General features: G+C 43.0%; 407 protein-coding genes, 9 pseudogenes, 2 riboswitches and 1 other annotated feature (1 of these 419 running past the window's edge). Of the genes and pseudogenes, 341 read left to right on the forward strand and 75 right to left on the reverse strand.

Features of this window, described 5'->3' with window-relative positions; translation table 11 throughout:
- Positions 1–75 precede the first annotated feature (75 nt).
- From yknW to lepB, 8 genes are all read left to right on the forward strand, one after another.
- Entirely contained in the window at positions 76–771 is a 696-nt protein-coding gene (yknW, locus tag NSQ16_RS07750; RefSeq protein ID WP_339232672.1) for a toxin SDP protection protein YknW, read from the forward strand.
- Between the two features lie 4 nt (positions 772–775).
- Positions 776–1,909, forward strand: a complete 1,134-nt coding sequence (locus tag NSQ16_RS07755; protein ID WP_041055894.1) for an efflux RND transporter periplasmic adaptor subunit — start codon at positions 776–778, stop codon at positions 1,907–1,909.
- Complete coding sequence (gene yknY, locus NSQ16_RS07760; RefSeq protein WP_003232356.1) at positions 1,910–2,602, forward strand: ABC transporter ATP-binding protein YknY; 693 nt, start codon at positions 1,910–1,912, stop codon at positions 2,600–2,602.
- Positions 2,599–3,792 (forward strand): sporulation-delaying-protein transporter subunit SkiZ, encoded by a 1,194-nt coding sequence (skiZ, locus tag NSQ16_RS07765; RefSeq protein WP_015252177.1) that lies wholly within the window; start codon positions 2,599–2,601, stop codon positions 3,790–3,792. Before yknY ends, skiZ begins: the two co-directional genes overlap by 4 nt.
- Before the next feature lie 279 nt (positions 3,793–4,071).
- A complete protein-coding gene (locus NSQ16_RS07770) occupies positions 4,072–4,827 on the forward strand; it encodes a DeoR/GlpR family DNA-binding transcription regulator (protein WP_014476685.1) in 756 nt (251 codons plus the stop codon).
- The gene (gene pfkB / locus NSQ16_RS07775) at positions 4,824–5,735 is read left to right on the forward strand and encodes a 1-phosphofructokinase (RefSeq protein WP_230488531.1); all 912 of its coding nucleotides are present in this window, start codon (positions 4,824–4,826) and stop codon (positions 5,733–5,735) included. The genes NSQ16_RS07770 and pfkB overlap by 4 nt, the downstream gene beginning before the upstream one ends.
- Positions 5,736–5,749: 14 nt before the next feature.
- Positions 5,750–7,654, forward strand: coding sequence for a PTS fructose transporter subunit IIABC (locus NSQ16_RS07780; protein ID WP_230488530.1), 1,905 nt, complete (start codon positions 5,750–5,752; stop codon positions 7,652–7,654).
- A gap of 144 nt (positions 7,655–7,798) precedes the next feature.
- Positions 7,799–8,380, forward strand: a complete 582-nt coding sequence (gene lepB / locus NSQ16_RS07785; RefSeq protein ID WP_230488529.1) for a signal peptidase I — start codon at positions 7,799–7,801, stop codon at positions 8,378–8,380.
- Between the two features lie 33 nt (positions 8,381–8,413).
- On the opposite strand, the gene NSQ16_RS07790 is transcribed toward lepB, so the two are convergent.
- Positions 8,414–8,683, reverse strand: coding sequence for a hypothetical protein (locus NSQ16_RS07790; protein ID WP_003232345.1), 270 nt, complete (start codon positions 8,681–8,683; stop codon positions 8,414–8,416).
- A gap of 180 nt (positions 8,684–8,863) precedes the next feature.
- Here NSQ16_RS07790 and NSQ16_RS07795 point away from each other — a divergent pair, with 180 nt between their 5' ends.
- Positions 8,864–10,486: an ATP-binding cassette domain-containing protein gene (locus tag NSQ16_RS07795; RefSeq protein ID WP_029725931.1), complete on the forward strand. Its 1,623-nt coding sequence runs from the start codon at positions 8,864–8,866 to the stop codon at positions 10,484–10,486.
- Positions 10,487–10,542: 56 nt separating this feature from the next.
- Positions 10,543–11,454, forward strand: coding sequence for a ketopantoate reductase family protein (locus tag NSQ16_RS07800; RefSeq protein ID WP_144482487.1), 912 nt, complete (start codon positions 10,543–10,545; stop codon positions 11,452–11,454).
- Between the two features lie 33 nt (positions 11,455–11,487).
- Here NSQ16_RS07800 and NSQ16_RS07805 read toward each other — a convergent pair whose 3' ends face one another.
- The 3 genes from NSQ16_RS07805 to mreBH form a co-directional block, all read right to left on the reverse strand.
- Positions 11,488–12,720 carry an aminopeptidase gene (locus NSQ16_RS07805; RefSeq protein WP_003232341.1) on the reverse strand — a complete coding sequence of 411 codons (1,233 nt, stop codon included), beginning with the start codon at positions 12,718–12,720 and terminating at the stop codon, positions 11,488–11,490.
- Between the two features lie 108 nt (positions 12,721–12,828).
- Complete coding sequence (locus NSQ16_RS07810; RefSeq protein WP_003238865.1) at positions 12,829–12,963, reverse strand: protein YkpC; 135 nt, start codon at positions 12,961–12,963, stop codon at positions 12,829–12,831.
- Positions 12,964–13,063: 100 nt separating this feature from the next.
- Positions 13,064–14,071 carry a cell shape-determining protein MreBH gene (gene mreBH, locus NSQ16_RS07815; RefSeq protein ID WP_003245743.1) on the reverse strand — a complete coding sequence of 336 codons (1,008 nt, stop codon included), beginning with the start codon at positions 14,069–14,071 and terminating at the stop codon, positions 13,064–13,066.
- Between the two features lie 283 nt (positions 14,072–14,354).
- Here mreBH and abhA point away from each other — a divergent pair, with 283 nt between their 5' ends.
- From abhA to ade, 5 genes are all read left to right on the forward strand, one after another.
- Entirely contained in the window at positions 14,355–14,633 is a 279-nt protein-coding gene (gene abhA / locus NSQ16_RS07820) for a transcriptional regulator AbhA (protein ID WP_003244728.1), read from the forward strand.
- Positions 14,634–14,822: 189 nt separating this feature from the next.
- A complete protein-coding gene (kinC, locus tag NSQ16_RS07825) occupies positions 14,823–16,109 on the forward strand; it encodes a two-component sensor histidine kinase KinC (RefSeq protein WP_003232333.1) in 1,287 nt (428 codons plus the stop codon).
- A gap of 15 nt (positions 16,110–16,124) precedes the next feature.
- Positions 16,125–16,952 (forward strand): gamma-glutamylcyclotransferase, encoded by an 828-nt coding sequence (locus NSQ16_RS07830; protein ID WP_003232330.1) that lies wholly within the window; start codon positions 16,125–16,127, stop codon positions 16,950–16,952.
- A 62-nt stretch (positions 16,953–17,014) separates the two neighbouring features.
- Complete coding sequence (ktrC, locus tag NSQ16_RS07835; RefSeq protein ID WP_003222311.1) at positions 17,015–17,680, forward strand: Ktr system potassium transporter KtrC; 666 nt, start codon at positions 17,015–17,017, stop codon at positions 17,678–17,680.
- A gap of 155 nt (positions 17,681–17,835) precedes the next feature.
- A complete protein-coding gene (ade, locus tag NSQ16_RS07840) occupies positions 17,836–19,569 on the forward strand; it encodes an adenine deaminase (RefSeq protein ID WP_032721495.1) in 1,734 nt (577 codons plus the stop codon).
- Between the two features lie 33 nt (positions 19,570–19,602).
- On the opposite strand, the gene rnjA is transcribed toward ade, so the two are convergent.
- Together rnjA and rnpZA are read right to left on the reverse strand one after the other, a co-directional pair.
- A complete protein-coding gene (gene rnjA, locus NSQ16_RS07845; protein ID WP_003245660.1) occupies positions 19,603–21,270 on the reverse strand; it encodes a ribonuclease J1 in 1,668 nt (555 codons plus the stop codon).
- Between the two features lie 5 nt (positions 21,271–21,275).
- Positions 21,276–21,485, reverse strand: coding sequence for an RNA polymerase subunit omega 1 (rnpZA, locus tag NSQ16_RS07850; RefSeq protein ID WP_003222303.1), 210 nt, complete (start codon positions 21,483–21,485; stop codon positions 21,276–21,278).
- Between the two features lie 386 nt (positions 21,486–21,871).
- Between rnpZA and NSQ16_RS07855 the strand changes: the two genes are divergently transcribed.
- Positions 21,872–22,645, forward strand: a complete 774-nt coding sequence (locus NSQ16_RS07855; protein ID WP_015252170.1) for a Cof-type HAD-IIB family hydrolase — start codon at positions 21,872–21,874, stop codon at positions 22,643–22,645.
- 35 nt (positions 22,646–22,680) lie between these two features.
- On the opposite strand, the gene def (NSQ16_RS07860) is transcribed toward NSQ16_RS07855, so the two are convergent.
- Together def (NSQ16_RS07860) and NSQ16_RS07865 are read right to left on the reverse strand one after the other, a co-directional pair.
- Positions 22,681–23,235 carry a peptide deformylase gene (gene def, locus NSQ16_RS07860; RefSeq protein ID WP_339232675.1) on the reverse strand — a complete coding sequence of 185 codons (555 nt, stop codon included), beginning with the start codon at positions 23,233–23,235 and terminating at the stop codon, positions 22,681–22,683.
- A 109-nt stretch (positions 23,236–23,344) separates the two neighbouring features.
- Positions 23,345–23,503: a YjcZ family sporulation protein gene (locus NSQ16_RS07865; RefSeq protein WP_003232317.1), complete on the reverse strand. Its 159-nt coding sequence runs from the start codon at positions 23,501–23,503 to the stop codon at positions 23,345–23,347.
- A gap of 213 nt (positions 23,504–23,716) precedes the next feature.
- Here NSQ16_RS07865 and NSQ16_RS07870 point away from each other — a divergent pair, with 213 nt between their 5' ends.
- From NSQ16_RS07870 to lpdA, 5 genes are all read left to right on the forward strand, one after another.
- Positions 23,717–24,388 carry a YkyA family protein gene (locus tag NSQ16_RS07870; protein WP_088467650.1) on the forward strand — a complete coding sequence of 224 codons (672 nt, stop codon included), beginning with the start codon at positions 23,717–23,719 and terminating at the stop codon, positions 24,386–24,388.
- Positions 24,389–24,811: 423 nt separating this feature from the next.
- Positions 24,812–25,927, forward strand: coding sequence for a pyruvate dehydrogenase (acetyl-transferring) E1 component subunit alpha (gene pdhA / locus NSQ16_RS07875; RefSeq protein ID WP_003222294.1), 1,116 nt, complete (start codon positions 24,812–24,814; stop codon positions 25,925–25,927).
- Between the two features lie 3 nt (positions 25,928–25,930).
- The gene (pdhB, locus tag NSQ16_RS07880) at positions 25,931–26,908 is read left to right on the forward strand and encodes a pyruvate dehydrogenase complex E1 component subunit beta (RefSeq protein ID WP_014113660.1); all 978 of its coding nucleotides are present in this window, start codon (positions 25,931–25,933) and stop codon (positions 26,906–26,908) included.
- Between the two features lie 114 nt (positions 26,909–27,022).
- Positions 27,023–28,351 carry a pyruvate dehydrogenase complex dihydrolipoyllysine-residue acetyltransferase gene (gene pdhC, locus NSQ16_RS07885; protein WP_003232311.1) on the forward strand — a complete coding sequence of 443 codons (1,329 nt, stop codon included), beginning with the start codon at positions 27,023–27,025 and terminating at the stop codon, positions 28,349–28,351.
- A 4-nt stretch (positions 28,352–28,355) separates the two neighbouring features.
- Positions 28,356–29,768: a dihydrolipoyl dehydrogenase gene (gene lpdA / locus NSQ16_RS07890; protein ID WP_003232309.1), complete on the forward strand. Its 1,413-nt coding sequence runs from the start codon at positions 28,356–28,358 to the stop codon at positions 29,766–29,768.
- Between the two features lie 44 nt (positions 29,769–29,812).
- Here lpdA and slp read toward each other — a convergent pair whose 3' ends face one another.
- Positions 29,813–30,187: a peptidoglycan-associated lipoprotein Slp gene (slp, locus tag NSQ16_RS07895; protein ID WP_003245672.1), complete on the reverse strand. Its 375-nt coding sequence runs from the start codon at positions 30,185–30,187 to the stop codon at positions 29,813–29,815.
- Positions 30,188–30,604: 417 nt separating this feature from the next.
- Here slp and NSQ16_RS07900 point away from each other — a divergent pair, with 417 nt between their 5' ends.
- Positions 30,605–30,724, forward strand: coding sequence for a GapA-binding peptide SR1P (locus tag NSQ16_RS07900; RefSeq protein ID WP_003232305.1), 120 nt, complete (start codon positions 30,605–30,607; stop codon positions 30,722–30,724).
- 39 nt (positions 30,725–30,763) lie between these two features.
- Here the strand turns inward: NSQ16_RS07900 and speA are convergent, their stop codons facing one another.
- Positions 30,764–32,236, reverse strand: coding sequence for an arginine decarboxylase (speA, locus tag NSQ16_RS07905; protein WP_017694801.1), 1,473 nt, complete (start codon positions 32,234–32,236; stop codon positions 30,764–30,766).
- Positions 32,237–32,420: 184 nt separating this feature from the next.
- Here speA and NSQ16_RS07910 point away from each other — a divergent pair, with 184 nt between their 5' ends.
- Positions 32,421–32,687, forward strand: a complete 267-nt coding sequence (locus NSQ16_RS07910; RefSeq protein ID WP_014476700.1) for a UPF0223 family protein — start codon at positions 32,421–32,423, stop codon at positions 32,685–32,687.
- A 31-nt stretch (positions 32,688–32,718) separates the two neighbouring features.
- On the opposite strand, the gene NSQ16_RS07915 is transcribed toward NSQ16_RS07910, so the two are convergent.
- A complete protein-coding gene (locus tag NSQ16_RS07915; protein ID WP_015252167.1) occupies positions 32,719–33,357 on the reverse strand; it encodes a YktB family protein in 639 nt (212 codons plus the stop codon).
- Between the two features lie 239 nt (positions 33,358–33,596).
- Here NSQ16_RS07915 and NSQ16_RS07920 point away from each other — a divergent pair, with 239 nt between their 5' ends.
- From NSQ16_RS07920 to NSQ16_RS07930, 3 genes are all read left to right on the forward strand, one after another.
- A complete protein-coding gene (locus NSQ16_RS07920) occupies positions 33,597–33,785 on the forward strand; it encodes a hypothetical protein (RefSeq protein ID WP_009967148.1) in 189 nt (62 codons plus the stop codon).
- 139 nt (positions 33,786–33,924) lie between these two features.
- Positions 33,925–34,722, forward strand: coding sequence for an inositol-1-monophosphatase (suhB, locus tag NSQ16_RS07925; RefSeq protein WP_003232297.1), 798 nt, complete (start codon positions 33,925–33,927; stop codon positions 34,720–34,722).
- Positions 34,723–34,747: 25 nt separating this feature from the next.
- Positions 34,748–35,176 carry a GNAT family N-acetyltransferase gene (locus NSQ16_RS07930; RefSeq protein WP_072692649.1) on the forward strand — a complete coding sequence of 143 codons (429 nt, stop codon included), beginning with the start codon at positions 34,748–34,750 and terminating at the stop codon, positions 35,174–35,176.
- 78 nt (positions 35,177–35,254) lie between these two features.
- Here NSQ16_RS07930 and NSQ16_RS07935 read toward each other — a convergent pair whose 3' ends face one another.
- On the reverse strand, positions 35,255–36,169 hold the full coding sequence (locus tag NSQ16_RS07935; protein WP_038427640.1) for a class I SAM-dependent methyltransferase: 915 nt from the start codon (positions 36,167–36,169) through the stop codon (positions 35,255–35,257).
- A 350-nt stretch (positions 36,170–36,519) separates the two neighbouring features.
- Positions 36,520–38,085, reverse strand: coding sequence for a neutral metalloprotease NprE (nprE, locus tag NSQ16_RS07940; RefSeq protein ID WP_003245026.1), 1,566 nt, complete (start codon positions 38,083–38,085; stop codon positions 36,520–36,522).
- A 284-nt stretch (positions 38,086–38,369) separates the two neighbouring features.
- On the opposite strand from nprE, the gene NSQ16_RS07945 reads away from it, so the two are divergent.
- Genes NSQ16_RS07945 through sigQ form a run of 4 tightly spaced genes read left to right on the forward strand, consistent with a single transcriptional unit; the run spans position 38,370 to position 41,380 of the window.
- Complete coding sequence (locus NSQ16_RS07945) at positions 38,370–40,310, forward strand: hypothetical protein (protein WP_339232677.1); 1,941 nt, start codon at positions 38,370–38,372, stop codon at positions 40,308–40,310.
- The gene (locus tag NSQ16_RS07950; protein ID WP_003232287.1) at positions 40,300–40,569 is read left to right on the forward strand and encodes a hypothetical protein; all 270 of its coding nucleotides are present in this window, start codon (positions 40,300–40,302) and stop codon (positions 40,567–40,569) included. The genes NSQ16_RS07945 and NSQ16_RS07950 overlap by 11 nt, the downstream gene beginning before the upstream one ends.
- Positions 40,569–41,090 (forward strand): RNA polymerase sigma factor YlaC, encoded by a 522-nt coding sequence (gene ylaC / locus NSQ16_RS07955; RefSeq protein ID WP_038430006.1) that lies wholly within the window; start codon positions 40,569–40,571, stop codon positions 41,088–41,090. Before NSQ16_RS07950 ends, ylaC begins: the two co-directional genes overlap by 1 nt.
- Positions 41,087–41,380, forward strand: coding sequence for an anti-SigP sigma factor SigQ (sigQ, locus tag NSQ16_RS07960; RefSeq protein WP_003232283.1), 294 nt, complete (start codon positions 41,087–41,089; stop codon positions 41,378–41,380). The genes ylaC and sigQ overlap by 4 nt, the downstream gene beginning before the upstream one ends.
- 39 nt (positions 41,381–41,419) lie before the next feature.
- Here the strand turns inward: sigQ and NSQ16_RS07965 are convergent, their stop codons facing one another.
- The gene (locus tag NSQ16_RS07965; RefSeq protein WP_003232282.1) at positions 41,420–42,031 is read right to left on the reverse strand and encodes a hypothetical protein; all 612 of its coding nucleotides are present in this window, start codon (positions 42,029–42,031) and stop codon (positions 41,420–41,422) included.
- Between the two features lie 271 nt (positions 42,032–42,302).
- Positions 42,303–42,491: a YlaF family protein gene (locus NSQ16_RS07970; protein ID WP_003245500.1), complete on the reverse strand. Its 189-nt coding sequence runs from the start codon at positions 42,489–42,491 to the stop codon at positions 42,303–42,305.
- A gap of 112 nt (positions 42,492–42,603) precedes the next feature.
- Here NSQ16_RS07970 and typA point away from each other — a divergent pair, with 112 nt between their 5' ends.
- Together typA and NSQ16_RS07980 are read left to right on the forward strand one after the other, a co-directional pair.
- On the forward strand, positions 42,604–44,442 hold the full coding sequence (typA, locus tag NSQ16_RS07975) for a translational GTPase TypA (RefSeq protein WP_003232278.1): 1,839 nt from the start codon (positions 42,604–42,606) through the stop codon (positions 44,440–44,442).
- A 56-nt stretch (positions 44,443–44,498) separates the two neighbouring features.
- The gene (locus tag NSQ16_RS07980) at positions 44,499–44,816 is read left to right on the forward strand and encodes a YlaH-like family protein (RefSeq protein WP_039073838.1); all 318 of its coding nucleotides are present in this window, start codon (positions 44,499–44,501) and stop codon (positions 44,814–44,816) included.
- Between the two features lie 55 nt (positions 44,817–44,871).
- Here the strand turns inward: NSQ16_RS07980 and NSQ16_RS07985 are convergent, their stop codons facing one another.
- Positions 44,872–45,081: a YlaI family protein gene (locus NSQ16_RS07985; RefSeq protein WP_003232271.1), complete on the reverse strand. Its 210-nt coding sequence runs from the start codon at positions 45,079–45,081 to the stop codon at positions 44,872–44,874.
- 82 nt (positions 45,082–45,163) lie between these two features.
- The gene (locus NSQ16_RS07990) at positions 45,164–45,793 is read right to left on the reverse strand and encodes a YhcN/YlaJ family sporulation lipoprotein (protein WP_003232269.1); all 630 of its coding nucleotides are present in this window, start codon (positions 45,791–45,793) and stop codon (positions 45,164–45,166) included.
- Between the two features lie 154 nt (positions 45,794–45,947).
- Here NSQ16_RS07990 and NSQ16_RS07995 point away from each other — a divergent pair, with 154 nt between their 5' ends.
- Positions 45,948–47,276, forward strand: a complete 1,329-nt coding sequence (locus tag NSQ16_RS07995) for a PhoH family protein (RefSeq protein ID WP_327836722.1) — start codon at positions 45,948–45,950, stop codon at positions 47,274–47,276.
- Between the two features lie 2 nt (positions 47,277–47,278).
- On the opposite strand, the gene NSQ16_RS08000 is transcribed toward NSQ16_RS07995, so the two are convergent.
- Entirely contained in the window at positions 47,279–47,764 is a 486-nt protein-coding gene (locus tag NSQ16_RS08000; RefSeq protein ID WP_003245279.1) for a hypothetical protein, read from the reverse strand.
- 102 nt (positions 47,765–47,866) lie between these two features.
- Between NSQ16_RS08000 and glsA the strand changes: the two genes are divergently transcribed.
- From glsA to pyc, 4 genes are all read left to right on the forward strand, one after another.
- Positions 47,867–48,796, forward strand: a complete 930-nt coding sequence (gene glsA / locus NSQ16_RS08005) for a glutaminase A (RefSeq protein WP_042974846.1) — start codon at positions 47,867–47,869, stop codon at positions 48,794–48,796.
- Between the two features lie 97 nt (positions 48,797–48,893).
- On the forward strand, positions 48,894–49,175 hold the full coding sequence (locus NSQ16_RS08010; RefSeq protein ID WP_003245286.1) for a YlaN family protein: 282 nt from the start codon (positions 48,894–48,896) through the stop codon (positions 49,173–49,175).
- Positions 49,176–49,380: 205 nt separating this feature from the next.
- Positions 49,381–50,592 carry a cell division protein FtsW gene (gene ftsW, locus NSQ16_RS08015; RefSeq protein ID WP_042974848.1) on the forward strand — a complete coding sequence of 404 codons (1,212 nt, stop codon included), beginning with the start codon at positions 49,381–49,383 and terminating at the stop codon, positions 50,590–50,592.
- A 74-nt stretch (positions 50,593–50,666) separates the two neighbouring features.
- Positions 50,667–54,113 carry a pyruvate carboxylase gene (gene pyc / locus NSQ16_RS08020; protein ID WP_029726522.1) on the forward strand — a complete coding sequence of 1,149 codons (3,447 nt, stop codon included), beginning with the start codon at positions 50,667–50,669 and terminating at the stop codon, positions 54,111–54,113.
- Positions 54,114–54,517: 404 nt separating this feature from the next.
- On the opposite strand, the gene ctaA is transcribed toward pyc, so the two are convergent.
- Positions 54,518–55,438 carry a heme A synthase CtaA gene (gene ctaA / locus NSQ16_RS08025; RefSeq protein ID WP_021479351.1) on the reverse strand — a complete coding sequence of 307 codons (921 nt, stop codon included), beginning with the start codon at positions 55,436–55,438 and terminating at the stop codon, positions 54,518–54,520.
- A 354-nt stretch (positions 55,439–55,792) separates the two neighbouring features.
- Here ctaA and cyoE point away from each other — a divergent pair, with 354 nt between their 5' ends.
- The 6 genes from cyoE to ctaG all read left to right on the forward strand — a co-directional run bounded on the left by cyoE (position 55,793) and on the right by ctaG (position 61,800).
- A complete protein-coding gene (cyoE, locus tag NSQ16_RS08030) occupies positions 55,793–56,710 on the forward strand; it encodes a heme o synthase (RefSeq protein WP_003232250.1) in 918 nt (305 codons plus the stop codon).
- A 239-nt stretch (positions 56,711–56,949) separates the two neighbouring features.
- Positions 56,950–58,020 (forward strand): cytochrome c oxidase subunit II, encoded by a 1,071-nt coding sequence (coxB, locus tag NSQ16_RS08035; RefSeq protein WP_014663859.1) that lies wholly within the window; start codon positions 56,950–56,952, stop codon positions 58,018–58,020.
- A gap of 32 nt (positions 58,021–58,052) precedes the next feature.
- Positions 58,053–59,921 (forward strand): cytochrome c oxidase subunit I, encoded by a 1,869-nt coding sequence (gene ctaD, locus NSQ16_RS08040; protein ID WP_003232245.1) that lies wholly within the window; start codon positions 58,053–58,055, stop codon positions 59,919–59,921.
- The gene (gene ctaE / locus NSQ16_RS08045; protein WP_003232244.1) at positions 59,921–60,544 is read left to right on the forward strand and encodes a cytochrome c oxidase subunit III; all 624 of its coding nucleotides are present in this window, start codon (positions 59,921–59,923) and stop codon (positions 60,542–60,544) included. The genes ctaD and ctaE overlap by 1 nt, the downstream gene beginning before the upstream one ends.
- Before the next feature lie 2 nt (positions 60,545–60,546).
- Positions 60,547–60,879 carry a cytochrome c oxidase subunit IVB gene (gene ctaF, locus NSQ16_RS08050; RefSeq protein ID WP_003232242.1) on the forward strand — a complete coding sequence of 111 codons (333 nt, stop codon included), beginning with the start codon at positions 60,547–60,549 and terminating at the stop codon, positions 60,877–60,879.
- Positions 60,880–60,906: 27 nt separating this feature from the next.
- Positions 60,907–61,800 carry a cytochrome c oxidase assembly factor CtaG gene (ctaG, locus tag NSQ16_RS08055; protein WP_033883825.1) on the forward strand — a complete coding sequence of 298 codons (894 nt, stop codon included), beginning with the start codon at positions 60,907–60,909 and terminating at the stop codon, positions 61,798–61,800.
- 31 nt (positions 61,801–61,831) lie between these two features.
- On the opposite strand, the gene NSQ16_RS08060 is transcribed toward ctaG, so the two are convergent.
- Positions 61,832–62,194, reverse strand: coding sequence for a YugN family protein (locus NSQ16_RS08060; RefSeq protein ID WP_080474471.1), 363 nt, complete (start codon positions 62,192–62,194; stop codon positions 61,832–61,834).
- 139 nt (positions 62,195–62,333) lie between these two features.
- On the opposite strand from NSQ16_RS08060, the gene NSQ16_RS08065 reads away from it, so the two are divergent.
- The 8 genes from NSQ16_RS08065 (at position 62,334) to coaD (ending at position 67,049) form a co-directional block, all read left to right on the forward strand.
- Positions 62,334–62,780, forward strand: coding sequence for a CBS domain-containing protein (locus tag NSQ16_RS08065; RefSeq protein ID WP_230488524.1), 447 nt, complete (start codon positions 62,334–62,336; stop codon positions 62,778–62,780).
- Between the two features lie 83 nt (positions 62,781–62,863).
- Entirely contained in the window at positions 62,864–63,904 is a 1,041-nt protein-coding gene (locus NSQ16_RS08070) for a CAP domain-containing protein (protein WP_230488523.1), read from the forward strand.
- Positions 63,905–64,135: 231 nt separating this feature from the next.
- Entirely contained in the window at positions 64,136–64,534 is a 399-nt protein-coding gene (locus NSQ16_RS08075; RefSeq protein ID WP_003232233.1) for a YlbD family protein, read from the forward strand.
- Between the two features lie 15 nt (positions 64,535–64,549).
- Positions 64,550–64,789, forward strand: coding sequence for a YlbE-like family protein (locus NSQ16_RS08080; RefSeq protein ID WP_003232231.1), 240 nt, complete (start codon positions 64,550–64,552; stop codon positions 64,787–64,789).
- A 115-nt stretch (positions 64,790–64,904) separates the two neighbouring features.
- Positions 64,905–65,354 carry a regulatory iron-sulfur-containing complex subunit RicF gene (ricF, locus tag NSQ16_RS08085; protein WP_003221370.1) on the forward strand — a complete coding sequence of 150 codons (450 nt, stop codon included), beginning with the start codon at positions 64,905–64,907 and terminating at the stop codon, positions 65,352–65,354.
- A 54-nt stretch (positions 65,355–65,408) separates the two neighbouring features.
- Positions 65,409–65,681 (forward strand): YlbG family protein, encoded by a 273-nt coding sequence (locus NSQ16_RS08090; protein WP_327837202.1) that lies wholly within the window; start codon positions 65,409–65,411, stop codon positions 65,679–65,681.
- Positions 65,682–66,003: 322 nt separating this feature from the next.
- Positions 66,004–66,576 (forward strand): 16S rRNA (guanine(966)-N(2))-methyltransferase RsmD, encoded by a 573-nt coding sequence (gene rsmD / locus NSQ16_RS08095; protein WP_327836731.1) that lies wholly within the window; start codon positions 66,004–66,006, stop codon positions 66,574–66,576.
- Positions 66,564–67,049 (forward strand): pantetheine-phosphate adenylyltransferase, encoded by a 486-nt coding sequence (coaD, locus tag NSQ16_RS08100; protein WP_003245283.1) that lies wholly within the window; start codon positions 66,564–66,566, stop codon positions 67,047–67,049. The genes rsmD and coaD overlap by 13 nt, the downstream gene beginning before the upstream one ends.
- Positions 67,050–67,059: 10 nt before the next feature.
- On the opposite strand, the gene spoVV is transcribed toward coaD, so the two are convergent.
- On the reverse strand, positions 67,060–68,286 hold the full coding sequence (gene spoVV, locus NSQ16_RS08105; protein WP_015252149.1) for a dipicolinic acid transporter SpoVV: 1,227 nt from the start codon (positions 68,284–68,286) through the stop codon (positions 67,060–67,062).
- 180 nt (positions 68,287–68,466) lie between these two features.
- On the opposite strand from spoVV, the gene NSQ16_RS08110 reads away from it, so the two are divergent.
- Together NSQ16_RS08110 and ddcP are read left to right on the forward strand one after the other, a co-directional pair.
- Positions 68,467–69,249, forward strand: a complete 783-nt coding sequence (locus tag NSQ16_RS08110; RefSeq protein WP_327836734.1) for a patatin family protein — start codon at positions 68,467–68,469, stop codon at positions 69,247–69,249.
- Between the two features lies 1 nt (position 69,250).
- Positions 69,251–70,276 (forward strand): protease DdcP, encoded by a 1,026-nt coding sequence (gene ddcP / locus NSQ16_RS08115; RefSeq protein WP_029726516.1) that lies wholly within the window; start codon positions 69,251–69,253, stop codon positions 70,274–70,276.
- Between the two features lie 16 nt (positions 70,277–70,292).
- Here ddcP and NSQ16_RS08120 read toward each other — a convergent pair whose 3' ends face one another.
- The gene (locus tag NSQ16_RS08120; RefSeq protein WP_327836735.1) at positions 70,293–71,540 is read right to left on the reverse strand and encodes a nucleotidyltransferase; all 1,248 of its coding nucleotides are present in this window, start codon (positions 71,538–71,540) and stop codon (positions 70,293–70,295) included.
- Positions 71,537–71,722, reverse strand: a complete 186-nt coding sequence (locus tag NSQ16_RS08125; RefSeq protein ID WP_003232215.1) for a hypothetical protein — start codon at positions 71,720–71,722, stop codon at positions 71,537–71,539. The genes NSQ16_RS08120 and NSQ16_RS08125 overlap by 4 nt, the downstream gene beginning before the upstream one ends.
- A 27-nt stretch (positions 71,723–71,749) precedes the next feature.
- Between NSQ16_RS08125 and NSQ16_RS08130 the strand changes: the two genes are divergently transcribed.
- From NSQ16_RS08130 to gerR, 3 genes are all read left to right on the forward strand, one after another.
- Positions 71,750–72,268 (forward strand): DUF177 domain-containing protein, encoded by a 519-nt coding sequence (locus NSQ16_RS08130; RefSeq protein WP_014479718.1) that lies wholly within the window; start codon positions 71,750–71,752, stop codon positions 72,266–72,268.
- 21 nt (positions 72,269–72,289) lie between these two features.
- On the forward strand, positions 72,290–72,469 hold the full coding sequence (gene rpmF, locus NSQ16_RS08135; protein WP_003154457.1) for a 50S ribosomal protein L32: 180 nt from the start codon (positions 72,290–72,292) through the stop codon (positions 72,467–72,469).
- 145 nt (positions 72,470–72,614) lie between these two features.
- Positions 72,615–73,196, forward strand: coding sequence for a sporulation specific transcriptional regulator GerR (gene gerR, locus NSQ16_RS08140; RefSeq protein ID WP_015383592.1), 582 nt, complete (start codon positions 72,615–72,617; stop codon positions 73,194–73,196).
- A gap of 56 nt (positions 73,197–73,252) precedes the next feature.
- On the opposite strand, the gene NSQ16_RS08145 is transcribed toward gerR, so the two are convergent.
- Positions 73,253–73,735, reverse strand: coding sequence for an N-acetyltransferase (locus NSQ16_RS08145; protein WP_014476736.1), 483 nt, complete (start codon positions 73,733–73,735; stop codon positions 73,253–73,255).
- Positions 73,736–73,894: 159 nt separating this feature from the next.
- Between NSQ16_RS08145 and NSQ16_RS08150 the strand changes: the two genes are divergently transcribed.
- The 53 genes from NSQ16_RS08150 to sirC all read left to right on the forward strand — a co-directional run bounded on the left by NSQ16_RS08150 (position 73,895) and on the right by sirC (position 132,573).
- A complete protein-coding gene (locus NSQ16_RS08150) occupies positions 73,895–74,791 on the forward strand; it encodes a 2-dehydropantoate 2-reductase (protein WP_230488522.1) in 897 nt (298 codons plus the stop codon).
- Positions 74,792–74,861: 70 nt separating this feature from the next.
- The gene (gene bshC / locus NSQ16_RS08155; RefSeq protein WP_230488521.1) at positions 74,862–76,481 is read left to right on the forward strand and encodes a bacillithiol biosynthesis cysteine-adding enzyme BshC; all 1,620 of its coding nucleotides are present in this window, start codon (positions 74,862–74,864) and stop codon (positions 76,479–76,481) included.
- A 125-nt stretch (positions 76,482–76,606) separates the two neighbouring features.
- Complete coding sequence (mraZ, locus tag NSQ16_RS08160) at positions 76,607–77,038, forward strand: division/cell wall cluster transcriptional repressor MraZ (protein ID WP_003221402.1); 432 nt, start codon at positions 76,607–76,609, stop codon at positions 77,036–77,038.
- A gap of 69 nt (positions 77,039–77,107) precedes the next feature.
- Positions 77,108–78,043 (forward strand): 16S rRNA (cytosine(1402)-N(4))-methyltransferase RsmH, encoded by a 936-nt coding sequence (gene rsmH, locus NSQ16_RS08165; RefSeq protein WP_014479723.1) that lies wholly within the window; start codon positions 77,108–77,110, stop codon positions 78,041–78,043.
- Between the two features lie 39 nt (positions 78,044–78,082).
- A complete protein-coding gene (gene ftsL, locus NSQ16_RS08170) occupies positions 78,083–78,436 on the forward strand; it encodes a cell division protein FtsL (RefSeq protein ID WP_327836739.1) in 354 nt (117 codons plus the stop codon).
- Positions 78,433–80,583, forward strand: a complete 2,151-nt coding sequence (gene pbpB / locus NSQ16_RS08175) for a penicillin-binding protein 2B (protein ID WP_327836742.1) — start codon at positions 78,433–78,435, stop codon at positions 80,581–80,583. The genes ftsL and pbpB overlap by 4 nt, the downstream gene beginning before the upstream one ends.
- Before the next feature lie 116 nt (positions 80,584–80,699).
- Positions 80,700–82,640, forward strand: coding sequence for a stage V sporulation protein D (locus tag NSQ16_RS08180; protein WP_128441616.1), 1,941 nt, complete (start codon positions 80,700–80,702; stop codon positions 82,638–82,640).
- A 175-nt stretch (positions 82,641–82,815) separates the two neighbouring features.
- Complete coding sequence (locus NSQ16_RS08185) at positions 82,816–84,300, forward strand: UDP-N-acetylmuramoyl-L-alanyl-D-glutamate--2,6-diaminopimelate ligase (protein WP_003245326.1); 1,485 nt, start codon at positions 82,816–82,818, stop codon at positions 84,298–84,300.
- Between the two features lie 111 nt (positions 84,301–84,411).
- Complete coding sequence (mraY, locus tag NSQ16_RS08190; protein ID WP_003232192.1) at positions 84,412–85,386, forward strand: phospho-N-acetylmuramoyl-pentapeptide-transferase; 975 nt, start codon at positions 84,412–84,414, stop codon at positions 85,384–85,386.
- Positions 85,387–86,742 (forward strand): UDP-N-acetylmuramoyl-L-alanine--D-glutamate ligase, encoded by a 1,356-nt coding sequence (gene murD / locus NSQ16_RS08195; protein ID WP_003232189.1) that lies wholly within the window; start codon positions 85,387–85,389, stop codon positions 86,740–86,742. It begins immediately after the preceding gene.
- Positions 86,743–86,802: 60 nt separating this feature from the next.
- Positions 86,803–87,903 carry a stage V sporulation protein E gene (gene spoVE, locus NSQ16_RS08200; protein ID WP_003244810.1) on the forward strand — a complete coding sequence of 367 codons (1,101 nt, stop codon included), beginning with the start codon at positions 86,803–86,805 and terminating at the stop codon, positions 87,901–87,903.
- Between the two features lie 120 nt (positions 87,904–88,023).
- On the forward strand, positions 88,024–89,115 hold the full coding sequence (murG, locus tag NSQ16_RS08205; protein ID WP_014479726.1) for an undecaprenyldiphospho-muramoylpentapeptide beta-N-acetylglucosaminyltransferase: 1,092 nt from the start codon (positions 88,024–88,026) through the stop codon (positions 89,113–89,115).
- 31 nt (positions 89,116–89,146) lie between these two features.
- Positions 89,147–90,058: a UDP-N-acetylmuramate dehydrogenase gene (gene murB, locus NSQ16_RS08210; RefSeq protein WP_088467651.1), complete on the forward strand. Its 912-nt coding sequence runs from the start codon at positions 89,147–89,149 to the stop codon at positions 90,056–90,058.
- Between the two features lie 129 nt (positions 90,059–90,187).
- The gene (gene divIB / locus NSQ16_RS08215; RefSeq protein WP_003232178.1) at positions 90,188–90,979 is read left to right on the forward strand and encodes a cell division protein DivIB; all 792 of its coding nucleotides are present in this window, start codon (positions 90,188–90,190) and stop codon (positions 90,977–90,979) included.
- Positions 90,976–91,671: a DUF881 domain-containing protein gene (locus tag NSQ16_RS08220; RefSeq protein ID WP_124059832.1), complete on the forward strand. Its 696-nt coding sequence runs from the start codon at positions 90,976–90,978 to the stop codon at positions 91,669–91,671. Before divIB ends, NSQ16_RS08220 begins: the two co-directional genes overlap by 4 nt.
- A 22-nt stretch (positions 91,672–91,693) precedes the next feature.
- Positions 91,694–92,401 (forward strand): DUF881 domain-containing protein, encoded by a 708-nt coding sequence (locus NSQ16_RS08225; protein WP_009967184.1) that lies wholly within the window; start codon positions 91,694–91,696, stop codon positions 92,399–92,401.
- Positions 92,402–92,418: 17 nt separating this feature from the next.
- Positions 92,419–92,784 carry a small basic family protein gene (locus NSQ16_RS08230; protein ID WP_003238683.1) on the forward strand — a complete coding sequence of 122 codons (366 nt, stop codon included), beginning with the start codon at positions 92,419–92,421 and terminating at the stop codon, positions 92,782–92,784.
- Positions 92,785–92,957: 173 nt separating this feature from the next.
- Positions 92,958–94,280, forward strand: coding sequence for a cell division protein FtsA (gene ftsA, locus NSQ16_RS08235; protein ID WP_003232169.1), 1,323 nt, complete (start codon positions 92,958–92,960; stop codon positions 94,278–94,280).
- A 35-nt stretch (positions 94,281–94,315) separates the two neighbouring features.
- A complete protein-coding gene (gene ftsZ, locus NSQ16_RS08240; RefSeq protein WP_327836747.1) occupies positions 94,316–95,464 on the forward strand; it encodes a cell division protein FtsZ in 1,149 nt (382 codons plus the stop codon).
- 302 nt (positions 95,465–95,766) lie between these two features.
- Positions 95,767–100,068, forward strand: a complete 4,302-nt coding sequence (locus tag NSQ16_RS08245; protein ID WP_327836750.1) for a bacillopeptidase F — start codon at positions 95,767–95,769, stop codon at positions 100,066–100,068.
- 194 nt (positions 100,069–100,262) lie between these two features.
- Positions 100,263–101,192 carry a sigma-E processing peptidase SpoIIGA gene (gene spoIIGA / locus NSQ16_RS08250; protein WP_003232163.1) on the forward strand — a complete coding sequence of 310 codons (930 nt, stop codon included), beginning with the start codon at positions 100,263–100,265 and terminating at the stop codon, positions 101,190–101,192.
- 62 nt (positions 101,193–101,254) lie between these two features.
- The gene (sigE, locus tag NSQ16_RS08255; protein ID WP_003221446.1) at positions 101,255–101,974 is read left to right on the forward strand and encodes an RNA polymerase sporulation sigma factor SigE; all 720 of its coding nucleotides are present in this window, start codon (positions 101,255–101,257) and stop codon (positions 101,972–101,974) included.
- Between the two features lie 139 nt (positions 101,975–102,113).
- Positions 102,114–102,896, forward strand: coding sequence for an RNA polymerase sporulation sigma factor SigG (gene sigG / locus NSQ16_RS08260; RefSeq protein ID WP_163182348.1), 783 nt, complete (start codon positions 102,114–102,116; stop codon positions 102,894–102,896).
- A gap of 147 nt (positions 102,897–103,043) precedes the next feature.
- The gene (locus tag NSQ16_RS08265) at positions 103,044–103,838 is read left to right on the forward strand and encodes an ABC transporter ATP-binding protein (protein ID WP_327836753.1); all 795 of its coding nucleotides are present in this window, start codon (positions 103,044–103,046) and stop codon (positions 103,836–103,838) included.
- A gap of 12 nt (positions 103,839–103,850) precedes the next feature.
- Positions 103,851–103,952, forward strand: a riboswitch (TPP riboswitch).
- 87 nt (positions 103,953–104,039) lie between these two features.
- Complete coding sequence (ylmB, locus tag NSQ16_RS08270) at positions 104,040–105,320, forward strand: acetylornithine deacetylase (protein WP_213414473.1); 1,281 nt, start codon at positions 104,040–104,042, stop codon at positions 105,318–105,320.
- 82 nt (positions 105,321–105,402) lie between these two features.
- On the forward strand, positions 105,403–105,648 hold the full coding sequence (locus tag NSQ16_RS08275; RefSeq protein ID WP_327836757.1) for a YlmC/YmxH family sporulation protein: 246 nt from the start codon (positions 105,403–105,405) through the stop codon (positions 105,646–105,648).
- Between the two features lie 162 nt (positions 105,649–105,810).
- Positions 105,811–106,647, forward strand: a complete 837-nt coding sequence (pgeF, locus tag NSQ16_RS08280) for a peptidoglycan editing factor PgeF (protein ID WP_080529292.1) — start codon at positions 105,811–105,813, stop codon at positions 106,645–106,647.
- 6 nt (positions 106,648–106,653) lie between these two features.
- On the forward strand, positions 106,654–107,346 hold the full coding sequence (locus NSQ16_RS08285) for a YggS family pyridoxal phosphate-dependent enzyme (RefSeq protein WP_327836760.1): 693 nt from the start codon (positions 106,654–106,656) through the stop codon (positions 107,344–107,346).
- Positions 107,343–107,798: a cell division protein SepF gene (gene sepF / locus NSQ16_RS08290; RefSeq protein WP_014476753.1), complete on the forward strand. Its 456-nt coding sequence runs from the start codon at positions 107,343–107,345 to the stop codon at positions 107,796–107,798. The genes NSQ16_RS08285 and sepF overlap by 4 nt, the downstream gene beginning before the upstream one ends.
- 6 nt (positions 107,799–107,804) lie before the next feature.
- A complete protein-coding gene (locus NSQ16_RS08295; RefSeq protein ID WP_014479736.1) occupies positions 107,805–108,077 on the forward strand; it encodes a YggT family protein in 273 nt (90 codons plus the stop codon).
- A 60-nt stretch (positions 108,078–108,137) separates the two neighbouring features.
- Positions 108,138–108,911, forward strand: coding sequence for an RNA-binding protein (locus NSQ16_RS08300; protein ID WP_003232140.1), 774 nt, complete (start codon positions 108,138–108,140; stop codon positions 108,909–108,911).
- Positions 108,912–109,004: 93 nt separating this feature from the next.
- The gene (gene divIVA, locus NSQ16_RS08305; RefSeq protein ID WP_003221468.1) at positions 109,005–109,499 is read left to right on the forward strand and encodes a septum site-determining protein DivIVA; all 495 of its coding nucleotides are present in this window, start codon (positions 109,005–109,007) and stop codon (positions 109,497–109,499) included.
- 62 nt (positions 109,500–109,561) lie between these two features.
- Positions 109,562–109,788, forward strand: a binding site (T-box leader).
- A 52-nt stretch (positions 109,789–109,840) separates the two neighbouring features.
- Complete coding sequence (gene ileS / locus NSQ16_RS08310) at positions 109,841–112,606, forward strand: isoleucine--tRNA ligase (RefSeq protein WP_041850853.1); 2,766 nt, start codon at positions 109,841–109,843, stop codon at positions 112,604–112,606.
- Positions 112,607–112,750: 144 nt separating this feature from the next.
- Positions 112,751–113,125, forward strand: a complete 375-nt coding sequence (gene ylyA / locus NSQ16_RS08315; protein ID WP_088325836.1) for a sporulation-related RNA polymerase-binding protein YlyA — start codon at positions 112,751–112,753, stop codon at positions 113,123–113,125.
- Positions 113,126–113,227: 102 nt separating this feature from the next.
- On the forward strand, positions 113,228–113,692 hold the full coding sequence (gene lspA, locus NSQ16_RS08320) for a signal peptidase II (protein ID WP_003245047.1): 465 nt from the start codon (positions 113,228–113,230) through the stop codon (positions 113,690–113,692).
- A gap of 1 nt (position 113,693) precedes the next feature.
- The gene (locus NSQ16_RS08325) at positions 113,694–114,605 is read left to right on the forward strand and encodes an RluA family pseudouridine synthase (protein ID WP_327836763.1); all 912 of its coding nucleotides are present in this window, start codon (positions 113,694–113,696) and stop codon (positions 114,603–114,605) included.
- A 180-nt stretch (positions 114,606–114,785) separates the two neighbouring features.
- Positions 114,786–115,331: a bifunctional pyrimidine operon transcriptional regulator/uracil phosphoribosyltransferase gene (gene pyrR, locus NSQ16_RS08330; protein ID WP_003232127.1), complete on the forward strand. Its 546-nt coding sequence runs from the start codon at positions 114,786–114,788 to the stop codon at positions 115,329–115,331.
- Between the two features lie 173 nt (positions 115,332–115,504).
- Positions 115,505–116,812, forward strand: coding sequence for a uracil permease PyrP (pyrP, locus tag NSQ16_RS08335; protein WP_327836765.1), 1,308 nt, complete (start codon positions 115,505–115,507; stop codon positions 116,810–116,812).
- A 145-nt stretch (positions 116,813–116,957) separates the two neighbouring features.
- Positions 116,958–117,872 (forward strand): aspartate carbamoyltransferase catalytic subunit, encoded by a 915-nt coding sequence (locus tag NSQ16_RS08340; protein WP_080529298.1) that lies wholly within the window; start codon positions 116,958–116,960, stop codon positions 117,870–117,872.
- Positions 117,856–119,142, forward strand: coding sequence for a dihydroorotase (locus NSQ16_RS08345; RefSeq protein WP_327836770.1), 1,287 nt, complete (start codon positions 117,856–117,858; stop codon positions 119,140–119,142). The genes NSQ16_RS08340 and NSQ16_RS08345 overlap by 17 nt, the downstream gene beginning before the upstream one ends.
- A complete protein-coding gene (locus NSQ16_RS08350; protein ID WP_003232115.1) occupies positions 119,139–120,233 on the forward strand; it encodes a carbamoyl phosphate synthase small subunit in 1,095 nt (364 codons plus the stop codon). Before NSQ16_RS08345 ends, NSQ16_RS08350 begins: the two co-directional genes overlap by 4 nt.
- Positions 120,218–123,433, forward strand: a complete 3,216-nt coding sequence (gene carB / locus NSQ16_RS08355; RefSeq protein ID WP_015252124.1) for a carbamoyl-phosphate synthase (glutamine-hydrolyzing) large subunit — start codon at positions 120,218–120,220, stop codon at positions 123,431–123,433. Before NSQ16_RS08350 ends, carB begins: the two co-directional genes overlap by 16 nt.
- Positions 123,430–124,200, forward strand: a complete 771-nt coding sequence (gene pyrK, locus NSQ16_RS08360) for a dihydroorotate oxidase B electron transfer subunit (protein WP_014479746.1) — start codon at positions 123,430–123,432, stop codon at positions 124,198–124,200. Before carB ends, pyrK begins: the two co-directional genes overlap by 4 nt.
- Complete coding sequence (locus tag NSQ16_RS08365) at positions 124,200–125,135, forward strand: dihydroorotate dehydrogenase (protein ID WP_119899306.1); 936 nt, start codon at positions 124,200–124,202, stop codon at positions 125,133–125,135. Before pyrK ends, NSQ16_RS08365 begins: the two co-directional genes overlap by 1 nt.
- Positions 125,104–125,823 (forward strand): orotidine-5'-phosphate decarboxylase, encoded by a 720-nt coding sequence (pyrF, locus tag NSQ16_RS08370; RefSeq protein WP_119899308.1) that lies wholly within the window; start codon positions 125,104–125,106, stop codon positions 125,821–125,823. Before NSQ16_RS08365 ends, pyrF begins: the two co-directional genes overlap by 32 nt.
- Positions 125,820–126,452 carry an orotate phosphoribosyltransferase gene (pyrE, locus tag NSQ16_RS08375; RefSeq protein WP_015715860.1) on the forward strand — a complete coding sequence of 211 codons (633 nt, stop codon included), beginning with the start codon at positions 125,820–125,822 and terminating at the stop codon, positions 126,450–126,452. Before pyrF ends, pyrE begins: the two co-directional genes overlap by 4 nt.
- 144 nt (positions 126,453–126,596) lie before the next feature.
- Positions 126,597–126,702, forward strand: a riboswitch (SAM riboswitch).
- A 161-nt stretch (positions 126,703–126,863) separates the two neighbouring features.
- On the forward strand, positions 126,864–127,565 hold the full coding sequence (locus NSQ16_RS08380) for a phosphoadenylyl-sulfate reductase (protein ID WP_221776850.1): 702 nt from the start codon (positions 126,864–126,866) through the stop codon (positions 127,563–127,565).
- Positions 127,566–127,576: 11 nt separating this feature from the next.
- Positions 127,577–128,641 (forward strand): sulfate permease, encoded by a 1,065-nt coding sequence (cysP, locus tag NSQ16_RS08385; RefSeq protein ID WP_029317784.1) that lies wholly within the window; start codon positions 127,577–127,579, stop codon positions 128,639–128,641.
- A 48-nt stretch (positions 128,642–128,689) separates the two neighbouring features.
- Positions 128,690–129,838, forward strand: coding sequence for a sulfate adenylyltransferase (sat, locus tag NSQ16_RS08390; RefSeq protein ID WP_212060498.1), 1,149 nt, complete (start codon positions 128,690–128,692; stop codon positions 129,836–129,838).
- A gap of 12 nt (positions 129,839–129,850) precedes the next feature.
- Positions 129,851–130,444, forward strand: a complete 594-nt coding sequence (gene cysC, locus NSQ16_RS08395; RefSeq protein ID WP_015252120.1) for an adenylyl-sulfate kinase — start codon at positions 129,851–129,853, stop codon at positions 130,442–130,444.
- A 98-nt stretch (positions 130,445–130,542) separates the two neighbouring features.
- A complete protein-coding gene (cobA, locus tag NSQ16_RS08400) occupies positions 130,543–131,316 on the forward strand; it encodes a uroporphyrinogen-III C-methyltransferase (protein WP_128471777.1) in 774 nt (257 codons plus the stop codon).
- A gap of 2 nt (positions 131,317–131,318) precedes the next feature.
- The gene (sirB, locus tag NSQ16_RS08405) at positions 131,319–132,104 is read left to right on the forward strand and encodes a sirohydrochlorin chelatase (RefSeq protein ID WP_327836777.1); all 786 of its coding nucleotides are present in this window, start codon (positions 131,319–131,321) and stop codon (positions 132,102–132,104) included.
- Positions 132,085–132,573: a precorrin-2 dehydrogenase gene (sirC, locus tag NSQ16_RS08410; RefSeq protein ID WP_017694847.1), complete on the forward strand. Its 489-nt coding sequence runs from the start codon at positions 132,085–132,087 to the stop codon at positions 132,571–132,573. Before sirB ends, sirC begins: the two co-directional genes overlap by 20 nt.
- 39 nt (positions 132,574–132,612) lie before the next feature.
- On the opposite strand, the gene rqcH is transcribed toward sirC, so the two are convergent.
- Positions 132,613–134,325 (reverse strand): tRNA modification protein RqcH, encoded by a 1,713-nt coding sequence (gene rqcH, locus NSQ16_RS08415; protein WP_064911517.1) that lies wholly within the window; start codon positions 134,323–134,325, stop codon positions 132,613–132,615.
- A gap of 121 nt (positions 134,326–134,446) precedes the next feature.
- Between rqcH and NSQ16_RS08420 the strand changes: the two genes are divergently transcribed.
- The 17 genes from NSQ16_RS08420 (at position 134,447) to spoVM (ending at position 152,010) form a co-directional block, all read left to right on the forward strand.
- Positions 134,447–137,119: a calcium-translocating P-type ATPase, SERCA-type gene (locus tag NSQ16_RS08420; RefSeq protein ID WP_160221577.1), complete on the forward strand. Its 2,673-nt coding sequence runs from the start codon at positions 134,447–134,449 to the stop codon at positions 137,117–137,119.
- 82 nt (positions 137,120–137,201) lie between these two features.
- A complete protein-coding gene (locus NSQ16_RS08425) occupies positions 137,202–138,077 on the forward strand; it encodes a YicC/YloC family endoribonuclease (protein WP_009967215.1) in 876 nt (291 codons plus the stop codon).
- 76 nt (positions 138,078–138,153) lie between these two features.
- Positions 138,154–138,423: an extracellular matrix/biofilm regulator RemA gene (gene remA / locus NSQ16_RS08430; protein WP_003154355.1), complete on the forward strand. Its 270-nt coding sequence runs from the start codon at positions 138,154–138,156 to the stop codon at positions 138,421–138,423.
- Between the two features lie 7 nt (positions 138,424–138,430).
- Entirely contained in the window at positions 138,431–139,045 is a 615-nt protein-coding gene (gmk, locus tag NSQ16_RS08435) for a guanylate kinase (RefSeq protein WP_003232083.1), read from the forward strand.
- Positions 139,046–139,048: 3 nt separating this feature from the next.
- Positions 139,049–139,252, forward strand: a complete 204-nt coding sequence (gene rpoZ / locus NSQ16_RS08440) for a DNA-directed RNA polymerase subunit omega (RefSeq protein ID WP_003221520.1) — start codon at positions 139,049–139,051, stop codon at positions 139,250–139,252.
- Between the two features lie 82 nt (positions 139,253–139,334).
- The gene (gene coaBC / locus NSQ16_RS08445) at positions 139,335–140,555 is read left to right on the forward strand and encodes a bifunctional phosphopantothenoylcysteine decarboxylase/phosphopantothenate--cysteine ligase CoaBC (protein ID WP_230488514.1); all 1,221 of its coding nucleotides are present in this window, start codon (positions 139,335–139,337) and stop codon (positions 140,553–140,555) included.
- Positions 140,552–142,969 carry a primosomal protein N' gene (gene priA, locus NSQ16_RS08450; RefSeq protein ID WP_046160397.1) on the forward strand — a complete coding sequence of 806 codons (2,418 nt, stop codon included), beginning with the start codon at positions 140,552–140,554 and terminating at the stop codon, positions 142,967–142,969. Before coaBC ends, priA begins: the two co-directional genes overlap by 4 nt.
- 26 nt (positions 142,970–142,995) lie before the next feature.
- Positions 142,996–143,478, forward strand: a complete 483-nt coding sequence (gene def / locus NSQ16_RS08455; RefSeq protein WP_206696694.1) for a peptide deformylase — start codon at positions 142,996–142,998, stop codon at positions 143,476–143,478.
- 4 nt (positions 143,479–143,482) lie between these two features.
- Positions 143,483–144,436 carry a methionyl-tRNA formyltransferase gene (gene fmt / locus NSQ16_RS08460; RefSeq protein WP_230488512.1) on the forward strand — a complete coding sequence of 318 codons (954 nt, stop codon included), beginning with the start codon at positions 143,483–143,485 and terminating at the stop codon, positions 144,434–144,436.
- Complete coding sequence (gene rsmB / locus NSQ16_RS08465) at positions 144,423–145,766, forward strand: 16S rRNA (cytosine(967)-C(5))-methyltransferase RsmB (RefSeq protein WP_021479311.1); 1,344 nt, start codon at positions 144,423–144,425, stop codon at positions 145,764–145,766. The genes fmt and rsmB overlap by 14 nt, the downstream gene beginning before the upstream one ends.
- Before the next feature lie 3 nt (positions 145,767–145,769).
- On the forward strand, positions 145,770–146,861 hold the full coding sequence (gene rlmN, locus NSQ16_RS08470) for a 23S rRNA (adenine(2503)-C(2))-methyltransferase RlmN (RefSeq protein WP_128422219.1): 1,092 nt from the start codon (positions 145,770–145,772) through the stop codon (positions 146,859–146,861).
- A gap of 6 nt (positions 146,862–146,867) precedes the next feature.
- Positions 146,868–147,632: a protein-serine/threonine phosphatase PrpC gene (prpC, locus tag NSQ16_RS08475; protein ID WP_014479762.1), complete on the forward strand. Its 765-nt coding sequence runs from the start codon at positions 146,868–146,870 to the stop codon at positions 147,630–147,632.
- Entirely contained in the window at positions 147,626–149,572 is a 1,947-nt protein-coding gene (gene prkC / locus NSQ16_RS08480) for a serine/threonine protein kinase PrkC (RefSeq protein ID WP_015252109.1), read from the forward strand. The genes prpC and prkC overlap by 7 nt, the downstream gene beginning before the upstream one ends.
- 14 nt (positions 149,573–149,586) lie before the next feature.
- Positions 149,587–150,483 carry a ribosome small subunit-dependent GTPase A gene (gene rsgA, locus NSQ16_RS08485; protein WP_003232060.1) on the forward strand — a complete coding sequence of 299 codons (897 nt, stop codon included), beginning with the start codon at positions 149,587–149,589 and terminating at the stop codon, positions 150,481–150,483.
- 4 nt (positions 150,484–150,487) lie between these two features.
- On the forward strand, positions 150,488–151,141 hold the full coding sequence (gene rpe / locus NSQ16_RS08490) for a ribulose-phosphate 3-epimerase (RefSeq protein ID WP_088325864.1): 654 nt from the start codon (positions 150,488–150,490) through the stop codon (positions 151,139–151,141).
- Between the two features lie 72 nt (positions 151,142–151,213).
- Positions 151,214–151,858 (forward strand): thiamine diphosphokinase, encoded by a 645-nt coding sequence (locus NSQ16_RS08495; protein WP_014479765.1) that lies wholly within the window; start codon positions 151,214–151,216, stop codon positions 151,856–151,858.
- Positions 151,859–151,929: 71 nt separating this feature from the next.
- Entirely contained in the window at positions 151,930–152,010 is an 81-nt protein-coding gene (spoVM, locus tag NSQ16_RS08500) for a stage V sporulation protein SpoVM (protein WP_003221545.1), read from the forward strand.
- Positions 152,011–152,082: 72 nt separating this feature from the next.
- Here the strand turns inward: spoVM and rpmB are convergent, their stop codons facing one another.
- The gene (gene rpmB, locus NSQ16_RS08505; protein WP_003221548.1) at positions 152,083–152,271 is read right to left on the reverse strand and encodes a 50S ribosomal protein L28; all 189 of its coding nucleotides are present in this window, start codon (positions 152,269–152,271) and stop codon (positions 152,083–152,085) included.
- 276 nt (positions 152,272–152,547) lie between these two features.
- On the opposite strand from rpmB, the gene NSQ16_RS08510 reads away from it, so the two are divergent.
- The 13 genes from NSQ16_RS08510 to ftsY all read left to right on the forward strand — a co-directional run bounded on the left by NSQ16_RS08510 (position 152,548) and on the right by ftsY (position 167,613).
- Positions 152,548–152,910: an Asp23/Gls24 family envelope stress response protein gene (locus tag NSQ16_RS08510; protein WP_003232054.1), complete on the forward strand. Its 363-nt coding sequence runs from the start codon at positions 152,548–152,550 to the stop codon at positions 152,908–152,910.
- Positions 152,911–152,925: 15 nt separating this feature from the next.
- A complete protein-coding gene (locus NSQ16_RS08515; protein WP_230488511.1) occupies positions 152,926–154,587 on the forward strand; it encodes a DAK2 domain-containing protein in 1,662 nt (553 codons plus the stop codon).
- 138 nt (positions 154,588–154,725) lie between these two features.
- Positions 154,726–155,388, forward strand: coding sequence for an L-serine ammonia-lyase, iron-sulfur-dependent subunit beta (sdaAB, locus tag NSQ16_RS08520; protein WP_003232050.1), 663 nt, complete (start codon positions 154,726–154,728; stop codon positions 155,386–155,388).
- Between the two features lie 25 nt (positions 155,389–155,413).
- Positions 155,414–156,316 (forward strand): L-serine ammonia-lyase, iron-sulfur-dependent, subunit alpha, encoded by a 903-nt coding sequence (gene sdaAA / locus NSQ16_RS08525; RefSeq protein WP_003232049.1) that lies wholly within the window; start codon positions 155,414–155,416, stop codon positions 156,314–156,316.
- Complete coding sequence (gene recG / locus NSQ16_RS08530) at positions 156,294–158,342, forward strand: ATP-dependent DNA helicase RecG (RefSeq protein ID WP_029317792.1); 2,049 nt, start codon at positions 156,294–156,296, stop codon at positions 158,340–158,342. The genes sdaAA and recG overlap by 23 nt, the downstream gene beginning before the upstream one ends.
- A 108-nt stretch (positions 158,343–158,450) precedes the next feature.
- Positions 158,451–159,017, forward strand: a complete 567-nt coding sequence (gene fapR, locus NSQ16_RS08535) for a transcription factor FapR (RefSeq protein ID WP_003232044.1) — start codon at positions 158,451–158,453, stop codon at positions 159,015–159,017.
- Between the two features lie 13 nt (positions 159,018–159,030).
- The gene (gene plsX / locus NSQ16_RS08540; RefSeq protein ID WP_003232041.1) at positions 159,031–160,032 is read left to right on the forward strand and encodes a phosphate acyltransferase PlsX; all 1,002 of its coding nucleotides are present in this window, start codon (positions 159,031–159,033) and stop codon (positions 160,030–160,032) included.
- A gap of 18 nt (positions 160,033–160,050) precedes the next feature.
- Positions 160,051–161,004, forward strand: a complete 954-nt coding sequence (gene fabD / locus NSQ16_RS08545; RefSeq protein WP_015383644.1) for an ACP S-malonyltransferase — start codon at positions 160,051–160,053, stop codon at positions 161,002–161,004.
- Positions 160,997–161,737 carry a 3-oxoacyl-[acyl-carrier-protein] reductase gene (fabG, locus tag NSQ16_RS08550; RefSeq protein WP_003232035.1) on the forward strand — a complete coding sequence of 247 codons (741 nt, stop codon included), beginning with the start codon at positions 160,997–160,999 and terminating at the stop codon, positions 161,735–161,737. Before fabD (NSQ16_RS08545) ends, fabG begins: the two co-directional genes overlap by 8 nt.
- Positions 161,738–161,820: 83 nt before the next feature.
- Positions 161,821–162,054, forward strand: coding sequence for an acyl carrier protein (gene acpP, locus NSQ16_RS08555; protein WP_003154310.1), 234 nt, complete (start codon positions 161,821–161,823; stop codon positions 162,052–162,054).
- A gap of 139 nt (positions 162,055–162,193) precedes the next feature.
- Positions 162,194–162,943 carry a ribonuclease III gene (gene rncS, locus NSQ16_RS08560; RefSeq protein WP_003232030.1) on the forward strand — a complete coding sequence of 250 codons (750 nt, stop codon included), beginning with the start codon at positions 162,194–162,196 and terminating at the stop codon, positions 162,941–162,943.
- A 100-nt stretch (positions 162,944–163,043) separates the two neighbouring features.
- The gene (smc, locus tag NSQ16_RS08565) at positions 163,044–166,604 is read left to right on the forward strand and encodes a chromosome segregation protein SMC (RefSeq protein WP_080529313.1); all 3,561 of its coding nucleotides are present in this window, start codon (positions 163,044–163,046) and stop codon (positions 166,602–166,604) included.
- 19 nt (positions 166,605–166,623) lie between these two features.
- On the forward strand, positions 166,624–167,613 hold the full coding sequence (gene ftsY, locus NSQ16_RS08570; protein WP_003232026.1) for a signal recognition particle-docking protein FtsY: 990 nt from the start codon (positions 166,624–166,626) through the stop codon (positions 167,611–167,613).
- A gap of 36 nt (positions 167,614–167,649) precedes the next feature.
- Here the strand turns inward: ftsY and NSQ16_RS08575 are convergent, their stop codons facing one another.
- Positions 167,650–168,135 (reverse strand): Ig-like domain-containing protein, encoded by a 486-nt coding sequence (locus NSQ16_RS08575; RefSeq protein WP_230488509.1) that lies wholly within the window; start codon positions 168,133–168,135, stop codon positions 167,650–167,652.
- Between the two features lie 176 nt (positions 168,136–168,311).
- On the opposite strand from NSQ16_RS08575, the gene NSQ16_RS08580 reads away from it, so the two are divergent.
- The 108 genes from NSQ16_RS08580 (at position 168,312) to mutL (ending at position 276,700) form a co-directional block, all read left to right on the forward strand.
- Positions 168,312–168,644 carry a putative DNA-binding protein gene (locus NSQ16_RS08580; RefSeq protein ID WP_003238590.1) on the forward strand — a complete coding sequence of 111 codons (333 nt, stop codon included), beginning with the start codon at positions 168,312–168,314 and terminating at the stop codon, positions 168,642–168,644.
- Between the two features lie 13 nt (positions 168,645–168,657).
- On the forward strand, positions 168,658–169,998 hold the full coding sequence (gene ffh, locus NSQ16_RS08585; protein WP_003232020.1) for a signal recognition particle protein: 1,341 nt from the start codon (positions 168,658–168,660) through the stop codon (positions 169,996–169,998).
- Positions 169,999–170,103: 105 nt separating this feature from the next.
- The gene (gene rpsP / locus NSQ16_RS08590) at positions 170,104–170,376 is read left to right on the forward strand and encodes a 30S ribosomal protein S16 (RefSeq protein WP_003220815.1); all 273 of its coding nucleotides are present in this window, start codon (positions 170,104–170,106) and stop codon (positions 170,374–170,376) included.
- A complete protein-coding gene (locus NSQ16_RS08595; RefSeq protein ID WP_014476792.1) occupies positions 170,376–170,621 on the forward strand; it encodes a KH domain-containing protein in 246 nt (81 codons plus the stop codon). Before rpsP ends, NSQ16_RS08595 begins: the two co-directional genes overlap by 1 nt.
- A gap of 121 nt (positions 170,622–170,742) precedes the next feature.
- Positions 170,743–171,129, forward strand: coding sequence for a YlqD family protein (locus tag NSQ16_RS08600; RefSeq protein ID WP_014476793.1), 387 nt, complete (start codon positions 170,743–170,745; stop codon positions 171,127–171,129).
- Positions 171,130–171,133: 4 nt separating this feature from the next.
- On the forward strand, positions 171,134–171,658 hold the full coding sequence (rimM, locus tag NSQ16_RS08605; RefSeq protein WP_003232013.1) for a ribosome maturation factor RimM: 525 nt from the start codon (positions 171,134–171,136) through the stop codon (positions 171,656–171,658).
- On the forward strand, positions 171,655–172,386 hold the full coding sequence (trmD, locus tag NSQ16_RS08610) for a tRNA (guanosine(37)-N1)-methyltransferase TrmD (RefSeq protein WP_080529316.1): 732 nt from the start codon (positions 171,655–171,657) through the stop codon (positions 172,384–172,386). The genes rimM and trmD overlap by 4 nt, the downstream gene beginning before the upstream one ends.
- Before the next feature lie 139 nt (positions 172,387–172,525).
- Entirely contained in the window at positions 172,526–172,873 is a 348-nt protein-coding gene (gene rplS / locus NSQ16_RS08615; protein WP_003220825.1) for a 50S ribosomal protein L19, read from the forward strand.
- Positions 172,874–173,015: 142 nt separating this feature from the next.
- On the forward strand, positions 173,016–173,864 hold the full coding sequence (gene ylqF / locus NSQ16_RS08620) for a ribosome biogenesis GTPase YlqF (protein WP_014479772.1): 849 nt from the start codon (positions 173,016–173,018) through the stop codon (positions 173,862–173,864).
- Between the two features lie 70 nt (positions 173,865–173,934).
- Positions 173,935–174,702, forward strand: a complete 768-nt coding sequence (gene rnhB / locus NSQ16_RS08625) for a ribonuclease HII (RefSeq protein WP_230488507.1) — start codon at positions 173,935–173,937, stop codon at positions 174,700–174,702.
- 31 nt (positions 174,703–174,733) lie between these two features.
- Positions 174,734–176,464, forward strand: a complete 1,731-nt coding sequence (locus NSQ16_RS08630; RefSeq protein ID WP_230488506.1) for a hypothetical protein — start codon at positions 174,734–174,736, stop codon at positions 176,462–176,464.
- Positions 176,461–176,742: a FlhB-like flagellar biosynthesis protein gene (locus NSQ16_RS08635; RefSeq protein ID WP_003232001.1), complete on the forward strand. Its 282-nt coding sequence runs from the start codon at positions 176,461–176,463 to the stop codon at positions 176,740–176,742. Before NSQ16_RS08630 ends, NSQ16_RS08635 begins: the two co-directional genes overlap by 4 nt.
- A gap of 172 nt (positions 176,743–176,914) precedes the next feature.
- Positions 176,915–178,072, forward strand: coding sequence for an ADP-forming succinate--CoA ligase subunit beta (sucC, locus tag NSQ16_RS08640; protein WP_003244732.1), 1,158 nt, complete (start codon positions 176,915–176,917; stop codon positions 178,070–178,072).
- A 28-nt stretch (positions 178,073–178,100) separates the two neighbouring features.
- A complete protein-coding gene (sucD, locus tag NSQ16_RS08645; RefSeq protein WP_003238566.1) occupies positions 178,101–179,003 on the forward strand; it encodes a succinate--CoA ligase subunit alpha in 903 nt (300 codons plus the stop codon).
- Between the two features lie 60 nt (positions 179,004–179,063).
- On the forward strand, positions 179,064–179,957 hold the full coding sequence (gene dprA, locus NSQ16_RS08650; protein ID WP_230488505.1) for a DNA-processing protein DprA: 894 nt from the start codon (positions 179,064–179,066) through the stop codon (positions 179,955–179,957).
- Between the two features lie 187 nt (positions 179,958–180,144).
- Positions 180,145–182,220, forward strand: coding sequence for a type I DNA topoisomerase (topA, locus tag NSQ16_RS08655; protein WP_003245599.1), 2,076 nt, complete (start codon positions 180,145–180,147; stop codon positions 182,218–182,220).
- Between the two features lie 75 nt (positions 182,221–182,295).
- On the forward strand, positions 182,296–183,603 hold the full coding sequence (gene trmFO / locus NSQ16_RS08660; protein ID WP_003244725.1) for an FADH(2)-oxidizing methylenetetrahydrofolate--tRNA-(uracil(54)-C(5))-methyltransferase TrmFO: 1,308 nt from the start codon (positions 182,296–182,298) through the stop codon (positions 183,601–183,603).
- Between the two features lie 67 nt (positions 183,604–183,670).
- The gene (gene xerC / locus NSQ16_RS08665) at positions 183,671–184,585 is read left to right on the forward strand and encodes a tyrosine recombinase XerC (protein ID WP_003231988.1); all 915 of its coding nucleotides are present in this window, start codon (positions 183,671–183,673) and stop codon (positions 184,583–184,585) included.
- A gap of 12 nt (positions 184,586–184,597) precedes the next feature.
- Complete coding sequence (clpQ, locus tag NSQ16_RS08670) at positions 184,598–185,143, forward strand: ATP-dependent protease subunit ClpQ (RefSeq protein ID WP_128992832.1); 546 nt, start codon at positions 184,598–184,600, stop codon at positions 185,141–185,143.
- A 7-nt stretch (positions 185,144–185,150) separates the two neighbouring features.
- Positions 185,151–186,563: an HslU--HslV peptidase ATPase subunit gene (hslU, locus tag NSQ16_RS08675; RefSeq protein WP_256683486.1), complete on the forward strand. Its 1,413-nt coding sequence runs from the start codon at positions 185,151–185,153 to the stop codon at positions 186,561–186,563.
- Positions 186,564–186,602: 39 nt separating this feature from the next.
- Positions 186,603–187,382: a GTP-sensing pleiotropic transcriptional regulator CodY gene (gene codY / locus NSQ16_RS08680; RefSeq protein WP_003220850.1), complete on the forward strand. Its 780-nt coding sequence runs from the start codon at positions 186,603–186,605 to the stop codon at positions 187,380–187,382.
- A 379-nt stretch (positions 187,383–187,761) separates the two neighbouring features.
- On the forward strand, positions 187,762–188,151 hold the full coding sequence (flgB, locus tag NSQ16_RS08685; protein ID WP_003245656.1) for a flagellar basal body rod protein FlgB: 390 nt from the start codon (positions 187,762–187,764) through the stop codon (positions 188,149–188,151).
- Positions 188,151–188,603 (forward strand): flagellar basal body rod protein FlgC, encoded by a 453-nt coding sequence (gene flgC, locus NSQ16_RS08690; RefSeq protein WP_003245521.1) that lies wholly within the window; start codon positions 188,151–188,153, stop codon positions 188,601–188,603. Before flgB ends, flgC begins: the two co-directional genes overlap by 1 nt.
- A gap of 10 nt (positions 188,604–188,613) precedes the next feature.
- Positions 188,614–188,934, forward strand: a complete 321-nt coding sequence (gene fliE, locus NSQ16_RS08695; protein ID WP_003238544.1) for a flagellar hook-basal body complex protein FliE — start codon at positions 188,614–188,616, stop codon at positions 188,932–188,934.
- 45 nt (positions 188,935–188,979) lie between these two features.
- Positions 188,980–190,590, forward strand: coding sequence for a flagellar basal-body MS-ring/collar protein FliF (fliF, locus tag NSQ16_RS08700; protein WP_087614551.1), 1,611 nt, complete (start codon positions 188,980–188,982; stop codon positions 190,588–190,590).
- Between the two features lie 12 nt (positions 190,591–190,602).
- Positions 190,603–191,619 carry a flagellar motor switch protein FliG gene (gene fliG, locus NSQ16_RS08705; RefSeq protein ID WP_003231981.1) on the forward strand — a complete coding sequence of 339 codons (1,017 nt, stop codon included), beginning with the start codon at positions 190,603–190,605 and terminating at the stop codon, positions 191,617–191,619.
- Positions 191,612–192,364: a flagellar assembly protein FliH gene (gene fliH, locus NSQ16_RS08710; RefSeq protein ID WP_003244804.1), complete on the forward strand. Its 753-nt coding sequence runs from the start codon at positions 191,612–191,614 to the stop codon at positions 192,362–192,364. The genes fliG and fliH overlap by 8 nt, the downstream gene beginning before the upstream one ends.
- A complete protein-coding gene (gene fliI, locus NSQ16_RS08715; RefSeq protein WP_014479783.1) occupies positions 192,361–193,677 on the forward strand; it encodes a flagellar protein export ATPase FliI in 1,317 nt (438 codons plus the stop codon). The genes fliH and fliI overlap by 4 nt, the downstream gene beginning before the upstream one ends.
- 2 nt (positions 193,678–193,679) lie before the next feature.
- Positions 193,680–194,123 (forward strand): flagellar export protein FliJ, encoded by a 444-nt coding sequence (gene fliJ / locus NSQ16_RS08720; protein ID WP_003231977.1) that lies wholly within the window; start codon positions 193,680–193,682, stop codon positions 194,121–194,123.
- Between the two features lie 11 nt (positions 194,124–194,134).
- Positions 194,135–194,749, forward strand: coding sequence for a MotE family protein (locus tag NSQ16_RS08725; RefSeq protein ID WP_327836798.1), 615 nt, complete (start codon positions 194,135–194,137; stop codon positions 194,747–194,749).
- Between the two features lie 12 nt (positions 194,750–194,761).
- Complete coding sequence (locus NSQ16_RS08730; protein WP_230488504.1) at positions 194,762–196,225, forward strand: flagellar hook-length control protein FliK; 1,464 nt, start codon at positions 194,762–194,764, stop codon at positions 196,223–196,225.
- The gene (gene flgD / locus NSQ16_RS08735) at positions 196,222–196,644 is read left to right on the forward strand and encodes a flagellar hook assembly protein FlgD (protein WP_014479786.1); all 423 of its coding nucleotides are present in this window, start codon (positions 196,222–196,224) and stop codon (positions 196,642–196,644) included. Before NSQ16_RS08730 ends, flgD begins: the two co-directional genes overlap by 4 nt.
- Before the next feature lie 21 nt (positions 196,645–196,665).
- On the forward strand, positions 196,666–197,460 hold the full coding sequence (gene flgG, locus NSQ16_RS08740; RefSeq protein WP_014476809.1) for a flagellar basal body rod protein FlgG: 795 nt from the start codon (positions 196,666–196,668) through the stop codon (positions 197,458–197,460).
- A gap of 39 nt (positions 197,461–197,499) precedes the next feature.
- Positions 197,500–197,715 carry a swarming motility protein SwrD gene (swrD, locus tag NSQ16_RS08745; protein WP_003231966.1) on the forward strand — a complete coding sequence of 72 codons (216 nt, stop codon included), beginning with the start codon at positions 197,500–197,502 and terminating at the stop codon, positions 197,713–197,715.
- Positions 197,712–198,134, forward strand: a complete 423-nt coding sequence (fliL, locus tag NSQ16_RS08750) for a flagellar basal body-associated protein FliL (RefSeq protein WP_003231964.1) — start codon at positions 197,712–197,714, stop codon at positions 198,132–198,134. Before swrD ends, fliL begins: the two co-directional genes overlap by 4 nt.
- Positions 198,135–198,167: 33 nt before the next feature.
- The gene (fliM, locus tag NSQ16_RS08755) at positions 198,168–199,166 is read left to right on the forward strand and encodes a flagellar motor switch protein FliM (RefSeq protein ID WP_003220879.1); all 999 of its coding nucleotides are present in this window, start codon (positions 198,168–198,170) and stop codon (positions 199,164–199,166) included.
- Positions 199,156–200,292 carry a flagellar motor switch phosphatase FliY gene (gene fliY, locus NSQ16_RS08760; protein ID WP_198878779.1) on the forward strand — a complete coding sequence of 379 codons (1,137 nt, stop codon included), beginning with the start codon at positions 199,156–199,158 and terminating at the stop codon, positions 200,290–200,292. Before fliM ends, fliY begins: the two co-directional genes overlap by 11 nt.
- Before the next feature lie 25 nt (positions 200,293–200,317).
- Positions 200,318–200,680, forward strand: coding sequence for a chemotaxis protein CheY (gene cheY, locus NSQ16_RS08765; protein ID WP_014476812.1), 363 nt, complete (start codon positions 200,318–200,320; stop codon positions 200,678–200,680).
- Positions 200,681–200,694: 14 nt separating this feature from the next.
- Positions 200,695–201,354 carry a flagella biosynthesis regulatory protein FliZ gene (fliZ, locus tag NSQ16_RS08770; protein ID WP_017694876.1) on the forward strand — a complete coding sequence of 220 codons (660 nt, stop codon included), beginning with the start codon at positions 200,695–200,697 and terminating at the stop codon, positions 201,352–201,354.
- On the forward strand, positions 201,347–202,012 hold the full coding sequence (gene fliP / locus NSQ16_RS08775) for a flagellar type III secretion system pore protein FliP (protein ID WP_003245692.1): 666 nt from the start codon (positions 201,347–201,349) through the stop codon (positions 202,010–202,012). Before fliZ ends, fliP begins: the two co-directional genes overlap by 8 nt.
- A 14-nt stretch (positions 202,013–202,026) precedes the next feature.
- Positions 202,027–202,296, forward strand: a complete 270-nt coding sequence (gene fliQ / locus NSQ16_RS08780; RefSeq protein WP_003220888.1) for a flagellar biosynthesis protein FliQ — start codon at positions 202,027–202,029, stop codon at positions 202,294–202,296.
- 7 nt (positions 202,297–202,303) lie between these two features.
- The gene (fliR, locus tag NSQ16_RS08785) at positions 202,304–203,083 is read left to right on the forward strand and encodes a flagellar biosynthetic protein FliR (protein WP_003245510.1); all 780 of its coding nucleotides are present in this window, start codon (positions 202,304–202,306) and stop codon (positions 203,081–203,083) included.
- Positions 203,083–204,165, forward strand: a complete 1,083-nt coding sequence (flhB, locus tag NSQ16_RS08790) for a flagellar biosynthesis protein FlhB (protein ID WP_003231949.1) — start codon at positions 203,083–203,085, stop codon at positions 204,163–204,165. Before fliR ends, flhB begins: the two co-directional genes overlap by 1 nt.
- Positions 204,166–204,197: 32 nt before the next feature.
- Entirely contained in the window at positions 204,198–206,231 is a 2,034-nt protein-coding gene (gene flhA / locus NSQ16_RS08795; protein WP_003231947.1) for a flagellar biosynthesis protein FlhA, read from the forward strand.
- Positions 206,231–207,331 (forward strand): flagellar biosynthesis protein FlhF, encoded by a 1,101-nt coding sequence (flhF, locus tag NSQ16_RS08800; RefSeq protein ID WP_038428960.1) that lies wholly within the window; start codon positions 206,231–206,233, stop codon positions 207,329–207,331. Before flhA ends, flhF begins: the two co-directional genes overlap by 1 nt.
- Positions 207,322–208,218, forward strand: a complete 897-nt coding sequence (gene flhG, locus NSQ16_RS08805) for a flagellum location/number ATPase FlhG (protein ID WP_082098077.1) — start codon at positions 207,322–207,324, stop codon at positions 208,216–208,218. Before flhF ends, flhG begins: the two co-directional genes overlap by 10 nt.
- A gap of 1 nt (position 208,219) precedes the next feature.
- A complete protein-coding gene (gene cheB / locus NSQ16_RS08810; protein WP_230488503.1) occupies positions 208,220–209,293 on the forward strand; it encodes a protein-glutamate O-methylesterase CheB in 1,074 nt (357 codons plus the stop codon).
- Positions 209,294–209,298: 5 nt separating this feature from the next.
- Positions 209,299–211,317 carry a chemotaxis protein CheA gene (gene cheA / locus NSQ16_RS08815; protein ID WP_014476817.1) on the forward strand — a complete coding sequence of 673 codons (2,019 nt, stop codon included), beginning with the start codon at positions 209,299–209,301 and terminating at the stop codon, positions 211,315–211,317.
- 21 nt (positions 211,318–211,338) lie between these two features.
- Complete coding sequence (cheW, locus tag NSQ16_RS08820) at positions 211,339–211,809, forward strand: chemotaxis protein CheW (protein ID WP_003231938.1); 471 nt, start codon at positions 211,339–211,341, stop codon at positions 211,807–211,809.
- 18 nt (positions 211,810–211,827) lie between these two features.
- Positions 211,828–212,457: a CheY-P phosphatase CheC gene (gene cheC / locus NSQ16_RS08825; RefSeq protein WP_003231935.1), complete on the forward strand. Its 630-nt coding sequence runs from the start codon at positions 211,828–211,830 to the stop codon at positions 212,455–212,457.
- Positions 212,454–212,954, forward strand: a complete 501-nt coding sequence (gene cheD / locus NSQ16_RS08830; protein ID WP_014476818.1) for a chemoreceptor glutamine deamidase CheD — start codon at positions 212,454–212,456, stop codon at positions 212,952–212,954. The genes cheC and cheD overlap by 4 nt, the downstream gene beginning before the upstream one ends.
- A gap of 22 nt (positions 212,955–212,976) precedes the next feature.
- A complete protein-coding gene (sigD, locus tag NSQ16_RS08835) occupies positions 212,977–213,741 on the forward strand; it encodes an RNA polymerase sigma-28 factor SigD (protein WP_003220911.1) in 765 nt (254 codons plus the stop codon).
- 28 nt (positions 213,742–213,769) lie between these two features.
- The gene (swrB, locus tag NSQ16_RS08840; protein ID WP_015252089.1) at positions 213,770–214,273 is read left to right on the forward strand and encodes a swarming motility protein SwrB; all 504 of its coding nucleotides are present in this window, start codon (positions 213,770–213,772) and stop codon (positions 214,271–214,273) included.
- Between the two features lie 143 nt (positions 214,274–214,416).
- A complete protein-coding gene (gene rpsB, locus NSQ16_RS08845; RefSeq protein ID WP_003220918.1) occupies positions 214,417–215,157 on the forward strand; it encodes a 30S ribosomal protein S2 in 741 nt (246 codons plus the stop codon).
- Between the two features lie 101 nt (positions 215,158–215,258).
- On the forward strand, positions 215,259–216,140 hold the full coding sequence (gene tsf / locus NSQ16_RS08850) for a translation elongation factor Ts (RefSeq protein ID WP_003231929.1): 882 nt from the start codon (positions 215,259–215,261) through the stop codon (positions 216,138–216,140).
- 145 nt (positions 216,141–216,285) lie between these two features.
- On the forward strand, positions 216,286–217,008 hold the full coding sequence (pyrH, locus tag NSQ16_RS08855; RefSeq protein WP_003220923.1) for a UMP kinase: 723 nt from the start codon (positions 216,286–216,288) through the stop codon (positions 217,006–217,008).
- Between the two features lies 1 nt (position 217,009).
- Positions 217,010–217,567: a ribosome recycling factor gene (gene frr, locus NSQ16_RS08860; protein WP_339232688.1), complete on the forward strand. Its 558-nt coding sequence runs from the start codon at positions 217,010–217,012 to the stop codon at positions 217,565–217,567.
- Between the two features lie 130 nt (positions 217,568–217,697).
- The gene (locus NSQ16_RS08865) at positions 217,698–218,480 is read left to right on the forward strand and encodes an isoprenyl transferase (protein ID WP_003231925.1); all 783 of its coding nucleotides are present in this window, start codon (positions 217,698–217,700) and stop codon (positions 218,478–218,480) included.
- 3 nt (positions 218,481–218,483) lie between these two features.
- Positions 218,484–219,293 carry a phosphatidate cytidylyltransferase gene (cdsA, locus tag NSQ16_RS08870; protein WP_003231924.1) on the forward strand — a complete coding sequence of 270 codons (810 nt, stop codon included), beginning with the start codon at positions 218,484–218,486 and terminating at the stop codon, positions 219,291–219,293.
- Between the two features lie 61 nt (positions 219,294–219,354).
- Complete coding sequence (dxr, locus tag NSQ16_RS08875; protein ID WP_003245155.1) at positions 219,355–220,506, forward strand: 1-deoxy-D-xylulose-5-phosphate reductoisomerase; 1,152 nt, start codon at positions 219,355–219,357, stop codon at positions 220,504–220,506.
- Positions 220,507–220,512: 6 nt separating this feature from the next.
- Positions 220,513–221,781: an RIP metalloprotease RseP gene (rseP, locus tag NSQ16_RS08880; RefSeq protein WP_010886508.1), complete on the forward strand. Its 1,269-nt coding sequence runs from the start codon at positions 220,513–220,515 to the stop codon at positions 221,779–221,781.
- A gap of 32 nt (positions 221,782–221,813) precedes the next feature.
- Entirely contained in the window at positions 221,814–223,508 is a 1,695-nt protein-coding gene (gene proS, locus NSQ16_RS08885) for a proline--tRNA ligase (protein WP_003231918.1), read from the forward strand.
- A 108-nt stretch (positions 223,509–223,616) separates the two neighbouring features.
- A complete protein-coding gene (locus NSQ16_RS08890) occupies positions 223,617–227,930 on the forward strand; it encodes a PolC-type DNA polymerase III (RefSeq protein ID WP_163189412.1) in 4,314 nt (1,437 codons plus the stop codon).
- A gap of 329 nt (positions 227,931–228,259) precedes the next feature.
- Positions 228,260–228,730 (forward strand): ribosome maturation factor RimP, encoded by a 471-nt coding sequence (gene rimP, locus NSQ16_RS08895; protein WP_003231915.1) that lies wholly within the window; start codon positions 228,260–228,262, stop codon positions 228,728–228,730.
- A gap of 34 nt (positions 228,731–228,764) precedes the next feature.
- Positions 228,765–229,880: a transcription termination factor NusA gene (gene nusA, locus NSQ16_RS08900; RefSeq protein WP_003231912.1), complete on the forward strand. Its 1,116-nt coding sequence runs from the start codon at positions 228,765–228,767 to the stop codon at positions 229,878–229,880.
- Between the two features lie 13 nt (positions 229,881–229,893).
- A complete protein-coding gene (gene rulR / locus NSQ16_RS08905) occupies positions 229,894–230,169 on the forward strand; it encodes a glucose-induced regulator RulR (RefSeq protein WP_064911516.1) in 276 nt (91 codons plus the stop codon).
- A 1-nt stretch (position 230,170) separates the two neighbouring features.
- Positions 230,171–230,473 carry a YlxQ family RNA-binding protein gene (locus NSQ16_RS08910; protein ID WP_003220946.1) on the forward strand — a complete coding sequence of 101 codons (303 nt, stop codon included), beginning with the start codon at positions 230,171–230,173 and terminating at the stop codon, positions 230,471–230,473.
- 19 nt (positions 230,474–230,492) lie between these two features.
- Complete coding sequence (infB, locus tag NSQ16_RS08915) at positions 230,493–232,643, forward strand: translation initiation factor IF-2 (protein ID WP_064911515.1); 2,151 nt, start codon at positions 230,493–230,495, stop codon at positions 232,641–232,643.
- Entirely contained in the window at positions 232,640–232,918 is a 279-nt protein-coding gene (locus NSQ16_RS08920) for a DUF503 domain-containing protein (RefSeq protein WP_003231905.1), read from the forward strand. Before infB ends, NSQ16_RS08920 begins: the two co-directional genes overlap by 4 nt.
- A gap of 16 nt (positions 232,919–232,934) precedes the next feature.
- Positions 232,935–233,288 carry a 30S ribosome-binding factor RbfA gene (rbfA, locus tag NSQ16_RS08925; protein WP_009967251.1) on the forward strand — a complete coding sequence of 118 codons (354 nt, stop codon included), beginning with the start codon at positions 232,935–232,937 and terminating at the stop codon, positions 233,286–233,288.
- A gap of 81 nt (positions 233,289–233,369) precedes the next feature.
- Positions 233,370–234,299 (forward strand): tRNA pseudouridine(55) synthase TruB, encoded by a 930-nt coding sequence (gene truB, locus NSQ16_RS08930; RefSeq protein ID WP_015252083.1) that lies wholly within the window; start codon positions 233,370–233,372, stop codon positions 234,297–234,299.
- A gap of 18 nt (positions 234,300–234,317) precedes the next feature.
- Positions 234,318–235,268: a bifunctional riboflavin kinase/FAD synthetase gene (gene ribF / locus NSQ16_RS08935; protein WP_014479803.1), complete on the forward strand. Its 951-nt coding sequence runs from the start codon at positions 234,318–234,320 to the stop codon at positions 235,266–235,268.
- 156 nt (positions 235,269–235,424) lie between these two features.
- On the forward strand, positions 235,425–235,694 hold the full coding sequence (rpsO, locus tag NSQ16_RS08940; protein WP_003220957.1) for a 30S ribosomal protein S15: 270 nt from the start codon (positions 235,425–235,427) through the stop codon (positions 235,692–235,694).
- A gap of 172 nt (positions 235,695–235,866) precedes the next feature.
- The gene (pnp, locus tag NSQ16_RS08945) at positions 235,867–237,984 is read left to right on the forward strand and encodes a polyribonucleotide nucleotidyltransferase (protein ID WP_003231897.1); all 2,118 of its coding nucleotides are present in this window, start codon (positions 235,867–235,869) and stop codon (positions 237,982–237,984) included.
- 116 nt (positions 237,985–238,100) lie between these two features.
- Positions 238,101–239,060, forward strand: coding sequence for a polysaccharide deacetylase family protein (locus tag NSQ16_RS08950; protein WP_014479804.1), 960 nt, complete (start codon positions 238,101–238,103; stop codon positions 239,058–239,060).
- A 39-nt stretch (positions 239,061–239,099) separates the two neighbouring features.
- Positions 239,100–240,329, forward strand: coding sequence for a pitrilysin family protein (locus NSQ16_RS08955; RefSeq protein WP_003245717.1), 1,230 nt, complete (start codon positions 239,100–239,102; stop codon positions 240,327–240,329).
- 77 nt (positions 240,330–240,406) lie between these two features.
- On the forward strand, positions 240,407–240,664 hold the full coding sequence (locus NSQ16_RS08960) for a YlmC/YmxH family sporulation protein (protein WP_003231890.1): 258 nt from the start codon (positions 240,407–240,409) through the stop codon (positions 240,662–240,664).
- Between the two features lie 185 nt (positions 240,665–240,849).
- On the forward strand, positions 240,850–241,743 hold the full coding sequence (dpaA, locus tag NSQ16_RS08965) for a dipicolinic acid synthetase subunit A (RefSeq protein WP_015715893.1): 894 nt from the start codon (positions 240,850–240,852) through the stop codon (positions 241,741–241,743).
- 2 nt (positions 241,744–241,745) lie between these two features.
- The gene (gene dpaB, locus NSQ16_RS08970) at positions 241,746–242,348 is read left to right on the forward strand and encodes a dipicolinate synthase subunit B (protein WP_003231884.1); all 603 of its coding nucleotides are present in this window, start codon (positions 241,746–241,748) and stop codon (positions 242,346–242,348) included.
- Between the two features lie 125 nt (positions 242,349–242,473).
- A complete protein-coding gene (gene asd / locus NSQ16_RS08975; RefSeq protein ID WP_015715894.1) occupies positions 242,474–243,514 on the forward strand; it encodes an aspartate-semialdehyde dehydrogenase in 1,041 nt (346 codons plus the stop codon).
- Positions 243,515–243,605: 91 nt separating this feature from the next.
- Positions 243,606–244,820: an aspartate kinase gene (gene dapG, locus NSQ16_RS08980; RefSeq protein WP_015483233.1), complete on the forward strand. Its 1,215-nt coding sequence runs from the start codon at positions 243,606–243,608 to the stop codon at positions 244,818–244,820.
- Between the two features lie 30 nt (positions 244,821–244,850).
- Positions 244,851–245,723 carry a 4-hydroxy-tetrahydrodipicolinate synthase gene (gene dapA, locus NSQ16_RS08985; RefSeq protein ID WP_014476832.1) on the forward strand — a complete coding sequence of 291 codons (873 nt, stop codon included), beginning with the start codon at positions 244,851–244,853 and terminating at the stop codon, positions 245,721–245,723.
- 177 nt (positions 245,724–245,900) lie between these two features.
- On the forward strand, positions 245,901–247,568 hold the full coding sequence (gene rnjB / locus NSQ16_RS08990) for a ribonuclease J2 (RefSeq protein ID WP_003231875.1): 1,668 nt from the start codon (positions 245,901–245,903) through the stop codon (positions 247,566–247,568).
- A 115-nt stretch (positions 247,569–247,683) separates the two neighbouring features.
- Positions 247,684–248,421, forward strand: a complete 738-nt coding sequence (tepA, locus tag NSQ16_RS08995; protein WP_003245712.1) for a translocation-enhancing protein TepA — start codon at positions 247,684–247,686, stop codon at positions 248,419–248,421.
- Positions 248,418–248,630, forward strand: a complete 213-nt coding sequence (gene tepJ, locus NSQ16_RS09000; protein WP_003231871.1) for a TepA modulator TepJ — start codon at positions 248,418–248,420, stop codon at positions 248,628–248,630. The genes tepA and tepJ overlap by 4 nt, the downstream gene beginning before the upstream one ends.
- Positions 248,631–248,760: 130 nt before the next feature.
- On the forward strand, positions 248,761–251,124 hold the full coding sequence (gene spoIIIE, locus NSQ16_RS09005) for a DNA translocase SpoIIIE (RefSeq protein WP_021479278.1): 2,364 nt from the start codon (positions 248,761–248,763) through the stop codon (positions 251,122–251,124).
- 143 nt (positions 251,125–251,267) lie between these two features.
- The gene (locus NSQ16_RS09010; RefSeq protein ID WP_003245732.1) at positions 251,268–251,993 is read left to right on the forward strand and encodes a GntR family transcriptional regulator; all 726 of its coding nucleotides are present in this window, start codon (positions 251,268–251,270) and stop codon (positions 251,991–251,993) included.
- A gap of 138 nt (positions 251,994–252,131) precedes the next feature.
- A complete protein-coding gene (gene bcbE, locus NSQ16_RS09015; RefSeq protein ID WP_230488502.1) occupies positions 252,132–253,343 on the forward strand; it encodes a bacillibactin exporter BcbE in 1,212 nt (403 codons plus the stop codon).
- A 179-nt stretch (positions 253,344–253,522) separates the two neighbouring features.
- Positions 253,523–254,803 carry a pitrilysin family protein gene (locus NSQ16_RS09020; protein WP_046160415.1) on the forward strand — a complete coding sequence of 427 codons (1,281 nt, stop codon included), beginning with the start codon at positions 253,523–253,525 and terminating at the stop codon, positions 254,801–254,803.
- Positions 254,800–256,086, forward strand: coding sequence for a pitrilysin family protein (locus tag NSQ16_RS09025; protein WP_003244823.1), 1,287 nt, complete (start codon positions 254,800–254,802; stop codon positions 256,084–256,086). The genes NSQ16_RS09020 and NSQ16_RS09025 overlap by 4 nt, the downstream gene beginning before the upstream one ends.
- Before the next feature lie 54 nt (positions 256,087–256,140).
- Complete coding sequence (gene efpI / locus NSQ16_RS09030; protein ID WP_230488501.1) at positions 256,141–256,869, forward strand: EF-P-5 aminopentanone reductase; 729 nt, start codon at positions 256,141–256,143, stop codon at positions 256,867–256,869.
- An 80-nt stretch (positions 256,870–256,949) separates the two neighbouring features.
- Entirely contained in the window at positions 256,950–257,207 is a 258-nt protein-coding gene (locus NSQ16_RS09035) for a DUF3243 domain-containing protein (protein WP_003245199.1), read from the forward strand.
- A gap of 129 nt (positions 257,208–257,336) precedes the next feature.
- Positions 257,337–258,128, forward strand: coding sequence for a YmfK family protein (locus tag NSQ16_RS09040; RefSeq protein ID WP_003220998.1), 792 nt, complete (start codon positions 257,337–257,339; stop codon positions 258,126–258,128).
- A gap of 66 nt (positions 258,129–258,194) precedes the next feature.
- Entirely contained in the window at positions 258,195–259,061 is an 867-nt protein-coding gene (gene rodZ, locus NSQ16_RS09045; protein WP_010886511.1) for a cell shape determination protein RodZ, read from the forward strand.
- Positions 259,062–259,110: 49 nt separating this feature from the next.
- A complete protein-coding gene (gene pgsA, locus NSQ16_RS09050; protein WP_003244753.1) occupies positions 259,111–259,692 on the forward strand; it encodes a CDP-diacylglycerol--glycerol-3-phosphate 3-phosphatidyltransferase in 582 nt (193 codons plus the stop codon).
- Positions 259,693–259,709: 17 nt separating this feature from the next.
- Entirely contained in the window at positions 259,710–260,960 is a 1,251-nt protein-coding gene (locus NSQ16_RS09055) for a competence/damage-inducible protein A (RefSeq protein ID WP_003231847.1), read from the forward strand.
- 172 nt (positions 260,961–261,132) lie between these two features.
- Positions 261,133–262,179, forward strand: a complete 1,047-nt coding sequence (gene recA, locus NSQ16_RS09060) for a recombinase RecA (RefSeq protein ID WP_003245789.1) — start codon at positions 261,133–261,135, stop codon at positions 262,177–262,179.
- A 167-nt stretch (positions 262,180–262,346) separates the two neighbouring features.
- A complete protein-coding gene (locus NSQ16_RS09065) occupies positions 262,347–263,522 on the forward strand; it encodes a serine hydrolase domain-containing protein (RefSeq protein ID WP_230488500.1) in 1,176 nt (391 codons plus the stop codon).
- Between the two features lie 275 nt (positions 263,523–263,797).
- A complete protein-coding gene (gene rny / locus NSQ16_RS09070) occupies positions 263,798–265,360 on the forward strand; it encodes a ribonuclease Y (RefSeq protein WP_003221010.1) in 1,563 nt (520 codons plus the stop codon).
- A gap of 68 nt (positions 265,361–265,428) precedes the next feature.
- Entirely contained in the window at positions 265,429–266,223 is a 795-nt protein-coding gene (ymdB, locus tag NSQ16_RS09075) for a 2',3'-cyclic-nucleotide 2'-phosphodiesterase (RefSeq protein ID WP_003245138.1), read from the forward strand.
- Positions 266,224–266,422: 199 nt separating this feature from the next.
- Complete coding sequence (spoVS, locus tag NSQ16_RS09080; protein ID WP_003154135.1) at positions 266,423–266,683, forward strand: stage V sporulation protein SpoVS; 261 nt, start codon at positions 266,423–266,425, stop codon at positions 266,681–266,683.
- 265 nt (positions 266,684–266,948) lie between these two features.
- Entirely contained in the window at positions 266,949–267,992 is a 1,044-nt protein-coding gene (gene tdh / locus NSQ16_RS09085; protein WP_225721991.1) for an L-threonine 3-dehydrogenase, read from the forward strand.
- Positions 267,993–268,004: 12 nt separating this feature from the next.
- Positions 268,005–269,183 (forward strand): glycine C-acetyltransferase, encoded by a 1,179-nt coding sequence (locus tag NSQ16_RS09090; protein WP_041336018.1) that lies wholly within the window; start codon positions 268,005–268,007, stop codon positions 269,181–269,183.
- Positions 269,184–269,330: 147 nt separating this feature from the next.
- Positions 269,331–270,860 carry a tRNA (N6-isopentenyl adenosine(37)-C2)-methylthiotransferase MiaB gene (gene miaB, locus NSQ16_RS09095; protein ID WP_014664026.1) on the forward strand — a complete coding sequence of 510 codons (1,530 nt, stop codon included), beginning with the start codon at positions 269,331–269,333 and terminating at the stop codon, positions 270,858–270,860.
- A gap of 1 nt (position 270,861) precedes the next feature.
- Positions 270,862–271,293, forward strand: coding sequence for a regulatory iron-sulfur-containing complex subunit RicA (ricA, locus tag NSQ16_RS09100; protein WP_003231834.1), 432 nt, complete (start codon positions 270,862–270,864; stop codon positions 271,291–271,293).
- Between the two features lie 253 nt (positions 271,294–271,546).
- Positions 271,547–272,092 (forward strand): outer spore coat protein CotE, encoded by a 546-nt coding sequence (cotE, locus tag NSQ16_RS09105; RefSeq protein ID WP_003231833.1) that lies wholly within the window; start codon positions 271,547–271,549, stop codon positions 272,090–272,092.
- 132 nt (positions 272,093–272,224) lie between these two features.
- A complete protein-coding gene (gene mutS, locus NSQ16_RS09110) occupies positions 272,225–274,801 on the forward strand; it encodes a DNA mismatch repair protein MutS (RefSeq protein WP_033883742.1) in 2,577 nt (858 codons plus the stop codon).
- A 15-nt stretch (positions 274,802–274,816) separates the two neighbouring features.
- Positions 274,817–276,700 carry a DNA mismatch repair endonuclease MutL gene (mutL, locus tag NSQ16_RS09115; protein ID WP_230488499.1) on the forward strand — a complete coding sequence of 628 codons (1,884 nt, stop codon included), beginning with the start codon at positions 274,817–274,819 and terminating at the stop codon, positions 276,698–276,700.
- Between the two features lie 381 nt (positions 276,701–277,081).
- On the opposite strand, the gene NSQ16_RS09120 is transcribed toward mutL, so the two are convergent.
- A complete protein-coding gene (locus tag NSQ16_RS09120; protein ID WP_015252068.1) occupies positions 277,082–277,537 on the reverse strand; it encodes a regulatory YrvL family protein in 456 nt (151 codons plus the stop codon).
- Between the two features lie 158 nt (positions 277,538–277,695).
- Positions 277,696–278,253, reverse strand: coding sequence for a hypothetical protein (locus NSQ16_RS09125; RefSeq protein ID WP_086343851.1), 558 nt, complete (start codon positions 278,251–278,253; stop codon positions 277,696–277,698).
- 120 nt (positions 278,254–278,373) lie between these two features.
- Between NSQ16_RS09125 and NSQ16_RS09130 the strand changes: the two genes are divergently transcribed.
- The 16 genes from NSQ16_RS09130 (at position 278,374) to NSQ16_RS09205 (ending at position 355,008) form a co-directional block, all read left to right on the forward strand.
- Positions 278,374–278,991, forward strand: coding sequence for a TetR/AcrR family transcriptional regulator (locus NSQ16_RS09130; RefSeq protein ID WP_124073228.1), 618 nt, complete (start codon positions 278,374–278,376; stop codon positions 278,989–278,991).
- Between the two features lie 189 nt (positions 278,992–279,180).
- Positions 279,181–279,858 (forward strand): MBL fold metallo-hydrolase, encoded by a 678-nt coding sequence (locus tag NSQ16_RS09135; protein WP_230488498.1) that lies wholly within the window; start codon positions 279,181–279,183, stop codon positions 279,856–279,858.
- A gap of 109 nt (positions 279,859–279,967) precedes the next feature.
- On the forward strand, positions 279,968–280,234 hold the full coding sequence (locus tag NSQ16_RS09140; RefSeq protein WP_120028100.1) for a hypothetical protein: 267 nt from the start codon (positions 279,968–279,970) through the stop codon (positions 280,232–280,234).
- On the forward strand, positions 280,231–281,097 hold the full coding sequence (gene fabD, locus NSQ16_RS09145; RefSeq protein ID WP_167408158.1) for an ACP S-malonyltransferase: 867 nt from the start codon (positions 280,231–280,233) through the stop codon (positions 281,095–281,097). Before NSQ16_RS09140 ends, fabD (NSQ16_RS09145) begins: the two co-directional genes overlap by 4 nt.
- 503 nt (positions 281,098–281,600) lie before the next feature.
- Positions 281,601–282,575, forward strand: a complete 975-nt coding sequence (locus tag NSQ16_RS09150; RefSeq protein WP_064671399.1) for an acyltransferase domain-containing protein — start codon at positions 281,601–281,603, stop codon at positions 282,573–282,575.
- Positions 282,572–284,875 (forward strand): ACP S-malonyltransferase, encoded by a 2,304-nt coding sequence (gene fabD, locus NSQ16_RS09155; protein ID WP_339232692.1) that lies wholly within the window; start codon positions 282,572–282,574, stop codon positions 284,873–284,875. The genes NSQ16_RS09150 and fabD (NSQ16_RS09155) overlap by 4 nt, the downstream gene beginning before the upstream one ends.
- A gap of 61 nt (positions 284,876–284,936) precedes the next feature.
- Positions 284,937–285,185, forward strand: a complete 249-nt coding sequence (locus tag NSQ16_RS09160; protein ID WP_003231809.1) for an acyl carrier protein — start codon at positions 284,937–284,939, stop codon at positions 285,183–285,185.
- Positions 285,163–286,410 carry a beta-ketoacyl synthase N-terminal-like domain-containing protein gene (gene pksF / locus NSQ16_RS09165; protein WP_230488496.1) on the forward strand — a complete coding sequence of 416 codons (1,248 nt, stop codon included), beginning with the start codon at positions 285,163–285,165 and terminating at the stop codon, positions 286,408–286,410. Before NSQ16_RS09160 ends, pksF begins: the two co-directional genes overlap by 23 nt.
- Entirely contained in the window at positions 286,411–287,673 is a 1,263-nt protein-coding gene (gene pksG / locus NSQ16_RS09170; RefSeq protein ID WP_230488495.1) for a hydroxymethylglutaryl-CoA synthase family protein, read from the forward strand.
- Complete coding sequence (locus NSQ16_RS09175; RefSeq protein WP_230488494.1) at positions 287,661–288,440, forward strand: enoyl-CoA hydratase/isomerase; 780 nt, start codon at positions 287,661–287,663, stop codon at positions 288,438–288,440. The genes pksG and NSQ16_RS09175 overlap by 13 nt, the downstream gene beginning before the upstream one ends.
- Positions 288,441–288,479: 39 nt before the next feature.
- Positions 288,480–289,229 carry a polyketide synthase gene (locus NSQ16_RS09180; protein WP_119899346.1) on the forward strand — a complete coding sequence of 250 codons (750 nt, stop codon included), beginning with the start codon at positions 288,480–288,482 and terminating at the stop codon, positions 289,227–289,229.
- 45 nt (positions 289,230–289,274) lie between these two features.
- Positions 289,275–304,406, forward strand: coding sequence for a polyketide synthase PksJ (pksJ, locus tag NSQ16_RS09185; RefSeq protein ID WP_339232695.1), 15,132 nt, complete (start codon positions 289,275–289,277; stop codon positions 304,404–304,406).
- The gene (gene pksL, locus NSQ16_RS09190; RefSeq protein ID WP_339232697.1) at positions 304,390–318,018 is read left to right on the forward strand and encodes a polyketide synthase PksL; all 13,629 of its coding nucleotides are present in this window, start codon (positions 304,390–304,392) and stop codon (positions 318,016–318,018) included. The genes pksJ and pksL overlap by 17 nt, the downstream gene beginning before the upstream one ends.
- A 15-nt stretch (positions 318,019–318,033) precedes the next feature.
- A complete protein-coding gene (pksM, locus tag NSQ16_RS09195) occupies positions 318,034–330,828 on the forward strand; it encodes a polyketide synthase PksM (RefSeq protein WP_230488491.1) in 12,795 nt (4,264 codons plus the stop codon).
- A gap of 67 nt (positions 330,829–330,895) precedes the next feature.
- Positions 330,896–347,362 carry a non-ribosomal peptide synthetase gene (locus tag NSQ16_RS09200; RefSeq protein WP_230488583.1) on the forward strand — a complete coding sequence of 5,489 codons (16,467 nt, stop codon included), beginning with the start codon at positions 330,896–330,898 and terminating at the stop codon, positions 347,360–347,362.
- Between the two features lie 14 nt (positions 347,363–347,376).
- Positions 347,377–355,008: a beta-ketoacyl synthase N-terminal-like domain-containing protein gene (locus tag NSQ16_RS09205; RefSeq protein WP_339232699.1), complete on the forward strand. Its 7,632-nt coding sequence runs from the start codon at positions 347,377–347,379 to the stop codon at positions 355,006–355,008.
- A gap of 44 nt (positions 355,009–355,052) precedes the next feature.
- On the opposite strand, the gene NSQ16_RS09210 is transcribed toward NSQ16_RS09205, so the two are convergent.
- The 4 genes from NSQ16_RS09210 to aprX all read right to left on the reverse strand — a co-directional run bounded on the left by NSQ16_RS09210 (position 355,053) and on the right by aprX (position 359,198).
- A complete protein-coding gene (locus NSQ16_RS09210) occupies positions 355,053–356,270 on the reverse strand; it encodes a cytochrome P450 (protein WP_015715921.1) in 1,218 nt (405 codons plus the stop codon).
- Positions 356,271–356,500: 230 nt separating this feature from the next.
- A complete protein-coding gene (locus tag NSQ16_RS09215) occupies positions 356,501–356,857 on the reverse strand; it encodes a hypothetical protein (protein ID WP_003245436.1) in 357 nt (118 codons plus the stop codon).
- Between the two features lie 78 nt (positions 356,858–356,935).
- Positions 356,936–357,760 carry an MBL fold metallo-hydrolase gene (locus tag NSQ16_RS09220; protein WP_080479557.1) on the reverse strand — a complete coding sequence of 275 codons (825 nt, stop codon included), beginning with the start codon at positions 357,758–357,760 and terminating at the stop codon, positions 356,936–356,938.
- Positions 357,761–357,869: 109 nt separating this feature from the next.
- The gene (gene aprX, locus NSQ16_RS09225) at positions 357,870–359,198 is read right to left on the reverse strand and encodes a serine protease AprX (protein ID WP_069703515.1); all 1,329 of its coding nucleotides are present in this window, start codon (positions 359,196–359,198) and stop codon (positions 357,870–357,872) included.
- Positions 359,199–359,422: 224 nt separating this feature from the next.
- Between aprX and NSQ16_RS09230 the strand changes: the two genes are divergently transcribed.
- The 3 genes from NSQ16_RS09230 to NSQ16_RS09240 all read left to right on the forward strand — a co-directional run bounded on the left by NSQ16_RS09230 (position 359,423) and on the right by NSQ16_RS09240 (position 361,165).
- Positions 359,423–359,656, forward strand: a complete 234-nt coding sequence (locus NSQ16_RS09230; protein WP_014476869.1) for a hypothetical protein — start codon at positions 359,423–359,425, stop codon at positions 359,654–359,656.
- Between the two features lie 279 nt (positions 359,657–359,935).
- Positions 359,936–360,643 (forward strand): poly-gamma-glutamate hydrolase family protein, encoded by a 708-nt coding sequence (locus tag NSQ16_RS09235; protein WP_003245758.1) that lies wholly within the window; start codon positions 359,936–359,938, stop codon positions 360,641–360,643.
- A gap of 69 nt (positions 360,644–360,712) precedes the next feature.
- A complete protein-coding gene (locus tag NSQ16_RS09240; protein ID WP_230488489.1) occupies positions 360,713–361,165 on the forward strand; it encodes an OsmC family protein in 453 nt (150 codons plus the stop codon).
- A 13-nt stretch (positions 361,166–361,178) separates the two neighbouring features.
- Here NSQ16_RS09240 and ebrB read toward each other — a convergent pair whose 3' ends face one another.
- The 3 genes from ebrB to NSQ16_RS09255 all read right to left on the reverse strand — a co-directional run bounded on the left by ebrB (position 361,179) and on the right by NSQ16_RS09255 (position 362,280).
- Positions 361,179–361,532: a multidrug efflux SMR transporter subunit EbrB gene (ebrB, locus tag NSQ16_RS09245; RefSeq protein ID WP_014476870.1), complete on the reverse strand. Its 354-nt coding sequence runs from the start codon at positions 361,530–361,532 to the stop codon at positions 361,179–361,181.
- Between the two features lie 13 nt (positions 361,533–361,545).
- Positions 361,546–361,863, reverse strand: a complete 318-nt coding sequence (gene ebrA, locus NSQ16_RS09250; RefSeq protein ID WP_230488488.1) for a multidrug efflux SMR transporter subunit EbrA — start codon at positions 361,861–361,863, stop codon at positions 361,546–361,548.
- Between the two features lie 135 nt (positions 361,864–361,998).
- Complete coding sequence (locus NSQ16_RS09255) at positions 361,999–362,280, reverse strand: hypothetical protein (RefSeq protein ID WP_015715926.1); 282 nt, start codon at positions 362,278–362,280, stop codon at positions 361,999–362,001.
- Between the two features lie 88 nt (positions 362,281–362,368).
- On the opposite strand from NSQ16_RS09255, the gene NSQ16_RS09260 reads away from it, so the two are divergent.
- The 9 genes from NSQ16_RS09260 (at position 362,369) to NSQ16_RS09300 (ending at position 369,243) form a co-directional block, all read left to right on the forward strand.
- Positions 362,369–362,782, forward strand: a complete 414-nt coding sequence (locus NSQ16_RS09260; protein ID WP_003231769.1) for a YmaF family protein — start codon at positions 362,369–362,371, stop codon at positions 362,780–362,782.
- A gap of 99 nt (positions 362,783–362,881) precedes the next feature.
- Entirely contained in the window at positions 362,882–363,826 is a 945-nt protein-coding gene (gene miaA / locus NSQ16_RS09265) for a tRNA (adenosine(37)-N6)-dimethylallyltransferase MiaA (RefSeq protein WP_069837521.1), read from the forward strand.
- A gap of 39 nt (positions 363,827–363,865) precedes the next feature.
- A complete protein-coding gene (gene hfq / locus NSQ16_RS09270) occupies positions 363,866–364,087 on the forward strand; it encodes an RNA chaperone Hfq (RefSeq protein ID WP_003221097.1) in 222 nt (73 codons plus the stop codon).
- Positions 364,088–364,283: 196 nt separating this feature from the next.
- A complete protein-coding gene (locus tag NSQ16_RS09275) occupies positions 364,284–364,556 on the forward strand; it encodes a YmzC family protein (protein ID WP_003231763.1) in 273 nt (90 codons plus the stop codon).
- A gap of 81 nt (positions 364,557–364,637) precedes the next feature.
- Positions 364,638–364,868, forward strand: coding sequence for a hypothetical protein (locus NSQ16_RS09280; RefSeq protein ID WP_003245262.1), 231 nt, complete (start codon positions 364,638–364,640; stop codon positions 364,866–364,868).
- Positions 364,869–365,111: 243 nt separating this feature from the next.
- A complete protein-coding gene (gene nrdI, locus NSQ16_RS09285; protein WP_003231758.1) occupies positions 365,112–365,504 on the forward strand; it encodes a class Ib ribonucleoside-diphosphate reductase assembly flavoprotein NrdI in 393 nt (130 codons plus the stop codon).
- Positions 365,464–367,566, forward strand: a complete 2,103-nt coding sequence (gene nrdE, locus NSQ16_RS09290) for a class 1b ribonucleoside-diphosphate reductase subunit alpha (RefSeq protein WP_014479842.1) — start codon at positions 365,464–365,466, stop codon at positions 367,564–367,566. Before nrdI ends, nrdE begins: the two co-directional genes overlap by 41 nt.
- 17 nt (positions 367,567–367,583) lie before the next feature.
- Positions 367,584–368,573, forward strand: a complete 990-nt coding sequence (nrdF, locus tag NSQ16_RS09295) for a class 1b ribonucleoside-diphosphate reductase subunit beta (RefSeq protein WP_003231754.1) — start codon at positions 367,584–367,586, stop codon at positions 368,571–368,573.
- Positions 368,574–368,622: 49 nt separating this feature from the next.
- Entirely contained in the window at positions 368,623–369,243 is a 621-nt protein-coding gene (locus NSQ16_RS09300) for a hypothetical protein (RefSeq protein ID WP_046664231.1), read from the forward strand.
- Positions 369,244–369,306: 63 nt separating this feature from the next.
- On the opposite strand, the gene cwlC is transcribed toward NSQ16_RS09300, so the two are convergent.
- Positions 369,307–370,074 carry a sporulation-specific N-acetylmuramoyl-L-alanine amidase gene (cwlC, locus tag NSQ16_RS09305; protein WP_046664233.1) on the reverse strand — a complete coding sequence of 256 codons (768 nt, stop codon included), beginning with the start codon at positions 370,072–370,074 and terminating at the stop codon, positions 369,307–369,309.
- Between the two features lie 640 nt (positions 370,075–370,714).
- Between cwlC and spoVK the strand changes: the two genes are divergently transcribed.
- The 5 genes from spoVK to glnA all read left to right on the forward strand — a co-directional run bounded on the left by spoVK (position 370,715) and on the right by glnA (position 376,271).
- Positions 370,715–371,683 (forward strand): stage V sporulation protein K, encoded by a 969-nt coding sequence (gene spoVK / locus NSQ16_RS09310; protein ID WP_003231746.1) that lies wholly within the window; start codon positions 370,715–370,717, stop codon positions 371,681–371,683.
- A gap of 132 nt (positions 371,684–371,815) precedes the next feature.
- Positions 371,816–373,078 carry a GTPase HflX gene (gene hflX, locus NSQ16_RS09315; RefSeq protein ID WP_230488487.1) on the forward strand — a complete coding sequence of 421 codons (1,263 nt, stop codon included), beginning with the start codon at positions 371,816–371,818 and terminating at the stop codon, positions 373,076–373,078.
- 17 nt (positions 373,079–373,095) lie between these two features.
- The gene (locus tag NSQ16_RS09320; protein ID WP_230488486.1) at positions 373,096–374,361 is read left to right on the forward strand and encodes an aminotransferase class I/II-fold pyridoxal phosphate-dependent enzyme; all 1,266 of its coding nucleotides are present in this window, start codon (positions 373,096–373,098) and stop codon (positions 374,359–374,361) included.
- Positions 374,362–374,470: 109 nt separating this feature from the next.
- Positions 374,471–374,878, forward strand: a complete 408-nt coding sequence (glnR, locus tag NSQ16_RS09325) for a transcriptional repressor GlnR (protein ID WP_003238341.1) — start codon at positions 374,471–374,473, stop codon at positions 374,876–374,878.
- Positions 374,879–374,936: 58 nt separating this feature from the next.
- Complete coding sequence (glnA, locus tag NSQ16_RS09330; protein ID WP_003231737.1) at positions 374,937–376,271, forward strand: type I glutamate--ammonia ligase; 1,335 nt, start codon at positions 374,937–374,939, stop codon at positions 376,269–376,271.
- Between the two features lie 112 nt (positions 376,272–376,383).
- Here glnA and NSQ16_RS09335 read toward each other — a convergent pair.
- Both NSQ16_RS09335 and NSQ16_RS09340 read right to left on the reverse strand, forming a co-directional pair.
- Positions 376,384–376,605 (reverse strand): annotated as a pseudogene (locus NSQ16_RS09335) (tyrosine-type recombinase/integrase); the annotation flags it as partial.
- Between the two features lie 331 nt (positions 376,606–376,936).
- Positions 376,937–377,302, reverse strand: coding sequence for a hypothetical protein (locus NSQ16_RS09340; protein WP_133953838.1), 366 nt, complete (start codon positions 377,300–377,302; stop codon positions 376,937–376,939).
- Between the two features lie 196 nt (positions 377,303–377,498).
- Here NSQ16_RS09340 and NSQ16_RS09345 point away from each other — a divergent pair, with 196 nt between their 5' ends.
- Complete coding sequence (locus NSQ16_RS09345) at positions 377,499–377,879, forward strand: hypothetical protein (RefSeq protein WP_133953839.1); 381 nt, start codon at positions 377,499–377,501, stop codon at positions 377,877–377,879.
- Between the two features lie 63 nt (positions 377,880–377,942).
- On the opposite strand, the gene NSQ16_RS09350 is transcribed toward NSQ16_RS09345, so the two are convergent.
- The 3 genes and pseudogenes from NSQ16_RS09350 to NSQ16_RS09360 form a co-directional block, all read right to left on the reverse strand.
- Complete coding sequence (locus NSQ16_RS09350) at positions 377,943–378,227, reverse strand: hypothetical protein (RefSeq protein ID WP_128480790.1); 285 nt, start codon at positions 378,225–378,227, stop codon at positions 377,943–377,945.
- Positions 378,228–378,357: 130 nt separating this feature from the next.
- Complete coding sequence (locus tag NSQ16_RS09355) at positions 378,358–378,669, reverse strand: hypothetical protein (RefSeq protein ID WP_230488484.1); 312 nt, start codon at positions 378,667–378,669, stop codon at positions 378,358–378,360.
- Positions 378,670–378,769: 100 nt separating this feature from the next.
- A pseudogene (locus NSQ16_RS09360) lies at positions 378,770–379,944 on the reverse strand (T7SS effector LXG polymorphic toxin); the annotation flags it as partial.
- Between the two features lie 211 nt (positions 379,945–380,155).
- Between NSQ16_RS09360 and NSQ16_RS09365 the strand changes: the two are divergent.
- The 5 genes and pseudogenes from NSQ16_RS09365 to NSQ16_RS09385 form a co-directional block, all read left to right on the forward strand.
- Positions 380,156–381,910, forward strand: coding sequence for a DUF262 domain-containing protein (locus NSQ16_RS09365; protein ID WP_164906409.1), 1,755 nt, complete (start codon positions 380,156–380,158; stop codon positions 381,908–381,910).
- A 664-nt stretch (positions 381,911–382,574) separates the two neighbouring features.
- The gene (locus tag NSQ16_RS09370; protein ID WP_015715927.1) at positions 382,575–382,868 is read left to right on the forward strand and encodes a hypothetical protein; all 294 of its coding nucleotides are present in this window, start codon (positions 382,575–382,577) and stop codon (positions 382,866–382,868) included.
- 235 nt (positions 382,869–383,103) lie between these two features.
- A pseudogene (locus tag NSQ16_RS09375) lies at positions 383,104–383,190 on the forward strand (hypothetical protein); the annotation flags it as partial.
- A gap of 424 nt (positions 383,191–383,614) precedes the next feature.
- Positions 383,615–383,908: pseudogene (locus NSQ16_RS09380) on the forward strand (T7SS effector LXG polymorphic toxin); the annotation flags it as partial.
- 711 nt (positions 383,909–384,619) lie between these two features.
- Positions 384,620–387,840: pseudogene (locus tag NSQ16_RS09385) on the forward strand (NTTRR-F1 domain); the annotation flags it as partial.
- On the opposite strand, the gene NSQ16_RS09390 reads toward NSQ16_RS09385, so the two are convergent.
- From NSQ16_RS09390 to NSQ16_RS09420, 7 genes are all read right to left on the reverse strand, one after another.
- Positions 387,817–388,335 (reverse strand): hypothetical protein, encoded by a 519-nt coding sequence (locus tag NSQ16_RS09390; protein ID WP_339232705.1) that lies wholly within the window; start codon positions 388,333–388,335, stop codon positions 387,817–387,819. The pseudogene NSQ16_RS09385 and the gene NSQ16_RS09390 sit on opposite strands and share 24 nt — an antisense overlap.
- Positions 388,336–388,446: 111 nt before the next feature.
- Positions 388,447–388,857 (reverse strand): hypothetical protein, encoded by a 411-nt coding sequence (locus NSQ16_RS09395; protein ID WP_339232706.1) that lies wholly within the window; start codon positions 388,855–388,857, stop codon positions 388,447–388,449.
- A complete protein-coding gene (locus tag NSQ16_RS09400) occupies positions 388,826–389,488 on the reverse strand; it encodes a DUF4573 domain-containing protein (protein ID WP_339232707.1) in 663 nt (220 codons plus the stop codon). The genes NSQ16_RS09395 and NSQ16_RS09400 overlap by 32 nt, the downstream gene beginning before the upstream one ends.
- A gap of 551 nt (positions 389,489–390,039) precedes the next feature.
- Positions 390,040–390,711, reverse strand: coding sequence for a glycosyltransferase family protein (locus NSQ16_RS09405; protein WP_128422244.1), 672 nt, complete (start codon positions 390,709–390,711; stop codon positions 390,040–390,042).
- Complete coding sequence (locus NSQ16_RS09410) at positions 390,708–391,415, reverse strand: class I SAM-dependent methyltransferase (RefSeq protein WP_212059439.1); 708 nt, start codon at positions 391,413–391,415, stop codon at positions 390,708–390,710. Before NSQ16_RS09410 ends, NSQ16_RS09405 begins: the two co-directional genes overlap by 4 nt.
- Positions 391,402–392,508, reverse strand: coding sequence for a glycosyltransferase (locus NSQ16_RS09415; protein WP_230488757.1), 1,107 nt, complete (start codon positions 392,506–392,508; stop codon positions 391,402–391,404). Before NSQ16_RS09415 ends, NSQ16_RS09410 begins: the two co-directional genes overlap by 14 nt.
- Positions 392,505–393,881, reverse strand: a complete 1,377-nt coding sequence (locus NSQ16_RS09420; RefSeq protein ID WP_327837207.1) for a glycosyltransferase — start codon at positions 393,879–393,881, stop codon at positions 392,505–392,507. Before NSQ16_RS09420 ends, NSQ16_RS09415 begins: the two co-directional genes overlap by 4 nt.
- Before the next feature lie 828 nt (positions 393,882–394,709).
- On the opposite strand from NSQ16_RS09420, the gene NSQ16_RS09425 reads away from it, so the two are divergent.
- The 6 genes from NSQ16_RS09425 to NSQ16_RS09450 all read left to right on the forward strand — a co-directional run bounded on the left by NSQ16_RS09425 (position 394,710) and on the right by NSQ16_RS09450 (position 397,807).
- Positions 394,710–395,246: a GNAT family protein gene (locus NSQ16_RS09425; RefSeq protein ID WP_128992888.1), complete on the forward strand. Its 537-nt coding sequence runs from the start codon at positions 394,710–394,712 to the stop codon at positions 395,244–395,246.
- A 78-nt stretch (positions 395,247–395,324) separates the two neighbouring features.
- The gene (locus tag NSQ16_RS09430; protein ID WP_230488759.1) at positions 395,325–396,227 is read left to right on the forward strand and encodes a CPBP family intramembrane glutamic endopeptidase; all 903 of its coding nucleotides are present in this window, start codon (positions 395,325–395,327) and stop codon (positions 396,225–396,227) included.
- Positions 396,228–396,290: 63 nt separating this feature from the next.
- Positions 396,291–396,605: a hypothetical protein gene (locus tag NSQ16_RS09435; RefSeq protein WP_128992892.1), complete on the forward strand. Its 315-nt coding sequence runs from the start codon at positions 396,291–396,293 to the stop codon at positions 396,603–396,605.
- Positions 396,606–396,679: 74 nt separating this feature from the next.
- Positions 396,680–396,922, forward strand: coding sequence for a hypothetical protein (locus tag NSQ16_RS09440; protein ID WP_087614559.1), 243 nt, complete (start codon positions 396,680–396,682; stop codon positions 396,920–396,922).
- Positions 396,923–397,032: 110 nt separating this feature from the next.
- Positions 397,033–397,197, forward strand: coding sequence for a hypothetical protein (locus NSQ16_RS09445; protein ID WP_003245467.1), 165 nt, complete (start codon positions 397,033–397,035; stop codon positions 397,195–397,197).
- A 139-nt stretch (positions 397,198–397,336) separates the two neighbouring features.
- Positions 397,337–397,807 (forward strand): hypothetical protein, encoded by a 471-nt coding sequence (locus tag NSQ16_RS09450; protein WP_014479902.1) that lies wholly within the window; start codon positions 397,337–397,339, stop codon positions 397,805–397,807.
- Between the two features lie 85 nt (positions 397,808–397,892).
- Here NSQ16_RS09450 and NSQ16_RS09455 read toward each other — a convergent pair.
- Positions 397,893–398,162 (reverse strand): annotated as a pseudogene (locus NSQ16_RS09455) (thermonuclease family protein); the annotation flags it as partial.
- A 441-nt stretch (positions 398,163–398,603) separates the two neighbouring features.
- Here NSQ16_RS09455 and NSQ16_RS09460 point away from each other — a divergent pair.
- Both NSQ16_RS09460 and xynB read left to right on the forward strand, forming a co-directional pair.
- Positions 398,604–399,995 carry an MFS transporter gene (locus tag NSQ16_RS09460; RefSeq protein ID WP_114523496.1) on the forward strand — a complete coding sequence of 464 codons (1,392 nt, stop codon included), beginning with the start codon at positions 398,604–398,606 and terminating at the stop codon, positions 399,993–399,995.
- Between the two features lie 30 nt (positions 399,996–400,025).
- On the forward strand, positions 400,026–401,627 hold the full coding sequence (gene xynB / locus NSQ16_RS09465; RefSeq protein ID WP_230488760.1) for a xylan 1,4-beta-xylosidase: 1,602 nt from the start codon (positions 400,026–400,028) through the stop codon (positions 401,625–401,627).
- Between the two features lie 125 nt (positions 401,628–401,752).
- On the opposite strand, the gene NSQ16_RS09470 is transcribed toward xynB, so the two are convergent.
- Entirely contained in the window at positions 401,753–402,907 is a 1,155-nt protein-coding gene (locus NSQ16_RS09470) for a xylose repressor (RefSeq protein ID WP_230488761.1), read from the reverse strand.
- 248 nt (positions 402,908–403,155) lie between these two features.
- Here NSQ16_RS09470 and xylA point away from each other — a divergent pair, with 248 nt between their 5' ends.
- The 3 genes and pseudogenes from xylA to NSQ16_RS09485 all read left to right on the forward strand — a co-directional run.
- On the forward strand, positions 403,156–404,493 hold the full coding sequence (xylA, locus tag NSQ16_RS09475) for a xylose isomerase (RefSeq protein WP_015252022.1): 1,338 nt from the start codon (positions 403,156–403,158) through the stop codon (positions 404,491–404,493).
- 150 nt (positions 404,494–404,643) lie between these two features.
- The gene (xylB, locus tag NSQ16_RS09480) at positions 404,644–406,143 is read left to right on the forward strand and encodes a xylulokinase (RefSeq protein ID WP_230488762.1); all 1,500 of its coding nucleotides are present in this window, start codon (positions 404,644–404,646) and stop codon (positions 406,141–406,143) included.
- A 172-nt stretch (positions 406,144–406,315) separates the two neighbouring features.
- A pseudogene (locus NSQ16_RS09485) lies at positions 406,316–406,481 on the forward strand (glycoside hydrolase family 11 protein); the annotation flags it as partial.
- Positions 406,482–406,694: 213 nt separating this feature from the next.
- On the opposite strand, the gene yncB reads toward NSQ16_RS09485, so the two are convergent.
- Positions 406,695–407,330: an endonuclease YncB gene (gene yncB / locus NSQ16_RS09490; protein WP_029726903.1), complete on the reverse strand. Its 636-nt coding sequence runs from the start codon at positions 407,328–407,330 to the stop codon at positions 406,695–406,697.
- Between the two features lie 413 nt (positions 407,331–407,743).
- On the opposite strand from yncB, the gene NSQ16_RS09495 reads away from it, so the two are divergent.
- Complete coding sequence (locus NSQ16_RS09495) at positions 407,744–409,159, forward strand: sugar porter family MFS transporter (protein WP_230488763.1); 1,416 nt, start codon at positions 407,744–407,746, stop codon at positions 409,157–409,159.
- Positions 409,160–409,260: 101 nt separating this feature from the next.
- Here NSQ16_RS09495 and alr read toward each other — a convergent pair whose 3' ends face one another.
- Positions 409,261–410,445, reverse strand: a complete 1,185-nt coding sequence (gene alr / locus NSQ16_RS09500) for an alanine racemase (protein ID WP_029726905.1) — start codon at positions 410,443–410,445, stop codon at positions 409,261–409,263.
- Positions 410,446–410,905: 460 nt separating this feature from the next.
- Between alr and NSQ16_RS09505 the strand changes: the two genes are divergently transcribed.
- Positions 410,906–411,376: a DUF2691 family protein gene (locus NSQ16_RS09505; protein WP_230488764.1), complete on the forward strand. Its 471-nt coding sequence runs from the start codon at positions 410,906–410,908 to the stop codon at positions 411,374–411,376.
- A gap of 19 nt (positions 411,377–411,395) precedes the next feature.
- Complete coding sequence (gene dutA / locus NSQ16_RS09510; RefSeq protein ID WP_003245820.1) at positions 411,396–411,830, forward strand: dUTP diphosphatase DutA; 435 nt, start codon at positions 411,396–411,398, stop codon at positions 411,828–411,830.
- Between the two features lie 603 nt (positions 411,831–412,433).
- Here dutA and cotU read toward each other — a convergent pair.
- A complete protein-coding gene (cotU, locus tag NSQ16_RS09515) occupies positions 412,434–412,694 on the reverse strand; it encodes a spore coat protein CotU (RefSeq protein WP_128992904.1) in 261 nt (86 codons plus the stop codon).
- A 390-nt stretch (positions 412,695–413,084) separates the two neighbouring features.
- On the opposite strand from cotU, the gene NSQ16_RS09520 reads away from it, so the two are divergent.
- Complete coding sequence (locus NSQ16_RS09520; protein WP_003231643.1) at positions 413,085–413,249, forward strand: hypothetical protein; 165 nt, start codon at positions 413,085–413,087, stop codon at positions 413,247–413,249.
- Positions 413,250–413,523: 274 nt separating this feature from the next.
- Positions 413,524–414,363 carry a thymidylate synthase gene (locus tag NSQ16_RS09525; protein ID WP_014479918.1) on the forward strand — a complete coding sequence of 280 codons (840 nt, stop codon included), beginning with the start codon at positions 413,524–413,526 and terminating at the stop codon, positions 414,361–414,363.
- A 122-nt stretch (positions 414,364–414,485) separates the two neighbouring features.
- Here NSQ16_RS09525 and NSQ16_RS09530 read toward each other — a convergent pair whose 3' ends face one another.
- The 5 genes from NSQ16_RS09530 to tatAC all read right to left on the reverse strand — a co-directional run bounded on the left by NSQ16_RS09530 (position 414,486) and on the right by tatAC (position 416,884).
- Entirely contained in the window at positions 414,486–414,773 is a 288-nt protein-coding gene (locus NSQ16_RS09530) for a hypothetical protein (protein WP_125121357.1), read from the reverse strand.
- 42 nt (positions 414,774–414,815) lie between these two features.
- A complete protein-coding gene (locus NSQ16_RS09535; RefSeq protein WP_230488781.1) occupies positions 414,816–415,535 on the reverse strand; it encodes a YrpD family protein in 720 nt (239 codons plus the stop codon).
- A gap of 159 nt (positions 415,536–415,694) precedes the next feature.
- The gene (locus NSQ16_RS09540; protein WP_038429028.1) at positions 415,695–416,051 is read right to left on the reverse strand and encodes a YoqO family protein; all 357 of its coding nucleotides are present in this window, start codon (positions 416,049–416,051) and stop codon (positions 415,695–415,697) included.
- A gap of 245 nt (positions 416,052–416,296) precedes the next feature.
- A complete protein-coding gene (locus tag NSQ16_RS09545; protein WP_014476919.1) occupies positions 416,297–416,521 on the reverse strand; it encodes a hypothetical protein in 225 nt (74 codons plus the stop codon).
- A 174-nt stretch (positions 416,522–416,695) separates the two neighbouring features.
- Positions 416,696–416,884 carry a twin-arginine translocase TatAC gene (gene tatAC / locus NSQ16_RS09550; protein ID WP_080529360.1) on the reverse strand — a complete coding sequence of 63 codons (189 nt, stop codon included), beginning with the start codon at positions 416,882–416,884 and terminating at the stop codon, positions 416,696–416,698.
- 71 nt (positions 416,885–416,955) lie between these two features.
- Between tatAC and NSQ16_RS09555 the strand changes: the two are divergent.
- Positions 416,956–417,121 (forward strand): annotated as a pseudogene (locus tag NSQ16_RS09555) (hypothetical protein).
- Between the two features lie 16 nt (positions 417,122–417,137).
- On the forward strand, positions 417,138–417,536 hold the full coding sequence (locus NSQ16_RS09560; RefSeq protein WP_009967329.1) for a hypothetical protein: 399 nt from the start codon (positions 417,138–417,140) through the stop codon (positions 417,534–417,536).
- Positions 417,537–417,600: 64 nt separating this feature from the next.
- Here the strand turns inward: NSQ16_RS09560 and NSQ16_RS09565 are convergent, their stop codons facing one another.
- Entirely contained in the window at positions 417,601–418,035 is a 435-nt protein-coding gene (locus NSQ16_RS09565) for an SRPBCC domain-containing protein (RefSeq protein WP_230488765.1), read from the reverse strand.
- Positions 418,036–418,183: 148 nt separating this feature from the next.
- Here NSQ16_RS09565 and NSQ16_RS09570 point away from each other — a divergent pair, with 148 nt between their 5' ends.
- The 10 genes from NSQ16_RS09570 (at position 418,184) to pghL (ending at position 427,309) form a co-directional block, all read left to right on the forward strand.
- Positions 418,184–418,306, forward strand: a complete 123-nt coding sequence (locus NSQ16_RS09570) for a hypothetical protein (protein WP_256683449.1) — start codon at positions 418,184–418,186, stop codon at positions 418,304–418,306.
- Between the two features lie 37 nt (positions 418,307–418,343).
- The gene (locus NSQ16_RS09575) at positions 418,344–418,532 is read left to right on the forward strand and encodes a hypothetical protein (protein WP_014476925.1); all 189 of its coding nucleotides are present in this window, start codon (positions 418,344–418,346) and stop codon (positions 418,530–418,532) included.
- Between the two features lie 295 nt (positions 418,533–418,827).
- Positions 418,828–420,387, forward strand: coding sequence for a spore germination protein (locus NSQ16_RS09580; protein ID WP_080477774.1), 1,560 nt, complete (start codon positions 418,828–418,830; stop codon positions 420,385–420,387).
- A gap of 29 nt (positions 420,388–420,416) precedes the next feature.
- Positions 420,417–421,508, forward strand: a complete 1,092-nt coding sequence (locus tag NSQ16_RS09585) for a spore germination protein (RefSeq protein ID WP_003231622.1) — start codon at positions 420,417–420,419, stop codon at positions 421,506–421,508.
- Entirely contained in the window at positions 421,498–422,712 is a 1,215-nt protein-coding gene (locus NSQ16_RS09590; RefSeq protein WP_003245832.1) for a Ger(x)C family spore germination protein, read from the forward strand. Before NSQ16_RS09585 ends, NSQ16_RS09590 begins: the two co-directional genes overlap by 11 nt.
- Positions 422,713–422,858: 146 nt before the next feature.
- Positions 422,859–423,665 carry a hypothetical protein gene (locus tag NSQ16_RS09595; RefSeq protein WP_015252009.1) on the forward strand — a complete coding sequence of 269 codons (807 nt, stop codon included), beginning with the start codon at positions 422,859–422,861 and terminating at the stop codon, positions 423,663–423,665.
- A gap of 4 nt (positions 423,666–423,669) precedes the next feature.
- The gene (locus NSQ16_RS09600) at positions 423,670–424,287 is read left to right on the forward strand and encodes a DUF4166 domain-containing protein (protein ID WP_230488766.1); all 618 of its coding nucleotides are present in this window, start codon (positions 423,670–423,672) and stop codon (positions 424,285–424,287) included.
- The gene (locus NSQ16_RS09605) at positions 424,284–425,924 is read left to right on the forward strand and encodes a YndJ family protein (protein ID WP_230488767.1); all 1,641 of its coding nucleotides are present in this window, start codon (positions 424,284–424,286) and stop codon (positions 425,922–425,924) included. The genes NSQ16_RS09600 and NSQ16_RS09605 overlap by 4 nt, the downstream gene beginning before the upstream one ends.
- 87 nt (positions 425,925–426,011) lie before the next feature.
- Positions 426,012–426,326: a hypothetical protein gene (locus NSQ16_RS09610; RefSeq protein ID WP_003245621.1), complete on the forward strand. Its 315-nt coding sequence runs from the start codon at positions 426,012–426,014 to the stop codon at positions 426,324–426,326.
- Between the two features lie 224 nt (positions 426,327–426,550).
- Positions 426,551–427,309 (forward strand): gamma-polyglutamate hydrolase PghL, encoded by a 759-nt coding sequence (gene pghL / locus NSQ16_RS09615; RefSeq protein WP_230488768.1) that lies wholly within the window; start codon positions 426,551–426,553, stop codon positions 427,307–427,309.
- A 26-nt stretch (positions 427,310–427,335) separates the two neighbouring features.
- Here pghL and NSQ16_RS09620 read toward each other — a convergent pair whose 3' ends face one another.
- Positions 427,336–427,785, reverse strand: coding sequence for a YndM family protein (locus tag NSQ16_RS09620; protein ID WP_003245454.1), 450 nt, complete (start codon positions 427,783–427,785; stop codon positions 427,336–427,338).
- A 207-nt stretch (positions 427,786–427,992) separates the two neighbouring features.
- Here NSQ16_RS09620 and fosB point away from each other — a divergent pair, with 207 nt between their 5' ends.
- Both fosB and NSQ16_RS09630 read left to right on the forward strand, forming a co-directional pair.
- Entirely contained in the window at positions 427,993–428,427 is a 435-nt protein-coding gene (fosB, locus tag NSQ16_RS09625; RefSeq protein WP_230488769.1) for a metallothiol transferase FosB, read from the forward strand.
- Positions 428,336–428,678 (forward strand): annotated as a pseudogene (locus tag NSQ16_RS09630) (hypothetical protein). Before fosB ends, NSQ16_RS09630 begins: the two are co-directional and overlap by 92 nt.
- Positions 428,679–428,964: 286 nt before the next feature.
- Here the strand turns inward: NSQ16_RS09630 and lexA are convergent.
- Positions 428,965–429,582, reverse strand: coding sequence for a transcriptional repressor LexA (gene lexA, locus NSQ16_RS09635; RefSeq protein ID WP_003238209.1), 618 nt, complete (start codon positions 429,580–429,582; stop codon positions 428,965–428,967).
- A 149-nt stretch (positions 429,583–429,731) separates the two neighbouring features.
- On the opposite strand from lexA, the gene yneA reads away from it, so the two are divergent.
- The 6 genes from yneA to NSQ16_RS09665 all read left to right on the forward strand — a co-directional run bounded on the left by yneA (position 429,732) and on the right by NSQ16_RS09665 (position 434,093).
- Positions 429,732–430,049 carry a cell division suppressor protein YneA gene (gene yneA / locus NSQ16_RS09640; protein ID WP_015252003.1) on the forward strand — a complete coding sequence of 106 codons (318 nt, stop codon included), beginning with the start codon at positions 429,732–429,734 and terminating at the stop codon, positions 430,047–430,049.
- Positions 430,050–430,067: 18 nt separating this feature from the next.
- On the forward strand, positions 430,068–430,721 hold the full coding sequence (locus tag NSQ16_RS09645; protein WP_015383764.1) for a recombinase family protein: 654 nt from the start codon (positions 430,068–430,070) through the stop codon (positions 430,719–430,721).
- Positions 430,722–430,784: 63 nt separating this feature from the next.
- The gene (locus tag NSQ16_RS09650) at positions 430,785–431,018 is read left to right on the forward strand and encodes a DUF896 domain-containing protein (RefSeq protein ID WP_003231595.1); all 234 of its coding nucleotides are present in this window, start codon (positions 430,785–430,787) and stop codon (positions 431,016–431,018) included.
- Positions 431,019–431,186: 168 nt separating this feature from the next.
- The gene (gene tkt / locus NSQ16_RS09655; RefSeq protein ID WP_014476936.1) at positions 431,187–433,190 is read left to right on the forward strand and encodes a transketolase; all 2,004 of its coding nucleotides are present in this window, start codon (positions 431,187–431,189) and stop codon (positions 433,188–433,190) included.
- 152 nt (positions 433,191–433,342) lie between these two features.
- Positions 433,343–433,789, forward strand: coding sequence for a sporulation inhibitor of replication protein SirA (gene sirA / locus NSQ16_RS09660; RefSeq protein ID WP_003231591.1), 447 nt, complete (start codon positions 433,343–433,345; stop codon positions 433,787–433,789).
- An 85-nt stretch (positions 433,790–433,874) separates the two neighbouring features.
- Entirely contained in the window at positions 433,875–434,093 is a 219-nt protein-coding gene (locus NSQ16_RS09665) for a YneF family protein (RefSeq protein WP_003221221.1), read from the forward strand.
- 73 nt (positions 434,094–434,166) lie between these two features.
- Here NSQ16_RS09665 and ynzD read toward each other — a convergent pair whose 3' ends face one another.
- The gene (gene ynzD / locus NSQ16_RS09670) at positions 434,167–434,340 is read right to left on the reverse strand and encodes an aspartyl-phosphate phosphatase YnzD (RefSeq protein WP_010886518.1); all 174 of its coding nucleotides are present in this window, start codon (positions 434,338–434,340) and stop codon (positions 434,167–434,169) included.
- A 219-nt stretch (positions 434,341–434,559) separates the two neighbouring features.
- On the opposite strand from ynzD, the gene ccdA reads away from it, so the two are divergent.
- From ccdA to NSQ16_RS09685, 3 genes are all read left to right on the forward strand, one after another.
- Positions 434,560–435,267, forward strand: coding sequence for a cytochrome c-type biogenesis protein CcdA (gene ccdA, locus NSQ16_RS09675; protein ID WP_003231585.1), 708 nt, complete (start codon positions 434,560–434,562; stop codon positions 435,265–435,267).
- An 88-nt stretch (positions 435,268–435,355) separates the two neighbouring features.
- Positions 435,356–435,718 (forward strand): response regulator, encoded by a 363-nt coding sequence (locus NSQ16_RS09680; protein WP_014476939.1) that lies wholly within the window; start codon positions 435,356–435,358, stop codon positions 435,716–435,718.
- A 78-nt stretch (positions 435,719–435,796) separates the two neighbouring features.
- Positions 435,797–436,288: a CcdC family protein gene (locus NSQ16_RS09685; protein WP_072174017.1), complete on the forward strand. Its 492-nt coding sequence runs from the start codon at positions 435,797–435,799 to the stop codon at positions 436,286–436,288.
- 30 nt (positions 436,289–436,318) lie between these two features.
- Here NSQ16_RS09685 and yneK read toward each other — a convergent pair whose 3' ends face one another.
- The 4 genes from yneK to sspO form a co-directional block, all read right to left on the reverse strand.
- Positions 436,319–436,747: a DynA interaction protein YneK gene (gene yneK, locus NSQ16_RS09690; RefSeq protein WP_003231580.1), complete on the reverse strand. Its 429-nt coding sequence runs from the start codon at positions 436,745–436,747 to the stop codon at positions 436,319–436,321.
- A gap of 234 nt (positions 436,748–436,981) precedes the next feature.
- Positions 436,982–437,374 (reverse strand): outer spore coat protein CotM, encoded by a 393-nt coding sequence (gene cotM / locus NSQ16_RS09695; protein WP_072174018.1) that lies wholly within the window; start codon positions 437,372–437,374, stop codon positions 436,982–436,984.
- A gap of 80 nt (positions 437,375–437,454) precedes the next feature.
- Positions 437,455–437,601, reverse strand: a complete 147-nt coding sequence (locus NSQ16_RS09700) for a small acid-soluble spore protein P (RefSeq protein WP_003221237.1) — start codon at positions 437,599–437,601, stop codon at positions 437,455–437,457.
- Between the two features lie 31 nt (positions 437,602–437,632).
- Positions 437,633–437,779: an acid-soluble spore protein SspO gene (gene sspO / locus NSQ16_RS09705; RefSeq protein WP_003244839.1), complete on the reverse strand. Its 147-nt coding sequence runs from the start codon at positions 437,777–437,779 to the stop codon at positions 437,633–437,635.
- A gap of 227 nt (positions 437,780–438,006) precedes the next feature.
- Here sspO and acnA point away from each other — a divergent pair, with 227 nt between their 5' ends.
- The 7 genes from acnA (at position 438,007) to NSQ16_RS09740 (ending at position 442,841) form a co-directional block, all read left to right on the forward strand.
- Positions 438,007–440,736, forward strand: coding sequence for an aconitate hydratase AcnA (gene acnA, locus NSQ16_RS09710; RefSeq protein WP_021479772.1), 2,730 nt, complete (start codon positions 438,007–438,009; stop codon positions 440,734–440,736).
- Between the two features lie 71 nt (positions 440,737–440,807).
- Positions 440,808–441,320, forward strand: a complete 513-nt coding sequence (locus NSQ16_RS09715; protein ID WP_029726674.1) for a redoxin domain-containing protein — start codon at positions 440,808–440,810, stop codon at positions 441,318–441,320.
- 80 nt (positions 441,321–441,400) lie between these two features.
- Entirely contained in the window at positions 441,401–441,526 is a 126-nt protein-coding gene (locus NSQ16_RS09720) for an FbpB family small basic protein (RefSeq protein WP_003244964.1), read from the forward strand.
- Positions 441,527–441,590: 64 nt separating this feature from the next.
- Positions 441,591–441,737 (forward strand): acid-soluble spore protein SspN, encoded by a 147-nt coding sequence (gene sspN / locus NSQ16_RS09725; protein ID WP_003231569.1) that lies wholly within the window; start codon positions 441,591–441,593, stop codon positions 441,735–441,737.
- A gap of 36 nt (positions 441,738–441,773) precedes the next feature.
- Positions 441,774–442,025 (forward strand): small acid-soluble spore protein Tlp, encoded by a 252-nt coding sequence (tlp, locus tag NSQ16_RS09730; protein WP_003231568.1) that lies wholly within the window; start codon positions 441,774–441,776, stop codon positions 442,023–442,025.
- A gap of 84 nt (positions 442,026–442,109) precedes the next feature.
- On the forward strand, positions 442,110–442,526 hold the full coding sequence (locus NSQ16_RS09735) for a YbgC/FadM family acyl-CoA thioesterase (RefSeq protein ID WP_003231566.1): 417 nt from the start codon (positions 442,110–442,112) through the stop codon (positions 442,524–442,526).
- A 15-nt stretch (positions 442,527–442,541) separates the two neighbouring features.
- Positions 442,542–442,841, forward strand: coding sequence for a hypothetical protein (locus NSQ16_RS09740; protein ID WP_003231564.1), 300 nt, complete (start codon positions 442,542–442,544; stop codon positions 442,839–442,841).
- Positions 442,842–442,871: 30 nt separating this feature from the next.
- Here NSQ16_RS09740 and NSQ16_RS09745 read toward each other — a convergent pair whose 3' ends face one another.
- Positions 442,872–443,159: a HesB/YadR/YfhF family protein gene (locus tag NSQ16_RS09745; RefSeq protein WP_003231562.1), complete on the reverse strand. Its 288-nt coding sequence runs from the start codon at positions 443,157–443,159 to the stop codon at positions 442,872–442,874.
- An 87-nt stretch (positions 443,160–443,246) separates the two neighbouring features.
- Positions 443,247–443,828 (reverse strand): glycerol-3-phosphate 1-O-acyltransferase PlsY, encoded by a 582-nt coding sequence (gene plsY, locus NSQ16_RS09750; protein ID WP_003231560.1) that lies wholly within the window; start codon positions 443,826–443,828, stop codon positions 443,247–443,249.
- A 169-nt stretch (positions 443,829–443,997) separates the two neighbouring features.
- Between plsY and NSQ16_RS09755 the strand changes: the two genes are divergently transcribed.
- The 3 genes from NSQ16_RS09755 to parC all read left to right on the forward strand — a co-directional run bounded on the left by NSQ16_RS09755 (position 443,998) and on the right by parC (position 449,196).
- Entirely contained in the window at positions 443,998–444,405 is a 408-nt protein-coding gene (locus NSQ16_RS09755; protein ID WP_230488770.1) for a CoA-binding protein, read from the forward strand.
- A 399-nt stretch (positions 444,406–444,804) separates the two neighbouring features.
- On the forward strand, positions 444,805–446,772 hold the full coding sequence (parE, locus tag NSQ16_RS09760; protein ID WP_230488771.1) for a DNA topoisomerase IV subunit B: 1,968 nt from the start codon (positions 444,805–444,807) through the stop codon (positions 446,770–446,772).
- 3 nt (positions 446,773–446,775) lie between these two features.
- Positions 446,776–449,196: a DNA topoisomerase IV subunit A gene (gene parC, locus NSQ16_RS09765; protein WP_230488772.1), complete on the forward strand. Its 2,421-nt coding sequence runs from the start codon at positions 446,776–446,778 to the stop codon at positions 449,194–449,196.
- A 46-nt stretch (positions 449,197–449,242) separates the two neighbouring features.
- On the opposite strand, the gene NSQ16_RS09770 is transcribed toward parC, so the two are convergent.
- On the reverse strand, positions 449,243–449,368 hold the full coding sequence (locus tag NSQ16_RS09770) for a hypothetical protein (RefSeq protein ID WP_003231548.1): 126 nt from the start codon (positions 449,366–449,368) through the stop codon (positions 449,243–449,245).
- 25 nt (positions 449,369–449,393) lie between these two features.
- Entirely contained in the window at positions 449,394–449,747 is a 354-nt protein-coding gene (locus NSQ16_RS09775) for a hypothetical protein (RefSeq protein WP_134982970.1), read from the reverse strand.
- Positions 449,748–450,257: 510 nt separating this feature from the next.
- Between NSQ16_RS09775 and NSQ16_RS09780 the strand changes: the two genes are divergently transcribed.
- The 3 genes from NSQ16_RS09780 (at position 450,258) to NSQ16_RS09790 (ending at position 453,787) form a co-directional block, all read left to right on the forward strand.
- A complete protein-coding gene (locus tag NSQ16_RS09780; protein ID WP_021479777.1) occupies positions 450,258–451,655 on the forward strand; it encodes an alanine/glycine:cation symporter family protein in 1,398 nt (465 codons plus the stop codon).
- 302 nt (positions 451,656–451,957) lie between these two features.
- Complete coding sequence (eglS, locus tag NSQ16_RS09785) at positions 451,958–453,457, forward strand: endo-1,4-beta-glucanase EglS (protein WP_230488773.1); 1,500 nt, start codon at positions 451,958–451,960, stop codon at positions 453,455–453,457.
- A 66-nt stretch (positions 453,458–453,523) separates the two neighbouring features.
- Positions 453,524–453,787 (forward strand): YnfE family protein, encoded by a 264-nt coding sequence (locus NSQ16_RS09790; RefSeq protein WP_003231535.1) that lies wholly within the window; start codon positions 453,524–453,526, stop codon positions 453,785–453,787.
- A 258-nt stretch (positions 453,788–454,045) separates the two neighbouring features.
- Here the strand turns inward: NSQ16_RS09790 and xynC are convergent, their stop codons facing one another.
- Both xynC and xynD read right to left on the reverse strand, forming a co-directional pair.
- Positions 454,046–455,314 (reverse strand): glucuronoarabinoxylan endo-1,4-beta-xylanase XynC, encoded by a 1,269-nt coding sequence (xynC, locus tag NSQ16_RS09795; protein ID WP_029317861.1) that lies wholly within the window; start codon positions 455,312–455,314, stop codon positions 454,046–454,048.
- 130 nt (positions 455,315–455,444) lie between these two features.
- The gene (gene xynD / locus NSQ16_RS09800; protein ID WP_230488774.1) at positions 455,445–456,986 is read right to left on the reverse strand and encodes an alpha-L-arabinofuranosidase; all 1,542 of its coding nucleotides are present in this window, start codon (positions 456,984–456,986) and stop codon (positions 455,445–455,447) included.
- 593 nt (positions 456,987–457,579) lie between these two features.
- Here xynD and NSQ16_RS09805 point away from each other — a divergent pair.
- From NSQ16_RS09805 to NSQ16_RS09815, 3 genes are all read left to right on the forward strand, one after another.
- Entirely contained in the window at positions 457,580–458,026 is a 447-nt protein-coding gene (locus NSQ16_RS09805) for a GtrA family protein (protein ID WP_230488775.1), read from the forward strand.
- Between the two features lie 6 nt (positions 458,027–458,032).
- The gene (galU, locus tag NSQ16_RS09810) at positions 458,033–458,926 is read left to right on the forward strand and encodes a UTP--glucose-1-phosphate uridylyltransferase GalU (RefSeq protein ID WP_230488776.1); all 894 of its coding nucleotides are present in this window, start codon (positions 458,033–458,035) and stop codon (positions 458,924–458,926) included.
- 72 nt (positions 458,927–458,998) lie between these two features.
- A complete protein-coding gene (locus tag NSQ16_RS09815; protein WP_003231529.1) occupies positions 458,999–459,595 on the forward strand; it encodes a DedA family protein in 597 nt (198 codons plus the stop codon).
- A 48-nt stretch (positions 459,596–459,643) separates the two neighbouring features.
- Here NSQ16_RS09815 and nrnB read toward each other — a convergent pair whose 3' ends face one another.
- Both nrnB and NSQ16_RS09825 read right to left on the reverse strand, forming a co-directional pair.
- Positions 459,644–460,843, reverse strand: a complete 1,200-nt coding sequence (nrnB, locus tag NSQ16_RS09820; RefSeq protein WP_015714023.1) for an oligoribonuclease NrnB — start codon at positions 460,841–460,843, stop codon at positions 459,644–459,646.
- 169 nt (positions 460,844–461,012) lie between these two features.
- Positions 461,013–461,373, reverse strand: partial view of an acyl-CoA carboxylase subunit beta gene (locus NSQ16_RS09825; protein WP_161476952.1) — the 3' portion only. 1,175 nt of this gene lie beyond the right edge of the window; the window shows 361 of its 1,536 coding nt (coding positions 1,176–1,536); its start codon lies off the right edge, out of view — the gene reads right to left on this strand; its stop codon occupies positions 461,013–461,015.

Below are 461,373 nucleotides of genomic sequence, written 5' to 3' on the forward strand. Positions count from 1 at the left end.
ATTTATTAGAAAAACATGAAACTTTTTGATATCCTTCCCGTACTATTTGTTAGATATTCTCAAGGAGGTTTTGAAATGGAAACGAATGTAGAAAAAAACAGCGGAACGGCGACTGAAAAGCCTTCACTTTTCGGAGTAATCACAAGTCCGTCCGTTCAATTTGAAAGAATAAGAGAAAGGCCGGCTGTATGGGGACCGCTTTTGATTGTTGCAGCAATTATCATCGTCGGTGCCGTGCTGCAATCACTCGGTACGGATTATAGTGAGCTTTTGAAAAGCCAGGATACGCAAGGGCTATCTGCTGAACAAATGGAAACTGTCGCAACAATAACCAAATTTGGCGGAATGGCAGGCGCTATTATCGGCGGTATCGCAGCATTATTTATTGCCCCTCTTATTTATTGGCTCTGTGTAAAAATATCAGGCGGAGTTACGACATATAAAAAAATGCTTTCTCTCGGTCTGTTTGTCTCTTTGATTAGCAGTCTCGGATTATTGGTTAATGGAATCGTTGCTTTTACGACTGACGTGAATCCTCTTTACAGCACGACGTCACTGGCAGGGATTATCCCATCTGACGGGGCTCTTGCCAGCGTGTTAAATACCTTTGAAATTTTCAGCATCTGGAGCTTTGTATTATTAGCAATCGGACTTCACAAAACGGGAGGCATCTCCAAAAAAGCCGGGCGGATTTCAGCAATCATTCTATTCGGAATTTTAGTTGTATTTTCGCTTTTTTCAGGTTTAATCAATTCTGTGGCGGGTGCATAAGCTCATGAAAAAAGTCTGGATCGGAATTGGAATCGCAGTTATAGTCGCTCTTTTTGTTGGAATCAATATATACCGGTCTGCCGCTCCAACAAGCGGCAGCGCCGGCAAGGAGATACAGACGGGGAGCGTTGAAGAAAATGAAATCTCATCAACGGTTATGGTTCCTGGCACGCTAAAATTTTCAAATGAACAGTATGTCTTTTATGAAGCGGATAAAGGGACATTAGAAGACATTAAAGTTAAGGAGGGCGATAAAGTTAAAAAGGGCACGCCTTTAGTCACCTATACAAATGAGCAGCTGAGCCTGGAAAAAGAACAGAACCAGTTAACGTCTGAATCCAACCGGCTTCAAATTGACCAAATTCAAGAAAAGTTAAAAGCCTTGGACAGCAAAGAAAGAGAACTGGAAAAACAGGTAGGAAAGAAAGAAGCAGAAAAACAAATCGAATCTGAACGGACAGAGCTTCAAATGCAGAAAAAAACAGCGGAGATCGAATTAAAACAAACCGAGCTTCAGCGGCAGTCACTTGCCAACCGGGTGTCAGATTTAGAAGTGAAAAGCGAAATTGAAGGCACCGTTATTTCTGTCAACCAAGAAGCGGCATCCAAAAAGTCAGATATTCAAGAGCCTGTCATACATATCGGCAACCCAAAAGACCTTGTCGTCTCAGGGAAATTGTCTGAATACGATACATTGAAAGTCAAAAAAGGCCAGAAGGTCACACTCACTTCAGATGTAATACAGGGTAAAACATGGAAAGGCACGGTTTCCGCAGTCGGGCTTGTTCCGGATCAGCAGGAGAGCGCTGCGGCACAAGGAACAGAACAGGCGGTCCAATACCCGCTTCAAGTGAAAATAAAAGGAAATCTTCCAGAAGGAAAGCCAGGCTTTAAATTTATCATGAATATTGAAACAGATACACGGAAAGCAAATACGCTTCCTTCAAAGGCAGTCAAAAAAGAAGATGACCAATATTATGTGTATACAGTAAAAGACGGAAAAGCAAAGCGAGTTGATGTCAAAATCGGCGAAGTGACAGATGACCTGACAGAAATTAAAGAGGGGCTTACCCAAGATGATCAAGTCATTTTGAATCCATCTGATCAGGTGACTGACGGAATGGAAGTGAAATCTTAAATGATTCAGCTTTCTAATGTGCGAAAAAGCTACCAGATCGGAAAGGAAACGTTTGATGTTCTCCATTCTATTGATTTGGACATTCATCAAGGTGAATATGTCTCGATTATGGGGCCGTCAGGATCAGGAAAATCGACGATCATGAATATTATCGGCTGTCTTGATCGGCCGACTTCCGGTACATATCAATTGGACGGCGAAGACATTTCTTCATATAAAGATAAAGAACTGGCGGCAGTCCGTAACCGGTCCATCGGTTTTGTATTTCAGCAATTTCAGCTTCTTCCGCGGCTGAACGCAAAAAAAAATGTCGAGCTGCCGATGATTTACTCCGGGATAGGCAAAAAAGAACGTCAAGAGCGGGCTGAGAGAGCATTGGAAAAGGTCGGGTTAGCCGATCGAATGCTCCACATGCCCAACGAGCTGTCGGGCGGGCAGAAGCAGCGGGTGGCGATTGCGAGGGCGATCGTGAATGAGCCGAAATTGATTTTAGCTGATGAACCGACCGGCGCGCTGGATACGAAAACAAGCGAGGCGATTATGGATCAGTTTACAGCATTAAATGCCGAGGGAACGACAATCGTTCTGGTTACTCACGAGCCTGAAGTAGCAGATTGCACGAATCGGATCGTCATGGTGCGTGACGGAAACATTGTTCCTGCCAGCTCCGGACAAAGGAGTGTGGGAGAATGAGCCTGTTGGAAAACATCAGAATGGCTCTAAGCTCTGTCCTTGCCCATAAAATGCGTTCGATCTTAACGATGCTCGGCATTATCATTGGTGTAGGCTCTGTCATTGTTGTCGTTGCGGTAGGACAGGGCGGCGAGCAAATGCTGAAGCAGTCGATCAGCGGCCCGGGAAATACTGTGGAGCTGTACTATATGCCTAGCGACGAGGAGCTTGCAAGCAACCCGAACGCCGCAGCTGAATCTACGTTTACAGAAAACGATATTAAAGGTTTAAAAGGAATAGAAGGCATTAAACAAGTCGTTGCTTCGACTTCTGAAAGTATGAAAGCGCGTTATCACGAAGAAGAAACCGATGCTACGGTTAACGGAATAAATGATGGATACATGAATGTCAATTCTTTAGAAATCGAAAGCGGCAGAACATTTACCGACAATGACTTTCTTGCGGGGAATAGAGCCGGAATCATCTCTCAAAAGATGGCTGAAGAACTGTTCGATAAAACCTCTCCTTTAGGTGAAGTTGTCTGGATAAACGGACAGCCCGTTGAAATTATCGGCGTGCTGAAAAAAGAAACAGGCTTGCTTTCTTTCGGTTTAAGTGAAATGTATGTGCCATTTAATATGATGAAATCCTCTTTTGGCACAAGTGATTTCAGTAACGTATCATTGCAGGTCGAATCAGCAGACGACATAAAATCGGCTGGAAAAGAAGCGGCACAGCTGGTAAATGACAATCATGGCACAGAGGATTCGTATCAAGTGATGAACATGGAAGAGATTGCGGCCGGAATTGGCAAGGTAACTGCAATTATGACGACGATTATCGGCTCAATTGCAGGTATTTCCCTTTTGGTCGGCGGAATCGGTGTCATGAATATTATGCTCGTATCAGTCACAGAACGGACGCGGGAAATCGGAATCAGAAAATCACTTGGTGCGACGAGGGGACAGATTCTGACTCAGTTTTTAATTGAATCAGTCGTATTGACGCTGATTGGCGGTCTGGTCGGGATTGGTATTGGATACGGAGGGGCCGCGCTTGTTTCAGCCATTGCGGGCTGGCCGTCACTCATATCCTGGCAGGTTGTATGCGGGGGCGTGCTGTTCAGTATGCTCATTGGTGTTATTTTCGGCATGCTTCCTGCAAATAAAGCCGCAAAGCTTGATCCCATTGAAGCGCTGCGTTATGAGTAGCCTCATGCAACATGCATGAGGTTTTTTTATGTGTAGTGATTTCTACTATGAATATAAAAGACTTTTTTCATTAAAATAAGAAGAAAATGTCGTACAATTGTCCTTATTTTTGTCGAATTTACAGTTTACAAACCCTATAGACATACGTTAATATGGAGAAACGTGAAAGATTTTGATAGTTATTGAATGAATTTGAATGATTTTAGTTGCCTAAACCGAAAATAGCGTTTACAATGAAATTGTATTCAAAATGAATACGTTTTCATTAGGAGGTGAAGCATGCTAACTCCTGAACGGCATCAATTGATTATTGATCAAATAGAAAAGCATGATGTGGTAAAGATTCAAGAGCTTATAAATCTGACTAATGCTTCTGAATCAACAATCAGAAGAGATTTATCGACACTTGAAGAACGCGGTTTTTTAAAGCGCGTTCATGGTGGAGCGGCCAAGCTTTCTGATATCAGACTTGAACCCGATATGCTTGAAAAATCATCCAAAAACCTTCACGATAAACTGAAGATTGCTGAAAAAGCAGCTTCTCTTTTAGAAGAAGGGGATTGCATTTACCTTGATGCAGGCACGACGACATTGCACATGATTGATTTTATGGATAAAACCAAAGATATTGTCGTTGTCACAAACGGGGTAATGCATATCGATGCATTAATAAGGAAAGAAATTTCTTTTTATCTGCTTGGAGGATACGTAAAGCACAGAACGGGCGCGATTATTGGAGGCGCTTCATTGATTGCCATGGACCAGTACAGATTTGACAAGAGTTTTCTGGGGACAAACGGTGTCCATACAGAGGCTGGATTTACAACGCCGGACCCTGATGAGGCCCTTTTAAAACAGAAAGCGATCAAACAGGCAAAACACGCTTACGTCTTAGCAGACCCTTCGAAGTTCGGAGAAATTTCATTTTCGGCATTCGCCGGAATAGGCGACGCAACAATCATTACGACTGACGCTGAAGAGCTTACATTCGATAATTACCAAGAAAAAACTGTCGTAAAGGTAGTGAAACCATGATTTACACTGTAACACTTAATCCATCTGTCGATTATATAGTTCACGTTGAAGATTTTACTGTAGGAGGCCTGAACCGTTCTTCGTATGATACCAAGTATCCAGGGGGCAAAGGCATCAACGTATCGAGACTGCTGAAAAGACACCATGTGGCGTCTAAAGCGCTCGGATTCGTCGGCGGATTTACCGGAGAATATATCAAAACATTTTTACGGGAAGAAAACCTGGAAACAGCTTTTTCTGAAGTAAAAGGGGATACCCGTATCAATGTAAAGCTGAAAACGGGTGATGAAACTGAAATTAACGGGCAGGGACCGACAATTTCGGATGAAGATTTCAAAGCCTTTTTAGAACAGTTCCAATCTTTGCAAGAGGGAGATATCGTCGTTCTTGCAGGAAGCATTCCATCTTCACTCCCTCACGATACTTATGAAAAAATCGCAGAGGCCTGCAAACAGCAGAACGCACGAGTTGTTCTGGATATCTCAGGCGAGGCTCTTTTGAAAGCAACAGAAATGAAACCATTTTTGATGAAGCCAAATCATCATGAGCTTGGAGAAATGTTCGGCACGGCCATTACATCTGTTGAGGAAGCCGTTCCTTATGGGAAAAAGCTTGTAGAACAAGGCGCTGAACATGTAATCGTATCAATGGCCGGAGACGGAGCGCTTCTGTTTACGAACGAAGCTGTTTATTTTGCTAACGTGCCAAAGGGGAAATTGGTAAACTCAGTCGGAGCAGGGGATTCCGTTGTTGCAGGTTTCCTTGCCGGAATTTCCAAACAGCTGCCGCTTGAAGAAGCATTCCGCTTAGGAGTTACTTCAGGCAGTGCTACCGCGTTCTCTGAAGAACTTGGAACAGAAGAATTTGTCCACCAGCTTCTTCCTGAAGTTAAGGTCACACGTCTATAGAGGAGGAAACACAAGTGAAAATAACTGAGCTTTTAACGAAGCATACGATAAAGCTTAATATTGAGAGCAAAGAAAAAGAAAATGTTATTGACGAAATGGTCACTGTTCTTGATAAGGCTGGAAAGTTAAATGACCGACAAGTCTATAAAGAAGCCATTTTAAATCGCGAAAGCCAAAGCTCCACGGGTATCGGTGAAGGAATCGCTATCCCCCATGCGAAAACGGCAAGCGTTATCAACCCGGCGATCGCGTTCGGACGTTCAAAAGACGGCGTCGATTATGAATCATTAGACGGCCAGCCGGCTCACTTAGTGTTCATGATCGCGGCGACTGAAGGCGCAAACAACACTCACCTTGAAGCATTGTCAAGACTTTCAACGCTGTTAATGCGTGAAGAAATCCGTAAGCAGCTCCTTGAAGCTGAGTCTGAAGATGCCATCATCGACATTATTAATCAGCACGATAAAGATGATGACGAAGAGGAAGAAGAAGAAGCGGCACCAGCACCTGCCGGAAAAGGGAAAATTTTAGCGGTTACTGCATGCCCGACAGGTATTGCCCATACATTCATGGCTGCTGATGCCCTTAAAGAAAAAGCGAAAGAGCTTGGTGTGGAAATTAAGGTCGAAACAAATGGGTCAAGCGGCATTAAGCACAAGCTCACTGCCCAAGAAATCGAAGATGCACCTGCAATCATTGTCGCAGCGGACAAGCAGGTTGAAATGGAACGTTTTAAAGGCAAGCGCGTACTTCAAGTTCCTGTAACGGCGGGTATCAGACGTCCGCAAGAGCTTATCGAAAAAGCGATGAATCAAGATGCGCCGATTTATCAAGGCAGCGGCGGCGGTTCGGCAGCTTCAAACGACGATGAAGAAGCGAGGGGCAAGACTGGAAGCGGTATCGGAAACGCGTTTTATAAGCACCTGATGAGCGGTGTCAGCAACATGCTTCCGTTCGTAGTCGGCGGCGGTATTCTCGTTGCGATTTCATTCTTCTGGGGAATTCACTCTGCTGATCCGAATGATCCTAGCTACAACACGTTTGCAGCAGCATTAAACTTTATCGGCGGCGACAATGCATTAAAACTGATTGTTGCAGTTCTGGCCGGTTTCATTGCGATGAGTATTGCAGATCGTCCTGGTTTTGCGCCTGGTATGGTCGGAGGATTTATGGCAACTCAAGCGAATGCTGGATTCTTAGGCGGCTTAATTGCCGGATTCCTTGCCGGTTATGTCGTGATTTTACTGAAGAAAGTATTTACGTTTATCCCTCAGTCACTTGATGGATTAAAACCTGTTTTGATTTACCCGCTGTTCGGTATTTTTATCACTGGCGTATTAATGCAATTTGTCGTTAATACACCTGTAGCGGCATTTATGAATTTCTTAACAAACTGGCTTGAAAGCCTTGGTACTGGAAACCTTGTGTTAATGGGTATTATCTTGGGCGGCATGATGGCGATCGATATGGGCGGCCCGCTTAATAAAGCAGCCTTTACGTTCGGTATCGCCATGATCGATGCAGGCAACTATGCGCCTCATGCAGCAATCATGGCCGGCGGTATGGTTCCTCCGCTTGGTATCGCACTTGCAACAACCATTTTCAGAAACAAATTCACTCAGCGTGACCGTGAAGCTGGTATTACATGCTATTTCATGGGAGCTGCTTTCGTAACAGAGGGAGCGATCCCATTTGCTGCGGCTGATCCGCTTCGCGTCATACCAGCTGCTGTAGTCGGTGCAGCTGTTGCCGGCGGATTAACTGAATTCTTCCGAGTAACGCTTCCGGCCCCTCATGGAGGAGTATTCGTAGCTTTCATTACAAACCATCCGATGCTTTACCTTTTAAGTATCGTGATCGGTGCTGTCGTGATGGCAATTATCCTCGGTATCGTCAAAAAACCTGTTACAGAAAAGTAAGAAAAAAAGCGTCCTTGGTTCGAAAGGACGCTTTTTCTTATCCGGCCGGCAGGGAGCGCGGTTAAGTTATGTATTTTATTCTTTTTTATGATAAAGTAAAAGAAGAGAAACAACTGACATAGCAATTGTCTAGGAGGAAACACTTTGACCGAGGAAAAAAATACGAATACTGAGAAAACGGCGAAGAAAAAAACCAATACGTACCTGGAATGGGGTAAAGCGATTGTCATCGCTGTTCTGCTGGCTCTCATGATCCGTCACTTTTTGTTTGAACCGTATTTAGTTGAAGGTTCATCTATGTATCCCACATTACATGACGGAGAAAGGCTGTTTGTGAATAAAACAGTCAACTATATCGGCGAGCTGAAGCGCGGAGATATCGTTATTATCAACGGTGAAACTTCTAAAATCCATTATGTAAAAAGATTGATCGGAAAGCCTGGAGAAACCGTTCAAATGAAGGATGACACGCTTTATATAAACGGTAAAAAAGTAGCCGAGCCTTACTTGTCTAAAAACAAGAAGGAAGCAGAAAAACTTGGTGTCAGTCTGACAGGAGACTTTGGACCGGTTAAGGTTCCGAAAGGCAAATACTTTGTCATGGGAGATAACCGGCTGAATTCTATGGACAGCCGAAACGGGCTGGGACTGATCGCGGAAGATCGAATTGTCGGCACATCGAAGTTTGTCTTTTTCCCGTTTAACGAAATGCGTCAAACAAAATAAAAACGCCTTGCTGGCCTAGGACAGCAGGCGTTTTTATTTTGAAAAAGAAGCGACCAATGCAATGCATAAAACCGTGATGAACACTGAACCGATAATAGCCAGCACACTGAAGAAAAGGTGAACCTGTTTGTTCTCTTTTCCGCGCTTTTCTAAAAGCCGTTTAGAAAAAATGTGCGAAAATATGTAAATAAGGGCTATGCCTATATATAAGCCGATATCTTTGGCGGTAAAGCCTGTTACGGCAAGGTAAAAGCCCGTAAAAAAGATCAGTAAGCAATATTCAGTAAGTGTTAAAAGCCTCAACGTGTTCCTCCATGAGAGTGTGTAATTTTCCGAGCGGATGCATTCTCTCTCTTTAATTGTAACACAGCTGGCTGGTTTGGGTGTATAAGTGTTTTCTCTCTGTTTTATCAGGGAATCATTTCTCTTGCCCTGCTTTCATGGTATACTTTTATTGATGATAGACATGATGGAGGATAATAAATGATTGCTGTAAATAATGTAAGCTTGCGGTTTGCGGATCGCAAGTTATTTGAAGATGTTAATATTAAATTTACCCCAGGCAACTGCTATGGGTTAATTGGTGCAAACGGTGCCGGTAAATCAACGTTTCTAAAGGTGCTGTCAGGCGAAATCGAGCCTCAGACAGGCGACGTGCATATGAGTCCTGGCGAGCGTCTTGCCGTCTTGAAGCAGAACCATTTTGAGTACGAAGAGTATGAAGTGCTGAAAGTGGTCATTATGGGCCACAAACGCCTGTATGAAGTCATGCAGGAGAAAGACGCTATTTACATGAAGCCTGATTTCTCAGATGAGGATGGGATTCGTGCTGCTGAGCTAGAAGGTGAATTCGCGGAACTGAACGGTTGGGAAGCGGAAAGTGAAGCTGCGATCCTGTTAAAAGGCCTTGGTATCTCAGAAGATCTGCACACAAAAAAGATGGCAGACCTCGGCGGTTCGGAGAAGGTAAAAGTTCTCTTGGCACAGGCATTATTCGGCAAGCCGGATGTTCTGCTCCTCGATGAGCCGACGAACCACTTGGACCTTCAGGCAATCCAGTGGCTTGAAGAGTTTCTGATTAACTTTGAAAACACAGTTATTGTCGTATCCCATGACCGCCACTTCTTAAATAAAGTATGTACGCACATTGCCGACCTTGATTTTAACAAAATTCAAATCTATGTCGGAAACTATGATTTCTGGTACGAGTCAAGCCAGCTGGCGTTAAAGCTTTCTCAAGAAGCGAACAAGAAAAAAGAAGAGCAGATTAAACAGCTTCAAGAGTTTGTCGCTAGATTCAGCGCCAATGCGTCTAAATCTAAGCAGGCTACATCAAGAAAGAAACTTCTCGAAAAAATCACGCTGGATGATATTAAACCGTCTTCCCGCCGCTATCCTTATGTTAACTTCACGCCGGAACGGGAAATCGGAAATGATGTTCTTCGCGTGGAAGGCTTAACAAAAACAATCGATGGCGTAAAAGTGCTTGACAATGTCAGCTTTATTATGAGTCGAGAAGATAAAATTGCTTTCACTGGCCGAAACGAACTTGCTGTTACTACGCTGTTTAAAATCATTTCCGGGGAAATGGAAGCTGACAGCGGAACGTTTAAATGGGGTGTTACCACATCTCAAGCGTATTTTCCAAAAGACAACAGCGAATATTTCGAAGGCAGTGATCTGAACCTTGTAGACTGGCTTCGCCAATATTCTCCGCACGACCAAAGTGAGAGCTTTTTACGCGGTTTCTTAGGACGCATGCTGTTCTCTGGAGAAGAAGTCCACAAAAAAGCAAATGTACTTTCCGGGGGAGAAAAGGTCCGCTGTATGCTGTCGAAAGCGATGCTTTCTGGCGCCAATATTTTAATTTTGGATGAGCCGACTAACCATTTAGACCTAGAGTCCATTACAGCGCTCAATAACGGCTTAATCAGCTTTAAAGGCGCTATGCTGTTTACTTCCCATGACCATCAGTTTGTGCAGACCATTGCCAACAGAATTATAGAAATTACACCTAACGGCATCGTCGATAAGCAAATGAGCTATGACGAGTTCCTTGAAAATGCTGATGTGCAGAAAAAATTGACTGAACTATACGCGGAATAAAAAAGCAGAGATTTCTCTGCTTTTTTTGATACCTAAATATGAAAGGAGATCACAACATGAAATTTTTAGTTGTCGGAGCAGGTGGAGTAGGCGGGTATATTGGCGCACGGCTTTCGGAGAAAGGAAATGATGTGACATTTCTTGTGCGCCAAAAAAGAGCTGAGCAGCTGAAAAAAACCGGGCTTGTCATCCATAGTGAAAAAGGGAATGTATCATTTCAGCCCGAACTAATCAGTGTCGGAGAAACAGGGCAATTTGATGTCGTTATCATTGCTTCTAAAGCATACTCACTTGGTCAAGTGATAGAGGATGTCAAACCATTTATCCATCAGGAATCTGTCATTATCCCTTTCTTAAACGGGTACCGCCACTATGAGCAGCTATTTGCGGCATTTTCAAAAGAACAGGTGCTGGGCGGCCTGTGTTTTATAGAAAGTGCTTTAGACAACAAAGGAGAAATTCATCATACGAGCACATCGCATCGTTTTGTATTTGGAGAATGGAACGGCGAGCGTACGGAGCGGATAAGAGCGCTTGAAGAGGCATTTTCAGGTGTGAAGGCTGAAGTCATCATTAGCGGGCATATCGAGAAGGACATTTGGAAAAAGTATCTCTTTATTGCAGCGCAAGCGGGGATCACAACGTTATTTCAACGACCGCTTGGCCCAATCCTCGCCACAGAAGCCGGACGTCACACGGCCCAAACTCTTATTGGGGAAATTTGCGCTGTTTTACGAAAAGAAGGTGTTCCGGCTGATCCGGATCTTGAGGAAGAGAGCTTTCGTACGATGACCAGCATGTCTTACCATATGAAGTCCTCCATGCTTCGGGATATGGAAAACGGCCAAACGACTGAAGGAGACCACCTGCATGGATTTTTGCTTGAAAAAGCAAAACGTTTATCTCTCGCTGCACCAGTATTAGAAACCGTTTATGCGAATCTGCAAATGTATGAAGCAGAAAAATAAAAAAAGGAGGCGGAAAAGCCTCCTTTTATTTACTTAAAAAGCCCAATTTCCGTTTCTGAAGATAGGCTCTCTTTTCCCGTCTGCCGTAATTCCGTCAATATTCATATCCTTAGAACCGATCATAAAGTCCACGTGTGTAATGCTTTCATTTAGGCCTTCTTTGACAAGCTCTTCACGAGACATCTGCTTTCCGCCTTCAATATTAAAGGCATAGGCGCTTCCGATCGCCAAATGATTTGACGCGTTTTCATCAAACAGCGTGTTATAGAAAAGAATGTTTGATTGTGATATAGGTGAATCGTAAGGAACAAGTGCCACTTCACCTAAATAGTGAGAACCTTCATCTGTTTCCACCAGTTCTTTTAAAATATCCTCACCTTTTTCAGCTTTAATGTCGACTATACGGCCATTTTCAAACGTCAGGGTGAAATTTTCAATAATATTTCCGCCGTAGCTTAATGGTTTTGTGCTTGATACCACTCCGTCAACCCCGTCTTTTTGCGGCAGCGTGAATACTTCTTCTGTCGGCATATTGGCCATAAACTCATGGCCGCTTTCATTCACGCTTCCCGCACCTGCCCAAACATGCTTCCTAGGCAGCTTAATTGTTAAATCAGTTCCTTCAGCTTGATAATGTAAGGCAGCGTAATGTCTCTCGTTCAAATGGTCAACTTTTTCATGAAGATTTTGGTCATGATTGATCCACGCCTGAACCGGGTTGTCTTCATTTACGCGCGTCGCTTTAAAAATTTCTTCCCACAGAAGGTGGATCGCTTCCTCCTCTGATTTGCCAGGAAACACCTTGTGAGCCCAGCCTGCTGATGCCGCACCTACGACAGTCCAGCTGACTTTGTCTGATTGAATATATTGTCTGTATGTATGTAATGCTTTGCCTGCTGCTTTTTGGAATGCCGCAATCCGTTTGGAATCTATACCTTTTAGCAAGTCTGGGTTTGACGACACAACAGAAATGAAAGCAGCTCCATTTTTGGCAAGCTCTTCTCTGCCTTTTGCTTCCCATTCAGGATATTCTTCAAATGCTTCAAACGGCGCAAGTTCGTATTTTAATTTGGCGACTTCGTCATCCTGCCAATTCACGGTGACGTTTTTTGCGCCCTTTTCATATGCGTGTTTTACAATTAAACGGACAAAATCCCGGACGTCTGTTGAAGCATTTACGACTACATACTGGCCTTTTTGGACATTAACGCCGACTTCTACCGCCAGCTGTGCATATGTATTTAATTTCTGTGAAAATGAATCCATGAATCATTCCTCCAAGCTTTTTTCTCATCATATCAAATATGATCCTATAAAGGAAAGAAGGAGCCCAAAGTGAAAAACCCAAAACGACACGTCTTGGGTTTTTCAATATTATGGATGATTCAGTTTTACAGTGCCGCCTGCAGGCGAATGAGGCATATTTGCCAAAGAAATGCTCATGCCTCCAAGAATAATTCCGCTTAAAATGGCTGCGATCGCTACTCTTCTTCCTAAATCTCTTAGCATCTGTTTCCTCCTTAACGTTTCTCCATTTCCCACAATATGAAGGAAGTGAGGAAAAAAGAAGCAAGAAATTTGCCGCGTGTGAGAATTTTGCGGGTAAAGACTATTTAATTGCCTTTTGCAGCTTATCAATCACTTCTAAAGAACGGCCTGTGCCGATTGCTACAGATTCAAGCGGGTTTTGCGCCACGTGTACAGGCACGACAATCTCTTCTGTGAGCCATTCTTTAATTCCATTAAGGAGCGCGCCGCCGCCTGTTAAAATAACGCCGCGATCAACAATATCTCCGCTCAATTCAGGCGGACAGTCCTCAAGTGTCGCTCTGATGGCTTCAAGAATATGCAGGAGGGATTCACGCATTGCATCTTGAATTTCGTTGGATTGAAGCATAATGGTTTTTGGAAGACCTGTCACGAGGTCGCGTCCCCGAATTTCCATTGCCTCTGGTATATGTTCAATCAGAGCATGGCCAATTTCCATTTTTACCTGCTCAGCTGTGCGTTCGCCGATCAGCAAATTGTATTTTTTACGGACGAAAGAAACGATATCCTCATCAAGCTGGTCTCCGCCGATCCTGATAGAATGGCAGGAAACAACGCCACCGAAGGAAATAATAGCGACCTCTGTCGTCCCTCCGCCGATATCTACTACCACATTGGCAACCGGCTCATCGACCGGTAAATCCGCTCCGATGGCGGCTGCAACTGGCTCTTCGATTAAATGAACGTTTTTCGCGCCGCAATTTTTCACCGCATCACTGATGGCGCGGCGTTCTACTGCTGTTGAGCCTGATGGTGTGCAAACGACTACGTTCGGTTTTCTGAACGACATGCCGATGCTTTTTGCTGCTTTTTTCATAATGTGCTTTAGCAGGTCAGTTGTCATATCATAGTCTGCGATCACGCCATCTTTCATCGGTCTGACAGCGACAATTTTTCCCGGTGTTTTACCGATCATGTTTTTCGCGTCAGCTCCGATTGCAAGCACTGCTTTTGTCGTCGTATCCACTGCGACAACAGATGGTTCATTTAGGATAATCCCTTTATTTTTGCTGTAAACAAGTATATTAGCTGTTCCTAAGTCAATCCCGATTTCAGTTGATTGAAACATGTTTTCACCCAATCTCTATCCTAATTTAATATGATTCTACATTTAAAGTTTCTCAGAAATACTGCGATTTTTGGGGGTGTGCGTCGGTAAAGAAATGTTTTTGTAAAAAATCAAGGAACTGTGTAACAGAAGTAATACATTTTTCGGTTTTATGGAAAAAATATCTTGTAATTCTTATAGAAAGCGGGAAACTTTTTCAAAGTTTCATTCGTCTACGATATATTGAGGTACATCCTTAAAACATTACATGAGAAAAGAAACATTTAAAGGAAGAAGGGTTTTTATGAAATCAATAGGTGTTGTGAGAAAAGTAGATGAATTAGGCCGCATTGTCATGCCGATTGAGTTGAGACGGGCATTGGATATTGCCATAAAAGACAGCATTGAGTTTTTTGTTGACGGAGATAAAATTATCTTGAAAAAGTACAAACCTCATGGCGTTTGTTTAATGACTGGAGAAATCACTTCAGAAAATAAAGAATACGGCAACGGTAAAATTACGCTAAGCCCTGAGGGTGCACAGCTGCTTCTCGAAGAAATTCAAGCCGCTTTAAAAGAATAAAATTATGCTAAAAAAGGCGGAGCGATATCATCTCCGCCTTTTTTGCGTGCCAATTTTTGATTACCGCCGCCTAAGATAAGACATCAAGATATTTGGTAATGAATGATTTGGGATACTTTACATATTTTACTCAATTATTTGTCGAAGAATGGTACAATAAGTAGAGAAACACAAGCGGCAGGTGGTCATATGAGAAAATATCAAGCTCGTATCATTTCCATCATTTTGGCAATGATTTTTATAATGTTTTGGGATTATTTATTTTATTTTATAGGCAAAAACCCGATTAATTGGCCTGTTGATATTGTGTATACTGCAGTCACGCTGGTAAGTGTCTGGATGTTGGCTTATTATATTGATGAGAAACAGCAGCTGGTTAAGAAAATGAAGGATAACGAATGGAAGTATAAACAGCTTTCTGAAGAAAAAAACCGCATCATGGATAATTTGCAGGAAATCGTATTTCAAACAAATGCAAAAGGCGAAATTACATATTTAAACCAAGCGTGGGCATCTATAACCGGGTTTTCAATCAGTGAATGTATGGGAACAATGTATAACGATTACTTCATAAAAGAAAAGCACGTAGCCGACCACATTAACACCCAAATCCAAAACAAAGCGTCTTCTGGCATGTTTACGGCAAAATACGTGACAAAGAACGGCACGATTTTTTGGGGAGAAGTTCATTATAAACTTTACTATGACCGGGATGACCAATTTACAGGCAGCCTGGGTACAATGTCAGATATCACTGAGCGGAAAGAGGCTGAAGATGAGCTCATTGAGATTAATGAACGGCTGGCGAGGGAATCCCAGAAACTATCAATCACAAGTGAACTTGCCGCAGGTATTGCTCATGAGGTCAGAAACCCTTTAACATCTGTCAGCGGTTTCCTCCAGATTATGAAAACACAATATCCGGACAGAAAAGACTATTTTGACATCATCTTTTCAGAGATTAAAAGAATCGATTTAGTGCTCAGCGAGCTGCTGCTGCTTGCAAAACCGCAGGCAATCACATTTAAAACACACCAGCTTAATGAGATCTTGAAACAAGTCACGACATTGCTTGATACCAATGCCATTCTGTCCAATATCGTCATAGAGAAAAATTTCAAAGAGACAGATGGCTGTATGATTAATGGAGACGAAAATCAGCTGAAGCAGGTCTTTATCAACATCATTAAAAACGGAATTGAGGCAATGCCAAAGGGCGGTGTCGTCACCATTTCAACTGCTAAAACCGCCTCTCATGCAGTGATAAGCGTAAAGGATGAAGGAAACGGCATGCCGCAGGAAAAGCTGAAGCAGATTGGCAAACCTTTTTATTCAACAAAAGAAAAGGGCACTGGACTGGGACTTCCCATTTGTTTGAGAATCCTGAAGGAACATGACGGGGAATTGAAAATCGAAAGTGAAGCTGGAAAAGGCAGCGTCTTTCAAGTGGTTTTGCCTTTAAAATCAGACAGCTGAGAGGAGAAAAATAAAGTGAACTCGCTTCTGTTTGTATACGGGACATTAAGAAAGCATGAAAAAAACCATCATTTGCTGGCACAATCGGCATGTATCAATGAGCAGGCGAGAACAAAGGGAAGTTTGTTTGCTGCAAAAGAGGAGCCCACAGCTGTTTTAAATAGTGAAGGCTATATATACGGCGAAGTATATGAAGCAGATGAATTGTGTATACATAAGCTCGATCAATTTTTTCAAGGATATCATAAACAAACGGTGTTTGTAGAAACGGATGTCGGGATTAAAAATGCGCTTATTTATTTTATGAACAAAGACGGGTGTGCCGGTTTTACGAAAATAAGCAGCGGCGACTGGAAAGAACATCAGATGATCAGCAAATCGAAAAATCCCATTTATTATTTTGCCTACGGATCATGCATGGATAATGCCCGCTTTCAAAAAGCGGGAGTCGATCACTATTTTCAAGATCCAGTAGGAAGAGGTGTTTTAAAAGGATACACAACTCGCTTCACGCTAAAAAGGGATGACGGTTCAAGAGCGGACATGTTGGAAGACGGAGGAACAACAGAAGGCGTTTTATACCGTATTCCTTATTCTGCTCTCTCCTATCTATATAAAAGGGAGGGTGTCGAATCTCTTACGTATCGGCCGGCATTTGTAGACGTTGAAGCTGGCGGAAGGCACTACAAAGACTGCTTAACCTTTCTCGTCCTCCAAAAAGAAGCGGAAATTGCCCCGCCTCAGCACTATCAGATTGAAATCGAACGCGGAGCGGAGCTGTATTTGTCGCCTGAGTTTACTGAAAAGCTCAAGCGGCATATGAATTCGCTGCCAAAAGGATAACACTGTAACAAAAGAATATGATAAAATTTGATCAATATCATGTCATATAAAGGAGCACCACGATGAAAAAAGAATTTGCGGTAATTGGGCTGGGCCGTTTTGGTGGCAGTATTTGCAAAGCATTAAGCGAAGAAGGCGTCGAGGTTATGGCAATGGATATCGATGAAGATAAAGTCAACGAGTATGCCAAGATTGCATCTCACGCAGTTATCGGTGATTCGACAGACGAATCTGTCCTGAAAAATTTAGGCCTGCGAAATTTTGACCACGTTATTGTAGCAATCGGGGAAAATATTCAAGCGAGTATTTTAACGACACTCATTCTGAAAGAACTTGGCGTCCATACGATTACAGTTAAAGCGCAGAACGATTATCACGAAAAAGTGCTGTCTAAAATTGGCGCGGATCACATCGTCCACCCAGAACGCGATATGGCAAAACGAATTGCGCATAATATCGTGTCCAACAATGTACTTGACTATTTGGAGCTGTCTGAAGAGCATAGTCTTGTTGAAATCGTAGCTAACAGCCGCCTGGCTGGAAATACACTTCTCGATTTAGATATTCGCGCAAAATACGGTATTAATATCGTAGCCATAAAAAGGGGCAAGGAAGTCATCGTATCACCGCTTGCAACCGAAGTCATCCACCAAGAAGATATACTCATTGTTATTGGATCAGTTACAGACATCTCCCGTTTTGAAAAAAGAGTTCTTCATACTAAATAGCAGTCAAATAAGCCGTCCTCAAAGGGCGGTTTTTCGTATTATCAGAATATAACAACTTTAATGAACTGAGCGCCAATTTCTTAAAATTTCATTGACTAAGCACAGGCGTTCCGATAGCATATTGTACCATATAATAAAAAAGAGGAGGGGCCTATTTGAATAAAGAAGCGCTAGTCAATAGGCTGAATGCTTCAGCCAAAAGACAAAAAGCTGATATCGTCATTAGGAACGGAAAAATCATGGACGTATATAATCAAGAATGGATATATGAAGATATTGCGATTACAGATGGAGTTATTGTAGGCCTCGGTGAGTATGAAGGTGAAAATACCATTGATGCAGAGGGACAAATGATTGTTCCGGGTTTTATTGATGGACATGTACATATTGAGTCGTCAATGGTTACACCGATTGAGTTCGCTAAAGCAGTGTTGCCTCATGGCGTGACGACGGTTGTTACAGATCCGCATGAGATCGCGAATGTGTCTGGTGAAAAAGGGATTGTGTTTATGCTTGAACAAGCTCAGCATACACCGCTGAATATCCATTTTATGCTTCCTTCCAGTGTGCCTGCCGCAAGTTTTGAGCGATCAGGCGCAATTCTCAAAGCTGCCGATCTCAAGCCTTTTTATGAAGAAGAAGAAGTATTAGGGCTGGCTGAAGTTATGGATTATGTGTCGGTTCAGCAGGCTGAAGAAGACATGGTTCAGAAACTGCTCGATGCCCGTGTGGCAGGAAAACGGATAGACGGTCATTTAGCTGGTTTATCAACAGACCTCATTAACATTTACAGAACCGCCTTTGTCTTAAACGACCATGAAGTAACATCGAAGGAAGAAGCCCTTGATCGTATCAGAAGAGGCATGTATGTCATGATGCGTGAAGGATCAGTCGCCAAAAACACGCTCAATGTGCTGCCGGCGGTAAATGAAAAGAACGCACGCCGGTTCTTTTTCTGTACGGATGATAAGCATGTGGATGATTTATTGTCAGAGGGAAGTGTAAACCATCAGGTGAAAATGGCGATTCAAGCCGGACTTGATCCGTTTTTAGCCTATCAATTAGGAAGCCTCAATGCGGCCGAATGCTACGGATTAGATACAAAGGGAGCGATTGCCCCGGGTTTTGACGCTGATTTGCTCTTTGTATCTGATCTGGAAAATGTCACTGTCACAATGACGATGGTAAAAGGGCAGACTGTTGCTGAAGACAGCAAAGCGGTCTATCAGGATCATGCTTCAACTGCAGCACCAGATCAGGCACTGCTTGATTCTGTTAAGCTTGCTGCTCCTCTTAACAAACAGGATTTTCATATGCCAATCGATTCAGAGCAGCAAATCAATGTCATTCAAATCATACCAAATCAGCTTGAAACACGATTAGTACAAGTTCCGGCTCCTGTTGCCCGCGAATTTGAGCCTGACACTGAGTTTGATTTGTTAAAGATTGCAGTTGTCGAGCGGCATAAAGGATTAAAAGAAACCGGACTTGGTGTTGTGAAAGGTTTTGGATTCAAGAGCGGAGCGATTGCCACAACCATTTCACACGACTCCCATAATATTATTGCTGTCGGAACGAATGATGAGGATATCGCGGCGGCAGTTAATAAGCTGCAGGAAATTGGCGGAGGATTAACGATTATAAAAAATGGGGAAGAGCTCCATTCAGTACCGTTGCCGATTGCAGGGTTATTATCCGACCAATCTGCAGAGCAAGTGAATCAAAGCTTGCTGACGCTTCATGATAAATTGCCGTTAATCGGTTTCACAGGCGGATTTAATCCATTTTTGACATTGTCGTTTTTAGCTTTGCCTGTCATTCCTGATATTAAAATGACGACTACGGGATTATTCGATGTAAAATCATTTCAACACATATCACTGCAATAAAAAGAGGCACTCCCTTAGGGAGTGCCTCTTTTTTTAAACCTCCATAATGATCGGCAGGATCATTGGACGGCGCTTTGTTTTTTCGTACAAGAAAGGTGCAAGCGTGTCTGTAATCTCGTTTTTGATTTCAGACCATTGAGTCGTTTTTCGTTCCATTACTTTTTGTAAGTGATTTGAAATGAGCTCTTGAGCGTCGTTGATCAAGTCGCCAGATTCTCTCATGTACACAAATCCTCTGGAAATCAAATCTGGGCCCGCTGAAATCTTGAAGTCGTCCATGTCAATGCTGACAACAACGATGACAAGTCCTTCTTCAGAGAGAATTCTGCGATCACGAAGTACGATATTGCCAATATCACCGATACCGCTTCCGTCAATGTACACTGAACCGGACGGGATTTTTCCTGCAACTGAAGCCTCATCGCCTTTAAGCGCTAATACTTCACCATTATCCATGATAAAGCAGTTTTCCTCTGGGATGCCACAATCTGTTGCAAGTTTGACATGCATCTTTTGCATTCTGTACTCACCATGAATCGGCATGAAGAATTTAGGTTTGATTAAACGAAGCATCAGCTTCTGTTCTTCCTGTCCGCCGTGACCGGATGTATGGATATCGTTAAGAGGGCCATGAATAACCTCAGCACCCGCACGATACAGCTGGTTGATTGTTCGACTCACGCTGATTGTGTTGCCTGGGATAGGGGATGAAGAAAATACGACTGTATCCCCAGGATTGATTGAAATTTGGCGGTGTGTGCCGTTTGCAATTCTTGATAACGCCGCCATTGGTTCTCCTTGGCTTCCTGTACATAAAATTGTTACTTTATTAGCAGGCATACGATTGATTTCGTTATGCTCAATAAACGTATTTTTAGGACAGTTAATATAACCGAGTGTCTGTCCAATTTCGATAGCCGATTCCATACTGCGTCCAAATACGGCAACTTTTCTTCCATTTTGTACAGCAGCTTCAATTACCTGCTGCAAGCGGTGAATATTCGACGCAAATGTAGCGAAGATAATTCGGCCGTCCACCTTGCGGAAAATGTCATGAATGCTTTCTCCTACACGGCGCTCAGACATGGTAAACTCCGGATTTTCACTGTTTGTGCTGTCTGAAAGAAGGCACAAAACGCCTTCTTTACCGATTTCGGCCATTTTCGTTAAGTTTGCCGGCTCGCCGACTGGAGTAAAGTCGAATTTAAAATCCCCAGTATGTACGATGTTTCCGGGCGGCGTTTTTACAACAATGCCGTAGGAATCCGGAATACTGTGTGTTGTTCTGAAGAATGACACAGCCGTTTTGCGGAACTTTACAATATCATCCTCGCCGATAATGTTCAGTTTCGTCTGTCTTAATAATCCATGCTCTTCAAGTTTATTCCGAAGTAAGCCGATCGCGAGTTTTCCGCCGTATACAGGAATATTCACTTGTCTGAGCAGGTATGGAATACCGCCGATGTGGTCTTCGTGCCCGTGGGTGATAAAAAGCCCTTTAATTTTATCTTCGTTTTTGACTAAATACGTATAATCAGGGATGACGTAGTCAATTCCGAGCAGTTCGTCCTCGGGAAACTTGATCCCCGCATCAATCAGTACAATTTCATCCTGGAATTGCACCGCGTACGTATTTTTACCGATTTCGCCCAAACCTCCGAGGGCAAAAACAGCAGTCTGATCATTTTTTACAAATTTCATACCGCTCATAACTCCAATACTTTAAAATTTTCGCTCTGTTGTTCATATTCTAAGAATGCACCATCAACAGGTGTAATAAACTCAATATTAAATTTCTTTTCTTTCAGCTTTGTTCTGACGTCACGCTCAGATACGCCTTCAATATAAAGTGAATCTGTCTTTTCCCGAACAGGTACTTCGTCAGCCTTCTCTTGATAAAATACCTTATAAATCATTCCAAATCTCTCCTTAAATGCCGTATGTTAGACTCGCTCATTCTATTATATTCGAAAACGGAATATAAGGAAAGCCTTGAGCAAAATAAGGATCTCTCAAAAAGTGAAAGATCCCTTGTCAGGCAATTGCTTTCTTACGGAGCATTCCGTTCCATTGTCTTCTGAGTTTCTTTCTTAATTTACGCAGCATTAGCCAGTCCCTCCTTTAAATGAAAAATTTGTCCCAGAGTTCTTTTATACAAATAGTATACGGAGATTGAGGAAGACTTTTCGTGGTTATTAATGGAATTTAATATGATTTTTGAACGAAATTGTTTGCTGAATGACAATCTTTTTGTATGATGAGGGTGGGAATTGCAGACCAAGACGATAAAGGGGAAGTTGCGATGGATTCTAAATTAATCTTTTTTGATATTGACGGCACAATATATGATCATGATAAGAATATACCGGAAAGTACGAGAAAAACCGTGGCGGAGCTGCAGCGCCAAGGGCATCATGTGTTTATTGCCAGCGGCCGGTCTCCATTTTTGGTTAAGCCGATTTTGGAGGAGCTGGGCATCCACTCATTTATTTCCTACAATGGACAGTTTGTTGTCTTTGAAAATCAAGTGATTTATAAAAATCCGCTGCCTGAAGATGCAATCAGACGATTATTAAAGCAGGCGGATGAAGGCAAGCATCCTGTTGTGTTTATGGCCGAGGACACGATGAAAGCGACTGTTGCGGATCACCCTCATGTTCTCGAGGGAATCGGCAGCCTTAAAACCGATTACCCAGAGACCGATGACCTTTTTTATGAAGGAAAAGAAATTTTTCAGCTTCTTTTATTTTGTCAGGATGAAGAAGAAAAAGCTTATGCCGCTTTTCCTGAGTTTGATCTAGTTCGCTGGCATGAGCTATCGACTGATGTTCTGCCGCACGGAGGTTCGAAGGCAGAAGGAATCAAAAAAGTGATTGAGCGTCTTCCGTTTGATATCGGCGATACATATGCTTTCGGCGACGGATTAAATGATTTGCAAATGATTGAATATGTTGGGACAGGCGTTGCTATGGGAAATGCTGTTCCCGAACTGAAAGAAATAGCGGACTTTGTAACAAAACCGGTGGACGAGGATGGAATTGCATACGCTGTCAAAGAATTGGGCCTTTTAAAATAAAGAAGCGGCTGGCATTGTGCCAGCCGCTTTTTCTATTAGCGCTCAATTGCGATTGCATTTTCAGGTTCTTTGAAAGGATTTTCCTTATCAATATGATCATAGAACATAACGCCGTTCAAATGATCGATCTCATGCTGAAACACAATAGCCGGAAATCCTTTTAAACGAATATCAATATTTTCGCCTTCTAGTGTTGTTCCTTTTACTCTGATGCGAGAATAGCGGGGAACATAACCGGGAATCGCTTCATCCACAGAGAGGCAGCCCTCGCCGCTTGTTAAGTAGCTTTTTTCAACTGAATGGCTGATGATCTTAGGATTAAACAGAGCATAGCTGTATAATTTACCGGAAGCATCTTCCGCATGAACGGCGATCATTCGTTTTTTGATATTAATTTGAGGAGCTGCGAGCCCTACGCCAGGGCGTAGCTTGTATTTTTCGGCTAATTCAGGATTTTGGCTGTTTTTAACAAATTCGATCATGTCGGCCAGCTGCTGTTTTTCTGCATCAGTTGGAGGCAGCTCAACAGGTTCGGCAGTCTCTCTGAGGGCTGGATGGCCGTCACGTACGATGTTTTCCATAGTAATCAAGAAACTTCACTCCTAAAGCTTAATATGTAAATTATATCGGATTTCTTCACAAAGGTGCAACGAAACGAATGACCAGCCGTATATGGCTGGTCAATTTCATGCTGTGTGGTTAGCAACAGCCTCCGCCTAAATAAGCAGCTCCGACAATGATTAACAGAATGAATAAAACAACGATTAGCGCAAAGGTGCGGCCGTAGCCATATCCGCAGCCACCATATCCGTAACCACCATAACTGCAGCAGCCTCCGCCGTAACCATATCCATACATATTACATAACCTCCTCTTTTAATTACGCCAGAGCCTTTATAAGTAGGCATAGCGTCTAATATAACCTATGTAAAAACAAAAAAATTGTATGGTCATCTGTCCTGATTTTTCACTTTTTTGATTTAATTTCAGTATTGCATTAATACAGCACGACTATTGCCAAATGTCCCCATGGATTCTATAGTAGAAATTGTCAAGATTGGGGGATTTAACGTGAAATACGCAATAAAACGGCGGCCTGGAATGAAGATCGGAGCTTTTTGTGCCATGGCACTGATATTAACAGGATGCATGGGACAGGACCCGGTTGATTCACTTCATCATTCATTAGAAAAAGCCGCGGAATCGGAAAAGCCGTTTCAAGAAGAACAAAACACACTCAAAGAATTAGAGGCCAAAGAAAATCAGCTTTACGATAGTGTTATGAAGCTCAATATGGATGATTATAAAAAAATTGTTGCTTTATCTAATAAGGCGCTTGAAAATGTCAGCAAGCGCGAAGAACACCTAAAGCTTGAAAATGACAGCATGAAAAAATCGGAAACAGAATTTGAGGAAGCAAAAACGTCAGCGGAACATATTAAGGAAAAAGACATAAAAGAAAAGGCCGATGCCGCAGCAAACCATATGGAGAAAAGATATACATCATATGGCACTATGTATAAAGAGTATAAAAAAGCGCTTGAGCTTAATAAAAAACTGTATATGCAGCTGAAAGACAAAGATTTGACAAGAGATGATCTGGATCAGCAGATCGATAAAGTCAATGCTTCTTATGAAAAGATCCTTAAATATAGCGGAGAATTTAATGAACAAACCGAAAAATATAATAAAGCCCGGGAAGATTTATATGATGCTGCAGGCTATCGTGTGAAAAAGAGCTGACTCGATCAGCTCTTTTTTTGAATGAAATGCGATTCGGATTTCGTTCAAAATTTTCATTTCTATTGTAGTACAGCATAGTAAGGTATACTAGTACAGTTTTGGGTGCGGTTGGCATCTGTTTTTTTGATGAAAATGTAAAGCGAATACATTTATTGAAAATCAGCGATGAAAACGATTGACGGTTCTTCTTTATTTGGTGTAAACTAATCCATGTTAAGCGGTGTTGTATTAGTTTTTTACAACTTCGAAATAATACAGTTCAAAGCAGAGTGTAACTATCCTACATAAAAGGTTTTGGCAAACTGGGGATCGGCTAAAATATAATACGACTTACTGCTGATACTTTAGGGTACCCTAAGTTTGTATGTATAAAAGGAATGCACGTCTAATGACTGTTTAAAAGAAAGGAAGAGGTGACTTAGTATGGCTGCAAAAACGAAAAAAGCTATCGTTGACAGTAAGAAGCAATTTGATGCCATTAAAAAGCAGTTCGAAACGTTCCAAATTTTAAATGAAAAGGGAGAAGTCGTGAATGAAGCGGCGATGCCTGATTTAACTGATGATCAATTAAAAGAGCTAATGCGCCGCATGGTATTTACGCGTGTGCTTGACCAACGCTCTATCTCATTAAACCGTCAAGGACGTCTCGGATTTTACGCTCCTACTGCGGGTCAAGAAGCTTCTCAGATTGCAACGCATTTCGCGCTTGAAAAAGAAGACTTTGTTCTTCCTGGATACCGTGATGTGCCTCAGTTAATTTGGCACGGCCTTCCATTATATCAAGCGTTTCTTTTCTCTCGCGGACATTTCAGAGGAAACCAAATGCCTGATGATGTGAATGCCCTTTCTCCACAAATCATTATCGGTGCTCAATACATTCAAACTGCCGGTGTTGCGCTAGGTCTTAAAAAACGCGGTAAGAAAGCTGTCGCAATCACTTACACTGGTGACGGCGGAGCTTCTCAAGGGGACTTCTACGAAGGAATTAACTTTGCCGGAGCTTATAAAGCACCTGCAATCTTCGTGGTGCAAAACAACCGTTACGCGATTTCAACTCCTGTTGAAAAACAATCTGCAGCTGAAACAATTGCACAAAAAGCTGTAGCTGCCGGTATTGTCGGCGTACAAGTAGACGGAATGGATCCGCTTGCTGTATATGCAGCAACTGCTGAAGCACGCGAGCGTGCAATCAACGGCGAAGGTCCAACACTAATTGAAACACTTACATTCCGTTATGGCCCGCACACAATGGCTGGTGACGATCCTACTAAATATCGTACAAAAGAAATCGAAAATGAGTGGGAACAAAAAGATCCGCTTGTACGTTTCCGTGCGTTCCTTGAAAACAAAGGCTTATGGTCTGAAGAAGAAGAAGCAAAAGTAATTGAGGATGCGAAAGAAGAAATTAAGCAAGCGATCAAAAAAGCTGATGCTGAACCGAAGCAAAAAGTAACTGATTTAATGAAAATCATGTACGAAAAAATGCCTCACAACCTTGAGGAGCAATTTGAAATTTATACACAGAAGGAGTCGAAGTAAGCCATGGCGCAAATGACAATGATTCAAGCAATCACGGATGCGTTACGCACAGAACTGAAAAATGACGAAAATGTCTTAGTTTTCGGAGAAGACGTTGGTGTAAACGGCGGCGTATTCCGTGCGACAGAAGGATTGCAAAAAGAATTCGGTGAAGACCGTGTGTTTGACACGCCACTTGCTGAATCTGGTATCGGCGGTCTTGCCCTTGGTTTAGGCTTAAACGGCTTCCGTCCGGTAATGGAAATCCAATTCTTCGGATTTGTTTATGAAGTAATGGATTCAGTTTCTGGCCAAATGGCTCGTATGCGCTACCGTTCTGGCGGACGCTGGACTTCACCTGTAACAATTCGTTCTCCATTCGGCGGCGGTGTTCATACTCCTGAACTTCACGCTGACAGCTTGGAAGGTCTTGTTGCACAACAGCCTGGTATCAAAGTTGTTATTCCATCAACTCCTTACGATGCCAAAGGACTTTTAATTTCTGCGATCAGAGACAATGATCCTGTTGTCTTCTTAGAGCATATGAAGCTTTACCGTTCTTTCCGTCAGGAAGTTCCTGAAGAAGAATACACAATTGAGCTTGGAAAAGCTGACGTGAAACGTGAAGGTACTGATCTTTCAATCATCACTTACGGCGCAATGGTTCATGAATCATTAAAAGCTGCTGAGGAGCTTGAAAAAGACGGCATTTCTGCTGAAGTTGTCGACCTTCGTACAGTAAGCCCACTTGATATCGATACAATTATCGCTTCTGTAGAAAAAACAGGACGCGCGATTGTTGTTCAAGAGGCACAAAAACAAGCCGGTATTGCTGCAAACGTAGTAGCAGAAATTAATGACCGTGCGATCCTGAGCTTGGAAGCACCTGTACTTCGCGTTGCAGCGCCAGATACAGTATTTCCTTTCTCTCAAGCGGAGAGCGTATGGCTTCCAAACCATAAAGACGTTCTTGAAACAGCAAGAAAAGTGCTTGAATTTTAATCAAACTGCATAATCGAGAGGGAAGATGAACGTTTTCCCTCTATTATATACCTGTTTTCAATGCTTACGATGTAAATTTTAAAATTGCTTAATCAAACTAGGAGGTCGAGAACTGTGGCATTTGAATTTAAACTTCCAGATATCGGGGAAGGTATCCACGAAGGCGAAATCGTAAAATGGTTTGTCAAGCCTAACGACGAGGTAGACGAAGATGATGTACTGGCTGAAGTCCAAAATGATAAAGCAGTAGTAGAAATTCCTTCACCTGTTAAAGGAAAAGTATTAGAATTAAAAGTTGAAGAGGGAACGGTTGCAACTGTTGGACAAACGATTATTACGTTTGATGCACCTGGTTACGAAGATCTTCAATTTAAAGGCAGCGACGAGTCTGACGATGCGAAAACTGAAGCACAAGTTCAGTCAACTGCAGAAGCTGGACAAGACGTTGCGAAAGAAGAGCAAGCTCAAGAGCCTGCAAAAGCTACTGGCGCAGGACAGCAGGATCAAGCTGAAGTTGACCCGAACAAACGCGTGATCGCTATGCCTTCCGTACGTAAATATGCTCGTGAAAAAGGCGTAGACATCCGTAAGGTTACTGGTTCAGGCAACAACGGACGTGTTGTAAAAGAAGATATCGACAGCTTTGTAAACGGAGGAGCGCAAGAAGCTGCACCGCAAGAAACAGCTGCACCACAAGAAACAGCTGCTAAACCGGCTGCTGCACCAGCTCCAGAGGGCGAATTCCCAGAAACACGCGAAAAAATGAGCGGTATCCGTAAAGCAATTGCAAAAGCGATGGTTAACTCTAAACACACTGCTCCTCACGTAACGTTAATGGACGAAGTGGACGTAACAAACCTTGTTGCACATCGTAAACAGTTCAAACAGGTTGCTGCTGATCAAGGAATCAAGCTGACTTACTTGCCTTACGTTGTAAAAGCTCTTACATCTGCACTGAAAAAATTCCCTGTTTTAAACACGTCAATTGACGATAAAACAGATGAAGTCATCCAAAAACATTACTTCAACATCGGTATCGCTGCTGACACTGAAAAAGGCTTGCTTGTACCGGTTGTGAAAAATGCAGATCGTAAATCTGTCTTTGAAATTTCTGATGAGATCAATGGCCTTGCAACAAAAGCTCGTGAAGGCAAGCTTGCTCCAGCTGAAATGAAAGGCGCATCTTGCACAATTACAAACATCGGTTCTGCCGGCGGACAATGGTTCACTCCGGTTATCAACCATCCAGAAGTTGCGATTCTTGGTATCGGACGCATTGCAGAAAAAGCGATTGTTCGTGATGGCGAAATCGTAGCAGCTCCAGTCTTAGCTCTTTCTCTCAGCTTCGACCACCGTATGATCGACGGAGCAACTGCGCAAAATGCATTAAATCACATCAAGCGTTTACTGAACGATCCACAATTAATTTTAATGGAGGCGTAATGTTATGGTAGTAGGAGATTTCCCTATTGAAACAGATACTCTTGTAATTGGTGCGGGACCTGGCGGCTATGTAGCTGCCATCCGCGCTGCACAGCTTGGACAAAAAGTAACAGTCGTTGAAAAAGCAACTCTTGGAGGCGTTTGTCTGAACGTTGGATGTATCCCTTCAAAAGCGCTGATCAATGCAGGTCACCGTTATGAGAATGCAAAACATTCTGATGACATGGGAATCACTGCTGAGAATGTAACAGTTGATTTCACAAAAGTTCAAGAATGGAAAGCTTCTGTTGTCAACAAGCTTACTGGCGGTGTAGCAGGTCTTCTTAAAGGCAACAAAGTAGATGTTGTAAAAGGTGAAGCTTACTTTGTAGACAGCAATTCAGTTCGTGTTATGGATGAGAACTCTGCTCAAACATACACGTTCAAAAACGCAATCATTGCTACTGGATCTCGTCCTATCGAATTGCCAAACTTCAAATATAGTGAGCGTGTCCTGAATTCAACTGGCGCTTTGGCTCTTAAAGAGATTCCTAAAAAGCTCGTTGTTATCGGCGGCGGATACATCGGAACTGAACTTGGAACTGCGTATGCTAACTTCGGTACTGAACTTGTTATTCTTGAAGGCGGAGATGAAATTCTTCCTGGCTTCGAAAAACAAATGAGTTCTCTCGTTACACGCAGACTGAAGAAAAAAGGCAACGTTGAAATCCATACAAACGCGATGGCTAAAGGCGTTGAAGAAAGACCAGACGGCGTAACAGTTACTTTCGAAGTAAAAGGCGAAGAAAAAACTGTTGATGCTGATTACGTATTGATTACAGTAGGACGCCGTCCAAACACTGATGAGCTTGGTCTTGAGCAAGTCGGTATCGAAATGACGGACCGCGGTATCGTGAAAACTGACAAACAGTGCCGCACAAACGTACCTAACATTTATGCAATCGGTGATATCATCGAAGGACCGCCGCTTGCTCATAAAGCATCTTACGAAGGTAAAATCGCAGCAGAAGCTATCGCTGGAGAGCCTGCAGAAATCGATTACCTTGGTATTCCTGCGGTTGTTTTCTCTGAGCCTGAACTTGCATCAGTTGGTTACACTGAAGCACAGGCGAAAGAAGAAGGTCTTGACATTGTTGCTGCTAAATTCCCATTTGCAGCAAACGGCCGCGCTCTTTCTCTTAACGAAACAGACGGCTTCATGAAGCTGATCACTCGTAAAGAGGACGGTCTTGTGATCGGTGCGCAAATCGCCGGAGCAAGTGCTTCTGATATGATTTCTGAATTAAGCTTAGCGATTGAAGGCGGCATGACTGCTGAAGATATCGCGATGACAATTCACGCTCACCCAACATTGGGCGAAATCACAATGGAAGCTGCTGAAGTGGCAATCGGAAGTCCGATTCACATCGTAAAATAATTTTCATATCAAAAACAGCCCTCGCTCAAAGCGGGGCTGTTTTTTTATTTTGACAGCACATGCTGTAATGGTTTAATGATGTCTTCTTTCTTTTTCACACATCCCTCGATTTTCACCACGACATGGCGCTGATCAACAACCATAAGGGTAGGGACAGTTTCAATCTCATCTTCCCAGCCTTCTTTTTTATCATAGACCTTCATTTTATCTATTTGCTCGGGATAATCTTTTTCTAAATCAAGCAGTGCATCGTAATAAGGCGCTTCCTGGTCTATTTGGTTCTCATCAGAAAAAAACAGGATTTGTGTATGATGAATGTTGTCAATCCGGCTTTTTTTCATCGGATTGATGGTGGAAAGCGTACAGCCCGATAAAGCAAATACTATTATCAGCATGGGGAATACCGCGCGATATCGCATCTATCTTCTCCTCTGTATAAACAGTAGTTAACTAGCTTTAGTTTATCACGAGAGGCGGCTTAATCTGCTTCTTGTTACCTAATTGTTATATAATTGAAACCGTTTTTAAAGTGAGATTACATATTATATCAATCGTTTAAAATAGCAACCTGGGTATATTGAATTTTTTGCTGCATTCTTGGATGAAAGTTCAAGAAAACGTGAAATTACATTATGTGCTGTGGCATATATATCGAGTAAAGCTTCTGTATGAAGAAGATATTGTATGAGGGAAAATGGAAAAGCACGGTCTATATGATGATCTAAAATTAAATGTGTTATACAGTTTATTGTTGACATTTTAAATGTGACATATTAATATAATAACAACAAAAGAAATTAAGCGTTTTCAAATTTCAAAGAAATGGGGAATAAGAGATGGGTACGATTGTTTGCCAAGATTGCAACGAAGCCATTCATTACTTTGAAGATGAGAAAGTGACAACATTATATGGAACTTGCTGCGGACAATGTCAATGTCCTGTTGATGAAGAGTAAAAAAAAGCATGCGGCTTTAAGCCGCATGCTTTTTATTTTTTATTGAATTGCTTTTTGTTCTTTGATGACCCGGATCATATGTAAAGTCGAGTCCTCAGGTCCTTGAACAGGGAGGCCTGCGTCAAGGTTTTTAAAAATATAGCTGATGTTTTCTTCTGTAATAATTTCTCCTGGAATGAAGATTGGAATACCAGGCGGATATACCATGACAAATTCAGCAATAATCCGTCCGGATGCTTCTTTTAATGGGATGACTTCCGTATTTGCATAAAAAGCATCACGCGGAGTCATTGCCAATAAAGGTATTTCTGGAAGCAGAACCTCAGTTTGCTGATGTGTTACATCTTGTTCTGACATTTGCTGTGCGATCTCAGTTAAAGCCTCTACAAGCCGGTCTGCATCATTTTGGCTGTCACCAGGAGTGAAAATACACAAAATATTGTACAGATCAGAAAGCTCAACCTCAATATTAAAGGATTCACGAAGCCATTTTTCCACGTCATGTCCTGTCAGGCCAAGACTTTTCACAGAGATAATCAATTTTGTCGGATCATAGCTGTAAGCTGCTTTCGACCCAAGAATCTCAGAACCGACACAATAAATGCCTTCAATCTGATTGAGGCGATCTCTCGTCTGATTGGCAAGCTTGAGTGTTTCCTCAGCAAGCTGGTGGCCTTCTGTTGCAAGGCGTTTTCTGGCAACATCCAAAGAAGCGAGAAGCAAGTAAGAAGTTGACGTAGTTGTCAGCATGCTCAGGATGGATTGCACTCTGTCTTTAGATACAAGGCCTTCTCTCATGTTTAAAATAGAGCTTTGTGTCAGTGATCCGCCCAGTTTGTGGACACTTGTCGCTGCTATGTCTGCTCCTGCCTGCATAGCTGAAAGCGGCAATTCATCGTGAAAATGAATGTGAACGCCGTGTGCTTCATCCACAAGCACTGGCACATCAAACGAATGAGCGAGTTCTACGATGCTTTTTAAGTCGGCTGCAACACCGAAATATGTCGGGTTGATGACGAGAAGCCCTTTTGCATCCGGATGTTCGGTAAGCGCCCGTTTAGCAGATTCAAGTGTAATGCCGTGGGAGATGCCCAATTCATTGTCAATTTCAGGATGAATAAAAATTGGAATCGCTCCGGAAAATACAATAGCTGTCATAATTGATTTATGAACATTTCTTGGAATAATAATTTTATCGCCAGGTCCGCAAACAGCCATTACCATTGTCATAATGGCGCCGCTTGTTCCTTGAACAGAAAAAAATGTATGATCCGCTCCAAATGCTTCAGCAGCCAGGTCTTGTGCTTGTTTAATAATGCCTTTTGGCGCGTGCAGATCGTCTAATGGTTCAATATTAATCAAATCTATGCTTAACGCGTTTTCACCGATAAATTGTCTGAATTCTGGGTCCATTCCTGCCCCTTTTTTATGGCCGGGAATGTGGAATTGAACAGGCTGTCTGCTTGCATGCTTTTTCAGTCCTGTGTATAAGGGTGTTTCATGTTGCGACAATTGTTTTCCCACCTTTGTAATCATACCTATGCATAATAGTGTGTATTAAAATCAGTTTCTCAACCGTTTTTTAGACGTAAAACAAATGAATTATATTATGAACTTGAAAGAATGTAAAGAACAATTTATGATCAAATGAAGATGCTTTCTCTTAAGGGAAGTAAATCTATAAGGAGTGAAGAAAATGGAGTATCAATATCCGATGAATGAAGATTGGACAACCGAAGAAGCAGTGGATGTGATTGCATTTTTCCAGCAGGTTGAGCTTGCATATGAAAAAGGGGCGGATCGTGAAGAACTGCTTAAAGCTTACCGCCGTTTCAAGGAAATTGTACCGGGGAAGGCCGAAGAAAAAAAGATATGCGGCGAGTTTGAGGAACAAAGTACATATTCTCCTTATCGCACGGTCAAACAGGCGAGAGAATCTGATCACGCGAAGATTAAGATGTAAGAAAAAGAGCCGGGGATATCCCGGCTCTTTTTTATGCTTGTGATACTTTTTGGGTGAGACGGTACAGAAAAGCAAGCTGCTTAAAGGCATCATCGATACGCTGAAGGAATTCCTGGTTATTCATATTCAGCACTTCTTCTTTTTGGAGCTGGATGCCGCATAACAGCTCAGCTTTCTTTACAGTCTGCAAACGCTCAAACAGTGTCTTCAGTTGTTCCTTGTCCATTTCAGACTGTTTATGTACGCCCGGTTTTGTGTGATCTGCAGACCAAACGAAGCTGTCAGGGATATTTTTCGTAATGGTTTCTTGGTTCACTTCAAGCAATTTGCCGTATTCTTCTTTGATAGGGGATTCATAAATAATCGCGAACCACACAAAGACGTGGCTTTCCCATAAACCAATTTGGAAATGCGGCAGTTTTTTATAGCCTCTTTTGCTGTTTGCGAACGCCACCCAGCTGTCAGCCGGGGGATTGACGGATCTTCTTGCGTGCTTCGCCACATGCGGAAACATTTCATCTCCGGTTAAAGCTGATAAAGTTGGGGCAAAATGTTCGCCTAGAGCTGTAAGCTTCGGACGGACCGTCTCTTTTAATACTTCCATGCGCGCGTCTAAGCCTTCTATTGTAAATGTGTTAAAGTCTTCTTCAGTGAAACGCATTTGTGTCATGATTTTCCTCCTTCATGCTAAGTATACATATTTTATCACAGTTCATACGAGCTTCAAAAAGATTGAGCGCGTTTGAAGTAAGGGGAAATGTGGTAATAAACGAGTAGGTAAACACACAATTTTCAGAATCATGTTGCGCGTAAATAGAACAATCATACGATATAAGAAGTAATCATTGTTGAATGGCAAAATGGGATGCTTTTTTACAAACAAATGATCTCTGGAAGGGGCGAAAGACAATGAGGCAAGTTGTAAAAGAGGGATTTAAGGAAGAGAAAAACAATCGTGTTGCTGTCTGGAGACTAGAGGTTGATTATGAATTGGCAACCCTATATGAAGCAATGCAGAAAGAAAATGAAGAGCAGATTGAACAAAGCAAAAACAAACTTGAGCGACTTAGAAAAGAATGGATTCGTCTTAACGGGTAAAAAAGCGATAGTGAAAACGAACCGCATGAATGGTTCGTTTTTACGTGAGAAGGGATATTTTTCATTTTCCTTGCTTTTTCATTGCCGTTATCAGTATCCTATAAAATAAAAGGTCTACATAGAAGAGAGGTACGAACGAATGACAAATTGGACGGAAATTGATGAGATTGCAAAGAAGTGGATAAGAGAAGCAGGCGCGAGAATTACACAATCCATGCATGAAAGCCTGACAATTGAAACGAAATCAAATCCGAATGATTTAGTCACCAATATTGACAAAGAAACCGAAAAGTTTTTCATTGATCGAATTCAAGAAACATTTCCGGGACATCGGATACTCGGTGAAGAGGGGCAAGGAGACAAAATCCACTCACTTGAGGGAGTCGTATGGATTATTGATCCGATTGATGGGACGATGAATTTTGTGCACCAGCAAAGAAATTTTGCGATTTCCATTGGGATTTTTGAAAACGGTGAAGGGAAAATCGGTTTAATTTATGATGTGGTGCACGATGAGCTGTATCACGCATTTAGCGGCAGAGGGGCTTATATGAATGAAACGAAGCTGGCTCCTTTAAAAGAAACCGTCATTGAAGAAGCGATTCTTGCCATTAATGCAACATGGGTAACGGAAAACAGAAGAATTGATCAAAGTGTGTTAGCGCCACTTGTGAAAAGAGTCAGAGGCACACGCTCCTACGGTTCTGCCGCTTTAGAGCTGGCAAATGTCGCGGCAGGAAGAATAGATGCTTACATCACGATGCGGCTTGCGCCATGGGACTACGCAGCCGGCTGTGTGCTGTTAAATGAAGTAGGAGGCACCTATACGACCATTGAAGGAGAGCCGTTTACCTTTTTAGAAAACCACAGTGTGCTAGCCGGAAACCCATCTATACATAAAACGATATTTGAAGAGTATCTTCATGCTCGGAAGTAGGCCATTTGAGCAGGATGATCTCAGCTTGTTAGAAAAGCTCGCGGAGGCTCATCCTGTATGGAAAGAGGAGGAGTTTGGAGATAAAGATGCAGAAGACTATATCATTTCCTACTCCATGTACAACGGTTCATGGCTTGTATGGGAAAAAGACGGTATGCCTGTTGCCGCCAGCTACCATCTCGAGTGGTCTCCTTCAAACGGTAAGCCGTGGCTCGGAACGGTCCTGATTGACCCGGCTGAAGAAAAAAAGGGACATGCGAAGATGATCATTGAACAGATCAGCAAATTGCTTAGAGCGAAACATAAAGCGATGTTTGCGGGAGTTCCCATTGAGCGCAGGGAATGGATACTGTTTTTAAGCCAATGCGGCTTTGAACAGCTGAAAACGGAAAAAGATGAGAAAGGCAAATCATTTATGATCTTGGTGAAGCCTTTAGCAGAAGCTGCCGTATGATAACGACAGCTTATTTGCTGCATGCGGGTTCAAATAAAAAGCCTCTCAAACATTGAGAGGCTTCTGATGATTTGAAAATTATTTTTTTACCGCATGAATATAATGAATCGTTTCAAACGCTGACAAATTGTCTTTTCGATTACTAAAGAAAAGGTCATTGATGTCGTCTGGTGATAGATGTTCATAGATCAGTAAACCAGATGACTCTAACAGATGTTCAATCTCTTGATAAGTGAAACATGATTTCATCGGTTCCCCGCTTGCGGCAGCCATCTTCACCATATGTTCAACTCGATTCGACGTCCCTTTTGCTGTAAAAAGTGTTTCGTCCGCATAATCAAAAACAATAGAGCTTCCAGGCGGGACATCAGAAAATAAATTGCTGATCAAACTTGCATTTTCTTCCCGTGTTACATAATAAGACACTCCGAGAAGGCTGAAGAATGTTTTTGTGTTCTTAAATCCTTCATCTAAGAGAGGGTCATACGAAAACGTTTTGGTGAAATCCATAGGAACAAAATGAAGATGACCCGGAATTGTCAAATTTGCATCCTTCAGCTTATTTTTTTTGAATTGCTGTGTAGCCGGATGATCAACCTCGAAAACCTGTAAGCTATTTTCTAATTCTGGATGCCGAAAGCAGAAAGTATCAAGCCCCGCGCCAAGAATGACATACTGTTTTGCTCCCAGGATTAATTCGTTGTGCAAGACTTTTTCACAATAAGAAGCACGTGCTAGGGGCGTGGGAGACAGCTGGATTTGTGCAACCCATTTTAATATTTTTTCAGGATCATTTTGAAGACGTTCGCCGATCTCTTTGTTGAAAAACGATATTCCTTGAATCATATTTTTACTGATGTCGATAAACTCTTTCTCGTTAATGAGATCTTTTGCGATAAAATCATCAAAAATAAGAGGTGTGTCATATCGGCTGTGATATGCACGGGCAAAAGCTGAAATTAGAGACGTTAAGCTGGACTCATTTTTTCTCATGAAATGATCCTCCACAAAAAATAAGATTCCCCTGGCCAGGAGAATCTTATTATACATACAAATATATTAATAGTAAATTTTAGCATAAATAATTTTTTTTGTCAATGTTTTTGCTCTTAACTGGACGCGCGATCCTTCACATAGCCACGTGACCTGTAGCAGAATTCGTCTATCAATTATGTGGACTGAATCATTAGCTTTTATAAAATGCGCACTTGCGGCTGCATCCCTCTTTTTGCAAATCAGGAGCCGTTTCTGTCTCATGGCAGCATCTTTTCGTCGTTTCAGCTGAGAGAGAAATCAAGATATGTAACAATAAAAGCCTGAGGGATCTCAGGCTTTTTCTAATATTACAATCCAACAGCATTCCAGGCTGCTTCAACTTTAGCGGCATCAGTTGAGCCGTAGAGGTCACGGGCAGACTGAATGAGAGCTGCCTTGGCATCTTTGAACGTGGAAGAAGGCGTGAGGTACGTTGTTAACGCACGGTAATAGATTTGCTGTGATTTAGATACACCAAGTTTTGTGATGGTGTTGTAAGCGGCTTTGTTTGGAATTCCGCTGTTTGTGTGTACACCGCCATAATCGCCTTCATCTGTGTTTGGAAGGTTTCTATAATTGGCGTAATTGTCAGGCTGGTTGTATTTTGTAGGGTTGGACAGGCTGCGAAGAGCAGGCTGGCTGACCGTAATGTCTTCACCGATGTCCCAGTCTTCTGTATCGTTAAAATACCCGAATACGTCAGAGAAAGACTCGTTTAATGCACCTGGCTGATTTTCATAAATCAAGTTGGCTGTTTCTTGGGTGACGCCATGTGTCATTTCATGCGCTGTCACATCTAATGAGCCGGAAAGCGGAGAGAAGAATGAACCGTCGCCATCACCGTAAATCATCTGGTCTCCTGTCCATGCAGCGTTATTGTATTGAGTGCCGTAGTGAACGGAAGAAACGATTTTACTGCCTTTGTTATCATAGCTGTTTCGTTTAAAGTTTGAATAAAAATAATCGTACACTTTACCGAGGTTATAGTGTGCGTCAACGGCTGCCCGCTGTGATGAAGATGTAAATGTTTTCGTTGTGCTTGAGACAAGCGTGCCCGGAAGGCGGCTTTGTCTGTTTTGCAAATCATATGTGATGATTTGGGTGCCTGTTGGTTTTGAAAGATCTCTTAGAACATATTTTCCGCCTTCATAAGAGATGTTCAAAGGAACAGTTGCGCCCTTTAGAGTTGTTCCGCTTCCAGTGGCGGCGGCATGTTCTACTTTATTTTGCTGTTTTAAAATGCTGCCTGTTTCGGCGTCAACTAAGACTTCCCAGTTTGCAGGTTCAGGCTCGACATAGCGAATCGTCACGTCGTAAGCAAGACGATAGCTGCCGTCTTTTGTTTCTATCGCTTTTAATTCGGCTTTATTGCTGTTTTTGGCCGCTCCGTTAGAAACAGCGTCTGGTGATTTGCCGATAGCTTTGAAAGCGAGTGCCAGCGCTTTTTCAGAAGAGACTTTTTGGCTGTTATCTGTTTTTGCAGCAGATTGATTGTGTAATTCACCATTGACCGCATAGACATTATCGGATTTATCGACGTGAACGATCACTTGCGAATCTTTAATTGGCACTCCGTTAACGACAGGCGCATATCGAAAGTGCTTGTATCCAAGGGCATCAGTCGTGCTTTCAACAAGCTTCAGCCTTTTGGAAGGGTCACCTTTAAAAATGTTGCTGTTCTTTTTCAAAAACTGCTTGACAGCCTTGTCATTTGGTGCAGAGAGTTCTGATTGCGCAATCGCGTTTTTGGAGAGGAAATTTGTTTGATTCTCTTTAAGCTGATGACCTTCAGCAGCCTGAACACCTGGCAGGCTGATTGATAAACTCATAAACGAAGCAGCGACAGCAACAGACAATTTCTTACCTAAACCCACAATAAATCCCCCTTTTTGAAAATACTGAAAACTTTATATTGTTATATTAAACTAGCATTCTGGAATACTCAACAAAAACTAACATAACTAGACAAAATTGATAGTATTGTCCTGTGTTTGTTTTTGTTGAATAATATCAAGATGAGTCAAGTGTCATGTGATGGTTCACTCAAGAGTTATGTTTTTTACATATCAAGGGGAAGATGAGATATTTTTGTTTCATCTTGAAACTTTTTGAAAAGTCCGCTGTCTAACCGAATGAGGCCTTAATAAGAAGTAAAGGATTGTTGTTCGTGTTGGAGTTATTCAGTCATTATGTATTGCATTTCGAACGTTATTTTATATTAAGCAGACAAAGCACCCTGCTGATTCAATGGTCAATTGTTGTTCTGGCGGGCTTATATCTTTTGGGGCATCATCCCAAAATAAACCGGCAGCGAACAATGTTCTTGGCGGGTGTTATATTGCGGATTGTGCTGCTGGCGGGAGTGTCTGTTGAACTTATTCACCAGGTGCAATCAACAAACTTCACCAGCGCTTACTTAAGAGAGGACGGAAAAGAACTGCTGCCGCTGCTGCATTTTTTGTTATACGGATATGTGCTGCTGACGGCTATACACTATATGCTGATGCCGCGTGATCATGGCGGAAAGGGTAAGTTTTATACGTTCGACCTTGCCGTTGTCAGTTTGCCGATCGTACAAATGATTTTTAGTTTCTTTTCGTATTGGAAGGAATACCCGGATGGGATGGAGCCGATTGCATTCGTGTTTCTGTTTTTCATCATCACTCTTCCCATTGCGTTGAATGTAGTGTTTTTCAAGCTGTATTGGAGAACGGATAAGATCTTACTAGGCTTATTTTATACGCTGATTATCGGACTGCTTGTCTTGCTGCTTGCGCCATATCCCAATCAAATCTCAAAAGATTATGGTGCAGTAATGCCATATACGATTTATTTGGCAATGGCGGGATTTTTGATGAGCTATCATCTGTTCCAAAAGTCAGGAAAGGTTTATGTGCGTGTGAATAAGTGGGTGACGATGGCTGTCCTGGTGTTTTTTGTCCTGCTGTTAAATCCGATATATAACATAGGAACGGCTGCTTTCGCTGTATCAAAGCCAGCAAATGTCCATGATTCATTCAATTTTGTCGGGGAGCACATTTCATCAGAAAAAGCGGAACAGATACTAAAGTCATTTTTTCCTACGGATGAAACACTTTATTTGCATGATACAAACATGGATGTGCATTATTTCTACTCATTTGAAAGCAAAGGTTACAAAGCTGAGGTAGATGAAGTATCGCAGCTGATTCGTAATTATGAATACTTACAAAAAGCACATGGGAAAAAGCTAACGAATCAGGAGTACAAGCGGAAGTCCATCGCTTTCCTTGAGCGACACGGACGTGTGTTACATAAGGATCATATCGAAACAAAGGTATCAAATGAGGACGGCCAGACAGTCGTACGTATATACCTGAAAAATCAACTGCATAAAAAAGATCATGCTGATGATGGCGCGGTATTTTATTGGGAAAAGGAAACCTTAATGGGTTTTAGTGAAGATCCATCGATTTACCAGCTCGACTCTCTTCTGCATGTTCATATAACGGAACAAGACATTCAAGACAAAGTGGAACAAATGTTTACAGCGCTGAACATCTCAAAACAGCCTTATCAGATCACTGATATTGAAAGCAATAGCCTGCTCGGAAGCATGGTGAGAGTGGAAACAAAAGGTGGAATTGTTTTGGAATTTGAGGGCGAATCAGGTTGTTTACATAGTCTTTCGCTTCCGATGAAAAAGAATATCTCAATGGCTAACAGCCGGATGCAGCATCAGATATTATCGATCTTCGATGCTCGTGGATCAGAAAAGAAGAAAAAAAGCAGTCAGGGTGACATGGTGATGTATACTGATTCTTCTAAAACATATGAGTTTTTTGAAGATCAAGGTCAGCTAAACGTTTATGTATATAGCGATACACCTGATCAGTCATTCCCTTATACGTATCGTAATGGAACATTGGCTTACGAAAAAGTAGCTTCTCTATATCAGGATGTCATTTACAAAAAGCGTATGCGTCCGATTATCGTTCAAAGAGGGGATGAACGGCATTATGCATGGCTGATCATTATTCAGCCGTTTGGTTCAAATCGCCATGATGCCTATGTAGTGGATGGAGAAACACAAGAGGTGAAAAGTCTTTATGAATCATAAAGAAAAAGAGTCTGTTTTTGTAGACTTATACGACCTGTATAAAGAAGGAGAACTAGAGGATGAATCAATGGAATGGATGAAACAGCATGAATCCCTATTTCAAAAGAATGCGGAAGACTTAAAGAGTAAAACTTGTTTAAAGAGAAGTCCCGGTGCTGAAGAAGAAAGCCAAATCAGATATATGAAAGTATACCTGTCTTCCATGTATATCTGTTTCATTTTATTGGCCATTTGGATGACGGTGTGGTTTTACTTTTAATGAAGCATAGGGATTCCATTGAGGACTTGTATCGGCAGTATTATCAAGAAATTTTAAATTATTTATTCAGAAGGACTCATCATCTTGAAACAGCCAAGGACTTAGCGCAGGACACGTTTGTAAAAGCTCTTAACGGTCTGGCTTCGTTTAGGGGGCATTCTTCCATCAGAACATGGCTCTACACCATTGCGCATCATACCTTTATCAATTGGTACCGAAGGGATGTCAAATACCAATTTACTGAAATCAGCAAAAATGAAGGGTTAACGCAAACAACTTATGACCAGCCTGAACAGTATCTGTCACGGACGGTGAAAAGCGAAACACTGCGGCAGGAGCTCCTGAAGTTAAAAGATCAGCATCAATCCGTTTTGATTTTAAGAGAATTCCAAGAGCTTTCTTATGAAGAAATCGCTGAGATATTAGGATGGAGTCTTTCTAAGGTGAAAACCACATTGCACCGGGCTAGATTAGAGCTAAAGAAAAACATGACGAAAAGTAGAGAGGAGGAGCGGATATGACCTGCTTTCTAGTAAGAGACCTGCTTCCTCTGTATCTTGAAGGTGATTGTAAAAGAGAAACGGAACACGTTATAGAAGAGCATTTAAAAATGTGCAGCAGCTGCAGAGACATGTATGACACGATGGCTGAGCCATTTGAATTGGAAAGCGAACAGGCCGTTGAGGAGGCTTATCTGCCGGAAGAAGAACTGCGTTTTAAACAGAGGTACTATGGATTACTGATCATGAAAGCTGCCTGCTGGTTTGGAGCGGCGGTTGCCATGATGCTGATCATCAAACTGCTGATATAAAAAAAGCGCTTGTCCGATTCCGGCAAGCGCTTTTTTACATTAAGCCTGGGGATGAATCATATCGTAAATAGCGGCAAGCTGTTCTTGTGACAGGGCACTGAAGAGTTTTTCATAAACGTCAGCTTGCAGTGGCGTTGCACCTGCTTGTAGCGCTGCGTCTTTATCATAGCTGTACACATCATCTTGTAGCACAATGGCTGCTTGAAGAATGTGAATCTTGAGAGAAACAGCGGAGAAAAATTGTTCAAGTGCAAGTGCTTCTTTTTCTGTGAAGCCAAGTTCAACTGCTTTTTCTGTATCAAATTTGTAATTTCCATCCTCGAGATACACACATTGTGAAACAATGCTGAAAAATTCTGATGTCGATTCCCAGAGTGTAGCAATTACCTGAGCCTCTTCTTTTGTCATTCCTAACTCGACAGCTTTTTCGCTGTCAAAATAATATACACCGTCTTGTTCGTAAATACATTGATTTAATATATCAATGAATGTATTGAGATCTTCGTTAGTGCTCGCCTGATGCTGGAGTTGAACAGCAGTGTTATCAACCGGTGTTTTTGCGCTGGCTGCATCAGGACCGAACGTTAATAGAGCAGCTGAGGTCATTGCGGCAGTCGTTAACATAGCTTTTTTTACAAATGTTTTCTTCATGTTTCTTCTCTCCCTTTTATGAATTGTGCTACAAATTCCATTATAGGGAGTAGTTTCCGGTGGAGGAATAGGCGCTATGGTATTTTATGTGTATCGTTGCCGAACTACTTTTTGAAGGCTGCACGTGTGATCGTTAGAACGATTGTCTATGTATGAAGGCTGTTTTGCATCTTCCTGACTAAGAAACAGGGGAGATAAGGCTTAAGAAATGAAAAACACCGCTTTCTTTGCGGTGTTTTTTGATTACAATGTCGCCGGCGGGGCAATGCTTTTAATCAAGCAAGCCTTGTTCGCGCATTTTCTTTTTTAATGTAAATCCGCCGCCCATGACAGCGCAAACAAGTACAATGCTGGCGATAATGCCTGCAGGGCTTTTTTCAGCGATAAAGACGCCGATCAGCATAATGCTGAAAACCGCTGCAAATGCAAATAATAGTAAAAGCCAATTCATTTTTTTCATAAATTCCATCCCCTTTTACGTCTTATATTAAGTTTACAGAAAAACGTGACGCTTTTAAAGAGGATGTGTGATATAATATGAAAGTTATCTAATTTTTTTAGGAGATGAAAAAGTGAAACTTCGAAATGATCTTCGCAACATCGCGATTATTGCCCACGTTGACCATGGGAAAACGACTCTAGTCGATCAGCTTTTACATCAGGCTGGTACGTTCCGTGCCAACGAACAGGTTGCTGAACGCGCAATGGACTCTAATGATCTTGAACGCGAACGCGGCATTACAATATTGGCGAAAAATACTGCGATTAACTATAAAGATACACGTATCAATATTTTGGACACCCCTGGACACGCAGACTTTGGGGGAGAAGTAGAACGGATTATGAAAATGGTTGACGGCGTAGTGCTTGTCGTTGACGCATATGAAGGCTGTATGCCTCAAACTCGTTTTGTTCTGAAAAAAGCTCTTGAGCAAAACCTGAACCCTGTTGTTGTTGTAAACAAAATTGACCGTGACTTTGCTCGTCCAGAGGAAGTTATCGATGAAGTTCTGGATCTGTTCATTGAGCTTGATGCCAATGAAGAGCAGCTCGAGTTCCCAGTGGTATATGCTTCCGCGATTAATGGAACAGCGAGTCTTGATCCGAAACAACAGGATGAAAACATGGAAGCTTTATATGAAACCATTATTAAGCATGTTCCGGCACCTGTTGATAATGCAGAGGAGCCGCTTCAATTCCAAGTTGCCCTTCTTGACTACAACGACTATGTAGGCCGTATCGGAATCGGACGCGTATTCCGCGGCACAATGAAAGTCGGACAGCAGGTTTCTCTTATGAAGCTTGACGGAACGGCAAAGTCATTCCGTGTTACAAAGATTTTTGGTTTCCAAGGCTTAAAGCGTGTGGAAATTGAAGAAGCAAAAGCGGGAGACCTCGTTGCGGTTTCCGGGATGGAAGATATCAACGTTGGTGAAACGGTATGTCCTGTAGACCATCAAGATCCGCTTCCGGTGCTTCGCATTGATGAGCCGACACTTCAAATGACATTTGTCGTGAATAACAGTCCGTTTGCAGGCCGTGAAGGCAAATATGTAACGGCCCGCAAAATCGAAGAGCGTCTTCAATCACAGCTTCAGACGGATGTGAGCTTGCGTGTTGAGCCAACAGCTTCTCCTGATGCTTGGGTTGTTTCAGGACGCGGTGAGCTGCACTTGTCAATTTTAATTGAAAATATGCGTCGTGAGGGCTATGAGCTTCAAGTGTCAAAACCTGAAGTTATTATCAAAGAAATCGACGGCGTACGCTGTGAGCCTGTTGAACGTGTGCAAATTGATGTTCCTGAAGAGCATACTGGCTCTGTCATGGAATCAATGGGTGCCCGCAAAGGCGAAATGGTTGATATGATCAACAACGGAAACGGCCAAGTCCGTCTCATCTTTACAGTTCCTTCCCGCGGATTGATCGGTTACTCTACAGAATTCCTATCATTAACACGCGGATTCGGTATTTTGAACCATACGTTTGACAGCTACCAGCCGATGCAGGCAGGCCAAGTCGGCGGACGCCGTCAAGGTGTACTTGTGTCAATGGAAAACGGAAAAGCAACATCATACGGTATTCAAGGAATTGAAGACCGCGGTGTCATCTTCGTTGAGCCGGGTACTGAAGTATACGAAGGAATGATCGTTGGAGAGCATAACCGTGACAATGACCTTGTTGTTAACGTCAGCAAAATGAAACAGCAAACAAACGTCCGTTCTGCGACAAAGGATCAGACAACTACAATTAAAAAAGCGCGCATCATGTCTCTTGAGGAGTCTCTAGAATACTTAAACGAAGATGAATATTGTGAAGTAACACCTGAATCCATCCGTTTAAGAAAGAAGATCCTCAATAAGAACGAACGTGAAAAAGCAGCTAAAAAGAAAAAAACAGCAGGATTGTCTTAATCTCGTGCAGAATTTGAAAAGATAGAACCCGTACGTTTACAGGGGAGGGAATCTTTTTGAATGACGTGAGCGAACGTCTGTCGTTCTTCGCCGCTCTATATCAAGTAGACCGGCAGCCTGCGGCAGGCATGTGGCTGCTGTACGGCACGATTTTTGTGTTGGCCGTTATTGTATTTAAGCTTGGATTTGCTAAACGGCTTCCTGTATTAAAATCTGCAATGGTGTATGTATTTTTGGCGTTGGGCTGCACTGTTTTGACTTTTTTAGGGGTGTTTTTGCCCGTGGCAGAAGGATTGGTCGTCGCTGCGCTGATTTTAATCATTTACAAAATCCGGCTGTATCAGTCGAAAAAAGGACAGTCTGCAAAATCATAAAAGACTCAGCTGAAAGCTGAGTCTTTTTTGTGTTCTGTATGGTTAAGCGGCCGCTTTATTTTTTGACTTTTTCTTTTTTCTGCTGTCCCGGGTGAAAAGTAAATTTTCCCGTTTTCAGCCGTTCCTCTGTTTTTTTGGCAATCCGATCGTGGCATTCCTGGCACATATATGTATGGATCGGGCGGTTTCGAAGCCGTTTCGCGATCAGGGTATCATCATCAATTGTTTCAATTTTATCGCAAATAGAACATTTGACCCTCATCATATCACCTCTTTCACTAACATGTATTATAGCACGGATCAGAAGCTGTCCAAAATAAGAAAAAGCTAAAGCGCAAGGCTATAGCTTAGTCATTGTTGTTCTTTTTCATATGATGATCAGATTGATCGTTTTGCTCCTTCTCCATTTCCTGTTGCTGTTTTCTATTTAATTGGTCATTTTGCTGCTTTGTTTGCGGTTCATCTTCATTGTCAATCACATCGTTAGGCACTTCGGGAAGCACTCGGCCGACAATTGCAGCTAATTCATCCAGTATACCTGTTACCGGATGGCCCTCGCTGATTTCTCTGCTCATTTCGCGAAGGCGGCTGACCGTATCGGGATCAGCAATGACTACTGCGTTGGCGCCATATCGATCATTCTTTAGCGCCTGAGCTACAGAATATTTAATGGTTTCCACTTTGCTTCTGTCCAAAGTATCATCGACATCAATCCCAACAACAGCATAGCCTCCCAGCACAACGGCTGTTGCATCCTTGACGTCGGGGTTTTTTTCAGCAACGCTGACAAGATGCTTGGCAATATCCGTTCTTGTTCCATTGTCTTTTGTTTCTTGAGTTGTGTCCTTTACGTGAATCGGTTTAGTCTCCTGCTGTCTTGTTGATTCTTTTTCAACATTCTGGCCCTGTTTTCCTTGTTGATAGGCACAAGCGGACAGGATAAGTGTCAGCTGTATGATAATGAAAAGAATTCGCACTTGCGGGTTCCCTCCTTAAAATGCTTTCATTAATTTTATTGTTGAATTAACCTTCTATCTTTATGCACAAAAACATATATTTTAGCAGGCATTCACCTTTTTCATCAAAAGAGAAGCAGGAAGAACTTTGACCCTTATATCAGGAGGCTGAGACTTGAGTAAAATTTATGTGTTAGATACGAATGTGTTATTACAGGATCCTAACGCGATATTTTCTTTTGAAGAAAATGAGGTTGTCATCCCTGCTGTCGTTTTAGAAGAGGTTGATTCAAAAAAACGGTATATGGACGAAGTTGGGAGGAATGCAAGGCACGTATCTAAGCTAATCGATGCGCTAAGACAAAAGGGCAGGCTGCATGAGCATGTACCGCTTGACACCGGCGGCACACTGAGAATTGAACTGAATCATCGTTCGTTTCACCAGCTGCAAGAGATCTTTATTGAAAAGACGAACGATAATCGCATATTAGCCGTTGCGAAAAACTTAAGCCTCGAGGAAGAAACCAAGGAAAATGGCAGGCCGGTTATCCTCGTCAGTAAGGATGTACTGGTCAGGGTTAAAGCCGACGCAATCGGACTGATTGCTGAAGATTTCTTGAATGACCGGGTTGTGGACAATGATGAAATGTACAGCGGCTATAAAGATTTATATATCAGCCAGCAGCTGTTCAGCTCTTTTTACGGGAAAAATCAAATTTCAGTAAACGATGTGAAACAGCATGCGTTTTATCCGAATCAGTTTGCTTTAATGAAGGATGAGCTAGGAGGGTCCTCCTCGGCAGTCGGAATTGCAGACAAAACCGGAACGGTATTAAAAAGACTCGTATTTGATGATGAACATATATGGGGAATCAGGCCGAAAAATGTACAGCAGACAATGGCATTAGAGCTTTTGCTGCGGGAAGATATTCCGCTTGTCACCCTGATCGGCAAAGCGGGAACCGGCAAAACGCTCTTAGCTTTGGCGGCAGGGCTATTACAGACAGAAGACTTGGGAATATATAAAAAGCTGGTCGTCGCAAGGCCGATTGTTCCTGTTGGCAAGGACATCGGGTATTTGCCAGGCGAAAAAGAGGAAAAGCTAAAGCCTTGGATGCAGCCGATTTTTGACAACTTAGAGTTTCTGTTTAATGCGAAAAAACCGGGGGAGCTTGATGCTATTTTGGCGGGAATTGGCTCAATTCAGGTAGAGGCGCTGACTTATATCAGAGGGAGAAGCATTCCAGATCAATTTATTATCATTGATGAAGCGCAAAATTTGACCAGGCATGAGGTGAAAACTTTGCTGACGAGAGTCGGTGAGGGCAGTAAAATTGTCTTAATGGGTGACCCTGAACAAATTGATCACCCATATTTAGACAGTCTGAACAATGGTTTAGCCTATGTGGTTGAGCGGTTTAAAGGACAACCCATCTCAGGCAGCGTGAAGCTGTTAAAAGGTGAGAGATCAGGTCTCGCCCAGCTCGCAGCTGATTTGCTGTAACATTAAATGATTTCGATCTCTTTTACGTCGGTAATCGGCTGTTTGTGATGAACCGGGTCTTCAAAGTAAATATGCACGGGGCCGCCTTCTTGAATCGGCTTGCCTGCCTCACTGAAATGGACAATACTGTTCAGAGCGGTTTCCAGAGAAACGGCGGCCTTTCCCGAACTTGTGACAAATACACATTGCGTCGCAGAGCTGTTCGGCTCAGCATTTTTCAGGACAGTCCCAAGTCTCATTGCGAAACTGCCGTTCATCAGTTTTTGCTTCTCATATTGCTTTTCCGTCTTTAATGTAGGCGGCGCAATTCGCCCCTCTCTGATGACGCGTTCCGGATCAAGGTCGGATTCATCCCCGGCTGATTGTAAATATGTGTCTTGACTGTCCCCTTTGCGGTCAAACGAAAATTTGCGATCATCAAAAATCCATACGCTTGGATCAATGGTAATTGGATATGTAACATTGCCTTTTACTTGGATAACGCTCATGATATGACCCCCTTCTCTCAAAATTATAAAAGTTTTCGCATGAATTGTCACTTTGTGTACAAATTATGTGTATTGAAATGCTGAGGGAACGAGGGTGTTTGCATGGTATGCCGGCATAATGATGAGCTTGAAGCCTTAGTGAAAAAGGCGAAAAAAGTAACGGACAAGGGGGAGATAGCCAGCTATATTCCCGCCTTGGCAAAAGCTGATAAACACGACCTGTCAGTGGCGATTTATTATTCCAATAATGTTTGTCTGTCAGCAGGTGACGTAGAAAAAACATTTACGCTTCAAAGTATATCGAAAGTCCTTTCCCTTGCTTTGGTGTTAATGGAATACGGCAAAGATAAGGTCTTCAGTTATGTTGGACAGGAGCCGACCGGTGATCCGTTTAACTCAATTATCAAGCTCGAAACGGTGAATCCGAGCAAGCCGTTAAACCCTATGATTAATGCCGGGGCATTGGTAGTGACAAGTCTGATAAGAGGAAGAACGGTGAAAGAGAGACTTGATTATTTGCTTTCTTTTATCAGAAGGCTGACAAACAACCAAGAGATTACATACTGCCGGGAAGTGGCTGAATCTGAATACAGCACTTCAATGATTAATCGGGCGATGTGTTATTATATGAAGCAGTACGGCATTTTTGAAGATGATGTAGAGGCAGTAATGGATTTATACACGAAGCAATGCGCGATTGAGATGAACAGCTTGGATTTAGCGAAAATCGGATCTGTATTTGCATTGAACGGCAGACATCCAGAGACTGGGGAGCAAGTCATCTCAAAAGATGTCGCTAGAATTTGCAAAACATTTATGGTGACGTGCGGAATGTATAATGCAAGCGGGGAATTCGCAATTAAGGTCGGAATTCCTGCGAAAAGCGGCGTATCCGGCGGGATTATGGGCATTTCGCCTTACGATTTCGGGATCGGCATATTCGGCCCCGCATTAGACGAAAAAGGGAACAGCATTGCAGGTGTAAAGCTTTTGGAAATAATGTCTGAGATGTACAGGCTGAGTATTTTTTAATTTATGTCATATGCTTAAATCCTCTTGCATTTTCTGTTGATACCCTTTATGATAAATAGAAGAATTAGGTACTCGCCTGGGGAACGGAGGGATACTTTTGGCTTCAGAGATGATAGTTGACCATCGGCAAAAAGCTTTTGAACTCTTAAAAGTGGACGCTGAGAAGATTTTGAAGCTGATCCGAGTACAAATGGATAACTTAACGATGCCTCAATGTCCTCTATATGAAGAGGTTTTAGATACTCAAATGTTCGGGCTTTCGAGGGAAATCGATTTTGCTGTCCGCCTGGGATTGGTTGATGAAAAAGACGGTAAAGACCTTTTATACACATTGGAGCGCGAATTGTCTGCTTTGCATGACGCGTTTACAGCTAAATAAATGATAAAACTCAAACTTATTAACAGTTTGGGTTTTTTTATAACCGCTATTTTTCTCTCATCTCATAAAAGACGGTCTTTTTTTACACATTCCTTCCGAATCGTATAGAGATTCTTCGTCTCGTTTGATAAATTGTAGTAAAATAAAAAAGATAAATACATAAAAACCATAGATAATGGAAGTTAGAAGCAGGGAAGAGGATGTTATGTTAAAAAAAATGCTAAAATCTTATGATTACTCACTGATATTCGCAATCGTTTTATTATGCGGATTCGGTTTAGTGATGGTATACAGCTCAAGCATGATTACGGCTGTCTCCCGGTATGGAGTAAGCAGTAATTTTTTCTTCATGCGGCAGCTGTTTGCTTTAATTGCGGGTGGCGCTCTATTTATTCTCATGGCGTTGTTTCCTTATAAAGCACTGGCCCATCAAAAGTTTCAGAAGGGGATACTGCTTGTATCTGTTCTTGCGCTTATCTCACTGTTTGTTTTCGGGCATGTTGCCGGAAACGCGCAGAGCTGGTTTAAAATCGGCGGAATGAGTATTCAGCCGGGGGAGTTTGTGAAACTGGTCGTGATTTTATACCTCGCAGCCGTATATGCCAAAAAACAAAGCTATATTGACCATCTATTAACGGGTGTAGCTCCTCCCGTAGTCATGACGCTTGTGATTTGCGGGTTAATTGCCATGCAGCCTGATTTCGGTACAGCCATGATTATAGGGCTGATTGCGACGTGCATGATCTTGTGCTCCGGCTTCAGCGGAAAGACGCTGGTGAGGCTGCTTTTGCTCGGCGGAATTGTTTTAATTTTAGTCAGCCCGATTCTCTATTTAAATCAGGATCAAATTTTAACTAAAGGCCGTTTGGCGCGTTTTGAGAGTCTTGAAGACCCATTTAAGTATGCAAATTCATCAGGTTTGCAAGTGATCAATTCTTATTATGCGATCAGCTCAGGCGGCATTTTCGGCCTGGGGCTCGGTGAAAGTATCCAAAAATACGGATATCTGCCTGAATCACACACTGACTTTATTATGGCTGTCATTGCTGAAGAGCTCGGCGTTTTTGGGGTTTTGTTTGTGATTTTCCTATTGGGTTTTGTCGTCATTAAAGGTTTTTATATAGCCAGAAAGTGCGAGGACCCGTTTGGAAGTCTTCTGGCGATCGGCATTTCAAGCATGATTGCCATCCAGTCGTTTATTAACCTTGGCGGTGTCAGCGGATTAATTCCGATTACAGGGGTTACGCTGCCATTTATCAGTTACGGGGGCTCTTCTTTGGTGCTGCTGCTGGGGAGTATGGGGATATTAGCGAATATCAGCATGTTTGTGAAATATTCAGAGAATAAGAAAAAGAAAGAGCCCTTGGCTCCGAAGGGAATGAAAAAGAAACAGCTCAAAAAAACTGTTTATCAGTAAAAAACAAGTGTGTACAGGGGAAGGATATTCCGCTATGATAGATTATATTCCATTCGGGTAAGGGGGAGAAAAGTTTGTCTCAGCAATCGATACAAAAAGTATTAGTAGCAAACAGGGGAGAAATTGCAATCCGAATATTCCGGGCGTGTACCGAGTTGAATATTCGTACAGTTGCGGTCTATTCAAAAGAAGATTCCGGTTCCTACCATCGGTACAAAGCGGATGAAGCATACTTGGTCGGTGAAGGGAAAAAACCGATTGATGCTTACCTGGATATTGAAGGTATCATTGATATTGCGAAAAGAAACAAAGTCGATGCAATTCATCCGGGATACGGTTTCTTATCTGAAAATATTCATTTTGCGAGACGATGTGAAGAAGAAGGCATCGTATTCATAGGGCCAAAATCCGAGCATCTCGATATGTTTGGTGACAAGGTAAAAGCGCGTGAGCAGGCAGAAAAAGCGGGAATCCCCGTGATTCCGGGAAGCGACGGTCCTGCCGAAACGCTTGAAGCCGTCGAACAATTTGGACAAGCTAACGGTTATCCGATCATCATTAAAGCCTCGCTTGGCGGCGGCGGCCGCGGTATGCGGATTGTCAGATCTGAAAGTGAAGTCAAAGAAGCATATGAGCGTGCTAAATCAGAGGCGAAAGCAGCCTTTGGCAATGATGAAGTTTATGTAGAAAAATTAATTGAGAATCCGAAACATATTGAGGTTCAGGTCATTGGAGACAAGCAGGGAAATGTCGTCCATCTTTTTGAGAGGGATTGTTCCGTTCAAAGACGCCATCAAAAGGTCATTGAAGTGGCGCCGAGTGTCTCGCTGTCACCTGAATTAAGGGATCAAATTTGTGAGGCGGCAGTTGCGCTTGCTAAAAATGTAAACTATATAAATGCGGGGACGGTAGAATTCCTTGTTGCAAACAACGAGTTCTACTTTATTGAAGTAAATCCTCGCGTACAAGTTGAACACACGATAACAGAAATGATTACTGGTGTCGATATTGTTCAAACTCAGATCCTTGTTGCCCAAGGGCACAGCCTTCACAGCAAAAAAGTAAATATTCCTGAGCAAAAGGACATTTTTACAATCGGCTATGCCATTCAGTCACGGGTTACGACTGAGGATCCGCAAAATGATTTCATGCCTGATACAGGAAAAATCATGGCTTACCGCTCAGGCGGCGGTTTTGGTGTCCGTCTTGATACCGGAAACAGCTTCCAGGGCGCCGTGATCACACCATACTATGATTCACTTCTCGTTAAGCTTTCAACTTGGGCTTTAACGTTTGAACAGGCAGCTGCCAAAATGGTACGAAACCTTCAGGAGTTTAGAATCAGAGGCATAAAAACGAACATTCCGTTCCTTGAGAACGTTGCAAAGCATGAGAAGTTCCTGACAGGGCAATATGATACGTCTTTCATTGATACAACTCCTGAATTATTTAAATTCCCTAAACAAAAAGACCGCGGAACGAAAATGCTCACTTACATCGGCAATGTGACAGTGAACGGCTTCCCTGGAATCGGGAAAAAAGAAAAACCGGCGTTTGACAAACCGTTAAGCGTAAAGGTAGACGTTGATCAGCAGCCTGCCAGAGGAACAAAGCAAATTCTCGATGAAAAAGGTGCAGAAGGGCTTGCAAATTGGGTTAAGGAGCAGAAATCTGTCCTTTTAACTGATACGACATTCAGGGATGCCCACCAATCGTTATTGGCAACTAGAATCAGATCGCATGATTTGAAAAAAATCGCAAATCCGACGGCTGCGTTATGGCCTGAACTATTCAGTATGGAAATGTGGGGAGGCGCGACCTTCGATGTAGCCTACCGATTCCTGAAAGAAGATCCGTGGAAGCGTTTGGAAGATCTTCGCAAAGAAGTGCCGAATACCTTATTCCAGATGCTGCTTCGCTCATCAAATGCGGTCGGCTATACGAATTATCCGGACAATGTGATTAAAGAATTTGTGAAGCAATCAGCTCAATCCGGTATTGATGTGTTTCGTATTTTCGACAGCTTAAACTGGGTAAAAGGGATGACGTTAGCCATTGATGCTGTTAGGGATACCGGCAAAGTGGCAGAAGCTGCGATTTGTTATACGGGAGATATCCTTGACAAGAACCGGACGAAGTACGACCTTGCATATTATACATCGATGGCGAAGGAGCTTGAGGCGGCCGGAGCCCATATTCTCGGGATTAAAGATATGGCAGGGCTGTTAAAACCGCAGGCTGCATATGAACTCGTTTCTGCGTTGAAAGAAACGATCGACATTCCGGTTCACCTTCATACGCATGATACGAGCGGAAACGGTATTTATATGTATGCGAAAGCTGTTGAAGCCGGCGTTGATATCATAGACGTGGCGGTCAGCTCAATGGCGGGATTAACGTCACAGCCTAGCGCGAGCGGATTTTATCATGCGATGGAAGGCAACGACCGCCGTCCGGAAATGAATGTCCAAGGCGTTGAATTGCTGTCCCAATATTGGGAGTCGGTGCGTAAATATTATAGTGAATTTGAAAGCGGAATGAAGTCTCCGCATACTGAAATTTATGAACACGAAATGCCAGGGGGCCAATACAGCAACCTGCAGCAGCAGGCCAAGGGAGTAGGCCTTGGCGACCGATGGAACGAAGTCAAGGAAATGTACAGACGCGTGAACGATATGTTCGGTGACATCGTCAAGGTAACGCCTTCCTCAAAAGTTGTCGGAGATATGGCACTTTACATGGTGCAAAACAATCTGACTGAAAAAGACGTTTACGAAAAAGGCGAATCTTTAGATTTCCCTGATTCTGTCGTGGAGCTTTTCAAAGGAAATATCGGCCAGCCTCATGGCGGATTCCCGGAAAAACTGCAAAAGCTAATCTTAAAAGGGCAGGAGCCGATTACAGTCAGACCGGGCGAACTGCTTGAGCCGGTGTCATTTGAAGCGATCAAACAGGAATTTAAAGAGCAGCATAACTTGGAAATTTCAGATCAGGATGCTGTGGCATATGCCCTTTATCCTAAAGTCTTCACTGATTATGTGAAAACGACAGAAAGCTATGGAGACATCTCGGTATTAGATACACCGACATTCTTCTACGGCATGACATTAGGTGAAGAGATAGAAGTTGAAATTGAGCGCGGCAAAACGCTGATCGTTAAGCTGATTTCAATCGGTGAGCCTCAGCCTGATGCCACCCGCGTCGTTTATTTCGAACTCAACGGGCAGCCGCGTGAAGTAGTCATTAAAGATGAAAGCATTAAGTCTTCCGTTCAGGAAAGGCTGAAAGCAGACCGGACAAATCCAAGCCACATCGCAGCTTCCATGCCTGGAACAGTTATTAAGGTATTGGCTGAAGCAGGCACAAAAGTCAATAAAGGTGATCATTTGATGATTAATGAAGCGATGAAAATGGAAACAACGGTTCAGGCGCCTTTCTCAGGAACAATCAAGCAGGTTCATGTGAAAAATGGTGAGCCGATCCAAACGGGAGATCTGCTCCTTGAAATTGAAAAAGCATAATAAACAAAGAGTGTATATCATTTGATATACACTCTTGTTTTTTTATATAGAAAATGTGGAGTGAAACAGATGGTTAGAAGAGATATAAGGGGACTTCAGAGATTATACAATACTGTCACAAGCCCAAAATAAATAGAGGCTTATACAGCCAATATTTTAGATGCTTTGTAGTATGCCGTGCATATTTCTTTAAGCACTATCTGATTTAAAAGGCTTTAATACTTATGTTCGCGGGCTATAGATCCATATGAAATTTCTATAATCACGATGAGAAAGGGGACAGACCGAAGTGAGCCGCTCAATGATCATCAAGTTCGGCGAAGGCTGGCGATTGAAACGCATAAAGCGACAAAAAACAAGACATAAAAAAGACCAAAGCCTCCTAAGGCTTTGGTCTTGAGTCCTTATGATTGCCTAGATTCATAACGGAAACGAGCAATCAATAATAAGAAGTAGCATAGAACGCCAAACAGACAGGCAATAAAGAACGAGTGGGCAAGTGCAAAGCCCAGAGCCAGTTCAGAGTATACGATCATAATCCCGGACAGTGCCTGTAATGTAATGAAAATAAGACATGAGATCCATCCCCAAAAGATCTGTTTTTGATCTTTATAGGAGATAATAGCATGAACAGCGGCAACAATAATCCATACAAATAACAGTAAGGCTGCTGCTCTGTGGCCCATTTGCACCCATTCATGGAATTGGGTCGGAAGTCCATTGTTCAGCGGGCTGCACAGCGGCACATCAGGACATGCCAGACTTGATTCAGTGTGTCTTACATATGCGCCTGTATACACAACGATATAGGAATATATTAAAATTCCTATCATGTGAAATTGCATCTTTTTGCCGATTTGAAGCGGCTTAACCAGTGTTCTGACTGATTTATCAGCTTCAAATATGAGCAATGTTAAAATAAGCACTGAAGCAAAAGAAATTAATGAGATGCCGAAGTGAAGCGCCATAATCAGCGCGTTCGAACCGAATACGACAGCCAATGCGCCAAGCAATGCCTGAAGAAATAAAAAGATAATTGACATGATCGCGAGAAACGTTGTTTCACGAAAAATCGGCGTGATTTTTCTCCATGACCAAAACGCAAGGCTTAGCACAAGGACAATAGAGATTCCGCTTGCGAATCGGTGGCTCCATTCAATAATTGAAGCCGGATTCAGTTCAGGGAAAAAACGGCCGTGACACAGCGGCCACTGTCTGCCGCATCCTTGGCCGGAACCTGTTTTTGTAACGAGGGCACCCCCGATTAAAACAATTAGCATGACAAATGTCGTCAGAACACCGAGAGCTTTTAATGCTTTATTCATACAATATTCACCTTCTCAACATACTGCTGCAATTTTATATACGTTCCAAGTGTAAGCGAATATGTGTTTTGTGGCAATTCCCAGAGCCTTTTGTTCACAAAAATATAATAGAATGACGGCTTCTGGAAAATGTACACTTGATTATTCATGCCGGGTCTGATAGAAATAAGGTAAACGCAATGCCGATTTGGAGATTGCCTTCATCTTTGGTAAAATTCATAAAAAGTTCACAAATAAATTCCTGTTTGTCGTTTAATATTTAATAGGATGTTTTTTTACAAGATGTTATCTTGTATGATAGAGTTGCAGGTTATTTTATTCTCCTGCGTTAGGTTTGTAAGGGAGGTTTACGTTATGGCTAACTCCAGAATCTTAAATGATACAGCTATAGACGGACAAATTGAAGAAACAACGGCATGGAAAGATTTTCTGTCCCTTATTAAAATAGGGATCGTCAATTCTAACCTCATCACGACTTTCACTGGAATGTGGCTTGCACTGCATATATCCGGTTTAAGTTTTTTAGGCAATATAAACACCGTTCTTCTTACGTTAATTGGGTCTTCGCTGATTATTGCGGGCTCCTGCGCGATCAATAACTGGTATGACCGGGACATTGACCATCTTATGGAGCGTACGAAAGTAAGACCGACGGTTACGGGTAAAATTCAGCCGAGTCAGGCGTTATGGTCTGGAATTTTGCTGGTTGCTTTAGGATTGATCATGCTGCTGATGACAACTGTCATGGCTGCTGTTATCGGTTTTATCGGAGTCTTTACGTATGTTGTATTGTACACAATGTGGACGAAACGCCGCTATACGATTAACACAGTAGTAGGAAGCGTTTCCGGTGCAGTGCCGCCGCTTATTGGATGGACGGCAGTGGAAGGGAATATCGGTGTCGTAGCATGGGTGTTATTCATGATTTTATTTATTTGGCAGATTCCTCACTTCTTAGCATTGGCTATCAAGAAAACTGAGGATTACAGAGCTGCAAATATTCCGATGCTTCCTGTCGTATACGGTTTTGAAGTGACAAAAAGACAAATTATTGTGTGGGTTGCGTGCCTGATGCCGCTTCCGTTTTTCCTTGGTAGCCTAGGTCTTCCGATTGTCATTCTCGGCTTGCTGTTAAATATCGGCTGGCTGATTCTTGGCTTAATGGGATTCCGCTCCAAGAATATCATGAAGTGGGCAACGCAGATGTTCGTTTACTCGCTTAACTACATGACAATCTATTTCGTTGCCATGGTTGTCTTGACGCTTTTCTAAAAAATAGATATGATGCTTGTTTTATCGCTTCAAAATAAACGATGACAACTAGTAAATGCCGCCTTGACCTCTTGTTTAATCAGGCGGCTTTACTTTTATACATAGATGGCATTTTGAGTAAAAAAACTCATAATTTAAGAGAAGAGGAAATGTAAGTGCTTTATTGGTGATAGGTTGGATGGCGATAGATTTCGATTCGCTTTCCGCCTTTGTATTGACCAGAAAAGGGGTTGGGTGAAATGGTAAAGCATTGGCGTCTTATTTTATTATTAGCCTTAGTGCCGCTTCTATTAAGCGGATGTGGAAAACCTTTTTTATCCACGCTCAAGCCTGCTGGCGAGGTGGCTGATAAACAGTATGACCTGACAGTGCTCAGCACATTGATTATGGTGGTTGTTGTTGCAGTAGTATCTGTTATCTTCTTTTATGTGATTGTGAGATTCAGAAGATCACGGGTCGGTGAGAACACGATACCGAAACAGGTAGAGGGGAATAAATTTTTAGAAATCACATGGACCGTGATCCCGATTTTGCTGCTCATTATTCTTGTGATTCCTGTTGTATTATATACGCTGGAGCTAGCGGACACATCACCAATGGATAAAAAAGGCCGCAAAGCTGAGGATGCTCTTGTAGTCAATGTTAGGGCAAATTTATACTGGTGGGAGTTTGAGTACCCTGATTACGGCATTATCACAAGCCAGGAGCTGATTGTACCGACAGATCAGCGTGTATATTTTAATTTAAAAGCCTCTGATGTAAAACATTCCTTCTGGATTCCTTCAGTTGGGGGAAAACTTGATACGAATACGGATAATGAAAATAAGTTCTTCCTGACATTTGATTCAAAACGAAGCAAAGAGGCAGGAGATATGTTTTTTGGGAAGTGTGCAGAGCTTTGCGGCCCTTCACATGCCCTGATGGATTTTAAGGTGAAGACGATGTCTGCAAAGGAATTTCAGGGCTGGACAAAAGAAATGAAAAACTATAAATCTACAGCAGAGAGCGATTTGGCTAAGCAGGGTGAAGAACTGTTTAAAGAGAAAAACTGCCTGAGCTGCCATGCGGTAGAGCCGAATGATAAGCGTGCAGAAGCCGCTAGAACGGCACCTAACTTGGCGACCTTCGGTGAAAGGACAAAAGTGGCAGGGGTGAAAGAGGCCAACAAAGAAAATGTGAAGGCTTGGCTGAAGGACCCTGACAGCATAAAGCCGGGGAACAAAATGACAGGCACATATCCAAAGCTCTCAGACAGCGAAACAGATGCGCTTTATGAATACTTAAAAGGCTTAAAAGCGGAAAGCAAGTAGGGAAGAAAGGGAGATATTGGGGGAGGTCACATATGTTGAATGCGCTTACAGAAAAGCGGACGCGCGGATCTATGCTTTGGGATTATTTGACGACGGTGGACCATAAAAAAATCGCGATTCTTTATTTAGTAGCAGGGGGATTCTTCTTTCTTGTCGGGGGAATTGAAGCGATGTTTATCAGAATTCAGCTTGCAAAGCCGGAAAATGCGTTTCTCAGTGCCCAAGCGTACAATGAAGTAATGACTATGCACGGAACGACGATGATCTTTCTGGCTGCGATGCCGCTCTTATTTGCCTTGATGAATGCGGTTGTGCCTTTGCAGATCGGTGCTCGGGACGTTTCGTTTCCATTTTTAAACGCGCTTGGTTTTTGGCTCTTCTTTTTCGGGGGCATTTTCTTAAATCTAAGCTGGTTTTTGGGCGGAGCGCCAGATGCGGGCTGGACGTCATATGCCTCACTTTCGCTTCATTCTAAAGGGCACGGCATAGACTTTTTCGTCCTCGGACTCCAAATATCGGGGCTCGGGACGCTGATAGCCGGGATTAACTTTTTGGCTACGATTATCAACATGAGGGCTCCGGGCATGACGTATATGAGGCTGCCTTTGTTTACATGGACGACATTTGTGGCCTCGGCATTGATTTTGTTCGCGTTTCCGCCGCTTACGGTTGGATTGGCTCTCATGATGCTGGATCGACTGTTCGGAACCAATTTCTTTAATCCGGAGCTTGGCGGAAATACGGTCATTTGGGAACATTTATTTTGGATCTTCGGCCACCCGGAGGTTTATATCCTAATTTTGCCTGCATTCGGTATTTTTTCTGAGGTCATCCCTGTGTTCGCCAGAAAGCGTTTGTTTGGCTATTCTTCAATGGTTTTTGCAATCGTGCTCATCGGCTTTCTGGGCTTTATGGTTTGGGTGCACCACATGTTCACGACTGGTCTCGGCCCGATTGCAAATGCGATTTTTGCGGTTGCAACAATGGCTATCGCGATTCCGACCGGGATTAAGATTTTTAACTGGCTGTTGACGATTTGGGGAGGAAATGTGAAGTATACAACCGCTATGCTGTATGCTGTCTCATTTATTCCATCCTTTGTGCTCGGCGGTGTGACGGGAGTCATGCTGGCAGCTGCTGCGGCTGATTATCAGTTCCATGATACGTATTTTGTGGTTGCGCACTTCCACTACGTCATTATTGGTGGCGTTGTATTCGGCCTTTTAGCCGGTGTTCATTTCTGGTGGCCGAAAATGTTCGGTAAAATTCTGCATGAAACGATGGGGAAAATTTCATTTGTATTGTTTTTTATCGGCTTTCACCTCACGTTTTTCATTCAGCATTTTGTCGGCTTAATGGGGATGCCGCGCCGGGTTTATACGTTTTTGCCAGGACAGGGTCTGGAAACCGGCAACTTGATCAGTACAATCGGGGCGTTTTTTATGGCGGCAGCTGTTATTCTTCTGCTGGTCAATGTTATATGGACATCGGTAAAAGGTGAATATGTAGGTGCTGATCCATGGCATGACGGACGTACGCTGGAGTGGACCGTTTCTTCACCGCCGCCGGAGTATAACTTTAAACAGCTTCCTTTTGTCAGAGGACTTGATCCGCTTTGGATCGAGAAGCAGGCAGGGCACAAATCAATGACGCCGGCGGAACCGGTTGATGATATTCATATGCCAAACGGCTCAATCCTGCCGCTCATCATTTCTTTCGGCCTTTTTGTCGCAGCGTTCGGGCTGCTGTACAGAAGTGATTACGCTTGGGGTCTGCCGGTGATCTTTATCGGGCTCGGCATCACATTTATTACGATGCTGCTTCGTTCAGTAATTGATGATCACGGCTATCATATTCATAAAGAGGAACTGCCGAACGATGATAAAGGGGTGAAGGCATAATGCAAGTTCAAGAAAAATTCACCGCAGAAACCTTTCCAGCTTCTCCCGAAAAAGTAACCCTGGAAGGGAAAAATAAATTTTTAGGCTTTTGGCTTTTTCTTGGCGGAGAGACTGTTCTGTTTGCGTCTCTCTTCGCTACGTTTCTTGCGCTCCGGAATTCAAATGCCGGTGATCCGCCTACGACGGAAATGTTCGATGTGACACTTGTATTCATTGCCACAATGCTTCTATTAACGAGCAGTTTAACGAGTGTGTACGCGATGTACCACATGAAGAACTTTTCCTTCGGCAAGATGCAGCTTTGGCTGGGAATTACGATTTTATTGGGGGCGGGCTTTTTAGGACTGGAAATCTATGAGTTCAAGCATTACACCCATGAATTTGGCTTTACCATCACAAGCTCTGCCCTTGGTTCTGCGTTTTACACGCTTGTCGGTACACACGGCGCCCACGTGGCATTTGGGCTTATGTGGATCAGCACGCTTATGATCCGCAATGCCAAGAGAGGGCTGAACCTGTATACGGCGCCTAAGTTTTACGTTGCCAGCCTTTATTGGCACTTTATTGATGTCGTGTGGGTCTTCATCTTTACCGTTGTATATTTAATGGGGATGGTGGGATAAACATGGTCGATAAAAAAAGCAGAGGGCATATCAATAGCGACCTTGAATTCAAGAAAAAAAAGCATGCCCGGGAGATGAAATATCAAGTCCTGTCTTTTGGTTTAATGATCGGTCTTACGATTGTTGCATTTCTGACTGTGGCCACGGACGGTGTCGGCAGCTGGTTTACGATTCCTTTCATTATTTTGCTAGCTGCAATTCAAGTCATTTTTCAGCTGTATTATTTCATGCATATGAATCAGAAAGGGCATGAGGCGCCGGCACTGTTTTTGTATTCAGGGGTGTTTGTCGCGTTTATCACTGTGCTTGCGTTTGTGACAATTATATGGTGGTAATTTGAAACAGCCGCCGGAGGTGAAGAAATGAATCAGTTGGAGATATTCGGGTTTCGCGCGATGTGGAGCCCTTATCTTTTTTGTATCCTGTTAGGCATTACGGCGCTTTATCTCTATTTTTACAGGCGAATGTCTTCAAAGCCAAATCGAATAACTGGTAAAGAGATGGTGTGCTTTCTGTCGGCGATGCTGTTTTTATATGCAGCCGAGGGAAGCCCGGTTGATTTGCTCGGACATATTATGTTCAGCGCACATATGGTGCAGATGGCCGTCCTGTATTTGGTTGTCCCGCCGCTGTTAATCGCGGGAATTCCTGCATGGCTCTGGGAAAAAATCATTTTCAGGCCTTCAATCAAACCGGTTTTTTCCTTTTTTACGACGCCTTTAATTGCTTTGCTTTTGTTTAACGGCATTTTTTCTTTATATCATGTACCGCTTATATTTGATACTGTCAAAACGGATCCGTTTTACCATACATTAATCACTTGGCTTATCTTTGTGCTTGCGTTCTTCATGTGGTGGCCGCTTGTTCATAAGGTTGAGCGTCTACGGCAGCTCAGCGGCTTGATGAAGCTGGGTTATATTATGGCGGACGGTATGCTGCTCACACCTGCTTGCGCCTTGATCATGTTCAGCGGTGCACCGTTATACGCCACCTATACAGATCCGGCTTTATGGGCTGAGGCAATGAGGCTTTGCGTGCCAGCGGATATGATGGGGCAGGTCCCATTAACAGGGCCAGAGATGTTGAATACACTGCCTTTGTTAGAGGATCAGCAGCTCGGAGCAGTCATGATGAAAATCATTCAGGAAATTGTGTACGGTACTTTTTTGGCCATTATTTTTTTCCAATGGGTGAAGAAAGAAAGGGAAAAGGACGGGCAGGAGGAGCCGCCGTATATTCAGCAGACGATATCATAAAAGGTACAGCGAAATATGCTGTACCTTTTCGTTACATTTGAACTGTTTTTAACATGTCGGCTATGTCCTGAATCAGTGCCTTGCTTTTTGTCACAACCTGTACGGGAAACTCTTCCGTTTCTCCATATTCTACTCCATGCGGGTAGTAATGCTTTCCTAGGAGAGGGGACATTAATTGAATCACGGCGCGCCCGCTTCCGACATCGCCTTCTGCCGCAATACCTTGTATCCGCAGGTAAAACGTACCCTCAATCGTCGAAAACTTCTTGTCATAGGTGACTCTCTCGTAATCCCATTGACCCGCTCTGATGAGACCTTTGCTTTCCATTAAGTCGTCTAGCCAACTGAGCTCAGCCTTAACCCCTTCAAGTCCGCTTTCAGTAAACTTCAACACTGACCCCTCCTTATAAAAATTACCTTTCCTGACAATCATAGTATGAAAGCGTTAAACTTTCAATGAATCTTCTTCTTTTGAAAGTATGCAAAAATTAAATTTTGACGACAATAGCACTAGACTAAAGGAGGTTAAACGAATGACAAAAATAAAAGATCTGATGACAGCCGACTTGCAATATTGCACGGTATTAGATAATGTATATGAAGCTGCAGTAAAGATGAAGGACGCAAATGTAGGAGCGATTCCGGTAGTTGATGAGGACGGGGAAACATTGGTCGGCATCGTAACCGACCGTGATCTCGTATTAAGAGGAATCGCCATCAAAAAACCGAACTCGCAAAAAATCACTGACGCGATGACCGAAAAACCTGTCAGTGTGGAGGAAGATGCTTCAGTCGATGAGGTTCTTCATTTGATGGCATCGCATCAGCTCAGAAGGATACCAGTTACAAAAAATAAAAAACTGGCTGGAATTGTCACGCTTGGTGATCTTTCTTTATCTGAGCAAACGAATGAACGTGCCGGCAGCGCCTTATCGGATATTTCCGAAGGTGATAATAGAGAAGAAGGCTTTTTTCATTAACACATAAATCTTTGACATGTTAAATAGGCTGTATTGTAATGGGATGTAAGCAAAAGATTGTGAATCGCCACGGGGGTGATAGATTGAAAAATATATTGAGAGCAATGGTTATCCTTTTGATTATCTGCGGAACTTACGTTCTGTTTATTCAATATGGATCTGTTCCTGAAAAGAAATCAAATGACAGCGAGCCTCAGGTGTCGAATGAGGAAGCGCAAAGCGGCAAACGAATACATATGCCGACTTCAGGGTTATTGTCCTTCATGGGCAAGCACGCCGATGAAGTAACGAAAAAGCTTGGGGAACCTGAACGTATTGACCCTTCGGCTTATGATTACGATTGGTGGATATACAATCAAGGTAAGGATCAATATATCCAAATCGGGGTATTAAACAATAAAGTGGTCACATTATTCGCGTCGGGTAATGATATTAACGCCAAGCCTTTCAAAATTGGAGAATCAACTGGCGAAGTATTCAAGACCACCCAGGTGGCACCATTTGTGAATGTAGAGTATAAAGGAAATTCCTATCGGTTTGAATTTTCTGAAGAAGATATCAATACAAGACCGACTGTAAAGGTAGGAAAGATGTATGTCCAGCTGTATATGGACAAATTTGAAGGGAAGCTATCCAGCATCAGGGCGTTTGATGCGCAGACCTTTGTAAAGCAAAGACCTTATGAGGTAGTGTACCGCGGGGAATTAATTAAACCGAAAGCCGTTTCAGATGAGAAATGGAAAAAGATCCAAACAACGAGCGAAAAGCAAATCCTTGATTTGACGAATGTCATACGCGTTAAACATGGACTTGCGAAGCTTGAGTGGGATCAGCCAACGGCGGAAGTGGCATTTGGACATAGTGAGGATATGAAGGAAAATAATTATTTCTCCCATGTCTCTAAAAAATACGGCTCGCTGAAAGACCGCTTAGAAGAAGGGCATGTTGACTTTCAGCAAGCGGGAGAAAATATCGCATACAATTATGTGGACGGTCCGGCTGCTGTAGAAGGCTGGCTGAATAGCGAAGGCCATCGAAAAGCGCTTCTGAATTCAGATTATACGCATCTTGGTGTCGGAGTAGACCGGAAATATTACACCCAAAATTTTATTAAGCGATGGTAATGAAAGCCGCGGACGAATGGTTCCCGGCTTTTTCTATTTCCATACAAGCTGGTCTGAATGAATGTGCTGATAGCTTACAGATAAGGCCGTTTCCCATCCCTTCAGTCAGGCTTTTTCACCAGTGTATAGGGATATCGCTAAAAATTCATTTGGGAATGAATATAGGCGAACACAATGCCCGACAAAACGATACATTGTAGTAGGTAACGATTTTCGGAGGGGGTGAGGATTGTGGCGAATCAACATGCCAATCATTCAATCAATGACTTTAAACAATTCGTCAAAAAGCATCCCAAGCTGATAAAAGAAGTGCGCAAAGAACAAAGAAGCTGGCAGGACGTATATGAAAATTGGGTCCTCTTCGGGGAGAGCGACCCGATTTGGGATCCATATCGGGAACCGGAAGAAGCTTCTGAAGCTGTGCCTGAAACACCGCAAAAAAATGATTTTGTCTCGAAAATGGTGACAGCGGTGAAAAAGATGGATGTCAATCAAATGAACGAACAAATCAATAAAATGAGCCAGTCGATCTCATCGTTGCAAAGCCTTCTTAATACATTTTCCGGAAGCGGACAGAAGCATTCTCAGCCAGGGTCTGGACAGCATCCTTTTTCTTTTCGAAAGGATTAAAAAAGGGGAGCTCATATGCGCAAAGAGGTTCAGGAATATATTTTAGCAAACGAAGAACGGAAACGATTCATCAGAGAACAGCCGATATGGTACCGCAGGCTTTCAAGAAAACCGGATGATCTGTCCTCCTTTCAGCTTGAAATGATGAATTTTTATGAAAAAACCATTCCGCATCGGGTGAATCAGTTTACGAACGGGATTCAAATGGCGCAAATGATGATGCAAATGTTTCAAGCGATGCGGACAAAAGATTAAAAGGCCCCGAAAAAGGGTCTTTTTTCATGCGGACATAAGGTTTTGTATACGGCTGCGGTTAAGCATTTTCCAATTGGCTGGTTTCATGGTAAACTAACAACTGGAGGTGCATGTTATGTATGCGACGATGGAATCCGTGCGGCTTCAAAGTGAAGCTCAGCAGCTTGCCGAGATGATTCTGCAGTCGGAGACGGCTGAGAACTACCGCAATTGTTACAAGCGTCTCCAGGAAGATGAAGAGGCAGGGCGGATTATTCGTTCTTTTATCAAAATAAAAGAGCAGTATGAGGATGTACAGCGTTTTGGCAAATATCATCCTGACTATAGAGAAATATCCCGGAAAATGAGGGAGATCAAACGTGAGCTGGACCTGAACGATAAGGTGGCTGACTTCAAGAGAGCTGAAAATGAGCTCCAGTCTATTCTTGATGAGGTCAGCGTCGAGATTGGGACAGCTGTTTCGGAGCATGTGAAAGTTCCGACTGGGAACCCTTATTTTGACGGTTTGTCTTCATGCGGAGGCGGCTGCGGTTCAGGCGGAAGCTGCGGATGTAAAGTGTCCTGACGAGACTGGCCGTCTCGTCTTTTACATATAAGAGAAAACAGGCAGGTGATTGTATTGGAGAATAGGCGCCAGGGCATGATTGTGTATCTGCACTCCCTAAAGCAGAGCAAAATGCTGAGGAAGTTCGGGAATGTGCACTATGTATCAAAACGATTAAAATATGTCGTACTATACTGTGATATGAACCAAATTGAAAAAACAATGGACAAGATTGCGTCTTACTCATTTGTGAAAAAAGTGGAGCCTTCTTATAAACCGTTTTTAAAATTGGAATTCGAGTCAAAGCTTGATAAGGCAAAAGAATACGATTATAAAATCGGCATATAGCTATAAAAAAATCCCCGCAGGCATCTGCGGGGTCCTTCTATTCCTTAATATGTTAAGGAGAAGGCAAAGGGAGAGGAGAAACCGGAGGAAGAACTTATGGGGAAACGTAAGTCTTCTCCGCGGTTGGCAACAACATCCTCTAGATGCTGTTGCTTATAGTATGGACAAGGATCATGCTGCCTATACACCTGTTTACCAAGATTAGCGTTCATTGTTTGGAAGAATGCTTTATGTTAAGATAGGATTGATTTTTTTCTATGTACATAGCGGCGTCCGGCCGAATAAAGAAACAAAATAGCTTTTAGAAAAAGTGGTGTGGAACATGAGAGTAATTTCTGGATCAAAAAAAGGCCGTTCACTAAAGGCTGTACCCGGAACATCAACAAGACCGACAACCGACAAAGTGAAGGAATCCATTTTCAATATGATCGGCCCTTATTTTGACGGGGGCATGGGACTTGACTTATTCGCAGGGAGCGGAGGTCTTGGAATCGAAGCGCTTTCACGCGGGTTTGAGCATTGTATATTCGTTGACCGTGATTTTAAAGCGATTCAAACGGTAAAATCTAATTTGAAAACGCTGGAGCTTACAAAACATGCACAGGTATACCGCAATGATGCGGAACGTGCTTTGCACGCTGCTGCTAAAAGAGAAACCGGCTTTCGCGGCATTTTTCTCGATCCGCCGTATAAGGAACAAAAGCTGAAAGCACTTTTAACGCTGATTGACGAATATCAAATGCTGGAAGAAAACGGCTTTATCGTCGCTGAGCATGACAGAGAGGTCGAGCTTCCCGAAACCGTAGGAGATCTTGTGATGACAAGAAAAGAAACCTATGGGCTTACAGGTGTGGCGATTTATAAAAAGAGGGGGGTAGTGAGGTGGCGAGTATAGCTGTCTGTCCCGGCAGTTTTGATCCGGTGACCTACGGGCATCTGGACATCATCAAACGCGGGGCGCATATTTTTGAACAAGTGTATGTATGTGTGCTGAATAATTCTTCAAAAAAGCCTTTGTTCAGTGTGGAAGAACGGTGTGAGCTTCTGAGAGAAGTGACAAAAGACATTCCGAACATAACAGTTGAAACATCGCAAGGCCTGTTAATTGATTATGCAAAAAGAAAAAATGCGAAAGCGATTTTAAGAGGCTTGAGAGCTGTATCTGATTTTGAATACGAGATGCAGGGGACGTCAGTAAACCGTGTGCTTGATGAATCCATCGAGACATTTTTTATGATGACAAACAATCAATATTCGTTTCTAAGTTCAAGCATCGTAAAAGAAGTGGCGAGATACAACGGCTCGGTATCAGAGTTTGTACCGCCGGAAGTAGAGCTGGCGCTTCAGCAAAAATTCAGACAAGGATGAGGGTTTTGACTCATCCTTTTTTTGTTCCGTTTGTCAGTCTGTAAGAAAAAATGATAATGTACGTAAACAGCGCGCATAGTGTGACAGCAGGTCCGATCTGCACAAGCAGATTCCAGCCGTTTATAAAGGCAGTTGGCATGTCACTGCTGTTAAGAGATTTAAATACATACTGATACGGATCATGCCATGCCGTGTAAAGAGGTTTCCATAAAAGCATGACGAAGACAGCGGCATAAACGCCCTGCAGCAAACGTGCGATAAAGAATGGTTTAAATCTAATGTCGGTTTCCGATAAAATACCTGCCACCTGAGCTTGTACGGAAAAGCCGCTAAACCCGAGAATAAAGCTGACGATAATGGCTTTTTGCAGAAGAGAAACATCTGTCTCGCTGACAAGCTTGCTGCCTAATGTAATTTCAAACATCCCTGATAAAAGCGGAATGTCCAATTGAGTCGGAAGCTGAAACAAAGTCAGTGCTCCTTTTGTGAAAACAGACAAAACATCAGTCAGCTGGACCACTGACAACAGCCGATTGAAGACAGAAAATAAAATAATAAAGCCGCCTACCATAAGAAGCGTTTGAACAGAAGACGTCACGGCGTCGCCTAAAATTTTACCCAAGGGCCGTTTTTCTGCAAGTCTGGCGGTATGAAGAGCGTGTAAAGCATCTTTGACTGAAGGGAAAGGTATCGTTTTCTTTCTTCTGAGATGCTGCTCTTCCTTGCGGCCATAGGAACGCATTGTTAAACCGACAGCCAGATTCCCTAAATAGTGTGCAGAAGCTAATAAAATGCCTAGTGATGCGTTTTGAAAGAAACCGACGGCAACAGCGCCGAAAATAAAGAGCGGGTTTGAAGAATTGGTAAACGACGCGAGCCGTTCTGCTTCTACTCTTGAAATCTGATTTTCCTGCCGCAGACGGGCAGTGAGTTTTGCGCCCGCTGGGTTTCCTGATGCCATTCCCATAGCAAGAACGAAGCCGCCGACACCCGGCACGCGAAAGATCGGCCGCATAAAAGGCTCAAGCAAAACACCGACAAACCGCACAATGCCAAAGCCGATTAAGAGTTCGGACAGAATAAAAAATGGCAGCAATGACGGAAACACAACCTCCCACCACATAGACAGCCCGGTTTTAGAGGCTTCGAATGAGGCCTGTGGATGTGAGATGACAGTCGCTGTTAAAAAAAGAAAAAACGAGGCAATCAAAAGTGTATTAATCTTCGACAAGTTCATTCTTACCTCCCCGATGCTAAAAATGCCCAATGACATGTATATCATGATAAAATAATGTATGATGTAAAACGGCCAAGCAGTACCTGTCCTCTTGATTCTTTGTACTAATATACGAGCATAGGGGTTCAGTTTAGACCATAGAATTCGGTATACAGGGAATTCAGGCAGGAGGTTAACGCTTTGGCCAAACCTAAAATCGGGTTAGCGTTAGGATCGGGAGGGGCCAGAGGGCTTGCTCATCTCGGTGTGCTTTCCAGTTTACATAAGCACCAAATTGAAGTGGATATGATTGCAGGAAGCAGCATAGGTGCTTTGGTGGGCAGTTTTTATGCCGCCGGACATGACGTGGCAACGATGAAAAAAGTAGCCAAAGCCTTTAAACGAAGGCTTTATGCTGATTATACGGTGCCGAAGCTCGGTTTTTTAAAAGGTGACCGCGTCAGACAGCTTGTGCATGCTTATACATTCGGAAAACCGATTGAAGAGCTCCAAATCCCGCTGGGCATTGTTGCGTGTGATCTACAGACGGGAGAAAAGATTGTGTTCCGAAAAGGATCAGTGTCAGATGCAGTGAGGGCCAGCATCAGCATCCCGGGTATCTTTATTCCGCATCGGCTGGACGGACGCCTTCTTGTAGACGGCGCGGTCGTCGATCGAATTCCGGTTTCTGTTGTGAAAGACATGGGAGCTGATATTATCATCGCTTCGGATGTTTCCAGGGTTCGAAAAACTGAAACAGCAGTGCATATTTTTGATGTGATTATGCAAAGTATGGATATACTGCAAAATGAATTAGTGCGGCATCAAACAATTGCCGCAGATATCATGATTCGCCCTTCCCTTGAAACATACAGCTCAAGCTCGTTTGCCAATATTGAAGAAATGATATCGGCAGGCGAAGAGGCGACAAACCGAATGATCAGCAAGATAAGAAAAGAAATAGAGAATTGGGAGGGCTCATAATTTGCTACGTAAAAAACATTTTAGCTGGATGCTCGTCATCCTCATACTGATCGCCGTTTTATCATTTATAAAACTTCCATACTATATTACAAAACCGGGAGAAGCGACAGAGCTTGCTTCATTGATAAAAGTGGAGGGAGGCTACCCGGAAAAAGGAAGCCTGTCCTTAATGACTGTCAAAGTGGGACCGGCTAATCCGTTTACATATGTGTGGGCAAAGATGCACCCTTATTATGAAATTGTTCCTGATGAGAGCATTAAGGAAAAAGGCGAGTCAGATAAGGAGTATATGAAAAGACAGCTCCAAATGATGAAAAGCTCGCAAGAAAATGCCGTTATAGCCGCCTATCAAAAGGCAGGAAAAAAAGTCAGCTATTCCTTTAACGGCATATACGCAAGCTCAGTTGTAGAAAACATGCCGGCAAAAGGGAAAATAGAAGTCGGTGATAAAATCATCAGCGCAGACGGCAAAAACTATCAGTCTGCTGAAAAGCTGATTGATTATATCAGCAGCAAAAAAGCGGGAGATAAAGTCACGTTAAAGATCGAAAGAGAAGAAAAAGAAAAGCGTGTCACCCTTACGTTAAAACAATTTCCTGATGAGCCGGATCGGGCAGGAATCGGAGTTTCGCTTTATACAGACAGAAACGTGAAGGTAGAGCCTGATATTGATTTTGAAATCGAAAATATTGGCGGCCCGTCAGCAGGGTTAATGATGTCCCTTGAAATCTATAATCAGCTGACAAAACCAGACGAAACAAAAGGCTACGATATTGCGGGAACAGGTACCATTGATGTTGACGGAAAAGTAGGCCCGATCGGCGGCATTGATCAAAAAGTCGTCGCCGCAGACAAAGCCGGAAAAGACATTTTCTTCGCGCCAAATCAAAACGGCGCCAGCAATTCCGATTATAAGAACGCAGTAAAAACAGCAAAAGATATTGATTCAAATATGAAGATTGTGCCTGTTGATACCATGCAGGATGCGATTGATTATTTGAATAAGCTGAAAGCGAAAAGCACCTGATTCTCAGGTGCTTTTTCTATACATTTAAAAAGTGTTGTTCATCTTCATCATATCGAATCGGTGCATGTCCGTATTCCTGCAGGTCAAACTCAGTTCTCAGCGGCTCTTCTATCGGCAGGCTGTAAATCCTGCTTGCTTTTACGTCCAGATCGAGAGCTGGATGGGAGAAAGAGGACAGTTTGCTGACAAGCGGAACAGACAGTGCTTTTTTCTTTTCGGATAAATAAGCCTGTCCTTTTTTCGTCATGCCGAGAAGCCTGATATACGGCGCCTTATCGTTGTCAAGCAGCTTTTGCATATCCTGTTTTTTTGTTCTGGTTAAAATGTGTGTATTCATCCGCTGGAGCCTTGTCCACGTATAGCGTTTTGTTTTCAGCAGTTCCATAAATTCCTGATAGGAGCTGGATTTTCTGATCGAACGAAGAATTCTGTGCTCTAAACCTTCCTCCACCTCGTATACTTGTTGTAATTCCTGTGCTGTTACAGTTGAAAGGCTGTATTTTAAGTAAGAAAAGTAGCTCTCAGGTGTATGCCACAATCCGAAAGATTTGCGGTAAGCTGCTAATTCACGTGCAGAGGCAGCAGGGAGAAAACGAAAGCAGGCTTCGAGATTCTGGCCAGTCATTGCTTTTCTGATGCTTGTGGCGCTTGCGATATGGTTTTCGCCTTCAGGGAGATCGGCATCATGATAGTCCGAAGAGATGCGTGCCGTAGTATAAGGTTTCATAGGATATCCCCCGGTTAGAATCGAGGTCACATACTGGTATCCCAAAATGTTATTTGGTTTTGACAAGTCAAGTGCACTTTCAGTATGCAAAATGGAGCTGAAGGCGCTAGCCGCCGCTGCTGGGTAACTGGCCCCCTTTTTAAGTTCTTCTTTAATTCGGTCATTCAATATATGTTTATGCTCATCAATAAGCTGTGCTGTTTCTAAAAAAGGCTTGATATCCCCATTTTCACTCCCGAAAAACAGCGCCTCACATTCAAGTTTGTTCAGGATTGAAACACTGCCGCGTGCAAAAATGTCTGCTTTTTGCACGGCATAAAGATAAGGCAGCTCAATGACAAGATCAACTCCGCTTTGCAGCGCCATTTTTGTTCGGGCCCATTTTGATACAACAGCGGGTTCCCCGCGCTGTAAAAAATGTCCGCTCATGACCGCCACAGCCGTGTCACATCCGGTTTGCCGCTTTGCTGTTTGGGCATGATAAAGGTGACCGTTATGAAAGGGATTATATTCAACCACCAATCCGACAGCTTTCATATTTTTTCCGCCTTTCTTGCTATGTTTAAAAACGTATGGTACATTTGCAAATGAAAACTCTTACGCCTTATTTTTGTTTTAAGTGTATGCATAGCATATTCCGCTGTCAACGATACTTCAATGGCAGCATTATGCTGTAAAGAAAAAATATTGACAAAAACAATCTTAAAAGCTATAATCATGTTTGTTGCTTTCCTGAGGTGATACAAATGAAATGGACGATTTATCAGCTGCATCAAATGCCAAAACAAAGTTTTGAGTTTGATGAAACAGTTGAGTTAAATGAGCTGACAAAGCTGAATTCTGACATTCGCCGCATTTCTCCCGTCCGGGTGAAGGGCAGAGCGGATATCAAATCCAAACAGGTTTCGTTTGATTTTACAATTTCAGGCGAAATGATTTTGCCATGCTCAAGAACACTCGTTGATGTCCCGTATCCATTTGAAATTTCAACAAAAGAACTGTTTATATTTCATCACACGGATGATATAGAAGATGATGACGTTCACATTGTTGAGGACGATACTATCGACTTAACTCCGATCGTGAAAGAAGAAATTCTTTTAGAAATCCCTATGCAAATCTTTTGTGAATCTGAACAAGAAAAAGGAGCTGCTCCTCAAGAAGGAAAGGATTGGCAAGTTATTTCGGAAGAAGACAAGAAGAATCAAGTTGATCCGAGACTTGCAGCCCTTGAAAAGCTCTTAAAACAAGATGATGAATCTTAACTCTTTAAGGAGGTGGGAATAATGGCTGTACCTTTTAGAAGAACTTCTAAAATGAAGAAAAGATTGCGCCGTACACATTTCAAACTTAATGTACCTGGTATGACAGAATGTCCGTCATGCGGAGAGATGAAGTTGTCTCACCGTGTATGCAAAGCATGCGGATCATACAACGGCAAAGACATAAATGTAAAAAGTAACTAATAAGAAAAGCGCGGGGTGAAAGCCCTGCGCTTTTTCTTTTTCTCTTCCTGTCAGCTTGCGGAAAATTTGTGAGTGCAAATAGTCTATCTAATCTATTACCGGCATATGTATGAGATAAATAAGCTGACATGGAGGGAGATTGAATTTGACCATTACAAGACAAGATGCTTGGACTCAGGATGAGGATTTGCTACTGGCAGAAGTGGTGCTTCGTCATATTCGAGAGGGAGGAACACAGCTTTCTGCCTTTGAGGAGGTTGGAAGGGCGCTGACCAGAACCGCGGCAGCCTGTGGTTTCAGGTGGAACTCGTATGTGAGAAAACAATACCAGTCAGGTATAGAGCTTGCAAAAAAGCAAAGGAAAGAACTGAGAAAGCAAATCGGCGTTCATTCGGTCAATATGCCGAATTCCATGAAGCAGACTGCCTCGGCATCGTCGGAAGGAAAACGAGATTTGTCCATTCAGGATGTCATCCAATTTCTCGAACAATTCAAAGAAGCGCCGTCTGCACAAGAATTTCAGCTTGAAAGGGAAAAATTGAAGGAGCAAATCCAATCGCTGCAAAAAGAGCTTGAGGATTTGCGGAGTGAAAATCAGACATTGCGGAATCAGCTAGAGATGACAGAAGAGGATTACAAGGCACTGATCGATATCATGGATCGGGCCAGAAAAATGGTTGTTTCGAAGGAAGACGGAAGAATGAAAAAAGCGGCTCAAGAAACGTAAAGAAACGCCTGAAATGAACCGGCCCTATAGTAAGAATAGGCCGGTTGTTTTGATTTCTATGCAGACTCTCCCGGTGTCATTTCATGATCCATATCAGGATGCCAGATGAGCGGGTTTTCCCCTTTGTCCCGCGCCATATCATACTTAACAGTTTTAAAGTTCATTTTGTTCCAAAATTCCGCTGATTTCATTCTCGGATTTGTCCGGATCGGCATTTTGAATGATTTTGCAAATTCAACCAAGGCTCTCCCATATCCCCTGTTCTGGTAGCCCGGAAGAACCTCAAGCTTCCACAGCTCCAAATAATCCTGGCGGTTGTCAAAATAGGGATTCGATTTGCCGTTAACTTGATACAGACTCATTCGTGCTACAAGTTTATCGCCAAAATAAATCCCGTAAAAAGGCGAGGTGCTGTCATTTTCAATAATATTATCCTGAAGTTCTTCAAGCATTGAAAGCTCCTGAATGCCGTATTCTTTGAATTTCTTGAATTCTTCCAGCGTTTTATAGTTGATAAGCAGACGTTCTACCTTTGTCAAACAAATCTCCCCCTTTGTTGTTTCTACATATATTGTAAACGCTTTATTTAAAAAATCCAAATATTTAAACTTTAATTTTAAGCACATGGGATCTTTGAGAAGTAATTTCTTCTTACTTCTGCTATGATAATACGTAAATGCTAAATTGGGTGTGACATCATGAAAATTGGAATTATCGGCGGAGGCTCCGTCGGTCTTTTATGCGCCTATTATTTGTCACTTTATCACGACGTGACTGTTGTGACGAGGCGGCAAGAACAGGCTGCGGCCATTCAGTCTGAAGGAATCCGGCTTTATAAAGGCGGGGAGGAATTCAGGATTGATTGCAGTGCGGACACGAGTATCAATTCGGACTTTGACCTGCTTGTCGTGACAGTGAAGCAGCATCAGCTTCAATCTGTTTTTTCGTCGCTTGAACGAATCGGGAAGACGAATATATTATTTTTGCAAAACGGCATGGGGCATATCCACGACCTAAAAGACTGGCACGTTGGCCATTCCATTTATGTTGGAATCGTTGAGCACGGAGCTGTAAGAAAATCGGATACAGCTGTTGATCATACAGGCCTAGGTGCGATAAAATGGAGCGCGTTCGACGATGCTGAACCAGACCGGCTGAACATCATGTTTCAGCATAACCATTCGGATTTTCCGATTTATTATGAGACGGATTGGTACCGTCTGCTGACGGGCAAGCTGATTGTAAATGCGTGTATTAATCCTTTAACTGCGTTATTGCAGGTGAAAAATGGAGAACTGCTGACAACGCCAGCTTATCTGGCTTTTATGAAGCTGGTATTTCAGGAGGCATGCCGCATTTTAAAACTTGAAAATGAAGAAAAGGCTTGGGAGCAGGTTCAGGCCGTTTGTGGACAAACGAAAGAGAATCGTTCATCAATGCTGGTTGACGTCATTGGAGGCCGGCAGACGGAAGCTGACGCCATTATCGGATACTTATTGAAGGAAGCAAATCTTCAAGGTCTTGATGCCGTCCACCTAGAGTTTTTATATGGCAGCATCAAAGCATTGGAGCGAAATACAAACAAAGTCTTTTGAGCTTTTTTGGTAACATGCTATACTCATTTCGGATCACTAACTATTTATTGGAGAAAGGAAGTTCTAGAAGATGCAGCTAACTGAACTTTCCATCAAAAATCAGAATGTGTTTGTACAGCACTATATAGATGGCAAAGAAGAAATGTCTTCTTTTTTTGATTACAGTATTCATCATAAGGACATGTGGCGAGAAAGACTGGAAGACTTATCTTCCCGGTTTTTCGCAAGAGAGGAATTGGCGGCGTACTTAACCTCTTACCATAATAAATTCGGTTCAAGTGCGATGCAGTCTGCTATTGAGAAGCTGAAGGACCCGTCAAGTGCCGCTGTAGTCGGCGGACAGCAGGCAGGACTTTTAACAGGACCGCTTTACACCATACATAAAATCATTTCAATCATTGTTTTAGCAAAGCAACAAGAAAAGGAACTTCAAGTGCCTGTCATACCAATCTTCTGGGTGGCTGGAGAAGACCACGATTTGGATGAGATTAATTTTGTTCACACATCTGAAGAGAATGGGCCTGTGAAAAAAAAGCTGCCTCAGTCTTATTGGAAGAAATCATCAGCAGCGAGTACATCGCTTGATCAGGAAAAGTGTGCCGCGTGGATAGATGATGTTTTTGCCGCTTTTGAAGAAACAGACCATACGAATACACTTCTCGACAATGTGAAACGATGTTTAAGGGAATCTGTTACGTTTACTGACTTCTTTGAGCTGTTGATCGCGGATTTGTTCCAAGAAGAGGGCTTAGTTTTATTAAATTCTGGAGATCCGGGGATTAAAAAGCTGGAAACGGCCATGTTCCAAAAGATTCTTCGAGAAAATGATGAACTCGCCCGGGCTGTATCAGATCAGCAGGCCTTCATGCGTCAAGCAGGCTACAAACCGATTATCGAGTCCGGAAAAGAGCAGGCGAATCTGTTTTATGAATACGAAGATGAGCGTTTTTTAATTGAAAAAGATAACGGCCGATTTGTCATCAAAGAGCTTGATCTAGGATGGACGATGGATGAACTTCATACACATATGGAAGAACATCCAGAGCGTTTCAGCAACAATGTTGTAACGAGACCGTTAATGCAGGAATTTCTCATTCCGACTTTAGCATTTATTGCAGGGCCTGGGGAAATCAATTATTGGGGCGAGCTCAAACAGGCTTTTGCGGTGATGGGCTTTAAAATGCCTCCTGTCATGCCAAGGCTGAACATTACGATACTTGAGCGGCATATTGAGAAAAAACTGGTTGAACGGAATATCTCATTACAAGACGCGATTGAGCGCGGAACGGAGAATCAAAGAGAGGCATACTTCGAGCGCCAGATTCCGGAAGAGTTTACAGCGGTGATGGATCAGGCGAAAAGCCAAATTGAAGCGATTCACAAAACGGTTCGGCAGGAGGCGTTAAAGGTTGATCAAAGCTTGGAACCTTTACTCCTGAAAAATGCCGCTTTTATTCAGGATCAGCTTCAATTCTTAGAGCGCACGGTGACGAAGCGAATTGAAGAAAAAGAAGGCTACGTCTTGAAGGATTATGAAAGAATTCAAAATAGCATTAAGCCGCTTCTTGCGCCGCAAGAACGGATTTGGAATATCATGTATTATTTGAACAGGTACGGTCCAAAATTCTTCACGACATTCAAGAATCTGCCATTTTCTTTTCAAAATCAACATCAAGTTGTCAAACTTTGAAATAAAGTTTTAAAGAACCCTGAATAGTTCAGGGTTTTTTTTTATGGGTAAACAGTGTAAAATGAAGTTGTGGAGCGAAGTGGTGAATAGTGGTGAGTTAAGGAGAGAAAGTGGGGCAAGAGATCATGTTTATGGGTGAATATCAGCATACCATCGATGCGAAAGGCCGCATGATCGTACCCGCTAAATTCAGAGAAGGCCTAGGTGAGCAATTTGTGCTGACTAGAGGACTTGACCAATGTCTCTTCGGCTACCCTATGCACGAATGGAAACAAATTGAAGAAAAACTAAAAGCTCTTCCTCTCACAAAGAAAGATGCCCGCGCGTTTACCCGTTTCTTCTTTTCAGGGGCGACTGAATGCGAACTGGACAAGCAAGGCAGGGTAAATATCGCATCATCTCTATTGAATTACGCCAAACTGGAAAAAGAATGTGTTGTTATCGGGGTTTCTAATCGAATTGAATTGTGGAGTAAAGTAATTTGGGAACAATACACAGAAGAGCAAGAAGATTCATTTGCTGAAATTGCTGAAAACATGATTGGGTTTGATATATAATGATTCTTCGTGTATAACACTCTAAAAACAATTTCAATTCATCCTGATAAAAGGTGGGACCAACACAATATGTTTCAACACAAGACAGTACTTCTTCGTGAAACCGTAGACGGACTCAATATTAAACCAGACGGTACATATGTAGACTGCACACTCGGCGGAGCTGGGCATAGTACATACTTATTGCAGCAGTTATCCGAGAAGGGGCGTTTAATCGCTTTTGACCAAGATGATACGGCATTACAGCATGCTAAAGAAGTGTTGTCCGATTATAAAGGACAGCTCATTCTGATTAAAAGCAATTTCAGGTATTTAAAAGAATGTTTGAATGAACAAGGCATTACAGAAGTAGACGGCATTTTATTTGATTTAGGGGTGTCCTCTCCGCAGCTGGATACACCGGAGCGCGGATTCAGTTACCATCATGACGCACCGTTGGACATGAGGATGGACCAGTCGGCTACGCTTTCGGCGAAAGAAGTCGTTAATGAGTGGCGCTATGAGGATCTCGTCCGTATTTTCTTTAAATACGGAGAAGAGAAGTTTAGTAAACAGATCGCCAGAAAAATTGAGGAGGCAAGAATGAAGTCTCCTATTCAAACTACGGGCCAACTGGTCGATCTAATAAAAGACGCGATTCCCGCTCCAGCGAGAAGGAGCGGCGGACATCCCGCTAAACGCGTGTTTCAGGCAATCAGAATTGCCGTAAACGATGAACTTAGGGTGTTTGAAGAAGCTTTGGAGCAGGCAATTGAGGTTCTGAAGCCAGGGGGCAGGGTATCAGTCATTACCTTCCACTCGCTAGAAGACAGAATTTGCAAAACCACTTTTAAAGAAAAGTCGTCGCTTCCGGAACTTCCTCCGGGGCTTCCTGTTATACCGGAAGAGTTTGAACCGGAGCTGAAGCTCATCACACGAAAACCGATTACGGCATCTCAAGAAGAGCTTGAAGAGAACAACCGGGCTCGTTCTGCCAAGCTTCGGATTGCTGAAAAAAGAAAATAACGAAACGCGAACGCAAAATTAAAAGGAGGTCATCAGCCTATGAGCAATTTAGCTTACCAACCAGAGAAACAGCAGCGGCATGCGATCAGTCCTGAGAAAAAAGTGATTGTCAAGAAAAGGGCTTCCATTACTCTCGGAGAAAAAGTGCTTCTTGTCCTCTTTGCTGCGGCGGTGCTCAGCGTATCGCTTTTGATCGTATCGAAGGCGTATGCGGCATATCAAACCAATATTGAGGTTCAAAAGCTTGAGGAGCAAATTTCATCCGAAAATAAGCAAATTGGTGACCTCGAAAAAAGCGTTGCTGATTTAAGCAAACCGCAGCGCATTATGGACATTGCGAAAAAGAACGGCTTGGATTTAAAAGATAAAAAAGTGAAAAACATACAGGAATGATTCAAATGCCAAAAAAGAATAAATTTATGAATAGAGGAGCAGCGATTCTAAGTATTTGTTTCGCTCTCTTTTTCTTTGTCATCCTGGGGAGAATGGCATATATTCAAATAACCGGAAAAGCGAACGGCGAAGTGCTTGCGACAAAAGCGACAGAGCAGCATGAAAAGAAACGGACCATCGAAGCGAGCCGCGGCTCGATTTTAGACCGAAAAGGAAAAGTCATTGCAGAGGACACAGCGACGTATAAACTGATTGCGATTCTCGATAAAAAAATGACCACTGATGTCAAGCATCCTCAGCATGTTGTAAACAAAGAAAAAACGGCAGAAGCATTGTCTAAAGTGATAAACTTGGACAAGGCCGACATCCTTGATATCTTAAATAAAGATGCAAAACAAGTCGAGTTTGGATCAGCTGGCCGGGATATTACGTATTCACAAAAGCAAAAAATTGAAAAAATGAAACTCCCGGGCATTTCATTTTTGCGGGATACAAAACGCTACTATCCAAATGGTATTTTCGCATCCAATTTAATCGGCTATGCCGAGGTTGATGAAGAAACAAATGAAATTTCCGGCGCGATGGGATTAGAAAAAGTGCTGGATAAGTATTTGAAGGAGCGCGACGGATATGTGACATATGAAAGCGACAAATCCGGCTGGGAGCTCCCGAACAGCAAAAATAAAATTACAGCGCCGAAAAATGGTGACAATGTATATTTAACCATTGACCAGAAAATTCAAACCTTTTTAGAAGACAGCATGACAAAAGTAGCGCAAAAGTATAATCCGAAAAAAATCATGGCCGCAGTTGTCGATCCGAAAACGGGCAAAGTCCTTGCTATGGGACAGCGCCCAAGCTTTGATCCGAACAAGCGTGATGTGACAAACTACTATAATGATTTGATTTCATATGCGTATGAACCCGGATCCACGATGAAGATCTTTACACTCGCTGCTGCGATGCAGGAAAACGTGTTTAATGCGAACGAACAATATAAGTCAGGGACCTATAAAGTTGGTGGCGGAAAAGTATATGACCATAACAGAGGTGTAGGTTGGGGCCCTATATCTTTCAAAGACGGAGTACTTAGATCCTCTAACGTAGCTTTTGCCAAATTAGCCAATGAAAAGTTGGGGTTTGATCGTTATAATGAATATTTGCATAAATTTGGTTTTTATCAAAAGACAGGAATCGATCTGCCGGGAGAAGCATCAAGTAAAATGAACTTTAAGTATGATTACGATAAGGCTTCAACTGCATACGGTCAAGCATCTGCAGTCACCCCGATCCAGCAGCTAGAAGCTGCGACTGCTGTCGCAAATGATGGCAAAATGATGAAGCCTTATGTCATTGATCATATTGTTGATCCTGATACGAAGAAAACTGTTTATCAAAATAAACCGGAATCTGCAGGGACACCGATCTCTGCCAGTACAGCTAAAAACGTGCGTAATATCCTAGGAGATGTCGTTTCATCAGACATTGGAACCGGACGCCCTTATAAAATTGAGGGATTTGACGTGGCTGGGAAAACAGGTACAGCACAAATTGCAGGAACAAATGGTTATTTAAAGGGACGGGATAACTATATTTTTTCATTTATGGGAATGGCTCCTAAAGATAATCCGGAGCTGTTGATCTATGTTGCGGTACAACAACCGCAATTAGAGGACGATGAAACCGGTTCAGATCCAGTATCTGAAATCTTCAACCCAACAATGAAAAACAGCCTGCACTACCTGAACATTGAACCAACTGAAAAATCTGACTCAGATAAGGAAGAAACAAAAGCGCAGACAATGCCTGATTTAACAGATCAAACGGTAGCTGCTGCTCAAAAGAAAGCAAAAGAGGAGAATCTCACACCAATTGTCATCGGCAGTGATGTCGCTGTAAAAGAACAGTATCCGAAAGCGGATGAGGAAGTTCTCACCAATCAAAAGGTCTTCCTGAAAACGGGCGGCAAAATCAAAATGCCTGATATGACAGGCTGGTCGAGAAGAGAGGTTCTGCAGTACGGCGAGCTCGCGGGAATTCATATTGAAGTAAGCGGACAAGGCTACGCTGTCAGCCAAAGTGTTAAGAAAGACAAAGAAATCAAAGACAAAACCGTAATCAAGGTTAAGTTTAAAAATCCTGATTAAAAAGAAAGCCTGCGTTATGCAGGCTTTCTTTTTTTATGCCTTCAGAGGAGCATCGTTCTACCTGTCCAATTTCAGGCATAAAATGAAACAAGCCTAAATAAGGAGTGAACGGTCTCTTGCGCGTCTCGAATGTAACGGTTAGAAAACGTTTATTATTTGTTTTGCTTTTTGGCGTGATCGTGTTTCTGATCATTGATACAAGGCTGGGGTATGTTCAGTTTGTGATGGGCGAAAAACTGACTTCGCTGGCGAAAGATTCCTGGAGCCGTAACTTGCCGTTTGAGCCGGAGAGAGGCGAGATTCTGGATCGGAACGGTGTGAAGCTGGCAACAAATAAAAGTGCGCCGACCGTATTCGTCGTGCCGCGCCAAGTTCAGAATCCAATGAAAACGAGCAAGCAGCTTGCGGCGGTGCTCAATATGTCAGAAGAAAAAGTATATAAACATGTGACAAAAAAAGCGTCAATCGAAAAGATCACTCCTGAAGGGAGAAAAATTTCAAATGAGAAGGCGAAGGAAATCAAAGCGCTTGATTTAAAAGGTGTGTATGTTGCGGAGGACAGTATCCGTCATTACCCGTTCGGCAGCTTTTTATCTCATGTGCTTGGATTTGCAGGAATTGACAACCAAGGACTCCTTGGATTGGAAGCCTATTACGACGATGATTTAAAAGGGGAAAAAGGTTCTGTTAAGTTTTATACAGATGCCAAGGGGAAGAAGATGCCTGATGAAACGGATGACTATACGCCGCCTAAGGATGGGCTTGATATGAAGCTGACGGTTGATTCAAAGGTCCAGACGATAATGGAAAGAGAGCTTGATAACGCTGAGGCTAAATATCATCCGGACGGCATGATTGCCGTAGCCATGAATCCGAAAAACGGAGAAATTTTGGGGATGTCTAGCAGGCCTGACTTCGACCCTGCTGATTACCAATCTGTTGATCCGTCCGTCTACAATCGAAATCTGCCAGTATGGAGCACGTATGAACCGGGATCTACCTTTAAAATTATTACACTTGCAGCAGCCCTTGAAGAGCAAAAAGTAAATTTGAAACGGGATCAATTTTATGATAAAGGGCATGCGGAAGTGGACGGAGCGAGACTGCGGTGCTGGAAAAGAGGCGGGCACGGGCTGCAGACGTATCTGGAAGTTGTGCAGAACTCCTGCAACCCGGGGTTTGTTGAATTAGGCGAGCGCTTAGGAAAGGAAAAGCTTTTCAAATACATCAAAGACTTTGGTTTTGGACAAAAAACGGGGATTGATCTCCAAGGCGAGGGAACAGGCATCTTATTCCCGCTTGAGAGAGTGGGCCCGGTGGAGCAAGCAACTACGGCTTTCGGACAGGGAGTATCCGTCACGCCGATTCAGCAGGTTGCAGCAGTATCCGCCGCTGTAAACGGAGGAACGCTCTACACACCTTATATTGCAAAGGAATGGATCGATCCTGTTACGAAGAAAACGGTCAAAAAACAATCACCAATCGCAAAGAAACAAGTCATTTCTGAGGAAACATCCAAACAAATCCGCTATGCTCTAGAAAGCGTCGTCGCAGAAGGAACCGGCCGCAATGCATTTGTAGAAGGATATCGTGTCGGAGGAAAAACGGGAACTGCACAAAAGGTTAAAGATGGAAAATATCTTGAAAACAACCATATTGTATCATTTATCGGTTTCGCGCCAGCTGATGATCCGAGTCTAGTCGTCTACGTTGCGGTGGATAACCCGAAAGGCACGATTCAGTTTGGCGGAACGGTGGCAGCGCCTATTGTCGGAAATATTATGAGAGACAGTCTGCCGGAACTTGGTGTGAAGCCCCGGAAAAATCAAATCGAGAAAAAATACCAATGGAACGACACAAAAACAATAGAAGTTCCGAATGTTGTAGGGATGTCTGTCTCAGATCTTGAGTCACTATTGGTGAATCTCAATGTGGATGCTTCCGGGAAAGGGAGCAAAATCGTTAAACAATCGCCAGCTGCCGGAACGAAAGTAAAAGAAGGCTCAAAGATACGCGTGTATTTGACTGAAGAAGATGAAAAGGAGGCAGCCGATTGATTCGGGCTGCCTATTCTTTTATTGCAGAAAAAATGCTGATATCTTTCAAGATTAGCTGGATGTATCCTTTTATTTACGCTAAAATATGAACTGTATGCTTAAAATCATTACCACATCATTTGATGTGACTTCAATGATAAAAAGAACGAATTAGAATGTTGAGAGGTTTGATACGATGAAACTTACAAAGCTGCTTACATACTTAACAACCGAACCTTCTGTAAACGACTCACAAGACCCTGAAATAACTTCAATTGAGATGGACTCCAGGGAAGTAAAGAAAGGGAGTCTTTTTGTATGTGTAAAAGGGTATACGGTGGATGGCCACGATTTTGCGCAAAAAGCAGTAGAAAACGGTGCAGCGGCTATTGTGGCAGAAAGAGAGGTCGATGTGAATGTTCCTGTTATTATTGTCCGGCAGTCACTTCGCGCGCTCAGCGTTTTGTCTGATGCGTTTTACGGACAGCCGACGAAGAAGCTTCAGCTGATTGGGATAACAGGGACAAACGGCAAAACATCAACGACCCACATGGTCGATGAGATTCTGAAAAAAGCGGGAAAACGCACAGGCTTGATCGGTACAATGTACATGAAAATCGGAGACGAAACACTTCCTGTTAAAAACACGACTCCGGAAAGCGTCACGCTGCAGAAAACGTTTAAGAAAATGAATGACAAGCATGTTGACACTGCAATCATGGAGGTTTCTTCCCACGCTTTGTCTTTAGGACGCGTCCATGGCTGTGATTATGATATTGCCGTGTTTACGAATTTAACACAGGACCATCTGGACTATCATAAAACGATGGATGAGTACCGGCATGCAAAAAGCTTGCTCTTTTCCCAACTTGGCGGGGCTTTCAACCATGAACATCCAAAGCGTGCCGTCCTGAATGCTGACGATGAGGCGAGCGCTTATTTTGAAAAGGTAACAGCTGCGCATATCTCTACATACGGAATTAAAAACGATGCTGATGTGATGGCGAAGAACATCAGTATCACTGCACAGGGCACAAGCTTTGATCTCGTGACAAACAAAGGCACGAAGCACATCACGATGTCTCTCGTCGGACAATTTAATGTGTATAACGTGCTGGCCGCTGTTGCGACATGTATTGCAGCAGGCATACCGTTTGAAATCATCACTGAAGCTGTTGAAGAATTGCATGGTGTAAGAGGCCGTTTTGAATTGGTCAATCAGCAGCAGGAGTTTCCTGTCATTGTAGACTACGCGCACACACCGGACAGCCTTGAAAATGTGCTGGAGACATGCAGAGACATGACGGAAGGAAAGCTATTTGTCGTTGTCGGCTGCGGAGGAGACAGAGATAAGACGAAGCGCCCGAAAATGGCTAAAATTGCTGTGGAGCTGGCTGACGAGCCGATTTTCACGTCAGATAACCCGAGAAGCGAAGATCCTCGCGCGATTTTAAGAGATATGGAAGCCGGAGTAGAGAACGCATACTATCACAGTATTGCAAACCGCGAGCAGGCGATCTTTTTCGCAATTGCCAATGCCAAAAAAGGCGACGTTGTCCTCATTGCCGGAAAAGGACATGAAACCTATCAGCAGATCGGAAATGAAACTTTCGATTTTGATGATGCTGAAGTAGCGGCGAGAGCCATTGTTGAACTCAATAAGAATAAGACGAATTCATAGGAAAGAGATGTTACTGAATAATGGAGCTTGAAAAGATTTTTCATATGGAAAAAAATCATGAATATGATAACTACGTATGTCGTTTGAAAGAAACAGGAGGAGAAAAGGACAATGCTTGAGCAAGTCATTCTGTTTACAATTTTAATGGGGTTTTTAATTAGTGTTCTGCTCTCTCCGATTCTTATTCCGTTTTTAAGAAGATTAAAATTCGGCCAGAGTATTAGAGAAGAAGGACCGAAATCACATCAGAAAAAATCAGGGACACCGACAATGGGCGGGGTCATGATCATACTTTCTATCATAGTGACAACAATTGTTATGACACAGAAGTTTTCAGAAATAAGCCCCGAAATGGTGCTGCTTCTGTTTGTTACGCTAGGCTACGGTTTACTTGGCTTTTTAGATGATTACATCAAGGTTGTCATGAAGCGCAATCTTGGATTGACATCAAAGCAAAAGCTGATCGGACAAATTATTATTGCAGTTGTATTTTACGCCGTGTATCATTACTACAATTTTGCGACGGATATTCGCATTCCTGGAACTGACTTATCATTTGATCTAGGCTGGGCTTACTTTATCCTTGTGCTCTTTATGCTTGTCGGCGGATCAAACGCAGTTAACCTGACTGACGGCCTTGACGGGTTATTATCCGGTACTGCGGCGATTGCCTTTGGCGCCTTTGCCATTCTGGCATGGAATCAGTCTCAATATGACGTAGCGATTTTCTCAGTTGCCGTTGTCGGTGCAGTTCTGGGCTTCCTTGTATTTAATGCTCATCCGGCCAAAGTTTTTATGGGAGATACGGGATCGCTTGCATTGGGAGGAGCAATCGTTACCATTGCCATTTTAACGAAATTAGAGATCCTGCTGGTTATCATCGGCGGTGTATTCGTTATCGAGACATTATCTGTTATTTTGCAGGTCATCAGCTTTAAAACGACAGGTAAACGAATCTTTAAAATGAGTCCGCTTCATCACCATTATGAGCTTGTCGGCTGGTCTGAATGGAGAGTAGTCGTGACGTTTTGGGCTGCGGGACTTTTGCTTGCCGTTTTAGGAATTTACATCGAGGTGTGGTTATAAGTGGAAAATGATCAATTTTTACAGAAACAGCATTTTTTAATCCTTGGGCTTGCGAAAAGCGGATATGCGGCAGCCTCCATTCTTCATGAAAAAGGCATTTATGTTGCAGTCAATGACCAAAAGCCTTTTGAAGAAAATGAACCGGCACAAAAGCTTTCTGAAAAAGGAATCGAAGTTGTTTGCGGAGAGCATCCAGTTTCTCTGTTCGATCAGCATCAAATCACGATTCTGATCAAAAACCCGGGAATTCCTTATGAAAATATTATGGTTCAGGAAGCGGAGAAAAGAGGCATTCCGGTTTGGACGGAAATTGAGCTCGCTTACTACCTGACCAGCGCCAAGTTTATCGGGATTACCGGATCGAACGGTAAAACGACCACGACAACGCTAATTTACGAAATGCTCAAAGCTGACTCGCAAAAAGCACTGATTGCCGGAAACATCGGCACAGTCGCAAGTGAGGTTGCCTATCATGCTGATGGAGATGAATGGATCGTTACTGAACTGTCTTCGTTTCAGCTGATGGGAACACACGCTTTCAGACCGGAAATCAGCCTGATTTTAAATGTATTTGACGCCCATCTGGATTATCACCATACGCGCGAAAACTATGAAAAAGCGAAACAGAAAGTATACCTTCATCAGACTGCTTCAGATAAAGCCATTGTCAACCAGGATGATGAAACCGTCGTGCGTCTTGCTGAAGCCGGAAAAGCCGAAATCGTCCCATTTTCAGTCAGCAAAACGCTTGAACAGGGCGCATATGTAAAAGACAGTATGATTATGTTTAACGGCGAAGCCATTCTTCCTCTGGAAGAGGTTGTGCTGCCCGGTGCTCATAACCTGGAGAACATTTTAGCAGCTATTGCAGTTGTGAAAACGGCAGGAGCATCCAATGAGGCGGTTAAAAAGGTGCTGACAAGCTTTACTGGTGTGAAGCACCGCCTCCAATATGTCACAACTGTGAATGGCCGCAAATTTTATAACGACAGTAAAGCAACAAACATTCTGGCGACAAGCAAGGCGCTTTCAGCTTTTGATAAGCCGGTCATTCTGCTTGCGGGCGGACTGGATCGCGGAAATGGTTTTGATGACTTGAAACCTTATATGAAGCATGTCAAAGCAGTGCTTACATTTGGCCAGACGGCGCCAAAACTCGAGAAACTCGGCAATGAACTGGGAATACAACATGTCAAACGTGTCGATAATGTTGAACAAGCAGTATCTGCGGCGTTTGCGCTCTCAAATGAAGGAGATGTCATCCTGCTGTCACCCGCGTGTGCGAGCTGGGATCAATTCAAAACATTTGAAGAACGCGGTGACATGTTTATAGATGCCGTGCATATGCTTAAGTAAGGGCTTGTCTTGAAGTAAATCGGCAGCCCTAATGACTTTAAGCTTGGGGTGTCGATTGCTTTGACTACTAAAAAAACATCGCCTGATTTGTTATTGGTCATCATTACGTTATTATTATTAACAATCGGATTAATTATGGTGTACAGTGCGAGTGCGGTATGGGCGGATTATAAATTTGACGACTCATTCTTTTTCGCGAAACGGCAGCTTTTGTTTGCGGGAATCGGCGTCATTGCTATGTTTTTTATCATGAATGTTGATTATTGGACTTGGAGGACATGGTCCAAATTGCTGATGGTTATCTGCTTTTTCCTTCTGGTGCTTGTTTTGATACCGGGCGTCGGAATGGTGCGGAACGGTTCAAGAAGCTGGATCGGAGTCGGAGCATTCAGCATACAGCCTTCAGAGTTTATGAAGCTTGCGATGATTGCATTCCTTGCTAAATTTCTCTCTGAAAAACAAAAAAACATCACATCGTTCAGACGGGGGTTCGTCCCTGCACTTGGCATCGTGTTTTCAGCATTTTTGATTATCATGTGCCAGCCTGACCTCGGAACGGGGACAGTAATGGTCGGAACTTGTATTGTCATGATTTTTGTAGCCGGCGCGCGGATCGCCCATTTCGTCTTTCTCGGACTGATCGGCCTCAGCGGATTTGTCGGGCTCGTACTATCAGCTCCATATCGGATTAAGCGGATTACCTCATACTTAAATCCATGGGAAGACCCGCTCGGAAGCGGATTTCAGATCATTCAATCGCTTTATGCAGTGGGGCCCGGCGGGTTGTTCGGAATGGGGCTCGGACAAAGCAGACAGAAGTTCTTTTATCTGCCTGAGCCGCAAACAGACTTTATTTTCGCCATCTTGTCAGAGGAGCTGGGCTTTATCGGGGGAACACTTATTTTGCTCCTCTTCAGCGTCCTGCTGTGGAGAGGAATCAGAATTGCGCTTGGTGCCCCTGATCTGTACGGAAGCTTTGTCGCAGTCGGCATTATTTCAATGATTGCCATTCAAGTCATGATAAATATCGGCGTAGTCACGGGCCTGATTCCTGTAACAGGCATCACGCTCCCGTTTCTGAGCTACGGAGGCTCTTCATTGACTCTAATGCTGATGGCAGTTGGTGTGCTGCTGAATGTAAGCCGCTACTCGAGGTATTAACGAATGTATGTCCAAGCTTCCTGTCTAACATGAAGCTTGGAAACAATTGATGCGATAACCCTGTCCAACAAAACAGGGTTATCGTTATGTTATAGAGAAACTTAGACTGGGGGAAAAGAAATGCGAATTGCAATAAGCGGAGGCGGTACAGGGGGACATATTTATCCTGCGCTTGCTTTTATTAAAGAAGTGCAAAGACGTCATCCTAATGTGGAATTTTTATATATCGGAACAGAAAACGGGCTGGAGAAAAAAATTGTTGAGCGGGAGAATATACCGTTTCGTTCAATCGAAATTACAGGATTTAAAAGAAAATTGTCATTTGAAAATGTCAAGACTGTGATGCGTTTTCTGAAGGGCGTCAAAAAGAGTAAATCGTATTTAGCGGAATTTAAGCCCGATGCCGTAATTGGAACGGGCGGTTATGTATGCGGGCCGGTTGTTTATGCCGCTGCGAAAATGGGAATTCCGACTATTGTCCATGAACAAAACAGCCTGCCGGGCATCACGAATAAGTTTCTTTCAAAATATGTTAATAAAGTAGCGATTTGTTTTGAAGAAGCGAAATCACATTTTCCTAGCGAGAAAGTTGTATTTACGGGAAACCCGAGAGCCTCTGAAGTCGTCTCAATAAAGACGGGACGATCAATGGCTGAATTTGGGCTTTCTGAAGAGAAAAAAACGGTCTTAATTTTCGGCGGAAGCCGAGGCGCTGCACCGATTAACCGCGCTGTCATTGACATGCAGGATGCGCTGAAAACAAGAGACTATCAAGTGCTGTATATCACCGGTGAAGTTCACTATGAAAAAGTAATGAATGAGCTGAAAAGCAAAGGTGCCGCTGATAATATGGTCACAAAGCCGTTTCTTCATCAAATGCCTGAGTATTTAAAGGCCATTGATGTCATTGTGGCCAGAGCCGGTGCGACAACGATTGCCGAAATTACTGCTCTCGGAATCCCAAGTGTTCTGATCCCGAGTCCATATGTGACAGCGAATCACCAGGAGGTCAATGCGAGATCTCTCGGCCAGCATGATGCGGCGATTGTACTGAAAGAAACAGAGCTCAGCGGGGAGAAGCTGATTGAAGCGCTAGACCGGATTGTACTGAATGAGCAAACGTTAAAGGAAATGAGCGAACGAACAAAGTCACTTGGTGTTCCTGACGCGGCTGCCCGTTTATACAGCGTACTCGAGGAATTAAAAAAATAGTAGAAAAGCAAATGGAATGCGGAGGTTTACGATGGAGAAAGTGATACAGGAATTAAAAGAACGCGAAGTCGGCAAGGTTCTTGCAAATGAACCGCTCGCGAATCATACAACGATGAAAATCGGCGGACCTGCGGATGTATTGGTCATTCCAAGCAGTGTAGATGCTGTTAAAGACATCATGGACGTGATTAAAAAATTTGATGTGAAGTGGACAGTCATCGGCCGCGGATCAAATCTTCTTGTTTTAGATGAAGGAATTAGAGGCGTAGTAATCAAGCTGGGTGCGGGTCTTGACCACTTGGAGCTTGAAGGGGAGCAAGTAACAGTCGGAGGCGGTTATTCAGTGGTCCGCCTTGCTACATCATTGAGCAAAAAAGGCCTGTCCGGTTTGGAATTTGCTGCCGGCATTCCAGGATCAGTCGGCGGAGCAGTTTATATGAATGCCGGCGCTCACGGTTCTGATATGAGCGAGATCCTCGTCAAAGCGCATATTTTATTTGAAGACGGAACGATTGAGTGGCTGACAAATGAGCAGATGGATTTCAGCTACAGGACATCTGTACTGCAAAAGAAACGCCCGGGCGTTTGCCTTGAAGCTGTGTTGCAGCTGGAGCAGAAGGATAAGGAATCAATCGTTCAGCAAATGCAAAGCAATAAAGACTATAGAAAAAATACACAGCCGTATTCAAGCCCTTGTGCGGGAAGCATATTCAGAAATCCGCTTCCGAATCATGCCGGGAACCTTGTAGAAAAAGCAGGCTTGAAAGGATATCAAATCGGCGGTGCAAAGATATCGGAGATGCACGGAAACTTCATCGTCAATGCGGGAGGAGCATCAGCAAAAGATGTGCTTGATCTCATTGACCATGTGAAAAAGACAATCCGTGAAAAATACGAGATTGATATGCACACAGAGGTTGAAATCATCGGCGGAAATCGCTGATTCAAGTTCTGACTGAAGCTGTTCATATGATATACTGTAAGCAAACGACAAACGGCATCATAGTATGCCGTTTGTTTTGGAATAGACAGACTTTTAACAGCTGTTTCATTTGAATGAGGTGAACAGGCAATGAACCCGGGTCAAGACCGAGAAAAAATCGTTAACATTGAAGAGCGGATCCCTAAAATTAAAGAGCAGAGGAAACAAAAGGCAAACCGCCGTCTCATTTCATTTATTATGCTCTTTTTTATTATGGTGCTGATCATTGTGTACCTGCAAACACCAATCAGTAAAGTATCAACAATCTCTGTTACAGGGAATGAAAATGTATCAAAAAAGGAAATTATCGACCTTTCCGATATTAACAGCGGAGATACTGAGTTTTGGAGTTTGGACAAGCAAAAAACAGAAAAGAAGATTCAGCAAAATAAATTAGTGAAAAAAGCGGAGATCAGCAAATCGCTTCCTAATAAAATCAACATTGCAATCGAAGAATATAAAGCGATTGCTTATTTAGAAAAAGACGATGTGTACTATGAAGTGCTTGAAAACGGCTCAGTTCTGCCAAACGAAGTAACGCCAGATGATGCCGGACCGATTTTAGTGAATTGGACAAACGCGAAGAAGCGGTCTCAAATGGCCAAGCAGCTCGATGCGTTGTCAAATTCGTTAAAACAGTCGATTTCAGAAATTTATTATACGCCTGTAAAAATGGATGAAAACCGTATTAAGTTGTACATGAACGACGGTTATGTTGTCACTGCATCTATTAAAACGTTTGCAGACCGAATGAAGACGTATCCTTCTATCATCTCACAGCTAAGCAGCAATAAAAAAGGAATCATTCATTTAGAAGTTGCCACCTATTTTGAAGAGTTTGGAAAAAACGATAAAGCTGCTAAAAAGGAAGATGAAAATTGAGGGGCAAATCAGCAGTCCTTCTTTCCTTGATTATGCTTATCGCAGGCTTTTTGATTTCATTTTCTTTTCAAATGACAAAAGAAAACAACAAAAGCGCGGCTGAGACGGAAGAGTGGAAAAAAGAATATGCGCTGAGAGATGAACTTCTGAAACAAGAGAAAGAAAATAAGAAGCTTGAAAAAGAATTATATCAAAAGCAAAACAAAGTCCGCCAGGCGGAAAATAAGCTGAAGAATGAGAAGACGGAATACTATAATGTCCTCGAAGATACAGAAAAATACAGGATGTATATTGGGGAAGTCGGTGTGCAGGGAGAAGGCGTTGAGGTGACATTGGAAGATGCGTCATACATACCGGAAGGGGAGAATGTGAATAGTTACATCGTTCACGAAAGCCATATCTTCCAAGTAGTAAACGAACTGTATATCTCAGGAGCGGCGGCTGTCGCCGTTAATGGCCAGCGTTTGACGCATGATTCGTATATCAAATGCAATGGTCCTGTGGTAACGGTAGACGGGGTGCAGCATCCCGCTCCGTTTACGGTATCCGCTATTGGAGATCCAGATGTCCTGCTGCCCTCGTTAAATATCGCAGGAGGCCTGATTGATCAGCTGTCAATGGATCATATTTCTGTTTCGGCAGAAAAAGAGAAAAATGTACAAATGAAACCGATTCTGAAAACGAAGGAATGACTGAAAAAGCGGGTGAAACAGATTGAAAATAAAGCGTTCCTTCATAAGCATCAGTGTGCTTATGGTCATCTTCGGCCTGATGATATCTGTTCAGTTTAATTCGTTAAAGCACCCCAAAGTCCGGGATACAAGAGATATGTGGGATATTAGGGAAGAGCTGACATCAGAGCAGAAGAAGCAGGAAAAGCTGCTGGCTGAAATAAACAAATATGACAAACTGCTGAATAGCTATTCGCAAACGAAAGAAATGACAAAAGAAACCGCGCTAAATAATACCTTGCAATCCTTAAAAAAAACAGCCGGCATGACCGATATAACAGGTAGCGGAATTGTCATTACGATTTCCCCGCTTTTTTCTGAAAGCTTAACAGGAGAGCCGATCGAAAATCCGCCTCCGGATTTGCTGAAAAAGCTGATTAATGAACTCAACTCCTACGGTGCAGAGCATATCTCAATTAACGAGCGAAGAGTTGTGAATCATACAGTCATCAGAGATATAAACGGCACTACAAAAATAGACGGATACGCCCTTGACGATTATCCTTTAACAGTAAAAGTGCTTGCCAAAGATCCGGACATGTTACACAGCAGAGTGAAGGGGTCAGGCCTTGAGGATCTTTTTGCATCTGAAAATTTAGCATTAAAAGCCGGTAAATCTGAAAGCAAACTAACATTAAAAGCATATGACAGACCACTGGACGTACAACAGCTGAAACTGCTTAAAGACTGAAAAGGAGGAGAATTGTCATGTGGCTGCCCGTGTTGGGACTGGTGCTCGGAATAGCGATTGGACTAATGACAAACTTAACGATACCGAGTGAATACTCAAACTATTTATCGCTTGCGGTGCTTGCCGCACTTGATACATTAATCGGTGGAATCAGGGCGCATTTACAAGGTACATATGATGAAATGGTATTTGTTTCCGGTTTCTTTTTTAATATTATATTGGCAATAAGTTTAGCTTTTCTGGGAGTCCATCTTGGTGTAGACTTGTATTTAGCAGGTATATTCGCATTTGGAGTCAGATTATTTCAGAATATAGCCGTTATCAGAAGAAATCTACTAACAAAGTGGACTCTTTCTAAAAAAAATAAAAAAAATGTGATATAAAAGAGGATATACATAGGATATAACGAATATTTTCAATAAACATAAAATGTGAAAACCACATAAAAATATTCTGTTGTTATTTTTTGTTACACACTTGTAAAGCCACATTCATTGTATTGTTGTTCCGCAAATAATAGAATAGAAATGATCGAAATGTGAGGAGGTGCCATAGAATGAACAACAATGAACTTTACGTCAGTCTTGACATCGGTACGTCCAATACAAAAGTGATCGTCGGAGAAATGACAGATGATTCCCTTAATATTATCGGTGTGGGAAATGTACCGTCTGAAGGGTTGAAAAAAGGCTCAATCGTTGATATAGATGAGACCGTTCATTCTATAAGAAAAGCGTTTGACCAAGCTGAAAGAATGGTAGGTTTTCCGCTTAGAAAAGCTATTGTCGGCGTTAATGGAAATTATATCAATATTCAAGATACAAACGGTGTTGTAGCAGTTTCCAGTGAAAATAAAGAAATTCAGGTTGAAGACGTACGCCGTGTCATGGAGGCGGCACAGGTTGTTTCAGTACCGCACGAACAGCTGATTGTCGATGTCATTCCTAAACAGTTTATCGTAGATGGAAGAGATGAAATCACCGACCCGAAAAAAATGCTGGGGGTGCGTTTAGAAGTAGAGGGCACCTTGATCACCGGTTCAAAAACAATCTTACATAACTTACTCCGCTGCGTTGAAAGAGCTGGTATTGAAATAACTGATATTTGCCTTCAGCCGCTGGCAGCCGGTTCTGCTGCATTATCAAAGGACGAGAAAAACCTTGGTGTGGCTCTCATTGATATAGGGGGAGGGTCAACAACCATTGCCGTATTCCAGAACGGACATCTCACTTCTACCCGTGTCATTCCTCTCGGAGGCGAAAATATCACCAAAGATATCTCCATCGGATTGAGAACGTCAACAGAAGAAGCAGAACGCGTGAAAAAGCAATTTGGACATGCCTACTATGACGAAGCCTCGGAAGATGAAATATTTGAGGTAACCGTTATAGGCACCAATCAAAAACAAACATTTACACAGCAAGAAGCAGCGAATATCATTGAAGCGAGAGTAGAAGAAATTCTTGAAATTGTTTCAGAAGAGCTTCGCAGTATGGGAATTACCGATCTGCCGGGAGGCTTCGTGCTGACAGGAGGACAAGCAGCTATGCCGGGTGTCATGTCTTTGGCACAGGATGTGCTGCAAAACAATGTCAGAGTGGCAAGCCCGAATTATATCGGTGTAAGAGATCCTCAATATATGACGGGAGTGGGCCTGATCCAATTCGCCTGCCGGAATGCAAGAATCCAAGGCAGAAAAATAGGCTTTAAGATGCCTGAAGAAGCGATACAGGAAATCGCAGTCTCATCATCTGAGGAACAAGAGCAGCATCATCACCAAAATGAGGTGCAGCAGCGGCCAAAAGGAAAACAAAAAACACAAGCCGAACATAATAAACAGAGCAAAATGAAAAAACTATTAAGCATGTTTTGGGAATAGATAGATAGTCATTCGGCAGATTAGGAGGATTTAGCATGTTGGAGTTCGAAACAAACATAGACGGCTTAGCATCAATTAAAGTAATCGGAGTAGGAGGCGGCGGAAACAACGCCGTTAACCGAATGATTGAAAATGAAGTGCAAGGAGTAGAGTATATCGCGGTAAACACGGACGCTCAAGCTCTTAACCTGTCAAAAGCAGAAGTGAAAATGCAAATCGGCGCAAAGCTGACTAGAGGATTGGGAGCAGGTGCGAATCCAGAGGTCGGGAAAAAAGCCGCTGAAGAAAGCAAAGAGCAGATTGAAGAAGCACTTAAAGGTGCTGACATGGTATTCGTGACAGCTGGTATGGGCGGCGGAACAGGAACAGGTGCCGCACCGGTTATCGCACAAATCGCGAAAGACTTAGGCGCATTAACTGTCGGCGTTGTGACAAGACCGTTTACCTTCGAAGGACGCAAAAGACAGCTTCAGGCTGCAGGCGGAATCTCGGCAATGAAAGAAGCGGTGGATACACTGATCGTGATCCCGAACGACCGTATCCTTGAAATTGTTGATAAAAACACACCGATGCTTGAAGCATTCCGTGAAGCGGATAACGTACTTCGCCAAGGGGTTCAAGGTATTTCTGACTTGATTGCTACACCTGGTCTTATCAACCTTGACTTTGCTGATGTGAAAACAATCATGTCAAACAAAGGATCTGCTTTGATGGGTATTGGTATTGCTACTGGGGAAAATCGCGCGGCAGAGGCAGCAAAAAAAGCAATTTCCAGCCCGCTTCTTGAAGCGGCCATTGACGGTGCGCAAGGCGTCCTCATGAACATCACTGGAGGAACAAACCTCAGCCTATATGAGGTTCAGGAAGCAGCAGACATTGTCGCTTCGGCGTCTGATCAAGACGTAAACATGATTTTCGGTTCTGTTATTAATGAAAATCTAAAAGATGAGATTGTGGTGACAGTGATTGCAACCGGCTTTATCGAACAAGAGAAGGACGTGACGAAGCCTCAGCGTCCAAGCTTAAATCAAAGCATCAAAACACACAATCAAAGTGTTCCGAAGCGTGAGCCAAAACGTGAGGAGCCTCAGCAGCAGAACGCAGTAAGCCGTCATACTTCACAGCCGGCTGATGATACGCTTGACATCCCGACATTCTTAAGAAACCGTAATAAACGCGGCTAATGTAAAGGACAAAATCGTTTTCGATTTTGTCCTTTTTTGTTTTTCTCTTCACACTTTCCTTCTTATAAAGTCTTTTTCCCTATTGCTTCCTTCGCTTAGTAACAAAACGGATAATTAGGCCTATTTATTTTTGTGACATTTTTATCATTTTCATATATATGGAAATTGAATGACATAAAACGACAATATCTGTAATTCGGATTGTCTACAGTTAATATACAGCGATGTTCTGACAAACCATTCATTATTAAAAGGAGGGACGACACTTTTTTAAAAAAGCATGTTGAAAAAGGGGGATGAAAATGAAGAAAAAAACGAAAAACAGACTCATCAGCTCTGTTTTAAGTACAGTTGTCATCAGTTCACTGCTGTTTCCGGGAGCAGCCGGGGCAAGCAGTAAAGTCACCTCACCTTCTGTTAAAAAGGAGCTTCAATCTGCGGAATCCATTCAAAACAAGATTTCGAGTTCATTAAAGAAAAGCTTTAAAAAGAAAGAAAAAACGACTTTTCTGATTAAATTTAAAGATCAGGCTAACACAGAAAAAGCGGCAAAAGCGGCTGTTAAAAAAGCGAAATCGAAGAAGTTGTCTGCCGCTAAGACGGAATATCAAAAGCGTTCTGCTGTTGTGTCATCTTTAAAAGTCACAGCCGATGAATCCCAGCAAGATGTCCTAAAATACTTGAACACCCAGAAAGATAAAGGAAATGCAGACCAAATTCATTCTTATTATGTGGTGAACGGGATTGCTGTTCATGCCTCAAAAGAGGTTATGGAAAAAGTGGCGCAGTTTCCCGAAGTGGAAAAGGTGCTTCCTAATGAGAAACGGCAGCTTTTTAAGTCATCCTCCCCATTTAATATGAAAAAAGCACAGAAAGCTATTAAAGCAACTGACGGTGTGGAATGGAATGTAGACCAAATCGATGCCCCAAAAGCTTGGGCACTTGGATATGATGGAACTGGCACGGTTGTTGCGTCCATTGATACCGGGGTGGAATGGAATCATCCGGCATTAAAAGAGAAATATCGCGGATATAATCCGGAAAATCCTAATGAGCCTGAAAATGAAATGAACTGGTATGATGCCGTAGCAGGCGAGGCAAGCCCTTATGATGATTTGGCTCATGGAACCCATGTGACAGGCACGATGGTGGGCTCTGAACCTGATGGAACAAATCAAATCGGTGTAGCGCCTGGCGCAAAATGGATTGCTGTTAAAGCGTTCTCTGAAGATGGCGGCACTGATGCTGACATTTTGGAAGCTGGTGAATGGGTTTTAGCACCAAAGGACGCGGAAGGAAATCCCCACCCGGAAATGGCTCCTGATGTTGTCAATAACTCATGGGGAGGGGGCTCTGGACTTGATGAATGGTACAGAGACATGGTCAATGCCTGGCGTGCGGCCGATATTTTCCCTGAGTTTTCAGCGGGGAATACGGATCTCTTTATTCCCGGCGGGCCTGGTTCTATCGCAAATCCGGCAAACTATCCAGAATCGTTTGCAACTGGAGCGACTGATATCAATAAAAAGCTCGCTGACTTTTCTCTTCAAGGGCCATCTCCATATGATGAGATAAAGCCGGAAATATCTGCACCGGGCGTTAATATTCGTTCATCCGTTCCCGGTCAGACATATGAGGATGGTTGGGACGGCACATCAATGGCCGGGCCGCATGTATCCGCTGTTGCTGCACTGCTGAAACAGGCGAGTGCCTCACTTTCTGTTGATGAGATTGAGGATATATTAACCAGCACGGCTGAACCGCTCACAGATTCAACATTTCCTGATTCACCGAATAACGGATATGGCCATGGTCTGGTGAATGCTTTTGATGCTGTATCCGCTATTACAGATGGTTTAGGGAAAGCGGAAGGACAAGTTTCTGTAGAGGGGGATGACCAAGAGCCTCCTGTCTATCAGCATGAGAAAGTAACTGAAGCTTATGAAGGTGGCAGCCTGCCACTGACTTTGACAGCTGAAGACAATGTGAGTGTGACATCTGTAAAGCTGTCCTACAAGCTTGATCAAGGTGAATGGACAGAAATAACGGCTAAACGAATCAGCGGTGATCATCTAAAAGGAACGTATCAGGCAGAGATCCCAGATATAAAAGGAACTAAACTAAGCTATAAGTGGATGATTCACGATTTTGGCGGTCATGTCGTTTCGTCTGACATATACGATGTAACAGTGAAACCAAGCATCACGGTGGGATATAAACAGGACTTTGAAACTGCACCCGGCGGCTGGGTTGCGAGCGGAACAAATAATAATTGGGAATGGGGAGTTCCGTCAACTGGCCCAAATACAGCAGCATCTGGAGAAAAAGTATATGGAACGAATTTGACAGGAAATTATGCCAACTCAGCAAACATGAACCTTGTTATGCCTCCTATTAAAGCACCTGATTCAGGAAGTCTGTTCCTTCAATTTAAAAGCTGGCACAATTTAGAGGATGAGTTTGATTACGGCTACGTTTTTGTTCTTCCGGAAGGTGAAAAGAATTGGGAGCAGGCTGGTGTCTATAACGGAAAGACATCAAGCTGGACGGAGGAAGAAATTGATTTATCGGCTTATAAAGGCCAAAACATTCAAGTGATGTTTAACCTTCAATCAGATGAAAGTATTAACAAAGAGGGCTGGTATATTGATGATGTAGTGCTTTCTGACAAATCAGCCGGAAAAACAGTCAAAAAGAATAAGCTGGGCGTCGAAAAGCCGTCTGGAAAGCAAAAGAAAAAGCCAGTAAATCCGAAAAAGGCTAAGCCATCTGCAAACACAGCGGTAAAACATCAGAACAAGGCTATACAGCCTCAAGTTTTGCCGCTCAGGGCACAAGTCAGTGTAGTGGAAACAGGAAAATCAACATATTCAGATCAATCCACAGGGCAGTACACGCTGAAGCACAAAGCGGGAGACTATACGCTTATGGCAGAAGCATATGGTTATCAGTCGAAAACACAAAAAGTATCTTTAAAGACGGATCAGACGACACAAGCTAATTTTACGTTAGAAGAGATGAAGAAGGGCACATTAAAAGGCACGGTCATCAATAAAACGACAGGAGAGCCGGTAACAGGCGCTTCCGTTTATGTTGTAGAGGATGCTGCGGTGGAACCGGCTATGACAAACGACAAAGGTGAATATACGCTGGAGGCCTATGAAGGCGCTTATACGATTAAAGTCGCTGCACCGGGTTATTACAGTGATGAATTTTCCGTTGAGTTAAAAGGTGATGTAACAAAAGAAACTGCATTGAAGCCTTTTGTCGGTTACCCGGGTGAAATTGCATATGATGACGGAACAGCGGAGAATGCCAATTCCTATTTTGCTGCCGGTAACGGATGGGCGGTAAAAATGACGCTCGCTGACGGCAAGGACAAAGGCATGCTTACAGGAGGGCTGTTCAGATTCTGGGATACAGAGTTCCCTGATCCGGGCGGCACAGAGTTTAAGGTTGAGGTATACGATGCTACAGGAAAAGATGGAGCACCGGGCAAGAAAATTGCCGGGCCATTTAACGCTGAAGCTCTTCGCAATGGCGAGTGGACTAAGGTAGATCTCAGTTCAAAAGGGATTATGGTCGATAAAGACTTTTATCTCGTATATATCCAATCGAAACCTGACCCGTATTCACCTGGACTGGCAATGGATGAAACCGGCAAGAATTCCGGCCGCAACTGGCAGTATATAGGTGGGCAATGGGAGCCGGGTGACGAAGCAGACGGCAACTATATGATTCGCGCATTAGTTGATTACGAAGCTGCTGTACCTGAGATTATTTCACCGACAGACAAGTCATACACAAATAAGGAGAACGTCACTGTAAAAGGAAAAGCTTCTCCTGGTACAACGGTACACATTTATAATGATGAGAAAGAAGCGGGAGAAACAAAAACTGCCGCGGACGGCACGTTCCAGACAGGCATCACACTCAACAAGGGTGAAAATGAGCTGACGGCAACTGCATCAACTGACAACGGAACAACAGATGCCTCCAGCCCAATCACGGTCACGCTTGATCAAGAAAAGCCTGAGTTAACGCTGGACACTCCAAAGGATGGCGGGAAAACAAATAAAGAAACGCTGACTGTCAAAGGGTCTGTATCCGATGACAATCTGAAAGACGTCAAGGTGAATGGCAAAAAAGCAACAATAACCAATGGTTCATACTCAGCCCGGATTCTTTTGGAGAATGGAAGCAATGAAATCAAGGTGATTGCTACAGACTTAGCAGGCAACAAAACGACGAAAAAGGCTGTCATTGATGTCAATTTTGATAAGCCTGTCATTTCCGGCTTAATTCCGGGAGAGGATAAAAACTTAAAAGCCGGTGAATCTGTGAAAATCGCTTTCTCAAGCGCTGAGGATTTAGATGCAACGTTTATCATTCGTATGCCGTTGACAAATGCAAGAGCGAGTGTGCAAAACGCCACCGAACTCCCGTTAAGAGAAATTTCTCCGGGAAGATATGAAGGCTATTGGACAGCCACTTCTTCTATTAAAGCAAAAGGAGCAAGAGTAGAAGTGATCGTACGAGATGATTATGGAAATGAAACAAGAAAAACTGCGAATGGAAAACTTAATATCAACACAGAAAATTAAGTGGAAAAAAGCTGCCGTCATTGGCAGCTTTTTTATATATCCTCTCATTACACTTCCTCGACAAATTAAGCAGATTTCCCTGAAAAATTGTATTTTCCTCTCAACATTAATTGACAGACTTTCCCACAGAGCTTGCTTTATACTTATGAAGCAAGAAGGGGAACAGCGTGAGGCAAGAAAGAAAGGAGTCAGATGTGAAAATCTATTTAGATGTCATTTGGCTGTTAAACTTTTGTTTTGATGCACTTTTGCTTTTGCTCACGGCATTTATTTTAAAACGGCATGTAAAAAAAAGAAGACTGGTAGGCGGAGCGTTCATCGGTTCCAGTATTGTCCTTTTGATGTTTACTCCTTTTTCGCCGATTGTTGAACATCCGGCTGGGAAGCTAGCTTTTTCAGTTGTGATTGTGGTGGTGACATTTGGCTTTAAAAGATTTCGGTTTTTCTTTCAAAATTTGTTTTCCTTTTATTTTGCCACTTTTTTAATGGGGGGAGGAATTATCGGAGCCCATTCTTTGCTGCAGTCAAATTCTATTGTTCAAAACGGTGTCATGATTACCAATCAAACAGGGTTTGGAGACCCGATCAGCTGGTTGTTTATTGTTGGTGGCTTTCCAGCATTATGGTTTTTTTCTAAAAGAAGAATTGAAGATATTGAAACAAAAAACATTCAATATGAGGAACGAGTCAGCGTGCAGGCAGATTTGGGCAGCCAAACACTTCATGTCAGAGGCCTGATTGATTCCGGTAACCAGCTGTACGATCCTCTTACAAAAACACCGGTAATGATCATTTACATTGATAAATTGGAGCCGATTTTCGGAACAGCCGAAACGATGATCATTCGAAATACAGACCCATTGGAAGCCATCGAACAGCTCGATGATTCCTTTCGCTTTTTAGATAAAATGAGATTGATTCCATACAGGGGAGTTGGTCAGCAAAATCAATTTTTATTATGCGTTAAACCGGATCACGTAACGATTATGACAAAAGAAGAAATGATTTCTGCAGATAAATGTTTAATCGGCATCAGCACAACAAAGCTGTCGGCAGATGGAGAGTTTGACGCGATTATTCATCCGAAAATGCTTTCGGGCAAGGCTGTCAAACACGTTTCATAATGTTCGCAAATGTCCGTTACTTATCATACTCAAACGGCGTGACATTTAGAAGGGAGAGGAAGATGAAAAAACTGAAATTACGGTTGACGCACCTCTGGTATAAGCTGCTGATGAAACTTGGGCTGAAAAGTGATGAAGTCTATTACATAGGCGGGAGTGAAGCCCTGCCGCCTCCATTATCTAAAGATGAGGAGCAGGTTTTGTTAATGAAGCTCCCAAACGGCGATCAGGCGGCGCGCGCCATTTTAATTGAACGCAATTTGCGTCTGGTCGTATATATCGCCCGTAAATTTGAAAATACGGGAATTAATATAGAGGATTTAATCAGCATCGGTACCATCGGTCTAATCAAAGCTGTGAATACATTCAATCCAGAAAAGAAAATCAAGCTTGCTACCTATGCCTCCCGGTGTATAGAAAATGAAATCCTGATGTATTTAAGAAGAAATAACAAAATCCGTTCAGAGGTTTCCTTTGATGAACCGCTTAATATTGATTGGGACGGCAATGAGCTTTTGCTTTCTGATGTGCTCGGCACTGACGATGACATCATCACTAAAGACATAGAAGCTAACGTCGATAAAAAGCTTTTGAAAAAAGCGCTTGAACAGCTTAATGAGAGAGAAAAGCAAATCATGGAGCTGCGGTTTGGGCTTGTCGGTGAAGAAGAAAAAACCCAAAAGGATGTAGCGGATATGATGGGGATTTCTCAGTCTTATATTTCGCGGCTTGAGAAAAGAATTATAAAAAGGTTGAGAAAAGAGTTCAACAAAATGGTGTAAAAAATTTTATGGTTAGAACCCCTTGATTTTACAGGGATTTCCTGGTTTCGACAGTTTTTCGGTCTGAGTGCAGTGCATATTTTTCCCACCCAAGGAGATACTTAACGTTGTACAGCAGCTCCTGTAGGGAGGGAAAAAAGTGTCGAGAAATAAAGTCGAAATCTGCGGGGTGGATACCTCCAAATTACCAGTACTCAAGAATGAAGAGATGAGAAAGCTGTTTAGGCAGCTGCAGGATCAAGGCGATGATTCAGCAAGAGAAAAGCTTGTAAACGGGAACTTGCGTCTTGTCTTAAGTGTCATTCAACGATTTAATAACAGAGGGGAGTATGTTGATGACTTATTTCAAGTCGGCTGCATCGGACTAATGAAATCCATTGATAATTTTGACCTAAGCCATAATGTTAAGTTTTCAACATACGCTGTACCTATGATTATCGGAGAGATCCGCAGGTATTTACGCGATAATAACCCGATCCGTGTCTCAAGATCACTCCGGGACATCGCTTACAAGGCGCTTCAGGTAAGAGAGCGGTTAATCAGTGAGACAAGCAAGGAGCCGACTGCAGAAGACATCGCAAAAGTTCTTGAAGTACCGCATGAGGAAATTGTATTTGCGCTTGATGCCATCCAGGATCCGGTTTCTCTATTTGAACCGATCTATAACGACGGCGGAGACCCGATCTATGTGATGGACCAAATCAGTGATGAGCGTAATACAGATTCACAATGGATTGAAGAGCTGGCTTTAAAAGAGGGCATGAGAAGGCTGAACGATAGGGAAAAAATGATTTTGAGAAAGCGATTCTTCCAAGGGAAAACCCAAATGGAAGTTGCCGAAGAAATCGGAATATCCCAGGCGCAGGTGTCCAGACTTGAAAAAGCGGCTATCAAACAAATGAATAAAAATATTCATCAATAATGAAAAGCCTTTAAAACGATGTTGTTTTAAAGGCTTTTCTATTGATTACGGATGGTTTACGTTTTGGAAAAAGTAAGGTATCCTAGTTCGTACAAAGTTTTATGAAAATTAAAACAATTATAAAAGGCAATAAAGAGGAGGACCACGATGATTTTGCAGCTTGACAATGTCTCACTAAAACGGAATGGGAAATGGATACTGAGAGATATTCATTGGAAGGTGGAAGAAAAGGAAAATTGGGTGCTTTACGGCCTAAATGGCGCCGGGAAGACAGCGCTGTTAAATATGCTGTGCTCATATTATTTTCCAACATCAGGCGAGATGCAGGTGCTCGGCCATGAATTTGGCAAAACAGAACTTGGGGAAAAGCTCAGACGTAAAATTGGCCTCGTCTCAGCAGCTCTTCAGCAAAAATTGTATCCGGCAGATTCAGCCTTTGAAATTGCTTTGAGCGGAGCTTACGCTTCGATTGGGTTATATGAAACGCCAAGTAAGGAAACCAGGGAAAAAGCGATAGGTTTGTTAGAGGACTTGGGAGCAATTGAATATGCCGATCGCCGCTATGAAACCCTTTCTCAAGGGGAAAAACAAAGAGCATTGATTGCTAGAGCACTAATGGCCGATCCGGAGTTGCTGATACTGGATGAACCAGTCACAGGACTGGATTTTATTGCCCGGGAAAAGCTGTTAGATACGATTACATACATTGCAAACAAAGAAAATGCACCATCTATCCTTTATGTGACTCATCATGCTGAAGAAATTTTGCCTGTCTTTGATAAAGCCCTTTTATTAAAACAGGGAGAGATCTTTGAATCCGGAGAAATAAAGGAAATGCTTACTGATCAAATACTTTCCGCTTTTTTTGATACGCCAATCCATGTATTATGGAATCAGGATCGGCCGTTTTTAACAAGAGCTGAGCCGATAACGAATGCCTGACAAACATATATAGATTCATCCTAGGGGTGCTTTGCGAAGCTGAGAGAGACTTTGTCTCAACCCTTTTGACCTGATCTGGATCATGCCAGCGGAGGGAAGCGGTGAAAAGCGGAGTACATCGGACTCCGTTTGTTTTTATTAAGCCGTTTCATCACATTTGAAACGGCTTTTTTGATTTTAAAGAATAGGAGCGGATTTACATTGGATCAACAAATAGACTCTTTGCAAAAAAAAGTGGAAGAACATAAGGAGGAGCTTATTCAGCTTGCGAAAACGCTGATTTCTTATCAAACACCTGCTCCGCCTGCAAGAAATACAGAGGGCATTCAGTCTTGGATTGCGGGATATTTAAATGAATTGGGATTCTCGATCGACAAATGGGATGTGTACCCTGGAGATCCCAATGTTGTCGGCAAGCTAAAGGGAACAGATTCAGCAGATTATTACAGCCTGATTATCAATGGCCATGTAGATGTGGCAGAGGTAAAAGAGGATGAAGAATGGGAGCATGATCCATTTCATCCAATTGAAAAAAACGGTCTCTTAATCGGTCGAGGCGCTTCCGATATGAAGGGCGGAATGGCGTGTGTGTTGTTTGCTGTCAAATTGATTCGTGAAGCAGGCATTGAACTTCCAGGTGATCTGATTCTGCAATCGGTTATTGGGGAGGAAGTTGGAGAAGCCGGCACACTTGAATGCTGCAAGAGGGGCTACCACGCTGATTTTGCAATTGTCGCGGATACGAGCGATATGCATATTCAAGGCCAAGGGGGTGTCATTACAGGCTGGATCGAAATCAAAAGCAGTCAAACATTTCATGATGGAACGAGACGGAATATGATTCACGCAGGCGGAGGAACATTCGGAGCAAGCGCAATTGAAAAAATGGCAAAAATCATTGCGGGGCTCGGTGAACTTGAGCGCCACTGGTCCATTATGAAAAGTTATCCCGGTTTTAAACCAGGCACAAATACGATTAATCCGGCAGTTATAGAAGGCGGCAGACATGCGGCTTTTATAGCGGACGAATGCCGGCTGTGGATCACAGTCCATTTTTATCCAAATGAAACCCATGACCAAGTGGCAGCGGAAATAGAAGATTACGTCAATCGGCTGAGTGACAGTGATATTTGGCTTAGGGAAAACCGCCCTGTATTCAAGTGGGGAGGCTCATCTATGATAGAAGACAGAGGAGAAATTTTTCCGGCATTGGAAGTTGACTCTGGCCACCCAGGCGTCTTAGCGCTAACTGCCTCTCATCAGAAAGTGAAACGGGAGTGTCCAATTATTGACGTTTCTCAATCAGTTACAGATGGCGGATGGCTGTATGATGCCGGTATTCCATGCGTAATATACGGTCCTGGAGATCTGCACAATGCACACTCTGTGAACGAGAAGGTATCGATTGAGCAGCTAGTAGAGTATACAAAAATTATACTCGATTTTATCATCAGCTGGTGCAGCCGGAAAAAAGAACAATGACATGAAAATTTCTTCTTGCTGACAAGGTTCAGCCTGCCCGTTCATATACTTGAACAAAAGGACGGAAAAAGGACGTGATGGAATGATCAACATTTCAGAATTTCAGGTAAAGGATGTCGTCAATGTCTCAAACGGAAAAAAGCTGGGGAGTATTGGTGATATTGATATCAATGTGACTACTGGAAAAATTCAGGCGATCATACTCGGAGGAAATGGGAAAGTTCTCGGATTTTTTGGAAAAGAAGAGGAATTGGTCATTCCATGGCGAAATATAGTAAAAATCGGGGAAGATGTAATCTTGGTCCGATTAAGTGAACCGCATGCATAAACCTGCTTTTCTGCCGCGGATTGGCAAATGCCGGAAGTCTCGATTCTTCCGGCACATTTCATTTAGAAATATGCAAATCGGCGCTCAACGAATGCAGTAAGATGTGGTAAAATAAGTGGGAAATTCCGCTTTTTTAAATGTTTGTCGAAAGGTTGGATCATCATGAATACATATCACCCATTCAGTCTTACCACACCCTCGACACTCATGATACAAGACTGGGCTCAAACGAATCAAAACAACAAAGAGGTCATTGCCGGATTTACGACAAAAAACGGCGGTGTCAGCCAAAAGCCTTTTGAATCGTTAAATACAGGATTGCACGTTCATGACAAAGATGCAGATGTAGTTAAAAATCGTGAATATATTGCCGATATGTTTAATACTGATTTGCAGTCTTGGGTATTCGCTGATCAGACACATGATAATCGCGTTCAGAAAGTGACGCAGAGGGATAGGGGAAAAGGCGCCCGTGAGTATCACACGGCTCTAAAAGCAACGGACGGGCTCTATACAAATGAAAAAAATGTATTTTTAGCATTATGCTTTGCTGATTGTGTGCCTCTTTTCTTTTATGATCCGGTTAAGTCGCTTGTCGGAGTCGCCCATGCCGGGTGGAAAGGCACCGTCAAACAGATTGGCAGAGAAATGGTGAAGCAATGGATTGAGAAGGAAGGTTCAAATCCCTCAGATATTTACGCTGTTATTGGCCCGTCTATCAGCGGAGCATGCTATACGGTAGACGACCGCGTCATGGATGCTGTCCGCGCATTGCCGGTTTCAGCAGACCTTGCCGTTAATCAGACGGCAAAGGCACAATATCAGCTTGATCTGAAAGAGCTGAACCGTCTTATACTGATGGACAGCGGTTTGGCAAGTGAACAAATTTCTGTCAGCGGTTTATGCACGGAAAGCGAGCCGTCTCTTTTCTATTCTCACCGCCGCGATCAGGGGAAAACTGGACGGATGATGTCCTTTATCGGAATGAAGGAGGCATAAAAGATCTTGCGTGTTGTTGATAATTTACGACATATAAACGAACGAATAAACGAAGCATGTAACAGATCGGGCCGCAGCTCCGATGAAGTTACGGTTATTGCAGTCACTAAATATGTATCGCCTGAAAGAGCACAGGAGGCAGTAGATGCTGGCATCACCTGCCTCGGAGAGAATCGGGATGCGGAACTGCTCCGCAAACAGGAATTGATGAAAGGGAATCCGGAATGGCATTTTATCGGCAGTCTGCAATCAAGAAAAGCAAAATCTGTCGTCAATTCGGTTTCCTATATCCATTCCCTAGACCGGCTCTCATTAGCGAAAGAAATTGAAAAACGGGCTGAAGGTACTGTACGATGCTTTGTGCAGGTCAATACCTCTCTTGAGCCTTCTAAACACGGCATGAAAAAAGAAGAAGTCATTCCATTCATACAGGAGCTTTCCGGTTTCGAACATATACTTGTTGCCGGGCTGATGACAATGGCTCCGCTGACTGATGATCAAGATCAGATCAGAAGCTGTTTCAGGTCGCTGAGAGAACTCCGTGACCAGGTTCAGAAGCTGAACCAACCGAACGCTCCGTGTACTGAACTGTCGATGGGCATGTCAAATGATTTTGAAATTGCAATTGAAGAAGGAGCTACTTTTATTAGAATCGGCTCATCGTTAGTCGGAAATGAAACAGGGGGTGTACAGCAATGAGTATGAAAAATAAACTGAAAAACTTTTTCTCAATGGAAGATGAAGAATACGAATATGAATATATTGAGACAGAGCGGGAATCTCATGAGGAGCATGAGCAAAAAGAAAAGCCAGCTTATACGGGGAATAAACCTGCGGGCAAACAGAATGTAGTGAGCTTGCAAAGTGTTCAGAAATCCTCTAAAGTGGTGTTGAGTGAGCCGCGCGTTTATGCGGAGGCGCAGGAAATAGCCGACCATTTGAAGAACCGGCGGGCAGTTGTCGTCAATCTTCAGCGGATACAGCATGACCAGGCGAAGCGGATTGTTGACTTTTTAAGCGGAACCGTTTATGCCATCGGCGGCGATATTCAAAGAATCGGCTCAGATATTTTCCTCTGCACGCCTGACAACGTAGATGTATCAGGCACAATTTCTGAGCTCATATCTGAAGACGAACATCAGAGGTGGTAAAGCGAGATGATCCTTTATCAAGTTTTTTCGGTTTTAAACTTATTAATCACAATATACTCATTTGCCCTGATCATATATATTTTTATGTCATGGGTGCCGAGTACGAGGGAAACAGCAGTCGGGCGTTTTTTGGCTTCGATTTGTGAACCATATCTCGAACCATTCAGAAAAATCATTCCTCCGATTGCAATGCTGGATATTTCACCAATCGTAGCAATACTTGTGCTTCGGTTTGCGACAACCGGCTTGTGGGGGCTTTATCGCATGATTGCGTTTTAATGTGACAGTTTGATAGGGGCTTGGCAGCAGCCAAGCCTCTTTACATAGAAGGGAAAGACGATGAGCGATATATATCAGCACTTCAGAAAAGACGAGCGGGCCTTTATTGATCAAGCGCTCGAATGGAAAAGAATTGTCCAGGAGCAGTACCGGATGAAGCTGACCGACTTTTTAGACCCCCGAGAGCAGGTCATCCTCTCTGCTGTTACGGGACAGGCAGATGTCGGGCTTGCCTTTTCCGGCGGCTATGACAGAGCGGAGCGGAAACGGGCGATTCTGTTTCCAGAGTACATTACTCCGGAAGAATCAGATTTTGAACTGCAGGCGTTTAACGTCCGTTATGCTGACAAGTTTGTCTCAGTAGATCATCGTTCTCTGCTTGGTGCATTAATGGGCATAGGATTAAAGCGGCAAAAATTCGGTGACATCGTGTTTTCTGAGACAGCAGTGCAATTGATTGTCTCAGCCGATACCGCTGATTTTGTGGCTGCACAGCTGACCCAAGCAGGCAAAGCGGCGGTCAGCCTAGAGAAAATCGACTTGTCAGACCTTAACATTCCAGCAGTTGATGTCGAAATAAGAGATGACACGGTTTCTTCTTTAAGGCTTGACGCCGTCTGCGCCTCTATGAGCAGGCAATCCCGCCAGAAATCACAGACGCTTGTGAAAAACGGCCTTGTGAAAGTGAACTGGAAGGTGGTTGAAGATCCTTCATACATAGTCGCGGAAGGGGACATGCTGTCAATCAGAGGTTTTGGCCGGTGCAGCTTAACAAAAATCGAAGGAAAAACCAAAAAAGACAAATGGAGAGTTACGTTTGAACGACAAAAATAGTCGGTTTTTCAGTTTTTTTCTCCATCTGTGCGAAATTTGTTTTATAATGTGAACTAGATAACCGTACTGAAATGTAAAAATGGAGGTGGCATCATGCCATTAACGCCAAATGATATTCACAACAAGACGTTTACAAAAAGTTTTCGCGGATATGATGAAGATGAAGTAAATGAATTCCTAGCCCAAGTCAGAAAAGATTACGAAATTGTTCTCCGCAAGAAAACTGAGCTTGAAGCGAAAGTCAATGAGCTAGATGAAAGAATCGGACACTTTGCCAATATTGAGGAAACATTGAATAAATCAATTTTAGTTGCTCAAGAAGCGGCTGAAGACGTAAAACGCAATTCTCAAAAAGAGGCAAAGCTGATCGTTCGGGAAGCGGAGAAAAACGCTGATCGCATTATCAACGAATCGTTATCAAAATCAAGAAAAATTGCAATGGAAATTGAAGAGCTGAAAAAACAGTCTAAAGTGTTCAGAACACGTTTCCAAATGCTGATTGAAGCTCAGCTTGATCTTCTGAAAAATGACGATTGGGATCATCTCCTTGAGTATGAAGTCGACGCTGTATTTGAGGAAAAGGAATAAATTCTCTGATTATCTTGACATTTTCTTAGCTTGTCGAATATAATACGTTCATAAATTCAGATGAAAAAACGGTTGAAAGGGACAGTCATGTTTCCTTCAGGCCTTCATAGCGACCCGGAGATGGTGAGAGTCCGGGATGGCCGGAATCATGTAGATCAGCCCTTTAGTTTCCTTGCTGAACTCACAGTAGGTTAGGACGTTCATCACGTTACGATGCTCAAGAGGAAAAAGTGTATGTTTGCTTTTTCTAAAAGGGTGGTACCGCGAGATAAGCTTTCTCGTCCCTTATGGGATGAGAGGGCTTTTTTTATTTTCTGAAAAAATGCAGTGGAGGAATGAAAATGGATTTTAAAGACACGCTCTTAATGCCGAAAACAGATTTCCCGATGCGTGGAAATTTGCCAAACCGTGAGCCTGACATTCAAAAAAAATGGGAGGAAGAAGATATCTACCGTCTTGTTCAGGAACGGACGAAAGACCGCCCGAAATTTGTTTTACATGACGGACCTCCGTATGCAAACGGCGACATCCATATGGGCCATGCACTTAACAAGATTTTGAAAGACTTCATTGTCCGCTATAAATCAATGAGCGGCTACAACGCACCGTATGTGCCGGGCTGGGATACACACGGATTGCCAATTGAAACAGCTCTGACAAAAAACAAAAAGGTCAACCGCAAAGAAATGTCAGTAGCGGAATTCCGCAAACTATGCGAAGAGTACGCTTGGAAGCAAATCGAGGGACAGCGTGAGCAATTCAAACGTCTTGGTGTCCGCGGTGACTGGGAAAACCCATATGTGACATTAAAACCGGAATACGAAGCGCAGCAAATCCGCGTATTTGGTGAAATGGCAAAACGAGGCTACATTTACAAAGGCCTTAAACCGGTTAACTGGTCACCTTCAAGTGAGTCTGCTCTGGCTGAAGCCGAGATCGAATATCAAGATAAACGTTCAGCATCTATTTACGTCGCTTTTGGTGTAAAAGACGGAAAAGGCGTTCTTGAAAACGGCGAGCGCATCATCATTTGGACAACAACGCCTTGGACAATTCCGGCGAACCTTGGAATCTCAGTGCACCCTGATCTTGAGTACAGCGTGATTGCAGTAGGTGAAGACCGCTTTGTCGTAGCAAGTGCCTTAGTCGAAAATGTTGCATCGGCATGCGGATTTGATCAGTATGAAGTGACAAGAACGGTCAAAGGGAAAGACCTTGAGAACATTATCGCTGAACACCCGCTATATGGCAGAGACTCTCTCGTTATGCTTGGTGAACACGTAACAACTGATGCCGGAACAGGCTGTGTTCATACAGCGCCAGGACATGGGGAAGATGACTTTATCATCGGCCAAAAATACGGTTTAGATGTGCTTTGCCCGGTCGATGAAAAAGGTGTAATGACAAGCGAAGCTCCTGGGTTTGAAGGCATGTTCTATGATGATGCAAACAAAGCGATCACACAGCAGCTCGATGAAAAAGGCGCACTTGTGAAGCTTGAATTCATTACTCACTCTTATCCGCATGATTGGAGAACAAAAAAACCAACCATTTTCAGAGCGACAGCGCAATGGTTTGCGTCTATTAAAGATTTCAGATCAGACCTGCTGGATGCCATTAAAGAAACCAAATGGGTTCCTGAATGGGGCGAGCAGCGTTTGCACAACATGGTTCGGGACCGCGGAGACTGGTGTATTTCGAGACAGCGTGCGTGGGGTGTGCCGATTCCGGTATTTTACGCTGAAAACGGAGAACCGATTATTACAGATGAAACCATTGAACATGTTTCTGAATTGTTCAGACAGCACGGATCAAACATTTGGTTTGAAAAAGAAGCAAAGGATCTTCTTCCGGAAGGCTTTACGCATCCTGGCAGCCCGAACGGCACATTTACAAAAGAACAGGATATCATGGATGTTTGGTTTGATTCAGGCTCTTCACATCAAGCAGTGCTTGAAGAACGTGATGACCTCGTACGCCCGGCTGATTTATACCTAGAGGGATCTGACCAATATCGCGGCTGGTTTAACTCTTCTCTTTCTACAGCAGTAGCCGTAACAGGGAAAGCGCCGTATAAAGGTGTGCTCAGCCATGGGTTCGCACTGGATGGAGAAGGACGCAAGATGAGTAAATCAATCGGTAACGTTGTTGTTCCGGCTAAAGTCATGAAACAGCTTGGTGCCGACATCTTAAGATTATGGGTATCTTCAGTGGATTATCAGGCGGACGTTCGCGTGTCTGACGCCATTCTAAAGCAGGTTGCGGAAGTATATCGTAAAATCCGCAACACGTTCCGTTTCCTTCACGGCAACCTTTTCGATTTTGATCCAAAAACAAATGCGGTGGCTGTCGAAGATCTTCGTGAAGTGGATCAGTATATGCTGATTAAGCTGAACAAGCTGATTGATAAAGTGAAAAAAGCGTATGATGAGTACGAATTTGCGGTTGTGTATCACAGCATTCATAATTTCTGCACAATCGAATTGAGCTCATTCTACCTTGATTTTGCAAAGGATATTGTCTACATCGAGCATGCGGATCATCCGGATAGACGCAGCATGCAGACAGTATTCTATGAAACGCTTCTTGCATTAGTGAAGCTTTCAGCGCCTATCCTTCCACATACGGCAGACGAATTGTGGTCTCATTTAACATTTGTTGAAGAGCAGAGCGTTCAGCTGACCGATATGCCGGAAACAATCGCGGTTCCAAACAGTGAAGTGACTGAAGAAAAATTTGACCGCTTTATGGCTCTTCGTGATGACGTGCTAAAAGCATTAGAAACTGCGCGAAATGAAAAAATTATCGGTAAATCTTTGGAAGCAAACTTGAAATTGTATCCAAACAAAGAAAACAAAGAGCTCTTGGCTTCCATAAAAGAAAACCTTTCTCAGCTGTTTATTGTGTCTGAACTGACAATCAGCGAAGAAAATGATGCGCCGAACGATGCGCAAAGCTTTGCGACGGGTAAAATCGCTGTCGAGAAAGCGGAAGGCGAAATGTGTGAGAGATCTCGTGTGATTTCAAAAGATGTAGGGGCAAATCCGAAATATCCTACACTTTCATTACGCAACGCTGAAATTGTTGAAAAATACTATCAAAAATAATGCAAAAGAGCCCGGCGTAAAAGCCGGGCTTTTTTTGTGCCAAGAGTGACATCCTTTAGAACGAAAGGAAAAATCTTATGGGCTTTAGATCATCATTCACAGGCAACAATAAAGATACTACGTTAAGAGCAGGAGTTGTGAAGAATGAATGATCAACTGACCGCAATTTATACGGAACTTCTTCTGATGAAAGAAGAATTACAGTCGAGATTATTTGAGTATTCTTGCTTTCAGGTTTCTACAAGCCCGCAAGCAGCAATCAATCAAAAACAAAAAGCAACTCTGATCTATCATATTAAAGAAGAACTTCAAGACGTTCTCCTTGCATTGGCCAAAATCGAAAACGGCACATTCGGATACTGTGAAGAAACTGGGGCCCCCATTCCTCTTGCAAAGCTGGCAGTGCTGCCGACGGCCCGAACAGCAAACGATTTTCTTTATTCTGTCCAATTTGAGAAAAAAACGCTTCCGATATGGAAATCAACGGATATCGAATATGGTCAGGCACTGTATGAATAACAGTGTCTGGCCGGTTAATATGCCTGATATTTCTTTACTCCAGTGCTTTTTATTGATAAAATGCATAATGGATTAAAGTAACCGTAAACTGGAGGAACGTTTGTGCTGTATTATATGATTGCACTACTTATTATTGCAGCCGATCAATTGACAAAATGGCTAGTTGTTAAGAACATGGAACTTGGCCAAAGCATTCCGATCATTGATCAGGTATTCTATATCACCTCCCATCGCAATACGGGTGCTGCATGGGGGATATTAGCGGGTCAAATGTGGTTTTTCTACCTCATAACAACCGCTGTTATTATTGGTATTGTTTATTACATACAGCGTTATACAAAGGGACAAAGGCTTCTTGGCGTTGCCCTCGGACTTATGCTTGGCGGTGCCATCGGCAACTTTATCGATCGGGCTGTCAGACAGGAAGTTGTGGATTTTATCCATGTTATTATTGTCAATTACAATTACCCGATATTTAACATCGCGGACTCTTCACTATGTGTCGGCGTAATGCTTTTATTTATACAAATGCTGTTGGACAGCGGGAAAAAGAAAAAGGAGCAATAGCATGAATCAAATTGATATAACCGCTTCAGAAGAACAAAAAAGTGAGCGGATTGATAAATTTTTGGCATCGACTGAGAATGATTGGTCAAGAACCCAAGTTCAGCAATGGGTAAAAGACGGACAGGTTGTCGTGAACGGAAGCGCGGTGAAAGCGAATTATAAAATTCAGCCGGGTGATCAGGTGACCGTCACTGTACCCGAACCGGAAGCGCTCGACGTCTTGGCAGAACCTATGGATCTGGATATTTATTATGAGGACCAGGATGTGCTGGTCCTCAACAAACCTCGCGGAATGGTTGTTCACCCAGCACCCGGGCATCTTACGGGCACACTTGTAAACGGCCTTATGGCTCATTGCACAGACCTTTCCGGAATAAATGGTGTGATGCGTCCGGGTATTGTTCACAGAATCGATAAGGACACGTCCGGGTTATTAATGGTGGCGAAAAATGATATGGCGCACGAGTCACTCGTAAACCAATTGGTAAACAAAACGGTCACCCGAAAATATACGGCCGTTGTCCACGGGCTTATTTCTCACGATGACGGCACAATTGACGCGCCGATCGGACGAGATAAGAAAGACCGTCAAAGCATGACTGTGACACGTGATGGCAAAAGCGCTGTCACTCATTTTCATGTGCTTGAGCGTTTTCAGGATTTTACGTTAGTGGAATGCCAGCTTGAAACAGGGAGAACCCATCAAATTCGTGTTCATATGAAATATATCGGATTCCCATTAGCAGGCGATCCGAAATACGGCCCAAGAAAAACAATCGACTTTAATGGCCAAGCGCTTCACGCGGGAGTTTTAGGTTTTGACCATCCACGAACAGGAGAATATGTCGAATTTGAAGCGCCGCTTCCTGAGGATATGGCAGAATTAATCGAAAACCTCAGAAAAAACGGTTGACAGCGTGTTTCTTTTCTGAAATAATAAACGAAGCTGAATAGATTCTTTAAAACAGTCCAGAGAGGCTGAGAAGGATAACGGATAGACGGGATGCGTGTATAGTGCGCACCTTGTCCTAAAACCCCTCTATGCTCTGGCAGGAGGGGTTTTTCTTCTATATGAACTGTGAGGTGTCACACATTGAATCAAAAAGCTGTCATTCTCGACGAACAGGCAATCAGACGGGCGCTGACCAGGATTGCTCACGAAATGATCGAACGCAATAAAGGAATGAATAACTGCATTCTTGTCGGTATTAAGACAAGGGGGATTTACCTGGCAAAACGCCTTGCGGAACGCATTGAACAGATTGAGGGAAATCCTGTTACAGTCGGTGAAATTGATATTACTCTTTACAGAGACGATCTTTCTAAAAAAACGAGCAACGATGAACCGCTTGTAAAAGGTGCAGATATTCCGGTAGATATTACAGATCAAAAAGTCATTCTCGTTGATGATGTTCTGTATACCGGAAGAACAGTCAGAGCAGGAATGGATGCGCTTGTTGATGTAGGCAGACCTTCCTCCATTCAGCTTGCAGTGCTTGTGGACAGAGGACACCGGGAGCTGCCGATCCGAGCGGATTATATCGGGAAAAACATCCCGACATCAAAGTCAGAAAAGGTTATGGTTCAGCTTGATGAGGTAGACCAAAACGATCTCGTCGCCATTTATGAAAACGAATAATAGATCACCTTTTTAAGGGCAATCCAGAGAGGTTGCAAAGAGGTGCACAACAAAGGCCCAAAAAGCATTCGGCAGGTCTTTGTATGCCTCTTTGCGTAAAAAAGCAAAGAGGTTTTTTTATACAGTCATTGAGTCATCCTAAAATGAAAGTCAACAATCAGGGGGAAATCATCATGAGTAAGAAAAAAGTAAATTTAGGGGTCAGGGATGTCCCGACACCTTTCTCTTGGGTTTCATTCAGCCTTCAGCATTTGTTTGCCATGTTTGGCTCAACCATTTTGGTTCCGAAGCTCGTCGGAATGAGTCCTGCTGTGGCGTTGGTGACAAGCGGCATCGGAACACTGGCGTACCTTCTTATTACGAAAGGGCAAATTCCGGCGTATCTCGGTTCGTCCTTCGCCTTTATTTCTCCGATCATTCTGGTAAAAGCGACCGGCGGGCCGGGAGCGGCAATGGTTGGGGCGTTTCTTGCAGGGCTGGTGTACGGGCTTATTGCCTTATTGATTAGGCAGCTTGGAACAGGATGGCTGATGAAGATTCTCCCGCCTGTAGTCGTAGGGCCTGTTATTATCGTCATCGGGCTCGGACTTGCAAGCACTGCAGTAAATATGGCGATGTATGCTGATCCGAACGCGAGTGAGTTAGTCTACAGCTTAAAGCACTTTAGTGTCGCAGGAGTTACGCTGGCAATCACGATTATTTGTGCAATTTTCTTACGAGGATTTTTAAGCCTGATTCCGGTTCTGATCGGAATCATCGGCGGATACCTGTTTGCCCTTACTCAAGGGATTGTCAACTTCCAGCCGGTGCTTGACGCGAAATGGTTTGCAGTGCCTGAATTTATCATTCCGTTCAAAGATTATTCACCATCAGTTACACTCGGCATCGCAGCCGCAATGGTTCCTGTCGCATTTGTCACAATGTCAGAGCATATCGGCCACCAAATGGTGCTGAGCAAGGTTGTCGGACAAGACTTCATTAAAAAGCCAGGTCTTCATCGCTCTATTATGGGTGACAGTGTGGCGACAATCCTCGCTTCTCTGATCGGCGGTCCGCCGACAACGACTTACGGAGAAAACATTGGCGTGCTGGCCATCACAAGAGTATTCAGCGTCTTTGTCATCGGAGGCGCGGCAGTGATTGCCCTTTGCTTCGGCTTTATCGGCAAAATTTCAGCGCTGATCAGCTCAGTGCCGTCAGCGGTCATGGGAGGCGTCTCCTTCCTGCTGTTCGGAATCATTGCTTCAAGCGGCCTGAGAATGCTGATTGACAACAAAATTGATTATGAAAACAACAGAAACCTCATTATTACATCAGTTATCCTTGTCATCGGTGTAGGAGGCGCTTTTATCCAAGTGTCTCAGGGCGGATTCCAAGTGTCAGGAATGGCGCTTGCCGCAATTGTCGGTGTCATCTTAAACCTGATTCTTCCGCAGGCGAAGGAAGAGCAGGCAGAAACATCTGAACAACATCATATCTAAAACCTTTTAATGAAAGTCCAGAGAGGCTTGGAAGGGTTATGAAGAGAAGGAAGCTTCAATGCTGCCCTCTATTTAACCATACCCCGAGTCTATCTTAGACCGGGGTTTTTTTTCAGCCTTAAGTTGAAAAGAGAGGGGAAAGAACATGAAGCATTTAACGACGATGAGTGAACTCAGCACTGAGGAAATCAAAGATTTGCTTCAAACAGCACAAGACCTCAAAAACGGAAAAACAGACAATCAGCTTACAGGAAAGTTTGCAGCAAACCTGTTTTTCGAACCGAGCACGAGAACGCGGTTCAGCTTTGAGGTCGCAGAAAAAAAGCTGGGCATGAATGTGCTTAACCTTGATGGAACAAGCACAAGCGTGCAAAAAGGCGAAACCTTATATGACACGATCCGGACGCTCGAATCAATCGGTGTGGACGTCTGCGTCATCAGGCACAGTGAGGATGAGTATTATGAAGAGCTTGTCAGCCAGGTGAACATTCCGATTCTGAATGCGGGAGACGGATGCGGCCAGCATCCGACACAATCACTGCTTGATTTAATGACGATTTATGAAGAGTTCAATACGTTCAAAGGGCTTACCGTCTCCATTCACGGCGACATCAAGCATAGCAGAGTGGCAAGGTCAAATGCGGAAGTGTTGACAAGATTGGGTGCCCGGGTCCTATTTTCCGGCCCTTCGGAATGGCAGGATGAAGAAAATACATTCGGCACGTATGTCTCAATGGATGAAGCAGTTGAGTCTTCCGATGTTGTCATGCTGCTGCGCATTCAAAATGAACGACATCAATCCGCTGTCAGCCAGGAAGGCTATTTAAACAAATACGGCTTGACCGTAGAACGGGCTGAGCGTATGAAGCGGCATGCGATCATCATGCATCCTGCTCCGGTAAACAGAGGAGTGGAGATTGATGACAGCTTAGTAGAAAGCGAAAAATCAAGAATCTTCAAGCAAATGCAAAATGGCGTATTTATCAGAATGGCAGTGATACAGCGTGCCTTACAAACCAATGTGAAAAGAGGAGAAGCAGCGTATGTCATATCTCATTAAAAACGGCTGGATACTAAACGAAAATGGTGAAAAAACAGAAGCGGATATCCGAGTGACTGGAGAAACCATCACCGCAATCGGCAAGCTTGATGCAAGGGATAATGAAACGGTAATTGATGCAAAAGGTTTGCTCGTTTCACCTGGGTTTGTTGATCTCCACGTGCATTTCAGAGAGCCGGGCGGAGAGAAAAAAGAAACTATTGAAACCGGGGCCAAAGCGGCGGCACGCGGCGGCTATACTACAGTAGCAGCAATGCCGAATACGCGGCCGGTTCCTGATACAAAGGAGCAGATGGAATGGGTGCAAAACAGAATTAAAGAAACTTCATGCGTCAGAGTTCTTCCATATGCATCCATTACGATCAGGCAAATCGGCGATGAAATGACAAACTTTGAAGCGTTAAAAGAAGCCGGGGCATTTGCTTTTACAGATGACGGCGTTGGTATACAGACAGCAGGAATGATGTATGAAGCGATGAAACGGGCAGCCGCAATTGACAAAGCAATTGTTGCACATTGCGAGGACAACTCCTTAATTTACGGAGGAAGCGTACATGAGGGGACATTCTCCAAAGCGAACGGGCTAAACGGCATTCCTTCTGTGTGTGAATCGGTTCATATTGCCCGCGATGTGCTGCTGGCTGAGGCGGCAAACTGCCATTATCATGTATGCCATATCAGCACGAAAGAATCTGTCAGAGTTGTACGCGATGCGAAAAAAGCGGGAATCAGAGTGACAGCAGAAGTGTCGCCGCATCATTTGCTGCTTTGTGATGAGGATATCCCGGGGCTGGACACAAACTATAAAATGAATCCGCCGCTCCGCAGTGCAGAAGACAGAGCTGCTTTAATTGAAGGTCTTTTAGACGGAACAATTGATTTTATCGCAACAGACCATGCACCGCATACGGAAGAAGAGAAAAAAACAGAAATGAAACTGGCGCCATTCGGAATTGTCGGCTTAGAAACAGCATTCCCGCTTCTTTACACACACTTTGTCAAAAATGGCAGCTGGTCGCTGAAGCAGTTGATTGACTACATGACAATCAAGCCATGCGAAGCGTTCGGTCTCCCATATGGAACATTACAAACGGGGCAAGCTGCGGACATTACGTTAATCGATTTAGAAAAAGAAGCAGTTATAGACAAAGAGACATTTTTATCAAAAGGAAAAAATACACCATTCAACGGCATCAGCTGCACCGGCTGGCCGGTCGCTACAATTGCGGCAGGGAAGCTTGCTTATGAAGAGGGGAGACTTGTCAAATGAAGAGACGATTAGTACTGGAAAACGGAGCGGTATTCGAGGGAGAAGCCTTCGGAAGCTTAGAACACAACATGGGAGAAGTCGTTTTTAATACTGGGATGACAGGCTATCAGGAAATTTTATCTGACCCTTCTTACTGCGGACAGATCGTAACATTAACATACCCGCTTATCGGAAATTACGGCATTAACCGTGATGATTTTGAATCCATTACCCCTTTTGTCAAAGGGCTGATCATCAAAGAATTATGTGAGCTGCCTTCCAACTGGCGTTCAGCATACACCTTAGACGAGTATTTAAAAATGAAAAACATTCCCGGACTCCAGGGAATTGATACAAGGAAGCTGACAAGAATGATCCGCACGGCAGGCGCGCTAAAAGGAACATTCGCTTCATCTGATGAAGATATCGAAGCAGTGCTGAAAAGACTGAACGAAACGGAATTGCCAAGAAATCAAGTATCCCAAGTATCAGCAAAAACAGCATATCCGAGCCCGGGAAGAGGCAAACGCATCGTCTTGGTTGACTTCGGCATGAAACACGGGATTCTAAGAGAGCTGAACAAACGGAAATGTGACGTCATCGTTGTGCCTTACAACATTACAGCGGAAGAGGTGCTTCAGCTGAAACCGGACGGTATCATGCTTTCTAACGGACCTGGAGACCCGAAGGATGTGCCTGAAGCGATTGAAATGATTAAAGGTGTTCTTGGAAAAGTGCCATTATTCGGAATATGTCTTGGCCACCAATTATTCGCGCTGGCGTGCGGGGCGAATACTGAAAAAATGAAATTCGGCCACAGGGGCTCAAACCACCCGGTAAAAGAGCTGGCTACAGGAAAAGTTGCCTTAACATCTCAAAACCATGGATATACAGTTTCGTCTATCAGTAAAACAGAACTGGAAGTGACGCATATCGCAATTAACGACGATACGATTGAAGGGCTGAAGCATAAAACATTGCCGGCATTTACTGTTCAATATCATCCCGAAGCCTCACCTGGTCCTGAGGATGCCAACCATCTATTTGACAGATTCATCGAAATGATCGAAACAACAGAGAAAGAAGGGGAAGCGGTATGCCAAAACGCGTAGACATTAACAAAATTTTAGTAATCGGATCTGGACCGATCATCATCGGCCAAGCAGCAGAATTTGACTATGCGGGAACACAAGCCTGTCTTGCTTTGAAAGAAGAAGGCTATGAAGTCATCCTTGTCAACTCAAACCCTGCCACGATCATGACAGATACAGAAATGGCTGACCGGGTTTACATCGAACCGCTCACACCTGAATTCCTGACACGAATCATCAGAAAAGAGCGCCCGGATGCCATTCTTCCTACACTCGGAGGCCAAACCGGTTTGAATCTTGCGGTTGAGCTTTCTGAAAGAGGCGTTTTGGCAGAATGCGGCGTCGAAGTGCTTGGCACGAAACTGTCTGCGATTCAGCAAGCTGAAGACCGTGACTTGTTCAGAACATTAATGAATGAACTGAATGAACCGGTGCCTGAAAGTGAGATTATCCACTCCCTTGAAGAAGCAGAAAAATTCGTCAGTCAAATTGGATTCCCTGTCATTGTCCGCCCGGCATATACATTAGGCGGAACAGGCGGAGGCATCTGCTCGAATGAAACAGAGTTAAAAGAAATCGTTGAGAACGGCTTGAAATTAAGCCCGGTACACCAATGTCTGCTTGAAAAAAGCATCGCCGGCTATAAAGAAATCGAGTATGAAGTCATGAGAGACAGCCAGGATCACGCCATTGTCGTTTGTAACATGGAAAACATTGATCCAGTTGGAATCCATACTGGAGACAGTATTGTTGTCGCGCCGAGCCAAACGCTCAGCGATCGCGAATATCAGCTCTTGCGGAATGTATCGTTAAAACTGATTCGCGCGCTTGGGATCGAAGGCGGATGTAATGTCCAGCTCGCCTTAGATCCAGACAGCTTCCAATATTACATTATTGAAGTAAATCCGCGTGTCAGCCGTTCATCTGCCCTTGCATCAAAAGCAACGGGGTACCCGATTGCAAAGCTCGCTGCTAAAATTGCAGTCGGACTTTCATTAGATGAAATGATGAACCCGGTGACAGGAAAAACATATGCAGCATTTGAACCTGCTCTTGACTATGTCGTATCCAAAATTCCGCGCTGGCCGTTTGATAAGTTTGAATCAGCAAACAGAAAGCTTGGCACGCAAATGAAAGCGACAGGTGAGGTCATGGCAATCGGCCGCACGCTTGAAGAGTCATTGCTGAAGGCGGTGCGATCACTGGAAGCGGATGTGTATCATCTTGAATTGAAGGACGCCGCTGACATTTCAGATGAGCTTCTTGAAAAGCGAATTAAAAAGGCCGGTGATGAACGCTTATTCTACTTAGCTGAAGCGTACAGAAGAGGCTACACGGTAGAAGACCTCCATGAATTTTCCGCTATCGATGTCTTCTTCTTGCATAAGCTGTTCGGAATCGTACAGTTTGAAAAAGAATTGAAGGCCAATGCGGGCGATACAGATGTGCTGAGACGGGCAAAAGAACTCGGCTTCTCTGATCAGTACATCAGCCGTGAATGGAAAATGAAAGAATCTGAGCTTTACAGCTTGAGAAAACAAGCGGGGATTGCGCCGGTATTCAAAATGGTAGATACATGTGCGGCGGAATTTGAGTCAGAAACGCCATACTTCTATAGCACATATGAAGAAGAAAATGAATCTGTCGTTACAGATAAGAAAAGTGTGATGGTGCTTGGTTCGGGTCCGATTCGAATCGGTCAGGGTGTCGAGTTCGACTATGCGACGGTTCACTCTGTATGGGCAATTAAACAAGCAGGCTATGAAGCCATTATTGTCAATAACAACCCGGAAACCGTTTCAACAGACTTCAGCATCTCAGACAAGCTGTATTTTGAACCGCTTACGATTGAAGATGTTATGCACATCATTGACCTCGAACAGCCAATGGGCGTTGTCGTACAATTTGGCGGACAAACTGCGATTAACCTTGCTGACGAGCTTTCTGCACGCGGAGTGAAAATCCTTGGAACTTCATTAGAAGATTTAGACCGTGCGGAAGACCGGGATAAATTTGAACAAGCGCTTGGAGAACTTGGTGTTCCTCAGCCGCTTGGCAAAACAGCGACATCAGTTGATCAGGCGGTAAGCATCGCAAGTGATATCGGTTATCCGGTACTGGTGCGTCCTTCCTATGTACTTGGCGGCCGGGCGATGGAGATTGTGTACCATGAAGAGGAACTGCTTCATTACATGAAAAATGCAGTCAAAATCAATCCACAGCACCCTGTATTAATTGATAGATACTTGACCGGAAAAGAAATTGAAGTCGATGCAGTATCCGACGGTGAAACAGTCGTCATTCCGGGAATTATGGAGCACATTGAACGTGCGGGCGTTCACTCCGGAGACTCGATCGCTGTTTATCCGCCTCAGTCTCTCACAGAGGACATTAAGAAAAAAATTGAACAATACACGATCGCATTGGCTAAAGGGCTGAATATTGTCGGTTTGCTCAATATTCAATTCGTCTTGTCGCAAGGCGAGGTGTACGTGCTAGAAGTGAATCCGAGATCAAGCAGAACCGTACCGTTTTTAAGCAAAATTACGGGTATCCCAATGGCGAATCTCGCAACAAAAATCATTCTTGGTCAAAAGCTGGCTGCGTTTGGCTATACAGAGGGCCTTCAGCCTGAACAGCAAGGTGTATTTGTAAAAGCGCCGGTTTTCTCCTTTGCCAAGCTGAGAAGAGTGGACATTACGTTAGGGCCTGAAATGAAATCAACCGGTGAAGTCATGGGGAAAGATTCGACACTTGAAAAGGCGCTCTACAAAGCCTTGATTGCTTCAGGTATTCAAATCCCGAACTACGGTTCCGTGCTTTTAACAGTAGCTGATAAGGACAAAGAAGAAGGGCTTGCCATTGCTAAGCGGTTCCACGCGATCGGCTACAACATTTTAGCGACGGAAGGAACGGCAGGCTACTTGAAAGAAGCTTCCATTCCAGCGAAGGTCGTCGGAAAAATCGGTCAGGATGGCCCGAACTTGCTTGACGTCATCAGAAACGGAGAAGCGCAGTTTGTCATCAATACGCTGACAAAAGGAAAGCAGCCGGCAAGAGACGGTTTTAGAATCAGACGTGAATCAGTAGAAAATGGTGTTGCCTGCCTAACATCTTTAGATACGGCAGAGGCGATATTGCGAGTGCTGGAAAGCATGACATTCCGTGCTGATCAAATGCCGGCAGTCAACACAAATCAGGAGGCGGCAGTCACTATATGAAAAAAGCGTATTTGACAGTATGTTCTAACCAGCAAATTGCAGACCGGGTGTTTCAAATGGTTCTGAAAGGGGAACTTGTCCAAGGGTTTACAACCCCTGGACAGTTCCTTCATCTTAAAGTGAGCGAAGCGGTTACGCCTCTTTTGAGAAGGCCGATCAGCATCGCAGACGTCAACTTTGAAAAAAATGAAGTCACCATCATTTATCGGGTAGATGGGGAAGGGACAAGACTCTTGTCACTGAAGCAGCAGGGAGAACTTGTGGATGTCCTCGGGCCTTTGGGAAATGGCTTTCCTGTTAATGAAGTTCAACCCGGAAAGACGGCTTTGCTGGTAGGAGGCGGAGTAGGTGTGCCGCCTCTCCAAGAGCTGTCGAAACGCTTGATTGAAAAAGGGGTAAATGTCATCCACGTTTTAGGATTCCAATCGGCAAAGGATGTTTTTTACGAGGAAGAATGCCGGCAGTACGGAGACACGTATGTGGCAACAGCTGACGGAAGCTACGGGGAAACCGGATTTGTCACAGATGTGATTAAACGGAAAAATCTAGAGTTTGATATCCTCCTCAGCTGCGGGCCGACACCGATGCTCAAGGCGTTAAAACAGGAATATGCCCATAAAGAAGTATATCTGTCCATGGAGGAACGAATGGGCTGCGGAATCGGCGCATGCTTCGCGTGTGTGTGCCATACAAACGAAAGTGAGACATCCTATGTAAAAGTATGTCTCGACGGGCCTGTATTTAAAGCTCAGGAGGTGGCGCTGTAATGCTAGAGGTGAAATTGCCGGGACTTGATTTGAAAAACCCAATCATTCCTGCATCAGGTTGCTTCGGTTTTGGAAAAGAATTTTCACGTTTTTATGATTTGTCTTGTCTTGGAGCCATCATGATTAAGGCTACAACAAAAGAGCCACGCTTTGGGAATCCGACGCCGCGGGTAGCTGAGACTGGTGCTGGAATGCTCAATGCGATCGGTCTCCAAAATCCGGGGCTGGATAGTGTGTTGCATCATGAGCTGCCGTGGCTTGAGCAGTTTGATACACCGATCATTGCCAATGTCGCAGGTTCTCAAGTCGATGATTATGTTGAAGTCGCAGAACATATCAGCAAAGCGCCTAATGTCCATGCACTTGAATTGAATATTTCCTGCCCGAATGTGAAAACAGGCGGAATCGCTTTTGGCACGAATCCTGAAATGGCTGCCGATTTGACAAAAGCGGTGAAAGAGGTTTCGGATGTGCCCGTTTATGTGAAGCTATCCCCGAACGTGGCTAATATCACAGAAATTGCATTAGCGATCGAGGAAGCGGGAGCGGACGGTCTTACGATGATCAACACACTAATCGGCATGAGACTCGATTTAAAAACCGGCAAACCGATATTAGCGAATAAAACAGGGGGACTTTCGGGCCCTGCTGTGAAGCCGGTTGCCATTCGCATGGTGTATGAAGTCAGCCAGATGGTCAACATCCCGATTATCGGAATGGGAGGCGTGCAAACGGCTGAAGATGCCCTGGAATTTCTTCTCGCAGGAGCAAGCGCAGTCGCTGTCGGAACAGCAAACTTTGTGAATCCTTTTGCCTGTCCAGAGATTATTGAACAGCTCCCATCTGTTTTGCGCCAATACGGCTATCAATCAATTGAAGAATGCATCGGAAGGAGCTGGAATCATGAAAAACAACCTGCCCATCATCGCGCTTGATTTTGCATCAGCTGAAGAAACACTCGCGTTCTTAGCGCCTTTTCATCAAGAACCATTATTTGTAAAGGTTGGAATGGAGCTTTTTTATCAAGAAGGGCCATCTATCGTGAAACAATTAAAAGAAAGAAACTGCGAGCTGTTTTTAGATCTCAAGCTTCATGACATCCCGACCACTGTAAACAAAGCGATGAAGCGCCTTGCCAGTCTCGGAGTAGATCTCGTCAATGTTCATGCGGCCGGGGGCAAAAAAATGATGCAGGCAGCTCTCGAAGGCTTAGAAGAAGGTACGCCGGCCGGAAAAAAACGTCCGTCACTTATCGCGGTAACCCAGCTGACAAGCACATCTGAACAAATCATGAAAGATGAACTGCTGATCGAAAAGTCTCTGATTGATACGGTTGTGCACTACAGCAAACAGGCGGAAGAAAGCGGATTGGATGGAGTGGTCTGCTCTGTTCATGAAGCAAAAGCCATTTACCAAGCGGTGTCGCCTTCATTTCTGACTGTCACTCCGGGGATCAGAATGTCAGAGGACGCTGCGAATGACCAAGTCCGCGTAGCGACGCCTGCCATTGCAAGAGAGAAAGGTTCATCAGCGATTGTAGTAGGACGCTCGATTACAAAAGCGGAAGACCCGGTAAAAGCCTATAAGGCTGTCAGACTTGAATGGGAGGGAATCAAATCTTGAAACAAATCATCGCAAAACATCTATTAGACATCCAAGCTGTATTTTTACGCCCGAACGAGCCGTTCACATGGGCAAGCGGCATTTTATCACCGATCTACTGTGACAACCGCCTTACGCTATCTTTCCCAGAGGTCAGAAACGATGTTGCTTCAGGTATCAGCAAGCTTGTCAAAGAGCATTTTCCTGAAGCTGAAATGATTGCGGGAACAGCAACTGCCGGTATTCCTCATGCTGCTCTTGCGGCTGACCGTTTGAATCTTCCGATGTGTTATGTGAGGAGCAAGCCGAAGGCGCACGGAAAAGGCAATCAGATTGAGGGAGCTGTGCAAGAGGGGCAAAAAACAGTTGTCATTGAAGACTTAATTTCCACAGGAGGCAGCGTGCTTGAAGCTTGTGCAGCTTTACAAGCGGCCGGCTGTGAAGTGCTTGGTGTCGTCTCAATCTTTACGTACGGACTTCCTAAAGCGGAGGAAGCCTTCGCAAAGGCAGAACTGCCATACTACTCATTAACCGATTATGATACGCTCACAGAGGTCGCGCTTGAAAACGGAAATATTCATTCAGATGATCTAAAAAAGCTGCAAACATGGAAACGAAATCCCGAGTCGAAAGATTGGTTTAAAAAATAAAAAATAAATTCAAATGATATAAAGAGGCTTCAAAGCCTTGATGTACTTGAAAACAGGCTGTGAGGCCTGTTTTTTTATTAATCCTATAAAAAAAGTCGGGTTGACTTATGTTAGAATTGTGCTAAAATTTACTACAAATCTAAAAACTTATCAAGAGCGGCTGAGGGACTGGACCTATGAAGCCCGGCAACCTGCATAGTTTGTAAGGTGCTACTTCCAGCAAAATGAATTCCATTTTGAAAGATAAGGGCTGCATGCTGTTCCTGTCTTTCTTTCCGCCGGATTGAAAGTTTTTTATTTTAAGAGGTAAAAAGGCTATCTGTATATCAGCAGCCGCGAATCACATTACATGGGAAAAGACAACCGGCAGAAAGCTACTGTTTGTTTGTCTCCGAAAGGAGGAAAGAAGAAATGTTAACGTATGATAATTGGGAAGAACCAACGATTACATTTCCGGAAGACGATCCTTATAAAGGAGCGCTGTCAGTTTTAAAATGGGCATACGGCCATTACGGCGATCAGCTTGTTTATGCCTGCAGTTTCGGAATTGAGGGAATCGTTCTGATTGACTTAATTTATAAAGTGAAAAAAGACGCAGAGATTGTGTTTCTTGATACAGGACTTCATTTTAAAGAAACCTATGAAACAATTGAACGAGTGAAAGAGCGTTATCCGGGTCTTAATATCATCCTGAAAAAACCAGATCTCACCCTTGAGGAACAAGCCGAAGAATATGGTGACAAACTGTGGGAAAGAGAGCCGAATCAGTGCTGCTATCTTAGAAAGGTCGTTCCTTTAAGAGAGGCGCTTTCAGGACATCCAGCCTGGCTTTCCGGCCTGCGCCGTGATCAAGGGCCAAGCCGTGCCAATACGAATTTCTTAAACAAAGATGAAAAATTCAAGTCAGTAAAAGTTTGCCCGCTTATCCATTGGACTTGGAAAGACATTTGGAGATACACATCCCGGAATGAACTGGACTACAATCCGCTTCATGACCAAGGATATCCAAGTATTGGATGTGCGCCTTGCACTGCTCCCGCTTTTACAGCAGAGGATTTGCGCTCAGGCAGATGGAATGGTATGGCGAAAACAGAATGCGGACTGCATGAATAAGGAGCTGCAAAATGGAATTAGCCGCTATTTTATTTAGCTTGTTTTTCGCGATGAATATTGGTGCAAGCGGCGCTGCAGCTTCGATGGGGGTTGCTTACGGCTCCGGAGCCATCAAAAAGAAAACCTACGCTTTGATCCTATGCGCAGTCGGTGTCTTTGCCGGGGCGGTCATTGGCGGAGGCGAGGTTGTAAAAACAATCAGCTCCGGCATTATTCCTGAGCAGACGATTACACTGACGATTGTTTGCATCATTATTGGAGCTGCTGCCCTGTCGCTCTTTACTGCTAATCTGCTCGGCATTCCTTTGTCGACAAGTGAAGTAACAGTCGGCGCGGTTGTCGGCGTGGGAGTGGCTTATAAAGTATTGTTTGTGAACAATCTTCTGATCATTGTGTCATTTTGGGTTTTTGTCCCGCTGTTCGCTTTCGGCTTCACCTATTTCGTATCTAAGCTGTTTCGTTATTTTAAGATTGAAGTAAAATCTTCTAAAAAGCAAAAAATCCTCGGCATTGTTTTGTTAGTTGCCGGATTTTTCGAAGCATTCTCTGCCGGCATGAATAACGTGGCGAATGCTGTTGGCCCGTTAGTAGCTGCCGGTGTGCTTGATGTCGGAAAAGGAACCTTGTATGGAGGAGCTTTTGTTGCTCTTGGGGCACTGTTATTAGGCCGGCGAGTGCTAGAAACAAACGGGAAGAAAATTACGAGATTCTCCAAAGGGGAAGGCATTCTCTTATCCGGTACAGGAGCGGGACTGGTGATCATCAGTTCTGTATTTGGGATGCCGGTGCCCTTGGCGCAAGTCACGTCATCGTCTATTATCGGAATAGGCATGGCAAAAAACGGTCCGAACGTGTTCCATAAACAAGTTGTTCAAACGATGCTGAAGGTATGGATCGTATCGCCATTTTTATCTTTATCGATTTCTTATCTGCTTGTATCCTTGTTTTTAAAAGCAGATTATTATTCGATCTTTATCATGGTAAGTGTGCTTTTAGCGGCGGGCGGTGCCGTCAGCCTGACAAAGGCCATTCGTAAAGAGAGACGCTCAGTCCACGAACAAGGCGGGGGAATCTGATCATTAATCTGAGTAATTTTATAAGTTAACTAGGAGGAGATGGATGTTATGAGCTTAGCACCACACGGAGGAACATTAGTAAACAGAGTAGATGAATCATATGATGTGAGCGGCACTCAAAAAGAAATTGAACTTGATTTAATTTCTTTCGCGGATTTGGAATTGATCGGTATCGGTGCATACAGCCCGATTGAAGGTTTCTTTAATGAAAAAGATTACGTATCTGTTGTCGAAAACATGCGTCTTTCTTCCGGTGTTGTTTGGTCTCTTCCAATCACGCTTCCGGTCGATGCGCAAAAAGCGGCGGAACTGTCAGTTGGTGAAACGGTAAAGTTAACGTATGAAGGAGAAACATACGGCGTTATCCAAATCGAAGACCTGTACGTGCCTGACAAACAAAAAGAAGCTGTCAATGTGTACAAGACAGATGAACAGGAGCATCCTGGTGTTAAAAAGCTGTTCAGCCGCGGCAATACATATGTCGGCGGACCGATTACGTTGATTAAAAAAGCTTCAAAACAGTTCCCTGAATTTACATTTGAACCGTCAGAAACGAGACGCCAGTTTGCGGAGAAAGGCTGGGAAACCATTGTCGGTTTCCAAACAAGAAACCCTGTTCACAGAGCGCATGAATACATTCAAAAAACGGCTCTTGAAACAGTAGACGGCTTGTTCTTGAATCCGTTAGTAGGTGAAACAAAATCTGATGACATTCCAGCTGATGTACGGATGGAAAGCTACCAAGTGCTTCTTGATCATTATTACCCGAAAGATCGCGTTTTCCTTGGTGTCTTTTTAGCGGCGATGCGTTATGCAGGCCCGAGAGAAGCAATTTTCCACGCGCTTGTCAGAAAGAACTACGGCTGCACACATTTCATCGTCGGCCGTGATCATGCAGGTGTAGGCGACTATTACGGAACATACGAAGCACAGGAGCTGTTTGACACATTTAAACCTGAAGAACTCGGAATTACACCGCTGAAATTTGAGCACAGCTTCTTCTGTAAAAAATGCGGAAATATGGGAACAGCGAAAACATGCCCTCATGGCAGAGAGCATCACGTCATTTTATCAGGCACTAAGGTAAGAGGCATGCTGAGAGACGGTGTGCTGCCGCCTGCTGAATTCAGTCGGAAAGAAGTCGTAGAAGTGTTAATCAAAGGGATGAAGAAAAAAGAAGAAGTAGGCGTATCTTAAGGAGGACTGGCAGTGACAAATCGCGATATTGTATGGCATGAAGCCTCTATCACAAAAGAAGAGTACCAGCAAAAAAACAAGCATAAAAGCTCCATTCTCTGGCTGACAGGGTTAAGCGGCTCAGGCAAATCAACGATTGCCAACGCCGCTGCGAGAGAATTGTTTGAGCAAGGCTACCAAGTGATTGTGCTTGACGGGGATAATATCCGTCACGGCTTAAATAAGGATCTTGGTTTTTCTGATGAAGACCGAAAAGAAAACATCCGCCGAATCGGAGAGGTGGCGAAGCTTTTTGTTCAGCAGGGAACCATTGTGATTACTGCTTTTATCTCTCCTTTCCGCGAGGACAGGCAACAGGTTCGCGAGCTTGTGGAAGCGGGCGAATTTAATGAAGTCTACATTAAATGCGACCTTGATATTTGTGAACAAAGAGATCCGAAAGGACTTTACAAAAAAGCAAGAAACGGAGAGATTCCGTTCTTTACAGGAATTGATTCACCTTATGAAGAACCGGAAGCTCCAGAGCTCGTTCTTGATTCAGGACAGCATGACCGTGAAGCGTGTAAAAATCAGCTGATCGAGTTTGTTAAACAAAAATTGAGCTGAATATGATCTGCTGCGTTCTTCTCAGATGCCGGAATGCAAGCGAGAACATCATCACAGCGAATCTTCTGGAAGAACTCGAATAGATCGGGGGAAATACGATGGGGAAAGTATATATTGTAGGAGCGGGTCCCGGTGACCCTGATCTGCTGACAATTAAAGCGCTGAAAGCCATTGAAAAAGCTGATGTCATCTTATATGACAGATTAGTAAATAAAGAGATTTTACAATATGCCAAAGAGCAAGCAGACCTGATCTACTGCGGGAAGCTTCCGGATTTTCATACGATGAAGCAGGAAACCATTAATCGGTTTCTTGTAAAGTATGCGCAAAAAGGGAAAACCGTTGTCAGGCTGAAAGGCGGAGACCCTTTTGTGTTCGGCAGGGGGGGAGAAGAAGCGGAATGCCTCTCTGAAAACGGAATTCCGTTTGAAATCATCCCCGGCATTACGTCTGGAATCGCGGCAGCCGCTTATGCCGGGATTCCTGTTACTCATCGGGAGGCGGGCTCTAACGTTGCTTTTGTAACGGGTCATTATAAAAAAGAAGAAGATTTTGAGGAAAAGTGGAAAGCGCTGGCTACAGGAATTGATACACTTGTCATCTATATGGGTATCAAAAACGTGCAGCAGATTGAAAGAAAACTCCTTGAAAACGGCCGGGACGGTTCTACGCCGGCAGCCTTTATTCATTGGGGAACAACGGACAAGCAAAAATCTGTTTTTTGTACAGTTGACACCCTTTCAGAAACAGTGGTAAAAGAAAACATTACAAATCCGAGTTTAATTGTCATTGGAAATGTTGTAAATTATCACTATAAGCTGGAATGGTTTGAATCTGAACTGAAAAAACAAGATTTAAGCGAGGCGTTGTAAAAATGAAACAAGCAATTTTATATGTCGGCCACGGCAGCCGGGTCAAAAAAGCGCAGCAAGAAGCCGCAGCCTTTTTGGAAGGATGCAAGGCCCACATCTCTGTGCCAGTACAAGAAATCAGCTTTTTAGAGCTTCAGGAGCCGACAATTGAGACAGGATTTGAAGCATGTGTGAAGCAAGGCGCCACTCATATCACAGTGGTGCCTCTGCTTCTTTTAACAGCTGCGCATGCAAAACATGATATTCCGGAAGAAATTGCCCGTGTTGCATCCCGATATCCGTCAGTCCGCATTTCATACGGAAAGCCGATCGGGATTGACGAAGAAGTAGTCAAGGCTGTATATCACCGAATGAAAGACATAGGTGTTCCATATGAAAATGCCAGAGTGGTACTCATCGGAAGGGGAAGTTCAGATCCAGATGTCAAAAGAGACGTAACCGGTATTGCTAATCTTCTTCAGGAAATGATTCCAGTCAAGGAAGTCATTCCGTGCTTTTTGACAGCATGCGGCCCTAATTACAAAGAGGTTTTTTCAGAACTTAAAAAAGATGACGGCATAACAACCTTTATCGTTCCATATTTGCTTTTTACGGGTATGCTGATGAATGAAATCGAACGAGAGGTTCAGAAATTAAAAGCCCATAATCCGAACGTCTACCTCTCTTCCTATATCGGTTTTCATCCTCATGTGAAAAACGCATTTTTGAACCGTGTGAGAGAAACTGCGGCAAATCCTGAGGGACAATTTGATTTTGATGGAGGTTCATATGCTTCCGCTGCACATTAGCCTGGAAAAGAAGAAGGTTGTGATTGCGGGGGGCGGAAGCATCGCTCTCAGAAGGCTGAAAACGGTGATTTCTGAGGGAGCTGATATAACGCTTGTCAGTCCGGATGTGGAACCGGAAATCAAGCAAATGGCAGAAGAGCGGCGTATCAAATGGGAAAAACGGACAATTGAAAAAGAAGATTATCTCAATGCTTTCTTCATTATTGCTGCGACGGATAATGCGGCAGTGAACAAAGAAATTGCCCAATCCGCTTCGCCTTTTCAGCTTGTCAATTGTGTCAGTGACGCTGAGCTTGGCAATGTATATATGCCGAAAATCGTAAAAAGAGGGCATGTCACTGTGTCTGTTTCTACAAGCGGAGCAAGTCCAAAGCACACGAAAGAGCTTGCTGAAAACGTGGATAAGCTGATTGACGGCGATTTTATTGCTGAAGTGAACAGGCTTTATCAGGTGAGAAGAAAGAAATAAGCCAGAGCATACAAATGCTCTGGCTTTTCTTTATGCGGCTCAGCTTTTTTTGAGCTTGATGACAGTATCAGCATCAGGCGTGACAAAGACGGTATGCTGGCTGTCATAGGTGACGAAACCGGGTTTCGCGCCGTTTGGTTTTTTGACATGTCTGATTTTTGTATAATCTACAGGCACTGAACTTGAATCTTTAGCTTTTGAAAAATAAGCTGCAATTGTCGCGGCTTCCATGATTGTTTGCTCATCCGGTTCGCTGCTTCTGATCACAACGTGGGAGCCGGGAATGTCCTTCGTGTGAAGCCAGATATCGTCTCTGGCCGCCGCTCTGGTCGTTAAATATTCATTTTGACGATTGTTCTTACCCACTAAAATAGTCAGGCCTGAGGTGGATTCATATGTTTCTAACACCGGATTGTGCGGTTTTTGCTTTTTCTGGCCTTTTTGCTGCTTAGGGCGTAAATATTTGCCCTCTACAAGCTCTTCCCTGATTTCGCTGATATCCCGGGGAGAAGCGGACGAAAGCTGCTGAATCAGCTGATCAAAATATTCGATCTCTTCCTGTGCCAGCCTGATTTGCTCCTCGACAACCGCGACCGAATTTTTCGCTTTCTGATACTTCGTGAAATAGGCCTGTGCGTTTTCAGAAGGCGTTTTGTTCGGGTTTAAAGGAATCGTGATTGTCGGGCTTTCTTCATCATAATAGTTGATGACCTCGGCCTGTTTATCACCTTTTTTCAGCATATATAAATTAGCGGTTAAAAGCTCTCCGTAAAGCTGAAATTCCTTCGCGTTTTCCGAATACTCCAGGGTTTTCTCTAATTTTTTGATTTTGTTGGCATTCTTCTTCCGTTCGTTCACAACAAAACGCTCAAGATCCTGAGCCTGCTGTTTGACTCGGTCTCGTTCAGCTTTGCCGAAATAAAAACGGTCGAGCAGTTCGCTTAATGAATCAAAACGGCGCGCTTCGCCCTTTAGATGAGTCAGCTCCAGCAGATAAAAATATTCCTTTCCGTTTACAGTCGTAATGTTGGGAATGAAACGGTGCTCTTTCACTTCGGCAAACAGTGCCAGCAACGCTTTTGGCAGTGTGACTTTGTTGGCAAGGCCTGCTCTGTGAACCGCTTCTTTGGCGAAAAGCGGAGACACGCCTGAAAAGTGGTCGACAATTTGTTTATCAAGCCTTCCTTCTTGAAAGCTGAGGTGACGCAAAATATCATCTTCTGACGCCTCAAGAGGCGATATTTTGTCCTGAGCAGGCGGAAGCTTATAATCTTGGCCGGGCAGTACTGTACGGTAGCTGTTCATTGACGGTGATAAATGCTTAAGTCCGTCGATGATCACATTTTCTGCTGCGTCAGTCAAAATGATATTGCTGTGACGGCCCATAATTTCTACATAAAGCTTTCGTACGGTTTCATCGCCAATTTCGTTTCGGCTTTTGATATGAAAAATCATAATGCGGTCTAAGCCCGCTTGTTCAATTTTCTCAATGAATCCGCCTTCGATATGCTTTCTCAGCAACATGCAAAACATTGGCGGTTCGCTTGGATTTTCATAAGCTTGTGCCGTGATATGCACCCGTGAATAGCTCGGATGTGCCGATAATAATAGTTTTTGGTTTTTTCCCTTGGCACGGATGTGGAAAATCACATCGTGCTTATATGGCTGATGGATTTTTGTAATTCGTCCGCCCATTATTTTCTCGTTAAGTTCGTGTGTCATTCCGTATGTAAACATGCCATCAAACGACATATGCAATACACCCTCTCATTCTTCCTGCATTCGATAATTATAGCATGAAATGGGACGAGTCAGAATAAGCATGCTTATAGAGTGATATCTCTATAAGAGAGCAGGGGAGTGGACGAGCGGAATGAAGTTTCATGAAATGGGACAAACAGATTTACTAGAGGCAACCAATACGTCCATGAAACAAGGATTAACAGAAAAAGAGGTAAAAAAACGCCTTGACAAGCATGGACCAAACGAGCTGCAAGAAGGGAAAAAAACTTCAGCGCTTCTCTTGTTTTTCGCGCAGTTCAAAGATTTTATGGTGCTTGTGCTTCTGGCGGCAACGTTAATCTCAGGTTTTCTTGGTGAATATGTAGATGCGGTTGCGATTATTGCGATTGTGTTTGTGAATGGCATACTCGGTTTCTTTCAAGAAAGGCGTGCTGAGCAATCTCTTCAGGCTTTAAAAGAGCTTTCAACACCGCACGTCATGGCACTCAGGGAAGGAAGCTGGACAAAGATTCCTTCTAAGGAACTGGTGCCGGGTGATATTGTGAAATTTACGAGCGGGGACAGAATTGGCGCAGACGTTCGAATTGTTGAAGCGAGAAGCCTTGAAATAGAAGAATCAGCGCTGACCGGGGAATCAATCCCGGTTGTGAAGCATGCTGATAAATTGAAAAAACCGGATGTTTCACTTGGCGATATTACCAATATGGCATTTATGGGTACGATTGTGACCCGCGGCAGCGGTGTCGGGGTTGTCGTCGGGACAGGAATGAATACGGTTATGGGGAAAATTGCCGACATGCTTGAATCAGCAGGGACATTGTCAACCCCGCTGCAAAGAAGACTGGAGCAGCTCGGGAAGATTTTGATTGTTGTTGCATTGCTTCTGACCGTACTTGTCGTTGCTGTCGGTGTTATTCAGGGTCATGATCTGTACAGTATGTTTTTAGCAGGTGTCTCGTTAGCGGTAGCCGCTATTCCGGAGGGGCTGCCGGCGATTGTGACAGTGGCGCTTTCGCTTGGTGTACAGCGGATGATTAAACAAAAATCCATTGTTAGAAAGCTTCCTGCTGTTGAAACGCTTGGGTGTGCGTCTATCATTTGTTCAGATAAAACAGGGACAATGACCCAAAACAAAATGACGGTGACACATGTCTGGTCCGGAGGGAAAACATGGAGAGTGGCAGGGGCCGGCTATGAACCGAAAGGAAGCTTCACACTAAACGAAAAAGAGATCAGTGTCAATGAACATAAGCCGCTTCAGCAGATGCTTCTGTTCGGAGCGCTTTGTAACAACTCCAATATCGAGAAAAGAGACGGCGAATATGTGCTTGACGGAGATCCGACAGAGGGAGCGCTGCTCACCGCGGCTAGAAAAGGCGGTTTTTCAAAGGAGTTTGTTGAATCAAACTACCGGGTGGTCGAAGAATTTCCGTTTGATTCTGCACGGAAAATGATGACTGTCATCGTAGAGGATCAAGACAGAAAGCGCTATATCATTACAAAAGGTGCACCGGATGTACTGATGCAGCGATCTTCCCGTATTTATTATGATGGCTCAGCGGCTCTTTTTTCAAATGAAAGAAAAGCAGAAACAGAGGCGGTATTAAGACATTTGGCATCACAGGCGCTCAGAACGATAGCGGTCGCCTACAGGCCGATAAAAGCAGGCGAAACACCGTCAATGGAGCAGGCGGAAAAAGATCTGACCATGCTTGGCCTTTCAGGTATCATTGATCCCCCGCGGCCGGAAGTCAGGCAGGCGATAAAAGAATGCCGTGAAGCAGGAATTAAGACTGTTATGATTACAGGTGATCATGTAGAAACCGCTAAAGCGATAGCGAAAGACTTGCGCCTCCTTCCGAAAAGCGGCAAAATCATGGACGGCAAGATGCTGAATGAACTTTCTCAAGAAGAGCTTTCTCATGTGGTGGAGGATGTGTATGTATTTGCCCGCGTTTCCCCTGAACATAAACTAAAAATCGTAAAAGCCTATCAGGAGAACGGGCATATTGTGGCGATGACGGGAGACGGCGTCAATGATGCTCCTGCCATTAAACAAGCTGATATCGGCGTCTCTATGGGCATTACCGGGACAGATGTGGCCAAAGAAGCATCATCTCTTGTTCTCGTGGATGATAATTTTGCGACGATTAAATCAGCGATAAAAGAAGGTAGGAACATCTACGAAAATATCAGGAAGTTTATCAGATACCTGTTGGCGTCTAACGTCGGAGAAATCCTTGTCATGCTGTTTGCGATGCTGCTCGCCCTTCCTTTACCGCTCGTTCCGATTCAGATTTTGTGGGTCAACTTGGTGACGGACGGATTGCCGGCGATGGCGCTCGGCATGGATCAGCCGGAAGGAGACGTCATGAAGCGCAAGCCCCGTCATCCGAAAGAAGGGGTATTTGCCCGCAAGCTAGGATGGAAGGTCGTTTCCAGAGGATTTTTAATCGGAGTTGCCACTATTTTAGCGTTTATCATTGTGTACCACCGCAATCCGGAAAACTTGGCTTATGCCCAGACGATCGCGTTTGCCACATTGGTGCTCGCTCAGCTTATTCACGTGTTTGACTGCCGCAGCGAAACTTCTGTTTTCTCTAGAAATCCGTTTCAAAACCTGTATTTAATCGGCGCGGTATTGTCATCCATTTTGCTGATGCTTGTAGTAATCTACTATCCGCCGCTTCAGCCGATTTTCCATACTGTAGCCATCACGCCGGGGGACTGGATGCTCGTCATCGGTATGTCCGCCATCCCTACTTTTTTGCTGGCGGGGTCACTTTTAACAAGAAAAAAATAAATTCATATGATATAATCTTAGGGGTAATAGCGTGTCTATTGCCCTTTTATTATGAGAACAGGGAAGAATTGGGTGTTTTAAAATGATACGAAGTATGACAGGCTTCGGCAGTGCAAGCAAAACACAAGACGATCTCTCTGTAAGCGTTGAACTTAAATCTGTGAACTACAGATTTAAAGAAGTGAACGCTCGTTTGCCAAGGCCTTTGCTATATTTTGAAGATAAGCTGAAACAGACCATTCTGCAGCATATTCAGCGCGGAAGAATTGAGCTTTTCGTATCTGTTGACAGCGATATGCTTGTTGAGAAAAGGCTTGAAATTGATTGGCCGCTGCTCGATGAGTTTGTCGCAGCCGCGAGAGATATGAAGAAACGGTATCAATTGTCTGCAGAGCCCGATGTAATGGATTTCTTTAAGCTTGATCATGTCGTCCAGGTTCATGAAGAACAGACGCAAAATGACAAGCTGGAGGCGTTGATCATCGATGCTGCAGAAGAAGCGGTAAAAGGTCTCTGTGAAATGCGTGAAAAAGAGGGGCTGCTCTTAGCGAAAGACTGCCTGATGCATATTGATCAGCTTGAAGAGCTGGTGAGAGAAACTGAATTGCTGGCTGCAGATGTCGTATCTCGTTACCGGGAACGGCTGTACGCCAGAATCAAAGAATGGACTGAAGACGTATTAGACGAGAGCCGGCTTGTAACAGAATGCGCTATTTTTGCAGACCGCTCTGATATCACTGAAGAGATTACAAGGCTGAAGAGCCACTTCGCCCAGTTTCGTGATATATTAGCTAGTGGCGGAGCTGTCGGGCGCAAACTCGACTTTCTTGTTCAGGAGCTCAATCGGGAAGCAAATACGATCGGCTCAAAAGCAAATGATCATCAGATCACAAAGCTTGTCGTTGAAATGAAAAGTTCTATTGAAAAAATAAAAGAACAAGTGCAAAATATAGAATAGTGACTGTGCGTATTGTTTACAGACGGTCTTACTAGGCTAAACTAGAGACGTCTATTTTACAGGGGGAACGTAGAAGATGACGATTAAACTGATTAATATCGGATTTGGCAATATCATCTCCGCCAATCGGATGATTTCGATTGTCAGCCCGGAGTCTGCGCCAATCAAACGGATGATTCAGGATGCAAGAGACCGCGGAATGCTAATTGACGCTACATACGGACGAAGAACCCGTGCAGTTGTCGTCATGGATAGTGATCACATTATCTTATCTGCCGTCCAGCCTGAGACAGTTGCACACAGACTTTCTGTTAAAGAAGAAATTATGGATGAAGGGCAGGGGTAATTGCCGCATGAAAGAAAGAGGGTTATTAATCGTTCTCTCAGGTCCCTCAGGAGTTGGTAAAGGAACGGTTCGACAAGCGATCTTTTCGCAGGAAGACACAAAATTTGAATATTCGATTTCAGTAACCACAAGAAGTCCAAGAGAGGGCGAAGTGAACGGAGTCGATTATTTTTTCAAAACAAGAGACGAATTCGAGCAAATGATTGCGGACAACAAGCTGCTTGAATGGGCAGAGTATGTCGGCAATTATTACGGCACGCCAGTCGATTATGTTGAACAGACGCTTCAAGATGGAAAAGACGTCTTTTTAGAAATTGAAGTTCAAGGGGCTCTTCAAGTGAGAAATGCTTTCCCGGAAGGCCTATTTATTTTCCTTGCGCCTCCAAGCCTTTCTGAACTGAAAAACAGAATCGTGACACGAGGCACAGAAACAGACGCTCTGATTGAAAATCGAATGAAAGCCGCAAAAGCTGAGATCGAAATGATGGATGCTTATGACTATGTCGTTGAAAACGATAATGTCGAAACGGCTTGCGATAAAATCAAAGCAATCGTTCTTGCTGAACATTTGAAGCGTGAACGCGTTGCTCCAAGATATAAGAAAATGCTGGAGGTTGAATAATCAATGTTAGATCCGTCAATTGATTCTTTAATGAATAAATTAGATTCAAAATATACGCTGGTGACTGTTTCTGCGAGACGCGCACGTGAAATGCAAATCAAAAAAGACCAAATGATTGAACATACGATTTCACACAAATATGTAGGCAAAGCTTTAGAAGAAATTGATGCAGGCCTGCTTTCGTTTGAAAAGGAAGACCGCGAATAGTAGCACAAGTAGCAACCTATATCACATGTAGGTTGTTATTTTTTTCCGTGCGGTTTTGTAAAGTGCAGAGGGGGAGAATTCATTGCTAAACAATCGAAATGTGTTACTTTGCGTGAGCGGAGGCATCGCTGTTTATAAAGCCTGTGCGTTAACGAGCAAGCTGGTTCAGGCAGGAGCAAATGTCAAAGTGATTATGACTGAATCCGCTTGCCGATTCGTTTCACCGCTGACATTTCAGGCATTGAGCCGCCACGAAGTCTATACAGATACATTTAAAGAACAAAATCCAAGCGTCATTTCTCATATTGATGCCGCTGACTGGGCCGACTTGATTATCTTAGCGCCGGCTACGGCTAATGTGATTGGAAAACTGGCAAACGGCATCGCTGATGATATGCTGACGACAACATTGTTGGCAGCAACGGCTCCCGTTTGGATTGCGCCGGCGATGAACGTTCATATGTATGACCACCCGGCAGTCAAACGAAACATTTCTGTTCTTTATCAGGACGGTTATCGTTTTATTGAGCCAAGTGAGGGCTATTTAGCATGCGGTTACGTAGGAAAAGGCAGATTGGAAGAGCCGGAAAACATCGTAAAGCTGGCCGAAAAACATTTTGCTGAAGAAACATCCGCTCCTTTAGAAGGCAAGCATGTGGTCATTACAGCCGGTCCAACGCGGGAAGCGATTGATCCTGTCCGGTTTTTTACCAATAAATCGACGGGCAAAATGGGCTACGCACTAGCGGAGGCTGCTGTTCAGCTCGGCGCACGGGTAACCTTAATTTCTGGGCCTGTTTCACTTGATCAGCCTAAAGGCCTTGCTGAGTTTATCCCTGTTCAATCGGCTGCGGATATGCGCGAAGCTGTGCTCTCTGTGTATGACGCAAGCGATATAGTCATTAAAACAGCTGCGGTAGCCGATTTTACGCCGAAAACAGTATTTGACCATAAAATGAAAAAACAAGACGGCGGCATGACCTTAGAACTGAAAAGAACAGTCGATATTTTGAAAGAATTGGGCGAGAAAAAGAAAGAGCAGATTTTGGTCGGATTTGCCGCCGAAACACAAGACATTGAACACTATGCACGTAAAAAGCTCGCCGCTAAAAACCTTGATTTGATTGTGGCAAATGATGTGAAAGCAAATGGGGCCGGTTTTGGTGCTGATACGAATATCGTGACAATCTTTTTCAAAGACGGGCATAAACGCGAACTCCCGATCATGTCTAAGCTCGATGTTTCTTTTGAAATCCTTCAGGAGATCGCAGCCCTCTCAAAACAAACCGGAGAGCGCTCATGAATTTTGCAGAAGTCATCGTTGATGTCAGCACCAAAAATATAGACAGGCCTTTTGATTATAAAATCCCAGACCATCTGAAGGGCATGATCAAAACGGGGATGCGGGTCATTGTTCCGTTTGGCCCCCGTAAGATTCAAGGGTTTGTGACAGCAGTCAAAGAAGCATCTGACCTATCGGGAAAATCTGTCAAGGAAGTAGAGGATTTATTAGATCTTACACCTGTTCTGACAGAGGAGCTTATGGATCTGTCATCATGGCTGTCAGACAAAACGCTGTCTTTTAAAATAACGGCGCTTCAAGCAATGCTGCCTGCCGCCTTAAAGGCGAAATATGAAAAAGAATTAAAAATTGCACACGGCGCCGATCTTCCGCCGCAAGTGGAACGGCTGTTTTCTGAAACAAAGACGCTGCTGTATTCAGATATACCCGATCATGATACGCTGAAACTGATTCAAAGGCATGTTCAAAAAGGGGACATTGACGTGACGTATAAAGTCGCGCAAAAAACCAATAAAAAAATGGTCAGGCATATTCAGGCAAATGCGAGTAAAGAAGAGCTTGCTAAGCAGGCTGAGGGATTGTCCCGCCAAGCAGCAAAACAACAGGCGATTCTTCACTTTCTCATATCTGAGCCGGAAGGTGTGAAAATTCCTGCGGCGGAATTGTGCAAAAAAACGGACACGAGCTCTGCAACCATCAAAACCCTTATCCAAAAAGGGCTTTTGAAGGAAAGCTATGAAGAGGTTTACAGAGATCCCTATCAGGACAAAATGTTCAAAAAAACAGAGCCCCTGCCGCTGACAGACGAACAGAGGGCTGCCTTTGAGCCCATACGCGAGACATTGGACAGCGATGAGCATAAAGTGTTCCTCCTTCACGGCGTGACAGGAAGCGGAAAAACGGAAATTTATCTGCAATCAATTGAAAAAGTACTGGCGAAAGGAAAAGAAGCCATCGTCCTCGTACCGGAAATATCGCTGACGCCGCAAATGGTCAACCGCTTCAAGGGCCGCTTCGGCTCCCAGGTGGCAGTCATGCACAGCGGTTTATCCACAGGAGAAAAATATGACGAGTGGCGTAAAATCCACCGGAAGGAAGTACGGCTTGTCGTCGGTGCCAGATCCGCCATTTTTGCTCCGTTTGAAAATCTCGGAATGATAATCATCGATGAAGAGCACGAGTCTTCCTATAAACAGGAAGAAATGCCGCGCTATCATGCGAAAGAGGTGGCAATCAAGCGGGCTGAGCATCACAGCTGCCCGGTTGTATTAGGGAGTGCTACGCCGACATTAGAATCATATGCTAGAGCGCAAAAGGGCGTATACGAGCTTCTTTCACTGAAGCACCGTGTTAACCATCGGGTGATGCCCGAGGTTTCGCTTGTCGATATGAGAGAGGAGCTTAGAAACGGCAATCGCTCGATGTTTTCAGTTGAATTGATGGAAAAGCTTGAAGAAACGATTGCCAAGGGTGAGCAGGCGGTGCTGTTTTTAAATAAGAGGGGCTATTCTTCCTTTGTGATGTGCAGGGATTGCGGCTATGTCCCGCAATGCCCGCACTGCGACATTTCCATGACGTATCATCGTTACGGCCAAAGGCTGAAATGCCATTATTGCGGACATGAAGAGCCTGTTCCGCACACTTGTCCTGAATGCGCAAGCGAGCATATCCGCTTTTTCGGAACGGGAACACAGCGAGTGGAGGAAGAGCTGACAAAAGTGCTGCCAAGTGCGAGAGTGATTCGGATGGATGTTGACACGACATCACGGAAAGGCGCCCATGAAAAATTACTGTCAGCTTTCGGAGAAGGAAAAGCGGATATTCTTCTCGGAACGCAAATGATCGCGAAAGGGCTTGATTTTCCGAATGTCACGCTTGTCGGAGTGTTAAGTGCTGATACAACACTTCATATTCCTGATTTCAGATCGGCTGAAAAAACATTTCAGCTGTTAACGCAAGTCAGCGGCCGGGCAGGCAGGCATGAAAAGCCCGGCCATGTCATCATTCAAACGTATACACCGTCTCATTACAGTATCCAGCTGACGAAGACACACGATTATGAAACATTCTATCAGCATGAAATGGCGCACAGGAGAGAGCAATCCTATCCGCCATACTACTATTTGGCTCTTGTGACTGTTTCTCATGAGGAAGTGGCGAAAGCAGCGGTTACAGCTGAAAAGATCGCTCATTTTTTGAAAGCAAACTGCGGAGCTGACACGAAAATTCTCGGACCAAGCGCGTCGCCGATAGCCAGGATCAAAGATAGATATCGCTATCAATGCGTGATAAAATACAAACAGGAAACCCAGTTATCCGCTTTATTGAAGAAGATACTGGAACATTATAAACGCGAAATTGAACAAAAACATGTAATGATTTCAATTGATATGAATCCTTATATGATGATGTAAGATCTCACGTCTTGGAGGGTAACAAATTGGCAGTAAAAAAGGTCGTCATACATCCTGCGGAGGTTTTGGAAACACCTGCGGAAACCGTGACTGTTTTTGATAAAAAGCTAAAAAAACTGCTTGATGATATGTACGACACCATGCTTGAAATGGATGGTGTCGGACTGGCAGCGCCGCAAATCGGCATTTTAAAAAGAGCGGCCGTTGTAGACATCGGGGATGACAGAGGGAGAATTGATCTCGTTAATCCTGAAATTTTAGAAAAAAGCGGCGAGCAAACCGGAATTGAAGGATGCTTGAGCTTTCCTGGCGTCTATGGTGATGTCACACGTGCCGATTATGTCAAAGTGCGCGCGTTTAACCGTCAGGGAAAACCATTCATTCTGGAAGCGCGAGGCTTTTTAGCAAGAGCCGTGCAGCATGAAATGGACCACTTAGACGGTGTGCTGTTTACATCTAAAATAAGTAAATACTATACAGAAGATGAACTAGCGGATATGGAAGGATGATTTGATGACGAGAATCGTATTTATGGGAACGCCGGATTTTTCAGTTCCTGTTTTAAGAACTCTGATTGAGGACAGATATGAAGTAGTGGGGGTCGTCACACAGCCGGACCGTCCGAAGGGCAGAAAAAAAGTCATGACACCTCCTCCGGTCAAGGAAGAGGCATTGCGTCACGGCATCCCGGTTCTTCAGCCGGAAAAAGTCAGATTGACAGAAGAAATTGAGAAAGTGCTGGCATTAAAGCCTGACCTGATTGTAACGGCGGCATTCGGACAAATTTTGCCTAAAGAGCTTCTCGACAGTCCAAAATACGGCTGCATTAACGTTCACGCATCCCTTTTGCCGGAACTGCGCGGCGGGGCACCGATCCATTATTCCATTCTGCAGGGAAAGAAAAAAACCGGGGTTACCATTATGTATATGGTAGAAAAATTGGATGCCGGGGACATGATCTCAAAAGTGGAAGTGGATATTGAAGAAACCGACAATGTCGGAACACTGCACGATAAATTAAGCGTTGCTGGCGCGAAGCTATTGTCTGAAACGGTTCCAAACGTTATTGCCGGCAGCATTTCACCTGAAAAGCAGGATGAAGAGAAAGCGACATACGCGCCTAATATCAAAAGAGAGCAAGAGCTGCTCGACTGGTCCAGAACGGGCGAAGAGCTTTACAACCAGATCCGCGGCTTAAATCCATGGCCTGTTGCCTATACGACGCTTAATGGACAAAACTTGAAAGTGTGGGAATCCAAAAAAACACCCGCACCAACCAAAGCTGAGCCAGGCACAGTCGTTGCGGTTGAAAAGGAAGGGATTATCGTTGCCACAGGTAACGAGACGGCTCTGTTATTAACCGAACTCCAGCCGGCAGGCAAAAAACGAATGAAAGGCGAAGACTTTGTGCGAGGCGCTCATGTTGAAGTCGGTGATGTGTTAGGAGTAAACAATGAAAAAAACTAGTGTTCGTGACATCGCCCTTGAGGCGCTGATCAAATTAGAACAAAACCAGGCATACAGCAACCTGCTGCTGAAATCGGTCATTAAATCAAATGAACTGAGTGATCAGGACAGAGGGCTTTTGACTGAACTTGTCTATGGTACATTACAAAATAAGATCGCGCTTGATTATATGCTTAAACCGTTTATCAATAAGCCTCAAAAGGTAAAGCCGTGGGTGATTCAGCTTCTTCGCCTATCCTTATATCAAATGGAGTATTTAGAGAAGATTCCAGACAGGGCAGCCATCCATGAAGCGGTTGAGATTGCTAAAATCCGCGGACACAAAGGCATTGCTTCTTTTGTCAATGGCGTGCTTCGTTCTATCCAGCGCGAAGGTGTTCCATCCTTTGACGCCATCGAAGATCCTGTACGCAGGCTGGCGACAGAAACAAGCCATCCGGAATGGCTTGTGAAAGAGTGGGCGGATGCGTATGGGTTTGACGCGGCCGAAAAGATTTGCCGTATCCACCTCATTCCGCCGAAGCAGACGCTGCGTGTCAATCAAATGAAAGCAGACAGAGCTGAGCTGCTTGACCAAATGGCTGCTGAGGGAATCGAAGTTGAAAAAGGCGATCTCGCTGAAGATGCTGTGAAGCTCTTAAAGGGATCAATTGCCGGAACTCATTTCTTCCAAAACGGCGAAGTATCCATCCAGGATGAGAGCTCCATGCTCGTCGCCCGCGCCCTTGATCCTAAGCCTGATGAAACAGTGCTTGACGCGTGTGCGGCGCCTGGCGGCAAGTCAGCTCATATCGCAGAATTAATGAAGAACAAGGGGAGCGTTACGTCGCTTGATCTTCACAAACATAAAGTGAAGCTGATCAAAGAAGCGGCAAACCGTCTTGGCCTGACAATCATTCATGCGGAGACAATGGATGCGAGAAAAGCGGGGGAAACGTTTGAAAACGAACAGTTTGACCGGATATTGGTTGATGCTCCGTGCTCAGGTTTCGGTGTTATCAGAAGAAAGCCGGACATGAAATACACGAAAAAGCCTGACGACAGCGCGCGTCTAGCTGAAATCCAGCTGTCGATCCTGAGGGAAATCGCACCATTAGTAAAAAAAGGTGGCACTCTTGTCTACAGTACGTGTACAATGGACCGGACAGAAAATGATGAAGTAATACATGCGTTTATACAAGAACATCCTGATTTTGAACCCGATTTGTCTCTTGAAAAGCGGCTGCCTGAAAAGGTGAGACCCTTTGTTCGGGATGGAAGGCTTCAAATCCTTCCTCATTATTTCGGAACAGATGGTTTCTTTATTTGCAGCATGAGAAAGAAGGGATAAGCAATGGCAAAACTTAATAAAACAAAAGTAAGAAAAGAATTGCGGACAGATCGTCCGTCGATTTATTCTTTTGAATTAGACGAAATTAAACAATGGCTGACAGACAACGGAGAGAAACCGTTCCGTGCGGCTCAGATTTTTGAATGGCTATATGAAAAACGCGTATCTTCTTTTGAAGAAATGACAAACCTCTCAAAGGATCTGCGTGAGAAATTAAACACTCACTTTGTGTTAACAACGCTGAAAACGGCTGTTAAACAAACCTCTCAAGACGGTACGATGAAGTTTTTGTTTGAGCTTCATGACGGTTATACCATCGAAACCGTTTTAATGAGACACGAGTATGGCAATTCTGTATGTGTAACGACACAAGTCGGCTGCCGTATTGGCTGCACATTTTGCGCGTCAACGCTTGGAGGCTTAAAACGAAACCTTGAAGCGGGGGAAATTGTCGCTCAAGTAGTTAAAGTGCAAAAAGCTCTTGATGAAACGGATGAACGCGTCAGCTCTGTCGTGATCATGGGAATCGGCGAACCTTTTGATAACTTTAACGAAATGCTCGCTTTCTTGAAAATCATTAACCATGACAAGGGCCTGAATATCGGTGCTCGCCATATTACGGTCTCTACGAGTGGAATCATCCCGAAAATTTACGAATTTGCTGATCAGCAAATGCAGATTAACTTTGCAATTTCTCTGCACGCGCCGAACACAGAAATCAGAAGCCGTTTGATGCCGATTAACAGAGCATATAAACTGCCTGATCTAATGGAAGCCGTTAAATATTATATTAATAAAACAGGACGCCGCATCAGCTTTGAATACGGGCTGTTCGGAGGCGTAAACGACCAGGTGGAACACGCCGAAGAGCTTGCCGACTTGCTGGAAGGAGTCAAATGCCACGTGAACTTGATTCCGGTAAACTACGTGCCTGAACGGGACTATGTGCGCACACCGCGTGATCAGATTTTTGCTTTTGAAAAAACGCTGAAATCCCGCGGAGTAAATGTCACAATCCGAAGAGAGCAAGGACATGACATTGACGCAGCCTGCGGTCAGCTTCGCGCGAAGGAGCGTCAAGACGAGACGAGGTGATGAGGGTTGTTAACAGCCTTAAAAACAGATACAGGAAAAATCCGCCAGCATAATGAAGATGATGCGGGGATATTCAAGGGGAAAGATGAATTTATATTAGCGGTTGTCGCTGATGGCATGGGCGGCCATCTTGCTGGAGATGTTGCGAGCAAGATGGCTGTGAAAGCCATGGGGGAGAAATGGAATGAAGCAGAGACGATTCCAACTGCGCCCTCGGAATGTGAAAAATGGCTCATTGAACAGATTCTTTCGGTAAACAGCAAAATATACGATCACGCTCAAGCCCACGAAGAATGCCAAGGCATGGGGACGACGATTGTATGTGCGCTTTTTACGGGGAAAACGGTTTCTGTTGCCCATATCGGAGACAGCAGATGCTATTTGCTTCAGGACGATGATTTCGTTCAAGTGACAGAAGACCATTCGCTTGTAAATGAACTGGTTCGCACTGGAGAGATTTCCAGAGAAGACGCTGAACATCATCCGCGAAAAAATGTGTTGACGAAGGCGCTTGGAACAGACCAGTCAGTCAGCATTGACACCCGTTCCTTTGATATAGAACCCGGAGACAAACTGCTTCTATGTTCTGACGGACTGACGAATAAAGTGGAAGGCACTGAGTTAAAAGACATCCTGCAAAGCGATTCAGCTCCTCAGGAAAAAGTAAACCTGCTTGTGGACAAAGCCAATCAGAATGGCGGAGAAGACAACATAACAGCAGTTTTGCTTGAGCTTGCTTTACAAGTTGAAGAGGGTGAAGATCAGTGCTAATCGGCAAGCGGATCAGCGGGCGTTACCAAATTCTCCGCGTTATAGGCGGCGGGGGAATGGCCAACGTGTATTTAGCTGAGGATATCATTCTAGACCGTGAAGTCGCAATTAAAATCCTGCGGTTTGACTATGCAAATGACAATGAATTTATCAGACGTTTCCGCAGAGAAGCCCAATCCGCATCAAGCCTCGATCACCCGAATATTGTCAGCATTTACGATTTGGGCGAGGAAGATGATATTTATTATATTGTCATGGAATACGTTGAAGGCATGACGCTTAAAGAATACATAACAGCAAATGGGCCGCTTCACCCTAAAGAAGCGCTGAACATCATGGAGCAAATTGTCTCAGCCATCGCTCATGCCCATCAAAACCAGATTGTTCACAGAGACATCAAGCCGCATAACATTTTGATTGATCATATGGGAAATATCAAAGTAACGGATTTTGGAATTGCGACGGCACTAAGTTCGACCACAATCACCCATACCAATTCAGTTCTGGGCTCGGTCCATTACTTATCACCTGAACAGGCCCGAGGCGGCTTAGCCACAAAGAAATCGGATATTTATGCGCTTGGAATCGTTCTATTTGAGCTTTTAACCGGCCGTATTCCGTTTGATGGAGAGTCAGCAGTCAGCATCGCCTTGAAGCATCTTCAAGCGGAAACTCCTTCGGCAAAAAGGTGGAATCCATCGGTCCCCCAAAGCGTTGAAAACATCATACTCAAGGCAACTGCCAAAGATCCTTTTCATCGCTACGAAACGGCTGAAGACATGGAAGCAGACATAAAAACAGCTTTTGATGCCGACAGACTCAATGAAAAGAGATTTACGATTCAAGAAGATGAAGAAATGACAAAAGCGATACCTATCATTAAAGATGAAGAACTCGCTAAAGCTGCTGGCGAAAAAGAAGCTGAAGTGACAACCGCACAAGAAAACAAAACAAAGAAGAACGGCAAAAGAAAAAAGTGGCCGTGGGTTTTGCTCACGATATGCCTCGTTTTTATCACAGCTGGAATTCTTGCTGTCACTGTTTTTCCGTCGCTTTTCATGCCTAAGGATGTCAAAATACCTGATGTCTCCGGAATGGAATACGAAAAAGCCGCAGGGCTCTTGGAAAAAGAAGGTTTACAGGTTGATTCCGAGGTGTTGGAAATCTCAGATGAAAAAATTGAAGAGGGCCTGATGGTAAAAACGGATCCTAAAGCGGATACCACAGTCAAAGAAGGCGCCACGGTCACCCTTTATAAGAGCACCGGAAAAGCAAAAACGGAGATCGGTGATGTGACAGGCCAAACGGTCGACCAGGCAAAAAAAGCGTTGAAGGACCAAGGGTTTAAACATGTAACGGTAAATGAAGTGAATGACGAGAAAAACGCGGGCACTGTCATTGACCAAAATCCTTCAGCAGGGACTGAGCTTGTCCCGAGTGAAGATCAAGTCAAACTTACAGTCAGTATCGGACCCGAAGACATTACGCTTAGAGACTTGAAAACCTACAGTAAAGAAGCAGCGTCTGGATATCTGGAAGACAACGGATTGAAGCTTGTAGAAAAAGAAGCATACTCAGATGATGTTCCAGAAGGACAGGTTGTCAAACAAAAACCAGCAGCAGGTACGGCAGTAAAGCCGGGGAACGAAGTTGAAGTGACATTCTCTCTCGGACCAGAGAAAAAACCTGCGAAAACAGTGAAAGAAAAGGTCAAGATCCCCTACGAACCAGAAAATGAAGGGGACGAGCTTCAAGTGCAAATCGCGGTTGACGATGCGGATCACAGCATCTCTGACACTTACGAAGAATTTAAGATAAAAGAGCCGACTGAACGAACGATCGAACTAAAGATTGAACCCGGCCAAAAAGGGTACTATCAAGTAATGGTAAACAATAAAGTTGTCAGCTACAAAACCATTGAGTATCCGAAAGATGAATAACAAGGAGGGAAAATATGCCTGAGGGCAAAATTATTAAGGCGCTAAGCGGCTTTTACTATGTACTGGATGAATCAGAGGATTCAGATAAAGTAATACAATGCAGAGGAAGAGGCATTTTCAGAAAAAACAAAATTACCCCTCTTGTCGGTGATTACGTTGTGTACCAGGCTGAAAATGACAAAGAAGGATATCTAATGGAAATTAAAGAAAGAACCAACGAGCTTATCAGGCCGCCAATTTGCAACGTTGATCAAGCGGTCCTGGTTTTCTCAGCGGTTCAGCCTTCTTTCAGCACGGCATTGCTCGACCGCTTCCTGGTTCTCGTTGAGGCCAATGATATTCAGCCGATTATATGCATTACTAAAATGGATCTGATTGAAGATCAAGATACAGAAGATACGATACAAGCCTATGCAGAGGACTATCGGAATATTGGTTATGACGTATACCTTACCTCCTCTAAGGACCAAGACAGTTTAGCGGACATCATCCCGCATTTTCAGGATAAAACAACGGTATTTGCCGGTCAGTCCGGTGTTGGGAAATCCTCGCTTCTCAACGCGATCAGTCCGGAGCTTGGATTAAGAACAAACGAGATTTCTGAGCATTTGGGCCGCGGGAAACACACAACCCGCCACGTGGAGCTGATTCACACGTCCGGAGGTTTGGTTGCAGATACACCGGGATTCAGCTCGCTTGAATTTACAGACATTGAGGAAGAAGAGCTGGGCTATACCTTCCCTGATATCAGAGAAAAAAGCTCTTCATGCAAATTTAGAGGCTGTTTACATCTGAAAGAGCCGAAATGTGCGGTGAAACAAGCTGTTGAAGACGGGGAATTAAAGCAGTATCGCTATGACCATTATGTTGAATTTATGACGGAGATTAAAGACAGAAAGCCGAGGTATTAGCATAATGATAAAGGTTGCACCATCTATTCTTTCCGCTGATTTTGCCGCTTTAGGCAATGAGATTAAAGATGTAGAAAAAGGCGGAGCCGATTGTATTCATATTGATGTTATGGACGGCCATTTTGTCCCGAATATCACAATCGGTCCGCTGATTGTAGAAGCGGTCCGGCCGGTAACGGATCTGCCGCTTGATGTCCATTTAATGATAGAAGAGCCGGATCGTTATATCCCGGCTTTTGCGAAAGCAGGCGCAGATATCCTGTCTGTGCATGCTGAGGCATGTCCGCACCTGCACCGTACCATCCAGCTCATTAAAGAGCAAGGAGTGAAGGCCGGAGTAGTTCTAAACCCGCATACCCCTGTACAAGTCATCGAACATGTTTTCGACGATCTTGATCTTGTTCTTTTAATGACGGTGAACCCGGGCTTCGGCGGGCAGAAATTTATTCATTCAGTCCTTCCTAAAATAAAAGAGGTTAAGCGAATGGCGGATGAAAAAGGAAAAAAAGATCTGTTCATTGAAGTAGACGGCGGCGTCAACAAAGAAACCGCTCCGCTCGTCATTGAAGCGGGCGCAAATTTACTCGTTGCCGGTTCAGCTGTTTATGGCCAGTCTGACCGCAAAAAAGCAATTTCTGAAATCAGAGGAAGTAAATAAGCAGCTTTAGAAAAGAGCTGGGCATACAATAGCCTAAGCTCTTTTTCCTGTATGCAGAGAAAGGAATCAGAGATGAAAACAATTAATATCGTTGCGGGAGGCCCGAAAAATCTCATTCCCGATCTAACCGGCTATACGGATGAACACACGCTTTGGATCGGTGTTGACAAAGGCACCGTCACTCTCTTAGATGCCGGGATCATTCCTGTTGAAGCCTTCGGAGATTTTGACAGCATAACGGAGCAAGAACGCCGGCGAATAGAAAAAGCCGCTCCCGCCCTTCATGTGTATCAAGCAGAAAAAGATCAAACAGATTTAGACCTCGCCCTTGATTGGGCGCTGGAAAAGCAGCCGGATATTATTCAGATTTTCGGCATTACAGGCGGCAGAGCTGATCATTTTTTAGGAAACATTCAGCTACTGTATAGAGGTGTAAAAACGAACATAAAAATTAGGCTGATAGACAAACAAAATCATATTCAAATGTTCCCTCCTGGTGAATATGATATTGAGAAGGATGAAAATAAGCGATATATCTCCTTCATACCGTTTTCCGAAGACATACATGAGCTGACCCTGACCGGTTTTAAATATCCTCTAAATAATTGTCATATTACGCTCGGTTCAACACTATGTATTAGTAACGAACTCATTCATTCACGAGGTACTTTTTCGTTTGCAAAAGGCATATTAATAATGATAAGAAGCACGGATTAAGCATGTGCTTTCATTCAATTGCTGAAAACAATGAACAAGGCGGTTACGGGACGTTATAGGAGGGGACAAAAATGAAATTTTACACCATTAAATTGCCGAAGTTTTTAGGAGGAATTGTCCGGGCGATGCTGGGCTCATTTAGAAAAGATTAATGCCCAGGGGTTCAAAGCCCTCTTTCACCACATAAAAACGCCTGCCACATATCGGGGCAGGCGTTCATTTTGTTATACACGCTCAACTTTACCGGATTTCAAAGCTCGAGCAGATACATATACTTTTTTAGGTTTTCCGTTCACAAGGATACGAACCTTTTGAAGATTCGCGCCCCAAGTGCGCTTAGAAGCGTTCATTGCGTGAGAACGGTTATTCCCAGCTGTTGTTTTTTTACCTGTGATAACGCATTTACGTGCCATTTGTTTCCCTCCTCACTTGCACAAAACATCTACTTTTTAACATTCATATAATCTTAGATGCTTTCGATATGGATACTTTAAATAATTTACCACAGCTAAAAAACGTTTGCAACTATTGTTTCATCATCTTTCAAGAAAATTCACTTGACATCTTGCGGAAACAGCAGCGCTATAGTATATGTAGAGGTACGGCCAGCGATTATTGCCTGGTCTTTTCATAATGGAAACCATATAGTAGAATAGCTGTAACTCTATGCATTCGAAGGAGGAACTAGTGTGTCCATTGAATTAAGAACGAAGTACGGACAGATTGATATATCTAATGAAGTCATCGCGATGGTTGCAGGAGGCGCGGCGGTTGACTGTTACGGCATTGTCGGCATGGCCTCTAAAAACCAGATTAAAGACGGACTGACTGAAATCCTTCGGAAAGAGAATTTCAGCAGGGGTGTTCAAGTTCGCCAAGAAGGAGAACAGATACATATCGACATGTATATCATTGTCAGCTACGGCACGAAAATTTCTGAAGTGGCACATAATGTCCAAACAAAAGTAAAGTACACAGTAAATCAAACCATCGGACTGGCAGTGGACTCTGTCAATATTTATGTCCAAGGCGTACGAGTGACGAACCCGTAGTTAGGAGGAGTAGGATTGTCTATCAGAACATTAAACGGCAGAACCTTTGCCGAGATGATTCTTGCAGGAGCGCAGAATCTGTCTCAAAACGCCAGTGCAGTTGATGCACTGAACGTGTTTCCGGTGCCGGACGGTGATACGGGAACAAATATGAACCTGTCGATGACTTCCGGAGCAAGAGAAGTTGAACAAATGGATACGGATGATATCGGGAAGGTGGGTTCCGCGTTATCTAAAGGGCTGCTCATGGGAGCACGCGGAAATTCAGGAGTTATCCTATCCCAATTGTTCCGCGGATTTAGCAAAAGCATTGAAACGAAAAAAGAAATTAATGCACTTGAGTTTGCCGCTGCGCTGCAAGCAGGTGTAGACATGGCGTATAAAGCTGTCATGAAACCTGTAGAGGGCACCATTTTAACAGTTGCAAAAGACGCTGCAAAAAAAGCAATGATCTTAGCAGAAAAAGAAACCGATATCACTGCGCTGATGACTGCAGTGACAGAAGAAGCAGAGGCGTCTTTAAACCGCACCCCTGAATTGCTACCTGTCCTAAAGGAAGTAGGAGTTGTCGATAGCGGGGGCAAAGGCCTGCTTTGTGTGTATGAAGGTTTCCTTGCTTCATTAAAAGGTGAAACTGTACCTCAGAAAGCAGTTCTTCCGTCACTTGACGACATGGTCAGCGCGGAGCATCACAAGAGCGCGCAAAGCATGATGAATACCGAAGATATTGAATTTGGATTCTGTACCGAAGTGATGGTTAGGCTTGATCAGACAAAAAGAGAGTTCGACGAAGGTACGTTCAGGCAAGACCTCAGCCAGTTCGGAGATTCTCTGCTTGTGATTGCGGATGAATCGCTGGCGAAGGTTCATATTCATGCTGAAGAGCCGGGAAACGTGTTAAACTACGCCCAGCATTACGGTGAATTGATCAAAATAAAAATAGAAAATATGAGAGAACAGCATACCTCTATCATCAGTCAAGAAAGCAAACCTGCATACAACGAAACACCGCCGGCAAAACAGCCGTATGGCATTGTGACTGTAGCGATGGGAGAAGGAATTTCAGACCTATTCAAAAGCATTGGCGCTTCTGTTGTGATTGAAGGCGGCCAGACCATGAACCCAAGCACTGAGGATATTGTTGATGCCGTGAAGTCTGTAAATGCAGATACGGTATTTATCCTTCCTAATAACTCCAACATTATCATGGCTGCTAACCAAGCGGCCAGCGTAGTGGATGAACAGGTTTTTGTCATTCCTGCTAAAACGGTTCCGCAAGGGATGTCAGCCCTGCTGGCTTTTAACCCGGATCAAGAAGCTGAAGCGAACGAGGCCAATATGCTAAGCGCCATTCAGCAAGTAAAAAGCGGACAGGTGACGTTCTCAGTCAGAGATACTCATATTGACGGTAAAGATATTAAAAAAGGCGACTTTATGGGTATTCTGAATGGAACGATTATCGGCACTTCTGAAAATCAGCTGTCAGCCGCGAAAATGCTGCTGTCAGAAATGATCGGAGAAGATGATGAAATCGTGACCATTCTATATGGTGAGGATGCGTCTCAGGAAGAAGCTGAGCAGCTTGAAGCGTTTCTCAGTGAAAAGTACGAGGAGATTGAGGTTGAGATCCACAATGGGAAACAGCCTCTGTATTCGTATATAGTTTCTGCAGAATAGAAGGGCAATTTGCCCTTCTATTCTTATGTCTGCTTTTAAGTGCGGCAGCGCTGTAACGCGCCCGCTTGCCATTTTATATCTGATCAATTAGTCTAGAAGCAAAGCGCTAATAAGCTCTGGTTCATAAGGAGGAATAGCATGAAATACAGAAGCGTTTTTGATATTATCGGCCCGGTTATGATCGGTCCGTCCAGCTCTCATACAGCGGGAGCTGCTAGAATCGGGAGAGTGGCCAGAAGTTTATTTGGCAGAGAGCCTGAGCGCATCATTGTATCTTTTTACGGCTCGTTTGCGGAAACGTATAAGGGCCACGGCACAGATGTCGCGATTATCGGCGGATTGCTTGATTTTGATACATTCGATGAACGGATTAAAACCGCTATACAAATTGCAGAAGCTAAAGGAATTGATATAGAGTTTCGGGTAGAAGACGCAGTCCCGGTCCATCCGAACACAGCAAAAATCACCATTTCTGATGAAAAGGGTGAGCTTGAACTGACGGGTATTTCGATTGGCGGAGGAAAGATTGAAATCACAGAATTGAATGGTTTTGAGCTCCGGCTGTCAGGAAATCATCCGGCCATATTAGTTGTTCATAATGACAAGTTTGGCACAATTGCCGGTGTTGCCAATGTTCTGGCGAAATTTTCTATCAACGTAGGACATATGGAAGTAGCCCGGAAAGATATCGGCCAGCTTGCGCTGATGACAATAGAGGTCGACCAAAATATTGACGACCACATTCTCGACGAGCTGTCGAAACTGCCGAATATTATTCAAGTGACAAAGATTGCTGACTAGCGAAAAGGGTCAGGAGGAGCCAGTTATGTTTCGTAATGTAAAAGAATTAATTGAGATTACTAAAGAAAAACAAATATTGATCTCTGATGTGATGATAGCTCAAGAGATGGAAGTAACAGAAAAAACAAAAGAGGACATTTTTCAGCAGATGGATCATAACCTGTCTGTTATGGAAGCGGCGGTTCAGAAAGGACTCGAGGGAGTTACGAGCCAAACGGGCTTAACAGGCGGAGATGCCGTTAAATTGCAGGCCTATATTCGATCAGGAAAAAGCCTGTCTGGCCCGCTGATTTTAGATGCTGTATCGAAAGCCGTTGCAACAAATGAAGTAAATGCAGCCATGGGAACCATCTGTGCGACACCGACTGCAGGTTCTGCCGGTGTGGTGCCCGGTACGTTATTTGCTGTAAAAGAAAAGCTGAATCCAACAAGAGAACAAATGATTCGCTTTTTGTTTACGGCCGGGGCTTTCGGATTTGTCGTGGCTAATAACGCAAGCATTTCCGGCGCCGCCGGAGGATGTCAGGCAGAGGTTGGATCAGCTTCAGGCATGGCGGCTGCGGCCATTGTTGAAATGGCAGGAGGAACACCCGAACAAAGCGCGGAAGCCATGGCCATTACATTAAAAAATATGCTAGGCCTCGTGTGCGACCCTGTTGCAGGGCTTGTTGAGGTGCCTTGCGTGAAACGGAATGCGATGGGCGCGTCAAATGCGATGATTGCCGCTGATATGGCATTGGCGGGCATTACAAGCCGTATTCCATGTGATGAGGTTATCGATGCCATGTATAAAATAGGCCAAACGATGCCAACTGCACTTAGAGAAACAGGCCAAGGCGGTTTAGCGGCAACACCGACAGGAAGAGAATTAGAGAAAAAAATTTTCGGAGGAGCGCTAGGTTCACGTGAAACAACATCAGCAAACTAGTATAGCTAACATTAAGGGTATTGGGCCGGAAACAGAAAAAACATTACACGAACTCGGTATTTATGACATTTCTGATCTTCTGAATTATTTCCCTTATCGCTATGATGACTACGAGCTGAGGGATTTAGAAGAAGTAAAGCATGATGAAAGAGTCACAGTCGAAGGGAAGGTTCATTCAGAGCCTTCTCTTACCTATTACGGAAAAAAACGAAACAGGCTGACATTCAGGCTTCTGGTCGGCCACTATTTAATCACAGCCGTATGTTTTAACCGGCCTTATTTGAAGAAGAAGCTTTCGCTCGGCTCTGTGGTGACGGTTTCAGGTAAATGGGACAAGCACCGCCAAACCATCTCTGTTCAGGAGTTGAAAAACGGGCCGCATCAAGAAGACAAAAGCATTGAACCAGTGTATTCTGTGAAAGAAAATGTTACCGTCAAAATGATGAGGCGCTTTATTCAGCAGGCGCTGACCCAATATGCAGACTCACTTCCTGATCCTCTTCCGGAAAAGCTAAGAAAAAGCTATAAACTGCCTGACTATTATCAAGCGTTAAAAGCAATGCACCAGCCTGAAACAAGGGAAGCATTAAAGCTTGCCAGACGGCGGTTTGTTTATGAAGAATTTTTGTTGTTTCAGTTGAAAATGCAGGCGTTCCGAAAGGCGGAAAGAGAGCAGACACAAGGGATACGGCAGCGTTTTTCAAATGAAGAACTCATGAGATTTATCAAAAGCCTCCCGTTTCCCCTCACAAACGCCCAGTCACGCGTTCTTCGCGAAATAACAGCAGACATGTCTTCTCCATACAGAATGAACCGTCTTCTTCAAGGGGACGTTGGATCAGGAAAAACGGCAGTCGCCGCCATTGCACTGTATGCCGCGATCCTATCCGGATACCAAGGAGCGCTCATGGTGCCGACAGAAATTCTGGCCGAGCAGCATGCTGATTCGCTCGTTTCGCTATTTGAAAAATGGGACGTCAGCGTTGCTCTTTTGACAAGCTCTGTTAAAGGGAAGCGGCGAAAAGAACTGCTTGAGCGTCTTGCGGCGGGTGAGATTGATATTCTTGTAGGAACCCACGCTTTAATCCAAGACGAGGTGGAGTTTAAGGCGCTGAGTCTCGTTATTACTGATGAACAGCACAGATTTGGAGTTGAGCAGCGCAAAAAGCTTCGGAACAAAGGGCAGGATCCCGATGTTCTCTTTATGACAGCCACTCCAATCCCAAGAACATTAGCGATCACAGTGTTCGGTGAAATGGATGTATCTGTCATCGATGAGATGCCGGCTGGACGAAAGAGAATTGAAACCTATTGGGTAAAACATGACATGCTGGATCGTATTTTGGCATTTGTCGAAAAAGAATTAAAGCAAGGCAGGCAGGCTTATATCATCTGTCCGCTGATTGAAGAATCAGACAAGCTTGATGTGCAAAACGCCATTGACGTGTACAATATGCTTTCTGATATTTTTCGGGGAAAATGGAATGTCGGCCTTATGCATGGAAAGCTGCATTCCGATGAAAAAGACCAGGTCATGAGAGAATTCAGCGCAAATCACTGTCAAATTCTCGTATCAACCACTGTTGTGGAGGTTGGCGTGAATGTTCCGAATGCAACGATTATGGTGATTTATGACGCCGACCGTTTCGGGCTATCACAGCTTCACCAGCTGCGCGGCCGTGTTGGACGGGGTGAGCATCAATCTTTCTGTATTCTGATGGCTGATCCAAAATCAGAAACAGGGAAAGAACGGATGAGGATCATGTCGGAGACCAATGACGGTTTCGAGCTGTCTGAAAAGGATCTGGAACTGAGAGGTCCCGGTGATTTCTTCGGGAAAAAACAAAGCGGAATGCCGGAATTTAAAGTGGCGGACATGGTTCATGATTACAGAGCGCTTGAAACGGCAAGGCAGGATGCTGCGAATCTTGTGGCTTCTGACGCGTTCTGGAAGGAGCCGGAATACGCTGTGTTAAGAGATGAATTGCTGAAGAGCGGAGTAATGGACGGGGAAAAATTAAGCTGAGTATCAGAAGTTTTTGGTGTTCAGCCAGAAACAATCGTTGCATTCCAATCTATGAAATTATATACTACTATTAGTACCTAGTCTTAATTGTCCGGATGGTGTTTAGATATGAGAAGAAATAAGAGAGAACGCCAGGAATTACTTCAGCAGACGATTCAAGCAACCCCCTTTATTACAGATGAAGAATTAGCGGGTAAATTCGGGGTGAGCATCCAGACGATACGTTTGGACCGCTTAGAGCTTTCCATACCTGAACTGAGAGAAAGAATTAAGAACGTCGCAGAGAAAACACTTGAGGACGAAGTGAAGTCTCTGTCACTTGATGAAGTTATCGGAGAAATTATTGACCTTGAGCTGGATGATCAGGCGATATCCATTTTAGAAATAAAACAGGAGCACGTGTTCAGCCGGAATCAGATTGCGAGAGGACACCATTTATTTGCACAGGCGAATTCTTTGGCCGTTGCAGTCATTGATGACGAGCTGGCGCTGACTGCAAGTGCAGACATCCGCTTTACAAGACAGGTAAAGCAGGGTGAACGTGTCGTAGCAAAAGCGAAAGTGACGGCTGTCGAAAAAGAAAAAGGAAGAACGGTTGTCGAAGTGAACAGCTACGTTGGCGAAGAAATTGTTTTTTCTGGACGCTTTGACATGTATCGTTCAAAACATTCATAAAGGTGGAGCATGCATGAGAATAGCTGTAGATGCAATGGGAGGAGACCACGCTCCCAAAGCTGTTATTGACGGAGTTATAAAAGGTATAGAGGCATTTGATGATCTCCATATCACACTTGTCGGTGACAAAACAACGATAGAATCACATTTAACAACTACATCAGATCGCATCACGGTGCTGCACGCAGATGAAGTGATTGAGCCTACTGATGAACCGGTCCGTGCCGTGCGAAGAAAAAAGAACTCATCTATGGTTCTTATGGCGCAGGAGGTTGCGGAAAACAGAGCTGACGCCTGCATTTCAGCGGGAAATACCGGTGCATTAATGACAGCCGGTCTCTTTATTGTCGGAAGAATTAAAGGAATTGACCGTCCGGCGCTTGCCCCGACACTTCCGACTGTTTCGGGAGACGGATTTCTTCTCCTTGATGTCGGCGCCAATGTCGATGCCAAACCGGAGCACCTCGTTCAATATGCCATCATGGGTTCTGTTTATTCTCAGCAAGTGCGCGGTGTCACTTCACCGAGAGTCGGACTTTTAAATGTCGGAACAGAAGATAAAAAAGGAAACGAACTGACGAAGCAGACGTTTCAAATTTTAAAAGAAACAGCAAACATCAATTTTATCGGAAACGTGGAAGCGCGAGACCTTTTAGATGATGTGGCGGACGTTGTAGTAACAGACGGCTTTACCGGGAATGTTACACTCAAAACGCTGGAAGGCTCTGCGTTGTCTATTTTTAAAATGATGAGAGACGTAATGACGTCTACTTTGACATCCAAGCTTGCAGCAGCTGTGCTGAAGCCAAAATTGAAAGAAATGAAAATGAAAATGGAGTATTCGAATTATGGCGGAGCAAGTCTTTTTGGCTTAAAAGCGCCTGTGATCAAGGCGCACGGCTCTTCAGATTCAAATGCTGTATTCCATGCGATTCGGCAAGCAAGAGAGATGGTCAGCCAAAATGTGGCTGCGCTCATTCAGGAAGAAGTGAAAGAAGAAAAAACAGATGAGTAGTCTGGAGGTTTTTACATCATGAGTAAGATTGCATTTTTATTCCCGGGTCAGGGATCACAATTTATCGGCATGGGAAAAGAGCTTTATGAGCAGGTGCCTGCTGCAAAGCGTCTGTTTGATGAAGCCGATGAAACGTTGGAAACAAAACTCAGCTCGCTTATTTTTGAGGGGGCTGCTGAAGAATTAACACTTACATACAATGCGCAGCCTGCTTTGCTTACGACAAGCATCGCTGTTCTTGAGAAATTTAAAGAATCTGGCATTACACCTGATTTCACAGCAGGACACAGCCTTGGTGAATATTCTGCACTGGTTGCGGCTGGCGCTCTGTCTTTCAAAGATGCTGTTTATACCGTCAGAAAGCGCGGAGAGTTTATGAATGAAGCGGTGCCGGCTGGCGAAGGAGCAATGGCTGCGATTCTCGGCATGGATGCTGAAGCATTAAAGCAAGTAACCGATAAAGTAACAGAGGAAGGCAACCTTGTACAGCTTGCGAATCTCAACTGTCCTGGCCAAATCGTCATTTCCGGAACAGCTAAAGGGGTCGAGCTTGCATCTGAACTGGCAAAAGAGAACGGCGCAAAACGCGCAATTCCGCTTGAAGTAAGCGGTCCGTTCCATTCTGAACTGATGAAACCGGCTGCTGAAAAGCTGAAAGAGGTATTGGACGCCTGTGACATAAAAGACGCTGACGTTCCGGTCATCTCAAATGTTTCTGCTGACGTGATGACTGAAAAAGCAGATATCAAAGAAAAACTTATTGAGCAGCTTTACTCTCCGGTTCGTTTTGAGGAAAGCATTAACAAGCTGATCGCAGAGGGTGTTACGACTTTTATTGAAATCGGTCCCGGAAAAGTGCTTTCAGGCCTTGTGAAAAAAGTAAATAGACGGTTAAAAACAATTGCTGTATCAGATCCGGAAACGATCGAGCTGGCAATTCAAACGCTTAAGGAGGAGAATGATAATGCTTAATGATAAAACGGCTATTGTCACTGGCGCATCCCGCGGAATCGGCCGCTCAATCGCCCTTGATCTGGCAAAAAGCGGCGCAAATGTTGTCGTGAACTACTCCGGCAATGAAGCGAAAGCAAATGAAGTGGTAGATGAAATTAAATCAATGGGCAGAAAAGCAATTGCTGTCAAAGCGGATGTATCAAATCCCGAAGATGTACAAAACATGATAAAAGAAACATTGTCTGTTTTTTCTACGATTGACATTCTGGTTAATAATGCGGGAATTACAAGAGACAATCTCATCATGAGAATGAAAGAAGACGAATGGGATGACGTCATTAACATTAACCTGAAGGGTGTTTTCAACTGCACGAAAGCTGTTACAAGACAAATGATGAAACAGCGTTCAGGCCGCATTATTAACGTATCGTCTATCGTCGGCGTCAGCGGAAACCCTGGACAAGCCAACTACGTGGCTGCAAAAGCTGGCGTCATCGGTTTAACCAAGTCTTCTGCTAAAGAGCTCGCCAGCCGAAATATTACGGTAAACGCAATAGCGCCAGGATTTATCTCAACTGATATGACAGATAAACTTGCAAAAGACGTTCAAGACGAAATGCTGAAACAAATTCCGCTCGCGCGCTTTGGTGAACCTAGCGATGTCAGCAGTGTTGTCACGTTCCTAGCTTCAGAGGGAGCCCGTTATATGACAGGCCAAACGCTTCATATTGACGGCGGAATGGTGATGTAAGTTTTTTCTCGAAAATTTCATCGTAGTTTCTCTAGTTTTTTAAAAACGAATCCACTATAATACTTGAGGGGAGGTGAATTGCTATGGCAGACACATTAGAGCGTGTAACGAAAATCATCGTAGATCGCCTTGGCGTTGATGAAGCAGACGTCAAACTTGAAGCTTCTTTCAAGGAAGACTTAGGTGCTGATTCCCTAGATGTAGTTGAGCTTGTTATGGAACTTGAAGACGAGTTTGATATGGAGATTTCTGACGAAGATGCTGAAAAGATTGCAACAGTCGGCGACGCTGTGAACTACATACAAAACCAGCAATAAGCTGATGCTAAAAGTCCCGCCGAAACGCGGGGCTTTAGCCCTTTATTCGTGCAGTTATTACAGCATGCCGCTTTTACGCGCGCTGTATCCGGTTTAGTCAGAGAAGCGCGGTGAACCTGATGTGCCTATGGAGGTTACTATGTCAAAACACTCACATTATAAAGATAAAAAAAAGTTCTATAAAAAAGTAGAACAATTTAAAGAGTTTCAAGAACGGATTTCGGTTCACTTTCAAAATGAAAAGCTTTTGTATCAAGCATTTACACATTCATCTTATGTGAATGAGCATCGGAAAAAGCCGTATGAAGATAATGAAAGGCTTGAATTTTTAGGTGACGCTGTTTTGGAACTGACGATCTCCAGATTCTTATTTGCCAAATACCCGGCTATGAGTGAAGGAGATTTGACGAAATTGAGAGCCGCAATTGTTTGCGAACCGTCTCTCGTTTCATTGGCTCACGAGCTGTCATTCGGCGATCTTGTCCTGTTGGGTAAAGGCGAGGAAATGACAGGCGGAAGAAAGCGTCCTGCTCTATTGGCGGATGTTTTTGAGGCATTTATCGGAGCCTTGTACCTTGACCAAGGATTAGAGCCGGTCGAAAGTTTCTTAAAAGTTTATGTGTTCCCTAAAATTAACGATGGTGCTTTTTCTCATGTGATGGATTTCAAAAGCCAGCTGCAGGAATACGTGCAGCGGGACGGCAAAGGCTCTCTGGAGTATAAAATCTCCAACGAAAAAGGACCTGCGCACAACCGTGAATTTGAAGCCATCGTATCTCTAAAAGGTGAACCACTCGGAGTCGGAAACGGCCGTTCAAAGAAAGAAGCCGAACAGCACGCTGCTCAGGAAGCTTTAGCTAAATTGCAAAAACACCATACGAAACAATAAAATCCCCCTTATGACTCAGGGGGATTTCAGTATGTATGCCGTCTTATTTCACCAATGTTTATGATAGAATTGAAATACTTATTACATAAGGAGGATCGCTATGTTCCTCAAACGTTTAGACGTTATAGGATTTAAATCATTTGCAGAACGGATTTCCGTAGACTTCGTTAAAGGCGTGACAGCAGTTGTCGGGCCGAATGGAAGCGGAAAAAGCAACATTACGGATGCCATTCGCTGGGTTCTCGGCGAACAATCGGCACGCTCTCTTCGCGGCGGAAAAATGGAAGACATCATTTTTGCCGGGAGTGATTCAAGAAAGCGATTAAATCTAGCTGAAGTTACGCTTACTCTTGATAATGATGATCATTTCTTGCCAATTGACTTCCACGAGGTGAGTGTCACAAGACGTGTGTACAGATCAGGTGAGAGTGAGTTTCTGATTAACAATCAGCCATGCCGCTTGAAAGATATTATTGATTTATTTATGGACTCTGGGCTTGGTAAAGAAGCATTTTCTATTATCAGCCAAGGGAAAGTGGAAGAGATCCTGAGCAGCAAAGCGGAGGATCGCCGCAGTATCTTTGAAGAAGCGGCCGGGGTGCTTAAATATAAAACGAGAAAGAAAAAAGCAGAAAATAAACTGTTTGAGACACAGGACAATCTAAATCGGGTAGAAGATATATTACATGAGCTTGAAGGACAGGTTGAACCTCTTAAAATTCAAGCTTCAATAGCGAAAGACTACCTTGAGAAAAAGAAAGAGCTGGAGCATGTTGAAATTGCGCTGACTGCCTATGATATCGAAGAGCTGCATGGTAAATGGTCGACTCTTAAAGAGAAAGTGCAGATGGCAAAAGAAGAAGAGCTTGCTGAATCGTCTGCTATTTCTGCGAAAGAAGCAAAGATTGAGGATACAAGGGACAAAATACAAGCGCTTGATGAGTCAGTAGATGAGCTCCAGCAAGTTTTACTGGTAACTAGTGAAGAACTGGAAAAGCTTGAAGGCCGTAAAGAAGTCCTGAAAGAACGAAAGAAAAACGCTGTGCAAAACCAAGAACAGCTTGAAGAAGCCATCGTTCAGTTCCAGCAAAAAGAAACGGTTCTGAAAGAAGAGCTTTCAAAGCAGGAAGCTGTCTTCGAAACGCTTCAGGCTGAGGTGAAGCAGTTAAGGGCGCAAGTAAAAGAAAAACAGCAGGCTCTCAGTCTTCACAATGAAAATGTCGAAGAGAAAATCGAGCAGCTGAAAAGTGATTATTTTGAGCTGTTAAACAGCCAGGCTTCGATACGCAACGAACTCCAGCTTCTTGATGACCAGATGTCCCAATCCGCTGTCACATTGCAGAGACTCGCGGACAACAATGAAAAGCACCTGCAGGAACGGCGTGATATTTCTGCGCGTAAAGCCGCATGTGAAACGGAATTCGCTCGAATTGAGCAGGAGATTCACAGTCAAGTCGGTGCATATCGTGATATGCAGACAAAATATGAGCAGAAAAAGCGCCAATACGAAAAAAATGAATCCGCTCTGTATCAGGCATACCAATACGTTCAGCAAGCGAGATCAAAAAAGGACATGCTTGAGACGATGCAGGGAGATTTTTCCGGCTTTTATCAAGGTGTTAAAGAAGTGCTAAAAGCGAAAGAGCGCCTTGGTGGAATTCGCGGAGCGGTTCTTGAGCTGATTTCTACAGAACAGAAGTATGAAACGGCCATTGAAATAGCGCTCGGCGCTTCTGCTCAGCATGTCGTGACCGACGATGAACAATCTGCCCGAAAAGCGATTCAATATTTAAAGCAGAATTCCTTCGGCCGGGCGACGTTTCTGCCTCTTTCTGTTATTAGAGACCGCCAGCTTCAAAGCCGTGACGCGGAAATAGCCGCCCGGCATTCATCATTTCTCGGGGTTGCCAGTGAACTTGTCACATTTGATTCTGCGTATCGAAGCGTCATCCAGAATCTTCTTGGAACCGTTCTGATCACAGAGGACTTAAAGGGTGCAAACGAGCTTGCGAAGCTTCTCGGGCACCGGTACCGCATCGTAACCCTTGAGGGAGATGTTGTGAACCCCGGTGGTTCAATGACGGGCGGCGCGGTTAAAAAGAAAAATAACTCCCTCCTCGGAAGAAGCCGGGAGCTAGAAGATGTGACGAAACGGCTCGCTGAAATGGAAGAGAAAACAGCTCTGCTTGAACAAGAGGTCAAAACCCTTAAGCACTCCATTCAGGATATGGAGAAAAAACTGGCTGACTTAAGAGAAACCGGGGAAGGCTTAAGGTTAAAGCAGCAGGATGTGAAAGGCCAGCTGTACGAACTTCAAGTTGCCGAGAAAAATATCAATACCCATTTAGAGCTCTATGATCAAGAAAAATCTGCTCTGTCAGAAAGCGATGAAGAGAGAAAAGTGCGCAAACGCAAGCTTGAAGAAGAGCTCTCTGCCGTATCTGAAAAGATGAAACAGCTTGAAGAGGACATAGACAAACTGACAAAACAAAAACAAACGCAATCCTCAACGAAAGAGTCTCTCTCCAACGAGCTGACTGAGCTGAAGATCGCAGCGGCCAAAAAAGAGCAGGCTTGCAAGGGGGAAGAGGACAACCTTGCCAGATTAAAGAAAGAGCTCACTGAAACAGAGCTTGCGTTAAAAGAAGCAAAAGAAGACTTAAGCTTCTTAACGTCAGAGATGTCATCTAGCACCAGCGGCGAAGAAAAGCTGGAAGAAGCAGCAAAACATAAATTGAATGACAAAACGAAAACGATCGAACTGATTGCATTAAGGCGCGATCAGCGCATCAAGCTTCAGCATGGACTTGATACGTATGAGCGTGAGCTGAAAGAAATGAAACGCCTGTATAAACAAAAAACAACGCTCTTAAAAGACGAAGAAGTCAAACTCGGACGAATGGAAGTCGAGCTTGATAATTTACTCCAATACTTACGGGAGGAATACAGCTTGTCCTTTGAGGGGGCAAAAGAGAAATATCAGCTTGAAACTGATCCAGAGGAAGCCAGAAAGCGCGTGAAGCTGATTAAACTCGCAATTGAAGAGCTGGGTACCGTGAACCTCGGAAGCATAGATGAGTTTGAGAGGGTCAACGAACGGTACAAGTTTCTGTCGGAACAAAAAGAAGATTTAACAGAAGCGAAAAATACCTTGTTCCAAGTGATTGAAGAAATGGATGAAGAAATGACGAAGCGCTTTAACGACACATTCGTCCAAATCCGCTCACACTTTGATCAAGTTTTCCGCTCCTTATTCGGAGGAGGGCGAGCTGAACTGAGGCTCACCGATCCTAACGATCTGCTTCATTCAGGAGTCGAGATTATCGCTCAGCCGCCGGGGAAAAAGCTGCAAAACTTAAACCTCCTGTCAGGCGGAGAGCGTGCGCTTACTGCTATAGCGCTCTTATTCTCAATCCTAAAGGTTCGTCCTGTGCCGTTTTGCGTCCTTGACGAAGTAGAGGCTGCGCTCGACGAAGCGAATGTGTTCCGGTTTGCGCAGTATTTAAAAAAATACAGCAGTGATACCCAGTTTATTGTGATTACCCACAGAAAAGGAACGATGGAGGAAGCGGATGTGCTTTATGGCGTAACCATGCAGGAATCCGGTGTTTCCAAGGTAATCTCCGTTAAGCTGGAAGAAACAAAAGAATTCGTTCAGTAACGAGGAAAGAGGTTAAAAGATGAGCTTTTTTAAAAAATTAAAAGAGAAAATCACAAAACAGACAGATTCCGTATCTGAAAAGTTTAAGGATGGCCTTGAAAAAACAAGAAACTCCTTTCAAAACAAAGTGAATGATCTTGTATCCCGTTACCGTAAAGTGGATGAGGATTTCTTCGAAGAGCTTGAAGAGGTTCTTATCAGTGCGGATGTCGGTTTTACAACCGTTATGGAATTAATAGATGAGCTGAAAAAAGAAGTCAAACGCAGAAATATTCAAGATCCAAAGGAAGTCCAGTCAGTGATTTCTGAGAAACTGGTCGAGATTTATAACAGCGGAGATGAGCAAATTTCAGAACTGAACATCCAGGATGGGCGTTTAAACGTAATCCTTCTGGTAGGTGTAAACGGCGTCGGGAAAACAACAACGATCGGAAAGCTTGCTCATAAAATGAAACAAGAAGGAAAATCTGTTGTACTTGCCGCCGGAGACACTTTCAGAGCGGGAGCCATTGAACAGCTGGAAGTATGGGGAGAGCGTACTGGAGTGCCTGTCATTAAGCAGACGGCCGGAAGCGATCCGGCGGCTGTCATCTACGATGCTGTTCATGCTGCGAAAGCAAGAAATGCCGATGTATTAATTTGTGATACGGCAGGTCGTCTCCAAAACAAAGTAAATCTCATGAAAGAGCTTGAAAAAGTAAAACGTGTTATCGAAAGAGAAGTTCCTGAAGCTCCGCATGAGGTGCTGCTTGCCCTTGATGCCACGACCGGCCAAAATGCAATGGCTCAGGCAAAAGAGTTCTCTAAAGCAACAAATGTTACCGGCATTGCCTTAACGAAGCTTGACGGTACGGCAAAGGGCGGTATCGTCCTTGCGATTCGCAACGAGCTTCACATCCCGGTTAAACTAGTCGGTTTAGGAGAAAAAGTTGATGATCTTCAGGAATTTGATCCAGAATCCTATGTGTACGGACTCTTTTCAGATTTAGTGGAAAAAGCCGACGATTAAGAAAAAGGCCCCAACATCTTGGGGCCTTTTTCTTTTTTATCTTCTTACTTGATAGGCGAAATGATAAAGGCTGTTATCAGTGGATACCAGTCTTGACTTACCAGAAAAAACTCTGAATGGGATGATGTCATAGTAATGAACGGAAACAGATGTGTAATACGTATAGTAACCAGCAGCTGGCCCCAAATACATTGGAACCTCAAATGTTCCGTTTGCATCAGTCGTTCCTGAAGCAGTTTGTGTTGTGTTTCCGACCTTCGTGTCCGCTTCAAATCTTACGGGCGCGTTTGGCACTGGCTGTCCGTTTTGGTCGAGTAATTTGCCGCTTACTGTAATATTGTACTTGACTCGCCAATATTGACCTTGTCCGTAATTGATTTTACCGTATACCCCTCCATCTGTGCTGATATTTGTGATTGAGGCCTTATAAGGTGCCTCAGCAGCGTCTGCTTGCTGTGCCGGGAAACCTATTGTAAACAGGGCTGCCAGACATAACATAAACAATAAACCGATTTTTTTCATAAAAATCCTCCTTAAAATAGGGTTCATATACAATATCGGAATAAATTGGATGATATTTAGCGTATTTTGGAAAAGTTAATCGCCGCTTTGACAAGATAAAAACTTGACAGTGTCATTAAAACCGTGTAAACTAAGTTATCGTAAAGGGATTTGACTTAACAAAGGGGAGAGCTCAAATGTCACTCGAAAAGACAACGAGAATGAATTATCTGTTTGATTTTTATCAGTCGTTGTTGACGTCAAAACAGAAGAGCTATATGTCGCTTTATTATTTGGACGATTTCTCCCTAGGCGAAATAGCCGAAGAATATGAGGTTTCAAGACAAGCTGTTTATGATAACATCAAACGAACAGAAGCAATGCTTGAACAATATGAAGAAAAGCTGCTCCTTTTGAAAAAGTTTCAGGAGCGTAAAGAGATGTTTAATAAGCTGAAGGAGCTTGCTTCCGGTTCAAAAGAAGAGGAAGAAATTACAGCTCTGATTGAAGCGCTTGAGAAATTAGATTAGGAGGCGGCAAACTATGGCATTTGAAGGATTAGCCGACCGACTGCAGCAGACGATTTCTAAAATCCGTGGAAAAGGGAAAGTCAGCGAACAAGATGTAAAAGAGATGATGCGTGAGGTCCGTCTTGCGCTGCTTGAGGCTGACGTTAACTTTAAAGTAGTCAAGGATTTTGTCAAAAAAGTAAGTGAACGCGCTGTAGGCCAAGACGTCATGAAAAGTCTGACGCCCGGCCAGCAGGTCATTAAAGTTGTTCAAGAGGAACTGACTGAGCTGATGGGCGGCGAAGAGAGCAAAATCGCCGTCGCAAAAAGGCCGCCGACTGTTATTATGATGGTCGGTCTCCAAGGTGCCGGTAAAACGACAACAAGCGGTAAGCTTGCGAATCTGCTGCGCAAAAAGCATAATCGCAAACCGATGCTGGTTGCTGCCGATATTTACCGCCCAGCCGCAATTAAGCAGCTGGAAACACTCGGCAAACAGCTTGATATGCCTGTTTTCTCTCTTGGCGATCAGGTCAGTCCTGTAGAAATAGCTAAACAGGCTATTGAGAAAGCCAAGGAAGAACATTATGACTATGTCATTTTGGATACGGCAGGGCGCTTGCATATCGACCATGAACTGATGGATGAACTGACCAACGTCAAAGAAATCGCGAATCCGGAAGAAATTTTCCTGGTTGTCGATTCAATGACCGGTCAGGACGCTGTGAATGTTGCCAAAAGCTTTAATGAACAGCTCGGTTTAACCGGTGTTGTGTTAACTAAGCTGGATGGAGACACACGCGGCGGAGCTGCGCTTTCTATTCGCGCTGTCACAAACACGCCAATTAAGTTCGCAGGTTTGGGCGAAAAGCTTGATGCGTTAGAGCCGTTCCATCCTGAACGCATGGCATCAAGGATTCTCGGCATGGGCGACGTGCTGACATTGATTGAAAAAGCACAGGCCAGCGTTGATGAAGACAAAGCCAAAGAGCTGGAACAAAAAATGAGAACGATGAGCTTCACATTGGACGATTTTCTGGAGCAGCTCGGGCAAGTCAGAAACATGGGGCCGCTTGATGAGCTTCTGCAAATGATGCCGGGTGCAGGTAAAATGAAAGGTCTGAAAAACATCCAAGTTGATGAAAAACAGCTGAATCATGTGGAAGCAATCATCAAATCAATGACTGTTCTTGAAAAAGAACAGCCGGATATTATCAATGCCAGCCGGCGGAAGCGGATTGCAAAAGGAAGCGGGACATCCGTACAGGAAGTCAACCGTCTGCTTAAGCAGTTTGATGAAATGAAAAAAATGATGAAGCAGATGACAAACATGTCAAAAGGCAAGAAAAAAGGGTTTAAGCTACCTTTTATGTAATCGGTTATACATGATAAAACCGTTGTTAAGAAAAAACACTTTACAAACACTTTTATCATTGTTAATATACTATCTTGTTGAAATATTTTCGGAGGTGCTAGTAAAATGGCAGTAAAAATTCGTTTAAAACGTATGGGAGCAAAAAAATCTCCTTTCTATCGTATTGTTGTAGCAGATTCTCGTTCACCACGTGACGGCCGTTTCATCGAAACAGTCGGAACTTACAACCCGGTTGCAAAACCAGCGGAAGTAAAAATTGACGAAGAGCTTGCTCTTAAATGGCTTCAAACTGGAGCGAAACCATCTGATACAGTTCGCAACTTGTTCTCTAGCCAAGGAATCATGGAAAAATTCCACAACGCTAAACAAGGCAAGTAATGACTGATCAACACTTGGAAGATTTGATTGTCCACATTGTGACGCCGCTTGTTGATCATCCAGATGACATTCGCGTCATAAGAGAAGAAACCGATCAAAAGATTGCGCTGCGCTTATCTGTCCATAAGTCAGATACCGGTAAAGTTATCGGAAAGCAAGGCCGGACTGCAAAAGCGATTCGAACAGCTGTATTTGCAGCTGGCGCACAGTCTTCTAAGAAAGTTCAATTTGAAATATTTGACTAAAAGGGAGAGGGCCGGCACCTCCCCTTTTTTTACACGCAAAAAAAGGGTAAACTGATAGAAGCTTAGGCAAAATAGAAAAGCCTTGGCGAGAAAAAGTTTTAAAAGCGGGGAGCTTGGTGCGATGCAAATTATTCACCGTGTAGCCGTTATGCAAGTCTTAACCGAGCGCAGTAAAGAAAAGCTTTTAGCTTCTTTTGCCGAGAAGAAACAAATGCTTGAACGAGAATGCAGCCAGCTCTATTTTCAGCTTAGAAAACATGAGAAAGAACAGCAAAACCCTGATATGATTGAACAATTTAAAAAGGCAATAGAAAAGCGAAAAGATGATATAAAAATCATCGATTTTCAAATTGCTCAAGTACATACATTGCCGCTTGGCAGTGAGTTGAAAGAAAAGGAAGTCGATGCGTTGCTGACGATTGAAGCCGGGGATGACTGGCATGAGAAAACAGCAGCGAACACCATCGTCATAAAAGACGGAAAAGTAATTGAAATTCGCCAGAGGTGATCATATGACAAAGCGATGGTTTAATGTAGGCAAAATCGTAAATACCCACGGAATCAAAGGCGAAGTGCGGGTGATTTCAAAAACAGATTTTGCCGAAGAACGATACAAGCCGGGAAACACGCTGTATTTGTTTATGGACGGCCGTAACGAACCAGTGGAGGTAACGGTAAACACACATAGACTGCATAAGCAATTTCATCTCCTGCAGTTTAAAGAAAGACAAAACCTAAATGAAGTAGAAGAGCTGAAAAACGCAATCATTAAAGTTCCTGAAGAAGAATTAGGAGAGCTGAATGAGGGTGAATTTTATTTCCATGAAATTATTGGGTGTGAAGTATTTACTGAAGAAGGCGAACTCATCGGAAAGGTCAAAGAAATTTTGACGCCTGGAGCCAATGACGTTTGGGTCATCGGAAGAAAAGGAAAAAAAGACGCACTCATTCCTTACATTGAATCAGTGGTCAAACATATCGATGTCAGGGAAAAGAAAATTGAGATTGAACTCATGGAAGGGTTAATAGACGAATGAAAATCGACTTTTTGACGCTGTTTCCCGAAATGTTTGAAGGCGTGCTCGGCTCATCGATTCTTCAAAAAGCCCAGGAAAAAGAGGCGGTGCAGTTTCAAGTCGTAAATTTCCGGGAGTACTCTGATAACAAGCACAATACTGTTGATGATTATCCTTATGGCGGCGGGGCAGGCATGGTTCTCAAGCCCCAGCCTGTTTTTGACGCGGTCGAGGACCTGACATCAAAGGCAGCCGCTGCTCCGCGTATTATCCTCGTATGCCCGCAAGGTGAGCGTTTTACCCAAAAAAAAGCCGAACAATTAGCAAAGGAAGAGCATTTGCTGTTCATTTGCGGCCACTATGAAGGCTATGATGAACGCATTCGCGAGCACTTGGTAACGGATGAAATATCAATTGGCGACTTTGTTCTGACGGGCGGTGAGCTCCCTGCAATGATGATCGCAGACAGTGTGGTCAGACTGCTTCCGGGTGTACTGGGTAAAGAGGCTTCCCATATTGAGGATTCCTTCAGCACCGGACTTTTAGAGCACCCGCATTATACAAGACCGGCAGATTACAAAGGTTTAAAAGTGCCTGAAACACTCTTGTCAGGAAACCATGCAAAAATTGAAGAATGGCGGAATAAAGAATCGATCAGAAGGACCTACCTAAGACGTCCGGATCTGTTGAAAGACTACCCGCTTACAGAGCAGCAAAGAAAGTGGATTTCTGAATGGGAAAAAGAATAGATTTTATTGCATAGGCTATGAAATTGTGATAAGATACTACTTGTGGCTTAAGCGGGCTTATCCGCTGCAAGCTTGAAAACGATGTTCCGCTGTGCCGGTTTTTGTGGCCAAGAGCATCTGTTGGAAGGAGTTGAAAACGATGCAAAAACTAATTGAAGATATCACAAAAGAACAGCTTCGTACTGATCTTCCTGCGTTCCGTCCTGGTGACACTTTACGTGTACACGTTAAAGTTGTTGAGGGTAACCGTGAGCGTATCCAGATCTTTGAAGGTGTTGTGATTAAGCGTCGTGGTGGTGGAATCAGCGAAACGTTCACAGTTCGTAAGATTTCTTACGGTGTTGGCGTTGAACGTACTTTCCCAGTACACACACCAAAAATCGCGAAAATCGAAGTTGTACGTTACGGTAAAGTACGCCGTGCTAAACTTTACTACCTGCGTGAACTTCGCGGAAAAGCGGCTCGTATTAAAGAGATCAGACGATAATGATAACGAACGAAAAGAGCTTGTTACCTGTAACAAGCTCTTTTTTTATACAGAATTTGAAAATGCCGGACAGGCATCGTAAAATACATAAAGGACAACAATGAATCATGCATACTGAAGATAAAGGCGGTGTTCGTGTCACATGACAATTCAATGGTTCCCGGGCCATATGGCAAAAGCAAGAAGGGAAGTAACCGAAAAATTAAAATTAATCGATATCGTATATGAATTGGTAGATGCCAGAATTCCAATGTCATCAAGAAACCCAATGATTGAAGATATTCTAAAAAACAAGCCGCGAATTATGCTGTTAAACAAGGCTGACAAAGCAGATGCGGCAGTTACACAGCGGTGGAAAGAGCACTTTGAGAAGCAGGGGATCCGCTCTCTGTCTATTAATTCTGTAAATGGACAAGGGTTAAATCAAATTGTGCCTGCATCAAAAGAGATCCTCCAAGAAAAATTTGACCGGATGCGTGCGAAAGGTGTGAAGCCGAGAGCGATTCGCGCTTTGATTATCGGCATTCCAAACGTCGGAAAATCAACACTCATCAACCGGCTTGCAAAGAAAAACATAGCAAAAACGGGAGACAGACCTGGTATTACGACTTCTCAACAGTGGGTCAAAGTTGGGAAAGAATTAGAGCTATTAGATACACCGGGAATTTTGTGGCCTAAATTTGAGGATGAGCTTGTCGGTTTGAGACTGGCAGTCACCGGGGCTATTAAAGACTCGATTATCAATTTGCAGGACGTGGCCGTGTTTGGTCTTCGTTTTCTCGAAGAACATTACCCAGAACGGCTTAAAGAGCGTTATGGCCTTGATGAGATCCCAGAGGACATTGCCGAGCTGTTTGATGCAATAGGTGAAAAGCGGGGCTGTCTCATGAGCGGTGGGCTCATCAACTACGATAAGACGACTGAAGTCATCATTCGCGATATTCGCACTGAAAAGTTCGGCAGGCTGTCATTTGAACAGCCGACGATGTAAAGGCGCGCAGAAATGCGGGTCTTTATTTTTTCTTGGCTGAACCGATACATACAGTAAGGGAGAAGAGAAAGTGAATACATTAACCGTAAAGGACATTAAAGACCGTTTGCAGGAAGTGAAGGATGCACAAGACCCATTTATTGCCCAATGCGAAAACGACCCGAGAAAAAGCGTTCAAACGCTTGTAGAGCAATGGCTTAAAAAGCAAGCGAAAGAAAAAGCGCTGAAAGAACAATGGGGGAATATGACTTCCTATGAAAGGCTGGCAAGAAACAAGGGATTTCGCTTGATGGCAGGTGTTGACGAGGTCGGCCGGGGGCCATTGGCAGGACCAGTTGTCGCCAGCGCAGTCATCCTTCCAGAGGAATGTGAAATACTTGGACTGACAGACTCCAAAAAGCTTTCAGAGAAAAAACGCGAGGAATATTACGAGCTTATTATGAAGGAAGCACTGGCGGTCGGGATAGGAATTGTAGAAGCTACTGTGATTGATGAGATCAATATATATGAAGCTTCAAAAATGGCAATGGTGAAAGCGATACAGGATTTGTCGGCTACACCTGATTATTTGCTTGTTGACGCAATGACACTTCCCCTCGACACGGCTCAGGCGTCAATTATAAAAGGCGATGCCAAAAGCGTGTCTATTGCGGCAGGTGCGTGTATCGCAAAAGTGACGAGGGACCGAATGATGAGCGCTTATGCCGAAACGTATCCCATGTACGGCTTTGAAAAAAATAAAGGCTATGGGACAAAAGAACATTTGGAAGCTCTCGCTGCATACGGCCCAACTGAATTGCACCGCAAAACTTTCGCTCCTGTTCAATCTTTCAGATAAATCACCATGGACAAGGAGGCACCTTTTTAAAATGAACATACGAAATGATGTGCAAAAGGCGCTGCAGCACCTTTTCGGGCGTACAGCCGTCCCGCAGGAAACATCAAAAGTAAACGAAGCGCTAAACGGGGAGAAGCGTCTCCTCTTAGGAAAAGTGCTTCGTTTACTAGGAGATCAGCATGCCCTGATCCAAGTCGGCAATCAAACTGTTCAGGGAAAACTTGAAACCCAGCTTCGTCCTCAGGCATACTATTGGTTTTCCTACGAAAAAAAAACGGCAGAGCAAACAGGCCGTCTTCAGGTCGTTCAAAGCTTTGATCAAAATCCTAAAACCATTCAGGATGCAGCTGGCAAGCTTTTAAATGCCATGTCAGTGAAGACGTCAAACGCAGCTCTCATGATGACAGGAGCGATGCTGAAGAGCAAAACACCCGTAACAGAAAATGATATCAAAACAGCTGTCCGCTGGATGGACACGCTGCCTTCGCAAGACACAAAAAAAGCAGTTGAAACGGTTCTCTTCGCTTTAAAGCGTGATCTTCCCATTCACTCCGAGATTTTGAATGGTGTTCACGCTGTGAAATCGCCTGTTCCGTTGCATCAGCACGTATCCCAGCTGCTACAGGCAATCGACCAAAACCCTCAGCAGAGCCAAATGATGTCAAAGCTAAAGGAAGCAATTACGGTGCTTTTAAATAGTGAAATCGATGTCCATGCAGAACGGCTGATTGATAAGCTTATTTCTTTAACCGACAATACGAAAGCACCTTCTCCGACGAATACAGCTGGAAGCAGGGAGCTTAGCACACCAGCTGGCTCCCCCGGAAAAGCCAGCCTGCCGATTGCAAATCACACAGCAGAACAGGGAAGCATACAAGAAGAGCCTGTTAAAACAGCAGCAGACATTCCAATTAAAGAAGCCCGCCAGCTGCTGGTGAAGCTGACGGAATCTGCTGAAAAAAACAGTCTCCAAATTGTGAAAGAAGCAGCAAATTGGATTAAAGCGGCTGCTTCATCGGGTGATAGTAAGTCACTTGCAGCTTCAGCTGTTTTACAAGCGGCACAAGTCACAGACCAGGAAGCCGAAGTCTTTTTAAAGGCTGTTCAGCAGACAGCACCCCATTTGGCGGATAAGGCAGATGTTCTTTCTTTCTTATCCAAAGTGAAAACGGCAATCGGCGCAAGGGACGAAGTTGCGTTCATTAAAGCGTTTGAACAAGGAAGCGCAGTCACATCTGGCGAAATGCAATCCATCAAGCTGGCTCTTTCTGCCTTAAGAGCATCGCATGAGGTAGCCGAACCAGTCAAACAAGAAGCCAATCAGCTTTTTCATAAATTAAATGGCCAGCTTTTCATGCAGCAGGAGCATGCATCATACAGCCAAATTGTAATGTCATTTCCGATGTTTTCGAAGTCAGGGGTTCAGGACATGACTGTTCTGTTTAAAGGAAAGAAAGAAGCGGATGGAAAGCTTGATCCTTCCCATTGCCGCCTTTTGTTTTTGCTGCAGCTTGATACACTAAAAGAAACCGTCGTTGATTGCTTGGTACAGCAAAAAGTCATGACCATTACAATAGAGACTGATTTCGAGCTGCAGGCTGCGATCGATCCGATGGTGCCCGCGCTTAAACAGGGGCTAAAGGAAATGGGGTACAGCCTTTCAGGGGTAAACGCTAAAAAAAGGGTTCACACCGAAGAAAAGGCTTCAATCGATCAATATATAACAAGTATCAGTGATCAGGAAGTGGATGTGAAAATATGAAAGAGCAGACACCGATCAGAAAAGCTGTTGCTCTCCATTATGACGAACAAAAAGACAAGGCGCCGAGAGTGATTGCCACAGGGAAGGGCCATGTAGCTGACAACATTATCAAAGAAGCGAAAAAAGCAGGGGTCCCGATTCAAGAAGATCGGACCCTTGTCGAATTAATGCGCCATTTGACGGTAGATGATCAAATTCCTGAAGCTCTTTATGAAACGGTAGCCGAGATTTTTTCATTCATTTACAAATTGGACGAAAGCGTAAAAAACAAAAAATAGCTAAAATATTCCCCATCCTCCTTTGAAATTTATGTTTTTAATAAAGTAAAAGTTTGAATGTTTAGAAGGATTAAAAGATTTTGCATCGAACTGTAGACAATTCTTCCAGTATTATTATAGAATGAAAGCGCAGTCTATTTTAGTTTTGTTACATAAGTTAGGAGGATGGGAAATGAATATCCATGAGTACCAGGGAAAAGAAGTCCTCAGAAAATATGGGGTATCTGTTCCTGAAGGTAAAGTGGCTTTTACAGCAGAAGAAGCAGTTGAGAGTGCAAAGAGCTTATCCAGCTCGGTTTATGTCGTAAAGGCTCAAATTCATGCTGGCGGTCGAGGCAAAGCTGGTGGGGTAAAAATAGCAAAATCATTAGACGAAGTAAAAGCGTATGCCGAAGAACTATTAGGTAAGACCCTAGTTACACATCAGACGGGTCCGGACGGCCAAGTAATAAAACGCTTACTTATTGAAGAAGGCTGCGATATTAAAAAAGAATATTACATCGGTCTAGTGCTTGACCGCGCCACTTCAAGAATCGTTTTGATGGCTTCTGAAGAAGGCGGAACGGAAATTGAAGAGGTTGCGGAGAAAACACCGGAAAAAATCAAAAAAGCTGTCATTGATCCGGCTGTTGGCCTTCAAGGCTATCAAGCCAGAGAAATTGCATTCGCTATTAATATTCCAAAAGAGCTCGTGGGAAAAGCTGCTAAATTTATGCTTGGATTATATAAAGCGTTTGTTGAGAAAGACTGCTCAATCGCCGAAATCAATCCGCTTGTTGTTACCGGCGACGGAAATGTGATGGCGCTTGATGCAAAATTGAATTTTGACAGCAATGCGTTGTACCGACAAAAGGACATTATGGAATACAGAGATTTGGATGAAGAAGATCCGAAAGAAATTGAAGCGTCCAAATATGATCTAAGCTACATTTCCCTTGATGGAAATATCGGCTGTATGGTAAACGGCGCGGGGCTTGCAATGTCCACGATGGATATTATCAAGCATTATGGAGGAGAACCGGCCAACTTCCTTGATGTGGGCGGCGGTGCAACCGCTGAAAAAGTCACGGAAGCATTTAAAATCATTCTTTCTGATCAAAACGTTAAAGGGATTTTTGTCAACATTTTCGGCGGCATTATGAAATGTGATGTCATCGCAGAAGGGGTTGTTGAAGCGACTAGACAAGTTGGTTTGACATTGCCGCTTGTCGTCCGTCTTGAAGGCACAAACGTGGATCTAGGGAAGAAAATCCTTAGTGAATCAGGATTAAACATTACATCTGCGGAATCAATGGCTGACGGCGCGCAGAAAATCGTATCCTTAGTTTAAGAAAGAATGAAAGGCAGGGGACCAAATAATGAGTGTTTTCATTAATAAAGATACAAGAGTTATTGTGCAAGGGATTACAGGTTCTACCGCTTTATTTCATACGAAGCAGATGCTTGAATACGGTACAAATATCGTTGGCGGTGTAACACCTGGAAAAGGCGGAACAGAAGCGGAAGGTGTTCCTGTATTTAATACAGTGGCTGAAGCAGTTCAAACGACCGGCGCTAACGCGTCTGTTATATATGTGCCCGCACCGTTTGCAGCTGATGCAATTATGGAAGCGGTAGATGCGGAGCTTGATCTCGTGATTTGTATCACAGAACATATCCCGGTTTTGGATATGGTGAAGGTCAAACGCTTCATGGAAGGCAAGAAAACGAGACTGATAGGGCCGAACTGTCCTGGTGTCATTACGCCTGAAGAATGTAAAATCGGCATTATGCCCGGATACATCCATAAAAAGGGTCATGTAGGCGTTGTATCACGTTCAGGAACATTAACATACGAAGCGGTCCACCAGCTCTCAGAAGCGGGTGTAGGGCAATCTACAGCTGTTGGAATCGGCGGCGACCCTGTAAATGGAACAAACTTTATTGACGTTTTAAAAGCGTTTAACGAAGATCCTGACACACACGCAGTCATCATGATTGGCGAAATCGGCGGTACGGCCGAAGAGGAAGCGGCAGAGTGGGTAAAAGCCAACATGACAAAACCGGTAGTCGGTTTTATCGGCGGTAAAACAGCACCTCCTGGGAAGCGCATGGGGCATGCAGGCGCCATTATTTCCGGCGGGAAAGGGACAGCTGATGAAAAAATCAAAACCCTTAATGCATGCGGAATCGAAGTTGCAGAGACACCTTCTGTCATGGGTGAAACCTTAATCAAGGTGCTGAAAGAGAAGAACTTGTTCGAAACTTGTAAAACGCATTAATAAAAAAGGGACAGCCGTCAAGGCTGTTCCTGCTTTTTCTAACAAAAGGAGGTCAATCTATTGGATCAGGCCGCTGCCTGCCTAACGATTTGCAGAATCAATCAATTATTATCCCCATCCCTTCTATTAAAATGGTGGAAAGCCGATCCGTCTATGTCGCTGACATCACCCGTGTTACAAACGGTTACTCGTGATCAAATAAAAGCAGCTGCATTAAAAAACGAAATAGAACAATTTTATCCAAAGCTCCCGCGTGTACTTGCTGCTTATCGTGAGCAAGGCATTAACACCATCCCTATTTCTTCAAAGCAATATCCTTTCTGGCTTAAAAGCATTTATGATCCCCCCGCCGTACTGTTTGCAAAAGGTGATATGACTCTTCTTTTGAAAGGGAGAAAAATTGGAATTGTAGGGACAAGAAATCCAACAGCTTATGGGAAACAAGTTGTCAATCATCTTACAAAAGAGATCTGTCGTAAAGGTTGGGTGATTGTCAGCGGACTGGCGTCTGGGATAGACGGAATGTCCCATGCTGCAAGTATTAAGGCGAAGGGGCGGACAATTGGCGTCATTGCAGGCGGATTTCAACACATTTATCCCCGAGAAAACCTTCAGTTAGCAGATCACATGGCTAAACACCATATCCTGCTGTCAGAGCACCCACCTGATACTAAACCCCAAAAATGGCATTTCCCTATGAGAAACCGTATTATCAGCGGACTAAGTGAAGGCGTTATTGTCGTTCAGGGCAAAGAAAAAAGCGGTTCGCTGATTACTGCCTATCAAGCATTGGAACAAGGGAGAGAGGTATTTGCCGTACCCGGTTCATTGTTTGACCCTTACGCCGGAGGTCCTATAAAACTGATCCAGCAGGGGGCTAAAGCCATATGGTCAGCAGAGGATATTTTCGAGGAACTTCCTGAGAGAAACGTTCAATATACGGAACCCTTTTGAATTATCGTTTGACAAACGGTATTGTAATATTTAATAATAGTGAGGATTTAAAGTTGCATATTGTTTTCTATTTAATTAATGACGTTCATGATAAAGAATGAAATGTTGAAAGCCAAATAAAGACAGCTGCAAAAATAAAATTGAAATATCTTGAAAAGAGAGAGAACACCTCTTGAGGGGGATGAAAATGTCTGATTATCTAGTCATCGTGGAATCGCCCGCTAAGGCGAAAACGATTGAACGTTACTTAGGTAAAAAATATAAAGTAAAAGCATCAATGGGACATGTCCGGGATCTTCCAAAAAGTCAAATGGGAGTTGACATAGAACAGAATTTTGAACCGAAATATATTACCATTCGAGGTAAAGGCCCGGTATTAAAAGAGCTGAAAACGGCTGCGAAAAAAGCCAAAAAAGTGTATCTCGCAGCCGACCCCGACAGAGAAGGGGAAGCGATTGCATGGCATTTGGCACACAGTCTTGATTTAGATCTCAACTCAGACTGCCGTGTGGTGTTTAACGAAATTACAAAAGACGCTATTAAGGAATCGTTTAAGCATCCACGCATGATCAATATGGATTTAGTGGATGCACAGCAAGCGAGACGTATTTTAGACAGGCTTGTCGGATATAAAATCAGTCCAATCTTATGGAAAAAAGTCAAAAAAGGGCTTAGCGCAGGACGCGTGCAATCCGTTGCCCTCCGTTTGATTATTGACCGTGAAAAAGAGATTAACGACTTTAAGCCTGAGGAATATTGGACAATTGACGGTACGTTCTTAAAAGGTCAAGAAACCTTTGAAGCGAGCTTTTTCGGGAAAAACGGCAAAAAACTTCCTTTAAATAGTGAAGCTGATGTAAAAGAGATTCTTTCTCAGCTCAAAGGGAATCAATATACAGTTGAAAAAGTAACCAAAAAGGAACGCAAACGTAATCCCGCTTTGCCTTTTACCACTTCTACCCTGCAGCAGGAAGCGGCTCGCAAGCTCAATTTCAGAGCGAAGAAAACGATGATGATTGCACAGCAATTATATGAAGGAATTGATTTAGGAAGAGAAGGAACGGTTGGTCTGATCACGTATATGAGAACGGATTCAACCCGTATTTCAAATACGGCTGTTGATGAAGCAGCTGCATTTATTGATCAGACATATGGAAAAGAGTTCCTAGGCGGAAAACGGAAGCCTGCGAAAAAGAATGAAAATGCCCAGGATGCCCACGAAGCAATTCGGCCGACATCAGTTCTTAGAAAACCAAGTGAATTAAAAGCAGTCCTCGGCAGAGACCAAATGAGACTGTATAAATTAATTTGGGAGCGTTTTGTTGCCAGCCAAATGGCACCGGCTGTTCTCGATACAATGAGTGTCGACCTGACAAACAACGGTTTGACATTTCGTGCAAATGGAAGTAAAGTCAAGTTTTCCGGGTTTATGAAGGTGTATGTTGAAGGAAAAGACGATCAAATGGAAGAAAAAGACCGGATGCTGCCTGACTTACAAGAAGGCGACACAGTATTATCAAAAGATATAGAACCTGAGCAGCATTTTACCCAGCCGCCTCCGCGATATACTGAGGCCCGGCTTGTTAAAACCCTTGAAGAACGCGGTATCGGCCGTCCATCCACATATGCTCCGACACTTGATACTATTCAGCGGCGCGGCTACGTGGCATTGGATAATAAACGTTTCGTTCCGACTGAATTAGGTCAGATCGTTCTTGACTTGATCATGGAGTTTTTCCCTGAGATCATTAACGTTGAGTTTACAGCTAAAATGGAGAGAGATCTTGATCATGTTGAAGAAGGAAATACCGAATGGGTCAAGATTATCGATAATTTCTACACCGATTTTGAAAAACGCGTCAAAAAAGCCGAATCGGAAATGAAGGAAGTTGAGATTGAACCAGAGTATGCTGGAGAGGATTGTGAATTGTGCAGTTCTCCAATGGTATATAAAATGGGACGGTACGGTAAATTCTTAGCTTGCTCCAACTTCCCTGACTGCCGGAACACGAAACCGATTGTGAAACAAATCGGTGTGAAGTGCCCGAGTTGCGGAGAAGGAAACATTGTTGAGCGAAAATCGAAAAAGAAACGGGTGTTTTACGGCTGTGACCGTTATCCGGACTGTGAATTCGTATCATGGGACAAACCAATTGAACGAAAATGCCCGAAATGCGGAAAAATGCTCGTCGAGAAAAAACTCAAAAAAGGTATACAAGTCCAATGCGTGGAATGCGATTATAAGGAAGAACCACAGAAGTAGCGGTGAGCAGGGTCTTGCTCACCTTCTTTGTGTGTTAAAAGAAGGCCTTGAATAATAAACTAGGAGATGTGAAAGATGAACCAACAAACAGTGAATGTAATCGGAGCCGGACTCGCAGGAAGTGAAGCAGCATGGCAGCTTGCCAAACGTGGGATTCAAGTCAAATTGTATGAAATGCGGCCAGTTAAACAAACGCCTGCGCATCATACAGATAAATTTGCTGAGCTTGTCTGCAGCAACTCTCTTCGCTCTAATACACTTGCTAACGCTGTCGGTGTATTAAAGGAAGAAATGCGTGCGCTTGATTCAGCCATTATCGCTGCGGCTGACGAATGTTCGGTGCCTGCCGGGGGCGCTCTTGCAGTAGACCGTCATGAATTTGCCGCAAGTGTGACAAATCGGGTGAAAAATCATCCAAACGTAACCGTTATTAATGAAGAAGTGACTGAAATTCCTGAAGGCCCTACTATCATCGCAACGGGTCCGTTAACATCTGAATCGCTGTCTGCCCAGCTGAAGGAGCTGACTGGAGAGGACTATTTATATTTTTATGACGCAGCGGCGCCAATTGTAGAAAAAGACAGCCTTGATATGGATAAAGTGTACCTAAAATCCCGTTATGATAAAGGTGAAGCAGCATATTTGAACTGCCCGATGACAGAAGAAGAGTTTGACCGTTTTCATGAAGCATTAACATCAGCAGAAACAGTGCCGTTAAAAGAATTTGAAAAAGAGATTTTCTTTGAAGGCTGCATGCCGATTGAAGTTATGGCAAAACGGGGTAAGAAAACAATGCTTTTCGGTCCGATGAAACCGGTTGGTCTAGAGCATCCTGTTACAGGAAAACGCCCTTATGCCGTCGTTCAGCTCAGACAGGATGATGCTGCGGGAACACTTTATAATATTGTAGGATTCCAGACTCATTTAAAATGGGGAGACCAAAAGGAAGTTCTCAAGTTGATTCCAGGACTTGAAAATGTAGAAATCGTCAGATATGGCGTGATGCACAGAAACACATTTATTAACTCTCCAAGCCTGTTAAAGCCGACTTATCAATTTAAAAACCGCAGTGATCTGTTCTTTGCAGGCCAAATGACGGGAGTAGAAGGATATGTGGAATCAGCTGCCTCAGGACTTGTAGCAGGCATTAATGCGGCGAAGCTTGTATTGGGAGAAGAGCTTGTGATCTTCCCTCAGGAAACAGCAATTGGCAGTATGGCACATTATATTACAACAACAAACCAGAAGAACTTCCAGCCGATGAATGCAAACTTTGGGCTTTTGAAAGAATTGCCAGTTAAAATTAAAAATAAAAAAGAACGAAATGAACAATACGCGAACCGTGCGATTGAAACAATTCAAACAATTTCGAAAACAATATAGGTATTGATTGCAACCTGAGCGCGATTTGTGATACCATTTAAAAGCCCTTCCTGGGGAGGTATTAGGCATGGAGAATGTTAAGAATTTCGTAAAGTTATTCGTTGAATATTTACAAATTGAAAAAAATTATTCACAATATACTATTGTGAATTATGTGGATTCAATTGAAGAATTCGAGACTTTCCTGCGCGTTCAAGGTATAAATGGATTTGAAGAAGCTGCATATCAAGATACTAGGATTTTTTTGACAGAAGCCTATGAAAAAGGTTTATCGAGAAGAACAATAAGCAAAAAGATATCTGCATTAAGAAGCTTTTATAAGTTTCTGATGCGGGAAAAGCTTATTGAAGAAAATCCGTTTCAGCTTGTTCATCTGCCAAAACAGGAGAAACGGATACCGAAGTTTCTATATCAAAAAGAGCTTGAGGAGCTGTTTGAAGTTTCAGATATAAGCCAGCCGGCCGGAATGAGGGATCAAGCGCTGTTAGAGCTGCTCTATGCCACCGGAATGAGGGTCAGTGAATGCTGTTCCATAACTATTAACGACGTTGATTTATTTATGGACACTGTGCTTGTTCACGGTAAAGGCAAGAAGCAGCGCTATATCCCCTTTGGGTCTTATGCCCGCGAAGCGTTGAAGGTATACATGAATAGCGGAAGACAGTGCTTGCTGATGAAGGCAAAAGAACCTCATGATCTATTATTCGTAAATCAAAGAGGCGGACCGCTTACAGCCCGTGGCATCAGACATATTTTAAGCGGGCTTGTTCAAAAAGCGTCAAGCACTTTACATATCCATCCGCATATGCTTCGACATACGTTCGCCACGCATCTGTTAAATGAAGGAGCGGATTTGAGAAGCGTTCAAGAACTGCTCGGGCATTCCAATCTGTCTTCTACACAGATATACACGCACGTTTCGAAGGAAATGTTGAGAAACACATATATGTCTCACCATCCAAGAGCATTTAAGAAAAATTAAAGGAGGCCCTTTATGTCATCTTTTCATGCGACCACAATATTTGCCGTACAGCATAAAGGACGAAGCGCTATGTCCGGAGACGGCCAAGTAACATTTGGTCAGGCTGTTGTCATGAAACACACGGCACGGAAAGTGAGAAAACTGTTTAACGGCAAAGTTCTTGCTGGCTTTGCGGGATCTGTTGCAGACGCTTTCACTTTATTCGAAAAGTTTGAAGCTAAGCTTGAAGAATATAACGGCAACTTAAAACGGGCGGCTGTTGAGCTTGCGAAGGAATGGCGCAGTGATAAAGTGCTAAGAAAGCTCGAAGCCATGCTGATTGTTATGAATCAGGATACTTTGCTTCTCGTATCGGGAACAGGCGAGGTGATCGAACCAGATGACGGCATTCTCGCGATTGGATCAGGAGGCAATTACGCTTTGGCAGCGGGAAGAGCACTGAAAAAGCATGCCGGTGAAGGCATGTCTGCAAGTGAGATTGCCAGAGCCGCGTTAGAAACAGCAGGCGAAATTTGTGTTTACACGAACGATCAAATCATACTGGAAGAGCTTGAATAGAAAGGACTTGAGGCGCATGGAAAAAAAACCGTTAACTCCTAGACAGATTGTAGATCGGTTAGACCAATATATTGTCGGTCAGCAAAATGCGAAAAAAGCTGTCGCCGTGGCATTAAGAAACCGCTATAGAAGAAGTCTTCTGGATGAAAAGCTGAAGGACGAGGTCGTTCCGAAAAACATTTTAATGATGGGGCCTACCGGCGTCGGGAAAACTGAAATAGCCAGACGAATCGCTAAGCTTTCAGGTGCGCCATTTATCAAAATTGAAGCTACTAAATTTACCGAAGTCGGCTATGTAGGCAGAGATGTTGAATCAATGGTCAGAGATCTTGTGGAGACTTCTGTTCGGCTTATAAAAGAAGAGAAAATGAATGAAGTAAAGGAACAGGCAGAAGAAAATGCAAACAAACGCATTGTTCGTCTGTTAGTTCCTGGGAAGAAAAAACAATCTGGCGTTAAAAATCCGTTTGAAATGTTTTTTGGAGGCAGCCAGCCGAATGGTGAAGATGAGGCGGAGAGCCAGGAAGAAGCAAACATCGAAGAAAAAAGAAAACGAATGGCGCATCAGCTGGCTTTAGGAGAGCTCGAAGACTACTATGTAACAGTAGAAGTCGAAGAGCAGCAGCCTTCTATGTTTGACATGCTGCAGGGCTCGGGTATGGAGCAGATGGGTATGAACATGCAGGATGCGCTGAGCGGATTAATGCCAAAGAAAAAGAAGCGGCGCAAAATGACAGTCAGAGAAGCCAGAAAAGTCCTGACGAATGAAGAAGCAAGCAAACTCATCGATATGGATGAAGTCGGCCAGGAAGCTGTTCAGAGAGCAGAAGAGAGCGGGATTATCTTTATCGATGAGATTGATAAAATCGCAAAGAACGGCGGTGCATCTTCTTCTGCCGATGTTTCAAGAGAAGGCGTTCAGCGGGATATCCTTCCGATTGTTGAAGGTTCTACCGTTGTCACAAAATATGGTTCTGTAAAAACAGACCATGTATTATTTATTGCAGCAGGAGCGTTTCATATGGCCAAACCGTCTGATTTGATTCCTGAGCTGCAGGGGCGTTTCCCGATTCGTGTAGAACTGAACAAACTCACGGTAGACGACTTCGTGAGAATTTTGGTTGAGCCGGATAATGCGCTGCTGAAACAATATCAGGCATTATTGCAGACAGAAGGTATATCTCTTGAATTTTCTGACGAAGCTATTCATAAGATTGCTGAAGTTGCTTATCATGTGAATCAGGACACAGATAATATCGGTGCGAGACGCCTTCATACAATACTTGAACGCCTATTAGAAGATTTGTCGTTTGAAGCTCCAGATGTAACGATGGAGAAAATAACGATTACACCACAGTATGTCGAAGAAAAGCTCGGAACGATAGCCAAAAACAAAGATTTAAGTCAATTTATATTGTGAAAAATTTAATATGAGGAATGTTTAGGAGGATTATTTATCATGGCTTTATTACAAAAAACAAGAATTATTAACTCCATGCTGCAAGCTGCGGCAGGGAAACCGGTAAACTTCAAGGAAATGGCGGAGACGCTACGGGATGTAATTGATTCCAATATTTTCGTTGTAAGCCGCAGAGGGAAACTCCTTGGGTATTCTATTAACCAGCAAATTGAAAATGATCGTATGAAAAAAATGCTTGAGGATCGTCAATTCCCTGAAGAATATACGAAAAATCTGTTTAATGTCCCTGAAACATCTTCTAACTTGGATATTAATAGTGAATATACTGCTTTCCCTGTTGAGAACAGAGACCTGTTTCAAGCTGGTTTAACAACAATTGTGCCGATCATCGGAGGCGGGGAAAGATTAGGAACACTTATTCTTTCACGTTTACAAGATCAATTCAATGACGATGACTTAATTCTAGCTGAATACGGCGCAACAGTTGTCGGAATGGAAATCCTAAGAGAAAAAGCAGAAGAAATTGAAGAGGAAGCAAGAAGCAAAGCTGTCGTACAAATGGCTATCAGCTCGCTTTCTTACAGTGAGCTTGAAGCAATTGAGCACATTTTTGAGGAGCTTGACGGAAACGAAGGTCTTCTTGTTGCAAGTAAAATTGCTGACCGTGTAGGCATTACCCGTTCTGTTATTGTGAACGCACTCAGAAAGCTGGAGAGCGCCGGTGTTATCGAGTCTAGATCATTAGGAATGAAAGGTACTTATATCAAGGTACTAAACAACAAATTCCTAATTGAATTAGAAAATCTAAAATCTCATTAATCACAAAAAGAACCCTTTTTGAGGGTTCTTTTTTTATTTCAAATAAAGGAAATCAATAAGCTTTATTTCCTGGGTTGAAAGTCTTTCTATGTAATACTTTTAATAAATTTTGCATTTTTCTTCAAAAAGTTTCAAAAATGCCGAAAAGAAAGGAGAAAAAACAGAAATTCTGTTATTTTCAGGCTTATATCAAGGCGAGAAATGTAGTTCTAACAATCTAGGACTTTACACCTAGTTGCAAAATAGATAATTGTGAGGACATTTTTTTACACGAACTTCATAGACTTTATGCCTGTTATTTCTTACAATAAGCATATAGTTTTACAATTCTCGACAAGGATATTGAGGGTGAAAAAAACTGAAATGGAGGTAAGTGGATTTGAGCTTATTTTCTGGAACGATACAAAATCTTGAAAATGCCTTGAGCAGAGCGGATATTAAGCAAAAAGTCATAACTAATAATATCGCCAATATAGATACACCGAACTATAAGGCAAAAAAAGTCTCTTTCCAAAATTTATTAGATCAAGAATCCTCGCGTCTTGAAGCGATAAAAACAGACTATCGTCATGTTGATTTTTCTGATACTGATTCGAATTATTCAATTGTTGCGAGCGGAGATACATCGTATCAGCAAAACGGAAACAATGTTGATGTTGACAAAGAGATGACAGAATTGGCGCAAAATCAAATCAACTATCAAGCTTTGGTTGAAAGAATGAACGGTAAATTTAATTCGCTGAAGACCGTATTAACAGGAGGAAAATGATGACAGCTTTTCATAGCTTAAATGTTTCAGCATCGGCTTTAACAGCTCAGCGAGTCAGAATGGACGTTGTATCATCTAACTTAGCAAATATGGATACGACAAGAGCTAAGCAGGTGAATGGAGAGTGGGTGCCTTACAGAAGAAAAATGGTCTCCCTTCAGTCAAAAGGTGAATCGTTCTCTTCCATTCTCAATTCTCAAATGAGCGGAAGCGGGAATGCTGGAAACGGTGTGAAGGTTTCAAAAATTACGGAGGATGATTCGGATTTTAATCTTGTCTATGATCCGACAGACCCTGATGCAAACGCTGAAGGATATGTACAAAAGCCTAATGTTGATCCATTAAAGGAAATGGTTGATCTTGTCAGCAGCACTAGATCATACGAGGCGAATGTCACGGCGATGAATGCCACAAAGGGAATGCTGATGAAGGCGTTAGAAATCGGAAAGTAGGTGAATGAATGTGATTAATGCAATTTCTCCTTTTCAGGTTCAAAATACTCAAAACACTCAAAATGCAACAAATCAAGTAAACAATAGCCAAAAAACAGATTCTTCAAATCAAACAAGCTTTTCGGAGCTTTTAAAAAACTCTATTAGTTCGTTAAATGAGTCCCAAGTAGCTTCTGACAACATGACTAATGCTTTGGCTGCAGGAAAAGATGTAAATCTTGATGAGGTCATGATCGCTGCTCAAAAAGCTAGCATCTCTCTAACTGCAGCAACAGAGTTCCGCAATAAAGCTGTGGAAGCTTATCAGGAGATTATGAGAATGCAAATGTAGGGGGTCTGACGATTTAGAGAAAGAGTGGAATGACCGGGGGTTAACATGAATCGTACTCTAATGCAAATGAAAAACAAAACGAGTGAGTTTTGGAAAAATAGATCTAAATTACAAAAGATTTTAATGGTTAGTGCTTTAGCGGCAATTATTATTATTGGAATTATTATTAGTGTTTTTGCTTCAAATTCTAAAATGGCGCCGCTGTACAAAGATTTGTCTGCCGAAGAAGCAGGACAAATCAAAGAAGAATTGGATGCAAAAAAAGTGCCAAACGAACTTTCGAATGGCGGTACAGTGATTAGTGTTCCGGAGGATCAGGTTGATTCTTTGAAAGTGCAGATGGCTGCAGAAGGACTTCCTAAAACGGGATCAATTGATTATTCGTTTTTTGGACAGAATGCCGGCTTTGGTTTGACAGACAATGAGTTTGATATGGTGAAAGTGAAAGCTACACAGACAGAACTGTCAAACTTGATCAATGAAATGGACGGTATTAAAAATTCAAAAGTAATGATTAATCTCCCGAAAGACGCTGTGTTTGTCGGTGAGGAGCAATCTGCAGCATCTGCATCAATCGTTTTGCAGATTCAACCGGGTTATACACTTGATCAAAGCCAGATCAACGGATTATATCATCTGGTATCTAAAAGCGTGCCGAACCTAAAAGAAGATAACATCGTCATCATGGATCAAAATTCTACATACTACGACAAATCAGACAGTGATGCAGGGTCCTACGCGGATAGTTATTCTTCTCAGCAAGGAATTAAGTCTCAAGTTGAAAAAGACATTCAAAAACATGTACAGTCACTTCTTGGTACGATGATGGGCCAAGATAAAGTCGTTGTCTCCGTTACAGCAGACATTGATTTCACAAAAGAAAATCGGACAGAAGACATTGTCGAACCTGTGGATAAAGAAAACATGGAAGGCATTGCAGTCAGCGCTGAAAAGGTATCTGAAACATATCAGGGCGACGGTGCAGCCAACGGCGGAACTGCCGGAACCGGCGAGGAAGATGTAACAAATTATAAGGCTGACGGTGAAAATACCGAAAGCGGAAACTACGAAAAAAACAGCAACAAAATCAATTACGAGGTTAACCGAATTCATAAAGAAATCGCTGAAAGTCCTTATAAGGTCAGAGATTTAGGGATTCAAGTAATGGTAGAGCCGCCTGATGCCAAAAACACAGCGTCGCTATCAACTGAAAGACAGGATGATATACAAAAAATCCTTTCAACTGTAGTCAGAACATCTTTGGATAAAGATGAAACGCAAAATCAGAATTTATCTGATGCTGATATCAATAATAAGATTGTTGTTTCCGTTCAGCCATTCGACGGAAAAGTCAATTTGGATACAAATACGGAAAAATCCTCTGGTATCCCGCTGTGGGCATATATTGTAGGCGGTGTTTTAATCGCAGCGATTATTGTTCTGATCATTATGCTTATCAGAAAGAAACGGGCGCAAGAGGATGAATTTGAGGAATATGAGTATGAGGTTCCTCAAGAACCTATCAATTTGCCTGATATCAACGAAGAGGAAAATGAAACAGCGGAATCAGTCAGACGAAAACAGCTTGAAAAGATGGCGAAAGACAAGCCGGAAGATTTTGCAAAACTGCTGAGAAGCTGGCTGGCCGAGGATTAGGAGGAATTAGAAATGGCGAGACGTGATCAAGATAAGCTTACAGGAAAACAAAAAGCAGCCATTCTCATGATTTCCTTGGGGTTAGATGTGTCAGCTTCTGTCTATAAGCACTTAACCGATGAAGAAATTGAAAGGCTTACTCTGGAAATATCAGGTGTTCGAAGCGTCGATCATCAAAAAAAGGATGAAATCATAGAAGAATTTCATAATATAGCCATTGCACAAGATTATATTTCTCAAGGCGGTTTAAGCTATGCAAGACAAGTTCTGGAAAAGGCGCTTGGAGAGGATAAGGCAGAGAACATTCTAAACAGGCTGACTTCTTCTTTGCAGGTTAAACCATTTGATTTTGCCAGAAAAGCGGAGCCTGAACAAATTTTGAATTTTATCCAGCAAGAGCATCCGCAGACGATGGCGTTAATCTTGTCTTATTTAGATCCAGTGCAGGCCGGGCAGATTTTATCCGAGCTGAATCCGGAAGTACAGGCTGAGGTTGCGAGAAGAATCGCGGTTATGGATAGAACATCTCCAGAAATAATTAATGAGGTAGAACGGATTCTGGAACAAAAATTATCTTCTGCATTTACTCAGGATTATACACAAACAGGCGGAATTGAAGCTGTTGTGGAAGTGTTAAACGGGGTAGACAGAGGGACAGAGAAGACGATCTTGGATTCATTGGAAATTCAGGATCCCGATCTTGCTGAAGAAATTAAAAAGCGGATGTTTGTCTTCGAAGATATTGTCACACTTGATAACCGTGCCATTCAGAGAGTCATTCGCGATGTTGAGAACGACGATTTGCTCCTTTCATTAAAGGTTGCAAGCGAGGAAGTCAAAGAAATTGTATTCAACAATATGTCACAGCGTATGGTTGAAACCTTCAAAGAAGAAATGGAATTTATGGGCCCTGTACGCTTGAAAGATGTAGAAGAAGCTCAATCGAGAATTGTAAGTATCGTCAGAAAGCTTGAAGAAGCCGGTGAAATTGTAATAGCAAGAGGCGGAGGGGATGATATTATTGTCTAATATCATTAAACAAGAATCATCTATTTCTCCACAAAAGGAAAAAAGAAAACTTTCTATACAAGAGGTGCGTATTGATCATTCTCACCTTTTGCAGGCTGAAGAGAACCCGGAGGCGCTTATGGCCCGAGTGAAAGAGGAAGCTGATCGGATTTCTGAGCAGGCAAACAGTCATATAGAAAATATTCGCCGTCAAATTGAACAGGAGAAAAACGATTGGGCGGCTGAAAAACAGAAGCTTATTGAAGAAGCAAAAGCCGAGGGCTTTGAACAAGGAGTAGCGCTGGGCAAAGCTGAGGCAATGAAACAGTATGCAGAACTGATCGGCCAAGCAAACAGTATAACTGAAATGTCCAGAAAAGCTGTTGAGGACAAGCTTGAAGACGCTAATGAAGAAATCGTTGAGCTTGCCGTTGCCCTAGCAAAAAAAGTTTGGCAGCAAAAGTCTGATGATAAAGAGGCTTTCCTCCTGCTTGTACAACAGGTTATAAACGAAGTGAAGGAATATGACGATATATCAATTTATGTTGATCCATATTACTATGAGACAATCTTTCAGCAAAAAGATGAAATCCAGCAGCTTCTTTATAAAGAATGTCGGCTTGGCATATATGCTGATGAAAAAGCTCAAAAAGGAACCTGTTATATTGAAACTCCTTTTGGCAGGGTAGATGCGAGTGTTGACACACAATTGATGCAATTGAAAGATAAACTTCTGACAGCGCTGGAAGCAGGTGCAGCTGAATGAAGACACAGAGTCTGATAGATTGTATAGAAATGACAGACTCGTATAAACGGTACGGAAAAGTCAAGCGGGTCATCGGCCTGATGATTGAATCAAAAGGGCCAGCAAGCTCAATTGGCGACGTGTGCCTGATTTATGCAAAAGGACAATCTGGGAAAGTCATTAAAGCTGAGGTAGTCGGCTTCCAGGAAGAAAATATTTTGCTTATGCCTTATTTAGAGGCTGCGAGCATTGCACCTGGCAGCATTGTAGAAGCTACTGGGGAATCACTTCGGGTTAAAGTTGGAACCGGACTGATCGGACAAGTCATCGATGCTTTTGGAGAACCGCTTGACGGAAAACTTCTGCCGAAAGGGCTTTCGCCTGTATCGACGGAGCAATCACCGCCCAACCCGATGAAACGGCCGCCTATCCGTGAAAAGATGGGTGTTGGAGTCAGATCAATTGACAGCTTGCTGACAGTCGGGAAAGGCCAGCGGATTGGAATTTTTGCAGGAAGCGGTGTCGGAAAAAGCACATTAATGGGGATGATCGCCAAGCAGACAGAGGCTGACTTAAACGTCATTGCACTTGTCGGAGAACGCGGACGAGAGGTTCGGGAGTTTATTGAAAAAGATCTGGGGAAAGAGGGGCTGAAACGATCGATTGTAGTCGTTGCCACCTCAGACCAGCCAGCATTAATGAGATTGAAAGCGGCATATACAGCGACTGCAATTGCCGAGTATTTCCGAGATAAAGGCCAAAATGTCATGTTTATGATGGATTCTGTTACAAGGGTGGCAATGGCGCAGCGAGAGATTGGACTGGCTGCAGGAGAGCCTCCGACAACAAAAGGTTATACACCTTCAGTGTTCGCTATTTTACCTCGTTTACTAGAACGAACAGGTGCAAACGAGCATGGAACCATTACGGCATTTTATACAGTGTTGGTAGATGGGGATGACATGAATGAGCCGATTGCCGATACTGTACGCGGAATTTTAGACGGACATATTGTGTTGGACAGGGCGCTTGCCAATAAAGGCCAGTTTCCTGCAGTTAACGTACTAAAAAGCATCAGCAGGGTGATGTCAAACATTTCAACAAAACAGCATCTGGATGCGGCAAATAAATTCCGTGAACTTTTATCGACATATCAAAATTCGGAAGATCTCATTAATATCGGAGCTTACAAAAGAGGATCATCCAGAGAAATTGATGAAGCGATACAATTTTATCCGCAGCTTATTCAATTTTTAAAGCAGGGAACAGACGAACCGGCTTTATTGGAAGAAAGCATTGCTGTATTAACTAGCTTGACAGGAAATGAGGAATAAACGTGGCTTATCAATTTAGATTCCAAAAGCTGCTGGAACTAAAAGAAAATGAAAAAGACCAATCCTTATCCGAGTATCAGCAATCAGTTTCTGAATTTGAAAACGTTGCTGAAAAATTATATGAGAATATGAGCAAAAAAGAATTGCTGGAACAAAATAAGGAAAAGAAATTAAAAAGCGGCATGAGTGTACAAGAAATGAGGCACTACCAACAATTTGTCTCAAATCTTGATAATACGATCTATCACTATCAAAAGCTTGTCATTATGAAAAGAAATCAAATGAATCAAAAACAAGAAATTTTGACAGAGAAAAACATTGAAGTGAAAAAGTTTGAAAAAATGCGTGAAAAACAGTTTAAAATGTTTGCTCTTGAAGATAAAGCTGCAGAAATGAAAGAAATGGACGATATTTCGATTAAGCAGTTTATGATTCAAGGCCATTAGGAGCGAATGTAATGTCCGGCAAAAAGAAAGAATCAGGTAAGTTCCGTTCGGTTTTGCTTATCATTATCCTCCCGCTGATGTTTCTATTAATCGCAGGGGGGATTGTTCTTTGGGCTGCTGGTATCGATGTCTTAAAGCCGATACAGGATGCTGCGGCAAAAACGCCGGTTCTTAAAGAATTGGTCCCTGAAACCGAAAATAAAAAAGGCGCAGCATCAAGTAAGGATAGCAGTAATACGGCAGCTCTGGAAAAGACCATTAAGGATCAAAAAAGTGAAATCAGTATATTGAATAAAGATTTAGAAACAAGTAAATCAGAAATCGATAGGCTCAATCAAAAGATCCGTTCACTTGAAAAGACGGCTGAGGATCAAAAAAAGTCATCAGAAGATCATACTGAAGGATCAGCAGGCTCGAAAGCTTCTTCTGAAAATGACAAAGTGATCAGTGTGTACAAAAGCATGGACAGCGGAAAGGCTGCTAAAATTATTGTCCAATTAAAGGAGCAAGAAGCACTGAAAATATTGAATGGCCTTAGCAAAAAGCAGCTTGCTGACATATTGGCGAAAATGACTCCTGAGCAAGCAGCAACCTATACAGAAAAAATTGCTGCCAGCCAAGAATAGGGGGAATGAAAGGTGAAGCTGCTTGAATTAGCCGGACCTTTGCTGCAAACCACAACGGGTTCTGCCGCTAAAAACATGAAAAGTAGCCAGGGAGTTTTTCAAAACTGGCTTATGTCTGAGGCTGGATTGAAGGAACTTTCAGAACAAGGAAAGGGAACTCCTAATTCTGAAGATCAGCTTTTAGCAGATGCGCTTAAAAAGATCGGTGAATGGCTAAATGCAAGTCCTGAAGATCAAGACAAACAAAATGCGGATCTTTTGCAAACATTAAGCAAACTGACAGGGAAGCAATTGGATGCGAATGCTCTGCAAATGTTGCAAAATCTTTTGCAAGCAGTTGAATCAAAAATGTCAGGCGGGACGGATCAATTGCTCACAGAAACGGAGAAAATCTTTTCAGAAGCTAAAACGGCTTTGAGTGCCAATGATTCTGCTTCTGACATTAATGGAGCACTGAAGTCTGATAAAGAGCAATCAAATCAGGAAAATGAAGTATCCGAGCCTGCTAAAGAGCTTATCTATATCCAGATGTTCATTAGCCAGCTCGTAGAAGGGAATAAGCTGACTGATCGCGGGAATGGCAATGAAGCTCATGCCATTTACCAAAATGGAGATCAATTCCTTTCTGCATTAGAAAAGAAGGGTGTATCTCAACAACTAATTCAGGATCTTAAACAGCAAATATTCACTAAAGCTGAGTCAAGTTCAAAACTTTACTCGATGACAGCGTCAGAGCTGAAAAGTTTTCAAAGCTTAATGGATCAAATGTCTATGCTTCCTCAAAAAGGGACCAAAGAATGGAGTTTAGCTGAAAGCCAGCTGAAAGCCTTCTTGTTATCGAAATCATCCGAATCATCACAAGACTTTGGGAAGCGTGTTCTCACACCGCTCTCGCAGAGTTCATCCAGCAAAAAAACATCGGATGTTTCTGGAAGTATTCAGCCTGTAGATAGTAAATCAGGACTCCAAATGCTGTTTTCGGGGTATCGGGGCATAGGAGGAGTTCAAACACTTGATCTGCAGCAGATGTCATCTGATATACCAAATGCCGAAACAAAAACGGTGGCTGATCAAGTGATTAATGCGTGGAAGCAGATGAAATATACGCCTTTCGGCAGATCGACGGGAAGTTTCACTATTCGGCTGAACCCTGAACATTTAGGATTTGTCACAATCAAGCTGACAAATGAAAATGGAATGTTTCAGAGTAAAATCATAGCATCTAGCCAATCAGCAAAAGAATTGCTTGAACAGCATCTTCCTCAGCTGAAGCAATCATTGCCGAATATGGCCGTCCAAATTGACCGTTTTACTCTTCCGGTCCAAAGCGGGGATCAGCCGATATACGGCCAGCTTGCTGATGAACAGAAACAGCAGCAAGAGGGGCAGAGACAGCAAAGACAGAAAAAGCAATCAAATGATTTTGGCGATCTGCTCGATGAAGTGTCGATGGTTGAAATGGAGGAAGAAGAATGACTTCTATAAGTTCAGAATATAAACTGCCTGAAAAAACGAACACTGTGTCGACGAACAACAGCAGCTTGGGGAAAGACGAGTTTTTAAAAATATTAATGACTCAAGTTCAAAACCAAGATCCGCTTAACCCGGTTGACGATAAAGAATTTATCAGCCAGATGGCGACTTTTTCAAGCTTGGAGCAAATGATGAATCTGAATACGACAATGACTCAATTCGTTGAAAACCAAGATCCGTTTACAACGTATGTTGATTGGATGGGAAAAGAAGTATCTTGGACTGATGGTAAAAGTGCAACAGATAAAACAGGCACAGTAAGCTCTGTTAAACATTTTAAAGGAAATTATTATCTCGTTCTTGATGATGGGACCGAGATCAGTCCTGCGAATGTCATGTCTGTGGGACAATCATCTAAATAAAAACATCTGGGGGAATATATTATGTTACGTTCACTTTATTCTGGAATCAGCGGTATGAAAAACTTTCAAACAAAGCTTGATGTTATCGGCAATAACATTGCCAACGTAAATACAGTGGGATTCAAAAAGAGTCGGGTTACCTTTAAAGATATGGTGAGTCAAACCATTGCCGGCGGTTCTGCTGCTGGTGCAACAATCGGCGGAACAAACTCTAAGCAAATCGGTTTAGGTTCATCATCTGGCACAATTGATACAATTCATTCAACAAGCGCGACACAAAGCACAGGAAGAACACTTGATTTAGCAATCGATGGCGATGGCTATTTTCGAATTGATACAGGCGCCGGAACAGCTTATACAAGAGCTGGAAACTTCTATTTAGATAACACCGGAACATTGGTTACAGGTGATGGCTACCATGTACTAAATATGAATGGCGGAACAATTAAAATTCCTACTGATGCACAAAGTTTCACTATCGGTTCTGATGGCAAGGTATCGATCGTTGATGCCGGTGGTCAATCACAAGACGGCGGACAAATCGGGATTGTGACTTTTGCCAACAGTGACGGCTTAGATAAAATCGGGAGCAACTTATACCGTGAATCTTTAAACTCTGGTACGGCCAGTGCAGCGAACCAGCCCGGTGATGGCGGAACAGGTTCCCTTAAAGTAGGATTTCTCGAAATGTCTAACGTCGATTTAACTGACGAATTTACTGAAATGATCGTAGCCCAGCGCGGATTCCAATCAAACTCAAAAATTATTACAACATCTGATGAAATCCTTCAAGAACTGGTTAACCTTAAACGTTAAGGAGGGAGGGGAGGCGAGTAATCGCTTCTCCGCTGTTTTATGATTAAAGTAACCCGTTTGAACGGGCAGCCCTTTACACTGAATGCGCTATTTATTGAACAGATTGAATGTTTTCCGGATACTACAATTACTCTGTCAAATGGTAAGAAGTTTGTAGTAAAAGAAGATGAAGAAGCTGTTCTGGAAAAGATCGCAGCTTTCTACCGAAAAATACAAATATTTGCAATGGATCAAGGAATAGAGGAACCGGAATGAAGAAAAAGTTAATGATCATATTACTAATTATTCTTATCGTAATTGGTGCTCTCGGGGCGGCGGCTTATTTTGTTTTAGGCGGAAAGTCTGAAAAAAGTGAAGCGAAAAAAAGTATTGATGAAATCGTTGCGTCGTCTGTTGATGTAGAAGAGATCACAACAAATTTAAAGTCTGATAACATTATCCGTCTTGCTATTAAACTTGAAACTGATTCTGATAAATCAAAAGAAGAACTTGAGAAACGTGATTTCCAAGTGAAAGACGCTGTTATATCACTGCTGGCTGATACGAATGCTGATCAGATTGAGGGAGACAAGGGAAAAGAAACCTTTAAGAAGGAACTAAAAGATAAAATAAATAGCTACCTCCAAGAAGGAAAAGTAGAAAAAGTGTATATTACCTCCTTTAATCTGCAATAAAGCATAATTTGACAGAATACGGAGGTGAGGAAAATGTCAGGAGAAGTTCTCTCCCAAAATGAAATAGATGCACTGCTTTCTGCAATATCAACAGGTGAAATGGACGCTGAAGAGCTGAAAAAAGAAGAAAAAGAGAAGAAAGTCAAGGTTTATGATTTCAAACGTGCGCTGCGGTTTTCTAAGGATCAGATCCGCAGTTTAACGAGAATTCATGACAATTTTGCAAGACTTCTTACCACTCATTTTTCTGCTCAGCTCAGAACCTATATTCACATATCTGTCAGTTCTGTTGATCAGGTTCCGTATGAGGAATTTATCAGATCGATTCCAAACATGACGATTCTAAATCTATTTGATGTTCATCCGATGGAAGGAAGAATTATGATGGAGGTCAACCCCACGATAGCTTATACGATGATGGATCGAGTCATGGGCGGGATTGGAATCAGTCATAACAAGGTTGACAGTTTGACAGAAATTGAAACAAAAATCATTTCTAATTTATTTGAAAATGCACTGGGTAATTATAAAGAAGCTTGGCAGTCAATTGCTGATATTGAACCGGAAATGACTGAGTTTGAAGTGAATCCGCAATTTGTTCAGATGGTATCTCCTAATGAAACAGTCGTGGTGATCTCGCTCAATACTCAAATTGGTGAAATCAGCGGTGTCATTAATCTCTGTATCCCGCATATCGTACTCGAGCCGCTCATACCGAAGCTTTCAGTCCACTATTGGATGCAATCAGACCGAAATGAGCCCAAGCCTGAGGAAACAAAGTCGCTTGAAAAACGTATCATGACAGCACAAATACCTGTCGTGGCCGAGCTCGGCACATCTGAACTGACGATAGAAGAGTTTTTAAGTTTAGAAGTCGGAGACTGCATAACTTTGGACAAATCAGTCACGGATCCTCTTACTGTATTGGTCGGAGATAAGCCGAAATTTTTAGGACAAGCCGGCCGGGTGAATCGAAAACAGGCAGTGCAAATTTTAGATCACGACATAAGAGGTGAACAAGATGGAGAATAATAGATTATCTCAAGATGAGATTGACGCGCTTCTTAACGGTACTGGCAGCACGCTTGATGAGCCAGAGGTTCCGGAAGTAGATGACTTATCGGAAATGGAGCGTGATGCGATCGGTGAAATCGGTAATATTTCATTCGGCAGTTCTGCGACAGCACTGTCAACGCTTTTAAATCAAAAGGTCGATATTACGACTCCAAGCGTAACGGTCATTCCAAGAAGTAAAATCAGCGATGCGTTTCCTGAACCGTATGTAGCGATTGAAGTGAATTATACGGAGGGCTTCAGCGGAAGCAACCTGTTAGTCGTGGAACAAAGTGACGCGGCGATCATTGCTGACTTAATGATCGGGGGAGACGGAAAAGGTGCGGACCCTTCACTGGGTGAAATCCATTTAAGTGCTGTTCAAGAAGCAATGAACCAAATGATGGGATCGGCTGCCACATCAATGTCTACTGTATTCAGTAAAAAAATTGATATTTCGCCTCCTCGGGTTGAATTGCTGGATGTTACTGAAGAAAAGGGTACAGACCGTATTCCTGATGATGAAATGCTGGTGAAAGTTTCTTTCAACTTAAAGGTGGGAGAATTAATAGACTCCAGCATTATGCAGCTTTACCCATTGACATTTGCGAAAGATTTAATTTCAAGCCTTATGAACTCAGAAAGTGCAGAGAAAGAAGAAACGGTGCAGCCTGAAGTTACATACGAACAGCCGAAAGAGCCTGTGACGCCAGAGCCGCGTATTGAACCGAAGCAACAGCAGCAGCCGCCAAAAAGGCAGGGAACAGCAAAAAAAGCAGCGCCAGTTCAGGTTTCACCGGTGGAATTTTCAGCGTTTGATCCAAACGAAGCTGTACAAGCCCCTATTCATAATCTGGATATGCTTTTGGATATCCCGCTTTCGATTACTGTTGAGCTTGGCAGAACGAAGAGAAGCGTAAAAGAGATTTTAGAGCTTTCTGCCGGAAGTATTATCGAGCTTGATAAATTAGCCGGTGAGCCTGTAGATATTTTAGTTAATCAGCGTATCGTTGCCAAAGGCGAGGTCGTTGTCATTGAAGAAAACTTCGGAGTGAGAGTCACTGACATTTTAAGCCAGGCAGAGCGCATTAATAATTTAAAATAACGAAACACAAGGAGAGAGATAGATTATGGCACATAGAATTTTAATTGTAGATGACGCAGCATTTATGCGAATGATGATTAAAGATATTTTAGTTAAAAATGGTTTTGAAGTTGTGGCGGAAGCTGAAAATGGAGCACAAGCGGTAGAGAAATATAAAGAGCATTCACCTGACCTTGTTACTATGGATATCACGATGCCAGAAATGGATGGTATTACAGCATTAAAAGAAATTAAACAAATTGATGCGCAGGCAAGAATCATCATGTGTTCTGCTATGGGACAGCAATCAATGGTTATTGATGCCATTCAGGCCGGCGCTAAGGATTTCATTGTGAAACCTTTCCAGGCTGACCGTGTGCTTGAAGCAATCAACAAAACATTAAGTTAAAGGGTGTACGACTGTTGAAAAAGAGTCAATACTTTATCGTTTTTATTTGTTTTTTCGTTTTATTCAGTGTACATCCGATTGCTGCTGCCGCGGCAGACTCTGATAATTCAACTGTAAACGAATGGTTTCAAAAGAAAGATGAAAAAACTGCAGATAAGTCAGAACAAAAGAAAGAAAAAACAACAAAAACTGCTGATGAGACGGAGGGAGCGGCTGCTCCTTCTGTCTCAGCTTTTGATTTTGTAAAGATGATTTTCGCTTTACTGTTTGTTATCGTGCTGATTTACGGGCTGGTTAAGCTCATGAACAAAAGAAATCGGCTCCTAAAGCCTTTTCAATATGTTGAAAATATTGGCGGCACATCGGTCGGTCAGAACAGATCCATACAATTGATCAAGGTCGGGAAAAGTGTGCTCGTCGTCGGTGTAGGAGAGACGATCCAGCTGCTGAAAGAAATTGAGGATGAAAAAGAGATTGAAGTCATTCTCAGTCAGCATGAAGAGGCCATGTCAAGCAAAATAGAGTGGCAAAAGTTTGTGAAGCCGCTTAAGAGTTCTGAACATCAGCCGCAGCAAAAACTGCCTTCATTTTCAAAAGCATTAAAAGAGCAACTTGAAGAGTTAAAACAAAACCGTTCTGAAGGAAAGAAGAAAGGCCCACGTCATCATGAATGAGTTTATAAATATTTTCAGTTCAAGCGATCCGGAAAACGTAAGTTCAACTGTTAAATTACTATTATTGTTAACTGTATTTTCAGTGGCGCCTGGAATATTGATTCTTATGACTTGTTTTACTCGCATCGTCATTGTTCTGTCATTTGTCAGAACTTCACTTGCGACGCAATCTATGCCCCCAAACCAGGTTCTTATCGGGCTTGCGCTGTTTTTAACATTTTTTATTATGGCTCCTACTTTTTCAGAAATTAATAAAGAAGCGCTGACCCCATTAATGGACAACAAAATCAGCTTGGATGAAGCGTATACGAAAGCTGAGGAACCGATTAAAGAATTTATGAGTAAACACACAAGGCAGAAGGATCTGGCGCTGTTTATGAATTACGCGAAAATGGATAAACCTGAATCATTAAAGGATATTCCGTTAACAACAATGGTTCCGGCTTTTGCCATATCGGAGCTTAAAACAGCATTTCAAATAGGTTTTATGATTTTTATCCCTTTTTTAATTATAGATATGGTAGTGGCGAGCGTCTTGATGTCAATGGGAATGATGATGCTGCCTCCAGTTATGATTTCTCTGCCCTTTAAAATATTACTTTTTGTTTTGGTAGACGGCTGGTATTTAATTGTGAAATCTTTGCTTCAGAGCTTTTAGGGTAGGTGCTAAACGTGAGTTCAGAATTTGTAATTTCTATGGCGGAAAAAGCCGTATACGTAACGCTGATGATCAGCGGGCCATTATTGGCTATTGCTTTACTGGTCGGTTTAATTGTCAGCATATTTCAGGCGACAACTCAAATCCAGGAACAGACTTTGGCGTTTATTCCGAAAATCGTGGCGGTTCTCCTGGCTCTCATTTTTTTTGGTCCGTGGATGCTGTCGACGATTCTTTCATTTACAACAGAGCTGTTTTCTAATTTAAATCGTTTTGCAGGGTAATGTAGAGATGAATTCAATTATTGACTTATTTCCTGCTTTTTTATTGGTTTTTATTAGAATCTCTGCTTTTTTTGTAACGATTCCGCTATTTGGACATCGAAATGTGCCAGCTGTTCATCGCATAGGTTTTGCTTTTTTTCTTGCGGTCATTTGTTTCAGCACCATTGATAAACCGCCCTCTTTGGAGATAGATGAGCACTATATGCTTTTGGCGTTTAAAGAAGCTTTGGTCGGCCTATGTCTGGGTTTAATTGCTTATATGATGATTGCCGCAGTGCAGATTGCCGGCTCGTTTATTGATTTTCAAATGGGATTTTCAATAGCAAACGTTATTGATCCGCAAACCGGTGCACAAAGTCCGTTGATTGGCCAGTTTATCTATACGATGGCACTTTTGTTTATGCTGAGTGTTAATGCCCACCATTTGTTGCTGGATGGTATTTACTACAGCTTTCAGTATATTTCAGTTGATCAGGCATTTCCGAATTTCGGCGATGAAAAGTTTGCCTATTTTATTGCGAAAAGCTTTAATGCAATGTTTATTATCGCTTTTCAAATGTCAGCGCCGGTTGTGGCCAGTTTGTTTCTAGTTGATTTAGCATTAGGTATCGTGGCTCGAACTGTTCCGCAGTTAAATGTATTTGTGGTCGGTCTGCCTTTAAAGATCGCTGTCAGTTTCATTATGCTCATTGTATGTATGTCCGTTATCTTCGTCGTTGTCCGGAATGTTTTCAGTTTAACGATTGAAACGATGCGGAATCTTTTAGCATTGGTCGGTGTTTCTTAATGAAGCTTAGAGTTGACCTGCAGTTTTTTGCGGGAGAGAAGACAGAAAAAGCCACTCCGAAAAAACGGAAGGATACGCGAAAAAAAGGGCAGGTAGCCAAAAGCTCGGATGTCAATACCGCCGTTTCTTTACTGGTAATATTCCTTTCGCTTATTGCAATTGGTCCGTATATGAGAGACAGGCTGCTGTCATTCATAGAAACATTTTATACCGAATCGCTCACAATGAAGCTCTCAGAATCAAATGTGCATACATTGTTTGTCAGCTTATTAAAGGATATGGGCATGATACTCGCACCGATCTTGCTTGTTGCTCTTGTTGCAGGAGTCGTAAGCAACTATATGCAGGTTGGGTTCTTATTTTCTGCTGAAGTGATACAGCCTAAGCTTGAAAAACTGGATCCGATCAAAGGCTTTAAACGAATATACAGTATGAGGGCGATTGTAGAGCTGATTAAATCAATTTTGAAAATCGTAGTCGTTGGTTTTGCGGCTTTTGCTGTGCTTTGGCTGCATTATGGAGAAATTCTCCGGCTTCCTCTCCTGACACCCGAAGAGGCACTTTCTTTCGTTTCAAAACTCACTTTGTGGATGGGACTAAGCGGTGCAGGTGCATTGTTGATTCTTGCTGGTCTCGACTATTTATATCAGAGATTTGACTATGAGAAAAATATCAAAATGTCAAAACAAGATATAAAAGATGAGTACAAAAAATCTGAAGGAGACCCGATTATCAAGTCTAAAATTAAACAAAGACAGCGGGAAATGGCGATGAGGCGGATGATGCAGGAAGTTCCAAAAGCAGATGTCATTATCACAAACCCGACTCACTATGCGATTGCTTTGAAATATGATGAAGAAAAAATGGACGCACCTTATATTGTTGCAAAAGGCGTCGACCACCTTGCGTTAAAAATCAGGAAAATTGCTAAAGAGCATGATGTCATGATGGTAGAAAACAGACCGCTTGCCCGTGCGTTATATGATCAGGTGGAAATTGACCAGGCAGTGCCGGAAGAATTTTTTAAAGTTTTAGCAGAAATTCTGGCTTACGTATATAAAACAAAACAAAAAGTATATTGAATTTTTCGATTTAAAAGGAGAGAAAAAACAGCATGTCAACAAGAGATTTATCCGTTTTAATAAGTGTTGTCCTCATTGTGGCGATGCTGGTGATTCCATTTCCTCCATGGCTGTTAAGTATTTTGATCATTATTAATATTTCTCTTGCGTTGATCGTGCTTCTCACCACAATGAATATGCAGGAAGCGCTTCAGTTTTCGATTTTTCCGTCACTGTTGCTGCTTTTGACCCTATTTCGTTTGGGCTTGAACGTCTCAACTACCCGTTCAATTCTTTCACACGGTGAAGGAGGTAAAGTCGTCGAGACTTTCGGAAATTTCGTTGTCGGCGGAAATGTATTAGTTGGACTCGTTGTATTTATCATCCTTATTATTATTCAGTTTATCGTCATTACAAAAGGTGCTGAACGTGTTTCCGAGGTTGCAGCAAGGTTTACGCTGGACGCAATGCCGGGGAAGCAGATGAGTATTGATGCTGATTTAAACGCAGGGATGATTACCGAACAGGAAGCGAAGCATCGCCGCGAAAAAGTGGCAAGAGAAGCAGACTTTTATGGAGCAATGGACGGTGCCAGTAAATTTGTAAAAGGTGACGCCATTGCCGGAATCATCATTGTGATGATCAATATTATTTTCGGAATCGTGATCGGAATGCTTCAGCAGGGCATGTCCATTCAAGAGGCTGCTTCACACTTTACGATGCTGACTGTAGGGGATGGAATTGTTTCGCAAATCCCGGCACTGTTAATTTCTACGGCTACGGGTATTGTGGTCACAAGAGCTGCCTCTGAAGGAAACTTAGGGCATGACATTACAGGCCAGCTGTTTGCGTATCCAAAGCTTTTATACGTCGCAGCAGCTACGATCATGCTTTTAGGTATTTTCACTCCGATCGGCATCCTTCTGACGGGGCCGCTTGCGGGATTGCTTGCTTTTGGCGCATATACACTATCTAAATCAGGTAAGGAAAAAGAAGAAGTGGATGAGATTCTTGAGGAAGAGGCTGAGGTGGACGAGCTTAAAAGCCCTGAAAGTGTTGTTCAGCTTCTGCATATAGATCCGATAGAATTTGAGTTTGGATATGGCCTGATACCGCTTGCTGATGCCAATCAAGGCGGTGATTTATTAGACCGAATTGTTATGATACGCCGTCAGTTGGCTTTGGAACTCGGGCTTGTCATTCCTGTCGTGCGAATCAGAGATAATATAGCGTTGCAGCCTAATGAATACCGATTGAAAATTAAAGGAAACGAAGTAGCAAAAGGCGAGCTGTTGCTTGATCATTATTTAGCGATGTCGCCTACTCCTGAGGACGATCTCATTGAAGGGATTGAAACAGTGGAGCCTTCATTCGGGCTGCCGGCTAAATGGATTAGCGAAGCGGTAAAGGATGAAGCCGATATGCTTGGTTATACAGTAGTTGATCCTGCATCAGTCGTTTCAACGCATATTACGGAGAAAATTAAGCAGCATGCCCACGAATTGATCGGAAGGCAGGAGACAAAACAGCTGATCGATCACTTGAAAGAATCGTATCCAGTCCTGGTTGAAGAGGTTACGCCGAATCCATTGTCTGTCGGTGATATTCAGAAAGTGCTTGCTAAGCTTTTAAAAGAAAAAGTTTCAATTCGAAACTTAGTAACGATTTTTGAAACACTTGCTGACTATGGGAAATTAACAACAGATTCTGATCTCTTGACAGAGTATACAAGACAAGCGCTTGCTAAACAAATTACAGCCCAGTTTGCCAAAGAAAATGAAGTATTGAAGGTTGTTACTTGTTCGGGCCGTGTAGAAAAAGCAATAGCAGACGGTGTGCAGCAGACGGAACACGGGAACTATTTATCACTTGAACCAGATATTTCAGAAAGTATAGTACGCTCTGTCGCCAAAGAAGCTGAACAGCTCTCATTACGTCAGGAAACCGCGATTCTTCTTTGCTCGCCGCCTGTCAGAATGTATGTGAAGCAGCTTCTGGAACGGTACTTCCCTGATCTTCCGGTACTCTCTTATAACGAACTTGAGGCGAATGTTGAGGTACAAAGCATTGGAGTGGTGGATATTTAATGAAAATAAAAAAATTTACTGCTGCTTCAATGCAAGAAGCGGCACTTCTCATCAGAAAAGAGTTAGGTAATGAAGCGGTCATATTAAATTCGAAAAAAATTAAAAAGCGAAAATGGTTTGGCCTCGTCAACAAGCCTGCTGTTGAAGTAATCGCCGTATTGGATCAGGACTTTCTTGAGAAAAAAACGCCTCAGAAGGCAGCTGAACCGAAACAAACATTAAAAACTCCGGTCAGCAGTCCGAAAATAGAGGAGAGAACATATCCCCCTCAAATTCCGGCGCAACAGGAGCTAGGTGATTTTTCAGCATATCAATCTGTACTTCCTGAGCCGCTGCGAAAAGCAGAAAAGCTTTTGCACGAAACAGGGATCAAAGAGTCTACGAAAACGAACACTCTGAAAAAATTGCTTCGCTTCTCTGTTGAAGCAGGCGGCTTGACTGAAGAAAATGTTGTCGGCAAACTTCAGGAAATACTATGCGATATGCTGCCCTCAGCAGACAAGTGGCAGGAGCCAATTCATTCAAAATATATCGTTCTCTTTGGTTCAACAGGGGCTGGTAAAACAACTACACTGGCTAAACTCGCAGCCATATCTATGCTTGAAAAACATAAAAAAATCGCTTTTATTACAACAGATACGTATCGTATTGCAGCTGTTGAACAGTTGAAAACATACGCTGAACTGCTGCAGGCTCCTCTGGAAGTTTGCTATACAAAAGAAGAATTTCAGCAGGCGAAGGAGCTATTTTCTGAGTATGATCATGTGTTTGTTGATACAGCTGGAAGAAACTTCAAGGACCCGCAATACATTGATGAACTGAAAGAAACGATTCCTTTTGAGAGTAGCATTCAGTCATTTCTTGTTTTATCCGCGACTGCAAAATATGAAGATATGAAGCATATTGTCAAACGGTTTTCATCCGTCCCTGTCAATCAGTATATTTTTACGAAAATAGATGAAACGACTTCCTTAGGTTCTGTATTTAATATACTGGCAGAATCAAAAATAGGTGTCGGGTTTATGACTAACGGCCAGAATGTGCCTGAGGATATACAGACTGTATCTCCACTTGGTTTTGTGAGGATGCTGTGCAGATGAACAGATATGACCAAGCAGCAACTTTACGGGCGAAAATGGAAAAACGTGAGCGCGTTCTGCCAATGGTTTATTCACAAAAAGCGAAGACACTTGCTGTCATTAGCGGCAAGGGCGGTGTCGGAAAATCCAATATTACCTTAAATATGGCACTTGCGCTGCAGGATAAAGGTAAGAAGGTGCTGCTCATCGACCTTGATATCGGGATGGGAAACATTGATATATTAATGGGAAATTCATCGTCTGCCACGATAATTGATGTTTTAACCGATCGTAAGCCTTTGCTCCAGTCATTATCCATTGGCCCAAAGGGTTTGCGGTATATATCAGGGGGAACCGGTCTTGATGTGATGTTTCAGCTCGATCAGAGAAAATGGACGTTTTTTGCCAATGAACTTTCTCATGCATTAAGCCAGTTCGATTATGTGCTGTTTGATATGGGAGCGGGCTTATCAAAAGATCAACTGCCTTTTATTTTATCAGCAGAAGATATTTTGATTATAACAACTCCCGAGCCGACGGCCATTATGGACGCATACAGCGCTGTCAAGCACTTGGTTTTGACAGAAAATAAGCTTTCAATGAAGGTGGCTGTCAATCGGTGCCGTGACCAAAAGGAAGGGCTTGACGCTTTTGCCCGCCTCTCCCGTACAATTCATATGTTTTTGGATGTTCAGGTTCAGTTTGCCGGTTCCGTTTCTGACGATGTGATCGTGAGCAAAGCGGTTGTCGAACAGGTTCCTTTTTTCATAAAAAGCCCTCAGGCAAAAGCCAGCCGGTCAGTCCGTATTTTAGCGGACGCCTTGTTTGAAAGAGAAGAAACGAGACACAAAGAAGACAAACAGACATTTATTGAGAAATTATCTTCTTTTTTAATGAGGAGGGCTTAATTTGATTCGTGTGCTTGTAGTTGATGATTCAGCTTTTATGAGAAAAATGATAAGTGATTTTCTGACCGAAGAAAAGCAGATAGAAGTAATCGGAACTGCGAGAAACGGAGAAGAAGCGCTTAAGAAGATTGAATTATTAAAACCGGATGTTATTACTCTTGATGTTGAAATGCCGGTCATGAATGGGACAGATACGCTCCGCAAAATTATTGAGATTTATAACTTGCCGGTCATTATGGTGTCGAGCCAGACCGAGAAAGGTAAAGAATGCACAATTAATTGTTTGGAGATCGGTGCCTTTGATTTTATCACAAAGCCATCAGGCTCAATATCTCTGGATCTATACAAAATTAAAGAACAATTAGTTGAGCGTGTCGTCGCGGCAGGACTTTCCGGCAAGTGGAAACGTCCTGTTTCCCAGACAGTTCGGCCCGAACCTATTGTGCGTGCTGTCGTTAAGCCTGAATTAAGCAAACCGAAACCTGGCACGGGCAGACAAATTGTGTGTATCGGCACATCAACAGGCGGTCCACGGGCGTTACAAAAGGTGATACCGAAGCTCCCTAAGGATTTGAACGCACCAGTGGTTGTCGTACAGCACATGCCTGAAGGGTTTACTGCTTCTTTGGCTGATCGGCTGAATCATTTATCTGACATTCAGGTAAAAGAAGCAAAAGATGGTGAAGCAGCTCTTAACGGCTGTGTTTACATAGCACCGGGCGGAAAAAACATATCCGTTATTAAAAACAGCGAAGGACTCCAGATTGTGCTTGATAACCATGACACACCAAGCCGTCATAAACCATCTGCTGATTATTTATTCCGTTCTGTCGGGAAACTGACAGATTATGAAAAAGTAGCGGTTATCATGACCGGAATGGGCAGTGACGGCACTGCTGGGCTAAAGGACATGCTAACAGCCGGCAATGTGAAAGCCATTGCGGAGTCTGAAGAATCTTGTGTCGTATACGGGATGCCAAAAGCTGCTGTTAAAGCGGGTCTCATTCATGAGATTAAACATGTGGAAGATATCGCAGCATCCATCACAAGCTGTGTGAAAAAAGAGAGGGTGTGATTCAAATGGATATGAATCAGTATTTAGATGTCTTTATTGATGAGAGTAAAGAACATTTACAAACATGTAATGAAAAGCTTCTTCTTTTAGAGAAAGACCCGACTGATCTTCAGCTCGTACATGATATATTCAGGGCTGCCCATACATTAAAAGGAATGAGCGCAACGATGGGCTACACGGATTTAGCACATCTTACCCATCTGCTTGAAAACGTGCTGGATGCAATCCGAAACGGAGACATGGAAGTCACCTCAGACTGGCTGGATATTTTGTTTGAAGCTCTGGATCACCTGGAAGCAATGGTTCAGTCTATTATTGATGGCGGGGATGGTAAAAGAGATATCTCAGAAGTGAGTGCCAAGCTTGATGTGAATGGTGCGCACGCTGAATCCGCTGCCTCCGCGGAACCTGCAGAAGCACAGAGTTCAGCATCTGATTGGGAATATGATGAATTTGAACGCACAGTTATACAAGAAGCGGAGGAGCAAGGCTTCAAACGATATGAAATCAAGATTTCTCTGAACGAAAACTGTATGTTAAAAGCAGTTCGTGTCTATATGGTGTTTGAAAAACTAAATGAAGTCGGAGAAGTAGCCAAAACAATTCCAAGTGCTGAAGTGCTTGAAACAGAAGATTTTGGAACTGACTTTCAAGTTTGTTTCTTAACACATCAATCAGCGGAAGACATTGAACAATTAATCAATGGTGTGTCGGAAATTGAGCATGTTGAAGTCATTCAAGGGGCTCCTTTAACATCAGCTGAAAAGCCTGAAGAATCTAAGCAAGAAGATTCACCAGCAGCAGCTGTACCTGCGAAGCAGGAGAAACAAAAACAGCCTGCTAAAAACGATGAACAGGCGAAGCATTCAGCCGGCGGATCTAAAACAATTCGTGTCAACATTGACAGGCTTGATTCTTTAATGAACTTATTTGAAGAGCTTGTCATTGACCGCGGGCGTCTCGAGCAGATTGCGAAAGAGCTTGAGCACAATGAACTGACTGAAACGGTTGAACGAATGACGAGAATTTCCGGAGATTTGCAATCGATTATTCTGAATATGAGAATGGTCCCGGTTGAAACCGTTTTTAACAGATTCCCGAGAATGATTCGCCAGCTTCAGAAAGAGCTGAATAAAAAAATTGAACTCTCGATCATCGGTGCGGAAACTGAACTGGATCGTACAGTAATTGATGAAATCGGAGATCCACTCGTTCACTTGATCAGAAACAGTATTGACCATGGTATCGAGGCGCCGGAAACACGTTTGCAAAAGGGAAAACCGGAATCAGGAAAAGTTGTGCTTAAAGCTTATCACAGCGGCAACCATGTCTTTATCGAAGTAGAGGATGACGGCGCAGGCCTTAATCGCAAAAAAATTCTGGAAAAAGCGCTTGAGCGCGGGGTCATAACGGAAAAAGAAGCTGAAACCTTAGAAGACAACCAAATTTACGAATTGATTTTTGCTCCGGGGTTCTCAACTGCTGACCAAATTTCTGATATTTCCGGCCGCGGTGTCGGACTTGACGTTGTAAAAAACAAACTGGAGTCTCTTGGCGGTTCAGTCAGTGTAAAATCAGCCGAGGGTCAAGGCTCTCTATTCAGCATCCAGCTGCCGCTTACCTTGTCTATTATTTCAGTTCTGCTGATTAAGTTGGAAGAAGAGACATTTGCCATTCCGATTTCTTCAATCATTGAAACAGCAGTTATTGACAGAAAAGACATTTTGCAAACGCATGACCGTGAAGTGATTGACTTTAGAGGGCATATTGTCCCTGTCGTTTATTTAAAAGAAGAGTTTAAAATAGAAGATACAAGAAAAGATGCGGAACAGCTCCATATCATTGTCGTGAAAAAAGGCGATAAACCTACTGCATTTGTGGTGGACTCCTTTATTGGCCAGCAGGAAGTTGTGCTGAAATCACTCGGAGATTATTTAACAAACGTCTTTGCAATTTCCGGAGCTACTATTTTAGGAGACGGAGAAGTAGCGCTCATTATTGATTGTAATGCACTGATTATTTAACCATTCGAGGAGGTGTCTCACATGACTGCAGAAATTAAAACAGGCGAAAAAATGATAGTCTTTATGGTAAATGGCAAAGAATATGCCATTTCCGTCACTCAGGTGAAATCAATTGAAAAATGGCAAAAGCCAACGAGGGTACCTGGCGTTGAACCATATATTTGTGGGGTAATCAATTTACGCGGGGTGGTGACTCCGGTTATTGATTTAAGAAAACGCCTGAATTTGCCAGAGTATGAAATTACCGATGAAACACGAATTATCATTATTGCTTATCGTGATATTGAAGTCGGCTGGATTGTGGATGAAGCGAATGATGTGATTACCGTACACGAAAGTGAAATAGAATCTGCTCCAGAAGGCGTTCAGAAAGATACGGATGTGTCGATCGAACAGATTGTGAAACAAGAGAACAGACTCTTAAATATTATTGATGCGAACGCGGTTTTGGATAAAGAATCATCTCAGTCCGCTGTGCCCGATCAAGCTTAATCTTAAAGGGGTTATGACATGAGTATTTTTAATGGAATCAAAGAAGAGCAGATGGACATTTTGCGGGAAGTCGGCAATATAGGCGCCGGCCACTCCGCCTCTGCAATGGCCCAGCTGTTAAATAGAAAGATAGATATGGAAGTCCCATTTGCAAAGCTGCTGTCTTTTGATGAGCTTGTTGATTTTTTCGGCGGCGCCGATGTCCCGGTTGCCAGCATCTTTTTAAGAATGGAAGGCGATTTAACGGGTTCAATGTTCTTTATAATGCCTTTTTTTCAGGCGGAGCAGTTTATCAGAGAGCTGATTGGAAACCCCGATTTTGACATAGAGGACTTAGGTGAAGACCACATGAGCTCATCCGCTTTGCATGAACTGGGCAATATTTTAGCGGGGTCATATTTAACAGCTTTGGCGGATTTGACGAAACTCCAGCTTTATCCAAGTGTTCCTGAAGTCTCATTGGACATGTTCGGAGCTGTGATCAGCGAAGGGCTGATGGAGCTCAGTCAGGTTGGAGAACACGCCATTGTTGTCGATACGTCAATTTTTGACCAAAGCCATCAGCAGGAGCTGAAAGCGCATATGTTTATGCTGCCGGACTATGATTCATTTGAAAAGCTCTTTGTCGCCTTAGGTGCATCATTATGAGTACAACTGAGGCTGTTGTTATAAAGGTTGGGATTGCTGACGTGAAGATCGCCCGCTTCCCGGATACCATCCGGACCTCTGGTTTGGGTTCATGTGTGGGGCTGGTGCTTTATGATAAAGAAAAGCAAACGGCGGGTCTTGTTCATGTCATGCTTCCGGATTCGACGTTATCGAAAACTGCCGAGCTCAACCGGGCTAAGTACGCTGACACCGCCGTAAAGACCACGATTGATATGCTGATAGAAGCGGGATGCCGGAAATTTGCATTAAAAGCAAAGCTGGCCGGCGGATCAGAGATGTTTAAATTTAAATCGACAAATGATTTGATGAAGATCGGACCGAGAAATGTATTAGCGATAAAAGAACAGCTGTCTTTATTTAATATTCCTATTATTAGTGAAGATACGGGCGGCTCAAGCGGCCGGACGATAGAATTTGAACCGAAGTCCTGCATGCTGCATATTCGAACTGTTAAACAAGGTGAAAAAACGATTTAATTAAGGTATTAGGGGGATAACAATGCAATCCTTGAATTATGAAGATCAGGTGCTTTGGACGCGCTGGAAAGAGTGGAAAGATCCTAAAGCCGGTGACGACTTAATGCGCCGTTACATGCCGCTTGTCACATATCATGTAGGCAGAATTTCTGTCGGACTGCCGAAATCAGTGCATAAAGACGATCTTATGAGCCTTGGTATGCTTGGTTTATATGATGCCCTTGAAAAATTTGACCCCAGCCGGGACTTAAAATTTGATACCTACGCCTCGTTTAGAATTCGCGGCGCAATCATAGACGGGCTTCGTAAAGAAGATTGGCTGCCCAGAACCTCGCGCGAAAAAACAAAAAAGGTTGAAGCAGCAATTGAAAAGCTTGAACAGCGGTATCTTCGGAATGTATCGCCCGCGGAAATTGCAGAGGAACTCGGAATGACGGTACAGGATGTCGTGTCAACAATGAATGAAGGTTTTTTTGCAAATCTGCTGTCAATTGATGAAAAGCTCCATGATCAAGATGACGGGGAAAACATTCAAGTCATGATCAGAGATGACAAAAATGTTCCGCCTGAAGAAAAGATTATGAAGGATGAACTGATTGCACAGCTTGCGGAAAAAATTCACGAACTCTCTGAAAAAGAACAGCTGGTTGTGAGTTTGTTCTACAAAGAGGAGTTGACACTGACAGAAATCGGACAAGTATTAAATCTTTCTACGTCCCGCATATCTCAGATCCATTCAAAGGCATTATTTAAATTAAAGAATCTGCTGGAAAAAGTGATACAATAATGAATTTCATGGTTAGCGAGTGAAAAACATGTCAACACTATTATGGCTTTTAAGCTTTACGCTCCACGGCGTTCTTCTGTACGCTGTCATTATCCTGTATACGAGGCTCGCTGCAGTGAAAGAAACAGAAAAACAGCAAAAACAGATACTTGAAGAGACGGAAAACACCTTGGCGGCATTTCTGCTTGAATTAAAAGAAGAAAATGAGAAACTGATAGAAAATAAAGCTTCATCTGCAAGTCAATCAGATGAAGAATCCCAAAAGCCAGGCCTTCAGCACTCTGAAACATATCAAGAGCGGGATCCAGTTCAAGAGGCAGAGAATCTTCCTGAACATATTGAAGGTCTGATTACAGAGGTTGACCGTCGGGAAGAGATCGTAAACAGTGAGGTCCAATCATTTGAAGACCAGGTCATAGAATTATATGAACAGGGATATTCGGCAAGTCAAATTGCCCAGAAAATGAAGAGCGGAAAGACAGAAATCGAGCTATTTTTAAAATTTCGCTCCAAAGGTGTAAAGGATTCTTGATTGTCGGATAAAGCTGTGTTATATTATGTCTTGGTGTTAAATACACACGCTTAACGATTTATGCAGAGGGTGCTGCAGGCGGCAGTTCTGCACAAAAATGACCTAAGCGGAGGAAAAAAACCATTATATTAGGAGGAAATAACATGTCAGTCATTTCTATGAAGCAATTGCTTGAAGCTGGTGTTCACTTCGGTCACCAAACACGCCGTTGGAACCCCAAAATGAAGCGTTACATTTTCACGGAGCGTAACGGAATCTACATCATTGACCTTCAAAAAACAGTCAAAAAAGTAGAGGAAGCTTACAACTTCACTAAAAATCTTGCTGCTGAAGGCGGAAAAATCCTTTTCGTCGGAACAAAAAAACAAGCTCAAGATTCTGTTAAAGAAGAAGCTCAACGCTCTGGCATGTACTATGTCAACCAACGCTGGTTGGGCGGTACATTAACAAACTTTGAAACAATCCAAAAACGTATTAAACGTCTTAAAGACATTGAAAAAATGCAAGAAAACGGTACGTTTGATGTACTTCCTAAAAAAGAAGTCGTTCAATTGAAAAAAGAATTAGAGCGTCTTGAAAAATTCCTAGGCGGAATTAAAGATATGAAGGATCTTCCTGATGCATTATTCATCATCGATCCTCGCAAAGAGCGCATCGCTGTTGCGGAAGCTCGCAAATTAAACATCCCTATCATCGGTATCGTAGATACTAACTGTGATCCAGATGAAATCGATGTTGTTATCCCAGCGAACGATGACGCTATCCGCGCTGTTAAACTTCTAACTTCTAAAATGGCAGATGCAATCTTAGAAGCGAAGCAAGGCGAAGAAGAAGCGGAAGTTGCTGAAGAAACTGCACCAGAAACAGAAACAACAACTGCGTAACCTATTCAAAAGGTGATAAGAGGGACTGCCTTTTATCACCTTTTTTCAAGAAAAATGTGTAATATACATACTCTTGTTTAAACATATAAGGAGGAATACAAATGGCAATTACTGCACAGCAAGTAAAAGAACTGCGTGAAAAAACTGGCGCGGGCATGATGGATTGTAAAAAAGCGTTAACTGAAACTGACGGAGATATGGACAAAGCAATTGACCTTTTAAGAGAAAAAGGAATTGCAAAAGCAGCGAAAAAAGCTGACCGTATCGCAGCAGAAGGTTCTACTCTTATTAAAACTGACGGCAACAAAGGCGTTATCCTAGAAGTAAACTCTGAAACTGATTTCGTTGCGAAAAACGAAGGTTTTAAAGAGCTTCTTAACACTTTAGCTGACCACCTTCTTGCAAACACGCCAGCTGATGTTGAAGAAGCAATGGGCCAAAAAATGGAAAATGGCTCAACTGTTGAAGAGTACATCACAAGCGCAGTTGCTAAAATCGGTGAGAAAATCACTCTTCGCCGCTTTACAGTTCTTACAAAAGACGACAGCTCTGCATTCGGTGCGTACCTTCACATGGGCGGCCGCATCGGTGTATTAACTGTTCTCAACGGTACAACTGATGAAGAAACTGCGAAAGATATCGCAATGCACGTTGCTGCAGTTAACCCTCGTTACATTTCTCGTGATCAAGTATCTGAAGAAGAAACAAATCATGAGCGTCAAATCTTAACTCAGCAAGCCCTCCAAGAAGGCAAACCTGAAAACATCGTAGCGAAAATGGTTGAAGGCCGTCTGAACAAATTCTTCGAAGAAATTTGTCTATTAGACCAAGCGTTCGTTAAAAACCCAGATGAAAAAGTGAAACAAGTTATTGCAGCGAAAAACGCTACTGTTCAAACTTTTGTCCGCTATGAAGTTGGAGAAGGCATCGAAAAACGTCAAGAAAACTTTGCTGAAGAAGTAATGAACCAAGTGAAAAAATAATGGTGAAAAGATTTCGCGGCTAAGTCGCGTCTTTTCAGGCAGTATAGGGGACACATTTTGTGTTCCCTATTTTTAAAACTATATTTACAAACCTTTTTTTCTCTTGCATAATAGAAAACGGCAATGTTTACACTTGGAGGTTATCATGGAAAAACCAAAATACAAACGTATCGTATTAAAGCTTAGCGGGGAAGCATTGGCAGGAGAACAGGGAAATGGAATTAACCCGACTGTCATTCAATCCATTGCAAAGCAAGTGAAGGAAATCGCTGAGCTTGAAGTCGAAGTGGCTGTTGTTGTAGGCGGCGGCAACTTATGGCGCGGAAAAACAGGAAGTGACCTGGGCATGGACCGCGCGACTGCTGACTATATGGGAATGCTGGCGACAGTAATGAATTCGCTTGCTCTTCAAGACAGCTTGGAAACACTCGGAATCCAGTCCAGAGTGCAAACATCCATTGAAATGAGACAAGTTGCTGAACCGTACATAAGAAGAAAAGCGATACGCCACTTAGAGAAAAAACGTGTCGTTATTTTCGCTGCGGGCACAGGAAACCCATATTTCTCAACTGATACGACAGCTGCACTGCGGGCTGCTGAAATTGAGGCAGACGTTATTTTAATGGCTAAAAATAACGTTGACGGTGTGTATAATGCTGATCCTAGAAAAGATGAATCAGCTGTTAAGTATGAATCACTTTCTTATCTTGACGTTCTTAAAGACGGCCTGGAAGTCATGGATTCAACAGCTTCCTCTTTATGCATGGACAATGACATTCCGCTTATCGTCTTTTCTATTATGGAAGAAGGAAATATCAAACGTGCCGTTATCGGTGAATCAATCGGAACGATCGTGAGGGGGAAATAACGTGTCAAAAGAAGTATTAACTCAAACAAAAGAAAAAATGGAAAAAGCAATTGCTGCTTATCAGCGCGAATTGGCTACTGTACGCGCAGGCCGTGCAAATCCATCATTATTAGATAAAGTAACAGTTGAATATTACGGAGCGCAGACACCTTTAAATCAGTTGTCTTCTATTAACGTGCCTGAAGCTCGTATGCTCGTTATCACGCCATACGACAAAACAGCAATTGGCGATATCGAAAAAGCGATTTTAAAAGCTGATTTAGGTCTTACACCAACAAGTGACGGCAATATGATTCGAATTGCAATTCCGGCACTAACAGAAGAGAGACGGAAAGAATTAGTGAAAGTTGTAAAAAAATATGCTGAAGAAGCAAAAGTAGCTGTTCGTAACGTTCGCCGTGATGCTAACGATGATCTCAAAAAACTTGAGAAAAACGGAAACATTACTGAGGATGAACTGCGTGCTTCCACTGAAGACGTTCAAAAACTGACAGATGAATATGTGTCAAAAATTGACAGTGTCACAAAAGACAAAGAAAAAGAAATCATGGAAGTTTAATGAAAAACTATGTACAATAGATAATAGTGAAAAGACCCTCTCATGTTTACAGGGGGTTTTTTTGTTAATACTGTTGATTACATTGATTATCAGCAGGGAATGTAACCTTTTTGGGTGACGGAGGAATCTCATGCTCAACATACTCAAAAATTGGAAGAATCAGCAAACTGCGGCTTCCAACTTAGAACGTTATACAAAAGAAGACATACTTAAGGGAGAAATTCCCGAACACATCGCCATTATCATGGATGGAAATGGCCGTTGGGCTAAAAAACGCTCTCTTCCCAGAATTGCAGGCCACCATGAAGGGATGAAGGTGGTAAAAAGGACCACGAAGCTCGCAAACGAATTAGGTGTCAAAGTACTGACATTGTATGCATTTTCAACAGAAAACTGGAAAAGGCCGAAAATGGAAGTCGATTTTTTAATGAAGCTTCCGGAAGAATTTTTGAATACGTATCTTCCAGAGCTTGTTGAGGAAAATGTACAGGTTCGGATCATCGGGGATGAAACGGCTTTGCCGGCGCACACATTACGTGCGATTGAAAAAGCTGTACAGGACACGGCGCAAAACGACGGAATGATCCTTAATTTTGCTCTTAACTATGGAGGCCGTACTGAAATTGTCAGTGCTGCAAAATCACTCGCGGAAAAAGTGAAGGAAGGCTCTTTGAATATTGAAGACATTGATGAATCGCTTTTTTCAACTTATTTGATGACTGAATCTTTGCAGGATCCTGAACTTTTAATTCGAACGAGCGGCGAGATAAGGCTGAGTAATTTTATGCTATGGCAGGTTGCCTACAGTGAATTTGTCTTTACTGACGTCTTGTGGCCTGACTTTAAAGAAGATCACTTCTTGCAGGCGTTAGGAGAGTTTCAGCAGAGAGGCCGGAGGTTTGGCGGAATTTAGAGGATGGTGGACATGAAACAAAGAATTTTGACAGGTGTTCTGGCAGCAATTGTATTTTTATTTTTGGTTATTGTCGGGAAATTGCCGTTCACCATATTAATTTATGCTATGGGCAGTGTGGCGCTTTTTGAACTTTTACGGATGAAAAAGCTGAAGCTGGTTTCACTGCCGGGTTTGATCGGTCTTTTATTATTGTGGATGTTCTTATTGCCAAGCCAGTATTCGTTTTTTGAAGCGGACGGGATTTCCAAAATGGAAATCGCTTTATTTGCGGTACTGCTATTGCTGACTTACACAGTGTTGGTCAAGAACACCTTTACTTTTGATGAAGTCGGGTTTATTACGCTTGCAGCAATTTACATCGGAATGTGTTTTCATTATTTTATCGAAATCAGAAATCTTGACCAATACGGATTAACATACATTTTTTATGCGTGTGTTGTCATTTGGTCCACCGATTCCGGTGCCTATTTTGTCGGTAAATCGCTTGGGAAGCGGAAACTGTGGCCTGAAATCAGTCCGAATAAAACAGTGGAAGGGTTTGCAGGCGGAATTGTCATCGCACTTGTATTGGCGACGATTTTTCAGCTTGTTGCACAACTTCCGATCCCGTATATCTATCTGCTGTTGATCACGCTGTTTTTGTCTGTTTTCGGACAACTTGGAGATTTAGTGGAATCCGCCTTGAAAAGACATTACGATGTAAAGGATTCTGGGAATATTCTTCCCGGGCATGGCGGTATATTAGACCGTTTTGACAGTTTCTTGTTTGTCATGCCTTTCTTGTACTTTCTGCTTGCCCTTTTTTCATAAAAAAGTCTAATATGAATATGAGACTGATCATGCAGCAATAAGAATAGGAGTAGTGGCAACTTTGAAAAATATTTGTCTTTTAGGAGCAACAGGATCAATCGGCGAACAGACTCTTGATGTACTGCGTGCACATCAAGATCAATTTCAGCTGGTATCTATGTCGTTTGGCAGAAATATTGATAAGGCCGTTCCAATGATTGAGGTCTTTCAGCCGAAGTTTGTCTCTGTCGGTGATCTGGATACATATCATAAATTAAAACAAATGTCTTTTTCTTTTGAATGCCAAATCGGGCTGGGAGAAGAAGGGCTGATAGAAGCAGCAGTGATGGAGGAGGTTGACATTGTTGTCAACGCTTTGCTTGGAAGCGTCGGCCTTATCCCGACGTTAAAGGCAATTGAACAGAAAAAAACAATTGCGCTTGCAAATAAGGAAACTCTTGTCACTGCAGGGCATATAGTAAAAGAACATGCTAAGAAATATGATGTTCCGCTGCTGCCTGTTGACAGTGAGCATTCAGCCATTTTTCAAGCTCTTCAAGGCGAACAGGCTAAAAACATTGAACGCCTCATCATTACGGCATCCGGCGGAAGTTTTCGGGACAAGACGCGGGAGGAGCTCGAATCAGTAACAGTTGAAGATGCATTAAAACATCCAAACTGGTCAATGGGTGCAAAAATTACAATTGATTCGGCTACAATGATGAATAAGGGATTAGAGGTGATCGAGGCACACTGGCTTTTCGATATACCTTATGAACAAATTGATGTGGTTTTACATAAGGAGAGCATCATCCATTCAATGGTTGAGTTCCATGATAAAAGTGTGATCGCACAGCTCGGAACTCCGGATATGAGAGTCCCCATTCAATATGCGCTCACTTATCCTGACCGATTGCCATTACCAGATGCGAAAAGGCTTGAATTATGGGAAATCGGTAGCCTTCATTTTGAGAAAGCTGATTTTGACAGGTTCCGATGCTTACAATTTGCTTTTGAATCAGGTAAAATAGGAGGAACAATGCCGACAGTGCTAAATGCGGCAAATGAAGTAGCTGTCGCTGCCTTTTTAGCTGGCAAGATACCGTTTTTGGCTATTGAAGACTGTATCGAAAAGGCACTAACCCGCCATCAATTACTGAAAAAACCGAGCCTGGCGGACATTCAAGAAGTGGACAAAGATACCCGGGGATACGTCAATTCAATACTCACATAAGGTGGTATGTTCGTGAATACAGTTATAGCGTTTATCATTATTTTCGGAACGCTCGTTTTCTTCCATGAACTGGGCCATTTATTGCTAGCCCAAAGAGCGGGAATTCTCTGCCGTGAATTTGCGATCGGCTTCGGTCCAAAGATTTTTTCTTTCAAAAAAAATGAAACAGTATATACGATCAGGCTGCTTCCGGTCGGCGGGTTTGTTCGTATGGCCGGCGAAGATCCGGAAATGATTGAGGTGAAACCCGGATACACGGTCGGGCTTCTGTTTAATAAAGAAGATCAAGTTGAGAAAGTCATCATCAATCAAAAGGAAAAATATCCGGATGCTTTAGTCATTGAAGTGGAAACAGCGGATCTAGAGCATGACATGAAGATCACTGGTTATGAACAGGGGAAAGAGGACGAACTTTCCAGCTTTACTGTCAGCGAAACATCCTTTTTTATTGTAGACGGAGAAGAAGTGCAGATTGCGCCGTATAATCGCCAATTTGGTTCCAAACCTGTATGGCAGCGGATTAAAGCAATTGCTGCAGGGCCGATTATGAACTTTATTTTAGCTTACGTCATTTTAGTGATGCTTGGGCTGATTCAAGGCGTACCGTCAAATGAACCTATGCTCGGGCAGCTGACAGACAATGGACGGGCGGCTGAAGCAGGGCTAAAAGAAGGGGATTATATCCAAAGCATTAACGGAGAGAAAATGAGGTCTTGGACTGACATTGTCTCCGCTGTAAAAGAAAACCCGGAGAAAGAAATGGACGTTGCAGTAAAAAGAGATAACAAAACGCTTCATATTTCGGTGACTCCGGAAGCTGTTAAAGATGAGAACAAAAAAACAATCGGACGTTTCGGTTCCTATGCGCCGACTGAAAAAGGCGTACTCTCAGCGGTTGCTTACGGCGCGACATCAACAGTTGATGTCACCAAAGCCATTTTAACCAATCTGAGCAAATTAGTAACAGGCCAATTTAAACTCGATATGCTGTCAGGTCCTGTCGGCATATATGACATGACAGACCAAGTGGCGAAAACAGGGATCGTGAACTTATTTCAGTTTGCGGCGTTTTTAAGCATTAACCTTGGGATTGTCAACCTGCTTCCGATTCCGGCACTTGACGGAGGAAGACTGTTGTTTCTATTTATTGAAGCGATTCGGGGCAAACCGATTAACAGGGAAAAAGAAGCATTTGTTGTGTTTATCGGAGTAGCTTTCTTAATGCTTCTTATGCTGGTTGTCACATGGAACGATATCCAGCGGCTGTTTTTGTAAACGAAAAGTAAATCAATCAGAGGTGCGAAGAAATGAGACAAAGCTTGACGCTTATTCCTACGCTCCGTGAAGTTCCAGCTGATGCCGAAGCAAAAAGTCATCAGCTTCTTCTGAGAGCAGGATTTATCAGACAGAATACGAGCGGGGTATACAGCTATATGCCTCTTGCGTATAAGGTGATTCAAAACATTCAGCAGATTGTTCGAGAGGAAATGGAGAAAATTGATGCCGTAGAAATGCTCATGCCCGCATTGCAGCAGGCAGAGACATGGCAGGAATCAGGCAGATGGTATACGTATGGTCCCGAACTGATGAGACTAAAAGACCGTCATGGCCGTGAATTTGCTTTAGGGGCAACGCATGAAGAGGTTATCACTTCGCTTGTTCGCGATGAGGTTAAATCTTATAAGCGTCTCCCTCTGACTCTTTATCAAATTCAGTCTAAGTTCAGAGATGAAAAACGTCCTCGCTTCGGTTTGTTAAGAGGCCGCGAATTTATTATGAAGGATGCGTACTCTTTCCATGCATCTGCAGAGAGCCTGGATGAAACGTATCAAAAAATGTACGAGGCCTATTCTAATATTTTTGCCCGCTGCGGCATTAATGTAAGACCTGTTATCGCTGATTCAGGCGCAATGGGAGGAAAGGATACGCACGAATTTATGGCACTTTCTGCGATCGGAGAGGATACGATTGCGTATTCTGATGAATCACAGTACGCGGCTAATATCGAGATGGCTGAAGTTCTTCACCAGGAAGTTCCTTCAGATGAAGAGCCTAAAGCTCTAGAGAAGGTTCATACGCCTAACGTGAAAACAATCGAAGAACTGACTGCGTTCTTACAGGTTTCGGCTGAAGCGTGCATTAAGTCAGTATTGTTTAAAGCTGATGACCGTTTTGTCTTAGTGCTTGTAAGAGGGGATCATGAAGTTAACGATATTAAAGTGAAAAACTTGCTTCATGCAGAAGTTGTAGAGCTTGCTACACATGAAGAGGTCATTCAGCAGCTCGGAACAGAGCCAGGCTTTGTAGGCCCTGTCGGTATTCATCAGGATGTGGAAGTATATGCTGATCAAGCTGTGAAAGCAATGGTTAATGCTGTTGCCGGGGCAAATGAAGGAGATCATCATTATAAAAATGTCAATGTGAATCGTGACGCGCAAATTAAAGAATTTGCTGATCTTCGTTTTATTAAAGAAGGTGATCCTTCACCAGACGGCAAGGGAACGATCCGTTTTGCTGAGGGAATCGAAGTCGGACAAGTCTTTAAGCTCGGAACACGCTATTCAGAAGCGATGAATGCGACATATTTAGATGAAAACGGACGCGCGCAGCCAATGCTGATGGGCTGTTACGGAATCGGTGTATCAAGAACGCTTTCTGCTATTGCTGAACAGCATCACGACGAAAAAGGATTAATATGGCCAAAAAGCGTTGCCCCGTACGATCTTCATATTCTTGCATTGAACATGAAAAACGATGGGCAAAGAGAGCTTGCTGAAAAGCTGTATGCCGATTTAAAAGCGGAAGGCTATGAAGTGCTCTATGACGACCGTGCTGAGCGTGCCGGTGTAAAATTCGCTGATTCAGATCTAATCGGCCTTCCAATCCGCATCACTGTCGGAAAACGAGCTGACGAAGGAATCGTCGAAGTGAAAATTCGTCAAACTGGTGAGTCAACTGAGATTTCAGTAGACGAATTATCTGCGTTTATCAGCAAGCAGTAATCACCATAACGATTTATCAAAAAACATGTTAAAATAGAAATAATAGAAGGTACCTCATTGCCTGAGGTACCTTCTATTATGATGTTTTTAGGGAGGGATACTGTCTTAATGGAACAGTTATCAGTAAACAGAAGGCAGTTTCAAATTCTTCTGCAGCAGATTAATATGACAGATGATACCTTCATGACATACTTTGAACATGGCGAGATTAAAAAGCTGACAATTCACAAAGCTTCTAAGTCTTGGCATTTTCATTTTCAATTTAAATCTTTGCTGCCTTTTCAAATATATGACACATTAACAACGAGGCTGACGCAATCGTTTGCCCACATAGCAAAAGTGACATCTTCAATTGAAGTTCAGGATGCCGAGGTCAGTGAAAGTATCGTACAAGACTACTGGTCACGCTGCATTGAAGAACTGCAGGGCATTTCGCCGCCGATTGTCAGTCTTTTAAACCAGCAAAAACCGAAGCTGAAGGGCAATAAACTGATTGTCAAAACCAAAACGGATACAGAAGCGGCTGCGCTAAAAAACAAATACAGTTCTATGATTCAAGCAGGCTACCGTCAATTTGGCTTTCCGGATCTTCAGCTTGATGCTGAAATATTTGTATCCGAGCAGGAAGTTCAAAAGTTTCGGGAGCAAAAGCTTGCGGAAGACCAAGAGCGGGCTATGCAGGCCTTGATTGAAATGGAGAAGAAAGATAAAGAAAGTGATGAAGACCAAGCACCATCTGGTCCTCTTGTTATCGGTTATCAAATTAAAGATAACGAGGAAATCCGAACACTTGACAGCATCATGGACGAAGAACGGAGAATTACGGTCCAAGGTTATGTGTTTGATGTGGAGACGCGCGAGCTGAAGAGCGGGCGCACGCTGTGTATCTTCAAAATTACAGACTATACAAATAGTATTTTGATCAAAATGTTTGCACGTGAAAAAGAAGATGCGGCACTGATGAAGTCTCTGAAAAAAGGAATGTGGGTAAAAGCACGCGGAAGCATTCAAAATGATACATTTGTCAGAGACCTTGTCATGATCGCAAATGACGTAAACGAAATAAAAGCAAAAACCCGTGAAGATTCAGCACCTGAAGGAGAAAAAAGAGTGGAATTGCATCTTCATTCCCCAATGAGCCAAATGGATGCTGTTACGGGTATCGGAAAGCTTGTCGAACAGGCGAAAAAATGGGGGCATGAGGCCATCGCTTTGACTGACCATGCTGTCGTTCAATCCTTCCCTGATGCGTATTCTGCGGCCAAAAAGCATGGAATTAAAATGATTTACGGGATGGAAGCGAATCTCGTGGATGATGGCGTGCCAATTGCTTATAATGCCGCACATCGTCTGCTCGAAGAAGAAACATATGTTGTTTTTGACGTTGAGACGACAGGATTGTCTGCTGTATACGATACCATTATTGAGCTGGCTGCAGTAAAAGTAAAAGGCGGAGAAATTATTGATAAATTTGAGGCGTTTGCGAACCCGCATCGTCCGCTTTCCGCCACAATCATAGAGCTGACAGGGATCACTGATGATATGCTACAAGACGCTCCGGATGTCGTAGATGTAATAAGAGATTTCAGAGAATGGATTGGCGATGATATCCTTGTCGCTCATAATGCAAGCTTTGATATGGGATTCTTAAATGTAGCCTATAAAAAGCTTCTTGAAGTCGATAAAGCTAAAAACCCAGTCATTGACACGCTAGAACTAGGACGTTTTCTCTATCCGGAATTTAAGAACCACCGGTTGAACACACTTTGTAAAAAGTTTGATATCGAACTCACACAGCATCACCGTGCGATCTATGATACTGAGGCAACCGCTTATTTGCTTCTGAAAATGCTGAAAGACGCAGCTGAAAAAGGCATTCAGTACCATGATGAGTTGAATGAAAATATGGGTCAGTCCAATGCTTATCAAAGATCAAGACCGTATCATGCAACATTACTTGCCGTGAACAGCACGGGACTTAAAAATTTATTTAAGCTTGTGTCACTTTCTCATATTCATTATTTTTACAGAGTGCCGCGTATTCCGAGATCTCAGCTTGAGAAATACAGGGAAGGGCTTCTGATCGGTTCTGCCTGTGACAGGGGAGAGGTTTTTGAGGGAATGATGCAAAAATCGCCTGAAGAGGTGGAAGATATTGCGTCATTCTATGATTACCTTGAGGTTCAGCCGCCTGAAGTGTATCGTCACTTGCTGGAGCTTGAACTGGTCCGTGATGAAAAAGCGCTGAAAGAAATTATTGCGAATATCACGAAGCTGGGGGAAAAGCTTAATAAACCGGTTGTTGCTACGGGAAATGTTCATTATTTGAATGATGAGGATAAAATCTACAGAAAGATTTTAATATCCTCACAAGGCGGGGCAAATCCGCTGAATAGGCATGAACTGCCGAAAGTGCATTTTAGAACGACAGACGAAATGCTTGAAGCTTTTTCTTTCTTAGGTGAAGAAAAAGCGAAGGAGATCGTAGTCACCAATACCCAAAAGGTTGCTTCTTTAGTTGATGACATCAAGCCGATTAAAGATGATTTATATACGCCGAAAATCGAAGGCGCTGATGAAGAGATCAGAGAAATGAGCTATCAGCGTGCAAGAAGCATTTACGGGGAAGAGCTGCCTGAAATTGTCGAAGCGCGGATTGAAAAAGAGTTAAAGAGTATTATTGGCCACGGATTTGCTGTTATTTACTTGATCTCTCACAAACTTGTAAAACGTTCACTAGATGACGGGTATCTCGTTGGTTCCCGTGGTTCCGTAGGATCTTCATTAGTTGCGACACTTACTGAGATTACTGAGGTAAACCCGCTGCCGCCGCACTATGTTTGTCCTGAGTGTCAGCATTCTGAGTTCTTTAATGACGGTTCTGTCGGTTCTGGTTTTGACCTGCCTGACAAGACATGTCCTCATTGCGGAACGCCTTTGAAAAAAGACGGCCATGATATTCCATTTGAAACGTTCTTAGGATTTAAAGGGGACAAAGTACCTGATATCGATTTGAACTTCTCAGGGGAATATCAGCCGCAAGCACACAATTACACAAAAGTATTGTTCGGAGAAGACAATGTATATCGTGCGGGAACAATAGGCACGGTGGCAGAAAAAACAGCCTACGGTTATGTAAAAGGCTATGCCGGAGACAACAATCTTCATATGCGCGGTGCCGAAATAGATCGGCTCGTACAGGGATGCACAGGTGTAAAACGTACAACTGGACAGCACCCTGGCGGTATTATCGTAGTTCCGGATTATATGGATATTTATGATTTTTCACCGATCCAGTTCCCGGCAGATGCCACAGGTTCAGAGTGGAAAACGACTCATTTTGATTTCCACTCCATCCATGACAACCTGTTAAAACTTGATATTCTCGGACACGATGACCCGACTGTTATTCGGATGCTTCAAGACTTAAGTGGAATAGATCCGAAAACAATTCCGACGGATGATCCTGAAGTGATGAAGATCTTCCAGGGAACCGAATCACTCGGTGTGACTGAAGAACAGATTGGCTGTAAAACGGGCACTCTTGGAATTCCTGAATTCGGAACCCGATTTGTCCGGCAGATGCTTGAAGATACAAAGCCGACCACTTTTTCTGAGCTCGTTCAGATTTCAGGCTTGTCTCACGGAACTGATGTATGGCTTGGCAATGCACAGGAGCTCATCCACAATAATATTTGTGAGCTGAGTGAGGTTATCGGCTGCCGTGATGACATTATGGTTTATTTAATCTATCAAGGCCTTGAGCCGTCCCTTGCCTTTAAAATCATGGAATTCGTGCGTAAAGGAAAAGGATTAACGCCTGAATGGGAAGAAGAAATGAAAAATAACAATGTCCCAGACTGGTATATTGATTCCTGTAAAAAGATTAAATACATGTTCCCGAAAGCCCACGCCGCGGCATATGTCTTAATGGCAGTCCGCATTGCTTACTTTAAAGTGCATCATGCTCTTTTGTATTATGCGGCTTATTTTACCGTTCGTGCAGATGACTTTGATATCGATACAATGATCAAGGGCTCTACAGCAATCAGAGCGGTAATGGAGGATATAAACGCTAAAGGACTTGATGCTTCACCGAAGGAAAAGAACCTTCTGACTGTTTTAGAATTAGCGCTTGAGATGTGTGAGAGAGGCTATTCATTCCAAAAAGTCGATTTATATCGCTCCAGCGCCACAGAGTTTATTATTGACGGCAACAGTCTTATTCCGCCGTTTAACTCTATTCCAGGGTTAGGGACGAACGCTGCTTTGAACATTGTAAAAGCTCGCGAAGAAGGCGAATTCCTCTCAAAAGAAGATTTGCAAAAGAGAGGGAAAGTATCAAAAACGATTTTAGAGTACTTAGATCGCCATGGCTGTCTGGAGTCACTGCCTGATCAAAACCAATTGTCACTGTTCTAATATGGAAAGCAGAATTTCTCAGAAATTCTGCTTCTATGCATACATAAGCGCAAAAAGTGCCATCGTAATATTAGAGTTTCTGTCACTTGCTTAGGTATGAAGGTAAGCGTATATCCATTTGCAATAAAAATATGGTTATGGTATAGTTTTATTGGAAATGCTAACGATTACCGAGGCAAAGAGTGGGGAAACCCGCTCTTTTGTATTGAACAGGAGAATTTTGTCTCGACATGTTCATCGTTTACTTTTTAGCCCCTGCTCTTTTGAAGCAGGGTTTTTATGCAGAGTGACGAGACGAATATGAGATCGACAGCACAAGGAGGAAGAACATGAGCAAAAAAGTGACTGACACCGTTCAAGAAATGGCTCAGCCAATCGTAGACAGCCTTCAGCTGGAACTCGTTGACATTGAATTTGTCAAAGAGGGCCAAAGCTGGTTCCTTCGCGTGTTTATTGATTCCGATGACGGTGTGGATATTGAGGAATGTGCCAAAGTAAGCGAAGCTTTAAGCGAAAAGCTTGATGAGGCAGACCCAATCAGCCAAAATTACTTTCTTGAAGTCTCATCTCCAGGAGCTGAGCGTCCGCTAAAGAAAAAAGCCGATTTCGAAAAATCACTAGGAAAAAACGTATACATTAAGACGTATGAGCCTATTGACGGCGTAAAAGTGTTTGAAGGTGAACTGGCTGAATTTGATGGACAAACAGTGACAGTTGAGATCACGATCAAAACAAGAAAGAAACGGATCAATATTCCGTATGAAAAGATAGCTAATGCAAGATTAGCTGTTACATTCTAATGAATACAAATGTTTTAAGGGGGGAGACCGTTAAATGAGCAGTGAATTATTAGATGCTCTCACGATTCTTGAAAAAGAAAAAGGCATCAGTAAAGAAATTATCATCGAAGCAATCGAAGCTGCGTTAATTTCTGCTTATAAGCGGAATTTTAATCAAGCGCAAAATGTACGGGTGGATCTAAACCGTGAAACTGGCTCCATCCGTGTATTTGCAAGAAAAGATGTCGTTGACGAAGTATACGACCAGAGATTAGAAATCTCAATTGAAGAGGCACAGGGCATCCATCCGGAATATATGGTCGGCGATGTCGTCGAAATCGAAGTTACACCTAAGGATTTCGGGCGCATAGCTGCTCAAACAGCGAAGCAGGTCGTCACACAGCGTGTGCGCGAAGCTGAGCGCGGTGTGATTTATTCTGAATTTATCGACCGTGAAGAAGACATCATGACAGGGATCGTCCAGCGTCTGGACAATAAATTTATCTACGTGTCTTTAGGCAAAATAGAAGCCTTGCTGCCGGTTAATGAGCAAATGCCGAATGAAAGCTACAAGCCCCATGACCGCATTAAGGTATATATCACAAAAGTAGAAAAAACAACGAAGGGTCCGCAGATTTATGTGTCAAGAACACATCCAGGCCTGTTAAAGCGTTTGTTTGAAATTGAAGTGCCTGAAATTTATGATGGAACTGTCGAGCTAAAATCTGTTGCCAGAGAAGCCGGCGACCGTTCAAAAATTTCTGTTCGCACAGATGATCCTGACGTGGATCCTGTCGGTTCATGCGTAGGGCCTAAAGGCCAGCGTGTGCAAGCAATCGTCAATGAATTAAAAGGTGAAAAAATTGACATTGTCAACTGGTCCAGTGATCCTGTAGAATTTGTCGCGAATGCGCTCAGCCCTTCCAAAGTGCTGGATGTCATTGTTAATGAAGAAGAAAAAGCGACAACTGTTATTGTTCCTGATTACCAGCTGTCTCTGGCAATTGGCAAAAGAGGACAAAACGCACGCTTAGCTGCTAAACTGACAGGCTGGAAGATTGATATTAAGAGCGAAACGGACGCAAGAGAACTTGGAATCTATCCGAGAGAACTTGAAGAAGATGATGAGCCGCTCTTTACGGAGCCTGAAACTGCTGAATCGGATGAATAAGAGGTGACTTTAGGTGAATAAACACAAAAAGATCCCATTACGCAAATGTGTAGTGACTGGTGAAATGAAGCCTAAAAAGGAACTGATCCGAGTTGTACGGTCGAAAGAAGGCGAAATCTCAGTAGACCCGACCGGAAAAAAGAATGGGCGGGGTGCTTATTTAACGCTGGATAAAGAGTGCATCTTAGCAGCAAAAAAGAAAAACATTTTGCAAAATCAATTTCAATCACAAATCGATGACCAGATTTTCGATGAATTGCTGGAACTGGCGGAAAAGGTGAAAAAATAAAATGTCTGGAATGGAATGGTTTCCCTTGCTGGGTCTGGCCAATCGAGCTCGTAAGGTCGTGTCAGGCGAAGACTTGGTAATAAAAGAAATCAGGAATGCGCGTGCAAAGCTTGTCCTGCTTACAGAGGATGCATCATCTAACACAGCAAAAAAAGTAACTGACAAGTGCAATTATTATAAAGTCCCTTATAAAAAAGTCGAGAGTCGCGCGGTTCTTGGACGCTCTATCGGTAAAGAAGCCCGTGTCGTTGTCGCCGTCACTGACCAAGGTTTTGCGAATAAGCTGATCAGCTTGCTCGATTAATATTTTTGGGGGTGAACGAATGGCTAAAATGAGAGTATACGAATATGCAAAAGCGTTAAATGTTTCAAGTAAGGAAATTTTGACCGCACTGAAGAACATGGATTTAGAAGTGAATAATCACATGGCCATGCTTGAAGAAAAGGCCATTAAAAAGCTTGATGCCAAATATAAAAAAGGCGGCGCAGCCGCTAAATCTCAACAGCCAGCAGAAACGAACAAAAACAAACAGCCACAAGGGGTTAATCAGCAATCAGCTGGAAATCAACCAAATAAAATTCGAGACGGAAAGAAGAATGACGTGCAGAATAATCAATTTAACAAAAACAAGAAGAATAACAACAACAAAAAAAATAAACGCAACAACAACAATAATAAAAACCAACATCAGCAAAAGCCTGTAAAGCCGAAAAAAGAGCTTCCTGAGAAAATTACATTCTCTGGCACTTTAACAGTTGGCGCACTTGCTGAAGAGCTTGGCAAAGAGCCTTCAGAAATCATTAAAAAGCTGATGCTTCTTGGCGTAATGGCAACCATTAACCAAGAGCTTGATAAAGACACAATCGAACTCATTGCATCAGAATATGGTGTTGAAACAGAAGAGGTCATTGTGCTTGAAGAAACAGAGCTGGAAAAATACGAAGAGCCTGATAATGAAGAGGATCTTGAAATTCGTCCTCCTGTCGTGACAATCATGGGCCACGTTGACCATGGGAAAACAACGCTTCTTGACAGCATCCGTAAAACAAAGGTTGTTGAAGGAGAAGCAGGCGGAATCACTCAGCATATCGGCGCTTATCAAATTGAAGAGAACGGCAAGAAAATCACGTTTTTGGATACACCGGGCCACGCCGCATTTACAACAATGCGTGCACGCGGTGCAGAAGTAACTGATATTACGATTCTCGTCGTAGCTGCCGATGACGGTGTCATGCCGCAAACAGTTGAAGCGATTAACCATGCAAAAGCAGCAGAGGTTCCAATCATCGTTGCTGTGAATAAAATAGATAAAGAATCCGCAAACCCTGACCGTGTGATGCAAGAACTGACGGAATACGGACTTGTCCCTGAAGCTTGGGGCGGAGAAACCATTTTTGTGCCGCTTTCCGCTTTAACTGGAAAAGGCATTGATGAACTCGTTGAAATGATTTTGCTTGTCAGTGAGGTAGAGGAACTGAAAGCGAATCCGAACCGTCAGGCAAAAGGAACGGTTATTGAAGCTGAACTCGATAAAGGCAGAGGGTCAGTCGCGACATTGCTCGTACAGACTGGAACATTGCATGTCGGTGATCCGATCGTAGTCGGCAATACATTTGGCCGTGTCCGTGCAATGGTCAACGACATTGGCCGCCGTGTGAAAACTGCCGGCCCGTCAACTCCTGTTGAAATTACCGGTTTGAATGATGTCCCTCAAGCGGGAGACCAATTCCTTGTCTTTAAGGATGAAAAAACAGCTCGTTCTGTCGGTGAAGCCCGTGCTTCGAAACAGCTTGAAGAGCAGCGCAGCGATAAAGCGAAGCTCAGTCTTGATGACTTATTCGAGCAAATTAAGCAAGGTGATGTAAAAGACATCAACCTCATCGTAAAAGCTGACGTTCAAGGATCTGCTGAAGCTTTAACGGCTGCACTTCAAAAAATTGAAGTAGAAGGCGTTAAAGTGAAAATCATCCATACAGGCGTTGGTGCGATTACTGAATCAGACATTATCTTGGCATCTGCTTCCAATGCAATTGTTATCGGGTTTAATGTGAGACCGGACGGAAATGCTAAGAGTACGGCTGAAGCTGAAAATGTAGATATTCGACTTCACCGTATCATTTACAAAGTAATCGACGAGATTGAAGCTGCCATGAAAGGTATGCTTGATCCTGAATATGAAGAAAAAGTAATTGGTCAAGTAGAAGTACGCCAAACATTCAAAGTATCTAAAATCGGTACAATTGCCGGCGGATATGTTACTGAAGGAACCATTACGCGCGACAGCGGCCTCCGTTTAATTCGTGACGGCGTCGTCATCTTTGAAGGCGAAGTAGATGTTCTGAAACGCTTTAAAGACGATGTGAAAGAAGTTTCACAAGGCTATGAATGTGGTATTACAATTAAGAAATACAATGACATTCGTGAAGGTGACATCCTTGAAGCGTTTGTCATGCAAGAAATTGAAAGAACGTGATCGGATTTGCGGAGTGTGAATGCATCATTTATGATGCAGGATCGCTAAAAGAAAAGCGTGCCGTTCTGAAGCGGGTTTTAACCAGGGTTCAAAACAAGTTCAATGTTTCGATTTCGGAGATTGGCTATCAGGACACCTGGCAAAGAACCAGCTTCGGAATCGCCGCTGTTTCTTCCTCTCGCGTTCAAACAGAAAAAGAACTGCAACGCGTCCTAGCGTTTATCGATTCTTTTCCTGAAATTGAACGGACGATCACTAGGACAGAGTGGTTTTAACTTAGAGGTGATTGAATTGAGTATGAGAGCAAACCGTGTCGGCGAGCAAATGAAAAAAGAACTCGGTGATATTATCAGCCGCAAGCTGAAAGACCCGAGAATTGGTTTTCTGACAGTAACGGATGTACGTGTATCAGGTGATTTGCAAATTGCAAAGGTGTATATCTCGGTTCTCGGTGACGAGAAAAAACGGGAAGAAGCGCTGAAAGGGCTGGCAAAAGCGAAAGGATTTATCCGATCCGAAATCGGCAGCCGCATCAGACTTCGAAAAACGCCTGAAATTGAATTTGAGTTCGATGAATCAATCGATTACGGGAATCGGATCGAAACACTGATTCACGAATTACATTCAGAGAAACCATCTGAATAAAAAATGAGAGGATAGGCGTATATCGTCTGTCCTCTTTCTTCGTTTAAAAGAAAAAAGCTCAAAAGAAGGAGTGAAAAGCAAATGGTTAACGGAGTTCTCCTTTTACATAAACCTGTTGGCATGACATCGCACGACTGTGTCATGAAGATCCGAAAGCTGTTAAAAACAAAAAAAGTAGGACATACAGGAACGCTCGATCCGGAAGTGTCAGGCGTGCTTCCGATTTGTGTAGGAAGAGCGACAAAAATAGTCGAATACTTAACTGAAAAATCTAAAACGTATGATGCAGAAATAACGCTTGGCTTTTCAACCACAACAGAGGATCAAACCGGAGAAACGGTGGAAACAAAGCCTGTCAATCACGACATTGATAAAGCGGATGTAGAAAAGGTTTTAAACAGTTTAAAGGGGAAACAAGAACAAATTCCGCCCATGTATTCCGCTGTAAAAGTAAACGGCAAAAAATTATACGAATACGCAAGAGCAGGGATTGAAGTAGAACGTCCGAAACGTATGATAACCATTGAAGACATTGCCCTGACGACAGAGATTAAACATCATGGAGAAACCGCAAGCTTCCGGTTTACAGTGACTTGCTCCAAAGGGACCTATGTAAGGACGCTGGCGGTCATGATCGGAGAAAAGCTCGGATATCCGGCTCATATGTCTCATTTAATCCGTACGGCATCCGGAGATTTTTCTCTCGACGAATGCTTTACTTTTGATGAGCTCGAAGCACAGGCCCAATCCGGAACCGTGGAAGAGCATACAGTTCCTATTGAACGTGCGCTCAATCATTTGCCGAAATGGATCATAAGTGATACATTAGCTAAGAAAGTAGAAAATGGGGCTTTGCTTGAGACGCCCGAGCAGTTTTCTGAAATGACAAGTGAAGACCGTATCGCCGTCTTTACTGAATCCGGAACCTGTTTGGCGATCTATTTCCCTCATCCTGCAAAAAAAGGGCTGTTAAAGCCGGCAAAAGTATTGATGCAAAAAAGCGAACAATAGAAAAAAGGTGACCGTTCTGTGAAGACGATACATATTACACATCCTCATCATTTAATAAAAGAGGAGCAGGCAAAATCAGTGATGGCGTTAGGATATTTTGACGGCGTTCATCTCGGGCATCAAAAGGTAATCTGCACAGCGAAGCAAATAGCCGAAGAAAAAGGTCTGACATTGGCTGTGATGACCTTTCATCCCCATCCTTCTCATGTGTTGGGCAGAGATAAGGAACCTAAGGATCTGATTACGCCTCTTGAAGACAAAATAAATCAAATTGAACAATTAGGTACAGAAGTTCTGTATGTCGTTAAATTTAATGAAGTGTTTGCTTCTCTTTCTCCTAAGCAGTTTATAGACCAGTATATTATCGGCCTTAATGTGCAGCACGCAGTGGCAGGCTTTGACTTTACGTACGGCAAATACGGCAAGGGAACAATGAAGACCATGCCGGATGATTTAGACGGAAAAGCTGGGTGCACAATGGTAGAAAAATTAACGGAGCAGGATAAAAAAATCAGTTCTTCGTATATCCGTACCGCGCTTCAAAACGGAGATGTTGAATTGGCGAATGTCTTGCTTGGACAACCTTATTTTATTAAAGGAATTGTCATTCATGGTGATAAAAGAGGGCGGACCATCGGGTTTCCGACAGCGAATGTCGGTTTAAATAACAGCTATATCGTCCCGCCCACAGGTGTATATGCCGTAAAAGCGGAAGTGAACGGCGAAGTTTACAATGGCGTTTGCAATATTGGCTATAAGCCAACGTTTTATGAAAAGCGCCCTGAGCAGCCTTCCATCGAGGTCAATCTGTTTGATTTCGATCAAGAGGTATATGGAGCCGCTATAAAAATCGAATGGTACAAACGGATTCGGAGCGAGCGGAAATTCAATGGCATCAAAGAATTAACAGAGCAAATTGAGAAAGATAAGCAGGAAGCCATCCGTTATTTCAGCAATTTGCGGAAATAACTTGCAACGCACGCAAATTTTATTCTAAAATATTTGCATATAGGCACGATTTTTAGTATGATAGTTTTCGTAGTCTTAAAACCATTGCTTGGCAATCCGAAGTCACCGACGGTTGCTAGGTAACTGGGGCTAAATATGATTTGGAGGTGAAACAGGATGGCAATTACTCAAGAGCGTAAAAACCAACTCATCAATGAGTTCAAAACACACGAATCTGATACTGGATCTCCAGAAGTTCAGATCGCTATCCTAACTGACTCAATTAACAACTTGAACGAGCATTTACGTACTCACAAGAAAGACCACCACTCACGTCGCGGTCTTCTTAAAATGGTAGGTAAGCGTCGTAATCTTCTTACGTATCTGCGTAATAAAGACGTAACTCGTTACCGTGAGTTAATTAACAAACTAGGCTTACGTCGATAATCGTAAAAAGCGGGAGGATTCCCGCTTTTTTATCGTATTAAAGCGAAATTTCTTATAACAAATCATTGAAATCCTTTTACATACTACTTTGACATTGATATGTTCAATTCATTTCGTTCATAATAGGAGTAATTGATTATTTCACACAACGAAGAGAGGAGTTCGTAATTGTATGGGACAAGAAAAACATGTCTTTACCATAGATTGGGCCGGAAGAACGCTTACTGTTGAAACCGGCCAGCTTGCCAAACAGGCAAATGGTGCTGTGATGATCCGCTACGGTGATACAGCAGTACTTAGTACAGCAACCGCTTCAAAAGAACCTAAACCGCTTGATTTCTTCCCTCTTACTGTAAACTATGAAGAAAGATTATATGCGGTAGGGAAAATTCCGGGCGGATTTATTAAAAGAGAAGGACGTCCAAGTGAAAAAGCGGTTCTTGCCAGCCGTTTAATTGACCGTCCGATCCGTCCTTTGTTTGCCGATGGATTCCGTAATGAAGTTCAAGTCATCAGCATTGTCATGAGTGTTGACCAAAACTGCTCTTCAGAAATGGCTGCCATGTTCGGTTCATCTCTTGCACTTTCTGTATCGGATATTCCGTTTGAAGGACCGATTGCAGGGGTTACTGTCGGACGCATTGATGATCAATTTATCATTAACCCGACAGTCGATCAGCTTGAAAAAAGCGACATCAATCTTGTCGTTGCCGGCACGAAAGATGCGATTAACATGGTAGAAGCGGGAGCGGACGAAGTTCCTGAGGAAATCATGCTTGAGGCCATTATGTTCGGCCATGAAGAGATTAAACGCCTGATTGCATTCCAAGAAGAAATTGTTGCAGCAGTCGGCAAAGAGAAATCTGAAATTAAGCTCTTTGAAATTGATGAAGAGCTTAATGAAAAAGTAAAAGCTTTGGCAGAAGAGGATCTGCTGAAAGCCATCCAAGTTCATGAAAAGCATGCCCGTGAAGATGCCATTAACGAAGTGAAGAACGCAGTTGTGGCAAAATTCGAGGATGAAGAACATGATGAAGATACAATCAAGCAAGTGAAGCAGATTTTATCCAAGCTGGTGAAAAATGAAGTTCGCCGCCTGATTACTGAAGAGAAAGTAAGACCGGACGGCCGCGGTGTCGATCAAATCCGCCCGCTCTCTTCAGAGGTTGGCCTCTTGCCAAGAACGCACGGTTCAGGTCTATTTACAAGAGGACAAACTCAAGCCCTCAGCGTATGTACGCTAGGTGCTCTGGGAGATGTGCAAATCCTTGACGGCTTAGGTGTCGAAGAGTCAAAACGGTTTATGCATCATTACAATTTCCCGCAATTCAGCGTTGGGGAAACAGGACCGATGCGCGGACCGGGACGTCGTGAAATCGGACACGGAGCACTGGGTGAGCGTGCGCTTGAGCCAGTTATTCCGTCTGAAAAAGACTTCCCTTATACTGTCCGTCTTGTTTCAGAAGTGCTTGAATCAAACGGTTCTACATCTCAAGCAAGCATTTGCGCAAGCACACTTGCAATGATGGATGCTGGTGTACCGATTAAAGCGCCAGTTGCTGGTATTGCGATGGGTCTTGTCAAATCAGGCGAACATTACACTGTCTTGACTGACATCCAAGGCATGGAAGACGCGCTCGGAGATATGGACTTTAAAGTAGCGGGAACTGAAAAAGGCGTAACGGCCCTGCAAATGGACATTAAAATTGAAGGCCTTTCCAGAGAGATTCTTGAAGAAGCGCTTCAGCAGGCGAAAAAGGGCAGAATGGAAATCCTCAACAGCATGCTTGCAACATTAAGCGAATCAAGAAAAGAGCTTTCTCGATATGCGCCTAAGATCTTAACAATGACCATTAATCCTGATAAAATCCGCGATGTCATCGGACCAAGCGGAAAACAAATCAATAAGATCATCGAAGAAACCGGTGTTAAAATTGATATTGAGCAGGACGGCACAATCTTTATTTCCTCTACAGATGAAAGCGGCAACCAAAAAGCGAAAAAAATCATCGAAGACCTTGTTAGAGAGGTTGAAGTCGGCCAACTTTACCTAGGTAAAGTGAAACGGATTGAAAAATTCGGGGCTTTCGTTGAAATTTTCAGCGGAAAAGACGGTTTGGTGCACATTTCAGAGCTTGCGCTTGAACGCGTAGGGAAAGTTGAAGATGTTGTAAAAATCGGAGACGAGATTCTTGTCAAAGTCACTGAAATTGATAAACAAGGACGAGTGAATTTATCCCGCAAAGCGGTGCTCCGTGAAGAGAAAGAAAAAGAAGAACAACAATCTTAAATGAAAACATAAAAGGAGCCTGGGAGACCCGGCTTCTTTATTTTGAAGCTTTTCAAAAGCAGGCGGGTTCTACCTTGTCCTTCTCCTTCATAATTTGAGGTGAGGGGGGACAGAACATGTACAAAAAATTTGTACCGTTTGCCGTTTTTTTATTTCTTTTTTTTGTCTCATTTGAGATGATGGAAAATCCGCATGCACTTGATTATATAGGGGCAATGAAAAAAGATACGGTGACTGTCACGGCGTCAAAAGACCAATTATATGAAGAATTGCTTCAAAAAGCGCCGGAGTACGAAGTTAAGCCCCAGAATGCAAGAATTGATAAAGTATGGAAAAGCATTCCAGGCTACAATGGATTAAAGGTCAATATTGAACAATCATATAAAAAAATGAAAAAGCATGGTGAGTTTCGGGAAAAAGATTTGGTGTACAGTCAAGTAAAACCAAGTGTTCATCTTGAGTCACTTCAGCCTGAGCCTATTTATAAAGGAAATCCTGACAAACCGATGGTGGCTTTTTTAATCAATGTGGCATGGGGAAATGAGTATTTGGAAAAAATGCTCCCTATTCTGCAAAAGCACCAGGTTAAAGCTACGTTCTTTTTAGAAGGCAATTGGGTGAGAAACAATGAAAAGCTCGCTAAGAAGATTGCAAAAGACGGACATGAAATCGGAAATCATTCATACAATCATCCGGATATGAGCAAACTGACTACAGGAAGAATTTCCGAGCAGCTCGACAAGACTAATGAACAAATAGAACAAACGATCGGTGTTAAGCCAAAGTGGTTCGCTCCGCCAAGCGGAAGTTTCAGAAAAGCGGTTATCGACATTGCAGCAGAGAAACAGATGGGAACAGTCATGTGGACAGTTGATACAATCGATTGGCAAAAGCCGGCTCCGTCTGTACTTCAGACGAGAGTGTTAAGCAAGATACATAATGGTGCCATGATTTTAATGCATCCGACTGACCCTACGGCGGAAAGTCTTGAAGCGCTGATTACACAGATAAAAGACAAAGGATATGCGCTTGGAACAGTCACTGAACTAATGGATGAAACAAGACTATTGAAGTAACAGATGAAGGCAGCTTGTCTTTGAATAGGAGGAACAAATTTGATTAAACGATATACGTGTCAAAATGGTGTAAGAATTGTGCTGGAAAATAACCCGACAGTCCGTTCTGTTGCGATCGGCGTATGGATCGGCACAGGTTCGAGACATGAAACGCCGGAGATAAACGGAATTTCTCACTTTTTAGAGCACATGTTCTTTAAAGGGACGAGCACAAAATCTGCACGCGAGATAGCAGAATCTTTTGATCGTATTGGCGGCCAGGTCAATGCGTTTACTTCAAAGGAATATACCTGCTACTATGCAAAGGTGCTTGACGAGCATGCGAATTACGCGCTGGACGTATTAGCAGATATGTTCTTTCATTCAACGTTTGATGAAAACGAGCTGAAAAAAGAAAAAAATGTAGTATATGAAGAAATTAAAATGTATGAAGATGCGCCGGACGACATTGTACATGATTTATTGAGCAAAGCCACTTACGGCAATCATTCTTTAGGCTACCCAATTCTAGGCACGGAAGAAACGCTTGCTTCCTTTAACGGTGACTCTCTCAGACAATACATGCATGATTATTATACGCCGGACCGAGTGGTGATTTCGGTAGCGGGCAATATATCTGACAGTTTTATCAAAGATGTAGAAAAATGGTTCGGGTCATACGAGGCGAAAGGCAAAGCGACAGGCCTTGAGAAGCCTGAGTTCCACACGGAAAAACTGACGAGAAAAAAAGAAACAGAGCAGGCTCATTTGTGCCTTGGATTTAAAGGCTTAGAGGTTGGCCATGAACGTATTTATGATTTAATCGTCCTCAACAATGTGCTCGGAGGCAGCATGAGCAGCCGGCTGTTCCAAGATGTGCGTGAAGATAAAGGACTTGCTTATTCTGTTTACAGCTATCACAGTTCATATGAGGACAGCGGAATGCTCACTATTTACGGTGGAACGGGTGCAAATCAGCTTCAGCAGCTGTCGGAAACAATTCAAGAAACCCTTGCCACATTAAAACGTGACGGCATTACCTCAAAAGAACTGGAAAACAGCAAAGAGCAAATGAAGGGAAGCTTAATGCTGAGCTTAGAAAGCACAAACAGCAAAATGAGCCGAAACGGAAAAAATGAACTGCTGCTCGGCAAACATAAAACATTAGATGAAATCATCAATGAATTAAACGCCGTGAACTTAGAGCGTGTTAACGGCCTTGCCAGACAATTGTTTACCGAAGACTATGCATTAGCACTTATCAGCCCTTCCGGCAATATGCCGTCTTAAAAAGGAAAGCCTGCTCCATAATGGAGCAGGCATTTTTTAATCCCTTTCATCATACATAGTACAAGGGGGTGACAGACATGCGGCTCAGTGAATTATCAGGAAAGGAAATTGTAGACATCAAAAGAGCCGAACGGCTCGGAGTGCTCGGTCAGACCGATTTGGAAATCAATGAACAGGATGGACAGATTACAGCACTCCTCATTCCCACAGTTAAGTGGTTTGGTTTGAGAAAGCAAGGTCATGACATTCGTGTCCCATGGCACCATATTCAAAAGATCGGTTCAGATATGATTATATTAGATGTACCTGAGGAAATGCCTCCTCGACAAGAGTAAATAGCCCAATTGACTGTGAAGCGGGCTCTAAAGAAAACATCTGAAACATCGGCTGCCGGAGCCGATGTTTTTTTATATGGAAAAAGCGCATCTTTTATATTCACCAGTATTTTCTTTTGATCATAAGATGAAGGGGAGCTTAACAACTAGAGATCCAGTATATACAAAGAAGGTGAACGTTTAGAATGTTAACCGGATTGAAAATTGCAGTTATCGGCGGTGACGCAAGACAGCTCGAAATTATAAGAAAGCTCACTGAACAGCAGGCTGACATCTATCTTGTCGGTTTTGACCAATTGGATCACGGTTTTACCGGGGCAGTAAAATGCAATATTGATGAAATTCCTTTTCAGCAAATAGACAGCATCATTCTTCCAGTATCCGCGACAACAGGAGAAGGTGTCGTATCGACTGTATTTTCTAATGAAGAAGTTGTGTTAAAACAGGACCATATCGACAGAACGCCTGCACATTGTGTCATTTTCTCAGGAATTTCTAACGCCTATTTAGAAAACATTGCAGCTCAGGCAAAAAGAAAACTTGTTAAACTGTTTGAGCGGGATGACATTGCGATATACAACTCTATTCCGACAGTAGAAGGAACGATCATGCTGGCTATTCAGCACACGGATTATACGATACACGGATCACAGGTGGCCGTTCTCGGTCTGGGTCGCACCGGGATGACGATTGCCCGTACATTTGCCGCGCTCGGGGCGAATGTAAAAGTGGGGGCAAGAAGTTCAGCGCATCTGGCACGTATCACTGAAATGGGGCTCGTTCCTTTTCATACCGATGAGCTGAAAGAGCATGTAAAAGATATAGATATTTGCATTAATACCATACCGAGTATGATTTTAAATCAAACGGTACTTTCTAGCATGACACCAAAAACCTTAATATTGGATCTGGCCTCACGTCCCGGGGGAACGGATTTTAAATATGCCGAGAAACAAGGGATTAAAGCACTTCTTGCTCCCGGGCTTCCAGGGATTGTCGCTCCTAAAACAGCTGGGCAAATCCTTGCAAACGTCTTGAGCAAGCTTTTGGCTGAAATACAAGCTGAGGAGGGGAAATAAGGATGTCGTCATTAAAAGGAAAAAGAATCGGGTTTGGGCTGACCGGGTCGCATTGCACATATGAAGCGGTTTTCCCGCAAATTGAGGCGTTGGTCAATGAAGGAGCTGAAGTCCGTCCGGTTGTCACATTTAATGTAAAATCCACAAATACCCGATTTGGAGAGGGCGCAGAATGGGTTAAAAAAATTGAAGACCTGACTGGATATGAGGCCATTGATTCGATTGTAAAGGCAGAACCTCTTGGACCGAAGCTGCCCCTTGACTGCATGGTCATTGCGCCTTTAACAGGCAATTCAATGAGCAAGCTGGCAAATGCCATGACGGACAGCCCGGTGCTGATGGCGGCAAAAGCGACAATCCGAAACAATCGGCCTGTCGTTCTGGGTATCTCGACAAATGATGCTCTTGGTTTAAACGGAACAAATTTAATGAGGCTCATGTCAACAAAAAATATCTTTTTTATTCCATTCGGGCAAGACGATCCCTTTAAAAAACCGAATTCAATGGTAGCCAAAATGGATCTGCTACCGCAAACGATTGAAAAGGCACTCATGCACCAGCAGCTTCAGCCGATTCTAGTTGAGAATTATCAGGGAAATGACTAAATTTACAGAAAATCTTTCCCAAACTAAAAAATTCGGTCATCACCCGCATATTCTATGGTAAAATAAAACGTAAAATCATAGTCAAATCAATTCAATGAAGCTGATTGGCGGAAGGAGTTTTACAGATGGGAAGAGGTTTACACGTAGCTGTTGTCGGAGCGACAGGGGCTGTGGGACAACAAATGCTTAAAACACTTGAAGACAGAAACTTTGAAATGGACACACTTACATTGCTATCTTCAAAACGCTCTGCGGGGACAAAAGTCATGTTTAAAGGCCAAGAGCTGACTGTTCAGGAAGCTTCTCCTGAGAGCTTTGAAGGGGTAAATATTGCTTTGTTCAGCGCCGGCGGAAGCGTATCACAAGCATTGGCACCAGAAGCTGTAAAACGCGGCGCTATTGTTATAGATAATACGAGCGCGTTCCGCATGGATGAAAATACACCGCTTGTTGTGCCAGAAGTGAATGAGGCAGACTTGCATGAACACAATGGCATTATTGCCAATCCAAACTGCTCTACAATCCAAATGGTTGCGGCACTTGAACCGATCCGCAAAGCATATGGCTTAAACAAAGTCATCGTATCAACTTACCAGGCAGTATCAGGAGCGGGTAATGAAGCTGTAAAAGAGCTTTACAGCCAAACACAGGCGATTTTAAATAAAGAAGAAATAGAGCCTGAGATCATGCCTGTAAAAGGTGACAAAAAACACTATCAAATCGCCTTCAACGCGATTCCGCAAATCGATAAATTCCAAGATAACGGCTATACGTTTGAGGAAATGAAAATGATAAATGAAACGAAAAAAATCATGCACATGCCTGACCTTCAAGTAGCGGCTACATGTGTGAGACTGCCAATCCAAACTGGGCACTCAGAGTCCGTCTACATCGAAATAGACCGTGATGACGCTACAGTTGAAGATATTAAAAATCTATTGCAAGAAGCTCCGGGCGTGACACTTCAGGATGATCCAAGCCAGCAGCTTTATCCGATGCCTGCTGATGCTGTCGGCAAAAACGATGTGTTTGTAGGCCGCATCCGCAAAGACTTGGACAGAGCAAACGGTTTTCATTTATGGGTTGTTTCTGATAACCTATTAAAAGGCGCGGCATGGAACTCTGTTCAAATTGCAGAAAGCCTGAAAAAACTAAACCTCGTATAAAAGAGAGAATTTTCTAAAGACGAATAGAAGAGAGTAAGGCGCTATCAGCCTGCTCTCTTCTGTTACGTCCGAATAATTTGGAGTGAAAACAGTGAAGATAATTGTTCAAAAGTTCGGCGGAACATCAGTAAAAGATGATAAAGGCCGCAAACTGGCTTTAGGGCATATTAAAGAAGCAATCAGTGAAGGATATAAGGTTGTCGTTGTCGTTTCAGCGATGGGCCGAAAAGGAGACCCGTATGCAACAGATTCTTTGCTCGGGCTGCTTTACGGCGATCAGTCAGCGATTTCTCCTAGGGAACAGGATTTGCTTTTATCTTGCGGAGAGACTATTTCCTCTGTCGTCTTTACAAGCATGCTGCTTGATAACGGTGTGAAAGCAGCTGCGCTGACAGGGGCTCAGGCTGGCTTTTTAACGAATGATCAGCATACCAATGCAAAAATCATTGAAATGAAACCGGAGCGTTTATTCAGTGTGCTCGCCAATCATGATGCGGTAGTCGTCGCAGGCTTCCAGGGCGCAACTGAAAAGGGTGATACAACTACAATCGGCAGAGGGGGCAGCGATACGTCTGCAGCCGCACTCGGAGCAGCTGTTGATGCGGAATACATCGATATTTTCACCGATGTAGAAGGCGTGATGACTGCTGACCCAAGAGTGGTGGAAAATGCAAAACCGCTTCCTGTTGTGACGTATACGGAAATCTGCAACCTGGCGTATCAGGGGGCCAAGGTCATTCATCCGCGTGCGGTGGAAATCGCAATGCAGGCCAAGGTTCCGATCCGCGTCCGTTCGACTTATTCGAATGATAAAGGTACATTGGTGACATCACATCACTCTTCCAAGGTCGGCAGTGATGTTTTTGAAAGGCTGATTACGGGAATCGCACATGTCAAAGATGTCACGCAGTTCAAAGTGCCTGCGAAAATCGGCCAGTATAATGTTCAGACTGAAGTGTTCAAGGCTATGGCAAACGCTGGAATCAGTGTCGATTTCTTTAACATTACACCTAGTGAAATCGTCTATACGGTAGCCGGAAATAAAACAGAAACAGCTCAGCGTATTTTAATGGATATGGGCTATGATCCAATGGTGACGAGAAACTGCGCGAAGGTATCGGCGGTCGGCGCGGGCATTATGGGTGTTCCCGGTGTTACGTCCAAAATTGTATCGGCTCTTTCAGAAAAAGAAATTCCGATCCTTCAGTCGGCTGACAGCCATACGACGATATGGGTGCTCGTCCATGAAGCGGATATGGTTCCTGCTGTAAACGCTTTGCATGAAGTGTTTGAACTTTCGAAGTAAATGTGATTGAATCATGATGAGGTGAATAAAATGAATTTCGGAAATGTGTCTACAGCGATGATTACACCCTTTGACAATAAAGGGAACGTAGACTTTCAAAAACTGTCTACACTGATTGATTACTTGTTGAAAAACGGAACGGATTCTTTAGTAGTAGCGGGAACAACTGGAGAATCTCCGACCCTTTCAACTGAAGAAAAAATTGCGCTTTTTGAATATACGGTAAAAGAAGTAAACGGACGGGTGCCCGTTATCGCTGGTACTGGAAGCAACAACACGAAAGATTCCATTAAGCTGACAAAAAAAGCTGAGGAAGCGGGCGTGGACGCTGTTATGCTTGTTACCCCGTATTACAATAAACCTTCTCAAGAAGGAATGTACCAGCATTTTAAAGCAATTGCGGCAGAGACATCTCTTCCGGTTATGCTCTATAATGTTCCTGGCCGTACGGTTGCTTCTCTTGCTCCTGAAACGACGATCCGTTTGGCGGCGGACATTCCGAATGTGGTTGCGATTAAAGAAGCGAGCGGAGACCTAGAAGCGATTACAAAAATTATTGCTGAAACACCGGAAGACTTCTATGTCTATTCAGGGGATGACGCTCTGACGCTTCCTATTCTTTCAGTTGGAGGAAGAGGAGTTGTATCAGTGGCGAGCCATATTGCAGGCTCTGATATGCAGCAAATGATCAAAAATTATACGAATGGGCAAACAGCTAATGCGGCACTGATCCATCAGAAACTGCTGCCGATTATGAAGGAACTGTTTAAAGCGCCTAATCCTGCTCCAGTCAAAACAGCGCTTCAGCTGAGAGGTCTTGATGTCGGTTCTGTGCGTCTGCCTCTAGTCCCGTTAACTGAGGATGAACGTCTGAGCTTAAGCAGCACGATCAGCGAACTGTAAGAAAATTTCATACAGTGAAACAAACGCGGTCATTCTCACATTCAGCTGAGTTTGACCGTTTCTTTTACATATTGGTTTTCCCTAAACCTTCTGCTTTATCTTGTTTTCTAAATTTACTTTCAGTTATAATAGGAACAAGTGATGATGGACGGGTATGAGACTAGGAGGATATAGATTTTGAAAAAGAAAAATACAGAAAACGTTAGAATTATCGCCCTTGGCGGTGTCGGAGAGATTGGGAAGAACCTTTATGTCATTGAAATTGACTCGGACATATTTGTCGTTGATGCCGGCCTTATGCATCCAGAAAACGAAATGCTCGGTATTGATGTAGTGATTCCTGACATATCATATTTGATTGAACGGGCTGACCGCGTCAAGGCAATCTTTTTAACGCACGGGCACGATGAAAATATCGGCGGCGTTTTTTACTTATTAAACAAGCTGTCCGTTCCAGTGTACGGAACAAAACTGACGCTTGCATTGTTAAGAGAGAAATTAAAACAATACGGACATAACCGAAAAACTGATTTAAGGGAAATTCACTCAAAATCTGTCATTACATTTGAATCAACAAAAGTATCGTTCTTTAGAACGATTCACAGCATTCCTGATTCTGTAGGTGTGAGCTTTAAAACATCACTTGGATCTATTGTATGCACGGGAGACTTCAAATTTGACCAAACACCTGCACTTAATCAGACGTGCGACATTGGCGAGATCGCCAAGATCGGCAATAGCGGCGTGCTCGCTCTTCTTTCTGACAGTGCAAATGCGGAACGGCCGGGTTACACCCCTTCGGAAGCGGCTGTCAGCGGAGAAATTTCGGATGCGCTGTATAATTCACAGAACCGGGTGATTATTGCTGTTTTCGCATCCAATATTAACCGGATTCAGCAAGTCATTCATGCAGCGGCTCAAAATGGCAGAAAGATTGCCGTAGCCGGAAAAAATCTTCAATCTGTCCTGCAGCTGGCGAGAAAGTTAGGATACATTGAAGCAGATGATGAATTGTTTATTTCTGTACAGGATGTCAAAAAATATCCGAAGCGCGAAGTGGCCATTATTACAGCCGGAAGCCAAGGTGAACCATTAGCTGCTTTGACAAGAATGGCAAACAAAGCTCACAAACAGCTGAACATTGAAGAAGGGGATACGGTGGTCATTGCGTCAACTCCGATTCCCGGGCAGGAACTCATTTACTCTAAAACAGTAGATCTTCTTGCGAGAGCCGGTGCACAAGTCATCTTTGCCCAAAAGCGTGTTCATGTATCAGGCCACGGCTCACAAGAAGAGTTAAAGCTGATGATCAACCTGCTTAAACCAAAATATTTGATTCCTGTAAACGGCGAATACAGAATGCAAAAAGCTCATTCGAAAATCGCTGAAGAAACCGGCATGAAGCGCAGTGACATCTTCTTAATTGAAAAAGGAGACGTCGTTGAATTCCGCGGCCAAAACGTAAAAATTGGGGATAAAGTTCCTTACGGCAATATTTTGATTGATGGTTTAGGTGTCGGTGATATCGGCAATATCGTATTGAGAGACCGCCGCTTGCTTTCACAGGACGGAATTTTAATCGTTGTCATTACACTTGATAAACAAAAGAAACATCTTGTATCAGGACCAGAAATTATCACTCGCGGCTTTGTTTATGTAAGAGAGTCTGAAGGTCTAATCGTACAGGCTACTGAGCTCGTCCGGTCCATCGTGACAGAAGCGACTGAAACATCAAATGTCGAATGGTCAACGCTGAAGCAGGCAATGCGGGATGCTTTGAACCAATTCCTTTATGAAAAAACGAAACGTAAACCGATGATCATCCCAATTATTATGGAAGTATAATGACTGACTAAAGACCGGAGCTGCTCCGGTCTTTATTTTTTGTCCTTCAAGCCGGGATTGAATGAAGTATCTTTGTTCATAATACAAAGAGAAACTCGGAAAGGATGAAAGCGAGATGGATCATCGTATGGAAAACACAGAAGAAGAGCGTCCTGAAAAAAATGATGCGAAGGACAGCATTATGAATAAAATACAGCAGCTTGGTGAAACGACGCTTCCGCAGCTGCCCCAAGATACAAATATTCATTGTCTGACCATTATCGGACAAATTGAAGGCCATGTTCAGCTTCCTCCGCAAAACAAAACAACAAAATATGAACATGTCATCCCGCAGATTGTGGCAATTGAACAAAATCCCAAAATTGAAGGCTTGCTGATCATATTAAATACTGTCGGAGGAGATGTTGAAGCTGGTCTTGCAATAGCGGAAATGCTTGCATCTTTATCGAAACCGACCGTTTCTATCGTGCTTGGCGGGGGGCATTCCATCGGCGTTCCGATTGCTGTATCCTGTGATTACAGCTATATCGCCGAAACAGCAACGATGACGATTCATCCAGTTAGGCTCACCGGGCTGGTCATCGGGGTGCCGCAAACGTTTGAATACCTGGATAAGATGCAAGAAAGAGTTGTTAAATTTGTGACAAGCCATTCCAATATAACCGAAGAGAAATTTAAAGAGCTAATGTTTTCAAAAGGAAACTTAACACGGGATATCGGAACAAATGTAGTCGGTAAGGATGCAGTTAAATACGGATTGATCGATCACGCAGGCGGTGTCGGACAGGCAATCAATAAACTGAATGAGCTCATCGACGAAGCAAGGAAAGAAGAAGGACGGATGATTCAATGATTCTTTATACCGTGATGCCGCAGGAAATTGTGTTTGCAGAACAGAACCAAGAGACAAGCGCACATGAGCAAATTGAATATAAAGGTGTACCGCTTCTAGTCGAAATGAAAGGGAATGAAGCGGAAGTCATTCAAATCATGAGCACCAATCCAATGCATTTTCTGCATCCGGACATTTCACCCGGACAAAAGCTGAAATTAAACGTATAAGAATCCAACCCTTTTTTAAGGGCAAAATATGCTATAATAGGGGAATCCTACAGAAAAAACGCAGCCTGTAAACGGCTGCTTTCTTCATTATGTATGAACTTACATTTTTTAACGCAGTAAGGTGATGAGTGTGGCAAAGAAAAAACGAAAATCAAGAAAAAAACAGGCGAAACAGCTCAATATAAAATACGAGCTTAACGGATTGCTGTGTATAGCCATTTCAATTATCGCAATCTTGCAGCTGGGGGTAGTCGGGCAAACGTTTATCTATTTGTTCCGCTTTTTTGCTGGAGAGTGGTTTATTTTATGCTTGTTAGGTTTATTGGTGTTAGGAGTCTCACTGTTTTGGAAGAAAAAAACCCCAAGCCTTTTAACGAGACGAAAGGCCGGGTTGTACTGTATCATCGCAAGCATATTGCTGCTTTCTCACGTGCAGCTATTTAAAAATTTGACGCACAAAGGGTCTATTGAGTCTGCAAGCGTGGTGCGCAATACGTGGGAATTGTTTTTAATGGACATGAATGGCAGCTCTGCTTCACCTGATTTAGGCGGAGGGATGATCGGTGCGCTGCTGTTTGCGGCTTCACACTTTTTGTTTGCGTCGACTGGTTCTCAGATCATGGCGATTGTCATGATTTTGATCGGAATGATTTTAGTAACTGGACGCTCGCTGCAAGAAACGCTGAAAAAGTGGATGAGCCCGATTGGACGTTTTATAAAAGAACAATGGTTAGCATTTATTGATGATATGAAATCCTTCAAATCAAATATGCAGTCATCGAAAAAAACGAAAGCGCCGAGCAAAAAACAAAAACCGGCCCGCAAAAAACAGCAAATGGAACCGGAGCCTCCTAATGAAGAGGGGGATTATGAAACAGTATCGCCTCTTATTCATTCAGAGCCGATTATCTCAAGCTTTTCTGATCGTAATGAAGAGGAAGAGTCTCCAGTTATAGAAAAGCGCCCCGAACCTGTGTCGAAGCCGCTTCAGGACATCCAACCGGAGACAGGTGATCAGGAAACTGTTTCTGCTCCTCCTATGACCTTTACAGAGCTCGAAAATAAGGATTACGAGATGCCGTCACTGGATTTGCTGGCAGATCCGAAGCATACCGGCCAGCAGGCTGATAAAAAGAATATTTATGAAAATGCCAGAAAGCTTGAACGCACATTCCAAAGCTTTGGCGTAAAGGCGAAAGTCACACAGGTTCATCTCGGACCGGCCGTAACAAAATATGAAGTATATCCTGATGTCGGAGTGAAGGTTAGCAAAATTGTCAATTTAAGCGATGATTTAGCGCTTGCGCTTGCTGCGAAGGATATCAGGATCGAAGCGCCTATACCAGGCAAATCAGCAATCGGAATTGAAGTTCCAAACGCAGAAGTGGCAATGGTTTCGCTGAAGGAAGTGCTGGAGTCTAAATTGAATGACAGACCGGATGCGAAGCTGTTAATTGGACTCGGCCGCAATATTTCAGGTGAAGCTGTATTGGCTGAGTTAAACAAGATGCCCCACCTTTTGGTCGCAGGCGCAACCGGTAGCGGGAAAAGTGTCTGTGTCAACGGCATTATTACAAGTATTTTAATGCGCGCGAAACCGCATGAAGTGAAAATGATGATGATCGATCCTAAAATGGTAGAGCTAAATGTCTACAACGGGATTCCGCATTTGCTTGCTCCGGTTGTAACCGATCCGAAAAAAGCGTCGCAGGCTTTGAAAAAGGTTGTCAATGAAATGGAGCGGCGGTACGAATTATTCTCTCATACGGGTACAAGAAATATTGAAGGATACAATGATTATATAAAACGCGCCAACAATGAAGAAGGAGCGAAACAGCCAGAGCTGCCCTATATTGTTGTCATTGTGGACGAGCTTGCCGATCTCATGATGGTCGCTTCATCTGATGTGGAAGATTCAATTACGAGATTGTCCCAAATGGCGCGGGCTGCCGGCATCCATCTTATTATTGCGACACAGCGGCCATCGGTGGATGTTATCACAGGGGTGATCAAAGCGAACATTCCGTCACGAATCGCGTTCAGCGTATCTTCACAGACGGATTCAAGGACCATTCTTGACATGGGTGGCGCTGAGAAGCTTCTTGGCCGCGGCGATATGCTGTTTTTACCTGTAGGGGCTAACAAACCTGTCCGTGTGCAGGGAGCATTTTTGTCGGATGACGAAGTGGAGAAGGTCGTCGACCATGTGATTACGCAGCAGAAAGCGCAATATCAAGAAGAAATGATTCCTGAGGAGACAACAGAAACTCATTCCGAGGTTACTGATGAACTTTATGATGAAGCTGTTGAATTAATCGTCGGCATGCAGACGGCATCTGTTTCAATGCTGCAAAGAAGATTCAGAATCGGCTATACGAGAGCGGCTCGCCTGATTGACGCAATGGAGGAACGCGGCGTTGTCGGACCGTATGAAGGCAGCAAACCTAGGGAAGTATTATTATCAAAAGAGAAATATGATGAGCTCTCTTCTTAATGAAGGGAGTTCCGCTTTCTATAGTTGTCAATAATAACATTATGTAAACTGATCACCTTTCTATTTATTTTTTCGACAAAACATGATATAGTTGTCCCAATTGTTCAATAATTTTTATCGAAAGTGGTTTACGGAGGGGAAACATGTCTACAAAAGCTGATAATCGGCACTTGTATTTGAAAGTAATTGAACGAATTAAAGAGGATATAAAAAATGGGATCTACACTGAGAAGGAAAAGCTGCCTTCTGAATTTGAGCTTTCCAAAAAGCTTGGTGTCAGCAGAGCGACGCTAAGAGAAGCCTTACGGATACTGGAAGAAGAGCATGTGATTATCAGAAGGCATGGTGTAGGCACTTTTGTCCATTCTAAGCCGTTATTTCTTTCGGGCATTGAACAGCTGAACAGTGTAACCAAGATGATAGAACAGGCGAATATGACCCCTGGCACGATTTTTCTATCATCACAAGTACTTATGCCGTCTGAAGATGATACGAAGAGATTTCATTTGGCAGAAGGGCAAGAACTTTTTTACCTTGAACGAGTCAGGACAGCTGACGGACAGCCGATTGTATATTGTATAGACAAAATTCCGATGAATATTTTGCCGAATTCTTTTTCTCATCAGCAAGAATCTATGTTTGACCTGCTTGAGAAAAATTCAGGCTCCGTAATCAGCTATGCAGTAACTGATATAGAACCGATCGGCTATCACGATACCATTTCTCCAGTACTTGAATGCGATCCGGAAACAGCCCTTTTGCTGTTAAAACAAACCCATTACGATCAGCACGATAAACCGGTGCTTTATTCTTTAAATTATTTTAGAGCAGATAAATTCAGATTTCATGTTTTGCGTAAACGATTCTAAAAACGGACGCCTGTATGTGTCTGTTTTTTTATTTGCCCTGATTCATGTTTCTTTGTACATACTTTCATTCCGGTTAACGCAATATATAAGGGATGACAAGAAAGTGAATGGGTGAAAATGTTGAGAGAGAAAAATGGAATGAAAAATATTATTGCATTGTCTTCTGTCCCGCTTGTGATGACACTCGGGAACTCCATGCTGATTCCTGTTCTTCCGATGATGGAGAAAAAGCTGTCTGTGACTTCATTTCAAGTATCTTTAATCATTACTGTATATTCAGTAGTAGCAATTATTTGCATTCCGATTGCCGGATATTTGTCGGATCGTTTCGGGAGAAAAAAAATATTGCTTCCATGCCTCCTCATTGCAGGATTGGGGGGAGCCGTAGCTGCTTTTGCCTCGACCTATATGAAAAATCCTTATGCTATGATCTTGGCGGGGCGGGTTCTTCAAGGCATTGGTTCTGCAGGTGCCGCTCCGATCGTCATGCCGTTTATCGGTGACCTGTTTAAAGGAGACGATGAAAAGGTCAGCGCCGGTCTTGGCGATATTGAAACCGCCAACACGTCAGGGAAGGTACTGAGTCCCATACTTGGAGCCTTACTGGCTTCTTGGTATTGGTTTGTACCGTTTTGGTTTATTCCGTTTTTCTGTTTGATCAGCTTTTTGCTCGTATTGTTTTTGGTGGCCAAGCCTGAAGAAGATGAAGATGCGCCTGCTGTTTCTGAGTTTATTAAGAGTGTGAAGAAAATCTTAAAACAGGATGGTCGCTGGCTTTATACGGTCTTCATTATCGGGTGTGTCATTATGTTTTTGTTATTTGGCGTATTATTTTATTTATCAGATACGCTGGAGAACAAGTATGCCATTGACGGAGTAGCTAAAGGCGGATTACTGGCAATCCCACTTTTGTTTTTGTCAACCAGTTCTTTTATAGCTGGCAAAAAGATCGGTAAAGATAAAGGCCGAATGAAATTTTGCGTTGTTACAGGAATGATTTTGTTAACCCTTTCGTATATTGCCTTGTGGTGGAACCACAGTTTTTATTTTTTATTTGTCTTTTTAAGCTTTGGCGGGATTGGGATTGGAATGGCTCTTCCTGCTTTAGATGCATTGATAACCGAAGGGATTGAAAGTGAACAATGCGGAACCATTTCCTCCTTCTACAATAGCATGCGCTTTATAGGAGTAGCTCTCGGTCCACCTGTTTTTGCTGCATTAATGTCTAATGCAAACTGGATTATTTTCATACTCTCGGCGTTTTGCAGCATCGTTTCTTTATTTTTAGTGCTCTTTACTGTAGATGCTAAAAAAAGTGAAGAAGAAGAAAAAAACTTAGGGACGGTCTAGCCAGCCGTCTTTTTTTGCGCTTCCTTGCACAGTTTACAACTGCACCTATACAGCATGCGGAGGTTATTGTTTCCTTATAAATCCTACAGTTGCTATAATTACATGAAAGAGTGTTTCTGCGAATGCTGAAAATTGGTCATAATACATACTAATTAAGAAATGAACGAAGGAGGTTCCATATGTCATATGTTAATGAACTCAAATCAAAGCACGGCGGTTTAACCGCACATATTGTAAAAACAGAAAAATTCAAAACCGTCTCGCTTATTTTTAAGATGCTTGCGCCGCTGACAAAGGATCAAGTCACCAAAAGAGCGCTGCTTCCGCATGTGCTTCTTCGCGGAACGAAAAGCCATCCGAAAACCGCAGAATTGCGTTCATACCTGGATGAGCTGTACGGCACGTCAGTATCGGCTGATCTTACGAAAAAAGGAGAGCGGCACGTCATTACGTTCAGGCTTGAAATCCCGAATGAAAAATATTTAAAAGACCAAACGCCGCTACTTGAGAAAGGGCTCCAGCTTCTTGCAGAAATCGTCTTTTCACCTGCTTTGGAGGGAGACGCTTTTCAGTCACAATATGTGGCTCAAGAAAAACGGACGCTTAAGCAAAGAATCCAAGCCGTCTATGATGATAAAATGCGCTATTCGAATTTAAGGCTAATACAGGAAATGTGCAAAAATGAGCCTTACGCGCTTCATGTCAATGGTGAAATCGACGATGTCGATGACATTACGGCAGAGCAATTATACGAAACATACCAAAGCGCTATCCAAAAAGACCAGCTTGATTTATATGTAGTTGGCGATGTGGACAGTAACCAGGTACATTCGGCAATTGATAAGTATTTCAAAACAGAAGAGCGAACTCTTGGCACGATTGAAAACAATCACGCTGATGAAAAAGTTCAGCCAAAAGAAGTAATTGATGAAGAGGATGTCAAGCAAGGAAAACTGAATATCGGCTACCGCACCAGCATCACTTATACAGATCAGGATTATCCTGCTTTACAAGTGTTTAACGGATTGTTCGGCGGATTCTCTCATTCTAAACTTTTCATTAATGTTCGGGAAAAAGCCAGTCTTGCTTACTACGCGGCTTCGCGTATAGAAAGTTTTAAAGGCTTGTTAATGGTGATGTCAGGCATTGAAGTGAAAAATTATGAACAGGCGGTTTCGATTATTGCTGAGCAATTCCAGGCAATGAAAAATGGCGATTTCAGTGAGCAGGATATAGCACAGACAAAGGCCGTCATTCGAAATCAAGTGCTGGAAACGATTGATACAGCATACGGTTTATCTGAGTTTTTATATCAGCAGGCCGCTGCTCAAGTCGAGATTCCTATCGAAGACTTTCTTGCCAATATTGAGAATGTCACAAAAGAGGATATCATTAAAGCCGGCGAAAAGATTCAGCTTGATACGACTTATTTCTTAAAAGGGACGGAGGGTGCATCTTGATCAAACCAATCGAATATGAACAGCTTCAGGAGACGCTGTATCATGAAAAAATGTCCAACGGCCTCGATGTTTACGTTTTGCCGAAAAAAGGCTTCAACAAGACATATGCGGTCTTTACAACAAAGTACGGCTCGATAGATAACCGGTTTGTCCCTTTAGGTAAAAACGAGATGGTTCACGTGCCGGACGGGATTGCGCACTTTCTTGAGCACAAGCTGTTTGAGAAAGCGGACGGAGACGTTTTTCAAGATTTCAGCAAACAGGGGGCTTCTGCCAATGCGTTTACGTCATTTACAAGAACGGCTTACCTTTTCTCAAGCACATCAAATGTTGAACGCAATTTAGAGACGCTGATCGATTTTGTACAGGACCCATATTTTACTGAAAAAACGGTTGAAAAGGAAAAAGGGATTATCGGGCAGGAGATTAATATGTACGACGATAACCCTGATTGGAGGCTTTACTTCGGGGTCATTGAAAACATGTACAAAGAGCATCCTGTCAGAATTGACATAGCGGGAACAGTGGAAAGCATTTCACATATTACAAAAGACCTTCTTTATGAATGCTATGAAACGTTTTATCACCCGAGTAACATGCTCCTTTTCATTGTCGGCCCTGTAGATCCTGAAGCGATTATTTCTCAGGTAAGAGAAAACCAGGGGAAAAAGCCGTATACTGATCAGCCGGAGATCAAACGGGAAGAAGTGAAAGAGCAAGAAGCGGTTTTCCGAAAAGAAAAAGAGATCAAAATGAACGTGCAGGGACCGAAATGCCTTGTTGGGCTGAAATCCAAAAATCCGTTTAAATTAGGCAAAGAGCTCTTAAAGCATGAACTTTCAATGAACTTATTGCTTGAAGCTCTTTTTGGCAAAAGCTCTGCCCAGTATGAATCACTTTATGAAAAAGGATATATTGACGAAACGTTCAGCTTTGATTTTACTGCTGAATATGGGTTCGGTTTTGCGGCGATCGGCGGAGATACGCCTGAGCCTGATCAATTGGCTGAAGACATTTCAAGCATGCTTTTGCGCGCCGGTGAACTGATTACTGCTGAAAAGATTGAACTTGCCAGAAAGAAAAAGATCGGTACATTCTTAAAAGCGCTGAATTCCCCTGAATACATCGCCAATCAATTTACCCGTTATGCGTTCTTGGATATGAGCCTGTTTGATGTTGTAACGGTACTCGAGCAGATTACCCTCGAGGATGTCCAGAACGTAATACAAGAGGAAATCGCTGCAGACAGACTGACTGTCTGCAAGGTTGTTCCTAAATCATAAACAAAACATCCCTCCAGTGTGAGGGGTGTTTTTCTGCGGAAAGAAGGAAAGAGGATGAACAAAACAGCACTAATCACCGGAGCAAGCGGCGGCATTGGCAAAAGCATCAGCGGAACCCTTGCAGCTAGAGGATACAATCTGCTGCTGCATTACAATACAAATCAAAATGCGGCAGCGGAGCTTGCTGAAAAACTAAGTCAGATGTTTGGCGTAAATGCGGAGATATTACAAGCTGATCTGTCCGCGCAAGATGGAGCAGATAAGCTGACAAGTTCAATTGTTCAGCCGATTGATGCGATTGTTTTAAACAGTGGAAGAAGCCATTTTGGGCTGATTACGGATGTAGATAACGCAACAGTCCAGGAAATGGTTCAGCTTCATGTGGCGAGTCCGTATATGCTGACGAGAAACCTTCTGCCAGGCATGATTCGGAATAAATCGGGAGCGATTGTGGCTGTCAGCTCGATTTGGGGAGAGACTGGAGCATCCTGTGAAGTGCTGTACAGCATGGCAAAAGGAGCTCAGCATTCGTTTGTAAAAGGATTGGCTAAGGAGCTGGCGCCAAGCGGAATCAGAGTAAACGCAGTAGCGCCGGGCGCAGTTGATACAAATATGATGAATCAATTTACCCCGGCTGAAAAAGAAGAGATCGCTGATGAGATTCCGATCGGCCGGCTGGCCCGGCCGCAAGAAATTGCGGATGCAACAGCTTTTCTCCTGTCTGAAAAAGCGTCATATATCACCGGCCAAATTCTGTCGGTGAATGGCGGCTGGCACTGCTGATCCGAAAATATTCGGTGTATAGTTTCTTTTGTGAAGGACACAATAATCTTGTAACTTCACATGAAATGGAGGAAACAAGCATGTCAGTATTAGAAAACTGGGATAGCTGGAAAAACTTCCTTGGCGACCGTCTGAACTATGCGCAAGATAAAGGTATGAGCCAGGATACGATTACAGATCTTGCGACAGAAATCGGCAGCTACTTGGCTAATGAAGTGGAATCTAAGAACGAGCAGGAAAAAGTGCTGGCAGATCTTTGGAGTGTAGCATCAAAAGATGAACAGCACGCCATTGCCAATATGATGGTTAAGCTTGTTGAAAATAACAGCACTCACTAGGAAGAGAGGGGATTTTTCCTCTCTTTTTTATGTTTTCCTCATCACAGCAACATTCTTCTTTCTAATTAGAGAAAAATGCTTTATGATAAAGGAAGGTAAAATTTTGCCACAATGAAGGGGGTATATCATTTGGCAAAGCTCGAATGGTATTTTGAATATGAAATTCAAGTGAACCGCCCCGGACTGCTCGGGGATATTTCATCTCTTCTTGGGATGCTTTCTATCAACATCGTAACGATAAACGGCGTCGATCTTTCCAGAAGAGGAATGCTCCTCAGGTGCCGCCATATAGATCAAATTAAACGATTAGAATCAATCTTAAAAACGATGGAAACAATTAAAGTAACGAAGCTTAGAGAACCGAGGCTTCGCGACCGACTTGCCGTACGCCACGGCCGTTATATTCAACGGGATGCCGATGACAAGAAAACGTTCCGCTTTGAACGGGACGAGCTTGGCTTATTAGTCGATTTTATGGCCGAATTGTTCAAAAAAGAAGGCCATAAATTAATCGGAATCAGAGGTATGCCGCGTGTCGGGAAAACGGAATCGATTGTAGCCTCTAGTGTGTGTGCAAGCAAAAGGTGGCTGTTTGTGTCATCAACCTTGCTGAAGCAGACGATAAGAAGCCAGCTGATTGCCGATGAATACAGCACTGAAAATGTCTTTATCGTTGACGGAATTGTGTCAACACGAAGAGGATCGGAACGCCATCTCCAGCTGGTCCGAGAAATCATGCGGCTTCCGGCAACAAAAGTGGTGGAGCATCCGGACATATTCGTTCAAAATACAGAGTATACACTAGATGACTTTGATTATATTATTGAACTGAGAAATGACCCTGATGAGGTTATTACATATGAACATGCCGAGGAACCCCAAATGTTTGATCAATCCGGGTTTTCAAGCTTTGATTTTTAAAATTGGAAGGTGTTTGTTGTGACTGAACTAGGAATCCGGCTCAAAGAAGCCAGAGAGGAAAAAGCAATGTCATTGGATGATCTCCAAGCGGCAACAAAGATTCAAAAAAGGTATTTAACCGCCTTGGAGGAAGGAAACTATGACATTATTCCGGGGAAGTTTTATGTTCGGGCATTCATCAAGCAATATGCAGAAGCCGTTGGGCTTGATGCGGATCAGCTGTTTGAGGAGCATAAAAAAGATATCCCTAATACGTATCATGATGATGTGTCTGAAAAGATCTCCGGCATGAATCTTCAAAAGGAAATGCCAAAGCCAGCATCTAAGGCGCTGGAGCTGCTGCCAACAATACTTGTTATTCTCGGCGTGATTGTCGTGATTGCCATTGTGTACGCGATCATTCAATTTGCCAATCACAAAAACAGTGATGATCACAATGCGGCATCAGAAAAAGCAATTACGCAAAGTGAGAGCAAGTACGAAATCCCTAAAGATTCAACGCTGAAAGAGAATCAAAATAACAGCTCTGAAAAAGAGACAGACACTAAAAAAGAAACGAAAGAAAACGAAGATAAGAAAAAAGAAAATGACAGTGAGAAGCTGGAGATTAAAGCTGCTGGCACTGAAGGATCGTTAACGACTTATGAAGTGTCCGGCGCTGATAAAATCGAGCTGGAACTGAAGGCATCAGACAGCTCCTGGATTCGAGTGCGCGATGAAAACAGCAGCTCTTTAAAAGAAGGAACGCTGAAAAAAGACGAAACCTATAAAAAAGACATAACTGATCAGAAACAAGTTGATATCCGCACCGGATATGCACCTAATCTGAAAATAAAAATCAACGGTAAGGTTCTTTCATATGAACTTGATCCGAAAAAAGTGATGGCACAAACCATAAAGATTGTAAATAAAAAGGAAGAAAAGTCATCTTAATTATCAGATGACTTTTCTTCACGTCCGAGTATGAAATTGGAGGGGCTTTATGTTTAACTTACCAAATAAAATCACACTAGCTAGAATCGCATTAATCCCAATCTTCATGATTATCATGCTGGCGCCGTTTGACTGGGGCAGGCTCGAAGTTGGAGACGAATCCATCCCGGTCGCACATTTGGCGGGGGCCATTCTATTTATTATTGCATCTACAACAGACTGGGTGGACGGGTATTATGCCCGAAAATTAAATCTCGTAACAAACTTCGGGAAATTTCTTGATCCGCTTGCGGACAAACTGCTCGTATCCGCAGCGTTAATTATCCTTGTTCAATTTGATCTCGCTCCAGCTTGGATGGTCATTGTGATTATCAGCAGGGAGTTTGCCGTGACAGGTTTAAGGCTTGTCTTAGCCGGAACAGGAGAAGTCGTAGCTGCTAACATGCTTGGTAAAATCAAAACCTGGGCACAGATTATTGCGGTATCTGCATTGCTTCTTCATAATCTTCCATTTGAACTTGTGTCATTCCCGTTTGCAGACTTGGCGCTGTGGGTAGCCGTCTTCTTTACTGTCGTCTCAGGCTGGGAATATTTCTCTAAAAATTGGGAAGCGTTAAAAACATCTAACTAAGAAAGAAGGACTTCGTCATGGAATTTCCAAAAAAAGCAGAAATAATTGCAGTCGGTTCAGAGCTGCTGCTTGGCCAAATCGCCAATACAAATGCTCAATTTATCAGCAAACAGCTCGCTGAAATCGGGGTCAACGTATTTTATCATACAGCGGTCGGAGATAACCCGGAGCGGCTGAAGCAGGTCATCCGCATTGCTGAAGAACGCTCTGACTTCATTATTTTTTCAGGAGGGCTTGGACCCACAAAAGATGATCTGACGAAAGAAACGATTGCAAATACGCTGGGACGTCCGCTTGTGTTAAATGATGAGGCATTCCAATCCATTGAGGACTATTTCAAACGAACAAAACGCACGATGTCACCTAATAACCGAAAACAGGCGCTTGTGATCGAAGGCTCTGACGTGCTGGCGAATCACTTTGGAATGGCCCCGGGAATGCTCACAGAGCATGAATCGCGCTATTATATGCTTCTTCCTGGACCGCCGAGCGAATTGCGTCCAATGTTTGAAAACGAGGCAAAGCCTCTTCTGCTGAAAAAGATGGGTTCAAATGAAAAAATTGTGTCAACCGTTCTTCGCTTTTTCGGTATCGGTGAATCTCAGCTTGAAGCCGATTTGGAAGATATTATTGATGCGCAAACCAATCCGACAATTGCGCCATTGGCGGCTGATGGAGAGGTGACGCTGCGTCTGACAGCCAAACACGCCGATGAAAAGGAAACAGAGCGTCTGTTAAAAGAAACAGAGGCCGTTATCTTAGAGCGTGTCGGTGAATTTTTCTATGGTTACGATGATACTTCTCTTGTAAAAGAGCTATCTATAGCGTGCAAGGAAAAAGGCATTACAATTTCTGCGGCAGAAAGCTTTACCGGAGGGCTGTTTTCTGAATGGCTGACGGATCATAGCGGTGCCTCAAAATTATTTGCCGGGGGCGTTGTTTGCTATACAAACGACGTGAAGCAGAATGTGCTTGGTGTCAAGAAGGAAACATTAGATCGTTTTGGGGCGGTCAGCAAGGAGTGCGCATCCGAACTGGCTAAGGGTGTTCAAAAACTCACTGGCAGCGATATCGGCATTAGCTTTACTGGTGTAGCAGGACCTGATGCTCAAGAAGGGCATGAGCCTGGGCATGTGTTTATCGGCATTTCCGCAAATGGTAAAGAAGAGGTTCACGAGTTTCACTTTGCGGGCTCCAGAACGGGGATCAGAAAACGCGGCGCTAAATACGGCTGCCATTTAATCTTAAAGCTTTTAGAGCAAAAATAATATTTTCAGCACATTATCCTCCTAAGAAAACATGATTTCTCTGATACATTATGATATTTTGATAGGAATCACGCCAAGAAAAAATCCGAATATGCGTTCGCTTTTTTCTTGGCAAATCCCTTCAAACAGGGTATAGTATATGTAGTGGTAACATAAAGGAGGAAAAAATAGAATGAGTGATCGTCAGGCAGCCTTAGATATGGCTCTTAAACAAATAGAAAAACAGTTCGGCAAAGGTTCCATTATGAAACTGGGAGAAAAGACAGATACAAGAATTTCTACTGTCCCAAGCGGCTCCCTAGCTCTTGATACAGCACTGGGAATTGGCGGATATCCTCGCGGACGGATTATTGAAGTATACGGTCCTGAAAGCTCAGGTAAAACAACTGTGGCGCTTCATGCGATTGCTGAAGTTCAGCAGCAGGGCGGACAAGCCGCGTTTATCGATGCGGAGCATGCGTTAGATCCGGTATACGCGCAAAAGCTCGGTGTTAACATCGAAGAGCTTTTACTGTCTCAGCCTGACACAGGCGAGCAGGCGCTTGAAATTGCGGAAGCATTGGTTCGAAGCGGGGCAGTTGACATTGTCGTTGTCGACTCTGTAGCCGCTCTCGTTCCGAAAGCGGAAATTGAAGGCGACATGGGAGATTCTCATGTCGGTTTGCAAGCACGCTTAATGTCTCAAGCGCTTCGTAAGCTTTCAGGGGCCATTAACAAATCGAAGACAATCGCGATTTTCATTAACCAAATTCGTGAAAAAGTCGGTGTTATGTTCGGGAACCCGGAAACAACTCCTGGCGGCCGTGCGTTGAAATTCTACTCTTCCGTGCGTCTTGAAGTGCGCCGTGCTGAACAGCTGAAACAAGGCAACGACGTAATGGGGAACAAAACGAAAATCAAAGTCGTGAAAAACAAGGTGGCTCCGCCGTTCCGTACAGCCGAGGTTGACATTATGTACGGAGAAGGCATTTCAAAAGAAGGCGAAATCATTGATTTAGGAACTGAACTTGATATCGTGCAAAAAAGCGGTTCATGGTACTCTTATGAAGAAGAGCGTCTTGGCCAAGGCCGTGAAAATGCAAAACAATTCCTGAAAGAAAATAAAGATATCATGCTGATGATCCAGGAGCAAATTCGCGAACATTACGGCTTGGATAATAATGGAGTAGTGCAGCAGCAAGCTGAAGAGACACAAGAAGAACTCGAATTTGAAGAATAAAAATAAAATAAGTTTCAAATGATACAAAAGGCTGAGTGAAAAACTCAGCTTTTTTGTATTTTGCAAAAAAATGATAAAAATATTGCTTTTTTTGACAACTTTTTTAGGGCTTTATTCGTCTAACAAAACGTGTGCAAAATGGAATTTATTTTGGGAGGAAAAAATGAATGACAAGCCCAACCCGCAGAAGAACTGCGAAACACAGACGGAGAAAACTAAATAAAAGAGGAAAACTGTTGCTTGGTCTTTTAGCAGTGATGGTTTGCATTACGATTTGGAATGCTCTTCATCGGAATAGTGAAGAAAACGAACCATCTCAAGAAACTGCAGCGGTTTCAAATACCGATCAGAAAAAAGAGGTCAAAAAGAAAACTGCCAAAAAATCAGAGGAACAAATCAAAACAGTGGATCGAAATCAAAAAATCAGCAATTATTTAGAAGAAATCGGTTTCAGCGGAACAGCCATGATTGTCAGAAATGGAGAAATCGTAACAAATAAAGGTTTTGGCTATGCTGACCGTAAACACTACATTCAAAATAATCCATTGACATCTTTTTATGTCGGTTCATCACAAAAAGCGCTGATTGCAACTGCTATTTTGCAGCTAGAGGAAAAGGGGAAACTTCAGACAAGTGATCCGGTAAGTACGTATTTACCTCATTTTCCTAACGGACAAACGATTACTTTGAAGAATCTGCTTACACATACATCGGGGATAAACGGACATATTGAAGGAGACGGCGCCATTACGCCGGACGATTTAATAAAAGACATAGAACTGCAGGGAATCAAACGTCAGCCGGGCGTATGGGACTACCAGGATTCCAACTATTCTGTTCTCGCTTATATTATTGCTGAAGTAAGCGGTGATCCCTATGAACAGTACATAAAGAATCATATTTTTAAACCTGCGGGAATGACGCATGCAGGCTTTTACAAAACATATGAAAAAGAACCTTATCCTGCTGTCGGGTATAAGATGAAGGGCGGCAAAACAGTTACACCGTATATACCTGATCTATCTCAGCTGTATGGAGCGGGTGATATTTATATGAGCGCTATAGATATGTACAAATTTGACCAAGCGCTGATAGACGGAAAACTGTATTCGCAAAAAAGCTATGAAAAGATGTTTACGCCAGGGAGCAGCTCCACATACGGCATGGGATTTTATGTTGATCCCGGAAGCTATTCAAACCATGGTGTTATGCCCGGCTTCAATATCTTGAACAGCTTTAGTAAATCTGGGCAAACCATTGTTATTTTGTTCTCAAACATTCAAAATAATGCTAAATTGGGCCAAGTGAACAATAAAATATACCAGCTTCTAAATCAAGAATGATTGGCGATCTTCTTTTGGATGAATTGCATTCGGCACGTGAAAAGACGACTGGCCTGCAAACGTTAAGATGGCAAGCTTGACAAGTATTTCCGACACATTTACAATGAAGTTGTAACATTTGTTTTTTTAACATGATTGTTAAACCATTTAAACTTGACAAGGGCGATGAACACTCTCATTCCCTGTGAAGGTTCTGTATGTTGAGAAAACTAGACAATGTACATGCCGACACTTTTTAAGCAACAACCAAGTTCATAGCAAGAGGAGGTGAAAGTATGACCCCAATTATGATGGTTCTCATCTCCATTTTGCTGATTCTACTCGGTTTAGTTGTTGGCTACTTTGTTCGTAAAACCATTGCCGAAGCGAAAATTGCGGGCGCACGCGGTGCAGCCGAGCAAATTCTTGAAGATGCGAAGCGTGATGCTGAAGCACTGAAAAAAGAAGCTCTGCTTGAAGCAAAGGATGAAATCCACAAACTTCGAATAGATGCTGAACAGGAAGTTCGTGAAAGACGAAATGAGCTTCAAAAACAAGAAAACCGTTTACTCCAAAAGGAGGAAAACCTTGATCGCAAACATGAGGGAATTGATAAACGGGAAGCGATGTTGGAGAAGAAAGATCATTCTCTGAATGAACGACAACAACATATTGAAGAGATGGAAAGCAAAGTGGATGAGATGATTCGTATGCAGCAGTCTGAGTTGGAACGAATTTCGAGTCTGACTCGTGATGAAGCGAAACAAATCATTCTTGAGCGGGTTGAAAACGAGCTTTCACATGACATCGCCATCATGACAAAAGAAACTGAAAACCGTGCGAAAGAAGAGGCGGATAAGAAAGCGAAAAACATTCTTTCACTCGCCTTACAGCGCTGCGCAGCGGACCACGTTGCCGAAACAACGGTATCAGTTGTCAATCTTCCAAATGATGAGATGAAAGGACGTATCATCGGACGGGAAGGGCGTAACATTCGTACGCTTGAAACGCTGACAGGAATTGACCTGATTATTGATGATACGCCTGAAGCTGTCATTCTTTCCGGATTTGATCCGATCAGACGTGAGACAGCCAGAATTGCTCTTGATAAACTCGTTCAGGATGGCCGTATTCATCCGGCACGGATTGAAGAAATGGTTGAAAAATCTCGCCGCGAGGTCGATGACTATATTCGTGAGATGGGTGAGCAAACGACATTTGAGGTTGGCGTTCACGGCCTCCACCCAGATCTCATCAAGATTCTCGGCCGCTTAAAGTTCCGTACAAGCTACGGTCAAAATGTGCTTAAGCATTCCATGGAAGTCGCATTCTTGGCCGGTCTAATGGCATCGGAGCTTGGTGAAGACGCAAAGCTTGCTAAACGTGCGGGTCTTCTTCACGACATCGGGAAAGCAATTGACCATGAAGTAGAAGGAAGCCACGTTGAAATCGGGGTAGAGCTTGCGACCAAATATAAAGAGCACCCAGTCGTGATTAACAGTATTGCATCACACCACGGGGATGAGGAGCCGACTTCCATTATCGCTGTGCTGGTAGCTGCAGCAGATGCGCTTTCCGCTGCAAGACCTGGCGCAAGAAGTGAGACGCTCGAGAATTATATTCGAAGACTTGAAAAACTCGAAGAAATTTCTGAGTCCTATGAAGGTGTTGAAAAATCATTTGCCATTCAGGCTGGACGCGAAGTGCGTATTATGGTGAAGCCGGATTCAATTAATGATCTTGAGGCTCATCGACTGGCGCGAGATATCCGCAAGCGAATTGAGGACGAGCTCGATTATCCAGGTCATATTAAGGTGACAGTAATCAGAGAGACTCGAGCCGTAGAGTATGCAAAATAAAGTGATGCGCTAAGCATCACTTTATTTTTTTGACGGCAAGGAATTTTCAAGAAGAAAGGATTTACAAAATGAGAATTTTATTTATCGGAGATGTTGTCGGTTCACCGGGCCGTGACATGGTCAAAGAATATGTACCAAAGCTAAAAACAAAATATAAGCCTCACTTTACCATTATTAATGGTGAAAACGCCGCACATGGAAAAGGCCTGACGGAAAAAATTTATCACAGCTTAATCCAGTCCGGGGCAGATGCAATCACAATGGGGAACCACACATGGGACAAAAAAGAAATATTTGATTTTATAGATGACGTTCCGAACTTGGTTCGCCCGGCAAACTTTCCTGAAGGAACACCGGGGAAAGGGATCACATATGTGAAAGCAAACGGCAAAGAACTAGCAGTCATTAATTTGCAGGGACGTACGTTTTTGCCGCCGCTTGATGACCCGTTTTTAAAAGCGGATGAATTGATCGCAGAAGCTGCGAAAAGAACACCGTACATTTTTATTGACTTTCATGCCGAAGCGACAAGTGAAAAGCTCGCACTTGGCTGGTACACGGATGGACGGGCATCGGCTGTAGTAGGAACTCATACACACGTGCAAACAGCGGATAACCGCATTTTGCCGAAGGGAACGGCATATATTACTGATGTGGGAATGACTGGCCCGTATGACGGTATACTGGGGATGGACAGAGAGACGATTATTAAGCGATTCAAAACGAACCTTCCAGTCCGGTTTACTGTCGCTGAAGGAAAAACAACGCTCAGCGGAGTTGTCATTGACATTGACGATCAAACGAAAAAAGCCGTGAAAATTGAGCGTATTTTAATCAACGATGATCACATGTTCTTTGAATAGTTGAACATATGGTTATTTTATAAAAATATTAAAAAGAAAAGCAGGAATATAGCAACTCCTTAGTGAATATAGTAAAAATGGAAGGTAGCCCGCTATTTTTGAAAAGCATTGTGGGGATGGCTTTTTGGATAGCAACATCTAATAATGATTGTTCTAATGAACACTCACTTATCCATTGTAAAACTAAGGGGGAGCAGAAATGGAAATCTTAAAAGTTTCAGCAAAATCGAGTCCAAATTCAGTGGCAGGTGCGCTTGCAGGCGTGTTGAGAGAGCGAGGAGCCGCCGAGATTCAAGCGATCGGAGCGGGTGCATTAAACCAGGCTGTAAAAGCTGTGGCGATTGCCAGGGGATTTGTGGCGCCAAGCGGCGTTGATTTGATTTGTATTCCGGCTTTTACAGATATTCAAATCGATGGGGAAGAAAGAACAGCGATTAAATTAATCGTGGAGCCTCGCTAAAAACAAATAAAGCATTCTCAACCTGTTTGCGTAATGCAAACAGGTTGTTTTTCATTTATTGTGATATTTTCTCCCGATAGTATTTTTAGCACATAAATGAGCGAATATACAAAATCAGAAATGAGCTAAAACGTTTCAAAAAAAATTTCCGCCCATTTTTCAAGACAGATACTTTTGTCCTTCTGGAAAAGACAGTGCTGTTTACGCTTATTCCATATCATGGTACAATCCGAATATAACAAGAATTTTTCAAGGAGGATTGTACATGCAGAGTGGAAAGATGAAAGCTCTAATGAAAAAGGACGGGGCGTTCGGTGCTGTGCTGACTGAAGTTCCCATTCCTGAGATTGATAAACATGAAGTCCTCATAAAAGTGAAAGCCGCTTCCATATGCGGCACGGATGTCCACATTTATAATTGGGATCAATGGGCACGTCAGAGAATCAAAACACCCTATGTTTTCGGCCATGAGTTCAGCGGCATCGTAGAGGACGTGGGAGAGAATGTCAGCAGTGTAAAAGTGGGAGAGTATGTGTCTGCGGAAACACACATTGTTTGTGGTGAATGTGTCCCTTGCCTAACAGGAAAATCTCATGTGTGTACCAATACTGCTATAATCGGAGTGGACACGGCAGGCTGTTTTGCGGAGTATGTAAAAGTTCCAGCTGATAACATTTGGAGAAATCCCGCTGATATGGACCCGTCAATTGCTTCCATTCAAGAGCCTTTAGGAAATGCAGTTCATACCGTACTTGAGAGCCAGCCTGCAGGAGGAACGACTGCAGTCATTGGATGCGGGCCGATTGGTCTTATGGCTGTTGCGGTTGCAAAAGCAGCAGGAGCTTCTCAGGTGATAGCGATTGATAAGAATGAATACAGGCTGAGGCTTGCAAAACAAATGGGAGCGACTTGTACTGTTTCTATTGAAAAAGAAGACCCGCTCAAAATTGTAAGCGCTTTAACGAGTGGGGAAGGAGCAGATCTTGTTTGTGAGATGTCGGGCCATCCCTCAGCGATTGCCCAAGGTCTTGCGATGGCTGCGAATGGCGGAAGATTTCATATTCTCAGCTTGCCGGAACATCCGGTGACAATTGATTTGACGAATAAAGTGGTATTTAAAGGGCTTACCATCCAAGGAGTCACAGGAAGAAAAATGTTTTCAACATGGCGCCAAGTGTCTCAGTTGATCAGTTCAAACGTGATCGATCTTGCACCTGTTATTACCCATCAGTTTCCGTTAGAGGAGTTTGAAAAAGGTTTCGAACTGATGAGAAGCGGGCAGTGCGGAAAAGTAATTTTAATTCCATAAAGGGGGATAAACATGACGAAGGAATTTGAGTTTTTAAAAGCAGAGCTTGATAGTATGAAAGAAAACCATACATGGCAAGACATAAAACAGCTTGAATCTATGCAGGGCCCATCTGTCACAGTGAATCACCAAAAAGTCATTCAGCTATCTTCTAATAATTACCTCGGATTCACTTCACATCCTAGACTCATCAACGCCGCACAGGAGGCCGTTCAGCAGTATGGAGCCGGCACCGGATCAGTGAGAACGATTGCCGGTACATTTACAATGCATCAAGAGCTTGAGAAAAAGTTGGCAGCCTTTAAAAAAACGGAGGCGGCACTTGTATTCCAATCAGGCTTCACAACAAACCAAGGCGTACTTTCAAGTATTCTATCAAAAGAGGACATTGTCATCTCAGATGAATTGAACCATGCCTCTATTATTGACGGAATTCGACTGACAAAGGCGGATAAAAAGGTGTATCAGCACGTCAATATGAGTGATTTAGAGCGGGTGCTGAGAAAGTCAATGAATTATCGGATGCGTCTGATTGTGACAGACGGCGTATTTTCCATGGATGGCAACATAGCTCCTCTGCCTGATATTGTAGAGCTCGCTGAGAAATATGACGCATTTGTGATGGTGGATGACGCCCATGCATCCGGAGTACTTGGCGAAAACGGCAGGGGAACGGTGAATCACTTCGGTCTTGACGGCAGAGTGCATATTCAGGTCGGAACATTAAGCAAGGCAATCGGAGTGCTCGGCGGCTACGCTGCAGGTTCAAAGGTGCTGATCGATTATTTGCGCCATAAAGGCCGTCCATTTTTATTCAGCACATCTCATCCGCCGGCAGTCACTGCAGCTTGTATGGAAGCGATTGATGTCTTGCTTGAAGAGCCGGAGCATATGGAGCGCTTGTGGGAGAATACTGCCTATTTTAAAGCAATGCTTGTGAAAATGGGTCTGACTCTCACGAAGAGTGAAACGCCGATTCTTCCTATTTTAATTGGTGATGAAGGTGTGGCAAAGCAATTTTCAGATCAGCTCCTTTCTCGCGGTGTTTTTGCCCAAAGTATCGTTTTCCCGACTGTAGCAAAGGGAAAAGCCAGAATTCGCACGATTATAACAGCAGAGCACACCAAGGATGAACTGGATCAGGCGCTTGATGTCATCGAAAAGACGGCAAAGGAGCTCCAGCTATTGTAACAAGAGGAAGAGTTTACTCTTCCTCTTTTGATTCCTTATTGATTATTATTCTCAATGAGTGTACAATGATAGGTTGCCAGTTGTGCAGAGCTTCAATAACCTTTATACTGAAGGGTGGAAGTTTGGTTTGAAAGGAGAAAATATGACATGAATGAAAAACAAAAATTAGAGAGCGGACAAGTTAATCCATCGGACAAAAAATCCGAGAAGGATTACAGCAAGTACTTTGAAGCTGTTTACATTCCGCCTTCTTTAAAAGACGCGAAAAAACGAGGCAAGGAAGCCGTTACTTATCATAATGACTTTAAAATTTCTGAACAATTTAAAGGATTGGGAGACGGAAGAAAGTTCTATATCCGTACGTACGGCTGCCAAATGAATGAACACGATACAGAGGTTATGGCAGGGATCTTTATGGCGCTCGGTTACGAAGCGACAAACTCTGTTGACGATGCCAATGTCATTTTGTTAAATACATGTGCAATCCGTGAAAATGCTGAAAACAAGGTGTTTGGTGAGCTCGGGCACTTAAAAGCACTGAAAAAAAACAATCCCGATCTGATTTTAGGCGTGTGCGGCTGTATGTCCCAAGAGGAATCAGTCGTGAACCGTATTTTGAAAAAACATCCGTTTGTCGATATGATTTTCGGAACGCATAACATTCATCGCCTGCCGGAGCTTTTGTCAGAAGCATACCTTTCAAAAGAAATGGTTGTAGAAGTTTGGTCTAAGGAAGGGGACGTTATTGAAAACCTTCCGAAAGTCCGAAATGGAAAAATTAAGGGCTGGGTCAATATCATGTACGGCTGTGACAAATTCTGTACGTATTGCATTGTGCCTTACACACGCGGAAAAGAAAGAAGCCGCCGCCCTGAGGATATCATTCAGGAAGTGAGAAGGCTCGCAAGTGAAGGCTATAAGGAAATTACTCTGTTAGGCCAAAACGTAAACGCGTATGGAAAAGACTTTGAAGATATGACGTACGGACTTGGTGATTTGATGGATGAACTGAGAAAAATCGATATCCCGAGAATCCGTTTTACAACGAGTCATCCGCGCGACTTTGACGACCGCCTCATTGAAGTGCTGGCAAAAGGCGGAAATCTGCTTGATCACATTCATCTTCCGGTTCAATCAGGAAGCTCAGAAGTTCTCAAGCTGATGGCCCGCAAATATGACAGAGAGCGTTACATGGAGCTGGTGCGAAAAATTAAAGAAGCAATGCCAAACGCTTCTTTGACAACGGACATTATCGTCGGATTTCCAAATGAAACGGACGAACAGTTTGAAGAAACGCTTTCTCTATACCGTGAAGTGGAGTTTGACAGCGCCTATACGTTCATTTACTCTCCGCGTGAAGGCACTCCGGCTGCTAAGATGAAAGATAATGTACCGATGCGTGTGAAAAAAGAACGCCTGCAGCGTCTAAACGCACTGGTGAATGAAATTTCTGCTAAAAAAATGAAGGAATACGAAGGCAAGGTTGTCGAAGTATTAGTTGAAGGTGAAAGCAAAAATAACCCTGATATTCTTGCGGGCTATACTGAAAAAAGCAAGCTTGTTAATTTCAAAGGGCCGAAGGAAGCCATCGGCAAAATCGTCCGCGTGAAAATCCAGCAAGCGAAAACATGGTCGCTTGACGGAGAAATGGTAGGAGAAGCAATCGAGGTGAAATAAGATGACGCTCTACTCAAAAAAAGACATTGTGCAGCAGGCACGAAACCTTGCAAAAATGATCTCTGAAACAGAAGAGGTTGATTTTTTCAAACGGGCTGAAGCGCAAATCAATGAGAATGACAAAGTGTCCACAATCGTTAATCAGATTAAAGCCCTGCAAAAGCAGGCTGTCAATCTGAAGCATTATGAAAAGCATGAAGCGCTCAAACAAGTAGAAGCAAAAATTGACGCGCTGCAAGAAGAGCTTGAAGAGATTCCTGTTATCCAGGAATTCAGAGACTCGCAAATGGAAGTAAATGACCTATTGCAGCTCGTTGCACACACCATTTCCAACCAAGTCACAAATGAAATCATCACATCAACCGGAGGCGACCTGCTGAAAGGGGAAACCGGTTCAAAGGTGAAGCATTCAAATAACAGCTGTTCTCTCTAAACACGGTGCCTTTACAGGCCCGTGTTTTTTTATGTGCGGGTTATGAACTAAATAATCTATGTACCAAATGTTCAATTGGTTTTTCTGTGCGCAGCCGCGTGTAAACTTTATCGCACTTATAAGTAAAGTTTCTAGGCTCACCTGCATACAATGGAACAGAAACTTTGTATTTTTATATTTTATTTATAAAAATGCACACTAGACAAATGCCCAGCATAAGATAACACGAAGAAGAACAAGGAGGCATGCCGGAATGTCTGAATACAGGGAAATTATTACGAAGGCAGTAGTAGCGAAAGGCCGAAAATTCACCCAATGCACCAACACCATCTCGCCTGAGAAAAAACCGAGCAGCATTTTGGGTGGTTGGATTATTAACCACAAGTATGACGCTGAAAAAATTGGAAAAACGGTAGAAATTGAAGGGTATTATGATATAAACGTATGGTACTCTTACGCGGACAACACAAAGACAGAGGTTGTCACAGAACGGGTAAAATATGTAGATGTCATTAAACTCAGATACAGAGACAATAATTACTTAGATGATGAGCATGAAGTGATTGCCAAAGTGCTTCAGCAGCCAAACTGCCTTGAAGTGACCATTTCGCCGAATGGAAATAAAATCGTTGTGCAGGCAGAAAGAGAATTTTTGGCGGAAGTGGTAGGGGAAACAAAGGTAGTTGTTGAGGTCAATCCTGACTGGGAAGAGGATGACGAGGAAGATTGGGAAGATGAGCTTGATGAAGAGCTTGAAGACATCAACCCGGAGTTTTTAGTGGGAGATCCTGAAGAATAAAAAAGGGACTAGGGGAGACAGTACCCCCAAGTCTCTTTTTTATATTGATATATCATTCTTTTATCACTTTTTGTTTATGTTATAATGAAGGTTGGAAAATAGAAACGTTGATACATAGTGAGGGATTAAACAATGGCCGGTTATACGCCTATGATACAGCAATATTTAAAAATAAAGGCAGAGCACCAGGATGCCTTTTTATTTTTTCGCCTGGGTGATTTTTATGAAATGTTTTTTGAGGACGCCAAAAAAGCGTCACAAGAGCTGGAAATTACGTTAACGAGCAGAGATGGCGGTGCGGCTGAAAAAATACCGATGTGCGGTGTGCCGTATCATTCTGCTTCCGCGTATATCGAACAGCTTATTAAAAAAGGATACAAAGTGGCGATCTGTGAACAGACGGAAGATCCGAAAGCCGCAAAGGGCGTTGTGAAAAGAGAAGTGGTTCAGCTGATTACGCCCGGAACTGTAATGGACGGCAAAGGCATCCATGAATCGGAAAATAATTTTATCGCATCTGTTTCAGCCTGCTCGAACGGATACGGACTTGCGCTGTCTGATTTAACAACGGGAGAAAATTTGGCTGTTTTGATTGAACGGCTTGAAGACGTCATATCAGAAATTTATTCAGTCGGCGCACGGGAAATCGTGGTTTCAGGAAGCTTGGATGCCGATACAGTGGCACAGCTGAGAGAGCGGTGCGGTGCAACGATCTCAATTGAAGATGGAGAAACAGACGAACACGTAACGATCATTGAGCACTTAAATAATGAAGATATAACAAAAACATTTATGCGCTTATATACGTATTTGAAAAGAACCCAAAAGCGCAGCCTTGATCATCTTCAGCCCGTGCAGGTGTATGAGCTTGAGGAAGCGATGAAAATTGACTTGTACTCAAAGCGTAATCTGGAGCTGACCGAAACGATTCGTTCGAAAAATAAAAAAGGCTCCCTTTTGTGGCTGCTGGATGAAACAAAAACGGCAATGGGAGGCCGGCTGCTTAAACAGTGGATTGACCGGCCGCTTATCAGAGTCAATCAAATCGAAGAGCGCCAAGAAATGGTGGAAACATTAATGTCCCATTTCTTTGAACGGGAAGATCTGCGTGAACGTTTAAAAGAAGTATATGACTTAGAACGCCTTGCCGGACGCGTTGCATTCGGAAATGTCAATGCCCGGGATTTGATTCAGCTGAAGGAATCGTTAAAGCAAGTTCCTGGCATCAAACAGCTGGTTGCTTCACTGGCTCATGACAAGGCCAAGGAACGTGCAGAGCGCATTGACCCTTGCGGGGATGTACTTGAACTGCTGGAAGAAGCGCTGTACGAAAACCCTCCTTTATCGGTAAAAGAAGGGAACCTGATTAAAGATGGTTATAATCAAAAGCTTGATGAATATCGTGATGCAAGCAGAAACGGAAAAGACTGGATTGCCCGCCTGGAACAGCAGGAGCGGGAATACACAGGCATTCGCTCTTTAAAGGTCGGCTTTAATAAAGTTTTCGGTTATTACATTGAAGTGACAAAAGCAAATTTGCATTTGCTTGAGGAAGGGCGTTATGAGCGGAAGCAGACGTTAACCAATGCAGAGCGCTACATTACACCTGAATTAAAAGAAAAAGAAGCGCTCATTTTAGAAGCGGAAAATAACATCTGTGAGCTGGAGTACGAGCTGTTTACCGAGCTGCGCGAGAAAGTGAAGCAGTATATTCCGCGGCTGCAGCAGCTTGCAAAACAGATGAGCGAGCTGGACGCACTGCAATGCTTTGCGACAATCAGTGAAAATCGCCACTACACGAAACCGGAGTTCTCTAAAGATGAAGTCGAAGTGATTGAAGGCAGACACCCGGTTGTTGAAAAAGTCATGGACAGCCAGGAATATGTCCCGAACAACTGCATGATGGGCGATAACAGACAAATGCTTCTCATTACAGGTCCAAACATGTCAGGGAAAAGCACGTATATGAGACAAATCGCGCTCATTTCCATTATGGCGCAAATCGGCTGCTTTGTACCCGCGAAAAAAGCGGTGCTTCCGATTTTTGATCAAATTTTTACGCGAATCGGCGCTGCAGATGATTTGATTTCCGGACAAAGTACATTTATGGTAGAAATGCTTGAAGCGAAAAATGCGATTGTCAACGCGACGAAAAACAGCCTCATTCTGTTTGATGAAATCGGGCGGGGAACGTCCACTTATGACGGCATGGCGCTGGCACAGGCGATTATTGAATATGTTCACGATCATATCGGCGCCAAGACGCTGTTCAGCACACACTATCACGAGCTGACCGTTCTTGAGGACAAGCTGCCCCAGCTGAAAAACGTTCATGTTCGCGCTGAAGAATATAACGGAACGGTTGTCTTTCTTCATCAAATCAAAGAAGGTGCCGCTGATAAAAGCTATGGTATCCATGTAGCTCAGCTTGCCGAACTGCCGGGAGATCTGATTGCCCGCGCCCAAGATATTTTAAAAGAGCTTGAGCATTCAGGAAACAAACCGGAAGTGCCGGTGCAGAAACCTCAGGTGAAAGAAGAGCCGGCACAGCTGTCCTTTTTTGACGAAGCGGAAAAGCCGGCTGAAACACCAAAGCTTTCAAAAAAAGAAAAGCAAGTGATCGATGCCTTCAAATCACTTAATATACTGGATATGACACCGCTTGAAGCGATGAATGAAATGTACAAGCTGCAAAAGAAATTACATTAAAACGGGGTGATGAATGTGGCAAAAGTCATCCAGCTGTCAGATGAGCTTTCGAATAAAATAGCGGCGGGCGAGGTTGTGGAACGGCCCGCCTCAGTCGTCAAAGAATTGGTGGAAAATGCGATCGACGCTGACAGCACAGTCATTGAAATCGATATTGAGGAAGCAGGCCTTGCATCCATTCGGGTCTTGGATAACGGCGAAGGAATGGAGAATGAAGATTGTAAGCGTGCTTTCCGCCGCCACGCAACGAGTAAAATAAAAGATGAAAATGATTTATTCAGGGTGAGAACGCTCGGTTTCAGGGGAGAAGCCCTGCCGAGTATCGCGTCAGTCTCTCATCTGGAGATTACAACAAGCACTGGTGAAGGAGCTGGGACGAAGCTCGTCCTCCAAGGAGGAAACATCATTTCCGAATCGCGTTCCTCAAGCAGGAAGGGAACTGAAATTGTCGTTTCCAACCTGTTTTTTAACACACCGGCCCGTTTGAAATATATGAAAACCGTTCATACAGAGCTTGGAAACATTACGGATGTGGTTAACCGTATTGCTCTGGCGCATCCAGAGGTATCGATCCGCCTGCGCCATCATGGGAAAAACCTGCTTCAAACGAACGGAAACGGAGATGTGCGCCATGTACTGGCAGCGATTTACGGCACGGCTGTCGCCAAAAAAATGCTTCCGCTGCATGTGAGCTCCTTGGATTTTGAAGTAAAGGGATATATCGCCCTCCCAGAGATTACACGGGCGTCGAGGAACTATATGTCGTCTGTGGTCAATGGCCGTTACATTAAAAATTTCCCGCTCGTCAAAGCGGTTCATGAAGGCTATCATACGCTTCTGCCGATCGGACGCCATCCGATTACTTTTATAGAAATTACGATGGACCCGATTTTAGTCGATGTCAATGTGCATCCATCGAAGCTTGAGGTCCGGCTCAGCAAGGAAACAGAGCTTCATGACTTAATTCGTGACGGAATTAAAGATGTATTTAAACAGCAGCAGCTGATTCCGAGTGCCCAGCTTCCGAAAAAATCGCCACCTGTTATCAAAAATGAGCAGCAGTTCATAACCTTTGATGAAAAGCCTGCGGAAAAAAAAGCTCCGGAAAAATCGACTGCGCCATCTTATTCACCAATGAAGCTCAGCTCAGTCGTGAAAGAGCCAGTTGATGCGGAGGAGGAATTGCCTCCTCTCCAATTTGATGCTCCTCCTATCGTTGATCAGGAACAAACCCTTGAGGTGTCCGATGTTTCAGCGAAAGAGCCAGATACATTTGAGCAGGAATGCCATGAGGGACAGCAGCAGCCAGCGTCTGAGCGGGTTCCGATTATGTACCCGATCGGCCAGATGCACGGGACTTATATATTGGCACAAAACGAAAACGGCCTGTATATTATCGACCAGCACGCCGCCCAGGAACGTATTAAATATGAGTACTTTCGTGAAAAGGTGGGGGAGGTTGAGCCTGAGGTGCAGGATATGATTGTACCGCTGACGTTCCACTACTCCACAAATGAGGCTTTGATTATTGAACAGCACAAACAAGAGCTCGAAAGCGTCGGTGTCTTTTTAGAGTCATTCGGCTCTAACAGTTACATCGTCCGCTGCCACCCGGCCTGGTTTCCAAAGGGAGAAGAAGCAGAGCTCATAGAAGAAATCATTCAGCAGGTGCTCGACTCCAAAAATATAGATATTAAAAAACTCCGCGAGGAAGCCGCGATTATGATGAGCTGTAAAGGCTCCATCAAAGCAAATCGCCACCTCAGAAACGACGAAATCAAAGCGCTTCTGGACGACCTCCGAAGCACATCAGACCCATTTACATGCCCGCACGGCCGCCCGATCATCATTCACCATTCGACATATGAGATGGAAAAGATGTTCAAACGCGTGATGTAGCGGGGGTGGTAGGCATTGATCCATTCTCTGAATGGATCAATGCTTTTTTTGTACTCCTTCGAGTGTCAGATTATAAGAAACGGTTGTAAACGTGTGAGCAGTGTTAACGCATTATACTTCATGGTTCCTCCGTATAACAAAATTTCCATTTACAGGCAATTGGGATTAATGTATATTTTGGGTGAGGGGGTGGAAACACATGGCATGTGGTCCGAAGATCATTATCTTTTTGGATGAACTTGATGATCCGAATGTAAGAATCATTTTAGAATGCAGAATTTAAATTACAACGTTCGTGTGAACAGGGAGTTTTTTCGTTTATATAACTGGTGGTGTCCAAATATAAGGTGTTATGAATTTTCCATATCTGCCATCGGCATTTTAAGCTGCTTCTCTATTAGGTTGGTTATCAAAAGCAAGTTCAATGAAAGCCATGAAAGCTGATATCACAACAAGCAAGACATCTGGAATATAAATAGACTGCATAAAGTAATCTGCAAAACAGATCGTTATAAGATTGCTGATAAAATACAGTATAAAAGCAAAAAGTGCAGTCTTTTTCAATGAAAGTGATTTTGCCAAAATGATAGAGATAATCTTTGTGAGTGGGTCTATGATTAAACCTACAGCAAAGCAGGCTAAAATAAATAAAGCTAATGTTTGATTGGAAGCGTATGTGATGCCCAGTATGGAGAATAAGCCTTTCATCCCGAAGAAAAAGCCGCCGAAGATGACTGCAAGCGCAATGGCCGCGATAAAAGTGATAGATACAATTCCGATTAATTTTGATCTCAGGTTAAAATCTTTAGAGTGCTCGTTCTGTTCTTTTTGGTTCAAGTATGATGACACTCCCTTCACCTGCTTACTCATACAAACAGTTACCCTTGAATCAGCCCAAAATATCTATAAGTCTGTTTTCTAACGAAAATAGTATAGCATATTTTAACAAAACCAAAAAAGACCCTTTCCACTGGGGAAGGGCCTTTTTCTTCATGTTAACTCCTGAGATTCGCCGAAGCTTTCTCTTTTTTTGGCCAAATAAAATAGCTGGCTGTAATGAGAAAGTCAATTCCTATAATGACAGTCCACAGTTTAAGAATGCCGCTCAATGCTTCGGTTCGGGCAGAGTCATTGATAAAATAGATCATCCCTGCCAATAGTCCCGCACCAATTAAGTAGGCCAGCACATGTCTTAGCCAGCCTTTCGCACCGTGCTTGGCATGGTCCATTCCAAAACGTTTCAGCGGTTTTGTTCCTTTTTTTGTCACATAATATTGAAACTTTTCATCTGCCCATTGAATCATTTGTTTCCCATAAGCGATCGATATACCGATGTAAACAGCTGCAATCCCATGGGCTGCGGTCGCTGAGGCTCCGCGGTAAAGGTCCACACCAGTTGCCGCTAACAAGATCAAATCAATAACTGGAGTTAAGGCAAGGAATAGAAGTCCTAATGTATGTCGTTTGAATACGTAGCGTACAGCAAGCCCCAAAACAATGACAACCCAAAACGCAATTTCACAGAAAACAATCATCCATGCGATACCGTTCAATCCATTCCCCTCTTTTCAATACAGTTGTATTATTTAAATAATATGTTACCATCTTTGTTTTTGTAACACAACTGTATTATAAAAATTGCTCTCTCATTTTTTTCTTGTTACAATAAAGCTATGCCAAAACAAATTGACCATGAGAAAAGAAGAAAACAAATTGCAGAAGCAACGTGGCGCGTCATTTTAGAACGAGGGATGGAGGGAGCATCAGCCAGGAACATTGCAAAGGAAGCAGGATTGTCATTAGGTGCGCTGCGCCATTATTTCTCTACACAGGATGAATTGCTTGCTTTTGCAATGAAACTTGTCCAAGAAAAAGTAACGGACCGAATTAAGGACGTTTCAGTGAGGGATTTGCTCCCTAAGGAAAAAGTGTTGCAAATTTTGCTTGAAATGGTCCCAACGAATGAAGAAACGATTAGAGAGATGGAGGTTTGGTTTGCTTTTACTGCTTACGCCAGACATAAAAAGGATATGTTTGATGCGAATCATGACGGGATTTTCAGCGGCATGCGGAATCTGATTGCCTATTTAGATGAATCCGATTTATTGAAGCTGAATGCTGATAAAGACATTGAAGCTGAGAGACTTTACGCGCTTGTTGACGGCTTGGCTTTACATGCCATGCTTGACCCTGTGCGAGTGAATAAAGACCGAATTAAGCGGGTCATTATGCAGCATGTAGAGTCAATTTGCGTGGAAGATACACGTGAGACACAAAAACGTCATCCTTAAGGCACTAGTGCGAAAAGCGATTCTTGTTGGGCATGCGTCCAAAAGAGTCGCTTTTTTATATTCAAAGAACAAGGATCTCTGAAAAAAATGGAAAACAATCATGCTGTTTGGTAAAGTGGAATGAAAGACGGACTGAGGGATGAACACTGGTCCATCGTTTAAGAACTTTACATGATAGGGATGGTATAAATGAATCTTACTTACAAGGTGCATCCAATTAAAACAAGGTATCAGGGCTGGACGAATTATTGCTATATCATTGAAGATATTGTAAGCAGATCTGCAATTGTTGTTGATCCCTCATGGGAATTGATAAAGATAACCACTACACTTTCTGAACTCGAAGCGGAATTAAAGGCAGTCGCATTGACACACTCTCATTATGATCATGTAAATCTGGTAGACCCGCTGACGAAGATGTTTAACGCTCAAGTTTATATGTCAAAAAAAGAAATTGATTATTATCAATTCCGATGCAGAAATTTAATTAGCCTAGATGATCATCAGACAATCAGCATAGGAAACACAAGAGCACAATGTCTTCTCACACCGGGGCATACAGCCGGCGGAATGTGTTATTTGTTTTCTGAGAGTATTTTTACCGGAGATACGGTGTTTACAGAAGGGTGCGGCATATGTGAGGATGATGGCAGCTCTGCGGAAGAGATGTTTGATAGTATTCAAAGAATAAAGTCGGAGGTTTCACCCCATGTACGGGTGTATCCTGGTCACTCATTTGGCAAATCGCCCGGCCATTCGATAAAGGATCTTTATCAGCATAATATTTACTTTCAAATTGATAAAAAAGAATATTTTGTGAAATTTCGCACTCGTAAAAACCAAAAAGGTATTTTTGATTTTAAATAATCCTTCTGAATCTATTATCCTATTTTTCTTCGGATATCTAAATGATTTTTATTTTCGAAAATGATTACATAGAAGGTGTTATTTATTTTGAAAACTCATTTGAAAGAAAATGAAGCGCATTATCATGATATGGCGCCCTATACGTGATCTGGGTCTTTTTTCTTATGTTCTGTTATATCTCCTGATCCTTTATTCCTCAATGGAAAAAAGCAGAAAAACAATCGAGCAAACTGTAGGAAAAATTAACTTGACGGATAATATTTACAGAGGTTACCATCAACATGAACATGCTACTATTTATCCGGTCATCACTATTATAAAATCATACAGAAGTGAAATACATCTACTAATCGGAAGGGTGGCTTTGAGAGAATGATCACATATGTTTTTCCAGGTCAGGGTTCACAAAAACAGGGAATGGGCAGCGGCCTATTCGATGAATTTAAAGAACTGACGGATCAGGCAGATGAGATCTTAGGATATTCTATCAAACGTCTTTGCCTGGAAAATCCTTATTCCAATTTAAACAAAACGCAATTTACTCAGCCGGCATTATATGTGGTAAACGCACTAAGCTATCTGAAAAAAATCAAGGATGAAGAAGTGAAACCTGACTTTGTCGCCGGGCACAGCTTGGGTGAATACAATGCGTTATTTGCAGCTGAAGCCTTTGATTTTGAGACAGGTTTACAGCTTGTCAGAAAAAGAGGCGAGCTGATGAGTCTGATAAGCAACGGCGGTATGGCAGCTGTTATGGGACTAAATGAAGAGCAGGTTGCAAAGGCTCTGAAAGAATATCATTTACATGATGTTGATATCGCTAATGTGAATGCCCCATATCAAATTGTAATTTCAGGAAAAAAAGATGAGATTGAAAAAGCCGCATCTCTTTTTGAAACGATGACTGAAGTTACAATGGTACTCCCCTTAAACGTAAGCGGCGCGTTTCATTCCAGATACATGAATAAGGCAAAAGAAGAATTTGAGGAGTTCCTTCATGCCTTTTATTTTTCGCCTCCGTCTATCCCGGTTATTTCTAATGTGTATGCCAAACCGTATACATACGAATTCATGAAACAGACGCTGGCTGATCAAATTAATCATTCAGTGAAATGGACTGACAGCATAAGATACTTAATGAAAAAAGGCCATATGGAGTTTGAGGAGGTAGGGCCTGGAAATGTTTTAACTGGGTTAATTCATCGCATAAAGAAAGATGCGGAAGCAATGCCCCACTAAAGCATTTGCCCCTATGGCCGTGTACCTCATCAATCAGGTCTAAACACAGATTTCCTTTCATTTAAGGTATAAAGTTTTAAAGATTCAATCGTTCGATTGACACTGTTTCTAATTGAATAACTTTATATACTGTTACATAAAGAGGCTGATAAATTAAGTTAGACATTTGAACTATGTCAGCCGGTCTGTCAAACCATCGCTCCCACATCTAGATGGTCCATTTTTTAACCGTACCCACCAATCATAGAGTCGATGTTCTTTGCTGATCCTGTTATCATGTTACATCAATTTTGAGATATCAACATACATCTACGATCACGTCATAAATGAACCGCATCCAGAGCACCAATAGCAATCCTTCCAAGTTGAATCTCCTTTACTTTTTCACATATGTCTTTTCCATTTATTAATTTCATTTCAATCGCTGCTATGTGCTTTTACAACATACATGGAAATAAGAAATCCAATAGCCGTCATAAATATAAAAAAAGAAGGTTATACACATGAATGAACCGCTTGTTTTTATGTTTTCCGGGCAAGGTTCCCAATACTATCACATGGGGAAAGAACTATTTAAGGAAAATACCGTGTTTCGCCAATCAATGCTTGAAATGGATGCCATTGCAGCACGGCGAATCGGCACATCCATTGTTGAAGAAATCTACCATCCAGGTAAACGTGTGTCAGATCCGTTTGACAGTATTCTTTTTTCCCACCCCGCCATTTTTATGATTGAGTATTCCTTATATAAGGTTTTGGAAGACAGGGGAATTTATCCTGATTACGTATTGGGATCAAGTCTGGGAGAATTCGCAGCAGCGGCAGTTTCTGGTGTGTCAGACGCAGAGGATATACTGGATTGCATACTTGAACAGGCTATTATCATCCAGAATTCCTGCGATAAAGGAAAAATGCTGGCCATTCTTGACAAACCGCAATTGCTGAATGATCATCCGCAACTGTTTGGAAATAGTGAACTCATTTCTATCAATTATGATTCGCACTTCGTCATTTCTGGTGAAGAAGATCATATAAGGAAGATTATGGAGGATTTAAAGGAGAAGCAGATTCTTTGCCAGCTGCTTCCTGTGTCCTATGCCTTTCATTCTTCGCTTATTGATCCGGCAGAGAGTGCCTATGCAGAATTTTTAAGATCAAAATCTTTTAAAAAACCGTCAATACCGATTGTATCGAGCTTAACGGGAAGCTGCCTTCACGTAATGGACGAGAATTTCTTTTGGAATGCGGTCAGAAAGCCAATGATGTTTCGTGAAGCGATTCGATATTTGGAAAGCCAGCATACATGCAAGTTTATCGATTTAGGGCCATCCGGCACCTTAGCTGCTTTTGTGAAACAGCTGATTCCGGGTGATTCAGCTGACCGTTGCTGCTCAATCATAACACCATTTCATCAGGAGCTGAAAAATCTGAATACGGTTGAGTATTTCCGTACACCAGAAAGGAAGTTTACAAGATGATTACATATGTCTTTCCAGGGCAAGGCTCCCAGCAAAAGGGGATGGGACAAGGGCTATTTGAACAGTATCAGCATTTGACAGATCAAGCAGATCAAATATTGGGCTATTCAATAGAGAAGCTATGTACCGAAAAATCATATCTGGATGTAAATCATACTGAATACACGCAGCCGGCTTTGTATGTTGTTAATGCACTCAGTTACTTGAAGAGAGTGGAGGAGACCGGCAGAAAACCTGATTTTGCGGCAGGACACAGCTTAGGAGAATACAATGCGCTGATGGCAGCCGGTGCATTTGATTTTGAAACCGGATTAAGGCTCGTCAAAAAAAGAGGAGAATTGATGGGACGAATTACAGGGGGCGGAATGGCTGCTGTGATCGGCCTGAGTAAGGAACAAGTTACAGCCGTTTTAGAAGAGCACCGTCTTTATGACATTGATGTGGCAAATGAAAATACGCCCCGGCAAATTGTGATTTCTGGCCCGAAAAACGAGATTGAAAAAGCTCGGGCTGTTTTTGAAAACACCAAGGATGTAAAGCTGTTTCATCCATTAAATGTGAGCGGAGCTTTTCATTCCAGATATATGAATGAAGCCAAACAGGTATTTAAGCAATATATTGACTCATTCCAGTTTGCACCTTTGGCGATCCCGGTTATCTCCAATGTCTACGCAGAGCCATACCATCAAGACAGATTAAAAGATACATTATCTGAACAAATGGACAACACAGTGAAATGGACGGACAGCATTCGTTTCCTGATGGGAAGAGGAGAAATGGAGTTTGCAGAGATTGGGCCTGGAACTGTATTAACCGGTCTCATTCATCGGATTAAAAATGAAGCTGAACCATTGACATATATACCGAAAAAGAACCCCGCGATCAGTGCGCATCTAAAGGAGCAACGCAATGTTCAAGCCGGGATTACGGCAGATTCTTTAGGAAGTGCTGAATTTAAACAAGATTATCATCTTACATATGCTTATCTTGCAGGAGGAATGTACCGCGGCATTGCTTCGAAAGAAATGGTAGTAAAGCTGTCAAGAGCGGGAATGATGGGGTTCTTTGGCACAGGAGGTCTGAGCCTGAAAGAGGTTGAAGATGCGATCCATGCTATACAAGGTGAATTAGGGAAAGGACAAGCCTATGGCATCAATCTGGTCCACAATATGAAACATACTGAATCAGAAGAAAAAATGATCGATCTTTTATTGAGGAATCAAGTGAGCATTGTGGAAGCTTCAGCATTTTTAAGTGTCACTCCTGCATTAGTAAGGTACCGCGCAAAAGGAGTGAAACGAAATCAAAATGGTGACGTTATATGCTCAAATCGTCTCATAGCAAAAATATCACGGCCGGAAGTTGCAGAATCATTTCTGAGTCCTGCACCTGAGAATATGCTGCAAAAGCTTTTACGAGAAAATAAAATCACTATGAACGAAGCTGAGTTGTTGCGGTGCATTCCGATGGCTGACGATATTTGTGTAGAAGCTGATTCAGGCGGTCATACAGATGGCGGTGTGGCATACAGCCTGATGCCGGCGATGACATCTTTAAGAGATGACATGATGAAAAAATATCAATATCGGAAAAAAATAAGAGTTGGTGCAGCTGGAGGGATTGGAACACCTGAGGCAGCGATGGCGGCTTTTATGCTTGGGGCAGATTTTATTCTAACAGGTTCAATCAATCAATGTACGGTTGAGGCGGCAACAAGTGATAAAGTAAAGGATTTGCTTCAGCAGATGAATGTACAAGATACAGCCTATGCGCCTGCTGGCGATATGTTTGAATCGGGCAGTAAAGTGCAAGTGCTAAAAAAAGGCGTGTTCTTTCCCGCACGTGCAAACAAGTTATATGAACTGTACCAGCGGTATGGTTCTATACGTGAGCTGGATGCAAAGATGCTGGCCCAGCTTGAGGAGAAATACTTTAAACGCAGTATAGAAGACATATATAAAGATATTGCATTGCATTATCCCGCGGCAGACATTGAGAAGGCTGAACAAAACCCGAAGCATAAAATGGCTTTGATTTTCCGATGGTACTTCAGATACAGCTCAAAATTGGCAATCAGCGGAAGCGAACATTCGAAGGTTGATTATCAAATTCACTGCGGTCCCGCGCTGGGAGCCTTTAATCAATGGGTCAAAGGATCGCAATTAGAAAATTGGCGAAACCGTCATGTCGATGAAATCGCGAAAAAATTAATGACAGAAACGGCAGTATTGCTTCATGAACGGATGCAATCGATGTATCAGCCGTCGCATGAAACAGACAATATAAGGATAAAAGTTTGAATATTATGAAAATATACCTATAAAAATCATTAAAATGATCCATTGAAGGAGAGAGCGCGTTATGGATAAACAGAGAATCTTTGAAGTATTAATCACCAATATTTGCGAGGTGCTTCCTGAATTAGACGGACACAGATTTGAGCCTGAAGATCAGTTAGTTGAGTTAGGGGCTGATTCTGTAGACAGAGCTGAAATTATCACAATGGTGCTAGAGGATTTATCGTTAAAAATTCCTCGCATTGAGCTATCCGGAGTGAAAAACATCGGTGAATTAGCTGAGGTGCTTTATGACAAAGTGCAATCTGCCTGAGGTCGTAGTGACCGGTGTAGGCGTCACGGCCTCTATCGGTCAAGGGAAAGAGGATTTTGCTTCCTCGCTGCTGTCCGGCAGACATGCCTTTGATGTCATGAAGCGTTCAGGCAGACAAAAAGACAGCCGGTTTATCGGAGCTGAAATCGCATCATTGTCTTATCCCGACCGGCTTTCTAAAAAAATATTGCGGAAAGCATCATTTTCCAGCCGCACTGCATTGGTAACTCTCACGGAGGCTTGGGAGGAGGCTGAATTGGACGATACAGATTCCTCTCGTATCGGACTGGTAGTCGGCGGATCAAATTTCCAGCAGAGAGAAACCTTAGAGGTTTATGAAAGCTATCAAGACCGCTCTGGTTTTATTTCGCCGGCGTTTGGCCTGTCTTTCATGGACAGCGATCTTTGCGGGATATGTACAGATCAGTTTGGCATCACAGGATTGGCATATACGGTAGGAGGAGCCTCGGCCAGCGGCCAGTTAGCAGTCATTCATGCGATTCAGCAAGTCCTGTCAGGCGAAGTTGATACTTGCATAGCACTTGGTGCTTTAATGGATCTTTCTTATATGGAATGTGAGGCGCTAAGGGCTTTAGGCGCTATGGGAACGGACAAATATGCTGATGAACCTGAAAAAGCGTGCCGGCCCTTCGATCGAAACAGAGACGGGTTTATTTATGGAGAATCGTGCGGTGCATTGGTAATAGAACGAAGGGAGACGGCTTTACAAAGAGGTGTTAAACCTTATGCAGCATTGCCTGGCTGGTCAATTAAACTGGACGGAAACCGGAACCCTGATCCTTCATTAGAAGGAGAGATTCATGTCATCCAGAAGGCGCTGGGGCGTGCCGGCCTTTCACCAGAAGATATTGATTATATTAATCCTCATGGTACAGGTTCTTTTATTGGAGATGAAACAGAATTAAAGGCGCTCCGTGCATGCGGGCTTTCCCATGCTTATATCAATGCAACAAAATCGATAACCGGACACGGGCTTAGTGCGGCGGGCATCGTAGAGATTATTTCTGTTTTGCTGCAAATGAAAAAATCTGCCCTGCATCCGAGCAGGAATTTGGATCATCCAATCGATGATTCCTTTCATTGGGTAAATGAGAAATCGATTTCATACCGCATCAAAAATGCGCTGAGCTTAAGCATGGGGTTTGGCGGAATGAACACCGCGGTTTGTATACAAAACATTGAGAAATGTGGAGGCGAATCATAAATGGTTTCAGCCGGAATAGAAGCGATGAATGTCTTTGGCGGAACGGCATACCTTGATGTCATGGAGCTGGCCAAATACAGACACTTAGATACTGCGAGATTTGAAAACTTATTAATGAAAGAAAAAGCGGTAGCACTGCCTTATGAAGATCCCGTGACCTTCGGAGTCAATGCAGCTAAGCCGATTATTGATGCTTTATCTGAAGCAGAGAAGGACCGGATTGAATTGCTGATCACTTGCTCTGAATCCGGGATCGACTTTGGGAAATCGTTAAGTACATATATCCATGAATATTTAGGTCTCAACCGCAACTGCCGTTTGTTTGAGGTTAAACAGGCGTGTTATTCAGGGACAGCGGGATTTCAGATGGCGGTGAATTTTATATTATCCCAGACTTCTCCGGGTGCCAAAGCACTGGTTATCGCCAGTGATATTTCACGTTTTTTAATCGCTGAGGGCGGAGACGCTTTAAGCGAAGATTGGTCTTATGCGGAACCGAGCGCCGGAGCGGGAGCGGTGGCCGTTTTAGTTGGCGAAAATCCCGAGGTGTTTCAAATAGATCCCGGAGCAAATGGTTATTACGGCTATGAAGTGATGGACACGTGCCGCCCCATTCCCGACAGTGAAGCGGGAGATTCTGATCTGTCTTTAATGTCATATTTGGATTGCTGCGAACAGACCTTTCTGGAATATCAAAAGCGTGTACCGGGTGCCAATTATCAGGACACGTTTCAATATCTTGCTTACCATACGCCCTTTGGCGGGATGGTGAAAGGTGCGCACCGGACAATGATGCGTAAGGTGGCGAAGGTGAAAACATCCGGGATTGAGACGGACTTTTTAACTCGGGTAAAACCAGGTTTAAACTACTGTCAACGGGTTGGAAATATTATGGGGGCAGCCTTGTTTCTGGCATTGGCCAGCACGATAGACCAAGGGAGATTTGATACGCCTAAACGAATTGGCTGTTTTTCCTACGGATCCGGCTGCTGTTCTGAATTTTACAGCGGAATTACAACTCCGCAAGGCCAGGAGCGTCAGCGAACATTTGGTATTGAGAAGCATTTGGATCGCCGGTATCAGCTCTCCATGGAAGAGTATGAGCTATTGTTTAAGGGGAGCGGGATGGTGCGGTTTGGGACGCGCAATGTAAAGCTGGACTTTGAGATGATACCGGGCATCATTCAGTCCACTCAAGAGAAGCCGCGCTTGTTTTTAGAAGAAATTTCTGAGTTTCATCGGAAGTACAGGTGGATCTCGTGACCTATCAAACGATAAAGGTCCGCTTTCAAGCGTCGGTTTGCTATATTACCTTTCACCGTCCTGAAGCGAATAATACGATTAATGACACGCTGATAAAAGAATGCTTGCAAGTGTTAAACCAATGTGAAACATCAACGGTGACGGTTGTCGTTTTAGAGGGGCTTCCCGAGGTGTTTTGTTTCGGAGCGGATTTTCAAGAAATCTATCAGGAAATGAAAAGGGGCAGAAAACAGGCAAGCTCCCAAGAGCCTCTCTATGATTTGTGGATGAAATTGCAGACCGGCACTTATGTCACGATTTCGCATGTCAGGGGAAAAGTGAATGCCGGCGGTCTTGGATTTGTATCTGCCACAGATATTGCCATTGCTGATCAGACGGCGTCATTCAGTCTCTCTGAGCTGCTATTCGGCCTGTACCCTGCTTGTGTTTTACCGTTTCTGATCCGCCGTATCGGCCGGCAGAAAGCGCATTATATGACGCTTATGACAAAGCCGATTTCCGTTCAGGAAGCCAGTGAATGGGGGTTAATAGATGCTTTTGATGCTGAAAGTGACGTGCTGCTGAGAAAGCATTTATTGCGTTTGCGGAGGCTGAATAAAAAAGGAATCGCACATTATAAACAGTTTATGAGCTCACTTGATCATCAAGTCAGTCGTGCGAAAGCCACCGCTTTAACTGCAAATCAAGACATGTTTTCTGATCCTCAAAACCAAATGGGAATCATCAGGTATGTTGAAACAGGACAATTCCCATGGGAGGATCAGTAACCGTTTAAAAATGACAATCAGAACCGTTAGGAGGACATCATGACGCATTCTGTTGTAGAGCTTATCGAAATTGAATCCGCCATTATTCAGGTAAAGATGCAAGATCGCACTCATAAAAACGCGTTTTCACAAGAACTTACAGACGGTTTAATTCAAGCGTTTGAATACATACGGCAGAACCCAAAATACAAAGCGGTCATTTTGACAGGATATGATAATTATTTTGCTTCAGGAGGAACGCAAGAAGGACTGCTTCGAATTCAACAGGGATTGACCAAGTTCACTGATGACAATCTTTATTCTCTGGCGCTGGATTGTGAGATTCCAGTTATTGCGGCAATGCAGGGCCATGGAATTGGAGGCGGCTTTGTCATGGGGCTCTTTGCTGACATAGTCATTCTGAGCAGAGAAAGCGTGTATACGGCTAATTTTATGAAATACGGATTTACGCCTGGAATGGGCGCTACCTTTATCGTTCCTAAAAAACTGGGTTTCAGCCTAGCCCAGGAAATATTATTGAATGCGGGCAGCTACCGCGGAGCTGATCTTGAAAAAAGAGGGGTTCCCTTTAAGGTGCTGCCCCGTGCAGAAGTGTTAGATTATGCAGTGGAGCTGGCGCAAGAACTGGCGGAAAAGCCGAGAAACTCACTGGTTACACTGAAAGATCATTTGGTTGCCCCGCTTCGCAATCAGCTGCCGCGCGTCATTGAACAGGAACTGATGATGCATGAGGAAACATTTCATCATGAAGAAGTCAAAAGTAGAATCAAAGGGTTATATGGTAATTAACTGAAAATATATATAAAATTTTGCAGGTGAAATGGAGGCAGCGTGATGAGAAATAATGATAATATCCGCATATTAGCTAATCCTTCTGTCAGTCATGGTGAGCCTTTACATATATCTGAAAAGCAGCCGGCAACAATACCTGAAGTTTTATACAGAACGGCGGCGGAGCTTGGGGATACAAAGGGAATCATTTATTTGCAGCCGGATGGAACTGAGGTTTACCAATCATACAGACGACTATGGGATGATGGACTGCGCATTGTGAAGGGGCTTCGCCAATCAGGCCTAAAAGCAAAACAAAGCGTGATTTTGCAGCTTGGTGACAATTCACAGCTTCTCCCTGCGTTCTGGGGGTGTGTGTTAACAGGGGTTGTTCCGGCTCCATTAGCCGTTCCGCCAACGTATGCTGAATCGAGCAGCGGCACTCAAAAGCTGAAAGACGCATGGACGCTTCTTGATAAGCCAGCGGTGATTACGGACCGGGGGATGCATCAGGAAATGCTCGATTGGGCAAAAGAACAAGGGCTTGAAGGGTTCAGGGCAATTATTGTAGAGGATCTGCTCAGCGCTGAAGCGGACACAGATTGGCATCAATCCAGTCCTGAAGACTTAGCGCTTTTATTGCTGACTTCAGGCAGTACGGGAACGCCCAAAGCAGTTATGCTTAATCATCGTAACATTATGAGCATGGTGAAAGGGATTATTCAAATGCAAGGCTTCACCAGAGAGGATATTACGTTTAACTGGATGCCGTTTGACCATGTCGGAGGGATCGGAATGCTGCATTTGCGGGATGTTTATCTTGGCTGTCAGGAAATTAACGTCTCAAGCGAAACGATCTTAATGGAGCCGTTGAAATGGCTGGATTGGATTGATCATTACCGAGCTTCTGTTACGTGGGCGCCGAATTTTGCGTTTGGTCTGGTTACTGATTTTGCAGAAGAAATAAAAGATAAGAAATGGGATCTGTCTTCAATGCGATACATGCTCAATGGCGGTGAAGCAATGGTAGCCAAGGTAGGGCGTAGAATACTTGAGCTTTTAGAACCACATGGACTGCCTGCTGACGCCATCCGACCTGCCTGGGGAATGTCCGAAACTTCATCGGGCGTTATTTTTTCTCATGAATTTACCCGGGCTGGAACAAGTGATGATGATCATTTTGTTGAAATAGGCTCTCCAATCCCCGGCTTCTCTATGAGAATTGTGAATGACCATAATGAATTGGTTGAAGAGGGTGAGATCGGCCGTTTTCAAGTCTCGGGTCTTTCTGTTACTAGCGGTTATTACCAGCGGCCTGATTTGAATGAGAGTGTGTTTACAGAAGACGGCTGGTTTGAAACCGGAGATCTTGGCTTTTTGCGAAACGGGCGCTTAACCATAACAGGCCGTACGAAAGATGCAATTATCATTAACGGCATTAATTATTACAGTCATGCAATTGAGTCTGCAGTTGAAGAATTACCTGAAATTGAAACTTCTTATACTGCTGCTTGCGCTGTCCGTCTGGGCCAGAATTCAACAGATCAGCTGGCTATCTTCTTTGTTACTTCCGCAAAATTAAATGATGAGCAGATGTCTCAGCTTCTTAGAAACATACAAACCCATGTCTCACAGGTGATCGGAGTCACCCCGGAATATTTGCTGCCTGTACAAAAAGAAGAGATTCCAAAAACGGCTATCGGAAAGATCCAGCGCACCCAGCTAAAAACTTCATTTGAAAATGGAGAGTTCGACCACTTGCTACATAAACCCAATCGGATGAACGATGCAGTCCAGGATGAGGGGATACAGCAAGCAGACCAGGTGAAAAGAGTAAGGGAAGAAATACAGAAGCATCTGCTCACCTGTTTGACTGAGGAGCTGCACGTTTCCCACGATTGGGTGGAGCCAAATGCAAATATCCAAAGTCTTGGTGTGAATTCTATCAAGATGATGAAGCTCATTCGATCGATCGAGAAAAACTATCATATCAAACTAACAGCCAGAGAGATACATCAATATCCTACAATTGAACGCTTAGCCAGCTATCTATCAGAACATGAAGACCTCAGCAGCTTGTCTGCTGACAAAAAGGGCACGGACACATATAAAACCGAACCGGAAAGGAGTCAGGCAACTTTTCAGCCTCTCTCTGAGGTTCAAAAAGGATTATGGACATTGCAAAAAATGTCACCCGAAAAAAGTGCATATCACGTACCTCTCTGTTTTAAATTTTCGTCAGGGCTTCACCATGAAACATTCCAGCAGGCTTTCGGCCTTGTATTGAATCAGCACCCAATCTTAAAGCACGTCATCCAAGAGAAAGACGGAGTGCCATTTCTTAAAAATGAGCCAGCACTTTCAATTGAAATCAAGACAGAAAATATCTCAAGTTTGAAAGAGTCTGATATTCCTGCTTTTCTTAGAAAGAAAGTAAAGGAACCGTATGTAAAGGAAAACAGCCCGTTAGTGCGTGTCATGAGCTTTTCCAGATCTGAACAAGAGCATTTTTTATTAGTTGTCATTCACCATTTGATTTTTGACGGAGTTTCGTCTGTCACATTTATACGCAGTCTGTTTGATACCTATCAGCTTCTTTTAAAAGGACAGCAGCCGGAAAAAGCTGTTTCTCCTGCCATTTATCATGATTTTGCGGCATGGGAGAAAAACATGCTTGCCGGCAAAGACGGTGTGAAGCACCGTACATATTGGCAGAAACAGCTATCGGGAACTTTGCCGAATCTTCAGCTGCCTAATGTCAGCGCAAGTTCAGTCGATTCTCAGTTTAGAGAGGATACATACACCAGGCGGTTGTCCAGCGGCTTCATGAATCAGGTCAGAACGTTTGCGAAAGAGCATTCTGTAAATGTCACGACGGTATTCTTAAGCTGCTATATGATGCTGCTTGGCCGTTACACAGGCCAAAAAGAACAGATCGTCGGCATGCCGGCCATGGTGAGGCCGGAAGAAAGATTTGATGATGCCATTGGACATTTTCTCAATATGCTCCCGATTCGGAGTGAGCTGAACCCGGCAGACACTTTTTCTAGCTTTATATCAAAATTGCAATTAACGATATTGGATGGGCTTGATCATGCAGCATATCCTTTTCCAAAAATGGTGAGGGATCTGAATATTCCTCGCAGTCAAGCAGGTTCACCGGTATTTCAAACCGCTTTTTTCTATCAGAATTTTCTTCAATCCGGAAGCTATCAAAGCTTGCTGAGCCGCTATGCTGACTTCTTTTCTGTCGATTTCGTTGAGTATATTCACCAAGAGGGCGAATACGAATTAGTATTTGAACTGTGGGAAACAGAAGAAAAAATGGAGCTGAACATCAAGTACAATACTGGGCTGTTTGATGCGGCTTCTATATCCGCCATGTTCGACCATTTTGTTTATGTAACAGAGCAGGCGATGTTGAATCCTTCTCAGCCTTTAAAAGAGTATTCTTTATTACCTGAGGCAGAGAAGCAGATGATTCTCAAAACATGGAACGCCACAGGAAAAACGTATCCATATATAACTTTTCATGAGTTGTTTGAGCAGCAGGCGAAAAAGACGCCTGATAGAGCGGCTGTCAGCTATGAAGGTCAAACATTGACGTATCGGGAGCTTGATGAGAAAAGCACACAGCTGGCCATTTATTTGCAGGCGCATGGAGTGGGTCCTGACCGTCTGGCGGGGATCTATGTGGATCGATCGCTGGACATGCTAGTGGGTTTATTAGCGATCCTCAAGGCTGGGGGAGCGTATGTGCCGCTAGACCCGTCCTATCCGGCTGAACGATTAGAATACATGCTTGAGGACAGTGAAGTTTTCATTACACTGACGACATCGGAATTAGTAAATACGTTGAGTTGGAACGGTGTCACAACAGCCCTTTTAGATCAAGATTGGGATGAAATTGCTCAAACAGCCTCTGATCGAAAAGTGCTTACACGCACTGTCACGCCAGAGAACTTGGCATATGTCATTTATACATCCGGCAGCACAGGAAAGCCAAAAGGTGTCATGATACCACATAAAGCTTTGACAAACTTTCTCGTTTCGATGGGGGAAACACCAGGTCTTACGGCAGAGGATAAAATGCTTGCTGTCACAACCTACTGTTTTGATATTGCAGCTCTGGAATTATTTTTGCCTTTAATAAAGGGCGCACACTGCTATATTTGTCAAACGGAGCATACAAAAGACGTTGAAAAACTGAAACGGGACATCCGCGCGATCAAACCGACAGTGATGCAGGCAACCCCCGCTACGTGGAAGATGCTCTTTTATTCAGGCTGGGAAAATGAAGAGAGCGTGAAAATTTTATGCGGTGGCGAAGCATTGCCTGAGACATTAAAACGATATTTCTTAGATACGGGCAGCGAAGCCTGGAATATGTTCGGGCCAACCGAAACAACTATCTGGTCAGCGGTTCAGCGCATTAACGTTGAATGCTCTCATGCCACGATAGGAAGGCCAATCGCCAATACACAAATCTATATTACGGATTCTCAGCTCGCGCCAGTGCCGGCAGGTGTTCCGGGTGAGCTGTGCATTGCAGGAGACGGTGTGGCGAAGGGCTACTACAAAAAGGAAGAATTAACGGATTCGAGATTCATTGACAACCCTTTTGAGCCTGGGTCTAAGCTTTATAGAACGGGAGACATGGCCCGTTGGCTTACGGGAGGGCGAATTGAATATATAGGCCGCATCGATAATCAAGTAAAAATCCGCGGATTCCGTATTGAACTTGGTGATATTGAAAGCAGGCTTAGTGAGCATCCCGGCATTCTGGAATGCGTTGTGGTCGCAGATATGGATAACCTAGCTGCCTATTATACAGCTAAACATGCAAATGCTTCTCTCACAGCGAGAGAGCTGCGTCATTTTGTGAAAAACGCTTTGCCTGCCTATATGGTGCCTTCTTATTTTATTCAGCTTGATCATATGCCGTTAACTCCGAACGGAAAGATAGATAGAAACAGCCTTAAGAATATCGATTTATCAGGGGAGCAGCTAAAGCAAAGGCAGACCTCTCCTAAGAACATTCAGGATACTGTTTTTACCATTTGGCAGGAAGTGCTGAAAACGAGTGACATTGAATGGGATGACGGATTTTTCGATGTGGGCGGGGATTCGCTTCTCGCGGTCACTGTGGCTGATCGTATCAAACATGAACTATCCTGTGAGTTTTCTGTCACAGACCTGTTTGAGTATTCAACGATTAAAAATATCAGCCAGTACATCACTGAACAGCGAATGGGCGATGCAAGTGACCATATGCCGACAGACCCGGCAGCTCATATAGAAGATCAGTCTACCGAGATGAGTGATCTCCCGGACTATTATGACGATAGTGTGGCGATTATTGGCATATCGTGTGAATTTCCAGGGGCAAAAAATCATGATGAATTTTGGGAGAACCTCAGAGACGGCAAGGAAAGCATTGCGTTTTTCAATAAAGAAGAGCTTCAGCGCTTTGGCATTTCAAAGGAGATAGCGGAGAATGCCGACTATGTCCCTGCTAAAGCTTCAATTGATGGGAAAGACAGATTTGATCCAAGCTTCTTTCAAATCTCTCCTAAAGACGCTGAATTTATGGACCCTCAGCTTCGGATGCTGCTGACTCATTCATGGAAAGCAATAGAAGATGCCGGTTATGCTGCGAGGCAGATTCCGCAAACCAGTGTTTTTATGTCGGCAAGCAATAATTCTTATCGCGCGCTGCTGCCGTCAGATACAACAGAGAGCCTGGAGACGCCGGACGGCTATGTTTCGTGGGTGCTTGCACAGAGCGGGACGATTCCGACAATGATTTCTCATAAGCTCGGGCTGAGAGGGCCAAGCTATTTTGTCCATGCCAACTGCTCATCCTCTCTGATTGGATTGCATTCTGCCTATAAGAGCCTCCTGTCGGGTGAATCTGATTATGCTTTAGTTGGCGGTGCAACGCTGCATACCGAGTCAAATATCGGATATGTGCATCAGCCTGGGCTGAACTTTTCGAGTGATGGACATATTAAAGCTTTTGACGCTTCAGCTGACGGAATGATAGGCGGTGAGGGCGTTGCTGTTATATTGCTGAAAAAAGCAGCTGATGCAGTAAAGGACGGAGATCATATCTATGCCTTGCTGAGAGGCATTGGTGTAAATAACGACGGCGCTGACAAAGTCGGCTTTTATGCTCCAAGCGTTAAAGGCCAGGCTGACGTGGTCCAACAGGTCATGAATCAAACGAAGATACAGCCTGAATCCATCTGCTATGTAGAAGCACACGGGACCGGAACAAAGCTGGGGGACCCGATCGAGCTGGCGGCTTTAACGAACGTTTACAGGCAATATACAAATAAAACGCAATTTTGCGGCATTGGGTCGGTGAAAACCAATATCGGCCATTTAGATACAGCCGCCGGTCTTGCGGGCTGCATTAAGGTCGTGATGAGTCTTTATCATCAAGAGCTTGCACCGAGTATCAATTATAAGGAGCCGAATCCAAATACAGACTTAGCCAGCTCTCCTTTTTACGTCATCGATCAAAAGAAAACGTTAAGCCGTGAGATCAAAACGCACAGGGCTGCACTTAGCTCGTTCGGGCTTGGCGGGACAAATACCCATGCCATTTTTGAACAATTCAAAAGGGATTCAGATAAGAGAAAGATAGACGGAACCTGCATCGTCCCGATCTCGGCGAAAAATAAAGAGAGGCTGCAAGAGTATGCAGAAGACATTCTGGCCTATTTAGAAAGAAGAGGGCTTGAGAACAGCCAGCTGCCTGATTTTGCGTATACCCTTCAGGTGGGGCGCGAAGCGATGGAGCATCGCGTTGTCTTTATTGCCGATCATGTAAATGAGTTAAAACAGAGGCTCACAGATTTTATCAATGGTAAAACAGCGATTGAAGGCTGTTTTCAAGGAAGTAAGCACAATGCAAGAGAGGTTTCATGGCTGACGGAGGATGAGGACAGCGCTGAACTCATACGTAAGTGGATGGCCAAAGGAAAAGTAAACAAGCTTGCAGAAATGTGGAGCAAGGGAGCGAATATAGATTGGATGCAGCTTTACAAGGGTGAGCGCCCAAACAGAATGAGTCTGCCGACTTATCCATTTGCAAAGGAACGATACTGGCCGTCGCAGGATGACCGCAAACCGGTGGCGCAGATATCCGGAAATCAGACAGGGATCGGCTCTATTCATCCATTGCTTCATCAGAATACATCTGATTTTTCTGAACAGAAATTCAGTTCGGTTTTCACTGGTGACGAATTTTTCCTGAGAGACCATGTGGTAAGAGGAAAGCCTGTGCTTCCTGGTGTTGCGTACCTTGAAATGGCGTACGCGGCTATAAACCAGGCGGCAGGAAGTGAAATTGGCCAAGATGTCAGAATCAGATTGAATCATACAGTCTGGGTTCAGCCTGTTGTGGTTGACAGACATTCAGCTCAAGTGGATATCAGTCTCTTTCCTGAAGAAGATGGAAAAATCACCTTTGACATTTACAGTACACAGGAAGACGGGGACGACCCTGTTATTCATAGTCAAGGCAGTGCGGAGCTGGCATCTGCCGCCGAAACACCAGTCGCAGATCTCACTGAAATGTCACGCCGCTGCGGCAAAGGAAAGATGTCGCCTGATCAATTTTACGAAGAAGGCAGAAGCAGAGGAATGTTCCATGGCCCGGCCTTTCAAGGAATTAAGAATGTGAATATAGGAAACAGAGAGGTTTTGGCGCAGCTGCAGCTTCCAGAAATCGTTTCTGGAACGAATGAACAGTTTGTGCTGCACCCAAGTATCATGGACTCCGCCTTGCAGACAGCAACAATATGCATCATGCAGGAATTGACGGATCAAAAGCTGATTTTGCCATTTGCGCTTGAGGAGCTTGAGGTGATCAAAGGGTGTTCTTCTTCTATGTGGGCTTATGCCCGCTTAAGTGACAGCGATCACTCCGGAGGGGTTGTTCAGAAAGCGGATATCGATGTCATTGACGAGGGTGGAAGCGTATGTGTCAGGATCAAAGGATTCTCAACGAGAGTATTAGAAGGGGAGGTTCATCCTTCAAAGCCTTCAACACGGCACGAACGCTTAATGCTTGAACCGGTGTGGGAAAAACAGAATGAAGAACGAGAGGACGAAGATCCTTCGTACACGGAGCATATCATTGTTCTCTTCGAAACTGAACGAAGTGTCACAGACAGCATTGCCTCCCACATGAAAGATGTCCGTGTGATTACTCTAAACGAAGCTGAAGGACATATTGCTGAACGTTATCAATGTTACATGCAGAACATTTTTGAACTCCTGCAAAGCAAGGTCCGTGAGCTTTCTGCAGGCCGTATCATCATTCAAGCGATTGTTCCGCTGGAAAAAGAGAAGCAATTGTTTGCCGGCGTTTCCGGTCTGTTTAAAACAGCAGAAATAGAGTTCAGCAAACTGACTGCTCAGGTCATCGAAATTGAGAAACCTGAAGAGATGATAGACCTTCACCTCAAGCTGAAAGACGACAGCCGGAGACCATTTGACAAACAGATTCGATATGAGGCTGGATACCGTTTTGTGAAAGGCTGGAGGGAAATGGTGCTTCCTTCAGCTGATACGCTTCACATGCCGTGGAGAGACGAAGGTGTTTATCTAATCACAGGCGGAGCAGGAAGCTTAGGCCTTCTGTTTGCAAAGGAAATTGCCAATCGAACTGGCCGGTCTACTATTGTGCTGACGGGACGATCTGTTTTAAGTGAGGATAAGGAAAACGAACTGGAAGCTCTTCGAAGCATCGGAGCGGAGGTTGTCTATCGGGAGGCTGATGTAAGTGATCAGCATGCGGTTCGTCATCTTTTTGAGGAAATCAAAGAAAGATATGGCACTCTCAATGGAATTATTCACGGTGCAGGCAGCATTAAAGATCACTTCATCATTCATAAAACGAATGAAGAGTTTCAAGAAGTGTTGCAGCCTAAAGTAAGCGGGTTGTTACATGTAGACGAATGCAGCAAGGATTTCCCATTGTACTTTTTCATTTTCTTCTCATCTGTTTCGGGATGTTTAGGAAACGCTGGACAAGCCGATTATGCGGCAGCCAATTCGTTTATGGATGCATTTGCTGAATACCGCCGTTCTCTTGCGGCATCAAAAAAGAGATTCGGCTCCACCATTTCCTTCAATTGGCCGTTATGGGAAGAAGGCGGTATGCAAGTCGGCGCTGAAGATGAAAAGAGAATGCTGAAAACGACGGGAATGGTCCCGATGCCGACAGATAGTGGCTTGAAAGCATTTTATCAAGGGATAGCATCTGATAAGCCGCAAGTTTTTGTGATGGAAGGACAGCTTCAGAAAATGAAGCAAAAACTGCTTTCCGCAGGATCGAAAGCCAAGCGGAACGATCAGAGAAAGGCGGATCAGGATCAAGGACAAACTAGAAAATTGGAAGCAGCCTTAATCCAGATGGTTGGCGCAATTTTGAAAGTAAACACAGACGATATCGATGTCAACACAGAGCTGAGTGAGTACGGATTCGACTCAGTTACATTCACTGTCTTTACAAACAAGATCAACGAAAAATTTCAGTTGGAGCTAACACCGACCATTTTCTTTGAATATGGTAGCGTCCAAAGCCTGGCTGAATATGTAGTTGCTGCGTATCAGGGCGAATGGAATCAAGATGCTACTGCTAAAGGCATAGATGAAAGAACAAACTTAGTGCACAGTTTAAGCAGCCTGGAGGCATCATTAAGCAACATGGTCAGTGCAATTTTAAAAGTAAATAGTGAAGATATTGATGTCAATACAGAGCTGAGTGAATACGGATTTGATTCCGTTACATTTACGGTCTTTACAAACAAGATAAACGAAGAATTTCAGTTGGAGCTAACGCCGACCATTTTCTTTGAATATGGAAGCATCCACAGCCTGGCTGAGTATTTGACCGTTGAACATGGTGACACCCTGGTTCAGGAGCGAGAAAAACCAGAGGGGCAGGAAGAGTTACAGACAAAATCCCCTGAAGCGCCGAAAATCACATCACGTAGAAAGCGCCGCTTTACACAGCCTATTATTGCAAAAGCAGAAAGAAACAAAAAGCAGGCTGCCGATTTTGAGCCGGTTGCAATTGTCGGCATCAGCGGCCGATTCCCTGGCGCTATGGATATAGACGAATTTTGGAAAAACCTAGAAGAAGGAAAAGACAGCATCACAGAAGTTCCAAAAGATCGATGGGATTGGCGGGAGCATTATGGAAACCCAGACACTGACGTCAATAAAACCGACATCAAATGGGGCGGGTTTATTGATGGTGTCGCAGAGTTTGATCCGTTGTTTTTTGGTATTTCGCCGCGAGAAGCTGATTATGTAGACCCTCAGCAGCGCTTGTTAATGACATACGTGTGGAAGGCATTGGAAGATGCGGGTTGCTCGCCGCAAAGCCTTTCGGGGACAGGGACTGGTATCTTTATCGGTACGGGAAACACCGGTTATAAAGATCTATTCCATAGAGCGAATCTTCCAATTGAAGGCCATGCTGCTACAGGTCATATGATTCCTTCGGTAGGCCCGAATAGAATGAGTTATTTTTTAAATATTCATGGTCCGAGCGAGCCAGTAGAGACGGCTTGTTCCAGTTCTCTTGTAGCCATTCACCGTGCTGTGACTGCGATGCAAAACGGTGATTGTGAGATGGCGATCGCTGGAGGCGTGAATACGATCTTAACCGAGGAGGCGCATATTAGCTACAGCAAGGCGGGGATGCTCAGCACAGACGGCAGGTGTAAAACCTTCTCCGCCGATGCGAATGGCTATGTCAGAGGCGAAGGGGTCGGAATGGTCATGTTGAAAAAGCTGGAAGATGCCGAGCGCGACGGAAATCATATTTACGGCGTTATTCGGGGGACAGCGGAAAATCACGGCGGAAGAGCCAATACCCTGACATCGCCTAATCCGAAAGCACAAGCTGATTTGTTGGTGCGTGCATATCGCCAAGCAGGCATAGATCCAAGCACTGTCACATATATCGAAGCACATGGAACAGGGACGGAATTGGGCGATCCGATTGAAATAAATGGGCTGAAAGCTGCGTTTAAGGAACTATCCAATATGAGAGGCGAGAGCCAGCCGGATGTTCCGGATCACCGTTGCGGCATCGGCTCAGTTAAAAGCAATATCGGTCATTTAGAGCTAGCAGCAGGTATTTCCGGTTTGATCAAAGTGCTTTTGCAAATGAAGCATAAAACGTTAGTGAAAAGCCTGCATTGCGAGACGCTTAATCCTTATCTTCAGCTGACTGACAGTCCGTTTTACATCGTTCAGGAAAAACAGGAATGGAAGTCTGTCACAGATCGCGACGGAAACGAGCTTCCGCGCCGTGCCGGAATCAGTTCGTTTGGGATTGGCGGAGTAAACGCGCATATTGTGATTGAAGAATATATGCCAAAAGCCAATTCAGAACACACGGCTACAGAACAGCCAAACGTAATTGTGCTGTCGGCTAAAAATAAAAGCAGGCTGATGGATCGTGCTTCGCAATTGCTTGAGGCGATTCGCAATAAAAAATATACAGATCAGGAGTTGCACCGCATCGCTTACACCCTGCAGGTCGGACGCGAAGAAATGGATGAGCGTCTGGCGTGTGTTGCGGGGACGATGCAGGAACTTGAAAAGAACCTGCAGGCGTTTGTTGACGGTAAGGAAGAAACAGACGAATTTTTCCGGGGACAGTCTCATCGAAATAAAGAGACCCAGACTATTTTTACAGCGGATGAAGATATGGCGTTGGCACTTGATGCTTGGATCAGAAAAAGAAAATACGCCAAACTTGCTGATTTATGGGTCAAAGGGGTCTCAATCCAGTGGAACACATTATACGGAGAGACCAAACCGCGCCTGATCAGCCTCCCTTCATATCCGTTTGCGAAGAATCACTATTGGGTGCCGGCAAAGGAACATTCAGAAAGAGACAAAAAAGAACTGGTTAATGCGATTGAAGATCGGGCTGCATGCTTTTTGACGAAACAATGGAGTTTGAGTCCAATTGGCTCAGCAGTGCCGGGGACAAGAACTGTTGCCATCCTGAGCAATCAAGAGACAGCAGATTTAGCAGCAGAAGTGTCTTCGTATTTTCCGAATCATCTCTTATTAGATGTGAGCCGGATAGAAAATGATCAGTCAGACATTGATTGGAAAGAGTTTGACGGCCTAGTGGATGTCATCGGATGCGGTAAGGATGATGAGGGCCGGCTGGATTGGATTGAATGGGTGCAAAGACTGGTTGAATTCGGGCATAAAGAGGGGCTCAGGCTGCTTTGTGTGACGAAGGGGCTCGAATCGTTTCAAAACACATCTGTCCTGATGGCTGGTGCGTCACGGGCTGGGTTGTATCGAATGCTCCAATGCGAGTACAGCCATCTTATATCAAGGCATATGGATGCTGAGGAGGTTACTGATCATCGCCGTCTCGCGAAGTTGATCGCTGATGAGTTTTATTCCGATTCTCATGATGCCGAGGTTTGCTACAGAGATGGTTTACGGTACCAAGCTTTTCTAAAAGCTCATCCGGAAACAGGTAAGGCCACGGAACAAAGCACGGTCTTCCCGAAAGATCATGTGCTTCTCATTACAGGCGGCACACGAGGCATCGGACTATTATGCGCCCGTCATTTTGCAGAGTGCTATGGAGTGAAAAAACTGGTGCTGACCGGACGAGAACAGCTTCCTCCGCGAGAGGAGTGGGCGCGTTTTAAGACATCAAACACATCATTGGCAGAGAAAATCCAGGCAGTGCGGGAGCTGGAAGCGAAGGGTGTACAGGTGGAGATGCTGTCGCTGACGTTATCTGATGATGCTCAGGTTGAGCAAACGCTGCAACATATCAAGCGAACATTAGGACCGATTGGCGGTGTCATTCATTGTGCAGGTCTGACGGATATGGATACGCTGGCATTTATCCGAAAAACTTCAGATGATATTCAGCGGGTGCTGGAACCTAAGGTGTCAGGTCTTACAACCTTATATCGCCATGTGTGTAACGAGCCTTTACAGTTTTTTGTCTTATTTTCTTCTGTTTCAGCCATTATTCCGGAGCTTTCGGCGGGACAAGCTGACTATGCGATGGCCAATAGCTATATGGATTATTTTGCAGAAGCACATCAGAAACATGCGCCGATCATCAGTGTTCAGTGGCCGAACTGGAAAGAAACCGGTATGGGTGAAGTGACAAATCAAGCGTATCGGGAAAGCGGCTTGTTGAGCATTACGAATTCAGAAGGCTTACGTTTTCTAGATCAAATTGTATCGAAAATGTTCGGACCGGTTGTTCTCCCTGCGATGGCGAATCAAACAAACTGGGAGCCGGAACTGCTGATGAAAAGGAGGAAACCGCATGAGGGCGGTTTGCAGGAAGCTGCTTTACAGAGCCCGCCAGCCAGAGACACTGAAGAGGCCGATGAAGTTTCCAAATGTGATGGGTTATTATCTGAAACACAGTCCTGGCTTGTTGATCTGTTTACCGAAGAGCTGAGAATAGATCGTGAAGACTTCGAGGTTGACGGGGTGTTTCAGGATTATGGCGTGGATTCGATCATTTTGGCACAAGTGCTCCAGCGTATAAACCGCAAATTAGAGGCAGCGCTCGATCCATCGATTCTATATGAATACCCAACAATTCAAAGGTTCGCAGATTGGCTGATCGGTTCTTATTCCGAAAGGCTGTCCGCTTTATTCGGAGGCAGGATATCGGATGCATCAGCACCTTTGGAGAACAAAATAGAGGCGGAGGCATCTGTTTCTGCGAAGGATCGAGCTCTTACACCTCAGATTCAGGCGCCAGCGATTTTGTCACCGGACTCTCATGCAGAAGGTATTGCCGTTGTCGGACTCTCTTGCCGATTCCCTGGGGCAGAGACATTGGAGTCATATTGGTCGTTACTATCCGAGGGGCGTTCGTCAATCGGCCCGATTCCGGCAAAGCGTTGGGGCTGTAAGACGCCATATTATGCCGGCGTGATAGATGGCGTCAGCTATTTTGATCCTGATTTCTTTTTGCTTCACGAAGAAGACGTAAGGGCGATGGATCCGCAAGCACTGCTCGTGTTGGAAGAGTGTCTGAAGCTCTTGTATCACGCCGGTTATACACCTGAGGAAATAAAGGGCAAGCCCGTCGGTGTTTATATCGGAGGCAGAAGCCAGCACAAACCTGATGAAGACAGCCTTGATCATGCCAAGAATCCGATCGTGACAGTCGGCCAAAATTATTTAGCGGCTAATCTTTCACAATTTTTTGATGTCCGCGGCCCGAGTGTTGTAGTTGACACTGCATGCTCGTCAGCTTTGGTCGGCATGAATATGGCCATTCAGGCGCTGCGTGGCGGAGATATTCAATCCGCCATAGTCGGCGGTGTCAGCTTGCTGAGCTCAGATGCCTCTCACAGGCTGTTTGACCGGCGCGGCATTTTAAGCAAGCATTCATTCTTCCATGTGTTTGATGAGCGTGCTGACGGAGTTGTGTTAGGTGAAGGCGTCGGAATGGTCATGTTAAAAACGGTAAAACAGGCACTGGAAGACGGAGATACCATATATGCTGTCGTCAAAGCGGCCTCGGTCAATAACGACGGAAGAACGGCGGGACCTGCAACACCTAACCTTGAGGCGCAAAAGGAAGTCATGAAAGATGCGCTTTTCAAAAGCGGAAAAAAACCAGAGGACATCAGCTATCTTGAGGCAAACGGATCAGGTTCAATCGTAACCGATCTCCTTGAGCTAAAAGCGATCCAATCAGTGTACCGTTCTGGGCACTCAACGCCTCTTTCTCTTGGCTCAATCAAGCCGAACATCGGGCATCCGCTATGTGCTGAAGGGATCGCCAGCTTCATTAAGGTTGTGCTGATGCTGAAAGAGCGCCGCTTTGTCCCATTTTTATCAGGTGAAAAAAAGATGGCGCATTTCGATCAACAGAAAGCGAACATCACGTTCAGCCGAGCCCTGGAAAAATGGACAGATTCGCAGCCTACTGCGGCTATTAACTGCTTTGCCGATGGGGGGACGAATGTCCATGTCATCGTAGAGGCGTGGGAAAAAGATGAAAAACACGCCATCAAGCGCAGTCCAAAATCGCCTCCTCAATTAAAGAAACGAATGCTTTCGCCAGGCGAGACAAAGCTGGAAGCGGAGACTTCGAAAATGACTGCGGCAAACATATGGGATACTTATGAGGTGGAGGTCTAACGTGAAAAAGATAACGAAACAACTCACATTATCGTTAAAAAATCCGTTTATTTATCACCATGTGGTTTACGGACAAAATGTCCTGCCGGGATTGGCTTATATCGATATAATCTACCAGATATTCAGAGAACACGGCTTCTCCTGCTCAGAGCTTCAGCTGCGGAATTTATCCATCTATCAGCCATTGAGGGCGGAACAGGATGCAGTAATTGTTCTGAATATCCAATGCGCGGAGAAAAAAGAAGGAAAGTGGCAAATCACAGCCAAGGGAATTGAAAAACGTGATGGGAAAGAAGTTTCAGAAGAAAAGCTCTATATGAAGGCTGACATGCACGCAGACTCCCCAGCCATATTTGAAGAAACACTGGATCTCAGTCAAATCAAAGCATCTGCACAGAACGTTGTTCAGCTTGATGATGTATATGAACAATGCAGACGTCAGGAATTGGTGCACAGCGAATATATGAAAGCAAGTGGCTGCATCTATGAAGAGGAAGATGGCGTCCTTCTTGAGCTTTCTCTCGGTTCGGAAGCCATGCTTCACGCAGAAGGCTTTATGTTTCACCCGACTCTCATAGACGGGAGCGGGGTGGGTGCCAATCATTTGCTCACATCTTTGCTTAAAGGAGAACAGAGGCTGTATTTGCCTCTGTTCTATGAATCCTTTTCCGCTTCTGCACTTTTGCAGTCGGATTGCATGACGAGAATTAAGCGCTCCTCCGTCCGGCGGGAAAAAGAGCTGATTTATGTAACACTTGAATTTTTTAATGCGTCGGGAGAAAAAGTGGCTGAGTTGAAGAACTTTACAAGCAAATTGGTGCGAGAAGCGGAGCTGATTAGCGGAAAACATCAAGGTGCACAGGAGACACAGATGACAAGAGCGGACACTGCTGAGCGTGATAAACCTGCTGACATGGTATCTTCTCCCGTTAATTCCTATAGTGAGGCTGAACAGTTCGTAAGCCAATTAATCGCAGAGAAAATCAATAAGCCGGTAGGACAAGTTGAAAAACAGTTCGGTTATTACCAAATGGGACTGAATTCATCGGGCTTGCTTGAGGTGGTAGAAACGATCAGTGATAAGATCGGTGAGAGCCTTTCGCCGACTCTTCTGTTTGAGCATACCACCATAGCGGAACTGTCAGCGTTTCTTGCCGAGGAATATGCTGAGCATTTTAGTGCCGCTGGTTCTCTTGGCCAGAATGAAAGAGCACGCGTTTCCGACAGCATAAACGACCATAAGACTGTTGAAGGCTCTCGTCCTGCACCTATTGAGGCAGCAGGCGATATTGCGATTATCGGCTTGGCGGGCAGGTATCCGAAGGCAGCCAATATTCATGAATTTTGGAACAATCTGAAAGAGGGGAAGGACTGCGTTAGCGAGATTCCTGAGTCGCGCTGGGATTGGCAGAAACTTGAAGGAATCACATCTCCTTCGGGTAAGGACATTTCCAAATGGGGAGGATTTATTGATGATCCCGACTGCTTTGATCCCCAATTTTTCAGAATCACGCCAAGAGAAGCGGAGACAATGGACCCTCAAGAGCGGCTGTTTTTAGAAACATGCTGGGAAACGATTGAGGATGCGGGCTATACGCCAAAGACGTTGACCAAGCCTAAAGGACGAAATAAAAGGCAGCATGTAGGAGTTTTTGCCGGTGTCATGCACAAGGATTATACATTAGTCGGAGCTGAAGAAGCATCAGCAGAAAATGTGTTTCCTCTTTCGCTCAACTATGCGCAAATCGCCAACCGTGTTTCTTACTTTTGTAATTTCCACGGTCCGAGTATGGCTGTCGATACGGTATGTTCATCCTCTTTGACCGCAGTGCACTTGGCGTTGGAAAGCATACGTCACGGTGAGTGCGATGTTGCGTTAGCAGGCGGAGTGAACCTGTCTTTGCACCCGAATAAATATATGACATACGGGGTCTGGGATATGTTTTCCACTGACGGACACTGCCGTACGTTTGGAAAGGATGGAGACGGTTATGTGCCTGCAGAGGGTATAGGCGCGGTTTTATTAAAGCCTTTGCGCCAGGCAGAGGAAGACGGAGATCGCATTTATGCAGTTATTAAAGGAAGTGCTGTGAATCATGTGGGCACTGTAAGCGGCATTTCAGTGCCGAGCCCTGTTTCCCAAGCTGATCTGATTGAGACATGCTTGGAGAAAACGGGAATCGATCCGCGGACGATCAGTTATGTGGAAGCCCATGGAACCGGCACGTCCTTAGGAGATCCGATCGAAATACAGGGATTAGTGAAAGCGTTCCGCCAATATACGCAGGATCGGCAGTTCTGTTCAATCGGTTCTGTAAAGTCAAACATTGGGCACGCCGAATCCGCCGCGGGGATCAGCGGTTTAAGCAAGGTTGCTCTTCAGCTTCACCATCAAAAACTTGTGCCTTCTTTGCATTCGGAAGAACTGAATCCGTACGTTGATTTTGAAAAGTCTCCATTTTATGTACAGCATGAAACAGAAACGTGGAAGCAGCCTGTTATCAAGGAGAATGGGGAAGACGTCCCTTATCCGCGACGGGCGGGGATCAGTTCTTTTGGCGCAACAGGTTCAAACGCACATATTATCCTTGAGGAACATATTCCTCAAGCAGCGGAGCAGGACGTTTCTTTGTCCTCAGATTCTGACATATCCGCAGTTATTCCGCTTTCTGCCCGTAATCAAGAACGTCTCCGTGTATATGCAAAACGTCTCTTGGATTTTCTTCATGATGGGATTCAGATTAGAGATTTGGCGTATACATTGCAGGTAGGCCGTGAACCGATGGAAGAACGGGTTACTTTCTTAGCATCCGGAATTCAAGAATTAAGCGACCAATTGAAGGCTTTTATAGAAGGACGAAAAACCATTCAGCATTGCTGGAAGGGCCGCGTGTCAAGAGGAAGCGAACCATCGCGTCCCGCCGAATCGGTACATAAATTGCTGGAGCAAAGAAAACTCGATCAAATTGCGGAGCAGTGGGCGAACGGATCTGGGGTTGACTGGAAGCTGCTTTACGACGGAAACAAACCAAAGCGGATCAGCCTGCCGACTTACCCATTTGAGAGGGTGCGTTATTGGGTGCCGAAAGCGGAGAAAAAGACTGATCGTTTAAAGGAGGAGCGACACATCCTGCATCCTCTTCTGCATCAAAATGTGTCCGACATATCGGGTGTCCGCTTCCGTTCAGCGTTTACAGGACGTGAATTTTTCTTGAAGGATCATGTCATAAAGGGCGAACACGTTTTACCTGGCGCAGCTTTATTGGAGATGGTTCGGGCAGCTGTGGAAAGGGCAGCTGCGGATCAGTTCCCGACAGGATTCCGGCTCCGGAATATCGTCTGGGTCCGGCCGTTCGCCGTCACAGAACAGCAGAAAGATATAGATGTACGTCTATATCCTGAGGAGAATGGTGAGATTACATTTGAAATCTGCCGGGACCCTGAAAGCGCAGAGGAGTCGCCGATTGTATATGGGCAAGGGAGTGCAGTGCTTTGTGAGGCTGGTGAAAATCCGGTTATCAACATTGAAGAACTGAAGGCAAGCTATAATGGCCGGACGCTGTCACCTTTTGATTGCTACGAGGCTTATACAGAAATGGGTATTCATTATGGTGACAGCCACAGAGCGATCGACAGCCTATATGCCGGCGAAAACGGAGTTCTAGTGAAATTGACGATGCCTCCTGTAATCTCTAATACAGAAGACCATTATATTCTGCATCCGAGCATGATAGATTCGGCATTTCAAGCATCTATCGGTTTGAGGCTGGGAGGAGCTGCGAGTTTAGAAGACAGAAAGGCAATGCTGCCTTTTGCCATACAGGATGTCCAAATCTTCAAAGGCTGCGAGGCATCTATGTGGGCGCGGATCACATATAGCGAGGGCAGTACAGCTGGGGATCGTATGCAGAAGCTTGATATCGATTTATGCAATGAAGAGGGGCAGGTTTGCGTGCGATTGACGGGCTATTCTGCAAGAGTGTTAGAAACAGATCAAGAAGGTCCTTCTGAAGCGACTGACACGCTACTGTTCGAACATATTTGGGAAGAACGTGCTGCAGAGAGGCAAGAGCTCATAGAGTACGACACACATAAAGTCGTTGTCTGTGATGTTGGAGAACAAATGGAAAGCCTCCAAAATCATCTTGACTGTACAGTTCTGCAGCATGATACAGAGACAATTGATGAACGGTTTGAAGGTTATGCCATACAGTTATTTGAAGAAATCAAACAGCTAATGCACTCAAAAACAGGAGGACATACATTCATTCAAGTGGCGGTGCCTGCGTTGGACGAGCCTCAGCTATTAAGCGGCTTAACTGGATTGCTCAAAACGGCTGAACTGGAAAATCCAAAACTGACAGGACAGTTGATCGAAATAGAAACCGGGATGTCAGCTGGTGACCTATTCGAAATATTGGAGGAAAACAGACGCTATCCGCGTGACACGCATATCCGCCACTGGCAAGGGAAGCGATTTGTAAGCAAGTGGAAAGAAGTGTCTGGTGAGCACCTAAGTGCTGACATGCCATGGAAGGATAAAGGCGTGTATCTGATCACAGGCGGTGCGGGCGGTCTTGGATTCATCTTTGCAACTGAAATTGCAAACCAAACGAATGATGCGGTTGTGATCCTGACAGGACGCTCTCCGCTTGATGAAAGGAAGAAGAAGAAGCTTAAAGCCTTACAGAAACTTGGCATCCAAGCGATTTACAGACAAGCTGATCTGGCTGACAAACAAACGGTTGATGCCTTATTAAAAGAAACCCAAAACGTTTATGGAGACTTAGATGGCATCATTCACAGCGCCGGTTTAATAAAAGATAATTTCATTATAAAGAAAAAGAAAGAAGAGGTTCAAACCGTTCTTGCTCCAAAGGTAGCAGGACTGATTCACCTTGACGAAGCAACGAAAGATATTCCGCTCGATTTCTTTATCCTTTTTTCCTCAGGTGCCGGAGCAGTAGGAAGCGCGGGACAGGCTGATTACGCAATGGCCAATGCATTTATGAATGCATTCAGCGAATATCGCAATGGCCAAGCAGAGCTGCACAAGCGTTACGGAAAAACTCTTTCAGTGTGCTGGCCGCTGTGGAAAGACGGGGGCATGCAAATTGATGCGGAAACTGCAAGGATGCTGAAAAGAGAAACAGGCATGGTGGCCATGGAAACAGATCGTGGGATTCAGGCGCTATATCATGGCTGGACGTCAGGGAACCCGCAAGTGTTAGTTGCTTCCGGTGTTACTGATCGGATTCGTGCATTTTTACATGAAACGGGACATGGCAAAGGCCAATCTCACAATATCAAAAAAAGCAGTCTCAATCAGGAGGCAGAAAAAGCAGACATCATCGGGGAAATTGATGAAGAGATACTAAGAGAAAAAGCGGAGAACTATTTTAAACAGGTGCTTTCTTCGGTGATTAAGCTGCCAGCTGGCCAGATTGATGCTGAAGCTCCTCTCGAGGATTACGGGATCGATTCTATCATGATCATGCATGTAACGGGTCAATTAGAAAAAGTATTCGGATCTTTGTCCAAGACGCTGTTCTTTGAATACCAGGATATTCGGTCATTAACCCGGTATTTTATTGATTCCCGCAGAGAAAAACTGCTGGACATCTTGGGATTTGAAACGGGAAAACCTTCTGTTGAAAGAAAATCAGAACCTGAAAAACAAGAAATCCCAGTTATCCCAAGAAAGTCTGGATTTCTTCCTTTGCAAGATAAAGAGCAGAAGCAGGTAAGAGAGAAGGAAACGGAAGAAATTGCGATCATCGGTATCTCAGGTCGCTATCCGCAGGCAGACAACATTGATGAATTATGGGAAAACCTGAGGGACGGGCGAGACTGTATTACGGAAATTCCTGCAGACCGCTGGGATCACAGTCTTTATTATGACGAAGATAAAGACAAGCCTGGAAAAACCTACAGCAAGTGGGGCGGCTTCATGAAGGATGTAGACAAGTTTGACCCGCAGTTTTTCCATATTTCGCCGCGTGAGGCAAAATTAATGGACCCGCAAGAGCGTTTATTTTTGCAGTGCGTGTATGAAACGATGGAAGACGCAGGCTATACAAGAGAGCACCTCGGCCGTAAGCGTGATGCTGAGCTTGGCGGAAGCGTCGGTGTTTACGTCGGTGTCATGTACGAAGAATATCAGCTGTACGGGGCACAAGAGCAGGTGCGGGGAAGGTCTCTGGCTTTAACGGGAAATCCATCATCCATCGCGAACCGGGTATCTTATTATTTTGATTTTCACGGACCGAGTATTGCTTTAGACACCATGTGTTCTTCTTCTTTAACGGCTATCCACTTGGCCTGCCAAAGCCTGCAGCGCGGAGAATGTGAGGCGGCATTCGCGGGCGGCGTGAATGTGTCAATCCATCCAAATAAATATTTGATGCTCGGGCAGAACAAATTTATGTCCAGCAAAGGCCGATGTGAAAGCTTCGGACAGGGCGGAGACGGCTATGTGCCGGGGGAAGGCGTTGGAGCAGTGCTTTTGAAGCCATTGTCTAAAGCAGTTGAAGATGGTGATCACATTTATGGAATCATTAAGGGGACAGCCATCAACCACGGGGGAAAAACAAACGGGTACTCAGTGCCCAATCCGAATGCCCAAGCAGATGTCATCAAAAAGGCGTTTGTGGAAGCGAAGGTTGATCCGCGGACAGTCAGTTACATCGAAGCCCACGGCACGGGAACCTCTCTCGGTGATCCTATTGAAATCACAGGGCTGTCCAAAGTGTTTACGCAAGAAACCGATGACAAACAATTTTGTGCAATAGGGTCAGCCAAATCAAATATCGGGCACTGTGAGAGTGCGGCAGGTATTGCAGGAGTAACGAAGGTATTGCTCCAAATGAAATACAGGCAGCTTGCGCCTTCCCTGCATTCAAACGTGCTGAACCCGAATATTGATTTCCTTAACTCGCCGTTTAAAGTACAGCAAGAGCTAGAAGAGTGGAAGAGGCCGATCATCAGTGTCAATGGCAAAGACATCGAATTACCGAGAATCGCAGGAGTCTCTTCATTTGGTGCCGGGGGTGTGAACGCCCATATTTTAATAGAAGAGTATGCTCCGGAACCTGTGGAGGAACGTTTACCAGCGAGGAAACAGCCGGCTGTCATTGTGCTCTCAGCAAAAAATGAGGAAAGACTTCAGAAACGCGCGGAGCGATTGCTGCATGCCATTCGTGAACAAACATATGTGGAAGCAGATTTACACCGAATTGCCTATACGCTTCAAGTCGGACGGGAAGCGATGAACGAACGGCTGGCGTTCGTTGCGGAATCGATGCGGGAGCTTGAAGAAAAGCTGAATGAATGTATCTCTGGAACAGAAAATCGTGAATATGTCTATCGCGGACAAGTAAAGCGCAACAAAGAAGCCATTGCTGCTTTTGCTGCTGATGAGGATATGTCAAAAACAATTGAGGCATGGCTGCAAAAAGGAAAATATGCGAAGGTTTTAGACCTGTGGGTAAGAGGTTTGCGAATCGACTGGAGCACGCTATATCAGGATCAAAAACCGCGGCGCATCAGTTTACCTGCCTATCCTTTCGCAAGAGATCGCTATTGGATAGACGTACATGCAATGGCTGAGGAAAAAAGAACGGAGGAGCCATTCGCTCCAGTACAGCCCGTCATTCCGAAGCCGTCTGTAGCCAGAGAAGCCAGCGGCAAGCCTGCCAATATTACGTTACAGCCTTTAATGACCAATCAGGATCGTTTGGAGCGGACAGCATCTCTGGTTCCATCAGATACAGAAATAGAGACGATCACGGCGGAGACCTTGTGCGATGAACTAACAGCGGGCTTAGCGGAAGTGCTGTACATGGACCAAAACGAGATTGATCCAGACGAAGCATTCATAGATATCGGTATGGACTCGATTACCGGGCTCGAATGGATAAAAGCAATAAATAAACAGTATGGCACATCACTAAATGTCACAAAGGTATATGATTATCCGACAACACGTGATTTCGCTGTTTACTTAGCACACGAGTTAAGCACACAAGCTGGGGAGAAAAAACAAACGGAGACGTACACGCCGATCAGACAAAAAACAGCGGTACCTGCTGCTAAACCGGCTAATATATCTCTGCAGCCGTTAGAACATCATCAGCCAGTGCAAGAGGAAGCTGAAGAAACGATTCAATATGCAGCGGCAGAAATATCTGCATCAAGACAATATACTGTAGCAATTGAAACGCTGCATGAAAACTTGAGGGAAAGCATAGCAGACGTGTTATACATGGAGCCATACGAGGTGGATATTGACGAAGCGTTCATAGATATCGGAATGGACTCGATTACCGGACTCGAATGGATAAAAGCGGTGAACAAGCAATACGGAACGTCTTTTACGGTAACCAGAGTATATGATTATCCAACGATACGTGATTTTGCCGAAATGCTAAAGTCCGAGCTTGGAACTCATCTTGATAGAAAGATAGAGCATACTGACTCTTTCGAAGCAGCCCAGCAAAAGCCAGCAGCATCATCTCATCCAAAGCCGGCAGAACGGCCACTACAGCCTGTTCAACATCCAATAAAGAAAGAACATGAGAAGAAAACGGTTCCTGTTCTTCAAGACCGCCCGGAGGATGCGATAGCGATTGTCGGGATGTCGGGAAGATACCCGGGCGCTCGTAATGTAAGAGAGTACTGGGATAACCTGGTTCATGCGAGAAATGCCATTCGGGACATTCCAACATCACGGTGGGATGTTGACAAATACTATGATCCTGTCCTCAACAAAAAAGGGAAAGTCTATTGCAAATCAATGGGGATGCTTGATGATATTGAACATTTTGATCCGTTGTTTTTTAATATTCCGCCGTCAGAAGCTGAACTGATGGACCCGCAGCATCGAATCTTTTTGCAGGAAGGCTATAAAGCCTTTGAGGACGCTGGGTACAACGCCCGAACTTTAAATGAGAAAAAATGCGGTGTATATCTCGGCATTATGAGCAATGAATACGGGGTCATGCTGAATCGGCAGTCAAGAGCAAATGCCACCGGAAACAGCTTTGCGATCGCAGCGGCGCGTATTCCGTATTTTCTAAATTTAAAAGGGCCAGCGATTCCTATTGATACCGCATGTTCATCTTCATTGGTCGGCACTCATTTAGCGCGCCAGGCACTTATAAACAAAGAAATTGATATGGCGCTGGTCGGCGGGGTCAGCTTATACCTGACGCCGGAATCTTACATGAGTATGTGTGAGGCCGGCATGCTTTCACCTGATGGACAATGTAAAGCATTTGACAATGGCGCGAATGGTTTTGTGCCCGGCGAGGGTGCGGGTGCGCTGGTATTGAAAAGGCTGAAAGATGCGGAAGCGGACCGTGACCATATTTATGGCATCATCATTGGCTCGGGTATTAATCAGGACGGGAAAACAAACGGAATCACGGCACCGAGTGCGAAAAGCCAAATGGATCTGGAAAGAGACATATATGAAACATACGGCATACATCCTGAGAGTATCAGTTATGTCGAGATGCACGGCACAGGAACAAAACAAGGCGATCCAATTGAATTAGAAGCTCTGTCCACCGTATTTCAAGAAAAAACAGACAAAAAGCAGTTTTGCGCAATCGGTTCCGTCAAAAGCAATATTGGCCATACATCCGCGGCGGCAGGAGTAGCCGGGGTTCAAAAAGTGTTATTGTGCATGAATCATAAAACACTTGTGCCGACATTGAACTTCACGACACCGAATGAGCATTTTGAATTTGAGCATTCTCCTTTATACGTAAATACGGAGCTTAAGCCTTGGGAAACGGCTGATGGAAAACCGCGGAGAGCATGTGTGAGCTCCTTCGGATATAGCGGAACGAATGCCCATATTGTGATAGAGGAATATCAGCCTGAAAAGAGGAACGATCGATTAACAAAGCAGCACCGCTCAGCATTATTTGTACTCTCAGCGAAAAAAGAGAAGCAATTGAAGGCCTATGCGGAAGCAATGAAAGATTTCGTAACTTCCAATGAAGATATCGATCTGGAGGATATGGCATACACACTTCAGACGGGCCGGGAAGCAATGGATTATCGCATGGCGTTTTTGGCGGATTCGAGAGAAATGCTGATCAAAGCTTTAGATGATTATTTGGCTGAAATGCCGAACGGCAGCATATTTGCTGCTCACGTGAAAACGAAGAAGAGCGAAATCAAGCTGTTTGAAACGGATCATGATGCCAAAGCATTGCTGCAAACATGGATAGAGAAAAAAAGGCTGGAGAAAGTAGCAGAGCTATGGGTGAAAGGGCTGCAGATAGATTGGAACAAGCTTTATGGGGAATACACGCCTCGCCGAATCAGCCTGCCTGCTTATCCGTTCGCGGAAGAGTATTACTGGCTGCCAACTCAAGAAGGCGAACCCGAAACCATTGCTACAGCAATGCCTCAATTCGAACTGATGCCAAAGCGCTGCTTTCTGCGTAAACAGTGGCAGCCTTGTCCGATTGAACCGGCAGAAATGACGAATCAAACCGTCGCCATTTTGGCAAATGAGGAGACAATGGCATTAGCGGAAGAGCTTTCGGCGTATTTCTCGACATACCGTATATTTGACAGCCAAGAGCTGGATCGGGTATCTGCTGCTGACTATGAACACGTTGCTGGAGCAATCGATCTGATCGGGTGCGGAACGAGCCATGAGCATTCTATGGGCTGGATAAACTGGCTCCAAAAGCTGATCGAGCAAGGACGTGCAAGCAAGCATCATTTGACGGTCTTGGGTGTAACAAAGGGGCTGGAGGCCTACGCAAATGAGGGTGTTCTTTTGTCTGGTGCTTCACGGGCCGGTTTATACCGCATGCTTCAAAGTGAGTACAGCCATCTTACTTCAAGACATGCAGATATGGAATGCGAAGCCTCTCATGAGGAGCTGGCCAGACTGATTGCAGTTGAATATTATGCCAAGAGCACAGAATCAGAAGTCTGTTATCGAAACGGACAGCGATATCGCGCATATTTGACAGAGCAGCCAGCAGAAGCCGCTCTAAGTCATAAGCAAGTATCGTTTTCAACAGACAAAGTCCTGCTTATTACAGGCGGGACAAGAGGTCTCGGCTTGCTGTGTGCGCGGCATTTTGTGAAAACATACGGCGTTAAGCGGCTGGTCCTTATCGGCCGTGAAGAGCTTCCGCCGCGTGACCAGTGGAATTCGGTAAAAATTTCCTCGCTTGCCGAGAAAATAAAAGCCGTTCAAGAGCTAGAAGACATGGGTGCGCAAGTTCAGGTGCTGTCTCTGGATCTCACAGACAGGGTTGCTGTCGAACAGAGCCTGAAGACAATACACGAAACAATGGGGGCGATTGGCGGAGTCATCCATTGTGCCGGGATGGTGAACAAACAAAACCCGGCTTTTATCAGAAAATCACTAGAAGAGATCGGACAGGTGCTTGAACCGAAAGTCGAAGGTCTGCAAACGTTGTTTGACCTGCTTCAAGATGAACCATTGGCGTTTTTCACCTTGTTTTCATCAGTATCAGCGGCCATCCCTGCACTAGCAGCAGGACAAGCTGATTACGCGATGGCAAATGCTTTTATGGATTATTTTGCGGAGGCTCATCAAGATAAATGTCCCATTGTAAGCATTCAGTGGCCTAACTGGAAGGAGACCGGTTTAGGCGAGGTTCGAAGCAAAGCTTTAGAACAAACTGGATTGATCAGTTTGACAAACGACGAGGGATTACAGCTGCTTGACCAGATTCTATCAGACAGACAGTATGCTGTCGTGCTGCCGGCAGTACCAGATACAAACGTTTGGAAGCCGGATAAGCTGATGCAGCCGTCATTGCCTGTCGAAGCTCTCTCGCATCCTGAGACGAAAGAGCAAACCAGCACTCGCAACCTGTTCCCTGAAACAGTCGACTGGCTCGTAACTCTTTTTTCAGATGAACTGAAAATAGCTGCAGAAGACTTTGAAACGGATGAACCTTTCCAAGAATACGGAATCGACTCGATTATATTGGCCCAGCTGGTACAGCAGATGAACCAACAATTAAATGGAGATATTGATCCGTCAATCTTGTTTGAATACCCGACAATAGAATCCTTTGCACACTGGCTCATTTCGAAATATGACATATCAGCTGTTTTACAGCCATCTGTTCCTGAGAAACAGACACCTCTCAAGCCGCAATCAGCAATGAAACAGAAGCTGGTGCCAGAACAGCGGCCGCAACAGATAAGCCATGAAAAAACGGCACTTCTTGCTGAGGACATCGCTATCATCGGTCTTAGTTGCAGGTTCCCGGGAGCAGAAACCCTAGAGGAATACTGGGATTTAATACGTGATGGACGGTCTGCGATTGCGCCTGTTCCGCCTGAACGATTCGGGAACTCCAGCTCGAATTACGCGGGCCTCATTGATGAAATGAACCGATTTGATCATGATTTCTTCATGATGTCCGAAAGCGATGTCAGAGCGATGGACCCTCAAGCTTTGGCTGTATTGGAGGAAAGCCTGAAGCTATGGTATCACGCGGGTTATACAGAGAAAGAAGTGAAAGGCATGAGGGCTGGTGTTTATATAGGAGGCCGCAGCCAGCACAAGCCTGATCCGGCCAGTCTTTCAAAAGCAAAAAATCCGATAGTCGCTGGTGGACAAAACTATTTAGCGGCTAACATCTCACAATTTTTTGACTTGAAGGGACCGAGTATTGTCCTCGATACCGCTTGTTCCTCTGCACTGGTGGGGCTGAATATGGCCATTCAGGCTCTGCGAAGCGGAGATATTGAGGCAGCGGTTGTAGGCGGCGTCAGTTTGCTTGATGCTGATGCGCATCGAATGTTTCATGAGCGCGGACTTTTATGTGACAAACCGTCATTCCATATTTTTGATAAGCGGGCAGACGGTGTCATTTTAGGAGAAGGCGTGGGCATGGTTCTCGTCAAAACCGTCAGCCAAGCGGTTGAAGACGGAGATTCCATATATGCAGTCATTAAAGCCGCTGCGATTAATAATGACGGAAGAACGGCAGGCCCATCATCTCCGAATCTCGAGGCACAAAAGGACGTCATGCTGTCAGCGCTTGAAAAAAGCGGCAAAAAGACTGAAGAGATCAGCTATCTCGAAGCGAACGGATCGGGGTCGGCAGTAACAGATTTACTTGAATTAAAGGCAATCCAGTCCATTTACCGTTCTGAATCAAAGGCTCCGTTAGGGCTGGGATCGGTGAAACCTAACATCGGCCATCCATTATGTGCAGAGGGGATTGCGAGCCTGATTAAAGTAGCTTTAATGCTGAAGCATAGACAATTGGTTCCGTTCCTGTCAGGTAATGAAAATATGCCGTATTTTGATATAGAAAAAACAGATTTGTATTTCAGCAGATCGCAAGCCGAGTGGAAGGAGACAACGCCGGCTGCGGCAATTAATTGTTTTGCAGATGGCGGAACGAACGCCCATCTCATTATAGAAGCCTGGAATGAATCGGTTGCTCGTCCAATTAGAAGAAAACCTCTGCCTTTGCCGGAATTAAATAGGCAGCCCGTTTTAATCAAACCATCAGCTCAAAACGTGCAGGAAAAAGTGCATTCAGACACAGGGGCTTCTAAAGATATGTTTTGGAAAACTTTCAAATAAGAGAGGAGTGGGAAAATGATAACTGAACAACTGCACATTTCATTAAATAATCCAATCATGTCCAACCACAAGGTATATGGACAAGCGTTATTACCCGGCCTTGCTTATATAGATTTAATCTACCAAGTATTCCAGGAACATGGTTATGCATACCAAGAGCTTGAATTAAAAAACCTGACCATTTTTTACCCTTTGATCGCAGATGAGTCATATGACATTGCCCTGACCATTCACGTGTCTGAAAGAAAGGAAGGGACATGGTCCATCATCATCGACGGACAAAAACAGCATGGAGAATCACTATCTGACAAGAGACAATATGTGACTGCTGACATGCATCGTAAAGAGCAAACCGCTTTTGCCGAATCAATAGACCTTAATCAGTGGAAAAATACAGCTGACAGGATTCTGAATTTAGATGAAATCTATGAACAATGCCGATCTCAAGAGTTAGTGCATACCGGCATGATGAAGGCGGAAGGACAGATTTATGAAGCCAAAGAGGGGGCTTTAATTGATTTAGCAGTCGGACAGGAAGCGTTGCGTCATTCTGATGCTTTTCTGTTTCATCCGACGCTTATTGACGGCAGCGGCATAGGTTCAAGCTGCCTGATCTCAGATCAAACGATGTACCTGCCATTGTATTATGAATCGTTTTCTGCTTCAGAACGATTGCAAAAAGGATGTACAGCACGGATCCTCTCCTCATCTGTGCGCCAAAAGAAAGAACTCACTTATATGACGATTGAATATTTTAATTCATCAGGACAAAAAGTGGCCGAGCTGAAACAATTTGCAGGCAAGTCTGTACGGAATATGTCAGCCTTTCATTCTCCAAAAGAAATTCAAGAAAAAAGAGCTGCTGTCTCTCAGAACATCAGTCGGGACTATCCCGCATTTGAAATGTATTTGCGTCAGCTGCTTGCTAAGCAGCTTGAAAGGCCGGCAGAACAAATGGATATCCACGCTGGGTACTATGAGCTAGGCTTGGATTCTCCGTCATTGCTTACCGTGGTTCAGGAAATTGGAGATAAGGTTGGAGCGGATCTTGCTCCGACACTGCTGTTTGAATTTACAACAATTGCAGAACTAGCTGCTCATCTTGCTGATCAATATTCAATTGGAGAGGCGGACGATGCTGTCCGCCAATCTCCTTCACCAATGAAGGATTCTCCTGATGGTGTTACCTCTTCACCAGAGATCGGTGAGGACATTGCCATTATCGGAATGGCGGGACGCTATCCTAAGGCAAAAAACATACAGGAATTTTGGGAACATCTTAAAGCGGGTACCGACTGCATCACAGAGATTCCAAACTCACGCTGGGAATGGAAAGAAAACAATGGACTGGATTCACCTGCAGGCAAGCCACTCTCGAAATGGGGCGGGTTTATCGAGGAGGCTGATTGCTTTGATCCTCAATTTTTCAGAATCTCTCCGCGTGAAGCGGAAATGATGGACCCTCAGGAACGGTTATTTTTAGAGACATGCTGGGAAGCTATTGAAGATGCGGGTTATACACCAGAGACAATTGCTGCACCGCAGGGAGAAAATAAAAGACAGCATGTCGGTGTGTTTGCCGGCGTAATGCATAAGGACTATTCCCTTATAGGGGCTGAAGCTCTATCAGAACACAATCCATTTCCTTTATCGCTGAATTATGCGCAAATCGCCAACAGGGTCTCTTACTATTGTAATTTCCACGGCCCAAGCATGGCGGTGGACACGGTCTGCTCTTCCTCATTAACTGCGGTTCATCTGGCAATAGAGAGCATCCGGAATGGAGAATGCGAGGCCGCGCTTGCCGGAGGCGTCAATTTGTCACTGCATCCGGCTAAATATATCAGCTATGGCAGTGTAGGGATGCACTCAAGTGACGGCTATTGCCATACTTTCGGCAAAGGCGGGGATGGCTACGTATCTGGAGAAGGTGTCGGCACAGTATTGCTAAAACCGCTGCGAAAAGCTGAACAGGACGGTGACCGAATCTATGCTGTCATCAAAGGCAGTGCGATAAATCATGTAGGAAAAGTAAGCGGAATTACAGTACCGAGCCCGGTAGCTCAAGCTGATGTAATCGAAGCATGTCTAGAAAAAACAGGAATTGATCCGCGCACCATCAGCTATGTTGAAGCCCATGGCACTGGCACCTCATTGGGAGATCCGATTGAAGTACAGGGGTTAGTAAAAGCTTTCAGCCGCAATACGCAGGACAAGCAATTCTGTTCAATCGGTTCTGTGAAATCAAATATTGGCCATGCTGAAGCTGCAGCGGGCATTAGCGGCTTAACGAAGACTGTCCTGCAGCTGCATCATAAAACCTTGGTGCCGTCATTACATTCAGAAGAGCTGAATCCTTATTTGAAGCTTGATCAAACCCCATTTTTTGTCCAGCATGAAACAAAGGAATGGGAGCAGCCATCTTTTACAGAAAACGGGGTGGACGTCACATATCCCCGCCGTGCCGGTTTAAGTTCGTTTGGCGCTTCAGGATCAAATGCGCATCTTATTTTGGAAGAATATATTCCAGCAGAGAGCCATTCAGAGACGATTTTAACGAAAAATGAAGAAATAGTGATACCTTTGTCTGCGAGAAACAAAGATCGTCTGCAGGCTTACGCTCTTAAACTTCTTGATTTTCTTAGCGAGGACGTCAATCTTTTAGCGTTAGCTTATACCATGCAGGCAGGACGGGTTGAAATGGAGGAGCGTGCGGCCTTCATTGTAAAAGACATAAAAGATTTAACGGCTAAACTTCGGGCGTTTGCCAATGGAGAAGAAGAGATCGAGGGCTGCTGGACCGGACAAGCCAAGGAGAATCAGGAGGCGGCTGGGCTAGCATCGGTAAATGCGCTGAATAACAATTTGACAACAGACAGTGAAATGATGGAAATGGCGAAAGCATGGGTTCAAGGACAGCGGGTCACCTGGGACGACCTATACGGCGATCGCAAGCCGCTTAAAATCAGTGTTCCGACCTATCCGTTTGCAAGGGAGCGCTACTGGATCCCGGTTCCTGAAATGAAAACCAGCACTGTGAATCATATCTTACATCCGCTGGTGCACCGCAATACATCAGACTTTACTGAGCAGCGCTTTAGCTCTGTATTTACAGGCACGGAATTTTTTCTTTCTGATCATGTTGTACAGGGACAGAAGATTTTGCCGGGCGTTGCCTATTTAGAAATGGCAAGGGAAGCAGCGGAAAAAGCTGCAGGCGATCTGGACGGCGAACAAAGAGTGGTGTCGCTTAAAGACATTGTGTGGGTGCGTCCTATCACGATTGAAAGTGAACCAAAAGAAATACATATTGGCCTTTTTCCTGAGGATAACGGGGACATCTCCTTTGACATTTATAGCAGCTCTGAACATAAAGAAGAAGCCCTGACGATACACTGCCAAGGCCGCGCTGTCATTTCAGATGAAGCGAACACTTCCATTTTAAACCTTTCATCAATACAGACAGAATGCAGTTTGGACACAGTGACGTCAGAACAATGCTATGCAGCGTTTCGAAAGATTGGGCTTGACTATGGAGAGGGCTATCAAGGGATTGAAAAAGTCTATGTCGGCAAAGATCAATTGCTTGCAAAAATCTCGTTACCCGCTTTTCTAAAAAACGACAAGCAGCATTTTGCGCTCCACCCGAGTTTGATGGATTCCGCGTTCCATGCCACAGTCGGTTTTATCGTTAGCTCAGTCAATGCCGCTGGACAAGCTCAGACGCTGTCTCTTCCATTTGCGTTGCAGGAGGTTGATATTTTCAGCCCATGTCCAGAGAAGATATGGTCTTATATTCGATATAGTTCAGACAGTAAAGCGGAGGACAAAGTCAGAAAGTATGATATTGATTTATGTGATGAGAACGGACACGTTTGTGTGCGAATGAAGGGTGCCTCGATGCGGGCACTTGATGGAGAGCAGCATTCAATGCCGCAACTATTAACTGATTCTCAGATGACCGGGCATACGATGATGATCCCTGTCTGGGAACCAGTCTCTCTAGAAGCGGAGGATAATGCTTCGTTTGCTGGTAAAAGAGCTGTTTTATGCGGAGCTGCTGAAGCTGATCGGACTTTCATAAAGCATCATTATCCGCAAGTTTCCTTTATCGATATCCGCCCTGCAGATGACATTGAGGCAATAGCGGACAAACTGCAAGCGTACGGAAGCATTGACCATGTCTTGTGGATTGCCCCGTCAGACCTTGAGAATAGTGATAGACAAGGAGAAGCTGTTCTTCACTTATTTAAGTTCGTGAAAGCTTGCCTGCAATTAGGCTATGGCGAGAAACAACTTGAATGGTCTCTTGTGACCGTCCAAGCGCAGCCGGTTACGCAACATGAGGCAGTACAACCCGCTCATGCAAGCATTCATGGACTTGCCGGCACAATGGCAAAGGAATATCCACACTGGAAAATCCGTCTTCTCGATCTTGAAAAAGGCTGTACATGGCCGGTAAATCACATGTTTGCGCTCCCAGCTGACCGCCTTGGCCATGCTTGGGCCTATCGTAATCAGCAATGGCATCAGCAGCAATTGATCCCATATCGGCACTCACTGTCAGGCGACACGCTCTATCGGAAAGGCGGAGTCTATGTGGTCATCGGAGGAGCCGGGTATATCGGAGAGGCGTGGAGTGAGTACATGATCCGCCGCTACCAGGCGCAAATCGTTTGGATTGGGCGAAGTCAACTTAATGCTGCCATCCAGTCAAAAATAGACCGACTTTCGGCGCTTGGCCCTGAGCCTTTCTACATTGCAGCCGATGCAGCCGATAAGCATTCATTGCAGCAGGCTTATGATCAAGTGAAAATGCGCCATCCTCATATTCACGGGATTGTTCACTCTGCGATGGTTTTATTTGAGCAAAGCCTGGAAAAAATGAAGCCGGAAGAATTCACCGCTGGACTGGCGGCGAAGATCGATGTCAGTATTCGGATGGCCCAAGTGTTCCGCCAGGAGAATGTAGATTTTGTTTTATTCTTCTCTTCGCTTGTAGCCCATATCAAAAATGTGAAGCAAAGCCATTATGCCTCTGGCTGTACATATGCAGATGCTTTTGCTCACCGGCTTTCTCAGAGCTGGGCATGCCCTGTAAAAGTCATGAACTGGGGATATTGGGGGAATAGTGAAGCGGCTGAGGATGAACATTATGTACAGCTCATGAATCAAATCGGCTTAGGTTTAATTGAGCCTGAGGAGGCTATGAAGGCGCTGGAAGCCCTGCTTTCTGGGCCAGTCAGCCAAACAGCTTTCATTCATACGACAAAGCCTGTAGCAGTCGAAGGCGTGAATCAGAATGAATTCATCACTCTTTATCCAGAGCAACCTTCAGCAGATGCAGAGAGCCTGATGGAGCGTCTGCCGACTACGGCACGATTTCAAAGAGTGACACATGAAGAGCTTGATGATCTTCTTTACAGGCTGTTGTTAGGACAGCTGCAAACGGCCGGGCTGTTTGATGGTTATACATTATCGGTTGAACGTCTTCAACAATATAAGACTCGTGAATTTTATGGAAAATGGATTCGGCAAAGCAGCGAATTTCTCTTGCAGCATGGCTATCTTAAGAAAGTTGGAGATTCATTGGTGAGGAAGGACCAAGCAGAGGATATCGAGCTGCTTTGGCAAGAATGGAACGCGAAAAAAGAAAAGTGGCTTAAAGACAGCGAGACAAAGGCGATGGTTGTATTAGCAGAGGCCATGCTGAAAGCATTACCGGATATTTTGACAGGGAAAGTCCCTGCAACAGATATCATGTTCCCGCATTCCTCGATGGAACTGGTGGAAGGCATTTATAAGCATAACCAAGTGGCAGATTATTTTAATAAAGTGCTTGCCGATACATTATTAGCTTATCTGGATGAACGTCTGAAGCACGACCCTGAGGCATCGATTCGCATTATGGAAATAGGCGCAGGCACAGGCGGCACGAGTGCCGGAATCTTTGAAAAACTGAAACCATATCAAAAGCACATCAATGAATATTGCTATACAGATCTGTCTAAAGCATTTTTGCTGCATGCACAAAAGGAATATGGGGCGGAAAATCCGTACCTGACATATCAGCTTTTTGATGTGGAAAAACCGATTGACCAGCAGGAATTTGAAGCGGGAGGCTATGATGTCGTCATTGCCGCTAATGTCCTTCACGCAACAAAAAATATCCGTCAAACACTGCGGCATACAAAAGCGGTAATGAAAAACAACGGAATGCTGCTGCTGAATGAAATGGCGGGAAACAGCCTGTTCCCTCACATCACCTTTGGTCTTTTGGAAGGCTGGTGGCTGTATGAAGATCCTGCAGTGCGGATTCCCGGCTGTCCCGGCTTACATCCTGACAGCTGGAAAGCGGCACTTGAAAGCGAAGGCTTTGAATCTGTCTTTTTCCCGGCCGAGGCGGCACATGATCTGAGTCACCAAATCGTCGCAGCCTCAAGCAACGGGCTGGTTCGACGTATGATGAAAAATGTGATCTTGCCGGAGAAGGTTGTTTCACAAGCGTCTAATCAGGAGCCAGCCTACATTCATACCATAGATTCAGAGGAAGCTGGACAATCGAAACATGCTCTCCTAAGAGAAAAAAGCACAGAATATATGAAAAAACTAATCGGGGAAACGTTGAAAATTCCTGCAGGAAAGATTGAGTCATCTGAACCGCTTGAAAAGTACGGTATTGATTCTATCGTTGTTGTCCAGCTGACGAATACATTGCGTAAAGAATTTGACCATGTAAGCAGCACTTTATTTTTCGAGTACCAGACCATTGACGCATTAGTGGAGCATTTCATCAAAACAAAAACAGAAGCTCTGATGAAATTAACAGGTCTTGACCGTCAAGTTCAACAACATACACCGGTCGAAAGCAGAACCCAATCTTCACAGAAACCTGATCAGGCCGCTAAAAGAACACGGCGCTTTCGCAAGCTTGGCTTCAGCGGGGAGAAAGAAACACCGACAAACACTCTTGCAAGCCGTGACGTTGCCGTTATCGGCATTTCTGGACGCTATCCTCAGGCGGAAACAGCAGAAGACTTTTGGAACAACCTAAAAGAAGGAAGAAATTGTATTGAGGAAATTCCGAAAGATCGCTGGGATTGGAAAGCTTATTACGATAAAGAAAAAGGAAAAGAAGGATCAATTTATACGAAATGGGGCGGATTTATCAAGGATATGGACAAGTTTGACCCATTATTCTTTCAGATTTCTCCGCTTGAGGCAGAAAGAATGGACCCTCAGGAGCGATTATTTCTGCAAACCGCTTATGCAAGTATTGAAGATGCGGGATACACGCCTGACTCGCTCTGTTCAAGCAGAAAAATCGGCGTCTTTGCCGGAGTCATGAACAAAAATTATTCGACCGGCTACGGCTATTGGTCTATCGCCAACAGAATATCCTATTTACTGAATTTCCAAGGCCCGAGTCTTGCAGTCGATACAGCCTGCTCATCCTCCCTGACAGCGATTCATTTAGCGCTGGAAAGCATCTATAGCGGATCGAGTGATTGTGCCATTGCCGGCGGTGTCAATTTAGTTGTCGACCCGGTTCACTATCAGAATTTATCTGTCATGAATATGCTCTCTGCTAGTGATACATGTAAATCATTCGGCGATGATGCAGATGGATTTGTCGACGGTGAAGGCGTAGGCGCCATTGTGTTAAAGCCGCTGCAGCAAGCAATAGCGGACGGTGACCATATTTACGGTGTGATAAAGGCAAGTGCCATTAATAGCGGAGGAAAAACAAATGGATACACGGTTCCAAATCCTCATGCACAGGCACAGGTAATTAAAGAAGCAATGGAGCGCGCCGACATTCCTGCCCGAACCATCAGTTATTTAGAGGCGCATGGAACAGGCACTGCATTAGGAGATCCGATTGAGATAGCGGGGTTAACAAAAGCATTTGAGAAAGATACGCAGGAGAAACAGTTTTGTGCGATCGGCTCCAGCAAATCAAATATCGGTCATTGTGAAAGTGCAGCCGGAATTGCAGGGCTGACAAAAATACTTTTTCAGTTTAAATATGGCCAAATTGCGCCATCATTGCATGCTCAGCGGTTGAATCCGAACATCGAGTTCAGCCATACGCCATTTGTCGTTCAGCAGCAACTTGGTGAATGGAAACGCCCGGTGATTGGCGGGCAAGAGGTGCCTAGGCGCGCTGGCTTGAGCAGTTTTGGCGCCGGAGGGTCCAATGCCCATATCATCCTGGAAGAATATATTCCAAGAACGGGGGCGCAAACGCCGAAAGACCATCCTCCAGCGCTGATTGTGCTGTCGGCCAAAAACATGGAACGCTTGCAAGAAAAAGCGGAACAGCTGCTTACAGCCATCAAACAAAAAAGGTACCGCGAAACAGACCTGATCAGGATCGCCTATACCTTGCAAACGGGCCGTGAAGCAATGGAGGAACGGCTGGCCTTTATAGCGGAATCACTAGAGGATCTTGAGAGAAAGCTGAACGATTTTATCGAAAACAAAGCAGACAGCCTGTATCTGGATCGCATCGATGATAACAAAAAAGCGTTAGCAGTCTTATCAGCGGATGAGGATACGGAAAAAATCATAGAAGCATGGATGAGCAAAGGGAAATATACGAAACTGCTGGATCTTTGGGTGAAAGGCTTGTCTTTCGACTGGGGCATGCTGTACGGCACCCAAACGCCTGTCCGGATCAGTCTTCCGGCATATCCATTTGCGAAAGAGCGTTACTGGGCACCAGGCGCGGCAAAGGTCCCGGCGTCTATAGAACAGGATCATGATCAGCAAACAGAAGAACCTTTCAAGGTTATGACTTTTCAAGAAGTGTGGATAGAAGAGGCGGCGACTCTCACATCGAAACGTATCAAAACGCTCATCTGTTTTCTGACTGAAAGAGAAAAGCAAAACGCATTTGCTTCAGCCCTGAAAAACGTTGATCAAGACACCAAGGTCATTTTTATATCACAGGGCGAAGTGTACAGCAAACAGTCTGAATATAGCTACCAGATTGTGCGGCAAGAACCCGTTACTTTTGAAAAGGCCTTCCAGAGCATTAAAGAAGAACTTGGAGAGCCAGATGCAATCCTCTATATGTGGCCTATGGAAGACAAGTGCTGTATAAAGGACCATTCCTGTATTGTTTACCTATTACAAGGTATGTCCGCAGCAAAGCTTCATCCTTCACGGCTGCTGCTGGCAGGGGGTTTTGAAGATGGTCTTGACAGAAGCTATCTGGAATCATGGATTGGCTTCGAACGTTCACTCGGGCTTGTCCTTCCGCACACAAAAGTGACTGGAATCTTTCAGCCGGCGGAACAAGGATCGATGGATGATTGGACACGTAATATATGGGCAGAATTACAGGCTTCAGCTGAACAAACGGTTTTGTATCAGAATGCGAAACGATATGTAAATCACATTGAACAGACAACGATACAACCGGACGACAGCAAATTGAAGTCTGGCGGTACTTACCTGATTACAGGCGGTGTAGGAGGGCTTGGTTATTTATTTGCCAAGCATTTGGCCAAAAACTATGCCGCAAACCTGATTTTGACAGGGCGGTCGCCTTTTAATGATGAGAAGCAAAAGCAAATAAAAGAATTAAATGATCTAGGCGGCGAAGCGATGTATGCAGAAGCCGATGTGTCTGATCCTATCGCAATGGGAGACTGCGTAAAAAGAGGGAAAGACCGATTCGGTGCCATCAACGGTGTCATTCATGCAGCCGGAATCGAAAGCGACTCTGCTATTTTTGACAAAAAGATCGAAAGCTTCCAGCGCATCATTGAACCGAAAATCAACGGCACGATAGCGCTTGATGAATGGCTTAAAAATGAAGTCCTTGATTTTATGTGTTATTTTTCTTCTTCTTCTGCGGTTTTAGGGGATTTTGGATGTTGTGATTATGCGATTGGCAACAGGTTTCAGATGGCTTACGCACAATACAGAAATGAGCTGCATAACGGTAAAACGTTTGTCATCAACTGGCCTGTATGGAAGGATGGCGGAATGAAGATCGGTGATGAAGAAACAACGGATATGTACCTGAAATCAAGCGGCCAACGCTTCCTAGAAGCCGAGGAAGGCATCCGTATGTTTGAGCACATCCTAGCTCAGCAGGATGCTCAGCATCTCGTGATAGCCGGTCAGCCCAGCCGTGTCAGCAGATTTTTAGGAATGACTGAACCAGCTATTCCAGAACCGGCCACTCAATCCCCTCTAGCGCAAGAAAACAAGGATGAGGTAAAAACACTAAGCATTGAAAAGCGTTTAGAACACGACTTGAAAGAGCATATTCACACATTGCTTAAGATTTCAAAGGACAAGCTGAATTTGAACAAAAATTGGGCCGACTTCGGATTTGATTCAATCTATTTGGCTAAATTTTCGAATGTGTTATCAAAGCATTTCAACATCGAAGTGACACCGGCTTTATTTTTCGGCTATTCGACTTTACAAGAATTGATCGGCTTTTTCTTAACCGATCATAAAGAGCTGATTGAAGCATTTTACCGGGATGATGCATCAGAGGCGCAAAAGCCCCCTGAAGCTTATGCAGCAATTCCTGTAGCTTTAGAACCAGAAGCCAGTAAAAAAAGCATTCGGCAGGTTCACGATGAGCCTATTGCCATTATCGGCATGAGCGGCAGGTTCCCTCAAGCTGATTCGGTCCATGAGCTGTGGGATAATCTGAAAAACGGTAAATCGTGTATCTCTGACATTCCGGGCGAACGCCGGGACTGGGGGAGAGCTAACAGAGATCCAGAAAAAGCAGTGCCAAGGTGGGGGGCATTTTTGAAGGACATAGACCGGTTTGATCCGCTGTTTTTTCAAATATCGCCTAAAGAAGCCGAAAGCATGGATCCGCGCCAGCGCATTTTTCTAGAGGAAGCATGGCACACGTTTGAAGACGCCGGCTATATGGGAGATCGGATAAAAGGAAAATCCTGCGGTGTTTATGTAGGTGTGGAAGAAGGGGAATATGCGCATCTAACCGGAGATACGGATTACATTAACGGAACACAAAACGCCACATTGTCTGCGAGAATCGCATACGCATTGGATTTAAAAGGGCCTAATATGGCTTTGACAGCAGCATGTTCATCTGGACTGGTGGCGATTCACCAGGCATGTTCAGCTCTGCGTCAGGGGGATTGTGAAATGGCTTTAGCCGGCGGCGTCAGCTTGAATATTTCTCACATGTCTTTTGAGGCGCTGACAAGGGCCGAAATGCTGTCTCCGAACGGACAATGCAAAGTGTTTGACCAGGATGCCAATGGCCTTGTGCCAGGTGAAGCGGTGGCTGCTGTTCTCTTGAAACCATTATCAAAGGCAATTGAAGATAAAGATCATATTTATGGCTGCATCAAGGCCAGCGGCGTGAATTACGATGGCAAAACCAACGGCATTACTGCGCCAAATCCTTTTAGCCAGGCAGAATTGATCGAAAACATTTATGAAAAAAATGAAATCAATCCGCTCGATATTCAATATGTGATGGCGCACAGTACCGGCTCGAATCTTGGTGATCCGCTTGAGGTCCAAGCGTTAACGAGCGTGTTCAGCAAATATACGAAGCAGAAGCAATTCTGTATGATCAGCTCAATTAAACCTTTAATCGGACACACATTTGCAGCGTCAGGAACGGTTGCTTTAATCAGTATGCTGATGGCTATGAAAAACCAGATCATTCCGGCCACTCATCACTGTGAATCGGAAAACCCGTATATTCCGTTTAAAGAAAGCCCATTTGTGCTTTGCAAAGAAAACCGTTCGTGGATCAGGAAAAATCAGAAGCCGAGGATGGGAACGATCAGCACGACTGGAATCAGCGGCACCAATGCACATGCAGTCATTGAAGAATACATTCCGGATGATCAGCCGTCCACACAGCGGCATCAAGGGTCACCGCAGATCATTGTGCTTTCAGCCCAAAATGACGATCGGCTTCAGGATGCTGCCTGCCGCATGATTGCGTATCTGGAGCAGAATCATAACCTTTCTTTACCTGATGTGGCATATACGCTTCAGGTTGGGAGAAAAGCCATGGAAGCAAGGCTCGCGCTCGTTGCAAACAATCAGAAGCAATTGGTGCGAAAATTGAAGGAATATGTGGAAGCAATGAAGAATGGTGGGGTATCAGGCCAACAGAGATCCCTTTATACAGGATATACAGAAGGGATTTTAGAAGAACAAGATGAAGCAGTTCTGCAAGCTCTCGCAAAAGAAAGAAATTTGGAAAACATCGCGGAATGCTGGGTGAAAGGATATCAGATTCCTTGGGAACTCCTTCATGATGGCGATCACGTTCGGATGGTTTCTTTACCTGGTTATCCATTTGCAAGGGAACGGTATTGGATTTCGTCAGGCACTCAGCAATCAGAGGCCGTTAAACAGCATTCACAAGATATGAAAACAGAGATTGACGAGCCGAATGGCAAAACCCATATTCAAAAGATCATTGTTCAATTTTTAGCACGAGAATTGGGCATATCTGAGGATCGAATCAATTTCAAAAGAAACTTTCTGGATTATGGGATGGATTCAATTCTTGGCCGAAAATTGATGCGGCATATCGAAAAAACCACGCAGTTGAAGATGGCCGGCCGGGAAATCCTTGAATGTCAGACAGTCCAAGCTCTATCTGACCATTTGGCCTTAAAAGCGGAAAAACAAAATCATAGCGCAGCAGCACATCACATAAAGGGCACGTATACAGACGAGCAAATCATCGGATTGATGCAAGAGGTGGCGCTAGGGAAATTGGATTTTAAGAGTGTGCAAAACATCATAGAAGGGAGTAAATCGTATGAATCATAAAGAAATTCTCGATGCCTTCAGATCAGGAGAATTAACCATTTCTGAGGTGGAAGAACATCTTAAAGGCATGAAGCGGCAGTTGAAAAGCCCGCTTTCAGAAGGGCAAAAAGGGCTGTGGATGCTTCAAAAAATGTCTCCTGGGATGAGTGCATATAACATTCCTTTATGTTTTCGCTTCAGCAAACCAATACATGCAGAGACGTTCAAGAAAGCCCTTCTGTTTGTACAGAGACAATATCCGGTCTTAGCCAGTGTGATTCAAGAAGAAAATGGCATTCCATTTCAATCGGTTCAGTTATCAAAGGATCTTTATTTTGTGGAAGAGGATATATCAGCAATGAAATCAGCAGATATTTTGCCTTTTCTAAAAGAAAAAGCAAAAGAACCTTTCCAGTTGGAAGCTGGTCCGTTATGGAGCACACACCTTTTTCATCGGTTAGAAGAATGCATTGTTCTTATAACAATTCACCATATCATATTTGATGGTGTGTCGATGCTGACATTGATATCGGCGCTATTCGAAGCGTATCAACAATTGCTGAATGGGATTGAGCCCTTGCAGCAGCCATTAACAGCTGATTATTACGATTTTGTCGATTGGGAAAATCGAATGCTGACTGGCAGAGAAGGGGAAGAGCATCTCGCTTACTGGAAAGAACAGTTGTCTGGGAGTCTGCCAGTTCTTGATTTGCCTGCTGACCGTCCGCGGTCTTCAGCACGAAAATTTAAGGGGCAAGCTTATAAAAGCTTGCTCCCCCATCACCTGAGAAATCAAATTAAATCGTTTGCCCGCACCAATCATGTGAATGAATCGGTTGTGTTTCTCTCCATTTACAAAGTACTGCTGCATCATTATACAAAACAAAAGGATATCATTGTTGGCGTTCCGACAATGGGTCGGCAAGAAGATAGATTTGAAACCCTAATCGGTTATTTTATCAATATGATGGCTGTTCGGAGCAAGAATATCGGATCTCAGCCATTAACAGCATTTATTCGGGAACTGCAGCTGACAGTGGCTGACGGCCTGGATCATGCGGCGTTTCCGTTCCCTGCATTGGTAAGAGAGCTGAATGTAGACCGCTCGGCCGCGGATTCTCCGGTTTTTCAAACAGCTTTTCTGTACCAAAACTTTTTTCAGGCAACAGGCTTGCAAAAAGTGCTTGAACCGTATCAAACGCTTGGCATCGAATATATTGAAGACATTCGGCAAGAGGGTGAATTTGAGCTGGCGCTCGAAATATATGAGCAAGAAAATGAAACAGTGCTTCATCTTCTGTACAACCCTGATTTGTACGAACTGTCCTCCATTGAAAGCATGATGGAGAACTATATGAAGCTCGCGCAGCACATGATGGAGGACCCGTCTTTGCCGCTTGAAGCCTACTCTTTGCAATTAAATCAAGAACAAACTAGTTTGCTGGAACAATGGAATGCGACAGGGACAAACATCGCAAATGACAAGTGTATACATGAGGTGTTTGAGGAAAAAGCGAAACAAACCCCCGATGCGGTTGCTGTGATGTTTGAAGACAGATCACTTACATATAAAGAAGTAGATGAAAAAAGCACATCTGTTGCAGTCTACCTTCAACATCAGGGTGTTGGACCTGAACAGCCCGTTGGCATTTGTGCAGAGCGTTCGTTTGATATGATCATCGGAATTTTAGGAATACTGAAAGCTGGCGGAGCGTATGTGCCGTTAGATCCAAGTTTTCCGCAAGAACGATTAGAGTACATGCTCAAAGACAGTCAGGCATCCATTGTCCTCACCCAACCTAACGTTCATGATAGGATCAGCGGATTAACTGGCAGCCATGTAAAAGCGATCAATATCGAGTTAGCTTGCCGAAACGATTATACAGACCAGCAAAGCAGCGGTTTAAAGCGGGAAGTAAAACCGGAACACCTCGCTTATATTATTTATACATCGGGAAGCACTGGAGAGCCTAAAGGGGTTATGGTAGAGCATCGGAGCATTATGAATACCCTGAATTTTCTTGAATCTCACTATCCTGTAACGGCTGAGGATGCATATTTATTGAAGACGAACTATGTGTTTGATGTATCGATCTCAGAATTATTCGGATGGTTTATTGGAGACGGCCGTCTTGTGATTCTTCCGCCTAATGGGGAGAAATCACCGCAGCTTTGCATGGATTATATTGAAACATATAAAGTGACTCACATTAATTTTGTGCCGGCCATGCTGCATCTTTTTTTAGAAATGGCGAAAGACAACAAGCGATTCACAGAGGACGGTCCGCTGAAGTATATGATGGTTGCAGGTGAAGCCTTCCCTAAAGAATTAGTGAAAAAGGCGGTATCGCTCTTTACAAACTGCCGTGTTGAAAATATATACGGACCGACGGAAGCCTCCATTTACGCTGCGTATTTCGGATGCGGAAAAGGAGATATCGCAAGTCACCATACACCGATTGGAAAGCCTGTTTCCAACACGAAAATTTATATTGTGGACCAGCATTTGAAGCCTGTCCCGATCGGAAAGCCTGGTGAGCTTTGCATCGCTGGAGCCGGTTTGGCAAGAGGCTATTTTAAAAAGCCGGGGCTTACGGCTGAAAAATTTATTGATAATCCCTTTGAACCAGGGACGAAGCTATATAAATCGGGTGATTCAGCAAGGTGGCTTCCTGACGGCAACATAGAATACTTGGGACGGATTGACAGCCAAGTCAAAATACGCGGTTTTCGCGTCGAGCTGGGCGCAATAGAAACAAAGCTGAGTGAATTTCCGGGCATTTTAGATCAGGCGGTAGTGGTGAAGCAGCTGGAGGGCCATCAACAGCTCGCTGCTTATTATACAGAGGAAAGCGGACATGCCTCTGCCAATCCAAAAGATTTGCGCCTTCATCTAAAATCGAGTCTGCCTGAATATATGATACCTTCACACTTTATCCGCTTAGATGAGCTTCCATTATCGCCCAGCGGAAAAGTGAACCGTAAAGAATTAGAAAAACGCGAGATCGTGTTCAACAGAAGGAAACCAAATCACTTGCAATTAACGGAAATAGAGGATCAGGTGCTGCGTATTTGGGAGGAAACGCTCAAGGTCAGCGGATTTGGGCCGGAAGACGGATTTTTCGATGCGGGCGGCGATTCGCTTCTGGCTGTAGCTGTGGCTGAACGAATCAAAAAAGAATTCGATTGTGAGTTTCATGTTACTGAGCTGTTTGAGTATTCCACGATCCGTGCAATCAGTGAATACATTTTGGAGATGAAAAACTCAGATCTAGCCGGGACACAAAATGAAGATGATCATGATGACAAAAAAGATGGAAAATACCCGAAACAGAAGATTCCCCCTTATTTTGACGACAGTGTTGCGATTGTGGGGATATCTTGCCAGTTCCCGGGTGCGAAAAATCATCATGACTTCTGGAACCACATCAAAGAAGGCAAAGAAAGCATACGATTCTTTTCTGAAGAAGAGCTTCGCGCAAATGGAGTTCCCGAAGAATTGATACAGCATCCTGACTATGTGCCGGTGCAATCTGTGATCGAAGGGAAAGACTTATTCGATCCCGGTTTCTTTCAAATCTCGCCAAAAGATGCTGAGTATATGGACCCTCAGCTCCGCCTCTTATTGCTGCACTCCTGGAAAGCGATTGAAGATGCAGGATATGTGGCTAAGGAGATTCCGGCAACAAGCGTATATATGTCTGCAAGCAGCAATTCATATAGAACGTTATTGCCGAAGGAGACAACAGAAGGACATGGATCGCCGGATGGCTATGTCTCATGGGTTTTAGCCCAGAGCGGAACCATTCCCACAATGATCTCACATAAGCTCGGATTAAAAGGGCCAAGCTATTTTGTTCATTCTAACTGTTCTTCATCACTAGTCGGTTTATATCAAGCATACAAAAGCCTGACATCGGGCGAATCACAATATGCGCTTGTCGGGGGCGCAACATTGCACGCACAATCAGCGATCGGCTACGTGCACCAAAACGGGTTGAATTTTTCAAGCGACGGGCATGTGAAGGCGTTCGATGCTTCGGCGGACGGAATGGCCGGAGGTGAAGGCGTAGCAGTCATCCTGCTGAAAAAAGCTGTGGATGCCGTAAAAGACGGAGACCATATTTATGCCATTATGCGCGGAATAGGCATCAATAATGATGGGGCAGAGAAGGCAGGCTTCTATGCGCCTAGTGTAAAAGGCCAAACAGAAGTAATACAGCATGTATTGGATACAACCAAGATCCATCCTGAAACGGTCAGTTATATTGAAGCGCACGGGACGGGAACGAAATTAGGCGATCCTATTGAAATGTCTGCACTAAATAAAGTGTACAAGCAATACACCGACAAAACACAATTTTGCGGAATCGGTTCAGTGAAAACGAATATCGGCCATTTGGATACAGCTGCGGGGTTAGCCGGATGCATTAAAGTTGCGATGAGTTTATACCATAATGAACTTGCACCGACCATCAATTGTACGGAGCCGAATCCGGATATAAAGTTTGAAAGCTCTCCTTTTTATGTTGTCCGTGAACGAAAATCGTTAGAGAAACACGCAGGTGTCCATCGGGCGGCTCTGAGCTCATTCGGCCTTGGCGGAACTAACGCCCATGCAATATTTGAGCAATATGAAAACACTTCTGATGCAGGTACCGAAAACGAAGGCAATCAGCCTTACATCATTCCTATATCAGCTAAAAATAGTGAACGGCTCCAAGTATACGCGAAGGAAATGCTGTCCTATATCAGGCAAGACGAGCAAAGGTATTTCTCTTTAAGAGATATTGCATATACCTTCCAAGTCGGCCGTGAAGCAATGGATAACAGGATCGTTTTTATAGTGAACGATCTGGAAGAATGGAAACATCAGCTGAAAGCTTTTGTGACTGGAAAGCCGCTCATAGAAGACTGTATTCAAGGAGAAAAAACGAGAATGACATCCGCTGAACAGCTGCTTGGAAATGCTGAAGCAGATGATATGGCTTCATCACGAATATCAAAAGAAGAATTGAGAAAGCTTGCCGAGATGTGGGCAAATGGTTTTCATGTTGAATGGCGCAGGCTCTATCCAAATACAAAGCCACGCCGCATCAGCTTGCCGACATACCCTTTTGCCGAAGAACGATACTGGCCTGAAAGCAGCACCGGCGCTATCACAACAATTGAACCATCTCGCTTGCATCCTTTGGTGCACCATAATACATCGGTTCTGTCAGAGCAGCGTTTCAGCTCCATTTTCACAGGACAAGAGTATTTTATTGCCGAGCATATCATTAAAGGCATGGCGATTTTGCCGGCGGCGGTCACGCTTGAAATGGCAAGAGCCGCTATAGAACAAGGAATTGGCGGATTGGAGGATCATGAAACTGGAATCAGGCTGAAAAATGTCGTGTGGGTTCGCCCGGTTGTAGCAGGAAGTGAGCCGGTTCAGGTAAATATCGGACTTTACGATGAAGATGGCGAACATATTGCTTATCGGATGTATGGTGATCCGGAATCCGCTGATGCAGAACCAGTTGTATATAACCAAGGTAAAGCGGAATTGATTCAGTTAAAGCGAGAAAAAGCACTGGATCTTTCTAAGATCAAGAAACAATGTGATCAAAGCAGAATGGATGCTGCCTCGTTTTATGAAGGGATGATCGGCGCCGATTACGGTCCAGGTTACAAGAGTGTAGAGGCCGTATATAAAGGCGACGGCCAGCTGCTTGCCAAATTATCACTGCCAGAATCTGTTGCACATACGTTGGGCGATTATGTTCTTCATCCAAGTGTAATGGACGGGGCGTTACAGGCGGCTGAATATTTGCAAAATGTCGTCAGAGCGGAACTTTCAGACACTGAAGACTTTAAGGCAGCACTGCCATTTGCCCTGGAGGAACTTGAGGTCTTTCGTCAGTGCGTTTCTGACATGTGGGTTTATGTTCAATTCAACTCGAAAAACAAACCAGGAGATTTGATACAGAAAGTCGATATTCACCTATGTGATGAGCATGGCATGATCTGCGTGCGGCTGAAAGGATTTTCGACGAGAGTGATGGAGGCAGATATACAAACCGAACCATCAAAAATCAACGCTGAAACTTTATTGCTTCAGCCCGTTTGGCAAGAACAAAAGGCTGCTGACAGCTTAGCTGCAAAAAAATATGCAGAGCATCTCGTATTCCTATGTGAATATGATCATGAGACGAGAAAACAAATTGAAGCAGCTATCGAGGATGTCCATGTATACAGCCTGGAAGCAAGGCCTTCTTCAGTAGATGGGCGTTTTCATTCTTATACAGAACAAGTGTTTAAAAAGGTACAAGAGATCATTCGTACGAAACCGAAAGACGGCATTCTCGTTCAGATCGTAACCTCTGCAGAGGGAGAACAGCAATTGTTTTCAGGATTGACAGGACTGCTGAAAACAGCTTGTCAGGAAAATGCCAAACTAACCGGCCAAATGATTGAAGTCAGCAGTGAAGAAAGTGGAGAAAGCATTGCTGGCAAACTGTTAGAAAATCAAATGAGCAGCGATTCATATGTCAAATATCAAAACGGGACACGGTATATTGCTGATTGGCGTGAAATCAAACAGGCAAAAGGAGACGGCAGCAAACCGTGGAAAGACAATGGCGTTTATCTCATTACAGGAGGTGCCGGCGGACTAGGTCATATTTTTGCAAAGGAAATTGCGGAACAAACGAAAAATGCGACAGTCATTCTGGCGGGCCGCTCACCTCTTAGCGAAAGCAAAAGCAAAAAGCTGAAAGAGCTTCATAGCAAGGGGGCTGACATCACCTACCGGCAAACAGATGTTACCAATAAAATTGAAGTCTATCAGCTCATTGACGACATTCAAAAAAGATATGGCCGTCTGAACGGTATTCTTCATAGTGCCGGAATCATCAAGGACAGCTACCTGGTTAATAAACAGGCAAAAGATCTGCACGATGTACTGGCGCCTAAAGTAAAAGGGCTTGTTTATCTAGACGAAGCGAGTAAGGATTTGCCTTTAGACTTCTTTATTCTCTTTTCATCTCTTTCAGGAAGTTTAGGGAGCATTGGTCAGTCTGACTATGCGGCAGCCAATGTATTTATGGATATGTATGCAGGCTATCGAAATCGGCTTGCCGACCTCAGCCAGCGGCATGGGAAGACGCTTTCTGTAAACTGGCCTTTATGGAGAGATGGAGGCATGCAGGTCGATCAAGAAACTGAGAAAAGGCTTGTGCAACTGGCCGGTATTGTTCCTATGAGGGCGGAAAAAGGAATTCAGGCATTATATCAAGCACTTCATTCAGAGGCAAACCAAGTAATGGTGATCGAAGGCGATGTGCAGAAAATAAAACAAAACATGCTGGCCAAAAACGCCTCAGCACCTATGGAAAAGAAGGAAGCAGAACACATGACTGAACAAATAAATAGCATTGATACAGACAGTTTGCTGGATAAAGTAAAGGCGATGTTAAAGCGAGAGATCGCCAAGCTGTTAAAGGTCAAGCTTGAAACGATTGATGATCATGCCGAGATGACGGTGTATGGTTTTGATTCTATCTCCATGACTGAATTCACCAACCATATCAATCGCGCCTATCAGTTAGAGCTGACGCCAACCGTATTTTTTGACCACCCGACGATTCATGCGTTTGGCAAGCATTTGTCAGAAGAATATCAATCGGTATTTGCGAAGACATTTGCTGTGCGCGCTGTATCGGCTCAGATTCAGCCTGCTGCGAAACAGGAACAAGCCGTGCGTGCCAAAGCTAAAAGACGCAGAAAGCAGCAAGTCATGCTGCCAAACGCCATACAGAGTGATGCTGCGCCTGAGCCAATTGCCATTGTGGGCATAAGCGGGATTTTTCCTATGGCGAAAGATGTTGAGGCGTACTGGAACATCTTAAAAGAGGGCAAAGACTGCATGACGGAAATCCCGAAAGATCGCTGGGATTGGCGTGAATATGAAGGTGATCCGGCGAAGGAAGTCAATAAAACGAACGTGAAATGGGGCGGTTTTATTGACGGTATTGCAGATTTTGATCCATTATTCTTTGGCATTTCCCCGCGTGAAGCTGAACAAATGGAACCTCAGCAGCGCTTACTGCTGACTTACGCCTGGAAAGCGATCGAAGATGCAGGATATTCGGCGAAAAGGTTGTCAGGCACAAAAACCGGCGTCTTCATCGGAACGGGAAATACAGGATACAGCTCTCTTCTATCTAAAGCGAACTCGTCAATAGAAGGATCAGCGGCAGCCAATACGAGCCCATCGGTCGGTCCGAACCGTGTCAGTTATTTCCTTAATCTGCACGGGCCGAGCGAACCGATTGATACAGCGTGCTCTAGTTCACTAGTGGCGATCCACCATGCCATCTCTTCAATTGAGGAAGGCACTTGTGACATGGCATTAGCCGGCGGTGTAAATACGATTATCCTTCCTGAGGTGTATATCAGCTTTGATAAGGCGGGAGCACTGAGCAAAGAAGGAAAATGCAAGACGTTTTCAAATCAAGCCGATGGTTTTGCACATGGGGAAGGTGCCGGCATACTGTTCCTGAAAAAATTAAAAGCGGCTGAAGAAGCGGGAGACCATATTTACGGAGTCATAAAAGGCAGTGCAATCAATCACGGCGGCCGTGCAGCCTCTTTAACGACTCCCAATCCGAAGGCGCAGGCAGATGTTATTCAGTCGGCATATCAAAAAGCGGGAATCGATCCGAAAACCGTGACCTACATTGAAGCCCACGGAACCGGGACGGAGCTTGGAGACCCGGTTGAAATTAACGGTTTGAAATCAGCTTTTAAAGCATTGGGTGTAAATGAGGGAGACACATCAGCCAATCCTTACTGCGGTTTAGGTTCTGTAAAGACAAACATTGGCCACTTATCGCTGGCAGCCGGTGCAGCAGGAGTTATTAAAATATTATTGCAGCTTAAGCATAAAACCTTAGTGAAAAGTCTGCATTGCGAAAACGTGAATCCATACATTCAGCTGAAAAACAGTCCGTTCTATATCGTACGGGAAACGGAAGAATGGAAAGCGCTGAAAAATGAACGGGGAGAAGAGCTTCCTCGACGGGCAGGTGTCAGTTCATTTGGAATCGGCGGAGTAAACGCCCACGTGATTATCGAGGAATATATTCCGGAAGCATCCGATGAGAATATACCATCCATCGCGCCGGAACATCCGGGTATCTTCGTTTTATCGGCTAAAAATGAAGCGCGGCTAAAAGAACATGCACAGCAGCTGGCAGATGCGCTTGATAAGCAAACATATAGTGACGTAAATCTCGCCCGAATCGCTTATACACTGCAAGCCGGACGGGATGCGATGGAAGAACGTCTCGGGATTATTTCCGGTTCCATTGAGGATTTACAGAAAAAGTTAAAAGACTTTGCAGCGGAGAAAAGCGGTGTGGAGGATGTATTTAAAGGCAGGATTGATAAAGGCACACTCCAAATGCTGACAGAGGACGAAGAGATTCAAGAAGCCGTCGAGAAATGGATGGAACGGGGAAAGTATGCAAAATTGCTTGAATTATGGGTAAAAGGGCTTGATGTAGACTGGACGAAATTGTATGGCGAGAATCTGCCAAAGCGCATCAGCTTGCCGACGTATCCTTTCGCAAAAGACCGTTATTGGATCTCTGATCATATTGAAAAAAGCGGCAGCATTGATGCAAATCAAGCAGCCTCCCGCCTTGGCGGAGCCGTGCTGCATCCATTAATGCATCAAAACACATCCAATCTCTCGGAACAAAGGTTTAGCTCTATTTATACGGGAGAAGAGTTTTTCCTTGCTGATCATGTTGTGAAAGGCCAACGGATTTTGCCGGGAGTGGCTCATCTTGAATTGGCGCGGGCAGCTGTTGAGCAGGCCGCAGAGGTACAAGGTGTACCGCGCATCATGAAGCTAAAGAATGCGGTGTGGGTGCGGCCTATTGTTGTAGAGGATCAGCCGCAGCAAGTACACATTAGGCTTTTACCGGGAGAAAATGGTGAGATCTCTTATGAAATCTATGGTCATTCAGACGTTACTGGCGAACAGTCAATCGTCTACAGTCAAGGCAGCGCGGTATTGAATCCTGCTGAAAATTTGCCGGCGGTTGATTTGCAATCTCTGCGGGAGCAGTGTCAGGAAAGTCATTTCAGCGTAAACGAAGTATACGACACCTATCGAATGATTGGATTTGAATATGGTCCTGCTTATCGCGGAGTGAAAAAAATCTATACAGCTGAACAATTTGTTTTGGCAAAATTGTCATTGCATCCGTCAGCTGCAGATACGCTCAGCCAATACAAAATGCACCCTGGGCTGATGGATTCTGCTTTGCAGGCGTCAAGCATTTTGACAGGAGCCGGGGATAACCAGCTGACACTGCCTTTTGCGGTCCAGGAGCTTGAAGTCTTCGGAGCATGTTCGTCAGAAATGTGGGTATACGCAAGATACAGCCAAGGCAGCAAGGCAACTGATAAGGTGCAAAAGCGCGATATTGATATTTTAGATGAGAGCGGCAATGTTTGTGTACGGATGAAAGGATTATCTTTCAGAGCAGCAGAAGGCGGCTCTGGATCGGCGGAATCTGATCAAACGCTGGCAACCCTGATGTTTGAAGAAAAATGGGTGCCCAAGGATTTTAAAAAAGAAAGTCCTGAGCCTCATTACGAACGGCACATTGTCATGCTTTGCGACATGAATGGCCTCTCAAAAGATCGCATTGAATCAAGAATGACAGGAGCGGAATGCATCGTTTTGGAGTCATTCCGCGAAGGACTTGCAGAGAGGTTCCAAGATTATGCCGAACAAGCGCTTGAGACGGTCCAGGGTCTTCTCAAAAGCAGACCTCAGGGCAATGTTCTGATCCAGCTGCTTACCTCTGCACAAAGAAAGCAGTACTCATTCTCAGGGCTATCGGCGCTCCTTAAAACCGCCGGCCTGGAGAATAAAAAACTAATCGGCCAGACGATTGAAATCGATTCACATGAAAATATTGAAAGTGTAATAGAAAAACTGAAAGAGAATAAAAGGCACACAGAAGATCAGCACATCAAATATGAAAAAGGCAAACGGTACATCAATGATCTGGATGAAATGAAAATAGATGATCGGGAAATAAGCCTGCCGTGGAGAGATAAAGGCGTATACCTCATCACGGGCGGCGCGGGAGGACTTGGGTTTATTTTTGCAAAAGAGATTGCTCGTCAATCTGAACAGCCTGTTCTCATTCTGACAGGCAGATCTGAGTTGAATGCGGAGCAGCAGGCGGAGCTTAACGAGCTTCAGCAATTAGGGGCTCGCGCAGAATACAGGCAGGTAGACGTAACACCAACGGAAGCAGCCTTAGAGCTTATCACAAGCATTACGTCTGATTACGGAGACTTGAATGGCGTCATTCACAGCGCAGGGCTGATTAAAGATAACTATCTTATGAGCAAAACCAATCAAGAGCTGACACAAGTTCTCGCTCCTAAGGTGAAAGGGCTTGTGAATGTGGATGAGGCAACCGAGCATCTTGCGTTAGATTTCTTTATCCTCTTTTCTTCAATATCAAGTGTTGCCGGCAGCGCGGGACAGGCCGATTATGCAATGGCTAATGCATTTATGGACAGTTATGCTGCTTATCGAAATGCGCTTGTAACCGCCATGTACAGGCACGGACAAACGTTGTCAATCAATTGGCCGCTCTGGAAAGAAGGCGGCATGCGCGCGAATAAAGAAATTGAAAACATGACGTTGAAAAACACAGGTGTGACTCCAATGCGGACCGAGACCGGCATTCAAGCGCTGTATAAAGCTTTGGCATTTGGCAAAGATCAAGTCATCGTCATGGAAGGAATCAAAGACATGATGAGGGAAAAGCTGACTCAAAAGCCGTCTTCTGATGATGTATCAATGAAAACAGTGCAAGTACCGGTGACATCTGAAGCAAGAATGGATCAAGGAAATATGTTCGACCACATTCAAGAAGTTTTAAAGCAAACAATCTCTCAATTGCTCAAAATCAAACCTGAAGAGATTGACCCGGACATGGAGTTTAATCAATATGGATTTGATTCGATTACGTTAACTGAATTCGCAAATACACTGAATGAGAAGTACAAGCTGGATCTTACGCCTACGATCTTCTTTGAGCACGCAACTGTTTATGCATTTGCAGGGTTTCTGTCAGAAGAATATCCAAATGCTTTTACAGCTCAAACGCCTGCCAAAGCTGAGGTGCTGATGCAGCCTGTCGAACAGAATATAAAAAATATGACGTTTTCGACTGAAAACCGCTTTGTAAAACCTTCGGTAACACCAATGCAAAAGGAAGCTGATCACAAGCCTGAGCCTATTGCGATTGTTGGGATGAGCGGTGTTTTCCCAAAGGCAAAAGACGTTGAGGAATATTGGAAGAACCTGTCATCGGGCGCAGATTGTATTACAGAGGTTCCAAAAGACCGCTGGGATTGGCAGGAGTATTACGGAGACCCTCTGAAAGAAGCGAATAAAACAAACGTCAAATGGGGCGGTTTTATTGATGAAGTAGCTGACTTTGATCCATTGTTCTTCGGCATATCTCCGCTGGAGGCTGAGCAGATGGAGCCTCAGCAGCGCCTGTTAATGACCTATGCGTGGAAGGCGGTAGAAGAAGCGGGACACTCAGCGAGAAGCCTGGCAGGAACCAAAACGGGCATCTTCATCGGGACAGGAAACACAGGGTACAGTTCACTTCTGTCAAATGTAGACATCGAAGGCTCAGCAGCTGCGAATATGAGTCCTTCTGCAGGACCGAATAGAGTCAGTTATTTCCTGAACATTCATGGGCCGAGTGAACCGATCGACACTGCGTGCTCAAGCTCTTTGGTCGCCATTCATCATGCGGTTTGCGCCATTGAAAATGGAAACTGTGAAATGGCGATTGCGGGAGGGGTCAACACGGTCGTAACTCCGCAAGGCCATATCGCCTATGATAAGGCCGGGGCGCTGAGCAAAGAAGGAAGATGCAAAACATTTTCTGACAAAGCCGATGGATTCGCAGTCAGTGAAGGTGCCGGCATTCTCTTTCTAAAAAAGCTGACAGCGGCTGAACGAGACGGTGATCATATTTACGGTGTCATTAAAGGAAGTGCGGTAAACCACGGTGGCCGCGCAAATTCTCTAACGACTCCTAATCCGAAAGCTCAGGCGGATGTCGTAAAAACAGCATATGAAAAAGCGGGAATTGATCCAAGAACCGTAACTTATATTGAAGCGCATGGGACTGGAACCGAGCTGGGCGATCCAGTAGAAATCAACGGCTTAAAAGCGGCATTTAAAGAGCTGTATGAAAAAACGGGGGACCCGGCTGTTCATGGCAGCCATTGCGGACTTGGATCAGCGAAAACAAACATCGGTCACTTATCGCTGGCGGCCGGTGTGGCGGGTGTCATTAAAGTGTTATTGCAGCTCAAGCATAAAACGCTTGTCAAAAGTCTGTACAGTGAAACTGTTAATCCATATATCAGACTGGATGACAGCCCGTTTTATATTGTGCAGGAATCGAGAGAGTGGCAGGCGCTTCGGGATGAAGCCGGCCGAGAGCTGCCGCGCCGCGCAGGCATCAGTTCGTTCGGGATAGGCGGCGTCAATGCCCACGTGGTCATTGAGGAATATATTCCGAAAGAAACAACCCATCCTGCAACAGCACCAGCTGTGACAGCACAGCACCCGGGCATCTTTATTTTGTCGGCAAAGGATGAAGATCGTCTGAAAGACCAAGCCCGGCAATTAGCAGACTTTATCAGCAAGCGATCTATCACTGCTCGTGACCTCACTGATATTGCTTATACACTCCAAGAGGGGCGTGATGCAATGGAGGAGAGATTAGGGATCATCGCTGTCTCGACTGGGGACTTGCTGGAAAAACTGAACCTCTTTATAGAAGGAGGCACCAATGCGAAGTACATGTACAGAGGCAGAGCAGAAAAAGGTATCGCACAAACATTGAGATCAGATGACGAAGTACAGAAAACGCTCAACAATAGCTGGGAGCCTCACATATATGAAAGACTGCTTGATTTATGGGTAAAAGGCATGGAAATAGGCTGGAGTAAACTGTATGACGGCAAACAGCCGAAACGCATCAGCCTCCCTACCTATCCATTTGCGAAAGAACGCTACTGGATAACGGATACGAAAGAGGAGGCAGCCGCCCATCAAACAGCTTTAAAAACAGTCGAATCAGCAGCTTTGCATCCATTGATACATGTCAACACATCTGATTTGTCAGAGCAGCGTTTCAGCTCGGCCTTTACAGGTGCTGAGTTCTTTTTCGCCGATCATAAGGTGAAGGGAAAACCGGTTATGCCGGGCGTGGCATATCTTGAGATGGTTCATGCTGCCGTTACAAGAGCAGTGAGAAGAACCGAAGATCAACAATCTGTTATTCACATCAAAAATGTTGTGTGGGTGCAGCCGATTGTGGCGGATGGCCAGCCTGTTCAAGTGGATATCAGTCTAAATCCCCAGCAGGACGGCGAGATTGCTTTTAACGTCTATACAGAGGCTGCACACAATGATCGAAAGATACATTGTCAAGGCAGTGCTTCAATCCGTGGGGCAGGAGACATTCCAGTCCAGGATATCAGCGCGCTTCAAGACCAATGCAGTTTAAGCACACTCTCACACGACCAGTGTTATGAATTGTATAAGGCGATCGGCATTGACTACGGACCTGGTTTTCAAGGGATAGATCGGCTTTACATCGGCCGCAATCAAGCCTTGGCAGAGCTTTCTCTGCCTGCTGGTGTAACTCACACACTGAATGAATTCGTTCTTCATCCAAGTATGGCCGACTCTGCTTTACAAGCGTCGATCGGGCTAAAGCTGAATTCCGGTGACGAGCAGCTTTCTCTGCCTTTTGCGCTGCAAGAGCTAGAAATATTTAGCCCGTGTACAAATAAAATGTGGGTGTCTGTGACATCTCGTCCTAATGAGGACAAAATACAGAGACTGGATATTGATTTGTGTGATGAACAAGGCCGAGTGTGTGTAAGAATCAAGGGGATTACCTCAAGGCTGCTGGAAGAAGGCATACAACCGCCAGACGGGCCGACATCACTAGGAAACTCCAAAGCAACTCTTAACGGAGCGCTTCTTATGGCGCCGATATGGGATCGAGTGCAGCTGGAGAAAAGGAGCATTTCGCCTGCTGATGAGCGTGTTGTCATCCTCGGAGGGGATGACAACAGCAGAAAAGCTGTTCAAAGGGAGTTTCCGTTTGCCAAGGAGCTGTACATTGAGCCGAACGCATCAATTCATAGAATTACAGGCCAGCTTGAAGCACTCGGATCGTTTGACCACATCGTGTGGATGTCTCCTTCTCGTGTGACAGAGTGCGAAGTCGGCGATGAAATGATTGAAGCCCAAGATCAAGGCGTCATTCAAATGTATAGGCTCATTAAGGCAATGCTTTCTTTAGGCTATGGACAGAAGGAGATAAGCTGGACGGTCGTGACGGTGAACACACAATATGTTGATCAGCATGATATTGTCGACCCGATCGATGCCGGGGTACACGGCCTGATCGGTTCAATGTCAAAAGAATATCCAAATTGGCAGACAAAGCTGATCGATGTTAAAAAATACGAAGATCTGCCGTTATCTCAACTCCTTTCCTTGCCTGCCGATCAAGAAGGGAATACGTGGGCCTATCGAAACAAGATTTGGCATAAGCTTCGTCTAATTCCAGTACACAACAATCAACCGGTGCACACGAAGTATAAGCACGGAGGCGTTTATGTTGTCATAGGCGGAGCTGGCGGTATTGGTGAGGCGTGGAGTGAATATATGATCAGAACATATCAGGCGCAGATCGTTTGGATTGGCAGAAGGAAAAAGGATGCAGCCATTCAAAGCAAGCTGGACAGACTTGCACGTCTAGGGCCAGCCCCGTATTACATTCAAGCAGATGCGGCTAACCGCGAGGAATTAGAACGCGCGTATGAAACAATGAAACAAACGCATCATGAAATCAACGGCATCATCCATTCTGCGATTGTCTTACAAGACCGAAGCCTGATGAATATGAGTGAGGAATGTTTCAGAAACGTTCTTGCTGCAAAGGTTGATGTAAGCGTGCGAATGGCCCAAGTTTTCCGGCATGAACCACTGGATTTTGTTTTGTTTTTCTCTTCCGTACAATCGTTTGCAAGAGCTTCCGGACAAAGCAATTACGCTGCGGGTTGCAGTTTTAAGGATGCTTTTGCACAGCGGCTGTCTCAAGTATGGCCTTGTACAGTAGCCGTGATGAATTGGAGTTATTGGGGAAGCATTGGTGTTGTTTCATCACCGGATTACCAAAAGAGAATGGCTCAGGCAGGCATAGGCTCAATTGAAGCCCCTGAAGCAATGGAAGCTTTGGAATTGCTGCTCGGGGGACCGCTGAAGCAGCTAGTAATGATGAAAATGGCAAACGAAACGAATGATGAAGCGGAACAGACAGAAGAAACGATTGAAGTGTACCCGGAAACTCACGGCTCCGCCATGCAAAAGCTGCGAAGCTATCACCCGGGTGACAGCACAAAGATTCAACAACTGTTATAGGAGGGAAAGCGCCAATGCTGAACACAGAAGACATTCTCTGTAAAATGCTTTTCGCACAATTACAGTCCATAGGGTTTTTCACAGAAAGTAAATCCCAGCCGGTATTGGAGAATTTCTATGGCAGATGGTTCGAAGAAAGCCAATCAATTTTAGAACGGCAGCAATTTTTGAAGCGAACGGAGAACGGATATGTTCCAACACGCTCAATAGGCACCATGAGCGAGCTGTGGAAAGAATGGAATGAACAAAAATCTGACCTGCTTCAAGACAATAATATGAAAGCCATGGTGACATTGGTGGAGACAGCACTTAAAGCCTTGCCGGAGATTCTGACCGGCAAGGCGTCAGCCACCGATATCCTGTTTCCGAATTCATCTATGGATTTAGTAGAAGGGATCTATAAAAACAATCAAGTCGCAGACTATTTTAATGATGTTCTTGCAGATACGTTAACAGCCTATCTGCAAGAACGTCTGAAGCAAGAGCCTGAGGCGAAGATTCGAATATTAGAAATCGGAGCCGGGACCGGCGGGACAAGCGCGGCTGTTTTTCAAAAATTGAAAGCATGGCAGACACATATAAAAGAATATTGTTATACAGATCTGTCTAAAGCTTTTTTAATGCATGCAGAAAATAAGTATGGTCCTGACAATCCATATTTGACATATAAACGATTTAATGTCGAGGAGCCGGCGTCTGAACAGCATATTGATGCGGGAGGCTACGACGTGGTCATCGCGGCAAATGTGCTTCATGCCACAAAAAATATCCGGCAAACATTGCGAAATGCAAAAGCAGTTTTGAAAAAGAACGGGCTGCTCCTTTTAAATGAAATAAGTAATCATAATATATATTCGCATTTGACGTTCGGCCTTTTAGAGGGCTGGTGGCTGTATGAGGATCCTGATCTCCGCATACCGGGCTGCCCGGGCCTGTATCCGGATACTTGGAAAACGGTGCTTGAGAGTGAAGGATTTCGCTATGTTTCCTTTATGGCTGAACAATCGCATCAGCTCGGCCAGCAGATCATTGCCGCTGAAAGTAACGGAGTCGTCCGTCAAAAGAAGAGAACGGAGGCAGAAGAAGATCCAAGCCATATACAAATGAATGCTGAAATCGATCATTCACAGGAAAGCGATTCTCTCATCGAACAAACGGCACAATTTGTGAAGCATACGCTGGCAAAATCAATCAAACTATCACCAGAACGTATTCACGAAGATACGACATTTGAGAAGTATGGAATTGATTCGATTTTGCAGGTGAATTTCATTCGTGAATTAGAAAAAATGACGGGAGAGCTTCCAAAAACCATTTTATTTGAACATAACAACACAAAAGAACTCGTCGAATATTTAGTAAAGGGGCATGAAAATAAGCTCCGGACAGCATTGTTAAAGGAAAAAACGAAGCCTGCAAAAAATGAAGCTCCACTTCAAACAGAGCGTACAGATCCTAATAAGCCATTTACTTTTCATACACGCCGCTTTGTTACAGAGCAGGAAGTCACTGAAACTCAGCTAGCAAATACCGAACCACTAAAAAAAGAAAAGACAAGTAATTTGCAAAGAACACATTTTAATGATTCTAGTACAGAAGATATCGCAATAATCGGGGTAAGCGGGCGCTATCCGATGTCTAACAGTTTAGAAGAGCTTTGGGGGCATTTAATCGCCGGAGACAATTGTATTACAGAGGCACCGGAATCCAGATGGCGCACATCTTTATTGAAAACATTATCAAAAGATCCAAAAAAGCCGGCAAATAAGAAACGCTATGGCGGATTTTTACAAGATATAGAGGCATTTGACCATCAGCTTTTTGAGGTGGAGCAAAACCGGGTGATGGAAATGACACCGGAACTCCGTTTATGTTTAGAAACCGTCTGGGAAACGTTTGAGGACGGCGGCTATACGCGAACCCGGCTGGATAAATTGCGGGATGATGACGGAGTAGGTGTTTTTATAGGGAATATGTATAACCAGTATTTTTGGAATATCCCATCTTTAGAGCAGGCAGTCCTCAGCTCAAATGGGGGAGACTGGCACATTGCAAATCGCGTTTCCCACTTTTTTAACCTGACCGGACCGAGTATCGCTGTCAGCTCAGCATGCTCTAGTTCATTAAACGCCATACATCTTGCGTGTGAAAGCCTGAAATTGAAAAACTGCTCAATGGCGATTGCTGGAGGTGTCAATTTAACACTCGATCTCTCTAAATATGATTCTTTGGAGCGTGCCAATCTGCTGGGAAGCGGCAATCAAAGCAAAAGTTTTGGCACCGGAAACGGGCTTATTCCCGGGGAAGGCGTCGGAGCTGTCCTGTTAAAACCACTTTCGAAGGCGATGGAAGATCAGGATCATATTTACGCTGTGATCAAAAGCAGTTTTGCTAACCATAGCGGCGGAAGACAGATGTATACAGCTCCGGACCCGAAGCAGCAAGCAAAGTTAATTGTCAAGTCGATTCAGCGGTCGGGCATTGATCCAGAGACTATTGGCTATATTGAATCGGCGGCAAATGGTTCAGCGCTGGGCGATCCTATTGAAGTAATTGCCTTAACAAACGCGTTTCAACAATATACAAACAAGAAACAGTTTTGTGCGATAGGCTCTGTCAAATCCAATCTGGGGCATTTAGAGGCGGCTTCCGGTATTTCCCAGTTGACAAAAGTGCTGCTGCAGATGAAGAAAGGGACGCTGGTGCCGACAATTAACGCGCTGCCTGTCAATCCAAATATTAAGCTGGAGCACACGGCTTTCTATCTTCAGGAACAAACAAAGCCATGGCATCGCTTGAATGATCCTGAAACTGGAAAACAATTGCCTCGCAGAAGCATGATCAATTCCTTCGGAGCGGGGGGAGCCTATGCCAATCTTATTATAGAAGAATATATGGAGACGGCCCCTGAGAAAGAACATATCGCTCTCCGCCAGCAGGAATTCACTGCCGTTTTTTCAGCCAAAACAAAATGGAGCCTGCTTAGCTATCTAGAAAATATGCAATTGTTTTTAGAGAAGGAAGCTTCTCTGGATATTGAACCCGTTGTACAGGCTTTACACAGGAGAAACCATAATTTAGAGCATAGGGCTGCATTTACAGTGACATCGACTCAAGAGCTGATCGAAAAACTAAAGGTGTTCCGAACATCAAGAGAAAGCTCACTCCAGCAAGGCATCTATACATCATTCGATTTACAGCCATGTCCGGAATCAGCATCTAAGGATAGAGAAATAAACGCAGCAGAGCAATGGGCACAAGGGGCATCGATTACTTTTAAAGAAGCTGATAGAGAGAACCGATCAGGCTGGGTTCATCTGCCTCACTATGCATTTGACCATAATACATCATTTCATTTCGATGTATCGTCTATCAATGAGAAATCGTCAGATGTTGAAGACAATATCAATCAGCCTGTCATTCAAGATCAATTCACTTATGATGAGCCTTACGTTCAAGGACATGTCTTCAACAATGAACGGGTGCTTGTCGGTGCCACATATGGCAGTCTGGCCATTGAAGCATTTTTTAACCTGTTCCCTGAGGAAAACAGCGGCCGTATCAGCAAATTAAGTTATATCAGTCCAATTGTCATCAAACAAGGCGAGACCATTGAAATTCAGGCAAAGCCGCTGCAAAAAGATCCAGTCATAGAACTGCAAATCATGTATCGCGAGCCGTCCTCTGGTTTGTGGAAGCCTGCCGCAATCGGACAATGCGGAATCGGTTCTTTTGAGCCAAAAAAAGTCAATATCGAGAACGTTAAGCATTCATTAACTAAGCTTCATCACATCGATCAGATGTATAAAACCGGAAACGGTCCTGAATGGGGAGAGTTATTTAAGACAATTACTCATCTCTACAGAGATCACAAGTCTATACTGGCAAAAATTCGCCTGCCCCAAAGGGGGCTGGCAAACGGGCACCATTACACTGTAAGCCCATTGATGACAAACAGCGCGTACTTGGCTATCCTCAGTTTCTTAGAGCAGTTTGACATGACAGGCGGCTTCCTGCCGTTTGGAATCAATGATATCCAGTTTACAAAGCAAACGATAAAAGGGGATTGCTGGCTTTTGATTACATTGGTTAAGAATACAGGTGACATGCTGCTGTTTGATGTAGATGTGATCAATGAGTCGTCAGAAACAGTGCTGCACTACTCGGGCTACTCGCTTAAACAGCTTCGTATTTCGAATCAAAGAGGAAATCAAAATAAGGCAATCAAAGCCAGCAATCTGAAAGATCGTATCAGAAGCTATGTAACAGATAAACTGGCAGTAAACATGGCCGATCCGTCAAAATTGTCTCTTGCAAAAGCGCATATCATGGATTTTGGAATCGATTCTTCTCAATTGGTTTCATTGACAAGGGAGATGGAAGCAGAGACAAAGATCGAATTAAATCCGACTCTGTTTTTTGAGTATCCGACTATTCAAGAGCTAATCGACTTTTTTGCGGACAAACATGAAGCATCATTTGCTCAGCTGTTTGGTGAAGCTCATCAGCAGGAAGAACGCCCAGCTCAAATCGAAAACCAAATGAAACAGATTCCGGCATACGAGACGAACACGGATAAAACAATCGAACACGCAGCAGACGGCATAGCCATTATCGGCATGTCGGGACAGTTTCCGAAAGCAAACAGCGTAACGGAATTTTGGGATAACCTTATCCAAGGAAAGAACTGTGTCTCTGAAGTGCCGAAAGAACGCTGGGACTGGCGCAAATATGCCGCAGCCGATAAGGAAGGGCAATCAAGCCTTCAATGGGGCGGTTTTATAGAAGGAATAGGTGAGTTTGATCCCCTGTTTTTTGGCATATCGCCTAAAGAAGCGGCGAATATGGACCCACAGGAGTTTCTGCTCTTGATACATGCATGGAAGGCGATGGAAGATGCAGGCTTAACAGGGCAGGTTGTATCCAGCCGCCCGACAGGAGTATTTGTCGCAGCCGGCAATACGGATACAGCTGTGGTTCCTTCCCTAATTCCAAACCGTATATCCTATGCACTTGATGTAAAAGGGCCAAGTGAATATTATGAAGCTGCCTGTTCCTCAGCTCTAGTGGCTTTGCACAGAGCTATACAATCCATTCGAAACGGTGAATGTGAGCAAGCCATTGTCGGGGCTGTGAATTTGCTGCTTTCACCAAAAGGCTTTATTGGCTTCGACTCAATGGGCTATTTGAGTGAGAAAGGGCAGGCCAAATCCTTTCAAGCAGATGCAAATGGCTTTGTCAGAAGTGAAGGAGCAGGAGTTCTCATCATTAAACCATTGCAAAAAGCCATTGAAGATTCTGATCATATTTATTCGGTTATTAAAGGTTCAGGGGTATCGCATGGCGGCAGGGGAATGTCACTTCACGCGCCAAATCCGGCCGGCATGAAGGATGCAATGCTGAAGGCTTATCAAGGAGCGCAAATTGATCCCAAAACGGTGACCTATATAGAAGCGCATGGGATCGCCTCTCCATTGGCAGACGCGATAGAAATAGAGGCGTTAAAGTCAGGCTGCAGTCAGCTCGAATTGGAACTTCCACAGGAAGTACGGGAGGAAGCGCCATGTTATATCAGCAGCTTAAAGCCGAGCATCGGACACGGTGAACTCGTCTCAGGCATGGCTGCTCTTATGAAGGTCAGCATGGCGATGAAGCATCAAACAATACCAGGCATATCCGGATTTTCGTCTTTGAATGACCAGGTGTCATTAAAGGGCACCCGTTTCCGAGTGACTGCCGAGAATCAGCAATGGAGGGATTTAAGTGACGATGCAGGCAAAAAAATTCCGCGCAGAGCGAGTATCAACAGCTATAGCTTTGGAGGCGTAAATGCGCACGTCATTTTAGAAGAATATATTCCTTTACCAAAACCACCGGTTAGTATGAGTGAGAATGGTGCCCACATTGTAGTTCTTTCTGCAAAGAATCAAGACAGGCTAAAAGCAATTGCTCAACAGCAGCTTGACTATGTGAATAAACAACAAGAACTGTCATTACAAGATTATGCTTATACACTTCAAACCGGCCGAGAGGAAATGGAAGACCGCCTGGCGCTCGTTGTCCGCAGTAAAGAAGAACTGGTAATCGGCTTGCAAGCCTGCTTAGCAGAAAAAGGCGATAAGCTGAAGAGTTCTGTACCTGTCTTTAGCGGAAATGCAGAAAATGGCTCGTCAGATCTCGAAGCCTTGCTGGATGGTCCATTAAGAGAAATGGTGATCGAGACTTTGTTGTCTGAAAACAACCTTGAAAAGATCGCGTTTTGCTGGACAAAAGGGGTGCAAATCCCATGGGAAAAGCTTTATCAAGGAAAAGGTGCCCGCAGAATACCGTTGCCAACCTATCCATTTGAAAAGAGAAGCTGCTGGAACGGCTTTCAAGCAGTAGAGAATACGCCTTCTGTTTCACAGGATGAGCGTATCAACAACAGCAGCGATCATCACATATTAGCAAATGTACTAGGGATGGCTCCGGATGAACTGCAGTTTCATAAGCCATTGCAGCAGTATGGATTTGATTCAATTTCTTGCATACAGTTATTACAGCAATTGCAATCAAAGGTGGACCCTCTCATTGCCTTGACGGAGCTTCAAGCATGCCATACTGTTCAGGACATGATGGACTTGATCGCAAAGAAACAGGAGGATACATCCTTACAAAATGATCAAGCTCGCACGTTTCCGGAATTAATACCGTTAAATGACGGCAAGCGGGGGCGCCCTGTCTTTTGGTTCCATGGCGGAGTAGGAGGAGTTGAAATCTATCAGCAATTTGCACAAAAGAGCCAGCGCCCTTTTTACGGCATTCAAGCCAGAGGATTCATGACTGATTCTGCTCCTTTGCACGGAATTGAACAAATGGCTTCCTATTATATAGAGATCATTCGATCCATACAGCCTGAAGGTCCTTATGATGTAGGCGGATATTCCTTAGGCGGGATGATTGCATATGAAGTCACTCGCCAGCTGCAAAGCCAAGGCCTTGCTGTCAAAAGCATGGTGATGATTGACTCCCCATATCGTTCTGAGACAAAAGAGAATGAGGCATCTATGAAAACGTCAATGCTGCAAACAATTAATACGATGCTGGCATCGATTGCGAAACGGGAAAAACTTACGGATGTTCTCATCAGCCGTGAAGAGGTGGACATAAGCTTAGAGGATGAAGAATTCCTGTCTGAGTTGATTGACTTGGCAAAAGAACGAGGGCTAAACAAACCAGATAAGCAAATACGTGCGCAGGCTCAGCAAATGATGAAAACACAGCGCGCCTATGATTTGGAGTCGTACACTGTTAAGCCTCTCCCTGATCCTGAGACGGTAAAATGTTATTATTTCCGCAACAAAAGCAGGTCTTTCTTTGGTGATTTAGACACTTATTTCACTTTATCAAATGAAAAAGAACCGTTTGATCAAGCTGCCTATTGGGAGGAATGGGAGCGGCAAATTCCCCATTTCCACCTGGTGGATGTCGATTCAAGCAACCACTTCATGATATTAACCGAACCGAAAGCGTCAACAGCCATGTTAGAATTTTGCGAAAAGCTCTATTCAAACAGGGGAGTAGTGAATGCGAATTTCCTTAAGGCTTTCCGAAAGAAACATGAAGCGAGGGAAGAAAAAGAAACAGATGAATTGGTGAAGCGCTGAGAAAACACAAACGCCCCCTCTTTTAAAAGGGGGCGTTTTGAATGTTATTTTGAAAGTGAAACAGGGAGACTTTCTAATCCTCTTAAAAAGACATTTTTTCTCCATTGAATGTCATCAGGTGCAACCGCAAGTTCAATATCAGGAAATCTCTTCAGAAGTGCGTTAAATGCAATGTGGCCTTCCAGCCTGGCAAGAGGCGCTCCTAAGCAGAAATGAATGCCAAAACCGAAAGAAATATGTCTGTTAGGCGACCGATTTATATTTAATATTTCGGGGTTCTCAAAAAAATTCGGGTCGCGATTGGCCGATCCAATGCCTATAAAAATCATGTCTCCTCTTTTGATCGAATGCCCCTTATATGTAAAGTCTTCAATGGCCCACCGATTTGCCATCATAACGACAGGTGAGGTGTATCGCAGCAATTCTTCAACCGCTGTAGCGATCATTTCAGGATGCTGCTTGAGCTTCTCACATTCCTTCATGTGCTGCAGCAATGCGAGGGTGCCTGAGCCGAGTAAGTTAACAGTTGTTTCAAGGCCGGCTACAATGAGCAAGAACAGCATCGAATAGAGCTCTTTTTCGCTTAACTTGCTGCCGTTTTCCTCAGCATGCACAAGTTTGCTGATTAAATCGTCTTTTGGCTTTATTCTTCTGTCATGGATCAGCTTGGCGATATAATCTTTAAATTCACGAAGAGCCTGATTTGTCAGCTCTCTATTACCTTCAGAGGTATCAACCATCGCATTGGTCCAGATTTGAAACTGTGACCGATCTTCTTTTGGGATTCCCATCAATTCAGATATAACAATAAAAGGCAAAGGGGAAGCGAAGGATTTCATGATATCCGCTTTATTTTCTTTTTCCATTTCATCTAAAAGCTGTTCAGCAATTTGTTCAATGCTGCCGCGCAGATTTTCAATGGTTCGGGGAGTAAATGCTTGATGAACAAGTGATCTCAGGCGGGTATGGTCAGGTGTGTCTTTTGCCAGCATATGATCGGATACAAAATCGATATCTTCACTAACGTTGAGCATTTTGATTTGTTCTTGGTTCATCACATTTTTTACGTCTCTTGTAATTCGGTTGTCTTTTAAAAAGGCCATACAATCATCGTATCGGGTAATTAACCAGGCCGGATATGTGGCTCCGAACCGTTTTAATTCAAATCGGTGAATGGGCTCTTCCTCTCTAAATCGTCCTAAAACTGAAAAAGGATTGTGATGAAACTCTTTACCATGCGGATGAAACATCAATTTTTCCATTTGCATTCTCCTCGCCTAATAGGGTAAATAGATGAATCAAATTGCTGAACTAGTTTACAAAAAACAGAATGATTTGAAATGTAATCCTGTCTCTAAAACTATATATCTATTTTAGGAGTCATTCAATAGGGTGAAGAACGAAAAAAGTGAAAAAACGGCTCGATATAAAGCAGCGCCTTTGAACGAAAGCTCAAAGGCGCTACGCTGTATTATTTTGATGAAAGTGATCGTCAGCTGTGCTGGATATCAATTGTATATACTGCACGATCTGTTACGACCTTCAATCCTTCGTTTTCTTGGTGAATATGAAGCTCACCTAATAAAGGAATCTCATAGGCATTTTGCGGAAGCGGTACGTTCCCGTCCTCAGTGAATGTTGTTCCTTCGCCTTCTAAAACCAGCTCTTCTTTCGCAACATAATCATCAGGATGATTCGTACTGCGTATAGCCACTTTTTGAAGGTGGAGAACTATCTGATCCAAGTCTGATATCTCTTCATCATGGGTCAATTCACCTTTTCTAATATCAAGCGTCTGGCCGACTTTTGATTCCAGCCATTGAGAAAGCTGTGTATTCGTGTGTGCCATCAATATTCCTCCTTTTGATCTACACGATACTATTCCCAATTGCTGCATCTTTTACACGGAAAAGAGCCGCCTCACTCTTTATGTATGAAACAATTCGCTGTTGAGAGCCTTGATATAGCGTACGGCAGAACGCTGGACCGCTTCGCCGGCATTTTCTTTGACAACTTTAGAAAAAGCATTGTAAAGCCGGTTGAATTGAAGCGGTTTTACTTTGGCTGCTATTTCTTCAACTTTGGAGGCGGGAAGGGGAATGAGGTTTGGGTAGCTGTACATAAAGCTGACCCAGTTTCGGTCCGCCGCAACCGTAATGATATCTCCGGTCAATAGACAGCCTTTCCCTTCATTTCCCTTGCTCCAATGCAAAACAGCACCGCCTTTAAAATGTCCGCCCAGTCGGTAAAGGTCCAGTCCCGGCTTCACGTTGAGCGTTTCCCCTGACCAGAAGTGAATGTGATTGCTTGGCCTTGTCACCCATTCTTTATCATCCTCATGGATATAGATCGGCGCCTGAAACGCTTCAGCCCACTCAACTTGAGTAGAGTAATAATGCGGATGAGACAAGGCGATGGCTTGAATACCGCCTAATTCGTTGATTTGGTCAATTGTCTTTTGGTCAAGATATGTCATGCAATCCCACAGCACATTGAAGCCCTTATGCTGGATAAGATGGGCTGTTTGTCCAATCGCAAACTCTGGTTCAGTTTTGATGCTGTAAAGATGCTCTTCTTCCTTTTTAAGGATGTTTTGAAGGTTTCCTTTCTCACGCATGTCTTCAAGGGTTGTCCAACTTTGTCCATCGGGATGAATATACTGCCTTTCATCCTCGCAAATCAGACACGAGTTGGGCGGATCTACAGTCTGTGCATGTTGCACACCGCATGTGTTGCAGATATAATATGGCACTTTCTTCACTTCCTTCATCTATTTTCCATTATTTTACCTTATGATTATGAATATTCAAACAAAAAACCGGCAGTTCTGCTGAGAGAGAATTGCCGGCTTTTGATGATGTTTATTGGCCGGGAACGGAATTTTCTGCGTTGACAGCGCCCGCTCCGTACACATTCGGATCTTCATCTTTCCATTTGTCCGTGCCGTTTTTCAAAAGCTCTTTTACTTCATCAGGGGTAAGATCCGGGTTTTGCTGAAGAATTAAAGCTGCGATTCCTGCGCAAATCGGTGTTGCCATTGAGGTTCCTGACATTGTAAAGTACTGAGACCCTACACGGCTTGACTTTTGGAGCTTATCAATATAAGAATTCGGAGAGCGAAGGGAAATAATATTAACACCCGGCGCTAAAATATCGGGCTTTTCTTTCCCGTATACTGTCGGGCCGCGGCTTGAGAAGGAAGCGACAGTATCATCATCGCTGCTTGCAGTATTGTTATCGTCAAGCGCACCTACTGTAATCACCTTTTCGCTCACGCCCGGGCTTGCAATGGTCTGCGAATCAGGGCCTGAGTTTCCGGCAGCGACACAGACGACAATCCCTGCGTTCCACGCTTCTTCAACCGCTCTGACTAACGGATCTTCCTGTTCATGATCATATCTAAGGGCATCGCCCCCGAGCGACATGCTAATAATATCAATCGGTTCATCGAGGTTGTCCTCATTGTATTGAATACACCACTCAACACCCTCTATAATATCTGCTAACGTTCCTGAACCCTGCTTGTTTAATACCTTTACGCCGATGAGATTGGCTTCCGGTGCAGGTCCGCGGTATTGACCGGAAGAGGATGCGCCGCTGCTTGCGACATCACCTGCACAGTGTGTGCCATGACCATTATCATCGTACGGCTCTGTTTTTTGATTGACCATATCCGCGAATCCGATAATTCTGCCTTCTAGATCAGGATGCGGGTAGATTCCTGTATCGACAACAGCGACAGTAACACCTTTTCCTGTCAGGGTTTGCCCGTTTCTGACGACTTCCTTCGCATGGCTTGCTTCGGTTGCCGTGTCTAAAAGCGCTTTGACTTCGCGGTTTAAATACACTTTACGGATATTGCTGCATTCAGAGAGAAGGGAATGTAATGCTGAAGGAGTAACCTCGGCGCTGCAGCAGTTGATTTTGTTGAAGCGGCTTTTTAGCTTGCTGCGTTTTTCTTTTTGCAGCACATCTCCAGCCATTTGAAAGCCGGTCTCGTGACAGCCTTCCTCAAATTCGATAATGACTGACATTTTTTTTCTGTTTTGCAATTTGGTTTCGAAAAATTTATGCAAGAAGCAAGGAGTCCATTTGAAGGGCTTGTAAAGCTGCAATACGGTTTCCCGTAACGGCCAATCTAGCTTGTGAGCATTTGCTCTCACCATTTGTACCATAGAGTACCCAAACATGTATTTTCCTCCTATTATAAGGTTCTCTGTATACTCTATGAACAGATGATAGGTTTGGTAAGTTTGTTTGTCCTCTGTAAGAGACAGACAAGAGTTTGTTTTTCTGAATCTTTCGCATTAGATACGATAGATTCAGAAGTTGAGGAAATCATTGGGGATTGAAAAAGAACATTTGTTCGTATTATAATGTGATCATATCAAACTGGGAAGGGGAGAGCAACCGTATGAATTTCTACTTGCACCGATCTTTGGAAAGCCAAATGCCAATCAGCATTATATATATGAAGAAAGACGGAACGATTAGTAAAAGAACGATTATTGTGAGACAGAAAAGCAAAACGAAAATCAAAGCATTTTGTTTTTCGAAACAACAGATCAGAACATTTTTATTGGACTCTATCCTCTCCTGTGATTTTGTGAGAACAAATAAGCAAAATCTCTATTCTGCAGGCCGGTAACAGCTGTCCGTCTCAGCAACCGGGCAGCCTGTTACTAAAACCCTCCTTAAACCTATATACATTTATTTGCCAAGTGAGGTTGTTCCTACCTTTTTTGTCTTTCCTCTCAACCTTTTTTCACTCTTATTTGAAATGAACCGCTAATAACCGTGACAATCAATTGATTTTTTGAAACCGGGAACTTTTTCACTGATGATATTGTGTATACAATGGTAAGATAAAACCTATTGGCTAAACCTCATATAATGAACCGCGCCATTCTTATGAAAGGAGTTAAACATGAGAAGATTTTTACTAAATGTCATATTAGTCTTAGCCATTGTCTTGTTCTTGAGATATGTTCATTACTCATTGGAACCTGAACCATCAAATCAGCCAGATACATATTCAAATTTCAGCAGCTTGGCAGAGAATGAGAGCCCAGCCGATTACGATATTTCATATAATGAGAAAAAAGGAAGCAAAGTCTTAATTATGTCTCCGCATGGCGGAAGAATTGAAGGCGGAGTAAGTGAGCTTGTTCGTTATTTCAATAATGAATACTCTACATACCTGTTTGAAGGGTTGAAGTCCCACGATAACCAAACGCTGCACATTACAAGCACCAACTTTGATGAGCCATTGGCAAAAAAGAAAATCAAGGAGCATCAATATGTGGTGGCTTTTCACGGATATAAAGGAGAGAACAAGAATACCCTTGTAGGGGGAACAGACCGAAAGCGGGCGAAAATGATTGTGAGAGCCCTTGAGCGGAGAGGGTTTTCCGCTGAGTTAGCGTCGTCTAAAAGCGGTCTTGCTGGATTGAATGCCGAAAACATTAATAACCAAGGGGAAACGGGGCTAAGTATCCAGCTGGAAATCAGCCGTGAGCAGAGAGAAGCATTTTTTGATGATTTTTATTATAAAAATAGAAAATACACAAAGAACAGTGAATTTTATGCTTATGTCAGTGCGATCAAAGGTGTCCTGGAAAAAGAGTATTCGTAACAAGCAGATCAGAAGACAAAATAAGAGAAGATCAGTAGACTGAAATAGGATAAAAAAGGAGGCGAAACAATGGCAGATCATCATTTTTATTTAAAAGCGAATTGGCCGGGTAACCGCAATGATGTCGGTACGATTGAAAGCGGAAACCTGATCACATCGATTTCCATTCCTAAAGAAATGGATGGCCCGGGAGAAGGGACCAACCCAGATGAAATGCTTCTCGGGGCGGCAGCGACCTGTTACATTATTACACTTGCAGCGATGATGGAGAGAAGCGGGCTGGAAAAAGAAGACTTACAGATGGAGTCAGAAGGCATTGTCGACGTCACAAAAGGAGTCTTTACATACAAAAAGATCATTCACCGTCCCTCTGTCGTGCTTAAACATGATGCTTCACAAGACGACGTCGTATTGGCGCACAAGCTTTGTAAAAAAGCGGAGTCGTCATGCATGATTTCGCGTGCAATTCAAGGAAATGTCGAGCTGCAGCTTGAAGCCTCTGTGAAACTGGGTGGAGAATAAAGAAAACAGACGGTCACTCACAGACCGTCTGTTTTTTATCTTCAGCGTGGGCTTTCGATTGATTTAGCACGACCACGCCTGCAATGACAAGCGTGAGACCGAATACACCTTTTAAACTGATGGTTTCGCCAAAAAGCAAAAACCCGACAATTGCTGTAAGCGCGGTACCAACGCCCGACCATGTTGCATACGCGCTTGATAAGTCAATTGTTTTTAAAGAAAAGCTTAGAAACGTAAAAGCAGAAAGAAATCCGACTATGACTCCGGCAATGGGCCAGGCTTGTGTAAATCCTTCTGAAAGCTTCAGCATCGTGCTCCCAAACACTTCAGATACAATGGCGAGAGCCAAATAAAGCAATCCTCTCATCTTCATCACTCCTTTACTGCCAATTAAGTAACACGACCCCTGATAGTAATAAAAGAATCCCGATAAGCCCTTTGGCATTCAGATCTTCCTTGAACCATTTTACTCCGATCACTGTCGTCAGCACCGTGCCTGCCCCGCTCCAAGTCGCATAGGAGAGGCTCAGGGGAATATGGTTTAAAGTCAGGGACAGCATATAAAAGGCGAGGGAATAGCCAATAACGACCAAAGCACTTGGCTTCCACTTTTTGAAGCCATCAGATACTTTCAGCATGGCTGCTCCTATCGATTCCGAACATATGGCAATCGTGAGGAATATATATCCTACCAACATCATGAATTCTCCTCACTATATTTTTAGATTAGAAAAAAACTTCAGCTAGAAAAATATTAGTGTATGCCTATGTATGAGTCAAGAGATTCATTTTCACACACTTAAAAAGACCCCTTTTTAAGGGGTCTTTTGCGTTTAATAATAATAAGGGAACGGGGCATACGGATAATAGGGGTATCCGCCATACAAATAAGGATTAAATAAAGCGCTTCCTATAAGCCCGCCTGCAAGGCCGCCGATAAACGGTCCTCCAAAAAATCCGAATGGCCGGCCAAAACCAAATCCATAGCCAAATCCGGGTCTTCCAAACCCGTAACCGAATCCGAAAGGTCTTCCAAACCCAAATGGTCTCCCGAATCCGAACGGCCTTCCAAATATTCTTGTATCTTCAGGGCTGAAATGCTCTAACTCGTTCATGTTTTCTTTCCTCCTGTAATAAAGTGTAGATGATGCAGTGTATTCACCCTGCCCGGATTTGATTGGGCGAATCGAGGAAAAGGAGGATGTGAACACATTGGGCCTGTATCAGTCTGACTGGTCAAAAGCACCGCCCCACGCACATGCCTATCATGTCAAAACAACGAGAGAACAGGGCCATTATCATCTCATTGAAGGGTTTACTCAGCCGGCAAACGGATCAAATACCGATCAGCATACACATTACTATACAGGGATCACTTCATTTGAAAACGGCCATTTTCATCGGTATTACGGAATCTCAGGGCCGGCGATTCCCTTAGCAGATGGCACACATTATCATGAAATCGAAGAAACGACATATCTGGCCTATAACGAGCCGATTGAGATCCAGTACGGAGGGGTTGTGTACGATCCCGGAGATGACAGAAGAAAAACGCATCGTCATACCCTGAAAGGAAAGACAAGGGAAATTGTCGGCAATGAGCCGCTCGGCTGGTAGAAGGATGTTTACCGATGCAAAAAAAGGGCAAAATGGATAGGTGGTTGTCCATGTTGAATGCTATAATGGGGGGAGATTTATAAAAGAGAGTGATACATATTGAATAATACGAAGCAGCCCGTTGTCATTTTAGTCGGACCGACGGCAGTGGGGAAAACCAATTTAAGTATTCAGCTAGCCAAATCCTTAAACGCAGAAATTATCAGCGGAGATTCGATGCAGATTTATAAAGGGATGGATATTGGAACAGCTAAAATTACCGAACAGGAGATGGAGGGAGTGCCCCATCATCTGATTGACATTTTAGATCCCCAAGACTCTTTCTCTACTGCCGATTATCAAAGCTTAGTAAGAAATAAAATCAGCGAGATTGCAAATAGAGGAAAGCTTCCGATGATTGTCGGCGGTACAGGGCTTTATATACAATCTGTGCTTTACGATTATACATTTACGGAAGAGGCAAATGATCCCGTGTTTCGAGAGAGCATGCAAATGGCCGCTGAGCGGGAAGGCGCTGACTTTCTGCATGCCAAACTTGCTGCAGCAGATCCCGAGGCAGCAGCTGCGATTCATCCGAATAATACAAGAAGAGTCATTCGCGCACTGGAAATTTTACATACGTCCGGAAAAACGATGTCCCAGCATTTGAAGGAACAAAAACGAGAACTTCTGTACAATGCAGTGTTAATTGGCCTGACAATGGATAGAGACACGCTCTACGAAAGAATTAATCAGCGGGTCGATATGATGATGGAGTCAGGCCTTCTTCCGGAAGTGAAACGCTTATACGACAAGAACGTGAGAGACTGTCAATCAATACAGGCGATAGGCTATAAAGAGCTGTATGCATATTTTGACGGTTTTGTGACACTTTCCGATGCTGTCGAACAGCTAAAGCAGAACTCGAGGCGGTATGCGAAACGCCAGCTGACGTGGTTTCGCAACAAAATGCAGGTCACATGGTTCGATATGACACCGCCTGTTGATATGGAGCTGAAAAAAAAGGAAATTTTCACACATATAGCAGGAAAACTCGAACTTTAATCGAAACTGTATGATATAGAGAATCAAGGAGGACGAAACATGAAACCGATTAATATTCAGGATCAGTTTTTGAATCAAATCCGGAAAGAAAATACGTATGTCACTGTTTTTTTGCTGAACGGCTTTCAGTTGCGGGGCCAGGTGAAAGGCTTTGATAACTTTACCGTATTGTTGGAATCGGAAGGTAAGCAGCAGCTTATATATAAACATGCGATCTCAACGTTTGCGCCGCAAAAAAACGTCCAGCTTGAACTCGAATAGATCAAAAAATGCCATGTCAAGACATGAGGAAAGGCTGCCGGGGGTTCCCGGCGGCCATTTTTAACATGAATCCACTTTTGCTCCAAGCTTTTTGTGTAAGCTGACCATGCCAAGGCACGGTCTTTTTTTTATGAGAACAACATACGGAAGTGAAAATGGTATATTATGTATAAAATGAATTTGGGAGTGATCGACCTTGTTTGAAAGTGAAGCAGAACTGAGACGAATCAGGATTGCACTTGTATGGATAGCTGTCTTTTTACTGTTCGGGGCGTGCGGGAATCAAGATACCATTATTGAAACAAACAGCGGCAATTCAGACTATGAAACGCCTCAGCCCATCTCGTTTCCACTTGAACATAACCATTTTGGCGTGATGGAGGACGGCTATATCAAAATTTATGAGTATAATGAGTCCCGCAATGAGGTAAAGCTGAAGAAAGAATACGCGGATGATGAGCTTGAATAAAATTCACAAGCATTCGAATTTACAAAGCGGATGCCAGCCGCTAAACTAAATACAGACACAGATCAAACAGAGGGTGAAAACATGAAGCATAAAGTGATCGTGAATCATTGGGAAGAAATTTGCGAAGATGATTCTTGCTATGAATACGGAACAAGTATCATTGTGAACGGAAAAGAATTAATCAGAGAAGCGTCAATTATCACTGCTTTGAAGGCGGTTTTAGAAGAGATCGGCGCGGATGTTGAAATAGAAGAAACAGTAGAGAGCGAAAAATGCTGTGATAGCTTAAGAAAAAAAAATCTAGACTACTAAGCAGTTTTTTTTCATGTTATGATATACATCGGCTAAAAAACGACACCCCGAGTAGGACGAGAGATGATTCTCGTTCTGCTCTCTTTTTTGGGCCCTAATGAGTCTGCCCATTTGCCTGATTTGATCAAAATATGAATTTTTCATAAAAACGAATCTATATATTGTGTTTTTGCTAGAGGGTAGTATACTATATATAGTGTTAGTGATGAGAGATTCATATTTTTTGATAGGTCGTGATAAAACGTGGTACAAATCATATTTGATTCGAAAACAGGGAATGTTCAGCGGTTTGTGAATAAAACAGGCTTTCAGCAGATACGCAAGGTGGACGAAATGGACCACGTGGACACTCCGTTTGTTTTGGTCACCTACACGACAAACTTCGGCCAGGTACCGGCATCAACACAATCATTTCTCGAAAAATACGCCCATCTCTTATTAGGAGTCGCTGCGAGCGGCAACAAAGTATGGGGCGATAACTTTGCAAAAAGCGCCGATACCATTTCAAGACAATATCAGGTGCCGATCTTGCACAAATTTGAACTCAGCGGCACATCTAAAGACGTTGAATTGTTTACTCAGGAGGTAGAAAGAGTTGTCACAAAATCAAGTGCCAAAATGGATCCAGTTAAATAACGAAATCATGATCCAAAAAGATGGAAAATTCCAGTTTGATAAGGATAAAGAGGCTGTACATAGCTATTTTGTAGATTATATCAATCAAAACACAGTCTTCTTTCACGATTTAAAAGAGAAGCTGGATTATTTGGTTGAAAACCAATACTACGAAGAGGAATTCTTAAGCCTTTATTCTTTTGAAGACATTAAAGAAGTGTTTAAGACAGCTTACGCTAAGAAGTTTCGTTTTCCTTCCTTCATGAGTGCGTTTAAATTCTATAATGACTATGCTTTGAAAACGAATGACAAGAAAAAAATCCTCGAGCGTTATGAGGACCGGATCTCAATTGTTGCGCTGTTCTTCGCTAACGGCGACACTGAGAAAGCAAAAGAATATGTAAACCTGATGATCAATCAAGAATATCAGCCGAGCACACCGACATTTCTGAACGCCGGCAGAAAACGCCGCGGTGAACTTGTGAGCTGCTTCTTGCTGGAAGTCAATGATTCCTTAAATGACATTTCAAGAGCGATCGATATCTCCATGCAGCTTTCTAAGCTTGGCGGCGGGGTTTCTCTTAACCTGTCCAAGCTTCGCGCGAAAGGTGAAGCCATTAAAGATGTTGAGAATGCGACAAAAGGCGTTGTAGGCGTCATGAAGCTTCTTGATAACGCGTTCCGTTACGCTGACCAAATGGGACAAAGACAAGGGTCCGGCGCGGCGTATTTAAACATTTTCCACCGCGATATCAATGATTTTCTTGATACGAAAAAGATTTCTGCGGATGAAGATGTGCGCGTCAAAACGCTTTCGATCGGTGTTGTCATTCCGGATAAGTTCGTTGAGCTTGCACGCGAGGACAAAGCGGCTTATGTATTCTATCCGCACACGATTTATAAAGAGTACGGCCAGCACATGGATGAGATGGACATGAACGAAATGTACGACAAGTTTGTCGACAACCCTCGGGTGAAAAAGGAAAAAATCAACCCGCGGAAACTGCTTGAAAAATTGGCGATGCTTCGTTCTGAATCAGGCTATCCATACATCATGTTCCAAGATAACGTCAATAAAGTGCATGCGAATAACCATATTTCCAAGGTCAAATTTTCTAACCTTTGCTCTGAAGTGCTGCAGGCATCTCAAGTTTCTTCATACACAGACTATGATGAAGAAGATGAAATCGGTCTGGATATTTCCTGCAACCTGGGTTCGCTTAACATTCTCAATGTCATGGAGCATAAATCAATCGAAAAGACAGTCAAGCTTGCGACAGACTCTTTAACACACGTTTCTGAAACAACTGACATCCGTAATGCGCCTGCTGTAAGACGGGCAAACAAAGCGATGAAGTCAATCGGCCTCGGTGCTATGAACCTTCACGGCTACCTTGCGCAAAACGGCATTGCGTATGAAAGTCCGGAAGCGCGTGACTTTGCAAACACGTTCTTTATGATGGTGAACTTCTACTCCATCCAGCGTTCTGCGGAAATCGCAAAAGAGAAGGGTGAAACGTTTGATCAATATGAAGGCTCAACCTATGCGACAGGTGAATACTTTGACAAATACGTTTCTACTGATTTCTCACCGAAATATGAAAAAATCGCTAATCTGTTTGAGGGTATGCATATCCCGACGACAGAGGACTGGAAAAAGCTAAAAGCATTTGTGGCTGAACACGGTATGTATCACAGCTACAGATTATGCATTGCGCCGACAGGCTCTATCTCATACGTCCAATCAAGTACGGCGTCTGTTATGCCGATTATGGAACGGATTGAAGAACGAACATACGGCAACTCAAAAACGTACTACCCAATGCCTGGGCTTGCATCTAATAACTGGTTCTTCTATAAAGAAGCCTACGATATGGACATGTTCAAGGTTGTTGATATGATCGCCACTATCCAGCAGCACATTGATCAGGGAATCAGCTTTACATTGTTCTTAAAAGACACAATGACGACCCGTGATTTAAACCGAATCGATCTGTATGCACATCATAGAGGTATTAAAACCATTTACTATGCAAGAACGAAAGATACTGGGCAAGACAGCTGCCTTTCTTGTGTTGTTTGATTAAAGGAGAGTTTATAGTGACAAAAATTTATGACGCAGCAAACTGGTCAAAGCATGAAGACGATTTTACCCAAATGTTCTATAACCAAAACGTGAAACAGTTCTGGCTTCCTGAAGAGATTGCTTTAAACGGCGATCTCCTCACATGGAAGTACCTCGGAAAAAATGAGCAGGATACTTATATGAAGGTACTGGCCGGACTTACGCTTCTTGATACAGAGCAGGGGAATACGGGGATGCCGATCGTGGCTGAACACGTAGATGGCCACCAGCGGAAAGCGGTGCTGAACTTCATGGCGATGATGGAGAACGCTGTCCATGCGAAGTCGTACTCTAATATTTTCATGACCCTTGCACCGACTGAAACGATCAATGAAGTATTTGAATGGGTTAAACAAAATAAATATTTGCAGAAAAAAGCGCAAATGATTGTCGGGCTTTACAAAGCCATTCAAAAAGATGATGAAATTTCACTGTTCAAAGCGATGGTTGCTTCCGTTTATCTGGAAAGCTTCCTTTTCTACAGCGGTTTCTATTATCCGTTATATTTCTACGGACAAGGAAAACTGATGCAAAGCGGTGAGATCATTAACCTGATCCTTCGTGACGAAGCGATTCACGGCGTGTATGTCGGTCTCCTTGCTCAGGAAATTTATAATAAACAGACAGAAGAGAAAAAAGCAGAGCTTCGTGAATTTGCGATTGACCTTCTGAATCAGTTATATGAAAATGAGCTTGAATATACAGAGGATTTGTACGATCAAGTCGGACTCTCACACGATGTAAAGAAATTCATCCGCTATAATGCGAATAAAGCGCTGATGAATCTTGGATTTGATCCATACTTCGAAGAGGAAGATATTAATCCGATCGTATTAAACGGATTAAACACAAAAACAAAATCGCATGACTTCTTCTCTATGAAGGGGAATGGCTATAAAAAAGCGACAGTTGAGCCGCTCAAAGATGATGACTTTTATTTTGAAGATGAAAAAGAGCAGATATAATATCTGCTCTTTTCGGCTTGAAGGTTCAAATGAGGAGGACGCAGTACCCATGGGAAAAATGGACGAAATGATTTTAGTTGCCCCGCGCGATGATGTGTTTAAGAAAGAAAGCTTAACCTTCCAGGGCGTATACAGTGAAGATAGCAGAGTAGCAGAAATCATGGCTCAGATTGAAGCGGCCTATCGTGAAATGAGAAGAGGGGACGCAGAAGAAGATACGCGTTTCAAGCAGCCGATACCTTATGTCGTCATTAAGCGTGAAGATGAAGTTTTTCTTTACGAGCGGCTGGCTGGCGGCGGTGAATCGCGTCTGCACAACAAGCTTTCTCTCGGCTTTGGCGGCCATATGAACGCCATCGAAGGGGCAGCTTCATTTGCTGAAGTCTTAAAGCTGAACACAGACCGTGAGCTTGAGGAAGAACTGCAAATAAATGAAGAAGATAAACAGGCGATTGTCACACTGGGATTGATCAATGATGATGAAAACAGTGTTGGCAAAGTGCATATTGGTATTCTTTCTGCGCTTCAATTAAAGCCTGGGGCACAAGTGGAAGTGAAGGAGAAAGAACAAATTGCGGGTAAATGGATGAAAGTTTCTGAATTAAAACAGGAAGACATCTACAACCGTCTGGAAACATGGTCACAGTTTGTTGTTGATATTCTTGAATAAAAAAACCCGGTTTCTCGCGATGAGGAGCCGGGTTTTTTTATGAGACGCTCGTCCCCGTCTCGGCTATGATTCTAGGATCACAATAGCGTCAAAGCCGGCATTTTTCGCTCTGGCAGCGAGGGTGTCTGCATTGTCTTTGGATGAAAATGCGCCAATCTGCACTTTGTATAATCCGTCCTTTAAAAGGACAATCGAGTCAAAACCTTTGGCTTCGGCTTTACTTGCAAGCGAGTCGGCATTCGCTTTGACTTTAAATGCGCCGCTTTGAACCTTATATAACCCTGAGCTGGAAGTCTTTTTAAGGTTAAAGGCTTGCTCCAGCCCCTTTGCATGTCCTCTCGCTAAGCTTTGAATAAAACTGCTCGTTTTCAGCTTATTTGCATCGGCAACGGTATCAATGAAGCCGTTCTCGGTCAAGAGGGCAGGCATTGCCGACTCCCTTAGGACGTGGAAGTTCGCTGTTTTTTTGCCGCGATCGGCAAAGTCGACAGCTTGTATCACTTCAGAGTGAATTGTCGATTGATAAGTCGTCGTCGGAGCTCCTACACCTGGATAAATATAGCTTTCAAAACCTGTGCCTCCCCCGGAATTAACGTGAATGGACAAAAAGAAATCTGCTCCCCAGTTATTTGCGGCATTTGTCCGGTCGTTTAAGCTGACATATTGGTCGCTTGTCCGGCTCAGCAGCAAAGAAACGTCTTCATATTCATTAGTTAATATCGTACGTAAGGCTAAAGCGATTTGCAGGGTTAACGTTTTTTCCTGAAGGCCATTACCTGTTGCGCCTGGATCAGACCCGCCATGGCCAGGATCAATAAAAATTTTAACCATTTTTCATCACCTCATTACAGGATATGAAAAAACACGGCTTCTGCTTGTACGATTATCATTCAACTGAAAAATGAGGAAATAACCCTTTCACATCCGGAAATTATTTCTCGGGAAAGCGCACAATTCAACATGAAGCGACAACAGATACGGTCTGAAATGAAATCTGTGCATACGCCATATGTTTGTATGTACTATGGGTTCGGTTAACCTGCACTGATTCCTGCTGGTTTTAAGCTTTGCGTTCATATTAAATCAAGCATTTAAAACGTAAATTGATGAGAAAAGCTCCTTTCAATAAAGACACCACTTTATAAATCGAAAAAAAGAAAAACACTTCAGGTATCTTAGGGCGGGTAATACGCTTCGTACAAAAAACAGCCCGTTGCATGAAAAAAGGATTGGCGAATGGAGAAAATAATGAAAAAGAAGTTCACCATAATACTCTGACAAAATGATTAAAAACAAAATCTCATGGTTTGTCCACCCCATGTCCGTGAATACAATAAGAAATAAAGTATTTCTCGGGAAAGCGCAGGATTCCTTATTGTTCCCGAAAAAAGCAATTGTTTCGACACATGATAGGCGTTTGTCACAATCGGCATCCGCTTGAATATCATATAGAGAGAACAGAGAGGTGAAGATGTTGGAGCGCGCTGTGACTTATAAAAACAACGGACAGATCAACATTATTCTGAACGGGCAAAAGCAGGTACTGACGAATGCTGAGGCAGAGGCGGAATATCAGGCTGCATTGCAAAAAAACGAAGCAAAGCACGGCATTTTGAAGGAAATCGAAAAAGAGATGAGCGCATTAGTTGGGATGGAGGAAATGAAACGCAACATCAAGGAAATATACGCCTGGATTTTTGTGAACCAAAAACGCGCGGAGCAAGGCTTGAAGGTTGGAAAGCAAGCGCTGCACATGATGTTTAAAGGAAATCCGGGAACGGGAAAAACGACGGTTGCACGGCTCATCGGCAAGCTGTTCTTTGAAATGAATGTCCTGTCAAAAGGCCACTTAATAGAAGCGGAGCGGGCTGACCTGGTCGGGGAGTATATCGGACACACCGCCCAAAAGACGAGAGATTTAATCAAAAAGTCATTAGGTGGCATTTTGTTTATAGACGAAGCCTACTCGCTGGCAAGAGGCGGCGAAAAGGACTTTGGGAAAGAAGCGATCGACACACTTGTAAAGCATATGGAAGACAAACAGCATGAGTTTATTTTGATACTCGCCGGATATTCACGGGAAATGGATCATTTTCTCTCGTTAAATCCCGGTCTCCAATCAAGATTTCCCATCTCCATTGATTTTCCGGATTACTCTGTGACACAGCTCATGGAGATTGCGAAACGAATGATCGATGAAAGGGAATACCAGCTCAGTCAAGAAGCTGAATGGAAATTGAAAGATTACTTAATGACAGTGAAAAGCACGACAAGTCCCATTAAATTCAGCAATGGACGTTTTGTCAGAAATGTGATCGAAAAATCGATCAGAGCACAAGCCATGAGGCTTTTAATGGGAGACCAATACTTAAAAAGCGACTTGATGACCATCAAAAGCCAAGATCTTTCCATTAAAGAAGAAGCATCTGGATCTGCATAGACCTCTCAGTTTTTGAGAGGTCTGTTTTTTGCTCGTATTTCCGCTTTTCAAAGCAATCGATTTGTGGTATACACATGCAGGGTTTGGTATGATAATACTACTGCCCAATATGCAAAAGAAAGGAACATCCATTTGAACGAACAAGAAACGATTCAGGAGAAAGCCATTTTAGTCGGATGTCAGCTGCCGCATATCACGGATGAGCATTTTGAAAATTCTATGGAAGAGCTAGCATCTCTGACAAAAACAGCAGACGGAAAAGTACTGACCAGCGTCACACAAAAACGGAACAGGGCTGACGCCGCTACATATATAGGAAAAGGGAAGGTAGAAGAGCTGAAGGCACTGGTGGAAGAGCTTGAAGCTGATCTCCTCATCTTTAATGATGAACTGTCGCCAAGTCAGCTGAAGTCATTGGCAACAGCAATTGAAGTGAAGATGATTGACCGCACGCAATTGATATTAGATATTTTTGCAAAGCGGGCGAGAACGAGAGAAGGCAAACTTCAAATTGAGCTGGCTCAGCTGCAATATGCACTGCCGCGTCTGACGGGACAAGGGATCAATCTCTCCCGGCAAGGCGGAGGAATTGGGGCAAGAGGTCCCGGGGAAACGAAACTGGAAACCGACCGCCGCCATATCAGAAATCGCATTCATGAAATCAACACACAGCTTTCAACTGTCATTCGCCATAGAAGCCGATACCGTGAAAGAAGAAAGAAAAACGGTGTGCTTCAAATTGCGCTTGTCGGCTATACAAACGCAGGGAAATCAACATGGTTCAACCGCCTGACGAGTGCTGACAGCTATGAAGAAGATCTCCTGTTTGCCACGCTGGACCCGATGACCAGAAAAATGGTCCTGCCAAGCGGCTACAGTGTTCTTCTTTCAGATACAGTAGGATTTATTCAGGATCTTCCGACGACATTGATTGCTGCATTCCGCTCAACGCTTGAGGAAGTAAAAGAAGCGGATTTGATCCTGCATTTAATTGATTCTTCAAATGAGGATTATGCGGGACATGAAAAAACAGTGCTTCGGCTTCTCGAGGAGCTTGAAGCAGATGATATCCCGATGCTGACGGCTTACAATAAACGTGATCAAAAACTGCCTGATTTTATACCGTCCGCCGGAAGGGATCACATTATGGTCAGTGCGAAATTTGAGGACGACGCTGCAGCCTTTAAAGAAGCGATTCAGCGCTATTTGCGCCAAGAACTGTTAACGTCTTTTGAAGCACATGTGCCGGCAAGTGAAGGGAGGCTCCTTTCCAGAATCAAATCGGAAACGATGGTAGACCGCTTCTATTTTAATGAAGAAAATGAACAGTATGACATATCCGGCTATGTCCAAGAAGAGCAAAGTATCATCGGTGAATTAAAGAAGTATATGTAGGAAGGAAATATAAAGACATGTTTGACACATTAACACACGGAGAATTATTGAAGAAAACGGCAATGGAAGTGGAAGCGGACATTGCCGGCATTCATAAACAAATAGAAGAAATCAGCGAGCGAAATGAGTGGAGAGTGCTTCAAAGCTATAGAAAACACAAAGTAAGCGACACTCATTTCACGCCGTCTACTGGATACGGCTATGATGATATCGGAAGAGACACGCTTGAAAGCATATATGCGGATGTGTTTGGCGGAGAAGCGGGGCTTGTAAGGCCGCAAATCATTTCAGGCACACATGCCATCTCGATTGCTTTGTTTGGTGTCCTCAGACCGGGGGACGAGCTCCTTTATATCACGGGCAAGCCGTATGATACACTCGAGGAAATTGTGGGCGTCAGGGGTGGAGAAAACGCTGGTTCGTTAAAGGATTTTCAAATCAGCTATAATGCGGTTGATCTGACGAAAGACGGAAAGATAGACTATGATGCAGTCGCCGCTGCGATCAATCCGAAGACAAAAGTAATCGGCATTCAGCGCTCAAAAGGATATGCGAATCGCCCTTCTTTCTTAATTAGTGAAATAAAAGAAATGATCCGTTTTGTAAAAGAAATCAATGAAAACCTGATCGTCTTTGTGGACAACTGTTACGGAGAATTTGTGGAAGAGCTTGAGCCTTGCCATGTCGGAGCCGATCTGATGGCGGGATCTCTCATTAAAAATCCCGGCGGCGGCCTTGCGAAAACAGGCGGCTACCTCGTCGGAAAAGCGAAATGGATTGAAGCTTGCTCATACCGTATGACGTCACCAGGCATCGGCAGAGAAGCGGGGGCATCTCTTTACTCGCTCCAAGAAATGTACCAAGGCTTCTTTTTGGCGCCTCACGTTGTGTCTCAAAGTTTAAAGGGAGCGGTGTTTACAGCGAGATTCCTTGAAAAACTGGGCTTCACTTCAAACCCGAAATGGGATGCGAAAAGAACGGATTTGATACAATCCGTTGAGTTTTCTGACAGAGAAAAGATGATTGCTTTTTGCCAGGCTATTCAATACGCATCGCCAATCAATGCTCATGTGACGCCTTATCCAGCCTACATGCCGGGATACGAAGATGATGTCATTATGGCAGCAGGCACGTTTATTCAAGGAGCAAGCATCGAATTATCAGCTGATGGCCCTATCCGCCCGCCGTATGTAGCGTATGTTCAGGGAGGATTAACCTATTCGCATGTGAAGAATGCCATATGCAGTGCAGTGGATTCATTGATGGAAAAGCAATTAATTTAAATTTTTTAAAAATTTCTCTGGATTTGATGTTAAGAATCCTTACATCGTATTGACACATAATATAACATCACCTATAATGAAACTAAGTTAAGAAAAGGAGGAAATTGAGATGAGTGATAATATTCGCCGCTCAATGCCTTTATTTCCAATAGGAATTGTCATGCAGTTAACTGAGTTATCAGCAAGACAAATTCGATATTATGAGGAAAATGGACTGATATTTCCAGCCAGAAGTGAAGGGAATAGACGATTATTTTCATTTCATGATGTAGATAAACTGTTAGAAATCAAGCACCTGATAGAACAAGGTGTAAACATGGCAGGAATTAAACAGATTCTGGCGAAAGCCGAAGCTGAGCCAGAGCAAAAACAAAACGAGAAGACGAAAAAACCAATGAAACATGATCTGTCCGATGACGAACTGAGACAGCTCCTGAAAAACGAGCTCATGCAAGCCGGCCGTTTTCAAAGAGGGAATACATTCCGTCAAGGCGACATGTCCCGCTTCTTTCATTAATCCGTTAGCAACTGTTTTGCTATATACATTTACCTTTTAAGAGGAGGAATTTTACCAAATGGCAAAGTACACTAGAGAAGATATCGAAAAATTAGTAAAAGAAGAAAACGTGAAGTATATCCGTCTTCAATTTACTGACATTCTTGGAACAATCAAGAATGTTGAGATTCCTGTAAGCCAGCTTGGAAAAGCGCTTGATAATAAAGTCATGTTTGACGGTTCTTCTATTGAGGGATTCGTTCGTATCGAAGAGTCAGACATGTACCTGTATCCAGATCTAAATACATTTGTTATCTTCCCATGGACAGCTGAAAAAGGTAAAGTAGCACGTTTCATCTGTGATATTTATAATCCGGATGGCACACCTTTCGAAGGTGACCCGCGAAACAACTTAAAACGGATTCTGAAAGAAATGGAAGACCTCGGCTTCAGTGATTTTAACCTTGGACCTGAGCCTGAATTCTTCTTATTCAAATTGGACGAAAAAGGCGAGCCAACGCTTGAACTAAACGACAAAGGCGGATATTTCGACTTAGCTCCAACTGATTTAGGAGAAAACTGCCGCCGCGATATCGTACTTGAGCTTGAAGAGATGGGCTTTGAAATCGAAGCGTCTCACCACGAAGTAGCACCTGGTCAGCACGAAATCGACTTTAAATATGCTGGAGCAGTCCGCTCTTGTGATGACATCCAAACATTTAAACTAGTTGTTAAAACAATTGCCCGTAAACACGGCCTGCATGCAACATTTATGCCAAAACCATTGTTCGGTGTGAACGGTTCAGGTATGCACTGCAATCTATCACTCTTCAAAAATGGTGTTAACGCATTCTTTGACGAAAACGCAGATCTTCAGTTAAGTGAAACAGCGAAACACTTCATTGCAGGTATCGTGAAGCACGCAACAAGCTTTACAGCAGTAACAAACCCGACAGTAAACTCATACAAACGTCTTGTTCCTGGCTATGAAGCACCTTGCTATGTAGCATGGAGCGCGCAAAACAGAAGCCCGCTTATCCGTATCCCGGCTTCTCGCGGCATCAGCACACGTGTTGAAGTACGCAGCGTAGACCCAGCTGCAAACCCATACCTAGCACTTAGCGTATTGCTTGCTGCAGGATTAGACGGAATCAAAAACAAACTGGAAGCGCCGGCTCCAATCGACCGCAACATCTATGTGATGAGCAAAGAAGAGCGCATGGAAAACGGAATCGTTGACCTTCCAGCAACACTTGCGGAAGCGCTAGAAGAATTCAAATCAAACGAAGTCATGGTCAAAGCGCTGGGCGAGCACCTATTCGAACACTTCATCGAAGCAAAAGAAATCGAATGGGATATGTTCCGCACGCAAGTACATCCTTGGGAACGCGAACAGTATATGTCTCAGTATTAATCTTTCAATCCCTTGGCACTATTGGTGTCAAGGGATTTTTTGATTTTGATTAATAGAATGAGAAATTAGCATTTTTGGTCAATGACCAAATTATGACCAAAAATATTTGAAGTTAGAAATCTAACTCTAAAATTGACGAAACATAATTCTCGTAATTCTTAATTCGGTTTTGGTCAAGTTTTTTACTTACATGGGAATAAACATCGGCGGTTACCATCATACTTTTATGACCCAAGCGCTCTTGAATATATTTCATGTCTGCACCTGATTCTAAAAGTAATACAGCATCCGTGTGCCGCAATGCATGGATTGGCATTTTATCAATGTTTGCTCGTTAATAAAAAAGCCCTTCCCGATTGAGAGGGCTTTTTCTTATTTAATAGAAACGTGATGTGTGTACCAGTTTCCGGTTGCAGTGAATCGTAATTCCATATGGCCGTGGCGGTTACCTCCATACTTTACAAACGTGTAATCAGAATTGGCGATTGCATCCTTAGCCGTTTTATCAATGTTTGCAATTTTCTTGGAAGTGATTTTACCATTCCAGCCAGCAAAACCTGAAGCAGAAGCGCTTGGCGGACTTTCCCACTTTGTTATTTTCTTTCCATATTCGTATGAATAGTTGTCACTTACTCGAATATCATATAATTTTATCCCTGTAAACTTTACAGCGTAATAGCCACTTGCAGTTTTATTTTGGGTGCCTGTGTTTTTATCTTTTCCATTCCCATATCTGTACTGACGCCCATTTCCACAGTGAAACCATTACCGAGATCAATTTCTTGATATGGATGATCCTTGCTAACATGCATACTGTTTAAAGCCTTATTCACTTCTTTTACAGTTGGGATTTTCTCAGATGAAAGGGTTCTCAAGTTTTTTTGTTTTGTTATCTCGTGAAAGATCGCCTTATCAATAATCAGATCAGAATTCTTGTCCACTTTTTCGGCAGCATTTGCACTTTGAAGACTAAACAGAGATGAAAAACTCAAAGCTAGGGCAAAAACAACACCAACAAATAACTTTTTCATTTTATCCCTCCTTAATGTTTTCGTCACCATCTTATTGTAATGTATAATATTGGTAAAATAGACGAAAGTAACAAATGATGCTATTGATTAAGTATTAGGCTTCGAAGGAACGGGAAAATTGAAAAGTAAATGAATGGTTTTACCCATTTAAACAACCTTATAACACGTGTATATTGGATTGTAGGGGAGGGGTATCATGGTCAAAATCATAATGGCTTTTGTTTATCTATTTGGCTTCGTTGTGTTAAGCAATTGGGCTTTCGACGGAATATTTTCAGAGAACTATTTTTCGCCAATCGGTTTCCTTTGGTCTATTTTATTTACATTTTTCACAGGGGTTTATACCGGCTTGCCTTTGATCTACAAAAAGTTTACTCAATCAAACCGTTTGACTTTCAAAAGTAAAAAGCCGATTTATTTTACTATCGGTACAACTGTTATTCTCTTTGGGCTTTATTTTCTCAAAAACGAAATCGCCCCCTATTTGATGCTATGTGGTTATTTTTTATCTCTGGCATCAGGTATAGCCCTGACCATTTTATTACAGCCTAAAACCAACAACTGTAAAACAGTATAACCAACAAGAAATAATAAAAAGCCCGTCTCATAAGGCGGGCTTTATATAATCAATATGTGCTTTTTATCTCCATCTCCAATTTATTTCGTTGTCATCCTCGTAAATACCTGGCAATGAAATACCTACTCTTTTTTGCTTGTCATCAACAATAAACCAATTATCATCGTCTATTAATTCATCGTCAAATTTTTCAATTGCAGAGGGAACATCTTCATCCACCACGGCCCTAAAGAAGTCTTTGAATTTTTCCATCTTCTCATTAGGAATGATTTTCCCATAAGCCCAAGGACCCTCTATTGTTGTCCCTTCTATTTTACCTAAACACTCATCTTGATAATAAAGAAACATAAGCATCACTCCTTAGGAAATATCTTGAGATATTCTTTTCTTATCTCGCCTTTAACAAAATACTCGGTATCTCTATTTGTCCATTTGAGAGCTTTCTTTTTCCAATTGTCTGTCTGTTTCGTATCATTTTTTATAAGCTCTCAATTTGTTTTGGATTCAGGATGGCAACTCCTTTTAATTCTCCGGAACGTATAGCTTTTCGAAGAGCAGATATGTCCAATTCAATTGTATAATCCCCATAACCTTTTGCAATCTTTTTGTTAATTGTAAAACTGGTATATGGACTATTAGACTTTCCGCCTCTTCTATATCCTCCTAGGATATGTTCAGTTACAGTTACCTGACGTCCTTTATACATTCCACTTTTATTTGCGGGTACGAGGTTCCCGGTCTCAGGCGATATATAAGATTTACCGATGCCATTTGGTCTTTTTGTTTGCATAAGGAAAATTTTCACCTCTATACAAGTTAGAAGGTTTCCCGGCACCTGAATTTACTTTTAACACTTTACCTGCACCAATCATTCCTATTGGAGCAAGTGAGGCAAGCGCATTGTTAAAGCTGTTTTCGCGTCTCTCCTCGGAAACCTTATTTCCGAACATGTCTCGTCCGATTATTGCTTCACTAAAACCATTCGCTGACGCAAGACCGTATAGTCCTTTACTGGAGTTTTGAAGGGCAGGGAATGTCTTAGGTGTTTTATAGATATCAAGCGCTTTGTCTGCCCTATAAATGGCTTTGCTCGTTGAGTAGACAGCCTTTCCGCCTTTGGCTAATTTTCCGGCCCAGCCAACTATAGGGATGTAGCCGGCCGCAGCCATTGCGCCAGCCGCCACCCGTTGCCCATCAGTTAATTTTTCACCGGTGACTGGATCGACGCCATCAGCAGCTCTCTTATAATCATAATATCCGGAGACTTCCCCTGTAAAATTACAAACAACATCCCACGTCTTTTCGTACCATGGTCTATTTGCAAACTCTTCATGTTCTTTTGCAATCCTTCTTTGTTCGGCCTGTTGATCTTTAAAGGAGATATAACTCAGTCGATTGTTTTTTTACATCCTCAGTCATCTTGTGGACTTCACTGTCCCTATAAGCTTTTGCATTATAGTGTATAGGAGAGGCGTTTTCCTTTTGCTGTAGCGTTCATGAGTGCTTGGTAATCAGCCTGAATCATTTGCTCATTTGCTTCTGAGAGGGCGTATTCTGATGTCAGATTCCCATCAACTTCACTTATCTTCTCGACTGCATTTTTGCGTTTTTTCTCAGCAGAGGATAACTCATTTTTAAAATCTTCTGTTGAAAAAACATCTAAAGGAAGGACATCGTGTATTTCATTTAAGATGTCTTTGATGGCCTTTTTCTGTTCTGACATGATGGCTTTGGATTTAGAATTAGCATTGGCCAACTCATGCTCTAGGAAGGATTCTTCTATGTAGGCATCTGATAAGCTGGCGTCTTCCAAGATACCAGGATTACTCGTTAAAAAAGATATTTTCATCTCAATTAGATCAATCCACTGGTCTGCAATGCCGGCCTGATCTTCATAAAATGATTTGATGTTATTGGCACCTTTACCTGAAAACTTGCTATCATCTAAATCAGCGACAGCTTTAAATGCTTTCTTTAATTTGGCCATTTTACTTTTTAAATCTTTGTATTCTTTTGCACGGTTTTCAGCTTCTGAAAGTAGTGTTTTGGCTTCAAATACCTTCATGATCATATCCTTTCTTGCGATCTTCTCAAGAAGATAGAAATATTTAAGAAAAACCCTGAATGTTTATAAATCGATAAAATACTCAATTTGAACTAGAACAATTTGTTATTTAAATATACTCAAAAATTTCATATAAATAAATAGTCCTGATATAATTAATTAGACAACATATTTAATTATAAAACTAATAATATTAACTCAGGAGGAAATGATGAAGATAACTCCAACAACTTTGAGCATTAATCAATTAATGGGTGGTAGTGAACAATTTATAATTCCAGCTTATCAAAGAAGATATTCATGGGGAGAAAAACAATGGATGGATTTGTTTCTTGATATACAGTTACTAAATCAGGGCGATTCACATTTGTTAGGTACTATTCTTTGTTTGACTAAGGAGCATACTGCTGGAATTAACAAGTTAGAACTCGTTGATGGGCAGCAAAGGACAACAACAATAACTATTCTATTAAAGGCTCTTTCTGATAAATTTAACGAATTACAGGAAAAAGAAGTCCATAAAGAAATCGAAGCATTATTATATTGTAAAGGTATCGATCGAAAGTTAAAACGCAAAGTAATATTAGGTGATTTAGATAATCCAGATTATGAAAAGTTAATGAGCAAATACGATTTAGATTCTATAAAAAATAAGAAATTTGTTGAAGCGTATAATTTCTTTTTAGAAAAGTTTAATACTTTTTCTTTAACTGAGTTATTAGAGTTTCATTATAATTTAGTAAACAATACATATACAATACGATTAGATGTAGCAAATGCTAAAGACGCCTACAAGCTATTTGAAACTATAAATAATCGCGGTCTAAGTCTTAGCCCAACAGATATAATTAAAAATTTTCTTCTTGGGCATTCTTCATTAATTTGTGATGAAACATTAGAGAGAGTGAAAGGATATTGGACAGAGTTAATAACTAATCTGGACGGTATTAAAACTGACGATTTCTTTAGGCAATATCTTTCCAGTATATTAAGAAGAAAAATAACAGGCTCGAATATCATTGAAGAATTCAAAAAATATTATTTTAAAAGTGTGATTGAAGCAGAGAGTCTAAATGAATATAGTCAGTATGAAGAATACGTTGAAGATGATGATGAGGACTTAGACAGCCAGATACATGAAGAAAGTGAGACTGAACAAAAAGTCTCCATTATAGATTTCGCAAAAAAACTACGTGATGCTTCTAAAATATATGGACAAATAAGAAATCAATCATTTTTGAATAAAGGCATAAACAGACACTTGAAAAACCTAACAAAGATAAAATCGTTCCCTTCTTATATTTTTCTACTCAACTTATTTGAGAGGAAAATAGAAGATGCTAAAAAAATAGAAATATTAAAAATAATTGAGACTTTTATGCTTAGAAGACATGTATGTGAATATAGAACAGGTGAGCTTGATACAATTTTTGCTCGTTTAGTTAGTGTAGAAGATGAGGGAATTATAAGCAGTGTTAAAGAACGACTTTTGAAAGACTTACCGTCTGACAATGAATTTAGAGAAAAATTTTCAAAATATAGCTTTAAAGGAAATGAGAATAGAGCTAAGTATGTTCTTGAGGGTTTTGAATATGATTTAATTAAAGACCAAGGTGAATATACTTTAAGTTATGGGCATGATCTTCACCTAGAGCACATTATTCCTCAAAAAATCACTACAAAAAAAGCAAAAGAAGAGTTTGGGGATTGGGAAGAGTATTTAGGATCGAATGCTAAAGAAATGCATAAAGAATACGTTAACGTGATTGGAAATCTTACACTCATTGCTAAATCTTTAAATATTATAGCCTCTAATAATCCTTTTGAAGAAAAGGTCAAAGAGTATAAAAAGTCAAATATCCAAATAACAAAAAAAATAAGTGAGTTATCAGAGTTTAAATTTCAAGAAGTGGAAAAACGGTCAAAAGAGCTTTCTAATAAGGCTGTTAAATTATGGTGCTTTTAAAACACTATAGTTTAGTCAAAATGCAATCTTTTTGCACAAATTTTGCACCATAATAGATAAGAACCTTATTAAATCAAAGGTTTTTGAAGGGTTGTAGACTCCCTCCTAGGTAGTAAGCATATTATTCATAAAACATGCTTTTGACCAAAATTAAGACCAAAATTTGACCAAAAAAATTAACTAATCATACTTAATGTATTACAAATCTAAACGAATGAATTTGCTGAAACGCTTGATAAGTAAGGGTTTTGATTGTTATAGATTAGCTCTTTTATCTAAAGAATCATGTTTAGAACGCAAGTAATCCTTGGGAACGCGAACAGTATATGTCTCAGTATTAATCTCTCAATCCCTTGGCACTATTGGTGTCGGGGGTATTTTTATGTTAATAGGTAATAAATTATGGAGTGGCACTGCTAAAAGCAGGTCGCTTTTATATGTCACTAATAAAACTATGTACTAAATTTTCAAGTAGGAAAATAATTTTATGCTTAAGGAAAGCAATACGCATAAATAATTCGACAAACTCTGTGATAATTCCATTGTTCAATACTTCTACCAGCAATAATAAGATGAGTAAGGTAGATGTTTATCATTGACATCATAACCAAATGAATCCATAATTACGTTGAAATCTAAATCAATTTTCAAAAAGGAGATTTCTATGAAAAAATTGACTATCTTCTCCGGGGGATTAGGAGCGGTTTTTTCTGTACTGGCTCAACTGTTTGCGGTTATAGATGACTCTTACACTTTGGGGAATTTATGGTTTTTAGGTGCTTTGGCGGGAATTATAACCATGCTTGCTTCAATCCAGACAAATAATAAACCAGTCTTCAGCATATTATTAATTGCTAGTTCAGTAATAGGTCTACTTGGAACTGGTCTTGTATACATCATACCAACACTTTTCAATATAATAATAATTTATAAATTTTCAAAAGTAAGCCAATGGTAAAATAAAGGTTCTTTTTTTATTTAGTATTTCTTTGACAAGGTCGGTAATGAATCGCAGAATGCTTATGCTTGCAACTGGTCCACACAGCTGGGGCTTCCGTGGGCATGATTATCGAACGCCATGTTTCTAGGATACCGGAATTGAAACATTTGCTGAGACATTTCGTGAAGCTGATCACCAAATGACCATTTTCATAGAGGCACGTCTAAAGAAGCTATCATAGGAGGACAATACTGTGTGGAAAGCTTTTAGTCAATTACTCAAGAAACAGAAAAATCAAAGTCCACTCGATGAGGGTTATATACAGATTCCAGAAAAGGATATAAATCAAGAATTAAAGCAAGTAATATTTGAGTTGGAGAGCCTGGGGGAAGTAGTATCGAAAAAGCTGCAGAATAAGTATGCAGGTGTTTTTGAAGCTCAGGATAAACCAAATCTCAGCATCAAAGTTTGTAGAGACATAGATGGAGATGTGCTAAATGATTTTACAGCTGAGAGATGTTTTGAAAAAGAATACCGTTCACAAATAGCAATTAATTACTATCAACCTGCAATAGTCTGTGATGAAGAATTAGACTGTTTCACAACGGATTTGTGGTATTACTACGGTGGATATAAAGGCGGGTTGTGGAACATTATTCGATTTAAATAATAATGATTTAGAAAAAGAAATTGAAGAGACGCTAATATTTTTGCTCAATGACAAACAATTCGAGAAATAAAAAAGAAAGCCGCAAAGAGCTTTCAATCAACTGATGAAGCTAAGAAAAGCGTTTAAGAATTACTTTTCCGGGAAGGGTGCAGACAACATTAAAGCATTTTATCATGATCATGCCGGCATTACAGATCAATGGATCGATCGGATTGACATGGAAATTGCTTTCTTAAGCATCATTTTTGCAAAACTTGTAGATGCAAAGATGTAAGATACTTACATAGAAGAGTCATTTTTAAAACATGAGCTGGCTAACGATTACACAAAATCAAAATTCATTATGTCTGAACAAAAGAAAACGATGAAAGACATTCTGAATAACATCATTGAATAAATATCTTAAGGATAAAAAAGTGAATTTGTCAAAGGAATTGAAATATTTAAAAGGGCTATTAGGCTCCAAAACGCTTGCAAAAGATTTAAAAATCCAAATGAATGTTTAAGTATTTGTTTTCAGGTTTAGTGATAACTATGTCTATACTTAAAATTATATCCATTTGATAATCCAGAGAGAAAAACCTTAATGTCCCGTTTAATAGGGGAAAGAACTATGATATCTCCTAGTCACCAATATATAAGAAATGGGACAAGCAAAGATTTGTTAGGCGCAACTTTAATTAAATAAATAAAATAGCAATCTTGTGATAATAGTAGCTAATCTGTTGGTACCCTTGCCAGCAGCTTTTATAAAACGTTTTTTTGACTTTGAGTTGCTCTTTCTTAGTCTGATAAAACTTCTTCATTAGCGTCCGCTTCTCAATCTAGGATATGTGAAATCCTCAATCGCATTGCAAATTCCCGAAAAGCTTTTTCTGTCTTTAAATCAAGTCCAAACTTCATTCTCTCGGCCGTCTAAGAAGCTAATTTACTGCTTCTTCTTTTCAGGTTCCATGTACCGGTCTTTACAGTGTCTGGGAGAAAAAGTGATTCGGGGCATTCATCTTTTTTTTATTTCAGCTAGCGAAGTGAAAGACCGATGGCATTTTTCCTGCATATAATAGCTGGAACTATTCAAAAAGGTAGGGAATGAAGTTGAGTGAATGATGTGATTGTAAATGGAGGTTTTGAAACAGGCAATCTGACGGGCTGGGCTTCTGCAAATACGTCCGTTATTAATACTTTTGCCCATTCTGGAAGATATTCCGCACAGTTTTTCAGTAACCAGCCGTATGCTTTTTTAGGGCAGATCGTGCCTGTCGTTTCTGGACAATCTCTGATATTCATCGTTTCGCTTGGGAGAATTGGAAACAATTCAAGTCCCCAAGTAACTATACAAATTTTATTTGTTAACAGTGAAGGCGAAGAGATTGAAGGCGGACAGGAAATTATCATTGCTTCCGGAAATTTGCCAAATGTCTCATTTAATACATGGAATGAAATATATAGAACAATTGAAACCCCCGCTGAAGCAGTAAACGCAGTAGTGGTAATAAGCAAAACTACTTTTGGGTCTGTTCTAATTGATGATGTTTCTTTAATAGAGTCTGCTGGGGGAATTGGACCGACTGGACCAACAGGTGCAACGGGACCAACAGGTGCAACGGGATCAACAGGAGCAACAGGTGCAACGGGATCAACAGGAGCAACAGGTGCAACGGGATCAACAGGAGCAACAGGTGCAACGGGATCAACAGGAGCAACAGGTGCAACGGGATCAACAGGAGCAACAGGTGCAACGGGATCAACAGGAGCAACAGGAGCAACGGGAGCAACCGGATCAACAGGATCAACAGGAGCAACAGGAGCAACGGGGGCAACGGGATCAACAGGAGCAACGGGAGCAACAGGAGCAACAGGTGCAACGGGATCAACAGGTGCAACGGGAGTAACAGGGGCAACTGGTGCAACCGGAGTAACGGGATCAACAGGATCAACCGGGGCAACTGGTGCAACAGGAGTAACGGGAGCAACCGGATCAACAGGAGCCACCGGAGCAACGGGAGCAACAGGATCAACAGGATCAACAGGATCAACAGGAGTAACTGGTGCAACAGGAGCCACAGGAGTAACAGGTGTAACAGGATTAACTGGAGTAACGGGAGTAACTGGAGTAACAGGTGCAACTGGAGATACAGGCGCAACCGGTCCAACGGGATCAACAGGAGCAACCGGAGCAACAGGTGCAACGGGAGCAACAGGTGCAACGGGAGTAACAGGGGCAACTGGTGCAACAGGAGTAACGGGAGCAACAGGATCAACCGGGGCAACTGGTGCAACAGGAGCCACAGGAGTAACAGGTGTAACAGGATTAACTGGAGTAACGGGAGTAACTGGAGTAACAGGTGCAACTGGAGATACAGGCGCAACCGGTCCAACGGGAGCAACAGGATCAACAGGAGTAACAGGCGCAACAGGATCCACTGGAGCCACTGGCGCGACCGGAGAAACAGGAGTAACCGGTCAACTGGAGCAACCGGAGCAACAGGATCAACGGGAGTAACAGGATCAACCGGAGAAACAGGCGCAACCGGAGTAACGGGAGAAACAGGAGTAACGGGAGTAACCGGTCCAACAGGAGTAACGGGAGAAACTGGATCAACAGGATCAACAGGAGCCACAGGAACAACAGGAGAAACTGGTGCAACGGGAGCAACTGGCGCAACCGGAGTAACAGGATCAACCGGTCCAACTGGAGTAACGGGAGAAACTGGAGTAACGGGAGTAACAGGGGCAACTGGTGCAACGGGAGCAACCGGAGCAACCGGTCCAACAGGAGAAACTGGAGCAACAGGATCAACAGGAGCCACAGGAGTAACAGGGGCAACTGGTGCAACCGGAGCAACCGGATCAACCGGAGAAACTGGAGCAACGGGAGTAACAGGATCAACAGGAGTAACAGGAGTAACGGGAGTAACAGGATCAACCGGTCCAACTGGAGTAACGGGAGAAACTGGCGTAACTGGCCAACCGGAGCAACTGGAGATACAGGGACCAACCGGTCCAACAGGAGAAACAGGAGAAACAGGATCAACAGGATCAACCGGATCAACAGGAGTAACCGGTCCAACTGGAGCAACCGGATCAACAGGAGTAACCGGTCAACTGGAGCAACCGGATCAACAGGAGTAACCGGTCCAACTGGAGCCACAGGAGAAACAGGATCAACCGGATCAACCGGAGCAACCGGATCAACCGGAGCAACTGGAGCAACGGGAGTAACAGGATCAACCGGAGCAACAGGCGCAACTGGAGTAACGGGAGAAACTGGCGTAACTGGGCCAACCGGAGTAACAGGAGCCACAGGAACAACAGGAGAAACTGGTGCAACGGGAGCAACTGGCGCAACCGGAGTAACAGGATCAACCGGATCAACTGGATCAACTGGAGTAACAGGGGCAACTGGTGCAACCGGATCAACCGGATCAACGGGAGAAACTGGCGTAACTGGGCAACCGGAGAAACTGGAGCAACGGGAGTAACAGGATCAACAGGAGTAACGGGAGTAACAGGATCAACCGGAGAAACTGGAGTAACGGGAGTAACAGGGGCAACTGGTGCAACCGGAGCAACCGGACCAACCGGTCAACAGGAGAAACTGGATCAACAGGATCAACAGGAGCCACAGGAGTAACAGGGGCAACTGGTGCAACAGGATCAACAGGAGAAACAGGAGTAACTGGTGCAACTGGTGCAACAGGCGCAACCGGAGCAACAGGAGTAACTGGTGCAACAGGCGCAACTGGAGTAACGGGAGAAACTGGCGTAACTGGAGCCAACCGGAGTAACAGGAGCCACAGGAACAACAGGAGCAACTGGTGCAACGGGAGCAACTGGCGCAACTGGAGTAACAGGATCAACCGGTCAACTGGAGTAACGGGAGTAACAGGGGCAACTGGTGCAACGGGAGCAACCGGACCAACCGGTCAACAGGAGAAACTGGATCAACAGGATCAACAGGAGCCACAGGAGTAACAGGGGCAACTGGTGCAACAGGATCAACAGGAGAAACAGGAGTAACTGGTGCAACTGGCGCAACCGGAGAAACGGGAGTAACTGGGTCAACCGGAGCAACAGGATTAACAGGATCAACCGGATCAACTGGATCAACAGGAGTAACAGGATCAACAGGGTCAACAGGATCAACAGGATCAACAGGGATCAACCGGAGCCACTGGAGCAACAGGAGTAACAGGTGCAACCGGAGAAACTGGCGCAACCGGATCAACCGGAGAAACTGGATCAACAGGAGTAACAGGATCAACCGGAGAAACAGGTCCAACAGGAGTAACAGGATCAACCGGAGAAACAGGTCCAACATGGACCAACCGGAGCCACTGGTGCAACCGGATCAACCGGAGCAACGGGAGTAACCGGAGCCACCGGAGCAGCAGGATCAACCGGAGCAACGGGAGTAACTGGGTCAACCGGAGCAACAGGATTAACAGGATCAACCGGATCAACTGGATCAACTGGAGTAACAGGATCAACAGGGTCAACAGGACCAACCGGAGCCACTGGAGCAACAGGAGTAACAGGTGCAACCGGAGAAACTGGCGCAACCGGATCAACCGGATCAACTGGATCAACTGGAGTAACAGGATCAACGGGAGTAACCGGAGCCACTGGTGCGACAGGAGAAACTGGTGCGACGGGATCAACTGGTGCAACCGGAGCCACTGGATCAACTGGTGCAACCGGAGCCACTGGATCAACTGGTGCAACCGGAGCCACTGGATCAACTGGTGCAACCGGAGCCACTGGAGTAACAGGTGCAACTGGAGCCACTGGAGTAACAGGTGCAACCGGAGCCACTGGAGCAACAGGAGTAACCGGTCAACTGGAGCAACTGGAGCCACTGGATTAACAGGTGTAACAGGACCAACTGGTGCAACGGGAGTAACCGGAGCAACTGGAGAAACAGGATTAACAGGGACCAACCGGAGAAACTGGTGCGACAGGAGCAACTGGTGCAACCGGAGCAACGGGAGTAACTGGGTCAACCGGAGCAACAGGATTAACTGGTGCAGCCGGAGCCACTGGAGTAACAGGTGCAACTGGAGCCACTGGAGTAACAGGTGCAACTGGAGCCACTGGAGTAACAGGTGCAACCGGAGCAACAGGAGTAACGGGAGTAACGGGATCAACCGGAGCAACGGGAGTAACGGGAGAAACAGGATCAACCGGTCCAACAGGAGTAACAGGTGCAACCGGAGAAACTGGCGCAACCGGATCAACCGGAGAAACTGGATCAACAGGAGTAACAGGATCAACCGGAGAAACAGGTCCAACAGGAGTAACAGGATCAACCGGAGAAACAGGTCCAACAGGGACCAACCGGAGCCACTGGTGCAACCGGAGCCACTGGAGCAACAGGAGTAACCGGTCCAACTGGAGCAACTGGAGCCACTGGATTAACAGGTGTAACAGGGCCAACTGGTGCAACGGGAGTAACCGGAGCAACTGGAGAAACAGGATTAACAGGACCAACCGGAGAAACTGGTGCGACAGGAGCAACTGGTGCAACCGGAGCAACGGGAGTAACTGGGTCAACCGGAGCAACAGGATTAACAGGATCAACCGGATCAACTGGATCAACCGGATCAACTGGATCAACTGGATCAACTGGAGTAACAGGATCAACAGGGTCAACAGGATCAACCGGATCAACAGGATCAACAGGACCAACCGGAGCCACTGGATCAACCGGAGTAACCGGAGCAACAGGAGCAACAGGAGTAACCGGAGCAACAGGATCAACAGGATCAACAGGATCAACCGGAGTAACCGGTCCAACTGGATCAACCGGAGTAACCGGAGCAACAGGAGTAACCGGATCAACCGGAGCAACTGGCGCAACCGGAGTAACTGGCGCAACCGGAGTAACTGGCGCAACCGGTCCAACAGGATCAACAGGATCAACCGGAGCAACCGGAGCAACGGGAGTAACTGGGTCAACCGGAGCCACAGGAGTAACAGGTGCAACAGGACCAACAGGACCAACCGGTTCAACCGGGGCAAATCCACAGCTGTTTTACAGTGAGGTAGCAGGCCCCATTCCGCTTGCTATTAACGGTACTGAAACGTCGATTGGTACTTTAAGTGTGCCAACAGTCGCAGGACAATTAATAAAATTAGACCTTGCCATTTCTGTAGATGTTACAACGACAGCTAACTCAAACTTTACTTTTCAAACCAGAATTTATAGAAACGGAGTATTAGTAGATACACGCTCCGTCCAAAGAAATATCAGCGCTGCAATTACGTCAAGATTTCCAATTGCTACAACGTATGTAGATGCTACAACGGTCACAGGCACGACTTCTTATGAGATTAGGATAATCTTCACAACAGTAAGTAATGTGAGTGGCAGCAGCGCACTAAACCTAGATATAAATGCTATTAGGTTCCCTTAATAATAGAGAATTAAAAAATCACTTTTTTAAAAAAATTCAAGCATATGAAACAAGAAACCTACTTTTAAACAGTAGGTTTCTTTGTCGTGGTATTGAAACCTTATCATGTCTCGGAATATTCCTCCAAAAATTTTTTAAGGTAATAAGAATACTGGTCTGTATCAAACTCGTTGCCGCATGCATGTAAGACCCAAGGCTCTTTCTGATGAGGGATGCCCACTATATATCCTTTTTTTCTGAACTCAAAACATTGAGAAGTATCATATAAATGCCATCCGTTAAAAATATCTTTTCGCCATGGAACATCGTACTGAGTCGCCAGTAATAAACCGTCTAATGCTTGAACTGCTTTCACAGTTTCATCAATTTCATCAAATAATAAATAGTTGTACGTACTGCGGTATTCAATGACTTTTCCGGCTTTTTTAGAAGCCTCCCACCAAATCCCGCTTTGCGGCACTTCTTCAGCTCCTATAACGCCTATCATGCCAAGCTGATCATTGTGCTGAAAGACATGGAGAATATCATAAATGAAGGAACGATTGATGATAAATGTGTCCTGATGTAAATACACTTTATATTTTGAGTCAGAGTCCTCCATTGCCGCCTGGTAGCCGGACGCCATACTGTCTGCGTCTCGGATATTGATTAATTTTACCTTCATATGCGGCGGTACAGAAAGAGACTGAATATGTCTTAGACAGAGATCATAAAGGGTATCGTCATTCACACATGTAATGAAGCTAATTGAATTTTCGTTTGTATGCTGATTCATCTTTTCTCTGCCTTTATGACATATTGATAGGCTCTGGCCTCCTCCTCAAGATCTGCATGGTGAATTCCCATGCATGATCTGACATAAGCAAGTTTGCTGATCATTTTTTCATAATAATGAGTCGTAAAAACAATAGGCTCGATTTGGTTGATCTTGTAGCCTGTTTCATGAAACATCTTTTTCATTTCCTCCAAGGTGAAAAAACGGAAGTGTGTTTTATCGAGCAGCCCTGCCTGTATATACGTCCATTTGCCGGACAGCAGACTTTCGAAAATCGAGATATGTCCGATATTCGGGATGCTTGCCAAGATACTCCCTGTTTCTTTTACGTAAGGCTTGATGTTACCTAAAACTGCCCACGGGTCTATTAAGTGCTCCAGAACATCACCGAAGATAATGTGATCAAATGTGTTTTTTTGAAAAGGCAGCTTCAGTGTTTCAATGTCTCCCGTTATTACTTCGTCAATATAATGTGTTGCTTTTTCGGCAGCTGGTGGATAAGACTCGATCCCATAATAGGAGCAATTCGTTTTTTCCTTCACAGCTGCGCCAAACAAGCCTTCAGCACATCCGACTTCAAGAATGGTTTTCGCATGCGGTTCTATCAGATCAAATAGCTGCCAGTTGATGCCTTTGTAATACTCTTTATCTTTTAACTCATACTCTTTCATAGAATCAGCAAGTGAATTTTTATTGATTTCCATGATGTTCACTCCCGGAGCCGGTCTGCATCTTTAGAATATCTTCAAAATATTTTTTGTTGGCTAGCATTCTTGAATCATGGGGACGGTATTGCAATGCCGATTCATTATGCTGATAGGCAAGCTGATGCTGGCCGAGTTTATCGTAGCAGACGGCTAATTGCAGGTGGGGAAGCCAGGTCGCGCAGGCGCGGTTTTGAAAAGCCAGGTTTTCTGCTCCTTTGTTTTCTATTGCTTTTTCATACCAATAGACCGCACTTTGAAAATCGTTTTTTTCTAAAAAAGAGTATCCCAGCCTGCAGCAGGTTTCTGCTCTAGGCGGTCCATAGACGAGCGTGTGGAGCACCCAGCTTAATTCTTTTTCCTTCAGCCCCAGTGAATGGTAGCAGTCTGCTAATTTATTGCACGCTCTGATATTATCCTCTACCCATCCCTGCTTCGTTTGTAAAAAACGTAAATAGTACTCAATCGCTTGCTCCATTTTTCCGTGATCACACAACTCGTTCGCATAGTAAAATAAATCTCTTGGAGAAAAATCCTTTCCTGACGAGGCCATTTTTTCATAAATTCGGAGGTTGCGATCTGCGTCATGACTAAGTGGCAGGTGAGAAACCGCTGCATCACTGTGGTGAAGTTTCCCATATACTTCTAGGTATTCATGAACCGCGCCGATCCATTTAAAGCTCTTTTCCCGTTTTACGAGCCGGTATCTCCTTAAGCTGGATGTGACGTTATTTTCTTCATCAAAAGCCAAATGGTATTTCATTGAGACCGCGTCTATATCCGGATCAAGCGTTCTTTTTAAATCCAATAACAGCTCTTGATCTTTCTTGGTAAACACGTCGTCGGCGTCAAGCCATAAGATATAGTCGGATGTCGCCTGCTGAAACGAAAAATTTCGGGCTGCCGCAAAATCGTCAATCCATTTAAAATCAAAGATTCGGTCTGTATAGCGAGCAGCAATGTCTTTCGTCTTGTCAACTGACCCGGTATCCACAATATTGATGTCATCAGCTATCTCCTGCACAGAATCTAAGCATCGGCCAATAACAGCCTCTTCATTTTTTACAATCATGCATAAACTGATTGAAATCACATCGCCACCTCCGTTTTATTCTGTTTTTTCTTTATGGCATGGACAAACATGTAATCAATATGGGCATGTTTTGACAAGTGATCCAAAGACAAACCAAATTGCCCGGCAAGGAATTGAAGTTCTTGTAAAAAGAGCTGTATGTTTGATTCAGTATCGGAGGAATGGGAGGTGATGGATTTTATGTCATAAAGGTATTCAGGAAATAGGGTATTTACGTTGCGAGGTGTGATGAAATGTGTGTACGTCGATGCCCCACATAATAAAGAGAAAAATGTATCTGCATAGGCAGTATTTGGGATGCTGCAAATCAGCGAGCCAGAAGGCTTTAGATAAACGGCAAGAGTCTCAATTGTATGTCTGGGATTTTTTGAGCAGTTTAAAAGGTCACCGATCAAAATGACATCGAAAAAGGACTCAGGGTAAGGGAGGTCGCATGTTTCCACATCTGCCGAAATGACTTGTTCGTAATAGGGGCTTGCAATGGTCTGTAATAACTCATCCTTTTCAATCCCATACAATAAACAGGATTGCCGGTTCAAAAGCTCTGTCCCCGCAGCTCCCGTGCCGCAACCGATATGTAAGATAGAGTCGGCTTCCGCTGGCACAAGTGCTGTCAGCTGGGGCTGGGAGTCAAAGAATGTTGTTACATCCACCTTCCATTTATCGATGAAGCGTTGCCGGTTTTCTTCATATAATTGACTGATGCTTAAATCTGGATTGCCTGTAAACGTGGCATGACCGTGATGGTGGACAAACGAATCAAGAGCGATTTTTAGCTGATACCCCGCTTGCAGTACGCGGAGGCTTAAATCATCATCCTCAAATGAACCGCCTACAAAACGTTCATCAAAACCGCCGACTTCATCCAACACCTTCTTTTTGACAAGCAGGCAAAATCCGACCAGCCTCAATACAGCTTTTGATCTGCCTCGCTGCTGCAAACAGTAAAGACGAGAAAAATCTTCAATTTCTTCAACGTTTGTGTAGTTAACGGGAACTTGCTGCGGACCGCTGACATAATTGCTTACAGGCCCGACCATGCCGATTTTATCATCCTGATAAAGCAGCTTGATCATTGGCTCTAGCCATTGATTTGTTACAATAGTATCATTGTTTAAAAAAAGAATATTGTCCCCTGAGGCAACTTCAAGGCCCTGATTACAGGCTTTTGCGAAGCCTTCGTTCGTCTTATTAAAAATCGCCTTAATTGAAGTTATCTGTTTGAGGTAGTCACGTGTACCGTCATGAGAGCCGTTATCTATAACAATTACTTCTATACAGTCATTATTCGTATGCTTCCATATGCTCTCCAAGCATTGTTTTGTTAAAGCTAATTGATTATAAGTCAGAACAATAATACTCGTTTTCACTATAACCTCCGCCCTTCGCCATATCATTCGGATACTATATGTATATCGTAATGTTCAGACGGAATGATTCTTTCCTGTAAAAAGGAGAATGCTGCTTAAACGTAAAAATGTGAATGGTTTTTTAAAGAAAAAGTCGATGAATTTGTTTTACATTTAGTTTTCCCTTAAGGGGATCAACAAGGTTGGGGAATTCAGGGGAATAGGGATGAGAAGTTGCCTTAACCAGTTTGTATGAAAGTTATATTTAATTCTTTCTGTATTAAATGGTGAATTAGGAGTTATATATTTAAAGGAGAATACCGACGAGGGTATTATTTTATTTAATACGTTTATAGCAGGGGAGAAGGACGAAATATCGGTCAGATAAATTTTTATATAGGTTTCGTGACTTTAAAGGGATCAATTATGATTTATAGAATGTTTTTTGTAACTCAAACTAGTTGAGTACTACTTTAGAAAGAATCATCGTGTACATATAAACAATGATAATTTAATGAAATGGACATCAATGGTGTTTCCAGAACATTTAACGTAGTTTAAATAAGATTTGATTGACGTATCAGAAATTGAAAAACCGTCCTTAGATTTTATCATATTTAAATGAATAAGGAAGATTAATGTTATCTTAAAAAACAAAAAAGCCTCCTGTTAAATTAAGAGAAGGGTAAGGGAATTATTTTTGAGAATCATATTCCATTGCTTGTTCACAGTCAGTAATCCTTGAGTTGTTCTAGTAAGAGGCAATATTGTTGAATAAGGATAGTTTTAAAGAGGTTATTGTTGTCTTAATATCGAAATAAAGATCAAGTAAGCATGAGGGGAGTTACTTTAATGCATATCACAACAAAAAGGTTATTGATACGTGAATTTGAATTCAAAGATTGGCAGGCTGTACATGAGTATACATCTGATAGTAATGTAATGAAGTATATACCTGAAGGGGTTTTTACTGAAGAAGATGCAAAGGCATTTGTAAATAAAAACAAAGGTGATAACGCTGAAAAATTCCCTGTCATACTAAGAGATGAAGACTTTCTTATAGGCCATATTGTTTTTTATAAGTATTTTGGTGAACATACATATGAAATTGGGTGGGTGTTTAATCCGAATTATCAAAATAAAGGGTATGCTTCTGAGGCAGCCCAAGCTATCTTGGAATATGGATTTAAAGAAATGAACTTACATAGGATTATAGCTACGTGTCAACCTGAGAATATTCCTTCATACCGAGTTATGGAGAAGATCGGAATGAGAAGAGAAGGATTTTTTAAAAAATGTATTCCGAAAGGCAATGAATGGTGGGATGAATATTATTACGCTATTTTAGAGGAAGAGTGGAATTGTAAGAGGGGTAATGCAGGAATTTGAAACCATAACAGCTATAGAACGTATAGTGATAGTAGGGCTTATAGTGCTTAATATGAATGATGTGAGAGGGGTATCCAAATGCAAATTCATCTCACCAAAAGCGGAAAACAAGACAATCATCATAAATGGTTAGGAACTGTCTTGCTCAGTTGGGGAACATTCGTATTTGCTTTGTTTTTTGCTACTTTAGTCGGTTCAATGGCTAGCCAAGCAGGAGCTTCCAAGCTTTTGAAGCAAGGCATCCAAGCAGGTTTAGTCACATTAATAACTGTCCCGTTGCTCTACATTCTTCTTAAACGGATGTCTAGTAGTCCCTTTTATTCTATAGGACTGTCTGGGTGGAGGCAAGCTATTCCGAAAGCCATTATGGGAGCAATATATGTGATTGTATTATCCGGATCTGGTTTCGCCATCGCCCATTTATTAGGCTGGATCAAAATTACACAATTTCACTTCTCTGTCCATTTAGTGACAGCATTGCTCTTAAATATGATTATCGCTTTCTTTTATGAAGCTTTTCCAGAGGAATTAACTTTTCGTGGGACGGTGTACTATGCTCTAAATAAGCGTTTGAACTGTTTTATGGCCTTACTCCTACAATCAATCCTGTTTGTGCTTGCACCAATAATTGTAAGTGGTTTACAATATATAGCTGGAATTGAATCACCTGCTATCACATTAGATTACATCGTTTTATTGTTGACTTTTGGATGCATCCTTCAACTCCTGCGTATTGTAACAGGAAGCTTATGGACGTCTATCGCTTTTCATCTGGTCTTTCTCGAAAATTCTCGGTTCTTCGTCCTGCAGGGGGAGGAGCGCTTTATTACCTATGAAGAAATTGTTCCGGGAACAGGTTCGCTGTTTGTGATCTTTTTTATGTTGCTTATTGTCGGTACTCTACTCTTAATACCTGTTGCGATAACTCGCCGAAATACTATTCAATGGCGGAAGAATGAGAAATGCGACCAAGATGTTTAATTTCTAAGTAGAACAGTAGTTTTAAAGTGATTTTAAGGAGGATCTAGACAATGTTGAAGAAGCATTCATGATGAAAGATTAGTAGATTTTGATGCTCAAGGTGGAAACCATATTAGTGTTTATTTAGTTACTCACTTTGAGTTATCTGATCAGTCGTATAAAGATGTATTAAGCTTTAATGATGATCTTTTGGGTATGAAGCATAATTGTTCGTATGCAATGGATATTCTAAGCGTTAAAGAGGAATTTGATTTCGATTTCCCATTTAATATGCTTGCAATAAAAAGCTATGTACAAGAATTAATAAAAATGTTAGGGATTGATATAACTCTGCCTGAAATGAAAGAAAGAGATTTTGACAAACTTTCTCAAGATTAAATAAAACTACGATTTTAAAGAGAACGGAGACTTGCTTTCAATATGAATGTTAAAAAACTGCAGCTGTTTTTTCAATCACGATTCCAATTATCTCAGCTATCCTAATTATTAATTTTTTTACGGGAGTTATGTCAATTCCATGGCAAGGAATGCCGGTGTTTTTTCCATTATTACTTTCTCCTATAGGAATCATTTTAGCGTTCGTTTCAATAAAGACAAATAAACGGTGTGCTTTATATGGGATTGTCTTAAATGCAATTATGTTTCCATTTCCTTTTTTCTGGTTTATCGGAGGGACTTTGTTATTTGGAGTTTAATCCATTAGGCATTACGCTTATACATTGGTATTTTCGAACTTGTAAAAAGAAGGAATAAAAAAATTTCAGAATTGCTTGGCTTTACTTTATGTTGAAAGGGGTCGAGTAAGGTGGATAGGAAAAAGGATGAAATACAAAGAAAATATAGGGAACAAATGAGGGAGAAGAAAGAACGAGAAAAAGAAGATGGCAGTTCACATACTTTTGAAATTGTTGTTGTGCTAGCCATTATCATTTTGATGTTTTTCTTTAATTCGGTTTTCAAGGCTTTTTAGATATTGTACAGATGACTTTCAGGATGTTTGAAAAAATAACCCTTTGAGATATATACCACATGAAAGTATTGAAGGACTTATGAAAATTCAAGAGCCAGTTGAATCTTAATAATTAATCACCAAATAATGGGGATGAAAAATGAAATTGTATAATGAATTTATCAATATAGCTAAAACGTTTAATAAAGAGTTAGACATCATTCCATTATTATATGGATCTTTAGGTCTTGAAAAGGTAACTGGGTTAGACTTTTCTCCAGAAGATATTGATCTCCTTATTCCTTTAATTTTTTTAGAGGAAAAGTGGGAAAAACTAAAAAAAGTGATGGAACTGCATGGATACAAAATGGTTGATTTACATGAGCATGAATTTAAGAAAACTAATACTAAAATAGGCATTGCTTACATCGAGGATTTAAAACCATTTGCAGATGTAGACTATAATAACTTAGAGGTATTTGAGGATGGTGGAGCGAAATATCATTTGCTAACGATTGATGATTACCTCAAGGTTTATAAAAAGTCTTTATTAGATGGCTATAGAAGAACAAAGAAGAACTATAAAGACCAAAGGAAAATCAATATATTGAATAAACTAATACAGAACTGATTTCTGTATTCCTCTTTTGTTCCAATTTCAATAACAAAGTCGCATCAAAAGACAACATGGAATTTGCTTGGATTCTTAATTTAATATTTAGATAAATAGTGTTTGGCTCATAACATAAGCCACTCTGGCCAATCCTTCTTTCAATTATGTTTCAAGACCAGACTTGTCATTAACCAAAACGCACGGCTAACAGTCTTCTATAATTATCTGTGATCAACTTTATCAAACTCTAATTGCAGCTTACCGCTGCTAACCACTTCCTTGTTTCGCATAGTTCACATTGTTGCCATATGATTGAACATAAGAATCCTGTTTCCTTAGTCTTTGGAATGATTATGAGTAAGTAACAAACTGTAACAAAAAGACTGGGTGTCATTAATTGATACGTGCATTCTTAAATATTATTCGAGACAATGCTTAAACTTTCTGAAAAAGATGTTGAAAAAGTTGAAAGGATTTTATAATATTAAAACAAGTTAGTTTGTTTGGTCAACAAACTAACAAGATGAACTTTCATTGTCCACATAGATAAGGTCTTACTGAATATGGATGGAAGGGGGATAAGAGGATCGATTTAATGGAGCTAAACAATATAAGAAACGAAAGAATGAGGCTTTTATCCTTTTCCAGGTATATAAGGTATGACGAAAAAAGATGAATTTTTTGCTTGCTGATCACCATATTTTTTTGCACTGTTTTGAAAGCGCTTTTATAAAAGTTTACTGTCCGTAAATTCGAGAAATTGTTATACCGTTTCACACTGTTCCATATTAAAGGATCGAAAAGGGGAGAAATCATGCTCAGTGAAAATGTAAAGAAGATTAGCATGGTTGAAAAAGTTGGATATGCGTCTGGAGATTTTGCTTGTAATTTAATTTATGCAACAGTGTCTACGTATCTTTTGTTCTTCTATACAGATGTTTTTGGTTTATCGGCAGCAGCAGCCGGTACTATGTTTTTAGTGGTTAGAATAATCGACGCTCTCGCTGATCCTTTTATCGGAACAATAGTTGACAGAACGAACAGCAGATTTGGACGCTTTAGACCGTATCTTTTATTCGGAGCTTTTCCATTTGTCATACTGGCAATACTCTGTTTTACAACACCAGACTTTTCGGATATGGGGAAATTAGTATATGCCTATATAACCTATGTTGGCTTGTCGCTTACATACACAACGATAAACGTTCCATATGGCGCGTTAACTTCTGCAATGACTAGAAATAATCAAGAAGTTGTTAGTATAACTTCTGTTCGCATGTTATTTGCGAATCTTGGGGGACTTGTCGTTGCATTTTTTGTTCCCTTACTGGCTGCTTATTTAAGCGATACTTCCGGCAACGAGTCTCTTGGCTGGCAACTAACCATGGGTATTTTGGGAATGATAGGCGGGTGCCTTTTAATCTTTTGTTTTAAAAGCACAAAAGAGCGGGTCACTCTTCAAAAATCCGAAGAAAAAATTAAATTTACGGATATATTTGAGCAGTTTCGTGTTAATCGTCCACTTGTTGTATTAAGTATTTTCTTTATTATTATTTTTGGAGTGAATTCCATCAGTAATTCGGTTGGCATTTATTACGTAACGTATAACGTAGAAAGAGAGGATTTGGTGAAGTGGTACGGTTTGATAGGAAGTTTGCCCGCTTTGGTCATTTTACCGTTTATTCCAAGGCTTCATCAATTTTTGGGGAAAAAGAAATTACTAAACTATGCATTATTACTGAATATTATCGGCCTTTTAGCTTTACTGTTTGTTCCGCCAAGTAATGTTTACCTCATACTTTTCTGTCGATTAATCGCTGCTGCTGGAAGTCTCACTGCCGGGGGATATATGTGGGCGCTTATTCCTGAAACAATAGAATATGGAGAGTACAGGACTGGGAAAAGAATGGGTGGGCTCATTTACGCTATAATCGGATTTTTCTTTAAGTTTGGTATGGCCTTAGGAGGAGTTGTTCCGGGTCTGGTTCTTGATAAGTTTGGATATGTAGCAAATCAGGCACAAACCCCAACGGCATTAATGGGGATTCTAATTACAACAACCATTATTCCCGTGTTCTTGCTGGTTCTAGCTTTAATTGATATTAATTTCTATAACTTAGATGAGAAAAAATATAAAAACATGGTTCGAGAATTAGAGAATAGAGACAAAGTTTATTTGGATCATATTGATGATTTCAAAGCTTAAAAAAGAAAATAAACTGAGGAGGAGTCCCAAATGAAGATTACCAATCCAGTACTTAAAGGATTCAATCCCGATCCAAGTATTTGTAGGGTAGGAGAGGATTATTATATCGCTGTATCTACATTTGAGTGGTTTCCGGGAGTCCAGATACACCACTCAAAAGATTTAGTAAATTGGCACTTAGTTGCACATCCATTACAGAGAGTTTCACAATTAGACATGAAAGGAAATCCAAATTCAGGTGGGGTTTGGGCACCATGTTTAAGCTATAGTGATGGGAAGTTTTGGCTTATCTATACGGATGTTAAGGTAGTAGATGGCGCATGGAAAGATTGTCACAATTATTTAGTTACTTGTGAAACGATTAATGGTGATTGGAGTGAGCCGATTACATTAAATAGCTCGGGATTTGATGCTTCTTTGTTCCATGATAAGGATGGAAAAAAGTATTTATTAAATATGTTATGGGATCACCGTATTGATCGGCACTCATTTGGAGGAATTGTTATACAGGAATATTCTGATAAAGAGCAAAAATTAATCGGTAAACCAAAAGTTATATTTGAAGGAACGGATAGAAAACTGACAGAAGCTCCGCACCTTTATCATATCGGGAACTATTATTATTTATTAACTGCAGAAGGAGGAACACGGTACGAACATGCTGCTACAATTGCCCGTTCTGCAAATATTGAGGGGCCATATGAAGTTCATCCCGATAATCCAATCTTAACGTCATGGCATGACCCAGGAAATCCATTGCAAAAATGTGGTCATGCATCCATTGTTCAAACACATACAGATGAGTGGTATTTAGCTCATTTAACGGGACGTCCTATTCATCCTGACGATGATTCAATTTTTCAGCAGAGAGGATACTGTCCTTTGGGCAGAGAAACAGCTATTCAAAAACTTTACTGGAAAGATGAATGGCCCTATATAGTAGGTGGAAAAGAAGGAAGCTTGGAGGTAGATGCACCTTCTATACCCGAAACAATATTTGAAGCAACGTACCCGGAAGTTGATGAATTTGAGGATTCAACATTAAATATAAATTTTCAAACTTTAAGGATTCCATTCACGAATGAATTAGGTTCATTGACTCAAGCGCCAAATCATTTACGATTATTCGGTCATGAATCATTGACCTCGACATTTACTCAGGCATTTGTAGCCAGACGCTGGCAAAGTCTCCATTTTGAAGCCGAAACTGCTGTTGAGTTTTATCCGGAAAATTTTCAACAAGCCGCTGGATTGGTGAATTACTACAATACAGAGAACTGGACGGCTCTTCAAGTCACGCATGATGAAGAACTTGGCCGCATTCTTGAATTAACAATATGTGACAACTTTTCTTTTTCACAGCCATTAAATAATAAAATTGTTATTCCTCGTGAAGTAAAGTATGTATATTTAAGAGTAAATATTGAAAAAGACAAATATTATTATTTCTATTCTTTTAACAAAGAAGATTGGCACAAAATTGACATAGCACTGGAATCGAAAAAATTATCAGATGATTACATCCGTGGGGGAGGATTCTTCACAGGGGCCTTTGTAGGGATGCAATGCCAAGATACCAGTGGTAATCATATTCCGGCCGACTTTAGATATTTTCGTTATAAAGAAAAATAATTTGCACATGACTATTTTTAGAACTCCTTTTTCATATGAGAAGGTGCCTATGTCACTATTGCTTCAGAAATACCCCTAGAATAAAAAAGCTCATCTTTAAAGATGAGCTGTACATTCCATAAAAATTACATTGTAACCATGTCCAGAAAATGATCAATCACAATGGAGGACATTCCTAATGCCGGCGCATTCTGTCCTAAGGAAGATGGCAATAATTCATAGCTATTGCCTAATTGGGAATAAACCCTTGACGATACTTCACTTCTCATTGAATTTAAAACCATAGGATGTGATTCAATTATGCTATTTCTTAAAATTACGGCCTGTGGGTTGAAAGTATTCAAAATATTGGTAAGGCCTATTCCTAAATAGAATCCAAAATTCTGTAATGCGTTTAAGGTTCCGATATCATTCAGATGGGCGAGGTTTATGATGTCTTGATAGGACAGTTTTTTCTCTTTGGTCTGAAGAGATTTTAATAAAGCCTTCTCTGAAGCATACAATTCCCAGCAACCTCGGTTTCCGCAACTGCATTTAGGACCATTAAAGTCTATTGTCATATGTCCCATTTCTCCAGAGAAGCCGCTTACTCCTCTATATAAATGATTGTTGATAATAACACCGATCCCTATCCCTGTGCTGATACTTACGTAAATAATGTTATCGTGATTTTTTGCAGCTCCAAATACTTTCTCTCCATATGCGCCAGCATTTGCCTCATTTTCAATAAAAACAGGCACATTGTACTTCTCTTGTATCGAAGATTTTAAGTCAATATCTCTCCAGTTGGAGTTCGGAGTGAAAACAATTTTTTGATCTTTATCAATGAGTCCAGGCACGCAAATACCTATACCAATAAGCCCGTACGGAGATTGGGGCATATGCGTAATAAAGTGATGAATCATATCAATCAAAATGTCTTGCGTTATTTCTGGAGAATTGGATTCCAAATGGCAGTATTGATCAAGAACGATCGTTCCTTCAAGGTCTGTTAAAATGCCATTGATATAATCCACACCAACATCTATTCCTACGGAGTATCCTGCCTTTTTATTAAAAACAAGCATGACAGGTCTTCTTCCGCCACTTGATTGTCCTTGACCTATTTCAAATACCAGATTTTCTTTCATTAACGTGTTTACCTGTGATGAAACAGTTGATTTATTTAATCCAGTCATTTCAGATAATTTTGCTCTTGAAATAGGTGAATTTTTGAGGATTTCTTTTAATAATAACTTTTGATTTACTTTTTTGACAAAGGTTTGATCAGCGATATCCACTTTATCCACTCCATTTGTTTAATCTTTAAATTAAGTATGAACATAGTACATAGCGAATCTTCCCTTTATTATATCTAATGTGTTCATAAAAAACTAAAAAAAATATTGAAAATACTGATGAGGTTATATAAGATGAAAATAAATTAGTTTGTTTAAACAACAAACTAACAGGTAACTTACAATATGAAATAAAATGCATTTGTATTTGAATGATCATGTTTTGAATTTATTTTTAAGGGGGAAATCACATGGCTCAATCTCATTCCAGTTCAACCAACTATTTTGGAAGCGCAAACAAAGTGGTTTACGAAGGGAAAGATTCGACTAATCCTTTAGCATTTAAATATTATAATCCTCAAGAAGTAATCGGCGGAAAAACGATGAAAGAGCATTTGCGATTTTCTATTGCCTATTGGCATACATTTACCGCTGATGGCACAGACGTTTTTGGGGCAGCTACGATGCAAAGACCATGGGATCACTATAAAGGCATGGATCTAGCGAAGATGAGAGTAGAAGCAGCATTTGAGATGTTTGAAAAACTAGATGCACCATTCTTTGCTTTTCATGACAGGGATATTGCACCAGAAGGCAGTACGCTAAAAGAGACAAACCAAAATTTAGATATGATCGTGGGCATGATTAAAGATTACATGAGAAATAGCGGCGTTAAGCTATTATGGAATACCGCAAACATGTTTACGAATCCCCGTTTCGTCCATGGTGCCGCGACTTCTTGCAATGCAGATGTGTTTGCGTATGCTGCAGCACAAGTGAAAAAAGGGTTAGAAACAGCAAAAGAGCTTGGCGCTGAGAACTATGTATTTTGGGGCGGCCGTGAAGGATATGAAACATTATTAAATACCGATTTAAAATTTGAGCTTGATAATTTGGCTAGATTTATGCATATGGCAGTGGATTATGCGAAGGAAATCGGGTACACAGGGCAGTTTTTGATTGAGCCAAAACCAAAAGAGCCGACCACCCATCAATACGATACAGATGCAGCAACAACCATTGCCTTTTTGAAGCAATATGGCTTAGACAATCATTTTAAATTAAATCTTGAAGCCAATCATGCCACATTAGCCGGGCATACATTCGAACATGAATTACGCATGGCAAGAGTACATGGTCTGCTTGGCTCTGTTGACGCAAACCAGGGTCATCCTCTTTTAGGCTGGGACACGGATGAATTTCCGACGGATTTATATTCTACGACATTAGCAATGTACGAAATCCTGCAAAATGGCGGCCTAGGAAGCGGCGGATTAAACTTTGATGCGAAGGTCAGAAGATCTTCTTTTGAGCCTGATGATCTAATATATGCCCATATTGCAGGGATGGATGCATTTGCAAGAGGATTGAAAGTTGCCCACAAATTAATCGAAGATCGTGTGTTTGAAGATGTGATTCAACATCGTTACCGCAGTTTTACTGAAGGGATTGGTCTTGAAATTATAGAAGGAAGAGCTAATTTCCACACACTTGAGCAATATGCGCTAAATCATAAATTAATTAAAAACGAATCTGGAAGACAGGAGAAATTAAAAGCGATATTGAACCAATACATTTTGGAAGTATAACAGGATAAGCTCCAGATCCTGCTATCAATACCAAGTCACTGAATTACCCGTCATGATTCCTTTCCTATTGCTTGTTGTTATGACGGGTAACTTCTATAATTAGGATTTATTTAGAGTGAATGGTTTTTTAAAAGGGCAAGGAGTGAAAAAATGAAGTATGTCATTGGAATAGATCTTGGAACGAGTGCTGTTAAAACCATTTTAGTTAACCAAAACGGCAAGGTTTGTGCAGAAACGTCCAAAAGGTACCCGCTCATCCAAGAGAAGGCGGGATATAGTGAGCAAAATCCTGAAGACTGGGTGCAGCAAACAATTGAAGCATTGGCTGAATTGGTTTCTATATCCAATGTTCAAGCCAAGGATATTGACGGGATAAGCTATTCGGGACAAATGCATGGATTAGTACTGCTTGACCAAGATCGTCAGGTGTTACGTAATGCAATTCTTTGGAATGATACCAGAACAACGCCTCAATGTATAAGGATGACCGAGAAATTTGGCGATCATCTTCTTGACATCACAAAAAACCGTGTTTTAGAAGGGTTTACATTACCTAAAATGTTATGGGTAAAGGAACATGAACCTGAACTTTTTAAAAAAGCTGCTGTGTTTTTGCTTCCGAAAGACTATGTGCGATTCCGTATGACCGGTGCCATTCACACCGAATACTCCGATGCAGCAGGAACTTTACTTTTACATATTACTCGCAAGGTGTGGAGCAATGATATTTGCAATCAAATTGGTATTTCTGCAGATATGTGTCCTCCGCTTGTTGAATCTCATGATTGTGTAGGATCGCTGCTTCCGCACGTTGCCGCGAAGACCGGGCTATTAGAAAAAACAAAAGTGTACGCTGGGGGAGCAGATAATGCTTGCGGCGCTATTGGAGCAGGTATCCTTTCTTCCGGAAAAACTTTATGCAGTATTGGGACCTCAGGGGTCATACTTTCCTACGAAGAAGAAAAAGAAAGAGACTTTAAAGGGAAAGTCCACTTTTTTAACCATGGAAAAAAGGATTCTTTTTATACGATGGGCGTCACGCTCGCTGCAGGATACAGCTTGGACTGGTTTAAAAGAACGTTTGCACCAAACGAATCGTTTGAGCAATTATTGCAGGGGGTGGAAGCTATTCCGATAGGAGCCAATGGACTGCTATACACTCCTTATTTGGTTGGTGAAAGAACGCCGCATGCTGATTCTTCTATTCGGGGAAGCTTGATCGGAATGGATGGAGCCCACAATAGAAAGCACTTTTTGAGGGCAATAATGGAAGGTATCACATTCTCTTTACATGAATCAATTGAGCTATTCCGCGAAGCGGGAAAATCAGTTCATACTGTTGTTTCTATTGGTGGGGGAGCTAAAAATGATACGTGGCTGCAAATGCAAGCTGATATTTTCAATACGAGGGTAATTAAGTTAGAAAATGAACAAGGGCCAGCTATGGGGGCTGCAATGCTGGCTGCCTTTGGAAGCGGTTGGTTTGAATCACTTGAAGAATGTGCAGAGCAGTTCATTCGTGAGGCTGCTGCATTTTATCCAAAGGCACAAAATGTTCAAAAATATAAAACACTATTTGATTTGTATAAGAACATTTACACTCACACAAAGGATCTCAATACAGCTTTGAAGAGCTTTCGAAAAAACTAATGATGTTATTGTCTGGAGATCAACCGAAGAACAATTAACGATTAATTATCAAAGGCCTTTGATGTCATTTCTAATCACAAAACACTAAGCTATTACAATAGTAACTAAACTCATTGCAGGAACAATAATATAACTACCATGGCTGCCTTCTATTAAAAGATGGTGAGAATAAGGTATGGCAACCTTTAAACAGTATTGGAGTGTCCAGCAGACAAAACGAACGAGCGGAACCGTATTCTGTCAGCGAACACTTCAAGAAGTGGGAAAGCTTAGGAATGCCAATGGGTAAGATGTATGAAACCGCGCTAACGACGGTAGAGGGATCTCTTGATTTATGATGAAATAGGAAGGATGTTTACACACAAATAACCCCCTCACATTGACGTGAAGGGGTGTTTTTTATTGTTACTATACAGCGGAAATTTTACAGGCTAGTTGATGATTTTAGCTTGATAAGCAGAATGGAAACTAGACACGCCATCATCTCTTTCTCATTCTTTGGAAACTGCATTCTGCTAGGTTTGCTGCTTTTTTTAACGAACAGTGTTTTTCTATTTCACACAGCCATTAAATCCTCTGTTTGTCACATAACCGCTCTTACTCCAAATTGACAGTTTATCTGATTTTGCTTCTTGCTCATCTAGTCTGAATTGGTCTATGTATTTTGTGTTAGGCTCATATACATATGCTACTCTGGCCAATCCCTCTTTCAATAATGTCTCTTGAACAGATTTGCCGTCAACATAAACGTATGCTAACAGTCTTCCATACTTATCTCTGCGATCGCCTTTATCAAATTCCAGCTGTAGCTTACCGCTGTTGACCAATTCTTTATTTCGTTTCGACGCATCCTCACCGTATGGTTGAACACAAGAATTTGGTTTCTTCGTCTCAGGTGTATCAACGAGCAAGTAGCGAACTGTGTCTTTCTTTCCGTTGTAAATAACCTTAATCGTATCTCCATCTATTGCTCTATCTAATGTAACATCGACCAATTTCTTCTGCTTTTTTGAATGAGGCGTGCCGGCCTTTTGTTCTGTCTGATTATATTTATTAGATTGAGTATCTTGAGAGACTTGCTCCGTCCCATTAGAATCTGAATGGTTTTTGGCTGCGTGATTTGATCCGCAAGCTGCCAAAGTAATACTTAAAACGATTGCGATCATACTGATCAAAATCTTCTTCATATTGATTCCCTCTTTATCATTTTCTCTTTTTGCGATTAAACATCATCATTATAACGATATGGACATTTTTTGTGAATGGAAAACTTCAAGGGAACTTATAACACTCCAAATTGCCAATAGTTAACTTCACAACGAGATGATCAAAACATCACCATCACATAGCGGAAATAAATAATCCTGAAAATAATATTGACTGAAAATGCTTTTGGAATTATGATAATATGAGAAATGACAATAATGTGACAAAAACATTACTACAACATAACAACTGATAGCTTAGGTTTATTCTATTGGCTAAAAATGTAAACGGTTACAAATCCAGAGGCGAAAATCTAAGATAGAGATGACTTTAGTTTTGACTCAATATCCACACTGAAAGAGCTTATTAAGTATTCTTAATAAAGGCAGGGGAAATGGATATGAATGAACATCGAAATCGAAGGTTGAAATTAATAATGATTTCAGCAACTTTTGGAGGGCTTCTCTTTGGATATGACACCGGAGTTATAAATGGAGCTTTACCTTTTATGGCAAGGCCAGATCAGCTTGATTTAACACCGGTTACAGAAGGGCTTGTTACGAGTATTCTTTTATTAGGTGCCGCATTTGGAGCGTTGTTATGCGGAAGATTGGCTGATCGATATGGCCGCCGTAAAATGATCCTTAATCTTTCCTTTTTATTTTTCCTGGCATCACTGGGAACAGCGTTAGCACCTAATGTTTTAATCATGGCGGCCTTTCGTTTTTTACTGGGGCTGGCTGTTGGAGGAGCCTCGGCGATGGTGCCGGCCTTTTTAGCAGAAATGGCACCGCATGAAAAGAGAGGGCGTATGGTAACCCAAAATGAACTAATGATTGTTGGCGGGCAATTTTTAGCATATGTTTTTAATGCGATCCTCGGTGTAACAATGGCAAATACGGGACATGTTTGGAGATACATGCTAGTCATTTGTGCTGTACCGGCTATCATGTTATTTGCAAGTATGCTTAAGGTACCAGAAAGCCCCCGATGGCTAATCTCCAAAGGCAAAAACAGTGAGGCGCTGCGAGTTCTTAAACAAATTCGAGAAGATAAACGTGCAGAAGCTGAATGTAGAGAAATTCAAGAAGCGGTAGAAAAAGATACAGCACTAGAAAAGGCATCACTCAAGGACTTTTCTACACCATGGCTGCGCCGTCTTTTATGGATTGGAATCGGTATTGCCATCGTGAATCAAATTACAGGTGTGAACTCGATTATGTATTATGGCACACAAATCCTTAAAGAATCTGGTTTTGGTACAAAAGCGGCTTTAATCGCTAATATTGGAAATGGGCTGATATCAGTTATTGCAGTTATATTTGGGATTTGGCTGGTCGGAAAAGTGAGACGGCGTCCAATATTATTGATTGGTTTGGCAGGGACGACTACAGCGCTCCTATTGAATGCGATTTTCTCAATTGTGCTTGATGGATCTATGGCACTTCCTTATGTAGTGCTTTCTTTGACCGTTTTATTTCTTGCCTTTATGCAAGGGTGTGTAGGACCTGTGACTTGGCTTGTCATAGCGGAAATATTCCCTCAAAGGTTAAGAGGACTTGGTTCTGGGATAAGTGTTTTTTTCCTTTGGATATTAAACTTTGTGATCGGTTTTGCTTTCCCGATCTTGCTTAGCTCTGTAGGTTTGTCTTTTACATTCTTTATATTTGTGGCTTTAGGTGTATTGGCAATCGGTTTTGTGTACAAATTCATGCCGGAAACAAAAGGGCGTACACTTGAAGAATTAGAAGAGCATTTTCGTTCTCGACACGATCATAATACTCCTGAACAATCAGTTATTGAGGTATAAATATGTTGAAAATCTCTCTTCTTATAGGAGGGATTTTTTTAGTTTCAGAAAAAACAAAATCCCTCTGGTAGAGGGATTTTGATTCAGCATTTTAAGATGTTCTACACGTATAATACTGGAGTTGATACTTTAAAAATCTCGCCATCTCTTATATAAAAACGAGGGATGCGGCGGCTTAATGTAGACACGACTTCATAGTTAATCGTATTGAGCATTTCAGCCACTTCATCAACGGAAATCTCGGCTCCTTTTTGCTTACCGTAAATCACGACTTCTTCTCCTTGTTTACCTTCACCGTTTTCTCCTAAACTGACCATGATCATATCCATTGTTACTCTTCCTGCCACTGGCACTCGTTTTCCGCGATGAAGAACAAACCCGCTATTGGAAAGGGCCCGAGAATAGCCGTCAGCATAGCCAATCGGGAGTGTAGCAATTACTTCATTAGGTTCTGCGACGTATGTAGCACCATAGCTAACGGTTCGGGGTTCTGTCCGCATGGTTTTCACATAAGCGATGCGCGCCTTTAAACTTAACGCAGGTTCAAGCTTAACGAGATTTAGTTGTTTAATATAGGCTGAAGGATATAAACCATATAAGCCGATACCTAAACGGATCATATCAGCGCTAAATTCCGGAAATGCGATAGCTGCAGCCGTGTTGCACATATGCACAGTGGGCAGCTCAATCCCCTGTTTTTTTAAAAAGCTGAGAAAACTGATGAATTTTTCGTGCTGCAGCTTTGTGAGTGTTGTGTCCGGTTCATCAGCTGTCGAAAAATGTGTGAAAATTCCTGTCCATCTGAGGAATTTACTTGCCTTTAAGGCTTTCACTACTTCTAAAAGTTCTTCCTTTGTGCGTACACCTAATCGTCCCATGCCGGTATCCACGTTAATATGAATGGCCAGCCGGTTAGCACTCGCTTCTTTTTCCAATATCTCGTTTGCTTCTTTCATCCAATCAACCTGAAATGCTGATAATGTTATATTCCAAGCTGCTGACTTCTTTACACAACTAAGGGATGTAAAACCAAGCACAAGGATAGGTGCTGTAATCCCAGCTTTTCGTAAAACGATTCCTTCCTCCACACTGGCAACAGCGAGCTCACTCGCCCCGTGTTCCAGTGCATGGCGTGCCACTTCTATAGACCCGTGACCATAACCGTTCGCTTTTACGACAGCCATAATTTTGCTCTTATGTGGAATATGACGGCGGATCGCTCGCAAATTCTTTTTAACGGCATCAAGATTGACTTCGATCCAAACTTCTCGGCAAAGCTTTATCATCAACGCTTCCTTCCTTCTTATGGATTATAAATACCACCTATTGCCGCAAGAATAAATGTTAATTGTTGGATGATTCGATCTTATTTTATTCAACTTTATTTGAAATCATTCAACAGCAAATCCATGTGATACGAGAAGGTGCCTATCAATGTTCGAATAGCAAGTACGGGATACATGAGGCTTGTAAGTGGGGTGTTAATGGATGCGGCGACCGAGGATTACAAAAATGATTATTTGTTTTGGGACATTTTTTTCTAAGGGTAGATGATAACGAGAAATCTAATCAGGAAATACTTACCGTTGTTATGAACATTGAAGAACCTTTTAAATGAGAAGGGCTGAGGAAATTCTGTAAAAGATAATCGGTTGAAAAGGCAGTCGATTCCTTGTTCCATAAACCTGACATCAGAGTATATAATTAAACTCGTATTCACAAAAATCGTTTAAGTAAGGGGTATACATGAATAGGGGAGTTAGTTTTCAAATACCGAATGAATATGGAAATTTTCTATGGAGAATACTGCAGCCGGTAGAAATAGCTAATTATAGGTGGCAAACGAGTGGGGAATCTTATTTTGTTGTAGAAGGAGAGCTCGATGATGAGGAGCTTTTTCATGACTACGCAATTGTTGAAGGGGCAGTTTTTGAGCAACAATTAAAAACGAATCAGTACTATACCATTTTCGTTGAACTGAAAGCATTTCCATATGGAAAAATGGTTAATCAAGTCAATACATATGAAGAGTTTGCTGACAGTGATTGCGAACTTGTCCTTTTGATAGCAGATAATAGCTACGTTTCGATTTACTGTAAAAACAAAAATATCATTGAAAAACTTTACTTCAATGCTTTACAGAATGATTTTGAAGATGTTCAATTTATAACTGATGAAAATGACACAAGAACAGGCCTTACTGTTGATAGTCAATAAAAATTAAAGGAGCTAGTACATGACAATGCAAATTAAAATCAAGTATCTAGATGAAACACAAACAAGAATCAGCAAAATTGAGCAGGGAGACTGGATTGATCTTCGGGCAGCTGAAGATGTAACAATCAAAAAAGATGAATTTAAGCTTGTCCCATTAGGTGTTGCAATGGAGCTGCCTGAAGGTTACGAAGCACATGTCGTCCCTCGTTCAAGTACATATAAGAACTTTGGCGTTATTCAAACAAATTCAATGGGTGTTATCGATGAGTCATATAAGGGAGACAACGATTTCTGGTTCTTTCCTGCTTATGCATTGCGTGATACTGAAATTAAGAAGGGTGATCGTATCTGCCAGTTTAGAATCATGAAGAAAATGCCGGCGGTTGAATTGGTTGAAGTCGAGCATTTGGGAAACGAGGATAGAGGAGGACTCGGTTCAACAGGTACTAAGTAAACAAAATAAATCCTTGGCTGTCTTCATGCTGTGTGATTGATCAATGGAGGTTTCAGCCAAGGTACATATAAATATTATGTATAAAATGAATATTTTAATACGAAGGATTTAATTAAAAACAAATTTTAAAAAGGGAAGTTTTGAAAAAGTGAAATAGTAATAACTAAAGTCGATAAAGAACCTAAAGATGTCAAAGAAAACAATTTTTCTGGTGCTTTGCTTTTTTGAAGGTTTACTTAGCTCGTGGATAACTGCCCCCCATAAAAGCATGGATGCTAAAATTATAATACTTATATACATAAAGATGCTCCTTTTATTATATTTACAGTTTTTACATTTTATAGATTTTTACCACATTTAGGATTGAGTTGTCGATGAAACAAGCATCTCTATAAATAAATACTTTTATCTAAATTTTTATAAATAGGGGAAGGCAACTAAAAACTAGTAATGCCACTAATAATAAGCCAAGTTAAATGACATGTGTTCATTAATAATTGAATTTACAGCAGCCATGAGCACAAAAAAATCTGAGTATCGTCGATAAATATCATAAAAAACCCCCCGGTATGTCGCCGGGGAATAAATAGACGTTTAAGAGATTTAGTGATGTTTTTTATATGATTCGACAAAATCATAATAATGATCATCGTCATCATAATACTTTTTTTCGTAATGATAATCGTGATCATCGTAATACTTTTTATCATGGTCATCATACTTTTTGTCGTAATCATAATGTTTTTTATCATGATCATAATACTTGTCGCACTCATAATGTTTCTTATCATTGTCGTAATACTTTTTGTAATATGTTTTTTTCCAAGTGTAATACTCTTCTTTATATTTTTTATAATAACCCAATTAAATTCCTCCTTTATGTTATTCGAATTTAATTTATGAAGTTTAAATGATATGGTATGGTCAAATGAAATAAGAATAGTAAAAAGAGGCTGTTTAAAACACTTTCTGAAAAACAAAACGGATAGCTGTTTATGAAAATAAGAGAGAGAGAGAGAGAGCACTCAATCACTGTAAAATAATAGTAAAGTGTATAGAGAGATTAGTATACGTAAAAAGGGACTTTCTCATTGAAGAATATTTGAACGTTATGGTTAAGATTCAAGAGCTCTATGATGTGATTTTTAACACTGCTTTTGAAGGGTTTAGAGTTAGACATCAAAAACAAACATCAAAACCGGTTAGAAACAGATATAAGGAATGAACCGCTGCCAAATATCATAAAAAAAATGAATGAAATTAGAGAGAATTTATTTTAAAGAAAGCCCAATTGCACATGGACAAATGACAATTGATATTGAGGTAAAATACAATGCATTAAATCAGAAAAAGCTATTGGAGGATTTAATGTGTTTAGACAATTTCCAATTTGGTATACACAAACACCTGACTATTTGAATTTTTATGTGCCGCAATATCAAACCATTTCTTATAATCCTCAACAATGTTATCAACGGTGTATGTACCAAACTGGCGGTAACTATGAGCTATGTGACAGACTATGTTATGGAGAAATACAGGTGTAAAAGAGGGGGTTATTAACTCCTCTTTAAACACACAGTGAGTGGAATAAGATCCTCACTTTATCTGCGAGTGCTTAGTATTTGCGATAATATTGCATTCGTAATAAATTATGCTTAGAACTGAAAATGAAAGAAGGATATGAATAGTTATGACGCAATTCGATAAACAATACAATTCAATTATAAAGGATATTATCAATAATGGAATCTCAGACGAAGAGTTTGATGTGAGAACCAAGTGGGACTCAGATGGAACACCGGCACATACTCTAAGTGTAATGAGTAAGCAAATGAGATTCGACAACTCAGAGGTTCCGATTTTAACGACAAAAAAGGTTGCCTGGAAAACAGCCATTAAAGAGTTGCTCTGGATTTGGCAGCTGAAATCTAATGATGTTAATGATTTAAACAAGATGGGCGTACATATTTGGGATCAGTGGAAACAAGAAGACGGCACCATCGGACATGCATATGGATTTCAGCTGGGGAAGAAAAACAGAAGTCTAAATGGAGAAAAAGTGGATCAGGTAGACTATCTTCTTCATCAATTGAAGAACAACCCGTCTTCACGCAGACATATTACAATGCTGTGGAATCCTGATGATTTAGACGCAATGTCCTTAACGCCATGTGTATACGAGACACAATGGTACGTTAAACATGGGAAACTCCACCTTGAGGTAAGAGCACGGAGCAATGATATGGCATTAGGAAATCCCTTCAATGTATTCCAGTACAATGTGTTGCAGCGCATGATTGCTCAAGTGACTGGTTATGAGCTTGGTGAATATATCTTTAACATTGGGGATTGCCATGTGTACACACGTCATATAGACAATTTGAAAATTCAAATGGAAAGAGAACAGTTTGAAGCACCTGAACTATGGATCAATCCTGAAGTGAAAGATTTTTATAACTTTACCATTGATGATTTCAAGTTAATCAACTATAAACATGGGGACAAGCTTTTATTTGAGGTAGCGGTTTAATGCTGCCTTTTTATTGTGCAGTGAATGGATAGCAGGTATCCTAATTTCATTAAGCAATCTGGAAGATGAATAAAAATCGAAGGACAAACACGTATAATACATAAAAAAGATTAACTCTACAGTTAATCTTTTTTATTCAGAAGAAAATATCCTAACTTTGAAACTAAATACAAAGTAAAAGCAATCATTACAGTTCTAGATATTACAATTCCATGAATAGCTAGATCATATCCAGCAGGTACTAACGCATTTGTATTACACATAAAATATATAGATATTAGAAGTGCTACAATAACTAAAATCATTCCAAAAAGACTTGTTTTTTCATATTTCATACCAATTTCCACCCTTATTAAAGTTAGGTTTAAACAAAAGAGCTGAAGAAACGAACTATGACCAGTATGCTCCAATGAAAACCGCCAGACAATGCTGGCGGCTTTTTGCTGCTTCGTTTATTTATTAACAGAGATCGTAACGTTATTTCCTGCAACTGAAACCTTTGCGAAATCCTGTGTATCTACCACAGGAGTGACGGCTTTATTGTCGATTGTGATGTTGTTAAAAGATGTCGAAAAGGTTGCTTTGATCGCATCACGCTGGCTTTCATACGAAACAGCCGCGGTAGCAAGGGTTTTCCATTTTGAAATCGTGCCGATGTTGGTTCCTTGAATTTCTGTGATAATCCGTCCGGTGTAGCCGTCATTGTTCGTTCCCCAAAGGGTCATGCGCGTATTGCCGTTTAAGTTTTTATAGATAGTCATTTGGACTGTGCTTCCAGGGCGGAAGCCTTTATTGTATGTGAATTTGTCTTTTCCTTCGATGTACGTTTCTTCATTTTTGGACCCAACCTTCATGAGGGGCTTCCAGACGTTGTATTGTTTGCTGTACTGAAGCCCGATATCGGCCTCAGTTCCGCTTGTTGCCCTAAATCCTGAATAAATATAAGGAGTAGAGACCGTATCATATTTTACAGTGTCAGGAAGATTGATTTTAGCTGTAAAAACGGCGCCTGTACTATTCAGATAGGCGCGGCCGCCGATTCCGTTAGGCAGCTGGGATGCTGCTTTTGCGACTTGAGCGTCTGCCGCGGGTAAGCCTGGTATACCTGATGAAAGGGTTCCGAAAAGAACTGCTGTTCCTACTGCACCTGCAATCAATACTTTTTTCACCAAAATTCCCCCTTTTGATAGTGGTTTCGCCATTTATTATACCTTATTTTGGAACTGGATTTACGTATATAAATCGACAAAATATTTCATTTTGAATGATGTAAGGTCGAAACGCTTCGCCAATCTGAAAGCTATATACCTTTATCAGAGGAAAGAATGAGATCACATTTGTTTTAACCGATTTGAAATTTTCCTCAAAATAAAAGTACAAATGCTTAAAGAAACGATTATTAAAAGAATGCCCGCTATCGTTTCCCAGCCTGTAAAAAAGAGGTGACGTTTCATCAATGTCTGTCCTTGTAAAATGACAAAAGCACAGATACCGACTAAGAAAAGAAAACAAATACTTAGGATTGCTAACGCTTTACGTGAGTATGTTTTCATTTCATCTTTAAAATACAGCAATACGAAAACAAAGCAGATAACATTGGCTATTGTTCTTATCACCTCAAAGCTTTTCATGACAATTGATATAAATAGACAAAGTAAAATGAGATAAAATACGATGTTTCTATACAAAAAACCTCTCCTTTTATGTAGGATCCTCAAAGAGTTTATAAAAGTTTCTTTGTAACTGCAATAAATTGAATGCGCTCACTTATGAACTAACTAAACTATGTACTAAATATTCACTATTCTTTTTCAGATTCAGTCACCAAGGTTTTCATAGAAAGGGAAGCTTCAGAAATATACATATAGTGCACAAACAAAAAAGACCCGGCAATAGCCGGGGGAAAGTAAAAACGAGGAGATGTTAATGGCGTTTAGTAGTGTTTTTTATGCTTTTTATACTCTACAACATAATCATAGTCTTTTTTATCGTGATCATAATATTTTTTATCATAGTCATCATATTTTTTGTCGTAATCACAGTCATAATCTTTTTTATCATGATGGTCATAATATTTTTTATCATATTCGTAATACTTCTTATAATACGTTTTTTTGACCGTATAATACTCTTCTTTGTATTTTTTGTAATAACCCATATATACTCCTCCTTTATTTTTACTACGCTTTATTATACGGCGAGTAGATTTTGCGGCTTGGACAGTTAAAATCATAGAAGGAAAAAAGGGCTGTCCAAATGATAGAAAAAGACAGATGACACAAAAACAAATCAAAATAAAGAGCCGATTTTTCATCGGCCCAAACGATTTATCCTACATTTGTTTGTCTTCTTTTTTTTCTGAGTCATTTTTTCTGATATCCTGAGTCAGTCCGCTTGTTGCTTGTTTAAATTCTGATAAGGCTTTTCCTGCTGCACGGCCAAGCGCCGGCAGTTTATCAGGCCCAAATACTAAAAAACCCACAAACAAAATAACGAGTATTTTTGTGAAGCTTAATTCCATATCCTTTTCCCCCTGATTGAAGTACAACCTTTTAAACAAATTATAAGAGATAGCAGTACAAATGGGAATGCATTTATTTTGAACATTTTAAAACCAGACAAAGGCGGATTCATAAAACGGCTGCTGCTGAATATAATGTCCAATGCCACCTGCCTAAGAAGCAGGGAGGCAGGCTGGATCAATTATGTAGCTCTGCCGAAAATGATACAAACGTATCTGCGGCTATCATTGAAATAGAGGAGTGGTGTAGCTGATGAGATTCACTAAGGTAGTTGGATTTTTGTCTGTTTTAGGGTTGGCTGCGGTTTTTCCATTAACGGCACAAGCAGAAAAAGCCGGAACTGCGGGGGCTGGAGAGTGGGATAAGTTGGGGACTTACACATATACTTACTCAAGTCCGACGGTATACTCGACCGGAGGAGATTTTAGAGTGTGCCTTTCAGGAAGCACTCCTTTTTCTGTTTCACTGCACTTATATGAGGATGATCCCGGTGACAATCCTGATGATTATGTAGGGGCAAACTATTTTTCACCCGGAGAATGCCACACCTTTGGCAGTATTGGAAAATTTGTAGATGGGAGCAATAACAAGGCCGAGTTCTTTGTTACCGATTACTCTGGTAAATCTAAAACTGTTACGTTTTATGATTGATGGACTCAAATTGTGAAGTATAACCCTTGGGAAAGAACAAAAAAGAGAGATACCTCTCTCTTTTTTATTCTTCGACAGCCTTACGAAGCCGTTCATTTACAATGCCAGTCCAGCCGCCATCCATCTTACCGCGAACGACGGAGCTTTTCTCGTTTGCTTTGCCGATCACTTCATTCGGCTCTTTCCAGCCGCTGTGAATAAGGGTAAACCCTGTCTTTTCCCCCAAGTCTTCTAATTGAAAGGTAACGACCCATCCTTCTATATCCCATTCAAAAGAAAGTTCAGTTGGAGCTTGAACAGCCAAAACTTTACAAGGGGACGGTCCAAACGGCGATTGTAAGTGAAATTCTTGTCCTTCTTTGAGCTGAAAGTCATTGGGCATAAACCACTTGGCAATGCCTTCTGAAGTAGAGACTGTCTCCCAGACTTTCTGAATGGGAGCCTCCAGGGTAATGCTTTTTGTAATATCCGGTAATGCATTTTCGTTGTTTTGAGCCATTTCGTTTACCTCTTGACATATGATGTTATTTCAATTCAATCATATAATAACTAATAAGATCATGTCCATAGCGTGCATTAATTATGCTAGAGCTGCTGTTGAACAGCGTGTCAGTCGCCAGTCTGATCTGTGAATGGGAGAATTCTGCATGCACGAAAAAGAGAGAGATGTGTATATTGTCATTTCGTTCATTCTTGTTTGCTCAGCCGCAACTGTTATGTTTGAACCGGAATTCCTGTTCAGCCAATTTATTTTGCGATTTTTGTTTTAATAGTAAATGTGCCATTTTCTAAAACAGGAGGTTTTTTATGCTTGGAAAAATCAAAGCAGCCATTGATAACAGTCCAGGGAAGCCGGCCAGAATTATAGTTAGTGAAAAAGTGTTTCAGCAATTAGAGGAAGAAATGCGCTTTGTTTACGTTTCCAAACCGAAAACGATAATGGGGATTCCTGTGGAAGTTTCAGATCAGGCAGAAAGCTTCAAGCTGGAATTTTAGTTTATCCCAGACTGCTAAAAGGCTCATTTTGTGTTTAATAATGCAAAATGGTCAGGTTGATTTCTTTAAAAGCATGATGAAATGTTCATCATGCTTTTTTTATTGAGAAAAAAGACGAACATAAAAAATAGGTATACGGGAAAAATAATCCTATTAGAGAGAGGGGAACTGACAGATAGATAACATGATATCAACACTTACTGACTGGAATGTGTGGTTTCAAGCGTTAGTAGTATTTCTCGTTCCATATGCAATCTATAAAGTGTTTACTTGGATTCATGTATAAGAAGGTGCAATGATGAGGTGGCGGAGCAATCAGTACAAAACACAGAAGCAGCATAAATCAGATCATTCAACAGCTGAAAAGGATCAGGATGTGTTAACCGGTAACATCGGATACGACTTAGAACATGTAAAAAGAAAAATAGGACATAACGGGGACGTTCATTTCCGTGAGCTTGAAATCACTCAATTACATGTGAAAGCGGCATTGATCTTTGTTGAAGGACTGTCTGATCAGGACTTGATTAATAAAGGACTATCAGTGTTAGTCATGAATCAACCTAATCAGGTAAGCGATGAAATTTCTCAATCCGGCAAAGGTATTTTAACTTCGAAACAGATAAAAAATCAAATCGTATCAATCGGTGATGTCATAGATTCAGAGAAAATCAGTGATATCGTGTTGAATGTGTTCATGGGTTCGACAGCGCTTCTTATCGATGGAATACCGCAGGCCTTTCTTCTGGGAACTGTAAAAAAACAAAATCGAAGTATCGAGGAGCCGCTTTCAGAAGCGCTTGTCAGAGGGCCGCGCACAGGCTTTACAGAAGAGTTGAGTACGAATACAGCTCTTTTGAGACAGCAAGGAAAAAATGATCAATTAACATTGCAGAGATTTGAAGTAGGAACACGATTAAAAAAGGATTTAATTATCGCTTATATGAATGACATTGCAGATCCAAAAGTAGTCGAGGAAGTAAGAAAAAGAGTGAGAGGGATTGAGATCGATCATTTGCCGGAGTCAGGTTACGTTGAACAGTTAATTGAGGATAATTATTTGAGCCCGTTCCCGCAAGTACAGAGTACAGAACGTCCTGATCGCGTCATAAGCGGATTAATGGAAGGAAGAGTAGCCATTCTGCTTGACGGCACTCCGTTTGCTTTGATTGTTCCAGTCACTTTCAGCATGATGCTTCAATCGCCTGAAGATTATTATGAACGGTGGTTCCCGAGCTCGCTCATCAGATTGCTGAGGTTCATCGCAGCAATGATAACGTTATTCGCACCCGCTTTATATATATCATTTATTTCTTTTCATCCTGGGTTAATTCCGACCAAGCTGGCGATTTCAATTTCCGGGACGCGCCAAGGTGTTCCGTTCCCATCTCTGATTGAAGCCTTATTTATGGAAGTCGCGATTGAAATTTTAAGAGAGGCGGGGCTTCGTTTGCCAAAACCAATTGGACCCGCAATAGGCATAGTTGGCGGATTAATCATCGGGGAAGCAGCTGTGCAGGCGGGGATTGTCAGTCCAATCATGGTCATTGTTGTTGCGCTCACAGCAATTTCTTCATTTGCCATCCCGCATTATAGCACAGGTATAGCACTTCGGATGCTTCGGTTTGGCGCGATGTTTTGTGCGGCGGTGTTTGGATTGTTTGGAGTCATTATGTATTATCTGCTGCTAAGCAGCCATGTCGTAAAGCTAAAGAGCTTTGGTGTGCCATACGCAAGTCCGGCAGTGCCCTATCACTTAAAAGATTGGAAAGACTTTGTTATCAGAATGCCTCTTTTAGTCATGAAGCGCCGGCCTAAAATGATGAATACAGATAATACAAAACGGGTGAAGTGATGAACTCGACAGGATGGTGATAAAGTCTCATGTTCAGCCCAACCAGTAAAATCACAACCGCTCAGGCAACGATTATCATCATTAATTATATGCTTGCTGCCGGAGTTCTTACGCTCCCTCGGACAGTAACAGAACAAACACAATCTCCTGATGGATGGATTTCAGTTTTATTAGGCGGGGTCCTAGCGGTAATAGCCGGGATGATTATAGCTAAATTAAGCCAGCAGTATCCTAAGGAGACCTTTTATGAATACTCCCGACATATTGTAGGAAAATGGCTCGGGCATCTGATCAGTATTGTTTTTATTACTTATTTTCTGGCACTCGGTGCATTTGAAGTCAGAGTCATGTCCGAAATCGTGGATTTTTTTCTCCTCGAAGGGACACCTTCTTGGGCCATCATTATGACAGTTCTTTGGATTGGGCTTTATTCAATTACACAAGGCCTAGATCCGATTGCACGGCTTTTTGAAATGATTTTTCCGATTACGGTCATCATCTTTTTAACGATAGCCCTCATGAGTTTAGGCATATTTGAGATCAACAATTTGCGCCCTGTATTAGGTGATGGAATCATGCCGGTTCTTAGAGGTGTAAAGACAACGAACCTTTCATTTACATGTTCAGAAATTATGTTCATTTTAGTAGCATTTATGAAAAAGCCGAAAAATGCGGTGAAAGCAGTTGTGATCGGGACAGGCGTTGTGACCAGTTTTTATATGATTACGATGATTATGGTCATCGGTGCACTATCAGTTGAGGGAGTTGTGACGAGAACATGGCCGGGGCTTGACCTGATGAGAAGTTTTGAAATACCTGGTTTAATATTTGAACGGTTTGAATCATTTCTGCTTGTGATTTGGATTATGCAGCTTTTTGCCACGTTTATTATCACTTTTTATGCAGCTTCCCTGGGAGTCTCACAAGTTTTTAAAAAGAAACCCCTTTCATGTATGTTTGGGCTGCTTCCTGTTATATATATCCTCTCTTGCATGCCGAAAAATGAAAATGACGTCTTTATATTGGGCGATACGGTCAGTCATATCGCTTTGTATATATTTGGCGCTTTGCCGATTTTGCTGTTAGTCATTTCGAAATGGAGGAAAAGAGGTGAAAAGTAAACTAAAACGTCAATTGCCTGCTATGGTCATAGTATGTCTGCTGATGATTTGCGTAACAGGATGCTGGAGCAGTCGGGAAATAGAAGATCTGGGTCTCACATTCGCTATCGCAATTGATAAAGGAAAAGAAACGAACACTGAAAAAGAGTTAAAAGAAGAGGGCGGGAGCTATCCGAAAAAAGACAACATTACGCTGACCTATCAATTTGTTAATGAAAAAGCGGCAGGCGCGGGCACAAGCGGGGGAGGCGGTAGCGGACAAGGAGCGCAAAAAGCGTACATTAATATAAGTGAAACAGGGGATTCATTACAGCAGATCGGAAGTGAGGTTGCATTAAGACGGGACCGAGAAGTGTTTAGCCCGCATTTAAAAGTTGTTGTCATGAGTGAAGATGTGCTGCACACATTTCCTATCGACGAAATGCTGGATCAATTTTTTCGTGATAATGAAATCAGGCTGAGCTGTCTTGTTTTATCTGCTAAAGGGGAAGCAAGAGACGCTCTCCAGCTGAAAGAGAACGGAGAAATTCCGGCATTTCGGCTGATTGGATTAGGTGAAAATGAACATAAAGTTTCCAGAATTCTTCCCCCTATGACACTCGCGAAACTAATTGGAAAACTGCATTCTGGCAGCAGCTTTTTACTGCAAAATGTGGTTGCGGCGAATGGAGCGGTCAAGTATTCCGGAGCAGCTGTAATCAACGGAAAATCGAAAAAAATGATAGGCACCTTAAATGAATATGAAACTGAGGGGATTACATGGATTAGAGGAGAAGGGAAAGGCGGAGTTGTCAAAAGTCATGATAAAAAGAGCCAACAGACGTTAGCGTACGATATCAATAAAATCAAAAGCAGAATTCAGCCAATCGTAAAAGGGAAAGATATTTCATTCCATGTCGATATTGAATCAGAAGGCGATTTGGTTGAAAACTGGAACACAAAAGAGGCGTTGGACACCCAGTTTATAGATCGTCTCGAAACGACTATTGAAAACGAGGTAAAGAAAATAGTTGGTCAGGTATTAAAAAAAATTCAGCATGATTATAAAGCAGATGTTGCGGGTTTTGATGAATCTTTTAGACTTACATATCCTCACTTATGGAAAAGGGTGAAAAATAACTGGGATGACACCTTCAGTAAAGCCGACATCACATACAGTGTGAACGTCACAATTACTCATTTCGGCACGGTTAAAACTCAGTAATGAATCCCAAGGAAGAGAAGGAAACCTCTCTTCTCTTTTTTATGCATTTTTTAGGATAAAGATACTTTTTTTGGAGAGATATACACTTTTCAAATCGACCAATATGATAATATAGGAATTGCTTGAAATAGAAGGGAGAAGGGGCTGTGAGGCAGAAACCGATTTATGTAGAAATCGAAATGAAATCTGATCTGGATACACTCTGGGAATATACACAAAACCCATCACTGCATAAGGAATGGGATCTCCGGTTTTCAAATATTACGTATTTGAATAGTCAGCCATGCGAAAAACAGAAGTTTCTTTACGAAACAAGGGTAGGCTTTGGATTAAAGGTGTCAGGTACAGGAGAAACCGTCGGTGTTTTCAACAAATGTTCATCTGAAAGGTCTTCTTCACTGGCTTTTGGCTCTGATCATCCATTATCTCTGATTCGGCATGGAAGCGGCTACTGGAAGTATATACAGAGAGAAAATGGGAAAATGACGTTTTTAACACAGTACCAATACAAAACAGCCTACGGACTGCTGGGAAGATGGATTGATCGTTTATTATTTCGGCCGCTGCTTGGCTGGGCGACTGCCTGGAGCTTTGATGCATTAAGGCTTTGGGTAGAGCAAAATAAACATCCGAAGCGCTTCATTCGATCTGCTATCATCTATGTGTTCATGTGTCTGTTTTTCAGCCTGTTTTGGTTCTATCAAGGCTTTGCAGGTGTTAAGACAAGCATATTGGCAGGAACAGCGGAGATAGGCTTAGCTATTTTGTGGCTGCTTCCTTTAAAAAGAAAATGGATCATTCATGGTGTCCAGGCTTGTATTTTTGCTGGGTTTGCTTGTCTAGGTTCCGAAATATTCATGTGGGTTCTGTTGAGTGTGTTTTCTGCTGCAAGCGGCGCTCTTAGCCTGCAGCTCCCCAGTGCCAGGCGCACAAAACGAAAGAGAAAGAAGTGACATTGTGAGTTCGATTTATGAAAAATCAATTATTAACTATCATTTGCTGCATCCCAAGCTGCGGAAACGGTACCAATTAGACGGGTCTCAAACATTCAGCGGGACGGGAACGATGTCAGAAATAAGCGGAGGCTCTTTTCTGGTTAGAATGCTGTTAAAGCTGGGTGTTTTTTTCAGATGCTTCTTTTCAGAAAGAGGCAAAGACATTCCATTTACAATACAAAATAGAACTTGTCTTTTGAAATCACAACATACAGGGATAGAATGGAATCGTACATTTTTCTTTAAAGGCAAAAAACGTTTCTTTGACGCGATAATGATATATGACGAGAAAGAAAATAGAATACTTGATTTCTTCGGCAAACCTCATCTGCTGTTGTCTGTTTTGACGTTCGAGGCATCTCTTGACGGCTCTCTTACGATCACATCGGGAAAGCAATGGCTATTGATATGCGGAAAAAGAATCCCGCTGCCGAAATGGCTGACCGGTACATCCGAAGTTTGCGAAACGTTTGATGAAAAAAAGAATTGTTTCACCATTGAAGTGCATGTGAAAAATACAATTCTCGGCACTCTTTTCTTTTATAAAGGAACGTTTCAGGAGGAAGAGAGAGAATCATGAAACGAAATGGCATAGTCAGTGCGCTTTGTTTTATTGGATTTCTTGCAGCGGAAGCACCGGATATTTCAGTGGCAGAGGCACTCGTTTTGTTATCCATTCTATTTTTCGTGCCGGGAATTTTTCCTTTTGTTTTTCGTCAATCTCCGGTTCGTACTGCTCAGTTTATGGAATATGGGCTAATCCAGTGGTATCCGGCAGCCGCATTCTTTGCGGTGCTGGCTCTAGTGACGGAGGTTGGGGGTTTCGCACTTATCTGGTGGATGTACACAGTTTTTATTGCATTGTATGCGATCCTCCGCCTTTGGGAAACAAAGATACATAGAATCGAAGAGACATCAGTTTTGTTCGGTCTTATTTATTTGGCGGGAGGAGGATTTTGGTTTTTTGCTTATGCTGCCCATTTGCAGATCATGCAATTTGGCCCTCTCATCATTTTGCTTACTGCTGTCCACTTTCACTATTCTGCTTTTCTGATCCCGATCTTCAACGGATTACTCGGCAGAACCATTAGAAAACATCGGATGTTGTACAGTTGGATAACATGGGTGATTTTGCTTTCGCCCCTTCTTATCGCACTGGGCATCACATATTCAAAAACACTTGATGTCATTGCGGTTAGCATTTATATGGCGGCGATTTATCTTCATGCATTTTTGGTGTTCACGGCAGCTTTTCGCACCAAGACGGGGACATTTCTTATTCGGCTTTCTTCCGCTGTTTTAATGATAACGATTGCTTTCTCGATGATTTATTCATTTGGTGTATTTCGGCAAGAAGTTACATTGACCATCAATCAGATGATTTGGATTCACGGTTTTGTCAATGCGTTTGGTGTTATCTTGCCCGCTCTCATAGGGTGGAGAATAGAGGATGCGAAGCCTTTTGATGCAGACAGTGTAAAGACATTCAGCCGTATCTACGGAAAAAGAAAGATTGGAGAAGAATTTTTAGCTAACATTCAAGCTGAAAATAACGCTCGGTACAGCGGACTTGTGGATGATATGGGCAGCCTGCGTTCAAAAGATTTTTCACCAGAAAAACTGGAGCCGCTCATTCTTTCGTTTTATGAACAAACCATCGAATACAATATTAAAGCAAAAGTAACATGGAGCACGTGGTTTCGGCCGCTTGCAATTATTTACGAATGGTTCAGCAGAAGAATCGGTCAAATACATCTTTCGACGAACCCTGACTGGTATAGGATGTACAGCAAGATAAGAGGTGTTCATTCGAAAAAAGACGGAAGGGAAAGAGTACGTGCCTGGATTAGAACAAATGAAAAAAACGAAACCATTTTTACCGCTCTTTATTCAGTGTATCGTTCAAATGGAGAGGGGTATATGAATATTTCTTTACCGCTTCCATTCAGCAGCATGACAGGTGTTTTAAAACCATATCATCATCAGGAGAAGCTGGTTTTAACAAGCAGGCGGAGAAAAAGCAGAGCGGGGGATGAGGGGATTTATCTGCAAACAAGAGCGGGAACTTGTCCGCTTCCTTTATCTGAAACCTTTCTGATAGAAGCTGCACATGACAACAAATTAACCGCTGTTCATCATATGTGGCTGTTTGGATTAAAATTTCTAACTGTTCATTACAGCATTACACATATTAACCAGCCTATTGAAAGAACCTAACACAAAGAAGAAGCTTCGTCTGCCAGTTGTAATGAGATGAACTGTTTTAAAATTCTGCACCGCATCAAGACAGGAAAGGAAGGGTTTATGGTGTTTTATATCAGTTTATTTCTGATTCTTTGGCTGGCTGCTGGGTTTGCAGTGGGAATGAAACAAGTGTATGTCGATCAGCTGTTTGATAAAGCTGTGATCGAAAGACTGGAAAAAGAAGCGAATGATCATGGACACGCTGACCGGATGATCAAACAGCGCGTCCTTTATATTGCAGCAGTGACAGTAAGCGGGTTTATTTCTGTTTATTATGAAATGAAAACAATCCCGCAAAGGCGAAACATAAGAAAAATTGAAAAAAACATCATGAAATTAAATCAAGCAAAAAAACGAAGAATGAAGAGAAAATAAAAAATGCACAGGCCAAAGGGCAGGTGCATTTTTGTTTTGTATGGAAATGGGAGAGGTGGTGCCAGCTTACTTTTCATAAATTCAAAAATGAGAAGAACAGCGCCCGGGCTAATGGTATATAATATTGTGAATTTAACAAAAATTTAACAAGGAGGACGAGAGAATTCGTGCTAAAGCCTCAAAGAGACCTACATCCTGTTGATTTGGACTTAGAGGCGGAGTAGATGAAACCGGCCAAAGTATCCCTGCTCCGCCGTTTGCTCCATTCCTTGAAGCATGTTGATTGTAACATAGCCAAACGTTTTCCATCAACTATTAAAATTGTAAAATTATTGTTTATTTTTATGGTATTTACTCCGATTTCTTCAATTTATGCTGAAGATGTATATCAGAATTTTGAGGAATTAAAAAACAATGAAGATCCTTCTGATTACGACGTTGTTACGAAAGAAACCGGAAGCCCTGTTCTTGTTTTAGCTATTCACGGAGGAGGTATTGAAGGCGGGACAAGTGAAGTAGCGAGAGAGCTCAGCAAAGAGTACTCGATGTATTTATTTGAAGGCTTAAAATCGGCAGGAAACTCAGTCCTGCACATTACGAGCACGCACTTTGATGAACCTCGGGCCCTTAAAATGACGGGAAATCATGAATATGTCATTTCATTACACGGGTACGCAGAAGAAGATCAGCAGATCGAAGTCGGCGGTACAGATCGCGTAAGAGCGGCAGATTTAGTTGAGAAATTGCAGCATGCCGGTTTTCCTGCTGTATTGCTCAATACGGACCATCCGCATGCGGGCGTTAGTCCGAATAACATTGCAAATAAATCAAAAACAGGTTTAAGTATTCAGATAGAAATGAGCACAGGGTTTCGAAAGTCTTTGTTCGGCATCTTTTCTTTAAAAAGCAGAGCTGTTACTCAAAATGAGAGGTTTTATGAGTTTACAGAAGTGATGTTCCGTTTTCTCAAAAATAGCTACTGAAAAATAGGAGGCGATAAGACAGCCTCCTATTCCTTATGCTTCTCTTTCGTTTCGGGAAACAGCTCGTCCGCGGCTTCCGTTTGATACTGCAACGTGTTATCTCTCGCTGACAGTTCATTTCGGAAATTTTCATCAAGCACATTTTTCAGTAAATACCGATGAAAAAAGTATTCAAAAACAGTAAGACAGGCAGCGGAAAGGAGAGCCGCTCCAAATGGTGAGAAATCGTTTCTTGTTTGGGTTAAAACAAATACCCAAAGAATAACGAATGAAAGGCCAAAGTCAGCCAATGAAGCTGTAATATTGTTTGTTCTGGGTAAGACGAGCATGTCACCAGAAAGATAGGAAACAAAACCTAAGAAAAGTGCAATAAACATCACACTTAAGAAGGATGCGTGATAGACTCTGTCCAAAATCACATATAAAAGGGCGAGAGTGAAAGCAATCTTTGAAGCAAGCGCAATGATATGTTTCATTTGACCACCTAAATTGTTATTTTTTGAAGAAAATTCTTGGGCGTAAACAAATGATAAATAATGCAATTCAAAACCATTCATAATGGTCATGTTACTATTTTAAACAGTCCGTTTTTGTTTACACTGGTATTTTTTTCAGCTGTATGAAACTTTCTTATGAAAAAAGTCGTATATGTGGATGATCAGCTTTCAAGGGGGGAATGATTTGTGGAGATAAAAGGAATCAATCACTTGCTATTTTCAGTTTCGCATTTGGATACATCGATTGATTTTTATCAAAAAGTGTTTGGTGCAAAGCTTTTGGTAAAGGGAAGAACAACTGCATATTTTGATATGAACGGCATCTGGCTAGCGCTTAATGAAGAACCAGACATCCCGAGAAATGACATTAAGCTTTCTTATACCCATATTGCTTTTACAATTGAAGATCATGAATTTGAGGAGATGTCAGCTAAATTAAAAAGACTTCATGTCAATATTCTGCCTGGCATAGAACGAGATGAACGCGATCGAAAATCAATTTATTTTACCGACCCTGACGGCCACAAATTTGAATTTCATACCGGAACCCTTCAAGACAGGCTTCGATATTACAAACAAGAAAAAACGCATATGCACTTTTATGATGAAACGGCCTTTTGATATCACAACCATATTTCATATAAGGTTAAATTTAAAGAAGGGTGTTGGTGGAGACTTTATGTTTGGGGAAGGTTTCTACCCGACTTGTTCAACGATGCCATATCTTTTGAACTGCACAAGTGATTGGGTGAAGGTGAAATTGAAATACATATTACATTTTATATGAAGAAAGCGAGCTGTTTTATCAGAATGTTGAACTAATTAAACTATGTACTAAATTTTCAGTATATTTCAATTGCTTCGCCCCTTAAGAAATATGAAACCGTATCCTTCCACGACCTAAAAAATGAAACGTTTTTAAGAAGATGGCGTCTAATATTTTAAATGTTCATATTTTGATAAAAGTTTCCTAAAGGAAAGAAAATTTCTTGACTTCAACAATCTTTTGGTGGATAATTATGGTGTAAACATGATGTTCTTTTTCCTCCTATTCAGGCTCGCACCCAAAAGTCAGGGCGAGCCTGCTTTTTTTGAACAACAAACCCCCTCTCCGTAAAGGAAGAGGGGGTTATTTTATGCATCTGATAGATCAATAGATTAATGGACGGTTCTGAACACGCCAATCACTTTCCCTAGAATGCTGACATTCTGCAAAATGATAGGTTCCATCGTTGGGTTCTCAGGCTGCAAGCGAATGTGGGTATCCTCTTTATAGAATCGTTTTACAGTTGCTTCATCATCTTCTGTCATCGCAACTACAATTTCCCCATTGTTCGCTGTGTTTTGCTGTTTAACGATGACATAGTCCTTATCGAGAATACCAGCATCTATCATACTGTCTCCCATAATCTCCAGCATAAATACATGCTCGTCTGGAGGAACCATGCGGTCTGGGAGCGGAAAATATTCTTCAATATTTTCTACTGCTGTAATAGGAGATCCCGCCGTGACTTTCCCGATGACCGGTACATTAACGACCTGGCTTTGCGGAATGTCTACTTCTTCATCAAGAATTTCTATTGCTCTTGGTTTTGTCGGATCCCGTCTGATCAGCCCTTTTGTTTCCAAGCGGGCCAAATGGCCGTGGACAGTAGAGCTGGACGCAAGCCCGACAGCCTCTCCGATCTCTCTCACGGAAGGCGGATATCCTTTTGATTTAACCTCTGCTTTAATAAAACGGAGGATATCAAGTTGCCTTTTTGATAGCTTCGTCATTTTTCGCACCTCAAAACGTCGATTTTAAGAAGATTATAGCATGATTTTCCTTACAGTACAAACATAGGTTCGAAAAAACAATTGACAGAAACGTTTGTTCGTATATACTGAAATTATAAAAATGCGAACAAACATTCCTGTTGGAGGTTATGATCATGAGTAAAGAATCTATTATTTTTGTCGGTCTGTTCACAGTGATTTTGAGCGCGGTTATCCTTATGCTGTCATATACAAGCAGCGGCCAAGAGCTTAATCAGTATGTTAAAATAGAAGTCCAGCAAGGCGACACACTCTGGTCAATTGCTGATCAGGTAGCAGATACAAAAAAGATAAACAAAAATGATTTTATTGAATGGGTAGCTGATAAAAATCAACTTCAAACCTCTGATATCCAGCCGGGTGATGAGTTAGTGATCCCATTGAAAAAGAAGCATCAGGATGCATATGAATTAGCAACTGTAAAATAGAGAGGAAAGAGAGATAAAATGAAAGCACTCATTTATGCCCGTGTAAGCACAAATAAAGAACAGCAGGAAACGTCATTAAAGCGGCAGGAGGAGGAGCTTACGGCCATTGCAGCGGAGAACGGCATGGAAGTGGTCAAAGTGATTTCAGAAAAAGCCAGCGGATATGAAATGGATCGGGATGGTGTATTTGAGCTGCTTGATGAGATTAAGAACGCTGGAATTGATGTCATTTTGGTTCAGGATGAGACAAGGCTCGGACGGGGAAACGCAAAAATCGCACTGCTTCATTGTATTTATAGAGAAGGTGTGAAAGTCTATACAACGGCTCATAGAGGTGAACTGGAGTTATCGGAGGCTGACTCAATGGTCTTGGAAATCGTCAGCATTGTGGAAGAGTATCAGCGAAAGATTCACAACATGAAAATCAGACGGGGAATGAAACGTGCAGTAAAAAACGGTTTTAAACCGCAAAAAAACTTAAAAAACCAACATGAGAACAGTGGAAAGGAAAAAATAGAGGTGCCAATCTCTGAGATCGTCCGCCTGAGAGCGAATAAACTGACGTTTGCTGAAATCGCGGCTACTCTAAGAGGGTTTGGCTATGATGTCTCTAAAGCAACCGTTCACCGGCGTTTTCAGGAATACATAGAGAATGAAGAGACAGCAGAGTGAATCAGTTGTAAAACTTTTTTTGATCTAGTACTATATAGACAAAATGCAATAAAGGAGTTTAACATGATTTCAAACGCGAAAATTGCCAGAATTAATGAACTTGCTGCCAAAGCTAAAGCTGGCGTTATTACAGAAGAAGAAAAAGCCGAACAGCAAAAGCTCCGTCAAGAGTACTTGAAAGGTTTTCGTTCTTCTATGAAGAACACGTTAAAAAGTGTGAAAATCATTGACCCAGAAGGCAATGATGTTACACCAGAAAAGCTAAAAAGAGAACAAAGAAATAACAAACTTCACTAATATAAGAGGAATACGGCAATATCGTATTCCTCTTTTGCATATACTATAATCAAAACTCTTATGTGACAAAATTCAACAAGTTTCTCTCAAATTTAAGCTGAAACAGTTGAGAAAAAGTCGTCAGACATTTATGATGTAAGGGTACAACACATAAGGAAGGGGATTTTTATGGATACAATTGAAAAGAAATCAGTTGCTACCATTCGCACACTGTCAATAGACGCTATTGAAAAAGCAAATTCTGGTCACCCAGGGATGCCGATGGGAGCCGCTCCAATGGCATACACGCTGTGGACAAAATTTATGAACGTAAGTCCGGCAAACCCTGGCTGGTTTAACCGTGACCGTTTTGTTTTATCTGCTGGACACGGGTCAGCACTATTATACAGCATGCTTCATTTAAGCGGGTTTGATCTTAGTATTGAAGATCTTAAGGGATTCCGCCAGTGGGGCAGCAAAACACCAGGACATCCGGAATTCGGACATACTGCCGGTGTTGATGCTACAACAGGTCCGCTTGGCCAAGGAATTGCCATGGCAGTCGGTATGGCAATTGCTGAACGCCATTTAGCGGAAACATACAACCGCGATTCATTTAACGTAGTCGATCATTATACATACAGTATTTGCGGTGATGGTGATTTAATGGAAGGTATTTCTTCTGAAGCCGCTTCACTCGCAGGCCATCTTCAGCTTGGCCGTCTGATCGTACTATACGATTCTAATGACATCTCTCTTGATGGAGACCTCGACCGTTCATTCTCTGAAAACGTGAAACAGCGTTTTGAAGCAATGAATTGGGAAGTTCTTTATGTTGAGGATGGAAACAATATTGAAGAATTAACAGCGGCTATCGAAAAAGCACGCCAAAATGAAAAGAAACCTACATTAATTGAAGTGAAAACTACAATCGGATTCGGTTCACCTAACCGTGCCGGTACATCCGGTGTTCACGGTGCGCCGCTTGGTAAAGAGGAAAGCAAATTAACAAAAGAAGCTTACGCGTGGACATATGAAGAAGACTTCTACGTTCCGTCAGAAGTTTATGAGCATTTCGCTGCAGCTGTTAAAGAATCAGGTGAGAAAAAAGAACAAGAATGGAATGCTCAATTCGCTAAATATAAAGAAGTTTATCCTGAACTTGCTGAACAGCTTGAACTGGCAATCAAAGGAGAGCTTCCGAAGGACTGGGATCAAGAGGTTCCTGTGTATGAAAAAGGAAGCAGCCTGGCATCCCGTGCATCTTCCGGTGAAGTTCTCAACGGACTTGCGAAAAAAATTCCTTTCTTTGTCGGAGGTTCTGCTGACCTAGCGGGATCGAACAAAACGACTATTAAAAATGCCGGTGATTTTACAGCGGTTGATTACTCAGGCAAAAACTTCTGGTTTGGTGTACGTGAATTTGCGATGGGTGCAGCCTTAAACGGTATGGCGCTTCATGGCGGTCTTCGTGTATTCGGCGGAACTTTCTTTGTCTTCTCTGATTACCTGCGTCCTGCGATTCGCCTTGCAGCGTTAATGGGCCTTCCTGTGACATATGTCTTCACACATGACAGTATTGCGGTTGGTGAAGACGGTCCGACGCACGAGCCTGTTGAACAGCTTGCTTCACTCCGTGCGATGCCTAACCTTTCTTTGATCCGTCCAGCAGACGGCAATGAGACAGCAGCAGCATGGAAGCTTGCAGTGCAAAGCACTGACCACCCAACAGCGCTAGTGCTTACACGTCAAAACCTTCCTACCATCGATCAAACAGCTGAAGAAGCATTGGCAGGAGTAGAAAAAGGTGCATATGTCGTTTCTAAATCTAAAAACGAAACACCTGACGCTCTTCTCATTGCCTCCGGATCCGAGGTAGGTCTTGCAATTGAAGCGCAGGCTGAATTGGCAAAAGAAAATATCGATGTTTCTGTTGTCAGCATGCCTTCAATGGACCGTTTTGAGAAACAATCTGATGAATACAAAAACGAAGTCCTTCCTGCAGATGTGAAAAAACGTCTTGCAATTGAAATGGGCTCATCATTTGGATGGGGCAAATACACGGGGCTTGAAGGTGACGTTCTCGGCATAGACCGATTCGGTGCATCTGCTCCTGGTGAAACCATCATTAACGAATACGGCTTCTCAGTTCCGAACGTAGTGAATCGAGTTAAGGCATTAATCAATAAGTAAGCTTTTGAAAGAGGATGAGTCAAATCATCCTCTTTTTCTTGTTTATCCGACAAAAATAGTATTGGCTGTTTAACAGTAATAGACAATTCTTTCTTTTCTTCTTTTGTATAATAGAGAGCAAATGAAATGCTGCTGGAAAAGGGGATGAAAAGATGGAACGTCACTACTATACGTACCTGATCAAAGAGGAATTTGCCAATCACTATTTCGGCCGGGAATCGGTTATGTTTGAGCTGTTTCAAGACTATCATTGGACAAGCCTTGAAAAGCAGCAGTATGAAATGACAGAGAAACAGATTCAATATATTACACAACCAATCCCTATTTTACATATGCATCAGCGGTTAAAAATGAATTTAAACAAGACGGATTACAGGCAGCTGGATTATATTTATAGAATAGCTTTGCCGAAAGCAAAAGGCCACGCGACGTTTATGATGAAGGAGCACATGATAGAAATTGTGGCTTCGGGAGATTACGAGGCAGAAACGATATTCTTTGAAGTGTTAAGAAAAGTAAGCCCTTGCTTTTTAGCAATGGATTTCAATTCGAAGCGTTACGGATGGCTAAATCCGGTGAAAGAAAGAAATTTTGTCTAAAACCGAAGAAAAAGAGATGTAAATGTTGTATAATAGCTTTTGGTTTAGTACACTTTAAACTAGACAACATGAAGGAGGAAATAAAATGACTTTATGGGTTGGCATCCTAGTGGGCGTTGTTGCATTGCTCATAGGTGTTGCACTCGGGTTTTTTATTGCTCGTAAATATATGATGAGCTACCTGAAAAAGAATCCGCCTATTAATGAACAAATGTTACGCATGATGATGATGCAAATGGGAATGAAACCTTCTCAAAAGAAAATCAATCAAATGATGAAAGCCATGAATAATCAAACGAAATAATACGTAAAGATTATGATATAGAGAAACATGGTTATAAAATAAAAAACCCTTATACGGGTTTTTTATTTTGCAATCATTCATCACCCGCTACTGCTCGAAGGCGCTGCTTTTGATATTGTATGAGAAGATGGTCAAGCTCCTGACTGAGCTCTATCGTAATATGAGATGTCATTCCGTTCGCCATGACAATTTGCAGCAGCTCTGCTCTTTTTTTTTCAATTTCTTTTAATAGATGCTCTCTAATCACAGGGATGTATCCTTTCATACATTAGATCTTCAAAGTGAATGTTTATATTATATCCATATTTATACTAATTTTCAAATGAGAAGGAGTATAATGTCTCAATGTCAAATTAAATTATATAAGTTTTTTCTGAAAATAGAAATCCTTCAAGTGAAAGTGTTAAAAAAATGAAATGATTTTGTCATAACTTGAAGGAATGTCAAATCATGAAGGGATGATGACATGGGAGACGTGAATTATTTTTTGACATTCGGAGCGGGGTTTTTATCCTTTATTTCGCCTTGCTGCCTGCCGCTTTACCCAGCTTTTTTGTCATATATTACAGGGGTCAGCATGGACGATGTAAAAACTGAAAAGCTGCTGCTGCAGAAAAGAAGCCTGTTTCATACTTTGTGTTTTTTGCTTGGCTTTTCAGTCATTTTTATTGCTTTAGGCTATGGAACATCTTTTATTGGCAGCCTGTTTAGGGATTATCACGATGCGATTCGGCAAATTGGCGCGTTGCTTATTATTTTGTTCGGTTTCATTACACTCGGTGTGTTCCGGCCTGAGGCTATGATGAAAGAGCGGAGAATCCATTTTAAGCATAAACCAAGCGGGTTTTTAGGGTCGGTCTTAATCGGAATGGCATTTGCAGCTGGATGGACACCATGTACCGGTCCGATATTAGCTGCTGTTATCACACTTGCAGGCACCAATCCGGGCTCAGCGGTGCCATACATGATGTTATATGTACTCGGTTTTGCGGTACCGTTTCTTTTATTGTCTTTTTTTATCACAAAGCTGAAGTGGATAAGGAAGAACCAGCTTTTCATTATGAAAGCTGGCGGCGTTTTGATGATTGTGATTGGTGTGCTGTTATTCTTTAATTGGATGAGCCTGATCATTATTTTGCTGTCAGATCTTTTTGGAGGCTTTACTGGTTTTTGACGGTAAATTACTTTCGTGCTACTACTAATCCTTTTGTTTTTGGTACAATAAGACTATTATCTGTGGAAATCGATTGTTGGAGGGGAATATGACAAGAGTTTTAGTTGTAGACGACGCCAAGTTCATGAGAGTGAAAATCAGAGAGATCTTGGAAGATGCAAATTACATAATCGCAGGCGAAGCGGCGGACGGTGAACAAGCAGCGGACCTGTATAAAAAACTGCGACCGGACCTTGTGACAATGGATATTACAATGCCGGTGAAAAACGGCATAAAAGCGCTTCGTGATATCTTAACCTTTGATCCTAAAGCGAAGGTCATCATGTGCACCGCCATGCGCCAGCAAAGAATTGTAACGGAAGCAATTGAGCTGGGGGCAAAGGATTTTATTGTTAAGCCGTTTGAGGAAACAAAAGTGCTGGAAGCTGTAAGCCGCGTTATGGGACATTAAAGTCATTTCTTTTCAAAATGGTTTTTTTTATTGTTTTGGAGTATAGTATATAGTATCAACACTCCGAGAAACAAAGGAATGATAAGTATGATGATTATAGTTTCATCGATTATTGCTGTGTTAATGGCTGTAGCTGTGATGGTGGTCAGAATAAAGTCCTCTGACAAGCCTGTTTCACCAAAAAAAATCATTCTTCCGCCGATTTTTATGAGTACGGGAGCGTTAATGTTTTTATTTCCGGTATTTTGGGTAACTGGTGCAGAGTTTTTGGAAGCATTCACTTTAGGTGTGATTTTCTCTATTTTTCTAATCAAAACTTCTAAGTTCGAAATTAAAAATAATGAAATTTACATGAAACGCTCTAAAGCATTTGTTTTTATATTAGTCGGTCTTTTGGTGATCAGAATCGTGATGAAATCCATCTTGAGCACATCAATCGATTATGGTGCACTGAGCGGAATGTTTTGGATTCTGGCTTTCGGTATGATTGTGCCTTGGAGAATCGCCATGTATTTATCATATCGAAAACTTCATAACGAGCTGCAGTCAGCTAATATTCAAATGAATTAAAAAACCTTTCCTCTTGTCAGGAAAGGTTTTTTATTTGAGAAGGGTCTGATAAGGTTCCAAATCGATTTTTTTGTCCCGCAGATGCCTTTTTAAGAAGGTATGGTCTCTTTTAGGAGTTGCGAGAATATAGCCTTTGATCATAAGTTGCTGATCAATCTTTGCTACCTTTTCTTTTAATGCAAGCTCACCGATTTTGCCTGCGATTTTGGCTTTTGCTGCATCTCTGAACAGCTCTGGCACGGGCGCAGTCAATTCATCTAGAAACTGTTTGTTTTCATCGTTCCATAAATGTCTGCTGTTTTCAATATAGTAATCCTGCCAATCAAGCTCTGATCTGCCGTCCTCTTTTGGTAAACGCTTTAAAAACTTTCGAAACATGAAAAAACCGCCGATTGATAATAAGACTACCATCATGATCACCCAAAACAGAATAAACCATAAAAACCATCCTTCCAGCATCAATCATTCCCCCTTATTCTAACCATATTGTATACGAAGAGAGATTAGAAGAACACAGTAAAAAAAGAATAGAAAAAAGTGATAGACGTCTAGTCAAAAGAGATAGTAGATCATATTCTATTGTATAGTGAATCTGCTATTTGGCCATGGGAGAGTCACTAGAGGGTATTTGACGATAAATGGACGGAAAAAAAAGTCACTTTCATAATAGGGGATGAAAGTGACTTTTTATGTTTAGCTGAGAGGAAATTGAAGAGAAAAAGAAGAGCCATCTTCTGTTTCTTTATTGACGGCGACTGTGAGTATTTGATTTTCGCATTCGGCTTGAATGGTTTTGTCATTAAAATAAAAAGGAAGCATCATTTGTTTTTCAAAAGTCTGTCCTGACGATTTGACAGTTAAGATGAACTCGCATCCAGAAAGGGTAACTGTTACTTGTGTAGGCTGTAAAAAAGTCAGATCCGCTTCTATAATATACTGCTGACTTGTTTCATATAAATCAATAGGCAATGTTTCGTCGTACCAGGCGAAGGGGTCTTCAAAAAATTGCCGAAGCCATTCATCCATACTATCGAAATCATTTGCATCGTTGCGTTTTGAATGGTCCATGGAAGCATTCCTCCACATATCAACCTTGCTTAACATCATATGCGGTGGATTATAAATGGGTGAACGCATAAAAAAACAGACACTAAGGTCTGCTTTTCTTACATATCATGGCTTGAGTTGTGCTTTTGTCTTGTATGGTTTCGGTTCTTTACTTTTTTGCTTCCGCTTAGAGGCTCAGGTTGGCCGGGATTGTGTCCTTTGGGGGCGTTTTTATGCATATCTTTACTTGTATTCTTATTGGTCATAAAATGAGAACCTCCTTAAAAGAGTTCGGTGTTATTGATTGGTTTTTCTTTTTTTGTTATTTTGGCGTTCTGCTTCAGTCAGTACAAGCTGGTCGTTTTCAATATAGCCGGCGCCTTTGCCTTGGCTTTTTGCGTCATTCATTCCGTTAATGACGTGATTCGCTTTTCTTTTGACCATCATTATCACCTCAATCATAATATGGCTTCTTTTATTGTGTTATATGAGAGAGCGTAAACAGTAAAAATTACCGGTACATTTTTCTCATAAGTCGAACTTATTGTATTTAATAAAAACATTGATATTTACTTATGTATGATTTTGTTTTAATATGAAATTGTGAGAAAATTGTGATGGAATGTAATGTTCATCTGAGAATGATCTGATCTGAAGGGGGATTTTGGAGAATGGCAAACGAGCAAAAAACTGCAGCAAAAGACGTTTTCCAAGCGAGAAAAACGTTTACTACAAATGGGAAAACATATCATTACTACTCTTTAAAAGCGTTAGAAGATTCAGGTATAGGAAAGGTTTCGAAGCTTCCTTATTCCATCAAAGTTCTTTTAGAATCAGTATTGCGTCAAGTTGACGGCTTCGTTATCAAAAAAGAACACGTGGAAAATTTGGCAAAATGGGGAACTGCCGAATTAAAGGATATCGACGTTCCGTTCAAACCGTCTCGTGTTATTTTACAAGACTTCACAGGGGTTCCGGCAGTAGTAGATCTGGCTTCACTGCGTAAAGCAATGGCAGCTGTCGGCGGAGATCCTGATAAAATCAACCCTGAAATTCCTGTTGATCTCGTTATCGATCACTCTGTACAGGTAGATAAAGCGGGTACAGAAGATGCATTAGCAGTAAATATGGACTTGGAATTCGAAAGAAATGCAGAGCGCTACAAATTTTTAAGCTGGGCAAAGAAAGCGTTTAACAATTATCAGGCAGTACCGCCTGCAACAGGTATTGTGCACCAGGTCAACCTTGAGTTCTTGGCAAGTGTTGTCCATGCCATTGAAGAAGACGGCGAGCTTGTAACGTATCCTGATACGCTTGTCGGAACAGACTCACACACAACAATGATTAACGGTATCGGTGTTCTCGGCTGGGGTGTCGGTGGAATTGAAGCTGAAGCGGGAATGCTTGGACAGCCTTCTTACTTCCCAGTTCCAGAGGTAATCGGCGCGAAACTTGTCGGCAAGCTTCCAAACGGAACAACAGCTACTGACTTGGCGTTAAAAGTAACACAAGTGCTGCGTGAAAAAGGCGTTGTCGGTAAATTTGTTGAATTCTTCGGACCGGGAATTGCTGAACTGCCGCTTGCAGATCGCGCAACAATTGCGAATATGGCTCCGGAATACGGTGCTACATGCGGATTCTTCCCAGTAGATGAAGAAGCGCTTAACTACCTGCGCCTGACTGGCCGTGATCCTGAACATATTGATGTTGTTGAAGCATACTGCAGAAGCAATGGCTTGTTCTACACTCCAGATGCGGAAGACCCTCAATTTACTGATGTGGTTGAAATTGACCTGTCTCAAATTGAAGCAAACTTATCGGGTCCAAAGCGTCCTCAGGATTTGATCCCGCTATCTGCTATGCAGGAAACGTTTAAAAAGCACTTAGTCAGCCCTGCAGGTAACCAAGGATTCGGTTTAAATGCTGAGGAAGAAAATAAAGAAATTAAGTTTAAACTCCTTAACGGTGAAGAAACAGTTATGAAAACGGGTGCGATCGCCATTGCTGCGATTACAAGCTGTACAAATACATCAAACCCATACGTTCTGATCGGCGCCGGACTGGTAGCGAAAAAAGCGGTTGAGTTAGGGCTTAAGGTGCCTAATTACGTGAAAACGTCACTTGCACCGGGTTCTAAAGTTGTTACAGGATATCTTGTGAATTCAGGCCTTCTTCCATACATGAAAGAGCTTGGCTTTAACCTCGTTGGGTACGGCTGTACAACATGTATCGGGAACTCAGGCCCGCTTTCACCGGAAATTGAAGAAGCGGTTGCGAAAAATGATCTTCTGATTACGTCTGTCCTTTCCGGAAACCGTAACTTTGAAGGACGTATTCACCCGCTTGTTAAAGGCAACTATCTTGCTTCACCGCCGCTTGTTGTGGCATATGCGCTGGCTGGAACGGTAAACATTAACTTGAAAACCGATCCAATCGGTGTGGGCAAGGATGGTCAAAACGTATACTTTAATGATATTTGGCCGTCAATGGACGAAATCAATGCACTTGTTAAGCAAACTGTTACGCCAGAGCTATTCCGCAAAGAGTATGAAACAGTATTTGATGACAACAAGCGCTGGAACGAAATTGAAACAACAGATGAAGCTTTATATAAATGGGATAGCGAGTCAACTTACATTCAAAATCCGCCATTCTTCGAAGAAATGTCTGTTGAGCCAGGCAAGGTTGAACCATTAAAAGGTTTGCGTGTTGTCGGTAAATTCGGTGATTCAGTCACAACTGACCATATTTCTCCTGCGGGGGCAATCGGAAAAGATACGCCTGCCGGAAAGTACTTGCAAGAAAAAGGTGTTTCTCCTCGTGACTTTAACTCCTACGGTTCCCGCCGCGGAAACCATGAAGTCATGATGAGAGGAACATTTGCAAACATTCGCATCAAAAACCAAATTGCACCGGGTACAGAAGGCGGATTTACAACGTACTGGCCGACTGGTGAAGTAACATCCATCTATGATGCGTGCATGAAATACAAAGAAGATAAAACTGGTCTTGTTGTATTAGCAGGAAAAGACTATGGTATGGGATCTTCACGTGACTGGGCTGCAAAAGGAACAAACCTTCTCGGCATCAGAACGGTCATTGCAGAGAGCTTCGAAAGAATTCACAGAAGCAACCTTGTATTCATGGGTGTGCTGCCGCTTCAGTTTAAACAAGGTGAAAATGCGGATACACTCGGCTTAACGGGTAAAGAAGTCATTGAGGTAGATGTTGATGAAACAGTTCGTCCTCGTGACCTTGTAACTGTAAGAGCAATCAATGAAGACGGCAATGTAACAACTTTTGAAGCAGTCGTCCGCTTTGATAGTGAAGTTGAAATTGATTACTATCGCCATGGCGGCATCCTTCAAATGGTGCTTCGTGAAAAAATGAAGCAGTCCTGATGAATCAATAGGAAGAGAAGGCATTTCGCTTTCTCTTCTTTTTATGACACAATGTGCTGCGGAGGTGGCATATGCTGAAAAAATGGCTCGCAGGGATCCTGCTTATCATGCTTGCCGGTTATACGGGATGGAATTTATATCAAACATACAGCAAAAAAGAAGTCGGAATTCAAGAGGGGAAACAAGCACCTGATTTTTCTTTAAAAACGCTGTCAGGAGAGAAAAGCTCTTTACAGGATGCAAAAGGCAAAAAAGTGCTGCTCAATTTTTGGGCAACTTGGTGTAAACCGTGCCGTCAGGAAATGCCTGCGATGGAAAAGCTGCAAAAAGAGTACGCCGACAAACTTGCGGTTGTTGCGGTAAATTTCACTTCAGCTGAGAAAAGTGAGAAACAGGTCCGAGCGTTTGCTGATACGTATGATTTAACATTCCCCATTCTGATTGATAAAAAAGGGATCAATGCTGACTATAACGTGATGTCATATCCAACGACATATATCTTAGATGAAAAAGGTGTTATCCAAGACATACACGTTGGCACCATGACAAAAAAAGAAATGGAACGAAAACTGGATCTTGATTAGATTCAGTTTTTTTTATGCTCAGATATGCTTACAAGTTTTCAGAATTGGAAAAAATAAAAGAATATGCGGAGGTGAAAAGCGTGAAGAAGATGAGAAAACGTTCTTTTCATGAGCTCGTCATGGAAAACAAAAAAGAGCTGATGACCAATACAGAGTATTTAAATCAGCTTGAGGAAAAGCTTGAACAGCGATTTAAGCAAAAATAACCTTTAATTTGTATTCATGTTTACCCCTCCTTTTGAGAAACCTATCTGTTGAGGAGGGATAAACATGGGAAACAACAAGAAAAACGGTCAGCCTCAATATGCTCCAAGCCACTTGGGTACAAAGCCTGTAAAATATAAAGCCAATAAAGGGGAAAAAATGCATGATACTTCAGGACAGCGGCCGATTATCATGCAGACAAAAGGCGAGTAGCGAAAATTCGAGTTTATTTCTAGGAGGTACATCCGAATGACAAAGAACCAAAATCAATATCAGCAGCCTAATCCTGATGATCGTTCTGACAATGTGGAAAAATTGCAGGATATGGTTCAAAATACAATTGAAAATATAGAAGAAGCAGAAGCATCAATGGAGTTTGCTTCAGGAGAAGATAAACAGCGTATTAAAGAAAAAAATGCAAGGCGCGAACAGAGCATTGAAGCGTTTCGTAATGAAATACAAGACGAATCTGCAGCGAGACAAAACGGATACCGTTCTTAAAAAACCAGGGAAACCTGGTTTTTTTCTTTCTGATTTGATTATGGTAAAATGGGGCTAAATTGACGTTAAGGGAGCAGAGTAATCTTGCATGTATCAAAAAAAGAAATAGAAGTGCGTTATGCAGAAACAGATCAAATGGGGATTGTCTATCACGCAAATTATCTTGTGTGGATGGAGGTCGGCAGAACGGCCTTGATTAAGGACTTAGGCTTTTTATATAGTGATATGGAAAAAAAAGGCGTTCTGTCCCCAGTCGTTGATATCAATATTTCCTATAAAAAGCCGCTTCATTACGGAGAAACCGCGGTTGTACATACATGGATAGAGGACTATAACGGATTTAAAACCGTCTATGGTTACCACATTTATAATCCGGCCGGTGAGCTTTCCATCAAAGCCACCTCATCTCATATTTGTGTGGATAAAGAAAGCTTTAAGCCAATTCAATTCCGCAAAGCTTTTCCTGATTGGCACACAGCATATGAAAAGGCCAAAAAATAGGGAAGTGAACGGGATATGGCGTTTGGTGTGAAACGGGAGGAACTTAACCGGTGGAAACAAGCAGTGAAAAGAGGAGAAATCGCATTTTTAACACATTACTGGCTGGATGACCGATTTCCAGAAGCAAAGACCGTGACAAAAGCCGGCTGTGCAGACATTGATAAGCTGGTTCAGTGGGGAGCGGCGTACGGGTTAAAAAAAGAATGGATCCATAAGAAAAGTGAATTTCCCCACTTTGATCTGCTGGGGGAAACACAAAAATATATTTTGGAACAAGAAAACCTAACCGATCATCTTATACGATTTCATTTGTAAAAAAAGAACGCACATGATGTGCGTTCTTTTTTATTGGTATTCAAAAACCGGTTCATCAGCGTCTTCTGAATAGCTGACGAGAAGGTCGTGGTTATCAAAGTACCATAAATCACTTTCTTCAATAAAGAAGGTAATGCCGTCAGCTTCTGCAGTGACTCCAGCCTCTTGTGGGGCATCTTTCGCTACACCGAGAGAAAAACCCTTTTGAACGTTGCTGCAGCCACCATAGCGGACGAAAAAGCGAACCTGGTCTCCGCTTTCCAAATCGAGTTCTTCTTTATACCAGTTCAATGCGTCTTCGTTAATTGTCATATTCATAACAGAACACCCCTTTGTTCTTCATTTGAATTTTCTCTATTATAAACGTATTAGGCTATTCTGTGTCAAAAGAGAAGTTTTTTAAGCTTATAACCATTTTACTTTAGGTTCTGTTTTATTGATAATTCGTTTAATGTTCGCTCGGTGTCTGTATATCACAAAAATAGTGAGCAGGGTAACGACAATCAATAAATACGTATCATGGACAAAGAAACTATATATAACAGTATAGATCCCTGTTAACATCGATGAGAGAGAAACAAATTTAGTCAAGTATAAAAAGATGAAGAATACCGCAACCATCGTGATAAATAACAGGGGTGCGTAAAATAGCAAAACGCCTCCTGATGTCGCCACGGCTTTACCGCCTTTAAATTTGGCGAAGATGGGAAACACGTGGCCTAAAACCGCAAAGACTCCTGCAAGAAGCGGGTGAATATCAACATGCATGAGAAAAGGCAATGCAGTTGCCAGTGTCCCTTTCAAAATATCTCCGGCTATGACGACCGAACCAGCTTTTACACCCAATGTACGGAATGCATTGGTAGCGCCTAAGTTGCCGCTTCCGTGCTCCCGAATATCAATTCCCTTGGCAAGCTTGCCCACAATTAAGCCAGATGGAATGCTGCCTATCAAGTAGGCCAAAATAATCAATAAAGCAATTAACATCTACATTTCTCCTTTTTCAAATTCCCTTCTTTTTATTTTAACATGAGATGTCATGATCTGATGATAAGTTTTTTTGTAAAGTTTGCTTACAAATCCAATCAAACATGCATCATATTTTGATTTCTCCTGTTTTGATCGTGTAAAATAAGTAAAAAAGGAGTGACACACGATGCAAAACCCTTCTAAAGCGGAAATTAAAGAGATTCTTCAAAGAAGCAAACGTATAGCGGTAGTAGGGCTTTCAGACCGTCCGGATAGAACATCACATATGGTTTCAAAAGCAATGCAGGACACGGGTTATGAAATTATCCCTGTGAACCCGACAATTGATGAGGCGCTAGGTGTCAAAGCCGTTTCATCTTTAAAAGAGATTGACGGTCCGATTGACATCGTAAATGTATTCCGGCGCTCAGAACAGCTTCCTGGAGTGGCGGAAGATTTTTTAGAGACAGATGCGCCAGTATTTTGGGCACAGCAAGGGCTAGTTAATGAGGAAGCATACCAGATGCTAAAAGAAAAAGGCAGAACGGTTATCATGGATCTGTGCATAAAAGTGGCACACGCTGTAACAAAATAGGTGCAGAACTGCAAAAATCCTTGTAAATTCAAGGATTTTTGCTTTTTAATTTTAAGATATTGTTTGCGTATTACGGTGAAACAGATACAATAAAGCTTGAACAGCTTTTTTTGAATACCTTGTCCAGCTGGGTTTCGGCCGTTCGATTTGCGAAGGTCTGCTGCTTTATATATAATAAACAAACATACGTTCTTATGGTGTAAAAACAGCACTAGCCGATGTTTTGAGAAGAACTGATTCGTTAGCTCTATGTTGCGATTGCAAACATATTGGTTATAATGAGGAGTCCAAGGCAGTACTGGCTCGAGGCGAGGTTTATAAAAAATATCTTATATACAAATGATGTGTAACACTGAAAAAGAGAAAGACAATGTTAGTTTTTGAAAGGGGTTTGTACGTTTGGCTAGAAAACAGCAATTTGATTACAACGAAGATGCCATACAGGTGCTCGAAGGCCTTGAGGCTGTCAGGAAAAGGCCGGGTATGTATATTGGCTCTACTGACGCGCGGGGTTTGCACCACTTGGTTTATGAAATTGTAGATAACTCTGTCGACGAGGTGCTTGCCGGCCATGGAGATCACATAATCGTCAAAATACATAAAGACAATAGTATTTCTGTACAGGATAGAGGCCGCGGCATGCCGACCGGAATGCATAAGCTCGGCAAACCAACCCCTGAAGTGATTTTAACGGTGCTTCATGCCGGAGGAAAATTCGGCCAAGGCGGCTATAAGACAAGCGGCGGGCTCCACGGAGTTGGTGCATCAGTCGTGAATGCTTTATCTGAATGGCTGACGGTTACCATTGAGCGGGACGGTTTTGTCTATCAGCAGCGATTTGAAAATGGAGGAAAACCGGTTACATCTCTCGAAAAGATCGGCAAAACAAAAAAGACGGGAACTCTTACACACTTTAAGCCAGATCCAACGATGTTCAGCACAACCACTTATAATTTTGAAACGCTCTCTGAGCGCTTAAGAGAGTCTGCGTTTTTGTTAAAAGGACTGAAAATTGAGCTGATTGATGAACGCAATGACCAGCATGAGGTCTTTTATTATGAAAACGGCATAGAAGCGTTTGTTGCTTACTTAAATGAAGAAAAAGACGTCTTGTCTGAAGTGGTCTCGTTTGAGGGTGAGCATCATTCTATAGAAGTGGACTTTGCGTTCCAGTTTAACGATGGTTATTCTGAAAATATTTTGTCGTTTGTCAACAATGTCAGAACAAAAGACGGCGGGACGCATGAGTCAGGTGCAAAAACTGCGATGACGCGTGCTTTTAATGAATATGCGCGAAAAGTGGCTTTGCTGAAAGAAAAGGATAAGAACCTTGAAGGCACCGATATAAGGGAAGGTCTTTCAGCCATTATTTCTGTCCGCATTCCTGAGGAGCTTCTTCAATTTGAGGGACAAACAAAAGGAAAGCTCGGTACCAGTGAAGCAAGATCAGCAGTTGATGCGATTGTTTCAGAGCAGCTTGCTTACTTTTTAGAGGAAAATCGGGACACCGCAACGCTTCTTGTCAAAAAAGCAATCAAGGCGAGCCAGGCGCGCGAAGCGGCACGCAAAGCCCGTGAAGAAGCAAGAAGCGGCAAAAAACGAAAAAAATCAGAAGCGACTTTAAGCGGAAAGCTGACGCCTGCGGGTTCAAGAAACCCGGCAAAAAATGAATTGTATCTCGTTGAGGGAGATTCAGCAGGCGGGTCAGCCAAGCAGGGAAGAGACCGCAGATTCCAAGCGGTACTGCCTTTACGCGGTAAAGTCATTAATACAGAAAAAGCTAAGCTTGCTGATATCTTTAAAAATGAAGAGATCAATACGATCATTCATGCGATCGGCGGAGGAGTCGGAGTAGATTTCTCAATCGATGACATCAACTACGACAAAATCATCATTATGACTGATGCCGATACTGACGGCGCCCATATTCAAGTGCTGCTTCTTACCTTTTTCTATCGCTATATGAAACCGCTCATTGAGCATGGCAAGGTGTTCATTGCGCTGCCACCTTTATATAAGGTCAGTAAAGGAAGCGGGAAAAAGGAAATCATTGAATATGCATGGTCTGATGAAGAGATGGGTGATGTCCTGAAAAAAGTCGGCAAAGGCTATACCATTCAACGATATAAGGGTCTTGGAGAGATGAACGCAGACCAGCTGTGGGAAACGACGATGAATCCGGAGTCCCGCACACTTGTTAGGGTCAAAATTGACGATGCGGCACGTGTAGAGAGACGTGTGACGACGTTAATGGGAGACAAAGTAGAGCCGCGCAGAAAGTGGATTGAGAAAAACGTCGCTTTCGGCTTAGATGAAGAAAGCAATATTTTAGAAAATGAAAACTTATCGGTCGCTGAGGAGGTTTAATGATTGTCACAGCCAGAATTATTTCATGATTTACCATTAGAAGAGGTGATCGGCGACCGTTTTGGACGCTACAGTAAATATATTATTCAAGACAGGGCGCTGCCCGATGCGAGAGACGGATTAAAGCCGGTACAGCGCAGAATTCTGTATGCAATGCATACAGATGGAAACACGTTTGATAAAAACTTCAGAAAAGCGGCCAAAACGGTCGGTAACGTCATCGGTAACTATCATCCGCACGGTGACAGCTCGGTTTATGAAGCAATGGTGCGGATGAGCCAGGATTGGAAAGTTCGTAATGTGTTAATCGAAATGCATGGAAACAATGGAAGTATCGACGGAGATCCCCCGGCAGCCATGCGTTATACAGAGGCACGATTATCTCCGATTGCATCTGAGCTTCTTCGGGATATTGACAAAAACACGGTTGAATTTGTGCCGAACTTTGATGATACAAGCAAGGAGCCTGTCGTACTCCCGGCGATGTTTCCTAACCTATTGGTCAACGGATCTACCGGGATTTCAGCAGGATACGCGACCGACATTCCCCCTCATCATCTGGGAGAAGTCATTGATGCTGTCATTAAGCGTATTCAAATGCCATCTTGCTCTGTTGATGAACTCATGGAAGTCATTAAAGGGCCTGATTTTCCGACAGGCGGTATTATTCAGGGCGTTGACGGGATAAGAAAAGCTTACGAAACCGGAAAAGGAAAAATCATTATCCGCGGAAAGGCTGAAATTGAAACAATCAGAGGCGGACGAGAACAAATTGTCATTACTGAAATTCCATTTGAAGTAAATAAAGCAAACCTTGTAAAAAAAATGGACGAGTTCCGTATTGATAAAAAGGTTGAAGGCATCTCAGAGGTTCGTGATGAAACGGATCGAACAGGGCTGAGAGTGGTCATTGAACTGAAAAAAGAAGCTGATGCCAAAGGCATTTTGAATTTCTTATATAAAAATACTGATTTGCAGATCACATATAACTTCAATATGGTGGCTATCCATAACCGCCGTCCGATGCTGATGAGCCTGCCGTCTATTTTGGATGCATATATCGGACACCAAAAGGAAGTTGTCACAAACCGGTCCGTTTATGAGCTTCAAAAAGCAAAAGACAGACATCATATCGTAGAAGGGCTCATGAAAGCTTTGTCTATTTTAGATGAAGTGATTGCAACAATCCGTTCTTCTAGCGATAAACGTGACGCTAAAAACAATTTGATCGCGAAATATGAATTTACGGAGCCTCAGGCTGAAGCCATCGTGTCATTGCAGCTATATCGTTTAACCAATACAGATATTACAGCGCTTAAGGAAGAGGCAGAAGAGCTCGGTAAAAAAATTGAAGAGCTCGAATCTATTCTGAGCAATGATAAAAAACTGCTAAAAGTGATTACAAACAGCTTAAAAGCATTGAAAAAGAAATATGCAGATACGAGACGCTCCGTGATTGAAGAAAAAATTGAAGAAATTAAAATCAATCTCGAAGTCATGGTTGCATCTGAGGATGTATATGTAACCGTTACGAAGGATGGTTACCTAAAACGGACGAGCCAGCGCTCATTTGCCGCTTCCAACGGTCAGGACTTCGGAATGAAAGATACGGACAGGATGCTGCATCAGTTTGAAATGAATACGACAGACGTGTTGCTGCTCTTTACGAACAAAGGAAGCTACATCTATTGTCCTGTTCACCAGCTGCCTGATATCAGATGGAAGGACATGGGCCAGCATTTTTCAAATCTGATCACTATTGACCGTGATGAAACGATTGTAAAGGCCATACCGATTAAAGAATTTGATCCGTCGGCATATCTTCTATTCTTTACGAAAAACGGGATGGTGAAAAAGACAGAGCTCACCCATTATAAAGCACAGCGTTATTCTAAGGCGCTTGTGGCCTTAAATCTGAAGGGTGAAGATGAACTGATTGATGTACATGTAACAAATGGGGAAAGCCAGATCTTTATGGCCACTCACTTAGGGTACGGTCTATGGTTTGGAGAAGACGAAGTGAATGTAGTTGGCGCGCGTGCGGCAGGTGTCAAAGGGATTAACTTAAAAGAGGATGACTTTGTTGTCTCCGGTGAGATCCTTCAACAATCTGATTCAATTGTCTTGTTCACACAGCGGGGAGCGGTAAAACGCATGAGTCTTTCTGAGTTCGAGAAGACATCCCGCGCAAAACGCGGTGTCGTAATGCTAAGGGAACTGAAAAAGAATCCTCACCGAGTTGTAGCACTGTTCGCTTGCAGTCTTGAACAGCGACTAATGGCAGAAACAGAAAAAGGCGACAGAAAAGAACTGCAGGCAAAAGAGTTGCGGACAAACGACAGATACAGCAATGGCTCTTTCTTTTTTGATGAAGAGGAATCAGGCAAGGTTACAGCTGTTTGGCGCATTCATACAGAACAATAATAAAAAACCCGCTCATACTATATGAGCGGGTTTCGTTTGTTTTTTATCAGCTTTCATGGTTGGTGAATAGATCTGTTACAGCATGAATGACTTCAATTCCCTGCCATACAAATAAATTCAGCGCTGTGAAAGAAAATAAGCCTAAAATCACCATTCTTAAGATAAACAACATGTTTAACAGCCTCCTCATATTTTCGTTACATAATCGGGTGATGTTGAACATGAAGTTTGCCGAAATAAGACGATTGATAAAATTTGGCCAGTATAAAGCTTTTTTTCCGCTGACGTCTGCGGGAGTATCCCGTACTTTGGCTTTCAGCGGTCAGCAGCAGAACAGCCATTGCCCATAAAGCGGTCAGCGTAAATGCCCCTGTGATGGATTTCTTCTCATCATCAGCATTTTGGCCGGCTTTCATCTCATGCATTTCCTGCTGGTCGGCTACGGCTTTATAATGATGGCCGATATCAAAGGCGTGGGGAATTGAGAACAAATGAAAACTGGCAATCGCCAAGAATAAGATGGATGCTTTCAATATCGTTACTTTTTTCAAATGATCTCCCCCTCCTTTAATATTACTGAATATTTTTATAATAATACCCCAATCCATCCTAAAAGTAAACCTGATTTATTAAATTTAAAAATAAATTTAACCTTGTTAAGTATATATCTTTTTGCTTATTTTTGAAAGAGAAAACTTCTTTTATTAGCGTATGTATACCCGGTTTATGGTGTGAATAAAAACATATTTTAAATGATATGTTTGTTGTTTAGGGTTTATTACTTTATTTATGTGCTAAATCAAAGAGAAAGGCAAGAGAATGGGAAGAAATGATTACATTGTTAAGAGGGTACTCTTTTTTTAAAGCCAGCTTGCAAGGAATGTTTTTATTCGTAGGAAAATAATAGAGAAGGGGTCGACAGAGTAACATCTGGCTACGACAATATTCTTCTCGAAAAAACTTCCTAATTCGTCATATTGTGATATAATAAAACTCGTTATGTTAAAAAATCTAACATCAAAATCGAATTCGTATTGAATTGATGAAAACGGGAGGTAAATATGGAGTCTTTTTTCAATAGTTTGATTAATATTCCAAGTGATTTCATCTGGAAATACCTATTTTATATTTTAATAGGGCTTGGATTATTTTTTACCATACGTTTTGGTTTTATCCAATTCCGTTATTTTATTGAAATGTTCAGAATAGTAGGGGAGAAGCCGGAAGGAAATAAAGGTGTTTCATCTATGCAGGCGTTCTTTATTTCGGCCGCATCCCGAGTCGGCACAGGGAATTTGACTGGTGTAGCCTTAGCAATTGCGACAGGCGGACCGGGCGCTGTATTTTGGATGTGGGTAGTAGCTGCAGTAGGTATGGCTTCAAGCTTTGTTGAGAGTACGTTAGCGCAGCTTTATAAGGTGAGAGACGGGGAGGATTTCCGCGGAGGTCCGGCTTACTACATTCAAAAGGGTCTTGGAGCCAGATGGCTTGGCATCGTTTTTGCAATCTTAATTACCGTTTCATTCGGCTTGATTTTTAACGCTGTTCAAACAAATACAATTGCTGGAGCATTGGATGGCGCATTCCATGTGAATAAAATAGTTGTAGCCATAGTTCTGGCGGTTTTAACTGCGTTTATCATTTTCGGCGGTTTAAAACGTGTTGTCGCTGTTTCACAGCTAATTGTGCCGGTTATGGCAGGCATTTATATTCTTATCGCTTTATTTGTTGTCATCACGAATATTACGGCTTTCCCTGGCGTTATCGCTACAATTGTTAAAAATGCTTTAGGTTTTGAACAAGTCGTCGGCGGCGGAATAGGGGGCATCATCGTTATCGGTGCGCAGCGCGGACTTTTTTCAAACGAAGCAGGAATGGGAAGCGCACCAAACGCGGCTGCGACGGCTCATGTATCCCATCCGGCAAAGCAAGGCTTTATTCAAACATTAGGCGTATTTTTCGATACATTTATCATATGTACGTCCACAGCATTTATTATTTTGCTGTACAGTGTAACGCCAAAAGGCGACGGCATCCAAGTCACACAGGCTGCTCTTAACCATCATATTGGAGGCTGGGCGCCGACTTTCATCGCAGTCGCAATGTTCTTGTTTGCATTCAGTTCAGTTGTCGGCAACTATTATTATGGCGAGACAAACATTGAATTTATTAAAACAAGCAAAACATGGCTGAACATTTACCGTATTGCTGTAATTGCTATGGTTGTGTATGGATCTTTATCAGGCTTCCAAATCGTTTGGGATATGGCGGACCTCTTTATGGGTATCATGGCGCTGATCAACTTAATTGTGATTACGCTGCTGTCAAACGTTGCTTACAAAGTGTATAAAGATTACGCGAAACAGCGTAAGCAAGGACTTGATCCTGTGTTTAAAGCGAAAAACATCCCAGGGCTGAAAAACGCTGAAACATGGGAAGATGAGAAACAAGAAGCATAATATAAATATAAAACAAAGCTGCATTCAATAGTTGAATGCAGCTTTTTCATTATTGGAAATAAATTTAATTTTTCGACTCGAATGAAAAATGACGTGTAAAGTCCCAATTCAGTCCGGTTTTCTTTGTTCTATATGTATCATGTGTGTCTTATTCAATGGAGATAGAGCAAATTGACAGGCTTTTAAACCTCCCAAAAACAAGAAATTAGGTTGATAGACAATCATGAGAAAGATTTTTACAATGAGTTCGTGCTCATAAGAAGTGAAGAGCCAAAATGATGCGAAGGAGGAAAAGATCAGATATGAAACGGTCAATCTCTATTTTTATTACGTGTTTATTGATTACGTTATTGACAATGGGCGACATGATGGCTTCGCCGGCATCAGCAGCAGGGACAAAAACGCCAGTAGCCAAGAATGGCCAGCTTAGCATAAAAGGTACACAGCTCGTTAACCGAGACGGTAAAGCGGTACAGCTGAAGGGGATCAGTTCACACGGATTGCAATGGTATGGAGAATATGTCAATAAAGACAGCTTAAAATGGCTGAGGGACGATTGGGGTATCACCGTTTTCCGTGCAGCGATGTATACGGCAGATGGCGGTTATATTGACAACCCGTCCGTGAAAAATAAAGTAAAAGAAGCGGTTGAAGCGGCAAAAGAGCTTGGGATATATGTCATCATTGATTGGCATATCTTAAATGACGGTAATCCAAACCAAAATAAAGAGAAGGCAAAAGAATTCTTCAAGGAAATGTCAAGCCTTTACGGAAACACGCCAAACGTCATTTATGAAATTGCAAACGAACCAAACGGTGATGTGAACTGGAAGCGTGATATTAAACCATATGCGGAAGAAGTGATTTCCGTTATCCGCAAAAATGATCCAGACAACATCATCATTGTCGGAACCGGTACATGGAGCCAGGATGTGAATGATGCTGCCGATGACCAGCTAAAAGATGCAAATGTTATGTACGCGCTTCATTTTTACGCCGGTACTCACGGCCAGTTTTTACGGGATAAAGCAAACTATGCACTCAGCAAAGGAGCACCTATTTTTGTGACAGAGTGGGGAACAAGCGACGCGTCTGGCAATGGCGGTGTATTCCTTGATCAATCGAGGGAATGGCTGAAATATCTCGACAGCAAGACCATCAGCTGGGTGAACTGGAATCTTTCTGATAAGCAGGAATCATCCTCAGCTTTAAAGCCGGGGGCATCTAAAACAGGCGGCTGGCGGTTGTCAGATTTATCTGCTTCAGGAACATTCGTTAGAGAAAACATTCTCGGCACCAAAGATTCGACGAAGGACATTCCTGAAACGCCAGCAAAAGATAAACCCACACAGGAAAACGGTATTTCTGTACAATACAGAGCAGGGAATGGGAGTATGAACAGCAACCAAATCCGTCCGCAGCTTCAAATAAAAAATAACGGCAATACCACGGTTGATTTAAAAGATGTCACTGCCCGTTACTGGTATAAAGCGAAAAACAAAGGCCAAAACGTTGACTGTGACTACGCGCAGATTGGATGCGGCAATGTGACATACAAGTTTGTGACGTTGCATAAACCAAAGCAAGGTGCAGATACCTATCTGGAACTTGGATTTAAAAACGGAACGCTGGTACCGGGAGCAAGCACAGGGAATATTCAGCTTCGTCTTCACAATGATGACTGGAGCAATTATGCACAAAGCGGCGATTATTCCTTTTTCAAATCAAATACGTTTAAAACAACGAAAAAAATCACATTATATGATCAAGGAAAACTGATTTGGGGAACAGAACCAAATTAGTTAAGCTTTTTTTGGCGGACATCAGTAACGATGTCCGTTTTTATCATCTAATAGGAGGTTTGCGTTGTGGATGAAATACTGAAACAGTATATGGTGCTGTACAAAAAAATGAGTAATATGATAAATGGTCCGGACTATCCAGGTAAGGAAAAAGACATCCAGCATCAAAAAGATCAGATCGAAGTTTACGAAAAACAGCTGCAGCAAGGATTTTCTACAGATTATGACTATGATGTGTTTGCTGATTCTGTTATCAAATGCGCATATGGCGATATGACGCTGGAAGATTTAGAAGCCGTTTATTATGGATTGACAACACCATTTTTTTGATTTGTCATTCAGTAGTAAAATTTCAATTTCTGTCTCACTAACTTAAGTATACTTTGATATCGAGACAGAAATTTATTTATTTTGATTACTTCCTAGAATATATATTATGTAAACTAGAAAAGATGAAGATTAAAGCTTTGCTGTTTTTATATACATCCTTTCTTCTTCCTGTAATTCAGCAACAAAATAAAAAAGCGATTTCCCAATCGGAAAATCGCCAATTCAGACACTCTATTATTTATGTGTGTCTTTGTGCTCTTAACGATTTACAACAAATGTTGTTACGCTTTGAGCTGGAAGATGGGCCCAAAAATGATTGCCTGATACAGTGAGATTCGTTCCAGGTTGTAGATTGCTGCTGCTGCTCGTGATCCATCTAGATACGTTTGAAGCAGATCCATTCTGCAAAACAAAGTTTTGGTTGACTCCTGTGTTGCTTTTATTGATGGCTACAATAACGACCTTGTTGTCACCTTTATAGGCTGACACGTAAACGTTCGCATTAGGGTTTTTCGTTGCATCAATTCTTACATAGCCGGGACGCACAAACTTTGAGAAATGAGCCATATTGTAGCCGCGTTTGCTGATCGTACCATCTTCTTTCATAGGTCCATATGATCTTCGGATGTACCACCATACATAAGCTTGAAAGTCCCCCTCTACCATCGCATTGTGAATATGCTGTGAAACATCCAATGCCTCAGGCCATCGATCCGCCGAGTTGTTATCACTGTTCGGATAGTATACTTCCGTCATCCAAAGGTCCTTCCCCGCTCCTTTTTGTTTGAAAAGAGGATAAGGGAATTGGCTGACCTGGGTGCCGTACAGGTGAGTTCCGAGAATATCCATATTGGCAAGAGCCTGCGGATCGTTCAAGATCGGGTCCGACAAATTCTTTAAGTATTGAAAAGACTCAGGTGCAATGACGCGGGCATTGATCGAGCCGGCGTTTTCTCTCATAAAGCGAAGTATTTCTTGCGGCGTCCACCACGTCCACTCGTGAGCGTAATCAGGCTCGTTTTGGACCGAAATCGCGTAAAGATTCACACCATTATTCTTCATGAAGGTAACAAAATCGTTAAGATGCTGCGCGTATGCTGCGTACTTGTTGTATTTCAGCCGTTTAGCCGATGTGTCACCATTACGATTAAAGGTCTCAACCATATCACTTGGAGGATTCCAAGGAGAAGCAAAAACGATTGCTCCGTGTTTGACCGCACTCTTTGCAGTCTCCACCTCTTTATACCAATTATTTCGATTTTCATCTACATGAATTCTTAAGATTGAAAATCCTAACTGGTTCTGTCCATTGCCAAAAGCAGTTTCTCTTTGAGCTGCTGTAAGATCCCCAGCCCAAGCCGGATGATTCATCCCTCCAAAACCGCGAATCACTTGTTTCTCTGCAGATACATTAACTGTTACATCACTGGCTGCCAAAACTTCAGTAGCGCCTGGCCCTAACATGACTGACAGCATAGTGAAACATACTAATAGTACACAAATTGTTTTTTTTATGCGTGGAATCATTTATTCCTCTCCTTCGTCATGTGTCTTTTACGGTATTAAAAAATCTGCATGGCATATCCATAATGGCGGGCTGTTCCGGTGATGGCTCGTACTTCACCCGCCTCGTTTTTAAGCGGTCCCATTACGAGTACTATCTTTGCGTAAACTGCCAGTAATCAAAATTAAACAAGTTTCCTGTACCTGTTCCGGTAAATACAAAGAATACTTTGTGCACACCGGTTGCCCCGCTTACTGCAGTTTCTATTTCTCTCCACGTTTGCGCTCCACCTGTGGAAGGTACATTCAGAGTTCCAACAAGCTTACCATCAGCACTGTCGAGGCGCACTTCTATTTTCCCGCCTGAAGTGGATGCTACATTTGCTTTAAATGACCTGGCACCGCCCGCTCCGAAGTCTGCATTTCCTACAGCAATCCAGTCTCCATTTTGAATGCTTGTTACATGCTGATTATTTACTGGCCCGCCGGGTGCTGTGGACTTCTCTGTCAAAATGCGTCCATTCCAAGCAAACGTTTCAGCTTCTACCCGGTTATAAGGATTCAAATTGGAAAGCTGTGTTACACCTGCATAATTTGCTGCTACCTCTTGGATGGATCCATCTGGGTTATGCACCAGCTTATTAATATGGGGAGAACGGTATCCTTTGCCGGCCCCGAACAGAGCGGAACTGACAGTTTGCGCGTGGTACACCACATACCACTCGTTTTTAAAATTGAAAACAGCATGATGGTTGTTTCCGCCACCTCCGAAAAATGCACCCGGATTTTTCAGGAAGTGCCCTCTATATGTAAAGGGACCCATGGGATTTGAACTGGTCATGTAGCCGATCTCACCCGGGGGTTTATCGGCCGGGTGCGTGCCGCCGAAATTAATGCAATAGGAGTAATAATATGTTCCGTTATACTTGTGCAATCCCGAATCTTCAAACATGAAAGGCGCATCAATTGTAGATGCACTTCCAACAACACTCGTCATATCAGGCCCCAATTTTATGACTCTAGCCGTTTTAGGATTGGCCCATTGTGCCTGCGTTGGATTTGAACCGCCAGGAACGCCTCCGCCGGCATACAGGTAACCGGTTCCGTCGTCATCTACAAATACTGCCGGATCAAAAAGCCATACAACACCAGACATTCCTGGCGTACTTGGCGTTACGAGCGGTTTTCCGATTGGGTCGGTCCATGGACCAATCGGGCTGTCTGCGGTGAGAACCCCGATACCTCCGCCGCTGTTTGCGAAATAAAGGAAGAATTTATCCTTGCCATTAATTTTTTTAACTGCGATTGACGGTGCCCATGACGCACCTGCCCATTTTGCAATTCCACGGCCTCCATTAGCTCCATTGGCACCTGCTACCGGAATGGCTCCGTGGTCTGTCCAGTTCACCATATCCGCTGAAGATATGACGAATACTCTATTCAAATTGGCAAATGAATTATCTTTAATTGTTCCGTTGCTATTATATTCATAGTCATCACTTGACATATAGATGTAGACTCTTCCGTTATAGGTCAGCGCAACCGGATCCGCTCCCAAATGATGGTCGATAAGCGGATTTGAATTCCCTATATGTTTTGCAATTGTAGTACCTGTGGCAGCATACGCAGACTTCCCAGCTAAGCAGCTCAAAAGTAAAACAAGAATCCATAAACATACGCTACACTTTTTCCTCATCACTTCACATCCTCCTTTTTCCTTAAAATGGGGGATTTTCTTTTGGAATTTGATGACAACAGGTCATGAAGATCGCACGCATAAAGTAGCCGGAAGCTGTTTAGCAATGTTCCCAGTTGTTCTGAAAGCTCATCTTCATGTGTCTCCATTCTCTCCTTTGTTCGAGGAGATCGCACCACTCCTTCAAAATTGTTCAAAAAAACTTCCCCATTCCTAGCGACCATTGTCCAGAAAATAAAAAGACAGGATTGTTCATGGCCTCCCACTAATCACATTGAACGGAGATTACATCATTATCCAAGATATCCCTTTATCTAACATCCTACATCATTAAAAAAATTGTGTATAGAAACTTTTGGAGGAGTTAGTGTTCGATTCTACAAAGGAACTGGATACATTTATTCATTGATAAGATGGGGCTAACACTCCGTTTATATTTGTATGTTTTCAGACACAAAAAACAGCCGTTCAATGCGGCTGTTTTTTCAAGAGTATAAGACTATTGAGCGGTATACCCGCTTTTTCATGTTTTGTTCATATTTTATTAATTGTTTATTCAACACTGTCCGCTATAGTAATCCATATCAACAAATATGACTGCCACTCGCATCTTTTATGAAGGGAGGTCCGTTACGCTGAAAGAAAAAATAAAGACATTAGGCCGTTTTTGCACCGTAGGCGTCGGCAATACGCTGATAGATTTTGGTGTCTTCTTTCTTCTTACCAATTGTCATGTCTCTTATCTGCCGGCGCAGATCTGCTCCTATACTGCAGGTATCGTCAACAGCTATGTGTGGAACCGGAATTGGACGTTTTGTGTGAAAGGTAAGGCTGACGGGAAAGAGATCGTGCGTTTTCTCATGATTAATATTGCCGCGTCGGGGATCACCTTTTTGTTGCTTTATTTGTTTCAAAATTGCGGCTGCTCGCTTTTGGTGAGTAAGCTCGCCGCCACTATCGGCGGAATGATGATGAATTTTATCGGAAACCGAATCTGGGTATTTGGAGATTCGCTGAAAAACATACAGGATCAGGAGTGAAGATGAATGAGAAAAAAAGTGAGAAAAGCGGTTATACCCGCAGCGGGTTTAGGAACGAGATTTCTGCCGGCGACAAAGGCGCAGCCTAAAGAAATGCTCCCAATCGTCGACAAACCAGCAATCCAATATATTGTAGAAGAGGCCGCAGAGTCAGGAATTGAAGATATACTGATTATTACAGGGAGAAACAAACGCTCGATTGAAGATCATTTTGATCGGTCGGCGGAATTGGAATTCAATCTCCGGGAAAAAGGCAAGACGGAGACACTTAAGGAAATGCAGCAGATTGCCGATTTGGCCAACATTCATTACATCCGTCAGAAAGAACCGCTCGGATTAGGCCATGCGGTGCTGTGTGCGGAGCATTTTATCGGAGATGAGCCTTTTGCCGTTCTCTTAGGTGATGATATTATGGTGTCTGAAACACCGGCTCTTCGGCAATTAATGGATATATATGACGTTTATGGCACAGAGGTTGTCGGTGTACAGTCAGTTCTCCCTGAGGATGTCAGCAAATATGGTATTATAAATACATCAGGGTCTCAAGGGCATGTATACGAAGTGAACGATTTAGTGGAAAAGCCTTCTCCTGAAGAAGCACCTTCGGAAATCGCAGTAATGGGACGTTATGTGCTGAATTCTTCGATCTTCTCCGTTTTGAAGACAATTGACAGAGGCGCGGGCAACGAAATTCAGCTGACAGATGCGCTTCGTGAGGTTTGCCGTAAGGAGCCGATCCATGCCCGGCTGCTGGAAGGAAATCGATATGACATTGGCGATAAGCTAGGCTGTTTTAAAGCGAGCACCGAAATCGGCTTAATGCGTCCCGAAATGAGATCTCAGCTTTTGGCCTATTTAGAAGATGTGATCAAACAGGAAACGAAAGAAATGCTGCGGTAAAAAAATTGTAACCATCTTGCTCGTCAATCAGTCATATAATAGTGAAAAAGATTAGGACAGGTTGTGAAGAATGTGGGCAGTTTGATAAGCGAAATTTTAACATGGCTGACGAACATGGGATATGCGGGTATTGCGATTGGGTTAATGATTGAAATCATTCCGAGTGAGATTGTATTAGCTTATGGCGGCTATATGGTATCGGAAGGCACGATTGGATTTATTGGCGCAATTATTGCGGGTGTTATCGGGGGCACCATTGCCCAGATCTTTATTTACTGGATCGGCCGCTATGGCGGCAGGCCATTTCTGGACAAATACGGGAAGTATTTATTGATTAAAAAGCATCATATCGACATGTCGGAAAACTGGTTTCAGAAATACGGCGCCGGAGTTGTCTTCTCGGCTCGTTTTATACCGGTTGTCAGACATGCCATATCCATTCCGGCAGGTATTGCCAGAATGCCTTTTCTCAAATTTGTGGTACTGACTGTGCTTGCTATCATTCCATGGTCTATTCTGTTTGTTTATTTAGGCATACAGCTAGGAAGCCAGTGGGATGATGTTGAGAATATAGCGGGCACTTATACAACACCGATTATGATATTGGCTGTTGTCGTGATAGCCCTTTATTTTGTGATTAAGAAACGTACAGCCATATTTAAACGATAGCTAGCGGATATGCATAGGGGTGACTGACGCTCCCCTATGCATATTTTTTTACTTGCGATGTTGATTTGCCAGCTTCAGATTCTCCGCTAAAAATGCAACAAACACTTCATCCCGCACAAGCGATGCGGCATAATTTCTCTTAATAAACCATTCTGCTTCTTCAAACGCTGCGAATGTTTCGTCTTGGGTTTCTCCGTTAATTTGAATATTCCATTCGTTGTCTAAAGGGAAAAGAAAAAATCTCATTTGTGCGCGATTTTCATATAATGATCCATTCGCAGATCCCTTTAGATTATAGATGTTACGGAAGGCATCCGGCCGTACAGGATCAATGCGGAAAGCTTCAGCTACAAACAACTCGTATACTTCATCGGTTATTGAACAGCCGGACGCTTTTGCATGCCCTCCGCCGCCATATCGGCCGGCGATTTCTGACACATCGATGTAATCATGAATGGTGCGGAGACTGACTCGTTTTGACCCCATGCTCAAAATCGCAATGTAATCGAGGTGCGGGTTATCTTTCCCTAGCCTGTTCCCCAGCTCTGAATGGTACGATTCAGCGTGAACGATGCCTACACAGTGTTCGTGAACAAAGGTTTGTACCATTTCCCTTTTCTTTCTGCGGAGGTAGCGCTCGATTTTTTCGTCTTCTAAATCAAGCAGTTTTTCTTCAAAATCATCGAAGAAAAATTCGTCATGCGTGGAAAGGCGCTGGATCATTTTTGCTTCAAATTCATCGATTGACAGCAAAAAGAAAAGATCATTAAGCCGCTTCGCCTGTTTTTGATCGTACCGCTCCCACTCCCATGTATCGTATTGGCGGACGAGCTCTGTGAATTGATCTAAGGCGTTTGTCGGTTTCATGAAGCCATTTTCAACGAGATAGCCATATAAAAGCGATGTCGCGGATGTGAGCCTTCCATCATCGTATTCCACCTGGACAAATCCCCATTCATGCTCATTCAAATGAAGGGCTGTTTTATGATGGTCAATGAGCTTCACTTTGCCCCCTGCATGAACATACTCATTCAATCTCTCTTCGTTTTCTTCATTGACGGCGAGATCGGTGATGAATAACGCGTCCTGTCTGTTGCTCTCCTTCGCTTTTTCTAAAAAGTACTGCACCTGTGCGTTTAAGCCGTTGACAGAGTTATACCGGACCTCTACGTCTTTTCCGAACGCTAATTTTGCTACGATTCCGCACCCTACTCCGTCCAAGTCGTTATGTGAATATAAATGATACATAATGTGGGCCCCTTTTTATGATAAACTGACAATTGCCGCTAGAGGTGCGGCAGCCTTTATTTACTATTCTAAAAAACCAAGCGTTTTATGCAATGGTAATTAGTTTACATAATGTTGTTATTGTAAATATATAAAGGAGCGCTTTTTTTGCGCTCCTAAGTTCTTGCTTTTACACTGGATAAACCGGATGCTTTCGATTGGTAAATGTCATTTCCTTTGTCATGTATGCCTTGAGCCGTTTGGCCAGCTCATCACGCAGCGAATTGGCTGGGATAACAGCATCAATGATCATTTCTGAAGCCAGACGGTAGATATTGATGTCCTCTTTGTATTCCTCCCGTTTGCTGCTGATAAATGCGGCTCTCTCTTCTTCTGGCAGCTCGGCGATTTTTTTAGCGTAGACAGCGTTTACAGCTGCCTCAGGGCCCATGACGGCGATTTGGGCGGTTGGGAGCGCTAGACAGCAATCCGGTTCAAATGCCGGCCCTGCCATTGCATACAACCCCGCCCCGTAAGCTTTTCGGACAATG

Origin of the sequence: Bacillus sp. PS108 (assembly GCF_037963335.1) — a bacterium.
GTDB classification, from domain to species: domain Bacteria; phylum Bacillota; class Bacilli; order Bacillales; family Bacillaceae; genus Bacillus; species Bacillus subtilis.

Coding starts and splice junctions, on each gene's coding strand:
- yknW (WP_339232672.1), top strand. CDS start 76: ATGGAAACGAATGTAGAAAAAAACAGCGGAACGGCGACTGAAAAGCCT.
- NSQ16_RS07755 (WP_041055894.1), top strand. CDS start 776: ATGAAAAAAGTCTGGATCGGAATTGGAATCGCAGTTATAGTCGCTCTT.
- yknY (WP_003232356.1), top strand. CDS start 1,910: ATGATTCAGCTTTCTAATGTGCGAAAAAGCTACCAGATCGGAAAGGAA.
- skiZ (WP_015252177.1), top strand. CDS start 2,599: ATGAGCCTGTTGGAAAACATCAGAATGGCTCTAAGCTCTGTCCTTGCC.
- NSQ16_RS07770 (WP_014476685.1), top strand. CDS start 4,072: ATGCTAACTCCTGAACGGCATCAATTGATTATTGATCAAATAGAAAAG.
- pfkB (WP_230488531.1), top strand. CDS start 4,824: ATGATTTACACTGTAACACTTAATCCATCTGTCGATTATATAGTTCAC.
- NSQ16_RS07795 (WP_029725931.1), top strand. CDS start 8,864: ATGATTGCTGTAAATAATGTAAGCTTGCGGTTTGCGGATCGCAAGTTA.
- NSQ16_RS07800 (WP_144482487.1), top strand. CDS start 10,543: ATGAAATTTTTAGTTGTCGGAGCAGGTGGAGTAGGCGGGTATATTGGC.
- NSQ16_RS07805 (WP_003232341.1), bottom strand. CDS start 12,720: ATGGATTCATTTTCACAGAAATTAAATACATATGCACAGCTGGCGGTA.
- NSQ16_RS07810 (WP_003238865.1), bottom strand. CDS start 12,963: ATGCTAAGAGATTTAGGAAGAAGAGTAGCGATCGCAGCCATTTTAAGC.
- mreBH (WP_003245743.1), bottom strand. CDS start 14,071: ATGTTTCAATCAACTGAAATCGGGATTGACTTAGGAACAGCTAATATA.
- abhA (WP_003244728.1), top strand. CDS start 14,355: ATGAAATCAATAGGTGTTGTGAGAAAAGTAGATGAATTAGGCCGCATT.
- kinC (WP_003232333.1), top strand. CDS start 14,823: ATGAGAAAATATCAAGCTCGTATCATTTCCATCATTTTGGCAATGATT.
- ktrC (WP_003222311.1), top strand. CDS start 17,015: ATGAAAAAAGAATTTGCGGTAATTGGGCTGGGCCGTTTTGGTGGCAGT.
- rnjA (WP_003245660.1), bottom strand. CDS start 21,270: ATGAAATTTGTAAAAAATGATCAGACTGCTGTTTTTGCCCTCGGAGGT.
- rnpZA (WP_003222303.1), bottom strand. CDS start 21,485: ATGATTTATAAGGTATTTTATCAAGAGAAGGCTGACGAAGTACCTGTT.
- NSQ16_RS07855 (WP_015252170.1), top strand. CDS start 21,872: ATGGATTCTAAATTAATCTTTTTTGATATTGACGGCACAATATATGAT.
- NSQ16_RS07865 (WP_003232317.1), bottom strand. CDS start 23,503: ATGTATGGATATGGTTACGGCGGAGGCTGCTGCAGTTATGGTGGTTAC.
- pdhA (WP_003222294.1), top strand. CDS start 24,812: ATGGCTGCAAAAACGAAAAAAGCTATCGTTGACAGTAAGAAGCAATTT.
- pdhB (WP_014113660.1), top strand. CDS start 25,931: ATGGCGCAAATGACAATGATTCAAGCAATCACGGATGCGTTACGCACA.
- lpdA (WP_003232309.1), top strand. CDS start 28,356: ATGGTAGTAGGAGATTTCCCTATTGAAACAGATACTCTTGTAATTGGT.
- slp (WP_003245672.1), bottom strand. CDS start 30,187: ATGCGATATCGCGCGGTATTCCCCATGCTGATAATAGTATTTGCTTTA.
- NSQ16_RS07900 (WP_003232305.1), top strand. CDS start 30,605: ATGGGTACGATTGTTTGCCAAGATTGCAACGAAGCCATTCATTACTTT.
- NSQ16_RS07910 (WP_014476700.1), top strand. CDS start 32,421: ATGGAGTATCAATATCCGATGAATGAAGATTGGACAACCGAAGAAGCA.
- NSQ16_RS07915 (WP_015252167.1), bottom strand. CDS start 33,357: ATGACACAAATGCGTTTCACTGAAGAAGACTTTAACACATTTACAATA.
- NSQ16_RS07920 (WP_009967148.1), top strand. CDS start 33,597: ATGAGGCAAGTTGTAAAAGAGGGATTTAAGGAAGAGAAAAACAATCGT.
- suhB (WP_003232297.1), top strand. CDS start 33,925: ATGACAAATTGGACGGAAATTGATGAGATTGCAAAGAAGTGGATAAGA.
- NSQ16_RS07935 (WP_038427640.1), bottom strand. CDS start 36,169: ATGAGAAAAAATGAGTCCAGCTTAACGTCTCTAATTTCAGCTTTTGCC.
- NSQ16_RS07950 (WP_003232287.1), top strand. CDS start 40,300: ATGAATCATAAAGAAAAAGAGTCTGTTTTTGTAGACTTATACGACCTG.
- ylaC (WP_038430006.1), top strand. CDS start 40,569: ATGAAGCATAGGGATTCCATTGAGGACTTGTATCGGCAGTATTATCAA.
- sigQ (WP_003232283.1), top strand. CDS start 41,087: ATGACCTGCTTTCTAGTAAGAGACCTGCTTCCTCTGTATCTTGAAGGT.
- NSQ16_RS07965 (WP_003232282.1), bottom strand. CDS start 42,031: ATGAAGAAAACATTTGTAAAAAAAGCTATGTTAACGACTGCCGCAATG.
- NSQ16_RS07970 (WP_003245500.1), bottom strand. CDS start 42,491: ATGAAAAAAATGAATTGGCTTTTACTATTATTTGCATTTGCAGCGGTT.
- NSQ16_RS07985 (WP_003232271.1), bottom strand. CDS start 45,081: ATGATGAGGGTCAAATGTTCTATTTGCGATAAAATTGAAACAATTGAT.
- NSQ16_RS08000 (WP_003245279.1), bottom strand. CDS start 47,764: ATGAGCGTTATCCAAGTAAAAGGCAATGTTACATATCCAATTACCATT.
- glsA (WP_042974846.1), top strand. CDS start 47,867: ATGGTATGCCGGCATAATGATGAGCTTGAAGCCTTAGTGAAAAAGGCG.
- ftsW (WP_042974848.1), top strand. CDS start 49,381: ATGTTAAAAAAAATGCTAAAATCTTATGATTACTCACTGATATTCGCA.
- ctaA (WP_021479351.1), bottom strand. CDS start 55,438: ATGAATAAAGCATTAAAAGCTCTCGGTGTTCTGACGACATTTGTCATG.
- cyoE (WP_003232250.1), top strand. CDS start 55,793: ATGGCTAACTCCAGAATCTTAAATGATACAGCTATAGACGGACAAATT.
- coxB (WP_014663859.1), top strand. CDS start 56,950: ATGGTAAAGCATTGGCGTCTTATTTTATTATTAGCCTTAGTGCCGCTT.
- ctaD (WP_003232245.1), top strand. CDS start 58,053: ATGTTGAATGCGCTTACAGAAAAGCGGACGCGCGGATCTATGCTTTGG.
- ctaE (WP_003232244.1), top strand. CDS start 59,921: ATGCAAGTTCAAGAAAAATTCACCGCAGAAACCTTTCCAGCTTCTCCC.
- ctaF (WP_003232242.1), top strand. CDS start 60,547: ATGGTCGATAAAAAAAGCAGAGGGCATATCAATAGCGACCTTGAATTC.
- ctaG (WP_033883825.1), top strand. CDS start 60,907: ATGAATCAGTTGGAGATATTCGGGTTTCGCGCGATGTGGAGCCCTTAT.
- NSQ16_RS08065 (WP_230488524.1), top strand. CDS start 62,334: ATGACAAAAATAAAAGATCTGATGACAGCCGACTTGCAATATTGCACG.
- NSQ16_RS08080 (WP_003232231.1), top strand. CDS start 64,550: ATGCGCAAAGAGGTTCAGGAATATATTTTAGCAAACGAAGAACGGAAA.
- ricF (WP_003221370.1), top strand. CDS start 64,905: ATGTATGCGACGATGGAATCCGTGCGGCTTCAAAGTGAAGCTCAGCAG.
- rsmD (WP_327836731.1), top strand. CDS start 66,004: ATGAGAGTAATTTCTGGATCAAAAAAAGGCCGTTCACTAAAGGCTGTA.
- spoVV (WP_015252149.1), bottom strand. CDS start 68,286: ATGAACTTGTCGAAGATTAATACACTTTTGATTGCCTCGTTTTTTCTT.
- NSQ16_RS08120 (WP_327836735.1), bottom strand. CDS start 71,540: ATGAAAGCTGTCGGATTGGTGGTTGAATATAATCCCTTTCATAACGGT.
- NSQ16_RS08125 (WP_003232215.1), bottom strand. CDS start 71,722: ATGATTATAGCTTTTAAGATTGTTTTTGTCAATATTTTTTCTTTACAG.
- NSQ16_RS08130 (WP_014479718.1), top strand. CDS start 71,750: ATGAAATGGACGATTTATCAGCTGCATCAAATGCCAAAACAAAGTTTT.
- rpmF (WP_003154457.1), top strand. CDS start 72,290: ATGGCTGTACCTTTTAGAAGAACTTCTAAAATGAAGAAAAGATTGCGC.
- NSQ16_RS08150 (WP_230488522.1), top strand. CDS start 73,895: ATGAAAATTGGAATTATCGGCGGAGGCTCCGTCGGTCTTTTATGCGCC.
- bshC (WP_230488521.1), top strand. CDS start 74,862: ATGCAGCTAACTGAACTTTCCATCAAAAATCAGAATGTGTTTGTACAG.
- mraZ (WP_003221402.1), top strand. CDS start 76,607: ATGTTTATGGGTGAATATCAGCATACCATCGATGCGAAAGGCCGCATG.
- rsmH (WP_014479723.1), top strand. CDS start 77,108: ATGTTTCAACACAAGACAGTACTTCTTCGTGAAACCGTAGACGGACTC.
- ftsL (WP_327836739.1), top strand. CDS start 78,083: ATGAGCAATTTAGCTTACCAACCAGAGAAACAGCAGCGGCATGCGATC.
- pbpB (WP_327836742.1), top strand. CDS start 78,433: ATGATTCAAATGCCAAAAAAGAATAAATTTATGAATAGAGGAGCAGCG.
- NSQ16_RS08185 (WP_003245326.1), top strand. CDS start 82,816: ATGAAACTTACAAAGCTGCTTACATACTTAACAACCGAACCTTCTGTA.
- mraY (WP_003232192.1), top strand. CDS start 84,412: ATGCTTGAGCAAGTCATTCTGTTTACAATTTTAATGGGGTTTTTAATT.
- murG (WP_014479726.1), top strand. CDS start 88,024: ATGCGAATTGCAATAAGCGGAGGCGGTACAGGGGGACATATTTATCCT.
- murB (WP_088467651.1), top strand. CDS start 89,147: ATGGAGAAAGTGATACAGGAATTAAAAGAACGCGAAGTCGGCAAGGTT.
- divIB (WP_003232178.1), top strand. CDS start 90,188: ATGAACCCGGGTCAAGACCGAGAAAAAATCGTTAACATTGAAGAGCGG.
- NSQ16_RS08230 (WP_003238683.1), top strand. CDS start 92,419: ATGTGGCTGCCCGTGTTGGGACTGGTGCTCGGAATAGCGATTGGACTA.
- ftsA (WP_003232169.1), top strand. CDS start 92,958: ATGAACAACAATGAACTTTACGTCAGTCTTGACATCGGTACGTCCAAT.
- ftsZ (WP_327836747.1), top strand. CDS start 94,316: ATGTTGGAGTTCGAAACAAACATAGACGGCTTAGCATCAATTAAAGTA.
- NSQ16_RS08245 (WP_327836750.1), top strand. CDS start 95,767: ATGAAGAAAAAAACGAAAAACAGACTCATCAGCTCTGTTTTAAGTACA.
- sigE (WP_003221446.1), top strand. CDS start 101,255: ATGAAAAAACTGAAATTACGGTTGACGCACCTCTGGTATAAGCTGCTG.
- NSQ16_RS08265 (WP_327836753.1), top strand. CDS start 103,044: ATGATTTTGCAGCTTGACAATGTCTCACTAAAACGGAATGGGAAATGG.
- NSQ16_RS08275 (WP_327836757.1), top strand. CDS start 105,403: ATGATCAACATTTCAGAATTTCAGGTAAAGGATGTCGTCAATGTCTCA.
- pgeF (WP_080529292.1), top strand. CDS start 105,811: ATGAATACATATCACCCATTCAGTCTTACCACACCCTCGACACTCATG.
- sepF (WP_014476753.1), top strand. CDS start 107,343: ATGAGTATGAAAAATAAACTGAAAAACTTTTTCTCAATGGAAGATGAA.
- NSQ16_RS08295 (WP_014479736.1), top strand. CDS start 107,805: ATGATCCTTTATCAAGTTTTTTCGGTTTTAAACTTATTAATCACAATA.
- NSQ16_RS08300 (WP_003232140.1), top strand. CDS start 108,138: ATGAGCGATATATATCAGCACTTCAGAAAAGACGAGCGGGCCTTTATT.
- divIVA (WP_003221468.1), top strand. CDS start 109,005: ATGCCATTAACGCCAAATGATATTCACAACAAGACGTTTACAAAAAGT.
- ileS (WP_041850853.1), top strand. CDS start 109,841: ATGGATTTTAAAGACACGCTCTTAATGCCGAAAACAGATTTCCCGATG.
- ylyA (WP_088325836.1), top strand. CDS start 112,751: ATGAATGATCAACTGACCGCAATTTATACGGAACTTCTTCTGATGAAA.
- NSQ16_RS08325 (WP_327836763.1), top strand. CDS start 113,694: ATGAATCAAATTGATATAACCGCTTCAGAAGAACAAAAAAGTGAGCGG.
- pyrP (WP_327836765.1), top strand. CDS start 115,505: ATGAGTAAGAAAAAAGTAAATTTAGGGGTCAGGGATGTCCCGACACCT.
- NSQ16_RS08340 (WP_080529298.1), top strand. CDS start 116,958: ATGAAGCATTTAACGACGATGAGTGAACTCAGCACTGAGGAAATCAAA.
- NSQ16_RS08345 (WP_327836770.1), top strand. CDS start 117,856: ATGTCATATCTCATTAAAAACGGCTGGATACTAAACGAAAATGGTGAA.
- NSQ16_RS08350 (WP_003232115.1), top strand. CDS start 119,139: ATGAAGAGACGATTAGTACTGGAAAACGGAGCGGTATTCGAGGGAGAA.
- carB (WP_015252124.1), top strand. CDS start 120,218: ATGCCAAAACGCGTAGACATTAACAAAATTTTAGTAATCGGATCTGGA.
- pyrK (WP_014479746.1), top strand. CDS start 123,430: ATGAAAAAAGCGTATTTGACAGTATGTTCTAACCAGCAAATTGCAGAC.
- NSQ16_RS08365 (WP_119899306.1), top strand. CDS start 124,200: ATGCTAGAGGTGAAATTGCCGGGACTTGATTTGAAAAACCCAATCATT.
- pyrF (WP_119899308.1), top strand. CDS start 125,104: ATGAAAAACAACCTGCCCATCATCGCGCTTGATTTTGCATCAGCTGAA.
- NSQ16_RS08380 (WP_221776850.1), top strand. CDS start 126,864: ATGTTAACGTATGATAATTGGGAAGAACCAACGATTACATTTCCGGAA.
- cysP (WP_029317784.1), top strand. CDS start 127,577: ATGGAATTAGCCGCTATTTTATTTAGCTTGTTTTTCGCGATGAATATT.
- sat (WP_212060498.1), top strand. CDS start 128,690: ATGAGCTTAGCACCACACGGAGGAACATTAGTAAACAGAGTAGATGAA.
- cobA (WP_128471777.1), top strand. CDS start 130,543: ATGGGGAAAGTATATATTGTAGGAGCGGGTCCCGGTGACCCTGATCTG.
- sirB (WP_327836777.1), top strand. CDS start 131,319: ATGAAACAAGCAATTTTATATGTCGGCCACGGCAGCCGGGTCAAAAAA.
- sirC (WP_017694847.1), top strand. CDS start 132,085: ATGCTTCCGCTGCACATTAGCCTGGAAAAGAAGAAGGTTGTGATTGCG.
- rqcH (WP_064911517.1), bottom strand. CDS start 134,325: ATGTCGTTTGATGGCATGTTTACATACGGAATGACACACGAACTTAAC.
- NSQ16_RS08420 (WP_160221577.1), top strand. CDS start 134,447: ATGAAGTTTCATGAAATGGGACAAACAGATTTACTAGAGGCAACCAAT.
- NSQ16_RS08425 (WP_009967215.1), top strand. CDS start 137,202: ATGATACGAAGTATGACAGGCTTCGGCAGTGCAAGCAAAACACAAGAC.
- remA (WP_003154355.1), top strand. CDS start 138,154: ATGACGATTAAACTGATTAATATCGGATTTGGCAATATCATCTCCGCC.
- gmk (WP_003232083.1), top strand. CDS start 138,431: ATGAAAGAAAGAGGGTTATTAATCGTTCTCTCAGGTCCCTCAGGAGTT.
- rpoZ (WP_003221520.1), top strand. CDS start 139,049: ATGTTAGATCCGTCAATTGATTCTTTAATGAATAAATTAGATTCAAAA.
- priA (WP_046160397.1), top strand. CDS start 140,552: ATGAATTTTGCAGAAGTCATCGTTGATGTCAGCACCAAAAATATAGAC.
- fmt (WP_230488512.1), top strand. CDS start 143,483: ATGACGAGAATCGTATTTATGGGAACGCCGGATTTTTCAGTTCCTGTT.
- rsmB (WP_021479311.1), top strand. CDS start 144,423: ATGAAAAAAACTAGTGTTCGTGACATCGCCCTTGAGGCGCTGATCAAA.
- rlmN (WP_128422219.1), top strand. CDS start 145,770: ATGGCAAAACTTAATAAAACAAAAGTAAGAAAAGAATTGCGGACAGAT.
- rsgA (WP_003232060.1), top strand. CDS start 149,587: ATGCCTGAGGGCAAAATTATTAAGGCGCTAAGCGGCTTTTACTATGTA.
- rpe (WP_088325864.1), top strand. CDS start 150,488: ATGATAAAGGTTGCACCATCTATTCTTTCCGCTGATTTTGCCGCTTTA.
- NSQ16_RS08495 (WP_014479765.1), top strand. CDS start 151,214: ATGAAAACAATTAATATCGTTGCGGGAGGCCCGAAAAATCTCATTCCC.
- spoVM (WP_003221545.1), top strand. CDS start 151,930: ATGAAATTTTACACCATTAAATTGCCGAAGTTTTTAGGAGGAATTGTC.
- rpmB (WP_003221548.1), bottom strand. CDS start 152,271: ATGGCACGTAAATGCGTTATCACAGGTAAAAAAACAACAGCTGGGAAT.
- sdaAB (WP_003232050.1), top strand. CDS start 154,726: ATGAAATACAGAAGCGTTTTTGATATTATCGGCCCGGTTATGATCGGT.
- sdaAA (WP_003232049.1), top strand. CDS start 155,414: ATGTTTCGTAATGTAAAAGAATTAATTGAGATTACTAAAGAAAAACAA.
- fapR (WP_003232044.1), top strand. CDS start 158,451: ATGAGAAGAAATAAGAGAGAACGCCAGGAATTACTTCAGCAGACGATT.
- plsX (WP_003232041.1), top strand. CDS start 159,031: ATGAGAATAGCTGTAGATGCAATGGGAGGAGACCACGCTCCCAAAGCT.
- fabD (WP_015383644.1), top strand. CDS start 160,051: ATGAGTAAGATTGCATTTTTATTCCCGGGTCAGGGATCACAATTTATC.
- fabG (WP_003232035.1), top strand. CDS start 160,997: ATGCTTAATGATAAAACGGCTATTGTCACTGGCGCATCCCGCGGAATC.
- acpP (WP_003154310.1), top strand. CDS start 161,821: ATGGCAGACACATTAGAGCGTGTAACGAAAATCATCGTAGATCGCCTT.
- rncS (WP_003232030.1), top strand. CDS start 162,194: ATGTCAAAACACTCACATTATAAAGATAAAAAAAAGTTCTATAAAAAA.
- smc (WP_080529313.1), top strand. CDS start 163,044: ATGTTCCTCAAACGTTTAGACGTTATAGGATTTAAATCATTTGCAGAA.
- ftsY (WP_003232026.1), top strand. CDS start 166,624: ATGAGCTTTTTTAAAAAATTAAAAGAGAAAATCACAAAACAGACAGAT.
- NSQ16_RS08575 (WP_230488509.1), bottom strand. CDS start 168,135: ATGAAAAAAATCGGTTTATTGTTTATGTTATGTCTGGCAGCCCTGTTT.
- NSQ16_RS08580 (WP_003238590.1), top strand. CDS start 168,312: ATGTCACTCGAAAAGACAACGAGAATGAATTATCTGTTTGATTTTTAT.
- ffh (WP_003232020.1), top strand. CDS start 168,658: ATGGCATTTGAAGGATTAGCCGACCGACTGCAGCAGACGATTTCTAAA.
- rpsP (WP_003220815.1), top strand. CDS start 170,104: ATGGCAGTAAAAATTCGTTTAAAACGTATGGGAGCAAAAAAATCTCCT.
- NSQ16_RS08595 (WP_014476792.1), top strand. CDS start 170,376: ATGACTGATCAACACTTGGAAGATTTGATTGTCCACATTGTGACGCCG.
- NSQ16_RS08600 (WP_014476793.1), top strand. CDS start 170,743: ATGCAAATTATTCACCGTGTAGCCGTTATGCAAGTCTTAACCGAGCGC.
- rimM (WP_003232013.1), top strand. CDS start 171,134: ATGACAAAGCGATGGTTTAATGTAGGCAAAATCGTAAATACCCACGGA.
- trmD (WP_080529316.1), top strand. CDS start 171,655: ATGAAAATCGACTTTTTGACGCTGTTTCCCGAAATGTTTGAAGGCGTG.
- rplS (WP_003220825.1), top strand. CDS start 172,526: ATGCAAAAACTAATTGAAGATATCACAAAAGAACAGCTTCGTACTGAT.
- ylqF (WP_014479772.1), top strand. CDS start 173,016: ATGACAATTCAATGGTTCCCGGGCCATATGGCAAAAGCAAGAAGGGAA.
- NSQ16_RS08630 (WP_230488506.1), top strand. CDS start 174,734: ATGAACATACGAAATGATGTGCAAAAGGCGCTGCAGCACCTTTTCGGG.
- NSQ16_RS08635 (WP_003232001.1), top strand. CDS start 176,461: ATGAAAGAGCAGACACCGATCAGAAAAGCTGTTGCTCTCCATTATGAC.
- sucC (WP_003244732.1), top strand. CDS start 176,915: ATGAATATCCATGAGTACCAGGGAAAAGAAGTCCTCAGAAAATATGGG.
- sucD (WP_003238566.1), top strand. CDS start 178,101: ATGAGTGTTTTCATTAATAAAGATACAAGAGTTATTGTGCAAGGGATT.
- topA (WP_003245599.1), top strand. CDS start 180,145: ATGTCTGATTATCTAGTCATCGTGGAATCGCCCGCTAAGGCGAAAACG.
- trmFO (WP_003244725.1), top strand. CDS start 182,296: ATGAACCAACAAACAGTGAATGTAATCGGAGCCGGACTCGCAGGAAGT.
- xerC (WP_003231988.1), top strand. CDS start 183,671: ATGGAGAATGTTAAGAATTTCGTAAAGTTATTCGTTGAATATTTACAA.
- clpQ (WP_128992832.1), top strand. CDS start 184,598: ATGTCATCTTTTCATGCGACCACAATATTTGCCGTACAGCATAAAGGA.
- codY (WP_003220850.1), top strand. CDS start 186,603: ATGGCTTTATTACAAAAAACAAGAATTATTAACTCCATGCTGCAAGCT.
- flgC (WP_003245521.1), top strand. CDS start 188,151: ATGACAGCTTTTCATAGCTTAAATGTTTCAGCATCGGCTTTAACAGCT.
- fliF (WP_087614551.1), top strand. CDS start 188,980: ATGAATCGTACTCTAATGCAAATGAAAAACAAAACGAGTGAGTTTTGG.
- fliG (WP_003231981.1), top strand. CDS start 190,603: ATGGCGAGACGTGATCAAGATAAGCTTACAGGAAAACAAAAAGCAGCC.
- fliI (WP_014479783.1), top strand. CDS start 192,361: ATGAAGACACAGAGTCTGATAGATTGTATAGAAATGACAGACTCGTAT.
- NSQ16_RS08725 (WP_327836798.1), top strand. CDS start 194,135: ATGTCCGGCAAAAAGAAAGAATCAGGTAAGTTCCGTTCGGTTTTGCTT.
- flgD (WP_014479786.1), top strand. CDS start 196,222: ATGACTTCTATAAGTTCAGAATATAAACTGCCTGAAAAAACGAACACT.
- flgG (WP_014476809.1), top strand. CDS start 196,666: ATGTTACGTTCACTTTATTCTGGAATCAGCGGTATGAAAAACTTTCAA.
- swrD (WP_003231966.1), top strand. CDS start 197,500: ATGATTAAAGTAACCCGTTTGAACGGGCAGCCCTTTACACTGAATGCG.
- fliL (WP_003231964.1), top strand. CDS start 197,712: ATGAAGAAAAAGTTAATGATCATATTACTAATTATTCTTATCGTAATT.
- fliM (WP_003220879.1), top strand. CDS start 198,168: ATGTCAGGAGAAGTTCTCTCCCAAAATGAAATAGATGCACTGCTTTCT.
- fliY (WP_198878779.1), top strand. CDS start 199,156: ATGGAGAATAATAGATTATCTCAAGATGAGATTGACGCGCTTCTTAAC.
- cheY (WP_014476812.1), top strand. CDS start 200,318: ATGGCACATAGAATTTTAATTGTAGATGACGCAGCATTTATGCGAATG.
- fliP (WP_003245692.1), top strand. CDS start 201,347: ATGAATGAGTTTATAAATATTTTCAGTTCAAGCGATCCGGAAAACGTA.
- fliR (WP_003245510.1), top strand. CDS start 202,304: ATGAATTCAATTATTGACTTATTTCCTGCTTTTTTATTGGTTTTTATT.
- flhB (WP_003231949.1), top strand. CDS start 203,083: ATGAAGCTTAGAGTTGACCTGCAGTTTTTTGCGGGAGAGAAGACAGAA.
- flhA (WP_003231947.1), top strand. CDS start 204,198: ATGTCAACAAGAGATTTATCCGTTTTAATAAGTGTTGTCCTCATTGTG.
- flhF (WP_038428960.1), top strand. CDS start 206,231: ATGAAAATAAAAAAATTTACTGCTGCTTCAATGCAAGAAGCGGCACTT.
- cheA (WP_014476817.1), top strand. CDS start 209,299: ATGGATATGAATCAGTATTTAGATGTCTTTATTGATGAGAGTAAAGAA.
- cheW (WP_003231938.1), top strand. CDS start 211,339: ATGACTGCAGAAATTAAAACAGGCGAAAAAATGATAGTCTTTATGGTA.
- cheC (WP_003231935.1), top strand. CDS start 211,828: ATGAGTATTTTTAATGGAATCAAAGAAGAGCAGATGGACATTTTGCGG.
- cheD (WP_014476818.1), top strand. CDS start 212,454: ATGAGTACAACTGAGGCTGTTGTTATAAAGGTTGGGATTGCTGACGTG.
- sigD (WP_003220911.1), top strand. CDS start 212,977: ATGCAATCCTTGAATTATGAAGATCAGGTGCTTTGGACGCGCTGGAAA.
- swrB (WP_015252089.1), top strand. CDS start 213,770: ATGTCAACACTATTATGGCTTTTAAGCTTTACGCTCCACGGCGTTCTT.
- rpsB (WP_003220918.1), top strand. CDS start 214,417: ATGTCAGTCATTTCTATGAAGCAATTGCTTGAAGCTGGTGTTCACTTC.
- tsf (WP_003231929.1), top strand. CDS start 215,259: ATGGCAATTACTGCACAGCAAGTAAAAGAACTGCGTGAAAAAACTGGC.
- pyrH (WP_003220923.1), top strand. CDS start 216,286: ATGGAAAAACCAAAATACAAACGTATCGTATTAAAGCTTAGCGGGGAA.
- NSQ16_RS08865 (WP_003231925.1), top strand. CDS start 217,698: ATGCTCAACATACTCAAAAATTGGAAGAATCAGCAAACTGCGGCTTCC.
- cdsA (WP_003231924.1), top strand. CDS start 218,484: ATGGTGGACATGAAACAAAGAATTTTGACAGGTGTTCTGGCAGCAATT.
- rseP (WP_010886508.1), top strand. CDS start 220,513: ATGTTCGTGAATACAGTTATAGCGTTTATCATTATTTTCGGAACGCTC.
- proS (WP_003231918.1), top strand. CDS start 221,814: ATGAGACAAAGCTTGACGCTTATTCCTACGCTCCGTGAAGTTCCAGCT.
- NSQ16_RS08890 (WP_163189412.1), top strand. CDS start 223,617: ATGGAACAGTTATCAGTAAACAGAAGGCAGTTTCAAATTCTTCTGCAG.
- rimP (WP_003231915.1), top strand. CDS start 228,260: ATGAGCAAAAAAGTGACTGACACCGTTCAAGAAATGGCTCAGCCAATC.
- nusA (WP_003231912.1), top strand. CDS start 228,765: ATGAGCAGTGAATTATTAGATGCTCTCACGATTCTTGAAAAAGAAAAA.
- NSQ16_RS08910 (WP_003220946.1), top strand. CDS start 230,171: ATGTCTGGAATGGAATGGTTTCCCTTGCTGGGTCTGGCCAATCGAGCT.
- infB (WP_064911515.1), top strand. CDS start 230,493: ATGGCTAAAATGAGAGTATACGAATATGCAAAAGCGTTAAATGTTTCA.
- truB (WP_015252083.1), top strand. CDS start 233,370: ATGGTTAACGGAGTTCTCCTTTTACATAAACCTGTTGGCATGACATCG.
- rpsO (WP_003220957.1), top strand. CDS start 235,425: ATGGCAATTACTCAAGAGCGTAAAAACCAACTCATCAATGAGTTCAAA.
- pnp (WP_003231897.1), top strand. CDS start 235,867: ATGGGACAAGAAAAACATGTCTTTACCATAGATTGGGCCGGAAGAACG.
- NSQ16_RS08950 (WP_014479804.1), top strand. CDS start 238,101: ATGTACAAAAAATTTGTACCGTTTGCCGTTTTTTTATTTCTTTTTTTT.
- NSQ16_RS08960 (WP_003231890.1), top strand. CDS start 240,407: ATGCGGCTCAGTGAATTATCAGGAAAGGAAATTGTAGACATCAAAAGA.
- dpaA (WP_015715893.1), top strand. CDS start 240,850: ATGTTAACCGGATTGAAAATTGCAGTTATCGGCGGTGACGCAAGACAG.
- dpaB (WP_003231884.1), top strand. CDS start 241,746: ATGTCGTCATTAAAAGGAAAAAGAATCGGGTTTGGGCTGACCGGGTCG.
- asd (WP_015715894.1), top strand. CDS start 242,474: ATGGGAAGAGGTTTACACGTAGCTGTTGTCGGAGCGACAGGGGCTGTG.
- dapA (WP_014476832.1), top strand. CDS start 244,851: ATGAATTTCGGAAATGTGTCTACAGCGATGATTACACCCTTTGACAAT.
- tepA (WP_003245712.1), top strand. CDS start 247,684: ATGGATCATCGTATGGAAAACACAGAAGAAGAGCGTCCTGAAAAAAAT.
- tepJ (WP_003231871.1), top strand. CDS start 248,418: ATGATTCTTTATACCGTGATGCCGCAGGAAATTGTGTTTGCAGAACAG.
- NSQ16_RS09010 (WP_003245732.1), top strand. CDS start 251,268: ATGTCTACAAAAGCTGATAATCGGCACTTGTATTTGAAAGTAATTGAA.
- bcbE (WP_230488502.1), top strand. CDS start 252,132: ATGAAAAATATTATTGCATTGTCTTCTGTCCCGCTTGTGATGACACTC.
- NSQ16_RS09020 (WP_046160415.1), top strand. CDS start 253,523: ATGTCATATGTTAATGAACTCAAATCAAAGCACGGCGGTTTAACCGCA.
- efpI (WP_230488501.1), top strand. CDS start 256,141: ATGAACAAAACAGCACTAATCACCGGAGCAAGCGGCGGCATTGGCAAA.
- NSQ16_RS09035 (WP_003245199.1), top strand. CDS start 256,950: ATGTCAGTATTAGAAAACTGGGATAGCTGGAAAAACTTCCTTGGCGAC.
- rodZ (WP_010886511.1), top strand. CDS start 258,195: ATGTCATTGGATGATCTCCAAGCGGCAACAAAGATTCAAAAAAGGTAT.
- pgsA (WP_003244753.1), top strand. CDS start 259,111: ATGTTTAACTTACCAAATAAAATCACACTAGCTAGAATCGCATTAATC.
- NSQ16_RS09055 (WP_003231847.1), top strand. CDS start 259,710: ATGGAATTTCCAAAAAAAGCAGAAATAATTGCAGTCGGTTCAGAGCTG.
- recA (WP_003245789.1), top strand. CDS start 261,133: ATGAGTGATCGTCAGGCAGCCTTAGATATGGCTCTTAAACAAATAGAA.
- NSQ16_RS09065 (WP_230488500.1), top strand. CDS start 262,347: ATGACAAGCCCAACCCGCAGAAGAACTGCGAAACACAGACGGAGAAAA.
- rny (WP_003221010.1), top strand. CDS start 263,798: ATGACCCCAATTATGATGGTTCTCATCTCCATTTTGCTGATTCTACTC.
- ymdB (WP_003245138.1), top strand. CDS start 265,429: ATGAGAATTTTATTTATCGGAGATGTTGTCGGTTCACCGGGCCGTGAC.
- spoVS (WP_003154135.1), top strand. CDS start 266,423: ATGGAAATCTTAAAAGTTTCAGCAAAATCGAGTCCAAATTCAGTGGCA.
- tdh (WP_225721991.1), top strand. CDS start 266,949: ATGCAGAGTGGAAAGATGAAAGCTCTAATGAAAAAGGACGGGGCGTTC.
- NSQ16_RS09090 (WP_041336018.1), top strand. CDS start 268,005: ATGACGAAGGAATTTGAGTTTTTAAAAGCAGAGCTTGATAGTATGAAA.
- miaB (WP_014664026.1), top strand. CDS start 269,331: ATGAATGAAAAACAAAAATTAGAGAGCGGACAAGTTAATCCATCGGAC.
- ricA (WP_003231834.1), top strand. CDS start 270,862: ATGACGCTCTACTCAAAAAAAGACATTGTGCAGCAGGCACGAAACCTT.
- cotE (WP_003231833.1), top strand. CDS start 271,547: ATGTCTGAATACAGGGAAATTATTACGAAGGCAGTAGTAGCGAAAGGC.
- mutS (WP_033883742.1), top strand. CDS start 272,225: ATGGCCGGTTATACGCCTATGATACAGCAATATTTAAAAATAAAGGCA.
- NSQ16_RS09130 (WP_124073228.1), top strand. CDS start 278,374: ATGCCAAAACAAATTGACCATGAGAAAAGAAGAAAACAAATTGCAGAA.
- NSQ16_RS09135 (WP_230488498.1), top strand. CDS start 279,181: ATGAATCTTACTTACAAGGTGCATCCAATTAAAACAAGGTATCAGGGC.
- NSQ16_RS09140 (WP_120028100.1), top strand. CDS start 279,968: ATGAAGCGCATTATCATGATATGGCGCCCTATACGTGATCTGGGTCTT.
- fabD (WP_167408158.1), top strand. CDS start 280,231: ATGATCACATATGTTTTTCCAGGTCAGGGTTCACAAAAACAGGGAATG.
- NSQ16_RS09150 (WP_064671399.1), top strand. CDS start 281,601: ATGAATGAACCGCTTGTTTTTATGTTTTCCGGGCAAGGTTCCCAATAC.
- fabD (WP_339232692.1), top strand. CDS start 282,572: ATGATTACATATGTCTTTCCAGGGCAAGGCTCCCAGCAAAAGGGGATG.
- NSQ16_RS09160 (WP_003231809.1), top strand. CDS start 284,937: ATGGATAAACAGAGAATCTTTGAAGTATTAATCACCAATATTTGCGAG.
- pksF (WP_230488496.1), top strand. CDS start 285,163: ATGACAAAGTGCAATCTGCCTGAGGTCGTAGTGACCGGTGTAGGCGTC.
- pksG (WP_230488495.1), top strand. CDS start 286,411: ATGGTTTCAGCCGGAATAGAAGCGATGAATGTCTTTGGCGGAACGGCA.
- NSQ16_RS09180 (WP_119899346.1), top strand. CDS start 288,480: ATGACGCATTCTGTTGTAGAGCTTATCGAAATTGAATCCGCCATTATT.
- pksJ (WP_339232695.1), top strand. CDS start 289,275: ATGAGAAATAATGATAATATCCGCATATTAGCTAATCCTTCTGTCAGT.
- pksL (WP_339232697.1), top strand. CDS start 304,390: ATGAGGTGGAGGTCTAACGTGAAAAAGATAACGAAACAACTCACATTA.
- pksM (WP_230488491.1), top strand. CDS start 318,034: ATGATAACTGAACAACTGCACATTTCATTAAATAATCCAATCATGTCC.
- NSQ16_RS09200 (WP_230488583.1), top strand. CDS start 330,896: ATGAAGCGGCAGTTGAAAAGCCCGCTTTCAGAAGGGCAAAAAGGGCTG.
- NSQ16_RS09205 (WP_339232699.1), top strand. CDS start 347,377: ATGCTGAACACAGAAGACATTCTCTGTAAAATGCTTTTCGCACAATTA.
- NSQ16_RS09210 (WP_015715921.1), bottom strand. CDS start 356,270: ATGGAAAAATTGATGTTTCATCCGCATGGTAAAGAGTTTCATCACAAT.
- NSQ16_RS09215 (WP_003245436.1), bottom strand. CDS start 356,857: ATGGCACACACGAATACACAGCTTTCTCAATGGCTGGAATCAAAAGTC.
- aprX (WP_069703515.1), bottom strand. CDS start 359,198: ATGTTTGGGTACTCTATGGTACAAATGGTGAGAGCAAATGCTCACAAG.
- NSQ16_RS09230 (WP_014476869.1), top strand. CDS start 359,423: ATGAATTTCTACTTGCACCGATCTTTGGAAAGCCAAATGCCAATCAGC.
- NSQ16_RS09235 (WP_003245758.1), top strand. CDS start 359,936: ATGAGAAGATTTTTACTAAATGTCATATTAGTCTTAGCCATTGTCTTG.
- NSQ16_RS09240 (WP_230488489.1), top strand. CDS start 360,713: ATGGCAGATCATCATTTTTATTTAAAAGCGAATTGGCCGGGTAACCGC.
- ebrB (WP_014476870.1), bottom strand. CDS start 361,532: ATGAGAGGATTGCTTTATTTGGCTCTCGCCATTGTATCTGAAGTGTTT.
- ebrA (WP_230488488.1), bottom strand. CDS start 361,863: ATGTTGGTAGGATATATATTCCTCACGATTGCCATATGTTCGGAATCG.
- NSQ16_RS09255 (WP_015715926.1), bottom strand. CDS start 362,280: ATGAACGAGTTAGAGCATTTCAGCCCTGAAGATACAAGAATATTTGGA.
- hfq (WP_003221097.1), top strand. CDS start 363,866: ATGAAACCGATTAATATTCAGGATCAGTTTTTGAATCAAATCCGGAAA.
- NSQ16_RS09280 (WP_003245262.1), top strand. CDS start 364,638: ATGAAGCATAAAGTGATCGTGAATCATTGGGAAGAAATTTGCGAAGAT.
- NSQ16_RS09300 (WP_046664231.1), top strand. CDS start 368,623: ATGGGAAAAATGGACGAAATGATTTTAGTTGCCCCGCGCGATGATGTG.
- cwlC (WP_046664233.1), bottom strand. CDS start 370,074: ATGGTTAAAATTTTTATTGATCCTGGCCATGGCGGGTCTGATCCAGGC.
- spoVK (WP_003231746.1), top strand. CDS start 370,715: ATGTTGGAGCGCGCTGTGACTTATAAAAACAACGGACAGATCAACATT.
- NSQ16_RS09320 (WP_230488486.1), top strand. CDS start 373,096: ATGTTTGACACATTAACACACGGAGAATTATTGAAGAAAACGGCAATG.
- glnR (WP_003238341.1), top strand. CDS start 374,471: ATGAGTGATAATATTCGCCGCTCAATGCCTTTATTTCCAATAGGAATT.
- glnA (WP_003231737.1), top strand. CDS start 374,937: ATGGCAAAGTACACTAGAGAAGATATCGAAAAATTAGTAAAAGAAGAA.
- NSQ16_RS09340 (WP_133953838.1), bottom strand. CDS start 377,302: ATGAAAAAGTTATTTGTTGGTGTTGTTTTTGCCCTAGCTTTGAGTTTT.
- NSQ16_RS09345 (WP_133953839.1), top strand. CDS start 377,499: ATGGTCAAAATCATAATGGCTTTTGTTTATCTATTTGGCTTCGTTGTG.
- NSQ16_RS09350 (WP_128480790.1), bottom strand. CDS start 378,227: ATGTTTCTTTATTATCAAGATGAGTGTTTAGGTAAAATAGAAGGGACA.
- NSQ16_RS09355 (WP_230488484.1), bottom strand. CDS start 378,669: ATGCAAACAAAAAGACCAAATGGCATCGGTAAATCTTATATATCGCCT.
- NSQ16_RS09365 (WP_164906409.1), top strand. CDS start 380,156: ATGAAGATAACTCCAACAACTTTGAGCATTAATCAATTAATGGGTGGT.
- NSQ16_RS09370 (WP_015715927.1), top strand. CDS start 382,575: ATGAAAAAATTGACTATCTTCTCCGGGGGATTAGGAGCGGTTTTTTCT.
- NSQ16_RS09405 (WP_128422244.1), bottom strand. CDS start 390,711: ATGAATCAGCATACAAACGAAAATTCAATTAGCTTCATTACATGTGTG.
- NSQ16_RS09410 (WP_212059439.1), bottom strand. CDS start 391,415: ATGGAAATCAATAAAAATTCACTTGCTGATTCTATGAAAGAGTATGAG.
- NSQ16_RS09425 (WP_128992888.1), top strand. CDS start 394,710: ATGCATATCACAACAAAAAGGTTATTGATACGTGAATTTGAATTCAAA.
- NSQ16_RS09430 (WP_230488759.1), top strand. CDS start 395,325: ATGCAAATTCATCTCACCAAAAGCGGAAAACAAGACAATCATCATAAA.
- NSQ16_RS09450 (WP_014479902.1), top strand. CDS start 397,337: ATGAAATTGTATAATGAATTTATCAATATAGCTAAAACGTTTAATAAA.
- NSQ16_RS09460 (WP_114523496.1), top strand. CDS start 398,604: ATGCTCAGTGAAAATGTAAAGAAGATTAGCATGGTTGAAAAAGTTGGA.
- xynB (WP_230488760.1), top strand. CDS start 400,026: ATGAAGATTACCAATCCAGTACTTAAAGGATTCAATCCCGATCCAAGT.
- xylA (WP_015252022.1), top strand. CDS start 403,156: ATGGCTCAATCTCATTCCAGTTCAACCAACTATTTTGGAAGCGCAAAC.
- xylB (WP_230488762.1), top strand. CDS start 404,644: ATGAAGTATGTCATTGGAATAGATCTTGGAACGAGTGCTGTTAAAACC.
- yncB (WP_029726903.1), bottom strand. CDS start 407,330: ATGAAGAAGATTTTGATCAGTATGATCGCAATCGTTTTAAGTATTACT.
- NSQ16_RS09495 (WP_230488763.1), top strand. CDS start 407,744: ATGGATATGAATGAACATCGAAATCGAAGGTTGAAATTAATAATGATT.
- alr (WP_029726905.1), bottom strand. CDS start 410,445: ATGATAAAGCTTTGCCGAGAAGTTTGGATCGAAGTCAATCTTGATGCC.
- NSQ16_RS09505 (WP_230488764.1), top strand. CDS start 410,906: ATGAATAGGGGAGTTAGTTTTCAAATACCGAATGAATATGGAAATTTT.
- dutA (WP_003245820.1), top strand. CDS start 411,396: ATGACAATGCAAATTAAAATCAAGTATCTAGATGAAACACAAACAAGA.
- NSQ16_RS09520 (WP_003231643.1), top strand. CDS start 413,085: ATGAAATTAGAGAGAATTTATTTTAAAGAAAGCCCAATTGCACATGGA.
- NSQ16_RS09525 (WP_014479918.1), top strand. CDS start 413,524: ATGACGCAATTCGATAAACAATACAATTCAATTATAAAGGATATTATC.
- NSQ16_RS09545 (WP_014476919.1), bottom strand. CDS start 416,521: ATGGGTTATTACAAAAAATACAAAGAAGAGTATTATACGGTCAAAAAA.
- tatAC (WP_080529360.1), bottom strand. CDS start 416,884: ATGGAATTAAGCTTCACAAAAATACTCGTTATTTTGTTTGTGGGTTTT.
- NSQ16_RS09560 (WP_009967329.1), top strand. CDS start 417,138: ATGAGATTCACTAAGGTAGTTGGATTTTTGTCTGTTTTAGGGTTGGCT.
- NSQ16_RS09565 (WP_230488765.1), bottom strand. CDS start 418,035: ATGGCTCAAAACAACGAAAATGCATTACCGGATATTACAAAAAGCATT.
- NSQ16_RS09570 (WP_256683449.1), top strand. CDS start 418,184: ATGCACGAAAAAGAGAGAGATGTGTATATTGTCATTTCGTTCATTCTT.
- NSQ16_RS09575 (WP_014476925.1), top strand. CDS start 418,344: ATGCTTGGAAAAATCAAAGCAGCCATTGATAACAGTCCAGGGAAGCCG.
- NSQ16_RS09580 (WP_080477774.1), top strand. CDS start 418,828: ATGATGAGGTGGCGGAGCAATCAGTACAAAACACAGAAGCAGCATAAA.
- NSQ16_RS09585 (WP_003231622.1), top strand. CDS start 420,417: ATGTTCAGCCCAACCAGTAAAATCACAACCGCTCAGGCAACGATTATC.
- NSQ16_RS09605 (WP_230488767.1), top strand. CDS start 424,284: ATGAAACGAAATGGCATAGTCAGTGCGCTTTGTTTTATTGGATTTCTT.
- NSQ16_RS09610 (WP_003245621.1), top strand. CDS start 426,012: ATGGTGTTTTATATCAGTTTATTTCTGATTCTTTGGCTGGCTGCTGGG.
- pghL (WP_230488768.1), top strand. CDS start 426,551: ATGAAACCGGCCAAAGTATCCCTGCTCCGCCGTTTGCTCCATTCCTTG.
- NSQ16_RS09620 (WP_003245454.1), bottom strand. CDS start 427,785: ATGAAACATATCATTGCGCTTGCTTCAAAGATTGCTTTCACTCTCGCC.
- lexA (WP_003238209.1), bottom strand. CDS start 429,582: ATGACGAAGCTATCAAAAAGGCAACTTGATATCCTCCGTTTTATTAAA.
- yneA (WP_015252003.1), top strand. CDS start 429,732: ATGATCATGAGTAAAGAATCTATTATTTTTGTCGGTCTGTTCACAGTG.
- NSQ16_RS09645 (WP_015383764.1), top strand. CDS start 430,068: ATGAAAGCACTCATTTATGCCCGTGTAAGCACAAATAAAGAACAGCAG.
- NSQ16_RS09650 (WP_003231595.1), top strand. CDS start 430,785: ATGATTTCAAACGCGAAAATTGCCAGAATTAATGAACTTGCTGCCAAA.
- tkt (WP_014476936.1), top strand. CDS start 431,187: ATGGATACAATTGAAAAGAAATCAGTTGCTACCATTCGCACACTGTCA.
- sirA (WP_003231591.1), top strand. CDS start 433,343: ATGGAACGTCACTACTATACGTACCTGATCAAAGAGGAATTTGCCAAT.
- NSQ16_RS09665 (WP_003221221.1), top strand. CDS start 433,875: ATGACTTTATGGGTTGGCATCCTAGTGGGCGTTGTTGCATTGCTCATA.
- ccdA (WP_003231585.1), top strand. CDS start 434,560: ATGGGAGACGTGAATTATTTTTTGACATTCGGAGCGGGGTTTTTATCC.
- NSQ16_RS09680 (WP_014476939.1), top strand. CDS start 435,356: ATGACAAGAGTTTTAGTTGTAGACGACGCCAAGTTCATGAGAGTGAAA.
- NSQ16_RS09685 (WP_072174017.1), top strand. CDS start 435,797: ATGATAAGTATGATGATTATAGTTTCATCGATTATTGCTGTGTTAATG.
- yneK (WP_003231580.1), bottom strand. CDS start 436,747: ATGCTGGAAGGATGGTTTTTATGGTTTATTCTGTTTTGGGTGATCATG.
- cotM (WP_072174018.1), bottom strand. CDS start 437,374: ATGTGGAGGAATGCTTCCATGGACCATTCAAAACGCAACGATGCAAAT.
- NSQ16_RS09700 (WP_003221237.1), bottom strand. CDS start 437,601: ATGACCAATAAGAATACAAGTAAAGATATGCATAAAAACGCCCCCAAA.
- sspO (WP_003244839.1), bottom strand. CDS start 437,779: ATGGTCAAAAGAAAAGCGAATCACGTCATTAACGGAATGAATGACGCA.
- acnA (WP_021479772.1), top strand. CDS start 438,007: ATGGCAAACGAGCAAAAAACTGCAGCAAAAGACGTTTTCCAAGCGAGA.
- NSQ16_RS09715 (WP_029726674.1), top strand. CDS start 440,808: ATGCTGAAAAAATGGCTCGCAGGGATCCTGCTTATCATGCTTGCCGGT.
- sspN (WP_003231569.1), top strand. CDS start 441,591: ATGGGAAACAACAAGAAAAACGGTCAGCCTCAATATGCTCCAAGCCAC.
- tlp (WP_003231568.1), top strand. CDS start 441,774: ATGACAAAGAACCAAAATCAATATCAGCAGCCTAATCCTGATGATCGT.
- NSQ16_RS09740 (WP_003231564.1), top strand. CDS start 442,542: ATGGCGTTTGGTGTGAAACGGGAGGAACTTAACCGGTGGAAACAAGCA.
- NSQ16_RS09745 (WP_003231562.1), bottom strand. CDS start 443,159: ATGAATATGACAATTAACGAAGACGCATTGAACTGGTATAAAGAAGAA.
- plsY (WP_003231560.1), bottom strand. CDS start 443,828: ATGTTAATTGCTTTATTGATTATTTTGGCCTACTTGATAGGCAGCATT.
- NSQ16_RS09755 (WP_230488770.1), top strand. CDS start 443,998: ATGCAAAACCCTTCTAAAGCGGAAATTAAAGAGATTCTTCAAAGAAGC.
- NSQ16_RS09770 (WP_003231548.1), bottom strand. CDS start 449,368: ATGTTGTTTATCTTAAGAATGGTGATTTTAGGCTTATTTTCTTTCACA.
- NSQ16_RS09780 (WP_021479777.1), top strand. CDS start 450,258: ATGGAGTCTTTTTTCAATAGTTTGATTAATATTCCAAGTGATTTCATC.
- eglS (WP_230488773.1), top strand. CDS start 451,958: ATGAAACGGTCAATCTCTATTTTTATTACGTGTTTATTGATTACGTTA.
- xynC (WP_029317861.1), bottom strand. CDS start 455,314: ATGATTCCACGCATAAAAAAAACAATTTGTGTACTATTAGTATGTTTC.
- xynD (WP_230488774.1), bottom strand. CDS start 456,986: ATGAGGAAAAAGTGTAGCGTATGTTTATGGATTCTTGTTTTACTTTTG.
- NSQ16_RS09805 (WP_230488775.1), top strand. CDS start 457,580: ATGACTGCCACTCGCATCTTTTATGAAGGGAGGTCCGTTACGCTGAAA.
- galU (WP_230488776.1), top strand. CDS start 458,033: ATGAGAAAAAAAGTGAGAAAAGCGGTTATACCCGCAGCGGGTTTAGGA.
- nrnB (WP_015714023.1), bottom strand. CDS start 460,843: ATGTATCATTTATATTCACATAACGACTTGGACGGAGTAGGGTGCGGA.